The sequence below is a fragment of the Tropicimonas sp. IMCC6043 genome, from assembly GCF_004146235.1.
Classification (GTDB): Bacteria; Pseudomonadota; Alphaproteobacteria; order Rhodobacterales; family Rhodobacteraceae; genus Tropicimonas.
Window position 1 is genome coordinate 112,301 of the sequence record NZ_SELO01000001.1, and the last position, 383,053, is coordinate 495,353.

At 65.8% G+C, this 383,053-nt stretch carries 359 protein-coding genes, 1 tRNA gene and 2 pseudogenes (1 of these 362 only partly in view); 192 read left to right on the forward strand and 170 right to left on the reverse strand.

Annotation, left to right across the window (positions count from 1 at the left end):
• On the forward strand, nucleotides 1-157 hold the end of the coding sequence (locus tag EU800_RS00545) for a DUF1349 domain-containing protein (protein ID WP_129627288.1). Its footprint begins 428 nt before the window's first position; only the last 157 of its 585 coding nucleotides appear in the window; its start codon lies beyond the left edge, outside the window; its stop codon occupies nucleotides 155-157.
• A 75-nt stretch (nucleotides 158-232) separates the two neighbouring features.
• Here EU800_RS00545 and EU800_RS00550 read toward each other — a convergent pair whose 3' ends face one another.
• Nucleotides 233-1,987, reverse strand: coding sequence for an acetolactate synthase 3 large subunit (locus tag EU800_RS00550; protein WP_129627291.1), 1,755 nt, complete (start codon nucleotides 1,985-1,987; stop codon nucleotides 233-235).
• A gap of 414 nt (nucleotides 1,988-2,401) precedes the next feature.
• On the opposite strand from EU800_RS00550, the gene EU800_RS00555 reads away from it, so the two are divergent.
• The 5 genes from EU800_RS00555 (at nucleotide 2,402) to EU800_RS00575 (ending at nucleotide 5,590) form a co-directional block, all read left to right on the forward strand.
• Nucleotides 2,402-2,596 carry a pilus assembly protein gene (locus EU800_RS00555; RefSeq protein ID WP_129627294.1) on the forward strand — a complete coding sequence of 65 codons (195 nt, stop codon included), beginning with the start codon at nucleotides 2,402-2,404 and terminating at the stop codon, nucleotides 2,594-2,596.
• Nucleotides 2,597-2,744: 148 nt separating this feature from the next.
• A complete protein-coding gene (locus tag EU800_RS00560) occupies nucleotides 2,745-3,668 on the forward strand; it encodes an MBL fold metallo-hydrolase (protein ID WP_129627297.1) in 924 nt (307 codons plus the stop codon).
• Between the two features lie 14 nt (nucleotides 3,669-3,682).
• Nucleotides 3,683-4,231 carry a thioredoxin family protein gene (locus tag EU800_RS00565; RefSeq protein WP_129627300.1) on the forward strand — a complete coding sequence of 183 codons (549 nt, stop codon included), beginning with the start codon at nucleotides 3,683-3,685 and terminating at the stop codon, nucleotides 4,229-4,231.
• Nucleotides 4,232-4,235: 4 nt separating this feature from the next.
• Nucleotides 4,236-4,904, forward strand: coding sequence for an HAD-IA family hydrolase (locus EU800_RS00570; protein WP_129627302.1), 669 nt, complete (start codon nucleotides 4,236-4,238; stop codon nucleotides 4,902-4,904).
• Entirely contained in the window at nucleotides 4,901-5,590 is a 690-nt protein-coding gene (locus EU800_RS00575; RefSeq protein WP_129627305.1) for an HAD-IA family hydrolase, read from the forward strand. The genes EU800_RS00570 and EU800_RS00575 overlap by 4 nt, the downstream gene beginning before the upstream one ends.
• A 9-nt stretch (nucleotides 5,591-5,599) precedes the next feature.
• On the opposite strand, the gene EU800_RS00580 is transcribed toward EU800_RS00575, so the two are convergent.
• Complete coding sequence (locus tag EU800_RS00580) at nucleotides 5,600-6,346, reverse strand: YbaY family lipoprotein (protein ID WP_129627309.1); 747 nt, start codon at nucleotides 6,344-6,346, stop codon at nucleotides 5,600-5,602.
• 62 nt (nucleotides 6,347-6,408) lie between these two features.
• Entirely contained in the window at nucleotides 6,409-6,849 is a 441-nt protein-coding gene (locus tag EU800_RS00585; protein ID WP_129627311.1) for an Rrf2 family transcriptional regulator, read from the reverse strand.
• Between the two features lie 665 nt (nucleotides 6,850-7,514).
• On the opposite strand from EU800_RS00585, the gene EU800_RS00590 reads away from it, so the two are divergent.
• Complete coding sequence (locus EU800_RS00590) at nucleotides 7,515-8,489, forward strand: SLAC1 anion channel family protein (RefSeq protein WP_129627314.1); 975 nt, start codon at nucleotides 7,515-7,517, stop codon at nucleotides 8,487-8,489.
• 40 nt (nucleotides 8,490-8,529) lie between these two features.
• Here the strand turns inward: EU800_RS00590 and EU800_RS00595 are convergent, their stop codons facing one another.
• From EU800_RS00595 to choX, 5 genes are all read right to left on the reverse strand, one after another.
• Nucleotides 8,530-9,525: a 2-dehydropantoate 2-reductase gene (locus EU800_RS00595; RefSeq protein ID WP_129627317.1), complete on the reverse strand. Its 996-nt coding sequence runs from the start codon at nucleotides 9,523-9,525 to the stop codon at nucleotides 8,530-8,532.
• A complete protein-coding gene (locus EU800_RS00600) occupies nucleotides 9,522-11,045 on the reverse strand; it encodes an acyl--CoA ligase (protein WP_129627320.1) in 1,524 nt (507 codons plus the stop codon). The genes EU800_RS00595 and EU800_RS00600 overlap by 4 nt, the downstream gene beginning before the upstream one ends.
• Before the next feature lie 63 nt (nucleotides 11,046-11,108).
• A complete protein-coding gene (gene choV, locus EU800_RS00605) occupies nucleotides 11,109-12,140 on the reverse strand; it encodes a choline ABC transporter ATP-binding protein (protein ID WP_129627323.1) in 1,032 nt (343 codons plus the stop codon).
• Nucleotides 12,137-12,973: a choline ABC transporter permease subunit gene (gene choW, locus EU800_RS00610; protein WP_129627326.1), complete on the reverse strand. Its 837-nt coding sequence runs from the start codon at nucleotides 12,971-12,973 to the stop codon at nucleotides 12,137-12,139. The genes choV and choW overlap by 4 nt, the downstream gene beginning before the upstream one ends.
• Nucleotides 12,974-13,049: 76 nt before the next feature.
• Nucleotides 13,050-13,973: a choline ABC transporter substrate-binding protein gene (gene choX / locus EU800_RS00615; protein WP_129627329.1), complete on the reverse strand. Its 924-nt coding sequence runs from the start codon at nucleotides 13,971-13,973 to the stop codon at nucleotides 13,050-13,052.
• 115 nt (nucleotides 13,974-14,088) lie between these two features.
• On the opposite strand from choX, the gene betI reads away from it, so the two are divergent.
• From betI to EU800_RS00655, 8 genes are all read left to right on the forward strand, one after another.
• Complete coding sequence (betI, locus tag EU800_RS00620; RefSeq protein WP_129627332.1) at nucleotides 14,089-14,670, forward strand: transcriptional regulator BetI; 582 nt, start codon at nucleotides 14,089-14,091, stop codon at nucleotides 14,668-14,670.
• Nucleotides 14,667-16,175 (forward strand): choline-sulfatase, encoded by a 1,509-nt coding sequence (gene betC, locus EU800_RS00625; protein ID WP_129627334.1) that lies wholly within the window; start codon nucleotides 14,667-14,669, stop codon nucleotides 16,173-16,175. Before betI ends, betC begins: the two co-directional genes overlap by 4 nt.
• Nucleotides 16,172-16,816, forward strand: a complete 645-nt coding sequence (locus EU800_RS00630; RefSeq protein ID WP_242500337.1) for a glutathione S-transferase family protein — start codon at nucleotides 16,172-16,174, stop codon at nucleotides 16,814-16,816. The genes betC and EU800_RS00630 overlap by 4 nt, the downstream gene beginning before the upstream one ends.
• Entirely contained in the window at nucleotides 16,813-18,273 is a 1,461-nt protein-coding gene (betB, locus tag EU800_RS00635) for a betaine-aldehyde dehydrogenase (protein WP_129627337.1), read from the forward strand. The genes EU800_RS00630 and betB overlap by 4 nt, the downstream gene beginning before the upstream one ends.
• Nucleotides 18,273-19,931: a choline dehydrogenase gene (gene betA, locus EU800_RS00640; protein WP_129627340.1), complete on the forward strand. Its 1,659-nt coding sequence runs from the start codon at nucleotides 18,273-18,275 to the stop codon at nucleotides 19,929-19,931. The genes betB and betA overlap by 1 nt, the downstream gene beginning before the upstream one ends.
• Before the next feature lie 506 nt (nucleotides 19,932-20,437).
• Nucleotides 20,438-24,127: a vitamin B12-dependent ribonucleotide reductase gene (locus EU800_RS00645; RefSeq protein WP_129627343.1), complete on the forward strand. Its 3,690-nt coding sequence runs from the start codon at nucleotides 20,438-20,440 to the stop codon at nucleotides 24,125-24,127.
• Nucleotides 24,128-24,780: 653 nt separating this feature from the next.
• A complete protein-coding gene (locus tag EU800_RS00650; RefSeq protein WP_129627346.1) occupies nucleotides 24,781-25,401 on the forward strand; it encodes a DnaJ domain-containing protein in 621 nt (206 codons plus the stop codon).
• A gap of 134 nt (nucleotides 25,402-25,535) precedes the next feature.
• On the forward strand, nucleotides 25,536-26,027 hold the full coding sequence (locus EU800_RS00655) for a hypothetical protein (RefSeq protein ID WP_129627349.1): 492 nt from the start codon (nucleotides 25,536-25,538) through the stop codon (nucleotides 26,025-26,027).
• 24 nt (nucleotides 26,028-26,051) lie between these two features.
• Here the strand turns inward: EU800_RS00655 and xth are convergent, their stop codons facing one another.
• The 4 genes from xth to EU800_RS00675 form a co-directional block, all read right to left on the reverse strand.
• Nucleotides 26,052-26,834 carry an exodeoxyribonuclease III gene (xth, locus tag EU800_RS00660; RefSeq protein WP_129627352.1) on the reverse strand — a complete coding sequence of 261 codons (783 nt, stop codon included), beginning with the start codon at nucleotides 26,832-26,834 and terminating at the stop codon, nucleotides 26,052-26,054.
• A 70-nt stretch (nucleotides 26,835-26,904) separates the two neighbouring features.
• Nucleotides 26,905-27,342: a peptidylprolyl isomerase gene (locus EU800_RS00665; protein ID WP_129627355.1), complete on the reverse strand. Its 438-nt coding sequence runs from the start codon at nucleotides 27,340-27,342 to the stop codon at nucleotides 26,905-26,907.
• Nucleotides 27,343-27,452: 110 nt separating this feature from the next.
• Complete coding sequence (locus EU800_RS00670) at nucleotides 27,453-28,100, reverse strand: potassium channel family protein (RefSeq protein WP_129627358.1); 648 nt, start codon at nucleotides 28,098-28,100, stop codon at nucleotides 27,453-27,455.
• Between the two features lie 70 nt (nucleotides 28,101-28,170).
• Entirely contained in the window at nucleotides 28,171-28,488 is a 318-nt protein-coding gene (locus tag EU800_RS00675) for an iron-sulfur cluster assembly accessory protein (RefSeq protein ID WP_129628127.1), read from the reverse strand.
• Nucleotides 28,489-28,572: 84 nt separating this feature from the next.
• Between EU800_RS00675 and EU800_RS00680 the strand changes: the two genes are divergently transcribed.
• The 8 genes from EU800_RS00680 (at nucleotide 28,573) to EU800_RS00715 (ending at nucleotide 35,981) form a co-directional block, all read left to right on the forward strand.
• Nucleotides 28,573-29,712 carry a deoxyguanosinetriphosphate triphosphohydrolase gene (locus EU800_RS00680; RefSeq protein WP_129627361.1) on the forward strand — a complete coding sequence of 380 codons (1,140 nt, stop codon included), beginning with the start codon at nucleotides 28,573-28,575 and terminating at the stop codon, nucleotides 29,710-29,712.
• 87 nt (nucleotides 29,713-29,799) lie between these two features.
• Nucleotides 29,800-31,545, forward strand: coding sequence for an arginine--tRNA ligase (argS, locus tag EU800_RS00685; protein ID WP_129627364.1), 1,746 nt, complete (start codon nucleotides 29,800-29,802; stop codon nucleotides 31,543-31,545).
• 84 nt (nucleotides 31,546-31,629) lie between these two features.
• Nucleotides 31,630-32,706 (forward strand): SPOR domain-containing protein, encoded by a 1,077-nt coding sequence (locus EU800_RS00690; protein ID WP_242500338.1) that lies wholly within the window; start codon nucleotides 31,630-31,632, stop codon nucleotides 32,704-32,706.
• Complete coding sequence (nagZ, locus tag EU800_RS00695; protein ID WP_165354521.1) at nucleotides 32,703-33,719, forward strand: beta-N-acetylhexosaminidase; 1,017 nt, start codon at nucleotides 32,703-32,705, stop codon at nucleotides 33,717-33,719. Before EU800_RS00690 ends, nagZ begins: the two co-directional genes overlap by 4 nt.
• Nucleotides 33,712-34,509, forward strand: a complete 798-nt coding sequence (locus EU800_RS00700; protein WP_129627367.1) for a ScpA family protein — start codon at nucleotides 33,712-33,714, stop codon at nucleotides 34,507-34,509. The genes nagZ and EU800_RS00700 overlap by 8 nt, the downstream gene beginning before the upstream one ends.
• A complete protein-coding gene (scpB, locus tag EU800_RS00705) occupies nucleotides 34,502-35,170 on the forward strand; it encodes an SMC-Scp complex subunit ScpB (RefSeq protein ID WP_129627371.1) in 669 nt (222 codons plus the stop codon). The genes EU800_RS00700 and scpB overlap by 8 nt, the downstream gene beginning before the upstream one ends.
• 71 nt (nucleotides 35,171-35,241) lie before the next feature.
• Nucleotides 35,242-35,637: a VOC family protein gene (locus EU800_RS00710; RefSeq protein ID WP_129627374.1), complete on the forward strand. Its 396-nt coding sequence runs from the start codon at nucleotides 35,242-35,244 to the stop codon at nucleotides 35,635-35,637.
• Between the two features lie 29 nt (nucleotides 35,638-35,666).
• Nucleotides 35,667-35,981, forward strand: coding sequence for a muconolactone Delta-isomerase (locus tag EU800_RS00715; protein WP_129627377.1), 315 nt, complete (start codon nucleotides 35,667-35,669; stop codon nucleotides 35,979-35,981).
• Nucleotides 35,982-36,069: 88 nt separating this feature from the next.
• Here the strand turns inward: EU800_RS00715 and EU800_RS00720 are convergent, their stop codons facing one another.
• The 8 genes from EU800_RS00720 to EU800_RS00755 form a co-directional block, all read right to left on the reverse strand.
• Nucleotides 36,070-37,146: a 2'-deoxycytidine 5'-triphosphate deaminase gene (locus tag EU800_RS00720; protein ID WP_129627380.1), complete on the reverse strand. Its 1,077-nt coding sequence runs from the start codon at nucleotides 37,144-37,146 to the stop codon at nucleotides 36,070-36,072.
• An 81-nt stretch (nucleotides 37,147-37,227) separates the two neighbouring features.
• A tRNA-Pro gene (locus EU800_RS00725) sits at nucleotides 37,228-37,304 on the reverse strand.
• Between the two features lie 64 nt (nucleotides 37,305-37,368).
• Nucleotides 37,369-38,055 carry a MerR family transcriptional regulator gene (locus EU800_RS00730; protein WP_129627383.1) on the reverse strand — a complete coding sequence of 229 codons (687 nt, stop codon included), beginning with the start codon at nucleotides 38,053-38,055 and terminating at the stop codon, nucleotides 37,369-37,371.
• A gap of 11 nt (nucleotides 38,056-38,066) precedes the next feature.
• The gene (ihfA, locus tag EU800_RS00735; RefSeq protein ID WP_129627387.1) at nucleotides 38,067-38,369 is read right to left on the reverse strand and encodes an integration host factor subunit alpha; all 303 of its coding nucleotides are present in this window, start codon (nucleotides 38,367-38,369) and stop codon (nucleotides 38,067-38,069) included.
• A gap of 127 nt (nucleotides 38,370-38,496) precedes the next feature.
• Complete coding sequence (locus tag EU800_RS00740) at nucleotides 38,497-39,468, reverse strand: beta-ketoacyl-ACP synthase III (RefSeq protein ID WP_129627389.1); 972 nt, start codon at nucleotides 39,466-39,468, stop codon at nucleotides 38,497-38,499.
• Nucleotides 39,469-39,521: 53 nt separating this feature from the next.
• The gene (plsX, locus tag EU800_RS00745) at nucleotides 39,522-40,613 is read right to left on the reverse strand and encodes a phosphate acyltransferase PlsX (protein ID WP_129627390.1); all 1,092 of its coding nucleotides are present in this window, start codon (nucleotides 40,611-40,613) and stop codon (nucleotides 39,522-39,524) included.
• Between the two features lie 35 nt (nucleotides 40,614-40,648).
• Nucleotides 40,649-40,855 carry a 50S ribosomal protein L32 gene (gene rpmF, locus EU800_RS00750; protein WP_129627392.1) on the reverse strand — a complete coding sequence of 69 codons (207 nt, stop codon included), beginning with the start codon at nucleotides 40,853-40,855 and terminating at the stop codon, nucleotides 40,649-40,651.
• A gap of 179 nt (nucleotides 40,856-41,034) precedes the next feature.
• Nucleotides 41,035-41,574, reverse strand: coding sequence for a DUF177 domain-containing protein (locus EU800_RS00755; protein WP_207209820.1), 540 nt, complete (start codon nucleotides 41,572-41,574; stop codon nucleotides 41,035-41,037).
• A gap of 83 nt (nucleotides 41,575-41,657) precedes the next feature.
• On the opposite strand from EU800_RS00755, the gene EU800_RS00760 reads away from it, so the two are divergent.
• Nucleotides 41,658-42,125, forward strand: coding sequence for an outer membrane protein assembly factor BamE (locus EU800_RS00760; protein ID WP_129627394.1), 468 nt, complete (start codon nucleotides 41,658-41,660; stop codon nucleotides 42,123-42,125).
• Between the two features lie 28 nt (nucleotides 42,126-42,153).
• On the opposite strand, the gene msrB is transcribed toward EU800_RS00760, so the two are convergent.
• Nucleotides 42,154-42,552 carry a peptide-methionine (R)-S-oxide reductase MsrB gene (msrB, locus tag EU800_RS00765; protein WP_129627396.1) on the reverse strand — a complete coding sequence of 133 codons (399 nt, stop codon included), beginning with the start codon at nucleotides 42,550-42,552 and terminating at the stop codon, nucleotides 42,154-42,156.
• A 178-nt stretch (nucleotides 42,553-42,730) separates the two neighbouring features.
• Here msrB and EU800_RS00770 point away from each other — a divergent pair, with 178 nt between their 5' ends.
• The 4 genes from EU800_RS00770 (at nucleotide 42,731) to selD (ending at nucleotide 47,617) form a co-directional block, all read left to right on the forward strand.
• Entirely contained in the window at nucleotides 42,731-43,462 is a 732-nt protein-coding gene (locus tag EU800_RS00770) for a GNAT family N-acetyltransferase (protein ID WP_129627398.1), read from the forward strand.
• 46 nt (nucleotides 43,463-43,508) lie between these two features.
• Nucleotides 43,509-45,329: an ABC-F family ATP-binding cassette domain-containing protein gene (locus tag EU800_RS00775; protein WP_129627400.1), complete on the forward strand. Its 1,821-nt coding sequence runs from the start codon at nucleotides 43,509-43,511 to the stop codon at nucleotides 45,327-45,329.
• Between the two features lie 140 nt (nucleotides 45,330-45,469).
• Complete coding sequence (locus tag EU800_RS00780; protein WP_129627403.1) at nucleotides 45,470-46,444, forward strand: threonine dehydratase; 975 nt, start codon at nucleotides 45,470-45,472, stop codon at nucleotides 46,442-46,444.
• A 108-nt stretch (nucleotides 46,445-46,552) separates the two neighbouring features.
• Nucleotides 46,553-47,617, forward strand: coding sequence for a selenide, water dikinase SelD (gene selD, locus EU800_RS00785; RefSeq protein WP_129627406.1), 1,065 nt, complete (start codon nucleotides 46,553-46,555; stop codon nucleotides 47,615-47,617).
• Between the two features lie 14 nt (nucleotides 47,618-47,631).
• Here selD and EU800_RS00790 read toward each other — a convergent pair whose 3' ends face one another.
• Nucleotides 47,632-47,985 carry an MmcQ/YjbR family DNA-binding protein gene (locus EU800_RS00790; protein ID WP_129627410.1) on the reverse strand — a complete coding sequence of 118 codons (354 nt, stop codon included), beginning with the start codon at nucleotides 47,983-47,985 and terminating at the stop codon, nucleotides 47,632-47,634.
• Nucleotides 47,986-48,034: 49 nt separating this feature from the next.
• Nucleotides 48,035-48,739: a B12-binding domain-containing protein gene (locus EU800_RS00795; RefSeq protein ID WP_129627413.1), complete on the reverse strand. Its 705-nt coding sequence runs from the start codon at nucleotides 48,737-48,739 to the stop codon at nucleotides 48,035-48,037.
• Between the two features lie 174 nt (nucleotides 48,740-48,913).
• On the opposite strand from EU800_RS00795, the gene EU800_RS00800 reads away from it, so the two are divergent.
• Nucleotides 48,914-50,002: a PA0069 family radical SAM protein gene (locus tag EU800_RS00800; protein WP_129628135.1), complete on the forward strand. Its 1,089-nt coding sequence runs from the start codon at nucleotides 48,914-48,916 to the stop codon at nucleotides 50,000-50,002.
• Between the two features lie 26 nt (nucleotides 50,003-50,028).
• On the opposite strand, the gene bmt is transcribed toward EU800_RS00800, so the two are convergent.
• The 3 genes from bmt to EU800_RS00815 form a co-directional block, all read right to left on the reverse strand.
• Nucleotides 50,029-51,039, reverse strand: coding sequence for a betaine--homocysteine S-methyltransferase (bmt, locus tag EU800_RS00805; RefSeq protein ID WP_129627416.1), 1,011 nt, complete (start codon nucleotides 51,037-51,039; stop codon nucleotides 50,029-50,031).
• Nucleotides 51,040-51,210: 171 nt separating this feature from the next.
• The gene (locus EU800_RS00810) at nucleotides 51,211-51,540 is read right to left on the reverse strand and encodes a DUF1476 domain-containing protein (RefSeq protein WP_129627419.1); all 330 of its coding nucleotides are present in this window, start codon (nucleotides 51,538-51,540) and stop codon (nucleotides 51,211-51,213) included.
• Nucleotides 51,541-51,647: 107 nt separating this feature from the next.
• A complete protein-coding gene (locus EU800_RS00815) occupies nucleotides 51,648-52,754 on the reverse strand; it encodes a hypothetical protein (RefSeq protein WP_129627422.1) in 1,107 nt (368 codons plus the stop codon).
• 193 nt (nucleotides 52,755-52,947) lie between these two features.
• Here EU800_RS00815 and purC point away from each other — a divergent pair, with 193 nt between their 5' ends.
• From purC to EU800_RS00845, 6 genes are all read left to right on the forward strand, one after another.
• Nucleotides 52,948-53,709, forward strand: a complete 762-nt coding sequence (purC, locus tag EU800_RS00820) for a phosphoribosylaminoimidazolesuccinocarboxamide synthase (protein WP_129628137.1) — start codon at nucleotides 52,948-52,950, stop codon at nucleotides 53,707-53,709.
• 62 nt (nucleotides 53,710-53,771) lie between these two features.
• Nucleotides 53,772-54,011, forward strand: a complete 240-nt coding sequence (gene purS, locus EU800_RS00825; RefSeq protein ID WP_129627425.1) for a phosphoribosylformylglycinamidine synthase subunit PurS — start codon at nucleotides 53,772-53,774, stop codon at nucleotides 54,009-54,011.
• Entirely contained in the window at nucleotides 54,011-55,051 is a 1,041-nt protein-coding gene (locus EU800_RS00830; protein WP_129627428.1) for an alcohol dehydrogenase catalytic domain-containing protein, read from the forward strand. The genes purS and EU800_RS00830 overlap by 1 nt, the downstream gene beginning before the upstream one ends.
• 11 nt (nucleotides 55,052-55,062) lie before the next feature.
• Nucleotides 55,063-55,731 (forward strand): phosphoribosylformylglycinamidine synthase subunit PurQ, encoded by a 669-nt coding sequence (gene purQ / locus EU800_RS00835; protein WP_129627431.1) that lies wholly within the window; start codon nucleotides 55,063-55,065, stop codon nucleotides 55,729-55,731.
• 52 nt (nucleotides 55,732-55,783) lie between these two features.
• Complete coding sequence (locus EU800_RS00840; RefSeq protein ID WP_129627434.1) at nucleotides 55,784-57,541, forward strand: ATP-binding protein; 1,758 nt, start codon at nucleotides 55,784-55,786, stop codon at nucleotides 57,539-57,541.
• A 31-nt stretch (nucleotides 57,542-57,572) separates the two neighbouring features.
• Nucleotides 57,573-58,904, forward strand: coding sequence for a sigma-54 dependent transcriptional regulator (locus tag EU800_RS00845; protein ID WP_129627437.1), 1,332 nt, complete (start codon nucleotides 57,573-57,575; stop codon nucleotides 58,902-58,904).
• A gap of 118 nt (nucleotides 58,905-59,022) precedes the next feature.
• Here the strand turns inward: EU800_RS00845 and EU800_RS00850 are convergent, their stop codons facing one another.
• On the reverse strand, nucleotides 59,023-59,691 hold the full coding sequence (locus tag EU800_RS00850; RefSeq protein WP_129627440.1) for a hemolysin III family protein: 669 nt from the start codon (nucleotides 59,689-59,691) through the stop codon (nucleotides 59,023-59,025).
• 507 nt (nucleotides 59,692-60,198) lie between these two features.
• On the opposite strand from EU800_RS00850, the gene EU800_RS00855 reads away from it, so the two are divergent.
• From EU800_RS00855 to EU800_RS00880, 6 genes are all read left to right on the forward strand, one after another.
• Nucleotides 60,199-63,252 (forward strand): Rne/Rng family ribonuclease, encoded by a 3,054-nt coding sequence (locus EU800_RS00855; protein WP_129627442.1) that lies wholly within the window; start codon nucleotides 60,199-60,201, stop codon nucleotides 63,250-63,252.
• A gap of 233 nt (nucleotides 63,253-63,485) precedes the next feature.
• Nucleotides 63,486-63,944, forward strand: a complete 459-nt coding sequence (gene rplM, locus EU800_RS00860; RefSeq protein ID WP_129627445.1) for a 50S ribosomal protein L13 — start codon at nucleotides 63,486-63,488, stop codon at nucleotides 63,942-63,944.
• Between the two features lie 5 nt (nucleotides 63,945-63,949).
• Nucleotides 63,950-64,438: a 30S ribosomal protein S9 gene (rpsI, locus tag EU800_RS00865; RefSeq protein ID WP_129627448.1), complete on the forward strand. Its 489-nt coding sequence runs from the start codon at nucleotides 63,950-63,952 to the stop codon at nucleotides 64,436-64,438.
• A 150-nt stretch (nucleotides 64,439-64,588) separates the two neighbouring features.
• Entirely contained in the window at nucleotides 64,589-64,996 is a 408-nt protein-coding gene (locus EU800_RS00870) for a rhodanese-like domain-containing protein (protein ID WP_129627451.1), read from the forward strand.
• Between the two features lie 357 nt (nucleotides 64,997-65,353).
• On the forward strand, nucleotides 65,354-65,980 hold the full coding sequence (locus tag EU800_RS00875; protein WP_129627454.1) for a VPLPA-CTERM sorting domain-containing protein: 627 nt from the start codon (nucleotides 65,354-65,356) through the stop codon (nucleotides 65,978-65,980).
• Between the two features lie 335 nt (nucleotides 65,981-66,315).
• Complete coding sequence (locus tag EU800_RS00880) at nucleotides 66,316-67,473, forward strand: hypothetical protein (protein WP_129627457.1); 1,158 nt, start codon at nucleotides 66,316-66,318, stop codon at nucleotides 67,471-67,473.
• 111 nt (nucleotides 67,474-67,584) lie between these two features.
• Here EU800_RS00880 and EU800_RS00885 read toward each other — a convergent pair whose 3' ends face one another.
• The gene (locus EU800_RS00885) at nucleotides 67,585-69,399 is read right to left on the reverse strand and encodes an extracellular solute-binding protein (protein ID WP_129627460.1); all 1,815 of its coding nucleotides are present in this window, start codon (nucleotides 69,397-69,399) and stop codon (nucleotides 67,585-67,587) included.
• 378 nt (nucleotides 69,400-69,777) lie between these two features.
• Here EU800_RS00885 and EU800_RS00890 point away from each other — a divergent pair, with 378 nt between their 5' ends.
• Both EU800_RS00890 and EU800_RS00895 read left to right on the forward strand, forming a co-directional pair.
• Nucleotides 69,778-70,551: a 3-hydroxybutyrate dehydrogenase gene (locus tag EU800_RS00890; protein WP_129627462.1), complete on the forward strand. Its 774-nt coding sequence runs from the start codon at nucleotides 69,778-69,780 to the stop codon at nucleotides 70,549-70,551.
• A gap of 87 nt (nucleotides 70,552-70,638) precedes the next feature.
• Entirely contained in the window at nucleotides 70,639-71,682 is a 1,044-nt protein-coding gene (locus EU800_RS00895; RefSeq protein ID WP_129627465.1) for a patatin-like phospholipase family protein, read from the forward strand.
• 19 nt (nucleotides 71,683-71,701) lie between these two features.
• On the opposite strand, the gene EU800_RS00900 is transcribed toward EU800_RS00895, so the two are convergent.
• From EU800_RS00900 to EU800_RS00915, 4 genes are all read right to left on the reverse strand, one after another.
• Entirely contained in the window at nucleotides 71,702-72,496 is a 795-nt protein-coding gene (locus EU800_RS00900) for a DUF502 domain-containing protein (protein WP_129627468.1), read from the reverse strand.
• 81 nt (nucleotides 72,497-72,577) lie between these two features.
• The gene (locus EU800_RS00905) at nucleotides 72,578-73,492 is read right to left on the reverse strand and encodes a pseudouridine-5'-phosphate glycosidase (RefSeq protein WP_129627471.1); all 915 of its coding nucleotides are present in this window, start codon (nucleotides 73,490-73,492) and stop codon (nucleotides 72,578-72,580) included.
• Entirely contained in the window at nucleotides 73,489-74,421 is a 933-nt protein-coding gene (locus EU800_RS00910; protein WP_242500340.1) for a PfkB family carbohydrate kinase, read from the reverse strand. The genes EU800_RS00905 and EU800_RS00910 overlap by 4 nt, the downstream gene beginning before the upstream one ends.
• 52 nt (nucleotides 74,422-74,473) lie before the next feature.
• On the reverse strand, nucleotides 74,474-74,809 hold the full coding sequence (locus EU800_RS00915) for a cupin domain-containing protein (RefSeq protein ID WP_129627473.1): 336 nt from the start codon (nucleotides 74,807-74,809) through the stop codon (nucleotides 74,474-74,476).
• A gap of 220 nt (nucleotides 74,810-75,029) precedes the next feature.
• On the opposite strand from EU800_RS00915, the gene rpsB reads away from it, so the two are divergent.
• Complete coding sequence (gene rpsB, locus EU800_RS00920; RefSeq protein ID WP_165354522.1) at nucleotides 75,030-75,848, forward strand: 30S ribosomal protein S2; 819 nt, start codon at nucleotides 75,030-75,032, stop codon at nucleotides 75,846-75,848.
• Nucleotides 75,849-75,941: 93 nt separating this feature from the next.
• Nucleotides 75,942-76,814 (forward strand): translation elongation factor Ts, encoded by an 873-nt coding sequence (gene tsf, locus EU800_RS00925; protein ID WP_129627476.1) that lies wholly within the window; start codon nucleotides 75,942-75,944, stop codon nucleotides 76,812-76,814.
• Between the two features lie 497 nt (nucleotides 76,815-77,311).
• On the opposite strand, the gene EU800_RS00930 is transcribed toward tsf, so the two are convergent.
• Nucleotides 77,312-78,064 (reverse strand): LuxR family transcriptional regulator, encoded by a 753-nt coding sequence (locus EU800_RS00930; RefSeq protein ID WP_129627479.1) that lies wholly within the window; start codon nucleotides 78,062-78,064, stop codon nucleotides 77,312-77,314.
• Nucleotides 78,065-78,536: 472 nt separating this feature from the next.
• On the opposite strand from EU800_RS00930, the gene rquA reads away from it, so the two are divergent.
• On the forward strand, nucleotides 78,537-79,283 hold the full coding sequence (rquA, locus tag EU800_RS00935) for a rhodoquinone biosynthesis methyltransferase RquA (protein ID WP_129627482.1): 747 nt from the start codon (nucleotides 78,537-78,539) through the stop codon (nucleotides 79,281-79,283).
• Between the two features lie 268 nt (nucleotides 79,284-79,551).
• Entirely contained in the window at nucleotides 79,552-79,821 is a 270-nt protein-coding gene (locus EU800_RS00940; protein ID WP_129627485.1) for a DksA/TraR family C4-type zinc finger protein, read from the forward strand.
• Between the two features lie 13 nt (nucleotides 79,822-79,834).
• Here EU800_RS00940 and phoB read toward each other — a convergent pair whose 3' ends face one another.
• The 6 genes from phoB to EU800_RS00970 all read right to left on the reverse strand — a co-directional run bounded on the left by phoB (nucleotide 79,835) and on the right by EU800_RS00970 (nucleotide 86,024).
• Nucleotides 79,835-80,527: a phosphate regulon transcriptional regulator PhoB gene (gene phoB / locus EU800_RS00945; RefSeq protein ID WP_129627487.1), complete on the reverse strand. Its 693-nt coding sequence runs from the start codon at nucleotides 80,525-80,527 to the stop codon at nucleotides 79,835-79,837.
• A complete protein-coding gene (gene phoU / locus EU800_RS00950) occupies nucleotides 80,528-81,253 on the reverse strand; it encodes a phosphate signaling complex protein PhoU (protein WP_129627490.1) in 726 nt (241 codons plus the stop codon).
• Between the two features lie 15 nt (nucleotides 81,254-81,268).
• Entirely contained in the window at nucleotides 81,269-82,066 is a 798-nt protein-coding gene (gene pstB / locus EU800_RS00955; protein ID WP_129627493.1) for a phosphate ABC transporter ATP-binding protein PstB, read from the reverse strand.
• Between the two features lie 17 nt (nucleotides 82,067-82,083).
• Nucleotides 82,084-83,412 carry a phosphate ABC transporter permease PstA gene (gene pstA, locus EU800_RS00960; RefSeq protein ID WP_129627496.1) on the reverse strand — a complete coding sequence of 443 codons (1,329 nt, stop codon included), beginning with the start codon at nucleotides 83,410-83,412 and terminating at the stop codon, nucleotides 82,084-82,086.
• A complete protein-coding gene (gene pstC, locus EU800_RS00965; protein ID WP_129627499.1) occupies nucleotides 83,409-84,881 on the reverse strand; it encodes a phosphate ABC transporter permease subunit PstC in 1,473 nt (490 codons plus the stop codon). Before pstC ends, pstA begins: the two co-directional genes overlap by 4 nt.
• Before the next feature lie 102 nt (nucleotides 84,882-84,983).
• Nucleotides 84,984-86,024 (reverse strand): substrate-binding domain-containing protein, encoded by a 1,041-nt coding sequence (locus tag EU800_RS00970; protein ID WP_129627501.1) that lies wholly within the window; start codon nucleotides 86,022-86,024, stop codon nucleotides 84,984-84,986.
• Nucleotides 86,025-86,327: 303 nt separating this feature from the next.
• Here EU800_RS00970 and EU800_RS00975 point away from each other — a divergent pair, with 303 nt between their 5' ends.
• The gene (locus tag EU800_RS00975) at nucleotides 86,328-86,726 is read left to right on the forward strand and encodes a hypothetical protein (protein ID WP_129627504.1); all 399 of its coding nucleotides are present in this window, start codon (nucleotides 86,328-86,330) and stop codon (nucleotides 86,724-86,726) included.
• Nucleotides 86,727-87,091: 365 nt separating this feature from the next.
• Nucleotides 87,092-88,000 (forward strand): ankyrin repeat domain-containing protein, encoded by a 909-nt coding sequence (locus EU800_RS00980; protein ID WP_129627507.1) that lies wholly within the window; start codon nucleotides 87,092-87,094, stop codon nucleotides 87,998-88,000.
• Nucleotides 88,001-88,090: 90 nt separating this feature from the next.
• On the opposite strand, the gene EU800_RS00985 is transcribed toward EU800_RS00980, so the two are convergent.
• Nucleotides 88,091-88,564 (reverse strand): Lrp/AsnC family transcriptional regulator, encoded by a 474-nt coding sequence (locus EU800_RS00985; RefSeq protein ID WP_129627510.1) that lies wholly within the window; start codon nucleotides 88,562-88,564, stop codon nucleotides 88,091-88,093.
• A 117-nt stretch (nucleotides 88,565-88,681) separates the two neighbouring features.
• Here EU800_RS00985 and putA point away from each other — a divergent pair, with 117 nt between their 5' ends.
• The 10 genes from putA to EU800_RS01030 all read left to right on the forward strand — a co-directional run bounded on the left by putA (nucleotide 88,682) and on the right by EU800_RS01030 (nucleotide 101,509).
• Nucleotides 88,682-92,137, forward strand: a complete 3,456-nt coding sequence (gene putA / locus EU800_RS00990) for a bifunctional proline dehydrogenase/L-glutamate gamma-semialdehyde dehydrogenase PutA (RefSeq protein ID WP_129627512.1) — start codon at nucleotides 88,682-88,684, stop codon at nucleotides 92,135-92,137.
• A 61-nt stretch (nucleotides 92,138-92,198) separates the two neighbouring features.
• A complete protein-coding gene (locus EU800_RS00995) occupies nucleotides 92,199-93,290 on the forward strand; it encodes an AbrB family transcriptional regulator (RefSeq protein WP_129627515.1) in 1,092 nt (363 codons plus the stop codon).
• Nucleotides 93,291-93,436: 146 nt separating this feature from the next.
• Nucleotides 93,437-93,571 (forward strand): hypothetical protein, encoded by a 135-nt coding sequence (locus EU800_RS27880; protein WP_256369747.1) that lies wholly within the window; start codon nucleotides 93,437-93,439, stop codon nucleotides 93,569-93,571.
• A 39-nt stretch (nucleotides 93,572-93,610) separates the two neighbouring features.
• On the forward strand, nucleotides 93,611-93,943 hold the full coding sequence (locus EU800_RS01000) for a TfoX/Sxy family protein (RefSeq protein WP_129627518.1): 333 nt from the start codon (nucleotides 93,611-93,613) through the stop codon (nucleotides 93,941-93,943).
• A 207-nt stretch (nucleotides 93,944-94,150) separates the two neighbouring features.
• Nucleotides 94,151-97,093, forward strand: a complete 2,943-nt coding sequence (gene ileS, locus EU800_RS01005; protein WP_129627521.1) for an isoleucine--tRNA ligase — start codon at nucleotides 94,151-94,153, stop codon at nucleotides 97,091-97,093.
• Between the two features lie 102 nt (nucleotides 97,094-97,195).
• On the forward strand, nucleotides 97,196-98,071 hold the full coding sequence (locus tag EU800_RS01010) for an ATPase (RefSeq protein ID WP_129627524.1): 876 nt from the start codon (nucleotides 97,196-97,198) through the stop codon (nucleotides 98,069-98,071).
• Between the two features lie 95 nt (nucleotides 98,072-98,166).
• Nucleotides 98,167-99,093, forward strand: a complete 927-nt coding sequence (gene metA, locus EU800_RS01015; RefSeq protein WP_129627528.1) for a homoserine O-succinyltransferase — start codon at nucleotides 98,167-98,169, stop codon at nucleotides 99,091-99,093.
• A 16-nt stretch (nucleotides 99,094-99,109) separates the two neighbouring features.
• A complete protein-coding gene (locus tag EU800_RS01020; protein ID WP_165354523.1) occupies nucleotides 99,110-99,982 on the forward strand; it encodes an alpha/beta fold hydrolase in 873 nt (290 codons plus the stop codon).
• A 44-nt stretch (nucleotides 99,983-100,026) separates the two neighbouring features.
• Nucleotides 100,027-100,899 (forward strand): polyphosphate kinase 2, encoded by an 873-nt coding sequence (gene ppk2, locus EU800_RS01025; RefSeq protein WP_129627534.1) that lies wholly within the window; start codon nucleotides 100,027-100,029, stop codon nucleotides 100,897-100,899.
• Nucleotides 100,892-101,509, forward strand: a complete 618-nt coding sequence (locus EU800_RS01030; RefSeq protein ID WP_129627537.1) for a TetR/AcrR family transcriptional regulator — start codon at nucleotides 100,892-100,894, stop codon at nucleotides 101,507-101,509. Before ppk2 ends, EU800_RS01030 begins: the two co-directional genes overlap by 8 nt.
• A gap of 20 nt (nucleotides 101,510-101,529) precedes the next feature.
• Here EU800_RS01030 and EU800_RS01035 read toward each other — a convergent pair whose 3' ends face one another.
• Nucleotides 101,530-102,168 carry a helix-turn-helix domain-containing protein gene (locus EU800_RS01035; protein ID WP_129627540.1) on the reverse strand — a complete coding sequence of 213 codons (639 nt, stop codon included), beginning with the start codon at nucleotides 102,166-102,168 and terminating at the stop codon, nucleotides 101,530-101,532.
• Between the two features lie 83 nt (nucleotides 102,169-102,251).
• On the opposite strand from EU800_RS01035, the gene EU800_RS01040 reads away from it, so the two are divergent.
• From EU800_RS01040 to EU800_RS01050, 3 genes are all read left to right on the forward strand, one after another.
• Complete coding sequence (locus EU800_RS01040; protein WP_129627543.1) at nucleotides 102,252-103,763, forward strand: class I adenylate-forming enzyme family protein; 1,512 nt, start codon at nucleotides 102,252-102,254, stop codon at nucleotides 103,761-103,763.
• A gap of 126 nt (nucleotides 103,764-103,889) precedes the next feature.
• Complete coding sequence (locus EU800_RS01045; protein ID WP_129627546.1) at nucleotides 103,890-104,525, forward strand: DsbA family oxidoreductase; 636 nt, start codon at nucleotides 103,890-103,892, stop codon at nucleotides 104,523-104,525.
• 106 nt (nucleotides 104,526-104,631) lie between these two features.
• On the forward strand, nucleotides 104,632-105,855 hold the full coding sequence (locus tag EU800_RS01050) for a multidrug effflux MFS transporter (protein WP_129627549.1): 1,224 nt from the start codon (nucleotides 104,632-104,634) through the stop codon (nucleotides 105,853-105,855).
• A 30-nt stretch (nucleotides 105,856-105,885) separates the two neighbouring features.
• Here EU800_RS01050 and EU800_RS01055 read toward each other — a convergent pair whose 3' ends face one another.
• The 6 genes from EU800_RS01055 to EU800_RS01080 all read right to left on the reverse strand — a co-directional run bounded on the left by EU800_RS01055 (nucleotide 105,886) and on the right by EU800_RS01080 (nucleotide 113,791).
• Entirely contained in the window at nucleotides 105,886-106,131 is a 246-nt protein-coding gene (locus EU800_RS01055; protein WP_129627552.1) for a hypothetical protein, read from the reverse strand.
• Between the two features lie 185 nt (nucleotides 106,132-106,316).
• Complete coding sequence (mfd, locus tag EU800_RS01060; RefSeq protein WP_129627555.1) at nucleotides 106,317-109,760, reverse strand: transcription-repair coupling factor; 3,444 nt, start codon at nucleotides 109,758-109,760, stop codon at nucleotides 106,317-106,319.
• Between the two features lie 166 nt (nucleotides 109,761-109,926).
• Entirely contained in the window at nucleotides 109,927-110,262 is a 336-nt protein-coding gene (locus EU800_RS01065; RefSeq protein ID WP_129627558.1) for a hypothetical protein, read from the reverse strand.
• A gap of 255 nt (nucleotides 110,263-110,517) precedes the next feature.
• Nucleotides 110,518-111,030, reverse strand: coding sequence for a tRNA (N6-threonylcarbamoyladenosine(37)-N6)-methyltransferase TrmO (gene tsaA / locus EU800_RS01070; RefSeq protein WP_129627561.1), 513 nt, complete (start codon nucleotides 111,028-111,030; stop codon nucleotides 110,518-110,520).
• Nucleotides 111,031-111,112: 82 nt separating this feature from the next.
• A complete protein-coding gene (locus tag EU800_RS01075; RefSeq protein ID WP_129627564.1) occupies nucleotides 111,113-112,075 on the reverse strand; it encodes an HAD family phosphatase in 963 nt (320 codons plus the stop codon).
• 81 nt (nucleotides 112,076-112,156) lie between these two features.
• Nucleotides 112,157-113,791 carry an arylsulfatase gene (locus EU800_RS01080; protein ID WP_129627567.1) on the reverse strand — a complete coding sequence of 545 codons (1,635 nt, stop codon included), beginning with the start codon at nucleotides 113,789-113,791 and terminating at the stop codon, nucleotides 112,157-112,159.
• A 207-nt stretch (nucleotides 113,792-113,998) separates the two neighbouring features.
• On the opposite strand from EU800_RS01080, the gene EU800_RS01085 reads away from it, so the two are divergent.
• Nucleotides 113,999-114,679: a Crp/Fnr family transcriptional regulator gene (locus tag EU800_RS01085; protein WP_165354524.1), complete on the forward strand. Its 681-nt coding sequence runs from the start codon at nucleotides 113,999-114,001 to the stop codon at nucleotides 114,677-114,679.
• A 16-nt stretch (nucleotides 114,680-114,695) separates the two neighbouring features.
• On the opposite strand, the gene EU800_RS01090 is transcribed toward EU800_RS01085, so the two are convergent.
• The 5 genes from EU800_RS01090 to EU800_RS01110 all read right to left on the reverse strand — a co-directional run bounded on the left by EU800_RS01090 (nucleotide 114,696) and on the right by EU800_RS01110 (nucleotide 120,857).
• Nucleotides 114,696-115,280, reverse strand: a complete 585-nt coding sequence (locus tag EU800_RS01090; protein WP_129627572.1) for an HNH endonuclease — start codon at nucleotides 115,278-115,280, stop codon at nucleotides 114,696-114,698.
• Nucleotides 115,281-115,447: 167 nt separating this feature from the next.
• Nucleotides 115,448-117,025 carry an ATP-binding cassette domain-containing protein gene (locus EU800_RS01095; RefSeq protein WP_129627575.1) on the reverse strand — a complete coding sequence of 526 codons (1,578 nt, stop codon included), beginning with the start codon at nucleotides 117,023-117,025 and terminating at the stop codon, nucleotides 115,448-115,450.
• Between the two features lie 413 nt (nucleotides 117,026-117,438).
• Nucleotides 117,439-118,110 (reverse strand): alpha/beta hydrolase, encoded by a 672-nt coding sequence (locus EU800_RS01100; RefSeq protein ID WP_129627578.1) that lies wholly within the window; start codon nucleotides 118,108-118,110, stop codon nucleotides 117,439-117,441.
• A gap of 75 nt (nucleotides 118,111-118,185) precedes the next feature.
• Complete coding sequence (locus EU800_RS01105; RefSeq protein WP_129627581.1) at nucleotides 118,186-119,019, reverse strand: aldo/keto reductase; 834 nt, start codon at nucleotides 119,017-119,019, stop codon at nucleotides 118,186-118,188.
• On the reverse strand, nucleotides 119,016-120,857 hold the full coding sequence (locus tag EU800_RS01110; protein WP_129628143.1) for an ABC transporter ATP-binding protein/permease: 1,842 nt from the start codon (nucleotides 120,855-120,857) through the stop codon (nucleotides 119,016-119,018). Before EU800_RS01110 ends, EU800_RS01105 begins: the two co-directional genes overlap by 4 nt.
• A gap of 231 nt (nucleotides 120,858-121,088) precedes the next feature.
• On the opposite strand from EU800_RS01110, the gene EU800_RS01115 reads away from it, so the two are divergent.
• The 3 genes from EU800_RS01115 to EU800_RS01125 all read left to right on the forward strand — a co-directional run bounded on the left by EU800_RS01115 (nucleotide 121,089) and on the right by EU800_RS01125 (nucleotide 123,177).
• Nucleotides 121,089-121,682: a hypothetical protein gene (locus EU800_RS01115; RefSeq protein WP_129627584.1), complete on the forward strand. Its 594-nt coding sequence runs from the start codon at nucleotides 121,089-121,091 to the stop codon at nucleotides 121,680-121,682.
• Between the two features lie 83 nt (nucleotides 121,683-121,765).
• Entirely contained in the window at nucleotides 121,766-122,842 is a 1,077-nt protein-coding gene (locus tag EU800_RS01120) for an ABC transporter ATP-binding protein (protein ID WP_129627587.1), read from the forward strand.
• 92 nt (nucleotides 122,843-122,934) lie between these two features.
• Nucleotides 122,935-123,177, forward strand: coding sequence for a hypothetical protein (locus tag EU800_RS01125; RefSeq protein WP_129627590.1), 243 nt, complete (start codon nucleotides 122,935-122,937; stop codon nucleotides 123,175-123,177).
• A 7-nt stretch (nucleotides 123,178-123,184) separates the two neighbouring features.
• Here EU800_RS01125 and EU800_RS01130 read toward each other — a convergent pair whose 3' ends face one another.
• The gene (locus EU800_RS01130) at nucleotides 123,185-124,384 is read right to left on the reverse strand and encodes a DegT/DnrJ/EryC1/StrS aminotransferase family protein (RefSeq protein WP_129627593.1); all 1,200 of its coding nucleotides are present in this window, start codon (nucleotides 124,382-124,384) and stop codon (nucleotides 123,185-123,187) included.
• Between the two features lie 59 nt (nucleotides 124,385-124,443).
• Entirely contained in the window at nucleotides 124,444-125,115 is a 672-nt protein-coding gene (locus EU800_RS01135) for an HAD-IA family hydrolase (protein WP_129627596.1), read from the reverse strand.
• Nucleotides 125,116-125,244: 129 nt separating this feature from the next.
• Between EU800_RS01135 and glmU the strand changes: the two genes are divergently transcribed.
• The 11 genes from glmU (at nucleotide 125,245) to EU800_RS01190 (ending at nucleotide 138,441) form a co-directional block, all read left to right on the forward strand.
• Nucleotides 125,245-126,603 (forward strand): bifunctional UDP-N-acetylglucosamine diphosphorylase/glucosamine-1-phosphate N-acetyltransferase GlmU, encoded by a 1,359-nt coding sequence (glmU, locus tag EU800_RS01140; protein ID WP_129627598.1) that lies wholly within the window; start codon nucleotides 125,245-125,247, stop codon nucleotides 126,601-126,603.
• 4 nt (nucleotides 126,604-126,607) lie between these two features.
• Nucleotides 126,608-128,425: a glutamine--fructose-6-phosphate transaminase (isomerizing) gene (gene glmS / locus EU800_RS01145; protein ID WP_129627601.1), complete on the forward strand. Its 1,818-nt coding sequence runs from the start codon at nucleotides 126,608-126,610 to the stop codon at nucleotides 128,423-128,425.
• 309 nt (nucleotides 128,426-128,734) lie between these two features.
• Nucleotides 128,735-129,787, forward strand: a complete 1,053-nt coding sequence (locus EU800_RS01150) for a TRAP transporter substrate-binding protein (RefSeq protein WP_129627604.1) — start codon at nucleotides 128,735-128,737, stop codon at nucleotides 129,785-129,787.
• A gap of 71 nt (nucleotides 129,788-129,858) precedes the next feature.
• Entirely contained in the window at nucleotides 129,859-130,446 is a 588-nt protein-coding gene (locus EU800_RS01155) for a TRAP transporter small permease (protein ID WP_207209822.1), read from the forward strand.
• Complete coding sequence (locus tag EU800_RS01160) at nucleotides 130,443-131,759, forward strand: TRAP transporter large permease (RefSeq protein ID WP_129627607.1); 1,317 nt, start codon at nucleotides 130,443-130,445, stop codon at nucleotides 131,757-131,759. Before EU800_RS01155 ends, EU800_RS01160 begins: the two co-directional genes overlap by 4 nt.
• Nucleotides 131,760-131,905: 146 nt before the next feature.
• Nucleotides 131,906-132,670: an SDR family NAD(P)-dependent oxidoreductase gene (locus EU800_RS01165; protein ID WP_129627610.1), complete on the forward strand. Its 765-nt coding sequence runs from the start codon at nucleotides 131,906-131,908 to the stop codon at nucleotides 132,668-132,670.
• An 11-nt stretch (nucleotides 132,671-132,681) separates the two neighbouring features.
• The gene (locus tag EU800_RS01170; protein WP_129627613.1) at nucleotides 132,682-133,449 is read left to right on the forward strand and encodes a crotonase/enoyl-CoA hydratase family protein; all 768 of its coding nucleotides are present in this window, start codon (nucleotides 132,682-132,684) and stop codon (nucleotides 133,447-133,449) included.
• Between the two features lie 4 nt (nucleotides 133,450-133,453).
• Entirely contained in the window at nucleotides 133,454-133,933 is a 480-nt protein-coding gene (locus tag EU800_RS01175) for a MarR family winged helix-turn-helix transcriptional regulator (protein WP_129627616.1), read from the forward strand.
• 20 nt (nucleotides 133,934-133,953) lie between these two features.
• A complete protein-coding gene (locus tag EU800_RS01180) occupies nucleotides 133,954-135,771 on the forward strand; it encodes a feruloyl-CoA synthase (RefSeq protein WP_129627619.1) in 1,818 nt (605 codons plus the stop codon).
• A 220-nt stretch (nucleotides 135,772-135,991) separates the two neighbouring features.
• Complete coding sequence (locus tag EU800_RS01185) at nucleotides 135,992-136,867, forward strand: amidohydrolase family protein (RefSeq protein ID WP_129627622.1); 876 nt, start codon at nucleotides 135,992-135,994, stop codon at nucleotides 136,865-136,867.
• Nucleotides 136,864-138,441 carry an acyl-CoA dehydrogenase family protein gene (locus EU800_RS01190; protein ID WP_129627625.1) on the forward strand — a complete coding sequence of 526 codons (1,578 nt, stop codon included), beginning with the start codon at nucleotides 136,864-136,866 and terminating at the stop codon, nucleotides 138,439-138,441. Before EU800_RS01185 ends, EU800_RS01190 begins: the two co-directional genes overlap by 4 nt.
• Nucleotides 138,442-138,542: 101 nt before the next feature.
• On the opposite strand, the gene pcaQ is transcribed toward EU800_RS01190, so the two are convergent.
• Entirely contained in the window at nucleotides 138,543-139,466 is a 924-nt protein-coding gene (gene pcaQ / locus EU800_RS01195; protein WP_129627628.1) for a pca operon transcription factor PcaQ, read from the reverse strand.
• An 81-nt stretch (nucleotides 139,467-139,547) separates the two neighbouring features.
• Between pcaQ and pobA the strand changes: the two genes are divergently transcribed.
• From pobA to EU800_RS01225, 6 genes are all read left to right on the forward strand, one after another.
• A complete protein-coding gene (gene pobA / locus EU800_RS01200; RefSeq protein WP_129627631.1) occupies nucleotides 139,548-140,717 on the forward strand; it encodes a 4-hydroxybenzoate 3-monooxygenase in 1,170 nt (389 codons plus the stop codon).
• A complete protein-coding gene (gene pcaD / locus EU800_RS01205; RefSeq protein WP_129627634.1) occupies nucleotides 140,717-141,505 on the forward strand; it encodes a 3-oxoadipate enol-lactonase in 789 nt (262 codons plus the stop codon). The genes pobA and pcaD overlap by 1 nt, the downstream gene beginning before the upstream one ends.
• A complete protein-coding gene (gene pcaC / locus EU800_RS01210; protein WP_129627637.1) occupies nucleotides 141,498-141,875 on the forward strand; it encodes a 4-carboxymuconolactone decarboxylase in 378 nt (125 codons plus the stop codon). The genes pcaD and pcaC overlap by 8 nt, the downstream gene beginning before the upstream one ends.
• Before the next feature lie 37 nt (nucleotides 141,876-141,912).
• Nucleotides 141,913-142,632 (forward strand): protocatechuate 3,4-dioxygenase subunit beta, encoded by a 720-nt coding sequence (pcaH, locus tag EU800_RS01215; protein ID WP_129627640.1) that lies wholly within the window; start codon nucleotides 141,913-141,915, stop codon nucleotides 142,630-142,632.
• An 11-nt stretch (nucleotides 142,633-142,643) separates the two neighbouring features.
• On the forward strand, nucleotides 142,644-143,336 hold the full coding sequence (locus EU800_RS01220) for a protocatechuate 3,4-dioxygenase subunit alpha (RefSeq protein ID WP_129627642.1): 693 nt from the start codon (nucleotides 142,644-142,646) through the stop codon (nucleotides 143,334-143,336).
• Between the two features lie 221 nt (nucleotides 143,337-143,557).
• Nucleotides 143,558-144,619, forward strand: coding sequence for a 3-carboxy-cis,cis-muconate cycloisomerase (locus EU800_RS01225; RefSeq protein WP_129627645.1), 1,062 nt, complete (start codon nucleotides 143,558-143,560; stop codon nucleotides 144,617-144,619).
• A 10-nt stretch (nucleotides 144,620-144,629) separates the two neighbouring features.
• Here EU800_RS01225 and EU800_RS01230 read toward each other — a convergent pair whose 3' ends face one another.
• Entirely contained in the window at nucleotides 144,630-145,436 is an 807-nt protein-coding gene (locus tag EU800_RS01230) for a DUF1194 domain-containing protein (protein WP_129627648.1), read from the reverse strand.
• 166 nt (nucleotides 145,437-145,602) lie between these two features.
• Between EU800_RS01230 and EU800_RS01235 the strand changes: the two genes are divergently transcribed.
• Nucleotides 145,603-146,694 (forward strand): YeeE/YedE family protein, encoded by a 1,092-nt coding sequence (locus tag EU800_RS01235; protein ID WP_129627651.1) that lies wholly within the window; start codon nucleotides 145,603-145,605, stop codon nucleotides 146,692-146,694.
• A 357-nt stretch (nucleotides 146,695-147,051) separates the two neighbouring features.
• Nucleotides 147,052-149,766: a cation-transporting P-type ATPase gene (locus EU800_RS01240; RefSeq protein WP_129627654.1), complete on the forward strand. Its 2,715-nt coding sequence runs from the start codon at nucleotides 147,052-147,054 to the stop codon at nucleotides 149,764-149,766.
• A gap of 34 nt (nucleotides 149,767-149,800) precedes the next feature.
• Here EU800_RS01240 and apbC read toward each other — a convergent pair whose 3' ends face one another.
• The 8 genes from apbC to EU800_RS01280 form a co-directional block, all read right to left on the reverse strand.
• Nucleotides 149,801-150,904 (reverse strand): iron-sulfur cluster carrier protein ApbC, encoded by a 1,104-nt coding sequence (apbC, locus tag EU800_RS01245; protein WP_129627657.1) that lies wholly within the window; start codon nucleotides 150,902-150,904, stop codon nucleotides 149,801-149,803.
• Nucleotides 150,905-150,936: 32 nt separating this feature from the next.
• Entirely contained in the window at nucleotides 150,937-151,809 is an 873-nt protein-coding gene (locus tag EU800_RS01250; RefSeq protein ID WP_129627660.1) for a DmsC/YnfH family molybdoenzyme membrane anchor subunit, read from the reverse strand.
• Nucleotides 151,809-152,546, reverse strand: a complete 738-nt coding sequence (locus EU800_RS01255; RefSeq protein ID WP_129627663.1) for a 4Fe-4S dicluster domain-containing protein — start codon at nucleotides 152,544-152,546, stop codon at nucleotides 151,809-151,811. Before EU800_RS01255 ends, EU800_RS01250 begins: the two co-directional genes overlap by 1 nt.
• A complete protein-coding gene (locus EU800_RS01260) occupies nucleotides 152,543-155,350 on the reverse strand; it encodes a molybdopterin oxidoreductase family protein (protein ID WP_129627666.1) in 2,808 nt (935 codons plus the stop codon). The genes EU800_RS01255 and EU800_RS01260 overlap by 4 nt, the downstream gene beginning before the upstream one ends.
• A 62-nt stretch (nucleotides 155,351-155,412) precedes the next feature.
• On the reverse strand, nucleotides 155,413-156,855 hold the full coding sequence (gene cysG, locus EU800_RS01265; RefSeq protein WP_129627669.1) for a siroheme synthase CysG: 1,443 nt from the start codon (nucleotides 156,853-156,855) through the stop codon (nucleotides 155,413-155,415).
• 7 nt (nucleotides 156,856-156,862) lie between these two features.
• Nucleotides 156,863-157,066, reverse strand: a complete 204-nt coding sequence (locus tag EU800_RS01270) for a hypothetical protein (RefSeq protein ID WP_129627672.1) — start codon at nucleotides 157,064-157,066, stop codon at nucleotides 156,863-156,865.
• Nucleotides 157,059-157,256 carry a sulfur relay protein DsrC gene (locus EU800_RS01275; RefSeq protein WP_129627675.1) on the reverse strand — a complete coding sequence of 66 codons (198 nt, stop codon included), beginning with the start codon at nucleotides 157,254-157,256 and terminating at the stop codon, nucleotides 157,059-157,061. Before EU800_RS01275 ends, EU800_RS01270 begins: the two co-directional genes overlap by 8 nt.
• Nucleotides 157,240-158,091, reverse strand: coding sequence for a TauD/TfdA family dioxygenase (locus EU800_RS01280; RefSeq protein WP_129627678.1), 852 nt, complete (start codon nucleotides 158,089-158,091; stop codon nucleotides 157,240-157,242). Before EU800_RS01280 ends, EU800_RS01275 begins: the two co-directional genes overlap by 17 nt.
• Before the next feature lie 350 nt (nucleotides 158,092-158,441).
• Here EU800_RS01280 and dsrA point away from each other — a divergent pair, with 350 nt between their 5' ends.
• The 14 genes from dsrA (at nucleotide 158,442) to EU800_RS01350 (ending at nucleotide 171,580) form a co-directional block, all read left to right on the forward strand.
• Nucleotides 158,442-159,737 carry a dissimilatory-type sulfite reductase subunit alpha gene (gene dsrA, locus EU800_RS01285; protein ID WP_129627681.1) on the forward strand — a complete coding sequence of 432 codons (1,296 nt, stop codon included), beginning with the start codon at nucleotides 158,442-158,444 and terminating at the stop codon, nucleotides 159,735-159,737.
• Between the two features lie 62 nt (nucleotides 159,738-159,799).
• Entirely contained in the window at nucleotides 159,800-160,882 is a 1,083-nt protein-coding gene (gene dsrB / locus EU800_RS01290; RefSeq protein WP_129627686.1) for a dissimilatory-type sulfite reductase subunit beta, read from the forward strand.
• Nucleotides 160,883-160,898: 16 nt separating this feature from the next.
• Nucleotides 160,899-161,291, forward strand: coding sequence for a sulfurtransferase complex subunit TusD (gene tusD, locus EU800_RS01295; protein WP_129627689.1), 393 nt, complete (start codon nucleotides 160,899-160,901; stop codon nucleotides 161,289-161,291).
• Between the two features lie 10 nt (nucleotides 161,292-161,301).
• The gene (gene tusC / locus EU800_RS01300) at nucleotides 161,302-161,709 is read left to right on the forward strand and encodes a sulfurtransferase complex subunit TusC (RefSeq protein WP_129627693.1); all 408 of its coding nucleotides are present in this window, start codon (nucleotides 161,302-161,304) and stop codon (nucleotides 161,707-161,709) included.
• A gap of 9 nt (nucleotides 161,710-161,718) precedes the next feature.
• Nucleotides 161,719-162,027, forward strand: coding sequence for a sulfurtransferase complex subunit TusB (gene tusB / locus EU800_RS01305; protein WP_129627696.1), 309 nt, complete (start codon nucleotides 161,719-161,721; stop codon nucleotides 162,025-162,027).
• A gap of 44 nt (nucleotides 162,028-162,071) precedes the next feature.
• Complete coding sequence (locus tag EU800_RS01310; protein ID WP_129627699.1) at nucleotides 162,072-162,404, forward strand: TusE/DsrC/DsvC family sulfur relay protein; 333 nt, start codon at nucleotides 162,072-162,074, stop codon at nucleotides 162,402-162,404.
• A 69-nt stretch (nucleotides 162,405-162,473) separates the two neighbouring features.
• Entirely contained in the window at nucleotides 162,474-163,196 is a 723-nt protein-coding gene (locus EU800_RS01315) for a respiratory nitrate reductase subunit gamma (RefSeq protein WP_207209823.1), read from the forward strand.
• A gap of 9 nt (nucleotides 163,197-163,205) precedes the next feature.
• Nucleotides 163,206-164,741, forward strand: coding sequence for a sulfate reduction electron transfer complex DsrMKJOP subunit DsrK (dsrK, locus tag EU800_RS01320; RefSeq protein ID WP_207209824.1), 1,536 nt, complete (start codon nucleotides 163,206-163,208; stop codon nucleotides 164,739-164,741).
• 26 nt (nucleotides 164,742-164,767) lie between these two features.
• Nucleotides 164,768-166,717, forward strand: a complete 1,950-nt coding sequence (locus EU800_RS01325; RefSeq protein WP_129627702.1) for an NAD(P)-binding protein — start codon at nucleotides 164,768-164,770, stop codon at nucleotides 166,715-166,717.
• Nucleotides 166,718-166,719: 2 nt separating this feature from the next.
• On the forward strand, nucleotides 166,720-167,205 hold the full coding sequence (locus EU800_RS01330) for a hypothetical protein (RefSeq protein WP_129627705.1): 486 nt from the start codon (nucleotides 166,720-166,722) through the stop codon (nucleotides 167,203-167,205).
• Nucleotides 167,202-167,936 carry a sulfate reduction electron transfer complex DsrMKJOP subunit DsrO gene (gene dsrO, locus EU800_RS01335; protein ID WP_129627708.1) on the forward strand — a complete coding sequence of 245 codons (735 nt, stop codon included), beginning with the start codon at nucleotides 167,202-167,204 and terminating at the stop codon, nucleotides 167,934-167,936. Before EU800_RS01330 ends, dsrO begins: the two co-directional genes overlap by 4 nt.
• An 11-nt stretch (nucleotides 167,937-167,947) precedes the next feature.
• Entirely contained in the window at nucleotides 167,948-169,147 is a 1,200-nt protein-coding gene (gene nrfD, locus EU800_RS01340) for an NrfD/PsrC family molybdoenzyme membrane anchor subunit (protein ID WP_129627711.1), read from the forward strand.
• 10 nt (nucleotides 169,148-169,157) lie between these two features.
• The gene (locus EU800_RS01345) at nucleotides 169,158-170,174 is read left to right on the forward strand and encodes a glycosyl transferase family protein (protein WP_129627714.1); all 1,017 of its coding nucleotides are present in this window, start codon (nucleotides 169,158-169,160) and stop codon (nucleotides 170,172-170,174) included.
• Nucleotides 170,171-171,580 (forward strand): cobyrinate a,c-diamide synthase, encoded by a 1,410-nt coding sequence (locus EU800_RS01350; RefSeq protein WP_207209825.1) that lies wholly within the window; start codon nucleotides 170,171-170,173, stop codon nucleotides 171,578-171,580. Before EU800_RS01345 ends, EU800_RS01350 begins: the two co-directional genes overlap by 4 nt.
• 19 nt (nucleotides 171,581-171,599) lie before the next feature.
• Here EU800_RS01350 and EU800_RS01355 read toward each other — a convergent pair whose 3' ends face one another.
• The gene (locus EU800_RS01355; RefSeq protein ID WP_129627717.1) at nucleotides 171,600-171,824 is read right to left on the reverse strand and encodes a sulfurtransferase TusA family protein; all 225 of its coding nucleotides are present in this window, start codon (nucleotides 171,822-171,824) and stop codon (nucleotides 171,600-171,602) included.
• A gap of 28 nt (nucleotides 171,825-171,852) precedes the next feature.
• Nucleotides 171,853-172,356, reverse strand: coding sequence for a DsrE/DsrF/DrsH-like family protein (locus tag EU800_RS01360; RefSeq protein WP_129627719.1), 504 nt, complete (start codon nucleotides 172,354-172,356; stop codon nucleotides 171,853-171,855).
• 457 nt (nucleotides 172,357-172,813) lie between these two features.
• On the opposite strand from EU800_RS01360, the gene EU800_RS01365 reads away from it, so the two are divergent.
• The 5 genes from EU800_RS01365 (at nucleotide 172,814) to glpB (ending at nucleotide 179,898) form a co-directional block, all read left to right on the forward strand.
• Entirely contained in the window at nucleotides 172,814-174,100 is a 1,287-nt protein-coding gene (locus EU800_RS01365) for an OmpP1/FadL family transporter (protein ID WP_129627722.1), read from the forward strand.
• Between the two features lie 167 nt (nucleotides 174,101-174,267).
• Nucleotides 174,268-175,551: an NAD(P)/FAD-dependent oxidoreductase gene (locus EU800_RS01370; protein WP_129627725.1), complete on the forward strand. Its 1,284-nt coding sequence runs from the start codon at nucleotides 174,268-174,270 to the stop codon at nucleotides 175,549-175,551.
• Nucleotides 175,552-175,697: 146 nt separating this feature from the next.
• The gene (locus EU800_RS01375; protein WP_129627728.1) at nucleotides 175,698-176,993 is read left to right on the forward strand and encodes a (Fe-S)-binding protein; all 1,296 of its coding nucleotides are present in this window, start codon (nucleotides 175,698-175,700) and stop codon (nucleotides 176,991-176,993) included.
• The gene (glpA, locus tag EU800_RS01380; RefSeq protein ID WP_129627731.1) at nucleotides 176,990-178,585 is read left to right on the forward strand and encodes an anaerobic glycerol-3-phosphate dehydrogenase subunit A; all 1,596 of its coding nucleotides are present in this window, start codon (nucleotides 176,990-176,992) and stop codon (nucleotides 178,583-178,585) included. Before EU800_RS01375 ends, glpA begins: the two co-directional genes overlap by 4 nt.
• Nucleotides 178,582-179,898 (forward strand): glycerol-3-phosphate dehydrogenase subunit GlpB, encoded by a 1,317-nt coding sequence (gene glpB, locus EU800_RS01385; RefSeq protein ID WP_129627734.1) that lies wholly within the window; start codon nucleotides 178,582-178,584, stop codon nucleotides 179,896-179,898. Before glpA ends, glpB begins: the two co-directional genes overlap by 4 nt.
• Here glpB and EU800_RS01390 read toward each other — a convergent pair.
• From EU800_RS01390 to EU800_RS01435, 10 genes are all read right to left on the reverse strand, one after another.
• The gene (locus tag EU800_RS01390) at nucleotides 179,882-182,986 is read right to left on the reverse strand and encodes an AAA family ATPase (protein WP_129627737.1); all 3,105 of its coding nucleotides are present in this window, start codon (nucleotides 182,984-182,986) and stop codon (nucleotides 179,882-179,884) included. The two genes, glpB and EU800_RS01390, sit on opposite strands and share 17 nt — an antisense overlap.
• Nucleotides 182,983-185,961 carry an NAD(P)-binding protein gene (locus EU800_RS01395; protein ID WP_129627740.1) on the reverse strand — a complete coding sequence of 993 codons (2,979 nt, stop codon included), beginning with the start codon at nucleotides 185,959-185,961 and terminating at the stop codon, nucleotides 182,983-182,985. The genes EU800_RS01390 and EU800_RS01395 overlap by 4 nt, the downstream gene beginning before the upstream one ends.
• Nucleotides 185,962-186,211: 250 nt before the next feature.
• Nucleotides 186,212-186,406, reverse strand: coding sequence for a hypothetical protein (locus EU800_RS01400; protein ID WP_129627743.1), 195 nt, complete (start codon nucleotides 186,404-186,406; stop codon nucleotides 186,212-186,214).
• A 6-nt stretch (nucleotides 186,407-186,412) separates the two neighbouring features.
• Nucleotides 186,413-187,453: an NAD/NADP octopine/nopaline dehydrogenase family protein gene (locus tag EU800_RS01405; RefSeq protein ID WP_129627746.1), complete on the reverse strand. Its 1,041-nt coding sequence runs from the start codon at nucleotides 187,451-187,453 to the stop codon at nucleotides 186,413-186,415.
• 68 nt (nucleotides 187,454-187,521) lie between these two features.
• Nucleotides 187,522-189,045: a tripartite tricarboxylate transporter permease gene (locus EU800_RS01410; RefSeq protein ID WP_129627749.1), complete on the reverse strand. Its 1,524-nt coding sequence runs from the start codon at nucleotides 189,043-189,045 to the stop codon at nucleotides 187,522-187,524.
• Nucleotides 189,038-189,535, reverse strand: coding sequence for a tripartite tricarboxylate transporter TctB family protein (locus EU800_RS01415; protein WP_129627752.1), 498 nt, complete (start codon nucleotides 189,533-189,535; stop codon nucleotides 189,038-189,040). Before EU800_RS01415 ends, EU800_RS01410 begins: the two co-directional genes overlap by 8 nt.
• Nucleotides 189,536-189,610: 75 nt before the next feature.
• Nucleotides 189,611-190,582, reverse strand: a complete 972-nt coding sequence (locus EU800_RS01420; protein ID WP_207209826.1) for a tripartite tricarboxylate transporter substrate binding protein — start codon at nucleotides 190,580-190,582, stop codon at nucleotides 189,611-189,613.
• A 99-nt stretch (nucleotides 190,583-190,681) separates the two neighbouring features.
• Nucleotides 190,682-192,139, reverse strand: a complete 1,458-nt coding sequence (locus EU800_RS01425; protein ID WP_129627755.1) for an NAD(P)-binding domain-containing protein — start codon at nucleotides 192,137-192,139, stop codon at nucleotides 190,682-190,684.
• The gene (locus EU800_RS01430) at nucleotides 192,136-192,723 is read right to left on the reverse strand and encodes a peroxidase-related enzyme (protein ID WP_129627757.1); all 588 of its coding nucleotides are present in this window, start codon (nucleotides 192,721-192,723) and stop codon (nucleotides 192,136-192,138) included. Before EU800_RS01430 ends, EU800_RS01425 begins: the two co-directional genes overlap by 4 nt.
• Entirely contained in the window at nucleotides 192,720-193,208 is a 489-nt protein-coding gene (locus EU800_RS01435; RefSeq protein ID WP_129627760.1) for a hypothetical protein, read from the reverse strand. Before EU800_RS01435 ends, EU800_RS01430 begins: the two co-directional genes overlap by 4 nt.
• Before the next feature lie 143 nt (nucleotides 193,209-193,351).
• Between EU800_RS01435 and EU800_RS01440 the strand changes: the two genes are divergently transcribed.
• Nucleotides 193,352-194,311 carry a LysR family transcriptional regulator gene (locus tag EU800_RS01440; protein ID WP_207209827.1) on the forward strand — a complete coding sequence of 320 codons (960 nt, stop codon included), beginning with the start codon at nucleotides 193,352-193,354 and terminating at the stop codon, nucleotides 194,309-194,311.
• Nucleotides 194,312-194,340: 29 nt separating this feature from the next.
• On the opposite strand, the gene EU800_RS01445 is transcribed toward EU800_RS01440, so the two are convergent.
• Complete coding sequence (locus tag EU800_RS01445; RefSeq protein ID WP_129627763.1) at nucleotides 194,341-195,261, reverse strand: LysR family transcriptional regulator; 921 nt, start codon at nucleotides 195,259-195,261, stop codon at nucleotides 194,341-194,343.
• A 132-nt stretch (nucleotides 195,262-195,393) separates the two neighbouring features.
• Between EU800_RS01445 and EU800_RS01450 the strand changes: the two genes are divergently transcribed.
• Nucleotides 195,394-196,428, forward strand: coding sequence for a uroporphyrinogen decarboxylase family protein (locus EU800_RS01450; protein ID WP_129627766.1), 1,035 nt, complete (start codon nucleotides 195,394-195,396; stop codon nucleotides 196,426-196,428).
• Nucleotides 196,429-196,622: 194 nt separating this feature from the next.
• On the opposite strand, the gene EU800_RS01455 is transcribed toward EU800_RS01450, so the two are convergent.
• From EU800_RS01455 to hutI, 10 genes are all read right to left on the reverse strand, one after another.
• On the reverse strand, nucleotides 196,623-197,753 hold the full coding sequence (locus tag EU800_RS01455; protein ID WP_165354525.1) for a histidinol-phosphate transaminase: 1,131 nt from the start codon (nucleotides 197,751-197,753) through the stop codon (nucleotides 196,623-196,625).
• A 62-nt stretch (nucleotides 197,754-197,815) separates the two neighbouring features.
• A complete protein-coding gene (locus EU800_RS01460) occupies nucleotides 197,816-198,625 on the reverse strand; it encodes an amino acid ABC transporter ATP-binding protein (RefSeq protein WP_129627772.1) in 810 nt (269 codons plus the stop codon).
• Nucleotides 198,626-198,640: 15 nt separating this feature from the next.
• A complete protein-coding gene (locus tag EU800_RS01465) occupies nucleotides 198,641-199,312 on the reverse strand; it encodes an amino acid ABC transporter permease (protein ID WP_129627775.1) in 672 nt (223 codons plus the stop codon).
• Between the two features lie 8 nt (nucleotides 199,313-199,320).
• The gene (locus tag EU800_RS01470; RefSeq protein WP_242500344.1) at nucleotides 199,321-199,974 is read right to left on the reverse strand and encodes an amino acid ABC transporter permease; all 654 of its coding nucleotides are present in this window, start codon (nucleotides 199,972-199,974) and stop codon (nucleotides 199,321-199,323) included.
• Between the two features lie 71 nt (nucleotides 199,975-200,045).
• Nucleotides 200,046-200,528, reverse strand: a complete 483-nt coding sequence (locus EU800_RS01475) for a transporter substrate-binding domain-containing protein (protein ID WP_256369748.1) — start codon at nucleotides 200,526-200,528, stop codon at nucleotides 200,046-200,048.
• A gap of 3 nt (nucleotides 200,529-200,531) precedes the next feature.
• The gene (locus tag EU800_RS27485; protein WP_242500347.1) at nucleotides 200,532-200,705 is read right to left on the reverse strand and encodes a hypothetical protein; all 174 of its coding nucleotides are present in this window, start codon (nucleotides 200,703-200,705) and stop codon (nucleotides 200,532-200,534) included.
• Between the two features lie 52 nt (nucleotides 200,706-200,757).
• Nucleotides 200,758-202,431 carry a urocanate hydratase gene (gene hutU / locus EU800_RS01480; protein WP_129627778.1) on the reverse strand — a complete coding sequence of 558 codons (1,674 nt, stop codon included), beginning with the start codon at nucleotides 202,429-202,431 and terminating at the stop codon, nucleotides 200,758-200,760.
• Complete coding sequence (gene hutG / locus EU800_RS01485; protein WP_129627781.1) at nucleotides 202,428-203,228, reverse strand: N-formylglutamate deformylase; 801 nt, start codon at nucleotides 203,226-203,228, stop codon at nucleotides 202,428-202,430. The genes hutU and hutG overlap by 4 nt, the downstream gene beginning before the upstream one ends.
• A complete protein-coding gene (gene hutH / locus EU800_RS01490; protein WP_129627784.1) occupies nucleotides 203,225-204,763 on the reverse strand; it encodes a histidine ammonia-lyase in 1,539 nt (512 codons plus the stop codon). Before hutH ends, hutG begins: the two co-directional genes overlap by 4 nt.
• Entirely contained in the window at nucleotides 204,760-205,962 is a 1,203-nt protein-coding gene (gene hutI, locus EU800_RS01495; protein ID WP_129627787.1) for an imidazolonepropionase, read from the reverse strand. Before hutI ends, hutH begins: the two co-directional genes overlap by 4 nt.
• A gap of 85 nt (nucleotides 205,963-206,047) precedes the next feature.
• Between hutI and EU800_RS01500 the strand changes: the two genes are divergently transcribed.
• On the forward strand, nucleotides 206,048-207,409 hold the full coding sequence (locus EU800_RS01500; RefSeq protein ID WP_129627790.1) for a formimidoylglutamate deiminase: 1,362 nt from the start codon (nucleotides 206,048-206,050) through the stop codon (nucleotides 207,407-207,409).
• Nucleotides 207,410-207,428: 19 nt separating this feature from the next.
• Here the strand turns inward: EU800_RS01500 and EU800_RS01505 are convergent, their stop codons facing one another.
• On the reverse strand, nucleotides 207,429-207,983 hold the full coding sequence (locus tag EU800_RS01505; protein ID WP_129627794.1) for a HutD family protein: 555 nt from the start codon (nucleotides 207,981-207,983) through the stop codon (nucleotides 207,429-207,431).
• An 83-nt stretch (nucleotides 207,984-208,066) separates the two neighbouring features.
• On the opposite strand from EU800_RS01505, the gene EU800_RS01510 reads away from it, so the two are divergent.
• The 5 genes from EU800_RS01510 (at nucleotide 208,067) to EU800_RS01530 (ending at nucleotide 216,730) form a co-directional block, all read left to right on the forward strand.
• Nucleotides 208,067-208,762 carry a GntR family transcriptional regulator gene (locus tag EU800_RS01510; protein ID WP_242500349.1) on the forward strand — a complete coding sequence of 232 codons (696 nt, stop codon included), beginning with the start codon at nucleotides 208,067-208,069 and terminating at the stop codon, nucleotides 208,760-208,762.
• A 79-nt stretch (nucleotides 208,763-208,841) separates the two neighbouring features.
• Nucleotides 208,842-209,180, forward strand: a complete 339-nt coding sequence (locus EU800_RS01515) for a RidA family protein (protein ID WP_129627797.1) — start codon at nucleotides 208,842-208,844, stop codon at nucleotides 209,178-209,180.
• Nucleotides 209,181-209,362: 182 nt separating this feature from the next.
• Nucleotides 209,363-211,090 carry a ShlB/FhaC/HecB family hemolysin secretion/activation protein gene (locus EU800_RS01520; RefSeq protein WP_242500353.1) on the forward strand — a complete coding sequence of 576 codons (1,728 nt, stop codon included), beginning with the start codon at nucleotides 209,363-209,365 and terminating at the stop codon, nucleotides 211,088-211,090.
• A 4-nt stretch (nucleotides 211,091-211,094) separates the two neighbouring features.
• Nucleotides 211,095-214,772 (forward strand): filamentous hemagglutinin N-terminal domain-containing protein, encoded by a 3,678-nt coding sequence (locus tag EU800_RS01525; protein WP_165354526.1) that lies wholly within the window; start codon nucleotides 211,095-211,097, stop codon nucleotides 214,770-214,772.
• 23 nt (nucleotides 214,773-214,795) lie between these two features.
• Complete coding sequence (locus EU800_RS01530) at nucleotides 214,796-216,730, forward strand: caspase family protein (RefSeq protein WP_129627803.1); 1,935 nt, start codon at nucleotides 214,796-214,798, stop codon at nucleotides 216,728-216,730.
• A gap of 113 nt (nucleotides 216,731-216,843) precedes the next feature.
• Here the strand turns inward: EU800_RS01530 and EU800_RS01535 are convergent, their stop codons facing one another.
• The 6 genes from EU800_RS01535 to EU800_RS01560 all read right to left on the reverse strand — a co-directional run bounded on the left by EU800_RS01535 (nucleotide 216,844) and on the right by EU800_RS01560 (nucleotide 222,670).
• The gene (locus tag EU800_RS01535) at nucleotides 216,844-217,617 is read right to left on the reverse strand and encodes an L-iditol 2-dehydrogenase (RefSeq protein WP_129627806.1); all 774 of its coding nucleotides are present in this window, start codon (nucleotides 217,615-217,617) and stop codon (nucleotides 216,844-216,846) included.
• 79 nt (nucleotides 217,618-217,696) lie between these two features.
• Nucleotides 217,697-218,713 (reverse strand): aldose epimerase family protein, encoded by a 1,017-nt coding sequence (locus EU800_RS01540; protein ID WP_129627809.1) that lies wholly within the window; start codon nucleotides 218,711-218,713, stop codon nucleotides 217,697-217,699.
• A gap of 61 nt (nucleotides 218,714-218,774) precedes the next feature.
• Nucleotides 218,775-219,731, reverse strand: a complete 957-nt coding sequence (locus EU800_RS01545) for a sugar kinase (protein WP_129627812.1) — start codon at nucleotides 219,729-219,731, stop codon at nucleotides 218,775-218,777.
• Between the two features lie 81 nt (nucleotides 219,732-219,812).
• The gene (locus EU800_RS01550) at nucleotides 219,813-220,592 is read right to left on the reverse strand and encodes an ATP-binding cassette domain-containing protein (RefSeq protein WP_165354527.1); all 780 of its coding nucleotides are present in this window, start codon (nucleotides 220,590-220,592) and stop codon (nucleotides 219,813-219,815) included.
• Between the two features lie 64 nt (nucleotides 220,593-220,656).
• On the reverse strand, nucleotides 220,657-221,598 hold the full coding sequence (locus EU800_RS01555) for an ABC transporter substrate-binding protein (RefSeq protein ID WP_129627815.1): 942 nt from the start codon (nucleotides 221,596-221,598) through the stop codon (nucleotides 220,657-220,659).
• A gap of 52 nt (nucleotides 221,599-221,650) precedes the next feature.
• Nucleotides 221,651-222,670: an ABC transporter permease gene (locus tag EU800_RS01560; RefSeq protein ID WP_242500355.1), complete on the reverse strand. Its 1,020-nt coding sequence runs from the start codon at nucleotides 222,668-222,670 to the stop codon at nucleotides 221,651-221,653.
• A gap of 373 nt (nucleotides 222,671-223,043) precedes the next feature.
• Here EU800_RS01560 and EU800_RS01565 point away from each other — a divergent pair, with 373 nt between their 5' ends.
• The 4 genes from EU800_RS01565 (at nucleotide 223,044) to EU800_RS01580 (ending at nucleotide 227,177) form a co-directional block, all read left to right on the forward strand.
• The gene (locus EU800_RS01565) at nucleotides 223,044-224,213 is read left to right on the forward strand and encodes an iron-containing alcohol dehydrogenase (RefSeq protein WP_129627817.1); all 1,170 of its coding nucleotides are present in this window, start codon (nucleotides 223,044-223,046) and stop codon (nucleotides 224,211-224,213) included.
• A gap of 86 nt (nucleotides 224,214-224,299) precedes the next feature.
• Nucleotides 224,300-225,550: a class II D-tagatose-bisphosphate aldolase, non-catalytic subunit gene (locus EU800_RS01570; RefSeq protein ID WP_129627819.1), complete on the forward strand. Its 1,251-nt coding sequence runs from the start codon at nucleotides 224,300-224,302 to the stop codon at nucleotides 225,548-225,550.
• A 24-nt stretch (nucleotides 225,551-225,574) separates the two neighbouring features.
• Nucleotides 225,575-226,009, forward strand: a complete 435-nt coding sequence (fucU, locus tag EU800_RS01575; RefSeq protein ID WP_129627821.1) for an L-fucose mutarotase — start codon at nucleotides 225,575-225,577, stop codon at nucleotides 226,007-226,009.
• A 97-nt stretch (nucleotides 226,010-226,106) separates the two neighbouring features.
• The gene (locus tag EU800_RS01580; protein ID WP_129627823.1) at nucleotides 226,107-227,177 is read left to right on the forward strand and encodes a LacI family DNA-binding transcriptional regulator; all 1,071 of its coding nucleotides are present in this window, start codon (nucleotides 226,107-226,109) and stop codon (nucleotides 227,175-227,177) included.
• 93 nt (nucleotides 227,178-227,270) lie between these two features.
• On the opposite strand, the gene EU800_RS01585 is transcribed toward EU800_RS01580, so the two are convergent.
• On the reverse strand, nucleotides 227,271-228,368 hold the full coding sequence (locus tag EU800_RS01585; RefSeq protein WP_242500357.1) for a LacI family DNA-binding transcriptional regulator: 1,098 nt from the start codon (nucleotides 228,366-228,368) through the stop codon (nucleotides 227,271-227,273).
• Nucleotides 228,369-228,552: 184 nt separating this feature from the next.
• On the opposite strand from EU800_RS01585, the gene EU800_RS01590 reads away from it, so the two are divergent.
• The 3 genes from EU800_RS01590 to EU800_RS01600 all read left to right on the forward strand — a co-directional run bounded on the left by EU800_RS01590 (nucleotide 228,553) and on the right by EU800_RS01600 (nucleotide 231,186).
• A complete protein-coding gene (locus tag EU800_RS01590) occupies nucleotides 228,553-229,404 on the forward strand; it encodes an ABC transporter substrate-binding protein (protein ID WP_129627827.1) in 852 nt (283 codons plus the stop codon).
• A gap of 70 nt (nucleotides 229,405-229,474) precedes the next feature.
• Nucleotides 229,475-230,413, forward strand: coding sequence for an amino acid ABC transporter permease (locus EU800_RS01595; RefSeq protein ID WP_129627829.1), 939 nt, complete (start codon nucleotides 229,475-229,477; stop codon nucleotides 230,411-230,413).
• A complete protein-coding gene (locus EU800_RS01600) occupies nucleotides 230,410-231,186 on the forward strand; it encodes an amino acid ABC transporter ATP-binding protein (protein WP_129627831.1) in 777 nt (258 codons plus the stop codon). The genes EU800_RS01595 and EU800_RS01600 overlap by 4 nt, the downstream gene beginning before the upstream one ends.
• On the opposite strand, the gene EU800_RS01605 is transcribed toward EU800_RS01600, so the two are convergent.
• Genes EU800_RS01605 through EU800_RS01615 form a run of 3 tightly spaced genes read right to left on the reverse strand, consistent with a single transcriptional unit; the run spans nucleotide 231,187 to nucleotide 233,874 of the window.
• Nucleotides 231,187-232,128 carry an ornithine cyclodeaminase family protein gene (locus EU800_RS01605; protein WP_129627833.1) on the reverse strand — a complete coding sequence of 314 codons (942 nt, stop codon included), beginning with the start codon at nucleotides 232,126-232,128 and terminating at the stop codon, nucleotides 231,187-231,189.
• A 15-nt stretch (nucleotides 232,129-232,143) separates the two neighbouring features.
• Nucleotides 232,144-232,851 (reverse strand): GntR family transcriptional regulator, encoded by a 708-nt coding sequence (locus tag EU800_RS01610; RefSeq protein WP_129627835.1) that lies wholly within the window; start codon nucleotides 232,849-232,851, stop codon nucleotides 232,144-232,146.
• An 18-nt stretch (nucleotides 232,852-232,869) separates the two neighbouring features.
• Entirely contained in the window at nucleotides 232,870-233,874 is a 1,005-nt protein-coding gene (locus EU800_RS01615; protein WP_129627837.1) for an SIS domain-containing protein, read from the reverse strand.
• A gap of 141 nt (nucleotides 233,875-234,015) precedes the next feature.
• On the opposite strand from EU800_RS01615, the gene EU800_RS01620 reads away from it, so the two are divergent.
• The 7 genes from EU800_RS01620 to xsc all read left to right on the forward strand — a co-directional run bounded on the left by EU800_RS01620 (nucleotide 234,016) and on the right by xsc (nucleotide 242,686).
• Nucleotides 234,016-234,882, forward strand: coding sequence for a PfkB family carbohydrate kinase (locus tag EU800_RS01620; protein WP_129627839.1), 867 nt, complete (start codon nucleotides 234,016-234,018; stop codon nucleotides 234,880-234,882).
• 299 nt (nucleotides 234,883-235,181) lie between these two features.
• Nucleotides 235,182-236,120: an NAD(P)-dependent oxidoreductase gene (locus EU800_RS01625; RefSeq protein WP_129627841.1), complete on the forward strand. Its 939-nt coding sequence runs from the start codon at nucleotides 235,182-235,184 to the stop codon at nucleotides 236,118-236,120.
• A gap of 100 nt (nucleotides 236,121-236,220) precedes the next feature.
• On the forward strand, nucleotides 236,221-237,027 hold the full coding sequence (locus EU800_RS01630; RefSeq protein WP_129627843.1) for an IclR family transcriptional regulator: 807 nt from the start codon (nucleotides 236,221-236,223) through the stop codon (nucleotides 237,025-237,027).
• A 224-nt stretch (nucleotides 237,028-237,251) separates the two neighbouring features.
• Nucleotides 237,252-238,964 carry a thiamine pyrophosphate-binding protein gene (locus EU800_RS01635; protein ID WP_129627845.1) on the forward strand — a complete coding sequence of 571 codons (1,713 nt, stop codon included), beginning with the start codon at nucleotides 237,252-237,254 and terminating at the stop codon, nucleotides 238,962-238,964.
• 71 nt (nucleotides 238,965-239,035) lie between these two features.
• A complete protein-coding gene (locus EU800_RS01640) occupies nucleotides 239,036-239,884 on the forward strand; it encodes an IclR family transcriptional regulator (RefSeq protein WP_129627847.1) in 849 nt (282 codons plus the stop codon).
• A gap of 191 nt (nucleotides 239,885-240,075) precedes the next feature.
• Entirely contained in the window at nucleotides 240,076-240,843 is a 768-nt protein-coding gene (locus EU800_RS01645; protein WP_129627849.1) for an SDR family NAD(P)-dependent oxidoreductase, read from the forward strand.
• A 67-nt stretch (nucleotides 240,844-240,910) separates the two neighbouring features.
• On the forward strand, nucleotides 240,911-242,686 hold the full coding sequence (gene xsc / locus EU800_RS01650; RefSeq protein ID WP_129627851.1) for a sulfoacetaldehyde acetyltransferase: 1,776 nt from the start codon (nucleotides 240,911-240,913) through the stop codon (nucleotides 242,684-242,686).
• A gap of 279 nt (nucleotides 242,687-242,965) precedes the next feature.
• Here the strand turns inward: xsc and EU800_RS01655 are convergent, their stop codons facing one another.
• Nucleotides 242,966-244,657 (reverse strand): thiamine pyrophosphate-binding protein, encoded by a 1,692-nt coding sequence (locus EU800_RS01655; RefSeq protein WP_129627853.1) that lies wholly within the window; start codon nucleotides 244,655-244,657, stop codon nucleotides 242,966-242,968.
• A 197-nt stretch (nucleotides 244,658-244,854) separates the two neighbouring features.
• Here EU800_RS01655 and EU800_RS01660 point away from each other — a divergent pair, with 197 nt between their 5' ends.
• From EU800_RS01660 to EU800_RS01685, 6 genes are all read left to right on the forward strand, one after another.
• The gene (locus EU800_RS01660; protein WP_129627855.1) at nucleotides 244,855-245,871 is read left to right on the forward strand and encodes a LacI family DNA-binding transcriptional regulator; all 1,017 of its coding nucleotides are present in this window, start codon (nucleotides 244,855-244,857) and stop codon (nucleotides 245,869-245,871) included.
• 25 nt (nucleotides 245,872-245,896) lie between these two features.
• A complete protein-coding gene (locus EU800_RS01665) occupies nucleotides 245,897-246,859 on the forward strand; it encodes a 3-hydroxyacyl-CoA dehydrogenase family protein (RefSeq protein ID WP_207209828.1) in 963 nt (320 codons plus the stop codon).
• On the forward strand, nucleotides 246,846-247,607 hold the full coding sequence (locus EU800_RS01670) for an SDR family NAD(P)-dependent oxidoreductase (RefSeq protein ID WP_129627857.1): 762 nt from the start codon (nucleotides 246,846-246,848) through the stop codon (nucleotides 247,605-247,607). Before EU800_RS01665 ends, EU800_RS01670 begins: the two co-directional genes overlap by 14 nt.
• 146 nt (nucleotides 247,608-247,753) lie before the next feature.
• Nucleotides 247,754-248,794 (forward strand): TRAP transporter substrate-binding protein, encoded by a 1,041-nt coding sequence (locus tag EU800_RS01675; RefSeq protein WP_129627859.1) that lies wholly within the window; start codon nucleotides 247,754-247,756, stop codon nucleotides 248,792-248,794.
• Nucleotides 248,795-248,982: 188 nt separating this feature from the next.
• The gene (locus EU800_RS01680) at nucleotides 248,983-249,534 is read left to right on the forward strand and encodes a TRAP transporter small permease (protein WP_165354528.1); all 552 of its coding nucleotides are present in this window, start codon (nucleotides 248,983-248,985) and stop codon (nucleotides 249,532-249,534) included.
• Between the two features lie 3 nt (nucleotides 249,535-249,537).
• Nucleotides 249,538-250,824 carry a TRAP transporter large permease gene (locus EU800_RS01685; protein ID WP_129627863.1) on the forward strand — a complete coding sequence of 429 codons (1,287 nt, stop codon included), beginning with the start codon at nucleotides 249,538-249,540 and terminating at the stop codon, nucleotides 250,822-250,824.
• Nucleotides 250,825-250,937: 113 nt separating this feature from the next.
• On the opposite strand, the gene EU800_RS01690 is transcribed toward EU800_RS01685, so the two are convergent.
• Genes EU800_RS01690 through EU800_RS01700 form a run of 3 tightly spaced genes read right to left on the reverse strand, consistent with a single transcriptional unit; the run spans nucleotide 250,938 to nucleotide 254,595 of the window.
• Complete coding sequence (locus tag EU800_RS01690; protein WP_129627865.1) at nucleotides 250,938-253,019, reverse strand: 3-hydroxyacyl-CoA dehydrogenase NAD-binding domain-containing protein; 2,082 nt, start codon at nucleotides 253,017-253,019, stop codon at nucleotides 250,938-250,940.
• Between the two features lie 26 nt (nucleotides 253,020-253,045).
• Complete coding sequence (locus EU800_RS01695) at nucleotides 253,046-254,194, reverse strand: acetyl-CoA acetyltransferase (protein ID WP_129627867.1); 1,149 nt, start codon at nucleotides 254,192-254,194, stop codon at nucleotides 253,046-253,048.
• Nucleotides 254,191-254,595 (reverse strand): Zn-ribbon domain-containing OB-fold protein, encoded by a 405-nt coding sequence (locus tag EU800_RS01700; RefSeq protein WP_129627869.1) that lies wholly within the window; start codon nucleotides 254,593-254,595, stop codon nucleotides 254,191-254,193. The genes EU800_RS01695 and EU800_RS01700 overlap by 4 nt, the downstream gene beginning before the upstream one ends.
• 311 nt (nucleotides 254,596-254,906) lie before the next feature.
• On the opposite strand from EU800_RS01700, the gene EU800_RS01705 reads away from it, so the two are divergent.
• From EU800_RS01705 to EU800_RS01720, 4 genes are all read left to right on the forward strand, one after another.
• Nucleotides 254,907-255,704: an IclR family transcriptional regulator gene (locus EU800_RS01705; protein WP_165354529.1), complete on the forward strand. Its 798-nt coding sequence runs from the start codon at nucleotides 254,907-254,909 to the stop codon at nucleotides 255,702-255,704.
• A 168-nt stretch (nucleotides 255,705-255,872) separates the two neighbouring features.
• Complete coding sequence (locus EU800_RS01710) at nucleotides 255,873-258,077, forward strand: acetate--CoA ligase family protein (protein ID WP_129627873.1); 2,205 nt, start codon at nucleotides 255,873-255,875, stop codon at nucleotides 258,075-258,077.
• Entirely contained in the window at nucleotides 258,074-259,231 is a 1,158-nt protein-coding gene (locus EU800_RS01715; protein ID WP_129627875.1) for an acyl-CoA dehydrogenase family protein, read from the forward strand. Before EU800_RS01710 ends, EU800_RS01715 begins: the two co-directional genes overlap by 4 nt.
• Before the next feature lie 12 nt (nucleotides 259,232-259,243).
• On the forward strand, nucleotides 259,244-260,371 hold the full coding sequence (locus EU800_RS01720) for an acyl-CoA dehydrogenase family protein (protein WP_129627877.1): 1,128 nt from the start codon (nucleotides 259,244-259,246) through the stop codon (nucleotides 260,369-260,371).
• 37 nt (nucleotides 260,372-260,408) lie between these two features.
• Here the strand turns inward: EU800_RS01720 and EU800_RS01725 are convergent, their stop codons facing one another.
• Complete coding sequence (locus tag EU800_RS01725; RefSeq protein ID WP_165354530.1) at nucleotides 260,409-261,074, reverse strand: FadR/GntR family transcriptional regulator; 666 nt, start codon at nucleotides 261,072-261,074, stop codon at nucleotides 260,409-260,411.
• A 216-nt stretch (nucleotides 261,075-261,290) separates the two neighbouring features.
• Here EU800_RS01725 and EU800_RS01730 point away from each other — a divergent pair, with 216 nt between their 5' ends.
• The 10 genes from EU800_RS01730 to EU800_RS01775 all read left to right on the forward strand — a co-directional run bounded on the left by EU800_RS01730 (nucleotide 261,291) and on the right by EU800_RS01775 (nucleotide 272,905).
• Nucleotides 261,291-262,487: a mandelate racemase/muconate lactonizing enzyme family protein gene (locus tag EU800_RS01730; protein WP_129627881.1), complete on the forward strand. Its 1,197-nt coding sequence runs from the start codon at nucleotides 261,291-261,293 to the stop codon at nucleotides 262,485-262,487.
• Nucleotides 262,488-262,497: 10 nt separating this feature from the next.
• A complete protein-coding gene (locus EU800_RS01735; RefSeq protein ID WP_129627883.1) occupies nucleotides 262,498-263,265 on the forward strand; it encodes an SDR family oxidoreductase in 768 nt (255 codons plus the stop codon).
• Nucleotide 263,266: 1 nt separating this feature from the next.
• The gene (locus tag EU800_RS01740; protein ID WP_129627885.1) at nucleotides 263,267-264,310 is read left to right on the forward strand and encodes an L-idonate 5-dehydrogenase; all 1,044 of its coding nucleotides are present in this window, start codon (nucleotides 263,267-263,269) and stop codon (nucleotides 264,308-264,310) included.
• Between the two features lie 40 nt (nucleotides 264,311-264,350).
• Entirely contained in the window at nucleotides 264,351-265,364 is a 1,014-nt protein-coding gene (locus EU800_RS01745; RefSeq protein ID WP_129627887.1) for a TRAP transporter substrate-binding protein, read from the forward strand.
• Between the two features lie 76 nt (nucleotides 265,365-265,440).
• Nucleotides 265,441-266,034: a TRAP transporter small permease subunit gene (locus tag EU800_RS01750; RefSeq protein WP_129627889.1), complete on the forward strand. Its 594-nt coding sequence runs from the start codon at nucleotides 265,441-265,443 to the stop codon at nucleotides 266,032-266,034.
• Nucleotides 266,034-267,359, forward strand: coding sequence for a TRAP transporter large permease subunit (locus EU800_RS01755; RefSeq protein ID WP_129627891.1), 1,326 nt, complete (start codon nucleotides 266,034-266,036; stop codon nucleotides 267,357-267,359). Before EU800_RS01750 ends, EU800_RS01755 begins: the two co-directional genes overlap by 1 nt.
• A 61-nt stretch (nucleotides 267,360-267,420) precedes the next feature.
• Nucleotides 267,421-269,202, forward strand: coding sequence for an IlvD/Edd family dehydratase (locus tag EU800_RS01760; RefSeq protein ID WP_129627893.1), 1,782 nt, complete (start codon nucleotides 267,421-267,423; stop codon nucleotides 269,200-269,202).
• A gap of 319 nt (nucleotides 269,203-269,521) precedes the next feature.
• A complete protein-coding gene (locus EU800_RS01765) occupies nucleotides 269,522-270,568 on the forward strand; it encodes a TRAP transporter substrate-binding protein (RefSeq protein ID WP_129627895.1) in 1,047 nt (348 codons plus the stop codon).
• 90 nt (nucleotides 270,569-270,658) lie between these two features.
• Nucleotides 270,659-271,453: a TRAP transporter small permease subunit gene (locus tag EU800_RS01770; RefSeq protein ID WP_129627897.1), complete on the forward strand. Its 795-nt coding sequence runs from the start codon at nucleotides 270,659-270,661 to the stop codon at nucleotides 271,451-271,453.
• A gap of 3 nt (nucleotides 271,454-271,456) precedes the next feature.
• Nucleotides 271,457-272,905, forward strand: a complete 1,449-nt coding sequence (locus EU800_RS01775) for a TRAP transporter large permease subunit (RefSeq protein ID WP_129627899.1) — start codon at nucleotides 271,457-271,459, stop codon at nucleotides 272,903-272,905.
• Between the two features lie 66 nt (nucleotides 272,906-272,971).
• Here the strand turns inward: EU800_RS01775 and EU800_RS01780 are convergent, their stop codons facing one another.
• From EU800_RS01780 to EU800_RS01800, 5 genes are all read right to left on the reverse strand, one after another.
• The gene (locus EU800_RS01780) at nucleotides 272,972-273,991 is read right to left on the reverse strand and encodes an SH3 domain-containing protein (RefSeq protein ID WP_129627901.1); all 1,020 of its coding nucleotides are present in this window, start codon (nucleotides 273,989-273,991) and stop codon (nucleotides 272,972-272,974) included.
• 69 nt (nucleotides 273,992-274,060) lie between these two features.
• On the reverse strand, nucleotides 274,061-274,366 hold the full coding sequence (locus tag EU800_RS01785) for a hypothetical protein (RefSeq protein WP_129627903.1): 306 nt from the start codon (nucleotides 274,364-274,366) through the stop codon (nucleotides 274,061-274,063).
• 203 nt (nucleotides 274,367-274,569) lie between these two features.
• Nucleotides 274,570-275,247, reverse strand: a complete 678-nt coding sequence (locus tag EU800_RS01790; RefSeq protein ID WP_129627905.1) for an AroM family protein — start codon at nucleotides 275,245-275,247, stop codon at nucleotides 274,570-274,572.
• Entirely contained in the window at nucleotides 275,244-276,806 is a 1,563-nt protein-coding gene (locus tag EU800_RS01795; protein WP_129627907.1) for a hydantoinase/oxoprolinase N-terminal domain-containing protein, read from the reverse strand. Before EU800_RS01795 ends, EU800_RS01790 begins: the two co-directional genes overlap by 4 nt.
• On the reverse strand, nucleotides 276,803-277,924 hold the full coding sequence (locus EU800_RS01800) for a DUF917 domain-containing protein (protein ID WP_129627909.1): 1,122 nt from the start codon (nucleotides 277,922-277,924) through the stop codon (nucleotides 276,803-276,805). The genes EU800_RS01795 and EU800_RS01800 overlap by 4 nt, the downstream gene beginning before the upstream one ends.
• A 401-nt stretch (nucleotides 277,925-278,325) precedes the next feature.
• On the opposite strand from EU800_RS01800, the gene EU800_RS01805 reads away from it, so the two are divergent.
• From EU800_RS01805 to EU800_RS01830, 6 genes are all read left to right on the forward strand, one after another.
• Entirely contained in the window at nucleotides 278,326-279,909 is a 1,584-nt protein-coding gene (locus tag EU800_RS01805) for an ABC transporter substrate-binding protein (protein ID WP_129627911.1), read from the forward strand.
• 79 nt (nucleotides 279,910-279,988) lie between these two features.
• A complete protein-coding gene (locus EU800_RS01810; RefSeq protein WP_129627913.1) occupies nucleotides 279,989-280,999 on the forward strand; it encodes an ABC transporter permease in 1,011 nt (336 codons plus the stop codon).
• Nucleotides 281,000-281,009: 10 nt separating this feature from the next.
• The gene (locus EU800_RS01815) at nucleotides 281,010-281,918 is read left to right on the forward strand and encodes an ABC transporter permease (RefSeq protein WP_129627915.1); all 909 of its coding nucleotides are present in this window, start codon (nucleotides 281,010-281,012) and stop codon (nucleotides 281,916-281,918) included.
• A gap of 4 nt (nucleotides 281,919-281,922) precedes the next feature.
• Nucleotides 281,923-282,939 carry an ABC transporter ATP-binding protein gene (locus tag EU800_RS01820; protein WP_129627917.1) on the forward strand — a complete coding sequence of 339 codons (1,017 nt, stop codon included), beginning with the start codon at nucleotides 281,923-281,925 and terminating at the stop codon, nucleotides 282,937-282,939.
• Nucleotides 282,932-283,891: an ABC transporter ATP-binding protein gene (locus tag EU800_RS01825; protein ID WP_129627919.1), complete on the forward strand. Its 960-nt coding sequence runs from the start codon at nucleotides 282,932-282,934 to the stop codon at nucleotides 283,889-283,891. Before EU800_RS01820 ends, EU800_RS01825 begins: the two co-directional genes overlap by 8 nt.
• Nucleotides 283,888-284,841 carry a LysR family transcriptional regulator gene (locus tag EU800_RS01830; protein ID WP_129627921.1) on the forward strand — a complete coding sequence of 318 codons (954 nt, stop codon included), beginning with the start codon at nucleotides 283,888-283,890 and terminating at the stop codon, nucleotides 284,839-284,841. Before EU800_RS01825 ends, EU800_RS01830 begins: the two co-directional genes overlap by 4 nt.
• Nucleotides 284,842-284,922: 81 nt before the next feature.
• On the opposite strand, the pseudogene EU800_RS29065 reads toward EU800_RS01830, so the two are convergent.
• The 9 genes and pseudogenes from EU800_RS29065 to EU800_RS01875 all read right to left on the reverse strand — a co-directional run.
• A pseudogene (locus EU800_RS29065) lies at nucleotides 284,923-285,459 on the reverse strand (hypothetical protein); the annotation flags it as partial.
• A gap of 15 nt (nucleotides 285,460-285,474) precedes the next feature.
• On the reverse strand, nucleotides 285,475-286,875 hold the full coding sequence (locus EU800_RS29070) for a mechanosensitive ion channel domain-containing protein (protein ID WP_165354531.1): 1,401 nt from the start codon (nucleotides 286,873-286,875) through the stop codon (nucleotides 285,475-285,477).
• Nucleotides 286,876-286,940: 65 nt separating this feature from the next.
• Nucleotides 286,941-287,234, reverse strand: coding sequence for a hypothetical protein (locus tag EU800_RS01845; RefSeq protein ID WP_129627927.1), 294 nt, complete (start codon nucleotides 287,232-287,234; stop codon nucleotides 286,941-286,943).
• Nucleotides 287,235-287,399: 165 nt separating this feature from the next.
• Nucleotides 287,400-287,708 carry a hypothetical protein gene (locus tag EU800_RS01850; RefSeq protein ID WP_129627929.1) on the reverse strand — a complete coding sequence of 103 codons (309 nt, stop codon included), beginning with the start codon at nucleotides 287,706-287,708 and terminating at the stop codon, nucleotides 287,400-287,402.
• Nucleotides 287,709-287,809: 101 nt separating this feature from the next.
• Nucleotides 287,810-288,751 carry an ABC transporter substrate-binding protein gene (locus tag EU800_RS01855; protein WP_129627931.1) on the reverse strand — a complete coding sequence of 314 codons (942 nt, stop codon included), beginning with the start codon at nucleotides 288,749-288,751 and terminating at the stop codon, nucleotides 287,810-287,812.
• A gap of 54 nt (nucleotides 288,752-288,805) precedes the next feature.
• Nucleotides 288,806-289,786 (reverse strand): ribose ABC transporter permease, encoded by a 981-nt coding sequence (locus EU800_RS01860; RefSeq protein ID WP_129627933.1) that lies wholly within the window; start codon nucleotides 289,784-289,786, stop codon nucleotides 288,806-288,808.
• Entirely contained in the window at nucleotides 289,783-291,390 is a 1,608-nt protein-coding gene (locus tag EU800_RS01865; protein WP_129627935.1) for a sugar ABC transporter ATP-binding protein, read from the reverse strand. The genes EU800_RS01860 and EU800_RS01865 overlap by 4 nt, the downstream gene beginning before the upstream one ends.
• Entirely contained in the window at nucleotides 291,383-292,168 is a 786-nt protein-coding gene (locus EU800_RS01870; protein ID WP_207209829.1) for a DeoR/GlpR family DNA-binding transcription regulator, read from the reverse strand. The genes EU800_RS01865 and EU800_RS01870 overlap by 8 nt, the downstream gene beginning before the upstream one ends.
• Before the next feature lie 414 nt (nucleotides 292,169-292,582).
• A complete protein-coding gene (locus EU800_RS01875; RefSeq protein ID WP_129627939.1) occupies nucleotides 292,583-293,206 on the reverse strand; it encodes a ParA family protein in 624 nt (207 codons plus the stop codon).
• A 427-nt stretch (nucleotides 293,207-293,633) separates the two neighbouring features.
• Between EU800_RS01875 and EU800_RS01880 the strand changes: the two genes are divergently transcribed.
• The gene (locus tag EU800_RS01880) at nucleotides 293,634-294,581 is read left to right on the forward strand and encodes a hypothetical protein (RefSeq protein ID WP_129627941.1); all 948 of its coding nucleotides are present in this window, start codon (nucleotides 293,634-293,636) and stop codon (nucleotides 294,579-294,581) included.
• A gap of 33 nt (nucleotides 294,582-294,614) precedes the next feature.
• On the forward strand, nucleotides 294,615-295,223 hold the full coding sequence (locus tag EU800_RS01885; protein ID WP_129627943.1) for a hypothetical protein: 609 nt from the start codon (nucleotides 294,615-294,617) through the stop codon (nucleotides 295,221-295,223).
• Nucleotides 295,224-295,248: 25 nt separating this feature from the next.
• Here EU800_RS01885 and EU800_RS01890 read toward each other — a convergent pair whose 3' ends face one another.
• Together EU800_RS01890 and EU800_RS01895 are read right to left on the reverse strand one after the other, a co-directional pair.
• Nucleotides 295,249-296,040 carry a glycosyltransferase gene (locus EU800_RS01890; RefSeq protein WP_129627945.1) on the reverse strand — a complete coding sequence of 264 codons (792 nt, stop codon included), beginning with the start codon at nucleotides 296,038-296,040 and terminating at the stop codon, nucleotides 295,249-295,251.
• Nucleotides 296,041-296,070: 30 nt separating this feature from the next.
• On the reverse strand, nucleotides 296,071-296,340 hold the full coding sequence (locus EU800_RS01895) for a hypothetical protein (RefSeq protein ID WP_129627947.1): 270 nt from the start codon (nucleotides 296,338-296,340) through the stop codon (nucleotides 296,071-296,073).
• Nucleotides 296,341-296,541: 201 nt separating this feature from the next.
• Here EU800_RS01895 and EU800_RS01900 point away from each other — a divergent pair, with 201 nt between their 5' ends.
• From EU800_RS01900 to EU800_RS01915, 4 genes are all read left to right on the forward strand, one after another.
• Nucleotides 296,542-297,141 carry an exopolysaccharide biosynthesis protein gene (locus EU800_RS01900; RefSeq protein ID WP_129627949.1) on the forward strand — a complete coding sequence of 200 codons (600 nt, stop codon included), beginning with the start codon at nucleotides 296,542-296,544 and terminating at the stop codon, nucleotides 297,139-297,141.
• Between the two features lie 85 nt (nucleotides 297,142-297,226).
• On the forward strand, nucleotides 297,227-298,117 hold the full coding sequence (locus EU800_RS01905) for an NAD(P)-dependent oxidoreductase (protein ID WP_129627951.1): 891 nt from the start codon (nucleotides 297,227-297,229) through the stop codon (nucleotides 298,115-298,117).
• Between the two features lie 164 nt (nucleotides 298,118-298,281).
• Nucleotides 298,282-299,697 carry a DEAD/DEAH box helicase gene (locus tag EU800_RS01910; RefSeq protein ID WP_129627953.1) on the forward strand — a complete coding sequence of 472 codons (1,416 nt, stop codon included), beginning with the start codon at nucleotides 298,282-298,284 and terminating at the stop codon, nucleotides 299,695-299,697.
• 37 nt (nucleotides 299,698-299,734) lie between these two features.
• Nucleotides 299,735-300,241, forward strand: coding sequence for a BLUF domain-containing protein (locus EU800_RS01915; RefSeq protein WP_165354532.1), 507 nt, complete (start codon nucleotides 299,735-299,737; stop codon nucleotides 300,239-300,241).
• A gap of 54 nt (nucleotides 300,242-300,295) precedes the next feature.
• Here the strand turns inward: EU800_RS01915 and EU800_RS01920 are convergent, their stop codons facing one another.
• The 13 genes from EU800_RS01920 to nuoG form a co-directional block, all read right to left on the reverse strand.
• Nucleotides 300,296-301,966, reverse strand: coding sequence for a ribonuclease J (locus EU800_RS01920; RefSeq protein WP_129627957.1), 1,671 nt, complete (start codon nucleotides 301,964-301,966; stop codon nucleotides 300,296-300,298).
• Between the two features lies 1 nt (nucleotide 301,967).
• Nucleotides 301,968-302,741, reverse strand: a complete 774-nt coding sequence (locus EU800_RS01925; RefSeq protein ID WP_129627959.1) for a type III pantothenate kinase — start codon at nucleotides 302,739-302,741, stop codon at nucleotides 301,968-301,970.
• A gap of 120 nt (nucleotides 302,742-302,861) precedes the next feature.
• Nucleotides 302,862-303,614 carry a biotin--[acetyl-CoA-carboxylase] ligase gene (locus EU800_RS01930; protein ID WP_129627961.1) on the reverse strand — a complete coding sequence of 251 codons (753 nt, stop codon included), beginning with the start codon at nucleotides 303,612-303,614 and terminating at the stop codon, nucleotides 302,862-302,864.
• A 47-nt stretch (nucleotides 303,615-303,661) separates the two neighbouring features.
• A complete protein-coding gene (gene nuoN, locus EU800_RS01935; protein WP_129627963.1) occupies nucleotides 303,662-305,107 on the reverse strand; it encodes an NADH-quinone oxidoreductase subunit NuoN in 1,446 nt (481 codons plus the stop codon).
• A 2-nt stretch (nucleotides 305,108-305,109) separates the two neighbouring features.
• The gene (locus EU800_RS01940) at nucleotides 305,110-306,660 is read right to left on the reverse strand and encodes an NADH-quinone oxidoreductase subunit M (RefSeq protein ID WP_129627965.1); all 1,551 of its coding nucleotides are present in this window, start codon (nucleotides 306,658-306,660) and stop codon (nucleotides 305,110-305,112) included.
• A gap of 18 nt (nucleotides 306,661-306,678) precedes the next feature.
• The gene (nuoL, locus tag EU800_RS01945; protein WP_129627967.1) at nucleotides 306,679-308,814 is read right to left on the reverse strand and encodes an NADH-quinone oxidoreductase subunit L; all 2,136 of its coding nucleotides are present in this window, start codon (nucleotides 308,812-308,814) and stop codon (nucleotides 306,679-306,681) included.
• 5 nt (nucleotides 308,815-308,819) lie between these two features.
• Nucleotides 308,820-309,125, reverse strand: a complete 306-nt coding sequence (gene nuoK / locus EU800_RS01950; protein WP_129627969.1) for an NADH-quinone oxidoreductase subunit NuoK — start codon at nucleotides 309,123-309,125, stop codon at nucleotides 308,820-308,822.
• Nucleotides 309,126-309,210: 85 nt separating this feature from the next.
• Nucleotides 309,211-309,831, reverse strand: a complete 621-nt coding sequence (locus EU800_RS01955) for an NADH-quinone oxidoreductase subunit J (protein WP_129627970.1) — start codon at nucleotides 309,829-309,831, stop codon at nucleotides 309,211-309,213.
• 4 nt (nucleotides 309,832-309,835) lie between these two features.
• Entirely contained in the window at nucleotides 309,836-310,237 is a 402-nt protein-coding gene (locus EU800_RS01960) for a carboxymuconolactone decarboxylase family protein (protein ID WP_129627972.1), read from the reverse strand.
• Nucleotides 310,234-310,728 (reverse strand): NADH-quinone oxidoreductase subunit NuoI, encoded by a 495-nt coding sequence (gene nuoI / locus EU800_RS01965; RefSeq protein WP_129627974.1) that lies wholly within the window; start codon nucleotides 310,726-310,728, stop codon nucleotides 310,234-310,236. Before nuoI ends, EU800_RS01960 begins: the two co-directional genes overlap by 4 nt.
• Nucleotides 310,729-310,731: 3 nt before the next feature.
• Nucleotides 310,732-311,772, reverse strand: a complete 1,041-nt coding sequence (gene nuoH / locus EU800_RS01970; protein WP_129627976.1) for an NADH-quinone oxidoreductase subunit NuoH — start codon at nucleotides 311,770-311,772, stop codon at nucleotides 310,732-310,734.
• Between the two features lie 15 nt (nucleotides 311,773-311,787).
• Entirely contained in the window at nucleotides 311,788-312,174 is a 387-nt protein-coding gene (locus EU800_RS01975; RefSeq protein ID WP_129627978.1) for a hypothetical protein, read from the reverse strand.
• Between the two features lie 5 nt (nucleotides 312,175-312,179).
• Nucleotides 312,180-314,198, reverse strand: coding sequence for an NADH-quinone oxidoreductase subunit NuoG (gene nuoG / locus EU800_RS01980; RefSeq protein WP_129627980.1), 2,019 nt, complete (start codon nucleotides 314,196-314,198; stop codon nucleotides 312,180-312,182).
• A gap of 447 nt (nucleotides 314,199-314,645) precedes the next feature.
• Here nuoG and EU800_RS01985 point away from each other — a divergent pair, with 447 nt between their 5' ends.
• From EU800_RS01985 to nuoF, 9 genes are read left to right on the forward strand one after another with little or no spacing between them, the layout of a single operon-like run.
• Nucleotides 314,646-315,011, forward strand: coding sequence for an NADH-quinone oxidoreductase subunit A (locus tag EU800_RS01985; RefSeq protein WP_129627982.1), 366 nt, complete (start codon nucleotides 314,646-314,648; stop codon nucleotides 315,009-315,011).
• Complete coding sequence (locus tag EU800_RS01990; RefSeq protein ID WP_207209830.1) at nucleotides 315,002-315,535, forward strand: NADH-quinone oxidoreductase subunit B family protein; 534 nt, start codon at nucleotides 315,002-315,004, stop codon at nucleotides 315,533-315,535. The genes EU800_RS01985 and EU800_RS01990 overlap by 10 nt, the downstream gene beginning before the upstream one ends.
• A 39-nt stretch (nucleotides 315,536-315,574) precedes the next feature.
• Nucleotides 315,575-316,183 carry an NADH-quinone oxidoreductase subunit C gene (locus EU800_RS01995; RefSeq protein WP_129627984.1) on the forward strand — a complete coding sequence of 203 codons (609 nt, stop codon included), beginning with the start codon at nucleotides 315,575-315,577 and terminating at the stop codon, nucleotides 316,181-316,183.
• Nucleotides 316,180-316,620 (forward strand): thioesterase family protein, encoded by a 441-nt coding sequence (locus EU800_RS02000; RefSeq protein WP_165354533.1) that lies wholly within the window; start codon nucleotides 316,180-316,182, stop codon nucleotides 316,618-316,620. Before EU800_RS01995 ends, EU800_RS02000 begins: the two co-directional genes overlap by 4 nt.
• Complete coding sequence (locus EU800_RS02005; RefSeq protein ID WP_207209831.1) at nucleotides 316,617-317,843, forward strand: NADH-quinone oxidoreductase subunit D; 1,227 nt, start codon at nucleotides 316,617-316,619, stop codon at nucleotides 317,841-317,843. The genes EU800_RS02000 and EU800_RS02005 overlap by 4 nt, the downstream gene beginning before the upstream one ends.
• A 23-nt stretch (nucleotides 317,844-317,866) precedes the next feature.
• A complete protein-coding gene (locus EU800_RS02010) occupies nucleotides 317,867-318,430 on the forward strand; it encodes a hypothetical protein (protein ID WP_129627986.1) in 564 nt (187 codons plus the stop codon).
• Entirely contained in the window at nucleotides 318,430-319,548 is a 1,119-nt protein-coding gene (locus tag EU800_RS02015; RefSeq protein ID WP_129627988.1) for an NADH-quinone oxidoreductase subunit E, read from the forward strand. Before EU800_RS02010 ends, EU800_RS02015 begins: the two co-directional genes overlap by 1 nt.
• A 15-nt stretch (nucleotides 319,549-319,563) precedes the next feature.
• Nucleotides 319,564-319,797: a DUF5337 domain-containing protein gene (locus tag EU800_RS02020; RefSeq protein WP_129627990.1), complete on the forward strand. Its 234-nt coding sequence runs from the start codon at nucleotides 319,564-319,566 to the stop codon at nucleotides 319,795-319,797.
• Between the two features lie 11 nt (nucleotides 319,798-319,808).
• Nucleotides 319,809-321,089 (forward strand): NADH-quinone oxidoreductase subunit NuoF, encoded by a 1,281-nt coding sequence (gene nuoF / locus EU800_RS02025; RefSeq protein ID WP_129627992.1) that lies wholly within the window; start codon nucleotides 319,809-319,811, stop codon nucleotides 321,087-321,089.
• 233 nt (nucleotides 321,090-321,322) lie between these two features.
• Here the strand turns inward: nuoF and EU800_RS02030 are convergent, their stop codons facing one another.
• The 12 genes from EU800_RS02030 to EU800_RS02085 all read right to left on the reverse strand — a co-directional run bounded on the left by EU800_RS02030 (nucleotide 321,323) and on the right by EU800_RS02085 (nucleotide 335,434).
• The gene (locus EU800_RS02030; RefSeq protein ID WP_129627994.1) at nucleotides 321,323-322,117 is read right to left on the reverse strand and encodes a crotonase/enoyl-CoA hydratase family protein; all 795 of its coding nucleotides are present in this window, start codon (nucleotides 322,115-322,117) and stop codon (nucleotides 321,323-321,325) included.
• Nucleotides 322,114-322,995 (reverse strand): hydroxymethylglutaryl-CoA lyase, encoded by an 882-nt coding sequence (locus EU800_RS02035; protein ID WP_129627996.1) that lies wholly within the window; start codon nucleotides 322,993-322,995, stop codon nucleotides 322,114-322,116. Before EU800_RS02035 ends, EU800_RS02030 begins: the two co-directional genes overlap by 4 nt.
• Nucleotides 322,988-324,940: a biotin carboxylase N-terminal domain-containing protein gene (locus tag EU800_RS02040; RefSeq protein WP_129627998.1), complete on the reverse strand. Its 1,953-nt coding sequence runs from the start codon at nucleotides 324,938-324,940 to the stop codon at nucleotides 322,988-322,990. The genes EU800_RS02035 and EU800_RS02040 overlap by 8 nt, the downstream gene beginning before the upstream one ends.
• Nucleotides 324,941-325,000: 60 nt before the next feature.
• Nucleotides 325,001-325,552 (reverse strand): thermonuclease family protein, encoded by a 552-nt coding sequence (locus EU800_RS02045; protein ID WP_129628000.1) that lies wholly within the window; start codon nucleotides 325,550-325,552, stop codon nucleotides 325,001-325,003.
• An 18-nt stretch (nucleotides 325,553-325,570) separates the two neighbouring features.
• A complete protein-coding gene (locus tag EU800_RS02050) occupies nucleotides 325,571-327,175 on the reverse strand; it encodes a carboxyl transferase domain-containing protein (RefSeq protein WP_129628002.1) in 1,605 nt (534 codons plus the stop codon).
• Between the two features lie 39 nt (nucleotides 327,176-327,214).
• Complete coding sequence (locus EU800_RS02055) at nucleotides 327,215-328,039, reverse strand: EcsC family protein (RefSeq protein ID WP_129628004.1); 825 nt, start codon at nucleotides 328,037-328,039, stop codon at nucleotides 327,215-327,217.
• A complete protein-coding gene (locus EU800_RS02060) occupies nucleotides 328,036-329,547 on the reverse strand; it encodes an AMP-binding protein (RefSeq protein WP_129628173.1) in 1,512 nt (503 codons plus the stop codon). Before EU800_RS02060 ends, EU800_RS02055 begins: the two co-directional genes overlap by 4 nt.
• 117 nt (nucleotides 329,548-329,664) lie before the next feature.
• Nucleotides 329,665-330,201 carry a lysozyme inhibitor LprI family protein gene (locus tag EU800_RS02065; RefSeq protein ID WP_129628006.1) on the reverse strand — a complete coding sequence of 179 codons (537 nt, stop codon included), beginning with the start codon at nucleotides 330,199-330,201 and terminating at the stop codon, nucleotides 329,665-329,667.
• Nucleotides 330,202-330,313: 112 nt separating this feature from the next.
• Nucleotides 330,314-331,477 carry an acyl-CoA dehydrogenase family protein gene (locus EU800_RS02070; RefSeq protein WP_129628008.1) on the reverse strand — a complete coding sequence of 388 codons (1,164 nt, stop codon included), beginning with the start codon at nucleotides 331,475-331,477 and terminating at the stop codon, nucleotides 330,314-330,316.
• Between the two features lie 228 nt (nucleotides 331,478-331,705).
• Nucleotides 331,706-332,131, reverse strand: coding sequence for a GFA family protein (locus tag EU800_RS02075; protein ID WP_129628010.1), 426 nt, complete (start codon nucleotides 332,129-332,131; stop codon nucleotides 331,706-331,708).
• A 27-nt stretch (nucleotides 332,132-332,158) separates the two neighbouring features.
• Nucleotides 332,159-335,026: an excinuclease ABC subunit UvrA gene (uvrA, locus tag EU800_RS02080; protein WP_129628013.1), complete on the reverse strand. Its 2,868-nt coding sequence runs from the start codon at nucleotides 335,024-335,026 to the stop codon at nucleotides 332,159-332,161.
• Nucleotides 335,027-335,224: 198 nt separating this feature from the next.
• Nucleotides 335,225-335,434, reverse strand: a complete 210-nt coding sequence (locus EU800_RS02085) for a glycine zipper 2TM domain-containing protein (RefSeq protein ID WP_129628015.1) — start codon at nucleotides 335,432-335,434, stop codon at nucleotides 335,225-335,227.
• Nucleotides 335,435-335,653: 219 nt separating this feature from the next.
• Here EU800_RS02085 and EU800_RS02090 point away from each other — a divergent pair, with 219 nt between their 5' ends.
• On the forward strand, nucleotides 335,654-337,015 hold the full coding sequence (locus EU800_RS02090) for a hypothetical protein (RefSeq protein WP_129628017.1): 1,362 nt from the start codon (nucleotides 335,654-335,656) through the stop codon (nucleotides 337,013-337,015).
• 125 nt (nucleotides 337,016-337,140) lie between these two features.
• A complete protein-coding gene (phnD, locus tag EU800_RS02095; protein WP_129628019.1) occupies nucleotides 337,141-338,037 on the forward strand; it encodes a phosphate/phosphite/phosphonate ABC transporter substrate-binding protein in 897 nt (298 codons plus the stop codon).
• 32 nt (nucleotides 338,038-338,069) lie between these two features.
• Here phnD and EU800_RS02100 read toward each other — a convergent pair whose 3' ends face one another.
• The 4 genes from EU800_RS02100 to EU800_RS02115 form a co-directional block, all read right to left on the reverse strand.
• Nucleotides 338,070-338,462, reverse strand: a complete 393-nt coding sequence (locus tag EU800_RS02100; protein WP_129628021.1) for a hypothetical protein — start codon at nucleotides 338,460-338,462, stop codon at nucleotides 338,070-338,072.
• A 176-nt stretch (nucleotides 338,463-338,638) separates the two neighbouring features.
• Nucleotides 338,639-340,033 carry a dihydrolipoyl dehydrogenase gene (gene lpdA, locus EU800_RS02105; RefSeq protein ID WP_129628023.1) on the reverse strand — a complete coding sequence of 465 codons (1,395 nt, stop codon included), beginning with the start codon at nucleotides 340,031-340,033 and terminating at the stop codon, nucleotides 338,639-338,641.
• Between the two features lie 189 nt (nucleotides 340,034-340,222).
• The gene (locus EU800_RS02110; RefSeq protein ID WP_129628025.1) at nucleotides 340,223-340,822 is read right to left on the reverse strand and encodes a DUF924 family protein; all 600 of its coding nucleotides are present in this window, start codon (nucleotides 340,820-340,822) and stop codon (nucleotides 340,223-340,225) included.
• 26 nt (nucleotides 340,823-340,848) lie between these two features.
• Nucleotides 340,849-342,150 carry an MFS transporter gene (locus EU800_RS02115; protein ID WP_129628033.1) on the reverse strand — a complete coding sequence of 434 codons (1,302 nt, stop codon included), beginning with the start codon at nucleotides 342,148-342,150 and terminating at the stop codon, nucleotides 340,849-340,851.
• Nucleotides 342,151-342,520: 370 nt separating this feature from the next.
• Here EU800_RS02115 and EU800_RS02120 point away from each other — a divergent pair, with 370 nt between their 5' ends.
• A complete protein-coding gene (locus tag EU800_RS02120) occupies nucleotides 342,521-343,033 on the forward strand; it encodes a GNAT family N-acetyltransferase (RefSeq protein ID WP_165354534.1) in 513 nt (170 codons plus the stop codon).
• A 19-nt stretch (nucleotides 343,034-343,052) separates the two neighbouring features.
• Here the strand turns inward: EU800_RS02120 and EU800_RS02125 are convergent, their stop codons facing one another.
• Nucleotides 343,053-343,580 carry a hypothetical protein gene (locus EU800_RS02125; RefSeq protein WP_129628037.1) on the reverse strand — a complete coding sequence of 176 codons (528 nt, stop codon included), beginning with the start codon at nucleotides 343,578-343,580 and terminating at the stop codon, nucleotides 343,053-343,055.
• A gap of 272 nt (nucleotides 343,581-343,852) precedes the next feature.
• Here EU800_RS02125 and EU800_RS02130 point away from each other — a divergent pair, with 272 nt between their 5' ends.
• Nucleotides 343,853-344,653 (forward strand): c-type cytochrome, encoded by an 801-nt coding sequence (locus tag EU800_RS02130; RefSeq protein WP_129628039.1) that lies wholly within the window; start codon nucleotides 343,853-343,855, stop codon nucleotides 344,651-344,653.
• Between the two features lie 238 nt (nucleotides 344,654-344,891).
• Here the strand turns inward: EU800_RS02130 and queA are convergent, their stop codons facing one another.
• Both queA and EU800_RS02140 read right to left on the reverse strand, forming a co-directional pair.
• Nucleotides 344,892-345,947 carry a tRNA preQ1(34) S-adenosylmethionine ribosyltransferase-isomerase QueA gene (gene queA / locus EU800_RS02135; protein WP_129628041.1) on the reverse strand — a complete coding sequence of 352 codons (1,056 nt, stop codon included), beginning with the start codon at nucleotides 345,945-345,947 and terminating at the stop codon, nucleotides 344,892-344,894.
• A 1-nt stretch (nucleotide 345,948) separates the two neighbouring features.
• Complete coding sequence (locus EU800_RS02140) at nucleotides 345,949-349,248, reverse strand: AsmA-like C-terminal region-containing protein (protein WP_129628043.1); 3,300 nt, start codon at nucleotides 349,246-349,248, stop codon at nucleotides 345,949-345,951.
• A 170-nt stretch (nucleotides 349,249-349,418) separates the two neighbouring features.
• Here EU800_RS02140 and bcp point away from each other — a divergent pair, with 170 nt between their 5' ends.
• The 3 genes from bcp to EU800_RS02155 all read left to right on the forward strand — a co-directional run bounded on the left by bcp (nucleotide 349,419) and on the right by EU800_RS02155 (nucleotide 352,074).
• Complete coding sequence (gene bcp / locus EU800_RS02145; RefSeq protein ID WP_129628045.1) at nucleotides 349,419-349,907, forward strand: thioredoxin-dependent thiol peroxidase; 489 nt, start codon at nucleotides 349,419-349,421, stop codon at nucleotides 349,905-349,907.
• A 357-nt stretch (nucleotides 349,908-350,264) separates the two neighbouring features.
• Nucleotides 350,265-351,587: a M23 family metallopeptidase gene (locus EU800_RS02150; RefSeq protein WP_129628047.1), complete on the forward strand. Its 1,323-nt coding sequence runs from the start codon at nucleotides 350,265-350,267 to the stop codon at nucleotides 351,585-351,587.
• The gene (locus EU800_RS02155) at nucleotides 351,577-352,074 is read left to right on the forward strand and encodes a polymer-forming cytoskeletal protein (protein WP_129628049.1); all 498 of its coding nucleotides are present in this window, start codon (nucleotides 351,577-351,579) and stop codon (nucleotides 352,072-352,074) included. The genes EU800_RS02150 and EU800_RS02155 overlap by 11 nt, the downstream gene beginning before the upstream one ends.
• 108 nt (nucleotides 352,075-352,182) lie before the next feature.
• Here the strand turns inward: EU800_RS02155 and EU800_RS26705 are convergent, their stop codons facing one another.
• A complete protein-coding gene (locus tag EU800_RS26705) occupies nucleotides 352,183-352,407 on the reverse strand; it encodes a hypothetical protein (protein WP_165354535.1) in 225 nt (74 codons plus the stop codon).
• A gap of 96 nt (nucleotides 352,408-352,503) precedes the next feature.
• On the opposite strand from EU800_RS26705, the gene EU800_RS02160 reads away from it, so the two are divergent.
• A complete protein-coding gene (locus tag EU800_RS02160) occupies nucleotides 352,504-353,400 on the forward strand; it encodes a LysR family transcriptional regulator (RefSeq protein WP_165354536.1) in 897 nt (298 codons plus the stop codon).
• Between the two features lie 43 nt (nucleotides 353,401-353,443).
• On the opposite strand, the gene EU800_RS02165 is transcribed toward EU800_RS02160, so the two are convergent.
• On the reverse strand, nucleotides 353,444-354,223 hold the full coding sequence (locus EU800_RS02165) for a DUF2189 domain-containing protein (protein WP_129628053.1): 780 nt from the start codon (nucleotides 354,221-354,223) through the stop codon (nucleotides 353,444-353,446).
• Nucleotides 354,224-354,592: 369 nt separating this feature from the next.
• Between EU800_RS02165 and EU800_RS02170 the strand changes: the two genes are divergently transcribed.
• Nucleotides 354,593-356,632: an ASKHA domain-containing protein gene (locus EU800_RS02170; RefSeq protein WP_242500360.1), complete on the forward strand. Its 2,040-nt coding sequence runs from the start codon at nucleotides 354,593-354,595 to the stop codon at nucleotides 356,630-356,632.
• Nucleotides 356,633-356,760: 128 nt separating this feature from the next.
• Here EU800_RS02170 and EU800_RS02175 read toward each other — a convergent pair whose 3' ends face one another.
• Genes EU800_RS02175 through EU800_RS02185 form a run of 3 tightly spaced genes read right to left on the reverse strand, consistent with a single transcriptional unit; the run spans nucleotide 356,761 to nucleotide 359,164 of the window.
• Nucleotides 356,761-357,879 carry an ABC transporter permease gene (locus EU800_RS02175; protein ID WP_129628057.1) on the reverse strand — a complete coding sequence of 373 codons (1,119 nt, stop codon included), beginning with the start codon at nucleotides 357,877-357,879 and terminating at the stop codon, nucleotides 356,761-356,763.
• Entirely contained in the window at nucleotides 357,876-358,559 is a 684-nt protein-coding gene (locus EU800_RS02180; RefSeq protein WP_129628059.1) for an ABC transporter ATP-binding protein, read from the reverse strand. The genes EU800_RS02175 and EU800_RS02180 overlap by 4 nt, the downstream gene beginning before the upstream one ends.
• Nucleotides 358,556-359,164 (reverse strand): ABC transporter substrate-binding protein, encoded by a 609-nt coding sequence (locus EU800_RS02185; protein WP_129628061.1) that lies wholly within the window; start codon nucleotides 359,162-359,164, stop codon nucleotides 358,556-358,558. The genes EU800_RS02180 and EU800_RS02185 overlap by 4 nt, the downstream gene beginning before the upstream one ends.
• Nucleotides 359,165-359,487: 323 nt before the next feature.
• Here EU800_RS02185 and EU800_RS02190 point away from each other — a divergent pair, with 323 nt between their 5' ends.
• The 5 genes from EU800_RS02190 (at nucleotide 359,488) to EU800_RS02210 (ending at nucleotide 364,706) form a co-directional block, all read left to right on the forward strand.
• Nucleotides 359,488-360,018: a TRAP transporter small permease gene (locus EU800_RS02190; protein WP_129628063.1), complete on the forward strand. Its 531-nt coding sequence runs from the start codon at nucleotides 359,488-359,490 to the stop codon at nucleotides 360,016-360,018.
• Complete coding sequence (locus tag EU800_RS02195) at nucleotides 360,018-361,301, forward strand: TRAP transporter large permease (protein WP_129628065.1); 1,284 nt, start codon at nucleotides 360,018-360,020, stop codon at nucleotides 361,299-361,301. The genes EU800_RS02190 and EU800_RS02195 overlap by 1 nt, the downstream gene beginning before the upstream one ends.
• Nucleotides 361,302-361,505: 204 nt before the next feature.
• Complete coding sequence (locus EU800_RS02200; RefSeq protein WP_242500364.1) at nucleotides 361,506-362,543, forward strand: DctP family TRAP transporter solute-binding subunit; 1,038 nt, start codon at nucleotides 361,506-361,508, stop codon at nucleotides 362,541-362,543.
• A 49-nt stretch (nucleotides 362,544-362,592) separates the two neighbouring features.
• Nucleotides 362,593-363,807 (forward strand): diaminopropionate ammonia-lyase, encoded by a 1,215-nt coding sequence (locus EU800_RS02205; protein ID WP_129628067.1) that lies wholly within the window; start codon nucleotides 362,593-362,595, stop codon nucleotides 363,805-363,807.
• Nucleotides 363,804-364,706 (forward strand): N-carbamoyl-D-amino-acid hydrolase, encoded by a 903-nt coding sequence (locus EU800_RS02210; RefSeq protein WP_129628069.1) that lies wholly within the window; start codon nucleotides 363,804-363,806, stop codon nucleotides 364,704-364,706. The genes EU800_RS02205 and EU800_RS02210 overlap by 4 nt, the downstream gene beginning before the upstream one ends.
• 132 nt (nucleotides 364,707-364,838) lie before the next feature.
• On the opposite strand, the gene EU800_RS02215 is transcribed toward EU800_RS02210, so the two are convergent.
• The 7 genes from EU800_RS02215 to EU800_RS02245 all read right to left on the reverse strand — a co-directional run bounded on the left by EU800_RS02215 (nucleotide 364,839) and on the right by EU800_RS02245 (nucleotide 371,982).
• Complete coding sequence (locus EU800_RS02215) at nucleotides 364,839-365,546, reverse strand: DUF4386 domain-containing protein (protein ID WP_129628071.1); 708 nt, start codon at nucleotides 365,544-365,546, stop codon at nucleotides 364,839-364,841.
• A 35-nt stretch (nucleotides 365,547-365,581) separates the two neighbouring features.
• Entirely contained in the window at nucleotides 365,582-366,484 is a 903-nt protein-coding gene (locus EU800_RS02220; RefSeq protein ID WP_129628073.1) for an EamA family transporter, read from the reverse strand.
• 208 nt (nucleotides 366,485-366,692) lie between these two features.
• Complete coding sequence (gene wrbA / locus EU800_RS02225; RefSeq protein ID WP_129628075.1) at nucleotides 366,693-367,316, reverse strand: NAD(P)H:quinone oxidoreductase; 624 nt, start codon at nucleotides 367,314-367,316, stop codon at nucleotides 366,693-366,695.
• 190 nt (nucleotides 367,317-367,506) lie between these two features.
• The gene (locus EU800_RS02230) at nucleotides 367,507-368,526 is read right to left on the reverse strand and encodes a zinc-binding dehydrogenase (RefSeq protein WP_129628077.1); all 1,020 of its coding nucleotides are present in this window, start codon (nucleotides 368,524-368,526) and stop codon (nucleotides 367,507-367,509) included.
• Nucleotides 368,527-368,549: 23 nt separating this feature from the next.
• Entirely contained in the window at nucleotides 368,550-369,464 is a 915-nt protein-coding gene (locus tag EU800_RS02235) for a substrate-binding domain-containing protein (protein WP_129628079.1), read from the reverse strand.
• Between the two features lie 51 nt (nucleotides 369,465-369,515).
• Nucleotides 369,516-370,481: an ABC transporter permease gene (locus tag EU800_RS02240; protein ID WP_207209832.1), complete on the reverse strand. Its 966-nt coding sequence runs from the start codon at nucleotides 370,479-370,481 to the stop codon at nucleotides 369,516-369,518.
• Complete coding sequence (locus EU800_RS02245; protein ID WP_129628083.1) at nucleotides 370,471-371,982, reverse strand: sugar ABC transporter ATP-binding protein; 1,512 nt, start codon at nucleotides 371,980-371,982, stop codon at nucleotides 370,471-370,473. Before EU800_RS02245 ends, EU800_RS02240 begins: the two co-directional genes overlap by 11 nt.
• A 260-nt stretch (nucleotides 371,983-372,242) precedes the next feature.
• On the opposite strand from EU800_RS02245, the gene EU800_RS02250 reads away from it, so the two are divergent.
• From EU800_RS02250 to EU800_RS27190, 5 genes are all read left to right on the forward strand, one after another.
• Nucleotides 372,243-373,289: a LacI family DNA-binding transcriptional regulator gene (locus tag EU800_RS02250; protein ID WP_165354537.1), complete on the forward strand. Its 1,047-nt coding sequence runs from the start codon at nucleotides 372,243-372,245 to the stop codon at nucleotides 373,287-373,289.
• Between the two features lie 269 nt (nucleotides 373,290-373,558).
• Nucleotides 373,559-373,945 (forward strand): DUF302 domain-containing protein, encoded by a 387-nt coding sequence (locus EU800_RS02255; protein ID WP_129628087.1) that lies wholly within the window; start codon nucleotides 373,559-373,561, stop codon nucleotides 373,943-373,945.
• Nucleotides 373,946-374,169: 224 nt separating this feature from the next.
• Nucleotides 374,170-374,622 (forward strand): plasmid mobilization relaxosome protein MobC, encoded by a 453-nt coding sequence (gene mobC / locus EU800_RS02260; protein WP_129628089.1) that lies wholly within the window; start codon nucleotides 374,170-374,172, stop codon nucleotides 374,620-374,622.
• Complete coding sequence (locus tag EU800_RS02265) at nucleotides 374,619-375,512, forward strand: relaxase/mobilization nuclease domain-containing protein (protein WP_207209833.1); 894 nt, start codon at nucleotides 374,619-374,621, stop codon at nucleotides 375,510-375,512. The genes mobC and EU800_RS02265 overlap by 4 nt, the downstream gene beginning before the upstream one ends.
• Before the next feature lie 51 nt (nucleotides 375,513-375,563).
• Nucleotides 375,564-375,875 carry a hypothetical protein gene (locus EU800_RS27190; protein ID WP_207209834.1) on the forward strand — a complete coding sequence of 104 codons (312 nt, stop codon included), beginning with the start codon at nucleotides 375,564-375,566 and terminating at the stop codon, nucleotides 375,873-375,875.
• Here the strand turns inward: EU800_RS27190 and EU800_RS02270 are convergent, their stop codons facing one another.
• From EU800_RS02270 to EU800_RS02285, 4 genes are all read right to left on the reverse strand, one after another.
• Nucleotides 375,876-376,331, reverse strand: a complete 456-nt coding sequence (locus tag EU800_RS02270; protein ID WP_129628091.1) for a type II toxin-antitoxin system PemK/MazF family toxin — start codon at nucleotides 376,329-376,331, stop codon at nucleotides 375,876-375,878. It lies immediately after the preceding gene.
• A 3-nt stretch (nucleotides 376,332-376,334) separates the two neighbouring features.
• The gene (locus EU800_RS02275) at nucleotides 376,335-376,598 is read right to left on the reverse strand and encodes a type II toxin-antitoxin system Phd/YefM family antitoxin (protein ID WP_129628093.1); all 264 of its coding nucleotides are present in this window, start codon (nucleotides 376,596-376,598) and stop codon (nucleotides 376,335-376,337) included.
• A gap of 68 nt (nucleotides 376,599-376,666) precedes the next feature.
• Nucleotides 376,667-376,960: a hypothetical protein gene (locus EU800_RS02280; RefSeq protein WP_129628095.1), complete on the reverse strand. Its 294-nt coding sequence runs from the start codon at nucleotides 376,958-376,960 to the stop codon at nucleotides 376,667-376,669.
• 1 nt (nucleotide 376,961) lies between these two features.
• The gene (locus tag EU800_RS02285; RefSeq protein WP_129628097.1) at nucleotides 376,962-377,480 is read right to left on the reverse strand and encodes an antirestriction protein ArdA; all 519 of its coding nucleotides are present in this window, start codon (nucleotides 377,478-377,480) and stop codon (nucleotides 376,962-376,964) included.
• 524 nt (nucleotides 377,481-378,004) lie between these two features.
• Here EU800_RS02285 and EU800_RS02290 point away from each other — a divergent pair.
• Nucleotides 378,005-378,529, forward strand: a pseudogene (locus EU800_RS02290) (YitT family protein).
• Nucleotides 378,530-378,661: 132 nt separating this feature from the next.
• Nucleotides 378,662-379,378 (forward strand): hypothetical protein, encoded by a 717-nt coding sequence (locus tag EU800_RS02295; protein WP_129628099.1) that lies wholly within the window; start codon nucleotides 378,662-378,664, stop codon nucleotides 379,376-379,378.
• A 305-nt stretch (nucleotides 379,379-379,683) separates the two neighbouring features.
• Here EU800_RS02295 and EU800_RS02300 read toward each other — a convergent pair whose 3' ends face one another.
• Both EU800_RS02300 and EU800_RS02305 read right to left on the reverse strand, forming a co-directional pair.
• A complete protein-coding gene (locus EU800_RS02300; RefSeq protein WP_165354538.1) occupies nucleotides 379,684-380,229 on the reverse strand; it encodes a rhomboid family intramembrane serine protease in 546 nt (181 codons plus the stop codon).
• Nucleotides 380,230-380,288: 59 nt separating this feature from the next.
• On the reverse strand, nucleotides 380,289-380,519 hold the full coding sequence (locus tag EU800_RS02305) for a helix-turn-helix domain-containing protein (RefSeq protein ID WP_129628177.1): 231 nt from the start codon (nucleotides 380,517-380,519) through the stop codon (nucleotides 380,289-380,291).
• Between the two features lie 73 nt (nucleotides 380,520-380,592).
• Here EU800_RS02305 and EU800_RS02310 point away from each other — a divergent pair, with 73 nt between their 5' ends.
• Genes EU800_RS02310 through EU800_RS02320 form a run of 3 tightly spaced genes read left to right on the forward strand, consistent with a single transcriptional unit; the run spans nucleotide 380,593 to nucleotide 381,619 of the window.
• The gene (locus EU800_RS02310; protein ID WP_129628103.1) at nucleotides 380,593-380,841 is read left to right on the forward strand and encodes a hypothetical protein; all 249 of its coding nucleotides are present in this window, start codon (nucleotides 380,593-380,595) and stop codon (nucleotides 380,839-380,841) included.
• Entirely contained in the window at nucleotides 380,838-381,119 is a 282-nt protein-coding gene (locus tag EU800_RS02315) for a hypothetical protein (RefSeq protein ID WP_129628105.1), read from the forward strand. Before EU800_RS02310 ends, EU800_RS02315 begins: the two co-directional genes overlap by 4 nt.
• Nucleotides 381,116-381,619: a hypothetical protein gene (locus tag EU800_RS02320; protein WP_129628107.1), complete on the forward strand. Its 504-nt coding sequence runs from the start codon at nucleotides 381,116-381,118 to the stop codon at nucleotides 381,617-381,619. The genes EU800_RS02315 and EU800_RS02320 overlap by 4 nt, the downstream gene beginning before the upstream one ends.
• Nucleotides 381,620-381,736: 117 nt before the next feature.
• Here EU800_RS02320 and EU800_RS02325 read toward each other — a convergent pair whose 3' ends face one another.
• Nucleotides 381,737-382,144 (reverse strand): hypothetical protein, encoded by a 408-nt coding sequence (locus EU800_RS02325; protein ID WP_129628109.1) that lies wholly within the window; start codon nucleotides 382,142-382,144, stop codon nucleotides 381,737-381,739.
• 491 nt (nucleotides 382,145-382,635) lie between these two features.
• Between EU800_RS02325 and EU800_RS02330 the strand changes: the two genes are divergently transcribed.
• Nucleotides 382,636-382,929 carry a hypothetical protein gene (locus EU800_RS02330; RefSeq protein ID WP_129628111.1) on the forward strand — a complete coding sequence of 98 codons (294 nt, stop codon included), beginning with the start codon at nucleotides 382,636-382,638 and terminating at the stop codon, nucleotides 382,927-382,929.
• Nucleotides 382,930-383,053: the final 124 nt, after the last annotated feature.

A 383,053-nucleotide genomic window follows, 5' to 3' on the forward strand; every position in this document is an offset into this window, starting at 1 on the left:
CGGGTCCTGGCAGATCCTGCGGGTGACGGATTTTGTCGCGAAGGATGCGCGGCTCGGACCGATGGCCTGCTCGCCGCAGAGCGGGGGACTGACGGTGAGCTTCGGCCAGCTTACGGTCGGGTCGGTGCCCGATGACCCGCTCTATCTCCCGAAATAGACCGCTCGCACGCTTGGGACGTGAGAACGGCCGGCCCTGCACGGGCCGGCCGTTCGATTCCTGCGGTCTCACCGATCAGACGAGAACCGCACCCGAACTGCCGATGGCATCCTTGGTCGAGGCCTCGCCGAGCAACATCGAGTTGTGCGGCTCGCCCGACGGGATCATCGGGAAGCAGTTCTCGTGCTTCTCGACCAGGCAGTCGAGGATCACCGGTCCGTCATAGGCGATCATTTCCATGATCGCGTCGTCGAGATCCTTCGGATCGCTCACCACGAAGCCCTTGCCGCCGAACGCCTCGGCGAGCTTAACGAAATCGGGCAGCGCCTCCGACCAGCTGTGCGAGTAGCGCTCGCCATGCAGCAGTTCCTGCCACTGGCGCACCATGCCGAGACGCTCGTTGTTCAGGATGAACTGCTTGACCGGCAGGTCGTATTGCCGCGCGGTGCCCATCTCCTGGATGTTCATCAGGAAGGAGGCGTCGCCCGCGACATTGATGACGAGGCTCTCGGGATGCGCCACCTGCACGCCGATCGAGGCCGGCAGGCCGTAGCCCATGGTGCCGAGGCCTCCGCTGGTCATCCAGCGGTTCGGGTCCTCGAAGGTCAGGAACTGCGCCGCCCACATCTGGTGCTGGCCGACATCGGTGGTGATGTAGCGGTCATGCCCGCGAGTCAGCGCCTCGAGCCGCTGCAGCGCGTATTGCGGCTTGATGACCGTGTCCGAGCCCTTGTAGTCGAGGCAGCGGATGTCCTTCCACTCCTCGATCTGCGCCCACCATTTCGCCAGTGCCTCCCGGTTCACCTTGCGCCCGCGCGCCTTCCAGATGCGCAGCGCATCTTCCAGCACATGCGCCACGTCGCCGACGATCGGGAAATCGGTGCGGATCACCTTGTTGATCGAGGAGGGGTCGATGTCGATATGCGCCTTGCGCGAGCCGGGGCTAAAATCGGCGATGCGGCCGGTGATCCGGTCGTCGAACCGGGCGCCGATGTTGATCATCAGATCGCAGTCATGCATCGCCAGGTTGGCCTCGTAGAGCCCGTGCATGCCCAGCATGCCCAGCCACTTCTCGCCGGAGGCCGGGTAGGCGCCGAGCCCCATCAGCGTCGAGGTGATCGGGAAGCCCGTCGCCTCGACGAATTCGCGCAGGAGCTGGCTCGCGATCGGACCGGAATTGATCACGCCGCCGCCGGTATAGAAGATCGGCCGCTCCGCCGTCTCCATCGCCGCGACGAGTTCGGTGATCATCTCGATATCGCCCTTCACCTTGGGCCGGTAATGGCCCTGCGGCGCTTCGCGCGGGCCCAGATAGGTGCCGGTGGCGAACTGGACGTCCTTGGGGATGTCGATCAGCACCGGGCCGGGGCGGCCGGTAGTGGCGACGTGGAATGCCTCGTGGATCGTCTCCGCGAGCAGGTCAGTGTCCTTCACCAGCCAGTTATGCTTGGTGCAGGGCCGGGTGATGCCGACGGTGTCCGCCTCCTGGAAGCCGTCCGACCCGATCATGAAGGTCGGGACCTGACCCGTCAGGACGACGAGCGGGATCGAATCCATCAGCGCATCGGTGATGCCAGTGACCGCGTTCGTCGCCCCCGGACCGGAGGTCACCAGGACGACGCCGGGCTTGCCGGTCGAGCGTGCATATCCCTCGGCGGCATGGGTGGCGCCCTGTTCGTGGCGCACCAGGATATGCTTGATTCCCTGGTCGAGGAAAATCTCGTCATAGATCGGAAGCACGGCGCCGCCGGGATAGCCGAACACGACGTCCACGCCCTGATCCTTCAGGGCCTGAACCACCATTCTTGCTCCGGTCATCTGCTGCGCCATCTTGCTTCTCCATTCGCTGGCGTTCGAGACAATAAAAAACCCCCGTCACAGACGAGGGCGCATGGGGTACCGTTATGGTCTACCGTTACCGGCCCATGCGCCTTTCCCCTACGAGTACAAGAATGCTGGTCATTCTCGGAGATTCCTTAGCTTTAGTGCGCGCGACCTTAGGCGCGGCGGCGGAGGGCGTCAACGCTCTTTTCGGATAAGATGTCGCAGGGCGGCAACGGCGCGAAACATTCTTTCGCGATCCGCCATGGACCTGACGACTCCGTAGGCGGCAATCCGGCCCAGCCGGAACTTCGCCACGATTGCGTGGTTCCCATTGGTTGCGCAAACACCTGAACAGACCGATGCCCGGCGGCGTGTGGAGACAGTCGCCAAGGCGAAACATTTCGACCAGAGAGGACACCAATGAGACTTTTCAAACGGATCCCCGCTTTCGCGGCCGAGCAGGACGGTGCCGTGACCGTCGACTGGGTGGTGCTCTGTGCCGCTATCGTCGGGATTGCCCTTGCAGTCGTTTCGGTCATTACCGGTGGCGTGGAGGACCTGTCCAGCGACATTTCAAACCAACTCGCCGTCTCGCAGATCAAGACCACCTTCTAGACACCCGACCGGCCCCCTTGCCGGGGCTTCGGACCGATGCGCCCCCGGAGTTTTCACTCTTGGGGGCGATTTGCGTTGCGGGATGATTGTTATTCGTGAATTTGAATGTAAGTATGCGCGTGCGACTGGGAGATGGGGAGGACAGGCCATGAAACTGACGCGCAGAAACATGATACAGGCGACGCTGGCGGGGGTGGCCGCCGGTGGGCTGGGGCTGCGGCCGCGATGGGCACAGGCGGCGATCACGCTGGGTGACATGGAGATCCAGACGCTGAGCGACGGACACCTGACGCTGCCGGGCGATTTCATCTTCGGCCCGATGCCGCAGGACGCGCTCGCGCAGGTGCTCGCGCCCTTCGGCATGACGCCCGACCAGGCGCTGACGCCGGCCTGCAACCTGACGCTGCTCCGGAGCGGCGACAACACCGTTCTGTTCGATGCCGGCGCGGGCTCGGCCTTCCAGGACAGCGCGGGCAAGATCCTCGACGCGCTCGACGCCGCGGAGCTCGCGCCCGAGGACATCACCCATGTCGTCTTCACCCACGGCCACCCGGATCATCTCTGGGGCGTGCTCGACGACTTCGATGATCCGTTCTTCCCGGAAGCCACGCACATGATGGGAAAGGCCGAATGGGATTACTGGACCGATCCGAACACGGTCGACTCGATCGGCGCCGAGCGCGCCGCCTTCGCGGTGGGAGCGAAGCGGCGGCTGGAGCTGATGGAGGACCGGATCGACTTCTTCGGCGATGGTGAAGAAATCCTGCCCGGTGTCGCCGCGCGGATGACGCCGGGCCACACGCCGGGCCACATGTCCTTCGAGATCCGGTCGGGCAGCGAAAGCGCGATGGTGATCGGCGATGCGATCGGAAACGACCACGTCGCCTTTGCGCGCCCGGATTGGCGCTCGGGCTCGGACCAGGATTTCGACCTCGCTGCGGCGACCCGGATGAAACTGATGGATCGGCTTGCTGCGGAGCAAATGCCGCTGATCGGCTTCCATCTCGGCGGCGGCGGGATCGGACGTGCGGAAAAGACCGCGGATGGCTATATCTTCGTTCAGGACATCTGACCGAGGAGGCTTTCATGGCTGCAATCCCCCCCGTCTGCGACTTCGGCTGGAAGGCGCCGTCCTTCCGGCTCCCGGCGACGGATGGCAGGGTCTGGACCCTTGCCGACATTGCCGGGCCGAAGGGCACGCTGGTCATGTTCATCTGCAACCATTGCCCCTATGTGCTCGCCGTGATCGACCGGATCGTGCGCGACGCAAGGGACCTTCAGGCGCTTGGCATTGGCGTGGCCGCGATCTGTTCCAACGACGCGGCCACCTACCCGGACGACGGCTTTGACAACATGGTGACGAAGGCCGCCGAATGGGGGCTGCCTTTCCCCTATCTCCATGACGAGGACCAGTCGGTCGCCCGCGCCTACGATGCCGTGTGCACGCCGGACTTCTTCGGCTTCAACGCCGATCTCGCCCTGCAATACCGGGGGCGTCTTGACGCATCCCGCAAGACCGCCGGCGCCGCGGACTTGCGGCGCGAGCTCTTCGAGGCCATGAAGCAGGTGGCCGAGACCGGCCGCGGTCCCGAAGAGCAGGTCCCCTCGATGGGCTGCTCCATCAAGTGGAAATGAGCCAATGAACATCGTCTTCGACCTCGACGGCACGCTGATCGACAGCGCGTCGGACATCCAGCACGCCACGGGCATCATCCTCGGCCGGCTGGGAAAGGAGGCGTTGACGCTGGACGAGGTGCGGGAGTTTGTCGGCGAGGGTGCGCCGGTTCTGGTGAGCCGGATGATGGCGGCGCGCGGGATCGAGGAGACGCCCGAACGCCACGCGGAGATATATGCCGATCTGCTCGCCGAATACGAGGGCGCGGTGGAGCGGGCGGTATTCTACCCGGGCGTGGTCGATGCGCTGGCGCTGTTGAAGGCGTCCGGTCACCGGCTCGGCCTTTGCACCAACAAGCCGGAGGCGCCTGCCCGCGGGGTGATGGACCATATGCGGCTCTGGGACTATTTCGACGGTTTCGTCGCCGGCGGGATGGCGGAGCGGCCGAAGCCCGCTCCCGACATGCTCGATCTCTGTGTCTCGCAGATGGGCGAGGGGCCGGTGCTCTACGTGGGCGACAGCGGCACCGATGCGAAGACGGCGCAGGCTGCCGGCACACCCTTCGCGCTCTATACCGAGGGCTACCGCAAGAGCCCGGTTTCGGAGATCCCGCATGACTGGGCCTTCGACCATTTCGACCGGCTGGCGGAGATCGTCACCGAGGCGCTTGCGCGGCAGACCGCAGCGCAATGAAGGCACTGCTTTTCGACATGGACGGGACCTTGGTGGAAACCGAGGACGTGCATCGCCGCGCCTTCAACGCGGCGTTCGAGGACATGGCGCTGGACTGGCACTGGGACGCGGAGTGCTACCGCGGGCTGCTGGCGGTCTCGGGCGCGGTTGAACGGATGGGCTATTTTCAGTCCCGGTTGCCGGAGGCGGAACGTGTCCCGACCGACAGGCTGAAAGAGGTCTATCAGTCCAAGCGGCAGCATTTCTTCCGCCTGCTGGAGGCCAATCCGCTGCCTTTCCGCGCGGGCGTAACCGAGTTGTTGGACACGGCGCGGGCGCACGGCCTTTCCCGTGCCGTGGTGACCGCGGCCAGCCGGCCGAGCTTCGAGACGGTGGCGCAAAGTTGCCTGCCGGCGCCGGCGGAGGAGATCTTCGACACGGTCGTGACCGGGGACGACGTTGCCCGCAAGAAGCCCGATCCCGAATGCTACCTGCTGGCGCTGGCGCGACTTGGCTGTGCGCCCGAGGATGCGCTGGTGTTCGAGGACAGCCCGGTTGGCCATGCCGCGGCGGTGGCGGCGGGTATCCGCGTCGTCGTCACCCCTTCGCCGGACGGGCCGCAGGATGGGAATTACGGCGACTCGCTCGTGCTGCCCTCGCTGGAGCCGGAATACTGGTGTGAGTTCGGCTTCCCTCCGGCGACCTGAGCCCTCGGCTCAGAGATGGACCACGTGGAAACGGGCCAGCACCATGTCGGAGCTGTCGAGAAGCTCCAACGTCTCGCCGGTGATCCGGTAGCCGGCAGCGGCACCGAGCGCCTTGGCAAAGCTGCGCTCGATCTCGTCGAGCGGCGGCGGGCAGGCCATCATCGTCATCGCGGCCGGGCCGAAATCCACCGTTCCGTCGCCGATCTCGACGCTGCCGCGGAGCATGTTGCAACCCACTGTCGCGCTGTAGCCACCGTCGCCGAGGAACACCAGGTGCGGGTCCTGCTTGCCCTCAATGGCCGTCACCTCGGCACCTCCGAGTTCCTCGAGCTTCCAGAACGTGTCGATGAGGTCCGCATCCGGCGCCGGGGCGCCGACCAGTTTCAGCAGCAGGTCGGCACCGTCATCCGCGCCGCGGGTCAGGACCGGGTACGTCGTGTCGGTCGTCATCAGCAACCGTTCGTTCTGACGGACGCTGGCGCGCAGCGCATAGCTCCGTGACGGGTCGATCACGGCGGGATCATAGTCGATGGAAAAGCGGAAGGGCGGGGTGCCCGGATCCTCGATCCGGTGGCGCGTAAGCACGCGCGCCGGCGCATCAGCCCGCGAGACGTCCTCGAGCGTGATCTCGAGGACCGAGTTCGGCGGAAGCATCATCCGCTCCCGATAGGTAACTGTGCCGTCGAGGGTTTCGGCGTCCGACAGCGCAGGTGCCGTCAGGAAAGTCAGTGCCGCAAGCATCGCTTTTCGCATCATGTGGTCCCCTGAAATCGATCGGTCACCGGGAGCATAGCACAGCGACGGGAGGCGCGCGCGGATCAGGTGGGCTTGATCTCGAGCAGCGTGCGCAGGCCGGAATTGTCCTGGATGAGATCGGCCAGCGTGACCTTGTCGAGTGCGGCATAGAAGGCTTCGAGCGCCACCGAAAGCTGGCCGCGCAGCCGGCAGGAGGCGGTGAGCGGGCAGTGATTGTCCGAGCCGGCGAAGCATTCGGCGAAAGGCACATTGGCCTCGAAGACGCGGAAGACCTGGCCGACCGAGAGCGCCTCGGGCGCGACCTTGAGGCGGATGCCGCCATTGCGGCCGCGGGCAGTCTCGATGAACCCGGTCTGGCCGAGCATGTTGATGACGACGCCGAGATGGTTCTCCGAGGAGTTGCACGCCTCGGCGATCTCGGCCTTGCGGACGATACGGTCTGAGTTGATGGCGCAGAACATGAGTGCGCGCATGGCGAGGTTCGTGCGTACGGTCAGACGCATGTCGGCCGATCCCTTCGAGACTCCGTCCTTCCGGGCGAAAGATGCCCCGGGTAATCATGATACAGACCATATTTTGCAGTTTTGATCCAGTTTAAATGCATGAAGCATGTATCTATGCCGGTGCGCTGCGCTGGAATCGCGGCCGCAACCCTGGCGAGACATGGCGATTGTCATGATTCGGCAAGCGTTTGGTCAGGGGGAGCTTGGTAAGCGTGGCGCGGCGACGGTTGTGTGCGGGAGCGGTGGCGCAAAGGCAATCGCTGAAATGCCTTGGTATGCCCGTCTCCCACCATGCGACTCTCCCAATGCCAGCGAGGTGATGCGCGGGTCACAGCCGGGCGTGAGCGAAAAAGGCGCATGGAAAACGGCCGTGGCTTAACGTATCGTGAAAATTGAATGTTTTTGCGCGCCGGACCTTGCCGGCTGCGCCCGATAACAGATAATGAGGATGCGTCATTGTGGCGAGACAAGAGGCGCGTGGCACGGATGTATCGTGGAACGACCCTGCAGTGCTGGCCTTGGGCCGCCTCGGTTTCGGCCAACATCGCCCTGTCGCGCGCGGAGGCCACCCCCTACGGCGCAGGACATGACCGTCGCGGCGGCGGTCGGAAACGGACCTTCTATTGCTATTGGGCAAATGCCCTGATCCCTGGAGCACCCGACGCATGAGCCAAACGGAAGCAGTACTCGAGCCGCGGCTCGCACATTTCCCCGTCACCTTCTATGCCACCGTCATGGGGCTGGCGGGGCTGACGCTTGCCACCCACGTCGTCGAAACCTGGTTCGGCGTCGGGGCGCTCGCCTCGCATGTGTTCCTGGCAGCGACGGTTCTGGCTTTTGTGTCGATCTCGGTCTTCTTCGCCGTGAAATGGCGGCGGCACCGGGCGCAGTTCCGCGCCGAGTGGAACCACCCGGTCAAGAAGGCTTTCTTCCCGGCAATCTCCATTTCGCTGCTGCTCATTGCCACCGCGCTTGCTCCCTCGGTCCCGGATGTCGCGCGGGGGATCTGGCTGCTCGGTGCGGCGCTGCAAGCGGTGCTGACGCTCGCCGTCATCTCCGGCTGGATCGGCCACCGGCCGTTTCAACCGATGCACATCTCGCCGGCATGGTTTATCCCGGCGGTGGGCAATGTCGTGGCCCCGGTGGCCGGCGTCGGGCTGGGCTTCGTCGAGCTGTCCTGGCTGTTCTTTTCCGCCGGTCTCGTCTTCTGGCTGATCCTCCTGGTTCTCGTGATGAACCGGCTGATCTTCCACGACCCGCTGCCGGGCAAGCTGCTGCCGACGGTTGCCATCCTCATCGCGCCGCCGGCGGTCGGTTTTCTCGCCTGGATCAACCTCAATAGCGGGCAGCCCGATGCGCTGGCACGGATCCTGCTCAATGCGGCCTATCTGTTTGCCGCGCTCGTGGCGGTGCAGGCGCCGAAAATCCGCAAGACGCCCTTCGCGCTGTCCTGGTGGGCGCTGAGCTTCCCGATCGCGGCGCTGACCATTGCGACCTTCCGCTATGCGGCAATGACGGATTCGGGCGTGCATGGCGGGTTGGGGCTGCTGTTCTTCCTGATGCTGCTGGCGATCATGGTGTTGCTGGTGGTGCGGACGCTGAGGGCCATTGGCGCGAAGGAGATCTGCGTGCAGGAATAGCGCCGCACCGACGGGCCGGGCGGTCTGCCCGTCACCCGGTTCACATAGTACGTGGCACCGTCGGATAGAGCCCGGCCATGCGCGCCCGGAGGCGGATCAGCGCCAGAACCGCGTCGATCATCGGTGTCGCCTCTCCGACCAGCCGGCCGAGTTCCGCAACCGACCCGACCAGCGCGTCGATCTCCATCGGCCGCCCCGCCTCGAGGTCCTGCCACATCGACGTCCGGTGGGCGCCGACACCGGCGCCGCCGTCGATCCGGCGCTCCACGTCGATCGGGAATTTCACGCCGAGCCTTGTGCCGATCGTCTGCGCTTCCAGCATCATCGCGCGGGCCACATTGCGGGTGCCTGGATCCGTGCAGAGCACGTCGAGCGTCGCGTGGGTCAGCGCGGAGATCGGGTTGAAGGAAAGATTGCCCCAGAGCTTGAGCCAGATCTCGTCGCGGAGCCGCGTCCGCACCGGTGCTTTCAGCCCGGCCGCAATCAGGGCTTGCGAGAACTCCATGGCGCGGTCCGATTTCGTGCCGTCCGGCTCGCCCAGCGAAAACCGGGTGCCCTCGACATGTTTCACAACACCGGGGCGTACCACCTCGGCGGCCGGATAGACCACGCAGCCCAGCACACGCTCCGGACCGATGCCGTCCCATTGCGCGTCTCCCGGATCGACCGAGGCAAGGCGGGTGCCCTCGAACGCACCGCCGTGAGCGTGGAAATACCACCAGGGCAGGCCGTTCACGGCGCTCACCACGCAGGTCTCCGGCCCGATCAGCGGCTGCATCGCGCTGACCAACGGCGGCACCGAATGCGCCTTGAGGGTGATGACAAGATAGTCCTGCACGCCGAGCGCCGCGGGGTCGGCCTCGGCGCGGACCCGGACGCAGGTCTCGCCATCGTCCTCGAGGAGCCGCAGCCCGTCCGCCTGCATCGCGGCGAGATGCGGGCCGCGGGCGACCAGCGAGACATCCGCCCCCACCGCCGCGAGCTTCGCGCCGAGATAGCCGCCGATGGCGCCTGCGCCGAAAATGCAGATCCTCATGCCAGCCCCAGCTTCTCGGCCATGCCGATGCGCTGCATCTTGCCGGTCGCGCCCTTTGGAATCTCGCCTACGATCAGAACCTTGCGCGGCACCTTGAATGCTGCGAGCCGGGTGGCGGCAAAGTGCCGTATCTCCTCCTCGCTGGCCTGCGCGCCGTCGCGCAGCACCACCGCCGCGGCGACATCCTCGCCGAGACTGGGATGCGGCAGCGCGAAACACACGACCTGCGCCACAGCGGCGTGATCCATCAGCACCGCGTCAACCTCGAGCGGCGAGATCTTTTCGCCGCCGCGGTTGATGATCTCCTTAAGGCGACCGGTGAGGCTCAGATAGCCGTCGGCGTCGAAACCGCCCTGATCGCCGGTACGGAACCAGCGCCGGCCATCGGCCTCGAAGAAGCTCTTTGCGTTCGCCTCTGGATTCGCCTCGTAGCCGGGCGTCACGTTCGGCCCCGAGATCACTACCTCGCCGATCCCGTCGACGAGCCGGTCGTCCGCCTCGTCGGCGATCCGCACCTCGGGCCCGGCGGCGCGGCCGACCGCACCCGGCTTCTGCGCCTCCGGCGGCAGCGGGTTCGAGCACATCTGATGCGCCGCCTCGGTCATGCCATAGGCCTCGATCACGGGCGCGTCGAAACAGGCCGCCAGTTCGGCGAAGACCTGGGGCGGCAGCGAGGCGGAGGAGGAGCGCAGGAAGCGGAGTGACACCCGCTCCAGCACCGCTTCATTGCGCGGCGCGCGCGCGAGGATCGCCTGGTGCATTGTCGGAACGGCGGTGTACCAGGTGGGGCGGGCCGCGTCGAGCCAGGCGAAGAAGCGCAGCGCATCGAAGCCCGGCGTGCAGACGATCTGCGCGCCCGCTGCGACGCTTGCAAGTAGCGCCGCGATCAGCCCGTGGATATGAAAGAGCGGCATCACGTTGAGGCAGCGATCCGCGGGCGAGAGCGCCAGCGCTGCCGCCACGTTCCGCGCCGAGGCAGTCACGTTGGACTGCAGGAGCGGCACGATCTTGGGCCGCGACGTGGTGCCGGAGGTGTGCAGGATGAGCGCGGTGTCGTCAGCGCGCGGCGCGGCTGTGTCCGCCGGGGTGCCCGCAGACTCGGCCCGCAGGGTGAAACGCCCGGCCGCCGCGTCCGGGTCGGCCGTCAGCCAGAGCACCGGCAGGTCGAAACGCCGTGCGGCGGACAGGGCAGGGCCGTCTGCGCCCTCCGGGAGCACGATGGCGCGGGCCTTCAGATCCTCGAGGTAGAAGCCGAACTCCTCCTCCCGATAGGCCGGGTTGAGCGGTGCGGTCGTGGCCCATTGGGCGATGGTGAGAAAGGCCGCGGCCATCTCTGGTCCGTTCGGCAGCACGATCGCGACGCGGTCACCGCGGCCGATTCCGGCGGCGTGGAGCGTGGCCGCGACCTCGGTGCCGAGCCGCTTCAGGCCGGCATAGTCCATCCAGTCGCGCCCGGGCGCGCCGATCGCCGGAGCGTCGTCTTTCGCTGCGGCGATCATGCCGGAAATCGTCTCGGTCACTGCGGCCTCCCTGCGCTGCCGGTCGCTCCGGGTATAGCGCGCGCGCAGGCGCAGGCAAGGTGATCAGAGATCGGCGCGCGGATCGAGCAGGCGGTGCATGACGGTGGCCTTGGTGACCCGCCCGACGAGCGTGTTGCCGCGGTGGACACCCACGGCGACGCCCTCGGCAAGCAGGATGCGCATGACGTCCTCGACCGGCGTGTCGGCGCCGACGACGCGCGCGGGTGTCTCGCCATTGACCGATTCCATCACGTCGGAGGCGCGCAGCACGCCGAGCGGGTTCATGTGGGCGACGAAATCGGCGACATATTCGTTGGCCGGGTCGGAGAAGATCTCGCGCGGCGTGCCGCATTGCACGATGCGGCCCCCCTCCATGATCGCGATCCGGTTGCCGATCTTGAACGCCTCGTCGAGGTCGTGACTGACGAAGATAATCGTTCGCCGGAGCCGCGACTGCAATTCCAGCAGCTCGTCCTGGAGACGTGACCGGATCAGCGGGTCGAGCGCCGAGAAGGGCTCGTCCATGAGCAGGATCGGCGCATTGGTGGCGAAGGCCCGGGCCAGGCCGACGCGCTGCTGCATGCCGCCCGAAAGCTCGCCCACCAGCCGCTCCGACCAGTCCCCGAGCCCGACGAGGTCGAGCTGTTCGTCCACACGTCTGCGGCGCTCCGCCGCCGGCAGGCCCGCAAGCTCAAGCCCGAGGCCGACATTGGCCCGCACCGTGCGCCAGGGCAGCAGGCCGAACTGCTGGAAGACCATGGCAACGCATTCGCGACGGATTCGCCGCAGGTCGGTGTTCGAGGCGCCAACGACTTCGGCGGTCCAGTCGCCGTCGCGGATCTCGACCTGTCCCCGTACCACCGGGTTCAGCCCGTTGACCGCGCGCAGGAGCGTCGACTTGCCGGAACCGGACAGCCCCATGAGCACCAGGATCTCGCCTTCGGCCACTTCCAGAGAGCAGTCGTGGACGCCGAGGATCTGGCCGGTCTCGGCCTCGACCTCTGTGCGGCTGAGGCCGCGATCCATGGCGGGCAGGGCGGTTTCGGGCGCGTCGCCGAAGACGATGGAGACCTTGTCGAAGCGGACGGCGCTCATTTCTTCGCTCCCAGATTCAAGATCCGATCGAGCATGATCGCCAGCACGACAATGACAAAGCCCGACTCGAAGCCGAGGGCTGTATTGACTTGGTTGAGCGCCCGGACCACCGGGACACCGAGCCCGTCGGCGCCGACCAGCGCCGCAATCACCACCATCGAGAGCGAGAGCATGATGGTCTGGTTGAGCCCGGCCATGATCTGGGGAATGGCATAGGGAAGCTCTACCTTGGCCAAAACCTGAGACGGCGTGGCGCCGAAGGCACGGGCGGCTTCGAGCAACGGCTCGGGCGTTGTCGAGACGCCGAGCCAGGTGAGGCGGATCGGCGCGGGCAGGACGAAGACCACCGTGGCGATCAGCCCCGGCACCATGCCGATGCCGAAAAAGACGATGGCCGGGATGAGGTAGACGAAGGTCGGCAGGGTCTGCATCAGGTCGAGCACCGGGCGCATGGCCTGATAGAGACGCGGCCTGTGCGCCGCGGCGATGCCGATGGGCACGCCGATCGCCATGCAGACGACGCAGGCGGAGAGCACCAGCGTCAGGCTCTCGGTGGTCTCCTCCCAGTAGCCCTGGTTGATGATGAAGAGGAAGCCCAGAGCGACGAAAGCGGAGATCTTCCAATTGCGTTGCAGGAGCCAGCTCAGTGCGGCGAAGACCGCCACGACGATCAGCGGATGCGGTGTCTGGAGGATCCAGAGGATGGCGCCGATCATCGCCTCCATCGCCTCCGAGAGCCCGTCGAAGAACCAGGCGCCATGCCCCTGAAGCCAATCGAAGAGCGCCTCAGCGGCCTTTCCCACCGGGATCTTGTTGTCGGTCAGCCAGTCCATAAGATCTCCCGCGGCAGGCGCCGGACGGGCGCCTGCCTTCCTGGGTGTCGCGCCGCCCCGGAGGGGCGGGCAGGGATCAGTCCGCGAGGCCCGCCGTCACCGCGGCCACGGCATCGCCGCCATCCTTGGTGGTCACACCGTCGAGCCAGGGCTTCCAGGCGTCGGGGTTGGCCTCGAGCCAGGCCTTCGCGGCGTCTTCCGGGTCTTCGCCCGCGTCGAGGATCGCGGCCATGATCTCGTTCTCCATCGCAAGCGAGAAGACGAGGTTGCCGAGGAGCGCGCCGACATTCGGGCATTCCTCCGCGAAGCCCGCGCGGGTGTTGGTATAGACCGTCGCGCCGCCGAAATCGGGGCCGAAGAAGTCGTCGCCGCCGGTCAGGTAGCCCATGTCGAAATTGGCGTTCATCGGGTGCGGCTCCCAACCGAGGAAGATGATCGGATCCCCCTTCTTGGTGGCGCGCGCCACCTGCGCCAGCATGCCCTGTTCGGAGCTTTCCTTGACCTCGAAATCCTTCAGGCCGAAGGCGTCGCCGTCGATCATCGACTGGATCAGGCGGTTGCCGTCATTGCCGGGCTCGATGCCGTAGATCTCGCCGTCGAGTTCTTCCGCATGGGCGGCGATGTCGGCGAAATCGGAGATGCCGAGCGCCATGCCGGCATCATTGGTGGCGAGAGTGTATTTCGCCCCCGTCAGGTTCTCGCGCACGGTCACGACCGTGCCGGCCTCGCGGTAAGGCGCAATGTCGGCCTCCATCGTCGGCATCCAGTTGCCGAGAAATACGTCGATGTCGCCCTCGGCCATCGAGGTGTAGGTGACCGGCACCGAGAGCACCTTGACGTCAGTCTCGTATCCGAGCGCGTCGAGGATCGTGGTGGTCACCGCCGTCGTGGCGGTGATGTCGGTCCAGCCGACATCGGAAAAGCGAACCTCGTCGCAGGCAGCCAGCGCGGCCCCGGAGGTTGAAAGCAGAAGTGTCGTGCAGAGCGCGATACGGTTCATGAGAGGCGTTCCCTGTTCTTTCGCGGTTTTTGTTGATTGACGCATCAATTAAAAACAGCCTAGTCTCCGTTTTGCAAGCGCAGTCTAGGACGAATTTCGGACAAGGCCAGAGAAGATGCCCAAGCTCGGCATGGAACCGATCCGGCGCGCCGCGCTGGTCGAGGCGGCGATTGCCGAGATCGGGCGCGCCGGCTCGCTCGACGTGACGATGAGCCAGATCGCCCGCGAGGCCGGCGTGTCGGCCGCGCTCGCGCATCACTATTTCGGCGGCAAGGAGCAGCTTTTCCTCGCCGCGATGCGCCATATCCTATCGCTCTACGGTGCCGAGGTTCGGCGCGGGCTGGTCGGGGCGACAACCCCGCAGGCGCGGCTCGAGGCGATCGTCCATGCCAGTTTCGAGGCCGGGAACTTCCGCCCCGAGGTGATCGGGGCCTGGCTCAATTTCTATGTCCAGTCGCTGAAGTCGGAGGCGGCCGCGCGGCTCCTGCGGGTCTACCAGCACCGGCTGCGCTCCAACCTCGTTCATGCGCTGCGGCCGTTTCTCGGCACCGGCGCGGGTCCGGCCGCCGAGAGCGTCGCCGCGATGATCGACGGGCTCTACATCCGCCAGGCGCTGCGCGAAGCACCGCCCGACCCCGATGCGGCCTGCAGCCGGGTCCTCGACTATCTCGACCTGCTGATCGGAGACAAAGCGTGAGCCGTCCCAACATCCTGATCCTGATGGTCGACCAGCTCAACGGGACGCTGTTTCCCGACGGGCCTGCCGACTGGCTCCATGCGCCGAACCTCAAGCGGCTCGCGATGGGCTCGACGCGGTTCGCCACGGCCTACACTGCCTCGCCGCTCTGTGCGCCCGGCCGGGCGAGCTTCATGAGCGGGCAACTGCCCTCGCGCACTCGCGTCTACGACAATGCCGCCGAGTTCGCCTCTGACATCCCGACGTACGCACACCACCTGCGGCGCGCCGGCTACCAGACCTGCCTTTCCGGCAAGATGCATTTCGTCGGCCCGGACCAGATGCACGGGTTCGAGGAGCGGCTGACGACGGATATCTACCCCGCCGATTTCGGCTGGACGCCGGATTACCGAAAGCCGGGCGAGCGAATCGACTGGTGGTATCACAACATGGGCTCGGTGACCGGCGCGGGCGTGGCCGAGATCTCCAACCAGATGGAATATGACGACGAGGTCGCCTATCACGCCACCCGCAAGATACACGACCTCTCCCGTGGCCACGACCCTCGCCCCTGGTGTCTGACGGTCAGCTTCACCCATCCGCACGATCCTTACGTCGCGCGCCGCCGATACTGGGATCTCTACGAGGATTGCGCGCATCTTCTGCCGGAGGTCCCGGCCCTGGCCTACGAGGGCCACGACCCGCACGCGCAGCGGATCTTCGACGCCAATGACTGGCGCAGCTACGAGATCACCGAAGACCACATCCGCCGCGCCCGCCGCGCCTATTTCGCCAATATTTCCTATCTCGACGACAAGATCGGCGAGATCCTCGGCGCAATGGAGCGCACGCGGCAAGAGGCCATCGTCGTGTTCGTTTCCGATCACGGCGACATGCTCGGAGAGCGCGGACTCTGGTACAAGATGTGTTTTTATGAGGGTTCGGCACGGGTTCCGCTGATGATCGCCGCGCCGGAAATGGCGCCCGGCCGGATCGACGCGCCGGTCTCCACCATAGACCTCTGCCCGACGCTCTGCGACCTCGCTGGCGTGGCGATGGACGAGATCGCGCCCTGGACCGACGGCGAAAGCCTCGTGCCGCTGGGGCAGGGGGCGGAGCGCGAGGCGCCCGTTGCCATGGAATACGCCGCCGAAGCCTCTGAGGCGCCGCTCGTCGCGCTGCGCCGCGGGAGCCTGAAATACACCCGATGCGTGCTCGACCCTGAACAGCTTTTCGACCTCGCGGCGGACCCGCTCGAGTTGACCAACCTGGCTGCCGACCCTGCTTATGCCGCGCCGCTGGCCGCGCTCCGCGCAGAGGCCGACGCCCGATGGGACCTCGCCCGCTTCGATGCCGAGGTGCGCGAAAGCCAGGCGCGGCGCTGGATCGTCTACGAGGCGCTCCGGAATGGCGCCTATTTCCCTTGGGATTATCAGCCCCTGCAGAAGGCTTCCGAGCGCTTCATGCGCAACAACATGGACCTCAATGTCGTCGAGGAAAACGCCCGCTTTCCGAGGGGCGAATGATGATCGAACTCTGGGGCCGCGCCACGTCCTCAAATGTCCAGGCCGTTCGATGGGCGCTCCTGGAACTTGGTCTCGACCACCGACGTCACGACGTCGGCGAAGGGTTCGGAGGGCTCGACACGCCCGAATTTCTCGCGATGAACCCGGTTGGCAAGATCCCCGTGATCCGCGACGGCGCGCTGACCCTGTTCGAGAGCGCCGCGATCCTGCGCTATCTGGCGTCAAACTATGGCGATCAAGGTTTCTGGCCAGCCGGCGCGGCGGCGCGCGCTACCACCGATCAGTGGGCGGAATGGGCCAAGCAGGAGATCGCCAACCGCTTCACGGGCCCGGTCTTCTGGCGCGTCGTCCGCACGCCCGCCGCGCGCCGCGACGCTGCGGCCATTGCCGAGGCGCTCGACATTTTCGAAACCCAGCTCGCCATCGCCGAGGCCCGTCTCGCCCGCCACCCGTGGCTCGTCGGAGACCACATGACGCCCGGCGACATCCTTCTCGGCCACGTGCTCTATCGCTATTTCGACATCGACATCGCTCGCAGGCCGCTTCCGGCTCTGCGTGGCTACTATGACCGCCTGACCGCGCGCCCGGCCTATCGGGACGCGGTCATGATCTCCTATGACAGCTTGCGGGACACGAAATGACCCAGACCAGCCAACCCGTCGCCAGCCACTTCATTTCCGGCCAATACGTCGAGGACGACGCCGGTGCGCGCATCGACGTGATCTATGCCGCCACCGGGGAAAAGATTGCCCACGTTCATGCGGCGACGCCGGCCATCGTCGAGCAGGCGCTGGCCGCCGCGAAGGCCGCGCAGCCGGCCTGGGCGGCGCTGACCGGCACCGAGCGCGGCCGCATCCTGCGCCGCGCCGCCGACATCATCCGCGCCCGCAATCGCGAGCTGTCCGAGCTTGAGACGCTCGACACCGGCAAGCCGCTCCAGGAGACGCTGGTCGCGGACGCCACCTCGGGGGCCGACGCTCTCGAATATTTCGGCGGCCTCGCGGCGAGCCTCACCGGCGAGTATATCCCGCAGCCAGGCGGCGATTTCGTCTACACGATCCGCCAGGCGCTCGGGGTCTGCGTCGGCATCGGCGCCTGGAACTACCCGACCCAGATCGCCTGCTGGAAGGCCGCCCCGGCACTCGCCTGCGGCAACACGATGGTGTTCAAGCCCTCCGAAACGACGCCGCTCTGCGCCCTCCGGATCGCCGAGATCCTGACGGAGGCCGGTGCCCCGCCGGGTGTCTTCAACGTGGTGCAGGGCATGGGCGAGGTTGGCGCGGCGCTGACCACCGATCCGCGTGTCGCGAAGGTCTCGCTGACTGGATCGGTGCCAACGGGGCGCAAGGTCTATGCCGCGGTCGCCGCGGAGATGAAGCATGTCACGATGGAGCTCGGCGGCAAGTCGCCGCTGATCGTCTTCGACGATGCCGATCTCGACAACGCGGTCTCCGGCGCGATCCTCGGCAATTTCTATTCCACCGGGCAGGTCTGTTCCAACGGCACCAGGGTCTTCGTTCAGAAAGGCATCAAGGAGGCGTTCCTGGAGCGGCTGGCCGAACGGCTCGACCACGCCGTGATCGGCGATCCGCTCGACGAGGAGACGAATTTCGGCCCGATGGTCTCCGAGGCGCAACTCGCCATCGTTGAACGATATATCGCGCAGGGCATAGAGGAGGGCGCGCGGCTCGCCTATGGCGGCAAGCGGGTGATCCGGCCGGGGAACTTCATCCAGCCAACCGTCTTTGCCGACGTTACTGACGCCATGACCATCGCCCGCGAGGAGATCTTTGGTCCAGTCATGGCGGTGCTCGACTTCGAGGATGAGGAAGAGGCCGTAACCCGCGCGAATGACACGGAATTCGGCCTCGCGGGTGGGGTCTTCACGCAGGATCTCACCCGCGCCCACCGAGTCGTCGCGTCGCTTGAGGCCGGCACCTGCTACATCAACCACTACAACCTCGCCCCGGTCGAGGCGCCCTTTGGCGGGGTCAAGGCATCCGGCGTCGGACGGGAGAATTCCAAGGAAGCGATCCACCACTATTCGGAGGTCAAATCCGTCTACGTGGCGATGAATGACGTGGAGGCGCCCTTCTGATGCAGGCGGAATTCGTCATTGTCGGCGCCGGCTCGGCCGGCTGCGCCATCGCCTACAGGCTCGCGGAGGCCGGCCGCAATGTGCTGGTCATCGAGCATGGCGGGAGCGACTGGGGGCCCTTCATCCAGATGCCCGGCGCGCTCTCCTACCCGATGAACATGGGCATTTACGACTGGGGCTTTCGTACGGAACCCGAGCCCGGGCTCGGCGGGCGGCAACTCGCCTGTCCGCGCGGCAAGGTGATTGGCGGCTCGTCCTCGGTCAACGGCATGGTCTATGTCCGCGGCCATGCCTACGACTTCGACCACTGGGCCGAGGCGGGCGCGGAAGGCTGGTCCTTTGCCGACGTGCTTCCCTATTTCAAGCGCATCGAGCACTGGCACCCGAGCGGCCATGGCGGCGACCCGGTCTGGCGCGGCACGGACGGCCCGCTCCATGTCATCCGCGGCCCCCGCAATAACCCGCTCCACGGCGCCTTCGTCGATGCGGCGATGCAGGCGGGCTATCACGAGACCGCGGATTACAACGGCGCGAAGCAGGAGGGCTTCGGGCCGATGGAGCAAACTGTCTGGCGCGGCCGGCGCTGGTCTGCGGCCAACGCCTATCTCCGACCGGCCCTCAAGCGGCCGAATTGCGACCTTGTCCGCGCCCTAGCGCGGCGGGTCGTGATCGAGGAGGGGCGCGCGGTGGGCGTCGAGGTCGAGCGCGGCGGGCGGATCGAGACGATTCGCGCCGAGCGCGAAGTGATCCTCGCCGCCTCCTCGATCAACTCGCCGAAGCTCCTCATGCTCTCCGGCATCGGCCCTGGGGCGCATCTGGCCCAACAGGGCATCGAGGTGATCGCCGACCGCCCCGGCGTCGGCCAGAACCTGCAGGACCATCTGGAGGTCTATCTCCAGATGGGAGCGAGCCAGCCGATCACGCTCTACAAATACTGGAATCTCTGGGGCAAGGCGCTGGTCGGGGCGCAGTGGCTGTTCACCCGCGGCGGGCTCGGCGCCTCGAACCAGTTCGAGAGCGCAGGCTTCATCCGCTCGCGCGCCGGCGTAAGCTATCCCGACATCCAGTATCATTTCCTGCCCATCGCGGTGCGCTATGACGGCCGGGCCGCCGCCGAAGGGCATGGCTTCCAGGCACATGTCGGCCCGATGCGCTCACCCTCGCGCGGCGAGATCACGCTGCGCTCGTCCGATCCGAAGGACGATCCGCGGATCTTCTTCAACTACATGTCGACGGAGCAGGACTGGGAGGACTTCCGCGCCTGCATCCGGCTGACGCGGGAGATCTTCGCGCAGGACGCGTTCAAACCCTTCGTGAAGGGCGAAATCCAGCCCGGCGCCCACCTGCAGACCGACGGGGAGATCGACAGCTTCATCCGCGATCACGCCGAGAGCGCCTATCACCCCTGTGGCAGTTGCCGGATGGGGCAGGCCGACGACGCGCATGCCGTGGTCGACCCGGAGACACGGGTGATCGGCGTCGACGGCCTCCGTCTCGCCGACAGCTCGATCTTTCCGCGAATCACCAACGGCAATCTCAACGCCCCCACGATCCTCGTTGGCGAGAAGGCTGCCGACCATATTCTGGGCCGCGATCCGCTGCCGCCGGAGACCGTCGCGCCCTGGATCCATCCGGACTGGGAGAGGGCGCAACGCTAGGCGTCGCGCCGTCGCCACAGGATCTTGTGGCCCGTTCTGTGACATTTCGATCCGCTGCCGTTTTGGCGGTTGCCGGAGGGGAACCGGGGCCGCAACTTCAGCCTCTGGATGATATCCACAGGCTAATCCCATATTTTGTCTTTCGTTCTGCGGTGCGGCGCTAATTGTGGTGTCGATTGAGGGTCAGCCCGGTGAATCACACGGGCGTGATCCGGAAACCCAGTCAAGGCGTAAAACTTGTCCCCTCGGCAAATTTTCGCGTTGACCAATAGGTGCTCCTCACGTCAGATTGTGTGGGCGGACCGAAAAGACCACAAGATGTAGTGGCGGGGCGCACAAGGGACGGACACACCGGATATTTCAGGGGCCAGCGGCCCCCATGTCACGCCCGGCGAGGGGCGTGTGCGGTCTCTTGCGCCTGTTTGACAGCGGTCCGTGCGGCCCGGCTTCGATGGGAAGATCGGAACCGGGCGGGTAGGGCACAACGAAAAACGCATGGGGCGACAATGAAGATCGAACGCAAATTCACCTCGACCGGAGAAGATGCCTACGCCGGGCTGGCCTTCACCACCACGAAATCGGAAATCCGCAATCCGGACGGGACCGTGGTGTTCCTCCTGGACGGGATCGACGTGCCGGCCGCCTGGAGCCAGGTGGCGAGCGACGTCATCGCGCAGAAGTATTTCCGCAAGGCCGGGGTCGCGGCAAAGCTCAAGCGCGTGAAGGAGAAAGGCGTTCCGGAGTTTCTCTGGCGGTCGGTGCCTGACGAGAAAGCACTCGAAGCACTGCCCGAAGAGGAGCGTTTCGTGGGCGAGACCTCTGCGCGTCAAGTCTTCGACCGTCTCGCAGGCGCCTGGACCTACTGGGGCTGGAAGGGCGGCTACTTCACCTCGGAGGCGGATGCCCGCGCCTATTTCGACGAGATGCGCTACATGCTGGCCACCCAACGGGCCGCGCCGAACAGCCCGCAATGGTTCAACACCGGCCTGCACTGGGCCTATGGCATCGACGGTCCGGGCCAGGGTCATTTCTACGTGGACTACAAGTCCGGCAAGCTGACCAAGTCCAGTTCCGCATATGAACACCCGCAGCCCCATGCCTGCTTCATCCAGTCCGTTTCCGACGACCTGGTGAACGAGGGTGGCATCATGGACCTTTGGGTCCGCGAGGCGCGGCTCTTCAAATACGGCTCGGGCACCGGGACCAATTTCTCGTCGCTCCGCGCCGAGGGCGAGGCGCTGTCGGGCGGCGGCAAGTCGTCAGGCCTCATGGGCTTCCTGAAGATCGGCGACCGTGCTGCGGGGGCGATCAAGTCGGGCGGCACCACGCGTCGCGCGGCCAAGATGGTGATCTGCGACGCCGATCACCCGGATATCGAGGAATTCATCAACTGGAAGGTGAAGGAAGAGCAGAAGGTCGCCAGTCTCGTCGCGGGCTCGAAGATGCACGAGGCCAGACTCAACGAGATCTTCGCATCTATTGGGCAGTGGGACGGCGCGGAAGAGGATGCGTTCGACCCCAAGAAGAACAGCGCCCTCAAGGGTGCAATCAGAGCGGCCAAGAAAGTCGCCATCCCCGAGACCTATATCAACCGCGTGCTGCAATATGCGCGGCAGGGCTACGCTTCGATCGAGTTCCCGACCTACGACACCGATTGGGACTCAGAAGCCTACAGCTCGGTCTCGGGGCAGAATTCCAACAATTCCGTCCGCGTCACCGACGCGTTCCTGAAGGCGGTCGAGGCGGATGCGGATTGGGAGCTGATCCGGCGGACGGACGGCAAGGTCGCCAAGACGATCAAGGCGCGCGACCTTTGGGAGCAGATCGGGCACGCCGCCTGGGCCTGCGCCGATCCCGGCATCCAGTTCCACGACACCGTCAACGCCTGGCACACCTGCCCGGAGGATGGTGAGATCCGAGGCTCGAACCCGTGCTCGGAATACATGTTCCTCGACGACACGGCCTGCAACCTCGCCTCGATGAACCTGCTGACCTTCCTCAAGGACGGCAAGTTCCAGGCCGAGGAATACATGCACGCCACGCGGCTCTGGACGCTGACGCTGGAAATCTCGGTCACGATGGCGCAGTTCCCGTCGAAGGAAATCGCCCAGCTCAGCTATGATTTCCGCACCCTCGGGCTTGGCTACGCCAATATCGGCGGCCTGCTGATGAACATGGGGTTCAGCTATGACAGCCACGAGGGCAGGGCGCTTTGCGGCGCGCTGACCGCGATCCTCACGGGCGTCGCCTACACGACATCGGCCGAAATCGCCGGCGAGCTCGGCCCCTTCGCCGGCTACGAGCGCAACGCGGCCCACATGCTGCGCGTGATCCGCAACCACCGGACGGCCGCGCATGGGGATGCGGACGGCTACGAGTCGCTGGCAGTGAAACCGGTGCCGCTCGATCTCGGCTCGATCCCCGATCCGCTGCTCGGCGAACTGGCGCAGCAGGCCTGGGACGAGGCGCTGCGGCTCGGCGAGATCAACGGCTTTCGCAATGCGCAGGTCTCGGTCATCGCGCCGACAGGCACGATCGGACTGGTGATGGATTGCGACACCACCGGCATCGAGCCCGATTTCGCGCTGGTGAAGTTCAAGAAGCTCGCCGGGGGCGGCTATTTCAAGATCATCAACCGTTCGGTGCCCGCCGCGCTCGAAAAGCTCGGCTACGGCTCGGCGGAAATCGGCGAGATGGTCGCCTATGCGGTGGGTCATGGCACCCTCGGCAATGCACCCGGGATCAACCACACCGCGCTTCTCGGCAACGGCTTCGGCAAGGCGGAGATCGACAAGATTGAGAAGGCGCTTCCCTCGGCCTTCGACATTCGCTTCGTCTTCAACCAGTGGACGCTCGGGGCGGAGTTCTGCACCGACGTGCTCGGCATCCCTGCCGAGAAGCTCGCCGACCCGGCCTATGACATGCTGAGCGATCTCGGCTTCACCAAGGCGCAGATCGAGGCCGCGAACGACCATGTCTGCGGGACGATGACGCTGGAAGGCGCGCCGTATCTGAAGGAGGAGCATTACGCGGTCTTCGATTGCGCCAATCCCTGCGGCAAGAAAGGCAAGCGCTTCCTCTCGGTCGACAGCCACATCCGGATGATGGCGGCGGCGCAGAGCTTCATCTCGGGCGCGATCTCCAAGACGATCAACATGCCCAATGACGCCACGATCGAGGATTGCCAGAAGGCATACGAGCTGTCCTGGTCGCTCGGCACCAAGGCAAACGCGCTCTATCGCGACGGCTCCAAGCTCTCCCAGCCGCTGGCCTCCGCGCTCGTCGAGGATGACGAGGAGGCGGCCGAGCTTCTCGAGACCGGCACCCCGCAGCAGAAGGCGACGGTGTTGGCCGAGAAGATCATCGAGAAAGTGGTGGTGAAGGAGGTCGTCCGCAGCCACCGCGAGAAGATGCCCGAGCGGCGCAAGGGCTACACCCAGAAGGCCAATGTCGGCGGCCACAAGGTCTATCTCAGGACGGGCGAATACGCCGACGGCTCCCTGGGCGAGATCTTCATCGACATGCACAAGGAAGGTGCGGGCTTCCGGGCGATGATGAACAACTTCGCCATCGCGGTCTCCGTGGGCCTGCAATACGGCGTGCCGCTGGAGGAGTTCGTCGACGCCTTCACCTTCACCAAGTTCGAACCGGCGGGCATCGTTCAGGGCAACGACTCGATCAAGAACGCCACCTCGATCCTCGACTACATCTTCCGCGAACTGGCGGTCTCCTATCTCGACCGCACGGACCTCGCCCATGTGAAACCTTCCGGCCATACCTTCGACGATCTCGGCCGGGGCGAGCACAATGAGGGCGTGAACAACATCGCGGAACTCTCGGAATCTGCTGCCAGCAAGTCCCTCCAGGTGCTCAAGCAGATCTCCTCGACCGGCTACCTGCGCAAACGGCTGCCCCAAGAGCTGGTTGTGCTTCGGGGTGGGGTCGAGGGCATGGCGGGCGGCATCGCACTGGACAGTGCGGCCGACCCGCTGGCCACCTTGCACACGCTGGTTCCCGAAACCGGGGTCGGCGGCGACGTGTCGGTCGGCGCCATCACCTCGCTCGACAACCGGGCCAAGGCGCGGATGCAGGGCTACGAAGGCGAGGCTTGCGGCGAGTGCGGCAACTACACGCTGGTCCGCAACGGGACCTGCATGAAGTGCAACACCTGCGGCGGAACCAGCGGGTGTAGCTGAGGACACCTCTCCGGCCCGCTTCCCCGGGCCGGCGCGGGTTGCGGGGCGGGTGCGCCTGCCCCGAGGGCGGATCAGGCCGCAGGCAGAAAACCGGGCGGTACAAACAATCGAGCCTGATAAGCCAGACTGGGGCGCCGAGAGGCGCCCCGATTTCTTTTGGCGTCTGTGTGCTGGAAACCGACCCTGCGGGGTCATGCAGTTTTGGCACGGAGCAAAGGCCGACAGGCCGCCGTGCCATCGCCGGGCCGCCCGGACGGCCCGGCGATACGTCAAATCCGGCGCGCAGCGTCGATCTGATCCGGATACTCCACCATAAAGCGCTCCGGCCCACCGTCGGGTCGCCGCGCCGCGGCCCGGCGATGGCGCGGCTCCGCGACTGTTGGGCTATCGGTTCCTCAGACCGAAAGAATACGAATACGGTTGCGAGTTCTGCCGTCGCCACGGACAGAATCGGCGCACTGCCCGCGGGTGAAATGGGGCGAAAATGTGGCCGACGCGGCACCGGTCCGGAGAAAAGTCCGTCTGACGCCGCTCTAATGCGGGAGGCTCGTCGGCATTGTTCGTCATCGAGCGCCAATCACTTAGAAAGTTTGACGAAAATGCGTCCGAAGTGGCAGGATTGAGGCGGAAAATCGTCCCTGCCGGAGTGCCCCATGAGCCCCATCGAACGTGTGCGCGCCAAGGCCCAGGCCAGCGAGATCCTCGGCGTCGGGGTTCATGCTGGCCCGGAGGAACTGCGCGCGGCCTGGCGGCGCATGGCGCGGTCGCTCCACCCCGACCAGATGGCGGGCGACAGCCGCCGCTTCATGAATGCCCGGGCCGCTTATGACCTGTTGGCCGATATCGCCGGCCCTGCGGCGGAGGTCCCGGACGATCTGGACAGCGCGCCGGTGCGCAAAACCGCCATGCGGCGGGCGCCGATTGTCCGCCCGGCCGTGCCGACCCGGACGCTGTCGCTGGGAGACGAGGTCCGCGAGATTTGCGAGGCGCATCTGAAGACGCAGGCCGAGAGCGCCGCCGCGGACCACGTGCCGGAACAGGTCACCCGCAGCGGCCGCGCCCTGACCTTCAAGGTTTCGACGCCGCTGCGAAAGGGCGTGAACCGTGTCGCGGTCCCGACCGACCTGTTCCAGACCCGGCGGGTGTCCCGGCCGACCATCCTGAAATTCGTGGCCGCAAGCTCCGGATCGGGCGAAATCGTCGTGCCGGAGGGGATTCTGCAACAGCGCTTCCCCGGCGCCCGGCAGGTGCGGCTCCTCTTCGCCTGCCAGTGATCCGCCAAGCCGTGATGCGGGACCGGCCCTCCCTGTGCGGCAGGCGGGTTTTCGGCTGACCCCCCTTTCAGCTGCGTGTTCGATCGGTCATTGTCGGGGCCTCCGGGCAACCGACGCGACAACAGGAGATTGACATGCCCCCATCCAAGACACTCCCGGCTCTTGGCCTGGTTTTCTGCAGCACCGCGCTCATCGCGCAACCTTACACGCCCCAGGGCGAGGTCGATGGCTGGGGAATCTTCGTCAACGAGGCCAACAAGAGCTGCTTCATGGAGACCACGACCACGGGTGGCCTCATCATGCAGATGGGCACCGGCGGCGAGGTCGAGTTCGGCTTCCTCGCGCTCTACACCAAAGGCGAGACCGATATCCGGGACGGCGAGACCGGCGAGATCACCCTTCAGCTCGGCGACCAGCGCTTCTCGGCCATCGCCGAAGGCGTCGCTCGGGATGGCTATTCGGGCGGCTTCGTCATCGGCAACAACCCGCTTCTGGCCTATGACCTCGCCAAGCAGCCGGAACTGATCGTCAACCCGGACGGCGAGAACGTCTTCACGGTTGACTTGACCGGCTCGGAAGAGGCGATGCAGGCAACGCGCGTCTGCCAGTTGAAGATCGACGGCTGAACGCTGTGGCCCCGGCCGACGGGGTCAGGCGTCGAGCTCGACCCAGATCGGCACATGGTCGGAGGGTTTCGGCCGGTTGCGGATGTCCTTGTCGATCCGGCAGTCGCGGAGCAGGTCGGCGGCCTGCGGCGTCAGCAGGACATGGTCGATCCGGATGCCGTCGTTTCGGTCCCAGGCACCGCGCTGATAGTCCCAGAACGTATAATGCCCGGTGTCCTGGGTACAGGCGCGGAACGCCTCGGTGAAGCCGAGATTGACGATCTCGCGATAGGCGCGGCGGGTTTGGGGCAGGGCCAGCGCGTCCTCGCGCCACGCCTCCGGGCGGGCGGCATCCTCGTCGAGCGGGATGACGTTGTAGTCGCCCGCCATCAGCGCCGGTTCCTCCCGCGAAAGGAGGTCGCTAGCACGCGCCTTCATCCGCTCCATCCAGGCCAGCTTGTAGTCGTATTTCGGTCCCGGCGCCGGGTTGCCGTTGGGCAGGTAAAGCCCGCAGAGCCGCACCGCGGCCGTGTCGCCCACGACCGTGGCCTCGATCCAGCGCGCCTGTTCGTCCTCCGCGTCCCCGGGCAGGCCGCGGGTCACGTCCTCCAGCGGCAGTTTCGAGAGGATCGCGACCCCGTTGAAGCTCTTCTGGCCATGCGTCTCGACATTGTAGCCGCGCTCCTCGAAGAGCTCGCGCGGGAAATTCTCGTCGACCGACTTGATCTCTTGCAGGAGCACCACGTCGGGCTGCGCCTCGTCGAGCCAGTCACACAGCGCCGCATGGCGCGCCTTGATGCCGTTGATGTTGAAGGATGCGATCTTCATGGCCCGTGCCCCCGCCTCGCCGGGCTGGTCCGCGCCCGGGCTCACAGAAAGCCCGGGAACGGCGGCGGGGTCAACCGGCCTCGTCCACCGAGACCACTTCGACTTCGAAGGTCAGGTCGTGGCCGGCCAGCGGGTGGTTGGCGTCGAGCGTCACGCTCTCGTCGTCGAACTCGGTCACGACGAGTTGCATCGCCTGGCCATTCGGGGTCTGCGCCTGGAGACGCAGGCCCGTCTCGAGCGGGATATGATCCGGGATGTCGCCGCGCGGGACCTGCTGGACCTGCTCTGCGTCATGCGCGCCGTAGGCCTCGGCACAAGGCACTTCGACCGTCTTGCTCTCGCCCACTTCCATGCCGTCGATCGCCGCGTCCAGTCCGGCAATGATCTGCCCGCTGCCGACTGTAAATTCCAGCGGGTCGCGGTCGCGCGAGCTGTCGAATGTGGTCCCGTCCTTCAGGGTGCCGGTATAGTGGATACGGACGGTGTCGCCCGCCGTGACGGTGCTCATGGGAGCCTCTCAATCTGTGTGGGGGGGTGGATTTGCCGGGGCAGCCTGTCTGGCCGGTGCCCGGTCGCGCGCAGCCAGAGTAAGGCGGCGCGGCCCGTGATGCAAACCGATCAGCCGGAGCGGTGGCTCGGCAGGTCGCTGACGATCGAGCCGATCATGACGGCAATGTAGAGCACACCGACCACAGCCTCGAAACCGGCCGCGAGGCGCGCCGGCGCGGTGATCGGCAGGATATCCCCATAGCCGAGCGTGGTGAGCGTCACGAGGCTGTAATAGATCAGGGAGGACCAGGTGTCGTCATCCGCCATCCCGGCGAAGGACCCAGGATGCCAGCGCTCGATCTGGAGGTAGAGGATCGCCCAGGCCATGGCGATCAGAAGGTAGCCGAACACCGCGCCCAAAAGGGTCTCGATGTTCCCTTGGTCACGCCGAAGCAGGTTCAGGAAGGTAACGAAAAGCGCGCCGAAAACCAGCGCGAGCGTGAGCCATGTGAGCAGGATTTCGAGTTCGAACCCGAAAAAGGCGAGGAGACTGGTGACGAACCAGAGCAGGGCCAGCGCGCTGCCATAGTGATGGATCCGCCGGTTCCTCGTGCCCATGAAGATGCTGCCGATCACGGCGAGTTCGAAGAGCACCAGGCTGACAAGTTCCGATATCCGCGACGCGCCGAGAACGGGTCCTACAAGGAAAGCGGCGACCAACAGAGTCAGTAGAGCGCCCCAGCGGATGTTGTCGGTCTGATCGTCGATATCTTCCACCGGTCGCCTCTCCAGCCTTTCCGACGACCAGCCTAGCCCGAGCGGCGCCGGCGCGCGAGGCGAAAGCGTCTCAGATCGAGAAGCTGACGCCGCAGCCGCAGGACGAGGTGGCGTTGGGATTATCGACGGTGAAGCGGGCTCCGATCAGCTCGTCGGAGAAGTCGATCGTGGCATTCTCGAGGAAGGGCAGGGAGACCGGGTCAACCACGACCCTCTGGCCGTTGCCCTCGAGCACGAGGTCATCGTCCCTGGGCGCGTCGAGCGTGATCTCGTATTGGAAGCCCGAGCAGCCGCCACCCTCCACGGCCACGCGCAGCGCCTGCGGCGCGGCGTCGATCTCGGTCAGGCGCTCGAAGGCGCGGTCTGTCACTTTCGGGGGCAGGGTCAGTGCCATTAGAAGCCTCGTTTGTCCCGTCGCATTCCGGTCTTGTCCACGATATATGGGCAGCGGACGCGCTCAACAAGGATTCCCATGGCCCTCGCCCGCTACGCCTGCGACCCCGCCCAGAGCCGCGGCCGGCTGCACGATGAGGCGATGAGCACTTTTCGCTCGCCCTTTCAGCGCGACCGCGACCGGATCATACATTCCTCAGCCTTCCGGCGGCTCAAGCACAAGACCCAGGTCTTCGTCGAGCACGAGGGGGATTATTTCCGCACCCGCCTGACACATTCGATTGAGGTGGCCCAGGTGGCGCGCACCATCGCAGGAGCGCTTGGCCTCAATGAGGAACTCACCGAGGCTGTCGCGCTGGCCCACGATCTCGGCCACCCGCCTTTCGGCCATACAGGCGAGGACGCGCTGGCGGCGCTGATGGCGCCGCATGGCGGTTTCGACCACAACGCACAGGCGATCCGCATCGTGACCTCTCTAGAGCGGCACTATGCCGGGTTCGACGGGCTGAACCTGACCTGGGAGACGCTGGAAGGGATCGCCAAGCACAACGGCCCTGTCTTGCCGCCGCTGCCCTACGGACTCGCGGATTACAACAGCCGGCACGACCTCGAAATCGACAGTCATGCCGGGGCCGAGGCCCAGGTCGCCGCGCTGGCCGACGATATCGCCTACAACAACCACGACCTGATGGACGGGCTGCGCGCCGGGCTCTTCACCGATACCGAGATCGCCGGGCTTCCGATCGTCGGCCCCGCCTATGCCGAGGTCGACGCGGCCTGGCCGGGGCTGGAGGAGAAGCGACGCCGGCACGAGGCGCTCAGGCGGGTTTTCGGGACGATGGTGACGGACGTGATCGCCACGACGCAGGCGCGGATTGCCGAGACCGACCCCGACTCGCCGCAGGCGGTGCGTGATCTGGGAGCGCCGCTGGTGCGGTTCTCGGCCAAGGCCTGGGAGGAGATCGAGGCCATCCGTGCCTTCCTCTTCCGGCGGATGTATCGCGCCGAGAGCGTCATGGCGGAGCGGGCGCGGGTCACGCGGGTGGTCGAGGATCTCTTTCCGCTCTTCATGCACGACCCGGGCCTGTTGCCGGTCGCCTGGCAGGCAGACGTGGCTGAGGCCGAGGGCGCAACGGCGCTGGCCCGGATCGTCGCCGACTACGTGGCCGGGATGACCGATCGTTACGCCTTGCAGGAGCATGCGCGGCTGATCGGCTAGGCCCGGGCAGGGGGCACGGTGGCCGGGCCGGCATTGACGCGGGCGGGGGCCATGATACACCGCGCGGCAGTTCCAGAGGATCCGACGATGAACATCTATGCCGACATTCGTGGACTCGTGATCGATGCGCTCGCGGCGCTCGAAGGCGAGGGCCTGCTGCCCGCGGGGCTGGATCTTGCCAACGTGGCCGTCGAGCCGCCGCGCGATCCGCTGCATGGCGACATGGCGACCAATGCGGCCATGGTGCTGGCCAAGCCCGCGGGAATGAAACCGCGCGACATTGCGGGCGCTCTGGCCGAGAAGCTCAGGTCGGACCCGCGCATCGTCGAGGCCGATGTCGCCGGCCCCGGCTTCCTGAACCTGCGCCTTGACCCGTCTGTATGGGCCGATGTGGTCCGCGCCGTGCTCGGGCAGGGCGGCGCGTATGGACGCTCGGAGATGGGCAAGGGCCAGCGGGTCAACGTGGAATTCGTTTCGGCCAACCCGACAGGGCCGCTGCATGTGGGTCACACGCGGGGCGCGGTCTTCGGTGACGCGCTGGCCGCGCTGCTGGATTTCTCCGGTCACGACGTGACCCGCGAATATTACATCAACGATGGCGGGGCACAGGTCGACGTGCTCGCGCGGTCGGTCTATCTGCGGTATCTCGAAGCGCATGGCCGCGAAGTCGCCTTCGCCGACGGAACCTATCCGGGCGACTACCTGATCGAGGTCGGGCAGGCGCTGAAGGACAAGGTGGGCGATGCCTATGTCGATCAGCCCGAGGATGTCTGGCTGGTCGCGGTGCGCGAATTTGCGACCGACGCGATGATGGCGCTCATTCGCGAGGACCTGGCCGCGCTCGGCGTCGAGATCGATCATTATTTCTCTGAGAAGTCGCTCTATGGCACGGGCCGGATTGAGGCGGCGCTGGCCGCGCTCGACGCGAAGGGACTGATATACGAGGGCGTGCTCGAACCGCCCAAGGGCAAGCTGCCCGAGGACTGGGAGCCGCGCGAGCAGACGCTCTTCCGCTCGACGGAACATGGGGACGATGTCGACCGGCCGGTGAAGAAGTCGGACGGCGCCTGGACCTATTTCGCGCCGGACATCGCCTATCATTTCGACAAGATCGAACGCGGCTACGATGCGCTGATCGATGTCTTCGGCGCCGATCACGGCGGCTATGTCAAGCGGATGAAGGCCGCGGTCTCGGCGCTGTCGGACGGCCGCGTGCCGCTCGACATCAAGCTCACGCAGCTCGTCAAGCTCTACAAGAACGGCGAGCCCTTCAAGATGTCCAAGCGCGCCGGCACCTTCGTGACGCTGCGCGACGTGGTCGACCTGGTCGGCCCCGACGTCACCCGTTTCGTCATGCTCACCCGGAAAAACGACGCGCCGCTCGATTTCGATTTCGACAAGGTGCTGGAGCAGTCGAAGGACAACGCGGTCTTCTACGTCCAGTATGCCCATGCGCGTGTGAAATCAGTGCTGCGCAAGGCAGCCGCGGCGGGAATCGCGGTGGATGACGCAACGCTCGCCGGCGCCGACCTTTCGGCGATGACGCACGAATCCGAGATCGCTCTGGCACGAAAAGTGGCGGAATGGCCACGCCTGCTTGAGATCGCGGCGCGCACCCATGAGCCGCACAGGATTGCCTTTTATCTCTATGAGTTGGCGGGCGATCTTCATGCGCTCTGGAACCGCGGGAACGATTCTCCGGAGCTGCGATTCCTGCAGGAGGGCGATCCTGCCACGAGCCAGTCGAAAATCGCCCTCGCGCGTGCCGTCTCCGTTGTGATTTCCACGGGTCTTGGTATCCTTGGCGTGACCCCGGTGGAAGAAATGCGCTGAACCAAGGCGTTGCGGGGCATGGCAGGCAGAAACCCCGCGACGTTTCGCTAGACGGTGCCTCGCGGGCGAGAAACGAGGCGGAGCATGATGGACCGGTACGAGGCCCAGAGGTCCGGGGCCATGGCGATGGCGCGGGGCGCCAGCTACCCGACAGACTACAATTACGACGGCATCGACCCGGCCGGGGCCTATCGGGCCGCCCGGCCCGGACGAATCGGGATCGTGGCGCATGCGACGGGCGCACTCCTGTCGCTGGCCGTGATCGGCTTCGGCGGCTACTGGGGATACCAGCAGGTGATGCGCGATGTGCATGGCATTCCAGTGGTGCGCGCGCTCGACGGACCAATCCGGGTCGCACCGGACGACCCGGGCGGCATGGTGGCCGATCACGCCGGGCTTTCGGTCAACGCGGTGCAGGCGGTGGGGCTCGCCTCGGCGCCGGAGGCCGAACTGCGTCTGGCGCCGGGTCCGGTGGAACTCGCCGAGGAGGATCAGCCGGTGAGCCAGCTTCAGCCGGTGCCGGAGGAAGCCGGTGGCGTCCTGACGACACAGGCCGAGGCTGACGATGCCGACCTGTTGCCGGAGGTGACGGGCCCCGAGCCCGTCCGCCTGAGCCAGGAGACGCCCGACGACGATCCGATCGCCCGGGCGCTGGCCCTGGCGGAGTCGTCGACCGCCGGCGCACGCCCGCTGAGCGACACCGAACTGGCGGACACGCCGGAAGAGGACGTGGAGGCGGAGGAGGTGGCCGCGGAGGTGCTCGCCTCGGCCGGCGGCCCCCGCCCCGCCGCCTCACTGCGTCCCGTGCCGCGTCCGTCGCGCGCTGCCTCGGCGGTGGAACTGGCCGTCCGCGAAGCCAGCGCGACGGCCGCTCCGGCTCCGGCGGTGATGGAGGCCTCCGCCGTGCCCGCGGGCACCCGCCTGGTACAGCTCGGCGCCTTCGATTCCGCCGACGAGGCGCGTGGCGCCTGGTCACGGATCGCGAGCCGGTTCGACGGGCTGATGGAGGGCAAGACCCAGGTCATCGTCGAGGCCGAGGCCGGCGGGCGCACTTTCTGGCGCCTCCGCGCCATGGGCTTTGCCGATCTCTCCGAGGCCCGCCGTTTCTGCGCCGCGCTGGTTGCCGAGCGTGCGGACTGCATTCCGGTGATCGCCAAGTGAGTGTGCCGGCGGCCTGTATCCTCGGGTGCGCCGGCCCTGCGCTGACGCCCAGGGAGCGGCATTTCTTTGCCCGCACGCAGCCTTGGGGCTTCATCCTCTTTGCGCGCAATGTCGAGGACCCGCAGCAGCTTGCGGCGCTGACCGCCGAGATGCGGGATGCCGTGGGGCGCGATGCGCCGGTGCTGGTCGACCAGGAGGGCGGGCGCGTGCAGCGCCTCGGCCGGCCGCACTGGCGTACCTGGCGCCCGCCGCTCGATCAGATGGCGCGCGCGCGCGATCTGGAGGCCGCCGCGCGGTCAATGTTCCTGCGATACAGGCTCATCGCGCAGGAATTGCTCGCCTGCGGTATCGACACGGACTGCGCGCCGATGGCCGACATCGCCCGCCCCGAGACGCACGCCTTCCTGCGCAACCGCTGCTTCGGCGAGGATGTCGCGAGCGTCGTGACCGGCGCGCGGGCGGCGGCGGAGGGGCTGCTCGCCGGCGGGGTCCTGCCGGTTCTCAAGCACATCCCCGGCCATGGCCGCGCGAAGCTCGACAGCCACCTCGAGCTGCCGGTGGTCGAAACGCCGGTCGAGACGTTGCGCGGTGTGGATTTCGCGCCCTTCCAGGCGCTGGCAGACCTGCCGATGGCGATGACTGCGCATCTCCGATACACCCAGTTCGACCCGGTGCATCCGGCGACGCTGTCTTCCGCGCTGATCCGGCTCATCCGCGACGAGATCGGATTCGACGGGTTGCTGATGAGCGATGACATCTCGATGCAGGCGCTCGATGGCAGCGTGGCGACGCGGAGCGCGGCGGCGATGCAGGCGGGATGCGACGTCGTGCTCCACTGCAACGGCGATCTCGAGGAGATGGCGGCGGTGGTGGAGAGTGTCGGCGAACTTGGCGACGCTGCCGCGCACCGCGCCGTCTCGGCACTCGCCCGCCGCCTCGCGCCCGCGCCGATTGACATTCCCGCCATGGAAGAGGAACTTCGCGACCTTCTGGACGGGGATGTCTATGGCTGAGGATATGGTCACGGCGGCGAAGGACGAGGCGGTCGCCGAACGGCTGGCCGCGGAGGCGCTGATCGTCGATGTCGACGGCTACGAAGGTCCGCTCGACCTTCTGCTGACACTGGCGCGGACGCAGAAGGTCGACCTGCTGAAGATCTCCGTGCTGAAGCTCGCCGAGCAGTATCTCGCCTTCGTCGAACATGCCAAGACGCTCCGGATCGAACTGGCCGCCGACTATCTCGTGATGGCGGCCTGGCTCGCCTTCCTCAAGTCGCGCCTGCTGCTGCCGCCCGAGCCGGGCGATGACGGCCCTTCGGCCGACGAGCTGGCCGCGCATCTGGCCTATCAGCTCGAGCGCCTCCAGGCGATGCGCGACGCCGCGGCGAAGCTGATGGCGCGCGACCAGAGGGGCAAGGACTTCTTCGTGCGTGGCCAGATCGAGGTGGTCGAGCGCACCCGCAAGGTGACCTGGACGGCGACGCTCCTCGACCTTATGCAGGCCTATGCCCGCATCCGCACCCGGGACGACTTCCGCCCCTTCGTGATGGACCGCAAGGATGTCTTCACGATGGAGGAGGCGCTGGAGCGGCTGAAGCCGCTGGTCGGCTATGCCGGCGAATGGACGGACCTCATGTCCTACCTGCCCGAGGGATGGGAGCTCGACCCTGTGCGCCGGCGCTCGGCCACCGCGGCGACCTTCGCCGCCTCGCTGGAACTGGTCAAGGCCGGCAAGATCCGCCTGCGCCAGCCCGAGACCTTTGCGCCGATCCAGATCCGCGCGTCGGAGCCCGGCCATGGCTGAACATGACGAGGATCTGGCCCGTCCCGAGGAAAGCCTCTTCGAGGCGCCACCCGAGGGCGAGCAGGAGCGGATGGTGGAGGCGATCCTTTTCGCCGCCGCCGAGCCGGTCAGTGTCGCCGAGCTCAACGCGCGGATGCCGCACGGGGCGGATGCCGCCACCGCGCTCGAACGGCTGCGTAAGCGCTACGAGGGCAGGGGCGTCAACGTGGTCCGCATCGCCGAGGCCTGGGCGATCCGCACGGCGCCCGATCTCGGCTTCCTGATGCAGAAGGAAACGGTCGAGACGCGCAAGCTCTCGCGTGCGGCCATCGAGACGCTGGCGATCATCGCCTATCACCAACCGGTCACCCGCGCCGAGATCGAGGAGATCCGCGGCGTCTCGGTCTCCCGCGGCACGATCGACCAGTTACTCGAGATGGAGTGGATTCGCTTCGGCCGGAGGCGGATGACGCCGGGCCGCCCGGTCACCTTCATCGTCACACCCGGCTTTCTCGACCATTTCGGCCTCGAGAGCACCCGAGACCTGCCGGGCCTGCGCGACCTGCGCGCCGCTGGCCTGCTCGACAACCGTCCGCCCCCGGGATTCGGCCTCGACGAGCGCGAGGAGGACGAGGAGGAAACGCCCGACATGTTCGAGGAGAACGAGGCCGAGGACGGCTGACGCGCCGCGCTATGCAGGTCGCACGAAACCCGCTAGCCTCCCGCCAGCAGAACGGCAACCGGGAGCGATTCATGGCCAAGGCGATCCATTCGATGATCCGTGTCCTCGACGAGGCGCGCTCTGTTGATTTCTACCGCACGGCCTTCGGGCTCGAAATCTCCGGACGGTTCGAGTTCGAGAGCTTCATCCTGATCTATCTCAGCAATGCGGAGACGGATTTCGAAGTCGAGCTCACCGTCAACAAGGAGCGGACGGAGCCCTACGATCTCGGCGACGGCTACGGCCATATCGCTTTCTGCGTCGATGACGTGGAGGCCGAGCATGCCCGCCTGGAAGCAGCCGGCCTCGGCCCGCGTAAGCTCGTCAGCTTCGAACGCGACGGCGAGCTCTTCGCGCAGTTTTTCTTCATTGCCGATCCGGACGGATATCAGATCGAGGTCCTGAAGCGGCACGGACGATTCCAATAGACGATCAAAGCATACCAAGGGAGGACACCATGCTTTATCATCTTGCTTTCACGGTGGAATACGACGCGGGCATGTCCCAGCAGGACCTGTTCCGCATCTGGGCTCAGGAGGCCGAGGTGGCACTCGGTGCCAAGGCGCAGGGGGTGGTCAAGGATCTCTGGAAGGTGGTCGGCGAGCGCCGTGTCTATGCCGTGGTCGAGGTCGAGAGCCCCGACATGCTCGATCAGATTCTGTTCGACCTGCCGATCATGTCCCAGATGGGCCAGCACGTGGATGTTCAGGTGAAGTCGCTGCGCCGTTACGAGGACTTCGCTGCCGATGTGAAATCGCGGCTGAAGGAGTAGGCTGGCGCGGCTCTGCATCCGGCGTCGTAAGACATCGGTCTCGGACCAAAGATCGGTTTCTGACCGAACCGATCGGCCGGACTCCCTCTTACGGCGCCCGGAAATGCTTCGAGAGCTTCAGCCCCTGGCCCTGGTAGTTCGAGGAGATTCCGGCGCCGTAGAGCGTCTCGGGCCGTTCCTCCATGCGCTCATAGACCAGCCGGCCGACGACCTGTCCGTGCTCCAGGGCGAAGGGCGCCTCGTGGCAGCGAACCTCGAGCACGCCGCGCGCGCCGCTGCCGCCTGCGGCGGCATGGCCGAAGCCGGGATCGAAGAAACCGGCGTAGTGGACCCGAAACTCGCCCGCCATGGCGAGATAGGGCGCCATCTCGGCGGCATAGTCGGGCGGGATATGCACCGCCTCGCGGCTGACGAGGATATAGAAGGCGCCGGGGTCGAGGATAATCCGGCCCGCCTCCGTCTCGACTGGCTCCCAGAAATCGCGCGGCGCGTAGTGCCCGATCCGGTCGAGGTCGATCACACCGGCATGCGGCTTGGCGCGCCAGCCGACCAGGCGGCCGTCCTGCGGCTCGAGATCCACCGAGAAGCCGAGCCCTTCGGAAATCGTCGCGGGGCCGGAGACAAGTCCGACCTTCTCGTGCAGCGCCCGGAGCTCGGTGTCGTCAAGCGCGACCTTGCCGCGCCGGAAGCGGATCTGGTTGAGCCGCATCCCCGGCCGCACCAGCACCGAGAAACTGCGCGGGCAGATCTCGGCATAGAGCGGCCCGGAATACCCCGCGCCGACCCGGTCGAACTCCACTCCGCCATCGGTAATGAGCCGTGTCAGCAGGTCGAGCCGGCCAGTCGAGGATTTCGCATTGGCGACCGCGTTGACATCGGCCGGCAGCGCCAGTCGCTCCTGCAATGGCACAACATAGACGCAATTCTTCTCCAGCACCGCGCCATCCGAGAGATCGATCCGGTGCATCTCGAACTCGCCGAGACGGTCGCGGACCGAGCGGCCGCCGCCGGCGAGAAAGGACGCGCGCACCCGAAAGGCGTGGCGGCCGAGCCTGAGGTCGAGGCTCGCCGGCTGCACCTGTCCGGCGGCGAAGGGCTGGTCCGCGGCTATGCCGCCCGCGGCGATCATCGCGTTGATAGCCTGGCTCGCCAGCACGCCGCTCATCGGCTCCTCCCCATGCATCCGGCAGACCGGTCCCCGGACAGCAAAACGCCCGCGACCCAGAGGGGCGGGCTGTTTTGTGAATGGTCGGGCTAGCAGGACTTGAACCTGCGACCTTCCGTCCCCCAGACGGACGCGCTACCAGGCTGCGCCATAGCCCGACGTCCGGGCTTGATACCCGATTTCGCGGCGAGGACAAGGGGCAATCGTCGCCCTGTCCGGGCCTCACGCCCCTGCGCCCATCCGCTCGCGCAGGGCAAGCAGGCGGGCATGGATTGGCGCGAGGTCGGCGGCCGGGATCTGGCGCGGGCTCAGGCGCGACAGCGCCTCGGCCAGGGTCAGTTTCGGCCCGGGGAGCGGCGCGATGATCGGTCCTCCGGCAGAGGAAGGTCCGCGATGCGGCACCTCTTCGGCCGGTTCGTCCGTCGCGGGAGGCGGTGGCGCGGCGGCGCTAGAGTCCGGTGAGTCAGGTTCGTCGGCGTGACGGGCAAAGACCGGGGCCTGCGGCCTCTCGGGCGCCGGCGCAGCACTCTCAGGCGCTGGCACGGCCTCCGTGACGCTTTCTGCGGGTTCGGGGGTGAGAGCTGGCGCCGGCGCGTCGGATACCTCGGCCGGGTCGGGGCCCACGATTTCCTCCACCGGTTTCGACATCGCCGCGACTGCACGAATGCCCTGGTCGCGCAGCACTTTCTGCACGCCCTTGATGGTCATCCCGTCCTCGTGAAGCAGCTTCTGGATACCACCGAGAAGCTCCATGTCCGAGCGCCGGTAATACCGCCGCCCGCCAGCGCGCTTGATCGGCTTGACCTGCGTGAACTTGCTTTCCCAGAACCGCAACACATGCGCATTCACGCCAAGCCACTCCGCCACCTCTGAGATCGTGCGGAACGCGTCGGGGGATTTCTCGGCCATGCGTCCGGCCCTTACTTGCGGTTGCCGGCGGCGACCCGCTCCTTCATCAGGTGCGATGGCCGGAAGGTCAGCACACGGCGCGGCAGAATCGGCACTTCCTCGCCAGTTTTCGGGTTGCGGCCGACGCGGGCGGCCTTGTCGCGCACGGAGAACGTGCCGAAGGAGGAGATCTTGACCTGCTCGCCCTTCACCAGCGCATCCGAGACATGACCCAGAACGCTTTCAACAAGTTGGGCGGATTCATTACGCGACAAGCCCACTTCGCGGAACACCGCTTCGCTCAGGTCCATCCTCGTTAACGTCTTGTCGCTCATGGCAATTCCACCCCTGTTTTCAGGAGAGCGTAGGCGAGTGGGCTATTTCAGTCAATATCAATGGCTTGGCGGTGGCGGGAATCCGTCGGCAAAACCGTGTTTCGGCCGTCCTGCGAGGGCCGGATGCCTACCAGCGCAGCACCACCGCGCCCCAGGCGAGCCCGCCGCCGATCGCTTCGGTTACGACGATCTGGCCGGGAGTGATCTTGCCCGCGGCCTTTCCGACCGACAGCGCCAGCGGGATCGAGGCGGCCGAGGTGTTGCCGTGGTCCTGCACCGTCAGGATCACGCGGTCCATTGGCAGCTTCATCTTCTGCGCGGTGCCGCGGATGATCCGCAGGTTGGCCTGGTGTGGCACGATCCAGTCGACGTCCTCGGCTCCCAGCCCGACCTTCTCCAAAGCGGCGTTGGCGGTCTTCGCGAGCTTCTCCACTGCGTGCCGGAAAACTTCCTTGCCCTGCATCTTCAGAACACCTGTCGCGCCGGTCGAGGTTCCGCCATCGACATAGAGTATGTCCTTGAATCTGCCGTCGGAATTGAGATCGGTCGACAGGATGCCGCGATCATCCGTTCCGCCCGTTCCCTCCTCGGCCTCGAGAATCAGCGCGCCGGCCCCGTCGCCGAAGAGCACGCAAGTCCCCCGGTCCTGCATATCGAGGATGCGGCTGAAGGTCTCCGCGCCGACCACCAGCACGCGCCGCGCCTGGCCCGAGAGGATCATCGCGTTGGCATTGGCCAGAGCAAAGACGAAACCGGCGCAGACCGCCTGGACGTCAAAGGCGAAGCCGCGGGTCATGCCAATCTTGGCCTGAACCATCGTTGCGGCGGAAGGGAAGGTCAGGTCGGCTGTCGAGGTCGCGAGCACGATGGCGTCGATATCCTCCGCCTCCAGCCCCGCATCGGCCAGAGCGGCCATGGCGGCGGCGGCGCCGAGATCCGAGGTCGTCTGTCCCGGCGCGGCGAAATGGCGCCGCTCGATGCCGGAGCGCGAACGGATCCACTCGTCGGTCGTGTCGAGGCTCTGCTCGAACTCAGCATTCTCGACGATTCGGTCGGGAAGATAGTGGCCTGTGCCACGCACGACAGCTCTGATAACCATTCCGCCTGCCTTGTTGTTCTTGCCGCTCCGGCGTCGTCAACGGGAACGCTGGGTCACGACATATCCTGTCGCGCGACCGAGGTCGAGGCCACTCGCGCCGCTAGGCGGTCGGAAAAGCCGGCTTGCGCCAGTTGAAAGGCCAGCTTGATTGCGGCAGAGACGCCGGTCGCGTCGGCCGAGCCATGCGATTTCACGACGGTTCCGTTCAGCCCGAGGAAGACGCCGCCGTTGACGCGCCGCGGGTCGGTCCGCTTGGAGAGCCGGCGCAGCGATGTGTAGGCGAGCAAGGCCGCGACCCGGCTCAGGATCGTGTGCCGGAACGCCTGATCAAGCAGCTCGCGGATCAGCGAGGCGGTTCCCTCCGCGGTCTTCAGCGCGACATTGCCGGTGAAGCCGTCCGTAACGATCACATCGACCTCGCCCTTGGGAATGTCGCCACCCTCGACGAAGCCGATGAACTCGAAATCGGAGCTCGGTGCCGCCTCGGAGATCAGCGCATGAGCGGATTTCAGCTCCGGATGGCCCTTGTGGTCCTCGGTTCCCACGTTGAGCAGCCCGACGCGGGGGCGCGCGATGGCGAGACCGTTGCGGGCATAGGAGGCGCCCATAAGCGCGTATTGCAGCAGGTCCTCGTCATCGGCGCGGATATCGGCACCGACATCGAGCATCACCGTGTATCCGGTTGCCGAGCGCGAGGGCCAGAGGCAGGCGATGGCGGGGCGGTTCACACCTGGCAGCTTGCGGAGCCTGACCATGGAGAGCGCCATCAGAGCGCCGGTATTGCCACAGGACACCGCCACGGTCGCCTCGTGGTTGCGCACCGAATCGATGGCCGACCACATCGAGGTGTCCTTGCCGCGGCGCATCACCGCGGAAGGCTTGCTGTTCATGGTGACGATCTCGCGCGCGTCGCGGATCACGCAGGCGGTGCCGAGATGCCGCTTCTGGACGAGCGGTTCGAGAACTTCGCGCTGGCCATGCAGGATGAACCCGACATCCGGGTTCTTGCGCGCCGACATGGCACAGCCGGCAACGACGGCAGCCGGGCCGCGATCGCCTCCCATGGCGTCGACGGAAATGACGGTCCGGCCAGCCAGTTCAGAGAGGTCCGGCTGCGGCCCGTCCGGCTGCACATCCTGTTTCATGGGCGGGGCGTCAGTGCCGTTCGGCCCGCTTTGGCTCAGGCCGCGTCTTCGTCGAAATCTGCGTCCTCGACCATGGCGACAACTTCACGGTCGTCATAATGGCCGCAGGCGGCGCAGACGTGATGGGGACGCTTCAGCTCGCCGCAGTTCGGGCATTCGTTCGGGTTCGCGCCCGAGAGCGAATCGTGGGACCGGCGCTGACCGCGGCGCGAGCGGGTGATCTTGTTCTGAGGGACAGCCATGTCTCAACCTCGGTTTTCGGGCCACGAGCGCACCGCTGCGCGGAACGTGCGGCAAATGTTTCATTTGTCGGCGCCTCATACGCCGGCTTCGCATCCCGTGCAAGGGTGTGTGGGAGATGGGCGAAAATACGCGGATTCCGGCGGATTGCAAGCCCGTGCGACAGCGGGCCTGCCCGGCGCTATTTCTTCAGGCTGTCCTTCAGCGCGGCGAGGCCGGCGAATGGCTTTACCGACTCGTCGGAGAGCGGCGTGACGCCAGGCTCGGCAAAGACCGTCTCGCCGAGTTCCGCCCCCTCGGCGCGCGGAAAGTCGGGCAGCGCGAGGGCGAGGGACTCGTGGATCACCTCACCAAGATCGAGCGAAGCGGGCAGGGGCTCGGCGGTTTCGTCCTCCGGCATCTCCGCCTCCGCCTCGTCGGGCTCCACGAAATCGTCGAGATAGCGGCGCGTAACCGCGACATCGATTCGCGTCGTCACCGGCGCGAGCGTGATCGCGCAGGGCTGGACCGCCGTCGCCCCGAGCGTCGCCTCGAGCCGCCAGTCCTTCGCGCCTTCGGGAACGAGACGTCCCTCGAGTCGCAGCTTTCGCAGGTCCAGAAGCTCCAGATCGGCGCGGAGCGCGTCGCGTGCAGCGGATCCGGGCTCGATCCTTAACTCGAAGGGCGCCGCGCGGGAGAGGCGTGCAAGCACCAGCGGCGGCGGAATCTCTGTGTCGCTCATCGGATGTGTTCCTTTCTTGAAGAAAAGATTGCCATTGATATAAGCCGGAAGGCAATTCGACGGAAAAGAGCGTGAGGGCAGTGATGGGCAGGGGTACCCGAGAGAAACTGGGCCGGGTGGGTCGACGCCTCCCTGCCGTTCTGGCCCTGTTGCTTCTATCGGCCTGCACGACGCTCTACAATCACCACGGATACGTGCCGACCGACGAGTTGCTCAGCAATGTCGTCGTCGGCAAAGACACCCGCGAGACGGTGTATGACCTGATCGGCCCGCCGTCCTCGTCGGGCGTTTTGCGGGACTCCGGCTATTACTATGTCTCGCAGCGCTTCAGCACGAGCGCCTGGCGCGCGCCCGAGGAAATCGAACGCCAGGTTGTGGCGATCAGTTTCGACGAAGGCGGCGTCGTGACCAATGTCGAGCGCTTCGGCTTGCAGGACGGGAATGTCGTTGCCCTGTCGCGCCGCGTCACGGCCTCGAATATCGAGGGCCTGAACTTCCTGCAGCAGCTCTTCGGCAATATCGGCAGCCTCGATATCGGCTCGAATCTCTGAGCCGGCCCGCGCGCGGGCGGCGGGGGCCTCAGCCCTCCTCCGGCTCGAAGCGGAGTGCCACCCCGTTGATGCAGTAGCGCAGCCCGGTCGGGGCCGGCCCATCCGGGAAGACATGACCGAGATGGCCGTCACAGCGGGCGCAATGCACCTCGGTGCGCACCATGCCGTGGCGTCGGTCCTCGCTCTCACCGACGAGGCCCTCCGCCACCGGTTGGGTGAAGCTCGGCCAGCCGCAGCCGGCGTCGAACTTGTCATCCTGGGTGAAGAGCGGCGCGCCGCAACCGGCGCAGCGGAACTGCCCCGCGGCCATCGGGAAGTTATCATTGGTGAACGGGCGCTCCGTGCCGTGCCTGCGCATCACTTCGTATCCGAGATCGCCCAGCGTCTCGCGCCAGTCCCGCTCGCTCTTCGTCACCTTGTCGGTCATACCGCGCCTCCTGAAATAACTGTCTGCCATCGACACAAGGAATTACGCCTTGCCGCATCGACAAGATGCCGCGTCACGGCGCGCTGTCAAATTTGCGTCATGGCTTGCATGTATGTCAGCGCGACCAGACATAAACGGAGCGGCCCGCACCGGCCGCGGCAAGGGCGAGGAGCTCGACATGCTGACCCTGCGGCGAGGCCGCTACACGGCCCGTCTCGCGGAGACCCGCGAGGATCTCGAGGCGGCGCTGGCGCTCCGGAGCCTCTGTTTTCGCGATGGCGTGCAGCCCGACGAGGATGCCTTCGACAGCGTCTGCCGGCACATGCTGGTCGAGGAAAGCCGCGGCGGTCGCGTCCTCTGCACCTTCCGAATGCTGCCGCTCGCGGCCGGCGGAGAGATCGCCCAGTGCTACTCGGCGCAGTATTACGAACTCTCCGCGCTGTCCGGGTTCGAGGGCCGGATGGTCGAGATGGGCCGGTTCTGCATCCACCCGGACGTGCGCGACGCCGACATCCTGCGCGTCGCCTGGGGCGCGATGACCGCGCATGTCGAGTCCGAAGGGGTCGAGATGCTGTTCGGATGCTCCTCCTTCAAGGGAACCGAGGCGGCGGCCTATCGCGACGCCTTCGCGCTCCTCAAAGAGCGCCACCTCGCACCGAAGCGCTGGCTGCCGCGAGTGAAGGCCCCCAATGTCTTCCGCTTCGCGCAGAGGCTGCGCCGCAAGCCCGATCTCCGGCGGGCCATGGCTGCAATGCCGCCGCTTCTCCGGACCTACCTGCTGATGGGCGGCTGGGTTTCCGACCATGCGGTAGTGGACCGTGACCTCGGCACGCTGCATGTCTTCACCGGGCTCGAGATCAAGGCAATCCCTCCCGCCCGCAAGCGGCTCCTGCGCGCCGTGGCGGGCTGAAACCTGCCGGCTTGCAACCGGTCACGCTCTCGAATAGCTCCGCGCCATGGCACGCGCACCGCTTCTCCAGCTTTCCGACATCTCGCTCACCTTCGGTGGCAATCCCGTCTTTGCCGGTCTCGGCCTGACGATTCAGCCTGGCGACCGTATCGCCCTGGTCGGCCGCAACGGATCGGGCAAGTCGACCCTGATGAAGGTCATGGCGGGGCTCGTGGGGGCCGATACCGGCGAGCGTATCCTGTCTCCGGGGGGACATGTCGGCTACATGGAGCAGGACCCGACGATGGAGGGTCATGCCACGCTCGGCGATTTCGCCGCCAGCGGGTTGCCCACTGGCGAAGCCTACCGGGTGGAGATGGCCGGCGAGGGGCTGAAGCTCGATCTCTCGCGCGCGGTAGAGACGGCGTCGGGCGGCGAACGGCGGCGGGCGGCGCTCGCCAAGCTGCTGGCCGAGGCGCCGGAGTTGATGCTGCTCGACGAGCCGACCAACCATCTCGACATCCACGCGATTCGCTGGCTCGAGGACCAGCTCGCCGAGACCCGCGCCGCCTTCGTGCTGATTTCCCACGACCGCGCCTTTCTGAACCGCCTCACTCGCGCCACGCTCTGGCTCGACCGCGGTGAGGTGCGCCGGCAGGAGCATGGCTTCACCAGTTTCGAGGAATGGCGCGACAGGGTCTGGGCCGAGGAGGACGAGGCGCGCCACAAGCTCGACCGCAAGATCAAGGCGGAGGCACGGTGGGCTGTCGAGGGGATCTCGGCGCGGCGAACGCGCAACCAGGGACGCGTCCGCGCACTTCAAGCGCTGCGGGCCGAGCGCTCGGCACAGATCCGTCGCCAGGGAACCGCCGATCTCGCCATCGAGACCGGCAAGGCCTCGGGGAAGCTCGTGGTCGAAGCGACTGATATTTCAAAGTCCTACGATGACAAGCTCATCCTGAAACCGTTCTCGATGCGGATTCAGCGTGGCGAGCGGGTGGCCCTTGTCGGCCCGAACGGCGCCGGCAAGACCACTTTGCTGAAGATGCTCACGGGTGAGATTCCGCCCGACACGGGCACGATCCGCCTCGGCACCAGTCTCGAGCTTGCGGTGTTCGACCAGGCCCGCGCCCAGCTCGATCCGGACGCGACGCTCTGGGAGAGCCTGACCGGCGACAAGGCGTTGCGAGTGCCGGGTCGCGGCGGCGACCAGGTGATGGTGCGCGGGACGCCGAAACATGTCGTGGGCTACCTCAAGGACTTCCTGTTCTCAGAGGCGCAGGCGCGCGCGCCGGTCCGCTCGCTGTCGGGCGGCGAGAAGGCGCGACTGCTGCTGGCCCGGATCCTCGCGCAGCCGGCGAATCTGCTGGTGCTCGACGAGCCCACCAACGATCTCGACATCGAGACGCTGGACCTGCTCGAGGAACTCGTCGCCGATTACGACGGCACGGTGCTTCTGGTCAGCCACGACCGGGACTTCCTCGACCGCATCGCGACGACGACCGTCGCGATGGAGGGCGACGGCCGTGCGGTGATCTATGCGGGCGGCTGGAGCGATTATCAGGCGCAGCGCGGCGACGGCGAAACCGCGCCGAAACCCGCGAAGCCGCGGCCAGCGGCGAAGCCAACCGAACCGGAGCCCGAAGCGAAACCGGCTGTGTCCGGCCTGACCTTCACGGAGAAGCATCGGCTCGACGCCCTGCCGGCCGAGATCGAGCGGCTTGAAGCGGAGATCGCGAAGCTCGAGCAGTTCCTGTCCGATCCCGATCTCTTCACCAAGGAACCGGCGAAATTCCGGAAGGCCAGCAAGGCGCTGGTTGACCGGCAGCAGGCGCTGTCGGCCGCCGAGGAGGAATGGCTGGAGCTGGAGGAAAAGGCGGCCGGTTAGGTCTTTTCAGAGGCTTGCTGCCCGAAGCTCCGCCGAGGCGCGGGGTGTGCGCGGCAATTCGCGCCGCTCGGACACCGGTTGTCGCGCTTGCTGCCGGTCGGGGGATTTGCTCAGGTCCGGCCAGTTTCAAGGAGGCTCCGATGATCCGATTCAGTCGCGACGAGCTCGATGCCGCCGCCGCCCGCGTCCACCAGCTTGTTCCGCCGACACCGCAGCGCAACTGGCCGCTGCTGTCGCAGCGCCTCGGTGTGGAGACCTGGGTAAAGCACGAGAACCATGCGCCCACCGGCGCGTTCAAGGTGCGCGGCGGCATCACATTCGTCGACTGGCTGAAGCGCACACAACCAGAGATCCCCGGCCTCTGCACCGCGACGCGCGGCAATCACGGCCAGAGCCAGGCGATGGCCGCGACCGCCGCGGGACTCAGGGCGCTGATCTATGTCCCTGAAGGGAACTCGGTGGAGAAGAACGCCGCTATGGCGGCGTTCGGCGCGGAGCTCGTGGTCCATGGCAGCGATTTCGACACCGCGCGGGAGGAGGCGGTCCGGGTCGCAGCCGCGGAGGGGCTTGCCATCGTGCCGCCCTTCCACGCCGAACTGGTCCGCGGCGTCGCGACCTATGCCTGGGAGCTGTTCCACGCCGTCCCCGATCTCGACACGGTCTATGTCCCCATCGGCTGCGGCTCGGGCATCTGCGGCACGATCCTCGCCCGCGATGCGCTCGGACTGGCGACGAAGATCGTCGGGGTGGTGTCGAGCGAGGCGGCCTGTGCCAAGCTCTCGGTGGAGGCGGGCCGGCCGGTCGAGACCCCGTCCGCACGCACCTTCGCCGACGGCATGGCCGTTCGCGTGCCGGTCGCGGAGGCGCTGGAGATCTACCAGCAGGGCGCCGACCGGATCGTCGCGGTGAGCGATGCCGAAGTGGCCGAGGCGATGCGGCTGCTCTTCGCCTGCACCCACAATGTCGCCGAGGGCGCCGGCGCCGCCGCACTGGCCGCGCTGCGCCAGGAGGGCGCGGCAATGGCAGGCCGCAGGGTGGGCGTGATCCTGTCTGGCGGCAATGTCGACACGGAGGTCTTTCGCGAGGTCCTCTCCGATCGCGTGCCGCTGGTCTGAGACCGGCCTGCCGCCGCCAGATCGCGGCGCATTGACAGCGCGGCGATCAGGACATACCCCGCCAACCGATCCGCCGCACCCAGATGCGCCCCTCCGCCGGAGACTGACATGACCGCCGACCAGACCGCCCCCGAACCGCGCCTGACCTCGCTTTCCCATGGCGGCGGCTGCGGCTGCAAGATCGCACCGGCCGTGCTCTCGGAAATCCTGCGCGAGACGGCGCCGATGATGCTGCCCGAGGAACTGCTGGTCGGTCGCGAGAATGCCGATGACGCCGCCGTCTACCGGCTCAACGACAGCCAGGCGCTGGTGGCGACCACCGATTTCTTCATGCCGATCGTCGACGACCCCCATGATTTCGGCCGGATCGCCGCGACCAACGCGATCAGCGATATCTACGCCATGGGCGCGCGGCCGATCATGGCGCTGGCGCTCGTTGGCATGCCGGTCAACGTGCTGTCGCGCCAGACCATCGGGCGCATCCTCGACGGCGGGCAGGCGGCTGCGCAGGCGGCGGGCATTCCAGTGGTCGGTGGTCATTCGATCGACTCGGTCGAGGTGATCTACGGCCTCGTGGCGCTTGGACTGGTCCATCCCGACCTCGTGAAGAAGAACGCCTCGGCCCGACCCGGCGACCTTCTTATCCAGGGTAAGCCACTGGGCGCAGGCGTCTATTCCGCCGCGCTCAAGAAGGACGCGCTGAGCGCGGAGGGCTATGCGCGGATGATCGCATTGACGACGCAACTCAACACGCCCGGGCCGGAACTCGCCGAACTTCCCGGTGTCCACGCGTTGACCGACGTGACCGGTTTCGGCCTCGCCGGCCACCTGCTCGAGATGGTGCGCGGGTCAGGATGCTCGGCGCGGCTCGACTGGGCGCAGGTGCCGTTCCTGGCGGAGGCCCGTGCGTTGGCAGAGGCCGGGCACATCACCGGCGCTTCGGGCCGGAACTGGATGAGCTATGGATCCGAAGTGTTTCTTGCGGATGGGTTTTCGGAGGTCGATCGTGGGCTTCTCACGGACCCGCAGACGAGCGGCGGCCTGCTCGTATCCTGCGCGCCGGACGCGCGGGACGACGTCCTCGCCCTGTTCGCCGCTCACGGCTTTGCCGACGCCTGCGTCATCGGCGAGGTGCTGGAGCCGAGCGAGTCGCCGCGGGTCATCCTCGCCTGAGATCGCGGGGCCAGTCAGCCGCTCGGCCGGGCCGGCAGGGTCTCCCGCACCTTCTTCGGCAGGCTGCCACGGATCAGGTCATAGGAAATTTGGACCCGGTGCCGGACGTCTTCCTCCGACGAACCGCCGAAGGGCACCAGAACCCAGGACCGGTGGAAATAGGGTGCCTTCTCATAGAACCCGCTCTCGCGCAGCATCTCCGCAGTCTCGACATCGGCGCATTTGACGGAGACGCCGCGCCCTTCGGCGCCCAGAGCGGCAAAGATCTTGCCGCCCACCTTCCAGATATCGTGACCGGGCCCGAAGGGCTCGGAGCATTCGGCGCCGGGCAGGGTGGCGCAGAAAGCGTTGACGGTTGCACGGTCCATGCGGCGATCCTGCGGATTCGCCGCGCGTCGCGCAAGTCCCCGCCTCCGGTCAGCCCGCAGCGACCTGGTTGTGCTTGCGTGCGATGAGGTCCTTTGCCGTCTCCACCGCCACGGCGGCGTCGCGGCAATAGGCGTCCGCTCCGATCGCCTTGCCGAACTCCTCGTTGAGCGGCGCGCCGCCCACCAGCACGATGTAATCGTTGCGGATGCCCTGCGCGACCATCGTGTCGATGACGACTTTCATGTAGGGCATCGTCGTCGTCAGCAGCGCCGACATGCCGACGATGTCCGCCTCTTCCTTCTGCGCCGTCTCGATATAGGCCTCCACGGCATTGTTGATGCCGAGGTCGACGACATCGAAGCCCGCACCCTCCATCATCATGCCGACGAGGTTCTTGCCAATGTCGTGTATGTCGCCCTTGACGGTGCCGATCACCATCTTGCCCATCCGCGGCGCGCCGGTTTCCACGAGAAGCGGCTTGAGAATCGCCATCCCGCCCTTCATCGCGTTGGCCGCCAGGAGCACCTCCGGGACGAAGAGGATGCCATCGCGGAAATCGTTGCCGACGATGGTCATCCCCGCCACCAGTGCTTCGGTCAACACTTGGTAGGGTTCCCAACCGCGCTCCAGCAGGATGTTCACGCCTTCCTCGATCTCCTCCCGAAGCCCGTCATAGAGATCGTCATGCATCTGCTGCACGAGGTCCTCGGTCTCGAGTTCCGAAAGGATGATTTCGTCGTCTTCATCGGACATGTCCGGACTCCAGGCAGGTCGGCGACCGCGCGCCGAGGCTTAGGTTCACGTATCCACGCAAGGCGGTGCGGGGACGCGACGATTTGCGACATGCGCCGTGTCGCAACCGACTCGCATACCGTCGAAGCATCGGCCCGCTTGCAGGGTGTTCTCATATTGTTCTATATTCGCGGAATGCCGCAAAGTGATCCGACCCACCTTCCGCCCGCCCGCCGCCGGGGCCGCGCCGCACTCTCCAACCGGCCGGGCCGGTTCGAACCGCATCAGCGGGAGGCGGTGGACGATGGCTGGGCGGAGGAGGAGGCTCTGCCGCCGCTCCGGACAGAGGTGTCGCAGGAAGCGCCGCGCCGGATCCTGACCCGGAACAGCTCGCCGGACATCGGCTTCGACCGGTCCATCAACCCGTATCGCGGCTGTGAGCACGGCTGCATCTATTGCTTCGCGCGGCCGACCCATGCCTTTCTCGGCCTCTCGCCGGGGCTCGATTTCGAAACCAGGCTCACCTGCAAGCCAACGGCCCCGGCGCTCTTGCGCAAGGAACTCGCCAATCCGCGCTATCGGCCCCTTCCCATCGCCTTCGGCACGAATACTGATGTCTACCAGCCGATCGAGGCCGAGCACCGCATCACGCGTGGCTGTTTCGAACTTCTGAGCGAGACCCGCCACCCGCTGACGATCACCACCAAGGGAACGCTGATCGAGCGCGATACCGACCTGCTCGGCGAAATGGGGCAGGCGGGGCTTGCCCATGCCGCGGTGTCGATCACCACGCTCGATCCGGCGCTCGCCCGGTCGATGGAGCCGCGCGTGCCGGGGCCGGCGCGGCGGCTTCGTGTGATCGAGCGGCTCGCGGCTGCGGGCGTGCCGGTGGGTGTCAGCATCGCGCCGCTGATCCCAGGGCTCACCGATCACGAGATCGAGCCGATCCTGGCCGCTGCCCGAGATGCCGGCGCGCGTCATGCCTCGATGATCCTGTTGCGCCTGCCGCTCGAGGTTGCGGGGCTGTTCCGGGAATGGCTGGAGACGGCGCGCCCGGAGCGGGCTGCCCGCGTCATGGCGCGCATTCGCGAAACCCGCGGCGGAGCGGACTATGATTCCGCCTACTTCAGCCGCCAGACGGGGCAGGGGACCTATGCCGAGATGCTGCAGCAACGCTTTCGTCTCTCCGTCAAGCGTCTTCGATATAATACGAGCGCACCGACCCTGCGCACCGACCTGTTCCGCAGGCCATCTCCCGACGGGGCCCAACTCTCTCTCTTCTGACATCGCCGCGCCCCGTTTCCGGAGTCTCAGCCGCGCCGGCGGCGCCGCGGGCGTCCCTCGGGCGCATCGTCGCCCGTGCCGTCGCTGGCCGAGGAAAAGCCGCCGAGCTTCGAGACGATTTCTTCGAGCGTGGGGCGCGGTCCGGGCGCACGGGTTTCGAGCGCCTCGCGCATGGCCCTGAGATGGTCCGGCGTTGTGCCGCAGCAGCCGCCGATGATCTTTGCGCCGGCGTCGCGCGCCATCACGGCATATTCCGCCATCAGCTCCGGCGTGCCGTCGTAATGGATATGGCCGCCCTCGAATTTGGGGATGCCCGCGTTGCCCTTCGCGACGACCGGGATCTCCGGCCCCTGCGCCACGAAGCCGAGAACGGTGCGCATCAGGTCTGATGAGCCGACACCGCAATTGGCGCCGAAGGCGAGCGGCTTGTGGTCGAGCTTGTCGACCAGCCCCACCATGTCGGCCGAGGTCAGGCCCATCATCGTTCGGCCGGCGGTATCGAAGGACATCGTGCCGACCCAGGGCATGCCGGCCAGCCGCGCGGCCTCCGCGGCGGCCCTGTATTCCTCGGGCGCCGAGATCGTCTCGACCCAGAGCACGTCGGCGCCGCCCTCCTTCAGCCCGTCTGCCTGCTCGTGGAACATCTCGACGGCCAGTTCATGGGTGAGCGGTCCCATCGGCGCCATGATCTCGCCCGTGGGGCCCATCGAGCCGGCGACCACGATGGTCCGCTCCTCGCGGTCGGAGACCTCGCGGCCAAGCTCGGCGGCGATGCGGTTCAGCTCGCGCACCCGAGACTGCGCGTCATGCAGCTTGAGCCGCGCCGCGTTTCCGCCGAAGGAATTGGTGAGGAAGATGTCGCTGCCCGCCTCGACCGGCCCGCGGTAGAGCGCGAGGATCCGGTCCGGGTGATCGGCGTTCCAGAGCTCCGGGGCGTCGCCCGACTGCAACCCCATGTTGAACAGGGTCGTGCCGGTGGCACCGTCGGCCATCAGCCAGTCGGTCTGGGAAAGCAGGCGGGAAAGGGCGTCACTCATGGCTCGGGTCCGGACTTATCTCGTGCCACGCGGAACGCGCGGCCTCACGCCGGCCTCTTGTCACGATCCGGCGCGAGAGGCAAATCGAATGCCGTCATGATCTTCATGAGTCGAACGCCGCGACCCGCCCGCCGGAGCGGATCTGCCGGTCTTCGTCGAGGGACTATCGCCTTACAGCACCGAGCGCAGCTCGCCGCGTGCAGCCTTCTCGCGTGCCTCGGCCAGGAACTCGCCCATCAGCTGCCGCACCCGCGCTTCTGGGCGCAGGTCGCCCAGATCGGCGAGGAGCTTCTTGATCACCGCCGCCTCGCCGCCCGCCTCGAGGTCGATACGGATGATGTCCTTGGCATAGCGCACCGCCTCCTCGGCGGACATGCCCATGAGCGCGGCGGCCCAGAAAGCGATATGCTTGTTCCGGGAGGCCTGGGCCAGAAACTCCAGCTCCGCATCATGCACGAATTTCGCCTCGTAGGCGGCTTCGCGATCGTCAAAGGTCGTCATGGATACGGTCTCCCCTCCGCGTTTGCCGTTCGAATCTTATGTATGGGTTTGGCACGATCTTGCCTAGTGCGACCTGCGGCCCCGCTAGGTGTAGTTGCACCGGGCGGTCACCCGCCACGTCCGAAGAGCTCGGTCAGCCGCCGCACAGCCGCCCGTTTCACCGCGTCGCTGCGGTGTCCGACGTCGATGACGCGCTGCGCCTCTTCCAGCGCGCCGTCGATATCGCCGCCCAACAGTTGTTCAGTCAGTGCGTCGAGCCAGGCGACCTGTTCCTCTGGTGGCAGTGCCGCCTCCACGGCGGCGACCAGAAGGCCCGTCACCTCCTCTTCCCAGGACGGGTCGAAACCGGACGTGTCCAACTCCGGCTCGGTCTCGACCACCGCCGCGGGCGCCTCGAAGGGCTCGCCTGGCTGCGCAACCGGGCGCGGAGCGCCGGCGCGCTTCTGCTCGGCGATCACGGATCGGACCTCCGAGAGCGGTAGCCCGGCAGGGTCGTCCGAAAGCTCGAGCACCACTGCCTCGAACCCCTCGCCCTGCTCGAAGAGCATTTCCGGGTCGATGCCGAGCGCCTCGATGATGATCGCCTGGCGTACCGGCGTCATGATGTCCGATTTCGGCGTCCCCGGCGGCGACATCGCGTCGGTTTCGAGCGGATGTGTCATGCCGCTGTCGGTGGCGTGCCAGTCTGCCTCGGGAGCGGTTCCGTTCATGCTGACGGATTCGGCGCGCCGCGTGGCGCGCCCGTCCCGATACACGTGAAAGGCGAAATGTGCGCCCGGATGCAGCGAGCCGGAGTGCCGGAAATAAAAGATCTCGTCACCGCCGAGGGCTGCGCTCAACGCTTCGCAGAACCGCGAGGTTGACGCGTCCGCCTCGCGAAACTCGATCAGGGTCAGCCCGGCGACGCCGAGCGGACCGGAGAGGCGGACCGGGCTCGCGGCGCCGCAGCCGGATTGGTCGGCCAGGAGGGTGCGGGCCAGCGGCGGCTCGGGCAGGGTTCCCGCCGGTTGCAGCCGCAGCGCATTGCGGCGTGCGTCGCGCCCCCCGTCCTTGCCGCGTCCGAACAGGCGCCCGATCAGGCCGCCCCGGCGCGGAGCGTCCGGCGCGGATTCGCCCGCAGAAAGGCTTGCGCGGGATCGCCCGATCGCCTCGGCCAGATCGGCCGGCGGCCGGGCCACCAACGCGAAATCGATGAGGGCAAAATCCTCTGTCATCGCTGCTCGTCTCCCCATGGGAAGGTGCGCTGTACCGCGCCCGCGTCCCGGCCACAAGGTCCGCCACGCCGACGGGAGTGTCAACCGCGCGGGCCGCACCGGGCGGCGCGCTTGCCGACGCGTCGCCCATGGATTATAGGGCATCCAAAGCCGGCCCCGGGAGATCCCCCGAATGGGCCGCCGAAAGGATCTCATGGCACGTCGCAAGAAGATATACGAAGGCAAGGCGAAGATTCTCTACGAAGGCCCCGAGCCGGGGACGATCGTCCAGTATTTCAAGGACGACGCCACCGCGTTCAATGCCGAGAAACGGGACGTCATCGAGGGCAAGGGGGTACTCAACAACCGTTTGTCCGAGTATTTCATGTCGGGCCTGAACGATATCGGCGTTCCGACGCACTTCATCAAGCGCATCAACATGCGGGAGCAACTTGTTCGGTCTGTTGAGATAATTCCGCTTGAGGTGGTCGTCCGCAACACTGCCGCCGGCTCGATCTCGAAGCGGCTCGGCATCGCCGAGGGAACCGCTTTGCCGCGCCCGATCGTCGAGTTCTACTACAAGGACGACGCGCTCGGCGACCCGATGGTCTCGGAGGAACACATCATCGCCTTCGGCTGGGCCAGCCAGCAGGACATGGACGACATGGTGGCGCTGGCGCTTCGGGTGAACGACTTCCTGTCGGGGATTATGATGGGCGTCGGCATCAAGCTGGTGGACTTCAAGATCGAGATCGGACGAATCTGGGAGGGCGATTTCATGCGCCTCGTCGTCGCCGACGAGATCTCCCCGGATTGCTGCCGGCTCTGGGACGCGAAGACCGGCCAGAAGCTCGACAAGGACGTGTTCCGGCGCGACCTCGGCAATCTCGCGGACGCCTACACGGAGGTCGCCCGCCGACTTGGCGTGCTTCCCGAGAACAACGTTCCGCGCGGGAAGCCCACGCTGATCAATTGAAAGCGACAGCCCTTGCGCCTGATTCAGGGCGGTGTGGGCAAACGAGTGAAGGACAGTCGACGATGAAGGCCAAGGTGACGGTGATGCTGAAGCAGGGCGTGCTCGACCCGCAGGGCGAGGCCGTGAAATCCGCGCTCGGCAACCTGGGCTTCGGAGGTGTCGAGGCGGTCCGGCAGGGCAAGGTGATCGAATTGGACCTCGCCGAGACCGACGCGACCGCCGCGGAGAAGGCGGTAACCGAGATGTGCGAGAAGCTGCTCGCGAACACCGTGATCGAAAGTTACCGCGTCGAGATCGGCTGATGCGGGCGGCCACGCTTACGGGCTACCGCGTGCCGCTCGAGATCGGTGCGCGCCCGGACCCGACACGGCCCGAGGGCGGTGTCGTGCTCAAGGTCCTCGCCTGTGGCATCTGCCGGTCCGACTGGCATGTCTGGACCGGCGCGGACCCTGTGACGCTACCGCAGATCCCCGGCCACGAATATTGCGGCGAGGTGGTCGCCGTGGGGCGCGGCGTGTCGCGCTGGAAGGTGGGTGACCGGGTGATCGCGCCCTTCATCCTCGCCTGCGGCCATTGCCCGGCCTGTTCGAGCGGCCGGCAGACGATCTGCCCCGACCAGGCGCTGCCGGGCTTCACCCGGGATGGCGCCTATGCGGAACTGATCGCGGTGCCCTTTGCCGACACCAACCTCACTGCCCTGCCACCCTGGATGGAACCGGCGCTCGCCGCTGCCATGGGATGCCGTGTCACCACCGCCTGGCATGCGCTCACCGGCCGCGCCGCGCTGGCGCCCGGCGAGTGGCTGGCGGTCTTCGGCACCGGCGGGGTCGGGCTATCGGCGGCACTGCTGGGCCGCGCGCTCGGGGCACGCGTTGTGGTCGTCGACGTGGTGCAGGAAAAGCTCGATCATGCCGTGGCGCTCGGTGCCGAGGCGGGGATCAACGCCGCGACCACCGATGCCGCCGCCGCGGTGCGCGAGCTGACGGGGGGCGGCGCGGACGTGGCCATCGAGGCGCTCGGGGTTGAGGAAACAACCGTAAGCGCCATGAATTCCCTTGGGAAAATGGGTCGGATGGTGCAGGTTGGCATGCCCGCCGGCGCGCATGCGACGATGACCCTGCCGATGGCGGTTCTCTACTCGGGACAGCTCACGCTCGTCGGAACAAGGGGCATGCCGGCCTGGCGCTACCCGAGCCTTCTGAGCCTGCTCGAGGCGTCGGGGCTCGACCTCGCTCCGCTCGTGTCCCGCCGCGTCCGGCTCTCGGACGCCTCTGCCGAACTTGCCGCCTTCGACGGGCCGACCCCTCCCGGTGTCGCCGTCATCACCGATTTTGCGAACTGAGGAGCCCGCCCATGCGCGCCGCCGTCGTCACCTTCCCCGGATCCAACTGCGACCGTGACCTCGCGGTCGCCTTCGAGGCGGCCGGCTTCGAGGTGCATCGGGTCTGGCACCGCGACACCGAATTGCCGCAGGGGCTCGACGTCATCGGCCTGCCGGGCGGCTTCTCCTTCGGGGACTACCTGCGCTGCGGCGCGATCGCCGGCAATGCGCCGATCTGCCGGGAAGTTGCGGCCTTCGCCGGCCGCGGCGGCCACGTCCTGGGGATCTGCAACGGCTTCCAGGTGCTGACCGAGACCGGCCTTCTGCCGGGCGCGCTGATGCGCAACGCCAACCTGCATTTCATCTGCAAGCCCGTGCGCCTGCGGGTCGAAAGCGACGAGTCGCCCTACACAGGCGCCTATGGGAAGGGGGCCGAGATCACGATTCCGATCGCCCATCACGACGGCAATTTCCAGGCCGATGCGGAGACCCTCGCGCGTCTCGAAGGCGAGGGCCGCGTTGCCTTCCGCTATGTCGACAACCCCAATGGCTCGGCGGCGGACATTGCCGGGATCTTCTCCGAGAACCGCCGCGTGCTTGGAATGATGCCGCATCCGGAACGCGCCATCGACCCGGTGCATGGCGGCACCGACGGGTCCGCGCTCTTCCGCGGCCTTGCCGACGCGTTCGTCGCGGCCTGACCCGCTTCGCTTTCGGCTTGGGTTCCGGACGCGGCTCGCCTAGGATTTGAGCATGTCCAAGCGTGCGCGCCCGTTTGATCCGGTCGAGGAGCCGAAACCCTGGCGTCTGCGTCTCGTCGCGGCGCTGATCCTCCTTGCGGCCGGCGTCACGCTCTACGCCACCAATATCCTGCTCACCGACCGCTTCACCGAGACGACGCGCAACCGCGCCGAACTGCGGCTCGCGCTCTATTCCGGTAACGTGATCAGCGAATTGCAGCGGACCTCGGTGGTTCCGCTCCTATTGGCGCAGGACCCGGCGCTAATCGGGGCGCTGAACTCGGACGATTATACCCAGAGCTCCCAGCGTCTGATCTCGTTCAAGGACGAGATCGGCGCGGCCTCGCTGATGATGCTCGATGCCGACGGACGTGTGGTGGCCGCGACCGACCGCAGCCGGATCGGCTCGCAGCATCGCGAGGCGGCCTATTTCATCGACGCCATCCGCGCCAGTGACACGGTCTTCTCTGTGGTCGAGCTCGAAACCGGGGCCTACAATTTCACCTATTCCCGCAAGATCATGTCGGATCGCGAGACGGTCGGCGTCATCGTGGTCGAGGTCGATCTGCAGAAATTCGAGAATGCGTGGGCCGGGATCGCCGACGCCGTGCTGGTGACCGACAGCGAGGGCAAGATCGTGCTGGCGACCGAACCGCGCTGGCGCGGCCGGTCCGAGGCAGAGGCGCTGGCGGCGCAATCGGCGCCCTCCGCGATCGCGCGGGCGCTCTATGCCACGACCGACTGGACGCTGGCGATGCCCGACGCCTACATCCTCGGCGAGGCGGTGATGCGATCGGAAGCGCGGATTCCGTTCCGCGGCTGGCGGATCGTCGGCTTCACCACCTATGCCTCGGTGCGCGAGCGGGTGAACGGTGTGCTTGCACTCGAGATCATGGGATTCGCGCTGCTGCTCGCCGCGGCCTTCTATTTCATGTCGCGCAAGGCGCAGTCGCGCTCGCGGCTGTTCCAGCGGGAGAGCGCGGAGTTGCGGGCGCTGAACCTGCGGTTGCAACGCGAGATGGCCGAGCGGGAGAAGGCCGAAAAGAACCTCGAAGTGGCCGAACAGACCCTGGCGCAGAGCTCCAAGCTCGCGGCCCTGGGCGAGATGTCGGCTTCGGTCAGCCACGAGCTCAACCAGCCGCTGGCCGCGATGAAAACCTATCTCGCCGGCGCGCGCCTGTTGCTGCAGCGCAAGCGCGTGGAGGAGGCGCTCTCCTCCTTCCAGCGCATCGACGACCTGATCGGCCGGATGGGTGCGATCACCCGCCAGCTCAAGAGCTACGCCCGCAAGGGCGAGGAGGCGTTCGAGCCGCTCGACATGCGCGAGGCGGTCTCCGAGGCGCTGTCGATGATGGAGCCGCAACTCAAGAGCCGCCGGATTGCGATCACCCGGACGATGCCGGCCGAGCCGGTGACCGTCCTGGTTGACCGTCTTCGGCTCGAGCAGGTCTTTATCAATCTTTTCCGCAACGCGATCGACGCCACGCGAGAGACGCCGGAGCCGCAGATCGAACTGTTCCTGTCGGCCGGCGAGACCGCGGTTCTGAGCGTGCGCGACAACGGGCACGGCATTGCGGATCTCGACTCGCTCTTCGAGCCTTTCTACACAACCAAGCAGCCCGGCGACGGGGTGGGGCTCGGCCTCGCCATCTCCTCGGGCATCGTTGCCGATTTCGGCGGACGGCTGACCGCGCGCAATTCCACGCAGGGCGGGGCGGTCTTCGAGGTGCAGATTCCGATCCATGCGGCGCGCGCCGCCGCGGCGGAATGAGACGGGCGGAGGGCCCGAGGGAGGAGCCGGCATGGCCAAGGCAATGAAGATCGCGATCGTCGACGACGAGATGGACATGCGCCAGTCGATCAGCCAGTGGCTCGCGCTCTCCGGTTTCGATACCGAGAGCTTCGCCACCGCCGAGGAGGCGCTGAAACGGATCGGCCCCGACTACCCCGGGGTCGTGATCTCCGACGTTCGCATGCCGGGGATGGACGGCATGGCTTTCCTGAAGCGGCTGATGAGCCAGGATTCGGCAATGCCTGTCATAATCATCACCGGCCATGGCGACGTGCCGATGGCGGTCGAGGCGATGCGGATGGGGGCGTTCGACTTTCTCGAGAAGCCGTTCAACCCCGACAAGATGACCGAGCTTGCCAAGCGCGCGACGCAAAAGCGGCGGCTGGCGCTCGACGCCCGCGCGCTCCGGCGCGACCTCTCGGGCGGGGCGCAGATCATGGACAAGCTGATCGGCGCCAGCCCGGCGATGGAGCGGCTCCGCGAGGACATCCTCGATCTCGGCCAGGCAGATGGTCACGTGCTGATCGACGGCGAGACCGGGACCGGCAAGACGCTGGCGGCGCATGCGCTGCACGCGGTCGGCGCGCGGGCGTCCAAGCCCTTCGTTCTGGTGCAATGCGGCGCCTATGCCGAGGAGGAGATGGCGGCGAAGCTCTTCGAGGGGGACCCGGATGCGGGGCTGCTGCCTCTGGTCGAGCAGGCCCGCGGCGGCACGCTCTGCCTTGAGGATGTCGAGGCGCTCAGCCCCAACGTTCAGGCGCGGCTCCTGACCTTCATCAACGATCAGGGAGCGCCGGCCGAGACCCGGATCGTCGCGGTGTCGAACCTCCAAGAGCAGGGCAAGACCAGCGAGGATGCGCTCCGTCCGGACCTGTTCTACCGGCTGGCCGCCATGCGGATCACCCTGCCGCCGCTGCGCCAGCGCGGCGAGGATATCCTGCAGCTCTTCACCCGGTTCGCCGAGCAGTTCGCCGAGGAATACGGCTGCGAGTCGCCGGAAGTCGGCGCGCAGGAAGCCGCGCAGCTCCTGCAGGCACCCTGGCCGGGCAATGTGCGCCAGCTCATCAACGTGTCCGAACGCGCGGTGCTGCAGAACCGGCGCGGCTCGGGCACTATCGCCTCTCTGCTGATGGCCGAGAGCGACACGATCGAGCCGGTGATGACCACCGAGGGCAAACCGCTCAAGGAATATGTCGAAGCCTTCGAGCGGATGCTGATCGACAACACGATGCGTCGCCACAAGGGCTCGATCGTGGCGGTGATGGACGAGCTCTGCCTGCCGCGGCGAACGCTCAACGAGAAAATGGCGAAATACGGGTTGCAGCGGTCAGACTACCTCTGACAGGCGCGTCACCGCAACGGAGCGAGACGGCGTGCCCCTGTCATGCATCCCGGTGACGGCCGCGCACCTGGCGACCGATGGCTGGCACGCATGGGAGACAGTTTAGCCGTAACCCGGATCATACGGGTATCACCGGAGCGCCGGCGATATTGAGCGCGACGGCAATGAAGAATAGCACGCTGCCGGCTAGAACGAACACGTGCCAGATGGTGTTGTGGAACGGCAGGCGCTCGAGCAGGAAGAAGGCCACACCAATGGTGTAGAGCGCGCCGCCGACGATCATCAGAACCAGGATGGAGGTCGGCAGCCCCGCCAGCATCCAACCGCCGGCCCAGACCGCGGCCCAGCCCATCGCGAGGTAAAGCGTCAGGGCGAACCAGCGAAACCGGTCGGGCGCGGCGAATTTCAGCACCGAACCGATCGCCGCCGACCCCCAGAGACCGGCGAGAAACCCCGGGGCAGGGATGCCCGACAGCAGCACGAAGGGCGTATAGGTGCCGGCAATCTTGACGTAGATCCCCGAATGGTCGAGCCGCCGCAGCAGGCCGCTCCATCGCGCATTGTCCGTCATGTTGTAGAGCGCCGAAAAGGTCAGCATCAGGAGCAGAGAGGCTCCATAGACACTGGCGCCGACAATCGCCGCAGTCTCGGTCCGAAACAGGGCCGCGAGGGTTATCAGCGCCGGCACAGCCAACACGGCCGCAACGAGACCGACGACATGCACGGCGCCGTCGCTCAACCTTTCGGCCCGGCTGTAGGCCGGTCGGATTTGTGCGATGGGGAACATGTTTTTCAGTTTACGACAAAGGCGGCGATGCAGCAATGCTGATGCGGAACAGGCCGCGCGGAGCGGGGCAGGGACCCGCAATTGGCCATACCCTGTCCGAAAGGCGCAGTTTCCGATTGTGTTGTCCCCGTTCCTGCCGATATGGTCGGCGGTATCGGTCTTTCGAGCGAGGCATGGATCTCCCCGTCGGATCGCACCAAATTTCACTGGACCAATCCTGGGCAGGCCGATCGCCGCCAGGCGGGACAGCGTAACCGGTCAGGTTGGACCAAGGCCCGCGGCAAGCCCGGGCGGAAACACGCAGATTGGTGCCCCGCGCGATGCGTGGCGGCATCGGAGAAGAAGAACCGCGATGGAACGCGCGCAGGACATTGACAGGGCAGGCAGGACGCAGTCTGGCGTCGCTGTTCCCTTGGCCACGCCCGCCGTTCCCGCCTCAGCACAGAGCCCCGAACGACTGGCTGCGCCTGACCGGACGCTGGCCCCGCCGGGGTGCGAAAGACTTACATGGCAAACAAGATGCTCATCGACGCCACGCATGCGGAAGAGACCCGCGTTGTCGTGGTGGACGGTAACAAGGTTGACGAGTTCGATTTCGAGACCGTCAACAAGCGCCAACTCGCCGGCAATATCTATCTCGCAAAGGTAACGCGGGTCGAGCCGTCTCTGCAGGCGGCCTTTGTCGATTACGGCGGCAACCGGCACGGCTTCCTCGCTTTCTCGGAAATCCATCCCGACTATTACCAGATTCCGGTAGCGGACCGCGAGGCGCTGCTTGCCGAGGAGCGGGAGATGAACCGCGACGAGGAGGAGGAGGACGCCGAGGAGCCGAAGAAATCCCGCTCGCGCGGACGGCGGTCGCGGTCGCGGCAGCGTGGCCGTGAGGATGCGGCTGAGGCGGAAACGCGGAGCGGCGGGATCGAGGGCATGGATGTCGTCGATTTCGGCGAGGAGTCCGAAGCCGAAATGCTGTTGCGCCCGGTCGACGTGATCGAGGACGGAAGCGCACCGGTGACCGTGGAGGTGGCCGAAGCGCCGGTGGAGGACGCTCCGGAGACGGATGGCGGCGCCAGCGCCTTGGTCGAAGGTTCGGAAGAGTCGACGGATGGTGCGGATGCGCTGCAAGATGCTGCGCAGGAACCGGCTGCAGATGCGCCGGAAGAGCCCGCCAACGCTGAAACGCCCGACACCGAAGCGGAAAAGCCTGACACCGAAGAAGACTCCGGCAAGTGGATGGCCGCGCGTCTCGAGGATGAGGCGGCCGATATCGTGACCTCGGACGCGACTGTCGAAGAGGACGCCGAGGCGCAACCCGATGGCGAGTTTGCGGCCGATCAGCCCGCTGACGAACCGGCTGACGAACCGGAATCAGTTTCCGAGGACACGCCGGAGTTGGGGGCAGAGGCCGCACAAGCGGATCCCGAGGACAGCGCGACGGATACGGACGCGAAAGGGTCCGACGAGGCTGAGTCGGTGTCCGCCGACGAGGCGGACGAGGAAGACGAAGGCCCCGGCCAAGACATCGAGTCGGTGGCCGAGGAGGACGTCCAGGAGGAGATCCGCCGTCCGCGCAAGCCCAGGATGCGGCGCTACAAGATCCAGGAAGTGATCAAGGTCCGGCAGATCATGCTGGTGCAGGTGGTCAAGGAAGAGCGCGGCAACAAGGGCGCGGCGCTGACGACTTACCTGAGCCTTGCCGGCCGCTACTGCGTGCTCATGCCCAACACCGCGCGCGGCGGCGGCATCTCCCGCAAGATCACCAATGCCGTGGATCGCAAGAAGCTCAAGGAGATTGCGAGCGAGATCGATGTTCCGGACGGAGCCGGGCTTATCATTCGCACTGCGGGCGCCAAGCGCTCGAAGGCTGAGATCAAGCGAGACTACGAATATCTCAAGCGTCTCTGGGAGCAGATCCGCGAACTGACGCTGAAGAGCATCGCTCCGGCGCCGATCTATGAGGAAGGCAACCTCATAAAGCGGTCGATCCGCGATCTCTACAACCGCGACATCGACGAGGTCTTCGTCGAGGGCGAGGCCGGGTATCGCGTGGCCAAGGACTTCATGAAGATGATCATGCCGTCCCACGCCAAGAACGTGAAGCTCTACCAGGGACCGATGCCGCTTTTCGCGCGCTACCAGGTCGAGAGCTACCTTGCGGCGATGTTCAACCCCGTCGTGCAGCTCAAGTCGGGCGGCTATATCGTCATTGGGGTGACAGAGGCGCTGGTGGCGATCGACGTGAACTCCGGCCGGGCCACCAAGGAGGGCTCGATCGAGGAGACGGCGCTCAAGACCAATCTCGAGGCGGCCGAGGAGGTCGCCCGCCAGCTCCGGCTGCGCGACCTCGCGGGGCTCATCGTGATCGATTTCATCGACATGGAGGAGCGCAAGAACAACGCCGCCGTCGAAAAGCGATTCAAGGAAAAGCTGAAGACCGACCGCGCGCGCATCCAGGTCGGCCGGATTTCCGGCTTCGGCCTGATGGAGATGAGCCGCCAGCGGCTGCGGCCCGGCATGCTGGAGGCGACCACACAACCGTGCCCGGCCTGCCACGGCACCGGCCTCCTGCGCTCCAGTGACAGCATCGGCCTGCAGATCCTGCGCCAGCTTGAGGAAGAAGGCGGCCGGCGGCGATCGCGCGAGGTTCTGGTCAGGGCGCCGGTGGCGATCTGCAACTTCCTGATGAACCAGAAGCGCGAGCACATCGCACATATCGAGGCGCAGTATGGCATGGCCGTCCGCGTCGAGGCCGATCCCACCCTCATTCCGCCCGATTTCTCGATCGAGAAGTTCAAGACGGCGACACGCTCGGTGCCCGAACCCTCGGCGCCGGTGATCTCCGTCGATACGTCCGACATGCCCGATTTCGAAGAGGAACTGGAAGACGCCGCCGATACGCAAGTCGTTGAGGCACCGGACTCCGAAAGCACGGAGGACGACGAAGGTTCGCCGAAGAAGAAGCGTCGGCGTCGTCGGCGGCGGCGCGGCGGCAGTTCGAGCGACGAGGGACAATCCGACGAGTCGAACGGCCAGTCCTCCGAGAGCGCGGATGAGGCGCAGTCCGAAGACGCGTCCGCCGAGAGCGATGATGAGTCCGAGGACAAGAAACCGTCCCGCACGCGGCGGCGGCGGTCGCGGAGGAAGAAATCGTCCGAGAATGGCGAGGACGGTCAGGAGACCGCGCCGGAGGCTGCTGAAGACGAGACTGACGCGGCGCCCGAGCCGGACTCCGACGGGAACTCCGGGAATGACGCACCGGCCGAACTCGTCGCGGGTGCAGCCGCGCCCGAAGCCGGCGAGGCCGCTCCTGCAGTCGAGGAACCGGCAGAGGCGTCTGCCGACGATGTTTCCGAACAGGCGGTAACGGCAGAAGAGGAGTCTCCGGACGCCGTGACTGCCGCCCCGGACGAGGCCGTCGCAGCGGAGACGGCCGAGGCCGAAGAGGTGGCCGTCGCGGAGGCCGAAAGCCCGGCGCCCGAAGCGGCTCCGGATAAGACCGAGCCGGAAGCCGAAGAGTCCTCGGCGCCCAAACGGCGCGGCTGGTGGTCGGTCGGACGCTGAACCGGATCACATGGTCCTGCGGGCCGGGGTGACGGAGTCCGCCCCGGCCCGAATTCTGTCCGGCGACCGCGAAAATTGTGGGGTATCATATTACCATAATTCTAACGTGCTGAAATGCTGCAAAAATTCTGGAAAGTTCGCGCTTGACCCGCTCGATGAAATCCTTAGAACCGGCCCATCCAGAGGGTCACGGCACGCCGGCGCCCCCGATCGACCGAACAAAGAGCAAGACGATGAAAACCTACACCGCAACACCGGCGGAGATCGAAAAGAAATGGATCATCATCGACGCCGAGGGCGTCGTGCTGGGCCGTCTCGCCTCGATCGTCGCCAACCGGCTGCGTGGCAAGCACAAGCCGACCTTCACCCCGCATATGGACATGGGCGACAATGTCATCGTGATCAACGCCGAGAAGGTGCAGATCACCGGCAACAAGCGCGCCAAGCCGAACTACTGGCACACCGGCTATCCGGGTGGCATCAAGTCCCGGACGACCGGCCAGATCCTCGAGGGCAAGTATCCCGAGCGCGTGATCACCCAGGCCGTCAAGCGCATGCTGCCGGGCAATCGGCTGAGCCGCCAGCAGATGACCAATCTGCGCGTCTATGCAGGCGCGGAGCATCCGCATGAGGCCCAGCAGCCGCAGGTGCTCGACGTCAAGTCCATGAACAAGAAGAACACCCGGAGCTGAGGACCATGGTCGAAGAAATCAAATCCCTCGCCGAGCTGAACGAAGTTGCCGAAGGCACCGCTCCGGTCGTCGAAGAGCTTGTCAACCGCGAGCCCGTGCGCGACGAACTCGGCCGCTCCTATGCCACCGGCAAGCGGAAGGACGCGGTTGCCCGCGTCTGGATCAAGCCCGGTTCCGGCAAGGTGACGGTGAATGGCCGCGACATCGCAGTCTATTTCGCGCGGCCGGTGCAGCAGCTGATCCTGAACCAGCCGTTCCAGGTTGCCGGCGTCGTCGGCGAGTTCGACGTGGTCGCGACCGTCAAGGGCGGCGGCCTCTCCGGCCAGGCCGGTGCAGTCAAGCACGGCATCTCCAAGGCGTTGCAGCTCTACGATCCGGGTCTGCGCGCGTCGCTCAAGGCCGCGGGCTTCCTGACCCGCGACTCCCGCGTCGTCGAGCGCAAGAAGTTCGGCCGCCGCAAGGCCCGCCGGAGCTTCCAGTTCTCCAAGCGCTGACCAGCGCAGAAGCACTTTGTTTCAGGAAACGGGCCACCACATCGGTGGCCCGTTTTCAGTTTGTACCGGGTGCCGACAGACTACCGGGAGGGGCAAGCCTTGAGGCGCCCTGTCGAAGAGGCTAGCCCTGAGACATCGAGGGAGGGCGCGATGCCAGGTTTGAAAGTGACATCTGCGGAGATGGTTGCGCGGGCGCGGGCGCGGATTTCCGAGATCAGCGCAGGCGAGGCGACCGGGCTCGTCGGAGACCCGGAGGTGGTCTTCGTCGACCTGCGCGACCTCCGCGAGCGTCAGAGGCTGGGCTTCATCCCGGGCGCCTTCCACTGCCCGAGGGGCATGCTGGAATTCTGGGTTGATCCCGAAAGCCGCTATTTCAAGGACGTCTTCGGCCAGCAGAAGCGGTTCGTCTTCTACTGCGCCTCCGGCTGGCGGTCGGCCCTGTCGGTGGCGGTGCTCGATGACATGGGGTTCCCGGCGGAACACATCCGTGAAGGGTTCACGGGTTGGGTGGAGCAGGGCGGTCCTGTCGCCTTTCCGGAGCCGAGGGCGGCGCGGTGAGGCTTTCGTGACTTTTCATCGCTCGCGTCGGCGTTTGGCGTCGATGTGGAAACAGTTTGTTCACGCGTTTCATCAACCCAAGCGGGCATGTCGTTAACGTAGTCGAAGAGCCCTCCTGTGACCAGTTGACTGACTAATTGAAGAAAAAATGTCCTTTTGTCAGTGGATTGATGCTGATCGTGCGTCCGGCTGGGCGATTGGCCAGAAGTCCTCCAGTGCTTGGAATGCGGCAGAATCGAGGCGGTTTCGTGGAAATCTCTAGTTGAAAAAGTGTTAACGCAACGATAACATTATTCTTAGGAGGGTTGGTTTTCAGCCCTCGATTTGCATTGTGACTGTTTGTCACGAGGGGGCGAAATGATTGAAAAAGTGATGAAGACAATACTGCCCGCCGCGATCTTTGCGGTAGCAGCGATGGTTGGCGGCACAGCGAGTGCAGTTACGACTTGTCAGTTTGGTGATGAGGGAGATTTTACGGCTACAGCCGATGTTTGGACATCAATTGCCTGTGAAGGCGCCAATAGCGGAAACGACAAGCTTGACACTCCTTATGATTGGTTTGGCTTTAATCTGAGTTTGGAAGCCTCGGTCGAGGCCCCTTCTGGATCCTCAGGTATTCTTTCCCTTACCTACGACGACCCTGCCAAGACTGGCACTTGGTCGGTGGGGAGCAGCTGGGGTGCCGTCACGGCCGCCGTTCTGGCGATCAAAGGGGCAAACCAGTATGCTGTGTATCTGCTCGATCTATCTGCCGGAACGTCCGGCGGATGGTCCACGCAAGCTCTCTCGACCTCTGGTCCAGTTTCTAACCAACCGAACATCTCGCACATTTCGCTCTACACCTATGAGGGCGAGTGTGAGCCCGGCCAGATCGGATGCTTCCCGCCGGTGACAGGCGAGGTTCCGGTGCCCGCTAGCCTGCCTCTCCTTGCGTCTGGGTTTTTCGGGGCTGCTTGGTTTGCGCGCCGCCGTCGGAAGGCCTGAGTCGCAGACGATATCCTAAATCGGGGAGGGCAGGAATGCCCTCCCTATTTTTTTTGAGATATCGTCGAAGCGTATCGAGAAAGATCACGTCCGCAAATCGATCGGTAAAGGTTTTCTGTATTTCAAGCAGATTTCGTCAGGCTGGACCGATCCAAAGAGGTGTCGGCGGGACCTTGCCGAAGACATGACACATTTTGGCCGAGTGTCCTTCAGTCAAACCAACAGGCCGCTTTAACACATGTTGATTCCGGCCATCCTTCTGCCCTAGTTTCTCCTCAGTCCGGCTTTAGAACCGGCTCGAGTGCTGTTTTCACAGCTTCAGAAACGAGGTAGACATGGCAAGACCTGCTCATGAATGGGGCTGGCAATTCGCTCACATGGCGATGGCCGGCGATACGCTCGGGGAGTTCCTTTCCTCCACACCGGCGAGTGACGCGTTCAATTTCGACATTCCGCCCATCGACCTTGCTCATTCTATGGGGGTGGATCCCCTTTGGGTGACCGGGGCGGCGCATTCGGTCCCTCGAACGCTACTGGGCTACGACCGGAGCACCGACGTCGACACGCCTGACAACCAGGTCGATGAAACACCGGATACCGGTGGAATCTTTGCCGACGTCAAGCCGACAAAGGACAACCCCGGCAAGGCTGTCGGCCGTGAAAAGGTCAAGCCGACGGACGGAGACACCACGACCGACACCGGTGGCACGACGGGCGACACGACGACTGATACCGGCGGCGCCACGACCGACACCGGTGGAACAACGGGCGACACCACGACTGACACCGGAACGGTTGAAACCAACCCCGGATCGAGCGATCCGGGTTACTACGTCGCGGGCATGGATAACCCGGATGGATTCAACATCGAGCTCGATATCAGTGGCACCTGGGTGGCAGAGGCGAAAGCCACGATAATCAGCGTCGCCGAATATCTTTGCGACGTCATCACGGCCGATATCCCGAGTTTCAACGGGATCGACGATATCGTTATCCAGGTCAGCCAAGTCAACATCGACGGTTCCGGTGGTGCTCTCGCACAGGGTGGCTGGATCCAGCTTCGGACCGACGACACGAAACTTCCTGTGATGAGCGCGGTGCAGGTCGATGCAGTGGATGTCGACTACATGCTCAGCAGCGGAAAATTCGAAGATGCGATCTTCCATGAAATGCTGCATGCGCTCGGTTTCGGGACGACCTGGTACAAGACAGGATTGACTGAGACCATCGGGGGAGAACTCCGGTTCGTGGGCGACAATGCGATCGAAGCCTACAATTCAGGTGACTTCGCAGATCTCGCCCTGCTTGATGAATTCTCACTTTTGGGCGTTCCAGTGACGAGCGACGGGTTCCACTGGGATCAGGGCACTTTTGGCACAGACGTTATGTCACCGTCGCTCGGTTCCAATGAGTTCGTTTCTGACATGACGGTCGCTGCGCTGGAAGACATGGGGTATCAGACCATCTACGGCGATGCGATGGCGATCGCCTGACGCCTTGCCGGGCGGAGAGTCGTTCCATCACGGGACCTCCATTCACGAAAACATAGCGCCACGGATCGTCGGATCCGTGGCGTTTCCGATTCCGGTATTGGGGCCGCCTGTTTACTCCTCGATCCACCAGACGTCCGGCTGGAAACCGATCCAGTCGCCATACATCTGGGTCTTGCCCACGGGATAGGTCAGTTCGGCCTTGTGGGCGAGCCTGCTCACCGGCGAATACCAGATCGGGATCACATAACGTCCCGTCGTAAGAACGCGGTCCAAAGCCTTGGCAGCGGCCCGGAAATCCTCCTGCGTCTCGCCGTTCAGCAGCGCGTCGATCATCGCTTCGGCGGCAGGCGAGTTCATCCCCATCCAGTTCCGCGTGCCGGACTTGGTCACGCCCTCGCTGCCCCAGTAGAGGATCTGCTCGTTGCCGGGGCTGAGAGACATCAGCCGGATGTAATAAGCCATGTCGAAATCGTAGGCTTCGGTGCGTTCCTTGTATTGCGCCGAATCCACCGTTTCCAGATGCGCCACCACACCGATGCGCTTGAGCTGCTCGGCGTAGAGTTCCGCGATGTTCGTCTCCTGGGTCGCGCCCGAGCGCAGCAGGATGGAAAACTCCAGCGATTCACCGGCAGCGTTCTTCATCACGCCGTCCTGCACGCTCCAGCCGGCTTCCGCGAGGATCTTCAGCGCCGCGCGCGTGTTGCGGCGGTTGGCGTCGGTGCCGTCGGAGACGGGCAGGGCATAGCCCTCCAGCGCGCCGGGCAGAAGCTCGTCCGCGTACGGCTCCAGCAATTCGCGCACTTTACCCTCCGCCGGCCCGTCCGACATGGCGAGCACCGAGTTGACGAAATAGGAGGTAATGCGCGGCTCCTCGCCGCCATTGATCGCGTCGTTGATGAATTCGAAGTTGAAGGCATGAATCAGCGCGTCGCGCACCCGCCAGTCGTCGAAGGGCGCCCGACGCGTGTTCATGACAAGTCCCCGGATGCCACCGGGACGCTGGTGCGGGATCTCGGAGAGCACGATCTCGCCGGAACGAACGGCCGGGAAATCGTAGGAGGTCTTCCACTTGGCGAGGTTTCCCTCGCGGTTCGAGGAGATCTCGCCGGCGCGGAAGGCCTCGAAGGCAACATCGCCATCGCCGAACCACTCGTAGCGGATCTCGTCGATATTGTGCTGGCCCCGGTTGAAGGCCAAGTCGGCGCCCCACCAGTCGGGATCCTTCTTCAGCACGACGAAGCGCCCCGGCTCGAAATCCGCGATGACATACGGCCCCGATCCGACCGGGGGCTCGAGAGAGCTCTCGTCGAAGGGGCGGTCATCATAGGTGGACTTCTTCAGGATCGGGCGCAGGCCAAGGATGAGCGGGAGTTCATTGTCCTCGGTGTTGAAGGTGAAGCGGACGGTGCGCTCATCCACCGCCTCGGCGGTCTCCACCTTGTCCCAGGCGCCCTGGTAGCGCGGATGGCCAAGCGTTCCGAGCGTCTCGAACGACCACAGGATGTCCTCGACGGTCACCGGCGAGCCGTCCGAGAACCGGGCCTCTGGGCGCAGGGTGAACTCGACCCATTCCCGATTCGGGCCCGTTTCGATCGATTCGGCCAGCAGGCCGTAAAGCGTGAAGGGCTCGTCCCAGTTGCGGCCCATCAGGCTCTCGTAGCCGTAATTCCGCTGGCCATAGACCGAACGCCCCTTGAGAATGAAGGGGTTAAGGCTGTCGAAGCTGCCGACCTCCGAGAGCGTAATCCGCCCGCCCTTCGGCGCGTCGGGATTGACATAGGGAAGCGCGGTGAAATCCGGCGGCAGGGCCGGATCACCATACATAGCAATGCCGTGCATGGGCTCGGCGGCGGCGAATCCCTGCGTGAGTGTCAACAGCGCGCTGCAGGCTCCGACCCGAATCGCGGCGAACAAATACGGTCGCATTTCGGCAACAATCCCTCTCTGCCCTTGTATTCTTGGGGCCGAGCCTAGCCCTGCAAGCCAAGTATTTCAAACTTTTAACTTGGCGTCCGGCGTGGGATTGCGTATATTGAAATCACTGCTCGATAGGTTTCTTGCCTGTATGAAACCTGCCTCAATGACTTGACGCCCGCCTTGTGCGGGCGTTTTTTTTGAGCGTTTTCCCGGGATGCGGCGCCAGATTGGGCGGCTTGTGAATGATGCGCCGCGCTTCGCGCGCGTCGGATCTGGTTCCCGTTCGCATCTTCTGGAAGCGCGGCGAGCGTCACCCATGTCGTCGCTTCATTTTGCATTCGCAGCATATATATGGACTCTGAGTTCACACCAATCGGGGAGAAAGACATGTCGTTAGAAGGCAAGACCGCCATCATCACCGGCTCCAACTCGGGCATCGGGCTCGGCGTGGCATGGGAACTGGCGCGGGCGGGCGCGGATGTCGTGCTCAATTCGTTCACCGACACCGAGGAGGACCACGCGCTGGCCGAGAAGATCGCCAAGGAGACCGGCACCAAGGCGCGCTATATCAAGGCCGACATGTCGAAGGGCGCGGAATGCCGCGCGCTGATCGAACAGGCCGGCGCCTGCGATATTCTGGTCAACAACGCGGGCATCCAGTTCGTGGCCGGGATCGACGAGTTCCCTGTCGAAAAGTGGGACGCGATCATTGCCATCAACCTCAGCTCCGCCTTCCACACCACCGCCGCCGCGCTGCCGATGATGCGCAGGGCCGGATGGGGCAGGGTGGTCAACATCGCTTCGGCACACGGGCTGACCGCCTCGCCCTACAAGTCCGCCTATGTCTCGGCCAAGCACGGCATTGTCGGCATGACCAAGGTGGTGGCGCTGGAGACAGCTCAGGAGCCGATCACCGCCAACGCGATCTGCCCGGGCTACGTGCTGACACCGCTTGTCGAGGCGCAGATCCCCGACACGATGAAGGAATACGACATGAGCCGCGAGGACGTGATCAAGAAGGTCATGCTCGAGCGGCAGCCGTCGAAGGAATTCGCCACCGTCGAGCAGATCGGCGGCACGGTCGTCTTCCTCTGCTCACCGTCGGCCGAACAGATCACCGGCACGACGATCAGCGTCGACGGCGGCTGGACGGCGCTCTGAGCCGGGCAGGATAGGGGGGCGCTGTCCCCATCGCGGTAGAAGCCGCGACTCCCCCGGGATGTTTCCGAGCAGAAGAAGGACGTGGCGATGAAGCGGATCAACCTCGCGCTGCAGGGTGGAGGTGCGCATGGCGCCTTCACCTGGGGCGTGCTCGACCGGCTGCTGGAGGAAGAGGATGTCGAGATCGCGGGGATCTCGGGCACCTCGGCCGGCGCGCTCAACGGAGCGGCGCTGAAGGCGGGGCTCGTGGCCGACGGGTCGGGGCAGGACCGTGCTGCCGCCAAGGCCAATCTCGACTGGCTTTGGCAGCAGGTGGCCGGGGTGCAGGACCTGCGCCTCACCCATTGGTTCGCGCCTTTCGCGCCGCCGAACGAGATCTACGCGGCCGCCATCGAGGGCTCGGCGCTCTTCACGTTGTCGGACATGGCGAGCCGGGTCGTCAGCCCCTATGCCTACGGGCCCTTCTATTCGAACCCGCTGGAACGGATCGTCCGGCGTTTCTCCTTTGACCGGGTCTGCGCAGAGACCGGACCGGCCTTCTTCGTCTCGGCGACCAATGTCCACAACGGCAAGATCCGAGTCTTTTCCGGAGACGAGATCTCAACCGAGGCGATCCTGGCATCGGGCTGCCTGCCCTCGATCTTCAAGGCCGTCGAGATCGAGTCGCCGCGGACCGGTGAGGTCGAAGCCTATTGGGATGGCGGCTATACCGGGAACCCCGCGCTCTTTCCGCTGTTCCGGCGCGACCTGCCGGAGGACATCCTGATCGTCAATATCAATCCGCTCTTCCGCCCGGACGTGCCGAAGGCCGCAATTGATATTCAGAACCGGATCAACGAGATAAGCTTCAATTCTTCGCTTCTGCGTGAACTTCGCGCCATTCAGTTCGTGCAGGAACTGATCGCCGAGGGACGGGTCGGGCCGGGCCAGATGCGCAGGGTGCTCGTCCACATGGTCGCCGATGACGACTTCATGCGGGAGCTTTCGGTGGCCACCAAGATCATTCCGTCGCCGATGCTGCTGGCGCGCCTGAAGGAGGCCGGACGCGCCGCCGCGGACCGGTTTCTCGCCGCGCACAAGCAGGATCTGAATGTCCGTGGCAGCGTCGATCTCGAGGAGATGTTCGGATAGGAAGGAGGCTGGCGTCGCCTCAGGCGCCGAGCTTGTCGCGCTGGCGCTCCGCCTCGACGGCCACGGGAATGCCGTCCGGCGTCGGTGGCGGGGTGATCTCCTTGCCGTCGGCGGTTTTTCCGTTCGGGTAGACTAGGCCTGCCGAGATCACCAGTTTGGCGGCGTCCTCGACCGACATGTCGAGATAAATGATGTCACGCTCGGGAACGAAGAGCAGGAAGCCCGAGGTCGGGTTCGGGGTGGTCGGCAGGAAGACCGACAGGATGCGCTCGTCATGCGGCACCCGGCGGTCGATCTCGCCCTTGGCCGAGGTGGAAACGAAGGCGATGGCCCAGAGGCCTTCGCGCGGATACTGGATCAGGCAGGCCTTGTCGAAGTTGTTTTCCGTCTGGGCAAAGACCGTCTCGGCGATCTGCTTTGCGCCATTGTAGATCGAGCGCACGATCGGCATGCGGTCGACGAGCCCTTCGGCCCAGTCGATCAGCGAGCGTCCGATGACGCCCTTGGCGATCCAGCCGATGACGACGGTGAAGATCAGGAAGAAGACGACGCCAACGCCGCGGACATTGACCGTCGTGTCCTCGCCGAAGATCTGCTTGAAGAAGGTCTCGGGCTTGTAAGGGTCGGGAACGAAGGGCAGCACGAAGCTGTCGACCCAGCCGACCACGGTCCAGATCAGCCAGACGGTCAGCCCGACCGGCGCGATGACCACGAGGCCGGTGAGGAACGAGGCGCGAAAGGTTGCGAGCACGCCGGGCCTGCGGCGGTGCGGATGCGGATCGGGCAGGGCGGTCGGCTTGTCGTCTTTGTTCATCGGCGCACCAGGGGCTTCGTCGGGAAGCTATGAAGCCGGCGGGTCCGGTGCAAGAGCGCCGCGCGGCCGGACGCGAGAATGTCAGGCGTCAACGGTCATTTCCCGGGCGATTTCCGCGGCCAGCCGCGCATTGTTCAGCACCAGCGCGATGTTGGCCTCGAGAGACCGCCCTTCGGTCAGCTCGAAAATGCGGCCGAGCAGGAAAGGTGTGACCGCCTTGGCGGCGATGCCCTGTGCTGCGGCATCTGCCTGGGCCTGTGCGATGACCGGGGCAAGGATGTCGGCCGGGATCTCGTCGGCCACCGGGATCGGGTTGGCCACGAGCTGGCCGCCGGGAAGGCCGAGCGCGCTGCGCATTGCCTGGGCACGGGCGATCTCGGCGGCGCTGTCGAGGCGCAGCGGCGCGGGGAGGCCGGAACTGCGGGACCAGAAAGCGGGGATCTCGTCCTGTCCGTGGACGATGACGGGAACGCCGAGAGTCTCCAGGACTTCGAAAGTCTTGGGCAGGTCGAGGATCGCCTTGGCCCCGGCGCAGACCACGGTCACGGGCGTCCGCGCCAGTTCCTGAAGGTCCGCGGAGATGTCGAAACTATTCTCCGCACCGCGATGCACCCCGCCGATGCCGCCGGTCGCGAAGGTGCCGATCCCCGCGAGCCGCGCCGCGATCATCGTTGCCGCGACGGTCGTCGCGCCAGTGCCGCCGCGCGCGAGGCAGATAGCGAAGTCGGCGCGGCTGAGCTTGGCCACGTCCGTCGCGCGGGCCAGCGCCTCGAGCGCAGCCGGCTCCAGACCGACATGGAGACGCCCCGCGAGCACCGCGATGGTCGCCGGCACGGCACCCGCCGCGCGCACCTCCGCCTCGACGCGCAGCGCGGTCTCGATATTCTGCGGATGCGGCATGCCATGGGTGATGATCGTGCTCTCGAGCGCCACGAGGGGACGCCCCTCGACGCGGGCTTCTGCGACTTCTGTTGAAAATTCAATGGGAAGCGTCACGATCCTGAGTCCGATATATAGGCTGCGGTGATGCCGAGCGCGGCTTCGAGGGCGAAGATGCCGGTCTGGCCGCGGCGCTCGGCGGCGATATGCGCGGCCATGAAGGTGTCGCCAGCGCCGGTAACCCGGTTCACCGTGACCTCCGGCGGCGTGGCGGTGCGAATCCCGCCGGCACCCGCCTCCGCGACCGGCGCGGCGCCATCGGTGACCAGAACCCGTCGCGCGCCCATCTCGCACAGGCCGCGCGCCGCGCTCTCGGCGGTCGGGAATTTCTTGTCGCAGATCAACCCCGCCTCGATCCGGTTGACATAGATCGTCGCCCGCGGGTGCGACAGCAGCGGGACCAGCCGGCTCGCCTTACCGGGAGAGGCCGGGGCGATCCGGAGATCGGCGCAGGAAAACAGCAGGTTATCGGCGATTCTTGAGAGAAGGCTCTCGGTGAGATTGCCGTCGAGCGCGATCAGCCCGGAAAAGGGCGCATCGATCGAGCCGAGCCGTCCGTCAGCCAGTGGAGCGAGGATGGAATCGCCGGCGCGCTCCAGCGAATGCGCATCCGCGATCGCCGCCACCAGCCCGTTCTCCGCCTCGATGGCCATATACTGATCGGTCGGCAGTTCGGCAGACCAGGTGACATGGGCCGTCACCATGCCCATGCGTTCGGCTGCTCGCGCCAACTCGCGCCCCTCGGCATCCTCGCCGAGCACTGTCAGCAGCGCCGGCCGCAACCCCTCGCGCACCAGCGCCATTGCGATGTTCATCGCCACGCCACCGGGCAGCCGGGTGATCCGCCCCGGGACGTCATGGCCCACCGCCATAGAGCGCGGCGTGCGCCCGATCACGTCCCAGAGGACAGAGCCGATGCAAAGGATGTCGGGTGGCTGATCCATGCCTTCCAGATGACCCGGCGCCCGGACCGAGCGCAAGCCCATCCTCTTCTTCTGTCAGAAAAAATCCGCTGCGACGGAGAGCCCGTCGGCGGCCTCAGGCCTTGAGCGGGTAACGGTCGTTTTCCGCAAAGACGTCGATGACGGTGGTTCCGGCGCTGATCTTGCCGGAATGGACCACACCGGCGGGAATGTCATAGCTGTCGCCGGGCCGCACCCGGCGGACGTCGTCGCCGATCGTCAGCTCGATCTCGCCGGCAAGGACCGTGCCCCATTGCGCCCCGTGGCTGTGCGGTGGCAGCGCGAATTCCTGATGGAAGATGAAAAAGACAAGCAGCGCGTCCTCGCTCCGGATGGCGCGGCTCTCAACCACGTCGCCCGGAAAATCGATATCGAGCGATGGAAGGTTCATCAGGAAATCGGGCAGCTTCATCGGTGTCTCCCTTGATTTTTCGGCACGTTAGCATCGTTCATGCGGCGCGGGACAGGAATTCGGAGTCGCAGGGCTTGCGCGCGGGGCGTGGATGGTCTAAGCGCGGCGCACTTCACAGGCGGGGTCTGGGCCATCGGGGGAGACATCCCCGGTCGGTCCGCCGGTTGGGCGAGAGCCCTCAATGACCCCACCGAGGACGCGAAACCGGAAAGGATTGGATATGGCGCTTCCCGACTTCACCCTGCGTCAGCTCTTGGAAGCTGGCGTTCACTTCGGTCACCAGACCCAGCGGTGGAACCCCCGCATGGGCGAGTATATCTACGGCGACCGCAATGGCATTCACATTCTCGACCTGACTCAGACGCTGCCGATGCTCGAGCAGGCGCTGGCCGTGGTCCGCGATACCGTCGCCAAGGGCGGACGGATCCTCTTTGTCGGCACCAAGCGCCAGGCGCAGAAGCCGATCGCCGAGGCTGCAGAGCGCTGCGCGCAATACTACATGAACCACCGTTGGCTGGGCGGCACGCTGACTAACTGGAAGACCGTCTCGCAATCGATCAACCGCCTTCGCTCGATCGACGAGCAGATGGCATTGGGCGCCGAGGGCCTGACCAAGAAGGAACGCCTCCACATGGAGCGTGACCAGCAGAAGCTGACCGCTTCGCTCGGCGGCATCCGCGAGATGGGCGGCGTCCCAGACCTTCTTTTCGTCATCGACGTGAACAAGGAAGACCTCGCGATCCTCGAAGCCAAGAAGCTCGGCATCCCGGTCGTCGCAATCGTCGACACCAATGCTTCGCCCGATGGCGTCGATTACGTGATCCCCGGGAATGACGACGCGGCCCGCGCCATTGCGCTCTATTGCGACCTCATCTCCCGCGCCGCGCTCGACGGCATGTCGGCGCAGATGGATGCCGCCGGCATCGACGTGGGCGAGATGGAAGAGGCGCTGGTCGAGGAAGCGCTCGAGGCTTCTGCCGAAGAGGGCGAGACGGCATACGCGGCGCCCGCCGCTGAAGAGACCCCGGCCGAGAGCTGATTTCCGCGCGCGTCGCGGAACTGTCACGGAAATTATATCTGCGGCGCGTTATTGCGGGCCGCAACACGACCCCCAATCGAGGAGAGCCAAGAGATGGCGATCACCGCGAAACTGGTGAAGGAACTGCGCGACCTGACCGGCGCAGGCATGATGGACGCCAAGAAGGCGCTGACCGAAACCGACGGCGAAATGGAAGCCGCAGTTGACTGGCTGCGCACCAAGGGCCTGGCCAAGGCCGCCAAGAAATCCGGGCGGGTCGCCGCCGAGGGGCTTGTCGGGCTGAAGGTCGCAGGCGGCAAGGGCGTCGTCGTCGAGGTCAATTCCGAGACCGACTTCGTCGCCAAGAACATCGAGTTCCAGGAGATGGTCGCCGGCATCGCCGACGCCGCACTCGAGGCTGCGGATATCGAGGCGCTGAAGGCTGCCGATCTCGGTGGCAAGCCGATCTCCGAGGTCCTGACCGACAAGATCGCCACCATCGGCGAGAACATGTCTGTGCGCCGCATGGCCAGGGTCGAGGGCGAGACCGTCGCTGCCTATGTGCACAATGCCGCGGCGCCCGGCCTCGGCAAGATCGGCGTTCTGGTCGCGCTCCGTGGTGGTGACGAGGCGTTTGGCAAGCAGGTTGCGATGCATATCGCCGCCGCCAACCCCGCCTCGCTCTCGGAAGCCGATCTCGACCCGGCCGTCGTCGAGCACGAAAAGCAGGTCCAGATGGACATTGCCCGCGAGTCCGGCAAGCCGGAGCAGGTGATCGAGAAGATGATCGTCGGCCGGATGAAGAAATTCATGTCCGAGGTCACGCTGCTCGGCCAGGCGTTCGTGGTGAACCCGGACCTGACCGTCGCCGAAGCCGCCAAGGAGGCCGGCGTCGAGATCGTCGGCTTCGTGCGGATGGAAGTCGGCGAGGGCATCGAGAAGAAGCAGGAAGACTTCGCGGCCGAAGTGGCGGCGATGCAGAAGTAACCCGGTCGGCCGGCCTCAGGGCCGGCGCCGGAACGGGATTTCGGGCACCATGGATGCCCGAACCGGGAGAGACGGCCGCGAAGGGCATCTTCGCGGCCGCTTTTTTGCGCTGCGGATAAAAGAAACCTTGGGGGCGCGGGGCAGGGCTCCACACCGCTCAGCCTCTCCGAAGGAGAAACGACGCAGCACGGGCGAGCTGCGTCGTTTCAATCCACATGCCGAACCGGGCATTGGGGATGATGCCCAAGCTCGTGGATAAGCGTCGACCTGCGAGGTGGAAAATGCACCCCGCAGGCCGACATCCGGTTTCCCGGAGTGCACCGATGACCTCGAAATAGAGAGGCATCCACCGACACACAGTTCCTTGGCCAATTGCCACCACTCACGGAACACCCGCATCATGCCAGTTTACGCTTGGTTAAGGAAGTCCGGAATCCCCGACCGACCTACCTAAAAGGACAGGTTGCGCAAATTTTTTTTGGTTAACAGCGCGCGATTCAGTCTTCGAGAACGAAGATCTGGTTAAGAAATGAGGCCTTCAGAACCGCCTGGGCGGTTGTCGAAACGTCAAGCGCTTCGCGCGCGAGTCGCAGGTGCTTCTCGACGGTCGCGGCGGTCAATCCCAGGATCTCCGCGGTATCGGCCGTGGTCTTGCCGTCGCCCACCCATTCGAGCACCTCGCGCTGGCGTGGCGTCAGCGGGCGCAGGGAGTTGGGGTTGGGCATGGTGCTGAGTCGCAGGTGCAGAACGTTGCTCATGGCCTCGATCTCGCGCCCATGCCGCGCCCAGATGTCGTCCGCCGCATCAAAGCCCATGGCCGGCACCGCGGTCAGGCTGATCGCCCCCTTGGCACGGGGGGAGTTGGTCAGAAAGCTCACCGTGTAGCCTGCGCCGAGCCCGTGGACCTTGTTGAACTCCCACACCTTGCGGGCCATCTCGCCCATCCGGCCCTCGGCCGCGGCGGCCGCCGTGCCGCGCCAGTTGCTCGACCCGACATTGTTCAGCGCCCAATGCGTCATCGGCGCGCTCAGGTACAGTCCCTCGTTCAGGAATGGTTCGATGTAGTCGCGGTCATGGTTCGTGAGCACCAGCATGTCCTGCGGATCGCCAAGCGAACGCTCGGTACGGAACCGGGTGAAGCCATAGAGGACTCGGTTGAAACCGTAGGCGGCCATGACCTCTAGGTGATAGGTCCAGACGTGCTCCATTTCCGTCAGCGACGTCACCCGTTCGACGTAATCAAGGATCATGCCGGGGATCTCGCCGGGGCAGGGCACACGCAGTGCGAGAAGTGTCTCAAGGCGCCGCAGGCGATGGCCTGGCAGGGCGTGCACTGGAGGGCGTGTGTATGCATGTCGACGTCTTCGGTTCGTTCAATCAACTGATTGTAATTGCTCATGGGAAACCTGTCGAGGGTCGCGGAACGTCGCCAAGAACACCCGCGATTCCGATATCCGAACGCGAATCGTCTCCGGCCGTTCCCGAACGCCCGGACGAAAATGGCCGCGAATTCGGGCGAAATCGGCTCTTGCGAGAGCCTTGCAGTGTCGAGAAGGCAGAAATGCAGGAAAGTTACGAAAAATTCGGCTTTGCCGCATGTTGCGGCCCGAAAAACGCGGTTAGGGTCGGCCGCAACCGTGTTTCACGGTCTCCGGAGGCGCTTTGGCGGGGCGTCAAACTCTCAAGGGGGGCGAGGCTCCCGCAGATGGAAAGGGTCCAGTAATGAATGCCAGCGTCGATTTTGCGGGGAATGAGAGGGCCGAAGTTGTCCCGGCGTCGATCGCGGTCACATGCGATGGCGCACCTGCGCCAGCGCTTCCAGACTACCTCGTGGATGTCTACACCTGGGCCTATGTCGCGCCGAACATGGTGGAAATTCTCGACCGTGAACCTGTCGTCGCAGTGATCCTCTGGATGCAGCAAAACAAGCTGATGCGCGCCGCGCGCGACGAGATCGCCGTGGGAGACCGGGTGTTGCAGCCGGCGGCGGTCTATGGCCGCCTGGTCGCGGACCTGGCCGAGAAAGTCGGTCCCGAGGGCGAGTATCACGTGAGCGATATCCAGCAGGTCCAGATCGATCATGTGAACCGCAAGATTGCGCATATGCCGCAGAGCCGCACGGATATCTGCGATGCCCGCAAGACGGGCGACGGGCTCTATGACGTCGTCAACAGCTACTTCCTGATGCACGAGGTCCCGGAGGACTACAAACGTGATATCGCCAACAACCTGGCGCGCCACGTAAAGCCGGGCGGCAAGCTGATGTTCGTCGATTACCACGAACCGGTGATGTGGCATCCGATGCGACCGATCATCTGGCTTGTCTTCAAATGGCTCGAACCCTTTGCCAAGGCGCTCTGGACGAACGAGCTCTGGGAGTATGTCGACGATCGCGACGCCTTCGAATGGCACAAGGAGAAGATCTTCGGCGGGCTGTACCAGAAGGTGGTTGGCGTTAGGAAGTCCTGATCTCCAAACAATTTCAACGTCCTGAGAGACGAATCTGACATGGCGCCGCAGGATCTGAACGCGGCGCGCGTTACATCTTTTATTTACATAATACCGATTATGGGAATATCCGATGTGGCGTGGAGCGTGGTCCAGATGGCGCTGCATCAGTGGCTTTCTCGGGCCGTTCGGGATTCGCACCAGTGATATCCATGCGCGATCCGGCCCATTCGCTCGATTGAACGAAACCGGATTTGCTGTCACCCTCTCAAGTCGAAGGAGGCTCGGCATGGCTGGAGGTTGGGCGCGCGATGGCGCGGTGAGCGAACAGATCGAGGATTCAATCCAGGACGAGTTGTCCCGGATGAAGGCACGACGGCAACCGGTTGGCGAGAGCCTGACCCATTGCGCGGAATGCGAGGAGCCGATCCCGGAGGCTCGGCGGGCCGCCCTGCCCGGCGTCAAGCTCTGTATCGATTGCCAGCAGGAACGCGATTCTGCCTATACGCAGCGCGGCGGGATCAATCGCCGCGGCAGCAAGGACAGCCAGTTGAAGTAACGGAGCGTGCCAGTCAGCCGAGCGCGTAGCCGGCACCGCGCACCGTGCGCACCGGATCCTCGCCGCCATGCTGGCAGAGTGCCTTGCGAAGCCGTCCGATATGGACGTCGACCGTGCGGGTGTCGACATAGATGTCCCGGCCCCAGACCCGGTCGAGGAGCTGTTCGCGGCTCCAGACCCGACCGGGCTTTTCCATGAAGGTGCTGAGCAGCCGGAATTCGGTCGGCCCAAGTTTCAGGAGCTTCTCGTCTCGGAAAACCTTGTGGGTCTCGGCATCGAGCAGAATGTCCTCGTAGACGAGCCGCTCGCCGACGCTGGCCGGCCGGGTCCGGCGCAACTGCGCCCGGATCCGCGCCATCAGCTCGGCCACCGAATAAGGTTTCACCACGTAGTCATCGGCGCCGGTCTCGAGCCCCCGCACCCGATCCACTTCCTCGGACCGGGCGCTGAGCATGATGATCGGCACGTTGCGGGTGTCAGGACGGGTCTTCAGGCGCCGGCAGATCTCGATGCCCGAGACGTTCGGCAGCATCCAGTCGAGGACAATGACGTCGGGCGCATCCTCTTCGACGAGAAGAAGCGCCTCTTCGCCGTTCCCGGCCTTGTCGACATGGAATCCCTCGGCCTCCAGATTGTAGGCAAGGACTTCCCGCTGTGCGGGCTCGTCCTCGACCACAAGCACTCTCGGCTGGTCCGAAGGCGACATCTAGACCCCCTCGCCCGTCTCGACTGAGGTGCGGTCCGCCTTGGGCCGGTTCTCGTCCGGAACGACGCCGGTCGCGAGATAGATCACCTGCTCGGCGATCGCCGTCACGTGGTCGCCCATCCGCTCGATGTTCTTGGCGATGAAATGCAGATGCATGCAGGCAGTGATGTTGCGCGGATCTTCCATCATGTAAGTGAGGTAGTTGCGGAACAGCGAATTGTACATCTGGTCCACCTCGAGGTCGCGCTGGCGCACGTCCTCGGCCAGTTCCGGGTCACGCTGCACGAAGGCGTCGAGCGCGTCCTTCAGCATCACCTCGACCATCTTGGCCATCCGCCGCGTGGCGCTGCCTCCATCCTCTATCGGGTTCATCTGCACCAGAACGCTGGTGCGCTTGGCCATGTTCTTGGCATAGTCGCCGATCCGCTCTAGGTTGGAAGCGATCTTCATCACCGCGAGGATGGTGCGCAGGTCGAAGGCCATCGGCTGCCGCTCGGCGATGGTCAGCGCCGCCTGCGACTGGATCATCGCTTCCAGCTCGTCGACGGCGCGGTCGGAACTGCGTACCTTCTCGGCCAGTTCCTCGTCGCGGGTCGCCAGCGCATTGGCCGCATCGAGGATTGCCGCCTCGACGAGGCCGCCCATCTTCATGATATGCGCCTGGATCGCCTCGAGGTCGCGGTCGTAGGCCCGGGTGATGTGCTGCTCGGTCTTGTCCATAACCATGTGTCCGGTCTCCCCTTAGCCGATCCGGCCGGTGATGTAGCTCTCGGTGCGCGGATCCTTCGGATTGGTGAAGATCGCGCCGGTTTCGCCGAATTCCACCAGGCTGCCTAGGTGGAAGAAAGCGGTCTTCTGGCTGACGCGCGCAGCCTGCTGCATCGAGTGGGTGACGATAACCACCGAGAAATTTTCGCGCAACTCGTCGATCAGTTCCTCGACCTGCGCGGTCGCGATCGGGTCGAGCGCCGAACAGGGCTCGTCCATCAGCAGGACCTCAGGTTCGGTGGCTACGGCGCGGGCGATGCAAAGCCGTTGCTGCTGCCCGCCCGAGAGCCCCGTCCCCGGCGAGTCGAGCCGGTCCTTCACCTCGTCCCAGATCGCCCCACGCCGAAGGGATTTCTCAACGATATCATCGAGATCCGCCTTGTTCCTCGCAAGCCCGTGGATCCGGGGTCCATAGGCGATATTGTCGTAGATCGATTTCGGGAACGGGTTCGGCTTCTGGAACACCATCCCCACCTTCGCGCGGAGCTGCACCGGGTCGACGCGCCGGTCATAGATATCCTCGCCATCGAGCAGCAGGTTGCCCTCGACGCGGCAGATGTCGATCGTGTCGTTCATCCGGTTGAGACAGCGCAGGAACGTGGACTTTCCGCAACCCGATGGTCCGATGAAGGCCGTCACGGTCCGGTCCTCGAGCTTGACGTCGACGTTCTTGATCGCCTGCGTGTCGCCGTAATAGACCTGCACGTTCCGGCAGTCGAACTTGATTTCCTTGGTGTCCACTTTGCGCTCCATGGGTCGCATGTCGTTCATGGTTTCGGTCTCCCCGGTTACCAGCGACGCTCAAAGCGACGGCGGAGGATGATGGCAATGATGTTCATCGTCAGAAGGAAGATCAGCAGGATGATGATGCCGCCCCAGGCCTTGTCGTAAAAGGCCTGATCGGCGCGGGCGGCCCAGGTATAGATCTGCGCCGGCATCGCCGAGTTGGGTTCGACGAACCCGTCAAGAAAGCCGTCCGGATAGCCCCGGGCGACGAAACCCACCATGCCGATCAGCAGGAGCGGTGCGGTTTCGCCGAGCGCCTGCGCCAGGCCGATGATCGTGCCGGTCAGGATGCCGGGCATGGCCAGCGGCAGGACGTGGTGGAACACCGCCTGCATCTTGGAGGCCCCTACCCCGAGCGCCGCGTCGCGGATAGAGGGCGGCACCGATTTCAGCGAGGCGCGGGTCGAGATGATGATCGTCGGGAGGGTCATCAGCGTCAGTACCAGCCCGCCCACCAGCGGCGCCGATTGCGGAAGATGCATGAACTGGATGAAGACCGCGAGACCGAGGATGCCGAAGACAATCGACGGCACCGCGGCCAGGTTCGAGATATTCACCTCGATGAGGTCGGTGATCCAGTTCTGCGGTGCGAATTCCTCGAGATAGATGGAGGCGGCAACGCCGATCGGCAGCGAGAGGCCGAGCACCACGAGCATCATGAAGAAGGAGCCGACGACCGAGGCGCCGATCCCTGCCCCGCCCGGGTTGTCGACGCCCGAATCGGCGCCGGTGATGAAGGGCCAGTTGAACTCGGACTTGATGATGCCCGCCGCCTTCAACTGGTCGGCGAGGTCGAGATCCGTGGCCTCCAGGAAGCGGCTGTCCTGAAGGGTCTCACGCTTCACGCGGCCGTTGAAATAGCCGTCGACGCGCGAGGATGTCGGCAGGTTGAAGGTCACGGGTGCGTCGAGGTCACCCGGATGTGCGGTGTAGTGTTCCCGGATCGCGTTACCGACCTTGCCCATCAGGCGCTCGATCGAGGCCTCGTCGAACGCGACCTCGATGCCCTGCTGCGTCAATTGATCCGCAAGTGCCGAGTTGAAGAAGCCCGAGTAGGCCTTGGTCTTGAAGAGCTGGCTCTCGGCCTCGTCGAACTGCGCCTGCGTCAGGGTGAAATTCACCTCGACGACGGTGCGGGTGAAGGCGGGCGTTCCGTTCCGGATGATCGCGACGGCGAGCACGACCAGGAAAAACAGGCCGATGGCGATCGCGGCGATTCCACAGGCCTTGAACCTAGCCTCCGTTGCGTTGCGGCGCCGGGTGCGCGCGTCGATCTGATGGATCGAGCGTCCCTTGCGCGGAGCGGCCCCGTGAAGGCTGGCGTCGGTCATTCGTACTGCTCCCGGTATTTGCGCACGATGTAGAGGGCGAGGATGTTGAGCCCCAGCGTCAGGACGAAGAGCGTCATGCCGAGGGCAAAGGCGACCAGCGCCTCGGGTGAGGCGAAATCGGCGTCACCGGTAAGCTGGGAGACGATCTTGGCGGTCACCGTGGTCATCGCCTCGAACGGGTTGAGGCTGAGCCGCGCGGCCGCGCCGGCCCCCAGCACCACGATCATCGTCTCGCCGATGGCGCGCGAGGCCGCCAGCAGGATGGCGCCGACGATCCCCGGCAGCGCCGCCGGCAGGACGACCTGCCGGATCGTCTCTGACTTGGTGGCTCCAAGGCCGTAGGAACCGTCCCGCATCGATTGCGGAACCGCGTTGATGATGTCGTCGGAGAGCGAGGAGACGAAGGGGATGAGCATCACGCCCATGACGAGCCCCGCGGTCATCACCGCGGTGCCTGCCTTCATCCAGCCCAGGCCGTCCGCTCCGAAGACGGAGAGCAGCAGCGGGCCGACGGTCAGCAGCGCGAACAGACCGTAGACGATGGTCGGGATGCCGGCGAGCACCTCGAGCATCGGCTTGGCGATGGCGCGGACCCGCGGCGACGCGTATTCGGAAAGGTAGATCGCCGAAAACAGCCCGATCGGCACCGCCACCGCGAGCGCAACGACGGAGATGTAGAAAGTGCCCCAGAGCAGCGGAAGCACGCCGAGCTGGGAAGACCCGCCGCGTCCGGAGAAGCTCGGTGACCATGTCAGGCCGAAGAAGAAGTCCGACGCCGGATAGAGGCGGAAGAATTCGAGCGTGTTGAAGACCAGCGAGAGGACAATTCCGATCGTGGTCAGGATGGCGATCGAGGCGGCGGAGATCAGCAGGATCCGCACCGACGTCTCGACGATGTTGCGGGCGCGAAACTCGGCCCGGTTCTCCCGGATCGCCCAGAGCGCACCGAGCACCGCGAGCGCCAGTGCCGCGACGGTCATCATCATGTTCCCGGTCGAATGCATGATCCGGAAGTGCTGGGCGGCGCGCAGCACCGGCTGGGTGATCTGCGAAGTGACGATCTGTCCGGCATCCTTCAGGCGTTGGGTAATGTCGATGACGTCGGCCCTCGCGCTGCGGGCGGCGTCCTCCCCGATCACGCCGGCGGCCACGGCATTGTCGAGCCCCTCGGCGACCCGGCGCACCTCCGCCATGACCAGCCCGCGGGACGAGCTGTTGGGGATCGCCCCGTCGGAGAGCATGCCCGAGACGACGGAACTCACATAGATCGGCTGCACGATCAGCCAGACGATGATCAGAAGGAACGCCGGAACCATCGCCTTGATCGCCGCGTTCCATCCGTAATAGCTCGGCAGCGAGTGCAACGCGCGGATGTCGCCCCCTGCGCTTGCCAGCGCGCGCGCGCGACCGGCGACGTAGCCGATCGCCGCGATCGCGAGCACGATCAGCAGTATCCAGAATATCGGCATGGGTCCCCCGTGTTCCCGGTTTCGGTGTGGAAAAGGTCCTAAGAGAGGAAGGGGGCGGCGGAATATGCCGCCCCCCTTTTGAGAACGGGCCCGGGGCCGCGATTACATGCTGTCGCCCATGGTCTTCTCGGCCTCGACGGCGGCCTGGGTGGCGGCCAGCTCGGGGTCGGAGACGAGGCCATACTGGGCCAGCGGACCGGAGGGGCCGGCCAGTTCGTCGGAGATGAAGAACTGGGCGTATTCCTTCAGGCCGGGGATGACGCCGATATGCGCCTTCTTGATGTAGAAGAAGAGCGGACGCGACACCGGGTATTCGCCGGAGGCGATGGTCTCGGTCGAGGGCCGGACGCCGGACATGGTCGCGACCTTCAGCTTGTCGGTGTTGTTCTCGTAGAAGGCCAGGCCGAACACGCCGATGCCGTTGGTGTTGGCGTCGATCCGGGCGAGCGTCTCGGTGTAGTCGCCGTCGATATCGACCGACTTGCCGTCGGTGCGCACCGCGAGGCAGGCGTCCTCGGCGTCGTCCTCGGACATGCCGCCATCGACCATGGCCTTCATCGCGCCGGTCTCTTCACAGCCGATGAGCAGGACTTTTTCTTCGAAGACTTCGCGGGTCCCGTGCTTGGTGCCGGGGATGAACATGGCGATCTCGGCATCCGGCAGGTCGGCGTTGAAGTCCGACCAGCTGGTGTAGCTGTTGTCGACGATCGCGCCGTCCTTCAGCACCTTGGCGCCGATGGCGTTGAAGATGTCGGACGGGGTGAAGGCGGTGAAGGCCGGACCGGACTGCTGCGAGGCAAAGACGATGCCGTCATAGCCGATGCGGACCTCGATGATGTCGGTCACGCCGGCCTCGGCACAGGCCTTGATTTCCTTGTCGCGGATCTTGCGCGAAGCGTTGGCGACGTCGATGGTGTTTTCGCCCACGCCTTCGCAGAAACGCTTCAGGCCAGCGGAGGATCCACCCGACTCGACGACCGGGGTCGGGAAGTCGGTGTTTTGGCCGAAGGCCTCGGCAACGATCGACGCATAAGGCAGAACGGTAGAGGAACCGGCGACCTGAACGTTGTCACGGGCAGCGGCGGCGGTGGCCGAAACGGCCGCGATCGCCAGAGCGGAGGCGGTCAGCTTCACGAGAGACATATGTGTTCTCCAAGGCAGTGGATTTGTCTGGACCGTCGCTCCCCGACGGCCTCGCTTGGCGTGTATGCAACACACGTTGGCCTTTTGTGACAGGTTTGTAACAGTCTCATGACAGTGTGGGGTTTTCCGCTTTTGCGCGGCATTCTGACGTCACGGAAGCCTCGGTCGGCGCCCACGGCCGTCCCCACCCGACCTGCGCGCTTCCGCTCCCGAGTGGCTTAACCGGTTTCAGCGATTCCCGCAGCCGGACTGGCGCCCGCATGCTAGTCTTGCGCAGGGGGCGATCAACGCGGGAGCAGGAGGATGCGTCTTGCAATCGCGATTCTTGTGACGAGTCTGGCCGGCTGCACCCTGCCCCACAAGCCTGCGCCGCGGGTGATGGAGGTCACGCGGCGCGGACCCGGGCCGGCCTATGCCTGCCTCCTGCCCCGCCTGCCCGCCCAGGGCCTGCGCCAGCAGACCGAACAGACCGAGGATGGCTGGCGGATGCGGATCCAGATGCTCGTCAGCCCGCCGACCGGCTGGTACGACAAGGGCGAGATCGAATACACCGCCGCCGGCCTGCGCTACGTCCCCAACAGCGCCACGGACGGAATCGGCGATGCAAGGCTCGGGGCCGCGCTGGTGCCGATGCTCGAGATTTGCGGCGGCGGGGTGCTGAACCAGGACCCAGAGGCATTAACTATCACTGCCAGAACATGAGGATGGCGGCGAGTGTGATTGCCAATAGGAACACCGTGGGGCACGTGTCGCTGCGAGTCGCAACGCGCCGCCTTTCTTTCCATCGCCTCAACATTGGTCTCGACGCGACTGCGGCGCTTCTCTCAGTGCTTGTCGTAGCGGATGGCCTGTCGCAAGACTTCCCGCCCGGGATGCAAAGGCGTTTTCCTCTGTCATTCAGGGCATTCCGGCACCGGTCGGCATCCTAGACCCGACAAGCATTCATCCTAGTCGGCGGCAGGCAAACTTCTGAAAGGCGCTGTTCGCCAAAGACGTTTCTGAGTTTTCCCTTGCTGTGTTACGCTGCGTCACGTCTCTTTAAATGCGCGTCATCGCAGGAGGAGAAAATGCGAACTGTCCTTCTCACTCTCTTTTCCTTTGCTTTTCTTGCGCCAGCCAGCGCAGGACCACTAAACGATGCCGCCAAAAAGGGCGACATCGAAGAGATCAGGCGCCTCCTTGACGACGGCGCGGACGTGAACGAGGCCGACACGATGGCGTCTCCGCTGCACTACGCAGCGATGAGGGGACACGCAGAGGCGATCGGGCTCCTGGCAACGAGGGGCGCGAGCCTGGATGCACCGAGCAAGATGGGCTCCCCCCTAGTTGCAGCCGCGCAGTTCGGTCAGGTCGAGGCGACGATTGCGCTCCTTGAAGCAGGCGCAGACCCGAATGTGGGCCGTGGAGATCAGGCGACGCCTCTCATGGTCGCCGCCTTTCGAAAGCAAACCGACGTTGCCAAGGTTCTTCTTGCCGGCGGCGCCGATCCGAACGTCATCGGGATTGCGTCGTTTCGGGCTTCCATCAATGGACCCGCGACAGCTTTGCATATCTCGATCGTTCAGGGCAGTGAGGAAATAGCAGAACTCCTGAGGGAAAATGGCGCCGAACCGATGCCTCCAGAGGTTCCGTTGGACCTTGCTGAACGCGGCAACGCCGAGCGCGGCAGGATCCTAGCACAGCAGACCTGCGGAACTTGTCACACTGTTTTGCCGGAAGGTGAACCGCTCATTGGCCACGTTGATGCCGGTCCTCCGTTGATCGGCGTGATCGGGCGACCTGTGGCGGACCTTCCGGGTTTCGAGTATTCCAACGCGCTCAAGGCACACGGAGGCGTCTGGACGCCGGAGCGGATCTATGCATTTGCGTTGCGTCCGATGCTGACGGTACCTGGCACTCGCATGGACTGGGCGCCAGATCGTACACCCGGAATGATCGCTGACATTGTGGCCTATTTGGTATCCGAATACCAATAGGTCTCGGGAGCAGGACGTTTGGCGCAGCCTGAGTCTTCATTGTCCCGCCTACCAATCGTCGGTGTGGGCAACAGAGAACAAGCGTTCGGCTCAGAACCGCCCCTCCTTCACCGCCTCCATGGCGACATGGGTCGAGGTCGACGCGACATGCGGCAGTTGCGACAGCCGTTCGGCCATGACGGTCCGGTAACTCGCGATATCCGCCGTGCGGACCTTCAGAAGGTAATCGTAGCTGCCCGCAATCATGTGGCATTGCTCGACCTCGGGGATCTTCCGGACAACCCGGTTGAAGGCGGCGAGCGCGGCCTCGCTGGTTTCCGAAAGCCGAACCTCGACGAAGGCAACATGCGCCCGGCCAAGCCGGATCGGATCGAGGATCGCCTGGTAGCCGAGAATGTAGCCCGCCGCCTCCAGCCGCTTCATCCGCGCCTGGACGGGGGATTTCGAGAGACCGACGCGACGCGCGAGTTCCGTCGCCGGAAGCCGGCCATCGGCCGAGAGTGCTTCGAGGATCGCAAGGTCAAAGGAATCGAGTTCGGGTGCGGCAAGGCGTTTCTCGGCCATCTGTCCTTCCTCTGGTTGCAAAATCGGGAATATTGCCTGCACTCTTTGAAAGGAAGGGCAAACCGACCGCCTGCAAGCGGATAGATTCGAGTGGCCCCCATTTGACAGGCTGATTCCATGATCACGACGCTCGATACCGCCCGCGCGCGCCTTCACGCCCTGACTCACCCGGACGAGCCTACGCGCCTAGCCGAGTTGACCGCGCTCGCGGCGCTCTCCGACGCGGATCGTGCGGCGATCTCGGCACGCGGCGCCGCGCTCGTGGAGGCGATCCGCGGCTCGGACGATCCCGGACTGATGGAAATGTTCCTCGCGCAATATGGTCTCTCGACCGACGAGGGTATCGCGCTCATGTGCCTCGCCGAGGCGTTGCTACGGGTGCCCGACGCGGCCACGATCGACGCCCTGATCGAGGACAAGATCGCGCCGTCCGACTGGTCCGCCCACTTGCGCAAGTCGGCCTCCTATCTCGTCAACGCCTCGACCTGGGGCCTCTTGCTCACCGGCCGGGTGCTCAAGAGCGACCATCCCGGCCTCGCCGGCACACTCCGCGGCGCCGTCCGGCGGCTGGGCGAGCCGGTGATCCGCTCCGCCGTCGGCCAGGCGATGAAACAGATGGGCAACCAGTTCGTGCTCGGCGAGAGCATCGGCGCGGCGCTCAAGCGCGCGGCGAAGATGGAGGAGAAGGGCTACAGCTATTCCTACGACATGCTGGGCGAGGCGGCGCGCACCGAGGCCGACGCGCTGCGCTATCACCGCGCCTACCTGGACGCGGTCTCGGCGATCGCGCCGGCGGCGAGGCGCGGCGGCATCCGCGAGAACCCGGGCGTCTCGGTCAAGCTCTCCGCACTCCATCCGCGCTTCGAGGTAAGCCAGCGCGGCCGCGTGATGGACGAACTCGTCCCCCGCGTTCGCGACCTCGCGCTTGCCTGCAAGCATGCCGGCATGGGGCTCAACATCGACGCAGAGGAGGCCGACCGGCTGGAGATCACGCTCGACGTCTTCGAGGCCGTCGCCCGCGACAAGCGGCTGGCGGGATGGGACGGGTTCGGCACCGTGGTGCAGGCCTACGGGCCGCGTGCCGACGCCGCGCTCGACTGGATCCACGCGCTCGCCGAGACGCTCGACCGCCGCTTCACCGTGCGGCTGGTCAAGGGCGCCTATTGGGACAGCGAGATCAAGCGGGCGCAGGTGCTGGGGCTCGAGGGCTTCCCGGTCTTCACCCGCAAGCCGATCACCGATGTGAGCTATATCGCCTGCGCCCGGCGGCTCCTCGGCATGACCGACCGGATCTATCCGCAGTTCGCCACCCACAACGCCCATTCCGCCGAGGCGATCCTGCACATGGCCGAGGACCGGCAGAGCTTCGAGTTCCAGCGCCTGCATGGCATGGGCGAGCGGCTGCACCAGATCGTCAAGGACCGCGAGGGCACGCGCTGCCGGATCTACGCGCCCGTGGGCGCACATCGTGACCTGCTGGCCTACCTCGTCCGCCGGTTGCTCGAGAACGGCGCCAACTCCTCCTTCGTCAACCAGATCGTCGACGAGGCCGTGCCCGCCGCGGAGGTCGCCCGCGACCCCATCGCCGAGGCGGAAGCCGCGCTGACCCGGCCGACCCCGGTGGTCCGCCCGGCCGATCTCTTCGGCGCGGACCGCCGCAATGCGCGCGGCTGGGACCTCACCGATGCCGATGACCTGGCCGAGATCGAGGCGGCCCGCGCCCCCTTCCGCACCAAGCGTTTCAGCGAGGGTCCGATCATTGCCGGCCAGACCCATGTCGGCGACGGCAGGCCGGTCGTGAACCCCGCCGACCCCGCCGATATCGTCGGCCATGTCACCGAGGCCAGCCCGGCGCAGGTCGAGGCCGCGCTCGCGGCCGCCGATCCCTGGACGGCCGAGCCCTTCGAACGCGCCGCCACGCTGCGCCGCGCCGCGTCGCTCTACGAGGAGAATTTCGGCCTCTTCTTCGCGCTGGCCGCCCGCGAGGCCGGCAAGTCCCTGCCCGACTGCGTCGGCGAACTGCGCGAGGCGGTCGACTTCCTGCGCTACTACGCATCCCGCATCGAACATCTCGACCGGCCGGCACGCGGCACCTTCGCCTGCATCTCGCCCTGGAACTTCCCGCTGGCGATCTTCACCGGCCAGATCGCTGCGGCGCTTGCCGCCGGCAACGCGGTGTTCGCCAAGCCCGCCGAACAGACCCCGCTCATCGCCGCAGCCGCCGTGCACTTGCTGCATGAGGCCGGGGTGCCGGCGACGGCACTGCAACTCCTGCCCGGCACCGGCGAAACGGTCGGCGCGGCGCTCACCTCCGAACCGCGTGTCGACGGCGTCTGCTTCACCGGCGGCACGGATACGGCGCAAATCATCCACCGTTCCATGGCCGAGAGTCTCGCTCCGGACGCCCCGCTCATCGCCGAGACCGGCGGACTGAACGCGATGGTGGTCGATTCCACCGCGCTCCCCGAACAGGCGGTGCGCGATATCCTGGCCTCCGCCTTCCAGTCCGCGGGCCAGCGCTGCTCTGCCCTGCGCTGCCTTTACGTCCAGGAGGATATCGCGGAGGGGCTTCTGGACATGCTCAAGGGCGCGATGCAATGCCTCTCGCTCGGCATGCCCTGGGATCTCTCGACCGATGTCGGCCCGGTGATCGACGAGGACGCGCGACGCGTGATCGACGCGCATGTCGCGAAAGCCGAGGCCGAGGGCCGGCTGATCTTCCGCCTCGACGCGCCCGCGGAGGGCCTGTTCTGCGCCCCTGCCCTCATCCGCATCTCCGGCATCGCCGACCTGGAGCGCGAGGTGTTCGGTCCGGTCCTCCATGTCGCCACCTTCAAGGCCGCCGAGCTTGGCCGGGTCATCGATGCGATCAACGCGACCGGGTACGGCCTGACCTTCGGGCTGCACTCGAGGATCGACGACCGCGTGCAATCGGTGGTCGACCGCGTCGCCGCCGGCAACCTTTACGTCAACCGCAACCAGATCGGCGCCATAGTCGGCTCCCAGCCTTTTGGTGGCGAGGGGCTTTCGGGCACCGGGCCCAAGGCCGGCGGACCGGCCTACCTGCCGCATTTCACAGCGCCCGCCGGTCCGGACGCACCGGCCGAGCCTTTCGCGGAGGCGACCACGGCCGCGGCCGTGCAGTCGCAGATCGACGCGGCCAACCGCTCGGACACGCCCATCGAACAGATCGACATGCCCGGCCCCACCGGCGAACTCAACCGGCTGACCACTCTGCCCCGCGCGCCCGTCCTGTGCCTCGGCCCGGGCGCGGAATGCGCCGCGGCTCAGGCCGATCTCGTGCGCGCCGCGGGCGCCACGCCGATCCCGCTCGACGCCGACCTGCCTCCCGCGGCGCTGGACGGCCTCGAGGGGTTCGGCGCCGTTCTCTGGTGGGGCGACGCGGAAACCGCCCGCGCGCTGCGCCGCGCCCTCGCGGGCCGACCGGGGCCGATCCTGCCGCTTCTGACCGGGCTCGCGCCGGCCTCTGCCTTCCAGCTCGAACGCCACCTCTGCGTCGACACGACGGCCTCGGGCGGAAACGCGGCGCTGTTGGCAGCAGTATCGCAATAGGCTCTGCGCCGTCTTGCAAAGGGCGGCGCGCGCATGGCAATGGGCGGGAACGGACCCGCTCATGACCCTGCCCCCCTCCTCCCTCTGGCCAAAGATCGCGCTGGCCGCCGCGATCGGCATCCTCTCCGGGATCGCCGCGCGCCGCTTCGGCATGCCCCTGCCCTGGATGCTCGGGCCGATGATTGGCTGCAGCCTCGCCGCGGTCGCCGGAGCGCCGCTGCACGGCCCCGCCGGCCTGCGCCAGGTCGTCATTCCGGTTATCGGCGTGATGCTCGGCTCGGGCTTCCACCCCGGCCTCTTCGCCAATATCGGCGAATGGATCGGCACGCTCCTTCTGCTGCCTGCCTTCCTCGCCACCGCCACCGTCGCAAGTTACACCTTTTACCGCCGCGTCGGCGGCTACAGCCCGGTCAACGCCTTCTTCTGCGCCGCTCCGGGCGGGATAAACGAGATGGTCGTCCTTGGCGCCGAGGCCGGCGGCGACGAGCGGCGCATCGCCCTTGCCCACGCGCTGCGGATCTTCCTGTCGATCTCGATCATCGCCCTGGTGTTCGCGCTGCTGCTCGACATCCGCGCCGCACGCGGCCCCGGAAGCTGGGTCGGGCTCACAGACCTCAGCCTGCGCGATGCCGCCCTGCTGGTCGCCGGCGGCGTCGCCGGGCTCCTCCTGGGCCGCCGCCTCCGCTTGCCCGCACCGATGCTTTTCGGTCCGATGCTGGCCTCGGCGGCCACGCACATGACCGGGATCGTCACCGCCGCGCCGCCCTCGCTTTTCGTCGTCGCCGCCCAGATCACCATCGGCACGATCCTCGGCTGCCGCTTTGCAGGCATCTCCGTGACCGAGATGCGCCGCGACATGGCGCTTGGCTTCGGATCGGCGCTCGTCCTGCTCGCGGTCACGACCGGGTTTGCCGCCCTGCTCCTTCCGCTGACCGGCACGCCACTGGCCCAGGCCGTGCTCGCCTATTCCCCCGCGGGGCTCACCGAGATGTCGCTGCTGTCGCTCGCCATGGGGCAGGACGTCGCCTATGTCTCGACCATGCATGTTGCCCGAATTGCTATGATTCTCTTCGGAATGACCCTGGTCTTCCGCGCGATCGGAACGCGACTCATCGCCGCCTCCCGCCCGGACAGTAGCGATCCGTCCGCCTAATATTCACATTCTCGCAATATTAGCGATAACATTTGTAACAATTGCCGGCTTTCACGGCAATTTTCTTTCGGCTTTTCTCAATCCCATGCTTTCATTGCAGTATCAACGATCCGCGGCCCCGCGCCGCACCATTTGAGAGAAGTGATATGAAAGAAGAGAATTTCCGGACTCCGCCCTCCAAGGATGATGAACAGGCGCGCACGGACGATCGCCGCGATTCCGACCAGTCCCAATCCGGCGACGCCCCCAGCTACAGCTTCCGCGACTTCGCCAGCATCTGAGCCTCTTGCCGGGAATGCCGGGGCGGCTATCCTGCCGCCATGGCGTCCCCGATCTCCTCGATCCGAAATCTCGGCCCCGCAATGGAGGCTGGCTTTGCCCGTGCTGGCATCACATCCGCGGAGGAACTTCGCGCGCTCGGCGCCGACGATGCCTATCGCCGCCTGCTGGCCGCCGGTACGCGGCCGCATTTCATCGGTTATTACGTGATCGAAATGGGGCTTCAGGGCCGCCCCTGGAACGATTGCCGCGGCAAGGAGAAGGACGCGTTGCGCCGGCGATTCGACGCAATCGTCGCCGAAACCCGCCCCTCCGGAGCTCCGGCCGGCATAGAGCAGGTCCTCGACAGGATCGGCACCGGGCTGCGTCGCTAGGCACCGCGCCCGCGACGCCGCGCCACGTCACCGCTCTGGACCCCCGCGCGACCTTGCGCTAAGGCCCTGCCCAAGATGCTGACTCGTTCGATCATTCTGCGAATTACCATCCCGGCGCTCTGACAGACGAGCCGCCGGGACAAGGCGCATGGGCTCCCCGCGCCGCCGAATTCTCCGAACATCGATGACCCAGAAGGACGCCACCCCATGTGCGCCGAGACGACCGACACAGCCCGAACCGACGCCCCCGACTACAAGGACACGCTCAATCTCCCGCGCACCGAGTTTCCGATGCGCGCGGGCCTGCCGAAACGCGAGCCCGGCTGGCTCGAGCGGTGGGAGGAGATCGGCATCTATGACAAGCTGCGCGAGAAGGCCGAGGCGGAGCCGCGCCCGCCCTTCACGCTGCATGACGGCCCTCCCTATGCCAACGGGCACCTGCATATCGGCCACGCGCTCAACAAGATCCTCAAGGACATGGTGGTCCGCTCGCAGCAGATGATGGGCAACGACGCCCGCTACATCCCCGGCTGGGACTGCCACGGGTTGCCGATCGAGTGGAAGATCGAGGAGCAGTATCGCCAGAAGGGCAAGAACAAGGACGAGGTGCCGGTCGTCGAGTTGCGCCGCGAATGCCGTGCCTTTGCCGAGGAATGGGTCGGTATCCAGCGCGCCGAATTCAAGCGGCTGGGCGTCACCGGCAACTGGGACGATCCCTATCTGACGATGGACTACCATGCCGAGGCGGTCATCGCGCAGGAATTCATGAAGTTCCTGATGAATGGAACGCTCTACCAGGGTTCCAAGCCGGTGATGTGGTCGGTCGTCGAGAAGACCGCGCTGGCCGAGGCCGAGGTCGAGTATCACGAGCATCAGAGCCACACGATCTGGGTGAAGTTCCCGGTCGCCCGCGCCGTGGAACCCACCGGCGCGCGCTCGGAGTTGCGCGGCGTGAATGTCGTGATCTGGACCACCACTCCCTGGACGATCCCGCAGAACCGCGCCGTGGCCTTCAACCCCGAGCTCTCCTACGGGCTCTACGAGGTCACCGCGGCGCCGGCAGAGAACTGGGCGAAGACCGGCGAGCGATACCTGCTGGCCGACAACCTGGCCGAGGACGTGATGAAAGCCGCCCGGGTCGAGGGCTTCACCCGGCTGCGCGACGTCACCGCGGCGCAGCTCGACCTGCTGCAATGCGCCCACCCGTTCCGCGGTATCGAGGGCGGCGAAGGCGAATGGGACTATGACGTGCCTATGCTTCCGGGCGATCATGTCACCGACGAGGCCGGCACGGGCTTTGTCCACACGGCGCCCAGTCATGGTGCTGACGACTACATCCTCGGGGTGCGCCACGGGCTCAAGATGACCCATAACGTGCTTGAGGACGGCTCCTTCCGGCCGGACCTCCCGCTCTTCGGCGGTGCGGTGATCTTCGACCACAAGGGCAAGGAAAAGGACGCCAACAAGCGGGTCATCGAGGCGCTTGCAAATGCGGATGCGCTCATCGCCCGTGGCCGGCTGAAGCATTCCTACCCACATTCCTGGCGCTCGAAGGCACCGCTGATCTTCCGCAACACGCCGCAATGGTTCGTCTCGATCGACCGCAAGGTCGGCGACGACCAGGACGCGCTCGGCCAGACCATCCGTGCCCGCGCGCTGGCGGCCATCGACACGGTCACCTGGACGCCGGCATCGGGCCGCAACCGGATCCATTCGATGATGGAGAGCCGCCCCGACTGGGTGCTGTCGCGCCAGCGGGCCTGGGGCGTGCCGCTCGCCTGTTTCGTGAAGAAGGGCGCGAGGCCGGATGATTCCGACTTCCTGCTGCGCGACGCGGCCGTCAACGCCCGCATCACCGCCGCCTTCGAGGCTGAAGGCGCGGACGCCTGGTATGAAGAGGGCGCCAAGGCGCGCTTCCTCGGCAACGACCACGACCCGGACGCCTACGAACAGGTCTTCGACATCCTCGACGTCTGGTTCGATTCCGGCTCCACCCACGCCTTCGTGCTGCGCGACCGGCCGGACGGGACCGAGGACGGAATCGCCGACCTCTATCTCGAGGGCACCGACCAGCACCGCGGCTGGTTCCATTCCTCGCTCCTGCAAAGCTGCGGCACCCAGGGGCGCGCGCCCTATCGCGGCGTGCTGACCCACGGCTTCACGCTCGACGAGAAGGGCAACAAGATGTCCAAGTCGCTGGGCAACACGATCCTTCCCGAGGAGGTCGTCCGACAATATGGCGCCGACATCCTGCGGCTCTGGGTGGCGCAGTCGGATTACACCTCCGATCAGCGGATCGGCCCTGAGATCCTCAAGGGCGTCGCCGACAGCTACCGCCGCCTACGCAACACGATGCGCTTCCTGCTCGGCAGCCTCGGCGATTTCGACAGCATCGAGCCGGTGCTGCCGGTCGACATGCCGCCGCTGGAACGCTGGGTGCTCAACCGGGTCGCCGAGCTCGATTCCGAGGTGCGCGCCGGCTATGGCGCCTATGATTTCCAGGGCGTCTTCCAGAAGGTGTTCAACTTCGCGACCGTCGATCTCTCGGCCTTCTACTTCGACATCCGCAAGGACACGCTCTATTGCGACGCCGATGACAGCCGGTTCCGTCGCGCGGCGCTGACGGTGCTCGACGTCCTGTTCCACCGGCTGACCACCTGGCTCGCGCCTGTGCTGGTCTTCACCATGGAAGAGGTCTGGCTGGAGCGGTTCCCGGACGCGGCCGGCTCGGTGCACCTTCAGGACATGCCGGAGACCCCGGCGGACTGGCGAAAGCCGGAACTGGCCGACCTGGTCGACCGGGTCCGCAACGTGCGCCGGGTCGTCACCGCGGCGCTGGAAGTCCAGCGTCAGGCCAAGGTGATCGGGTCGAGCCTCGAGGCTGCGCCCGAGGTCTATGTCGAGGATGCGACGCTGGTGGCGCTGCTGCGGACGGTGAATTTCGCCGATGTCTGCATCTCCTCGCAGATCACCCTGATCGAGGACGTTGCGCCCGAGGGGGCCTTCACCCTTGATGACGTGCCGGGCGTCGGCGTGGTCTTCGCGCGTGCGACCGGCGAGAAATGCCAGCGCTGCTGGAAGATCCTGCCCGATGTCGGAACACATACGCATCCCGGCACCTGCCAGCGCTGCAACGACGCGCTCGGCTGACACGCTCGCCCGCCGCCGGTCTCCCACGGGACGGCGACGGGCGAACCGGCCGCCCATGCGAGGGGGCTTCCCTCGCTCCTGCAGCAACGGTACCAAGGCCCCATGAGCTTCGCCCCCCGCCTCTACGCCACCGCCGCCGACTGGGCCGCCGCGCCACGCAAACGCGTGCTGCTCTTCGGCATGTCGGGGCTGGGCAAAACCCATGTCTCCAACATGCTGCGCAGCTCCGGCGGCTGGTTCCACTACTCCGTCGATTACCGGATCGGAACCCGCTACATGGGCGAGCTGATCTCCGACGAGTTCAAGCGCGAAGCGATGAAGGTTCCGCATCTGCGGGCGCTGCTGATGTCGGATTCGATCTACATCGCCTCCAACATCACCTTCGACAACCTCTCCCCGCTCTCGACCTATCTCGGCAAGCCGGGCGATCCGGCCAGGGGCGGTCTTTCGATTGCCGAATACCGCAAGCGCCAGGAGCAACATCACGACGCAGAGTGCGCCGCGCTGCTTGACGCGCCGCGCTTCATCGAGCGCGCCGTGGATCTCTACGACTATCCGCATTTCGTCTGCGATTCCGGCGGCTCGATCTGCGAGGTCGTGTCCCCGGACGATCCCGGCGACGAGATCCTGCAAACGCTTGCCAGCGCGATGCTGCTGGTCTGGATCCAGGGCAACGATGCGCATCGCGACGAGCTCGTGCGCCGCTTTGACAAGGCGCCGAAGCCGATGTGCTACCGGGCCGCGTTCACCGATGCGGCCTGGGATGAATTCCTGCGTGAAAACAACGTCGACGAAGGCGATGTTGATCCGGATCTCTTCGTCCGCTTCGCCTATCGGCGGGCGATGGCGGCACGCCAGCCGGCCTATGCGGCGATGGCCCGGAACTGGGGCGTGACGGTGACCGCGGCCGAGATCTCCGAGGCCGACAGCCCGGCGAAGTTCGAGGCACTGATCGGACGGGCCATCGACAGGTGCTGACGTCGGGGCGGCGGCCGGTGCAAAGGGCCCATAGCGGCTTGTGAATTTCCGGCAATGCGCCTATCTGGAGGCTTCCCGAAACCGAGGTTCGCCTTATGCCGATCACGCTCCCCGAGACCCTGCCTGCCTTCGATATCCTGCAGACCGAGGGCGTGATGGTGATGGGCGAGAACCGCGCGGCGCGGCAGGATATCCGCCCGCTCCGGATCGGCCTGCTGAACCTGATGCCGAAGAAGATCCAGACCGAGACGCAGTTCGCGCGCCTGATCGGCGCGACTCCGCTACAGATCGACCTGCACCTGATCCGGATCTCGAACCACGAGGCCAAAAACACCGCCGCGGCGCATATGGAGGCCTTCTACCGCCCCTGGGAAGAGGAGCGGGACACGAAATTCGACGGGCTCATCATCACCGGCGCGCCGATCGAGCACCTGCCTTTCGAGGAAGTGACCTACTGGGACGAGCTCACCCGGATCTTCGACTGGACCCAGACACATGTGCATTCCACCTTCGGCGTCTGCTGGGGCGGCATGGCGATGATCAACCATTTCCACGGCGTCAAGAAACACATGCTGGAAGAAAAGGCGTTCGGTTGCTTCCGGCACCAGAATCTTGCACCCGCCTCGCCCTATCTGCGCGGGTTCTCCGATGACCTTTTGATGCCGGTCTCGCGCTGGACCGAGATGCGCCAGGACGAGATCGAGGCGGTGCCGGATCTCGTCCCGCTGATCGCCTCCGACGAGGTCGGACCGGCGCTGGTCGAGGACCCCGCCCACCGCGCGCTCTACATGTTCAACCATCTCGAATATGACAGCGGTACGCTGAAGGAGGAATATGATCGCGACGTCGCCGAAAACGCGGCGATCGAGGTTCCGGTCAACTACTTCCCCGACGACGACCCGGAGAACATGCCGACCAACCGCTGGCGGAGCCATGCCCACTTGCTCTATGGCAACTGGATCAACGAGATCTACCAGTCGACCCCCTTCGACCCCAATGCCATCGGCACCGGCCATTGGTGAACCCGGTCCGCCGGCGATGCGCCGGACGGGCCGGGCGTTCGAGTCCTGCGGGCGGGTGCTGGAGGTAGGCGGCCGAGATGTCCAGGCCTATGTCGCCGGCGACGGTCCGGACGTGATCCTGTTGCACGGCGCCGCGAGCCATTCGGCGGATTTCGATTTCGGCCTGTTTGACCGTCTTGCCGCCCGCTTCCGCGTGACTGCCTTCGACCGCCCGGGGCTCGGCCGCTCCGAGGCGCTGCATGGCCGCGGCGAGAGCTTTGGCGAACAGGCCGCCCATCTCGACGCGGCGGCGGCGGCGCTCGGCATCGCGCGGGCGGTGGTCGTCGGCCACTCCTTCGGCGGCGGCGTCGCCATGGCCTGGGCGCTCGACCGGCCGGCCCGCGTCGCCGCGGTGACGACGCTCGCCGGTGTCACCATGCCCTGGCCGGAGGACATGGACGCGTTCCGCCGCCTCGCCTCGCGCGAGCCCGATGGCGCGGCGCTGGTGCCGGTGATCTCGGTCACCTCCGAACGCGCCTTTACCCATTCGACTCTGGAGACAATCTTCGCGCCCCAGCCAGTGCCCGAGGGCTATGCCGAACGCCTCCTGCTGCCGCGCGACCTGCTCCGCCCGACCTTCCGCAGCAATGCCCGCCAGGTGGCCCGGTTGCGCGAGGAGGTCACCCGGCTCGCCAGAGGCTACGCTTCGTTGCAGCTTCCGGTCGAGGTGCTGCAAGGGAAGCATGACACGGTCGGCTCGGTGATGGTCCACGCCCGCCAGATGGCGCGCCGGCTCGGCAACGCGCGGCTGACCGAACTGCCAGGTATCGGCCACATGCCGCATCACGCGGACCCGGACGCCACGGTTGCGGCGATTATACGCGCGGTAGCACGGGCCGGATTGCGCTGACTTTCCCCCGACGACATACTGAGCCGCGGAAAAGGGGAAGAACTATGCCACATCTCCCGTTCGATGGCGCCATCAGCGAGTTTTACAAGAAGCAAACATCCAATGACGTCCAGAAAGCGATCAAGGAGGCGGAGGGAAAGCCGATCCTGAGCGCGAGCTACCCTTACAAGGACCGCATGGACAAGGACGAGTACGAGGAGACGCTGCACAAGCTGCAGATCGAACTGGTGAAGCTACAGGCCTGGGCGCAGGCCTCGGGAGAGCGGATCGCCGTCGTCTTCGAGGGCCGCGATACTGCCGGCAAGGGCGGCGCGATCAAGCGGTTCAGCGAACACATGAACCCGCGGGCGACCCGCATCGTCGCGCTCTCGGCGCCGTCGAACCGCGAGGCGCGGCAATGGTATTTCCAGCGCTATATCGAGCAGCTCCCGGTGAAGGGCGAGATCGTGCTGTTCGACCGTTCCTGGTACAACCGCGGCGTCGTCGAGAAGGTCTTCGGGTTCTGCACCGACGAGGAGCGGCAGGCCTTCTTCAAGCAGCTTCCCGATTTCGAGAAGCTGGTCACCGAGGACGGCGTGCGGCTGTTCAAGATCTGGCTCAACATTTCGCAGGCCGAGCAGCTCAACCGGATGCTCTCCCGCGAGCACGACCCGCTCAAGCAATGGAAGCTCTCCCGGATCGACGTCGAGGGTCTGCACCATTGGCAGGAATATTCCGACGCGATTTCCGAGACGCTGCACCTGACACACGAGATCTATGCGCCCTGGACGGTGATCCGCGCCGACGATAAGCGCCGGGCACGGATTGCCTGCATCCGGCTGGTGCTGAGTCAGATTGACTATGACGGCAAGAAGGACAAGATCGTGGGCGATGTCGACCCCAAGATCTGCGGGGGACCTGCCCTGATCCATGTCTAAACGTGGCTATCACCACGGAAATCTGCGGCAGGCCCTGGTCGACGCGGCGCTCGGACTGATCGAGGCCAAGGGTCCGCAGGGCTTCACCTTGTCGGAGGCGGCAAAGGCGGCCGGCGTGACGCCGGCGGCAGTCTACCGGCATTTTCAGGGCCGGGAGGACCTGCTCGAGGAGATTGCCCGGCAGGGGTTCGAGATCTTTGCCGATCTCATGCAGTACGCCTATGACAAGGACCAGAGTTCCGCCCTCGCCCGCTTCGAGGCGGTGGGCCGGGCCTATCTGGCCTTTGCACGGAAGTTCCCCGGACAGTATCAGGCGATGTTCGAGGCCGGACTCTCGCTGAATCGCCGCCCCGAGCTCGCCTCCGCCGCCGAGCGCGGCAAGGCGGTGCTGGAGCGCGCCGCCGAGGAGCTCTCGGCCCATATCCCGCCCGAAAAGCGACCGCCTGCGCAGATGGTCACGGCGCATATCTGGGCCATGTCGCATGGCGTTGTCGAGCTTTACGCTCGTGGCGCACCCGGCGCCCGTTCGCCCTTCCCACCAGAGGACCTGCTCGAGACCGGCATCGGCATCTACCTGCGCGGTCTCGGCCTGCTGCCGCCCGATTCCTGATCCGGGCTGCCGGACCGGCCTCAGCCGAGCGAGGTCACCCAGAGGATCGTCGCGTCCTCCTGGCTCACCGAGATCACGTTGTGCCCCATCGTGGCGTCGTAATAGGCGCTGTCGCCGCGGCGCATTTCGACGGGGGTATAAAACTCCGTGTAGAGCCGGATCACGCCGGTCAGAACGAGCAGGAATTCCTCGCCCTCGTGCCGCACCCAGCCATCGAATTCCTCCACGTCCCGCGCCCGCACCCGCGCGCGATAGGGCAGCATCTTCTTCGCGGTCAGCCGCTCGGCCAGCAATTCGTGTTCGTAGGTCGTCGTGGCATGGGCAGTCCCGGCGCCGGCCTCTGTCACCACCATCCGCCCGCCGGCACCGAGCTTTGCCGGCGGCGTAAAGAGCTGCGGCACCGAGATCGCCAGCCCTTCGGCAAGCTTCTTCAGCGCCTCATAGGTCGGCGACATCTGCCCGTTCTCGATCTTCGAGAGCGTCGAGCGCGCGAGGCCGGCCCGCCCGGCCGCCTGCTCCAGAGTCCAGCCCTTCGCCTTCCTGAGCTCGCGCACCCGCGCGCCGAGGTCGAGCGGCTCTCCCGACACCGTCTCGCCGCTCTCCCGCTCGATGCGGATGAGGGATTTAGGGTCGGTCCGGGGGCTGTCCTGATCGTTCATGGACAGGTTCTAGGACCGCGGTGGCGGCATGGCAATGCCGCCACCGCTTGCGGGCCGGGCCGCTCCCGGCGAAGATCGGCCCCATGCTCTCGGTCCATTACGACAGTCCGCCGCCACCGCCGCCCGCCGCCTTCAACCTCGCGGCGCATGTGCTGGGGCGCGCCGACGCACTGCCCGACAAGACCGCACTGGCGATCCTCTCGCCCACCGGCGCCGCGCGTTGGCGTTACGGCGCGCTGGCCCAGGCGGTGGCGGGCATAGGCGCGGGGTTGCTGGCGACAGGTCTCCAGCCCGGCGACCGGCTGCTGATGCGGCTCGGCAACGAGGTCGAGTTTCCGCTGGCCTTCCTTGGCGCGATCTGGGCCGGCATACTGCCGATCCCCGCCTCCGCGGCGTTGACGGTACCCGAGATCTCCCGCATCGCCCGCGAGACCAGCCCCGCCGCCATCGTCGCCGCGCCGGACATCTCGCTCCCCGATCCCTGCCCCTGCCCGGTCATTCCGGCGCTGGCGCTGCGCGAGATGGAGGCCAGTCCGCCCACGGGTCCGGCGCTCGGCGATCCCGACCGCGCGGCCTATATCGTCTATACATCCGGCAGTGCCGGCCGGCCGCGCGGCGTGATCCACGCCCACCGCGCGGTCTGGGCGCGGCAGATGATGTGGCGGGACTGGTATGACCTTCGCGAAAGCGATCGCCTGCTCCATGCCGGCAGCTTCAACTGGACCTACACGCTCGGCACCGGCCTTCTAGACCCTTGGGCGATCGGCGCCACCGCGCTGATCCCGGCTGCCGGCACCAAACCACAGCAGCTTCCCTTGCTGCTCGCTCGACACGACGCGACGCTCTTCGCCGCGGCCCCCGGCGTCTATCGCCAGATGCTGCGCGACCGCCCCGCGATGCGTCTGCCCAAGCTGCGCCACGGGCTCTCGGCCGGCGAAAAGCTGCCCGAGGCGCTTCGCGACGCCTGGCAGAGCGCGACCGGCACCGCGGTGCACGAGGCGCTCGGCATGTCCGAATGCTCGACCTATCTCTCCGGCTGCCCGGCCCGCCCCGCGCCGCCGGGCGCATCGGGGTTTCCGCAGACGGGCCGCCGCCTCGCGCTGCTCGGCCCGGACGGGGCTCCGGTCCCGCGCGGAACGCCCGGCGTTCTGGCGATCCACCGCGACGACCCGGGCCTCATGCTCGGCTACCTCGATGCGCCGGAAGAAACAAAAGCGCGGTTTTCCGGCGATTGGTTCCTGACCGGAGACATGGCCCAGATGGATGAGGCGGGCGCCGTCACCTATCTCGGCCGTGATGACGACATGATGAACGCCGGCGGCTTCCGCGTCTCGCCGCTCGAGATCGAGGCGGCGCTGGCGGGGTTTCCGGGCCTCGCCGAGATCGCCTGTGCCGAAGTCGAGGTGAAGGCCGACACGCGCGTCATCGGCGCCTTCTACAGCGCGCCCGAGCTGCTGGACGAGGCCGCGCTTGCCGCCTTTGCGGCCGAGCGGTTGGCCGCCTACAAGCGTCCGCGCCTCTACCGATGGCTCGAACGCCTTCCACGGAACAGCAACGGCAAGATCGACCGGAAGTCGCTCTCCGCCGTGTCATGACGGCACCGAAAGGCAAAGGGAAAACGCCGTTCAACCCGCCGAGTTTCCCTCTGCCGAGGTCGGCGCGATGAAGAAATAGGCGAGTTTCGCCTTGGCCCGACCGCACAGCCTGATACACGGGGGGCCATGATCAAGCTCGATATCCTTGCCGACCCGATCTGCCCCTGGTGCCATATCGGACGCACCCATCTTCTCACCGCTCTCGAGGCGCGCCCGAAACATCCCTTCGTGATCGAATGGCATCCGTTCCAGCTCAACCCGGATATGCCGCCCGAGGGCATGGACCGCCGCGCCTATCTCGAGGCGAAATTCGGCGGCAAGGAGGGTGCGGTCGCGGCCTATGCGCAAATCGCCGACGCGGCCGAGGCCGCCGGGCTCGACATCGATTTCACCGCCATCGACCGCACGCCCAACACGCTGGACGCCCACCGCCTGATCCACTGGGCGGGCCTCGAGGGCAAGCAGATGGAGGTCGTGGGCGCGCTCTGCTCGGCCTATTTCGACGAAGGCCGCGACATCGGAGACCGCGACGTCCTGGCCGACATCGCCGACGGCGCCGGAATGGACGCCGCCGCCATCCATCGCCTGCTCGAAGGCGATGCCGACAGCGAGGAGATCCGTGCCCGTGACGCCAACGCCCGCGAGCGCGGCGTCACCGGCGTGCCGACCTTCATCATCGCCAACCAGCATGTCGTTCCCGGTGCCCAGCCTCCCGACCTCTGGATCCGGCTCATCGACGAGATCAACGAGCAGATCGGCTGAGTGCGCTGTTCGCATTTGCCGAGACCACTTCCGGGTTCTGTTCAAATTTCCACAATAAACGAAACATCGGAAACATGTTAGGCGGCGGGTAACAAGGATTACCCACATGCCCAAGCGCCTTCCACAGGCGGAATTCATCGCCTTCATCGCGATGCTTTTCGCGACAATCGCCTTTTCCATCGACTCGATGCTACCGGCGCTGCCGGAGATCGCCGCCGAACTCAGCCCGGGCGCGCCGAACCGCGCCCAACTCATTCTCACCAGCTTCGTGCTCGGCATGGGGCTCGGCACCTTCGTCACCGGCCCGCTTGCGGACGCCTTCGGCCGCCGCCGAGTGATCCTCGGCGGTGCCGTGGTCTACATGATCGGCGCGACACTGGCCTGGCGCGCCGGCACGCTCGAGCTGATGCTGGCGGCGCGTTTCCTGCAGGGGCTCGGCGCCGCCGGCCCCCGCATCGCCGCCATCGCCATCGTGCGCGACCTCTATGCGGGCCGCCAAATGGCGCGCCTCATGTCCTTCGTGATGATGGTCTTCACGCTCGTGCCCGCGGTCGCCCCGACGATCGGCGCGGGCATCATCGCGATCGCCGGCTGGCGCGGCATCTTCGGCGCCTTCCTCCTTTTCTCCCTGTTCAGCGCCGGCTGGCTGGCGCTGCGCCAGGAGGAAACTCTCGCACCCGCCAATCGCCGCGCCATCCGCCCGAGGCTGCTGGCCCGCGGCGTGGTCGAAGTCTTTTCCAACCGGATGGTGATGATCGCCGTGTTGGCCCAGGGTCTGTGCTTCGGGATCCTCTTCGCCAATATCAGCTCGATTCAGCAGATCTTTGACATCACCTTCCACGAGGGCGCCCGCTTCCCGCTCTGGTTCGGCATGATCGGCCTCGTGGCGGCCGGTTCCAGCCTGCTCAACGCGGCGCTGGTCGGCCGTTACGGCATGCGCTACCTCGTCCGCATTGCGCTCACGTCGCAGCTCGCGCTGTCGGCGCTTATGACGCTTCTGTTCTGGATCGGGGCACTGCCGCCAACCGCGTCATTCGCGATCTATCTTGTCTGGACCTGCGCGGTATTCTTCCTCAACGGCTTGACGCTCGGCAATCTCAATTCCATGGCGATGGAGCCGATGGGCCATATCGCCGGCATGGCCGCCTCGGTTCTGGGGTCGGTCGGCACGGTGATTGCCGTCATAATCGCAGTGCCGGTCGGGCTCGCCTTCGACGGCACGCCGCTGCCGCTGATGCTGGCGACGATGCTGCTGGCGGCCGCGGCACTGACGCTGGTCCACTTGATCCAGCGGGTCGAGGCGCGCGACGTGGCGCCGGCGGCCGAATGACCCCGGATGACGCCCGAGCGGCGGCCGGATTCAGTGTTCCGACACTGTCGACACCAGAAGATAGACGTGGGTGAAATCCGAATGCTCGCCGTTCTTGGTCGGCTTTGAGCGAAACACCCGCCCCTCGACGCGATAGACCGTGAACGCACTCAGGCTGTGGCCGTCCTTGACCAGGTCACCGATCAGCGGGACACAGTCGCTTTGTTTTTCCGCAATCACCTCATGCGTCGCCTCGTGATAGTCAAAGGTTTCCTTGTCGACGAGCGTAAGAAGCATTGCAGTTCACCAATTGTTCGGGATTTCAGTTCCATTTACGCAACGTAACACAGGAAGCACTCAAAGGTCCCGGACTAATGTTGCCGTCGCCACGGATGACGCTATCAAAGGAATGTCGCCGCCGGCTCTTGCGGTAGGAAACGGTCGGGTTTCCAAGGTGTTGCTGGAGTTTCCGACCGTGTCGTCTAGACCTTCTGTCGCGCCTGCTCTGCAAGATCCCGAGCAATCGCGAAGGCGCCCTTGATCCGGTCAGCATTGTTCTTCCAGTCGCGCCGCACGACAATCTTGTTGTCCCTGACCTTGGCTAGCCCGTTCTGTGCCTGGACGAAGGCCACCAGCCCCGCCGGGTTGGCGAACTTGTCGTTGTGGAACTGGATCGTGGCGCCTTTCGGACCGCCGTCGAGCTTGGCGATCCCGGCTCGCTTGCACATCGCCTTGATGCGAACAATGAGCAGCAGGGTGTTGACTTCCTTCGGCAATTTCCCGAATCGGTCGATCAGTTCGGCGGCAAAGCCCTCAAGCTCGACCTTGGTGGTGAGCCCCGAGAGCCGGCGGTAGAGCCCCAGGCGTACGTCCAGATCCGGAACGTAATGTTCTGGGATCAGAACCGGCACGCCAAGGTTGATCTGCGGCGCCCATTGCCCGTCATCGTCGGTCAGCCCCTCGAAGGCGCCAGACCGGATCTTGCCGATCGCCTCCTCAAGCATAGTCTGGTAAAGCTCGTAGCCCACCTCGCGCATCTGGCCCGACTGCTCCTCGCCGATCAGGTTGCCGGCGCCGCGGATGTCGAGGTCCTGGCTCGCCAGCGTGAAGCCCGCGCCAAGGCTGTCGAGCGAGCCGAGCACCCGAAGGCGCTTCTCGGCCGTGTCGGTGAGCCTCGCCCGCGGCTTGGTGGTCAGGTAGGCATAGGCGCGGGTCTTGGCGCGACCCACCCGGCCGCGGATCTGGTAGAGCTGTGCCAGGCCGAACATGTCGGCGCGGTGCACCACCATCGTGTTGGCCGTCGGGATGTCGAGGCCGCTCTCGACGATGGTCGTGGCCAGCAGCACGTCGAACTTGCCGTCGTAGAAGGCGTTCATCCGGTCGTCGAGTTCGCCTGCCGCCATCTGGCCATGCGCCGTCACGTGCGTCACCTCGGGCACTTGGTCGCGCAGGAACGCCTCGATCTCCGGCAGGTCGGAGATCCGCGGCACGACGTAGAAGCTCTGCCCGCCGCGGTAATGCTCGCGCAGGAGCGCCTCGCGAATGGTGATCGCGTCGAACTCGCTGACATAGGTGCGGATCGCCAGCCGGTCGACCGGCGGCGTGCCGATGATCGAGAGGTCGCGCACGCCCGAGAGCGACATCTGGAGCGTCCGCGGGATCGGCGTCGCGGTCAGCGTCAGCACGTGGATGTCCGAGCGCATCTCCTTCAGCCGCTCCTTGTGGGAGACGCCGAAATGCTGCTCCTCGTCGATGATCAGAAGGCCCAGATTGTGGAACTTCACCGACTTCGCCAGCAGCGCGTGTGTGCCGATGACGATGTCCACCGAACCGTCCGCGATCCCCTTCCGGGTCTCGCTCGCTTCCTTCGTGGAGACGAAACGCGACAATTGCCGCACCTTCAGAGGGAACCCCCGGAACCGCTCCCCGAAGCTCTTCGCGTGCTGGCGCGAGAGCAGCGTCGTCGGCGCGATCACAGCGACCTGCATGCCCGACATCGCCGCCACGAAGGCCGCTCGCATCGCCACCTCGGTCTTGCCGAAGCCGACATCGCCGCAGATCAGCCGGTCCATCGGGATGCCGCGCTCCATGTCGTCGAGCACGTCCTGGATTGCCTTGAGCTGGTCCTCAGTCTCCTCGTAGGGGAAGCGCGCGGAAAACTCCTCCCAGGCATGGTGGTCGGGATGCAGCACCGGCGCCTTGCGCAACGCGCGTTCCGCGGCGATCCGCATCAGCTTGTCGGCAATCTGCCGGATGCGCTCCTTGAGCTTGGCCTTCTTGGCCTGCCAGGCGCCGCCGCCGAGCTTGTCGAGCAGCCCCTCTTCGTGACCGAAGCGGGACAGCAGCTCGATATTCTCCACCGGCAGGTAGAGCCGCGCGGCCTCGGCATATTCCAGATGGATCATCTCGTGATCGGCGCCGAGGGCGGTGACGATCTCCAGCCCCTTGTAGCGGCCGACGCCGTGATCGACATGGACCACGAGGTCCCCCGGACTGAGCGACTGCGCCTCGGTGAGGAAATTGTCCGCCCGCCGCTTCTTGCGCGGACGCCGGATCAGCCGGTCGCCGAGCACGTCCTGCTCGGAGATGACCGTCAGCCCCTTGCCCTCGAAACCGTGCTCCAGCGCCCAGACCGCGAGATAGAGCCCGCCGACTCCGTCGGGCACATCCCGGAAATCGGTGATCTCGGTCGCGCCGTGGACGCCCTCGTCTTCCATCAGGCCGGCGAGCCGCTCCCGCGCGCCCTCCGAGTAAGAGGCGACGACCACCTGCCCGACTTCACGTTTTGCCCGAAGGTGATCCGCCAGGGCACCAAAAAGACTGATATTTTCCTGCTGTCGTTCCGGGGAGAAATTACGGCCGATCCGCCCGCCCGCGTCGATCACCCCCGGCCCGGAGCCCTTGGGCAGCGCGTGAAGATGCATCACCCGGTGACCGGCCACGGCCGCGTCCCATGCCGCCTCGTCGAGATAGAGCGCGCCCGGGGGCGCTGGCTTGTAAACGGAATCGAGCCGCGCCTTCGACGTCATCGCGTCGCGCCGGTTCTCGTAGCTGTCGGCGATCCCGTCCCAACGCGCGATGCGCGCCGGGGTCAGCTGGTCGTCGAGCATCAAGGTCGCGTCGGGGAGATAGTCGAACAGCGTCTCGAGCCGCTCGTGGAAGAAGGGAAGCCAATGCTCCATTCCGGCCTGCTTGCGCCCCGCGCTCACCGCCTCATAAAGGGGGTCGTCGGTGCCCGCGGCGCCGAAGGCGATGCGATAGTTCTGCCGGAACCGGGTGATCGCCGCCTCGTCGAGGATCACCTCGGAGACCGGCGCGAGCTCGACCGTCCGCAGCGTCTCGATGGTCCGCTGGCTTGCCGGGTCGAAGCGGCGCGCGCCATCGAGCATGTCGCCGAAAAGATCGAGCCGAACCGGGCCTGCCTGCCCCGGCGGATAGATGTCGATGATGCCACCGCGAATGGCGTAGTCGCCGGGCTCCATAACCGTCGGCGCCTTCGAGAAGCCCATGCGCGTGAGGAACGCCTTCAGCGCGGTGTCATCGATCCGCGCGCCGACCCGTGCCGAAAAGGCGGCTTCGCGCAGCACGTCCCGCGCCGGCACGCGCTGTGTGGCGGCGTTGAGCGTGGTCAGCAGGACAAAGGGGCCGGGAATGCCCGTGGCCAGGGCAGCGAGCGTCGCCATCCGCGTGGCGGAGATGTCGTGGTTGGGCGAAACCCGGTCATAGGGCAGGCAATCCCAGCCGGGGAAATCGAGCACCACGGCTGTCGGCGCGAAAAAGGCGAGCGCGGCCCGCATCGCCGCCAGCCGCTTGTCATCGCGCGCGACATGGACGATGGGCGCGCCCTTGGCCAGTTCGCGCGCGAGCAGCAGGGCGTCGAACCCTTCCGGCGCACCGTCGGCCTGGATATGTGCGGGATCCTTCATGGAGGCGTTGGTTAGGCCAGTGGCGCGCGGTGTCAACACTTCCCGGGAGGCAGGGCACTGGTCACGACGCGGCGCTTCGATCCGGAGGGCACGCGGAAGTGGGTATGCAGGGAACAAAAAGAGGGGATGGGCCGCGTGACGCGCACCCATCCCCAGACTCGCGGGGTCAGTGCACCCAGGTACCTGCCCCGCGCGGCGGTGCCAAATTCATCATACGTTCGAAACGCCCGGTTTCGGGCGACACCCGGCCCATCATCGGCGCCGCGGGCGCCCTGCGCGCCGTTGCCTTGCCCAGCATGACCCGGATCATCGACCGTCCCTCGATTCCCCGGCTCATCGCGAACCAGAGGACCGCGCCGCCCTCGATCCGGTCCCCGGGCCGCAGCCGCTCCGCGGAGGTCTCGCCGGTCGTCGTCCGGACCCGGTCTCCGGGCCGATAGACGCAGAGTGCCATCGCTTCGCCGGCCGACCGCGTCGCGGTCGCCGATAGGATATCCGTCATTCCTGCCTCATCTTGCGGCTCTTTCCCGGCCGCCATTGCCGGCAGTAAACACCAGCGCGAATCACCCTGCCACGGAGAAAACGAATCGGCGTCAGGAGCGTTCGAAGGTGAGTCTTTCCGGACACCCTCGCCGGCATGCTCGCTTGAAGCATGGTCGATCAGAGTTACCGGGACGTCTCTCTGGACTTGTCAACAGAGCAGCCGGGCCGGGCTGGTCCGGCCTGAACCGTCCCCGGTCAGGGGAATGTCCCTAAATCAACGTCCGGCATCCACCTCAGGAACAAGGCCCGCGGGCATGTCGATCCCGGGCAGCCAGGGCTTGATGTCGACCACCGGCGTGCCGTCGAGACAGTCGATCGCGTCGATCTCGATGACGCCCTTCGTCACGTCGATAGAGCGGATAGTGACCGCAGAGAGCGCGATCGGGTTGGGCCGGTTGGGCGAGCGCAAAGCGAAGGTGCCGCGCGGCGCCTCGGTGTGCCGAGGGTTCTGAACGATCAGGTCGCGCCGGGCGCGGTCCATCCAGTAGAGCACCAGGAGCGCCCTGCCCGGCTCCAGCCCGGCAAGCCCGGCGCCGTAGCCCTCGGCAAGTTCGATCCGCGCGCCCTGCCCGCTCTCCCGCGCACTCGAGATGTTGCGCGGGCAGCTTTCGCGGTCCTGCCACGGGCTGCGGATGCGGCCGATGAAGGCAATGCCCGCCTCGATGCGCCCGGCCGGGTCGAAGCCCAAAAGTTCTTCGCCGTCACGGATCTCCGCTGTCTCGCTCATACCGCTTACTCCCTTGTCGCCGCGATCCTGACGGTGCCGAGTGCGGGCGGCCATGCGAAAGAGCGCCGCAGCGATGCGGGTGCTACTCGGCAGGCCAGATCACCGCCCAGTCCTTTGCCATGTCGGCGAAATACCATCCGCGCTCCGGACCGTCGTCGAGCCCGCGGTTCAGCACGCCGATATGGCCCTCGCGGTCATAGGCCCATTCCCGATCGTCGTCCGTGTGATGGACATAGAGGCCGAAGGAAGGTGCCTCGCCCGACGTCGTCCATTCCAGCATCTGGAAATCACCGTCCGAATTGCCCGCCGCAAAGATCGGGCGCTTGCCGATGTGGTGGTTGATTGCGACGGGCTTGCCCGCCTTGTCGTCGAGGAAGAAGAGATCGGGCGTCTTCATCAGCATCGGCGTGCCGTTCTCGACGACATAGTCGGAAACGAGCGAGGAGCCGACGACCTGACTCACCGGGATGTTGTAGGCCCCTCCGGAGAACACACGGATGAAATCGATGCCGCCGCCGGAAACGATATAGGTCGCGAAGCCTTCGTCGCGAAGGAAGCTCAGCAGCTCCAGCATCGGCTGGTAGACCATGGCGTCATAGCGCATGCCGGTGGTCGGGTGCACCGCCATGTCGAGCCAGGACGCGACCGAGTCCTTGAATGCCGCGACACTCATTCCGGTATGGGACGCGGCGAGGACTTCCAGCAGCCCCTGCTCCCCGGTCGCCATCAGTGCTTTCATGTCACCCGCGGCCGCGGCCTTGAGTGCGTCGGAGGTGAGTTGGGACTCGTCCATCTTCTTGACGTGGTCGATGGCGAAGAAGAGTTGGAAATAGGCCGGCTGCTCGCTCCAGAGCGTGCCGTCATTGTCGAAGACGGCGATGCGGTCGGCCGGAGTGACATATTCGTCCGAGGCCGGGTCCGTGACCGCCTCGACGAAGCCGATGATGGCGGATTTGGTCTCGCCCGCGTTCCAGGAGGGCAGCGGATCGGCGAACGCGGCGGCGGCAAGGAGCGACAGACAGGCGGCAGTGGCGAGCATGCGCATCGAGAATAACCTTTCATTAACAATTGAACCTGCCCCGCGCGGGTCGCGCAGGGCAGGCCGTTTCTTGCGTCGCGGTTGCGGTTACTGGGCACCGCCCGGCTGCGACAGCTTCTCCATCACCTTGTCGAGGCTGAAGGAGGCCGCTTCCTGCCGCGGCGGATACTCCTGGAAGGTGGCGAGGAAGTTCGCCACATAGGTCTGTGCCGGCACCAGCATGTAGGCCCGGTCGAGCATCCAGTCGTAATAGGTGTTGGACGTGCGGTAGCCGCGCTCGTAGGGATCGCGGCGGAGATTGAAGATCAGCGGCGTCCTGAGCGGTGTCAGCGGCTCGATCCAGGCGCGGAATGTGGCCCAGGCCTTCTGCTCGAGGAAGGTGATCTTCCAGTCCCGCACCCGCAACGCCGCGAGATCGCCGTCATCGGTGAAGTAGAAGATCTCGTTGCGCGGGCTCGTGTCTGTCTCGCCGGTCAGCAGCGGCAGGATGTTGTAGCCGTCGAGATGCACGCGGTAGTTGCGCCCGGCCATCGCGTCGACGGTGACGCCTTCGAGCAGGTCCTCCTTTACCGTCTCGTTGCCGGCGGCAGCGAGGAAGGTCGGCAGCCAGTCCATATGGTGGACGATCTCGTTGACCACTTCGCCCTCGGCGATATGCCCCGGCCAGCGGACCATGGCCGGCACCCGCCAGGCACCCTCCCACTGGGTGTTCTTCTCGCCCCAGAACGGCGTCATTCCGGCATCGGGCCATGTGTTCATGTGCGGGCCGTTGTCGGTCGAGTAGAAGACGATGGTATTGTCGGCGATGCCGAGCTCGTCGAGCGTGTCGAGGAATTGCCCGATATGCTGGTCGTGCTCGATCATGCCGGCGGTGTACTCGTCGACATGCTTTCCGACGATCTCGTCGGCCATCGCGCGCTTTTCTTCGCTCACATGGGTACGGAAATGCATGCGCGTTCCGCTCCACCAGACGAACCACGGGGTGCCCGCAGCGGTCTGTTCCTCGATGAAGGCGATGGCGGCGGCGCTCGTTTCGTCATCGACCACCTCCTGGCGGGCAATCGACAGGGGACCGGTGTCCTCGATTTCCTGGGTGATCTCACCCTCGCCATAGGTGGCCGAGGAGCGCAGCACGCCACGTGGGCCGAACCGCTCGAGGAAGGTCTCGCCGCTCGGGAGCACCATGTCGCGCGGGTAGTCCTCGTTCTCCGGCTCCTCCTCGGCGTTGAGGTGGTAGAGATTGCCAAAGAACACGTCGAAGCCGTGGTTGGTCGGCAGGTGCTCGTCGCGATCGCCGAGGTGGTTCTTGCCAAACTGGCCGGTGGCGTATCCTTCGGCCTTCAGGAGGCCGGCGATGGTCGGGTCCTCGATCTGCATGCCTTCCTCGGCACCGGGCAGGCCGACCTTGGAAAGGCCCGTGCGGAAGACCGACTGGCCCATGATGAAGGAGGATCGGCCGGCAGTGCAGCTCTGTTCACCGTAATAGTCGGTGAAGATCATTCCCTCTTCGGCAATCCGGTCGATATTCGGCGTCTCGTAGCCCATCAGGCCCATCGTGTAGGCCGAAATGTTGGACTGGCCGACATCGTCGCCCCAGATGACGAGGATGTTCGGCTTGTCGGCGTCCTGCGCCCAGGCCGCGCCCGTGATTGTGAGCGTGACGGTCGCGATTCCGAGGCTGCGCAACCAAGATCCCGGTGTCGGAGGTGGGTGGAAAGGCATCATTGATCTCCCTGTCGATGTACTGAATTGGATAACTGGTTCACGGCCTGTGGGCCGTGGCCCGCCTTCCGGGGCCAAATGGATCGTTTCCGCGGGACGGCGAATGTCGGCATTCACGCGGTCGTTGTCGCCCGGTGCCGGCCACTATATCTTCAGGGAAGCGTCGAAACCTGTCATTTGATGGAAATGCCGGACAAAGAACGAAAATTGCGGCTGCTGGAAGAGACCCGTGCTTTCCTGCGCGAGACCGGCTGGCTGTCGGAACGCGCGCCATACGCGCGGGAGCGAATCCTGGCGGCCACGCGGCTGGTGGAATTCGACGCGGGCGAGACGGTCTACCTGATGGGCGATCCGAGCGACGGGGTCTACGGTTTCGCCCGCGGCGGACTGCAGATCCAGCTCCCCGGCGATGACGGCCAAGTCGTCGCCATTCACCGAACCGAACCCGGATTCTGGGTCGGGGAATCGGCGCTTTTTGCGGAGGGCGAGCGGCTCATCTCGTTGATCGCGGGGCAATCGACAGTCGGATTGCACATTCCGCAGGTAATCCTCCTCGAACTCGTGGCCGCGACCCCCTCTCTTTACGGCGACTTCTTTGCCCTGTCGCATCGCAACCTCGAGACGGCATTGCGACTTCTGGGGAACATGGCAGTCGCCGGGGCGGACCGTCGCCTGGCACTGCGGCTGCTGCACTACGAGGAGATCAATGCCGCCTCGGGCGGATGGATCGCGCTGGGACAGGCAGAATTGGCAGAGCTGATCGCGGTGTCGCTTCCGACGCTGCAACGAGCGATGCGCCGCTTCGTCGCGGCCGGCGCTGTCGAACAAGGATATGGACGCGTACGCGTGCTCGACCGCCAGAGGCTGCTGGCGATTTCCGTCGACTGATGCGGGCGCGGGCCGGTCACGCCTCGAGTTCTGCGTCCCAGTAGAGGAAGTCCAGCCAGGACTTGTGCAGGTGATTGGGAGGGAATTTCCGCCCGGTGTTGCGCAGTTCCTCCGCGCCGGGGCGCCTAGGCGATTTCAGCAGGCTCATGCCGGCCTTGCGCAGCGATTTCGACCCTTTCTTCAGGTTGCAACTGGCGCAGGCCGCAACCACGTTCTCCCAGCTCGTGGTGCCGCCACGCGCGCGCGGCACGACATGGTCGAAAGTCAGGTCCCCCTTCCCGCCGCAATACTGGCAGCGGAACTCGTCCCTCAGAAAAAGATTGAAGCGCGTGAAGGCCACGCGCTTCTGGGGTCTGACGAAGTCCTTGAGCACAACCACCGACGGTATTCGGATCTCCGTCGACGGGCTGCGGACCACCTCGTCATACTCGGCCACGATGTCGACACGGTCGAGATAGGCTGCCTTCACGGCCTCCTGCCAGGGCCAGAGCGAGAGCGGGTAGTAGGAGAGCGGCCGGTAGTCGGCGTTGAGAACGAGCGCCGGGTGATGCCGGAGCGCGTTGGGCTCGCGCACGAAATGTGTCCTGAAATCTCCGTCCATCGTGAGTGACTCCGTCCTCGCCCTGACTGCTCGGTTCCTCGGCTCAGGGCGGGGACGACCCGCCCCGTTTTGATGCAACTATATGTGGCGTTTCCCGCCTGACAACCCCCGTCATGCGGTGGGCTCTGGCGATTGGCTACCGGGCAACCGTTACAGGAATGTGACGCCTAACCCGCAGGCAGAAGACAAATCCGCCGAGCAATGCCGATCTGCCGCAGGAATGCGACGTCATGGCTCACCACCAGCATCGCGCCGTCGAACGCCCGCAGCCCCTGCTCCACCGCCTCCAGCGCCGGGAGGTCGAGATGATTGGTCGGTTCGTCGAGAATGAGCAGCTCCGGAGGCTCGGGCGCAGCCAGCGCCAGCGCAAGCGCCGCCTGCACCCGCTCGCCGCCCGAGAGCCGGTCTATCTCGGCGTCGCCGGCCGCTCCCCGAAAGCCCATCCACGCCAGGGCGGCATGCGCAGCATTGCGGCCAAGCCCGGGATGAACTGCGCGGAACCGCTCCGCGAGCCGCCCGCCCTGCCCGAGGCTCGCCGCATTCTGGTCGAGAAACGCGATCCGGCGGGGCCGGGCGATGCTGCCCTCGGTCGGCTCGAGGAATCCGGCGGCGAGCCGGAGCGCGGTCGACTTGCCGCTGCCGTTCGGGCCTTCGAGGGCCACCCGCTCGCCGCGACCGATCTCGAGGTTGAGCCCCGCGATTGCGGGCTCGCCGGGCCCGTAGCGATAACCCGCATCGCGCATCGAGAGCACGACCTGCGCGCCACGGGCGGCCTGCGCCTCAACCCTGCGCGGGACTGCCTGTGTCAGCGCCGCGCGGGCGGCCTCTGCCTCCGCCCGCGCCGCCGCACGCCGCCGCTCGGCCAGGCGCGCACTGCCTGCGGCGGAATTTTCCGACCGCTCCTTTGCGGCATCCGTCAGCATCTTTGCCTGGCTGCCGCTCCGCCGCAGGGCCTTGCCGGTCCGCGCCCGCACGGCGGCGCGGGACGCCCTCTGCGCGATCTCCCGCTCGGCGGACCGCAGGTCCCGCTCCGCCCGCGCCGCGCGCCCCTCGGCCCGCGCCCGAGCCGCCTCCCGCGCCTCGGCAAAGGCGGTCCAGCCGCCCCCGAAAATCGATGCATTCCCCGCCTCGAGCGACAGGATATGGTCCATCCGGTCGAGCAGGTCCCGGTCGTGACTGGCGACCAGCGCCGTGCCGGAATGGGCAGCAAGGAGATCGGCGACGAGTTCGCGCCCGTCGCTGTCGAGATTGTTGGTGGGCTCGTCGAGCAGCACCAGTTCCGGCGCATCGAAGAAGGCCGCGGCAAGCGCCGCCCGCATCCGCTGACCGCCGCTGAGCCGGCTGACTGGAGTCAGCAGATCGACCCCGCCAAGGCCGACCCGGTCAAGCGCGGCGTCGAGCCGCGCCTCAAGCTCCCAGTCTGCCTCGGCCAGATCCTCCGGACTGGCCGCACCCGCCTCGGCGCGACGTAGCAGGTCGAGCGCCGCGGTGGCGCCGAAAAGCGCGGCGAGAGGGTCCAACGGATCAGGGCTCTGGGCCAGAAACGACAGGCGCGCCGGCGCATCGATCCGCCCGCCGGTCGGTGCGAGCCGCCCGGTGATCAGCGCAAGAAGTGTGGATTTTCCCGACCCGTTGGCGCCGACGAGCCCGGATGCGCCGGGTGGCAGGGTCAGCGTGATGCCGTCGAAGACGGGCGTGGCGTCAGGATGGGAATAGCGAAGATCGATCAGCGAGAGAGCAGGCATGGAAAGCACCGGAAAGCGGAAGGCAAAGTGTGAAGGCGTCCGTTTTCCGGCTGATCATCGGTCCTGCTCCTGGTCGGGTCGGCGATGTTGGCTACGGATCCCTCCTGCGACAGGAAGCGTTTTGTGTCAAGGTGAGGGCAATGAGCGGAAGGTCCGTGTCGAGCGGGTGGCTGACCACGCCAACATCGCCGAAGGCGCCGGGCGAGCGCCGGTCCGGGGGCTGGCGCACCGGCGTTCGAACGGCGCGGTTTATCTCAGAAAGGTCCGAAAAGGCTGGAAAGGTTGCGCGCGGGCGGCAAAGCGCCAGACCGGTGGGCCGGTCCGGCGCTCGCCCGGCGCCTTCGGCTTATTCCGGGCGGTCCAGAGCTCCGTTCCAGCAGTCGCGTCGTCCTTGAATAACCACTCCGCCCCGCTCACTCCTCCTCGATGCCGAGCTTCATCCGCAGGAACCCCACCGCCTGTCCGAGCCCGTCCGGGGCGATGCCGTGCCCGGTGCCTCGCATCGTGTAGGCATAGGTCTCGAAACCGGTCGCCGCGAGCCGGTCGGCGGCCTCCTTGAGGGAGGCATAGGGCACCATCTCGTCCTGGTCGCCATGCAGCAGCAGGACCGGCATCCGAACCTTGAGCTCCTCGGCAAGCCGTTCCGGCGCCAGCAGCCGCCCCGAGAAGCCCACGAGCGCGGCGATGGCCTTTTCCCGGCGAGGGGCGACGTGGAGCGACATCATCGTGCCCTGCGAGAATCCGAAGAGTGCGAGCCGGTCGGCCGGGAGCCCCTCCTCGGCCAGAACGCGGTCGAGAAAGGCGTCAAGACTCTCGACCGAGGCGGCCATGGATGTCTGCGCGTCTTCCTCCTTCGAGCCGTCGAGCCAGGGGATCGGGAACCATTGGTAGCCCATCGGGTTGCCGACACAGGGCTCGGGCGCGTTCGGGGCGTAGAAGGCGGTGTCCGGCAGGTGCGGGCCGAGCGGCTCGGCCAGGCCGAGCAGGTCGGCGCCATCCGCGCCGTAACCATGAACGAAGACCACGACCTGTTTCGCCGTGCCTTTCGGCGCTCCCATCCTGTCCGATTGCAGTTCCCGCGGCATGTCCCACTCCATTCCCGTGACGTTGCGCGCATGGGTGACAGGCGCGGGCGATGGGGTCCAGAGGAAATCGGGGGATCAGAGGATGGCGAGCGGGCTCGGGCCGGCGGGCGGCGGGAAGAGCGCATCGAGCCGGGCGCGGATCTCGTCGGTCAGAACGATGCCGGCGGCGGCGGCGTTCTCCTCGACATGGGTGACGCGGCCGGCCTTGGGGATGGCGATGACGCCGGGGCGGTCGAGGACCCAGGCCAGCGCAAGCTGCGCCGGCGTCGCGCCGATCTCGCGCGCGAGCCCGGCAAGCTCCGCGTCGCCCAGGAGCCGCGCCTGGTCGATCGGGGAATAGGCCATGACCGGCATCGACAGGTCGCGGGCCTCCGGCAACAGGTCCCACTCGATGCCGCGGCAGGAGAGGTTGTAGAGAAGCTGGTTGGTGGCTGCCGCCTCGCCTCCCGCCGTCCCGCGAAGCTCGGCCATGTCGGCCGCATCGAGGTTCGAGACGCCCCAGCGGCGGATCTTGCCCGCCGCAACCAGCCGTTCGAGGCCCTCTACCGTCTCGGAAAACGGCACGCTGCCGCGCCAGTGCAGAAGGTAGAGATCGAGGCAATCCGTGCCGAGACGCCGCAGCGACGCCTCGCAGGCAGCCGCGAGGCGACCGGTCGAGGCATTGTGCGGATAGACCTTGGACACCAGGAAGACCGCGTCGCGCCGCCCGGAAATCGCCTCTGCGACCAGTTCCTCGGAGGCGCCGGCGCCATACATCTCGGCCGTGTCGATCAGGGTCATCCCGAGGTCGATGCCGCGCCGGAGGGCGCCGATCTCGTCCTCGCGCCGCGCAGGGTCCTCGCCCATCATCCAGGTTCCCTGGCCCAGGGCCGGGACATCCGTGCCGTCGGCGAAGGTCACCCGCTTCATTCCCCGGCCGCCCGTATCTGCCCGCGCGGCGGCTCCGTCGGCGTGTCGTCCTCCGCCGCGCGCTGCGCCGCCCACATGTCGGCGTAGCGCCCGGGACGGGCGATCAGCTCGGCATGGCTGCCGCGTTCGACGACCCTGCCTGCCTCCAGCACGACGATCTCGTCGGCGGACATGATAGTCGAGAGCCGGTGGGCGATGGTGAGGACCGTCCGCCCCTGCCCCATCCGCGCCAGCGCGGACTGGATATCGCGCTCGGTGCGGGTGTCGAGCGCCGAGGTGGCCTCGTCGAGCAGGAGGATCGGCGGGTCCTTGAGGATGGTCCGGGCGATGCCGACACGCTGCTTTTCGCCGCCCGAGAGCTTCAGACCGCGTTCGCCGACCAGCGTGTCGTAGCCCTTCGGCAAGGCAGCCACGAAATCGTGCAGTTCGGCGGCGCGCGCGGCGGCCTCGACCTCCGCCCGGCTGGCCTCGGGGCGTCCATAGGCGATGTTGTAGAGGATGGTGTCGTTGAAAAGCACCGTGTCCTGCGGCACCACGCCGATCGCCTGCTGGAGCGAGGCGTGGGTGACGCCGCTGATGTCCTGCCCGTCGATGGTGAGCCGGCCCTGTTGCGGGTCGTAGAAGCGGAAGAGCAGCCGTCCGATGGTCGACTTGCCCGCCCCGGTCGGCCCGACGATGGCGAGGCTGCCGCCGGCCGGCACGTGGAACGAGACGCCCCGGAGGATCGGCCGTTCCGGCTCGTAGCCGAAATGCACGTTCTCGAAGGCGACCGCACCGCCCCGCACGACGAGCGGCGGCGCACCGGGCGCGTCCGTGACTTCCGGCGCCACTGCCAACAGGTCCGACAGCTCGCCCATGTCGACAAGGCTCTGGCGGATCTCACGATAGACCGTGCCGAGGAAGTTGAGCGGCATGATGATCTGCAGCATGTAGGCGTTGACCATGACGAAATCGCCGACGGTGAACTCGCCGCTGGCGACGCCGCGCGCTGCCATGGCCATGACGACGACGAGGCCGGCATTGATGACCAGCCCCTGGCCGAGATTGATCAGCGCGAGCGAATAGGCTGTCTTGAGCGCGGCGCTCTCGTAGCCCTCCATCGAGCTGTCATAGCGTTCCGCCTCGCGGGTATCGGCGGCGAAATATTTCACCGTCTCGAAGTTCAGCAGCGAATCGATGGCGCGCTGGTTGGCCTCGTTGTCCTGGGTGTTCATCTCGCGGCGGATGCGGACACGCCATTCGGTGATGGCGAAGGTGAACCAGACATAGACCGCGATGGTGACCACGAGCACCACCAGGAAGCGCCAGTCGAAGACCGCGGCGAGCACGGCGCAGACCATCACCAGCTCCAGCAGCAGCGGGCCGATGGAGAAGACGAGGAAGCGCAGTAGGAAGGCGACGCCCTTGACGCCGCGCTCCATGACCCGGTTGAGCGCGCCGGTCTTGCGGGAGAGGTGGTAGCTGAGCGAAAGCGAATGGATATGGCGAAAGGTGCGGAGCGCGAGCTGGCGCAGCGCGCCCTGGCTGACGCGGGCGAAGATCACGTCGCGGAGCTGCTGGAAAGCGACCGAGAAGAGCCGCGTGATGCCATAGGCCACGGTGAGCCCGATCGCACCGAGAGCAAACAGCGTCGCCTGCCCCGGCGCGTCGCCGGCCAGCGCATCGACGGCCTGCTTGTAGAGCAGCGGTGTGGCGACGGCGACGACCTTGGCGAGGACAAGCACCGAGAGCGCGGCGACCACGCGGATCTTCACGCCCGGGTCGTCCGCCGGCCAGAGATAGGGGAGCACGTCGCGCAGAACGCGTCGCCCGCGCCGGCGCTCTTCCTCGTCGTCCATCTGGGTCATGCCGGCTTGCCTCGAAATTCTCCCGCGACACCCTAGGGCGCGCCGGGGCCGATGGCCAGCCGGCCCGGGTGAGGTTCGACCGGGGAGAGGTTGGTGAGGCGCCTGCAATGTCGGGAACGGGCGTGTGCCGATAGCGGCGGTGCGGATTGCACCGCGTCGCGCTTCTTGGCTTTGCGGCAGTTATATGCTCGGCTGTTCCGGGACCAGACCGCGGAGCCGCCGATGACCTCCCCTCTCGACCAGCTGTCCGAACGCATCCATGAACTTCAGGCAGCGCTGGAGGCGGAGCTCGAGGAGAAGCGGAGCGTCTTCCGCTACGGTTTCGATCGGCGAAAGGTGGTGTTCGAAGAGGAGGTGCTCGCCCGGCACCGTGCCGCGCGCGAAACGCTGACGAGCTTCCTCGCCCGCACCCGGCTGCTGGTCGTTGTGACCGCGCCGCTGATCTACGTGCTGATCGTGCCGCTTGTCCTGCTCGACCTCTTCGTCTCGCTCTATCAGGCGGTCTGTTTCCCGGTATACGGCATCGCGAAGGTCCGGCGGCGCGACCATATCGTGATCGACCGCCATCACCTGGCCTATCTCAACGCGCTCCAGAAGCTGAACTGCGTCTATTGCGGCTATGCCAACGGATTGATCGGGTTTGTCCGCGAAGTGGCGGCACGCACCGAGGCGCATTGGTGCCCGATCAAGCACGCCAGTCGCACCGCCGATCCGCACTCGGCCTATGTGAGGTTTTCCGATTTCGGTGATGAGCAATCGTTCCAGAAACGGACACAGGCGCAGCGGTCCGCCGGGCCGAATGCCGCGTCTGACTGAGCCACGCCCCGCGGCGGGCCTTGCTCCGGCGTCGGACCGCTGCTAGGGCTGCCGCGGTCCGAGAGAAACGATCAGGAAAGCCTGTGCCCGAGCAACCGCGCCTCGAGATCGACGCCGTCAGCCGCCGTTTCGACGGCCGCGACGTGGTCGCCGGCGTCTCGCTCGGGGTCGCGCCGGGCCAGGTCACCTGCCTGCTCGGTCCGTCCGGCTGTGGAAAATCGACGACACTCCGGATCGTGGCGGGGGTCGACCGGCAGGATACGGGGCGGATTCTGGTCGACGGAAAGGTCGTCTCCGACGCCTCCCGCCACATCCCGCCCGAGCATCGCGGCATCGGCCTGATGTTCCAGGATTTCGCGCTCTTCCCGCATCTCAGCGTCGCAGCGAACGTTGCCTTTGGCCTCGCGGGCGGTCTCCGGGCCAACCGGTCGCGGGTCGTCGACCTGCTGGAGCGGGTCGACCTCGTCGATTTCCTCGATGCCTATCCGCACCAGCTCTCAGGCGGCGAACAGCAGCGCGTGGCGCTGGCCCGCGCGCTCGCACCAAGACCAGCCATCATGCTGATGGACGAGCCTTTCTCGGGCCTCGACAACCGGCTGCGGGACGATATCCGAGACCGCACGCTGGCGCTCCTGAAGGAGGAGCGGACGGCCGTCCTCCTGGTCACGCACGAGCCGGACGAGGCGATGCGCATGGCCGACGAGATCGCGCTGATGCGGCGGGGGCGCATCGTGCAGCGCGGTGCGCCCTATCATATCTACAACAATCCCGTGGACCGCGCCGCCGCCGGGTTCTTCTCGGATATCAACATCGTACGCGGCATTTCGCGCGGTGCGCTGACCGAGACGCCGTTCGGCCAGTTCCTCACGCCGGGCCATGCAGACGGCGCCGCGGTCGAGATCGTCATCCGTCCGCAGCATTTGCGAATCGACTTCGACCGCCAGGGCCGCGGCCCAAACCCGACGCCCTCCGAAGGGGTTGCGGCCCGCGGCATCGTGGAGCGGGCGCGGTTCATGGGCCGCGAGAGCCTCGTCGAGTTCCGCATGGAACAGGACGGCACGATGCTGAAGGCGACGGTTCCCGCCGTCTTCCTGCCGAAACCGGGCACGCCGCTCTGGTTGACGCTACGGAGAGATCGCTGTTTCGTGTTCCCGGCGTGAGGCTCCGCCTGTCCCGCGCTCTTGGCGCACCGCCGCCTCCGCCCAATATGTCTTTGGAAAGTCACCGAAGCCTCCCGGGAAAGGGAACGGAAATGAAAACTATTCCGACAATCCTCGCACTGGTCCTGTCCGTCTCAGCGGCGCATGCCATGTCGAACATGCAGAGCACGGTCATCAAAGATCTCGCAGATTCAGGCGTTCCGGAAGCGTGCCTCCAGAAGGTCACGGTCAATGACGCCACCCGGATCAACGGCTGGCACCACGACCCGAAGATGACCGCGGCCACGGCGAACCGGATGACCCGCGACTTCGTCGCCAAGATCTGCGCCCGCTGAGGCTCGGTCAGCGCGACCGGCCGGCCTCTATGCGGGTGACTTCCGCGCGGAGGATCCGGGCGATCAGCCCGCAATCCTCGAGGCTGAAGGTCAGCGGCAGGCGCATGTCGATAAGCCCGGCAAGGATCCTGTCGGTCCGCGGCAACGGGTCGCTCTCGGCATAGCGCCAGTGATCGTAGCGCGAGGTGAACGCGGCGGGCTCGGCGGCGCCGAACCATTTCAGCTCGACGCCGCGGGCGGCGCAGGCCGCGAGCAGCGCGCGGACCTCGTCCCCTGACCAGCCCGGCAAGAGGAACTGGAAGGAAGAGCCGATGCGTACCGCCTCGCTCGGCCGTTCCACGAGCCGCAGTCCCGGCGTGCCGCGGAGCCCCGCCTCGAGAGTGTCATGGCGGGCGTTCCAGGCGGCGAGTTTCTCCGGCAAACGGGCGAGTTGGGGGCGCAGGATTGCAGCGCGCAGGTTGTCCATCCGCCCCGAGACGTTGGGCACGTCGAGCTTTGCCCTCTCATATGCATCGAGTGGCGGCCCCGCGAGGTGGCGCTCGTAGAGCATGTAGCTGCCCGATCCAAGCACGGCGCGCGCAATGAGATCGGCATCGTCGCTGACGATCAGCCCGCCCTCACCGGAATTGAGATGCTTGTAGGTCTGGGTCGAATAGCAGCCCAGGGCCCCGTGTCGGCCCGACTGAACACCGCGCCAGGTCGCGCCCATCGTGTGGGCACAATCCTCCACCACGATGAGCCCGGCCGCATCGGCGATCTCCATCAGCCGGTCCATGTCGCAGACATGGCCGCGCATATGGCTGAGAAGCAGGACCCGCGCCGCACCGGCCCTGGCCGCGAGATCGTCGAGATCGATCACCAGATCCTCGGTCGTCTCGACGAAGACCGGGCGTGCCCCGAGCGCGGCAATGGCGCCGGGAACGGGCGCGAGCGTGAAGGCATTGGTGAGCACCGGATCGCCCGGCGCGACACCCACCGCGCGCAGCGCCGCGCCGAGCGCATAGCCGCCCGAGGCCACCGCGAGGCAGTAGCGCGCGCCTGTGAAGGCGGCGAATTCCTGTTCCAGAAGCGCGGTCTCCCCTGCCTCTCCGGCCGCGAGGTTGTAGCGGTGCAGCCGGCCGTGGCGCATCACCTCGGTCGCTGCCGCGATCGCCTCCTCCGGGATTGGCTCCTGCTGGGTGAAACTGCCGTCGAACTGTTCTGTCATGAGGACGGTGTGGGGTGCGTCTGCGCGGGCGTCAATCCCGGATCGCGGCGACCGGCGGGCTAGGGCAATAGCCGCGCCACGACATCCGGAAGATCCTCGAACCGATCCAGCAATGCCTCGGGCGCGAGATCGGCCACGCTGTGCCCGTCCGGCCCGAAGGTGACGAGCGCGCAGGGCATCCCCGCTGCGCGCGCCGCCTCGCGATCTGTTGTCGTGTCGCCGACAAGCAGCGCCCGGTCCGCCCGTCCGCCGAGCCGCGCCACCGCTTCCAGCAGCGGCGCCGCCTCCGGCTTGCGGACTGGCAGCGTGTCGGCACCGATCATCGAGCCGAACGCGTCGCGCACCCCGAGCTGGGTGAGCAGCAGCTCGGCCAGTCGCTCCGGCTTGTTGGTACAGATCCCGACCGCCGTGCCCTCCGCCAAAAGCCGCTCCACCGTGGTCATCGCGCCCGGATAGAGCGTGGTGTGGACGTCGATCGCGGCCTCGTAGTACTCCAACAGTGCCGGGAACTCCCAGTTCACCCGTGCCTCCAGCGCCTCACCCGTGAGCCCCAGCCGGGTAAAGCCCAGCCGAAGCATCGCCCGCCCGCCACGAAAGGCGGTGGAGGCGTCATGGGTCCGGTCGAGCACGTCGCCATGCCCGAGCGCGCGGAAACAGGCATTCGCGGCCGCGATCAGGTCGCCGCTGGTATCGGCCAGCGTGCCGTCGAGATCGAAGATCACCGTGCGCATGTCACCCCTTTCGGCGGGTGCCCGCCGAGCCATGTTTCACCCTGACACCATGTTTGAGACGGCGCCCACTTGCGACATCCCGCGCCTCGCGTATTACGGATGCGAAACGAAGAAAAGAGCAGCAGGCCCATGTCCACCTCCCCCACAGCTCTCGTCGTGCTGGCCGCCGGCCAAGGCACGCGGATGAAATCCGACCTGCCGAAAGTGCTTCACACCGTCGCCGGCGCACCGCTCCTGCACCACGCCCTGCGCTCGGCCGCGTCGCTCGAGCCGGCGCGCACCGTCATCGTCGTCGGCCCCGGCGCCGAGGGCATAGAGGCCGCCGCGCAGGAACTCGACGCGGATGCCCTGACCGTCTTCCAGGAGGAACGCCTCGGAACCGCACATGCCACCGAATTGGCTCGCCCCGCCCTGGCTGGGTTCGAAGGCAACGTGATCGTGCTCTACGGCGATACGCCTTTCATCAGGCCGGAGACCCTTGAGGCGATGATCGCCGCGCGGGCCGAGAATGACGTGGTGGTGCTGGGATTCGAGGCGGAGAATCCAGGCCGCTACGGGCGGCTCGTCATGGCCGGCGAGATGCTGGAACGGATCGTCGAGTTCAGAGACGCAACAGATGAAGAGCGCCGCATAACATTCTGTAACTCTGGCGTTATCTGCGCCGGCTCCGAATGTCTTTTCGACCTGATCGCTGACGTTGGCAAGGAAAATGCCGCCGGCGAATACTATCTCACCGATATCGTCGGGCTGGCCCGTGCCCGCGGCCTCTCGGTTACCGCCGTGCGCTGCGACGAGGCGGAAACGCTGGGGGTCAACTCGCGGGCCGACCTCGCTACGGCCGAGGCCGCCTTCCAGGCGCGCGCACGGGACGCGGCGCTTGAGGACGGTGTCACATTGCGTGCGCCAGAGACGGTTTTCTTCAGTTATGACACGGTGATAGGACGCGATGCTGAGGTAGAACCAAATGTCGTCTTCGGCCCCGGCGTCACCATCGAGACCGGCGCCCGCATCCGCGCCTTCAGCCATCTGGAGGGCTGCCACGTCTCCCGCGGCGCCATCGTCGGTCCGTTCGCCCGGCTCCGGCCGGGGGCCGAACTTTCCGAGAACGTCCATGTCGGCAATTTCGTCGAGATAAAGAATGCGCAGGTCGACGAGGGCGCCAAGATCAACCACCTGACCTATATCGGAGACGCCAGCATCGGGGCCGCGACCAATATCGGCGCGGGCACGATCACCTGCAATTACGACGGCGTCTTCAAGCATCGCACAGAGATCGGCGCGCGTGTCTTCATCGGCTCGGACACGATGCTCGTCGCTCCTGTGACGATCGGCGACGGTGCGATGACGGCGACAGGCAGCGTGGTGACCAGCGACGTTCCCGCCGGCGCGCTCGCAATCGGCCGGGCGAAACAGGCCAACAAGCCGGGCTTCGCGACGAAATTCTTCGAGCGCCTGCGCGCGCTCAAACAGTATGGATCGAAGAGGTAGCAAGATGTGCGGAATTGTCGGTGTTCTCGGAGATCACGAAGCGGCGCCCCTGTTGGTCGAGGCGCTCAAGCGGCTGGAATACCGGGGCTACGATTCGGCCGGCATCGCCACGGTGAATGACGGCCATCTCGACCGACGTCGCGCCGTCGGCAAGCTCGTCAACCTCTCCGACCTGCTGGTCCACGAGCCGCTCGCCGGACGCGCCGGCATCGGCCACACTCGCTGGGCCACGCATGGCGCGCCAAACGTGGCCAACGCCCATCCACATCGCGCCGGTCCGGTTGCAGTGGTTCATAACGGGATCATCGAGAATTTCCGCGAGTTGCGGGCCGACCTGGCCGCCGAAGGGCTGCATTTCGAGACCGAGACCGACACCGAGACCATCGCGATGCTGGTGCAGCACTATCTCGACCAGGGGCTCAGTCACCGGGAGGCCGCCGACCGTGCCATCGGCCGGCTCGAGGGTGCCTTCGCCATGGCGCTGCTGTTCGACGGGCAGGACGACCTGATGATCGTCGCCCGGCGCGGGTCGCCGCTGGCCATCGGCCACGGCGAGGGCGAGGTCTATGTGGGCTCCGACGCCATCGCACTCGCCCCGCTGACCAACCGGATCACCTATCTCGAAGAGGGTGACTGGGCGATCCTGACGCGCTCGGCCATCGAGATCCGCGATCGCGCCGGAAATCTGGTGGATCGGCCGGTGAAGACGGTCCAGATCGACCTCGCGCAGGTCGAAAAAGGCGGCCACCGGCATTTCATGGCCAAGGAGATCGCCGAGCAGCCCACGGTCGTCGGCGATGCCCTTGCCCAGTACCTGCGCGGCGCGGGAATCGCGCTGCCGGAGCCGGGGCTCGATTTTCGCAGCTTCGACCGCGTGGTGATGGTCGCCTGCGGCACCGCGCATTACGCCTGCCTGGTGGCGAAATACTGGTTCGAGCAGGTCGCCGGGATCGGGGTCGAGGTGGATATCGCCTCCGAGTTCCGCTATCGCGAGCCGCCAATCGGGCCGAGGACGCTGGCGCTCTTCGTGTCGCAATCGGGCGAAACGGCCGACACGCTGGCCGCGCTGCGCTTCTGCGAGGGAAAGGCGGCAAGGATCGCCGCGGTCGTCAACGTCACCGAGAGCTCCATCGCGCGCGAGAGCGACCTCGTTCTGCCGATCCGCGCGGGCGCAGAGATCGGCGTCGCCTCGACCAAGGCCTTCACCTGCCAGCTCACGGTGCTGTTCCTGCTGGCGCTGAAGGCGGCGGCGGATCGCGGCCACCTCGACGACGAGGAACTCGCGGCACGGCTGGCGGAATTGCGCCGGCTGCCGGGGCTGATGAATTTCGCGCTGGCGCAGTCAGGCGAGATCGCGGCCGTAGCGAGAGCCGTGGCGGAGGCGCGCGACGTGCTTTTCCTGGGCCGTGGCGCTCTCTTTCCACTCGCGCTTGAGGGCGCTTTGAAACTAAAGGAAATCAGCTATATACACGCCGAAGGCTATGCGTCGGGTGAACTCAAGCATGGCCCGATCGCGCTCGTCGACAAGACCGTCCCGGTGCTCGTCTTCGCGCCGACCGACCCGCTTTTCGACAAGACAGTGTCGAACATGCAGGAGGTCATGGCGCGCGGCGGCAAGGTGCTGCTGGTGACCGACCCGGTCGGCGCACGCATCGCCGCCGAGGGCTGCTGGAAGGTGCTGGCGATGCCGGAAGTGCCGCCGATCCTGGCGCCGATCCTCTATGCCCTGCCGGCGCAGCTTCTGGCCTATCATGCTGCCGTGGCCAAGGGTACCGATGTCGATCAACCGCGCAACCTTGCCAAATCCGTGACCGTTGAATAGCGCTGCGCTCGGCCGATCGGACCGCCGTCTGCCGACTACCGTTATTCTTTCCAATTTCGATAACGAAAGATTATTTTATCTCAGTTGACTTGCCGATTTCCGGCAATCATTTTGAGCATCAGAAGAGTGACCATTGCCAACCCGCGCGACCGACCCCGCGCGACCGACATGAAACGGCTGCGATCAGGCGCAATGGTGACATGGGAGAGATACGACAGAACCGTTATGACTCATACCCAATTCGCAGGCCCGCCATTGGCGTCCGCTGTGTCACCGGGATGGGTTGTTTGATCGAACAGGGAGGAAACCATGATCAACGGGCGCAGGACATTTCTGCATTTGATGGGGGCCACGGCCCTGACCGCGGCGAGCTTCGGGCTCACCGCCGGGGGGGCGTCGGCCGCCGAGGTCACGCTCCGGCTGGCCCATTTCCTGCCGGCGCAGGCCAGCGTGCCCAACAACGTACTCAAGCCCTGGGCGGAGAAGATCGAGGCCGAGTCCGGCGGACGGATCGAGATCCAGGAGTTCCCGGCGATGCAACTCGGCGGCAAGCCGCCCGAACTGTATGACCAGGTGGTCGATGGCGTCGCCGACATCATCTGGACCCTGCCCGGCTACACCCCCGGCCGCTTCCCGCGCACCGAGGTCTTCGAGCTTCCCTTCACGATGACCAATGCCGAGGCGACCTCGCGCGCCTTCTGGCAACTCGGCGAGGAGACGATGCTCGACGAGGATTTCAAGGACGTGAAGGTGCTGGCCCTCTGGATGCACGGGCCGGGCCTGATCCACTCCAAGGAGCCGATCCGCACGGTCGAGGACCTCAACGGCGTCAAGCTGCGCGCGCCCTCCCGGATCACCAACCAGTTGTTCGCCAATCTCGGCGCGACCCCGGTCGGCATGCCGATCCCGGCGGTGCCGGAAGCGCTCTCCAAGGGCGTGATCGATGCCACCGTGATCCCCTGGGAGGTCACAGGCCCGCTCAAGGTCAACGAACTGGTGGAGAACCACACGACCTTCGGCGACGATGCGCTCTACACCGCCACATTCGTGATCGCGATGAACAAGGATCGGTACGAGTCGCTGCCCGATGACCTGAAGGCCGTGATCGACGCCAATTCCGGCCTCGAGTTCTCCGCGATGGCCGGCAAGCTGATCCAGGAAGCCGATGCACCGCCGCGCGATGCGGCGATCGCTGCCGGTGCCAACATCATCGAGCTCAGCCCCGAGGAAGTTGCAGAGTGGAAGGCCGCCGCCGCGCCGACCACCGACGCCTGGATCGCCGAGATGGACGAGAAGGGCCTGGACGGCACCGGCCTCCACAACCGCGCGATCGAGCTGATCGAGCTCAATTCCGGTCAGTAGGCCGCAAAACGCCTGCCCGGGCGCCACAGCGTCCGGGCAGCCTTCCCACCGCAAACCACGAGTCCGACACGATGCTGCTCAAGCTCATGGAGCGCCTGGCCCGCACGATGGCGGTCCTGGGCGGTCTTGTCCTCACGTTCCTTGTCGTGCTGACCTGTCTCAGCGTGCTGGGGCGTGGGCTTAACACCCTCGGCCATTCGGCGCTGCTGACCGGGATCTCGCAATCGACCGCCGATGCGCTGCTGGCGACCGGGATCGGGCCGATCATCGGCGATTTCGAGCTGGTGGAGGCCGGCGTCGCCTTCGCGATCTTCGCCTTCCTGCCGATCGCGCAGCTGCACGGCGGCCACGCGACGGTGGACATCTTTGCCTCCACGTTCCCGCACTGGTTCAACCGGTTCCTCGTGACCTTCTGGGAGATCGTCATGAGCGCGGTGATCCTGCTCATCACGTGGCGGCTCTATGTCGGGATGGAGGGCAAGATGTCGAACGGTGAAACGACCTTCCTGCTGCAATTCCCGGTCTGGTGGGCCTATGCGGCGAGCTTTGTCGCGGCGCTGACCGCCTCCATCGTCGCAATCTACTGTGCCGTGGCGCGCATCCTCGACATCGTCACCGGCCGGAGCCACCTGCCCCATTCCGAAGGAGCGCAGCATTGAGCATGCTCGAGCTGGGATATCTGTCCTTCCCGATCCTGCTGCTGATGATCTTCCTCCGGGCCCCGATCGGGCTCGCGATGATGCTCTGCGGCATAGGCGGGCTCTATTTCGCCATGGGCGGGCCGAACATGTTCCTGGCCAAGCTCAAGACCGAGACTTATTCGACCTTTTCCAGCTATTCGCTGACCATCATCCCGATGTTCCTGCTGATGGGACAGTTCGCGACTCTCTCGGGCATGTCCACGGCGCTGTTCCAGGCTGCCGAGAGCTGGCTCGGGCATCGCAAGGGCGGCGTCGCCATGGCCGCCGTGGGCGCCTGCGCGGGGTTCGGCGCAATCTGCGGTTCCTCGCTCGCCACCGCCGCCACGATGAGCCGCGTGGCGCTGCCGGAGCTGCGCCGCTACGGCTATTCGGGCGGCTTCTCGACCGCGACGCTCGCCGCCGGCGGCACGCTCGGCATCCTGATCCCGCCCTCGGTGATCCTCGTCATCTATGCCATCCTTACCGAGCAGAACATCGCCAAGCTCTTTCTCGCTGCCTTCGTGCCCGGCCTCCTCGCCGCGCTCGGCTACATCATCACGATATCGATCTATGTCCGGCTGAACCCCAAGGCGGCAGGCACCCGCGAGGCCGTCCCCTACCCCGAGCGCATCCGCGCGCTGATCGACGTCTGGCCGGTCCTGCTGGTCTTCGGCCTCGTCGTCGGCGGCATCTATCTCGGCTGGTTCACTCCCACGGAGGGTGCGGCCGTCGGTGCTGCCGGCACCGGGGTCATCGCGCTCCTCTCCGGCAGCCTGAGCTGGAAGGTCTTCGCGGACGCGATCATCCACACCGCCCTCAGCACGGCGATGATCTTCTTCATCGTGCTCGGCGCCGGGTTCTACAACTCCTTCCTGGCGCTCTCGCAGATGCCGCAGGAGCTCTCTTCCTGGGTCGTCGGCCAGGGCTTCAGCCCGTGGACCGTGCTGACGCTGATCCTCCTCTTCTACCTTGTATTCGGCTGCCTGATGGACAGCCTGTCGATGATCCTGCTGACCATTCCGATCTTCTTCCCGGTGGTCTCCTCGCTCGATTTCGGGATGAGCCCGGAACATATGGCGATCTGGTTCGGAATCCTCGTGCTGATCGTGGTCGAGGTCGGGCTCATCACGCCGCCGGTGGGGATGAACCTCTTCATCATCAACGCAATGGACCGGCAGACGGCGATGAAGGACACCTACAAGGCGGTTCTCTGGTTCGTCGGCTCGGATATTGTCCGGGTCATCATCCTGGTCCTCTTCCCGGCCATCACGCTCTTCCTGTTGCCCAGCTGAAGTGAGCGGCATTGAGAGAAGATGTGCGAAAATAGATATGGAGCATAACGAATGAAAGACGTCGGCACGATGTGCGAAGGGCGGCTTCTGACCGCGGTCGGGGGAGAAGCCCCCGCCCGAGACGAGAGTTCTGTGGAGGCACCCAGATGCTAATTTCCGACCAGATCGCCCTCGTCTCCGGCGGCGCGAGCGGCCTCGGCGCCGCCACCGCCCGGCATTTCGCCGAGGCCGGCGCCCGCGTCGCGGTGCTCGACTACAACCGCGAGGCCGCCGAGGCCGTCGCCGCCGAAATCGGTGGTTTCGCGGTGCAGGCCGATGTCTCGGACGAAGCCGCCGTGGACGCTGCCATCGGTGCCGCCACCGCGCATTTCGGCGCTGCGCCGCGCATCGCCGTCAACTGCGCCGGCGTGGGCCACGCCGCCCGCATCGTCGGCCGCGAGGGCAAGACCTCCGCCGACGTCTTCGAGCGCACGCTCCGGGTGAACCTCTTCGGCACCTATTACGTGATGAGCCATGCCGCGAAGCGGATGATGGAGCTCGACCCACTCGACACGGGCGAGCGCGGCGTCGTCGTCAACACCGCCTCGGTCGCCTGGCAGGACGGCCAGCTCGGCCAGGCCGCCTATGCCGCCTCCAAGGGCGCCATCGCCGCGATGTGCCTGCCGGCGGCGCGCGAATTCGCCCGCGCCGGCATCCGCGTCATGGCGATCGCGCCGGGGCTCTTCCACACGCCGATGATGGAAGGGCTGCCGGAGGAGACGACGGCACAGATCACCGCCAACATCCCCTTCCCCGCCCGCCTCGGGGCGCCGCGGGAATACGCGCTGATGGCCGAGCATATCGTCACCAACCCCTATCTCAACGGGACCACCATTCGCCTGGACGGCGCGGTGCGCCTGCCGCCGCGCTGAGGAGAGAGCCCATGACCGAACCCATGCTCAAGATCGACATCGACGGCGAGATCGCCACGCTCACCATGAACCGCCCCGGCAAGCGCAATGCCATGTGCGACGAATTGCTGGAGGGTATCGACGGCTTCTTCCGGGCACCGCCCGTGGGCGTGAAAGTTGTCGTGCTGACCGGCACCGAGGGGCATTTCTGCTCCGGCCTCGACCTCTCCGAGCATGTCGCTCGCGATGCCGAGGGCACGATGCGGCATTCGCGCGGCTGGCACGCGGTGATGCAGCGGATCCAGTTCGGCGGCCTGCCGGTCGTCTCGGCGATGTTCGGCGCGGTGATCGGCGGCGGGCTGGAGCTTGCCTCGGCCACCCATGTCCGGATCGCGGAACCCTCGACGATCTTCCAGCTTCCCGAGGGCCGGCGTGGGATCTTCGTCGGCGGCGGCGCCTCGGTGGGCGTGGGCCGCATCCTCGGTGCCGACCGGATGACCGAGATGATGCTGACCGGCCGGAAATACAGTGCCGAGGAGGGTCTCGCACTCGGCCTCGCGCATTACAGCGTCGGCGCGGGCGAGGCGCTGCCGCTGGCTTACGAGCTTGCCCGCAAGATCGCCGCGAACGCGCCGCTTTCGAACTACATCATGATCCAGGCGCTGGCCCGGATCGGCGACATGCCGCGAGAGGACGGGCTCTTTACCGAGAGCCTCTGCGCCGCGATCACCCAGACAAGCCCGGACGCGCTCGAGGGCCTCGCGGCCTTCCTCGAAAAGCGGACGCCGAACTTCCGGTGACCCGATGAAGGACGCGCCACGCATATCGGGCGAAAGCCACGACGGACCGGTCAGCGATGCGACCCTGCGCGGCTTCTTCGGCTACCGGATGAAGCGCTGCTTCAATGTCATCCAGGCCGACCTCGCGCGGACCTTGCGGCCCTTCGATCTGAGGATGCTGACCTATACCGCGCTGGTGCTCGTCACCGACAATCCGGGCCTGCGCCAGGCCCAGCTCGCGGAGGCGATGGATATCGAGCGACCGAACCTCGTGGCCATCACCGAGGAACTGGCGCGCCGCGGGCTGATCCTGCGCAACCGCGTGCCGACCGACCGGCGCGCCTATGCGCTGGAGGCGACACCTGCCGGGGTCAAGCTCTGCGCCGAGGCGACAGAGGCGGTGCGGGCGCATGAGGCAGCGCTGCTCGCCGGTCTCGACGACGAGATGCGTGGCCTGACGCTCGAGGCGATGAAACGGATCGAAAGGATACGGCCGCGCGGCTGACCTGCCAGGGAGGACACCTGATGAAACACACGACACGCTTCCGGCGCCATTCGGTCACGCGCGAAGACCGGGCCGACGGCTCCATCCTGCTCAGCTCGAACTATTCGCTCGGCCGCGTCGAACAGCGCACCGGCGACTGGCTGCATCGCTGGGCCGACGAGGTGCCCGACCGCACCTTCCTCGCCGAGCGCTACGGCGCCGGGTGGCGCCGCGTGAGCTATGTCTCGGCTCTGGAACGGGTGCGGGCAATCGGCGCGTCGCTGCTGGCACGCGGCATGGGCCCGGACACGCCGATCCTGATCATGTCTGGCAATGGCGTCGACCACGGGCTGCTGTCCCTCGCCGCGCAATATGTCGGCGTGCCGACCGCGCCGGTGGCCGAGCAGTATTCGCTGATCCACGGCGCGCATGGCCGGCTCCGCGGCGCGATCGAGTTGCTGCGGCCGAAAATGGCCTATGTCGTCGATGCCGACCTCTATGCCGAGGCGCTGCTGCTCGACGGGTTTGCAGGCGTGGAGATCGTCGCGAGCCTGCCGGGGCACCGCATCGGCGTCACGCCCTTCGAGACGTTGCTCCAGGGAGACGCGAGCGTCGATGTCGATGCGGCCTTCGCGCAGGTCACCCCCGACACGGTGGGCAAGATCCTGATGACCTCCGGCTCGACCTCGAACCCCAAGGGCGTGCCGACCACGCATCGGATGATGTGCGTCAACCAGACCCAGCTTGCCGATTCCCTGCCCTTCCTGCGCGACCGCCCGCCGGCGATCGTCGACTGGCTGCCCTGGAACCACGTCTTCGGCGGCTCGCACAATTTCAACATGATGCTCGCCAATGGCGGGTCTCTCTACATCGATGACGGCAAGCCGGTGGAGGGGCTGTTCGAGCGGACGCTGGAGAACCTCTCGCTGGTGACCGGCACGCTGGCTTTCAACGTGCCGCTTGGCTTCGGCATGCTGCTTGGCGCGCTCCGGAAGGATGCCGGGCTGCGCCAGCGGTTTTTCGAGGATCTCGACCTCGTCTTCTACGCAGGGGCGTCGCTTCCGCAGGACGTCTGGACCGGCTTCGAGGAGATGGCCGAGGAGGTGAAGGGCGAGGTTCCGCTGATCACCTCCTCCTGGGGACTGACCGAGACGGCGCCGTCGACGATGATGCAGATGGAGCCGACCGATCGCTCCGGCATCGTCGGCGTGCCGGTCACAGGCGTGACGGTGAAGCTCCTGCCCGACGCCGACATGCGCTGCGAGGTGCGCGTCAAGGGGCCGAACATCATGACCGGCTATTACCGGGACCCGGACAGGACCGCCGAGGCCTTCGACGAAGAGGGCTATTTCATCACAGGCGACGCGATGGTCTTCCTCGATCCGGCGAACCCGAATGCCGGGATGCGGTTCGACGGCCGGATATCGGATGATTTCAAGCTGCTGACGGGGACCTGGGTGCGCGCGGCACAGCTTCGGCTCGACTTGCTCGCGCATCTGGCGCCGCTGGCCGCAGACCTGGTCATCACCGGCGCGGACAGGGACCAGATCGGCGTGATGGTCTTCCCCGACCGGGCGGAGCTCCAACGCGAGGGGTTCGAGCTGCACGAGGATGGCGGGGCGCTGACCTGCACGCTCCTGCAGAGCGAGCTGCACCGCCGGCTGGCGGCGCGCGCCCGCGAGATCTCGGGCAGCTCGACGCGGGTCTCGCGCGCTATCGTCCTGTCCGAACCGCCATCGATGCCCGAGGGCGAGATGACGGCAAAGGGCAACCTGAATTTCCGCAAGGTTCTGACGCGGCGGAAGGATCTGCTGGATCGGCTTTATGACGACGAAGATCCGGCGGTGGTGCTGGCATGAGCGCTCAACACTGCACCAACCGACGGCCGTGCACCGGCCTTTGGAACGGAGAGCACCCAGCCCGGAGTCAAGGCGAAGCCGCCGGGCGAGCGCCGGCCCGTTCCGGCGGGCCGGGACTCGCCCGGCTCCCGTTGCGCGCTTCTCGATTGCAACACTCGCCTCGGGCCGATCCCGCACGGCCCGACAGATTTCCCGATCATTCTCCCCTGAAGGACATCCCATGGTCGACCTGACGAAAATCCGCGCCATCGACATCCACACTCATGCAGAAGAGCCCTGCGGCTGCCATGCCGATGACGGCTATGACGAGCTTCAGGCCACCATGGCGAAGTATTTCCGCGCCCCCTGGGAGCATCCGCCGACGGTCCCTGAAACCGCCGCGCATTACCGCGCGCAGAACATCGCCGCGGTGATCTTTCCCGTCGATGCCGAGCGCGAAACCGGTTACCGGCGCTACAAGAACGAGGAAGTGGCCGAGCTGGCCGCCGAGAATGACGACGTTCTCATCCCCTTCGCCTCCATCGACCCGCACAAGGGCAAGCTGGGCGCCCGCGAGGCGCGCCGGCTGATCCGGGAGTTCGGCATCAAGGGGTTCAAGTTCCACCCCACGATGCAGGGCTTCTACCCCAACGATCGCATGGCCTACACCCTCTATGAGGCGATCGCCGAGGAGGGCGGAATCGCGCTCTTCCACACCGGCCAGACAGGCGTCGGCTCCGGCATGCGCGCGGGCAACGGGATGCGGCTCAAGTATTCCAACCCGATGTACATGGACGACGTCGCCGTCGATTTCCCGGACATGAAGATCATCCTCGCGCACCCCTCCTTCCCCTGGCAGGAGGAGGCGCTCGCCGTCGCCCAGCACAAACCGAATGTCTATATCGACCTCTCCGGCTGGTCGCCCAGGTATTTCCCCGACATCCTGGTGAAATACTGCAACTCGATCCTGCGGAAGAAAGTTCTCTTCGGCTCCGACTGGCCGATGATCACGCCCGAGCGGTGGCTGGCCGATTTCGAAGGGATCGCGATCAAGGACGAGCTCCGCCCCGACATCATCAAAGGCAATGCGGCCCGCCTGCTCGGGCTCGCGACATGAAACCCTTTGCCGCGCCGCTCGATGACATTCTCTTCATCCTCGACCACGTTGCGCGGGCGACGGACCTGCCGGGCTATGACCCGGACCTGACACGCGAGATCGCGGGCCATTTCGCGACCTATGCCGAGGAGGCCATCGCGCCGCTCGACGAACCGGGGGACCGCCAGGGCTGCCGGCTTGAAGACGGCCGCGTGCGGATGCCGGACGGCTTTCCCGAGCTCTACCGCGACTATGCCGAACAGGGCTGGCAGGGCCTGACCGTACCGGAGGAGTATGGCGGACAGGGGCTCGACGCGACGCTGCTGGCGGTGACGTCCGAGATCTTCACCGGCGCCAACCACAGCCTGCAGATGGTGACCGGCCTCGTTCCCGGCGCCGTGCGCACGCTTCTGGCCTTCGGCACCGAAGCACAGAAAGAAGCCTACGTTCCGCCGCTGGCCAGCGGCGAGGCGCTGGCGACCATGTGCCTGACCGAACCGGGCGCAGGCTCGGACCTTTCCCGCGTGCGCTGCAAGGCAGTTCAGGACGCCGAGGGCTGGCGGATCACCGGCGAGAAGATCTTCATCTCCGGCGGCGACCAGGACATGAGCGCGCGCATCCTGCATCTCGTGCTCGCACGCACTTCCGACGACGGCACCCGCGGCCTCTCGCTCTTCCTCTGCCCCTGCACGCGCGCCGACGGCAGCCGCAACGCCATTTCCGTGACCCGGATCGAAGAGAAGACCGGGCTCCACGCCTCGCCCACCTGCCAGCTCGTCTTCGACGACGCCGAGGCGGAACTCATTGGCATGGAGGGCGCGGGACTCAAGGCGATGTTCACGATGATGAACCACGCCCGCGCCGACGTGGCGCTCCAGGGCGTGGCCCACGCCGCCCGCGCCACCGACATCGCCCGCGCCTATGCCGCCGAGCGCATCCAGGGCCGCGGGCCGGACGGAGCACCGGTCACCCTCGACGCCCATGCCGACGTGGCGCGGATGCTCGACGAGGCCGACGCGCTGGCGCTCGGTGGCCGCGCCATCGCGCATCTCGCCACCGTAACCATGGAGCGCGGCGAGGATCCCGACCTCGTGGAGATCCTGACGCCGATCGCCAAGGTGTATTGCACCGAGGCCGGCATCCGCGCTGCCGATCTCGGGATCCAGGTGCTCGGCGGGTATGGCTATCTCTCCGAATACCGCGTCGAACAGACCTGGCGCGACGCCCGCATCACGGCGATCTACGAGGGCGCCAACGGCATCCATTCACGTTCGCTGGTCTCGCGCCTGTTGCCCGGCGCCCCGGGCGATGCGCTGGAGCGGTTCCTCGCTGGCGAGAACTGCGCGGAAAGCCTCGTGCTCTGGCGCACAGCGCGACAGGATCTTACGGCCCGTGAGGACCCGAGCCCGGCCGCGCATGATTTCATGGCGCTAAGCGCGGAGGTGCTGCTCGAGGCGCTCTGGAACCGTATCCTCGGTGCGGCAGACAGCCATCCGGATCCAACGCGCATCCGCCGCCTTAGCGAGAAAGCGATTAATCGCGGACGGCTGCGGGCGGTGTTCCACGCGGGAGCCATCGCACAGAGCCTGTCCTGACGTCGACTTCGGTTGAAGGCGCGGCGGCCTGCGGCCGCTGTTCCGCGCCGTGGCGCCAGACGCAAACCTCTGCTCCGGCTCCGAATCCACCGGCGCCCGCCTCACACCTCCAGCGCCGCCACCGCGTTCTTCACCGCTAGCCGGAAGACCTGTTCCACCGGCTTCGGCTGGCTGTCCGGCCGCGCCATCAGCCCGACCGGGCCTTTGGTGAGCGAGGTGTCGAACGGCAGACGCACGAGCGAGCCCTCGCTGATCTCCTTGGCCACCACCCCGGCGGAAATGATCCAGATCGCGTCGCAACTCCGGACATAGTTGCGGCCAAACGCGCCCGAGACGCTCTCGATCCGCCGCGGGATCTCGCCGACGCCATGCGCGATCATCACCCGCTCCACCAGCGGACGGATCGCCGAGGCTTCGGGCGGGTAGATCACCATCCACTCGCCGATCCGCCGCATGTCGGGATCCGCGAGCAACGGGTGGCCGGCGCGCACGACGAATTCGACATACTCGTCGTAGAGCTGCGTGAAGGGGATGCCCTTCATGGCTTCGGGCTGTCCGAGCCGGCCGATCACCAGATCGAGGCTGCCGCGGCGCAGAAGATCGAGCAGGTAACCGTGCGGTCCGTCGGTGATGCGCAGGTTCACCTCCGGCGCAAGCTCGAGAAACTCGCGCGCCACCTCGGGCATCAGCCGCGCCGCGACGCTCGGCAAGGCGCCGACCGAGAGGCTCAGCCTCTCGCCGCGCCCGACCTGCTGCACCCCGTCGATCCCCTGCTGCAGCGCCGCCACCGACATCTCGGCAAATTGCAGGAACACCTCTCCCTGCCGGGTGAGCGAGACGCCGGCGCGGTTGCGCAGGAGAAGAGAGGTGCCGAGGATCTCTTCCAGCTCCTTCAGCGTCTTGGAAATCGCCGGCTGCGTGAGAAACAGCCGCTCGGCCGCCCGCTTCATGCTCTTCTGGCGGACGATCTCCACGAAGCACTGGATATGGCGGAACTTGATGCGGCGGTCGATCACGGGTTTCATTCCAAATTCGGCAATTAAGACCCGCAATAACTCATTTTACTTTTGATCTTCAAGAAATCATTCTGGCCTCGGGAGGACATTATGCGCACACAGGTCTGTATCATCGGCGGTGGACCGTCGGGGCTCTTGCTCTCGCAACTCCTGCACCGAAAGGGGATCGACAGCATCGTTCTGGAGCGCAAGACGCGCGACTACGTGCTTGGACGGATTCGGGCGGGCATTCTCGAGACCGGCTTCGTCGAGCTGATGCGCGAGGCCGGCGTGGGTGAGCGGATGGACCGGGAATGCTTCATCCATGAGGGCACCGTCATCGCCTATGGCAACGAGGAATTCGGTATCTCCTTCCGCGAGCATTCCGGGCGGGACGTGGTCGTCTATGGCCAGACCGAGCTGACGCGCGACCTCTACGACGCGCGGGAGGCCGAGGGCGGCAAGCTCGTCTTCAATGTCGAGGATGTCGAAATTCACGATGCCGGAACGGGCTCCCCTTTCGTGACTTACCGGGTGGATGGCGCGGAGCAGCGCATCGACTGCGATTTTGTCGCCGGCTGCGACGGGTTCCACGGCGTCAGCCGGCAGACCATCCCGCTGACGGTCCGGCGCGAATACGAGAAGGTCTATCCCTTCGGCTGGCTCGGCATCCTGTCGGAAACCCCGCCGGTCCATGACGAGCTGATCTATTCCTGGTCCGAGCGGGGCTTCGCGCTTTGCTCGATGCGCAACGCCAACCTCAGCCGCTACTACATTCAATGCTCCTTGTCGGACAGCCCCGCCGACTGGTCCGACGCGGCCTTCTGGGAAGAGCTGAAGCGCCGCATCCCGGAGGCGCATGCCGACGTGCTCATCACCGGCCCGTCGATCGAAAAATCCATCGCGCCGCTCCGGAGCTTCGTCACCGAGCCGATGCGGTGGGGCCGGCTGTTCCTCTGCGGCGACGCCGCCCACATCGTTCCGCCGACCGGCGCCAAGGGACTCAACACCGCCGCCTCGGATATCCACTATCTCTACCACGGGCTGGTTCAGTTCTACGAGGAGCGCGATGCCGAGGGGCTCGACCGCTATTCGGAAAAGGCGCTGGCGCGGATCTGGAAGGCGGAGCGCTTCAGCTGGGCCACGACAAACCTGCTCCACCGCTACCCGGACCAGTCGGAATTCGACCTGAAGATGCAGCGTGCGGAGATCGAGTTCCTCCGCTCGAGCGACGCCGCGCAGACGGTCTTTGCGCAGAACTATGTCGGGCTGCCCTATTGATGCGGATGATCGAGGCGAATGGCGTCGGGCTGCATGTCCGCGACGAGGGCGACCCTGCGGGCGCGCCGCTCGTCTTCGCCAATTCGCTCGGCACGGATCTCAGGCTCTGGGACGCGATCCTGCCGCGCCTGCCGGCCGGGCTCCGCATCATCCGCCACGACACGCGCGGCCACGGGCTCTCGGACTGTCCGGAGGCGCCCTACGCAATGGACGATCTGGTGACCGATGCCGAGGCGCTGCTCGACGCGCTCGACGTGACGGGCTGCGTCTTCGTCGGCCTCTCCCTCGGCGGGATGATCGGCCAGGGGCTCGCGGCACGGCGCCCCGACCTCGTCCGCGCCCTCGTGCTCTCGAACACCGCCGCCCGGATGGGGGACCCGGCCATGTGGCACGCCCGCATCGCCAGCATCCGGGCCGGCGCGCTGGAGGCGGTGGCCGACGGTGTCCTCGACCGCTGGTTCGGCCCCGCCTTCCGCGCCCGGCCCGAGGCCGCAGCCTGGCGCAACATGATGACCCGAACCCCGCGCGAGGGCTATATCGGCTGCGCGGAGGCGATCGCCGCGGCGGACCTGAGCGAACCGAGCGCCGGTCTCTCGCTGCCTGTCCTCGGCATCGCCGGGTCGGAGGACGGCGCGAGCCCGCCGGAGCTGGTGGCCGGCACCGTCACCCGCATCCCCGGCGCGCGGCTGGAGATCATCGACCAGGCGGGGCACCTGCCCTGCGTCGAACGGCCGGAGATCTATGCCGGCCTGCTGACGGACTTCCTCGAGGAGATCAGACATGTCTGAGAAATACGAGGCCGGCATGTCCGTCCGCCGCAAGGTGCTGGGCGATGCGCATGTCGACCGTGCCGAGGCGGCAAAAACCGACTTTGACGCGCCGTTCCAGGAGCTTATCACCGAAAGCGCCTGGGGGACGGTCTGGGCTGGCGACGGCCTGAGCCTGCGCGAGCGCTCGATGCTGACTCTGGCGCTGCTGGCCGCCATGGGGAATTTCGAGGAGATCCCGATGCATATCCGCGCCACCGCGCGGACTGGCGCGAGCAAAAAGGACGTGCTGGAAGCCTTCCAGCATGTTGCGATCTATGCCGGCGTGCCGCGCGCCAACCACGCGCTGAAGCTCGCCAGGGAGACGTTCGAAGAGATGGAGAGGGAGTGAGCCGGCGCCAGCGCGCGGCCCCAGGAGGAGACAAGCGATGCCGACACCAGCGGAATTCTACCAGCGCGACCGGGACTGGCACCCGCCCGCCAATACGCCCGTCTACAAGACGAGCGTCACCCGCTCGCCGCAATATGCGCTCCTGAGCCTGCAGCAGTCGGTAAGCGAGATCACCGGCCCGACCTTTGGCCACAACGACATCGACCCGATGGACCGTGACCTCATCCACAACTACGCCAAGGATGGCAGCAGCGCGATCGGCGAGCGGATCATCCTGCACGGACGGGTGCTTGACGAGAACGCGCGGCCGATTCCGAACACGCTGGTCGAGATCTGGCAGGCCAATGCGGGCGGCCGCTACCGGCACAAGAAAGACACCTATCTCGCGCCGATCGACCCCAATTTCGGCGGCTGCGGGCGGACGCTCACCGACGAGAACGGCTACTATTTTTTCCGAACCGTGAAGCCCGGCGCCTATCCCTGGCGAAATTACGTGAACTCCTGGCGGCCGGCGCATATCCACATGTCGATCTTCGGCACCGCCTTCTGCCAGCGGCTCATCACCCAGTGCTATTTCGAGGGCGACCCGCTGATCGAGAAATGCCCGATCGTCAACACGATCCCGGGCCTGCCGGCACAGGCGCAGCTCGTCGCGGCGCTCGACATGAACGCCTCCGTGCCGCTCGATTCCATCGCCTACAAGTTCGACGTCGTCCTGCGCGGCCGCCGCGCGACGCTGTTCGAAAACCGGCTCTGAGGGAGGGGAACATGGTGCAGAAACTCGACTACCTGAAGGAGACGCCCTCCCAGACCGCGGGGCCTTACGTCCATATCGGGCTGGCGCCGGGCGCGGCCGGGTTCGACATCTACCGCCAGGAGCTCGGCTGGGACATTGCCGGGCCGAACGCGCGCGGCGAGCGCATCCGCGTCGAGGGCATCGTCATCGACGCCACCGGCTCTCCGATCAAGGACGTGATGCTCGAGGCCTGGCAGGCCAATTCCGAGGGCGTCTACGCTCATCCGGAGAGCCCTGGCGAGGTCGAGGAGGGATTCCGCGGCTGGGGCCGGGTGATCACCGATTTCGAGACCGGAGAATGGGGCTTCGACACCGTCAAGCCCGGCCCGGTTCCGGCGCGCGCGGAGATGGGCAGGTCCGTGCGGCCCGCCGCCGAGGAGGAACTGGTCGATACCTATGGCCGCGGCCATGCCGGCCTCCGGCAGATGGCACCGCATATCAATCTCTGGATCGTCGCCCGCGGCATCAATATCGGTCTCAACACCCGAATCTATTTCGACGACGAGGCGGAGGCCAACGCAAAGGACCCCGTGATCAACCTGATCGAATGGGAGCGCCGCCGCCGGACGCTGATCGCGAAGCGGACGATGCGCGACGGCATGCCGGTCTACCGTTTCGACATCAAGCTCCAGGGCGAGGACGAGACCGTCTTCTTCGACATCTGAGGGACGGCGCCCGCCGGATTGACCGGCGGTCCCGTTCGGCGTCACATGGCCCGGATATCGACGCAAGCAAGGGGTCTCGGAGAGGTGATACGGATTTTGGTTCGTCCGTTCGGCCAACGGCCGGTTTCGTGCGCGGCCCGGCGATGGCGCGGCGGCCTGCGGCCTTTACTCCGCGCCTGGACACGAACGATCAATCTGCGAAGCGATCCCGCGGAGGCTGCATGACCCCCCTCGCCTATCCCGGCCACATCTTCGCGCCGCTCTTCTCCGATCCCGAGATCGAAGCTCTCTGGTCGCGCGATCGTTTCCTTGCAGAGTTCCTGAACTTCGAAATCGCCCTCGCCGGAGCGCTGGCGGAGGCCGGCGTCGTGCCGCCCGCAACCGCCGAGACCGCTGTGGCCCGAATGGCGACCTTCGTCGCCGATCCCGAGCGGATCGCCGCGTCGGTGCCGGTCGACGGCGTGCCGGTGCCGGATTTCGTCCGCCAGCTCAAGGCGCATGTCGGCGACGAGGGCCTGCCCGCGGTGCATCGCGGCGCCACAAGCCAGGACCTCGTCGACACCGCCATTGTGCGCATCCTGCGCGATGCCAATGCCCTTCTCGATGCCCGCCTTGGCGCGCTTGACGAAGGGTTCACTTCGCTCGATGCGCGTTTCGGCGACGCGCCTATGATGGGACGGACGCGGATGCAGGCCGCTCTGCCGATCCGGGTCTCCGACCGGCTGGCCGGCTGGCGGCTGTCTCTGGCGGAAGAGCGGGCCGGGCTCGGCGCACTTCGGACCCGGATCGAGATCCTGCAGTTTGGTGGCCCGGTCGGCAACCGTGCCGCGCTGGCGCCCCATGGCGATGCGGTGGCCGACGCCCTCGCCCGGCGGCTCGACCTCGGCAATCCCCCCCGCGCCTGGCACGCGGCGCGCGGATCGCTGGCGGAATATGCTGGCTGGCTCTCCCGCGTTACCGCGACGCTCGGCAAGTTCGGGCAGGACATCGGCATGATGGCGCAACAGGGCGTGAACGAAGTGGCGATCGCCGGCGGCGGCGGCAGTTCGGCCATGCCGCACAAGCAAAACCCCGTCCGCGCCGAACTGCTCGTGACCCTCGCCCGGCACAACGCCGTGCTGCTGCCCGGCATGCATCAGGCGATGCTGCATGAACAGGAACGCTCGGGCGCCGCCTGGACGCTGGAATGGATGATCCTGCCGGCGATGGTCATGACGACTGGCCGGGCGCTCCTCACCGCCGCCGAACTTCAGGGTCAGATCACGCGGCTCGGCGCGGTCTGATACGTCCCGGTCATTGGTAGTCCCAGTACCGCCGCCGCTCCTGCCACATCTTCTCGCCGATCATGCAGTCATAGGGGTCGCGCAGCAGCATTTGCGCCGGCCGCAGCGTTTCGGCGGGCGACTGTGAAGCCATTTCGAGCACCAGCTTGCGGCGCACGGCCTCCGCGAAATCCTGCCAGTCCAGCACCGGGACCACGAAGGCGCCCGGCCCGCCGATCACGCAAGTCTCGTAATAGATGTCGAGATGCTCGAGATGCCACTGGCTGCCCATGCCCTCGCGCGTAAGCAGCGGCAGGCCGTTGATCGTGATCCCCTCGGCCAGAACACGGTCGCGGGCGAAGGTCACCGGGCGTCCGTCGTTGTTGGGGCCGTCGCCCGAAATGTCGATGACCTTGCGAAGACCGGCGTATTCGTTGTTTTCGATCATCTCGGCGCCGAAAAGCAGCGCCTCGGAGATCGAGGTGCGGCGCAGGGCCGGGTTGAAATTGGCGCTGAGCGTGTCGGCGAAGGCGGCGAGATCCTCGCGGGTCTCGAGCAGCCGCCAGTCGACGATGACCTGCTGCGTGCCAGCCCATTCGACATAGCTGAGCGCGACACGCCCGAGCATGCCGGACTGGACGGCGGCATAGACCGCGTCGGTCTGAAGCGCCGCCGCATAGCCGAGGCGCTGGATCTCCAGCTCGTTCTCGGTCATCGAGCGCGACACGTCGACCATCAGCACCAGTTCGAGATCGACCTCGATCCCGTCCGCGTCGGCGTGTGCGGCGGCTATGGCGGCAAGGCCGGCCGCGGCAGTGATCGTGGCAAGATGATTCATGAAAGGAGGATGCCCGACAGGCCACCCCGCCGTCCAATCACAACGGGTTTTGCTCACGCCGCTGCCGGCAGTAGACAGATCGGATAAACGAATACTAAGATCATTATACGTTTATGTCTCGACATGAACGCAACAAGAAACAATCGAACGACCAAAGGGGGGGACAGTGATCGAATCCTTGAAAGAGGCGGTGGTGGAGTCCGCCGCATTCTATGTCGGCTGGGGGGGCTTGCTGCTCGGCATCGTTTTCGGGTTCATCGTTTACCGGACCAATTTCTGTACGATGGGGTCGATCTCCGACATCCTGTCTTTCGGCGACCGCAATCGCTTCCGCGCCTGGCTCTTGGCCATCGCGGTGGCAATCCTTGGCGTGCTGCTGCTGGAGGGCATCGGCGTGGCCGACGTCTCGCTCTCGATGTATCAGACTCCCACTCTGGCCTGGGGCGCCAACGCAGTTGGCGGGCTCATCTTCGGCTTCGGAATGGTGTTCTCGGGCGGCTGCATCAGCCGCAACCTCGTGCGCGCCGGCGGCGGTGACCTACGCTCGATCGTGGTGCTGCTGATCACCGGCATCTTCGGCTACATGACCATCGGCGGCCTGCTCGGCCCACTGCGGGTGGCGCTCTTCACGCCACTCGAAACCGACCTCTCTGCATCCGGGATGGAGACGCAGCGGCTTGGGGAGGCGCTCGCGACCGCCTCCGGCATGTCGGCCGGGTTTGCCACGCTTCTGACCGCGCTGGTCGTCGCCGGCCTGCTGCTCGCCTATTGTTTCAAGGACCCTGCGTTCCGCGCGTCGCGCCGCAACCTGATTGCGGGCATCGGCATCGGGCTCTGCGTTGTCGTCGGCTGGGCGCTGACCGGGCTTGCCTATGACGAGTTTGCCGACAATCCGACCCTGATCTCGCTGAGCTATGTCCGGCCGGTGGGCGATTCCATCGACTACGTCATGCGCTTCACCGCGCTCGGCGCACCGGGCTTCGGCATCGTGACGGTGGCCGGGGCATTGATTGGCGGCTTCCTCGGGGCGGTGTCGATGGGGCGGCTGCACCTCACCACCTTTGCCGACCAGGCGGATTCGATCCGCAACATGTTCGGCGCGGCGCTTATGGGGATCGGCGGGGTTCTCGCGCTCGGTTGCACCGTGGGTCAGGGGCTCACGGGGATCTCGACGCTGGCCATCGGATCGGTCATCACCTTCCTCTGCATCGTCCTCGGCGGTGCAATCGGGGTGAAGACGATGGAAGCCATCGCCTGAGCGGAGGTGCACCCGCGGCACGCCCGCTGTGGGGCACCGGCGCTCCAATGAAGGGCGTGCAGTCGCGTCCTTGTCTCCGTCCAGGGGCGCCACGCCTTGTTCAGTGCCGCTGAAGCCACCCGTCATGTGCTGGCAGGGACGTCTGGAACCAAACCCGGTTCTGACAGGCGTCCAACACGGCCCGCGGGAGCCGGGACCGACGTCCCACATACGGGGCCCTGCCCCGGCTCCCTGACGATTTTTCGGCGTGCCGAGGTCCGTCCCTGAGCCGTGTCAAGGCGGAGGTCCGGCCATCAGACTACCATGGCACCCGTGTCAAATGGACCGGGGCGCCCGGTTAGCCATGTGCGAGGACCGATGCCGGACGAGGCTGTTCCCGCCTTCCACGCGAACACCGTGGGGACTGTGCTCGACACCCTTCGGACGACGGCCGACGGGCTCGACAGCGCAGAGGCTGCGCGCCGCCTCGCGGCGCACGGCCCCAACCGCCTCCCCGACCCTCCCCGGCGCCATGCCGCCTTTCGCCTGCTCGCGCAGTTGCGGAGCGTCCTGATCTATGTCCTGATCGGCGCGGCTGCGGTCACGGCGGCGCTTCAGCACTGGGTGGATACCGGAGTCATCCTAGCGGTGGTCTGGGTCAACGCGATCATCGGATTCCTTCAGGAAGGCCGGGCAGAGAACGCGATGGACGCGATCCGGGGCATGCTGGCGCTCCACTCGTCGATGCTGCGCGACGGGCGGCGGACCAGCCTCGACGCGGCGGAGCTGGTGCCGGGCGATATCGTCCTTCTCGGCCCGGGCGACCGCGTTCCGGCCGACCTGCGACTGATCGAGGCGCGCGGCCTGCGTGTAGAGGAGGCGATCCTGACCGGGGAGTCGGTTCCCGTCGACAAGGGCATCGCCCCGGTCGCGCAGGAGGCGGATCTCGGCGAACGCCGCTCGATGATGTATTCCGGCACGCTGGTCGGCGCGGGTACCGGCCGCGGCGTGGTCGTCGCGACCGGGCCGGACACCGAGATCGGCCGGATCAGCGGAATGCTGTCGGAGGTCGAGACCCTGACCACGCCGCTGGTCCGCCAGATGGATGTCTTCGCCAGGTGGCTGACCCTCTTCATCCTGCTGGTGGCCGCGACCCTGCTTGCCTACGGATATTTCGTCGGCAAGCTCGAATTTGCGGACCTGTTCATGGCCGTTGTCGGCCTCTCGGTCGCAGCGATTCCCGAGGGGCTGCCGGCCGTCCTCACGATCACGCTCGCGGTCGGCGTGCAGGCGATGGCGCGGCGCAATGCGATCGTTCGGAGGCTGCCGGCGATCGAGACGCTCGGCGCGGTGTCGGTGATCTGTTCGGACAAGACCGGCACGCTCACCCGCAACGAGATGATGGCGACCACACTGGCTGCAGCGGGGCATCTCTATTCGGTCGCCGGCCGCGGCTACGCGCCCGAGGGGGCCGTCACATGGCGCGAGGCCGACGCGCATCCGGACGAACACGCGGTGCTGACGGAGTTCGCCCGGGCCGCCGGGCTCTGCAACGACGCGACGCTGAACGGTGCGCCGGACGGCTGGCACGTCGAAGGCGACCCGATGGAGGGGGCGCTTGTCGCGCTGGCCGGCAAGATCACCCGGGAAGGCGCAGACCCGTTCCGCCAGTGGCGGCGAACCGACGCGATCGCCTTCGACTCGGCACATCGCTACATGGCGACGCTGCATCACGACCACGAGGGACACGCCCGCATTCACGCCAAGGGCGCTCCCGAGAGAATTCTGGCGATGTGCGCCGATCAGCGCGCGCCCGATGGCGGCACGGAGCCGCTGGACAGCGCGTATTGGCACGGGATGGTCGAGGACCTCGCCGCGGAGGGCCAGCGGGTCATCGCCGTGGCGGTCCGGTCCGTGCCGCCGGATCACGTCGTCCTGAACTCATCCGATCTCGACGAAACCCTCACCTTGATCGGGTTGATCGGACTGATAGACCCGCCGCGGGACGAGGCCATCGCAGCGGTGGCAGAGTGCAACGCGGCCGGCATCCGCGTGAAGATGGTCACCGGCGACCACGCCGCCACGGCGCAGGCAATCGCCGAGCGGATCGGGCTCAGAGCCACGCAACAGGTGCTGACCGGCAACGACATCGAGGCGATGGACGATGCCGCCTTCGCCGAAGCCGCGGTGACGACAGACATCTTCGCCCGCACCTCTCCGGCGCACAAACTGCGCCTGGTGATGGCGCTTCAGGCGCACGGCCTGACCGTCGCCATGACCGGCGACGGGGTCAATGACGCCCCGGCGCTGAAGCGCGCCGATGCGGGGATCGCCATGGGACAGAAGGGCAGCGAGGCCGCCAAGGACGCGGCGGAATTCGTGCTGGCGGACGACAATTTCGCTTCGATAGTCGCGGCCGTGCGCGAGGGGCGCACGGTCTACGACAACATCACCAAGGTCATCAGCTGGACACTGCCGACCAATGCCAGCGAAGGGCTCACCATCGTGCTGGCGCTCTTTGCCGGAATGGCGCTGCCGATCACCGCCGTGCAGATCCTCTGGGTGAACCTGATCACCGCCGTCACGCTCGGACTGGCGCTCGCCTTCGAACCGGCCGAGGCGGGCACGATGCGCCGTCCGCCGCGGCCACGCGATGCGCCCGTGCTGACCGGCGCGCTGGCCTGGCAGATCGTCTTCGCCTCGACGCTGTTTCTCTGCGCCGTCTTCGGGATCTTCTTCTACGCGAGCGGCGCCGGCTATTCGCTCGAGCTGGCGCGGACGATGGCGATGAACATGCTGGTGGTTCTGGAGATCGCCTATCTCTTCTACATCCGCCATCTCCACGGCACGTCAATGACCTGGAAAGCGGCCCGGGGCACGCCGGTCCTCTGGGCCTGCCTGTTGACGGTCACCGCGGCGCAATTTGCGCTGACCTACCTGCCACCGCTTCAAGCCGCCTTCGGGACGGCTGCGGTCCCTCTGTTGGACGGTCTTCTGATCGTCGGCATCGGCGCGCTGGTCCTCGCATTTCTGGAGATCGAGAAGCAGATGCGCCTCGTCCTCTCGCGCGGCAGGCAGGCCGGCGAGGCGTGAGCCGGCCACGGGGCCGGTCGCCCGTGTGCCGCGGTCAGTCCTCGTCTTCCTCGGGGAAGAGCCGCGTCGCCACCTTCAGCGCGATATCGCGATAATGCTTGGCGTGCAGGCTGTCGGGCTCGGACATCACCACCGGCGTGCCGGCATCCGAATGCTCGCGGATCGACATGTGAAGCGGGATCGCACCGAGGAAGGGCACGCCGAGTCGCTTTGCGTCTTCCTCGGCGCCGCCGCGGCCGAAAATATCCGAGGGCTTGCCGCAATGCGGGCAAATGAAAGTCGACATGTTCTCGACGATGCCGAAGATCGGCACATCGACCTTCTTGAACATCTTCAGACCCTTGCGGGCATCGATGAGGGCGAGGTCCTGCGGCGTCGAGACGATGACCGCACCCTGGAGCGGCACCTGCTGGGCCATGGTAAGCTGCGCGTCGCCGGTACCCGGCGGCATGTCGAGCACCATCACGTCAAGCTCGCCCCAGTCGACTTCGCGGGTCATCTGCATCAGCGCCGTCACCACCATCGGCCCGCGCCAGATCACCGGGTTGTCCTCCTCCATGAGGAACCCCATCGACATCACCTTCAGCCCGTATTTCTCTACCGGCCGGATGCGCTCGTCCTCGATCTCCGGGCGCTCGTGGATGTCGAGCAGCCGCGGCATCGACGGCCCGTAGATATCGGCGTCCAGAAGGCCGACCTTCAGGCCGAGCCCGCGCAACGCGAGGGCGAGGTTGACCGAGGTGGTGGACTTGCCGACACCTCCCTTGCCGGAGGCCACCGCGACAATGGTCTTCACGCCCGGAACGGCGGCGGAATGCGGACGCATGTCGCGGCCGGGCGCCTCGGTCGGGCGTTTCCGGAGCTTCGGCGGCTCGGGCGGCGGCGGCGGCGCGGCGCGCTCGGAGGTCAGAACGACGAGGAGCTTCTCGACGCCCTCGAGTCCCGACAGCCGCTCCTCGATGAGCCGCTGAGTCTCCGCGATGTCGCCGGCGAAATCCTCGGGCACGTTGACCGGCACGAGAACCTTGCCGTCCTCGGCCGAGACCTGTTCGGGACGGACCATGCCGGAGGTCAGAAGGTCCGTGCGCAGCCCGGGCGGCGTGATCAGCGACAGGCGCGCCAGGATGACTTTTTTCATGGAATTCTTTCCCTGTTGGGCCGTTTGCCGGCCTATTTTCCGTAGTAGAGCGAGACCACGTGCTGCGCCTCGGCAAAGAACAGCCAGCGCGCGGCGAAGACGCCCGTGAGATGCAGGAGCACGGCGAGGCCGATCGCGACGAGGTTATTGGGCGCCAACAGCACGATCAGCAGCGGCAGCACCACCGCCAGCACGAGGCCGACGACCCTGAGCTTGGCCGCGTGCTTGCGTCCGACGTCAAAGGCCATCTCCCTGAGCAGGTAGTTGCCGCCCGAATGCGGCGGTTCGAGCAGGCGCACCCGGCCAATGGCGCCGAGGCCGGTGGCGGTCTCAAGGGTCGCGCCGGAGGCGGCAAAGCGCCCGTCGCCGATGTGCCAGGCAGCGAGCTGGGTTCCGCCGAGCAGCACCAGCAGAACACCTGCCGCGGTGGACTGGCCGGCCAGCAGCGCCCCGCCGGCGAGCGCGTAAGCGACAAACAGCACCGGCGTGAGCGGTTGGGACCAGCGCGGGACCGTCTTGAGCTGAGTGTAGATCATCGACGTGCTGAAGACGGTGGCGAGACAGAGCACCGCGCCAAGCAGCCCGAGCCAGCCGGGCGCGCCGCCGAGGAAGATCCGACCGAAGGCGAAGGGCGCGACCGTCAGCAGCGCGGCGACCGAGATCACCGCCTCGCGGCTGAGCCAGCTCGTGCGCCACTGGCTGAAGGCGCGCGGCGCGTTCTTCGGATTGCCAAGATGGAAGGCCGACGCCAGCAGGCCGCCGACCGCGAGCGCGTAGGCCAGGAAATACATTCCGAAGGCTGCCCAGCCCAGGACATCGGGCTGTCCCAGCCCGAGCCATGTCAAAAGGCCGAAGCCGAGGCCGGAAAGCGCGGTGAACACGATAACGGAAGGAGCGGGATGCATCAGAGCGCCTCCAGAGCCGAATCGAGCCATTTCAGGAAGCCGGACGGGCCGTCTGTCCGCGACGGCAGCGGCTCGGCCTCCTGCGTCATGCGATCCTTGACGCGCGGCGGCAGATACTTGTTGACCGGCCGTGTGCCCATCTCGGGCATCAGGTCGACACCGCCACGCGCGGCGACGAGCCGCGACACGTCGCTCTCCGGGTCGCCGAGATCACCGAAATGCCGCGCGCCTGCCGGGCAGGTCCGCACGCAGGCCGGCTCGCGGTCCTCCTCCGGCAGGTTCTGGTTGTAGATCCGGTCGACGCAGAGGGTGCATTTCTTCATCACGCCGGCCAGCGCGTCGAGTTCCCGCGCGCCGTAGGGGCAGGCCCAGGCGCAGAGCCCGCAACCCATGCAGGCGCTTTCGTCGACCAGGACGATGCCGTCCTCGCCGCGTTTGTAGCTGGCGCCCGTGGGGCAGACCGTGACGCAGGGCGCGTCGTCGCAATGCAGGCAGGATTTCGGGAAATGCACCGCCTGGGCGGGGCCGGCCTCCGGAGTCACTTCGTAGGAATGAACGCGGTTCAGGAAGGTCCCCTCCGGGGCCGCGCCATAGGCGTCTGAATCCGAGAGCGGCACGCCATAATTCGAAGTGTTCCATTCCTTGCAGTTGATCACGCAGGCGTGGCAGCCGACGCAGGTGTCCAGGTCGATCACGAGGCCGAGCTTGCGATCTGTCTTGGTGGGAAGCGCGGTCATTTGAACCCCTCCCCGTAGGCGACATCCGCGGGACCGCGGCCCACCGGCGATGCCTGAGCCTCGTGCGCGGGTTCGGACGGGCCGTCCGGCGGCACGCGGCGGATCTTCACCCGGAGGTCGAACCAGGCGGCCTGGCCGGTGATCGGATCCGAATTGGCCCAGCGACGGCCATCGCCCTTCGGCGGCAGCAGCTCGTGGATCAGGTGATTTAGGAGAAACCCCTTTTCGGCTTCCGGCGCAGCCTCGTCGAGCGCCCAGGCGCCGCGCCGCTTGCCGATGGCGTTCCAGGTCCAGATCGTCTCCGCGTTGAGCGCGTCCATCCGCGCCACCGGCACCTTGATCCGGCCGTGGGGCGATGTGACTTCGGCCCAGTCGCCATCTTCGAAGCCCTCGGCCTCCCAGATCCCGCCGGGAATGTAGAGCCGGTTGACGTTCGTGATCTGCCGCAGCCAGGCATTCTGCGAGCCCCAGGAGTGATACATGTGCATCGGTCGCTGAGTCAGCGCGTGGATCGGGTATTCCGCCTTGTCGACGGCGGCCTCCTCGAAGGGTTCGTACCAGACCGGCAGCGGCGTGCAGGTCGCCTTGACCCGGTCGCGCAGATGCTCGGGCGGCTGGCAGGCGCCGTGGCCCTCGGCGGCGCGCTGGAGCTTGCGGAGAGGCTCCACGTAAAGATTAAAGACGTAGGGCAACGGCTTGTCGAACAAGCCGATTTTCACGGCCCAGTCCTGATACCCCTGGTTCCAGGGCTTGTAGAACTGCGCCTCTTCCGGGATGTGGCCGATCCAGAATCCGCCATTCTCGATATAGCGCTGGAGCTGGTTCGGGTTGGGCGCACCTCTGCCCTCGCTTTCGCCGTCCTCGCCGCGCCAGCCGGCCAAAGGGCCTATTCCGGGGCGGCGCTCGTGCCGGACCATGTAGTCCGCGTAGTCGGCATATTTCTGGCTGCCATCCTCATTGACGAACCCTGGCAGGCCGAGCCGCGCGCCGAGATCGACGAGCGCGGACTGGAAGCCCTTCACATCACGATCGGGCTCCTGAACCGGCCAGCGGATCGCGTCGGCCGCCGCCTCGGCTTCGCAGATCGGCCGGTCGAGCAGCGAGATGCAGTCGTGCCGCTCGAGATAGGTCGTGTCGGGCAGGATCAGGTCTGCGAAGGCCACCATCTCGGAGCTGTAGGCGTCCGAATAGAGGATATGGGGGATGACATACTCGCCGTTTTCGTCCCGGTCGGTCAGCATCTTCATGACCTCGGACGTGTTCATCGACGAGTTCCACGCCATGTTGGCCATGTACATGAAGAGCGTGTCGATCTTGTACGGGTCGCCGGCGTGCGCGTTGGAGATCACCATGTGCATCAGCCCGTGGACCGAGAACGGGTTCTCCCAGGTGAACGCCTTGTCGATCCGGAGCGGCAGGCCGTTCTCGCAGATTTGCAGGTCCTCCGGCCCCATCGGGAAGCCGAGATGCGGACCGGCGAGCGGCTGGCCGGGACGACCGACGGCATTGGGCTTCGGGTGCGCCTCGGGGGGCTTGGGATAGGGCGGCTTGAAGCGGAAGCCGCCGGGCACTTCGACGGACCCCAGCAAGATTTGAAGGATATGCAGCGCTCGGCAGGTCTGGAAGCCGTTGGAATGGGCCGAGATTCCGCGCATCGCGTGGAAGCTCACCGGGCGGCCAACCATGGTCTCGTGGCGCTGGCCCTTCCAGTCCGTCCAGGGCTGGTCGAGCACGATCTCCTCCTCGAAGGCGACGCGGGCAAGCTCGGCGGCGGTGGCGCGGATCCGCTCGGGCGTGATCCCGCAGCGGTCCGCGACCGCCTCGGGCGCGTATTGCGGGTCGAGAAACGCCTCGGCCATCGCCTGCATCACCGTCCGGTAGGTCTTCCCCTGCCGCTCGAGGCCGTTGGTCAGGTCGGGAAGCGCGCCAGGCGTGTCGAAGCGCACGGCGTCGCCGGTCGCCCTGTCGACCACCAGTGGAACACCCTCCTCGTTGCGCAGGAAGAGCCCGTCCTCGTCGAGCAGGAAGCCGGCATTGGTGTAGCGCGCGAGATAGCCTGCATCGACCTTGCCCGCCCGCATCAGCTCGTGGATGAGCGACAGGATGAAGAGTCCGTCCGTGCCCGGCGTGATTCCGATCCATTCGTCGGCCACGGCATTGTAGCCCGAGCGGATCGGGTTCACCCCGATCACCTTTCCGCCACGCCCCTTGAGCTTGCCGATGCCGGCCTTGATCGGGTTGGAATCATGGTCCTCGGCGACGCCAAAGATCATGATGAGCCTGGTGCGGTCCCAGTCCGGCTGGCCGAACTCCCAGAACGCCCCGCCCATCGTGTAGATGCCGGCCGCGGCCATGTTGACCGAGCAGAAGCCGCCATGCGCGGCGTAGTTCGGCGTGCCATAGGCCTGCGCCCAGAAGGACGTGAAGCTCTGGCTCTGGTCACGGCCGGTGAAGAAGGCGAGCTTCTTCGGGTCGGTCTCGCGGATCGGCTTCAGCCAGCTCACCGCGATCTCGTAGGCCTCCTCCCAGGAGATTTCCTCGAATTCGCCCGAGCCGCGCGGGCCCACTCGTTTCAGCGGCGCGCGCAGACGGGCGGGCGAGTAGTGCTGCATGATGCCCGCCGAACCCTTGGCGCACAGCACGCCCTTGTTCACCGGGTGGTCGCGATTGCCCTCGATATACTTCACCTTGCCGTCCTGCATGTGGACGTTGATCCCGCAGCGGCAGGCGCACATGTAGCAGGTGGTCTTCCGGATCTCGTCGGAGACCTTCGGAGAGGGCTGCGCCTCTATTCTACTCGTCATTTCAGTCACTTGGTGTCCTCCCGTCACACGCAACCCAAAAATCGCGCCCTATCTTTCTGATTTCATGCGTTTTCTGGAGAAAGCGACATTGCATGCGGCGCGTCCTCCCGCGCCCCTGCAGCCGGCGCCAGCAACGAACGGAGCCGGACAACGCTGCCGATGAGGATCATCGACGGGCTCCGGAACCCTTCCCGCGCGACCTTCTCCGCGATGTCGCCGAGCGTGCCGGTCAGCACGCGTTGTTCCGGGCGCGTCCCGTTCTCGATCACCGCAACGTCGGTCTCCATCGCCACGCCGTGGCGGCGAAACCCCTCGACCAGCGTGTCGAGATTGGAGAGCCCCATATAGACCGCGACCGTCTGGGCCGGGCGGACCAGCACCTCCCAGTCGAGATCGAGCACGCCATCCTTGCCGTGTGCCGTCACGAAGAGGCAGGACTGGGCGTGGTCACGATGCGTGAGCGGGATGCCGGCATAGGCGCCGCATCCGGCCGAGGCAGTGATGCCCGGCACTATCCTGACGGGGATTCCGGCCGCCACCAGCGCCTCCATCTCCTCGCCACCGCGGCCGAAGATGAAGGGATCGCCGCCCTTCAGACGCAGGACCCGGTTGCCCTCGCGCGCCAGCTTCACCATCAGCGCGGAGATGTCTCCCTGCTCCATCACGTGTTCCTTGGGGAGCTTGCCGACATAGATCCGCTCGGCATCGCGGCGCACAAGTGACAGGATCTCGTCGCCGATCAGACGGTCGTAGAGCACGACGTCGGCCCGTTGCATCAGGCGCAGCGCGCGGAAAGTCAGCAGGTCCGGGTCGCCCGGACCGGCACCGACGAGATAGACCTCGCCGGGCGGCCGCCCCCGCTGTTCGGCCACTTGTTGAAGATCGGCCTCGAACCGTTTGACTGCACCTTCGGAATCCCCCGCGAGATAGAGATCCCCAACGGGCCCATCGATCATCCGTTCCCAAAAATGTCGCCGTTCCCGGCCGCTGTCGATCACTTCGGCGATGCGGTCGCGGAAGCCGCCGACGAAGGCGGTGAGCCGGCCGTAGACCGGCGGCAGCATGGTCTCGATCCGCGCCCTGAGGGTGCGGGCGATGACGGGCGCCGCGCCGCCGGTGGAGATCGCCACCACCACCGGCGAGCGATCGACGATCGAGGGCGTGACGAAGTCGCATTTGTCGGTCACGTCGGCGATGTTGCAGAGCACCTTGTGGGTGCGGGACCATTGGTAGAGCCGTTCGTCGCGGTCCTCCTCCTCGGAGGCTCCGTAGACGACGAGGCTTTCGGCGACATCCTCCTCCCGCGGCAGCCTGCGCTCGAAGCTGAGCCCCGCGGGTGCCGCCTCGACGATGCCCATCAGGTCCTCACCCGGATCGGGATCGAGCGACAGCACATGCGCGCCGGCCGAGAGCGCCCGCTCCACGCGGCGCGCCGCCACCGAGCCACCGCCATCGACCAGAACCCGGCGACCGGCGACGGTCAGGAAGATCGGAAGGTTGTCCATGCGCCGGTCACTCCCGCGTGGCGGCGCCGATCAGCGCTTCGCCCAACATGATCGCGGTCTCCGCGTCGAGATCCACCTGGGTAATCCGGTGGCCCTCGCGGAGCACGAGGCGCGTCATGCTCATCCCGCCGTCGAACTCGACGTGTCGGAGCATCGCCTTGCGCCGGTAGGGCAGATCGAATTCCGCCAGATCGGTGATCGTCTCAGTCATAGTCCAGTCCTCGCGTGAACGCGGTTTCGAGCACCCATTGCCAGTTCCGCGGCGTGTCCCGGAAGTCGGGCTTCACGTCGAACTCGAGGAACATTTCGCCGGATTGTCCAGCGTGTTTAACCAGTTCCTCGAGTTCGGGGAAAGTGGTCACCTCCGGATGGGCGATGATCAGGTCACTCAGCTGCGCCATGGATTTCCTCCGCCACCCGGACATGAAACCGCAACCGGAGCATGACGCGCCGGTCGGTTTCCGAGGCACCGTCCTCGAACCGGGTCCTGTTGTGAAGCACGTTGTTGTTGAGAATCCCCTGCCCCCGGTCGAGCCGGATCTGGCGCATCAGCGGATCGCCCGCGGCGAGCCAGGCCCGCAGCCAGTCCGCGGCCTCGAGCGTCGCGGAGTCCTGCCGCCAGTTGATCGAACGCGTGCGGGCGGTGTAGCGCATCTGCAACCGGCCAGTGGCCGGGTCGGGATAGAAGACCGGTCCGACCGAATCAGGCCGTATCGTGCCATCGGGCTCCCGGTTCTCGGGAATCGTCATCGCCTCGGGATGCATCAGCGCGCGAACGTAGGCCGGGTCGGCCTCGCGCAGGCGCAGATAGGCCAGCTCAGGGTCCATCAGCTGATTCTCGCCGCCCGACAGCGCCTTCTGGTGGCAGTGCAGGAGGAAGCCGGCGACGCGGTTTTCGGGGGCGCTGTAATACCCATCGGTATGCCAGTTCATCGCCTTGGGAGTATAGGGAATATAGCCCTTCTTTCCCTCTTCCGAGGAGGTACGCAGCGCCACGACCCCGGCCGCGCCGGACGAGCGGTGCGCCTCCGACTCCAGCAGGCCGAAATGCTGCGCGAACCGTGCGAGCGCCGCGCTCGCGGCCGCGACATCGGTCTCGGGATGCGCAACCGAATAGACCGCGAAATTGCCGAGCGCACAGCGGGCCTCAAGCTCCCGCACCGCCTCCGGAGAGGGTGATTCCAGCGAATCCACCTCGACCGGCGGCAGCGCCTGCAGGCGTTCAGAGACCCTCAATCGGGCCGCCCGCCACGCCGTCCAGGCCGTGTTCGGCTCCAGATCCTGCCATCTGAAATTCCTGATAATTTCGCTATCCTCGACCGACCCCAAACGGTAACCCCCCGATTTTCCCACTCTATGTTATCTTCTGCGGCGCAGCATTCCTTCGCTGCGGTGCAATATTGTTGCGCGCATCAACGCAGGAGTTGCACAATCTTTTAACATTCGTAAAATAATATGTGTAGATGCTTCGTTAGGAAACGCACAGCCGAAGATCGCGCACCCATCCGCAGCCCCCGGTTTCAGAGGAGATCCGGAGGCCGCCAGATCCGCACGGATCGGGACGCGTCAGAGCCAGGGAGGACATGATGAAGGACGACCCACAGGACCGCGGCGACGAGCGGAAGATCCACCCGACACCGTTGCTGGACGAGCTCGAGGACGGCCCCTGGCCGAGCTTCGTGACCGGCCTCAAGCGGCTTCGCGACGAAGGCTCCGAAAGCAACCGCAAGATCATGAATGACCTGCTCGGTCAGCTCAACCATTCCTACGAGAACCGGATGGGCTACTGGAAGGGCGGCACGGTCTCGGTCTTCGGCTATGGCGGCGGCATCATCCCGCGCTTCTCCGAGGTCGCGGACAAGTTCCCGGAATCGAAGGAGTTCCATACGCTGCGGGTCATGCCGCCGGCGGGCTATCACTACACGACCGAAATCCTGCGCAAGATGTGCGACATCTGGGAGCGGCACGGCTCGGGCCTCATCGCCTTCCACGGCCAGTCCGGGGATATCATGTTCCAGGGCTGCACCACGGAGAACACCCAGAAGGCGTTCGACGAGCTCAACGAGATCGGCTTCGACCTCGGTGGCGCCGGACCTGCGCTGCGCACGGCGATGTCCTGTGTCGGCCATGCCCGCTGCGAGCAGTCCTGTTATGACGAGGTCCGGGCACACCGGACGATCATCAACAAGCTCCTGGACGAGATGCATCGCCCGGCCCTGCCCTACAAGTTCAAGTTCAAGTTCTCGGGCTGCGCCAACGACTGCGTGAACGCCATCCACCGCGCCGATTTCGCGGTGATCGGCACCTGGCGCGACGACATCAAGATCAACCAGGAGAAGGTCAAGGAGCACATCGCCGCCAAGGGCCGGAAATACACGATCGACACCGTCGTCTCGATGTGCCCGACCCGCGCGATCTCGCTCAACGACGACGACACGATCGAGATCGACAACAAGTCCTGCGTGCGCTGCATGCACTGCATCAACGTGATGACCAAGGCGCTCAGCCCGGGCGATGACCGGGGTGTCTCGATCATGATCGGCGGCAAGCGGGCGCTGAAGATCGGCGACCTGATGGGGATCATGGTGGTGCCCTTCATGAAGCTGGAAACCGACGAGGATTTCGAGAAGCTCGAGGATTTCGCAGAGCGCGTCGTGGAGTTCTTCGCCGACAACGCGCTGGAGCACGAACGCGTGGGCGAGACAATCGACCGGATCGGCCTGCCGGCCTTCCTCGAAGCGCTCGACATCGAGCCCGACCCGAACATGGTCAACCATCCGCGGACCTCCTGCTACGTGCGCACCGACGATTTCGACGAGGAGGCGGAGAAGTGGTTCGAGCGCAAGGCGCGCGAGGCGGGGCTTCAGATCAGCGCCGAATGACCGGCTTGGCTTGACGATACAGGACCGTCCGGGCCCGCGCGCCCGGACCGAGGGAGGACGACATGAAAGACCAGACCGACACCCCCCGTACGCCCGACGAGGTCGGCGTTCCGGACCCGTTCCAGTACATGCACCCGGTGATGAAGGCCAATTACGGCAACTGGGACTGGCATGACCGCCCGCAACACGGCGTGCTGCGCCACGTCTCCAAGTCTGGCGACGTGATCTACACGATACGCGCCGGCACGCAGCGGCAGATGGACGTTTTCACCATCCGCAAGCTCTGCGACATCGGCGACAAGTTTGCCGACGGCCATGTGCGGTTCACGACACGATCGAACATCGAGTATCTCGTGGCCGACGAGGCGAAGATCGAGCCGCTGATCGCCGCGCTGAACGAGGCCGGCTTCCCGGTCGGCGGCACCGGCGCCTCGATCTCGATGATTTCGCACACCCAGGGCTGGCTCCATTGCGACATCCCCGGCACCGACGCGTCTGGCGTGGTCAAGGGGCTGATGGACATGCTGCATGAGGAGTTCGTGCATGACCGGATGCCGAACCGGCTCCGGATCACCACGTCCTGCTGCCAGATCAACTGCGGCGGCCAGGGCGACATCGCGGTCAACGTGCAATACACCAAGCCGCCGAAGATCAACCACGACCTGGTGGCGAATGTCTGCGAGCGCCCGGCCGTCGTGGCGCGCTGCCCGGTGGCGGCGATCCGGCCGGCGATGGTCAACGGCAAGCCCTCGCTCGAGGTTGACGAGAAGAAATGCGTCTGCTGCGGCGCCTGCTACCCGCCCTGCCCGCCGATGCAGATCAACGGCGCGGATTCGACCAAGATCGCCATCTGGGTCGGCGGCAAGCATTCGAACGCCCGCTCCAAGCCCACTTTCCACAAGCTGGCGGTCGCCAACCTTCCCAACAACGCGCCGCACTGGCCGGAGGTGAAGGACGTCGTGCGGCGGATCGTCGAGGCCTACAAGGAGGACGCGAAGCACTGGGAGCGCATGGGCGAGTGGATCGACAGGATCGGCTGGAACCGGTTCTTCGAGATGACCAACCTGGCCTTCACCAAGCACCATCTCGACACATGGACCGGCGCGCGGAAGTCCATGAACATGTCGGCCCATCTGCACTTCTGACCGGAAAGGACGAACCGTGAAGCTAGGAGTCGTCGTCAGCGAGGGTCCCTATACCCATCAGGCCGCTGACACCGCGTATCATTTCGTGAAGGCAGCGCTGGACAAGGGCCACGAGGTTCCGCGCGTGTTCTTCTACCACGACGGGGTGAACGTCTCGACGCGCCTCTCGGTTCCGCCACAGGACGAGCGCCACATCCAGCAGAACTGGACGGCGCTCGCCCAGGAAAAGGGCATCGACCTAGTGGTCTGCATCGCTGCCGCACAGCGCCGCGGGCTGCTCGACGAAAACGAAGCGAAGCGCCAGGGCAAGGATTCCAACAATATCGCCGAGGGGTTCCGGATCTCCGGCCTTGGACAGTTGATCGAAATGGGCATCCAGACCGACCGTCTGGTGATGTTCGGGGATTGAGGGGAGCGAGATGTCCGAGACCAAGAAGTTCCTCTACGTGAACCGCAAGGCGCCCTACGGGACGATCTATGCGCTCGAGAGCCTCGAGGTGGTGCTGATCGGCGCGGCCTTCGAACAGGATGTCTCCATGGCGTTCCTCGACGACGGCGTGTTCCAGCTCACCAAGGGCCAGAACACCGAGGCGATTGGCGTGAAGAATTTCTCGCCGACCTTCCGGGCGCTCGGCGATTACGAGGTCACCAAGCTCTATGTCGAGATGGAATCGCTCGAGGAGCGCGGCCTCGGCCCGGACGACCTCCAGGAGATCACCTACGAGGACGAGGATGACGACTGGGAGGAGAAACCCTCGATCCGGATCGTCAGCCGCACCGAGATGGCCGACATCATGGCCGACCAGGATGTCGTGTTGAGCTTCTGAAGGGAACCCATGTCCACTTTGCACACCGTCAACAAGTCGCCCTTCGGAAACGGAGCGCTCTTGAGCTGCATCAATCACTGCAAGCCGGGAGATGCGGTATTGCTGATCGAGGATGGCGTCTACGGCGCGCTCGCGGGCTCTGTCGTCGAACACGCGGTCATAACCTGCGCGCCCTCCGTCTCGATCTACGTGCTGGAAGGCGACGCCGAGGCGCGGGGGATCGGCCCCGCGAAGCGGCTCCCGGACGTCCAGTCGGTCGGGTACGACGGCTTCGTCGATCTCGTGGCGACCCACGATCGCACCCAGGCCTGGCTCTGAAAACCCGCCCCGAAAGGGGGCGCACTGAAAGAAGGAAAGAAAGAATGTCCTATCAGGTGAACGGTCACACGATCGAGCACGACGAGGAAGGCTATATCACCACCCTCTCGGACTGGTCGAAGGAACTGGCCGACGAGATCGCCAAGGTCGAGAATATCGACATGACCGAGGAGCACTGGGCCGTCGTGAACTTCCTGCGGGATTACTACGACGAATACCAGATCGCGCCGGCCGTCCGGGTGCTGATCAAGGCGATCAAGAAGGAAATGGGCCCCGAGAAGGGCAACAACAAATACATGTATGAGTTGTTCCCCTACGGCCCGGCCAAGCAGGCGTGCAAGATCGCCGGTCTGCCGAAGCCGACCGGCTGCGTCTAAACTGCTCGTGACGACACGCCAAGCCCCTGAAAATTAACGAAACGCAGGGGCTTAACGGGAGGACTCCGCGTGCTGGGATACATCTATGCCATTCTTTTCTACGCCGCGACGGCGATCCTCGTGATCGGTCTGGCGTCGAAGATCTGGATCTATGCCCGCACGCCGGCGCCCCTGAAGATTCCCACGACGCCCGCGCCGAAGACGCGCTCGGGCGTCGTGCTCCGGATGTTCCGCGAGGTCGTGTTCTTCGAGAGCCTCTACAAGTCCAACAAGTGGATCTGGCTCTTCGGCTGGATGTTCCACATGGGGATGTGGCTGGTGCTTATCCGCCACCTGCGCTATTTCACTCAGCCGGTCTGGGGATGGGTGGAACTCGCACAGCCCTTCGGCATCTATGCCGCCTTCGCCATGCTGATCGGGCTCGGCGGGCTCTGGGCGCGGCGGGTGCTGGTCGAACGGATCAAGTATATCACCAACCCCTCCGATCACCTGATGCTGGCGCTCCTGATGGGCATCGTGCTCTCGGGCATGATGATGCGCTTCGTCACGCGCACCGACATCGTCTCGGTCAAGGTCTACATGCTCGGGCTGATGCGCTTCGACGTGGGTTACATGCCTGCCGACCCGGTGCTGATGCTGCATCTGTTCCTCGTTGCGACGCTGATGATCGTCTTCCCGGTCTCCAAGCTGCTGCATGCGCCGGGCGTGTTCTTCAGCCCGTCCCGCAACCAGGTCGACAACCCGCGCGAGAAGCGCCACATCGCCCCCTGGGCGGCCAAACTCGAGAGCTGAGGATACGTCATGGCGCCCAAGGACAGCGACGACATTCCCCGGATGCACCACCCGCTGGAGATCCCGAAGCTCAAATGCGGCGCAATGGAAGATTCGGCTCCCTACCCCGCCTCGCCCGCGCATCAGGCCAGCGTCGGCTTCCCCGAAGAGCTGCTGCCCGACTGGAAGGAGCGCGCGCTGGCCAAGATGAAGGACCTGGCGGAGAAGAACCGCGCCTTCAAGGTCTATCTCGACGCCTGCGTGAAATGCGGCGCCTGCACCGACAAGTGCCACTACTTCCTCGGCACGGGCGATCCGAAGAACATGCCGGTGGCCCGGCAGGACCTGCTGCGTTCGGTCTACCGCCGCTATTTCACCTTTGCGGGCAAGTATTTCCCGAAACTCGTGGGCGCGCGTGACCTGACCGAGGAGGTGTTGGACGAGTGGTATTCCTATTACCACCAGTGCAGCCAGTGCCGCCGCTGTTCGGTCTTCTGCCCCTACGGGATCGACACCGCCGAGATCTCGATGGCGGCGCGCGAGATCATGGACGTGGTCGGCAAGGGCCAGAAATACTGCAACGAGATCATCGGCAAGGTCCATGTCGTCGGCAACAATCTCGGGCTCCAGGAGAAGGCGCTGCGCGCCACGCTGGAGGATCTCGAGGAGGAGATCGAGGAGGATACCGGCGTCTCGGTGCGCCTGCCGCTCGACGAGAAGGGCGCCGACATCCTGCTGATCACGCCCTCGGCCGATTTCTTTGCCGAGCCGCATATCGAGGGGCTCATCGGCTATGCCAAGGTGTTCCACGAGGCGGGCGTAAGCTGGACGATCTCGTCTCACGCCTCTGAGGCCGCCAATTTCGGCCTTTTCATCGGTTCCTACGAGAACATGCGGAAGGTCAGCCTGCGCATTCGCAAGGCGGCGCAGGATCTCGGCGTCAAGCGGATCATCTTCGGCGAATGCGGCCATGCCTGGCGGGTGGCCTATTCCTTCCTCAACACGCTTGCGGGGCCCTGGGATTTCCTCGACCCGAAATACCCGGTGCCGCAGCACATCCTCGAGTTTACCTGGGACCAGATCCAGCGCGGCAATCTCAAGCTCGACAAGTCGCAGAACGACCATATCCGGCTTACCTATCACGATAGCTGCAACGTCGCCCGCGCCTCGGGGATGGGCGACCAGCCGGGCGGGCAATTCGAGATCCCGCGCAACGTGATCCGCGCGGTGTGCAACCATTTCTACGACATGGACCGCGACACGATCCGGGAATCGACCTTCTGCTGTGGCGGCGGCGGCGGGCTCCTGACCGACGAGTTGATGGACCTGCGCACCAAGGGCGCGGCGCCGCGAATGACGGCGCTCCAGCAGGTGACGGAGGAGCACGGGGTCACCCACATGGCCGCCATCTGCGCGATCTGCAAGACGCAGTTTTCGAAGGTGATGCCGAAGTTCGGCTACGACATGGAGTCGATCGTCTCGGTGCACCAGCTGGTATCGAACGCCATCGTCCTGACCGGTCAGGGCGGCGCGGAGGACGAGGACGGGGAGGAGGACGCCGCCTGAGCGCGCGTCACGAGGGAGGATACGACATGGAAGACATGGCCGAGGCGAGAAAGCCGACATTCCGGCGGTTCCACGAGGGCGAGACCGCGGAAGACTGGGACCTGGAAGAGAAGATCTTCAACGCCGACCATTCGCACAAATGCCCGACCTACGTCCACAAGACGCCGCCCTGCCAGGGCGCCTGCCCCTCCGGGCACGAGATCCGTGGCTGGCTGGCGATCGCCCGCGGCATGGACAAGCCGCCGGTCGAGGACATGACCTGGCAGGAATACGCCTTCCACCGGATGGCTGCGGCCAACCCCTTCCCGGCCACCATGGGCCGGGTTTGCCCGGCGCCCTGCGAGGCCGGCTGCAACCGCAACGAGGTGGACGATTTCGTCGGCATCAACGCGGTCGAGCAATATGTCGGCGACTGGGCGAACGAGAACAACGTCCGGCATACCCCACCCGCGGCCGAGACCGGCAAGCGCATCGCGGTGATCGGCGGCGGGCCTGCCGGGCTCTCGGCGGCCTATTTCCTCCGTCTCGACGGCCATGAAGTGACGATTTTCGAGGCGAACGAGAAGCTCGGCGGCATGATGCGCTACGGCATCCCCGGCTACCGGACCCCGCGCGACATGCTCGACAAGGAGATCGGGCGGATCATCGACCTCGGGGTCGAGGTCCACACCAATACCCGCGTCGGCAGCGACCTGTCGGTGGAATGGCTCGAGGCGGAATATGACGCGATCTTCTGGGCGCTCGGCGCGCAGACGGGGCGCCCGCTGCCGATCCCTGGCTGGGAGGACACCGAGAACTGCATCAACGGCATCGAATTTCTCGACGCCTTCAACCAGGGCTATGTGCTCGGGACCGCGAAGAAGGTTGTGGTGGTCGGCGGCGGCGACACCTCGATCGACGTCGCATCGGTCGCACGGCGCCTCGGCCACATCACCAAGGACTACCTGCCCGAGCGCAACGACGGCTCGGTGATCGACTTCACCTCGCATGACGTCGCCTCCTCGCTGACGCGGGAAGGCATGGACGCGGTGCTGACCTCGCTCTTCCCGATCGAACAGATGACGGCGGCAGAGCGCGAGCGCGAGGACGCCAAGCGCGAGGGCATCGAGATCAAGGGCGGTGTCATGCCGCTCGAGGTGCTGAAGAACGGTGATGGCCGCGCCGTGGGCCTTCGGATGTGCCAGTGCACGATGAAGGGCATGGTGCCGGAGCCGATCGAGGGCACCGAGTTCGAACTGGAGGCGGATATCATCATCGCCGCCATCGGCCAGATGGGCGATTTCCAGGGGCTGGAGGAGATGGATGGCGGCCGCGGCTTCATCGCCACCACGCCGACCTACCAGGTGAAGGGCAAGGAGAAGCATTTCGCCGGCGGCGACATCATCCGCCCGCACCTGCTGACAACCGCCATCGGCCACGGCCGGATCGCGGCGGACACGATCACCGACTTCCTCGACGACGGCGAGATCGTGAAGCGGCCGAAGGTCGACGTGCATCACTTCAACCTGCTGGCCGAGCTGCACCAGCGGCACAAGGACCCCGAGCCCTATGACCATGCGCAGACGCGCGGCACAAACGATGCCGGCTTCGCAGTGCATAATTACGAGGATCGCAGCGCGGCGCAGATCATTCCGCATGACGAGCTCTTCAAGGGCCATTTCAACTTCGTGAAGCGCGAGGAACGCGAGGAGGTCCACATCCACGCCGACCACGTTCTGGGCAATTTCGAGGAGCGCATCGTCGGGCTCAGCGAAGAGCAGGCGAAGAAGGAAGGCGAGCGCTGCATGTCCTGCGGCATGTGCTTCGAATGCGACAACTGCGTGATCTACTGCCCGCAGGACGCGGTGCACCGCGTGAAGAAGGCGGACCGCACCGTCGGCCGCTATGTCTATACCGACTACACGCGCTGCATCGGCTGCCACATCTGCGCCGATGTCTGCCCGACGGGCTATATCAAGATGGGCCTCGGGGAGTGACCATGCGACTGGCGCTCCTCTTTCTCGGCCTGGCGCTCGCGCTGGTCTCGCCTGCTTCGGCGGACGGGACCTGGGCCGGGCTTGGCCCGAGCGTGCCGAAGGCCACCGGCGAGCCGCATCCGGAGGGCAACGCCTATATGCGGCGCCATCACATGCAGCTGATGCGGCACGACCGGAACCTGACCGTGCATGACGGAGACCGCGACGTCGGTGCAAGCCTCTCGGAATGCTTCGAATGCCACGCGGTCGAGGATGGCGCGGGCGGATACGTCACCTATGAGAGCGAGCAGCATTTCTGCCGGGCCTGCCACGACTTCGCGGCGGTGAAGGTCGATTGCTTCATGTGCCACCGCTCGACGCCCGAAGGGTTCGAGGAGCCGCCGATGCATGCCTTCGACGCCACGCCGGAGCAGGACATCCAAGTGACCCGCAGCTTCCTCGACCATGCCTTCGGACCCGGCAAGAGCGACGGCGGGAGGACCGAATGAGCCAGCCACCGAAGATTTCGCGCCGCGACCTGCTGAAGAGCGGCGGCAGCGCGGTGACGCTGACCATAGCTTCCGGCGTCACGCTCATGGCCTTCGGCGGCTCCGAGGTCCAAGGCGCGGCCGACGCGGGCAAGCGGTGGGGTCTCCTGATCGACGTGAACAAATGCGCCAAGGACTGCACCGCCTGCATCACCGCCTGCCAGGACGAGAACGGCTGGAAGGGGCACGGCAACCGGGAGACCGACGCTCAGTGGATCCGCAAGGTGACGCTGAAGAACAAGGCCACCGGTCATGAGACCGCGATGCCGGTGATGTGCCAGCATTGCGAGAAGCCGCCCTGCGTCGACGTCTGCCCGACCGGCGCATCCTTCAAGCGCAAGGACGGCATCGTGCTTGTGGACAAGCATATCTGCATCGGCTGTCGCTATTGCATGATGGCCTGCCCGTTCAAGGCGCGCAGCTTCGTGCACGAGCCCACCAACAACCAGTCGGTCAACGCGCCGCGCGGCCAGGGGACAGTGGAGAGTTGCACGCTCTGCGTCCACCGCGTCGACAAGGGCCAGATCCCGGCCTGCGTCGAGGCCTGCGATGCCACCGGTAACGGCGCGATGATCTTCGGCGACCTGAAGGACCCCGAGAGCGAGATCTCGAAGCGGCTCGCCGAGTTCCCCTCGGTGGCGCTGCGCGGCGATCTCGAGTTGAACCCGGGCGTTCGCTACGCGGAACTCTGAAGGGAATGGCCATGGAACGCACGATCTATCGCGAAATCCCGGCAACCGGTGCTCTCTGGGCGGTCGCGGCACTGCTCATCGCCTTCATCGCCGGCGCGGCTGCCTCGGTCATCTATGTCGAACATCACGGCCACATCGCAACCGGCATGAACAACCAGGTGGTCTGGGGCATCCCGCATGTCTTCGCGATCTTCCTGATCGTCGCGGCCTCGGGTGCGCTCAACGGCGCCTCGATCGCCTCGGTCTTCGGACAAGCACCCTACAAACCGATCGCCCGGCTCTCGGCGGTGCTCGCAATGTCGCTGCTGATCGGCGGGCTCGCGGTGCTGGTGCTCGACCTCGGCCGGCCGGACCGGCTGCTGGTGGCGATGACCACCTACAATTTCAGCTCGATCTTCGCCTGGAACATCTACCTCTACACCGGCTTCCTCGCCGTGGTCGCGACCTATCTCGCGGTGCAGATGAGCCGGGTCGACTATGCCTATGTGCGCGGCGTCGGCACGGTGGCCTTCCTGTGGCGGCTGGCGCTGACCACCGGCACCGGCTCGATCTTCGGCTGGCTGGTGGCTAGGCCCGGCTACGACGCCGCGATCATGGCGCCGCTCTTCATCGCCATGTCCTTCTCCTTCGGCCTCGCAGTTTTCATCCTCGTGCTGGTGACGCTGTTCCGGATCTCGGGGCGCAAGGTGGGCGGCGCGCTCTGTCACCGGCTCGGCGGGCTACTCGGCATCTTTGCCGCCACTGTGCTCTATTTCACTGCCGTCCAGCACCTGACCGCGCTCTACGCCGCCAAACATGCGGGCTTCGAACGGTTCATCCTGCTGGAGGGCGGCCATTTCACCTGGATGTTCTGGCTCCTGCAGGTTGTTGTCGGCGGACTCATTCCGATCGCGCTGATCTACGTGCCGCGGATGCGCAACAACCCTGCCGAACCGATCCTCGCCTCGATACTGGTCATCATCGGCGGGCTGGCGCAGATTTATGTCATCGTCGTCGGCGGGCAGGCCTACCCGATGGACATCTTCCCGGGTTACGAGGCGTCGAGTTCCTTCTTCGACGGCGAGGTCGCACGCTACAGTCCCACCCTGCCCGAATTCGCTCTCGGGCTCGGCGGTGTGGCGCTAGCACTGCTGGCGGTCGGTCTGGCGGCCAAGATCCTTCGGATCTTGCCGACCAACCTGCTCGATGCGAACCTCCCGGCAAATGACTGAGGATCAAGACATGCCGCTGGACGCTCACACCCCCCACCCGTTCTCGCGCTTCGTGGCCATTCTCGGCCGAGGCAAGACCAAGCAGCGCCACCTCACGCTGGAAGAATCCAGCGAGGCGATGGCGATGATCCTCGCCGGCGATGTCCTGCCGGAACAGCTCGGCGCCTTCCTCATGCTGCTCAGGCTCAAGGAGGAATCGCCCGAGGAGATCGCCGGCTTCGTGCAGGCGACGCGCGCCACATTCGAACTGCCCGACGATCCGGTGGCGGTCGATATCGACTGGTCCTCCTATGCCGGCAAGCGCAGCCACCTTCCCTGGTTCCTGCTCTCGGTCGCCGTGCTGGTCGGCAGCGGCCACCGGGTGGCGATGCACGGCACCGAGGGGCACACGGCGGGGCGGGTCTATACCCGAGACCTTTTGCCGATGCTCGGGTTCCCCGTCGCCGGCTCACTCACTGAGGCCGCAGACCAGGTCGGCGAGACCGGCTTCACCTATATCCCGCTCGAAGTGTTGAGCCCGCGGCTCCGGGAACTCATCAATCTCCGTCCGATCTTCGGGTTGCGCTCGCCGGTCCACACCTTTTCGCGCATGCTCAACCCGTTCGACGCACCGGTAATGATGCAGGGCATCTTCCACCGCGGCTTCATGGACATCCATTCCGGGGCGGCGCAGATCCTCGACCAGCCCTCGATGGCGGTGTTCCGCGGCGAGGGCGGCGAGATCGAGCGGCGCCCGAACAAGCCGGTGCAGGTCTGGACCACCCATGGGCAGGCCGGGCCGCATGTCGAGACCTGGCCGGCGCTGATCGGCGACACCTACCAACCCGCCGCGGAGGATATGAGCCCGCAGAAGATGCTGGCGGTCTGGCGGGGCGATGTGGAGGACCCCTACGCGCTCGCCTCGATCACGGGCACGCTGGCGGTGGCGCTCCGGACCATGGGCCGGGCCGAGAACATCGAGACCGCCGACGCGCTTGCTGCCGAACTCTGGGAGCACCGCGACCGGCGCGCCCTGCCCGCGCCATGACCCACCTGCCCCGCTTCATGATCGCCGCCGCCCACAAATCCTCGGGCAAGACGGTGATCTCGGCGGGCGTGGCTGCGGCCATGTCCGCGCGGGGCCTCTCGGTGCAGGGTTTCAAGAAGGGGCCGGATTACATCGACCCGATGTGGCTGACCCGCGCCACCGGGCGGCCCTGCTACAATCTCGATTTCAACGCGCTAAACGATTCCGAGATCGCCACGCTCTTCGCCAGCCGCGCCCGCGGCGCCGACATCTCCCTGGTCGAGGCCAACAAGGGTCTCTTCGACGGTGTCTGTCCCGACGGCACCGATTCCAACGCAGCGCTGGCCAAGCGGCTCGGCCTGCCTGTCGTGCTGGTGGTCGACACCCGCGGCATGACCCGCGGCATCGCGCCCCTTCTGCTCGGCTACCGGGCCTTCGACCCGGAGGTCCGCATCGCCGGGGTGATCCTGAACCGGACAGGCGGGTCGCGGCACGAGGGCAAGCTCCGGCAGGCCGTCGAGACCTATACCGACCTCTCCGTCCTCGGCGCGGTCGGCGCATCGCCCTCGCTCGACATCTCGGAACGCCATCTCGGCCTCACGACGCCGTCTGAATGGTCTCAGCACAGCGTGTTCCTCGAGTCCTCCGCCCGCCGGATCGCGGCGCAAGTGGAAATCGACCGGCTGGTCGAGCTCGCCGGTACCGCGCCTGACCTGCCCGGCGCCCCGATGCCGCGCCCCGCCCCCCGGAGCGGCGCGGCGCTCCGGATCGGCATTGCGCGGGACGAGGCCTTCGCCTTCTACTATCCCGACGACCTCGAGCGGTTCGAGGCCGCCGGCGCGGAACTTGTGCCGGTCGACATGCTGCGCGACCAGGCCCTGCCCGAACTCGATGGCCTCCTCATCGGCGGCGGCTTCCCGGAGACCCAGATGGAAGCGCTTGCCGCCAATTCGGGCATGCGCGGGAGCCTCCGCGCGGCGCTCGAAGCCGGCCTGCCCTGCTATGCCGAATGCGGCGGGCTGATGTATCTCTGCCGGTCGCTGTCCTGGCATGGCGAGACCCGGCCGATGGTGGGCTTTCTCGAGGCCGACGCGGTGATGCATGCCCGTCCGCAGGGACGTGGCTATGTCCGTTTTGCCGGGACGCCGCAGGCGCTCTGGGGATCGACACCGGAAGAACGGCGCGCGCACGAGTTCCACTATGCCAGCCTCGAGAACGTCGCCGCTCCCGTCTATGCCCGCAGGATCACCCGCGGCCAGGGCATCGACGGCGCCCATGACGGGTTGGTGAAGGCCAACACCCAGGCGGGTTTCGTCCATCTGCGCGATAGTGCCGCCACGCCCTGGGTCTCGGATTTCCTTCGCTTCGTATCCGGATGCCGGGACGGCGCGGCACGAAAAAACCCCGCCCTCGAAGGGCGGGGCTGACAGTTGGTTCTTCTTCCGGTCAGTTCTTTTTGATCTCAAACTTGTAGATCTCGCCCTCGGTCGAGGAACTCAGGAGCTCGTTCCCGGTCTGGTTGCAGAAAGCCGCAAAATCGGCGACCGATCCCGGGTCCGTCGCGCGGATTTCCAGCACCTGGCCGGCAGTCATTCCCTTGAGCGCTTTCTTGGCCCGCAGAATCGGCAGAGGGCAGTTGAGCCCTTCCGCATTGAGTAGTTGATCAGCCACCTATGTCCTCCCTGGTTGCGGCAGATGTTCAGATGAACAGGTTGATGTCGGATTTCAGTGCGGTCTCCATATAGGTCGCCGCGCCGCCGAGCTCGATGCCGTCGATCATGTCGTCCTTCGAGTATTCGAACAGGTCGAGCGTCATCTGGCAGGCGATCATGCGCACGTCGGACTCGATGGCCGCCTCGCGCAACTCCTCGATCGAGGCCACGCCCTTCTTCTTGATCAGGTTCTTCATCATCGTGCCGGCAAGCCCGCCGGCGCCCGGCAGCATGCCCACCAGGTTCGGCATCTTCATGTGCCCGCCCATCATCGGCATTTCCATCGCCGCGTTGCCGAGCGTCGTAAAGCCGAGGTTGAGATCCTTCTTCAGCAGGACCAGCCCGTAGAAGGTGAAGAACATGGTCACTTCCACATCCATCGCCGCGGCCGTCGTGCCGAGGATGAAGGGCGGATAGGCCCAGTCGAGCGTGCCCTTGGTCACGATGATCGACATGCTCTTGGCGTTGTCGATTTGGCTGGTGTCCAGCATGTGCGTCCTCCCGTCGCTTGGTTGACACATCTTAGCATTCATAATTTCGAATGAATACTGAAGCTTCTGCCGCACCGCGGCATCGCCGCTCGCGCAACTCGTTGTAATACATACATCGTGCCGGGACCGCGTTGTGCCGCAAGGCAGAAAATTGCTTTCGAACGTCATGTCCGGTCGCGTCGACAGGCATTAGCGCCGCGTGCCCCACCCGTTCGAGAGTTCAGACAGTGCGCGCGTATCAGGGCAAATTCCCGTCCCTCGATCGCCACATACCGAATCGAGTGACGCAGGATGGACCCAGAAAGCAACAAAATTCACCCCGCGTCACAATATCATCACGCTTGGATCAAGACATGCTGATATTCGAATTATCGGATTCGGCGGAGACGAATGCGGCCGCGAGTCGGCAGGAACGCAAGCGCGCGCCATCACGTCGCGGATCGGGAGGAGACGCATCATGACACTCAACAACCATCACCGTGCGATCGCCGGAGCGGCGACGCTCGCCCTGCTCGGGGCGGCGGCAGGCCCTGCGCTGGCAACAAATGGCTACTTCGCCAATGGCTACGGCGCCGGCTCCAAGGGCATGGCGGGCGCCGGCGTCGCGGTGCCGACAGGCGTGCTCAGCCTGGCGCAGAACCCTGCCCTCGGCAACAAGGTGGGCAATTCCGCCGGTATCTGCCTGACATTCTTTTCCCCGGATCGCGGCTTCGACATCGATGAGGGCGGCCCGCTCGTCCCCGGCAGCGAGACCAGCAAGAACGACATCTTCTACATTCCCTGCGGCGGCGCCAACTGGAAGCTGAACGACCAGAGCTCGCTCGGCTTCGTGCTCTATGGCAACGGCGGCATGAACACCGAATACGACAGCAACATCTTCTCGAATTTCGCACCTCCGGGTGTCGCGACGACGCCGCTCGGCGTGAACCTCGAGCAGCTCTTCATCAGCCTGAACTACAGCTACCAGATCAACGAGCTGTTCACGGTCGGCTTCGCGCCGATCTACGCCGTCCAGCGCTTCTCGGCCACCGGCCTCGAGCCCTTCGACAACCCGTTCTTCTCCACCGATCCTGGCCATGTCACCAATAACGGTGATTCCTGGTCGCGCGGCTGGGGCTTCAATGTCGGCCTGCTCTACGAGCCGAACGAGCAATGGGATATCGGCATTTCCTACCGGTCCCGTATCTGGATGAGCGAGTTCGACAAATATTCCGGCCTGTTCGCGCAGGGCGGCGATTTCGACATCCCGGCGACGCTGCTGATCGGCGCGGCCTACACTCCGGCGGCGGATCCGCGCTTTACCTTCACAGCGGAATACCAGCGGATCTACTACAGCCAGATCGACGCGATCGCCAACGAGAGCGCCGTGATCGACACCCAGTTCGGCGCGGATGACGGCCCGGGCTTCGGCTGGCTCGACATGAACATCTTCCGCGTCGGCGGCATCTATCGCCACAACGATCAGTGGACCTTCCGCGGCGGCGTCTCCTATGCCAGCCAGTTCATTGACGACAACGAGGTGCTGCTCAACACGCTCGCACCGGCGACGATCCAGTGGCACGCCTCGCTCGGCGCCACCTACACGGTCAACGAGAACTGGAAACTGCACGGCGCCTACACGCACGCCTTCAACAGCGAAGTGTCGGGCCGGAACGAAACCAGTGCCTTCGGTCTCGACATGCAGGATATCGATCTGCGGATGTCGCAGAACGAATTCATCCTCGGCGCCAGCTACAGCTGGTGACCTGCGAGGGCCGCGCCGCGATAGGCGGCGCGGTTCCGTTCACCGGCCCGGACCGGTCAAGCACTTGATCTTCGTCAATCCGCCGGGAGGCCGGTTGTGGCAGGCTTTGCCGCACGGATTGCGGCGAGGCCGCTGCAATCCGCTTGTTAGTTAGGGAGGGGAATGCGATGGCACATGTCGTCGTGCTGGGCGCCGGGCTCGGCGGAATTATCATGGCGTACGAGGTGCAGGATCATCTCGGCCCGGATCATCAGGTTACAGCGATCAACAAGGGCACGACCTACGGTTTCGTGCCATCGAACCCCTGGCTCGCCGTCGGGTGGCGCGAGAGGAAGGAGGTCGAGGTCGACCTTGTCACCATTCTGGAGCGTCGCAACATCCGGTTCCGTCCGGAAGGCGCGGCCCGCGTGCACCCGGACGAGAACCGGGTAGAACTGACCGGCGGCGACAGCGTCCCCTATGACTACCTGATCATCGCGACCGGGCCGGAACTGGCCTTCGACGAGATCGAGGGGCTTGGCCCGGAGGGCCACACCCAGTCGGTCTGCATGGTCGATCACGCGGTTCAGGCCAGGACCGCCTTCGACAAGCTCGTCGCCAATCCCGGCCCGGTGATCATCGGGGCGGTCCAGGGCGCGAGTTGCTTCGGCCCGGCCTACGAGTTCAACTTCATCGTCGACACCGCGCTGCGCCGGGCCAAGGTGCGCGATAAGGTGCCGATGACCTTCGTGACCTCGGAACCCTATATCGGCCATCTCGGGCTCGACGGCGTGGGCGACACCAAGGGCCTGCTCGAGAGCGAGATGCGCGAGCACCACATCAAGTGGATCACCAATGCCCGGGTGAAGTCCGTCGAGGAAGGCATGATGCATGTCGAGGAGGTCGCCGAGGACGGCTCGGTCAAGGCCTCCCACGACCTGCCATTTGCTTTCTCGATGATGCTCCCGGCCTTCCGGGGGGTCGAGGCGGTTCGCGACATCGAGGGGCTGACCAATCCGCGCGGCTTCGTCATCGTCGACAAGCATCAGCGGAACCCGACCTATCCGAACATATTCGGGATCGGCGTCGGGGTGGCAATTCCGCCGATCGGACCAACCCCGGTTCCGGTCGGGGTACCCAAGACCGGCTTCATGATCGAGAGCATGGTGACCGCGACGGCGATGAACATCGCCTCCCTCGTGGCCGGCAAGGAGCCGCACCAGGTCGCCACCTGGAACGCGGTCTGCCTCGCGGATTTCGGCGATTCCGGCGTGGCCTTCGTCGCTCAGCCGCAGATCCCGCCGCGGAACCTCAACTGGTCGTCCTCCGGCAAATGGGTCCATTATGCCAAGATCGGCTACGAGAAATACTTCCTGCGGAAGATCCGGATCGGCAAGTCGGAACCCTATTACGAGCGCTTCGCTCTGAAGGCGCTCGGTCTCGACAAGCTGAAGGTCACACACCACGACTGACGTTCCGGCCTGCGGCGCCGTAGCGCCGCGGGCCCCCTCACCTGTCCAAGCAGCAGCGCATCCGCGATGCGCTCTGGGACGCATGTCGTCTCCGGGCGGGATCGGCTATCCTTGCCAGCGGCAGATCTGAAGGCGGAGACACAGACATGGGGGCGCATTCCCGGGACAGAACCGTCGATTTCCTTGCCGTCGCGCGGGAGATCCTGCCGCCGGGCGCGAATTACGATTCCTGCGTCGGCTGTGGAATCTGCGCCTCGGGCTGCCCGGCGTCCGGCCTTTTCGGCATGGATCCGCGGCGCTTCATCAACATGGCCACGCTCGGGATGAACGAGGAGCTTGCAACCACGCCCTGGGTCTGGGCCTGCACCCAGTGCAAACGCTGCGCCTATCTCTGCCCGATGGGGATCGACGTGTCGCAACTCGTCGGCGTCGCCCGCGGGCTTTGGCCGGAAGAGGAGAAGCCCAAGGGCATCGTGCGCTCCTGCGCCGCGCAACGGATGGACGAGAGCACCAGTGCCATGGGCGTGCGCTCCAAGGATTTCGTCGAGATCGTCGAGGAGACCGCTGAGGAGTTGCGCGAGGCCGACCCGCGTTTCGCCGATCTCAAGGTGCCCATCGACAAGAAGGGCGCGAAATTCGTCCTTAACCAGAACTCGCGCGAGCCGGCCGTCGAGCCGGAGGAGATGGGTCCGCTCTGGAAGATCCTCGACTATGTCGGCGCCGACTGGACCTATGCGTCCAAGGGCTGGGCGGCGGAAAATTTCTGCATGTTCACCGGCGATACCGAGGCCTGGCGGGAGATGGTGGAGACCCGCGTGTCGGCAATAAACGATCTCGACTGCGAGGTCTGGATCAACACCGAGTGCGGCCATTCCTTCTACACGCTCTGGCAGGGGATCGAGAGGTTCGGGCTCGAGGCGAATTTCGAGGCCGACACGCTCGTGACCTATTACGCCCAGTGGATCCGCGAGGGAAAGCTTCCGGTCAACTCGGACTGGAACGTCAACAATATCAAGTTCACGGTGCAGGACCCCTGTCAGATGGTGCGCAAGTCGCTCGGCGACCAGGCCGCCGACGACCTGCGCTTCGTCGTGAAGACGCTGGTGGGCGAGGAAAACTTCATCGACATGCAGCCTTGCCGCAGCGCCAACTATTGTTGCGGCGGCGGCGGCGGTTTCCTTCAGGCCGGGATGAATGACGCCCGCCGCGCCTATGGCAAGCGCAAGTTCGACCAGATCGCAGCGACCGAGGCGACATACGTGCTCACCCCTTGCCACAACTGCCACTCGCAGATCGAGGATATCGGCGAACATTATCAGGGCGGCTATCACGTGACCCATCTCTGGACGCTCATCTGCCTCTCGCTCGGCATTCTCGGGCCGGATGAGCGCAAGTATCTCGGCCCCGAATTGGCCGACCTCAACCTGCCGGACGAGGCATGAACGTGCGGGTTCACGAGACCGAAGTCCTGATCATCGGCGCCGGCGCGACCGGCTCGGGCATCATGCGCGACCTCGCGTTGCGCGGCATCCACTGCCTGCTGATCGACCGGCGGGACCTCAACGCCGGCGCCTCGGGCGGCAATCACGGGCTCCTGCACAGCGGCGGACGCTATGCAACGGCCGATGCCGAGACCGCCGCGGAATGCCGCCGCGAAGGTGAGATCCTGAAGCGATTGGCGCCGGAATGCATTGACGATTGCGGCGGGCTCTTCGTCGCCGTCGAGGGGGATGACCCGGATTTCGCCGCCCGCTTCCCGGAGCATTGCCGGGTCGCGGGCATTCCCTGCGAGGCGCTCACGCCCGCCGAGGCGCGGGAGCGGGAGCCGGCGCTGCCGGAGACGGTCTTCGCCGCTTATACGGTGCCCGACGCCACCATCGACCCGTTCCGCATCGTGCTCGAAAATGTCGGTCAGGCACAGCAGGCGAATGGCAGCCGCTACCTGCCGCATACCGGCGTCGAGGGCTTCGACATCGAGGATGGCGAGATCGTCCGCACCCGCTGTCGCGACCACCGCTGCGGCGACCCGGTCGAGATCCGTGCCCGGCAGGTCGTCAACGCCAGCGGCGCCTGGGCGGAGAAGGTCGCCCGGCTCGCGGGCTGCACCGATGTCACCCTGCTCTGCTCCAAGGGCACGCTTCTCATCAGTAACGCCCGCGTCACCAACGGCGTCGTCAACCGGCTCCGCCCGCCCGATGATGGCGACATCCTTGTGCCCGGCGGCACCGTCTCGCTGCTCGGCACCTCCTCGGTCACGGTCGAGGACCCCGACGATATCCGCCCGACGATCGCGGAGGTCGACCGAATCCTCGCGGAGGGAGCGGCGATGCTTCCGATTTTGAACGAAACCCGCTTCGTCCGCGCCTTCAGCGGCGTGCGTCCGCTCCTCAGGGCGCCGGGTTCGGAGAGTGACGGCCGCAAGGCGAACCGCGGATTCGCGCTTTTCGACCACGAGGACCAGGGGTTGACGAATTTCGTCACTGTTGCGGGCGGCAAGTTCACCACATTCCGGCTGATGGCGGAGAAGGCCGGCGATCTCGTCGCGCGCCGCCTCGGCAACAGCGAGCCCTGCAAGACGGCGCTGGTCCCCCTGCCCTCCGGCGATGCGCTGCGCTGGACCGATCCGGGTGCTGCGGCGCGCGACTGGTATCGCCGCGCCGACCCGACCGACATGATCCTCTGCGAGTGCGAGATGGTCGCCCGCTCCGCAGTCGACACGATCCTCGCCGAGGCGCCCGGCGCCGAGGACCACATGAGCCTGCGCGCCATTGCACTCCGCAGCCGCATCGGCAAAGGCGCCTGCCAGGGCGCCTTTTGTGCGCTCCGGGTCATGGCGCATCTCTACGACCGCGGCGTCTATGACGGGCCGGACGGGCTCAGGCAGGCGCGGGACTTTGTCGAGGGCCGCTTCCGTGGCGTCCGGCCGGTGCTCTGGGGCGCACAGATGCCACAGGCCGAACTGGCCGAGATCCTGCATTGCGGCCTCGCCGGCATGGACCTTGCCGCGGCCGAAGACGAAGGGCGGACAGGATGAAACGCAGGTCCCGCCGCATTGACACCGATCTCGCGGTGATCGGCACCGGAATCGCCGGATTCGCCGCGAGCCTCTTCGCCTGCCGCCGCGGCCTCGAGGTGGCCCAGTTCGGCCATAGCGGCGCGATGGCCTATACCACCGGCTATCTCGACCTGCTCGGCGTTCAGGACGGCCGGGTGCTCGACGATCCCTGGGACGGGCTCGGCGCACTGCGCCGCGAGACGCCGGAGCACCCGTTGGCGCGGCTGCCGGACGAGACCATCCGCACGGCCTTTGGCCTCTTCACCGAGGCGCTCACCGAGATGGGCCTTGGCTACACCGCGCCCGGCGAACGCAACCTGCGCGCCTTGCTGCCGAACGGGCTCGTCAAGTCGACGCTGTCGGTGCCGCAAACGATGCTGCCGGGATGCGAGGCCCTTGCGCAGCGCGCACGCACGCTGGTGCTCGATTTCGACGGGCTTCAGGGCTTCAGCGCCCGCGCCTTCGAAGCCAACCTCGCGGAGCGCTGGCCGGGTCTCAGTTCGGCGCGGCTTACCTTCCCGGGGATGGAGGACCGGCAGGTCTTTCCCGAGGTCATGGCCCGGGCGCTGGAGACCCGCCAGACGCGGGAGGCACTGGTCGATCTCATCCGGCCGCAGCTCGATGGTGCGGAGTATGTCGGCCTGCCGGCGATCCTCGGGATGCAGGCGCCTGACCGCATTCGCACAGAGATGGAAGCCGCGCTCGGCGCGACGCTCTTCGAGATCCCGACCATCCCGCCCGCGGTCCCCGGCATTCGCCTGCGCGAAGGTTTCGAACGCACGATGCCCGAGCGCGGCGTGACGCTCGACCCGGTGCTCAAGGTGTCCAGGGTCCGTTTCGGTGCGGCGGGCGCGACGCTCACCCTGCACGGCGCGATGGAAGATATCGAGGTCGAGGCCCGCGCCGTGCTGCTGGCCACCGGCCGATTCCTGTCCGGTGGCCTGCGCGCTGATCGAACGCAGGTCAGCGAGACGCTTCTGGGCCTACCGATCCGCCAGACGGAAAGCCGCAACGACTGGTATCGTAAGGATTATTTCGATCCGGCCGGACACCCGGTGAATCGGCTCGGGATCGAGGTCGACGCCTCGTTCCGCCCGGTCGATGCCGCGGGCGATCCGGTGCAGGACACCCTTTTTTCCGCTGGTGCTATCCTAGCGCACCAGGACTGGGTCCGGCAGCGCTGCGGCGCCGGGCTGGCGATCGCCTCGGCCTATGCCGCCGTCGACTCCGCCGCCGCCCATCTCACGCCCGAGGGCCAGCCCCCGGACCGGTCGGTCAGATCGGATCGGTGAAGGCGCGGGCTGCCGTGACGAAGGCCGGGTGCGCCTCTGCGCCCTCCGGCGTCAGCCGCGCGAGTTCCGCCGCAAGCCAGGCTTCCGCCTCGACCTGACCGGCGCGCCCCGCCATCAGGCGCGCGCGCGACGCGGCGATCAGCGCCGACCAGGCCCGCGTTCCAGCCTCGACCGCCAGTGTGTCCGCCTGTGCTAGGTCGGCCTCTGCGAGCGCGGTGGCTGCGGGATCCTGCAACAGCGCGATCTCCGCCCGCAGGCGATGGACCTCGGGCGCATAGAGCAGGTCCCCCCCCTGCTCCAGCGCCTGCATCGCCCGCCCCATCGCCTGTTGCGCAGAACCGAAATCGCCGGCATCGGCGCGGCACCGGGCGAGGCAGGCACGGTGATAGGCTCCACCGAGACGCAGGCCGATTGCATCCATCTGTGCGATCGCCGCCTCGAAATCGGCCAGCGCCGCGGTCGGGCTCTCGTTGCGCATGCGCTCATGGGCGAGCCAGACCGCACCCGCCGCGATCCAGAACGGCTGGCCGAGCTCCACCGCACGGGCAACGGCGCCTTCGAGAACCGGGCGATAGTCAAAATCGGTCAGCGCATAGCTGTAGGGCGCGTGGCTGTAGATGCGGATATAAGGTTCCAGGAAGGGCAGTTCGAGGAAGGCCTCGTGATCCAACGCCTCGCGCAGCGTCGCCTGCCAGCCAGCGAGATCGCCGGCGAGGTAGCGGCCGTGGATCTGGAAGAGCAGCGCGATCTCGAGACTGTCCTGCGAATAGTGAACCGCCTGATGGCGATGCAGATGCGGCTGGTAGAGCCGGCGGACACGATGCGTCGTCGCCTCCTGCTCGGCCAGCCGTCCCTGGTTGCAGAGCATCGGCGCCGCCGCGCAGGCCGCCAGCACCTCGAGTTCCGGCAGCTCGGCGGCGATCTCGTCCATCCGGCGGTTCATCTCCGTTCCACGCGGCACATCGCCCCGAACGAGGTAATGCGCCCAGATCCCCCAGGCGATCTGGAATTCGCTCTCTCCGCTGCGTCCTCGGGCGAGGCAAAGCTCCATCGCGCGCCTGTAGGCTTCGGCCACGCTGGCATCGGAGAAGCCCCGCTGCTGAACCAGCGCGAGGCCGCGCGAGAACTTCACCGCCATCTCCAGCTCGTCGCGCACCGGTCCCTCGGTGATCCCGAGCAAGCCCTCTTCCGCCCAGTCCATCAGTCGGATCGCCTCGGCGACCTCGCCCTGCGTGACCGCGAGCTGGGCGGCGCGGACGAGGAAGGGGATCGCCTCCGCGGGGCGTCCGGCGCCCATCAGGTGGGTCGCCGCGGTCACCGGCTGCGCCTCGAGCCTGCCTGGCGCGACGGCGCGATAGGCGGCGAGCGCCGTGTCGTGCAGTTGCAGCTTGCGGGCGCGCAGCAGGGTCTGCATCACCGCGTCGCGGATCAGCGCGTGGTCGAACGACACCGTGCCCCCGCCGCCGGGCACGAAGAGGCCGCGGCGGATCAGGTCGGCGAGTTGGCCGGAGATCTCGGCTTCGTCACGCCCGACCATGGCCGCCAGCACGTCGATGCGCACCTCCGCCCCGAGCACCGCGGCGGCATCGACGAGGTCGCGCAGATCGCCGACATGGTCGAACCGTTCCAGCAACGCCTCGATCATCGTCGGCGGGATGGTCTGGGTCGCGTCGCGGTCCGGCCGTTCCAGCACCGCCTTTGTAATATGCTCGAGATAGAGCGGTACGCCGCCGGCAAGCTCGACGATACGGCGGCGCGTCTCGGGCGGGATGACGCCGTTGGCGTCCAGGTCGGCAACCAGCGAGGCAGCGCTTTCCGTCTCGATCCGGTCGAGACGGATCGGAACCACCCCCTCGGCTACGGTCTCGGGACCTTCGGGGCGGCGGGTGACCAGGATGAAGAGCGGCCGTCCGGCGAGACGCTCCGGCAGCCCGGAGAGCAGCGCGGCGCTTTCGGTATCGATCCAGTGCGCGTCCTCGACGAAGAGAACGACCGGAGCCTCCGAGATCGTTGTCTCCAGAAGCGCCAGAAGCGCCTGCGAAACGAGTTCGTTGCGGACGATGGGCGCCGGCTGGGCAGCGTCCAGGCCGTAGAGCAGCGCCAAACCCTGCACCGCACCTTCCGGCGCCCATTGGGCGAGCAGCGCACGCCGCTCGTCCGGGGTCTCGACAGAGCCGAGCCCCGCCAGCGCATCGACGAAGGCACGGAAACAGGCGAAGCTGCGGTCCCGCAGATGCGGTTCGCAGGCGATCCTCAGGATGTCGTTCTCATCGACGCTCTCGCGAAGGAAAGCCTCCACCAGAGCGGTCTTTCCATATCCGCCGGGCGCGGTCACCTCGACCACCGCCACGCGCCCGTCGGTGACCGATCGCCAGAGTTCGCGAAGCTGTTCCCGACTGCGGGCACGCCCTACAAAGCGGGCGACGGGCGCGGTTGCCGCATCGGGCGTGGCCATCCAGATCTCGACCGGTTCGGCGAAGCCGCGCAACTTGCGCGCGCCACGCGGTGTGAGCGCGACACCGGTCCCTTCCAGCCGCTGACCAGTCTCGGCCGAGACCGCGACCTCGCCGTCACCGGCCTCGGCCTGAAGCCGCGCGGCGAGATTGACCGTGCCGCCGATGGCCAGCGCCTCACCCGCCGGTGCGCCGGGGTCGGATTCGGCCACGACCATCCAACCCGTCGCCACCCCGGCGCTGGCCGAAAGCACGCCGGCGCCCGGAAGCGGGATCGCTCCGGCGCGCCGGACGATTTCGAGCGCGGCGTGGACCGCCGGCACTGCCGAGTTCTTGAGCGTGCTGGGATAGCCGAAATAGGCCAGCATGCCGTCGCCCATATACTTGGCGACGAACCCACCGTGCTCGATGACCGCCGCGTTGCAGATCTCCCGGAAACGGTTGACCACGTCGAACATCGCCTCGTCGCCGATCGTGCCGGTAAGCGAGGTCGACTCTGCGAGGTCGCAGAAGAGCACCGTCATGAAACGGGCCCGCGCGGCGCTGCGCTCGGTCACCCGCGCGCCGCAGGAAGAGCAGAAGCGCGCGCCGTGCTGCAAGGCAGCGCTGCAGGAGGGGCAGACGGCGGCGTTCATCGCGCGGGGGACTCTTTCAGCAGGCGGCGCAGGTCGGCCGACTGCAGCGGGTTGTTGATTGTCGCGTCGCAGGTCAGGAAGACGCCGCCGAAGGGAGATGTCGCGATGTCGGCAGGCGTGATGTCCCCCAAGGGCAGACCGAGGGCCGGCGAGGAAATCCGGATCGTCATTTCGAGCGGTTGCAGCCGCGCCTGCCCGAGCGAGAAGTCATAGACCGAGTATTGCCACTGGCCGAGCTTGTTGCGGGTGACCATGGCCATCTCGAAGCCCGGCCGAACCCGCTCGAAGTTCGCCAGCTCGCGGGCTGGAACCTCGGCGCCAGCCATCCGGTAGCTGCAGGAAATGATCTCCGCATCCGTGACGGGGTCGCGCACGACGTAGCTGCCGTCCACGTCATCCACTGCCGCCTTTTGCTTGGGAAAGCCGTAGCCGTAGACCCCGAGCAGGACCGGCAGGGAGGCGTCGAGATAGAGCCGAGTCGGCGTCAGCAACGGCGGCAGGTCCTGCAATTCGGGATCGCTGTGGCGGACCCAGGGGACGGCGCAGATGAACTCCGAATAATTCATGCCGAACGGCATGAGATTGGGCCGGACATTGCGCTGGCGACCGAAGAGCAGCGTCACCGGATGCGTGCCCGGCGGCGTCAGAGACTGTTCTGCCGGCTCCAGCCCTGCGGGCAGCATCGCCGCGACCGCAGCGCGCGGGAATGGCAGCGTGACCGTCGGCCCGGTCGTCTCGGCCATGCCGAAGGCGGCGCTCCAGGGCCAGCCGGAGTTCTGCGGCCGGTAGGAGGTCAAAACCGGCGCGCGGGGCTTCGGCGCGTTCGATGGCTCGCGCGGGATCGGGTCGGCAAGCTCGCCGATGATCCTCACAGGCTTGCCCGCAAGCCCCGCCGCCGCCCGGAGCCCCGACATTGCCGCCGCCTCGACGCAGCCGGCATTGATGCCGGTATAGGTCCAGTCGCCGGCCAGCCAGAGGTTACGGAAGCCGGACCGGTCCGAGCGCAACCGCGCCGCGGTCGAGCCCGGCACCGAAAGGACGTAGCGCTCGGTCGGCTCGTAATTGGCCCTGAAATACTGCGTCTGCCACATCCCGCCCGCGCCCGGCGATTGCGTGCTGATCAGCGCGCTCTCGTCGAACTGGCCCGCAGCATCGAAGGCGCCCGGCCAGATCCTGGGGCCGTGATCGTGCATCCAGCGCCGCGACGACTCCATCACCGCGGCATGTGCCCGCGCCGGGAAGCCGGTGTCGGTATAGGGCGGAATGACCTCAGGGTCCGCTAGCGGGCCACAGAAATAGGCAATGGACCCTGGCTCAAGTGCCGTCGGCCAATCCTCGGTGGCCGTGAGATGGGTCATGTCCGCCCAGGTGTTCATGTCGTCGGCATAGGCGGTCAGGATTGAATCGCCATCGGGCCATTCCAGCGCGTCGACGGTCGGTTTCAACCAGAGTTGCATCGCCTGGGTCGCGGTGGTCTCGACGCGGTCGATCATCCGCCGCCAGGCGGGATCGGCCGCGATCAGTTCGCCCGCGATCTCTGGCAGCGCGCCGAGGGAGATGCCAAGGATGACCTCGTCGAAATCCTTGCCGAGTTCGAGGGTTCGGGTGCCGACCGGCGCCCAGTCGGTCCAGGAGCTTTCGAGGTTGATCTTGCGGTCCCTCAGCGCCGCGCCCTCTTCGAGCTGGTCGTAGAACGGTTCGGACGGCCAGCAGTCGAGCCCATCGACCCGCACGAAGGGCGCGTATTCGCCCGCGGTGACGGTGGCCTGGCGGTCGATGACGATCCGCTCGACCGCCAGTTTCGCGGCATCGAGCTCCAGCGTCCGCACCTTGTGGAAGAACTCGAACTTCACGCCGCGCGCCTTCAGCGCCTTGTAGTAGGGCGTGAAGATCGTGTCGCCCATGCCGGCGCGCATCTTGAAGAAAATGGCCTTCTTGTAGGTGAAGAAGAGCCGCATCGACCCGTGCAGGAAAGTGCCGGCGGCGATCGCCCGGTGCGACGGGTCGGTCCTGCCATGGCGGAAGCCAAAGGCGTAATCATAGACGGCCCGCACCAACGGGCTGTCGATCGTCTCGGGTTGCGCGCCGTGCCGGGCCAGCCATTGCGAGATCTCCTCGCCGTCGATCGACTCGAACCCTTCGAGGAGCACGTCGTCTGCGATCATGCCGCGGAGCGCCGCACCGCCGAGATCCAGGATCAGGTAGGCCTTGCGCATGTCTGCGGACATCTCCGCGGTGGACATCGTCCCGGCGAAGCTCGCCCGTGCCGTCCGGATATCGCGCTGAACCTGATGCGCGAGCGCCTGGAGCGCCTCGACATCCTCCGAGGCGACCGCACCCAGATCCCCGGGCAGCGCCCGGGCGAGGCCGTGCAGCCAGTGCAGCGCGGTGGCGCCGAGACTGTCGAGCGTGTCGTCGATACGCGCACCGATATGCGCGATCACCCGGTCGGGAAGAGCATCGGCCGGATGCTCCGGCTGGTGCGCCGCGAGGGTTTCGGAGTCCAGCAATTCGCGGAGATAAGCGGCCAGTTCCTGAAGGTAATAGACCGGGCTCAGATAGACATCGTCGGAGCCGGGCACCGCGCTGTTGCCGGCAACCTGCATCGGCCAGAAACGCCAGCCGCCGGGCGCCGCGTCGCCAAGGGCGATGTTGCCATGCGGAATGAAGGCGTCTTCAAAGGAGAGGAACGTGCCGTCGGCGCCCGCATCCTTGAGCTCCTTCAGACAGGCCTTCATCTGGGCAATCGCGTTGTCGTAGAAGCCCGACCAGACATGCAGCCCGTGTTCCTCGATCCGCTGGCCCTCGCCGGCGCGCCGCCCGCTGGCCCCTTTGCCGCCCAGACGCCAGCCGAGCTGATAGACTGTGACCTCGTAGCGCGCCCGCGCCTCCGCGGTTTCGGTGAGCGCGAAGGCCGCCGTCATGGCACCGACACCGCCGCCGAGAACCGCGACTTTGATCTTCTTCTCTGTCATCCGGCCGCTCCCCGGAAGATCCTTTTGACGTCCACGAAAATGATATCCCTGTTCGGCCAACCGACCGCCGTCGGTCGTTCTGCGCCCCGGCCCACGGCATCAGCCTACGCCGGTTTCCCGAGGCCGCACAACCTTGTTTCCCATACGGCAATTGTGGAAAGCGCGCGCTGGTCCGTCATTCCATCTGGCACCATCATTGCACACAGTATCGGTGTCGGCCGACCTTGGACCGGAGTTCCCGAACCCTTTGTCAGGGCTCGGCGATGATCCCGCCATCCACCGCGAACACATGGACACGCAGGCGGGCAACGCGGTGCCCGTTGCCGTGATCGTCAAGCTTGGGACAATTCCGGTAGCGCCGGAGATTGGCAGGCGCATTTGCGTCGGAAAGGTCGACCGTCACGAAGTGCGGCGAGATTGACCCGCGCGAAGGCTCGGACCGCATCCTGCGTCAGTGCGGCCCTGCCCCTTCGGCCATGGCTTCGATTTCATCCAGGGCGGCCGGCAGCAGATCGTTCCGCGCCCTGAAATCGGTGCCGAGGCTGACGGAGATCAGGTCGATGCCCGCCTCGTGCAGGACCATCGGAACGTTCCGCCGCCGCCCCAGGTCGCACAGGGGCACCAGCCCGAAGGGCACGTCCTCGACGACATAACGCGTCGCGAGCGTCGTCGGCCCAAGCGACCCACGGCCGAGGGCCACGACCTGTCGGGCCAGATCGTGCATGCTTTCACCCGTGATTTCCGGGAAAGTCAGCCGGAAATGGTCCTGCACGCTGCGCACCTCGAAGCCGAGATCCCGGGCGAGCGCGAGCCGCTCGAGGTCGAGCCGTTCGATCAGCCGGCCCACGGCCGGGGTGATGCCGCGGTAATTTTCCCACGCCTCTCCCGTCTCGATCCGCGTCAGGTTGCCGAGCGTGTTGGCGAGGTGAACTTCCGGATTGAGATTGCTCAGGCCGATGGCGAGCGGGCTGGGGATCGGCCGGAACACGTCGCCGAAGAGCGACTGACACAGCGCGACCGCTTCGGCAGGGTCATCGAACCCGGCCGAGGCCATGTCGATCGTGCCCCGCAAGGTCCCGACGCGGATGCCCTCCGGCGTCCGGTGCGCGGTCGCGACCGTCGTCGACCAGGAAACGCACCGCGCCTCCCTGCCCTCCATGCGGAGACGGCGCGCGAGATAGAAGGAGGCGAAGGAGAGTTCCGCGCTGAAGATGACGGTCTGAGAGGGTTCCAGAGCTGTCGCGATGGCGTCGAGAACGGCGCGGGTTCCGGTCGCCTGTCGGGCGAGGATCATCGCCTCTGCGTGCTCCACGGCCTCCGCCAGCGTCGCGGCCTGCGGGACCGTCGCGCGGGTCTCGATCGCCCCGTAAAACCGGGTGTCGGGCGAGGGCCTGTGAGCCTCAGAGAACAGTCGCACATCGTGCCCGGCCTGCATCAGGAGCACCGCGTAGGTCAGCCCGACCGGCCCCCCGCCAATCACCGAAACCTTCATGATGTATCCCCCGAAAGCCTGCGCAAATCGGCCGCCCCGGATGCCGGGGCGGCCGCCTTCTCACCCGGTCAATGCGCCGCCGGGGTTTCCGCAGTGCCGGCCAGTTTCCGGCGCAGCATGCCGATCAGCGGCAGCGACATGATCAGCAGGCTGAGGCCGGCAAGCAGCATCGAGAGCGGGTTGTGCAAGAGCGACCACCAGTCACCCTGGTTGATCAGCAGCGTCAGCCGCAGATTGTGCTCGGCCATGTCACCCAGGATCAGACCCAGGACGATGGGTGCCAGCGGGAAATGCAGGCGGTTGAGCAGGTATCCGAAGATCCCGAGGCCGAACATCAGCCACACGTTGAACATGCTGCTGCTGAGCGCGTAGATCCCCACGAAAGTCAGGCAGAGGATCATCGGAGCCAGCACCGGCTGCGGCAGGCGCATCACCTGGGCAAAGACCCGCGTGGCGACATTGCCGCCAAGGGTGAAGAGCAGCAGCGAGGTCAGCAGCATCTGCCACATGAAGCCAAAGACGATGTCCGGCGTATCGCGAAAGAGCTGCGGACCGGGCTGCAGGCCATGCACCAGGAGACCGGCGAGGATCACCGCGGAGACACCACTGCCCGGCACGCCGAGCACCAGCGCAGGGATCATCGCGGCGGCGTTGTCGGCGTTGTTTCCGCACTCGGCGGCGGCGATCCCGAGGGGGTTCCCCTTGCCGAAACTCTCCGGCTCCTTCGATACCCGCTTGGTCTCGTTATAGGCGATGAAGGCCGCCATGGAGCCGCCGGTGGCGGGCAGGATGCCGACCCAGATGCCGATCGCGCTGCTGCGCAGCCAGGTCGGCACGAAGGACCAGAAGTTCCGGCTGAGGCTGTCCTCGGGGCGCGACTTGAAATCCGAAAGCTGATAGCCGCGCACGACACCCTTCTCGATCATCCGGATCGCCGGCGGGATGGCGTAGAGTCCGGTGAGGATGATGAGGAGGTTGATCCCGTCGATCAGGTATTTCTGATCCCAGGTCAGCCGCTGGTGTCCCGTCATCACGTCCGAGCCCACGGAACCCAGGATGAGGCCGATACAGCCGGCAATGATGCCCTTGACCGGATCCTTGCCGAGGAGGATGGCGATCGTCGACATGCCGAAGATGGCGACCCAGAAATACTCGGCCGGACCGAAGAGCAGCGTCACCTTGACCAGCGGCGGCGCAAAGAGCATCAGCGACACGGCAGAGAACGCGCCGCCGATCGCGGACGACCAGCAGGCGATCTTGAGCGCATAGCCGGCGCGCCCCTCCTGGGCCATCGGGTAGCCGTCGAAGGTGGTCACGATCGACGGCGGCGTACCGGGGATGTTCAGCAGGATCGCGGGAATCGCGCCGCCATACATGGCGCCATTGTAGATCCCCGCCATCAGGCCGAGCGCCACGAGCGGTTGCAGCGAGAATGTCAGCGGGATGAGCACGGCGATGGCAAGCGTCGCCGTCAGGCCCGGCAGCGAGCCCACGATCATGCCGGTCAGGACACCGACGACCATACCGAGGATGTTCGGCCATTCCAGCACGACAGGCAGCGCGTGAAGGATGGGCAGAAAGAGGTCAAGCATGGATGACGTCTCCCGCGGGGACCGACATGACTGTGGCGCTCTGGAAGAACTCCTCGGGAAGCGGTCGGTTGAACAGAAGGCCGAAGACGGCATAGACGAAGATGCAGAAGGCGAGCGTCGCAGCGAGGAGCGCGCGCCAGGAGCGGTATTCCGCGAATGCCGCCGCGACGATGATGAACAACGCGCTGGCCGTGTAGTATCCGAGTGTCTCCACGATCAGGAGATACCCCGCGAAGAGAGCCAGTCCGCCGACCATCCGCTTGGGGTTGATCGAGAAATGCCAGGTCTCGATCTCTGCGCCCTGAGCGCGCTGAGATGCCCCCGTCAACGACCGGATCATCATGATGACTGTCGCCACGGCCATGACCGTCAGGACCATTTCCGGGAACAGCTTGGCGTCTTCCGGAAGGCCGCTGAGATTCTGCCAGGCAAACAGGGTGGCGAGCAGAAGGAGGGTTCCGACTACCAGTTCCGTGATTTTATAGCGCATCACTCATTTCACCTTGTGAGGTCAGCGGCCGGCGCAAGCGGGCACCGGCCGCAGCGTGCATGTCGAGAGCGAGGCTTATTTGACCCAGGGGTCGATTTCCCACGCCTTGTCGAGCGCCGTGCTGGTGTTGGTGAGGAACTCGCCATAGGCCGCCGGATCGAGATAGGCCAGCGGCGCGCCGGCGGATTCCGCCTTGGCGATATACTCGGGATCTTCCATCGCCTTGGCGACAGCACCGGCGATAACGGCGACGATCTCGTCGGGGGTGCCGGCCGGGAAGGCGAGACCGCGAGACGAGCCGGAAATGACCTCCACGCCCTGCTCCCGGAAGGTCGGCACATCCGGCGCGGACGCGGCGCGTTCCGCGGACATCACGCCGAGGATCCGGATATCGCCTTCATCCGCATAGTCGGTCGCCTCGGAAAGGTTGAAGGCGGCGACCGGGATATGTCCGCCGAGCAGCGCCGTGCGCAGCGGTGCCGTCGCGCCGAAGGGCACGTGGTTGAACTTGGACTCGGTCTCGGCCTGAACCTGCTGGATCGCGAGATGTTCGCTGGATCCGACAGACCCGCTGGTGCCGATCGGGAGCGCGCCCGGATTGGCCTTACCGAACTCGATGAGATCGCCGAGGGTCTCGAACTGGCTGTCGCTGCGGACCGCGAAGATGCCGGGATCATAGACGAGGTTGGCCACCGGGGCGAAGCTCTCCGGGCTGTATGCGGTCTCGCGCGTGTAGGAATAGGCGAACATCGCGGGCAGGTTTATGAAGCCGAGCGTGTAGCCATCCGGCTCGGACGCTGCCAGCAGGGAGAACCCGACCTCGCCGCCGGCGCCGGGCTTGTTGAGGATCACCAGATCGGCCCCGAGATACTTCTCGATGAACGGCTCGATGGTGCGCGCAGCCACATCGGTGCCGCCGCCGGGATTGAAGGCAACGATCACGTCAATGGGCTGTTCCGGGTATTCGGCCAGCGCCGGGGCTGCCAGCATTCCGGCGGCCATCAGACCGGCGACGAGGCTGCGGCCAAGTGCATACGGGGTCTTCATGTGGGTCTCCTTTGAGTTGGATCAGTGGATGTCGTCACGGGGCGGTTTGGTCCGCCCGCTATTGTTTTGGGCTGTTCGGTTATCGTTCAGGCAGTTGTCTCATTCCGCCGCCTCCGTCAGGGACGGCGTGGAGTCGGTCCATTCGTCGCCTTCCAGTTCGGGAATGTCATAGGCTTCCAGCGCCTCGAAATGGCGCTTCCGGTCGGCCACGAAAAGCTCGGACACGATCCCGCGCATCAGGCGGTCCGCGCCGGCCGAGATCGCCGGAATGTCCCCCGACAGCTTGCCGTGGCTGAGCATGGCAGCGTCGTTGAAACAATGGATGCGCGCCAGCATGGGACAGTCGCCCGCGCTCTTCTCGAGAAACTCGAAACTCTCGCCGAGATAGGGCGCGTCGACCATGAAGGGCGTGGTCGGCCCCATCTCCGGCCGATACGGGCCGTCTCCCCAGGTCTTGATATGGGGCGCGATGGCGGCCAGCTCGGCGCGACCGTCGAAATCGTTGCGGAAGCCCGTGGCCGCGATGATGAAGTCGGCCGGGAAATCCGCAAATGGCGTTTTGGCGACGACGTGATCGCCCGTCTCGGTCACGGTCTCGACAGGGCAGCCGAGGAACAGCCGCGCGTTTTCGTGCCGGGTCACCCGGAGGGTGGAACTGCGCGGCGGCGGTACCTGCTGATCGTTCACATAGGCGACGAACCGGTATTTCCAGGCATCCGGCAGGACGCGCATCCCGTGCACGACGCCCTGGCTGCCGATGCCGGTCATCTTGTTGACGCGCGGCATCTCCTTGCGGCGGATCAGCATGTCGACCTGCGCCGCGCCCGATTCCAAGGCGGTCGCCGCGTTGTCCATGGCCGAGGCGCCGGCCCCGATGACGATCACCCGCTTTCCGGCGAGCGCGGCGAAGTCGACCGGATCGGCGCTGTGCGCCCAGAACCTTTTGTCGATGCCGTCGAGAAAGCCCGGCACGACCCCGCCGCCGAGGCCGGAGCGACCGGTCGCCAGCACGAGGTGACGGCAGTATTCCACCCGTTCCCCCGTGCCGTCGTAGAGCGAAACGGCAACCAACCCGTCTCCGGCATCCGCAAGCCCGGTCATCCGGGTCTCGTTCACCACCGGCAGGCCCAGGACCCTGCGATACCACCGCAGGTAGTCCATCCATTGGCCTTTCGGGATCTTGTCGAGCGCCTCCCAGCCGTCGACTCCATACTGCGCCGTATACCAGGCACGGAAGGTCAGAGACGGCAGGCCGAGCGCGGGACCGCTGAGCGACTTGGGCGAGCGCAACGTTTGCATCCGCGCGAAGGTTTCCCACGGGCCCTCGAGCCCGGCCGGCGCCGCATCGTAAAGCACCACGTTGTCGACGCCCGCGAGCTTCAGCCGTGCGGCACCGGCCAGCCCGCACATACCGGCGCCGATAAAGAGCACATCCCAGACGCGCTGCCCCTCCCGGTGGCGCGGCGGGACCCAACTCTTGGAGGGCAGTTCGAGATAGTCGAGATCCGTCGCAAGACGCGCCTCAAGCTGTCGCAATCCGTCCGTTGCAGAACTCATGCCGCCTCTCCCCTGGCCGTGCTGTGCGAATGGCCGAGCGGGTGCATCAGCCGGTTGGCCCAGCCGAAGATCGCGACCGCGTGCACCAGATCGACGAGTTCCGCATCTCCGAGCCCGGCCTCCCGCAACGCGCGGACGCGCTTTGGCGTGACACGCGCGGGCATGGCGGCAAGCGCTTCGGCAAAGTCGACGATGGCACGCTCCCGGTCCGTCAGCGCGTCGCGGCGTCCCGCCCAGAGCGCCGACACCACCCTGCCCGACCCGCTCAGCCGGACGTGCTTACGGGCATGGACATTGGCACAGTATTGGCATCCGTTCGCGAGCGACGCCGCAAGTGCGGCCAGTTCCCGGTCCGCGCGCGGCAGCCCGCCTTCCGCATAGAGGATGGCGTTGAAAAGCTGCGTCCGCGCGACATAGCTCTCCGGATCATGGGCCAGCGTGCGCACATAGGGCGACACCCCCGTGGATGACGGCGTGACCTTCATCGCCTCGAGCTGCGTGCGCGACGCCTCGGCGATCTCGACCGGAGGCAGATATGGCGCCCAGGTCAGCGGCTTGATCCTGATGACGGGAAGCGCGCTCATCTTGCACCGTTCACGGCGGCCAGTCCCTCGACGACCTGCACCTGGAAACAGACGAAGGCGACGAGTTCCGATAGCGCGACGATCTGCGCCGGGCTCATCCCCACGTCCAGAAGCGCCTGGAGCGCGGCGCGCGAGGCGCGGGCGGGCTCCCGCGATATCATGTCGACATGGGCCGCGACGGCCGCGAGCCGTGGATCGTCGGGCATGCCGCCATGCGAAACCTCGCGGAGCCCGGGCTCTTCGCTCGCCGGGTATTCCGAGATCAGCGTGGCATGCTCCGAGTGCAGAGCCACCCGTCGCGCGACCGCCGCACGAAACCCGCGGCTCAGCCCGAGATCGTCCTCCGGCGCCAGCACCGAAAGGCGACAGGCTTCCACCCCGGAGACGATCTCCGGCCGGTGGGTCCGCAGGCCGAGGCCGGTGCCGCCGTCGGTCAGGCCGGCAGCGCGGTCCACGATGTCCGGGCGGGAGGGTCGCAGTAACATGGTCCGGTTTCCATTCTCGCTGCGTCGTGCGATCTTTGGCTGCCGCGCCGCCGGAAACCGAAGACCGGTTGCGCGATCACACCGTTGCAATTATCTCGATACGGAATATTACATTGTCCATGATGTCAATCAGGAATGATAAAATGATCGACGTGCGCGCGATGGAAGTCTTCGAGGCAGCCATGGCCTGCGGGTCGATGACCGCTGCGGCCCGCCAGATCGGCATCGGGCAGCCCGCCGTGACGCGCCTTGTCAAGGACCTGGAGGCGGAGGTCGGCTTTCAGCTCTTCCAGCGCAACGGGCCGCGGATCTCTCCCACCGACCAGGGGTTGCGGTTTTACGAGGAGGTTCAGCGCGTTCTGTCGAACATGCGGCAGATCCGGGAGCGCGCGACCGCGATCCGTGAGGACTGCGAGCCGTCGATCGACATCGCCGCGACGCCCACCATGTCCGGCGGGCTCTTGAGCCCGGCGCTGGCCCGAATGCCGGTTCGACTGCCGCATTTCGTCAATGCCCAGACGATGGACGCCGAACATGTCGTGCGTGCGCTGCGCAACCGCACGGCGGATTTCGGGATGTCGGCCTTTCCCCTCGAGCACGCGGGACTGAAGGCTCATGTGATCTGCGAGGCGCGGGTCGTCGCGGTGCTTCCCGCGGACCATCCGCTGGCCGCCCGCGACGTCTACAGCCTGTCGGAAATGTCCGGCCAGCGCCTCGTCACCGTCGGCAACGCGTTCCGGCTCCGGCGCAGCATTTCAGCCGCGCTGCGGGCGGAGGGCGTCGAGGTGACATCCGAGTTTTCCACGAACTCCTCGCTCAATGCCGTCATGGCGGCACGCTCCGGGCTTGGCGTCGCCCTGGTCGACCCCGTGACAGCCTTCGGCATTCCGGTCGAGGGCGTGGCGGTCCTGCCCATCGACCACCCGATTCCCTTCGCCTGGGGATTGCTCAGCCCGTCTGACCGGGTCCTGAACAAGACGCTCTCCAGCTTTGTCGAGAGTTTCCGCGACGCCTCGGCGGCGGTTGTCCCCGGATGCACGTTCCACGATGCGGCGGACGATGTGGCGCTCAGACATGTCAATTCGCTCGCTGAAGAGATCTAGCGCGGACCGACCTGCTCCAGCCGGCCCCGCTAAAGCAGCCGTCCGCGGAAAGTGCCCTCCTCGACCATGTCGCGGATACAGCGATGCAGCAGGTCCTTCACTGCCAGCGCCGAGGAAGAAAGCCCGGTATCGGCATGCCAGGCGAAGGACAGGACCCGTTCGATGAAGGGCGACTCGATCCGCGCGGCAGACAGCCAGCCGGCCTCGATCTCGGCAGAGAAGGCGGAATAGGGCACGATCGTGCAGGCCGGTCCCGACTGGATGATGCTCCGATAGACCGAGATCGAATCCTGCTCGTAGGCGATGTTGAGCGACAACCCTTCGCGCAGGGCGATGTTCTCCATCTCGATCCTGAGCTGGTGCGTCTTGTGCCCCATAACCAGCGGGAAGTGCCGCAGTTCCGCAAACTCGATGGTCTCGCCCAGGCTTGCGGGCAGCTCCGATCCGACGAGATAGAGCTTCTGCGCGATGACCGGCTCGCTGGTGATCCCCGACATCGCCGTCACGTTCGGACGCAGCGCGAAATCGACATAGCGCGGCGCCATCTGGTCATCCATCTCGCCGCGATAAAGATCGAGGATGTGCAGGTTCACCTTCGGAAAGGCGCGCCGGGTCTCCCAGAAGATCCTTCCGGCCAGCCGGGGCGCCAGCGATGCGGCGAGGACGATGCGCACCTCGCCTACCGGCTCGTCCGTGGCGTTGACGACCTCCTCGCGGACCTGATCGACATGGCGCAAGAGTGCCGTCGCGCGGTCGAACAGGCGTTCCCCGGCGGGTGTCAGGCGCACGCCGCGGGCCCCGCGCTCAAACACCGGCACTCCAAGATCCTCCTCCAATACCTTGATCTGAAGGGAGAATGCCGGCTGGGCCATGTTCGCCATGCGGGCCCCGGCAGAGATGCTGCCGGCACGGGCGGCAAGCAGGAAATACCTCAACTGGGCGAGTTTCATCGGACGCTTCCTTCCCCATACAAATTCACGATATCAACCATACAAAACTACTATTTTTTGTATAGCCCTTCGGGGCGTAATCTTCCTCCACGGCCACGCGCCGGACCGCGGGACAGAGAACGAGGAAACGTGATGGAATACAGCGAAACGGTGCGCAGCGTCTTCGGGGCACGGGCGGACAACGGACCGCTCTTTTCCGTCTGGACCCATTTTCCGCAATTCGACCGTGACCCCGCCGCTCTCGCGACCGCGACCGTAGATTTCCAGAAGACTTTCGGCCTGGATTTCATCAAGACCTCCCCGAACGGGATGTACACGATCGAGGATTGCGGCGTGGAGCTGGATTTCTCCGAAGTGCATCGCGGCGGCGTGGCACATGTCACGACGAGCCCGTTCCAGGGGCCGGAGGACTGGTGCCGGCTGCGCCCGCCCTCGCCCGAAACCGGGGCCTTCGCGCGCGAGTTGACGTCGCTCCGGATGATTCGCGAGCAGGCCCCCAACGTGCCGGTCTTCTTCACGGTGTTCAGTCCGCTGACCATCGCCAGCAAGCTGAGCCAGGGCCGGATCCGAGAGCAGATCTCCAGCGACCGCTACGCAAGGGAGATCCACGCCGCGCTTGCATCCATCGCCGACGCCGTCGCCGCGCTTTCGGAGGCGGCGGTCGAAGCCGGGGCCGACGGGGTCTTCTATGCGCATCAGGATACCGGGCGGCACCTGCTGGACTATGACCACTTCGACGAGTTCGGCATCACCTACGATCTGGAGGCGCTGGAAGGCGCCCGCAACGCCCGGTTCAACATCCTGCACCTGCACGGCGATTCCATCCGGTTTCACGACCTGATCACCTATCCGGTGGATGCGCTGAACTGGCACCACTGGGAAACCAAGCCGACCGCCGCTGCCGGGCTCGTCGCCTCGGGGAAATGCCTCTTCGGCGGCATCGACCGCCGCTCGCTCACCCGGAACGACGTCGCCGCCGTCGGCCGGCAAGTCTCCCAGACTCTGGCCGCCACGCGAAATCTGGGGGACGTGATCGTCACGCCAAGCTGCACAATTCGCGCCGGGTTCCGCGAGAGCACGCTGCACCAGGTGCGCGCACTGGTCAAAGGCGAGGCCGTGCCGCCACCACTGCACCGGGCTTTCGTAGCTCGGGAATTGCCAGCATGAGGCTGCCGGAGTTGTTTCGGGCGAGCCTTCAGGGCACCGATGCCGTCCAGCGCTTGCGCGAAGCGGTCGAATGGCCTTCCGCCGGCGGCTCAACCTCTCGGGCACAAGTCATTTGATCTTCAGCGGCACGGGCGCGCTGTCAGGGCGCAACCGGATTGTGTATTTGCTCGTTCGATGCTCACGGCCACGGCCGGTTACACCGCGCCTCCGCCGGACGCCTCCAGGATCGATGCCATCGCCTCAAGAAGGCGCCGCCCCTCGGCTTCGCCGCCCACGGTTATGCGCAGCGATCCGTCCGGGACGGGCCATGGCAGGAACTGGACCGCGATCCCTTCCCGGCCAAGCGCGTCGGCCAGCGGCGCGGCCGGGCCGGCGCGCCGCACCGTCAGGAAGTTGGCGAAGCTGGGCGCTGCGGTAAATCCGAGTGCTTCGAGCCCACGACGCAGGTTTTCGCGCGCTGCCACCGTCTGCGCAACCGCCTGCCGCAGATGCGCGGTGTCGAGGAAGGCCGCGCGCGCTGCGGCAAGCGAGGGGCGCGAAACGTTGAAATTGTGCCGGATACGGGTGAATCCGAGCGCTACATCGGCGCTGCTGCAGAGCGCATAGCCGATCCGCAGCCCGGCAAGGCAATAAGCCTTGGAAAAGGTCCGGGTGACCACCCATGGCCCGGAACGCGCCCGCAGCAGCGCAAGGACATCGCTCTGCGCCTCGAGCGCGGTGAACCCGAAATAGGCCTCGTCGACCACCAGCAGGCAGGTCTTGGGCACCTCGGCAATGGCGCGGCGAAGCTCCTCCGCGCTGAGGACGTTGCCGGTCGGGTTGTTCGGCGTGCAGAGATAGAAAAGCCGCGTGCGACCGGTCATCGCCGCCAGCATCGCCGGCACGTCGTTGGCGCCGTCCGCGCGGAGCGGAACGTCGATGATCCGGGCGCCCACCATCTGCACGCCCTTGCCGCAGGTCGGAAAGGTCGGGCTCGGCATGACCGCATCGTCGCCGGCCTCGAGCGCAATCTGCGCCGATTGCACCAGCAACTCACCCGATCCGTTGCCGAGGACGATCCTGTCCCGCGCCACGCCGGTCTCCGCGGCAATCGCCGCAACGAGCGCGGTTGCGTGATGGTCGGGGTAGCGATGGCTCGCCTCCAACGCATCGCGGGCTGCGGCGAGCGCCTTCGGGGAGGGCTGCATCGGCGCCTCGTTGAGGTTCATCCGGACCAGTCGGGGATCCGGCAGATCCCCCTCTTCCGGCATCTGCGGCAGGGCCGGAAACCGGATATCCATGATCCGCGGAACGGGGATCGGGTGAAGCTCGAGCAGGTCGGACATGGGTATCTTCCGGAAAGGAATATCGGCACGCCTTGACCGGGCGCGGCCGGGGATCATTGGGCTCAGACCACGTTGCGCTCGCGGTAGGTCTGGAGGAAACTCCGCAGGCGCGGGTCGGACGGCTCGGAGCCGAAGATGTCCGCCGGCGGGCGGCAGGTCACCAGTCGGCCGCTTTCGAGGAAGCCGACCCGGTCGGCGACATGGGCGGCGAAACCCATTTCATGGGTCACCACCACCATCGTCATGCCTTCGGCGGCCATCTGCTTCATGACTGCCAGCACCTCGCCGACCAGCTCGGGATCGAGCGCCGAGGTCGGCTCATCGAAGAGCATGATGTCCGGCTCCATGGCGATCGCCCGGGCGATCGCGACGCGCTGCTGCTGACCGCCGGACAAGCCGGAGGGATAATTGTTCGCCTTGTCGCCGAGATTGACCTTGTCGAGCGCGGCCTCGGCGCGGGAATAGGCCTCGTCCCGGCCCAGACGCTGCACCTGTATCAGCGCCTCGGCGACGTTCTGCCGGGCCGTGAAATGCGGCCAGAGGTTGAATTGCTGGAAGACCATGCCGATATGCCGGCGCTGCTCGCGGAGCGCGGCGGGCCGAAGCGGCTTGCGCGGGGACGCGCTACCCTCCTGCCAGCCGATGAGGCGCCCCTCCTTGCGCACCTCGCCCGCCTGGTAGCGTTCGAGGAAGTTGAGGCAGCGCAGAAGCGTGCTCTTGCCCGAGCCGGACGGGCCGATGAGGCAGAGGACCTCGGAGCGGTTCACGTCGAGACTGATATCGTCGAGCGCCTGAAAGTCGTCGAACCACTTGGACAGTCCGCGCACGGTCATGATCGGTTCGACGGCGGATTGCGACGGGTCTGCGGTCATGCTGGAAGTCTCCTTTCAGGTCGCGGAGGCGCTGCGCCGGAGGTGGCGCATCGCGTAGGTCTCGACGCGCCGGCCAAGCTCGGCCGTCACCACGACCAGGAGCCAGTAGAACAACGAGAGCGCCAGGAACGGCTCGACAAAGGTGAAGGTCTCTGCGGCCATCGTCTGGGTCTCGTAGAGCAGTTCGGGCACCGTCACCACCGACAGGATGGCGGTCTCCTTGCTGAGGATGATGACGAAATTCGTCAGCGGCGCCGTGATCAGCACCATCATCTGGGGCAGCATGATCCGGCGCAGAATGGCAAATTCGCCGATGCCTATGGCGCGGGCCGCTTCAAGCTGGCCCTTCGGGATGGCCTCGAAGCCCGAGCGGAAGATCTCTGCGAAATAGGGGCTGCCATAGACCACGAAGCTCACGATCCCGGACTGGATCGGCGACAGGACGAGCCCGGCATAGGGCCCGCCGTAATAGAGCACGAAGAGCTGGATCATGAAGGGCGTGCCGCGGATCACCTCGATATAGGCTTGGAGGATCCAGCGCACGGGCCAGGCCGACCAGCGATAGAGGCAGGCAATGACGAAGCCGAGGAGCGCGCCGCCGAGGGACCCAACGATCCAGCACAGGAGCGAGACGCCGAATCCGCGCAGCAATGCCGGCCCGTAGCGCAGGAAGAGATCGTATTTCATGGCTCCCCCTAGTCCAGACGCAGGCGCCGCTCGGCCATGCGGCCCAGCTGCGACAAGGTGAAATTGATGACGAAGTAGACCGCGGCAGCGGCGAGATAGATCTCCAGCGGCCGATAGGTCTGGCCGGTGATGTTCTGGGCCACGCGCGTCAGCTCGCCTATGCCGACGACCGACGCAAGCGAGGAAACCTTGACCAGCAGGATGAGCTCGTTGACCAGCGACGGCAGGCCGAGGCGCAGCGCCTGCGGCACCAGAATGCGCCGCCAAAGCGCGACCGGCGGGATGCCGAGGGCTTCGGCGGCCTCGGTCTGACCGGCCGGAATGGACTGCAACGCGCCGCGCAGGATCTCGGCCACATAGGCCGCGGAACACATCCCGATCGCCAGGATCGCCGCGGCCAGCGCTGGAAGATCGAGGCCGATTTCGGGAAGCAGGTAGTAGAACAACAGGAGCTGCACCAGGAGCGGGATGCCGCGGAAGGCGCTGATATAGACAGCGGCCGCGCGACGCAGGAGCCCCTTGGCGGAAATGCGGGCCGCGCAGATGAACACGCCAAGCACGACGCTGAGCGATATCCCTGTCAGCGAGAGAACAAGCGTCCACCGCGCGCCGGCCAGAAGATACGGCATGTTGCGGAGAATGACATCAAAGGAAAAGTCCACGACAGCGGCCCTCGTCTTGGTCGTCGGTCACGCCCCCGGCACCGGAACCGGGCCGGAGGCGCGGGAGAGGGTCATTCGACGGCGGGCATCTCCGTCGGCAGCTCGGGGGCGCTTCCGAGCCACTTCTCGTTGATCGCTGCGAGGCGGCCGTCTTCGTGCATCTTGAGCAGCGTGGCGTTGACCGCTTCGATCAGGCTGGCGCTGTCTTCACCGGGCCGCGCGACCCAAGCGAAGTATTTCGGTTCGCCGAAGGGCGGCATCACCAGCGCGAAACTCTCGGGGCGTTGCACCGCCGCATAGCCCATCAGCGGCATGGAGTTTGCCACGGCCTGGATGCGACCGGCGGCCAGATCGGCCAGCGCCACGGTGGCGTTGCCCATCGGCAGGGTGAAGCTGTAGCGCTGCATCCGCTCGGCGGTGATCGTCACCGGGGCGTTGACGATGTCGAACTTCTCTGCCTCGAGCCCGGGCAGGACCGACGACCACGGCAGGTCGAGATACTCGACCTCGACCCCGAGTTCCTTGGCCACCTCGTCGAAGAGATCGCGGCAGATGCCCTAATACTGGCCGTCGACCAGCATGTCGAAGGGCGCGAAATGCATCTCGGTCGCGGCAACGATCTTGCCCTTTTCCTTGATGTCGGACAGCAGGTCGGCCGCCGCCGGGCCGCTGAACGCGACGGCGGCAAGGGCGGCGAGGCCGGCCGTGGTCGCGAGAATGGTCTTCTTCATGGTCGTTCTCCTTGTTGATGAGCCGTCTTTTGAAGTCTTCCGGTCGTGCGCCTCAGTTTCCCAGAATCGCGGGCAGCCGCAGCCCCTGTTCGCGCGCGCAGTCGAGCGCGATCTCGTAGCCCGCATCGACATGGCGCCAGACGCCGGAGGCGGGATCGTTCCACAGCACGCGCTCCAGCCGTCTCGCGGCCTCGCGCGTGCCGTCGGCGCAGATCACCACGCCGGCATGCTGGCTGAACCCCATGCCGACGCCCCCTCCATGGTGCAAGCTGACCCAGGTGGCCCCGGAGGCGGTGTTGACCAGCGCGTTGAGCAACGGCCAGTCGCTGACCGCGTCCGAGCCATCCTTCATCGCCTCGGTTTCCCGGTTGGGCGACGCGACGGAACCGCTGTCGAGGTGATCTCGACCGATCACGATCGGCGCCTTGAGCTCGCCGCTGGCCACCATCTCGTTGAAGGCCAGCCCGGCGCGGTGTCGATCGCCCAGTCCGATCCAGCAGATCCGGGCCGGCAGGCCCTGAAAGGTGATCCGCTCCCGCGCCATGTCGAGCCAGGTGTGCAGATGGGCGTTGTCGGGAAAGAGTTCCTTCATCTTCTGGTCGGTCTTGTAGATATCCTCGGGATCGCCCGAGAGCGCGACCCATCGGAACGGCCCGACCCCGCGGCAGAACAGCGGGCGGATATAGGCCGGCACGAATCCCGGAAAGGAGAACGCGGTCTCCAGCCCCTCCTCCAGCGCCATCTGGCGGATGTTGTTGCCGTAATCCAGCGTCGGCACGCCGGCATTCCAGAAATCGACCATCGCGGCGACATGGACCTTCATGCTGGCCCGCGCGGCCTTCTCAACGGATTTGGGATCGCTTTCGCGCCGGGCGCGCCACTGCGCCATCGTCCAGCCCTGCGGCAGGTAGCCGTTGATCGGGTCATGCGCCGAAGTCTGGTCGGTCACGATATCGGGACGCACGCCGCGCCGGACCAGTTCGGGAAAGACATCCGCCGCATTTCCCAGCAAGGCCACCGACCTGACCTCGCCCGCCGCGGTCCAGCGCTCGATCATCGCCAGCGCCTCGTCAAGACTGTCGGTCTCTTCGTCCACGTAGCGGGTGCGCATGCGGAACTCGATGCTGTCGGGATTGCACTCGACCGCGAGGCAGCAGGCGCCGGCCATCACAGCCGCCAGCGGCTGCGCGCCGCCCATTCCGCCAAGCCCGGCGGTGAGGATCCACTTGCCGCCGAGATCGCCGGCATAGTGCTGGCGCCCGGCCTCGGCGAATGTCTCGTAGGTGCCCTGCACGATGCCCTGGCTGCCGATATAGATCCACGAGCCTGCGGTCATCTGGCCATACATCATCAGCCCCTTGCGGTCCAACTCGTTGAAATGGTCCCAGGTCGCCCAGTGCGGCACGAGGTTGGAGTTGGCGATCAGCACGCGCGGTGCATCGGCATGGGTCCGCACCACCGCGACCGGCCGGCCGGACTGCACGACGAGCGTTTCGTCCTCCTCCAGAGTCTTCAGCGTCGCAACCATCACGTCGAAATCCCGCCAGGTCCGGGCAGCACGCCCGATCCCGCCATACACCACGAGTTCATGCGGGTTCTCGGCGACATCTGGATGCAGGTTGTTCATCAGCATGCGCAGCGGCGCTTCTGTCACCCAGCTCTTGGCGTTCAGGTCGGGCCCGGTGGGCGGAAAGATGTCGCGGGTGTTCTTGCGCGGATCGCTCATGATGTGCCTCGCAATTTTGGGGCCAGGTCGGCCAGCCGGTCCAGTATCTCGGAAAGATGCGGTCGCAGCGCAGCTGCGCGGACCGGATCGTACTCGAAGGGCGGTGCTTCTGATGCCAGATGCGTCGCCTGGGCAAGCTCCATCTGGATGGCGTGCAGACCCTCGGAAGGGCGGCCATAGTGACGCGTGGTCCAACCGCCCTTGAAACGGCCGTTCAGAACGCTGCTGTAGCCCTCCGCGGCGCTACAGACCGCCACGGCCGCCGCCTCGATCTCGCGGGCGCAGGACATGCCATTGTTGGTGCCGATGTTGAAGTCCGGCAGCCGGCCGTCGAAGAGAAAGGGGATATGGCTGCGGATCGAGTGGCAATCATAGAGGATGGCCACCCCGTGGCGTGCGCGCACCCGGTCGATCTGCGCGCTCAGCGCGGCGTGGTAGGGCCGGTGATAGGCGTCTCGGCGGCGGGCGATCTCCGCGGCATCGGGCGCGCGCTCCCAGATCGGCAGGCCGTCGAAATTCGTCGTCGGAACGAGGCCGGTTGTGTTCTGACCGGGATAGAGGCTTGCGCCGTCGGGATCTCGGTTGGCGTCGATGACATAGCGATGGAAGGTGGCGCGCACCGTCGTGGCCCCGGCCAGCAGCCCGTCATAGAGCCTGTGGATGTGCCAGTCGGTGTCTTCGAGCATAAGGCCACGGGGGTTCAGGTCGGCCGCGATCTCCGGCGGAACCTCGGTGCCGGTATGCGGCAGGCCAAGGACAACGGGGCTGTCGCCTTCGTGCACGAGAACCGGGGTCATGCGGCGAGCTCCGGCAGATCGAACCCGACCGCCGCGGCAAAGGTTCCGTCCCGGACGAACCCCGCCGCGCGTTCGAGATCGGGGGCGAGGAAACGGTCCTCGGCCAGCGTCGCCACCTCGTCGCGCAGCCGGGCCAGGACGGCGGCGAGCGGCGCGCTCGTCGTCAGCGGCGCGCGGAACTCCACGCCCTGCGCCGCGCAGAGCAGCTCGACCCCGAGGATTCGGTCGAGATTTTCGACCATCCGCATCAGCCGGCGCGCGCCATGCGCGGCCATGCTGACGTGATCCTCCTGGTTGGCGCTGGTGGGCGTGCTGTCGGTGACACAGGGATTGGCGAGATGCTTGTTCTCGCTCATCAGCGCCGCGGTGGTGACTTCGGCGATCATGAAACCGGAGCTGAGGCCGGGATTTGGTGTCAGGAAGGGCGGCAGGTTGAAGCTCAGGGCCGGATCGACCAGAAGCGCGATGCGCCGCTGCGCGATGGCGCCGATCTCGGCGATCGCCAGCGCGATCATGTCGGTGGCGAAGCCCACGGGCTCGGCATGGAAGTTCCCGCCCGAGACGATCATGTCGGCCTCGACCAGGACCAGTGGATTGTCCGTCGCCGCGTTGGCCTCGGTCTCCAGGGTTCCGGCGGCCATCCGCAAGATGTCCATCGCCGCGCCGGTCACCTGCGGCTGACAGCGGATGCAATAGGGGTCCTGCACCCGCAGATCGCCGTCGCGGTGGCTGTCGCGGATGGCGGAGCCGTCGAGCAGGGCGCGCAGGGCGTGGGCCGCGTCGATCTGGCCGCGATGGCCCCGCAGGCTGTGGATCTCGGGCTGGAACGGTGCGGTGGAGCCCATCGCAGCGTCGGTCGACAGCGCCGCCGTCACCAGCGACGCCTGCGCCGCGCGCCAGGCGCCGAAGAGCCCCGCCAGCGCGAAGGCCGTCGAGAACTGCGTGCCATTGATCAGGGCCAGCCCCTCTTTCGCGCCAAGAGCGATGGGCGCCAACCCGGCGGCCTCGAGCGCGCGTGCGCCCTGCATCACCGTGCCTCCGAACTCCGCCCGCCCCTCGCCCATCATCACCGCGGCCATATGCGCCAGCGGCGCCAGGTCGCCCGACGCGCCGACCGAGCCCTGTTCGGGGATGAGCGGCGTCACCCCGCGTGCCAGCATCTCTTCGAGGAGCGTAACGAGCTCGGGGCGCACCCCCGAGGCGCCGCGCCCGAGGCTCAGCAGCTTCAGCGCCATCACGAGCCGCGCGACGCGGCGCGGGATCGGATCGCCGACGCCGCAGCAATGGCTGAGGATCAGGTTGCGCTGAAGCGTTTCGGTATCCTTCGGCTCGATCTTGACCGAGGCGAGCTTGCCGAAGCCCGTGTTGACGCCGTAAACCGCAGCATTGCCAGCGGCGGCGGCGGCGATCCGGCGCGCCGCCTCGGCCAGTGCCCCGCGGCATTCGGGATCAAGCCGTACGGCCGCCTCCTCCCAGTAGACCACCGCAAGATCCGCAAGCCGGGTCTTGCCCGGGACAAGCGTCAACTCCCTCATAGGACACCTCCGAAAACACGCCGGTGAAGGGCATTGAACCCGATGCGATAGGCAAGCTCGGCCGGATGGGAGACGGACCAGACGGCGAGGTCCGCCCGCTGCCCCGGCGCGATCGTGCCGCGATCCCCGAGGCCGAGGGCGCGGGCGGCATGAGCGGTCACGCCGCGGAGCGCCTCTTCCGGCGTCAGGCGGAACAGCGTGCAGCCCATGTTGAGCGCCAGCAGGAGCGACGCAAGCGGCGAGGAGCCAGGGTTGCAGTCGGTGGCCAGCGCCAAAGGCACGCGATGTTGTCGGAAGAGATCGACCGGCGGGACCTGCGTCTCGCGCAGCGTGTAGAAGGCGCCGGGCAGCAGGACGGCGACAGTGCCGGCCGCTGCCATGGCGGCAACGCCGGCTTCGTCAAGATACTCAACGTGATCGGCCGAAAGCGCCTTGTAGGAAGCCGCCAAAGCCGCCCCGCCCAGATTGGAGAGCTGTTCGGCATGCAGCTTCACCGGCAGGTTCAGCGCCCGCGCGGCCTCGAAGACGCGCGCGATCTGCGCGGGCGAGAAGGCGATCCCCTCGCAGAACCCGTCGACCGCATCGACAAGCCCCGCCGCCGAAGCCGCTTCGAGCGTCGGCAGGCAGACCTCGTCCAGATAGGTGTCGGCGCGCCCGGAATAGTCCGCGGGCACGGCATGCGCGCCCAGGAAACTTGTGCGCACCGTGACCGGGCGCTCCTGCGCAATCCGGCGCGCCACGCGCAGCATGGTGAGTTCGGTGTCACGGTCGAGGCCATAGCCGGACTTGACCTCGAGCGTCGTGACGCCTTCGGCGATCAGCGCATCCGCGCGCGTCAGTGCATCCTTCAGCAGCTCTGCCTCGGCGGCGGCGCGCGTGGCCGTCACGGTGGACATGATGCCACCACCCGCCCGCGCAATCTCTTCGTAGCTGGCGCCTTCGAGCCGCAACTCGAATTCGCGGGCACGGTCGCCGCCGAACACGAGATGGGTGTGGCAGTCGATCAGCCCAGGCGTCACAAGCCGTCCGCCGAATCCGGTTTCACTGGCGTCGTCATGAGCTGCGGGAAGGTCGGCCCGCCGTCCGACCCAGGCAATCCTGTCGCCCTCGATCGCGACCGCCGCATCCTCGATCAGCCCATAGGGAGAGGGGCCGTCGCAGGTCGCTACAGCGACATCGACAATGAGCGATTTGGACATGCGCGCGCCCCCCGGCGAATTTCCCTGTCTATTTGTATGTAAGTTAATTATTATGTCTAGTGTTAATACGGGAGGCCGGACCGGAATGGCGATATTTGCGAAAACTGCCCTACTCCCGGAGGGTTGGGCACAAGACGTGCGGATCGAAATCGCTGACGGACGGATCGGCACGCTGCGAATCGACACGCAACCGGCGCCCGACGACGCCCGTGTCGACAGGCTCCTGCCGGCGCTCTCCAACCTGCACAGCCACACGTTCCAGCGCGCCATGGCCGGGATGACGGAGTATCGCGCGCATTCCCGCGACAGCTTCTGGAGCTGGCGCGAGCTGATGTATCGCTTCGTCGACCGCCTGACGCCGGACCAGGTCGAGGCCATCGCCGCGCAGGCCTTCGTCGAGATGCAGGAGGCGGGCTTTGCCGCGGTGGGCGAGTTCCACTATGTCCACCATCAGCCGCACGGAACGCCCTATGACGACATGGCGGAGCTTTCGCTGCGGATCTTTTCCGCGGCGGCAGAAACCGGGATCGGGCTGACGCATCTCCCCGTGCTCTACTCCTATGGCGGGGTGAGCAAGGCGGCGCTGTCCGGTGGCCAGCTCCGCTTCGGCACCACTCCCGAGCATTACCTGCGGTTGGTCGAGAAAGCGCGGCCGGGCCTGACCGCCCTGCCCGAGGATGCGCGTCTCGGGATCGCGCCACACTCGCTCCGCGCCACCTGCCCCGAAGACCTGGCGCGTGTCCTGCAGGCGCATGGCGGCGGACCGGTCCACATCCATGTTGCCGAACAGCTCAGGGAAGTGACGGAGGTCGAGGGCTGGCTCGGTGCGCGCCCCGTGGAATGGCTGCTGGATCATGCCGATGTCGGGCCGGACTGGTGCCTGGTCCATGCCACCCACATGACCGACCGGGAAACCCGCGCGGTGGCCGAAAGCGGCGCGGTGGCGGGGCTCTGCCCGATCACCGAGGCCAATCTCGGCGATGGTCCCTTCAACGGGCCGGCATATCTCGAAGCGGGCGGCGTCTTCGGCGTCGGATCGGATTCGAACGTGCAGATCTCGCTGACCGGGGAACTGCGAATGCTGGAATACTCGCAACGCCTGCGCGACATGGCGCGCAATGTGCTGGTCCGGGACGGGAAATCGGTCGGGGAAACGCTCTATACCGGCGCGGCCCGCGGCGGGGCGCAGGCGCTCGGACGTGACGCTGGAGAGATTCGCGTGGGCGCTCTGGCCGACCTCGTGGCGATAGATGGCACCGCGGCGACACTCTGTGGTTTGACGGACCGGTCCCTGATCGACGGGTTTGTCTTTGCCGCTTCTGATACCGTGGTCACCGATCTCTGGAGCGCGGGACGGCACCGGGTGCGCGGCGGTCGCCACGTGGCGCGCGAAGCGATCGAGGCGCGGTTCCGGCATGCCATGACAAAGCTTACGGCCGACCTGTGATGCCGTGCCATTTGACAGGTCAGGACGAGACGGAGGCCAACGCGATGCGCAGGACCGAACCGCCAGCGCCGAGGGACATATCGACCGGCTCCGCGTCGACCAGCGCCGTGTCTCCCTTCAAAAGAGCCGCCTGCCCGACCGCCACCGTCCCGGTCAGACAGATCACAGCAAGCCTCGTACCATCGCGCGGCGCGAGCCGGACGGTCTGCGGGCCGCGAAGCGGTGTCACCTCTTCGGAGACGCGGTGCGGATCGGAGATCAGGTTGATGACGCTCGCCGGTCCGGCTGGCAACACGGATCGCACGGTCAAGCCGCCGTCGAATCTGACCGGCACCCCGCGCGCCGCGATCAACCTGCGATCGGGCGCCTCGAGCCAGATCGGCCCGCCCTCGATCACGGTGAGCACCCGTGCGAAGCCCGAGAAATCCGAGAACGGCCCCTCTGCGACCAGATCGGCCATGCTGAGCCGCCAGAGAAGCGCGTCGCCCTCCTGCGCAACCATGATCTCGCGGGTCACGCCGCCGCCATTGCGCCACGCTGCCTCCGTGAGACCCGCCCGTCTGATAATGCGCATGGGGTCCGGTTTTGCCCTGGCAGAGTTTCCGCGCTACATCACGTCGAAAGCGCGCACATAAAAACAATATGAGCGGATAAAACGTGCACCTCAAGAAGACCTACCGCGATGTGAAGGAGGAGATCCTGCGGCGCATCCGCGACGACATCTGGCCGCCGGGTATGCTGCTGCCCGGCGAGATCGAGATCGCCGCCGAAATGGGCTGCGCCCGGGCCACCGTCAACCGGGCCATGCGCGAGCTCGCCGAGGAGGGCGTGATCGACCGGCGCCGCAAGGCGGGCACGCGGGTCAACATCGCGCCGAAAAGGCAGGTCAAGTTCCAGATCCCGATCGTCCGCGTCGACATCGAGGCCACCGGCGCCGAATACCGCTACGCGCTCGCCTCGCGGGAGAGGGTGGACGCCCCCGACTGGCTGCGCGCGCGCCTCGCCCTCGCGCCCGGCACGCGGATGCTCCATCTCGAATGCATGCACTATGCCGACGGCCAGCCTTACCAGTTCGAGGACCGCTGGATCAGCCTCGCCACCGTTCCGTCTGCGGCCGATGTGGACTGGTCGGTCGAGAATCCCAACGAATGGCTGTTGAAGACATTGCCCTTCACCGATGCGGAGATCCGGTTCTCAGCCACGGCGGCCGACGAGAAACTCGGGCGGTTCCTCCTTGTCAGCGCCGGGGCGCCGGTGTTTACCGCAGAACGCACCACCTGGCTTGCAGAAAAGCCGGTGACACTGGCGCGGCTGTTCTTCGGCGCGGGCTATCAGATGGTTGCCCGTTACTGAGCCGATCCGCGCAACTGTCCGGCCGTCTGTCGGGCAGGAACCACATCGAACGAAAACCCTTCACGAAGGAAGACACAGGATGATCGAACGTATCGAACCCGGCAAGCGGATGAGCAAGGTCGTCAAGCACAATGGCGTGGCCTATCTCTGTGGCCAGGTCGGCGCCGGCGAGACCGTCGCTGAACAAACCCGCGATTGCCTGGCGCGCGTCGACGCGCTTCTCGCCGAAGCAGGTTCGTCCCGGGAGCAGATCCTCCAGGCGATCATCTGGCTTGCGGACATGGACGACTTCGCCGAGATGAACAGCGTCTGGGACGCCTGGACGCCCGAAGGCCATGCGCCGGCGCGGGCTTGCGGTGAGGCCCGGCTTGCTGGACCCGAATACCGGGTCGAGGTCATCATTACCGCGGCCTGCTGAGCGCGGATCGGGTAAGGGTCTGCCCGGACGTTTGTGCGAAAAGCATCGGGAATGCCCCTTCAGGGGCGGCAGCCTGTGAGAAATTTCCAACATCTGCCGCTTCCCGTTGTACAATCCGGTGCGTCGCCCTAACCAGCACGCTCCGGATTGTGGCAAACTCGAGAGAGTAGCGACACGCATAGATGGAATCGACACGTCCGATGCACAACCTTCGAGCCCTCTCTCCGATCGTCGCCCTCGTTCTTCTGGAAGGCCTGCGGACCGCCCCTGCCCTGGCTCAGAGCGCGGCAAATCTCGTTCCCTCCACCTTTGAGCCGCAGACCCAACGCTCTGTTGGGACCGTCCGGGTCGCGCGCGATCCGGGCGCACCGGTCCCGGCGGGCGCCGAGCGGTTGCAGGTCACTGTCGGCGATGTCCGGATCGAAGGCGGTCTGCCGCAGATGGCCGCCGCGAATGCGGCCTTTGAACAAAGCCTGTCCGGCAAGCGCGTGAAGGTCTCCGACATCTTCCAGGCGACCAGCGCGCTCGAAACCGAGTATACGAGCGCCGGCTATGTTCTCAGCCGGGTAGTCCTGCCGCAGCAGACCCTGCGTGACGGCGGCACCCTGCGCATCGTGATCATCGACGGCTTTGTCGAGAGCATCGATTCCAAACTCGTCCCCGAACAGGCGCGCGACCGCGTGGTTGCCATCACGCGCCCGCTCATCGGCCAGCGCAGCGTTCGCCTCCATGAGATCGAGCGTTCCCTGCTTCTGGCCGGCGATACGTTCGGGCTGCGGCTGGCGTCGACGCTGTCACCCGGACAAGGCACCGGCGGTACGGTGCTGACGCTGGACGGCGAGTTTCGGGAAGTCACCGGGTTCTACGGCTTCGACAACACGCTGTCGGACGAACTCGGCCCGCTCAACCTGAGTTTCGGAGCCGAGATCAACGGCGCGCTCAAGATGGGAGAAACCTTCTACTTCCGCGCGGGCGGATCTCCGGTGGACTATTTTGCGGAGGACGCGCGATACCGGTATCTTGCGGCCGGCGCCGTCTTCCCGGTCGGCACCAGCGGGCTGACCTTCAACGTCGAAGGCACCTGGAGCAACTCGACGCCGGACGTGGAGGTCTTCCCCAACCAGAGCAGTTTCGAGCGCCTGTCCTTCCGGCTCTACTACCCGTGGGTGCGGTCGCGTCAGTTCAACCTGTCGTCACAGCTCATCCTGGACCGGGTCAACGATTCGCAGGATCTGACCGGCCCGGTGGAGTTTCCGATCTACGAAGACGATCTCAGCGTCCTGCGTGCAACCCTGATCGGGAGCTGGAACTTCGAGGACGGGTCCTACCTGCAGACGAGCGCGATCCTGTCGCAAGGGCTCGACGCGTTCGGAGCGAGCGCGGATATCGGTTTCGGCGACACGCCGCTGTCGCGGGACGGCGCGAGCGCAGTCTTCACCAAGCTCGTGCTCGGAGCCCAGTACGAGCGTCCCTTTGCGGACAACTGGCTGTTTGCGGTCAATGGCCGGATCCAGGACAGCTTTGGCGAACCGCTGGTGACCTCGGAACAGATGACCATCGCCAATGTCAACGAATTGTCGACCTTCGACGCGGGAGATATCCGCGGCGACGATGGCTGGGTCGTGCGGTCCGAGATCGGCCGGACCCAGGATGTCAATCTTTTCGGAGTCCCGCTGCTGAGCAATCTCTATGCATTCGGTGCATATGGAGAGGTGGGCATCGTGAAGCCGACCGCGGTCGAGCAAGACGTCGTAAAGGCTTATTCCTACGGGATCGGCGCCGACCTGCTGACAATCGAGGACTCGCCCTACAGGTCAGGGTCCCTGCGGGTGGAATACGGGAGAGGGGAACGCGATGATCTCCAACCGGACGGAAATCGTTTCACAATCGTCGCCAATCGCAGGTTCTAGGCGGATGACCCGACCTCTTTCAATCTTCGGATCCCTGACCGCCCTGCTCTGGGCAACCACGGCGCTGGCCCAGTCCCTGCCGACCGGCGGCACGGTGGCTGCCGGCAGCGCGACGATCTCCCAGCCAAGCGCCACGCAGATGGCGGTCAACCAGGCGTCCGACAAGGCGATCGTCAACTGGGACGGCTTCTCGGTCGGAGCGGACGCGCGCCTTGACTTCAATCAGCCGTCGTCAGGCAGCGTGATCCTGAACCGCGTGACCGGGTCGACGACCAGCGAAATCCACGGGCAACTGAACGCCAACGGGCAGGTTCACCTCGTCAACCCCAACGGCATCTATATCGGTCCGACCGGCCATGTCAGCGCCGCGGGATTTGTCGCCTCGACTCTCGCCATCTCCAACGAGGATTTCCTGAACGGCGCGCTGCGCTATGGCGGAAGCGGCAACTCCGGCGCGGTCGAGAATGCCGGCACGATCTCCATCGTCCCCGGCGGATATGCAGCGTTGATCGGCGGCCGCGTGAGCAATTCGGGCGTGATCCGGGTGCCGCTCGGCAAGGTCGGGCTCGGCGCCGGCGAACAGGTGACGCTCGACGTCTCCGGTGACGGCTTCCTGCAGGTTGCGGTTCCCTCTGACGGCGACAACGCCGCGATGGACGCCCTGGTCTCCAATTCCGGTCGCATCGAGGCCGATGGCGGGATCGTGCATCTGAAAGCGGCCAGCGCCCGCGACGCTGCCCGCCGCGTGGTCAACATGTCCGGTGTCATCGAGGCGCGGTCCGTCGGCGGCGTCTCCGGTGCGGTCGTTCTCGGCGGCAGCGGTGGCGCGGTGCGGGTGTCCGGAAAGATCGACACATCGGCACAGGTCACGCTTGTCGAAAGCTCGCCCCGTCCGGCTGCACGGCCCGAGACCGGCGGTTCGATCACCATCACCGGCGAGGCCATCCAGCTTGCCGGCGCTACGCTCGACGCCAGCGGCGCCGGTGCCGGCAGCGGCGGCTCCATCCGGGTCGGCGGCGATTATCAAGGCAGCGGCGACCTTCAGCGCGCCTCGATCACAAGTGTGGATGCAGACACCCGGATCGTCTCCGATGGCGGTGTCGAGGGCGACGGCGGCACGGTCATCGTCTGGTCCGACGATTACACCCAGTTCGCGGGAGGTATTTCGGCGCGAGGGGGAGACGTGGCTGGTAACGGCGGCCTCGTGGAAGTGTCCGGCAAGGCGCTGCTTTCCTTCACCGGGCTGGTGGATACTCTTGCGCCACAAGGCGAGACGGGCACGTTGCTGCTCGATCCGTTCGACATAACGATCGTCGACTCCGGTGCAGAATCCGACTTCTGGGTCGACGAGTTCCCCGCGGGCTTCGAGACGTGGTTCATGCAGACGGAAGGCTCTGTCCTTCTTGCGTCGACAATCGAGACCGCGCTCGCGACGACCAACGTGGAAATCACCACGGAAGACAACGAGTTCACCGGCGACGACGTGGGCAATATCGTCCTGAACGCAGCGCTGGACTGGATGTCCGGCAACACGCTGGCGCTGCGCGCCGACAACAACATCACCCTCAACCGGGCGATCAACGCGCCCAATGGCGGGCTGATCCTGACGGCGTTGGGCGGCGTCGGAACAATCGCCGCGAACGCGGCCGTCAACGTCGCGGACTTCTATATCACTGACGGGTTCTGGCAGCAGGTCTCGGCCACCCTGCCCGGCTTCTCCGCGACGGATTTCGCCATCGATTTCGACGCCGACTTTCTCCGCGCCCTGGGCGGCGACGGATCGGCCGGCAGCCCCTATCGCCTCACCGACATCTACGGCGTGCAGGGCATGGGCGGGCCGAACCTATTCGACCAGAATTTCACGCTTGCCAACGACATCAACGCCTCCGGGACCACGGGATGGAACGGCGGCGCGGGCTTCGTTCCGGTCGGTTTCGACGGCACGCTGAACGGAAACCGCCACGCGATCGACGGGCTGTTCATCGATGGGAGTTTGGTCGATGGATTCGTCTTCGGCGGCTTGTTCAGCTTGATCTACGGAACGGTCCAGGACCTGTCGATCACCAATGCCAACGTGTCGACCGATTTCGGCGGGATCCTCGCCGGCGACAACTCCGGGGAGGTGAGCGGTGTCATGACCTCCGGCTCCTATCTTGCCTACGAAGGCACCGGGGGCGGGCTTGTCGGCTACAACTATGGTGACATCTACCAGAGCTACTCGACCGCCGACGTTTCTGTAAGGGTGACCGAGGGGAGCTTTGTCGAAGCCGGCGGCCTTGTCGCCGTCAACTACGGGTTGATCGAGCAGTCGAACAGCAGCGGTTCGGTCGACGCCATCGTCAACGGAACTGTCTATGCAGGCGGATTGGTCGGCCGGAACTTCGGCGATATCGAGGACGCCTATTCATTGTCGAATGTTTCGGCAACGAACTTCGCAACGAGTGACCTGACGGTCCTGGGCGGACTCGTGGGCTCGAACGACAATGACTTTGAAGGAGGCGTCGGGTTCATCGCGAGAACCTTCTCCACCGGAACGCTCACCACGTCCGGAGGCGCCCCGGAGTCCGTGGGCGGGCTGATTGGCGAGAATGACGGGTTCGTGGAAGATTCCTTCTGGGATTTCCAAAGCTCGGGCCGGAGCACAAGCGCAGGCCCGGAGGAGCCGCTGTCCACGAACCAGCTTCAGGACACGCAGTTCATGTATGACCTCGCCATCGAGCGGGGCTGGATTTCCGAAGCCGACACCGACATCTGGGCCCCCGGAGGCGGCGGTTTCTACCCGGCGCTCATGGCGACCTCGCCGGTGGTCTTCGCGATTCCGAACAACATCACCGTGCAGCAAAGCGACGTGCCGACGGCCTCGACCACCGGCGTCGTCTATGGCGGCCCGTCGGTCTATCGGTTCTATCCTGCCCCCGACAGCCTCAACACCTCGCCGATCTTCGCCAGCCTCAGCTTCGCCAGCGACGCGGTCGGAACGACACCTTTCTCGGTTGACACGAGCGGCCTTACGAGCGCCAACGGGCGGCCCTACCGGGTGGTGGCGCTCGAGGGAACGGCAACAATCACGCCAGATCCGGTCGTGCCGCCTGTCGTGCCGCCCGTCGACGAGCCAATCATCGAGGTGCCGCCGCTGCCGAATATCGAGATCACCCCGACGATCGACACCACGATCAGCGGCGGCGGGACGGTCGTCACCGACGTGGCGCGGGCCCGCGCCGCCCTGCTGTCGCTGGAGGACGCCGGCACGAGCTACGAGGAACGCTTCACGGACTGCGCCTCCCAGGGTGAGGATGTCAGCCAGTATCTTTCCTGCCTGGCGGATGCCACGGAAGATTACGCCGACGACCTCGAGACCCTCGCGGAGACCTTGCCGCCCGGACTGGACAGGATTTCCGACATCGTGCGCGATGCGAGCGCCGGCATCCGCGAGGTCGGTGCGAATGCGGAGCGCCGCCTCTCGCTCGCGACGACCGTCGAGGAGCGCGCCGCGATTCGGCGTGAGGCCGGCCTCCAGGCCCGGAATGTCCTTCGCCAGGCTCAGCAGGAGATCCGCAAGGAAATTGCCCTGATCCGCGCAACGGACCCCGAACTTGCCAGCGTGCAGCGTCAGCAGATAGAAACGGTCATGGCGACCGTGGAGAAGGCAGAGATCAGCCTGTCCCGCGCCATCGGTCTTTGATCGTCTGCAGGGGAGACCCGCCCGTGTTCGTGTTGCGCCTTCTCGCGCCTCTGGTCGCCTTGACCCTGGCCGCCTCAATGGCGCTGGCCGAGACGCGCACCGCGCTCGTCATCGGCAATTCCGACTACGAGGCCGTGAGCCCGCTCGACAACCCGGTCAACGACGCCTCGGACCTCGCGATCGCCCTTGAGGGCCTCGGCTTCAACGTGTTCCTCGGCCTCGACCTGACGCGGGACAGGATGCGTGAGATGGCCCGCGATTTCGGTGACGCGGCCGAGGAGGCCGACGTCGCCCTGCTGTTCTATGCCGGGCACGGATTTCAGGTCAGCGGGCGGAACTACCTCGTGCCGGTGGATGCCAGCATCCAGTCTTCCACGGATGTCTCGGAGCAGACGGTGGCGATGGACGAGATCGTCGGCGAGATGGAGCGCTCGGACGGTATCCGTCTGGTGATCCTCGACGCCTGCCGGGACAACCCGTTCGAAGCGACCGGCATCGATGTCGGCGGCGAGGGGCTGGCACGGGTCGGGAGCGATGCCAATTTCCTCTTCGCCTATGCGACCCAGCCCGACAATGTCGCCTATGACGGATCGGGGCGGAACAGCTTCTTCACCGAGGCGCTGCTCAGCCACATCTACACGCCCGGACAGGACATCTCGGATCTGATGATCTCCGTCCGGAAGGATGTTTTGGCGGCAACCGGCGGGCGCCAGGTTCCCTGGGACAATTCCTCGCTCACGCGGCAGTTCCGCTTCGACAACAGCCCGATGACCGCGTCCGAGGACACGCTTCTGTGGCAGGTCGCGGCCAAGGCGCAGGAGCCCGCGCTGATGAACCTCTACCTCGACCGCTACCCCGAAGGCGCCCATGCGGCCGAAGTCCTTGCCTTTCTCGACAGCACCGGGGGTGCGACGACGGCGACGCGCTCGCTCTCCGAAGAGGAGAGCGACGCGGAAGCGGCGCGGATCTGGGCGCTGGCGCAGCGCAGCCGCCTCCGCCCATTGCTCGAGTATTACCTCGAGAACTTCCCCGACGGCGCCAATGTCGATCAGGCCAGACGGCTGATCCAGTCGATCCCGGACCCCGAGAGCAGCACGCCCGCCGGCATCTGCAAGCGGCTGACGACGCATCCGCGCGACGAGACCGCCAGCCTCCCCGGTGTTCCGTTCAAACGCCTGCAGGAAAACGCGGTGACCGCTATCCAGGCGTGCAGCGCCGCGGTGGCGCAGTCGCCGGACGTGACGCATTACAAGGCACTGCTTGCCCGCGCGACGATCGCCGCGGGGGATATCGACCGTGCTGTGACGCTCTACCGCCAGGCCGCCGACGGTGGCGATCTGCGCGCACTGGTCTCGCTGGCGCAGCTCTACGAAAGCGGCACCGGGGTGCCGCAGGACCCGGAAAAGGCGCTGGAACTTTACGAACGCGCGGCCGAGGGCGGAAGCTTCGACGCGATGATCAACCTGGCCGTCACCCTGTTCCAGGCCCGCGGGGACGCCCGCGACAAGGACCGGGCGATCGCGCTCCTGCAGAAAGCGGCCGCCGGCGGGTCAGCCAAGGCGACATACAATCTCGGCGTTCTGGCGCAGGATGGCGTTGTCGGGGATCCGTCTGAGGCGCTTGGGTATTTCGAGAAGGCCGCGCGGGGCGGCGAACACCAGGGATACCTCGCAGCGGCAATCCTGCTGGACGAAGGACGCGGCACCGAACGCAACCCCGCACAGGCGGCCAGAATGCTCCTTCTTGGCGCCGCGGAGGATGACGGGAGCGTTATCGACCAGTTGACGGCGAATGCGGGCCAGTGGTCCACGGCCACGATGAAGGAGGTCCAGACCCTGCTTCAGAAGGTCGACTACTATACCGGGAAGATCGATGGCGTGCCGGGCCCGAACTTCAGCTTCGCGCTACATCAGTGGCGCAGGGGCGGCTTCGATCCCGAGGTCCTCTCCGTGAACTGAATCTCGTTGCAAAAGAGCGTGACCCATAAGGGCTTGCTGAACTGAAAGTGATCTGCCGGCATGGGCGCCTGCGATTTCGGCGCCCATGCTCGTGCCGCTGAATCAGAGCGGCCTCAGCTCATCCACTGGCCGCCATCGACGTTGTAGGTCTGCGAGACGATGTAGTCGGCCTCTTCGGTCGCGAGGAAGATCGCCATGCCGCACAGATCCTGCGCTGTGCCCATGCGGCCAAAGGGAACGCCCAAGCCGACTTCCTTCTTCTTCTGGCCCGGCGCCTTGTTCTCGTATTTCGCAAAGAAGGCGTCCACACCGTCCCAGTGCTCGCCATCGACGACGCCAGGCGAGATCGCGTTGACGTTGATGCCGTGCTTGATCAGGTCGAGTCCGGCGGATTGCGTCAGGCTGATCATCGCCGCCTTCGAGGCACAATAGACGGCGACCAGGGCTTCGCCGCGGCGGCCGGCCTGGCTGGCCATGTTGATGATCTTGCCGCCCTTGCCACGGGCGATCATCTTTTTCGCCACCGCTTGCAGGGTGAAGAGCGCGCCGGTGAAATTGACCGCCCAAACCCGTTCGTAGTCGGCGCGATCGATCTCGACGATCGGCCCGGCAACGAAGAGCGCGGCGTTGTTGATCAGGATGTCGATGCCGCCGAGCGCCTCTTCTGCGGCGTCCACCGCGGCGTCAATGCTGTCCTGCTTCGTGACATCCATCTCGATGGCAACGCAGGCCTCGCCAAGTTCGGCCGCGGTCTCGCGGGCGCGGTCGATATTGATGTCGCCGATGGCGACCCGCGCGCCCTCGCGGATATAGGCCTCGGCAAAAGCCCGGCCGATGCCGCGGGCCGCGCCAGTGATGAGGGCTGTCTTGCCTTCCAAACGTTTCATTCGAACGAACCTCCTGATTGGCCTTCCGGCCAGGGCTTGCATGCGCGGGCGGCCAGTCCGCCCGCTGTTTCACCAGGCGTCAGAGCGCCTGAAACCGGTATTCGCAGGTGTTGCGATAGATCTCGCCGGGGCGCAGCACCGGCGAAGGGAAATGGCGGTTGTTGACGGCATCGCAGAAGCCGGCGGCCTCCAGGCAAAGCGCCCTGCCCGGACCATGGGTCTGACCGTCGGGGCCGGCGCCCTCCGGCAGCCCGGCGCCGGTATAGAACAGCAATCCCGGCTGGTCCGTCGCCACAACCATCTCCATGTCGCGCTGCGGCGAGCAGAGGCGCGCGACCGGCTCAACGACGCCGCGTGCCCCGCGCAGGGCGAAGTTGATCTCGTAATCGGCACCGATCGGGCGCAGGGTGCGGAAATCGTATCGCGTGCCGTCGACCCGGAGGGTCTCGCCGGTCGGGATCTGATTGGATTCGGCGGGGGTGTAGAAGTCGGCCGCCACTTCCAGCAGGTGGTCCGCCGCAGTCGCCCCGCTGTCCAGCGCGAAATAGCTGTGATTGGTCATGTTCAGAAGCGTCGGCGCGTCGGTCTTCCCTTCGATCTCCATCCTCAGGGTGCCAGCTTCGGTCAGGCTGTAGCGGCACGTCACTGTAACTTCACCGGGATAGCCTTCATCGCCGTCCGGAGACACGATCCGCAGCAGAACGGAGCTGTCGTCGGCCTCCAGCACGTCCCAGTTGCGGCGGGTGAACCCTCGCACGCCACCATGCAGATGCACGTCGCCCGGCCCGTTCACGGGAAGCTCGTACTCCTTGCCGTCAAGCGAGAACCGACCATGCGCAATACGGTTGCAGCACCGCCCGACAACCGTTCCCAGATAGGGCGCGTTTTCCGCGTAGTCCGCGACGTCGGCATAGCCGAGCACAACCTGGCGCGCGTCGCCGGCGCCTGTCGGGATCCGCAGGTCCCGCAGGACGGCGCCCCAGGAGAGAATAGAGGCGCGGGCGCCGCTGGCCGTGGTCAGGATGATCTCCTGAACGTCTTCATTTCCCAGCCGGTGCGTGCGGCGGGACAGGAGGGACTTCGAGTCGTGTGTCATCTGGGATCTTCCGTTCGGGTTTCGCTGAGGCGGCCATTGCGCCGCCCGGACCGGCACGCGGTCAGATTGGAGCGCCCGCCTCTGTCAGCCGGTCGAGGAAGGCGTCGATCTCGGCACGGGTCGACGTGCCTTCCATGGGTCCCTTCCGCGTGACCGCAAGCGCGCCCGCGGCCGCGGCCAGGCGTAGCGCTGCTTCGGGTGGCTCGCCCCGCAGCCACGCGGTGACGAAAGCGCCGCCGAAACTGTCTCCCGCCCCGGTCGGGTCAACTTCCTCGACGGGAAAGGCCGCCTGGTCGAAACGGCGGTCGGCATCGACATAGCTTGCGCCCCGGGCGCCGCGCTTCAGGACCACCGCCCGGACACCCCGCTCGAGCAGTTCGGCCAGCGCCGCCTCCTCGCCATCGGCAGTCGTCAACAGGCTGACTTCGTCGCCGCTCGGCAGGAACAGGTCCGTTTTCTCGAGGATCGCTCGCATCGCCTCCCGCATGCCAGGCAGATCGAGCATTTCCTTGCGCAGGTTCGGATCGAAACTCACGGTTCCACCCTTTGCCTTGATCCGGTCGACCGCATCGAGCGTGAGCGAGATCGTGGCCTCGCAGAACAGAGCCGAGCCCATCACATGCAGGCAATCAGCGCTCTCCAGCAGAGCATTGACGTCCGGGGACGGACCGACCCGGCCGTTCGCGCTATGCTTGATGTTGAATACGAAATCCCGGTTGCCGTCTTCGCGATAGCGGACGAAGGCACTGCCCGTGGCAGCCTCCGGGTCGATGCGGATGGCCGAAACGTCGACGCCATCCGCGGCGAGCCTCTCGATGTTGAGCCGGCCGAAATCGTCGTTGCCGACGCAGCTGATGATGCCGCAGGGATGGCCGAGCCGGGCCACCTGGTCGACGAAAATCGCCGGCGCACCGGACGGAAAGGGCCCCCGCAGCGTCAGCGGTTCGCGAAACCCGATCCCGCGCTCCATGGCCATGATCTCGACCACGATTTCGCCTATGGTGACGACTTTCTTCATTCCGGAGGCCCTCCTTGCGAACCTCGTTTCTTATGCCGGTCCGACCGCCCTGCCCGGGCGACCATCGGTGCGCGGGCCGGTCTAGCGCTGTCGCGGCTCCCAGTCATCCGGCAGCGCGCCCTTGATGATGAGGCTCAGGACATCGTCCTTGGTGACATCCCGGATCGGATGCATGCCGACATTCACCCCGCGGCTCATGACCATGATCCGGTCGCAGAGATCAAAAACGTCGTTCATGTCATGGCTGACAAGGAAGATGCCGATGCCCTCGTCGCGCAGCTTGAGCGTCAGGTCGGCGACCATGGCCGTCTCGGACGGACCGAGCGCGGCCGTCGGCTCGTCCATGATCAGGACGCGCGCATCGAAATAGAGCGCGCGGGCTATCGCGATTGCCTGTCGCTGCCCCCCCGAGAGGCTCGAGACCGGGTCGCCGAGATTCTTGAAGTTCGGATTGAGCCGTGCGAGCACCTCCTGCGCCTCGCTCAGCATCTTCTTGTCGTCGAGATTGCCGAAGGCGGTCTTCAACTCCCGGCCCAGGAACAGGTTGGCCGGCGCATCGAGATGGTCGGCCAGAGCCAGGGTCTGATAGATCGTCTCGATGCCGTAGTCGCGCGCGTCGGACGGGCTGTGGATATCGGCCTCCTGCCCCCGCACCCGGATCTTGCCCGCGTTCGGCATCATCGCGCCCGACAGGATGCGCATCAGGCAGGATTTCCCGGCGCCGTTATGCCCGAGCACGCCGACGACCTCGCCGGGGTAGAGATCGACCGAAACGTCGTCCACGGCACATACGCCGCCGAAATGCTTCTCGATGTTGATCATCTCGACGAGTGGGCCGTCACTCAGGGTCTGATCGAGCATCCGCTGGCTCCTGCGATCGATAGGGGGTGAGGCGGCAGGGGATCCCGCCGCCTCGCGCCACGTGTCAGTAAAGGACGTTCATGACCTCTTCGGAGTCGATGTTGTCCTTTGTCGCAAGGACCACACCGGTGTCGATAAACTCGTCTACCTTCTTGCCTGCGAGAAGGTCCATCACCGCCTGGACGCCCATCTCGCCCATCTGGAAGGACCCCTGAACCGCGGTTGCCGCGAGGGTGCCGTCCTTGACGAAGTCCTGAAGGTCGGCATTGCCGTCAAAGCCGATCGCCACGATCTGCCCGGCCTTGCCGGCTTGGACGATGGCGCGCGCCATGCCAACCGCGGTCGGTTCGTTGGCGCCGTAGATGCCCACGAGGTCCGGGTTTGCGGCCAGGACGTCCGTGGTCTGGTTCAGCGCCGTCGCCATCTGGGCCTGGCTGTAGAGCGGATCGAGCAGCTCGATATCCGAGTTCGCCTCGATATATTCCTGGAAGCAGCCCACACGGCCGATCTCAGATCCGACGCCGGGGACATAGGACATGATGGCAACCTTGCCCTTGCCACCGGTCTCTTCGATCATCTTCTGCGCGACGAGCTTGCCGGCGGCGCAGTTGTCGGTCGACAGGAAGGACTGGAACGTCCCCGCGGCCGCTTCGCTGATGCCCGAGTCGATCAGAACGACGGGAATCCCGGACTCGTAGGCGCGCTTGACGGCGGGCACGAGGGCTTCCGGATCCGACGGGGCCAGAACGATACCGGCGACGCCGCGGTTCACCGCATTGTCGACCATGTTCACCTGCTCGGCGATCTGGGTTTCGGCGGCCGGACCGTTGAAGGTCATCTCGTGTTCGCTGACACCTTCCATGGCGGCCGATGCGCCCTTGTTCACGTTCTGCCAGAAGTTGGAGTTGGTGGTCTTGACGATCACCGCGATCTCGCCGGCCGACGCCGCGAACGGTGCCAGCGCCAGGATGCCGGCGGTCAGCGCGGTGCTGAGAAACTTGGTCATGATGGTCTCCTCCTTGTTCATGATCCCAGTCGTTCGTTTTCCTGTCCGGCGCTCAGCGCCGGTTTCGCATCTGATCGACATAGACCGCCAGGATGACGACGAAGCCGATCACGATCTGCTGGATGAAGGCCGAGACGCCGGCCATGTTGAGCCCGTTGCGGAGCACGCCGATGATGAAGGCGCCGATCATGGTGCCGCTGATCGTGCCCACCCCGCCCATCAGGGAGGCGCCGCCGATGACCGCCGACGCGATCGCGTCGAGCTCGTACATCACGCCTTCGTTCGGCTGCGCGGTGACCAGGCGCGACATCAGGACGTTGCCGCCGAGCCCGGCAAGGGCACCCGACATGGTGTAGGCCACCATCTTGGTCCGGTCGACATTCACCCCGGCGAGGTGCGCCGCCTCCTCGTTCGATCCGACGGCATAGATGTGGCGGCCGATGGCGCGGCGACGCAGCAGATAGGCCGCCGCGACGGCCACGATGGCAAGCAGTACCACGGGATAGGGAATGCCCGGGAACACCACCTTCGGGAACCCGTTGGCCTGCATTTCTACTACGCGGAAGAACGAGCCGTTGCCAAGGATGCCGAAGGCCTCGCCGAGCCGCGAGATCGGCGCCGCCCCGGTGAGTTGAAGTGCCGTTCCGCGCGCGATCAGCATCATGCCGAGCGTGGCGACGAAAGGCGTGATGCGCATCTTGGTGATGACGAACCCGTTGAACAGGCCGCACGCCGCCCCTACCAGCACGCCGCAGAGCATCGCCGGCACGACCGGGACCCCTGCCTTGACCAGGAGGCCGGTCGTCGTGCCGGACAGAGCAAGGACGGACCCCACCGACAGGTCAATGCCGCCAGTGATGATGACCAGGGTCATCCCGATTCCCATCAGGCCGATCACCGAGGTCTGAAGCAGCACGGTCAGGCCGTTGTTGACTGACAGGAACGCCTTGTTCCCGAAAGAGAAGATGAGGATCAGGATGAGCAGCGTCAGGAGGGCCGACATCTTGTGGATCGTGCCGGCAGAAATCTGCAGACGCGGCTTTCCGCTGGTGCCCTTCCCTGTCGCGATCACGTGATTCCTCCCTCGCCGGATCGTCGGACTTTGCAGAGGATCAAAAGCCCGACAGCGGATCAGAGTCAAGCTAAAACGTATCAGTGAAACGTTTTAGCTTGACCGATTTCCGGCCTTCATGATACGCCCCAGATTGGTTCAAGGGCTTTGAAACGCCCGAACATGCCGATGAGGCGACAAAAATGCAGCCCAATTGCACGTGTCTGCAGATGACCACCAAACGCGCCGTTCCCGGCACCACCCCAGCGGCGAATGCGCCCTGTCCGGCGCAAGTCCGCCCACGAACCGGGCCTGCATTCGGGCCTCAGCACCAAACCCCTCTCCCGCCACCGGGCCGCCCCGACGACGGACATCCGAAGCACGAGGATTGCCAATGAAAAGCTTCAACTACTATCAGCCGACGCGACTTGTCTTCGGCTCGGGCCGCCGCGTCGAGGCCGGCAGCCACGCAAGGGACATGGCCGACAGCACGCTCTTCGTCGTTGATCCCGTCCTGCTGGAGGTCTGCCCGGACAAGGTTGACGACGTTCGCACGTCACTCGCCGAGGCCGGCATCCGCGTGGTGGAGTTCACAAACGTCATTCCGAACCCGACGCTCGACGCCATCCAGCGCGGCGCCGACGTGGCGCGGGCCGAAGGCGTCCAATCGGTTCTCGGGATGGGCGGCGGCAGTGCCATCGATACTGCCAAGGCGATCGCCGTTGCCGCGACGCATCCCGGAACGGCCTGGGACTACCTTTATTTCAAGACGCCACCGACCTCGGCCACGCTGCCGATCATGGCGATTTCCACGACCTCCGGCACCGGCACGCAGACCTCCAAGGTTTCCGTCTTCACCAACACGGAAGAGAACTGCAAATCGGCGATGTGGAACGACAACCTGCTGTGCCGCGTGGCGATCATCGACCCGGAGCTGATGCTGAGCCTGCCCGCTCACGTGACGGCCGCCACCGGGTTCGACATCTTCACCCACACGTTCGAAAGCTACATCAACCGAAACGCGTCCGAGGCCGTCGACTCGATCGCGCTCGATTCTATCACGCGCGTTCTGCGCTCGCTGCCGGTGGCGGTGACCAACGGATCGAACCTCGCCGCGCGCGAGGACCTCGCCTGGGCCGACACCCTCGCCGGCCAGTGCCTCGCCAATGTCGGCACCACCCTGCCCCACGCGGCCGGCCAGCCGATCAGCGGACATTTCCACCATGTCAGCCATGGCCAGTCCCTTGCCGTGATCTACCCGGCATTCGCCGAGTTCACCTGGCGCGGCAACGTGCCGAAATTCGCCCGCGTCGCGCGGATGTTCAATCCCGCCCTGTCCTCGGCCACCGACGTAGTCGCGGCGGCCTCCTTCCAGGGCGAGGTCGAACGCTTCCTGAAGCAGATCGGCCTTTTCTGTCATCTGGACGATTTCGGCATCGCGCCGGACGACATCCCGTCGATCCTGAAACATGCGATGGAGTTCCCGGACAGCCAGGGCAATCCTGTCGTGCCGACCGAAGAGGACATGCGCCAGATCTACATGAAGAGCTTCCGCGCGGCCTGAACAGCCGGCGGGAACACCGGGCAGGACCGACTGTCGGCGCCCCGCCGGATCGATCCGACCGCATGGGAGACAAGAACGGAGATGACATGACATCCCTCGCGCTCTTTCGCGACATCCTGCAACGCAACCGCGCCGGCAAGGGCGGCGGCGTGACATCGGTCTGTTCGGCGCACCCGTTGGTGCTGCGGGCGTTGTTTCGCTCCGCCCGGGCGCGCGACACGGTCGCCCTGGTGGAATCGACCTCCAATCAGGTCGACCAGTTCGGCGGCTATACCGGCATGCGACCCGTGGATTTCGTGAAGCTCGTCCACGAGATGGCCGACGCCGAGGGGTTCCCGCGCGAGCGCATCCTGCTTGGGGGCGATCATCTCGGCCCGAACACATGGCGCGGCGAAGGCGCCGAGGCCGCCATGGAGAAGACGCGCGACCTTGTCCGGGCCTACGTGACGGCCGGCTACCGCAAGATCCATCTCGACGCGTCTTTCGTCTGCTCCGGCGACCCGACGCCATTGACCAACGAGATCGTCGCCGAACGCGCGGCCGAGATGGCGAAGGTTGCGGAAAGCTGTTGGGACGACACCCCTCCCCTCTACGTCATCGGCACCGAGGTGCCGACGCCGGGCGGCGCGCTCGACGCCGAAGAGATGCATGTCACCCGTCCGGCGGACGTCCAAAAGACGCTGGCCGCCTTCCGTGACGCGTTTTCCCGCCATGGCCTCGACGCCGCGTGGGAGCGGGTCGTGGGCCTTGTCGTCCAGCCCGGGGTGGAATTCGGCGATGCCATGGTCGAGGACTATGCCGGCGCGCCGGAGCTTTCAGGCGCCATTCTGGACTATCCGGGCATGGTTTATGAGGCGCATTCGACGGATTACCAGTCGCCCGAGAACCTGAGCCGTCTGGTCGAGGATCACTTCTGCATCCTCAAGGTCGGACCCTGGCTGACCTGGGCGCTGCGCGAAGGTTTGATAGCGCTCGAACTGATCGAGACGGAGCTTTCTCCCGACGAGCCGTCCAGGTTCCGCGAGGTGCTGACGACCGCCATGAAGGACGGTCCGCGATACTGGGCGCAGTATTACACCGGCGAGCAATCCCAGATCGATTTCAAGTTGATCTACAGCTATTCGGACAGGGCACGATACTACCTACCGCGCCCGGATGTCACGGCGGCCATCGATCGGCTGATGCGGAACCTGTCCGCAGGCATCCCGGAGGGTCTGGTCAGCCAGCACCTGCCCATGCAGTATCGCGCCCTTCGCTCCGGGAAACTGGATCCCACCCCGGTCAACCTGTTGATTTCACGCGTCTGCGACGTGGTGGATGTCTATCTCGACGCCTGAGCCATACCGGAAAGGAAACCGAAAATGCTTCGTGGAATTTCTCCCCTCCTGTCACCGGACCTGCTGGCCGGGCTGTGCCGGATGGGACATGGCGACGAAATCGTGCTCGCAGACGCCCATTTCCCGGCCGAGACCGTCAACCGCCGCGTGATCCGGGCGGACGGGCTGGGCGTTGCCGACCTGATCGGGGCAATCCTGCCGCTCTTCGTGCTGGACAGCTACGTTCCCGATCCGATCGTGATGATGGCCGCGGCCGAGGGCGATACGCTGGACCCCGCCGTTCTGAACCGCTTCCGGAGGGCGATCGAGGCGCATGCCCCCGACGCGCCGGAGACGTCTTTCATCGACCGTTTCGCGTTCTATGATCGCGCACGATCCGCCTGGGCCGTCGTTCAGACCGGAGAAACAGCGAAATACGGGAACATCATCCTGAAAAAGGGCGTCACGCCGGCGGAGTGATGCGGAATGGCCCGCCTTCCGCGCCGGAGCCTGCGCGACCGCAACCCGAAAACCGAATGGAGAGTCCGACAAAGTGGTGAAGCCAAAGGACGAACAGATGCCGAAACGAAAGGCCAAGAGACCCGGCCCCAAACCGGCGTCGATCCGGGGGATTGCCCAGCTCACCGGATTTTCCAACACGACGGTCAGCCTCGTCCTGAACGGTCGCTCCAGCGACTTCAACATCACGAAAGAGACCCGAGACCTGATCCTGGCCAAGGCCAAGGAGCTCAACTACCAGCCGAACATTCATGCGCGCAACCTGCGCAGCGGGCACAGCAACATTCTCGGCCTGATGGTTCCGACCCTCCACAACCGGTTTTTCGGGGAGCTTGCGGAGACCTTCGAGGCGTTGGCGCGCGCCTCCGGCAAGCTCGCGCTCATCCATGTCACGCGCTACGATCCGGCCGAGGAAGCCGCCGCGATCCGGTTCTTCCTCTCCCAGAACGCCGAATGCGTCTTCGTGGCCAACCCCATGGCAGCGGACGAGATCGCGACCCTGTTCGAGGGCAGCCACACCCGGCAGGTCTATATCGACGCCACTGTCGAGGGCCAGACGACGGTGAGCACCGACAACTTCGCGGCCGCGCGGGAACTGACCCGGGCGATCATCGAATCGATGGCGATGGACGGACGCTCCGGCGAGATTTGCTTCTTCGGTGGAATGCCGGATCACCAGGTGACAGGGCAACGGATCCGCGGGTTTCGGGCGGCGCTGGAGGAGGCCGGGCTCGCCTTTTCCGAGGAGCAGGTGATCTGGTCTCACTTCAGCATCGAGGCGTGCTACGAGTCCGTCAGAACCTACCTGCAGGCCCATCCGGCGCCGGGCGGGATGTTCGTCAATTCGATCATCGCCATGGAAGGCATCACGCGATACCTGCTGGAAGACTATGAGACATGTCATTCCATGCATTACGGCGTGTTCGACATCCTGCCCTATCTGAGCTTGCTCACCGATCTGAAGATCTTCGGCGTCGACCAGGATTCCCAGAAAATCATGGAGACGGCGTTCGATCTTTACAGCACCGGCGAGCCGCCCGAAGGCGGAATCTCCGTCCACGTTCCGCACAGAATGGTTCTGGCCAAGAAAACCGCCGCCCGCCCGGTGGATGGCAAGGCGGCTTCGTGATCGGGACGTCGCGCTCGCGTGACGGGCGCTCCCCCTGGCAACAGGCAAAACCCGATACCGCCAAGGATCGTCCGTAACAAGTCCGGCGCAGGGCTAATCCCTTCCAGTGGCAAGGACACACACCGATCCGCGCCTGTTGTCCCGCACCGGCAGCTTTTCGCGCCGTGGCGGCCCGTCGAATCCGCCGATCCGCTCGATCAGCATCCGCGCGGCCGCCTCGCCCATCTTGCGGCGCGGCTGACCGATGGAATCGATTCCCGGCCCGATGAAGCTCATCCAGTCCAGGTCGTCGAACGCGACCAGCGAGATATCGTCGGGAATCCGCAACCCGCGCTCGAAGATCGCCATCATCGTCCCTTCCGTCATCAGGCCGTCGGCCGTGAAGAGAACAGACGGGCCGTCAGGATGCCCGAGCAGGCGCAGCACCGTCGCCTTGGTGTCCTCGGTCGAGTAGCTGTTGACCCGCGCGATCAGCGACAGGTCCAGCGGCAGGTCGCAGGCGTCATGCGCGCGCACATAGCCCATGAAGCGCTGCCAACTGGGATAGATCGCACCAATCCCGTCCGGGTTGGTGCGGACCATTCTCACGAAGCTCTCGATGTCCGTCCAGGGACCGAACTGAAGCTCGGCAACCATGCCGATACGCCGGTGCCCTTCCGCGATGAGGCGGCGCACGCAGGCTTCCGCCGCCGCCACGCTGTCGACGCCGACGCTGTCGACGTCGAGATCCGCAACCTGCCGGTCAATCAGAACCATCGGCGTCGTCTGCACAAGCTTGCGCAGATGAGCGGCCTCCTCGACATCGCAGGGCGACAGGATCACCCCGTCGACCTGCTTTTCCGAGAGCAGCCGGATCGACTCCATCTCGCCCTCGACAGTCTCGTCGCTGTTGGTGATCAGCAGGCCGAACCCCTTTGGCTCGAGAACGTCGGAAACGCCCCGAAGAATCTTCGCAAAAAACGGGCTCTGAATGTCACCGGCGACGAAGCCGATCGTGCGGGTGCGCCCGGTGATGAGGCTGCGCGCGAGCTGGTTCGGGCGGTATCCGAGATCCTCGGCCGCCTTCAGGACGAGATCCCGCTTTTCCCCGCTGCTGTAGCCGTATCCGCCAAGCACGCGCCCGGCAGTGGCGGTGCTGACCCCTGCCCGCCGCGCGACGTCGGCGATTGTCGCCTGTCGTTTCGTGACCACGATGCCGCCCTCCGACGTCTCCTGATTCCGGTCGTCTCGTCCGCCAGTCGACCCCGAAACATCCGCGTGTTCCAGCGGTATCTCACACGGAGTTCTTGACGGATACAATTGCGATGTGAGAACGTTACCACATGTTCTCTGAAGCAACGAAACCAAACCTGCCGACAAACCAAGGAGACCAGGGATGATGAAGACGACACGCGTGGCCGCAATCACCGCGATCATGGCCGTTTCCGCGCTGCCGGGCCGGGCGGAAATGATCGAGGCGCTGAACGCGGCGCTTCCGGACGATTACAAGGACGGTATCAACGTGGCCGTCTTCAACGACTGGCCCCCCGACGAATTCATCAAGGACGGCGAGCTTGTCGGCTGGAGCGTCGATATCGCGAAGGAGATGGAGGAACGTCTCGGCGTACCCTTCACCTATGTCGGCACCAGCTTTGACGCGATCATCCCCGGCCTGATCGGCAAGCGCTTCGATGCGGGTTTCTCGTCTTTCGGCAGCACGCCCGAGCGGCTGACCCAGCTCGATTTCGTGGCGCAGCGCAAGATCGGCACCGCCTTCGGTCTGCCGGTGACGACCGATTACGACGTCACCACCGAAACCGATGCCTGCGGCCGCACGGTGGCTGTGATTTCCGGGTCCTGGGACAACCAGCTTCTGGACAAGCTGAGCCAGGAGAAATGCGTCGATGCCGGCCTGCCCGCAGTCGACATCCAGCAGCACCAGAACCAGAACGCCGCCGAGCTCGCCGTTCGTTCGGGGCGTGCCGACGCCACGCTCGCAAGCTCTGCGAAGATGGCCTACATGGCGCAGCAGACCGGCGATTTCCGGGTCTCGTCGCTGGTCCTCGATCCCGTCTACAGCAATATCGGGATCCGCAAGGGCGACCCGCTCGGACCGGTGATGACCGATGCGATCCAGAGCATGATCGATGACGGCACATACAAGGCGATCATGGAGAAGTGGAACCTTGCCGATAGCGGAATGCTGGACCACGCTGTCCTGATCACGGAAGAGAACCCTCAGGAGTAGACAGGCAGTCGCTCTGATCTCAAGGCGCCGGCGCGACAGCCGGCGCCGATTACGAACGCTGGAACGACCAATGAGCAAGACATCGGAGCGGGTGGTTTCAGGCCGACCGGATATCCACGTGGTCAAACCGATCCCCGTGCGGAGCTACGGCCAGTGGGCCGGAGCGGCAGTTCTTCTGGTCTTCGCGGCGCTCTTCCTGAAGAACCTCACCACCAACCAGAACATGCAGTGGCCGGTCGTCAGGCAGTACCTGTTCCACCCCGACATCCTGTCGGGCCTCGGCATGACGATCCTGCTCACGCTCCTGGCGATGGTGATTGGGCTGAGCATCGGCATCGTCCTCGCCATCATGCGGCTTTCGTCGAGCCCTGTGTTCCAAGGCGCGAGTTGGGTCTGGATCTGGTTCTTCCGGGGGGTTCCGCCGCTCGTACAGCTCATCCTCTGGTACAACCTCGCGCTGCTGATCCCTGAAATATCGATCGGAATTCCCTTCGGACCGAAGTTCGCCACCTGGGACACCAACGACCTGATCACTCCTTTCAGCGCCGCGATCCTTGGCCTCGCCTTCACGGAGAGCGCCTATGCCGCCGAGATGCTGCGCGCCGGGATCCAGGCGGTGAGCAGCGGCCAGGTCGAGGCCTGTGCCTCGCTCGGCATGACCCGCAGCCAGACCCTTCGCCGCGTCATCCTGCCGCAGGCCCTGCGCATCGTCATTCCGCCGATCGGCAACGACACGATCTCGATGCTGAAATTCACCTCGCTGGTCAGCGTCCTCGCGCTGCCAGACGTGCTCTATTCGGCGCAGATGGTCTATGCCCGGACCCATCAGACCATCCCGCTGCTCGTCGTCGCCACGATCTGGTATCTGGTGCTGACGACCGTGCTGACCTTCGGCGAGCATTTCGTCGAGCACCGTCTCCATTCCGGCACCCCCCTGTCGCTGCGGGAGATGTTGCGCCGGCTGGTCGTGACCGTTCCCTTCCGGCGCCAGAAGGAGATCGCATCATGACCGAACCGCTGCTGAAGGTCGAACGCCTCCGCAAGAGTTTCGGGTCGAACGAGGTCCTGGCCGGCATCGATCTCGAGGTGCACGAGCGCGATGTGATGTGCATCGTCGGACCCTCTGGGTCCGGCAAATCCACCTTGCTCCGCTGTCTGAACCACCTCGAGAAGCCGACCAGCGGGATCATCTTTCTTCGCGGCGAGCCGATCGGGCTCCGCTGGAAGGGAAACCGGCTCCACGAGATGACATTCGACGAGCTCTCTCGCCAGCGCAGGCGCATGGGCATGGTCTTTCAGGGGTTCCACCTCTTCCCGCACAAGACCGCGCTGGAAAACGTGACCGAGGCGCCAATCATCGTCAAAGGGCTCCGGCCCGATGTCGCCCGGGCCGAGGCAATGGAGATGCTGGAGAAGGTCGGGCTGGCCGACCGCGCCGACTATTTCCCGCGCCAGCTCTCCGGCGGACAGCAGCAAAGGGTCGCCATCGCCCGCTCGCTTGCGATGAAGCCGGAGCTGATGCTGTTCGACGAGCCGACCAGCTCGCTCGACCCGGAACTGGTCGGCGAGGTCCTGGCGACCATGCGCCAGCTCGCCGACGAGGGCATGACCATGGTCGTGGTGACCCACGAGATGCTGTTCGCCCGCGATGTGGCAGACCACCTCATCTTCATGGACGGCGGCGTGATCGTCGAGCAGGGCGACCCGAAACAGGTCCTGACCCGGCCACGGCACGAGCGGACCCAGTCCTTCCTGGCGCGGGTTCTTCCCGAGGCGGTTTGATCAGTCGGACAGACGCGCACGCAGCGCCTCGGCCGTGAAGAGGTCGAGATGCGCGCCCCCGACATTCTTGCAGATCGTGATCTCGTCGGGAGTGCGGCGGCCGGGATGACGGCCCTGAACGAGGTCATAATAGTCGGCCAGGACGGCGTCCCAGCCGATCACCCCCGCCGCCACCGGCTGGGCAAGGTCCCCTGCCCCCTCCATGCCGCTTCGGGTGTCGACGAAGAGGCTGCTGCGCCTCATCGCGTCGTCGTCGGTCTCCCGCATGTCCGGGAGATATGCGCCGACCAGGTCGAGATGGGCGCCGGGTTTCAGGAGCGCTCCCTTCACGAGTGGCGCGCGGGACATGGTCACGCAGGAGACGATGTCCGCCTCCGCCACCGCCTCGTCAAGCGCGCGCACCGCCGAGATCTCCACGCCGGGGAGCGCGACGCGCCGGACCAACGCCTCCGCCCTGGCCGCCGTCCTGTTCCAGATCAGGATCCGGCGAATCGAAGGGCGCGCCGCACAATGGGCGGCCATCACATGCGGTGCGAGCCCGCCTGCGCCGACGACCAGCAGCGTCTTGGCATCCTCGCGTGCAAGCAACCGGGCCCCCAGACCGGAATCGGCCGCCGTCTTGCGCAGCGTCATCGCCTCGCCATCCGCAACAAGGCGCGGCCCGCCGGTCGCGGCGTCGAAGACGGCGACGAGGCCCTGGACACTCGCCTGCGGCGGATCGAGGGAGAGGTTTCCCGGAAACACCCCGACAAGCTTTGCCGCAATGGTGCCCCCGGGCTTCCAGCCGAGCAGGCTCACGAACTGGTTTCCCGAGCCGTCTGGCGACTCCATCACGAGAGGGGCGCTTGCGGGTTGACTGCCGGCATGGGACCGGCGCAGCGCCTCGATCAGATACGGGTAGTCCAGCAGGTCATGGATCTCTTCGGCCGTGACAAGGCGCATACCGGTCCCCTGTTCCTAGCAGCTGAGCGAGTAAGTGATGAGATGCGCTGGCGTCACCAGCCGCGAGAACGAAATCACGGCGCCCTTGGCGTCGCGCACGGTCTTGTCGATGCGAAAGACCGGCTGAGTCGGCCCGATCCCGAGAAGGCGCCGCTCGGCCGGTGTCGCAAAGGAGACGTTGAGGATCCGGTCGGCCGCCGAGGGCTCCGGACCGCCACTGTCGCGGAGAGCCTGAAAGAACGAGCCACCTGCGCGGATGGGGCCAATGACGCCCGCCATTGCCGCCGAATCGAGATAGAGCGTCTCCAGCGTGAATTTCCGTCCATCGACCGAAATCAGTCGGTCGACCCGCGCCAACGGCCCGGCCTCGAGGAGGGCCTCCGCGGTGTCGTCGCGGGCCCGTTCGTCGAAACCGATGATCTCGTGCCGGACATCGCCCTCGGCCTGAAAGGCATCCGAAAAGCCAGAGAACGAGACCAGCGTCTGCCGGACTTTCCGACGCGCCACGACCGTGCCGCGGCCTTGTTGGCGGATCAGCAGTCCCTCGTCGCAGAGCTCTCCGACGGCACGCCGCAGGGTGATCCGGCTCACGCCCAGCTCCGCGCAGAGGTCCGGCTCGGGCGGGAGGAAATCACCCTCGCCGAATTCCCCGTCGGCGATCCGTTCCGCGAGGCTCTGCTTCACCTGGGCATAGAGCGGAGCGATGTTGTCATTGGTCGCCAAGGTCGCGCGCGTCTCCGGTCAGTAGTCGTGCAGCTTCTTCATGTATCGCCGCGCTTCCAGCATCTCGTGGTCCCGCAGGTCCGCGATCTTATAGGCGAAACGCCAGAGCGTGTCGAAAAAGATCAGCGGCGCGAAATTGCCGTGAAACGCAGGGTCGATCCCGCTGAGGTCGAGTGTCGCAGCATCGAGCACGAGCACGTTTTCCTGCGCTCCGAAACGGTTCAGGAAGGTCTCTGCGCGCTCGGTCAGCGGGCGCGTGCTGTCGAGCCCCATGAAGAGGATGAACGCGGCCTCCCGGTCGAGGATCTCGAAGGGCCCGTGGAAGAACTCGTTGGCATGGATCGCTTGCGAATTGATCCATTGCATCTCCATCAGCACGCAGATCGAAAAGGAATAGGCCGCACCGTAGTCCGCGCCGCTGGCCATGGTGTAGACCACATCCTTTTTCGCCAGACGCGGTGCATAGGCGTCGAAATGCGGCGCGAAGCATTCGTGCGCGCGGTCGATGGCGTCCTGGAAACCGCCGAGCGATGCGAGCAGCGTATCGAGCTTGTCGACACCATCGAAGATCTTCACCAGGCCGAGAACGATCTGGTAGATCCGCGCGTAGTTGCTGTCCTTTGCGTCGATCGGAACACCGGTCGTATAGGGCGCCTCGAAACCGACGACGCAGTCACCCGCCTTGCCAAGCGGAGAGTCCGGTTCCGTGGTCAGCACAACGGTATACGCCCCCGCCGCCCGGGCAAATTCGGTGGCCGCGACCGTTTCCCGCGTCGTGCCGGTCATCGAGCAGAGTATCACCAGCGCGTTCGGCGTCAGCCGCCGCGGGGCGCGCGCGGTGAATTCCGCGGCGTTGTAGACATCCGACGCAAGCACGGAAGAATACTGATCGAGCATGAACTTCGCGGGATACATGATCGAAAGCGATCCGCCGCAGGCGACGAAGAACACGTGATCGATCTTGCGGTCTTCAATTCGTCCGAGCGCCTGCGCGACAATGGAATCGAGAGCGACGGTAGACATCAGGGGCCCCTCAATCGTTATATGACGTATTAATACGTATTGCTCTATTCTTGCGAGGCGTCAACCTATCCCGAAGCCGACTTGACAGATTCAAACGACGTATGAGAAGGTTCTCACATCTGGCTGAGATACGGAAGTGGCATGCTGAAGGTCGTCGCATTCGGGGACAATGTTGTGGACTGCTACGCAGATCGCTCAGTGATGTATCCCGGTGGAAACGCACTGAATTTCTCGGTTTTCATCCGCCGTTTCGGCGGTGAGGCGGCCTATGTCGGCGCGGTCGGCACGGACGACGCCGGTCGGCACATACGCGACAGCCTGGTCCTCGAAGGCGTCGACGTCTCGCGGCTGCGGGAATGCGACGGAAACTCCGCCTTCTGCCTGATCGGCAGCCACGACGGCGAGCGCGAATTCATCGGTGCGGATCTGGGCGTCTCGATCATCGCGCCGGATGCGGGCGACCTCGCACTCATCGGCACGGCCGACGCCGTTCATACCGGACGATCGAGCCATGTCGAAACGCATCTTGCCGATTTCGCCGCCCGGACACGTCTTTCCTTCGACTTTGCCGTGGTCCGCGATCCCGAGCGCATTGCCCGACTGGCCCCCCTGTGCTTTCTGGCCAGCTTCTCCGGAGGCGACATGTCGCAGGATGATGCCGAAGGGTTTCTGGAACGGACACGCGCGGCAGGCGCCACCTGGGTTCTCGTGACGCGCGGTGAGGCAGGCGCATTGCTTGCAGGCCCTTCCGGGCATTTCGCGACGCCGGCCGTGCCGACAACTCTTGTCGACACGCTCGGAGCCGGAGACACCTTCATCGCGCGCACGCTCTATGGCCTGCTTCGCGGCGAGGCGCCGGAGCAGACGCTGCTGACCGCTGCGCACGAGGCCGCCAAGACTTGCGGCCATCTGTGTGCATTCGGACACCCCGCCCCCATGGCGGTGGATCGCTCTCGCGCGAGATCGCTGTCGGAGATCTACGGCGCCGAGAACGATATCCGCGCCTGAGCAAGCCGAGCCTGCAGGTTCGGAGGGATCGGTCGAGCCGATCTTGCGGTCTTTGCCGGTCTCACGAATTCGCTCCCCTGCCCCCGCTCTCGTGGCCGCGCCGACAAGCCGGGAGATCCATCCGCGTGACCGGAAACCGGACCCTGTCCGCCTCGCGAACGGAGTAACGACCATCTCCGCTTGCAAACAATTTTGAAACTGTGTTTTAAATATTGAGAAGGCAGTGGCACTGGCGTTGCGCGCCTGCCGTGCCCCCTAGTGCCGGGCTTCCAGCCACCGGATCGCCAAAGAGGTAATCGATGACACCAGCGTCGGAAAAGATTCTCATCACGGGTGCGACCGGCTTTCTGGGGTCATGGAGCATTGCCGGCCTCGTCGATCGCGGGATTCAAGTGGTGGCAAGCGATATCAGCACAGACTACCGGCGTCTCGCGCTGCTGAAACCGGACTTGCCGCCGGACCTGGTCACGTTCCGCACCTGTGACGTGACCGATGCCGATGGGCTCGCGGCGCTGGTCGCCGAGACCCAACCGACCGGAATCATTCACCTCGCGGCGCTCCAGATCCCGCAATGCCGCAAGACGCCGGCGCTTGGAGCCGCGATCAACATTGGCGGACATATCAACGTCTTCGAGGCGGCGCGCGCACAGGGAATCGACAGGATCGTCTACACGAGTTCGATCGCAGCGAAGCCGCGCGGGCCGGCCAATGCGCCCTCGAATCTCTACGGCGTGTTCAAGAAGACGGATGAAGAGATCTCGCGCCTCTACTGGGAAGACTACCGGGTGCCGAGCCTTGGACTTCGGCCCTATGTCGTCTACGGGGTCGGGCGAGACGACGGCGAGACCTCGGCGATCACCCGCGCCATCGAGGCGGCGGCGCTTGGCCGGAGCTACGAAATTCCTTTCTCCTCCCGAAGCTGCTTCCAGTTCGCCGCCGACGTGGCGGATGTCTTCTGCCGCGCCGTCCTGTCCGACTGGGACGGAGCGCTGATCTCCGACGTGACGGACACCGTCCATGGAACCGAGGATGTCGTCGCCGCGATCCGGGAAGTCGTCCCGGGCGCGGAAGTGACCTGTGCCGAGACGGTGCGCATCTCGCCGGCGGACGGGTTCGACACAGCGCCGCTGCGGGCTGTGATCGGCGATGTCCCGGAGACGCCGCTCAGGGAAGGGATCCGCAGCACTGTGGCGCTCTATCGGCAGATCGCGGCGAGCCAGAGTGCCGCTGCCCCGTGATGTCGCGGTGCCAGCGCTCCACCAGAATGCAATTGTACCCTTCCGAAGGCCGGCAGTTCGTGTGAACGTGGCTTTCACGGCATTGTGACGGGGAACCGGATTGATCAAACGCAAGGAAGCGCCGTCGGCGGAAAGCGGCGAGAAGGACTATCGGATCAACTCCGGTCTGGCGCGCGGGCTGTCGGTTCTCAAGGCGTTCGGGCCGGACAACCGCCCGATCGGCAACGCGGAGATTGCGACGCGGGTGAAACTGCCCAAGGCAACGGTGTCGCGGCTGACCTTCACGCTCACTGAACTCGGCTATCTCCAGCACGACGAGGAGACCGGCCGCTATTCGCTCGGCCCCGCCGTCCTCACCCTGGGCTATGACGTGATGGCGCAAATGGAAATCCGCGACATCGCTCGGCCCTACATGCAGGAACTCGCGGAATACGCGGATGCCAGTGTCTATCTCGGTATCCCGAGCGGCACGGAGATCATCTATGTCGAGGCCTGCCGGACGCCGGCTTCCATGGCGATCCGGCTCGGCGTCGGCTCGCGCATCCCCATGATCAGCACGGGAATGGGGCGCGCCTACCTGGCTGCGCTGCCGGAAGCGGAACGCGAGGCGCTTCTGTCCGAGATCGCGCCCAAACATGGCGACGACTGGCCGCGGGTCGAGGCGTCGGCGCGGAAGGCGCTCGCTTTCGCGCTGGAATCGGGTTTCGCGCTCAGCGACGGCGACTGGATCGCCGAGGCGAACTCCGCCGGAGCGGCGATCCGGAGGGCCGACGGCTACCCGGTCTATGCGCTGAATGTCGGCGGGCTGCGATCCATCGTGACAAGCGAACGGCTCAAGGCCGATCTCGGGCCACGACTGCTCGAGATCGCGGGAAAGATCGAAATCGTCGCGCGCGGCATGCTCTAGCCATTCCACATCCTCTATGACCGGCGGCCAAGGCCGCTTGCTTGAAGAACAGGTCCGGCCTTTCGGACCTGCGGCGGCCGATTTGTGGCGCCTGTCAGTGTCACCGCGTTCCACGACGACACAAAAGTGCTTATTGCAAAACGTAATTGCGTATATCAGAATTATTAGAACAAAGAATCAGCGTCGCGGTGCGGCGCCGGCAAGCGCTTGAGGAGGAACGCGGCGTGAGAACCAATGAAGGTGTGATTTCGACATTCATCGAGGCGGGCATCACGCGTGGCTTCACCCTGCCGGGGCTCGGGATCACCTGGTCGCTCCCCGCGTTCCACGATCGGAAATCGGAGTTCGACCTTGTCCTCGCGCGAACCGAACAATCTGCCTCCGTCATGGCGCAGGTGGCCGGCAAGCTGACCGGCAGGCCGGGCCTGCTCATGGCGCAGGGGCCTTTCTCGACCACCACCGGCGCCTTCGGCATCCTCGAGGCCTATTTCTCCTCGTCGCCCATGGTGATCATGACCGACACGTCCTGCTATGACGGTTTCGCACAGATGGGCGTCTACCAGACGATGACGGGCGATTACGGGGCCGGAGATGCCTTTGCCGTGCTCAAGACCATGACCAAGTTCGCCACTTATGCCACCACCCCGGCCGAGGCGATCTATGGCACGCAGCTTGCCATCAAGCACGCCATCACCCCGCGCCAGGGACCGGCAGCGATGGTGATGCGGACGAATATCATCAAGCAGGAGGTGCCCGACGATCTGCGGGCGACGCTCTATCCGACCGAAGGTTACCTGCGCCACACGCCGATGGTGCCCGACGCAGAGGCGCTCGCCGGTATCGCCACGGCGCTGAAACGTGCGAAAACGCCGGTCATCATTGCCGGCAACGGCATCTACATGAGCCGGTCGGGCCACAAGCTCCAGGAATTCGCAAGCCGGGACGGCATCGGCGTGGCGACCAGCTATCACGGCAAGGGCACGATCGACGAGACCACCGACATCGCGGTCGGGATGATGGGCACCTGGGCCTCTGCCGCCGCCAACCGGATGGTCCAGGCCGCCGACGTGATCCTTGTTCTGGGGTGCAGCCTCGGGCCGGAATACACCCGCTTCCGGGACGCCAGGATGATGCGGCCGGGAGAGCAGACCATCCTCCAGGTGGATATCGACCCGTTGCAGGCCGGCTGGGTCCTTCCGGTCGATCAGGCGGTCACGGCGGACGTGTCCGACGTACTAGACTACCTGCTGGGAACCACAGCGCAGGACGACGCGACCGTCGACGCCCGCAAGGCCCGGATTGCCGCAATCAAGTCCGAAAACGACTATGGCGTGCTGCCGCACTATGCGACCCGCCCCGGCACCGTCCACTATGCGGACATCATGCGGTCGCTCGGTGACTTCCTCGGGCCGGAGGATCTCCTGACCCTCGACGCCGGCACCAACCGGATCTGGGCAACCTCGCGCCTGCCGCTCCGCCACCCCCACCAGCTGGTCGCACCCGGCGGCATCGGCGGGATGGGGTGGAGCACACCGGCTGCGACCGGCGCCAAGCTGACCTGTCCGGACAAGCGCGTGACTGGGGTCATCGGCGACGGCGGCTTCGTCATGACGATGGATGCCATCGCGACCGCCAGCGAACACGGGCTCGACGTCGTCTATGTCGTCGCCAATAACGCCGGTCTCGGCATGGTCCGGGACAATCTCGGCAACCAGGCTATTGGCGTCGACTTCGCGGACCACGACTTCACAAAGGTGGCCGAAGGGCTCGGCGGCTCCGGCCTGACCGTGACCGAGGCTGATCAGATCGGCGACGCCCTGCGCGAGGCCCATTCCCGCGGTGGCCCGGTGGTTGTCGACATCAAGGTCGACCCGGCTGCAAGCCATAGGGATTGCTCGGATTACGCGGAGCTTCCGGAACTCGCTCCCGCAACCTGAGCAAAGTCGCAGCCATTCCGGACCGTCCGATATCCGGTGACTCGGCGGTCCGGCCGCGATAGAGGTCGAGCATGAACGACGATCCCCAGAATGACCCGCCAAAGCGACGCAGGGGCCGGCCGCGCCAGGACATCGGCGCGGCTGCCTTGAACGACGACCGGCCCTTTGTCAGTTCGCTCGCACGCGGCATGTCGATCCTCCGGGCATTCCGTGCCGAGGACAGGGTGCTGGGAACCCAGGCGATCGCCGAGCGCACCGGCCTTCACAAGACGACTGTCTCGCGGCTCCTGGGCACGCTCACCAAGTTGGGATACCTGCGCTACATGCCGGAATACGGCAAATACGCGGTCTCGAACCAGGTCCTGACGCTCGGTTACGCGGTAATGGGACGCTTCGGCTTCGGCGAACTGGTCCGCAGCCGGATGGAGGACATTGCCGCTCAGGGCGATTGTGTCGTCGCCCTGAGCGTGCGCGACAGGCTGGATATGATGTTCGTCGAACTGATCCGGCAGCCTGCCGCCATATCCTTGTCGCTGAATGTCGGTTCGAGGATCCCGATGGCTGAATCGGCGCCGGGCCGGGCCTATCTGTTCGCGGCCGACGACGCGCTTCGCGATGAGGTGTTGAAAGATCTTGCAGCCTTCCATGGCGACGCGTGGAAGGCCGGCAAGGAAGCCGCGCTCATGGCCGCGCTCGCGCGCATCCGGGAGACCGGGCACTCGGACTCCTTCGGGGACTGGAAGCCTGAGCACAATGCGATCGGCATTCCCCTGCACGATCCGTTGACCGGCGACATCTACACGCTCAGCGTCGGTGGAAACGCGGCACGACTCTCCCCGGAAAGGCTCCGTCGCGAGCATCTTCCCAAACTTCTCGCCGCCGCGCAGGACATTGCGGCGCTCGGCGGCGGCGCCTTCTGAGCCGGCCTTGACGCGCTTGCCCCGGTGCCCCGGACGCGCAGCCTTCGGTCAGGTTTACCGGTATCTGTCGCAGCGCGCTCAAGATTTCGGCGGCTCATCCATAATTTTGCATTGTGGAATTTAATTCCGATATATACAACTTTCGCCAAGAGGACAGACATGCTGCGGCAGCCGTGGGAGGACAACGCGACATGAGCCAACTTGAGGGAAAAACGGCGCTTGTCTCGGGCGCGGCGGACGGTCTTGGCGAGGCAATTGCCGCCCGGCTTGCCGCCGAGGGTGCCCGCGTCGCGGTGCTCGACCGGAGCGCCGAGGCGATCGAGCGTTCGGCGGCCCGCCCCGAGATGGCGGGGGTGCATTTCGAGCAGGTGGACCTCTGTGATGCCACCGACATCGCGGCGGCGCTGGACCGGCTCGATGCCGCTGGATTTGCCTTCGACATCCTGGTCAACAATGCCGGCGGATCGCTGCACACCCCGCGCGCCTTCGTCGAGGAAACCGACGACGACTGGGAGCGCGTGATGACCCTCAACGTGACCGCGGCGGTGCGCCTGACCCGGGCGGTCGTGCCGGGAATGGTCGACCGCCGCTACGGAAGGATCATCAACCTCGGGTCCAAGGCCGGGCGTTATGGCAGCCTCTTCACCGGCGCGAACTACGTCGCGGCCAAGGGCGCGATCCAGTCGATGACCCTGCAACTTGCGCAGGAATTCGGACCCTACGGGATTACCTGCAACGCGGTGTGTCCGGGCGCGACGCTGACGCCGCGGGTCGAGCGCCTGCTCAGCGAGCGGCAGACGCCCGAGGAGCGGGCCAGGGTTCTCGAATCGATCCCCGTGCGCCGCCACGGCACGGTCGGGGACGTGGCCCACGCCGTCTCGTTCTTCGCGTCCGGAGAGTCCGGTTTCATCACCGGGCAACTGCTTGACGTGAATGGCGGCCAGGGAATGTGCTCGTGACCGGACTGGTCCGGAAATTTCGCCTTCTGCCGCCGCGGCGGCGCAATGACATGACAGGAGCTTTCCAATGAAGATGACGACGGAAGAAGCCTTTGTGAAGGTGCTGCAACGCAATGGGATCGAGCATGCCTTCGGCATCATCGGGTCGGCCTTCATGCCGATTTCCGACCTTTTCCCCAAGGCGGGCATCACCTTCTGGGACTGCGCCCACGAAGGGTCCGGCGGCATGATGGCCGACGGCTACACGCGCGCCTCCGGAAAGATGTCGATGATGATCGCCCAGAACGGCCCCGGCATCACCAATTTCGTGACCGCGGTGAAGACCGCCTACTGGAACCACACTCCGCTGCTTCTCGTTACCCCGCAGGCCGCCAACAAGACCCTGGGCCAGGGCGGCTTTCAGGAAGTGGAGCAGATGGCGCTCTTCAAGGACATGGTGGCCTATCAGGAAGAGGTCCGCGACCCTTCCCGCATGGCCGAAGTGCTTAATCGCGTGATCCAGAATTCGCGCCGCGCCTCGGCGCCGGCGCAGATCAACGTGCCGCGGGACTTCTTCACCCAGGTCGTCGATATCGAGCTCCCGCCGATCATCGATTTCGAACGCCCTGGCGGCGGCGACGCGGCAATCCGCGCCGCGATCGAGCTGCTCGACACCGCGAAGTTCCCGGTGCTCCTGAACGGCGCCGGCGTTGTGCTGGGCGATGCCATTCCCGCCGCCATGGCGCTGGCCGAACGGCTCACGGCGCCGGTCTGCTGCGGCTACCAGCACAATGACGCCTTCCCGGGCGCGCACCCGCTCTTCGCCGGGCCGCTCGGCTATAACGGCTCCCGGGCGGCGATGGAACTGATCGCGCAGGCCGACGTCGTGCTCGCCCTCGGCACGCGGCTGAACCCGTTCTCCACCCTGCCCGGCTATGGCATCGAATACTGGCCGACGAATGCAAAGCTCATCCAGGTGGACATCAACCCGGCCCGCATCGGCCTGACCAAGCCGATCTCGGTGGGGATTGTCGGCGATGCGAAGAAGGTCGCCCACGCGATCCTTGCCGGCCTGTCGGACACCGCCGGGGACGCCGGGCGCGAGGAACGCAAGGCCACCATTGCGCAGACCAAATCCGCATGGGCGCAGCAGCTCTCCTCGATGGACCACGAAGAGGACGATCCGGGCACGACCTGGAACGAGCGCGCGCGCGCCGCAAGGCCCGAATGGATGAGCCCCCGCATGGCATGGCGCGCGATCTCTGCGGCCTTGCCGCAGGACGCGATCATCTCCTCCGACATTGGCAACAACTGTGCCATCGGCAATGCCTATCCGACCTTCGAACAGGGGCGGAAATACCTCGCCCCCGGCCTCTTTGGGCCTTGTGGCTACGGCCTGCCCTCCATCGTCGGCGCCAAGATCGCCTGCCCCGAGACACCGGTCGTGGGCTTCTCGGGCGACGGGGCGTTCGGCATCGCGGTGACCGAGCTCACCGCCATTGGCCGGTCGGAATGGCCGCCGATCACCATGGTGGTGTTCCGGAACTACCAGTGGGGCGCCGAGAAGCGGAATTCCACGCTCTGGTACGACGACAATTTCGTCGGCACCGAGCTCGACGAAGGGGTCTCCTATGCCGGGATCGCCCGTGCCTGCGGGCTACAGGGCGTTCAGGCGCGCACGATGGACGAACTGACCATGGCGCTGACGCAGGCGCTCGAGGATCAGGCGGCGGGCAAGACCACGCTGATCGAGGCACTGATCAATCAGGAACTCGGCGAGCCCTTCCGTCGCGACGCAATGAAGAAGCCTGTCGCTGTCGCCGGCATCGACCCGGCCGACATGCGGCCGCAAGAGCGCGCCTGACACTTCGCCGCGCCCGGCTCTGAAGGCCGGGCGCGTGCAGGAGAGCGCAGCGTCTGCGACCCTCGTAGCGCCTGGTCAGGTCAATCAGAGAGACCTGCCCCGAAGCGCACCAAAAGATTATTTATATAAATTAGATTACTGCGCCGCATTTCTCATCTTCCGAATGAAGAATCGGCAGCCGTGCCGGAGTCAAGCCCTGGAGATCCGCAAAGTGGTCTCTGGAAATTGGCTCGGGCCGTTCGCGTCGGAGCGCGGCCCGGGTTGGGCCGCGCCGCAGGGTCAGGCGGCCGGGTTCCAGGGCTCCGGCGCGCGGGGATCAATGTCGGTCACCACGTCGATCAGCGCGGGCTTGCGTGCTGCAATCGCGCGTTCAAGGGTCGGTGCGAGGTCGGCCGGGTCCTCGATGCGGATCCCATCGACGCCGAAATCGCGGGCGATCGCCGCGAAATCGGTCGGCCCGAAACGATTGATCTCCTCCGGCGAGCCGCTGCGGCCTTCGTAGAAGGATTTCACCTTGTAGACCCCCTGCCCGAAACCGGAATTGTTGTTGACCACCGTCACCAGCGGGATCTGCCACCGGCGTTGGGTCTCGAGTTCCGGCAGGTGGTAGTAGAACGCACCGTCGCCGGTAAAACAGACTGTTGGACGGTCCGGAGCACCAAGCTGCGCGCCGAGGGCGGCCGGGAAGGACCACCCGAGCGACCCCGCCGCGCGCAGGTAGGATTGGTCGGGGCTTGGAAGGTCGAGCACCGTCGCGGTCCAGATGCCGGAATACCCGGTATCCGCAACCAGCACGCCGTTGGCGGGCAGTGCCTCGGAGATCTCGCGGCAGAGCCGTTCGACGCGGATCGGCCGGGCGTCGGACCGGCGGAAGGGCTCGATCTCGTCGCGCCACGTCGCGAAGACCGACGCGGCATGCTCTGCCCAGCCGGCCCAGTCCGGGTCCGCCGTCACCCTCGCCGCCAGATCGGTCACGGCCTGTCGGGGGCACCCCTGAACGCCGGTCACCCCGGGATAGTTGCGGCCGATCTCCGAACCGTCGAGATCGATCTGGATGATCGCCGTGCCCTGCGCGGGAACGGTGTAGGCATTTGTCGGCTGGTCGCCGGCATGGCAGCCGATGAAGATCACCAGATCCGCCTCGCTGACCAGCCGGTTGCCCGGTGGCGCGGAATAGGTTCCAACGGTACCGATATGCAGCGGATGCGTGGTGGGCACGATGCCGCGCCCGCCAAGCGACGTCGCAACCGGAATACGGCAGGATTCGGCGAACCTGCGCACGGCCTCCTCTGCCCCAGCCTGAATCGCGCCCGCCCCCACGACCATGACCGGCCGCTTCGACGCCGCAAGCCGGGCGGCGGCGGCGTCGATCATTGCCGGCGGCGCCAGCGGCCGGTGCACCGGCAACGCGCCGAGCGCGACTTCCGGCAGAGGCGGCGCGGTGAGCATCCCCCGCTCGATGACTTCACCGCCGAGCCCGTTGAGATCGAGATGCACCGGCCGCGGCGAGCCGTCAGCCGCCATGCGGAATGCCTGAGCCAGCATGCCCGGCAGCTCTCCGACCTCGGACACGTCCATGCTGGCCTTGGTCACCGACGCGAAGAGCGGCGTATGCGGCACTTCCTGATAGGCGTTGCGATAGCGCAGACCGGCTTCCTTGCGGCCGGTAATGGCGACGACCGGCGCGCGGTGCAGATAGGCATCCTGAAGGCCCGCGGCGAGGTTGGCCGCCCCGACCGACTGCGCCATGCAGACTCCGACCTTGCCGCTGACGCGCGCATAGCCATCGGCCATGTAGGCAGCGGCCTTCTCCGAATGCGCAAGGATTCGGGCGATGCCGAGCTCTTCCATTTCGACAAGGGTCGGCCGCAGGATCGCGTCCATGAAAAATACGTGGCTGACGCCGAGGGCGTCGAAGCTCTCGGCGATGTAGCGGGCCCCGGTCGTGACCTGTGGCTCTTCGAACGGCATGCGATCCTGTCCTCCCAAATTGACGCAGCGTCGGCACTAATGAAAGCGCTTACATGCATCCATAGACAGCAAATACATCAACAGGCAATACGTTTTTATTACTTTTGGAATTGCATATCAATTTTTCTGAAAACGCTTTCAAAGTTGGAAAGTCGGCGCTATCCTCCTTTGAAACACGCAGAGGAGATCGGGAGGCAATGGCAGCAGGAACCAAGCGACGGGTGCGGATGAGCGATGTCGCACAGGTTGCCGGCGTGTCGCTCGCCACGGTGTCCCGCGCCCTGCGTTTTCCCGAGTCCGTGTCGCAGGAACTGCGCGGCCGGATCGAAACCGCAGCACAGAGGCTCGGCTATGCGCCCAACCGCATCGCCGGCAGCCTGGCCGGGGCGCACTCGCCGCTGATCGGCGTGATCGTCCCGAGCCTGACCAACGCCTTCTTCGCGACCACGCTGGAGCGGATGACGGTGACACTGGAAGCGGAGGGCTTCCAGCTGCTGATCGGCCATCACGGCTATGACCTCGCGCGCGAGGCGCGGATCGTCTCGGCCTTTGCCGGCTGGAATCCAGCCGCCATCGTTGTGACGGGGCTCGACCACAGCCGCGAGACCGTTGCCGCCCTGTCGGCGGCAGACTGCCCCGTGGTCGAGATGTGGGACCTCGACGGGCATCCGCTCGATGCGCTTGTGGGGTTCAGCAATACCGAAGCCGGCCGGTTCGCCGGGCGCCACATGGCGCGGGCCGGCTATGACCGGATCGCCGTCGTCTGCTCGACCCCCGACAAGGATCCGCGCGCCGCCGCCCGCGCCAGGGGCGTTCTGGAGGCGCATGCCGAGGCGACCGGTGGCCGGGGCAAGGCGGCGTTGATTTCTGTCGACGGGCGAGAGCTCGGCTGTGGCGCGCTCGGACTGGACAAGGCATTGACCGAGGTTCCGGACCTGCGCGCCATCGCCTTCTCGGGCGACATGCTGGCCGTCGGCGCGCTCTTCGAGGCCGACCGGCGCGGCATCCGGGTGCCGGAGGACCTGGCGCTCGTCGGCTATGGCGATCTCGACATCGCGAGCAACACCAACCCGCCGCTGACCACGGTCCGTCCGCCGCGCGGCGAGATCGGCACGGCCGTAGCGGAACACATTCTCAAGCGCCTGAAGGACCCCGACAGGAGCGGCGAGATCGTGACCCTGAACGTCGAGATGGTGGTGCGGGACAGTGGGTGAACAGGACCGGGAGAGGACAATCGGCATGACGATCGGGACTGTGGCGGTCATCGGCGCCGGAACGATGGGCCATGCCTTGGCGCTCGTGCACGCGCTCGGCGGATGCCGTGTGGCCCTGCATGATCGCGATCTCCCGACATTGCAGCGCGCGACGGAGTTGATCGCCGGCGCTTGCGCCACGCTCTGCGCGGCGGATGTCCTCGACGAAGGCGACGTCGCCGCGGTGCTGGCCCGCATCGAAACCATGCCCGTTCTGGCCGACGCTGTGTCCGGTGCCGACCTGGTGGTCGAGGCAGTTGTGGAGAAGGCCGAGATCAAACGCGCGGTCTTCGCCGACATCGATGCCCACGCGCCGGCCGACGCGATCATCGCCTCGAACACCTCCTATCTCGATATCTTTCCGCTGCTCCCCGAAGCGCGCCAGCCGCGCGCCGCCGTAGCCCATTGGTACACCCCGCCTTACGTGGTCGACCTTGTCGATATCGCGCCCGGGCCGTCCACAACGCCGGAGGCGCTCGAATCCCTGCGTCGGCTCTATGCCGGCATGGGAAAGGTGCCGCTGGTCTTCGACAGGCTGGTGCCGGGATATATCGCCAACCGACTGCAGGCCGCGCTCAATCTCGAATGCCTGAGGATCATCGAGGAGGGATGGGCCGATGCCGCGGCGATCGACCTTTCGGTGCGCCATGGCCTTGCCCACCGGCTGGCGGTGCAGGGCCATATGCGCAAGCTCGATTACACCGGGCTCGAAATGGTGCGCAACGGCATCGCGAGCCGCATGTATCAGCCCTCCGCCAATACCGGCGATAGCCCGGTGCTTGACCGGCTGATCGGGGAAGGACGATGCGGAATCCGAACCGGTGCCGGGTTCTTCGACTACCACGGCCAGAGCACCGAAGCCCTCTGCCGGGAGCGCGACCTACAGCTGCTGCGGCTGAAATCTGAACTTGCAAAGATAACGGAAGGAGAGCCGCGTGATCACGGCTGATCTGAAAGGCCGCCGGGCGCTCGTGACGGGAGGCGCCTCGGGCATCGGCCTTGCCACGGTGACGATGCTGGCGGAGATGGGCGCGACCGTCGCGCTGAACCATCTCGAGGACGATCCGGCCGGGCCGGACCGCGTGGCGGAGCTTCGCGGCCGCGGCCTCGACGTGACCGAAGCGCCGGGCAATGTCGCGATCCCCGGCAATGCCGAGGAGATGGTGGAGACCGCGATCGCGTCCATGGGCGGGCTGGATTACCTGGTCAACAATGCCGGGGTCTCGGGCACGCGGGACAAGATCCCGCCGAGCGAACTGGACCGGATGACCGAGGAGTTCTGGCAACTTCTGCTCAACACCAACCTGATCGGCGCATTTCGCTGCGCGCATGCCGCTTCGGACGCCCTCAAGGCAGCGCGCGGCGCCGTGGTGAACATGACGTCGATCGCCGGAATCGGGCAGCAGGGCAGTTCGATCGCCTATGCCGCCAGCAAATCCGCGCTGGTCAGCCTGACCCGGAGCCTCGCCCGCGGCCTCGCGCCGGAGGTCCGCGTCAATGCCGTGGCGCCGGGCCAGACCAAGACGCCGTGGACCGAGAACTGGCCCGAGGAGCGCAAGCAATGGGCACGCGATCTCGCGGTTCTGAAGCGTCGCTCCGATCCCGAAGACATCGCCGAAGCGGTTCTATTCCTCTGTGCCGGCGCCAGCATGGTGACCGGGCATGTGCTCGTCGTCGACGGCGGCATGACACTCTAGCGGAGGCGCAGGAAGGCAGAAACATCTCGACACTTCATCATTTTTGAAATAGCGTTTCATAAATGGGAGGCGCGCCCCCGCCGAGAGGGGTAGACAGGCACAAGGTGCCAGGAATCTGAGACAAGAGGACCCAAAGGGAGGACATCATGAACAAGCTCGCAACCACCATGGCCGGAGTCGGCCTGGCGATCACCGCGACGGTCGGCGCGGCCTTCGCCGAGCCGATCGTCATCAAGGTCGGATACAGTTCCGAGGGGGAAATCCGTCTCCCCGGCGCCAGCCGTTCCGCCGGCATGGCGGCCTTCAAGGATCATGTGGAGAACGGCTCGGACGGCGCGATCCAGGTCGAACTGCATCCCGACGGCGCCCTCGGCAATGCCCGGACGATGATCGAGTCCGCCCAGACCGGCGCGATCCAGATGGTCGGCGGCTACACGTCGATCATGGTGCCCTTCATGCCCGAAATCGCGATCACCCAGATCCCCTATGTCTTTCCGAATGACCTGACGGCGTGGAAAGTCATGGAAGGTCCTGTCGGCGACGATCTGGCGGACCTCTTCCTCGAACGCACGGGCCTTCGGGTTCTGGGCTGGGGCGACGGCGCCGGCTTCCGCCAGATCTACAGCGAGACACCGATCAAGAGCGTTGCCGACCTCAAGGGCATGAAGATGCGGGTACCCGAGAACCCGGGCCTGCTCGCGATGTTCCGGGCCTGGGGTGCAAACACGGTCACGATCACCTGGGCCGAACTCTACACCTCGCTGCAGACCGGCATGGCCGAAGGGCACGATACCGAACTCTACTCGATGTATTCGAAGAAGCTCTACGAGGTGAACCCCTACGTCACCATGACCCGGCACAGCTACAACATGCATCCGATCATGATCAACGAGGAGTTCTTCCAGTCGCTCTCGCCGGAACACCAGATGCTTGTGTTGCAGGCCGGGGATCTCTACGAGCGGGTCGCGAACGCACATTCGCTGGTCAGCTCGCTCGTCGTCGAAGCGGCGATGGAGGCCGAAGGTGCGGTCTTCTACTACCCGACCGCAGCCGAGATCGCCGAATTCAAGGAGCTCGGGCAGCCGGCCTATATCGACATCATCGAGAAGAAGATTCCGGACGGAAAAGGCCAGGAATGGGTCGACCGGATCATGGCCGCAACCGCCGAGGTCGAAGAGCAGTCCTGAACCGGCCGCTTGCGCGGTACGTCCGGCCGTGACGGCTTGACGGAACGTGCCGCTGCCTCGAACATCTGTGTAACGGGACCGGGCGCCGACACGGCTCGCGGTCCCGAACGGGGCGAGGCCACACCGGCCTTCGCTCCGTTCCCTTCCCGATGGCAGCCGGACAGGCTCCGAGAACGAGAAGCGCACGCATGAAATCGGTCACCATAGTCTACCAGTCCCTTCTGGATTGGCTCGAGAAGGGCGGCTTCCTTGTCGCGATGATCCTGACCGGGCTGCTGTTTCTGAACACCGCCAACGGCATCATCGTCGAGCAGGTCACAGGCAGTTCCCTCGTCTGGGTGGAGGAGATCAACAACCTCCTGTTCGCCTGGTCGATCTTCGTCGGCGCCGGAGTCATTTCCCGGCGCGGCGGGCATATCGGCGTCGACATCCTGTATCTCGGCCTCCGCCCCAAATACCGGTCGGTTCTGCACGTCGTCTACGCCGCCCTGGCCCTGGTCGTCGCCGCGGTGATGGTGATCTACGGCTACCAGCTGGCGAAATTCGTCGGCCGGTCGCAGACGTCGCTTTACCTGAGCATCAATCTCTTCTGGTATTACCTCTCCGTTCCCGTCGGCGGCCTTCTTCTGGGCCTTTTCAGCCTCGGCGCGGCCCTGCCCGACCCGCGCAAGGAGGCGCCGCGCACCGGCGCTGATCGATCCGCCTCCGAACCACCCCAAACTCATACATCGGGAGACTGACGCATGGTCGGGATCATTTTCGGCAGCTTCGTTCCTCTGCTCGTCCTCGGCGTGCCAATCGCCTTCTGCCTCGTACTGACGACGATCTTCGTCTACATGCAGATCGGCGACCCCCGGCTCTTCATGCAGATCCCGCAGCGGATGTTCTCGAGTTCGGAGAACCTGCTGATGCTCGCCGTGCCGTTCTTCATCATGACCGGCGAGATCATGAACCGCGCCCGGATCACCGACAAGCTGATGGAGTTGTCATCCGCTCTGGTGGGCTGGATCCGCGGCGGGCTCGCCCATACCAACATCGTCGCAAGCATGTTCTTCGCCGGCATCACCGGCTCGGCCGTCTCGGACACGGTCGCGGTCGGCGGGATCATGATCCCCGCGATGAAGAAGAACGGCTATTCGGAGGAATACAGCGCCGCCGTTACGGCCTCGAGCTCGGTGATCGGCCCGATCATCCCGCCGAGCATCCCGATGCTGATCTACGCCTCGGTGATGAACGTCTCCATCGCCGGCCTGTTCCTCGCCGGGATGCTTCCGGGTCTCCTGATTGCGATTTCCCTGATGGTGACGGCCTATATCGTCGCGGTCCGGAAGGGGTTCGGGGAAAGATCGCCCTTCGTCGGCTTCGCCGCCCTCGCCCTGGCGATCATCCGTGGCATTCCCGCGCTGCTCCTGCCGGTGATCATCATGGGCGGCATCCTGGGCGGTTTCTTCAGCCCGACCCAGGCCTCGGCCGTGGCCGTCATGTACGGCCTCTTCGTCGGCTTCATTTTCTACCGCACGCTGAAGCTCTCGGATATCGGACCGATCCTGAAGCACACCGTTCAATCGACGGCGATGATCCTCTTCCTGCTGGCCTGTGCCAAGTCCTTCAGCTGGCTCGTGAGCTACTACAATCTCGTCGACCATATCACGCTGGTCTTCGTGACGCTGACCGAGAACAAGTATCTGTTCCTGCTGCTCGTGAACATCCTGTTCCTGATCATCGGGATGTTCCTCGACATGGGCTTCGCGATCATCGTCCTTGGCCCGCTGATTGCGCCGATCGCCTATCAATACGGCGTCGACCCGATCCATTTCGGCCTGATCACCTGCACCAACCTGACGATCGGGTTGGCCACCCCACCCTTTGGCCTGGTGCTCTTCGCCGCATGCGGGATATCGAGCGTGCCACTCTCGTCTCTGAGCCGGGCGATCCTGCCCTTCATCCTTGCGGAGATCGTGGTTCTGATGCTGGTGACCTATGTGCCCTTCTTCACCATGTATTTCCCGAGACTCTTCGGCTTCGCCTGACGGGTCCCGGCGTCCCGGAGCCGGGTCCGGGCCTACGTTCTAACGCGTCGCACAATGCACGAAAAAAGGCCGCCAGTCTTGGCGGCCTTTCTGCATGATCCGAAGGGTGCGGGTCAGGCGGTCGCGTCGAGCCCCCTGCCCTTGCCTGCCGCCCCGAGCAACAGATCGGAAGGGCGCCAGTGATCGCCGATCTCGGCATGGTATCGCGCGACATCCGCGGCGACCTTCGCGAGCCCGGTCTGCTCGGCAAAGAACATCGGCCCGCCCCGGGTTCGCGGGAAGCCGTAGCCGTTGACAAAGATCACATCGAGATCGCTCGCGCGCTGCGCAATCCCCTCTTCCAGGATCTGGCAGCCGGTGTTGACCAGTTGCCAGAGGCAACGGTGCAGGATCTCCTCGTCGGATACCGGGCGCCGGACAATCCCCTTCTCTTCGGACACCTGCTCGATCAGCGCCTCCACCTCCGGGTCCGGCACACCGCGCCGTGCACCATCGGGATAGAGATACCAGCCGCGCCCGGTCTTCTGACCGAGACGTCCGGCCTCGGCGAGCCGGTCGGCGGCGGTGAAGGGATAGGGGTCGGTTGGTTTCCGGGTGGCCGCCCGCTCCTTGCGGATCGCGTAGCCGATGTCGAGCCCCGCCAGGTCCATCACCGCGAGTGGCCCCATGGCCAGGCCCCAATCCGTCAGGACCCGGTCGACCTGCCAGGGCAGCGCGCCGGTTTCGATCAGGAGCTGGGCCTCGCGGTTGAAATTGATGAACATCCGGTTTCCGGCGAACCCGTCACAGACACCGACCAGCACCGGAACCTTTCCGAGCTTTTGTCCGAGATCCATCCCGGTGGCGATGACCTCCGGCGCGGTCCGGTCGGCACGCACCACCTCCAGAAGTTTCATGACATGCGCGGGGCTGAAGAAATGCAGTCCGATCACGTCCTCCGGCCGCGATGTCGCCTCGGCGATCCTGTTCACGTCGAGCGTCGAAGTGTTCGTCGCCAGAATAGCCCCCGGCTTGCACACCCCGTCCAGCGCTGCAAAGACCTGTCGCTTGACATCCATCGCCTCGAAGACCGCTTCGACCACGATATCGGCATCCGACAGCGAAGCGAGATCGACCGCCCCGGTCAGCCGCGCCAGTCGCGCCGCGGCCTCTTCGGCCGATATCCGCCCCCTTTCGACAGCGGACTCCCAAGTGCGGCGCATTCCGGCAAGCCCCTTGTCGAGCCGCTCCCGGTTTTGCTCGACGATCGTGACCGGAATACCGGCATTGGCGAAGCACATCGCGATGCCGGCCCCCATCGTTCCGGCGCCGACGACGCCGGCCTTGGCGATCGGCCGTTTTGGCGTGTCCGCCGGCAGGCCGCGCACCTTTCGCGCCTCGCGTTCGGCGAAAAAGACATGGCGCTGCGCTTTGGATTCGGGCGAGGCATTGAGCGCGGCAAAAGTTTCCTGTTCCCAGGCCAGCCCCTCGTCAATCGGCGTCGAATAGGCCATGCGCACGCCCTCGACGCCCTTTGCCGTTGCCAGCGCGCCGCGGGACTTGCGCAGATAGGGCTCGGCCGCCTGCTCCAGCTCGGCCACCTCCCCCGGGACGGACAGGTCGCGTACACGCCGACGCGGCAGACCGGCGGCGACTTTCCCGGCAATATGCGCAATCGCCGCTTCGAAATCGGGGGCAAGATGCGTCGCGATCCCCAGCTCCAGCGCCTCTTCGGCCGTGATCGGCCTGCCGGTCAGGATCAGGTCCAGCGCCCGCGGCCCGCCGATCAGGCGCGGCAGCTTCTGGGTGCCGCCGGCGCCGGGAATGTTGCCAAGCTTGATCTCCGGAAAGGCCAGCCTGGCCTGCGGCAGCACATAGAGATAGTCGCAGCCCAGGATCAGTTCGAACCCACCGCCATAGGCGATGCCGTTGGCGATCACGGCGACCGGCTTCGTGCCCGCCTCGAGCCCGGCGATCAGCTCGGTGAGATAGGGGTGACGCCGTCCGCCCTCGAACTCGGTAATGTCCGCGCCCGCGGAAAAGAACCGCCCGGACCCGGTCAGGACGATGGCCCGGATCGCCGGATCTCCCTCGAACGCGTGATATGCCCCGAGCACCGCCTCGCGCAGCGCCTGCCCGAGAGCGTTCACCGGGGGGCGGTTGAGCCGGATCAGCCCGAGGCTGCCGCGTGTTTCGGTTTCAACCAGATCGGTCATGTCGTCTTCCTTCGGAAATGGTGGGATTAGAGCGCGTCGGCCGTGCCGAAGAGAGCGGTCGCCTGATGAGACAGGGTAATCCCGTTGCCGTGGCAAAGCGCCGTTGTCGCACCCGGAACCTGCCGCGCGCCGGCCGTTCCCCGCAATTGCCGTGCGGCCTCGATCAGCGTGAAGACCCCGTACATGCCGGGATGGGTGAAGGACAGGCCGCCGCCATTGGTGTTGACCGGCAATCCGCCGCCAGGCGCGATATGGCCATTCTCGACGAAACGACCGCCCTCGCCCTTCGGACAGAAGCCAATATCCTCCAGGAACAGGATCACGTTGATCGTGAACGCGTCGTAGAGCTGCAGCACATCCACATCGCTTGGTGCCATCCCGGCCATGGCAAAGGCGCGGGCGCCGGAGTCCCGCGCCGCCGTCGTGGTGAGGTCGGGCATCTCCGACACCGCGCGGTTGTAGGAAGCCACACCGCCACCGAGAAAATAGACCGGTGTCTGGGCCAGGTCCTTTGCCCGGTCCGGGCGTGTCATCACCACGGCGCCGGCGCCATCGGTCAAAAGGCAGCAATCGCGGAGGGTCAGGGGCTCCATGACCATTCGCGAGGCCAGGACGTCCTCAATGGTGAGCGGTCCGCGCTCGAAGGCATCCGGGTTGGACTGCGCCCATCGGCGTGCCGCCACGGCCACTTCGGCCAGTTGCTCGCGCGTGGTGCCGAACTCCGCCATGTGGCGGGCGGCCGCCATGGCATAGGCAGTCATCGGGTAGCGCGGCTGATGCGGGATCTCGTAGGTCGGCTGCTCGGCCGCGGGCACCATGCGCCCGGCGCCGGACCGCTGCGTCGCACCGTAACAGATCAGCGCCACGTCGCAGAGCCCGGCCTGCAACGCCATGGTCGCGGAAAGCGCATGGGCCACGAAGCTCGACCCTCCGGTATTGGTGCCGTCGATCCAACGCGGTTTCAGGCCCAGATATTCCAGCGTCGTGATCGCCGGGAAGGTGTGGCTCATGTTGGCGCAGAACAGACCGTCCACATCGGACAGGGACAGCCCGGCCTCGTCCAGCGACGCGCGCACGGCGAGCGCCTGAATATCCATCGCGGTGAAGCCGGGGGCCTCGCCGAGCCCCGCCGTGCCGACACCGACGATCGCGGCCCCGCCTCTCAATCCGGTCATTCTCCTGCCTCCCCCGGCTCGAATACGACAAACCGGGCGCCTGGCGCCCAGTCAATCCGCGCCCGGACCGCCATACCGATCTCGATATCTTCCGCCGCAAGCTCGGGCAGACGGCTCATCATGCGCGGACCTTCCTCGAGATCGACCAGCACCAACGCGTGTCTCACCGGCTCGGTCGCGCCATCCTTCGGCTTTTTGTGCAGCACCGCCCGCGAATAGATCCGGCCGCGCCCGGAGGCCGGGCGCCAGACGAGATCGGGCGCGCCACAACTCGGGCACAGGATGCGCGGATGAAAGATCGCCGCGTCGCATTCGAGGCAGTGCTGAAGCCAGAGCCGCCCGTCGGCGACCAGTTCCTGGAACCGGGCGTCGGGCCCGATTTCGCCGATGTCCCCGGCCATCAGCGTGCCCCCTGCCGGTCCGTGCGGCGGCGGCCGGCAATGCCGTCAACGCCCTCCGTCATCGTGATATGCATCTCTCCTCCATTCTCCCACGGGACACTGCGTCGAGATTCGATTGAATTTTGTATTGCGAAATGCTATTCCAAATAAATCTATCGATGCAATCGCCGCGCGGCAACAGGATTGTGCCCGACCATCGAGGCTCTGGCCGGCCGGAACGACGAAGGGCAGTTGCAATGCACCCTTCGGCTTTCTATGGGAGCCCATTCGGCCCTGCGCGACACGGAAGGGCCAGGACAAGGGGACGCGACGTGAACGATGACGCAGCGGACGGATCGGGAGACCGCCAGTTTGTGACGGCTTTGGCGCGGGGCTTGAGCATTCTCGCCGCGTTCCGTCCCGAAGACCGCACGCTGAGCAACCAGGAGATCGCCGAGCGCACCTGCCTTCCTCGCCCGACCGTCTCGCGCCTGACCTACACGCTGCGGAAATTGAATTACCTCGCCTATCACGAGCGGCTGGCACGCTACAGCCTCGCGCCCCGCGTCCTCGAACTCAGCCAGTCCGCCTTTGCCGCCACCGGGATACGCGACATCGCCCGCCCCGGCATGGTGGCCCTCTCGGAGCTGGCGGACGTCTCGGTATCGCTCGGAATCCCCAGCAACGATCACGTCCGCTATGTCGAAATGGCACGCCGGCCGGAGGCCATCGTGCTCAACCTGGATGTTGGCGCCCTGCTTCCGATCGCACCGACGGCGATCGGCCGCGCCTATCTTGCGAGCCTTCCGGAGCGTCGGCGCGACACGGTGATCGCCCGCCTGAAGGCTTCCGACCCGACCCTTTGGGACGCTCAAGGGGATCATGTCGCGCGTGCCATCGCCGATTTTGCCGCGCGCGGCTACACGTCATCCTTCGGCAACTGGCGACCGGAACTCAACGCCATCGCCACGGCGATCCGGCTTTCCGGTGACGGCGACCCGTTGCTGCTCTCGGTCTCGGGACTGTCTTCCGTTCTGACCGTCGATCGGGCGGAGAGTGAATTCGCCCCGGCACTCCTGAGCACCGCCCGGTCGATCGAGACCCAGATGCGGCGCCTCTACCTCGGCTGATCCGCCTCCACCCCAACGCCCTCCTCGCGCCCGAAGTTTCAGAATCTTCCGGCTCCGGCCGGCCCTTAGTCTTTTTGGACATTTCGCATTGCGAAATTTCAGTTTGCATTATTGACGACGCGGCCGCTTTCCCGGATAGTCCCCGAAACGCGTCTGGGGAGGACAACCATGACCGCCGAAACGGCCATCAAACCGGCAGGGACGCCGGCCGAAAGCGAAGATCCGTCGCAATTTGCACTGGCGGACCGTCTTGCCGGGCTGATGAACCCGCAGAGCGTCGCCATCGTCGGGGCCAGCGCGCGAAGCGACGGCTGGAGCGGCATGGCCATGCCCGTGCTCCGGCGGCTTGGGTTCAAAGGCAAGATCTACCCGGTGAACCCGAAATACGACCGGTTGAACGACCTGCCCTGCTACCCGTCGATCTCGGCCATCCCCGGTGAGGTCGATGCGGCGCTGATGTTCGTGCCACGCGGCGCCCTGCCCGGCATCCTCGACGAATGCGGCCAGAAGGGCGTGCGCGGCGCCGTCATCCTCGCCGCGGGCTTTTCCGAGACCGGCGAAGACGGGCGCGATGCCGAGGCCGAACTACGCGAGGTGGCAAATCGCAATGGCATAGCCGTCTGCGGCCCCAACTGCCTCGGTCTGGCGAATCTCGCGAGCGGCTTCATGGGGCTGACGGCGGCGACCTTCCCGGACGATCTCTCGCCCGGCCGCACCGCGCTCGTCTCTCAGAGCGGGCAGTTGATGATGGTGCTGCTGGCGCGCGCCCATGACCAGGGCGTGCATCTGCGCTACCTCGTCTCCGCCGGAAACGAACTCAACGTGGAGGCCGCCGATTACGCCGGGTATGCGCTGCAGGATCCCGAAATCGCCTCGGTTGCCATTGCACTTGAGGGCCTGCGCACACCGTTGCGGTTCCTCGCCGTGGCGGAACGGGCGCAACAGCTCGGCAAGCCGCTGATCGTGCTCAAGCTCGGGCGGAGTGCCAAGGCGGCCGCGACCGCCCTGGCGCATACCGGCAAGATGGCAGGCGCCTTCCGGACCTATGATGCCGTCTTCCGCCAGCACAATATCGTCTCGGTGAACGACCCGCTGGAGCTGGCCGATGTCGCCGCCCTGTTCGAGAAATGCCCCGCGCCACGCGGCAACCGGTTGTCGGTGGTCACGTTCTCGGGGGGATGGAGCGGCGTCGTCGCCGATCAGGCCGAGGTGCTGGGAATACCGATTGCCGATTTCACCGAGGAGACCGTCGCGGCGCTGAAGCCGCTCCTGGACTTCACCCCGCCGCACAACCCGCTCGACCTTTCGGGCAACGTGATGAACCACCCCGAGCGCTGGCCCGCGGCCCTGCGGATCGTGCTGGAGGACGCGAATACAGATGTGCTCATGGTCTTCATCCACCAGGTGCGCGAGGCTTGGCGAGATCGCCTGATCCAGCCGCTGCTCGAATTGTCCCGCACGGCGACGAAGCCGATCGTCGTAATCTATGACGGTGGCAAGGTCGTGGAGCCGGGATACGAAGACCTGATCCGCGACCGGACCCTGCCGGTCTATCGCGGACCGCAACCGGCGCTTCAGGCCCTGAAACGGTTCCTCGACTACCATGCCCGCCGCAGGTCGGCGCCGAGCGCGCCGGCCGCGCATGAGCCCGCCGCATCCCCGGAGGCGCGATCCGCCGTGGCGGCCATGCTGGCGCAGGGCGGTCGCAGCCTCGCAGAGCATCGCGCCAAGGCGGCGCTTGCAGCCTACGGGCTTCCGATGGTCGAGGACCAGATCGTGCATAGCCCGGACGAGGCTCTGTCGGCAGCAGACCGGATCGGCTACCCGGTCGTGCTCAAGGGGCTGGCCGACGGGCTGGAGCACAAGAGCGATGCCGGGCTGGTGCGTCTGGGCCTCTCGACCACCGCCGAGATCGAAGCCGCCTTCGCCGATCTCGCGTCACGGCTGAAGGGCCACACGCTCGACGGCGCGCCCGCGCCCTGCCTAGTCCAGCAGATGGTGCGTGGCGGAGTCGAAGCGATCCTGGGCATGCAGAACGACCCGGATTTCGGCCCGATGATCCTTGTGGGTGTCGGCGGTGTGATGACCGAACTGCTCGAAGACGTCGCCCTGCGCCGGGCGCCGCTCACCACCGAGGACGCACGGCAGATGATCGACGAGACCCGGCTCGGCCGGCTTCTCGACGGCTTCCGCGGCGCCCCGCGCGCCGACCGCGCGGCGCTCGAAACCGCGATCCTGCGCCTCTCGGATTTCGCTCTCGACCACGCGGATGCCGTGCAGAGCATCGACATCAACCCGGTGATCGTGCTGCCCGAGGGCTCGGGCTGTGTCGCCGTCGACGGCTTGATCGTCACCACAGAGGCAGACAGATGACCGACCTGCTCGTCGCCCCCGAAGACATGGCCTTCCGCGAGGAAATCCGGGATTTCGTCGCGACCCATCTCGAACCGGAGACTCGCCGCAAGGTGTCCCTCGGAATGCCGCTCCAGCGCGAGGATTTCCTGACCTGGCAGCGCAGCCTGCACGCGAAGGGCTGGGTCGCACCCGCCTGGCCCGCAGAGCATGGCGGTCCCGGTTGGACCGCCCGGCAACGGCTGATCGCGGACGAGGAGTTCTTCCGCCTGCACACGCCGCCCCTGCCCGGCTTCGGGTTCAAGATGATCGGGCCGATCCTGATGCGCTTCGGAACGCCAGCGCAACAGGCCCGGTTCCTGCCTCGGATCCTCTCGGGCGAGGACTGGTGGTGTCAGGGGTTCTCCGAGCCGGGCGCCGGATCGGATCTCGCCTCGCTGCGCACCCGTGCGGTGCGCGTCGACGGCGGATGGAAGGTGAACGGCACCAAGACCTGGACCACCTATGCGCAATACGCCAACTGGATCTTCTGCCTCGTGCGCACCGACCCCGAGGTAAAGAAGCAGCGTGGCATCTCGATGATGCTGATCGACATGGCGTCACCGGGGCTGACGCGCCGTCCGATCCGGTTGATGGACGGCACGGAGGAGGTCAACGAGATCTTTCTCGAGGATGTCTTCGTTCCAGACGATCTGGTCGTCGGAGAGGTCAACCAAGGCTGGACCTATGCCAAGGCGCTGCTGGAACATGAACGGCTCGGCATTGGCGGGATCGGGCGGTCGAAGCACCTCCTCGGCCGTCTCGAGGAGATGGCCACCGCGTCCGGCCGCGGCGATGACCCGACGATCCGCAAACGCCTGACCGAGATTGGCATCGACATCATGGCGGTGGAATCCACAACCATGCGCCTGCTCGCGGCCTCCGAGCGCGGAACGCAACTTGGCGCAGAGACCTCGCTTCTGAAGATCCGCGGCACGGAGATCCAGCAGGCACTGACCGAGCTGGCGCTGGAGATCGCCGGCGCCGACGCGCTGCCCGACCGCGAAAGCGGACAGGGCCAGGCGCCGTTCGAGGCGGTGGTCTTCCAGTTCCTGAACTGGCGAAAGCTCTCGATCTATGGCGGCAGCAACGAGATCCAGCGCAGCATCCTGGCCAGACAGGTTCTGGGACTCTAGGGGAGACATGGCATGATCCGATTTGACGCCCCGAGCGAAGAAGCGTTGCTGCTGAAAGACACGGCCATGCGCTTCATCGCCGACAATTACGGTCTGGAGAAACGCGCCGCGATGCTCGCGAAACCCGCCGATGCGGTCCCGGCGCACTGGACGGAGATGGCGGAACTCGGCTGGCTCGCCGCTCCGCTGCCCGAGGCCTGTGGCGGCCTCGGCCTGTCACCGACGGATGTGCTGCCGCTGCTGGAAGTGCTGGGCGCCGGTCTGATCCTAGAGCCGGTGTCGCCCGCGATCTTGGGCTGTGCCGCGACCATCGCCGCCGCGCTGCCCGCCGAGACCGCCGCAGACCTGTTGGAGGCGATGCTCGCGGGCGAACGGATCGAGGTTCTCGCCACGGGAGGCGCGAGCGCAACCGCGCCGGCCGTCACCGCCACCTGGACATCCGGCAGTTGGACCCTGTCCGGCAAGGCGCCGATGGTTGTTGGCGGCGCGGCAGCCGACATCGTCTGGGCCGTGGCACGGGTCGACGACGCGCTCGGGCTGTTCCGTGTGCCGGCGGATGCGGTCGCCCTGACGGGCTTCCGGCTGTTCGACGGACAGACCGCCGCGACGGTCGATTTCGACGGTGTCTCCTGCACGGAGGATCAACTCTTCCCGATGGACGACACAGCACTCGTCCGGGGCACCGAGATGGCGCTTCTGGCGCGGCTCGCGGAAGCGCTTGGCCTGATCGAAGCACTTTATCGGACGACGTTGGACTATGTGAAGCTCCGGGAACAGTTCGGCCGGCCGATCGGCGCGTTTCAATCCGTGCAGCACCGCATGGCCGACATGTTCATCCACTGCGAGGAAGTCCGCTCGATGGTCCAGCTCGCCGCCGAAGCGATGGACGGCGCGCCCGCCGACCTGCGCCGCCAAGTGCACGCGGCGACCTGGGTCAAGCTCGTCGACAATGGCCGCGCCGTGTTGCGCGACGCGGTGCAGCTGCATGGCGGCATGGGGATGACGGACGAGCTCATTGTCGGGCACATGGTCAAGCGCCTGCTGATGCTGATCCAGTCGGGCGGCTCCCGGGAGGACTGGCTGTCCGCGGCGGCGCCGTCCCTGCACAATTCCCGCGAGGCCGAAGCACTCCACGCTTAGTTCGGGCAGAGCGGCAGGCGCAACGGCCCGCCGCGGCCTAGTTCACCCCTGCCTTCAGCAGCACCATGAACGAGCTGTCGAAATGCTCCGACATGGCGGACTCCGCGCGCACCGCCTCGCGGGACGCGATCGCGCGGGCGATCCGTTCGTGGCACTTGATGTTTTCCAGCCGGTTCTCCGGCGTCGCACGGGCCTGCCAGCCGATGTCCCAGGTCTGCCGGGTGATGATCCGGAAGGAATTGATGAGCACCGAGTAGATCGGATTTCCCGACGCCTGGGCGATCAGTTCGTGAAACCGGATGTCGAGGTCCCGGACGCGGTGCGAATCCCGCTCTACCGCTTCCTCCATCCCGGCGACCACGTCCAACATCTCCATCGCCTGCCGGTCGCTCCGGTGCAGCGCGGCGAGCGAGACGGTGCGCATCTCGAGCGTGCGGCGCACGTCCTGGATCTGCGCCACAGACAGCTGCCGGGTGTAGACCGTATGCTCGATAATGACACTCAACGCCTCGGCGGTGGGACCGGCAACACGGGCCCGCCGACCATTCCCGACCTCGATGATCCGCAGTGCGGCGAGTCCGCGCAGCGCCTCGCGGGCCACGGTGCGCGAAACCCCTAACTGGGTGGCGAAGGCGGTCTCGGTGGGAAGCACGTCTCCGGTCATCAACTCCCTGTCATGGATGAATTTCCGGATGTCGGACATCGTGCGCTCGACCAGGCTTGCCGATTTCTGCTCATCAAGCGTCTCTTTTTGTATTATAGCTTTTCCCATTCGATAGTATTCATCCACTCGTTCCTTCTTTCTTTTTGTATCATGCTGTCGTATCAGGCCGCAAGGAATGATCGAATCGCGTCGGCGAACAGCGACGCGCCGAAGAGCGAAAGCCGGGCGCGCCGCCGACGAAATGGAGGGCCAGCCATGAAGATCACCGCCATCCGGACCTATCGGGTAGAGGCGCACCAGAACGTCCTCTGGGTGCATGTCGAGACCGACGCGGGGATCACCGGGCTCGGCGAGACCTTCTACGGCGCCGCTTCGGTCGAGGCGCATATCCACGACACGCTCGCGAGCCGCCTGCTCGGCCAGAACCCGCTCCACATCGAGGCGCTGCACCGGGAGATGCTGAACCTTCCGAACGCGCAGAGCTCGACCGGCGTCGAATACCGCGCCTGCTCGGCCATCGACATCGCGCTCTGGGATCTCTTCGGAAAGGTCTGCGGACAGCCGGTCCACCAGATGCTCGGCGGGCTCTGCTTCGACAAGATGCGCGTCTACAACACCTGCGCCGGCACGAAGTATGTCTCGACCAAGAAGATCAAGCCTGTCGACACCTGGAATTTCGGCGAGGGTGGCAAATACGAGGACTTGCAGGCCTTCATGACCGATGCCGGGGCGCTGGCAGAGGACCTGCTCGAGAACGGCATCACGGCGATGAAGATCTGGCCCTTCGATCCCGCCGCGATGGAGAACAAGGGGCTCTGGATCTCGGCCGAACAGATGAAGGCGGCGATCCGGCCGTTCGAACAGATTCGCAAGGCGGTCGGCGACCGGATGGAGATCATGGTGGAGTTCCATTCGCTGTGGAACCTGCCGACCGCCAAGAAGATCGCCAAGGCGCTCGAGCCCTTCGCACCCACTTGGTACGAAGACTCGATCCGCATGAACTCGCCGCAGGCGCTTGCCGAATATGCCCGTTCGACGGATGTCTGGACCTGTGCCTCAGAGACGCTCGGCTCGCGCTATGCCTACAAGGAATTCCTCGACCGCGACGCCTGTCATGTCGTGATGGCCGATCTCTGCTGGACCGGCGGCCTGACCGAAGGCCGCAAGATCGCCGCCATGGCCGAGACCTATCACCGACCCTTCGCGCCGCATGATTGCATCGGCCCGGTGGGCTTTGCGGCGGCGATCCACATGAGCTTCAGCCAGCCGAACACCCTGATCCAGGAATCCGTGCGCGCCTTCTACAAAGGCTGGTATCGTGACCTTGTGACCGAAGTGCCCAGGATCGAGGATGGCTACGTCTACCCGATGGAAGGCCCCGGCCTCGGCACCGAGCTTCAGCCCGGCTTCTTCGAACGCTCCGACCTGAGCATGCGCGCATCCGAACTCTGAGGAAAAGAATATGAGCACGAAACTCTTCGATCTCAGCGGCAAGACCGCCCTCGTCACAGGTTCCTCCCGTGGCCTCGGCCGCGCCATGGCCGAGGGCATGGCCGCCGCCGGTGCCCGCGTCATTCTCAACGGCGTGAACGAGGAGCGGCTTCAGGAAGCCGTCGAGGAGATGAAGGCCGAAGGCCACGACGTCATCGGCGCGGCCTTCGACGTGGCCGACGAGGCGGCCATCGTCGCAGCTTTCGAGAAGCTCGACGCCGAGGGTATCGCGGTCGACATCCTGATCAACAATGCCGGCATCCAGTTCCGCAAGCCCATAGTCGAGCTCGAGACGAAGGACTGGCAGAAGGTGATCGACGTCAACCTGACCGCGGTCTTCATCTGTGGGCGCGAGGCGGCAAAACGGATGATCCCGCGCGGCCGCGGCAAGATCATCAATATCGGTTCGCTGCTCTCCGACGCGGCGCGGGCGACCGTCAGCCCCTATGGCGCGGCCAAAGGCGGCGTGAAAATGCTGACCAAGATCATGACCGCGGAATGGGCGGACAAGGGGATCCAGATCAACGCGATCGGCCCGGGCTACATGGCGACCGAGATGAACACGGCGCTGATCGAGAACGAGGCGTTCAACGACTGGGTCTGCAAACGCACGCCCTCGGGTCGCTGGGGCCTGCCCGAAGAGATGGCCGGCACGGCGATCTACCTCGCCTCGGACGCCTCCAACTACGTCAACGGCCAGCTCATCTATGTCGATGGCGGCATGATCTCGGTGCTCTGACATGAAAGCTGTCGTCATTCACGCCCCGCACGATCTTCGCATCGAGGAAATCGACGCCGCCCCCGCGGCAGGCGCAGGCGAGGTCAAGGTTGCCATCGCCCGCGGCGGCATCTGCGGCTCGGACCTGCACTATTACCACGACGGCGGCTTCGGCACTGTCCGCATCAAACAGCCGATGGCGCTCGGCCACGAGGTCTCTGGCGTCGTGACAGAGCTGGGTGCGGGCGTCACCGGGCTCGCCGTGGGCGACAAGGTCGCGGTGAACCCCTCGCGCCCCTGTGGCGAATGCGAGTTCTGCAAGAAGGACATGCGGCACGAATGCCTCGACATGCGCTTCAACGGATCGGCCATGCGCATGCCGCATGAGCAGGGCCTGTTCCGCGCCGAGGTCACCGTGCCGGCCGAGCTTGCGGTGCGCGTTTCGCCGGAAACGGACCTCGGCCTCGCGGCGCTCAGCGAACCCTTCTCGGTCTGCCTTCACGCCGTGAACCAGGCCGGCGCGCTTCTCGGCAGGCGGGTGCTGATCTCGGGCTCTGGACCGATCGGCTGCCTCTGCGTCGCCGCCGCAAAGCTCGCCGGTGCAGCCGAGATCATCGTTACCGACATCACGCCCGCGCCGCTGAAGATCGCGGCCGCAATGGGCGCTGACCGCTGCATCGACCTTTCCGCCGAACCCGAGGCGCTCGACGCGCTGCGGCAGAACAAGGGCCGGATCGACTGCGTTTTCGAATGCTCTGGCGCAGCGCCGGCGCTGAAGACCGCCTGCGAGGTGGTCCGGCCCGGCGGACAGATCGTCACCGTGGGGCTCGGCAGCGAGCCGGTGCTGCCGCTCAGCCTCGTGGTGACCAAGGAGATCAGGCTCGCGGGCTCCTTCCGCTTCGACCACGAGTTCGCCGTCGCGGCGGACCTGATCGACCGCGGCCGGGTCGATCTCGCCCCGGTCCTGACCGGCGATTTCCCGATGGAAGACGCCGTCGCCGCCTTCGACTTCGCCTCCGACAAGGCGAAGGCCATGAAGGTGCAACTTCGCTTCGAGCAGGGGTAAGCAGCCCCTGAAACTGTCAACGTGCAAGGGAGGAACCCTAATGAAAAGCACACGCACATTCACCACAGCCATCGCGCTCGCCCTCATGGCATTCGGCGCATCGGCCCAGGAATACACTTTCCGCTTCCAGTCGTCGGACCCGGCGGGCAACCCGAACTTCGAGTATCAGGTCGGCTGGACAGAGGTCCTCAAGGAGATGACCGACGGCAATGTCGTCGTCGAGATGCTGCCCGTCGGCACCATCGTCGACTACAAGGAAACGCTGGAAGCCGTCGGCGCCGGCATCCTTGACGGTCATATCTGCGACACCTCCTACTGGGCGGGCAAGGACCCGGCCTTCGGCCTCATCGCCAACCCGGTCGGCGCCTGGTCGGATCCCGCCCAGATGATCGACTTCGTCGAGAACGGCGGCGGCGCCGAACTGATGCGCGAACTCGAAGACCCCTATGGCGTCCACTTCATCGGCGTCTCGACCCCCGGCCTCGAAGCCTTCGTGTCCAAGGTGCCGCTTGACGGCGTCGACGATCTCAACGGCTTGAAAATGCGCAGCCCCGAAGGCCCGATCGCCAACGTATTCCGCGCCGCCGGTGCAGCGCCGGTGAACCTTCCGGCCTCCGAGGTCTATACATCGCTCGACAAGGGCGTGATCGACGCGGCGGACTACTCGGTCTTCTCGGTGAACCAGGAAATCGGCCTGAACGAGATCGCGCCGCATCCGGTCTACCCGGGCTTCCACTCGCTGCCGCTCGTCGAGGTCTCGATGAACAAGGCGAAGTGGGACGCGCTGCCCGACGATGTGAAGACGGCCTTCGAGGAATCCGTGAAGGTCTTCCAGGCGACCCAGATCAACGGCCTGAAAGAGCGCGACCTCGTCGCGGTCGAGAACGCCAAGTCCCAAGGCATCACCGTGCATGACTGGTCGGCCGAAGAACGCGCCAAGTTCCGCGGCATCGCCAAGCAGGAATGGGAATCGCTCGCCAGCCAGTCGGAGATGGCCCAGAAGGTCTATGACACACTGACCGCCTATCTCACCGAGAACGGACTGCTGAACTGAGCCGACTGCACGTTTTTGGGCGGGCCGAAGCAACGGCCCGCCCGTCCCTTTCCCTCCCGGACGGGCATTTCCTGCAATGACAGAAACCAACGACATCGATCCCGGCCCCCTCACTCCGGACGGAACGCCCGTCCGCAAGGTGGATCGCGGCGCCGTCTCCGAGGCCGGCCTCTTCGGCAAGGTCGTCAATGCCGGCGGCTTCGCCTTCGCCATGGCGATCTGTGTCGCCGCCGGCATCCTGCTGCTCGAGGTCTTCCTGCGCTACGTGCTCAACAGCCCGACCATCTGGGCGCACGAGACGACGACCTTTCTCTGCGGCATTTCCTTTCTCTATGGCGGGCTCTACTGCGCCTCCCGCAACACCCATATCCGGGTCGTGCTGATCTATGACATGCTGCCGCGCAAGGCGAGGCGGCTGGTGAACATCTTCATCTCCTTCGCCTCTTTCATCGCCGCCGGCTTCTTCACTTATGCCGCCTGGATCATGTCCGAAAAGGCGTTCTTCACCCCGGTCGGAGACTTCCGGATGGAGCGGTCCGGCTCCGCCTGGAACCCGCCCACCCCTGCCCTGGTCAAGGGCTTCCTGCTGGTCGTCATGATCCTGATGACGGTCCAGTTCCTGATCCTGACCTGGAACTACATCCGGCGCGCGGCCGAGGAGACAAACTGATGCAAGCACTTGTCGACTTCGCCGCCATCGGCATCGGCAATTCGACGCTGATGATGTTCGGCCTGATGGTCGTGCTGCTGCTGACCGGCATGCCGCTCGCCTTCGTCACGCTGCTGGTCGCGCTGACCTTTGCCCTGCTCGGCTTCGGCCCGATGGCAGTATCGGTCATCTCCTCGCGCATCTACACATTCGTCGAGAACTTCGTCTTCGTCTCGGTACCGATGTTCGTGCTGATGGCGGCCATCCTGGACAGGTCGGGCATCGCCCGGGACCTCTTCGACGCGATGAAGCTCATCGGCGGGCGGATCAAGGGCGGCGTCGCGGTCCAGACGATCTTCGTCTCGATCATCCTCGCGGCCATGTCGGGCATCATTGGCGGGGAAGTGGTCCTTCTCGGCCTGCTGGCGCTGCCGCAGATGCTCCGCCAGGGCTATGACCGGAACCTCTCGATCGGTGTGGTCTGCGCCGGCGGCTCGCTCGGCACCATGGTGCCGCCCTCGATCGTGCTCATCATCTATGGCCTGACCGCGAACGTCTCCATCGGCGACCTGTTCACGGCGGCCTTCATCCCGGGCTTCATGCTCGCCTCCTTCTATGTGCTCTACGTGCTCTTTCGCGCCTATTTCACTCCCGGCGCAGTGCCTCCGCCTGAGGTCGAACACATCCCGACGGGCGAGAAGATCCGGCTGGCCAAGGGCCTGTTCCTGCCGATCCTGGTGGTCATCGCCGTTCTCGGCTCGATCTATGGTGGCATCGCCTCGGTGACGGAAGCCTCGGCGGTCGGCGTCGGCGGCGTGCTGCTCTCGACCGTGATCCGCGGCGAATTCACCTGGGGCCTGCTCAGGAGCGCCGCGATGCAGACCCTGGCAACCGTCGGTATGATCGTCTGGATCGGGATTGGTGCCACGGCGCTGGTCGGCGTCTACAACCTGATGGGCGGGATCAAGTTCATCTCGGACTTGATGTACGGCATTTCCGACAACCCGACGGTGATCGTGCTCTTCATGATGGCGATCCTCTTCGTGCTCGGCGCCTTCCTCGACTGGGTCGGCGTGGCGCTGCTGACGATGCCGATCTTCGTGCCAATCATCCGCAACCTCGGGCTCGACCCGATCTGGTTCGGCGTCGTGTTCTGCATGAACATGCAGGTGAGCTTCCTGTCGCCGCCCTTCGGCCCGGCCGCCTTCTACCTGAAATCGGTTGTGCCGGACGACATCACGCTGGGGATCATCTTCCGCTCGCTCCTGCCCTTCATCTGCCTGCAGGTGCTGGCCGTGGGGCTGCTTGTCGCTTTCCCGCAGATCGCCCTGTTCTGGTTCAATTGACCTCGTTAGTCCCCGCCCCATGCCATTTCCGGCGTGGGGCATCTGATCAAGGATCCTGCTGATGACGCTCCGTTCGCAAGCCTGGTTCGACAACGCCGATGCGCCCGGCATGTCGGCGCTCTATCTGGAGCGCTACCTGAATTACGGGATCACCCGCGCGGAGCTTCAGTCGGGCAAGCCGATCATCGGCATTGCCCAGACCGGCAGCGACCTCTCGCCCTGTAACCGCCACCATATCGAGCTCGCCAAGCGGGTGCGCGAGGGCATCGTCTCTGCCGGCGGGATCTGTTTCGAGTTCCCGGTCCATCCGATCCAGGAGACCGGCAAGCGGCCGACCGCCTCGCTCGACCGCAACCTCGCCTATCTCGGCCTCGTCGAGACGCTCTACGGCTACCCGATCGACGGCGTCGTGCTCACCATCGGCTGCGACAAGACCACGCCGGCGCTGCTGATGGCGGCGGCGACGGTGAACATCCCGGCGATCGCGCTGTCGGTCGGCCCGATGCTGAACGGCTGGTACAAGGGCGCGCGCGCCGGCTCCGGCACCGTCATCTGGCAGGCCCGGCAGAAGCTCGCCACCGGCGAGATGGACTATGACGAGTTCATGGACGTCGCCGCCTCCTCGGCGCCCTCGGTGGGGTTCTGCAACACGATGGGCACGGCGACGACGATGAACAGCCTCGCCGAGGCGCTCGGCATGCAGCTTCCAGGGGCCGCCGCCATCCCCGCGCCCTATCGCGAGCGCGGCCAGATCTCCTACGAGACCGGCCGGCGCATCGTCGACATGGTCCGCGAGGATCTCAAGCCCTCCGACATCATGACGCGGGCGGCCTTCGAGAACGCCATCGTGGTCAACTCGGCCATCGGCGGCTCGACCAACGCGCCGATCCACCTCACGGCGATCGCCCGCCATCTCGACGTGCCGCTCGACAATGACGACTGGCAGGCGCTCGGCCACCAGATCCCGCTGCTGGTCGACTGCCAGCCCGCCGGCCGCTTCCTCGGCGAGGATTTCCACCGCGCAGGCGGGGTTCCGGGCGTCTTCGCCGAGCTCATCGGCGCCGGCGCGCTGCCCCACCCGGAGGCGATCACGGTGACCGGCCGGCCGGTGGCGGAGGTCTATGCCGGGGCGCGGGTCGAGAACCCGGAGGTGATCCGGCCCTTCGGCACGCCGCTGAAACCGGCCGCGGGCTTCATCAACCTCAGGGGCAACCTCTTCGACAGCGCGATCATGAAGACCTCGGTGATCTCGGAGGATTTCCGCGCCCGCTACCTCTCGGACCCCGACGACCCGGACGCGTTCGAGGGCCGCGCCATCGTCTTCGAGGGGCCGGAGGACTACCACCACCGGATCGACGACCCGGCGCTCGCGATCGACGCAAGCTGCATCCTGGTGATCCGCGGCGCGGGCCCGATCGGCTATCCCGGCGGCGCCGAGGTGGTGAACATGCAGCCGCCGGCGGCGCTGCTGAAACAGGGCATCGAGGCGCTGCCCTGCATCGGCGACGGCCGCCAGTCGGGCACCTCGGGCAGCCCCTCGATCCTCAACGCCGCGCCGGAGGCGGCGGCGATGGGCGGGCTGGCGCTGGTGCAGACCGGCGACCGGCTGCGCATCGACCTCAGGAAAGGAACGGCCAACATCCTCGTCCCCGACGCGGAGCTGGCCGCCCGCCGCGCCGCGCTCGAAGCCAAAGGCGGCTTCCCCTACCCGGACCACCAGACACCCTGGCAGGAAATCCAGCGCGGTATCGTCGACCAGTTCGACGAGGGCATGGTCCTGAAACCGGCCGTCAAATACCAGCGCATCGCCCAGACCAAGGGACTGCCCCGCGACAGCCACTAAGAACACCGGCCCCCCGACCCCCGGGGGGGGGGGCGCGAGACAGCGGCAAATGCCGTTACGGAAACGTGCACCCGCTCCGCCGGGTCCCTTGCCGGTTTGCGCTGGTCTGCCCCCCATGATTCACCGCCGCCGCCGGCAAAACGCGGCGTCGTTCCTGTCCGTGAGCCGGAAAAATGGCTTGCGTCATTGCGGGAGATGGGGACACTCCTGCTTGTTCGTCGCCCGAACGCCGGTCGTCTCCACTCGGATCGACTGGAAATATCGGGTATCAGGAACCAAGCAATGCCTCGCGCAAACGCGAGGACGGGAGGACAAACTCATGAAAACGACCACGATTGCCGTGGCCGGTGCACTGACTGCATTTGCGTCGGCGGGCACGGCCCAGGAAACCTTCGAAATGACCTCGGCCTTCGGAAAGAACCTGCCGATCCTCGGCACGGCCGGCGTGGCCTTCGTCGACAAGATCAACGCGATCTCGGAATCCGTCGAGTTCGAGCATTTCGATCCCGGTGAGCTCGTGCCGACGCTGGAAGCGCTCGACGCCGTGTCGAACGGCTCCGTCGATGCAGCCTACACGACCTCCGGATACTGGCAGGGCAAGATGGCGGCGGCCGGTCTCTTCGCCGCGGTGCCGTTCGGACCGGAGCCCGGCGAGATGCTGGCCTGGATGCTCTATGACGACGGCCTGACGCTCATGCAGAAGATGTATGACACCAACGGCTACAATGTTCACGTCACGCTCTGCGGCACCTACGCCCCCGAAACTTCGGGCTGGTTCAAGAAGGAAATCAACTCACCCGAAGACCTTCAGGGCCTCAACATGCGCTTCTTCGGACTCGGCGCGGAGGTGATGCAGAAGCTGGGCGTCTCGACCTCCCTGCTCGCCGGCGGCGACATCTTCCCGGCGCTCGAGCGCGGCGCCATCGACGCCACCGAGTTCTCGATGCCGATCGTCGATGCGAATCTCGGATTCTACAATGTGGCGAAATTCAACTATTTCCCCGGCTGGCACCAACCGGCGACGATGTTCGAGCTGCTGATCAACAAGGATCGCTGGGACGAACTCGACGACACGAGCAAGAAACAAATCGAGATCGCCTGCATGGCGAACATCACCGACAACTTCGCAGAAGGCGAGGCGAAGAACTTCCCGGCGATGATCGAGAACGTCAACGAACATGGCGTGGAAATCAAGAACTGGACGCCGGAACAGCTCAAGGCCTTCGAGGCCGCCTGGCTTGAAGTCGTCGAGGAACTCCAGGCGGAAGACGAACTCTTCGCCGAAGCCTGGGCCGACCTCAGTGAGTTCCGCGAAGGCTACAAGACCTGGTTCAACAACATCTACCTGCCGCGTCCCTGGAACTGATCAGAGGCGTTCGGAAAGCGGCCGAGACGATCCGTCGATCGTCCCGGCCGCGATCATTCCGACCTGACAGAAGAAAAAAGCAAGGCTCCCATGCAGACAACAGACTCCGTCGTCCAGATCGCCGACCCCGGCGAGCGCGGGAAAGAAGAGCACAATCGGGGCGATCGCTTCGTTGTGAATGTCGGGAACCTCTTCGCCTGGATCTTTCCGATCCTGATGATCGCCATTGTCGCGCAGGTTTTCCTGCGCTCTTCCGGCATGAACCAGGCCTGGCTCGACGATCTGCAATGGTGGCTCTACGGCGCTTCCTCGCTGATTGCGATCGCCTATGCCGTGACCACGGACAGCCATGTCCGCGTCGACATCTTTCATGAAAACTTCAGCGCCAGAGGCAAGAACATCGTCGAGATCTTCGCTCTGGTCTGGCTGTTCCTGCCGTTCATTCTCCTCGCTTGGGATCAAACGTTGCACTACGCGATCTCCTCGGTTCAGATCGGTGAAGGGTCCGACAGCCCGAACGGGCTTCACAGGTTGTGGATTCTCAAGGTTTTCATGAACCTGACCTTCGTCGTCATCGGCATTGCCATATGGTCGGCCTATGTCCGCAACCTTGCCCGGATGACCCGGCCCGTTCTCTGGAAACAGCTGCTCTACGCCTTTCCGTCCACGATGTACATCGTCGATCTGGTCCTCTACTACGCGATCTGGTGGGGCGTCCGCCTGACCACACCTGCCGAGATTTCCGACCGCGACATCGCCAAGTCACCGATCCTCGGGGCCTTCGAATTCGGCGAGCAGGAAATGGCGCACACGGTGGCGCTGGCATTCGTCGTCACACTGGGCCTGATCGTGATCGCCCGGCTCTTCGATCGTGGAGAAGACTGAGACATGGCGCTCCTCGAATTCATCGGCCAGGCGCTGACGCTCAACGAACTGGCGGTCATCGCCATGTTCCTCACTTTCATCTTCCTGCTGTTCCAGGGGGTGCCGGTTGCCTATTCGCTGGTCGGCGTGACGCTGATCTTCGCCCTGATCGCGGAGATCTTCCTCGATCCCTATCGCGGCGCCTTCCGGGACGTGATCGACTTCGACAGGACCGGTATCGACTACCAGCGCCTGGCAGTGCTCTCGGGGCGCCTCTTCGGCAACATCGTCAAGAACCCAGTGCTCGTCGCCCTACCGATGTTCATCTTCATGGGGCTCATGCTCGACCAGTCCGGTGTGGCGCAGCGCATGATGCTGTCGATGCAGCGCCTGTTCGGCGGATTGCGCGGCGGCCTGTCTCTGACGGTGCTGCTGATCGGCATCATCCTCGCCGCCTCAACCGGAGTCATTGGCGCCTCGGTCACGCTGCTGGGTGTGATGGCTCTGCCGGCAATGATCGCGCAGAACTACAACAAGCCTATTGCGACCGGCACGATCGCTTCGGCGGGAACGCTGGGGATCCTGATTCCGCCATCGATCATGCTGGTGATCATGTCGGACCAGCTGGCCATCTCGCTCGGCGACCTCTTCATGGGGGCGCTGTTCCCGGGGCTGATCCTCGGCGGGCTCTACATCGTCTTCATCATCATCTACGGGCTTCTCCAGCCCGATGCGATGCCGGCGCCGGAGAAATCGGAACATGTGGGCTGGGATGCGATCCGGGAAGTGCTGCTCGCGGTGGTGCCGCCGATGTTCCTGATCCTGCTCGTCCTCGGCTCGATCTTTGCCGGCTTTGCCACGCCGACCGAAGCCTCCGGGCTCGGCGCGTTCGGGGCGACGCTGCTGGCCCTGTTCAACCGCAGGCTCGACCTCACGGTGCTGAAGGAGGTCAGCCGCTCGACCTTGAACACGACGGGTTACATCGTCGGGATCTTCCTCGCCGCCAACTTCTTTTCGCTCGTCCTGCGTCGCTATGGCGGCGACGAGATCGTCGAGAACCTGGTCCTTTCGGCGTTCGACGGTCCCTACCTCACGGTGCTCTTCATTCTTTTCATCGTGTTCCTGCTCGGCTTCCTGCTGGACTGGATCGAGATCACCATCATCATCATGCCGTTGATGCTTCCGATCATTCACGGTCTCGACCTCGCCATTCCGGGGTTCGACCAGGTGCGCGACCCGTCGGTCGTGTGGTTCGCGATTCTGGTGGCGGTTACCCTCCAGACGAGCTTCCTCACGCCACCCGTGGGATTTGCGCTCTTCTACCTCAAGGGCGTCTGCCCACCCGGTGTCACACTCGGCCACATCTACAAGGGGATCGTGCCTTTCGTGCTGTTGCAGTTGCTCGGCTTGTTCATCGTCTTCGAGTTCCCGGCGCTGACCACCTGGCTGCCATCCGTGGCCTATGGTGACTAGGTAGATCCTGCTGGCGCGAGACGGAGCTGCGGAGGGAAGACGATCGCCCCTCGCAGCGCCTACGGGTCAGCCGCCGAAGCGGACTGCGTCCGGGATCTCGTAGCGTTCCTGGTCGCCGACCTGGATCATGTTGAGATCGCCGCGACGCTCCCAGACCGTGTGGCCACCATCCGAGGACGACTGATCGCCATCGAAGTAGAGGTAGCGCTGCCCGCCGCCCGGCAGCGTTACAACCACGGTCGCGTCGCCCCCGCCACGCCGGATCACGCCGAAGGCGCACTGGCCCATCGGCGCCGACAGGGACGTCGCGCAGGGAACCTCCCCGGTGGCGTTGTAACCTTCGGAGTTGGTCGCGTCGCCCTCACCATAGGCGACGTCTCCCGCGGGCGCGGCCGATTCCACGAGATAGTCGCCGGCCACCCAGCCTGTCGCGTCGCCGTCGGCGATCTGGCACCATCTGCGCCCCTCCGCCATGCGGCAGCCGCGGTTTTCGACGATCCTGCCCTTCGGCAGGCGCGCGATAGTAGTGGCCGAGGCGGAGGGCGCGGAGCGGACGTTGAGCGTGTTCTCGACCTGCACCGCCCACCAGTCCGGACCACCCGAGAGCCCATCGGCATAATCGCCCGAAGGCGCTGCCGTGTCGCCGCCACCGGCTGCAATCGAGACCTCGAGTGTGAAATCGGCCACCTCGCCACGGCGGGCGGCGGCGCGGTACATCCAGACCTCGATCGCAAAATCGCCGCTTTCGGGGAGGATTCCGTCGAACCGGTTGATCTCCGGAACCATCGGATTGCTTCCCGCCATCTCGCTGCTGGCCAGCGCCGGGCCCTGCGGCTGGCTCGGCTGAACGACGTTGAAATAGGTGGAGGTGTTGGAGGTGTCGAGCGACACGGTCATGCGTTGTCCGGCCTGGGCGCCCAGCATGTAGCGTACGACTTCGTAGCCGGTGATCCGGTCGCGGATTGTGGTGCCGGACGTGCCGGGGGCGAATTGCACGCGCTCGACCCGCTGGTCGGTCTGGGCCATCGCCGTCGGAACGAGGGGTGCCGCGACGAGCGCGGCGACAAGTGCGATCCTGCGAAACATGTCGGTCTCCGTTTGTCCTGCGTCGTGGCGTCCCGCTCCCCGAATGCGAGGCGCGGGACGGCCGGAACGTCAGAGAGCGCCCTCGCCGCCCCCGACATACTCGATGCCGGCGGTCGTGCCGTCGCTATATGCGATGCAGCGCCACGGCGCGGGCGGGTACACCCCGCCATCCTCGCCGACGAGGACGATCACCTCGGTCCCGGCTTCGGAGAAGCTCGAACTCTGCACGCGGACCGCCGGGTTGCTGCTGTCGCGGGCGACATCCCGCAGGCAGGCCTGTTCGGCTGGTGACGGAACGCCCATCGTGGCGGATTCCTCGACACAGCCGGCGACGAGCGGAATGGCGAGAAGGGGAAGAAAGAGTGTGGCGCGCATGGGTGTCCTCCATTTGGCATTGTTCGCAAGCACAGGCTACCATCTTTCGAATAGTAGCGCAGCGATGCCAATTGGAAACTTTCCGGCCCAGAGACGGGCGGCCGTCCCCGCTTCGCGCCTGACATATCTCGGTAAATCGTGGTTCAGGCAATGTAGGGTCCTGCCGGCTCGGCGGCGCGGCTTCGGCCAACTATGATGGAGCGTCAGACGCCTACCAGTTCCGCAGCGAAGCGTGCCGTGACGGAGACGGCCAGCAAGGCAGGGGTCGGCAGGATCTCGGACGTGATCTGCCGGAAGCGGCTCGTGTAGCTGATGCAATCGAAGACGGCGAGATCGGCTTCCACCTCGGCCATCTGTCGTGCTGCGTCCCGGATCTCTTCTTCACCGGCATCCGGCTGAACCGCGATGACCGAAACGTCATAGCCCTTGGCGCCCCATCGCGTTCTGGCATTCTCCGCTTGCGCCGGCGTCGGGATGAAGATGCCGAGGCGTCCGCCCTGAAGGCAGCCGGTCACGGCGCCCGCAAGCAGGTCGGAGGCGAAATGGACACCGGGTGCCGCGAGAGATGGAAACCTTCCCGTGCAGCAGACGAATGTCGCCCGCGCCCCGAGATCGTCCAGTTCCGCAAGCCGCGCAGCCATGCCCTCGGTCACCACCTTCTTGTCAACGAGGATCGACCGTCCGCTCGGCAGGGTCGTGTAGAGCGTGGTGGCGGCCGAGGATGGCGCAGCCTGCGCCAGACCGGCCTCGTCGAGATGATCGAGCGCACCACGCATCTTCAGCTCGGCGGCATCGCCGAAGTCCCGCTCGAACTCGGCCAGCAATGCCGGGCGCGGCGCCTGGCCGATGACCAGAAGCCCGATGACCGGACGCGCGCTCATGCGACCGCCGCCGCGTCGCGGCGCATCGCGCGGGCCTCGCCGACCACGCGCACGCGGGTCCGGATCGCCCGGCCCGGCAGATAGCTGAGCGGAAGATCCTCGACATCGATGACCTTGATCGTCGCGGCGTCCGCACCGGCCTCGACCGCCGCGGCGATGGCAGCCTCGCGCGCCGCCGCGATGGCGTCCTCGCGGTCCATGTCGCGATAGATCCTGTCGGTCTCGCCGCTGATCTGCGCCATGGCGGCGCCGACCGCATTGGCGACTTCGTGATAGGGGACATGCACCACCTCGGAAATCCCCGGAACCGCCTCGGGGATCAGCATCGCGCCCCCGCCGACTGCGAGCAGCGGCACCTCGGTGGCATCGGTCTTCATCCGGTCAACGTTCTCGGCGACGGAGGCATGGATCTTGGCGAGCGCGGATTTGACGAACTCCGCGGAGAGGCCTGCGACCCGGGACGCATCCCCGAGATCGAGCAGGCCGCTGGCCACAGCGATATCCGTCGCCGTCACCGTGTCGCCGCCGAAGACCAGCGCCTCCTGCCCGAGCCGGTAGCCGACAGATTGCGGCCCGACCGTCAGAGGATCGCGCCCGATGACCGTTCCGCCGCCGATGGCGATCGACAGCAGGTCGGGCATCCGGAACAGCGTGCGCACGCCGCCGACCTCGACGACATTGTTGGCCTCGCGCGGGAACCCTTTGACGAGACAGCCGATATCGGCCGTCGTTCCGCCCACGTCGCAGACCATCGCGTCCTCGATCCCGGCCAGCAGCGCCGCGCCGCGCATCGAGTTGGTCGGGCCGGAGGCGAAGGAGAAGACCGGGAATTCCCGCGCCGCCTCGGCAAGAACGACGGTGCCATCGTTCTGGGTGATGAAGAGTTGCGCCTTCAACCCCGAGGACGCGACGGCGTCTACGAAAGCTTGCGTGGTCTCGCGCGCCAGCCCGATCAGCGAGGCATTCATCAGTGCCACGTTCTCACGTTCCAGGAGGCCGATCCGGCCGAGCGTCGAGGAAAGCGTGAGATGGACGTCCGGGGCCTCGTTGCGAACGATCTCGGCCGCGCGCTCCTCGCATTCGGCGGTGAGCGGCGAAAAGGTGGCGCTGATCGCAACCGCTTTCACGCCATCCGCCCGAATCTGGCGTGCGGCCCTTGCCACGGCAGCCTCGTCCATCGGCACGAGGGGGCGACCGTCATATTCGTGCCCGCCCTCAACGAGGTAGACGCCGCCATTGACCTTCGCGGCGAGATCCTTCGGCCAGTCGCAGAAGGGCACGAGGCTGGCAGAGGCCGGGAGCGACACGCGGATCGCCGCCGCGCGCCCGAGGTTGCGCCGCTCGACCACCGCGTTGGTGAAATGGGTCGTGCCGATCATAACCGCCATGACATCGTCGGCCGCGTCTCCGGCCTTTGCCAGCAGATCCCGGAGCGCCGTTCGGACGCCGGAGGTGATGTCGGAGGTGGTGAAGGTCTTGACCGCGGCGATCACCTGGTTGCCGTCGAGCAGGGCCGCGTCCGTGTTGGTGCCGCCAACGTCGATGCCGATGCGCTTCATGCCTGCTCTCCCTTGAAGACGGAGGTGAAATCGAGGTCGAACCCGAAGGCCCGTGGGCCGACCGCCGAGAGGCCGGCCTCGGTCAGGAACACTTCCGGCGCGGGCAGCGCGAGCACGCTCACCCTCTGACCAAACCGCAGAACATCCGTGCCGATCCCCTCGCCCGAAACCGTATCGAGCAGGCAGATCAGGTCCGGTGTCATCACAACCGGTTCGGCGTCGAGGAACGCCACCGAATACTCGTTCTGGAAATGCACCACCAGGGTCTGGCCGGCATTCTCGTTCAGCCCCTCGATGCGGGCCTGACCGCGCAGGAAGCCTTCGGTGGCACGGCGTTCGACATCGACGACCTTGCCGGTGAAGAGCAGTTTTCCCTGCGCCGCGCCGAGCACGGCCTCGATCGGGTCGGCATGGGCGGCGCGGGCGGCGCGGACCTGCTGGCCGAGGTCGATCGCCTTGGACACCGAATAGAGAATGCCGTGCTGCTTGACCTCGGCGCCGCTGCGCGGTGCCTTGCAGGTCGCCGCGACCGAGCCGATCTCGGTGCAGGCCTTGCGGCTGATCCGCTCCATCCAGCGCCAGGAGGCGGCGCGCGGAAAGATGATCTCGTTGTCGCGGATATCCGCCATCGTCAGCGGGTAACAGCGCAGGCCGGCCACGGCGACCGAAGTCATCTGCGCCTCCGGATAGGCACGCCCCATCGTGTCCGCATCGACCACCGGATAGCCGCCGATGGCCGCGACCTGCATCGGGTGCATGCCGTTGCCGCCACCGATCTCAAGCGCCATGACCGCGTCGAACTTGCGGCCGAGGTGTTCCTCCATCATGCGCAGCGGCTTGATCGCGAAGTCCGGATCGGCAAGGCGCTCCTGCCCGACGAGCGGCGCGCCCATGTTCGACAGCACGGCGACCAGCGCGTCGTCGGTCAGCGACATCGGGTCGATCAGCGTCACCTGATGCCCCTTCTCGTAGAGCAGGCGCATGTTGAGAAGCTTGTGATACGGGTCTCCCCCGCCGCCCGTTCCCAGGATCCACGCGCCGACGGCAAGGGCCTCGATGTCGTCGGCCGTCAGGACGCGGTGGGTCTGGCTGGGGTGCCTCTTGGCAAGGGTGTTCATCGCGCAATGATCCTTTGTGCCATCCGCCCGGGCGCACATGCTGTGCAAGGTCCGTGTTCGACCGGAGCTTGGTTGCTATCTGCCCCGAAATTCACCACGCACCGGCCGCATCGCAAATAATAAACCCCTATGGCACCGATCACCGGCGGCTATGCAGGGACCGCTCCAACCACGCATATCGGTCTGTTTGCACATGCATTAGGCAGAGTTTAGCCAATCTTGATTAATTTGCGCGCATTCTTCCGGCATGTCATAAATCTCCTGCATGGTAGCCATCAACAGTCGTTTGTTTTCCTCCCGCCCCGCTTCTGCCTTCAATGGGAGCGTGCAGAGGCCCGGTCGCCCGGGTTCCCCCCGATCCTTCCGGCCCGTCCCAAGGGCCGCCAACATGGAGCCGAACCATGACACTCAGAAGATTATCCTCAGCGCTGACGGCCGCCGCAGTCGCGCTTTCTCTGGCGATGCCGGCACAGGCCGTCGAAAAGAAGGACAACCAGTTCTGGATGGTGATCGGTGGGCGGCAGCCGGTGTCGCACATCGACCCGGGCCAGTCCTACGACTACGCGATCCGGATGATGACGCAGGCGCTCTATGACGGCCTGGTCAAATACACCGGCAATCCGCCGACCGTCGAGCCCTGGCTCGCCACGAACTGGGAGACCTCGGACGACGGGCTGACCTGGACCTTCCACCTGGCCGAGAATGCAACCTTCCACAACGGCGACCCGGTGACCGCGGAGGCCGTGGTCTATTCCTACCGCCGCACGCTGGAGATGAACGAGGGCGTGGCCTGGATGCTCTCCGACGTGGTCCAGCCCGACAACATCACTGCCCTGGACGAGCACACCGTGCAATTCGTGCTCGACCGTCCCTATGCGCCGTTCCTGAGCTTCCTGCCCTGGTGGTTCGTGGTGAACCCCGCGCAGGTCGAGGCCAACGTGGTCGACGGCGACTTCGGCAAGGCATGGCTGGCCGAGAATGACGCCGGCTCCGGCCCCTACATGCTCGAGCGCTTCGATCAGGGAACGGCCTACTGGCTCAAGCGGAATGCCGACTACTGGAAGGGCTTCCCCTACGAGAACGAGGACATGGGCGGGATCATCTACCGGCTGATCCGCGAATCCGCCTCGCAGCGGGCGGCGCTGATCTCCGGCGAGGCGGACCTCGTGACGGATCTGACCCCGGAAGAGATCGAAACCGTGGGCGCCCGCCCGGATGTCGAAACAACCTCCACCCCGGCGCTGACCTCCTTCGGCCTGAAGATGAACACACAGGGCGAGCACATGTCGGACATCAACCTGCGCAAGGCGGTGGCTTACGCCTTCGACTACGACACCTTCGTGCAGGTCTATAACGGCAACGCGAAGCTCCAGACCTCGGCCTTCACCGATGCCGTGCAGGGCAAAGTCGATGTCGAGATGCCGCGGCAGGATCTCGAGAAGGCGAAGGAATATCTCGCCAAGTCGAAATACCCCGAGGGCGGCATCACGCTCGAATATGTCTATGTCCAGGGGCTGGAACAGCAGCGCCAGATGGGTCTTTCGCTGCTCAACAGCCTTCGTGATCTGAACATCGAGCTGGAAATGGTGCCGCTGACCTGGCCGAACATGGTTGCGCGCGCCGCCGACGTGGAACAGAGCCCCGACCTGATGGCGATCTTCGCCACGCCGGTCTCCACCGACCCCGACGCGGTGGCGATCCAGTATCATCCGAGCAGCCACGGCAAATACTACGGCTCGCACTACCTGGATGACGCCGAACTCAACGCGATGATCGAGGAAGCCCGCAGCCTGTCGGACTGGGAAGAGCGCGCGCCGATCTATGCTGGGATCCAGCAGAAGATCGTCGATCTGCAGCCCGAGATTTTCGGCATGATGCGCCAGCGCATGTTCGCCTACCGCGACTATGTGAACGGCTACTCCGACAGCCCGATCCGGATGACCAGCGAGGTGGATCTCTACCCGCTCTACATCCAGCCGAAGTAATCGGCCCCGACAGCGAAGGACCGCGGCCTCCGGGCCGCGGTCAACGGCCCATCCGGGCCTACACGAGGATCACGTCCCGATGCTGAAACTGATCGCCAAACGCATGGGCCTGATGGTGGTGATGCTGCTCGGCCTTGCCGTCATCACCTTCACCATCGCCAACGTCGCCCCGGGCGATCCCGCGCGGCTGGCCGCCGGTCCAGACGCCAACCAGGCAATGGTCGAGCAGATCCGCGTCGAGCGCGGCTTCGACCGCCCCCTGCCGGTGCGCTTCGTGCTTTATGTCGATCAATTGCTGCATGGCGATTTCGGCTCATCGGTCTATACCGGCCGGCCGGTGGCCCGCGACATCGCGCAGTTCCTTCCCGCGACAGTCGAACTCGTCCTGTTCTCCATATCCATCGCGATCGTTCTCGGCGTCCCGCTCGGTGTCATCGCGGCGGTCCGACAGAACAAGCCAATCGACCACGCGATCCGCCTGCTCTCCGTCTCCGGTGTCGCGCTGCCGATGTTCTGGCTCGGCCTCATGCTGCAATGGTATCTGGCGCTCGATCTCGGCCTCTTCCCGCTCGGTGGCCGGCTCGGAATCTTCACCGATGTGCCGGAGCCGATCACCGGGATGATCAGCATCGATGCACTCCTGCGCGGCCAGTTCGCGGTGGCCGGCGAGGCGCTCTGGCACATGGTGCTTCCGGCAACCGCCTTGAGCTTCCCGGCGCTCGCGGCAATCATCCGCGTCAACCGCGCCGAGATGCTGGAAGTGCTCGGCCGCGACTATGTCACCAACGCCCGCGCCCAGGGTATCGGCCCCTGGCGCATCATCGCGGTCTATTCGCTCAAGAACGCGATCCTACCGACTCTGGCCATGATCGGCCTGCGCTTTGGCTGGATGCTCGGCGGCACCGTTCTGGTCGAAGGCGTGTTCGATTTCCCCGGCCTCGGGCTCTACGCCGCCAAGGCGGCGGTCTCGTCGGATTTCGAGCCGATCATGGCGGTCACCCTGACCCTCGGCGCCGCCTTCATGCTCATCAACCTCGTGATCGACCTGCTCTACGCGGTGCTCGATCCCCGCGTTCGCAACCAGATCTGAGGCGGCCGAGATGACAGACAGCAACATCACCGCCACCGACCTCCGCACCGCCGGCAAGCCCGCGCCCAAGAGCTTCCGCGAGACCCGGCGGATGATCCGGACCTATTCGCGCTCCTTCTCCTCGATGCTCGGCCTCGCGCTGGTCGCCTTGTTCCTGTTCGTGGCGCTCTTCGGCCCGTGGCTTGCGCCCTACCCCGAAGACGCCTATGGCGCGGTGAATTTCGACATCAAGCTCCTGCCACCCTCGCCCGACCACTGGTTCGGAACGGACCAGGTCGGATCCGACATCCTCTCGCGCGTGCTGATCGGCGCGCGGACCACGCTCCAGATCGGCCTTACCGTGACCGGCATCGCCGTGCTGATCGGCGTGCCGCTCGGCCTGATGGCCGGGATGGTCGGCGGATGGCTGGCCGAAACGATCATGCGGGTCACTGACATCTTTCTCTCGATTCCCGGTCTGATCCTCGCCATCGCCATCGTCGGTGCGCTCGGGCCGGGCATCCTCAACGCAATGCTGGCCCTCTCGCTCGTCTGGTGGCCGGGCTATGTCCGCCTCGTGCAGGCCAAGACGCTCAGCCTGCGCAACGAGACCTATGTGGACGCCGCCCGCGCGCTCGGCGCCGGGCCGTTCCGGATCCTCTTCGTCCACGTCCTGCCGAACTGCCTCTCCCCGATCGTCGTCAAGGCGTCGATGGACATGGGCATGGCGATCCTCGGCGCGGCGTCTCTGGGGTTTCTCGGCCTCGGCGCCCAGCCGCCTTATCCCGAATGGGGAGCCATGATCTCCACCGGGCGGGCCTATCTGCCCGACTGGTGGTGGTGTTCCTTCTTCCCCGGCATGGCCATCTACCTGACGGTGCTCGGCTTCAACCTGCTCGGGGACGGTCTTCGCGACGTGCTCGACCCGCACCAGAGGTGACGACATGGACTCGCTGCTCGACATCCGGAACCTCTCGCTGGTGTTCGACACGTTCGACGGCACCTATCACGCCATCGACGACGTGAGCCTCAGCCTCAAGCCCGGCGAGGCGCTCGGGCTCGTGGGCGAGACGGGATGCGGCAAGTCCGTGCTCACCCGCGCCGCCTTCGGCCTCGTGCCGAGCCCGCCGGCGCGGATCACCCAAGGCTCGGTGAAGCTCGACGGAATGGAGCTTCTCGGCCTTACCGACCGCGCCCTGCGCCAGGTGCGCGGGCGCCAGGTGGCAATGATCTTCCAGGACCCGATGACCTACCTGAACCCGGTCTTCAAGGTCGGCACCCAACTCGTGGACGCGATCCGCGCCCAGCATGGTGGCGCCATCGACCGCAAGGCGGCCCGGGAGATCGCGCTCGACATGCTGGAGAAGGTGCACCTGCCGAACCCGCTGCGGCAGTTCAATTCCTACCCGCACGAGCTTTCCGGCGGCATGCGCCAGCGGATCCTGATCGCCATGGCGCTGGCAGCGCGGCCGAAGCTCCTCATCGCCGACGAGCCGACCACGGCGCTCGACGTCACGATCCAGGCGCAGATCCTCGACCTGATGGCGGAACTCGTCGACGACATGAATCTGTCAATGATCATGATCTCCCACGATCTCGGCGTGGTCGCGCAGGTATGTTCGCGCGTGGCGGTGATGTATGCCGGAAAGATCGTCGAGGACGCCCCGATCCGCGAGATCTTCGAGACCCCCGTGCATCCCTACACCAAGGGCCTTCTGGGCGCCCTGCCCCACCCCTTCCGGCCGGCCGATGACCTCGAGAGTATCCCCGGCAACCTGCCCGACCTGCTCGACCCGCCACCGGGCTGCCGGTTTGCCGGCCGCTGCACCTTCCGCCGCCCCGAATGCGACGCGCCGATCCCGCTGGCGGAGATCGCGCCGCGCCATTCGGTCGCCTGCGTCCTGCGCCCGGGCGCAGTCACGCCGGCCGTCGCCGCGACGAAGGATCTGAACCATGCTTGAGATCGACAACCTGAAGGTGCATTTCCCGGTCGCGTCCGGACAGACCGTCCGCGCGGTGGACGGGGTCACCCTGACGCTCTCGGCTGGCGAGACGATGGGACTGGTCGGCGAGAGCGGGTCGGGAAAATCCACGGTGGGCAAGGCGGCGCTTCGCCTCGTGCCGTCGACATCGGGCGCGATCCGGATCGGCGATCTCGACGTCACAAAGGCTCGCGGCCCCCAGATGCGCAAGCTGCGCTCGCGGGCCCAGATGGTGTTTCAGGACCCGCATTCCTCCCTCAATCCGCGCATGACCATTCGGCGCGCCGTCGCCGAGGGGCTGATCCTCAACACTTCCCTCCGCGGCCGGGCGCTCAACGAAAAGGTGGCCGGGATGCTGGAGTCGATGGGCCTGCCGGCGCAGTTTCACGACCGCTTCCCGCACGAGCTGTCCGGCGGCCAGAAACAGCGGGTCTGCATCGCCCGCGCTTTGGCGCTCGACCCCGACCTGCTGGTCCTCGACGAACCCACCTCGGCGCTCGATGTCTCGGTTCAGGCACAGATCCTCCGCGTCCTGCGCCGCCTGCACGAGGCCCGGCCGGAGATGACGCAGCTCTTCATCTCGCACAACCTCGCGGTGGTCCGTTTCCTGTGCCAGACCGTCGCCGTGATGTATCTGGGGCGTATCGTCGAAATGGGGTCGGTGAGCCGCGTGTTCGATGCGCCGGCCCATCCATACACCAGGGCGCTGCTTTCCGCCGTGCCAGTCCCGGAAGCAAAGCGACGTCCCGACCGGATCCGCCTGCAGGGAGACATTCCCAGCCCGACCGCGCTTCCGAAGGGCTGTGCCTTTCACACCAGGTGTCCGATCGCGAAAAAGGGCGTATGCAATGTCGAGGAACCGCCGGAGATCGGACTGGAGGACGGTCGGGTGGTAAGATGTCACTTCGCCTTGGGACCCGCGCCTGAATGAGCTTTCGCCTTGACCGCCTGGCGGTGCAACTCGACTGGAACCTTCTTCGTACCTTCATGGTGATCGTGCAGGAGCGCTCGATCACCGGCGCGGCGGCACGGCTCAACGTCACGCAGCCATCGGTCTCCGCCGCGCTCCGGCGTCTCGAGGAACGGCTCGAGCTCAGGCTGGTCGAACGCGGCTCGGGGCAGACCTTCGTGGTGACCCGCGCAGGCGAGGCGGTCTATCGCGAGGCGCTGGAGATCTATGGCGGCGTCGTCCGGCTCAACAATATCGACGCGAGCGACGGCCTCCAGCTCTCCGGCAATGTCGTGATCCACCGCTCCAGCCATCTCGAAATGGACCGGATCATGACCGTGCTGGCCGAGTTCCGCAATCAGCACCCGGGCGTCACGTTCTCCCTCCGATCGGTCCCCTGCGCGGAGGTGACCCAGGCGCTCCTGCACCGGGTTTCGTCGCTGGGGCTCTGCACCCGCATCGACCCGACGATCCAGCGTCTGAAGGCCCTCCCGCTCACGCCACAGGAGTTCGGCGTCTTCTGCGGCCCCGAACATCCGCTCTATCGCCAGCAGGTGGCAGACCCCGCCCTCCTCGCGGACTCCGACGTCGTCGGCTTCGAGGAAGACCAGATGGCCGGAGCCTTGTCCGCCGTGGCACGGTTCCGGATGCAGAACGGGATCGGGGCGCGCTTCATCGCCGCGGCGACCGGGATCGTGGATCTCGTGGAACTCATCGAGAGCGGCACGGCCATCGGCTGCATGTCGCGCGGCCACGCGGCGCGCTACGGCTACCGTCTCTGGCAGATCCCGCTCGATGTCCCGCCGCCCGTGGTCGAGGTGTATTCGCTTGTAGACGGCGAACGCCTGATGACGCCGCTCGAGGTCGCCCTGCTGGAGACCCTTGAGGCGGAAGGGCTCGCGCAAATGCCCCGCCCCAGATCCGACGTCTGACATCAAGTTGAAGCTGAGGGGAAATCGCGGCGCGGCGATCAGCGGCCACTCGAACTCGCCGGATGCATCCCGGCCGGGCCGCTATTTCTTGTCGGTCTCTCCGGATGTGTCCGTGCCCTTGGACAGCGGTTCGCTTTCCTCCAGCGGCGGCGCCGCCGCCGAGAGCGGCTCGCCTCCGGCGTCCTCGAGTTCCTCCGCCGTCACGTTGAAATCCGGAGAGCCGGGCGGCGGGTAGCTCAGTTTCCCGTCCAGCTGACGCTGACGGTCTCCCGGGAGATTCGGAAACGGCAATTCCTGTTTCCGCCGCCAGGCCGAAACCTCCCGCTTGACGTCGCGAGACCGGTCGGCGTCGAGCCCATCGTCCCTGCCCAGATAGAGAGTATGCGACGGGAAGGCGAACCCCGTGCCGGACAGCTCGACGATCGACATGATCCTGAACTGGACATCCTCCTTAATCGCAAAGAAGTCGTTCCATTCGCGGGTCACGGCATAGACCCGGATATCGATATCGAGCGAGGACGCGCCGAAATTCGAAAACCTGACGCGCACTGTGTCGCTGTCGATCCGCGGATGACCGATGAGCATCTCGCGCAGCTTCGCCACCACGTATCGCAGCTGATCTTCGTCGGTCTCTTAGCGCAGCCCGATCGTCTGGCTGATCAGCATGCGGTCGCATTGCGCCCAGTTGACGATCTGCATGTCTGCGAACTGGGCGTTGGGCACCGTGATCATCGTCCGGTCCTTGGCCCGGACCTGGGTAGATCGGATGCCGATGCTCTCGACCGTCCCGCTCCGGTCGCCAAAGGTGCAGAAATCTCCGACGCGGATCGGCCGGTCGAGGTAGAGAATGAACCCGCCGATCAGATTCTCCAGGGTCGGCCGGATCGCGAGGGCGATGGCAAGCCCGCCGATTCCGAGGCCGGCCAGCAGGCTGAACACCGGCAGGCCGATATCTTGCGCGCCATAGGCAACGATCACGATGCCGCCCACTATGCCGATGATCCGGGCGATCAGCCTCAGCATGTGGGCGTCGAAATTTTGCTCGGGCAGTGCGCTTCTGGAAATTGCCGTCTCGAAGATAGCCAGCAACAGGACCCAGAAGGTCCAGGCGAGTGCCAGATAGATCACCGCGGTCAGGCCGGCATACGTAACCGCCGCGAACGTTCCGGCGACGATGATCTGGCCGGAGAGGAAATAGCGCAGGCCGAGGCCGGCGAGGAGCACGGCCAGCGGGCTCAGCAGAAGGCGCCAGCGCTCGCCGACCCGACCGCCCCAGTCGGGATGCGTTGTCGCGCGGTTCCAGGCAAGAAGGATGAGCACCGATATCGCCGTCAGGAGGACAGACGCGACGATCTTCCAGATCGGTGTGCCGAGGACCGGGCGCTTGAGCTTTTCCGGCACCGCATCGGCCAGTGCGACCGGAACCATCGGCCCGGTGAACTGGCGGATCTCCGACCCCCACGAGCGAACTGGTCCGGGGGTATGAAGCGGAAGGTTTTCGACCGTCCTGTAGAATTGCGGGGCCGAATTCACCGTGTGTTGGCTGAACAGGAACTCGCCCTGCCGGGGCCCGTCCGCGATCCGGACGATGCGGAAGGGCGTGTCCGGCACGGCATAGGCGGCGGGGCTTCCGGGTTTGAAGGCCGTGGCATCCGGCACCGTGTCGAGCGCCGGCAGCGGGACACGGTTGAAGATGTCGAGAAGATAGGTCGCGGTCTCCGCCCCGACCTCGCGGCGCGTCGCCTCGGGAACCTGGGACAGGTCGATCAGCGAGAGCCACTGGTCCAGAACCAGCGCGATCCGGTCCGCGCTCTGGCGGTCATGCGCCGTCTTGTAGGCGGTCATCGCAGCTTCGAACTCGGCGCTCAGCCGCTGGAAGCTTGCGATCACGCCCCTAGGACTGCTCGTCTCCAAACCATATTGCGGGCCAACCACCGCGCCGGCCGACGCCTGTCCCGGATCGGCGCCAGCCTCCGAAGGCGCCTCCTGAGCCACGGCGATTGCCGACATGAGCAACAGGGCCGCGAGTCTCATCGTCGCGGCCGAGGCGGCGCTGAGCAGGCACCTTGTCCATCCGAAATGTGAAGAAGCGCGCATTTTCAATATCCGTTCGGATCGACAGTTTCGAAGGAAAGGGTGCGCCGCAAGCTGAAATTGCCGCGGCTGCGGCTCCCGACCGCCAATGAGCGGAAGGTTCGCTGACCGCTCGCGCCGGGTTCGAACCGCGCGAAGCGCGTTGCGAAGAGCTTCGAGAGTCCGGCCATGTACCAGCCGTGCACCGTGATCAGAAGCACCAGAACAAGCAGGCCGAAATCTTCCAGGCCCGACACCACGGTCGTTCCAACCGCGGTCAGGACGGGATCGACCGTGTCTTTCACAACGCTTTCATCCATTGCGGAAATCCCTTTCCCAGAGGGAAAGCTGAACTGACCAGCGAGCGGATCGGGCGGTCTCCCGCCTCAGTCGGCACCGTTCGATTTCCCCGGTCCGGAATGACGTCAGGAGACGATGCGCCGGAAGACGGCAGGCCGCCGGGTCGGCGGGAGAGTCGGACACCACTATGGCCGGCGCCGCGCACTTGCCATCAGAGAACGGCGCGCCGGAACTCCGGCGACGGACAGTGGCGTCAGGGGCATGCCGATGATGTCGATGAAGACCGGCACGCTTTCCACCAGCACCGGCATTTCGCCGTCGATGATCGTTACGGTGTTGTGCAGACCGCCGCTCTCGAGGGCCGAATTCTGCGGCACGACGACCGTCTGGCGCAGAGTACCCGTATCGAGAACCGAGATGTCAGCGTTGGGCGGATCGGTGAGGAAGCTATCCTCGCATTCGCTCCAGAATGGCGCGAAAGAATCCCTGGTCATGTTGCCGTGGATCCGCTCCAGCCGATCGGAGAGGAACAGCGTGGTCAGGCTGACGTCATGCAGGGTTCGGACGGCCGCGCTTGCGGCCGCCCGACGCCGGATCAGCGGGCCGCTGTCCAGCCGTTATAGGTGTCCAGATTCTCGGCCGTGATCAGCTCCGGATCGAGAAGAACCGTGCTCGGATCGGGCGTTTCGCCATTGAGAACCTGGTTGGCCATATCAAGCGCCATCCCGGCCATGACATACGGGTCCTGGCTGGCCGACGCCTTGATCAGCGAGCCGTCGGTGGCGAGCGCAACCTCGATATCGGGGGCACCGTCAACCGCGGTGATGATGAAGCCGTCCCGTTTCAGTTGCTTGGCGGCCAGCTCGGCGCCGATGCCCGTCGGATCGTTGATCGCAAACACGGCGTCGATATCGTCGAAGCGGGTCAGCAGACCCTGCATCACGTCCAGACCGCCATCGCGCGAGCCCTGACCGTTCTGGTCGTCGGAGAGGATGGTGATGCCAGGATTCGCCGAGAAGACTTCCTTGCAGCCTTCGACGCGGTCGATGATCGAGGACGAGGCCGGGCCGTTGATGATGATGACGTTGCCTTCGCCGCCGATGTTGTCGACGATGTACTGGCAGGCCTTGCGACCGGCCGCGACGTTGTCGGTCATCACCGTGACGTCGGCGCCGGGGGCGGACACGTCGAAGGCGGAGACGACGATGCCGGCATTCTTGGCGCGCATCACGGCCGGCGCGATGGCCTTGGCGTCCACGGCGTTCAGCATGATGACATCGACGCCGGCGGCGATGAAGTTGTCAATCTGGTTGACCTGCTTGTTCAGGTCATAGTCGGCAGAGACCGAGATCACTTCCACGTCCGGATTGATCTTCCGGGCCGCGTCCTCGATGCCGTTGATCGTGGCGACGAAGAACGGGTTGCCGAGCAGGCCGACCGAAATGCCGATGCTGTTGAGCTTCTCCTCGGCCTGGGCACTGGACGTGATCGCCAGTGCCGCAACCGAGCCAAGAAGGAGTTTACTGATTGTACGCATGGTTACCTCCCTTATGCGATTTATGGGGTCGTTCCGTGTCGGGGCGGGATCGGTTCAGGTGTTGGACGTTCCCTTGAGCCGGTAGCGGTCGAGCGTGACCGCGATGATGATCACCAGCCCCTTGATGATGAATTGCCAGATGTCGGACACGCCGGTCAGGATCAGTCCGTTCGACAGCACCGCGATGATCAGCGCACCGATCAAGGTGCCCCAGATCGAGCCGACGCCGCCGACAAAGCTGGTGCCGCCGAGGATGACCGCCGCGATGGCATCGAGCTCGTAGGCCTGTCCGAGCTGCAACCCGTTGGCCGCATAGAGCCGCGCTGCCGACATCACCCCGCCGAGCCCGGCGCAGAGGCCGGAGAAGGCGTAGACGAAGAGCAGCACCACCCAGACCTTGATGCCGGCGAGCCGGGCAGCCTCGACATTGCCGCCGACCGCGTAAATCCAGGTCCCGAGGATCGTCCGCTTGAGGATGAACCAGGACAGCAGAACGATGGTGAGCGCGATGATGGCCAGCCATGGCACACCGAACAGCCCGCCATTGCCGATCGCCTCGAACGGAAGTTCGGGGTTGAAGACGGTGGTGTCGTCCCCCATCAGCCGTGCCACGCCGCGCACCGCCGTCAGGGATCCGAGCGTCACGATGAAGGGTGGAAGCCCCAACGTCGCGATCAGCCCGCCATTGGCCAGCCCGAAGATCAGCCCCACCAAAAGGCCGATCGTGACGCCCAGAACGCCGCCAAGCGTATAGGTCGAGAAGATCACCGCAGCCATCGCCGAGGCGGCCAGGATCGAGCCGACCGACAGGTCGATGCCGCCGGTCAGGATCACGAAGGTCATGCCGGCGGCAAGGACGATATTGATCGAGGCCTGCTGCAGAACGATGGAAAAGTTCACGGTCGACATGAACTTGCCGGTGAGCAGCTCGAAGGCGACCGCCAGGAGGATCAGCACCGGCAGCATGCCGAGCGCAAAGAAGCGCGCCCTCAGCCGGTCGCGTCTGGTTGCTGCTGCCGCGGTTGCGTCGCTCATGCTGACGGTCCTTCGATTGTCGGTTGAATGTTGGAATCGCCCTGCGGGTCGGTCGCCTGCCCCGCGACACTCTTGGAATGGGTGGCGAAGGCCATGATGGCCTCCTGCGTGATCGGTCGGTCCCGGGTGCGGGCGATCGTGCCGACGATCTGCCCGTCGCGCATGACCAGCACGCGGTCCGCCATGCCGACGATCTCGGGCAGCTCGCTCGAAATCATCACGACCGCCAGGCCCTGCCGGGCCAGGCCGTCGATCAGACGGTAGATCTCCGACTTCGCCCCGACATCGACGCCGCGGGTCGGTTCATCGAGCAGAAGCACCCGTGGCTTCAGTTCCAGCAGGCGTCCCAGCAGAACCTTCTGCTGGTTCCCGCCGGACAAGGCGCCGACCTTTAGCGTGGCAGAGGGCGTGCGGATGTCGAGCGCCTTCACCGCAGCCTTTGCCCGGTTCAACGTCGCGCCGAGATCCCGGACGCCGCCTCGGCCGGCATCCTGGTCCAGCACGCAGATGCCGATATTGTCCGCGATGGACATCTCAAGGAACAGTCCGAGGATCTTTCGGTCCTCGGTGAGATAGACAATCCCGTTCTCGAGACCCTCGCGCGGGGATTTCGGCGTGACCTCCGTGTCGCCGATGAAGACCTTGCCCGTTTGTGACGGGTCGGCGCCGTAGATCAGGCGGGCAAGCTCGGTCCGCCCGGATCCGACGAGCCCGGCAATTCCCAGAACCTCGCCTTCATGCACCTCGAAACTGCAGCCGTGGACATGTTTGCGATCGGCCATGTTCTCGACCCGCAGCACCACCTTCCGGTTCGGGTCCGGCTCCGAGTGATCCTTCGCGTAGAAGCTCGAGATGTCCCGCCCGACCATCATCTTCAGCAGCCGCGCCTCGTCGATCTCGTCATGCTCGAGCGTCCCGATATAGGTTCCGTCCCGCAGCACGGAGCAGCGGTCCGCCAGGGCGTAGACCTCGTTCATGCGGTGCGAGATGTAGAGGATGGCGATGCCGTCGGCCTTCAGCCCGGCGATCACGTCGAAGAGCTTGCTCACCTCGTGGTTCGACAGCGAGGTCGTCGGCTCGTCCATCACGATGATCCGCGAGTCGCCCGCCATCGCGCGGGCGATCTCGACAAGCTGGCGCTCACCCAGCGACAGGCGCGACACGATGGTGTCGGGGGCGAAATCCACGCCCAGCCGGTCTAGGACGACCTTTGTCCGGCGCAGGGTCTCCTGCCGGTCGACCCGCCAGCCGCGGGAGATCTCTTCGCCCAGGAACAGGTTTTCTGCGACGGTCAGGTTGGGCGCCAGCGACAGTTCCTGATAGATCACCGCGACCCCGCGCGCCCGCGCCTCCTTGGGGTTTCCCGGCGGCAGCGGGGTGCCCTCGACCAGCACATGCCCGCCATGGTCCGGAGAATAGGCGCCCGAGAGGATCTTCATCAGCGTCGACTTGCCGGCGCCGTTCTCGCCCATCAGGGCGTGCACCTCGCCGGCATAGGCAACCATCGAAACGTCCCGCAGGGCGCGGACGGACCCGAAAGTCTTGCTGATGTCGCGCATTTCCAGTGCGGGGGCGGTGTTTGCAGGAGACGCTCCGTCAGCCATGCGCATCCCTCCCCGTTTCGGCAACGATGACATCCACGCCCGCATCCTCCAGCATTTTTGCGTCCCGGTCCGCCAGCCCGTCGTCAGTGATCAGGCGATCGACCTTGTCGAAGGTCAGCGCGACCTTCGGATGCAGATCCTCGAACTTGTGACTGTCGACCAGAACGATCACTTCGGTCGCGACGGCCGCCATCTCGCGCGTGTGCTGCACCAGAAGCGGGTTGGCCTCCAGCAATCCCCGTTCGCTGACCCGAAGGGCCCCGACAAAGAACTGCGATGCGAAGAGGTTGCGCTGCCGAACCTGCGGATCGAACAGGATCCCGGGTTCACGATGCAGGTCTCCGCCTCCCACCGTGAGCTGGCAGGTCCCGTTTTCCGACAGATAGGCCGCCAGCGGCATCGAGTTGGTCAGGATCCGGATGTTGCGCCTGGCGACATGCCGGCCGAAGTGGAAACAGGTCGAGCCGCCATGCACGAGGATGATGCTTCCATCCCGGACCAGCTTGCCCGCTTCCCTGGAAATGGCAGTCTTTTCCGCAACATGGAGGTCGAGATTCTCGACGAAGGGCCGCGCGACGGCGCGTTGATACATCCCGGAATTCCCGAGGCGTGCGATGCCGCCATGGACCTTCTTGATCGATCCCTTCGCGTGGAGCTTGTCGATCTCCCGCCGGATGGTGGCAGCCGAAACCCCCATCTCCGCCTGCAGCTCGCGAACCGTCAGAAAGGGCCGCTGCGCCAGCAAGTTCAGAATGCCTTCTTGTCGATGCAGATCCATCACGACTCGGCCTCTCTCTCGTGCCGGAGGATGATGATATTTACTCGGAATGCAATAAAATTCCTCTAATAGTGATAATTCTTGCAAATCCTCGAGAGCAAATCCGAGGATTTAAGAAAATTTCATCACCGGTAAGCGAAATCTCTCAGATGGGCAACGTGCGAACGCTGTCCGAAAGTCCGCCTCCACGGCCAAGCCGCGACACCGGCAAAAAGAAGCCTGCACGCCGATTTCCCGGACGAGGGACAGCTTAGTGGCGGTCGGAACGGGACGGCGCTGTGCGGTCCTTGCAAAGCTCGCCCGGCGGGAATTTGGCTCCCCAGGACCTCAACGGAAAAACCGGACGCTTTTTGTCATTCGCGACAGGCAGAAATTGGCCCACTCCAGCATCCTTGGCGCGAGCGCCCGCGCCGGTCAGACCAATGCCCGGATCAGCGGCGTCCACTGTTCCCGCATCGGCCGGTAGGCTGCCTGACCCTTGTCGAAGATCGACAGCCCCTCTTCGGCCAGGTCGCCATAGGCCACGCGCTCGGTGATCCGTGCCACCGGCGCCTGACCGACCTTTTCAAAAAAGGCATCGAGCCGCGCATTGGCCCGTCCGCGCGCCTTCACCCGGTTGGCCAGAAGCTCGATTCCCACCTTGCCCTTGCGGATCCGCTTGATGTCGTGGAGATCCTTGAGGAACCGCTTCGTGCTGTCGGCATCGAAAAAGGACGGCATCACCGGGCAGATCACCGCCTTGGCCTCGGCCACGAGCATTTGCGAGTCGTCGTCGTAGAGCGCACCGGGCGCGTCGATCACGACCCAGTCGACGCCCTTGGGCACGTCACCCAGCGAGCGGTGCGACGACCAGTCGAGATGCAGGATCCGCGTCGCCTGTCGCGGTCGACGCTTTAGCCAGCGGGTGGTCGACTTCTGAAGGTCCGCATCCGCCAACGCCACTTTCCAACCGCCCTCGGCCAGCGCCGCCGCCAGCGTGATCGCGGTGGTGGTCTTGCCGCAACCGCCCTTCCGGTTGGCGATCAATACTGTCTTCATCTGCCCGTCACCTCTTCGATCCTGTCCCTTCGCCGCGGAAACCTGCGGGGAGTCCCGCGCCGCGCGCGTCTCGGGCACCTCGCCGGGCGACCCGGAAAACGCCCGCGCCTCCACCGCGATCCGGACGGTCACTTGCCTGACCCTGCACTTCGTCCTGATCCCATGCGGGAGCGGCTTCAACCCGTGGAATTTCCAGACGCATCCAGTATGCAACCTCTTATGGTTGTCGCAACCGTCGCGACCGTTCTCCTTCCCCGGCGGTAACTGTCGCGATACGCGAACGCGCCACGGCATGACCGCGCAGTTGTCGGGACTGCGCCCGCACGCCGCCACGTTTCTGCCGCGCAGGATGGCTACGCCTGCAACCTGAATCAAGGCGCCGAGTCCGTCCGGACGGTCTGTGGCCTGCGCAAATCCGAGTGTCCCGATGTTGTCTATACGCCTGTTCTCCGCCCTGCCCGCCCTCCTCCTGCTGTCGCAAGCCGCCCTCGCGGTGCCGCTGCATTTCGACGACCCGCTCACCCGGCTCGACGGCAGCTCGACACTCGGCGCGGTTGCCCGGTCCCGGACGATCGAATTCACCAATGTCGCGACGGAGAGCGGCAAGACGGTCGATCTCCGGATCACCGCGCAGTTGAAGAAACAGACCATTTTCGGGCGGCGCGCGCCGCATGGAAGCGACGCGGGAGACCCGGGCTACATCCCGAATTACGGAGCCACCGCTGCCGCGCCGGACGACGATCTCGGCCTGCTCTATTACGGGCGACACACCAACGACATGGAGAACGGACTGCGTCTCACCTTCGATTTCTTCGACGGCACCGGCGCGCGGTCGGGCAGTTTCGCCGAGAGTCTGAGCCTCGCCGAACTCGACCTCGTCCTTTACGACATCGACGGCGAGACCACATCCGGCGCCGACCCGACCAGCCAGAGCGAATACCTGACCGCCTACCTCGCCGACGGACTGACCGCCTATGCTCTCGGACGCTCCGCCACCCCGCTCGCGGCCAGCCTCGGCGCGGACAGCCTCCAACTCTCCGGTCATCGCTCCGATCTCCGCGAGGACGATGTCTCCGGCGCCGTCCGGCTGATCTTCCACGACACCTCCTCGTTCACCCTCGATCTCGGCTCGGAGATGCTTTCCGGCGCGGATATCAACCCCGTCTTCACCGGCCTCGACGGTGACATGAGCCTCTTCCCGGAGGCCGATTTCAGCCCGCTGGTTTCGCTCCTCCCGGAGCAATCCGTCGCCTTTGCCGTACCGCTTCCGTCCGGCCTGCTGCTGATGATGAGCGGCGGCGGCGTGCTGCTCCTGTCCCGTCGACGCATCAGCAGGCGGAAAACGGACCGTGACCTGCGCGCACCGGCCGCGTAGGAACAAGGGAGAGCCGTCTTACCGGAGGATCGGATGCGCCCTCTCCAGAACCGTGTCCTGCCGACCGGTGAGATCGTGTCCCTGCCGGCGCGTGGGCGCTTCATGGGCAATCGTGGCTGCCTGCACGACGCGTCGCAGCGTCTCGGCGTCGCCCGCTGGCGCCATCCACACTGGATTTGCTGCGCGATCGCCTTTCGTGGCCGGCAGCAGACGATCATGGCCCCGAACCGCTACACGCAGCTCTTCTTCCTCGACGAGGCCGTAGCGCTGGCCGCCGGGCACCGCCCCTGCGCCGAATGCCGCCGCGACGCGTATGCGGCCTTCCGCGACGCTTGGGAGGCCGCCTACGGATCCCGCCCGAAGGCTGAGGGGATCGACCGTGTCTTGCACGCTGCTCGGGTGCGGCGCGATCGCAGCCAAATCCGCATTGAGGCGGATCTCGCCACCCTTCCCGACGGCGCCTTCGTGCTGCTCGAGGCCGGCGCGGCGCTGCTCTGGGACGGAGCGCTCCTTCGGTTCGCGCCGGAGGGCTATGGCGCGCGCCGGCCGCGCGGCCCAGACCGCCGGGTCACCGTGCTCACGCCGCGCCCGACGCTCGCCGTGCTCACGGCGGGGTACCGCCCGGAAGTCGCTCTCGCGTGAACCGCCCGGTGGCGGTGCGCGGCGATTATCCGGACGGCGATTCCCGGTCCAGGCAGTCCAGCAGGAACGCCTCGACGAGATCGACGGCAACATCGACCGACAGGCGCTGGCGATAGATCCTGTCCGCTTTCCGGGACATCTCGTTTCGGATCTCGGGTGCGTCGAGCAACCGGTCGATCTCCGCCACCCAGACTTCGGGATCGTTGCTGACAACGCCTGAGCCCGATTCGAAGAGCAACGCGTTGTCGACCTCGTCGGACGCAATCACCGGCACCCCGGCATCGAGATAGGCGAGGATCTTTCCGAAGGATTTTCCGCGCGAGAAGGCGGCCTGCGGCCGCAGCGGTGCAAGCCCCACCGACATGTCGCAAAGCGAGCGGACGAAAGCGCCATACTCCATGAAGGGCATCCATTCGACCGTCACGCCGGCCGCCTCGAGCCGCGCGACATGGTCGCTCTCGCCCGGGGCCCCGTCGCCGTAAAGGCGCAGACGAACGCCCTTCCGCCGGCGCGCCAGCGCCTCCATGACCCCGGTCACGAATTCGAACTCCGCCGGATACCCCTCGGGTTGCGACTGCGCCCAGACGATGGTCGGGGCGCGGTCGCGATGGTCCGGGCGCGCCACTTCGATGGGGCGCGCGCAGGTCCAGACGATCCGCGTGTTCGGCTGGAACTGCCGGCACCAGCGCGCGATATATCGGCTCCCGGCGATCACCCCGACGAACTCGGCGACATCGCGCTCCATCCGCACGGTCAATTTCGGATCGTGAAAATCTGCATCGTCGAGGTCATAGACATAGCGATGCCCGCGCAGCAACTCGTGCGAATTCAGCGCGTGGCGGGACTTCTACAACAGGCAGATATCAGGTCGGAACAACCGCAGCAGACGCTGTCGCTGAGCCATGTCGAGCTGTTTCGGCACCACAACAGCGGTCCAGCCTCGCGCCGCCAACCCATCGGCGATCTCATAGACCCGCAGCAAGCTCGACATCTCGCGGCCCATGCACGGAAACAGCAGCAGCGTGCGCCCGGATCTGCGGCGCAGGAGCTGCGGGTAGAGCGCGGCCTCCCTGGCCCGGTGCGCCAGGAACCGCGCCGCGTTCCGAATTGCTTCCATACTATGACCTCTGCCTTGAAACCGGGCTGTCCGGAGCGGACCTTATGGATCTCTTTTCCAAAGCATGGCAGCATCTTCCCGTCCAGCCCCGACCCCTGTCGAAGGAAACGCCTCCAAAGCCGCCGCTGCGTCGGTCTGACCCTCCCCCTGTGCCTGTCGGCGCGCTAGCGTTTCCGAGAGACATCCGCGCATCAAAGACTCATGCCCACCTCCCAAGACGACCCGCCGCTGACCGAGATGCTCCGCGCGCTGACCGAGACAATCGGCACGCGCGAACGGGTCTTTCTCGGCGAGCTGATCGACGCGCTCGGGGCACGCGGCTACGGGCCGGTGATCCTGCTGGCCGCGGCGATGACCCTGCTGCCAACGGGCATGATCCCCGGCGTGCCGGCCTTCATGGGGGTGATCCTTATGCTCACCGGCGTGGAGATGCTGCGCGGCCGGCGCGGGCTCTGGCTGCCGCCGAGACTCTACGGCATCACCCTGCCCGGCCCTGCGCTCCTCCGCGGCATCCACCGCGCCGAGCCCACTGTGCGCCGGCTCGAGCGGCATATCCGCGCCCGGCTGCAATTCCTGATCACCTGGCGGATCTCGCTCTGGAGCATCGCCGCAATCCTGATCGTCACCTCCGGCGTGATGATCGTCATCGGCGCCATCCCCGGTTTGCCATTCGTGCTCGCGCTCCACCTGCTTGCCTTCGGCCTCGGCCTGACCGCCGGCGACGGCCTCTTCGTGGTCGCCGGCTACGCGATTTTCGTGCCCGCCGCCGCGCTGGCCGCGTATCTCGCCGGTATTCTCTGAGCCTTTCGGGCCGCTTTCACTGGAAGATCCCGCCAAACTGGCATAGCAGTTGCAAGGTATACCAGTTGTCATCAGGGGGAAGAAAATGAGCAAACCCACCATCGGATTCATCGGGCTCGGCCTCATGGGGTCGGCGATGGTCGAGTGCCTTCAGGCAAACGGCTACCCGCTCGTGGTCATCGCCAACCGCTCGCGCACGGCAATCGACGCCGCAATTGCCCGGGGCGCCACCGAGGCCAAGACCGCCGCCGAACTCGCCCAGGCGAGCGATATCGTCATGCTCTGCATGGACACCTCGGCCAGCGTTGAATCGCGCATCTACGGCGATCAGGGCGTGCTCGCGGGCGTCCGCCCCGGCACTGTCGTGATCGACTTCGGCACCTCCGTGCCAGACTCGACCCGCAAGATCGGCGCCGACCTCGCCGAGAAGGGGGTCGCATATCTCGACGCGCCACTCGGCCGCACGCCGGCCCATGCCAAGGACGGGCTGCTCAACATCATGTGCGCCGGCGACAAGGCCGCCTTCGAGAAGGTCAAGCCGGAGCTCGACGTGCTTGGCGAGAATGTCTTCCATCTCGGAGACCTCGGCGCCGGCCACACGGTCAAGCTGATCAACAACTTCTTCGCCATGACCACGGCCTGTGCGATGTCGGAGGCGTTCGTCATGGCCGATCGCGCCGGGATCGACCGCGAGACGCTTTATGGCGTGATGTCGGCCGGCCCGCTGCATTCCGGCATGATGGATTTCGTCCGATCCTTTGCGGTCGACGGTGAGATCGCGCTGGCCTTCTCGATGGACAATGCCGCCAAGGATGTCGGCTACTACAGCCGGATGGCCGAGGATCTCGGCGCGCCCTCCCGAATGGCAGGCTGCGCCGCGGCGGCGCTCAAGGCCGCCCAGGACGCCGGATGTGGTGGCCGCATGGTGCCAGAGATGGTCGACTTCATGGCTGATTCCTACCAAAAGGCCGACTGAAACGGCCTTCGGAGCGCGTTCATGGGGCGGGCCGCGTTGACCCGCGCCCGCCCTTGGGGTAAACGGCCCCTGCCCGCGATGCGCGCGCGGCGACACGCCGGGGCGTCTGAGTGTTACGTCCCACCCCACAAGCGGCCCGTAGAGGCCGCAAAAGATGGACGTATATGACCAAGTTCTCTGAACTCAGCCTGGACCCAAAGGTCCTCAAAGCAATCGAAGACACCGGCTACGAGACGCCGACGCCGATTCAGGCGGATGCGATCCCGCCAGCCCTCGAGGGCAAGGATGTCCTCGGCATCGCCCAGACCGGCACCGGCAAGACGGCCTCCTTCGTGCTGCCGATGATCACAATGCTCGGCCGCGGCCGGGCGCGGGCACGGATGCCGCGCAGCCTCGTGCTGGCGCCGACCCGCGAACTCGCCGCGCAGGTGGCCGAGAATTTCGAGGCCTATGCGAAATACACCAAGCTCACCAAAGCGCTGCTGATCGGCGGCGTCTCCTTCGGTGAGCAGGACAAGCTTATCGACAAGGGCGTCGACGTGCTGATCGCCACGCCCGGCCGCCTGCTCGACCATTTCGAACGCGGCAAGCTTCTGCTGACCGGCGTGCAGATCATGGTGGTCGACGAGGCCGACCGGATGCTCGACATGGGCTTCATCCCCGATATCGAACGCATCTTCCAGCTCACGCCCTTCACCCGCCAGACGCTGTTCTTCTCGGCCACGATGCCGCCGGAGATCGAGCGGATCACCAACACCTTCCTGCATGCGCCGGTCAAGATCGAGGTTGCCCGCCAGTCGACGGCCTCGGAGACGATCAACCAGGGGCTGGTGCAGTTTCGCCCCTCCCGCCGCGATCGCGCCGCCAGCGAAAAGCGCGCGCTGCTGCGCACGCTGATCGAGCGCGAGGGCGAGGCGTTCCGCAACGCGATCATCTTCTGCAACCGCAAGGTCGATGTCGATATCGTCGCAAAGTCGCTCAAGAAATACGGGCTCAACGCCGAACCGATCCATGGCGACCTCGACCAGGCGCACCGGACGCGCACGCTCGACGGTTTCCGGGACGGCTCGATCACGTTGCTCGTGGCCTCCGACGTCGCCGCGCGCGGGCTCGACATCCCTAATGTCTCGCATGTCTTCAACTTCGACGTACCGAACCATTCGGAGGACTATATCCACCGCATCGGCCGCACCGGCCGGGCCGGACGCATGGGCACGGCGATCACCATCGCCGCCACGCCGACGGACGACAAGCTGCTCGCCGCGGTTGAAAACCTCGTGAAAAAGGAAATCCCGCGGCTCGAAGTGCCGGAGATCGCTACGCGTGAGCGCCGGCCGCGGCGCGCCGAGGGCGACAGCGGCGAAGAGCGTCTTGCGGCCGAGGCATCGCCGGCGCAGGAGCCGGAGCGGACGTCGAAGGACGAGCCCCGGGACGAGCCGCAGGAGGACAGCGGTCGCACACGCCGCGGCCGCGGCCGTCGTGGCGACCGGAATGACCGGAGCGAGCGGAGCAACAACGGCAAGGACGTGGTCGGCATGGGCGATCACGTGCCGGATTTCATCCTCCGCTCCTTCTCCTGAGGTCTCCGTCAGAAGGCGCCGGCGGTATCCCGCCGCCTTGACCGACCCACGGCAGAAGAACTGGAATCCGGTCCGGTTTCACAGCATCCTTCCGGCCGATGCCGAACGGGTCCTGCGCATGGGAAGTCTCATCTTTATCAGCGAGGCGTTGGTACCGACGTCCTCGGTGGAGATGGCCCGCATCTATCTCGCCTCGCGCCGCCGGAATCGTCGCCTCGGCGTGACCAGCCACCTGCACCACGAGGACGGGATCTTCCTGCACTATTTCGAGGGGCCGCCGGGCGCAATCGAGACCCTGCTGCTCAGCATAAGGTGCGACTGGCGCCACCGGAACATGCGCGTCCTTCATCGCGGACCGCCGAAGGAACGCCTGCTGACGGAGTGGATGGGCTTTTCCGAGGCGCCCGAGGCGAGTTTCCTGCGCTGGATGGGCGGCGCGCCTGACGGGATCACGCCCGAGCAGATGCTGGAACGTGCCGAGATCGCCGATATCGTCGAGTTCATCGGCACCCTGCAACCGAACCGGTCGGTGAGCGCCGTCTGACCCGGCGACACTGGAACGCGTCTCGCGTCGCCCCTCCGGTCGCGGCCGACGCCGTCAGCCGAGCCGGGAGATCACAACGGTCACTTCCGGCTTCTTGCCGATTTCCTCCACCGCCACCTGCCGGACAGCGCGGCGCAGCGCCGCGTCGAGCTTGTCGTCATCGACCAGCAGCTTGTCGTCGGCGCGGGCAAGGAACTGCCCGGTCTCCGATTCGATCAGGTCGACCAACGGCGCGCCGGAGCGGCCAGTCTCCGCGAGCCCCATCACCTCGGCCCAAGGGTCGCCGAGAAGCTCGTCATCCTCGTCGAAGATGATGTTGAGCATGACATGGCCGTTTAGCGCCATGCGGATACGGTTGCGCACCACCCCGTCGAGCGCTCCGATTATCCGCGTGCCGTCGAGATACACCCGGCCGGTCTCGACATGCTCGCAGACCACCGGGGCGTCGCCCGTCAGGTCGAGCATGGTGCCGTTGGTGGCAACGATCGTGGCAATCCCCTTGCTTGCCGCGAGCTCGGCATGGCGGCGCAGCATCCGGTGTTCGCCATGCATCGGCACCACCATCTGCGGCCGCATCAGCTCGTGCATCGCCTCCAGGTCGGGGCGGTTGGCATGGCCCGAAACATGGTAGAGCGTGGAACTGTCATCGACCACGTTGACCCCCATCTCCGAAAAGGCGTTGACGTTTCGGAGCACGCCGCGCTCGTTGCCGGGGATGGTCTTGGAAGAGAACAGGAAGGTATCGCTCTCGGCGAGCGAGAGCCCGAGATACTTCCCGCGCGAGAGCTGCGCGGTGGCCGCCCGCCGCTCGCCCTGCGAGCCGGTGACGATCAGCATCAGGTTCTCCCGCGGAACGTCCTCGGCTTCCTCGTGGCCGATCACCGGCGGGAAATCGGTGAGCACGCCGGTCTCGACCGCCGCCTGCACCATGCGCAGCATCGCCCGTCCCATCAGGCAGACCGAGCGCCCCGCCTCGCGCCCCGCCTCCGCCAGCGTCTTCACGCGCGCGACGTTGGACGCAAAGGTGGTGGCGACGAACATGCCGGAACTCTGCAACACGAGATCGCGGATGTTGTTGACCAGCGTGGATTCGGACCGGCCGGGCGTCGCGACATGGACATTGGTCGAGTCGCAGACGAGCGCCTTGATGCCGCCCGCGGCGATGTCGTGCCAAAGCTCCGCATCGAAGGGCTCGCCGACCACCGGCGCGCCGTCGAGCTTGAAATCGCCCGTATGGACGACGCGGCCGGCGGGCGTGTCGATCACCAGCGCGGAGCTCTCCGGGATCGAGTGCGAGACCGGCAGGAAGGAGAGCTGGAACGGGCCGGTCTCGAGTGTCTCGGGATAGGGCTCCACAACATGGATCTGCTCGGCATCGGCGCCGCGCTCCTCCATCTTGCGTTGCGCCAGATGGGCGGTGAAGCGGCGGCAATAGACCGGCACGCGCAGCTCGGGCCAGAAATGCGCGACGCCGCCGATATGGTCTTCGTGGCCATGAGTGATGACGATCGCCTCGAGCCGCTCGGCCCGCTCGATCAGCCAGGACATGTCGGGAAAGATCAGGTCGATCCCCGGCGTGGTGTCCATGTCGGGGAAGGTCACGCCGCAATCGACGAGGATCAGCCGCTCCTTCCCGGGCGCGCCCCAGCCATAGACATAGGCATTCATCCCCACTTCGCCGGCCCCGCCAAGGGGGAGATAGATCAGCCGTTCGGCACCGCTCATGTCACTGGTTTTCCTTGTTATAGCGATGGATGACCGTGAGGCCGTGCATCGTCAGGTCGTCTTCGATGATGTCGAACAGGACATCGCCCTGGCTGAAGAGCGGCGCAAGACCGCCCGTGCCGATGATCGTCATGTCGCGTTCACGTTCCGCGAGGATCCGGTCGCATATCCCGCGCACGAGCCCGACATAGCCCCAGAACACGCCCGACTGCATGCAGGCCACGGTGTTGGTCCCGATCACCTGTTGCGGCTTGGTGATGTCGACATGGGGCAGCGCCGCGGCGGCGAGGTGCAGCGCCTCGAGGCTGAGATTGACCCCCGGCGCGATGACGCCGCCGATATAGGCACCGTCCTTGGAGACCACGTCGAACGTCGTGGCGGTGCCGAAATCGACGACGATGAGGTCGCCGCCGTGGCGGTCGAAGGCGCCGGCGGTGTTGACCAGCCGGTCCGGGCCGACCTGCGCGGAGCGGTCGACGCGGGGCGGGTTCGGCAGCAGGCAGTCCGGCTTGCCGACGACGAGCGGGCGGCAGTTGAAATAGCGGTCGGCGAAGACGCGGAGGTTGAAGACCACGCGCGGCACGGTGGAGGAGATGATGACCTCGTCGATATCCACCGGAAGGCCGAAATGCTTCATGAGGGTCGAGAACCAGACGAAATACTGATCGGCCGTGCGCTGATGCTCCGTGGCGGTCCTGAGGGTGGTGAGGAACTTCGTGCCGTCCCAGACGGAAAAGACCGTGTTGGTGTTTCCGGTGTCGATGCAGAGGAGCATGAGCGGGCTGCCTTCGTCTTGGGTCTGGGCCGATGGTGATGCCTTCCGGCTTCAATGCCCTCGGCGGGAAAATTTGTCGACAGAAGAAGTTGGAAAGATGGCATTCCGTCCCGGCTGAGGTCAGAAAAAGATGTCGGCGGCGGGAAGGACGCGCCGGCCGCCCGGCGTGCCGAGGACGATGTTGCCGGTGGCGTCGATGGTCTCAAAGCGGCCGGCGATGGACTCGGTCGCGGTGCGCGCGGTGACGGTCTCTCCGAGGCGGGCGGCACGGGCGAGCCATGCGTCGCGGATCGGGCCGAAACCCTCTTCGGAAAGCCGACGTTCGTGATCGGCATAGGCCGAGGCGAGCACGTCAAGGAACGTCTCCGGATCGACCGACGCACCTGTCTCGGAGAGGAGCGAAACCGGGCGGACCGCGCCGAGTTCGACTTCGGCCGCAGGCGGCGCGGCGGCAAGGTTCACGCCAATGCCGACGGAGAGATAGGAGAGGTCTCCGCCCTGCCCGGCCGATTCCAGCAGGATGCCCGCCACTTTGCCGCCGTTCAGCAAGACGTCATTGGGCCATTTTAGCGCAAAGGGCTCCGGCCGGCCGGTCACCGCGACGAAGGCGTCGAAGAGCGCCAGCGCGGCTGTGAAGCTGCGCAGCGCGGCGAGATTGGCCCCCAGGGCGGGACGCAGCACGAGCGTGGCAGCGAAATTGCCCTTCGGGTTGCGCCAGGCGCGGCCGCGGCGGCCGCGCGCCGCGCTCTGGTCGAGGGCGAGGATCCAGGTCGGCCCTGCGAGCGTCGGAACGCGGCGCTGCGCCTCCAGCATCGTACTGTCGGTCTCGTCGAGGACGACGCGGGCGTAGCCCTGCGGCCAGTCAGAGGGCATGGCGGCACTCTCCGCGCGTCAAGGGTCGATATGCCGGCGAGCGGTGCTCAGTTGACAACGAGCGAAGCGGCGGCGTTGGCGGCGAGGCTGTCGACGCCGAAGAGGTTGACCACGCCGAACACCATCGCCGCGGCGCAGACCATGAGCACGCCCCACTGGATCGGCGACATCGTGCCGTCGATCCGCTCCACCTCCTCCGAGCCGAAATACATGTAGTAGACGATCCGGAGATAGTAGAAGGCGGAGATCACCGAGGCGATGGCGCCGGCCACGGCAAGCCAGACGAGGCCCGCATCGAGCGCGGCCATCAGCACCGCGAACTTGCCGAAGAAACCGACAAGCGGCGGCACGCCGGCGAGCGAGAACAGCAGCACCAGCATGGCAAGCGCCTTCATCGGCTCGGTCTTCGAAAGCATCGAGAGGCTGTCGATCCGGGTGATATGCTGGCCGTCGCGCTCCATCGAGAGAATGAAGGCGAAGGTGCCGATATTCATGGTGACGTAGATCGCCATGTAGATAAGCATCGCCTGGACGCCCTGTTCGGTCCCCGATGCCAGCCCGATCAGCGCGAACCCCATGTGAGAAATCGAGGAATAGGCCATCAGCCGCTTGATGTCGCGTTGGCCGATCCCGGCGATGGCGCCGAGGAAGACCGAGAGCACCGCCATCAGCGCCACGATCTGCTGCCAGTCGGCCACGGCCTCGCCGAAGGCGTCATGCATGGCGCGGGCGAACATCGCCATCGCGGCCATCTTGGGCGCGGAGGCGAAGAAGGCGGTGACCGGCGTGGGCGAGCCTTCGTAGACATCGGGCGTCCACATGTGGAAGGGCACGGCGGAGACCTTGAAGGCGAGGCCCGAGATGATGAAGGTCAGGCCGAGCAGCAGGCCGAAGCCGACATGTCCGTCGGTGGCGGAGGCGAAGATGTCCTTGAAGACGGTGGAGCCGGCATAGCCATAGGCCAGCGAGGAGCCGTAGAGCAGCAGGCCAGAGGAGAGCGCGCCGAGCACGAAGTATTTCAAGCCGGCTTCAGTGGAGCGCAGGCTGTCGCGGCGGATCGAGGCGATGACATAGAGCGAGAGCGACTGCAGCTCGAGCCCCATGTAGAGCGCGATCAGGTCGCCGGCCGAGAGCATCACCATCATGCCGACTGTCGAAAGGACGATCAGGATCGGGTATTCGAAAACCAGCGCGTTGCGGCGCGAGAAGAACCCTTCGGAGAGGATCAGCACGAGGCCGGCCGCGAGAAGCAGCGTCACCTTGGCAAATCGGCCGAAGGCATCGTCGATGAACATGCCCCCGAAAGCGACCCGCGTCGTCCCGCCAGAAAGCATGATCCAGATCGCCGTGGCGATCAGAACGGCCGCCGATATCCAGCACAGCAGCGCCGCGACCTTGTCCTTGCCGGTCCAGGTCGCGACCAGCAGCGCCACCATGGCGTAGAGCGCGAGGAAGATCTCGGGCAGGATGATTGCGAGGTCTTGGGAACTCATCGTCAGTTATCTCCGGCCGAGGCCAGCTCGATCGCCGGCACGTAGTCGTTCAGGGCAACCTCGTATTGCCCGATGAGGGCCTCGACGGAGGGCCCAATGATGTCGGTGACGAGCGCCGGGTAGACCCCGAGCAGCAGCGTCATCGCCACCAGCGGCGCGAAGATCGCCTTCTCGCGCCCGTCCATGTCCTTGATCGTCTTCAGGCTCTCCTTGATGAGTTGGCCTAGCATGACCCGGCGGTAGAGCCAGAGCCCGTAGCAGGCCGAGAAGATCACGCCCGAGGTCGCCACCACCGCCACCCAGGTGTTGACCTGGAAGATCGCCATCAGGGTCAGGAACTCGCCGATGAACCCGCTGGTGCCGGGCAGGCCGACATTGGCCATGGTGAAGAGCATGAAGATCAGCGCGTAGACCGGCATCCGGACCATCAGCCCGCCATAGGCCGCGATCTCGCGCGTGTGCATCCGGTCATAGACCACGCCGACGACAAGGAAGAGGGCCGCGGAGACGAAGCCGTGGCTCAGCATCTGGAAGATGGCGCCGTCAAGCCCCTGCTGGTTTACCGTGAAGATGCCCATCGTCACGTAGCCCATATGGGCGACCGAGGAATAGGCGATCAGCTTCTTCATGTCGTCCTGCGCCATGGCGACCAGCGAGGCATAGACGATGGCGATGGCCGAGAGCCAGAAGACGAAAGTCGACATCACCTCCGAGCCGACCGGGAACATCGGCAGGGAGAAGCGCAGGAAACCGTAGCCGCCCATTTTCAGCAGCACCGCGGCCAGGATCACGGAACCGGCGGTCGGCGCCTGGACGTGGGCGTCCGGCAACCAGGTGTGAACCGGCCACATCGGCATCTTCACCGCGAAACTGGCGAAGAAGGCGAGGAACAGGAGCGTCTGCATGCCGCCAATGACCTGGATGCCGAGAACCGGGAAGGTCTCGGAGGCGAAGCTGTGGGTCATCAGCGTGGGAATGTCGGTGGTGCCGGCATCGACATACATTGCGATCATCGCCACCAGCATCAGCAGAGAGCCAAGGAAGGTGTAGAGGAAGAACTTGAACGCCGCGTAGATCCGGTCCTTGCCACCCCAGATGCCGATTATCAGGAACATCGGGATCAGTCCGGCCTCGAAGAAGAGGTAGAACAGCACGAGGTCGAGCGCGGTGAAGACGCCGAGCATCAGCGTCTCGAGCACCAGGAAGGCGATCATGTATTCCTTCACCCGGGTCGTGACGTTCCAGCAGGCGGCAATGGTCAGCGGCATCAGGAAGGTCGTGAGCATCACGAAGAGGATCGAGATGCCGTCCACGCCCATCTTGTATTTCAGCCCCATCAGCCAGTCGCGGTCCTCGACGAACTGGAAGCCGGTATCGTCGGGATCGAACCCCGCGAGCAGGAAGAGCGAGATGAAGAGCGTCGCCAGTGTGGCGATCAGGGCGAGCCACTTGGCGTTGCGCTGCGCGGCCGCGTCCTCGCCGCGCAGGAAGAGCGCCAGGATCAGCGCTGCGATCAGCGGCAGGAAGATGATGATGGAGATCAGGTTCTGCATTGTCTCGGTTCCCCGCGCCTAGTTTCCTGCAATGGTCATCCAGGAGACCAGGATCACGATGCCTATCACCATGGCGAAGGCGTAGTGGAAGATGTAACCGCTCTGGGCGCGGCCCGCGAGGCGGGTGAACCAGGGGATGATCCCCATCGCCAACCCGTTGATGCCGCCATCGATCACCGTCCCGTCGCCGCGCTTCCACAGGACGCGCGCGAAAGCGCGGAGCGGCTTGACGAAGATCGCGTCGTAGATCTCGTCGAAATACCACTTGTTGAGCAGGAACGTGTAGAGCGGCCGCTGGTTCTCGGCCAGTTTCGCCGGCCAGTCGGGACGGCGGATATACATCTGATAGGCGAGGCCAAGCCCGAGCAGCATGGCGATGAAGGGTGAGACCTTGACCCAGACCGGCGCGGCGTGCGCGTTGTCGAGGATGTGGTTCTCGGGGCCGAAATAGATCGCCCCCTCGCCCGGAGCGCCGCCAAAGGCGGCGCGGTGCTCGCCGGCCGTCTCGGGGTCTGTGGCCGCCTCCGCCTCGGTCGCGTGGGCGTCGGTCGCTTCGGTTGCATGCTCGCCTTCGGCCGCCGCGCCCTCCGCGGACGCTTCCGCGTGGACCTCGCCGGCGAGCGGAATGCCGTAGAACTTCGCAACCTTGTCGGCATGGCCGAAGAAGGAGCCGTAGAAGACCATGCCGGAGAGGATCGCACCGGCGGCCAGCGCATAGAGCGGGACGAGCATGGTCATCGGGCTCTCATGCGCATGCTCATGGGTATGCTTGTCGCCCCGCGCCTCGCCATGGAAGGTCAGGAACATGAGCCGCCAGGAGTAGAAGGAGGTCATCAGCGCCGCGATGACCAGCGACCAGAAGGCGAAGCCTGCCGCGGTGGTGCCACCGGCCCAGGCGCTCTCGATGATCGCGTCCTTGCTGAGGAAGCCGGCGAAGCCAATACCGGTGAGCGGGATGCCGACGCCAGTGATCGCCAGCGTGCCGACCATCATGATCCAGTAGGTGACCGGGAACTTGTCCTTGAGCGCGCCGTAATTCCGCATGTCCTGCTCATGGTGCATCCCGTGGATGACCGAGCCCGCGCCGAGGAACAGCATGGCCTTGAAGAAGGCGTGGGTCAGCAGGTGGAACATGGCGGCCGAATACATGCCGACGCCGGCGGCGACGAACATGTAGCCGAGTTGCGAACAGGTCGAATAGGCGATGACGCGCTTGATGTCGTTCTGAACCAGGCCCACCGTCGCCGCGAAGAAGGCGGTGATGGCGCCGATATAGACCACGAAGGTCGCGGCACCCGGCGCATATTCGAAGAGCGGCGACATCCGGCAGACGAGGAACACGCCCGCGGTCACCATGGTGGCGGCGTGGATCAGCGCGGAGACCGGTGTCGGGCCCTCCATCGCGTCCGGAAGCCAGGTGTGGAGCAGGAACTGCGCCGATTTGCCCATGGCGCCGACGAAGAGCAGGAAGGCCAGCAGGTTGGCGGCGTTCCAGTCGGTCCAGAGGAAGCTGATCGTGCTCTCGGCGAGCGTCGGCGCCGCGGCAAAGACATCGTCGAGCGCGACCGAGTCGACCATGAAGAAGAGGCCCGCGATGCCGAGGGCGAAACCGAAATCGCCGACCCGGTTGACGATGAAGGCCTTCATCGCCGCCTCGCCCGCGCTCTCCTTCTTATAGTAGAAGCCGATGAGCAGGTAGGACGCGAGGCCGACGCCCTCCCAGCCGAAGAACATCTGCACGAGGTTGTCCGCGGTCACCAGCATCAGCATGGCGAAGGTGAAGAGCGACAGCTCGGCGAAGAACCGGGCGCGGTAGGGCTCGTCCTCGGGGAAGGCGTGGTCGTGCGCCATGTAGCCGAAGCTGTAGAGATGCACGAAGGCCGAGACGGTGGTGACCACGATCAGCATGATCGCGGTCAGCCGGTCGAGCCGGATCGCCCAGTCCGCGACGAGGCTGCCGGAATCGATCCAGCGCAGGATGTGGATCGGCTCGTCGGAGAAACTGCCGGTGAGGAAGATGATCCAGGAGAAGAAGAAGGCGAGGAAGAGCAGCGCCGTGGCCGTGATCTGCGCCGCCTTCTCGCCGATCACCCGCCAGAACAGGCCGCAGATGATGGCGCCAAGGAGCGGAGCGAAGAGGATGATGCTTGCCATGTGCCTCAGCCCTTCATGTTGGAGACGTCTTCGACCCGGATCGTCCCGCGGTTGCGGAAGAAGCAGACCAGGATCGCGAGGCCGATGGCGGCCTCGGCGGCGGCGACAGTCAGGATGAACAGGGTAAAGACCTGCCCGGTGAGATCGCCGAGATAGGCGGAGAAGGCGACGAGGTTGATATTGACCGCGAGCAGGACGAGTTCGATCGACATCAGGATGACGATGACGTTCTTCCGGTTCAGGAAGATGCCGAAGATGCCGATAACGAACAGCGTCGCGGCAACGGCCAGGTAATGTTCCAGTTGAACCATGCGCGGTCCCTCGATCTTGTCTGCGCCCTCGCGGGCGGTGCGTTCCGGTCTCGCGGCCCGGGTATCCGGACCGTCGGCGGGCGGGTTACTTCAGCCCCTGCCCCGGCTCGATATCCACGAGCTCCATCGTCTTCTTCGGGTCGCGATACATCTGCTGCAGGATGTCCTGGCGCTTGATGTCGCGGCGGTGGCGCATCGTCAGCACAATGGCGCCGATCATCGCCACCAGCAGGATGAGCCCGGCGAGTTGGAACAGCAGGAAATACCTGTCGTAGATCAGCATGCCGAGCGCGGCGGTGTTGTGCGCCCCGGTGCCCGCGGGCGTGGCCACCGGCGCGTCGAGGATCGCGACGCCGCCGCCCAGTTCCCAGGAGCCGAAGGCCATGGCGAGCTGCATGATCAGCACCAGCCCGATCACCAGCGCCAGTGGCAGCTGCTTGGCCATCTCCGCGCGCAGCTCGGCAAAGTCCACGTCGAGCATCATGACGACGAAGAGGAAGAGCACCATGACCGCGCCGACATAGACGATGATGAGCAGCATGGCGACGAACTCGGCGCCGAGCAGCACCATGAGGCCGGCGCCGGAGAGGAAGGCGAGGATCAGCCACAGCACCGAATGCACCGGGCTGCGGGAGACCACCGTGAAAATGCCACCCACCAGCAGGCAGAGGGCAAAGAGGAAAAAGACGAAATCGACGACTGTCACGTGGCTATCCTTCCTCCGTCTCGGCGATGACGGCCTGCGCCAGTTCCATCGCCTTCGTCATCGCCGGAACCCCGCCGAAGACCGACATCTGGCCGATCACCTCGGCGATTTCTTGCGCCGTCGCGCCGGCTTCGAGCGCGTGGCGGACGGTGAGCTTGATCTGCGGTTCGAGCTGGCTTCCCTGCGCGACCAGCGCGGCCAGCGTCACGAAGAGCCGCGTCTTGGCATCCAGCCCGCCGGGGTTGAACGTGTTGCCGAAGGCCATCTCCATGGCGTTCTTCGGCATGGTCGGGAAGACCGAGGTGAAATCCGGGAACTGAAACTTCTCCAGCGCCGGATTCATGGCTTTCGCCATCTCCTGGCTCTGTTGGATCATTCCCTGGAAGAGCTTGGCGAAATCACTCATCTGTAGGGCGCGTCCAACTCGATGTTGCGGGCAATCTCGGCCTCCCAGCGGTCGCCGTTCTCGAGGAGCTTCTCCTTGTTGTAGTAGAGCTCCTCGCGGGTCTCGGTGGTAAACTCGAAGTTCGGGCCCTCGACGATCGCGTCCACCGGGCAGGCTTCCTGGCACAAGCCGCAATAGATGCATTTCGTCATGTCGATGTCGTAGCGCGTCGTGCGGCGCGAGCCGTCGGCGCGCGGCTCGGCGTCGATCACGATGGCCTGCGCCGGGCAGATCGCCTCGCAGAGCTTGCAGGCGATGCAGCGCTCCTCGCCATTGGGATAGCGGCGCAAAGCATGCTCGCCGCGGAAGCGGGGCGAGAGCGGCCCCTTCTCATGCGGGTAGTTCACCGTCGCCTTGGGCGAGAAGATGTATTTGAACCCGAGCTGGAAGCCTTTGAGCATGTCCAGCAGCAGGAAATACTTGGTCGCGCGGGTCCAGTCGATGGCACTCATGGATCAGCCTCCCAGCAGGGCCCAGCGGGCCCAGAAGCCGCCGAGGATCTCGAATTTGGCCATGAAGGCGATGAAGACGACCCAGCCCAGCGAGAACGGCAGGAACACTTTCCAGCCAATGCGCATCAGCTGGTCGTAGCGGTAGCGCGGCACGATCGCCTTCACCATGGCGAAGATAAAGAAGAAGACGCTCATCTTGGCGACCATCCAGAGCACGCCGTCCGGCAGGCCCGGGATCGGCGACAGCCAGCCGCCGAAGAACAGCAGCGTGACTAGCGCGCACATCAGCACGATCGCGATAAGCTCGCCCATCATGTAGAGCAGGAAGGGCGTCGAGGAGTATTCCACCTGGTAGCCGGCGACGAGTTCCGATTCCGCTTCCGGCAGATCGAAGGGCGGCCGGTTGGTCTCGGCCAGCGCGGAGATGAAGAACAGGAACACCATCGGCAGGTGCGGCAGCCAGTACCAGCCGAAGAAGCCGAAATTGCTGTCCTGCGCGCGGACGATGTCGGTGAAGTTCATCGAGCCGGTGGAGATGATGACGCCGATGATGATGAGGCCGATGGAAACCTCGTAGGAGATCATCTGCGCGGCGGAGCGGAGCGAGCCGAGAAAGGGATATTTCGAGTTCGAGGCCCAGCCCCCCATGATCACGCCGTAGACCTCGAGCGAGGACATCGCGAAGACATAGAGGATGGCGACGTTGAGCGAGGCGATCTCCCAGCCATCCGCGAAGGGAATGACGACCCAGGCGATCAGCGCCAGGATGAAGGAGAGCATCGGCGCCATGAAATAGACAAAGCGGTCGGCCCCCGCCGGGACGATGATTTCCTTGGCGATGTATTTGATGAAATCCGCGAAGGACTGGAGCAGGCCGAAGGCACCGACGACGTTCGGCCCCTTGCGCTGCTGAACCGCGGCCCAGACCTTTCGGTCGGCATACATCAGGAAGGCCAGCGAGACGAAAAGGATGATCGTGAAGAGCAGGCATTGCGCCGCGACCAGCAGGACGATCCCAAGGTTCGTTTGCAGAAATTCAGCCATCTTGCCTCATCTTCCTCAGACAGTCGGTATGCCCCGGGCCGCGCAATCTTCCACCGTTACCTCGGCGTCGATCGTCTGCGATCCCTCCGGGAGCGCTGGCGAGACCGTGTAAACCGCATCCGCGCGCCAAACGCCAGCCTCTTGTGCCGCTCTTGTGCGGACATGTCGCGCGAAGCCGCAACCGCGGATCGGCGTGTATTGCGCCGCGGCGCAGCGGGCGTAATCCTCGACGTCGCCGATGCCGCGCGCGCCCTCCATCTCGACCACGAATCCAACCAGATCGTCCTCGAGAAGGCGCGTGTCGATGTCCCGATAGACCACGGCGAGCGCGGCCACCTGAGACCCCGCGCCGCAGACTGCCAGGGCCGCGAGCAATGCCGCCGTCCCTGCACGCGCGCCCACGCATCCTACTCCGCGGCCAGCGGCGCCGCGGCGCGCGCCTTAGCCCCGGCCGAGAGCTCCGCCATGAGCTGCGAGGCGCGGGCGATCGGGTTGGTCAGATAGTGGTCGCCGAGCGCGAGGCGGAAATCGGCGTCGCCGAGCGGCCCCGGTTCCGGCACCGTGCCCGAGGGTTCGGGCCGCGCGTCGAGCTTGCCCAGATGCGGGTGCGCCGAAATCAGCGCGCGGCGCAGCTCGCCGAGGCTGTTCCACGGCTGGACCGCGTCCATCTCGGCCGAAAGCGCGCGCAGGATTGCCCAGTTTTCCTTGGCCTCGCCCGGCGGGAAGCCCGCCCGCATCGCCATCTGCACGCGCCCCTCGGTATTGACGAAGAGCCCGCTTTCCTCGACCCAGGCCGCCGCGGGCAGAATCACGTCGGCGCGATGCGCGCCGCGGTCGCCGTGGCTGCCCTGGTAGATGACGAAGGGTCCCTCGGCGATATCGACCTCGTCGGCGCCGAGGCTGTAGATCACCTCCGCCCCGTCGATCGCCCCCGCGAGCCCGCCCTCGGTGACCGCACCCACGTCCATCGCGCCGACGCGCGCGGCGGCGGTGTGCAGAATCATCAGCTTGGAGCCGGCCGCCTCGGCAATCTTCAGCGCGGTGGCCAGCACCGCGTCACCATCGGCCTCGGTCAGCGCGCCCTGCCCGACGATCATCACGCCCGGCACGCCTTGCTTGTCCGAGTGATCCATCCCGGCGAGCTTCTCGAGCGCCGCGCGATCGGTGCCGATATGGCTATATTCATATGTCAGGTCGACCGGCTGGCCGATCAGCGCAACCTTGGCGCCGGCAAGCCAGGCCTTGCGGATGCGCGCGTTGAGCACCGGCGCCTCGTTCCGCGGGTCCGTGCCGATCAGAAGAATCATCTCGGCCGTGTCGATATCCTCGATCGCCGCGTTGCCGACATAGCCGAGCCGGTTGCCCGCCGGCAGCTTCGCCCCGTCGGTGCGGCATTCGACCGAACCGCCCTGCCCCTCGACAAGCTGCTTGAGCGCGAAGGTCGCCTCGACCGGGGCGAGATCGCCCACAAGGCCGGCGATCTTGCGGCCCTTCATCGCAGCGGCCGCCGCGGAGAGCGCCTCGGGCCATGTCGCCGGCCGGAGCTTGCCCTCCTCGCGGATATAGGGCCGGTCCAGCCGCTGCCGGCGCAGCCCGTCCCAGACGAAGCGCGACTTGTCGCTGAGCCATTCCTCGTTCACCGCGTCATTGTTACGCGGCAGGATCCGCATTACCTCGCGGCCCTTGGTGTCGACCCGGATATTCGAGCCGAGCGCGTCCATCACGTCGATCGTCTCGGTCTTGGTCAGCTCCCACGGGCGGGCGGTAAAGGCATAGGGCTTGGAGACCAGCGCACCGACCGGGCAAAGGTCGATGATATTGCCCTGCATGTTCGAATCGAGCGTCTGGCCCAGATAGGACGTGATCTCCGCATCCTCGCCGCGCCCGGTCTGACCCATCTGGGTGATTCCGGCCACTTCGGTGGTGAAGCGCACGCAACGGGTGCAGGAAATGCAGCGGGTCATGTGGGTTTCGACCAGCGGGCCGAGATCCAGATCCTCCGCCGCGCGCTTGGGCTCGCGGTAGCGCGAGAAATCGACGCCATAGGCCATCGCCTGGTCCTGAAGGTCGCACTCGCCGCCCTGGTCGCAGATTGGGCAGTCGAGCGGGTGGTTGATGAGCAGGAACTCCATCACCCCCTCGCGCGCCTTCTTGACCATCGGCGAGTTGGTCTTGACCTCGGGCGGTTCGCCGTTGCGGCCGGGGCGCAGGTCCTTCACCTGCATGGCGCAGGAGGCGGCGGGCTTGGGCGGGCCGCCGACGATCTCGACCAGGCACATCCGGCAATTGCCGGCGATCGACAGACGTTCGTGGTAACAGAAGCGCGGAACCTCGATTCCGGCCTGCTCGCAGGCCTGGATCAGGGTCATCGCGGGGTCGCACGCGACCTCCTGTCCGTCGATGATGATCGTGCGTAGGTCACTCATGCGCTGCCTCCGGCTTCTTTCGCGGGATATCGCCCCTGACGGGCCACGCCGTCGCGCTCCGCGCCCTGTCACGCCCTTCTCTAGCGGGAACTGCGGCGAAGTCCAATCGAGGATTTCGCCGCGTTTTGGCGCAGGCGGACGCGCGGGACCCGCCGCGCCGGGCGCGCATACGGACCCGATTGACGAGCGATTCGGCCCCGCATTCCAGGCCCCCGGTGGCATGTCGGCACGCCCCCAAGCGCTTTCGGACATGGCCAGCGCGCCGCATCGTGACTGGACCTGCGCCGCGGCTCCGCTATCCTCCGAAGCCGGCGGGAAAGCGCGGCGCATCGCCGCCTCGCCGCGGCAAGCCGCCGGTTGACCCCACCCGAGCCCGCGCGTAAACCGCGACGTAGCCCGGGACCCCCTTCGCGCATCGCTTGCGCGAGGGCAGACAAGGAGCCAGACGTGGACGGACTTCTCAGGGAATACCTTCCCATTCTGATCTTCCTCGCAATTGCCATCGTGATGGGCCTCGGCATGGTCGTGGCGGCCTGGGTCGTCGCTCCGAGCGACCCCTATGCCGAAAAGAACAGCGCCTATGAGTGCGGCTTCAACGCGATGGACGACGCGCGGATGAAATTCGATATCCGCTTCTACCTCGTCTCCATCCTCTTCATCATCTTCGACCTCGAAGTGGCCTTCCTCTTCCCCTGGGCGGTGGTCTTCGGGGAGATGTCGATGGCCGCCTTCTGGTCGATGATGGTCTTTCTCGCCGTGCTGACGGTCGGCTTCGCCTATGAATGGAAGAAGGGAGCGCTCGAATGGGAGTGATGACCGGGCCCAACACCGCGGGAGCCGACAAGGACGCCACGGTCGCAGCTATGAACAAGGACCTCTCGGACAAGGGGTTCCTCGTCACCTCCACCGCGGACATCATCAACTGGGGCCGCACCGGCAGCCTGCACTGGATGACCTTCGGGCTGGCCTGCTGCGCCATCGAGATGATCCACGTCTCGATGCCGCGCTACGACCTCGAGCGATTCGGCACCGCGCCGCGCGCCTCGCCGCGCCAGTCGGACCTGATGATCGTCGCCGGCACGCTGACCAACAAGATGGCTCCCGCGCTCCGCAAGGTCTATGACCAGATGCCCGAGCCCCGCTGGGTGATTTCGATGGGCTCCTGCGCCAATGGCGGCGGATATTATCACTACAGCTACTCGGTGGTGCGCGGCGTCGACCGTATCGTCCCCGTGGACGTGTATATCCCCGGCTGCCCGCCGACCGCCGAAGCGCTGCTCTATGGCACGCTGCAGCTACAACGCAAGATCCGGCGGGTCGGCACGATCACCCGCTGATCATGTGCCCCGGCCGCCGCAAGGAAGGATGACACCGCGATGAGCGATGCGCTTCAGACCCTTGGCGAGTATATCGCCGACCGACGCCCGGATTGCGTGAGCACGTGGTGGATCGGCAATGGCGACCTGACAGTCGAGGTGGCGCCGGCCTCGCTCGTCGATTTCGTCGAGTTTCTGCGCGCCGACCCGAGCTGCCAGTTCACTCAGCTCATGGACGTGACCGCCATCGACTATCCCGAGCGCGAGCGCCGCTTCACGGTGGTCTACCACTTCCTGTCGATGAAGCAGAACCAGCGTATCTGCCTGCATGCGGGCGTGCGCGAGGACGAGGCCATCGCCTCGCTCACAAGCATGTTCCCCTCGGCCGACTGGTACGAGCGGGAAGTGTTCGACATGTTCGGCGTGGTCTTCTCCGGCCACCCGGACCTGCGCCGCATCCTCACCGATTACGGCTTCCGCGGCCACCCGCTGCGCAAGGACTTCCCGACCAGCGGCTATATCGAGCTGCGCTACGACGACGTGCAGAAGCGCGTCGTCTACGAGCCGGTGAAGCTGGTCCACGAATACCGGCAATACGACTATCTCTCGCCCTGGGAGGGCGCGAAATACATCCTGCCGGGCGACGAGAAGGCCGGGGAGGCCAAGTGACGCCGGGGCTTTCCATAGGCGACCGGGCGGAGTTCTCCCGGGTCGTGCGGCTCGAGGAGGTCGTCTGCCGGCTTTTCCCGGATGCGCGGATCATGGAGGACATGCCGGAGGTTCTCGCCTCGGCCTACATGATCGGGCTCTTCGAATGGGCATGCGTGGAGCAGATCGCGCCCTATTACGAGAAGGGCGAAGGCTCGCTCGGAATCGGCTTCGAGATGACTCATGTCGCGCCGACGCCGCCGGGCCTCACGGTCACCGTGGAGACGGAGATCGTCGACATCGATGGCCGCTTCATCACCTTCGAGGTCCACGGCCATGACGGGCAGGACATGATCGGCGAGGGGCGCCACAAGCGCGCCGTCACCCGCTGGGAGAAATTCAACGCCAAGGTGGCCGCCAAGGCCGCCACGGCCGTTCAGGAGAGGGCCGAGACATGATGGACGGGTCCAAGGGCTTCGACGACGCCAAGACCGGCGAACAGAAAATCCGCAACTTCAACATGAACATGGGGCCGCAACACCCTGCGACTCATGGTGTTTTGCGCCTCGTCGTCGAGCTCGACGGGGAGATCGTCGAGCGCGCGGACCCACATATCGGCCTGCTGCACCGTGGCACCGAGAAGCTGATGGAGACACGGACTTATCTCCAGAACGCACCATATCTCGACCGGCTCGACTATTCCTCGCCGATGAACCAGGAGCATTCCTACTGCCTGGCGATCGAGAAGATGACCGGTGTGGAGGCGCCGCGGCGGGCCAAGCTCCTCAGGGTGCTGATGGCCGAGCTTTCCCGTATCGGCAACCACGTGATGAACGTGACCACCGCGGCGATGGACGTGGGCGCGCTGACCCCGCCGCTCTGGGGCTTCGAGATCGGCCGCGAGGAGGTCTTCACCTTCTTTGAACGCGCCTCGGGCGCGCGGATGCACTGCAACTACTTCCGCCCCGGCGGCGTCCACCAGGACGTCACGCCCGACCTGCTGGACGATATCGAGGCCTGGGTGCCGCGCTTCCTCAAGACGCTCGACGATCTCGACGGGCTCCTGACCGAGAACCGGATCTTCAAGCAACGGACAGTCGATATCGCGATCGTCACCGAGCAGGATGTCTACGACTGGGCGCTGACCGGCCCGATGGCGCGCTCGATCGGCTTCGCCTGGGACCTGCGCCGCACCCAGCCCTATGATCTCTACGACGAATTCGAGTTCAAGATACCGCTCGGCAAGAATGGCGACTGCTACGACCGCTATCTCATGCGGATGGAGGAGATGCGCCAGTCCGCCTCGATCGTGCAGCAGGCGATCGCCAAGCTGCGCGCGCCGGACGGCCAGGGCGACATCCTCGCCCGCGGCAAGCTCACCCCGCCACCGCGCGCCGACATGAAGAGCTCGATGGAAGCGCTGATCCACCATTTCAAGCTCTATTCCGAGGGCTTCAAGGTGCCCAAGGGCGAGATCTACTGCGCCACCGAGGCGCCCAAGGGCGAATTCGGGGTGTACATCGTCTCTGACGGAACCAACAAACCCTACCGCGTCAAGCTGCGCGCGCCGGGCTTCGCCCATCTCCAGGCGACCAACCATCTCGGCAAGGGCCACCAGCTCGCCGATCTGCCGGCTCTGATCGGCACGCTCGACATCGTCTTCGGCGAAGTCGACCGCTAGGGAAGGTGCGGGGCAAGAGGCGCATGTTCGGCGAAACGGAAATCGGCCTGAAATGGTTCGGATCGGCGACCTTCTGGATCGCCGTCTCGACCGTGGCCGCCGCGATCTTCGTCGCAATCCAGGCCTGGTATGCGCGCGTTCAGGTGGTCGAGGCCGCGAACACGCGGCTGCTGGAGCGGGAGCTCGATTTCTGCCTCGAAACGTTCGACGAGGCCGAGGCGCTCGACGCCGAACTCAAGTCTCTGGCACGCGAGGGCATGCATCCCGAGATATGGCCGCCGAAGGCGATGGCGTCCAGCGCAGCCGAGCTTCTGGAATACCAGCGCCGCGTGCCCCCGTTGCTCGGGGCGCTGGAGAATGGGCTGATGAAGGGCGCGATCCTGCGCCCGCTCGACGATCACCGCGCTTACCTGGCGCAGCAGATCGAGGGGCTGGGCGAGGCGCTTGCGAGCCTGAACCCCGTCCTGGCCGATAAGGCCGAACCCAATGCGCAGGTGACGAACGTCTTTACCGCGCTCAGTGAATTCATCGGCGCGCAGTATCTCGTCTTCGAGGGCTGCAAGACCGTCGCACAGAGGACAAGCTGATGCTCCGCCGTCTCCATCCCGACCAGCCCGACAGCTTCGCCTTCACGCCAGCCAATCTCGACTGGGCCCAGGCGCAGATCACGAAATATCCAGCAGGCCGGCAGGCCTCGGCGATCATCCCGCTGCTCTGGCGGGCCCAGGAGCAGGAGGGATGGCTCTCGCGGCCAGCGATAGAATATGTCGCCGACATGCTCGGCATGGCGCATATCCGGGCACTGGAAGTCGCCACGTTCTACTTCATGTTCCAGCTGCAACCCGTTGGATCCGTTGCCCATGTTCAGGTCTGCGGCACGACGTCCTGCATGATCTGCGGCGCCGGCGAGCTGATCGCGGTCTGCAAGGAGAAGATCGCCGAGAAGCCGCACCAGCTCTCCGCCGACGGCAAGTTCTCCTGGGAGGAGGTCGAGTGCCTCGGCGCCTGCACCAACGCGCCGATGATCCAGATCGGCAAGGATTTCTACGAGGACCTGACCGGCGACCGCCTCGCCGAGATCCTCGACGCGCTTGCCGCGGGCGACCTGCCGGTGCCGGGGCCGCAGAACGGCCGCTACGGCGCCGAACCGCTGGGCGGGCCGACGGTGCTCAAGGACGGCAACGAGAACGCGCCCGAGCACAACGCCTCGGTGGAACTGGCGCAGCGCCTGGGCGATGGAATCAAGCGGATCGACGGCAGCGAAGTGCCGCTCCTCGCGCCCTGGACGGATCAGGGCGCCCGCGCGATCGACCAGTCCGCCGCCGCGCCCGAGCCACGCCCGGCCGAAGGAAAGCCGGTCGACCACACTGGTGTCACGGAGCAGGAAGCCCGCGCAAAGACCAAGGCAAAACCCGAACAGGCACCGGCCGCCGAACCGGTCAACCCGGGCACCCGCCCGCAATGGCTCGACGGCCCGCGCGACGGCACGCCCGACGATCTCAAGAAGATCAAGGGGATCGGGCCGAAGCTCGAGGAGGTCTGCCATTACCTCGGCTTCTACCATTTCGACCAGATCGCGGCCTGGACCGAGGACGAGATCGCCTGGGTTGACCAGAATCTGGAAGGCTTCAAGGGGCGCGTCACTCGCGACGACTGGGTCGGACAGGCCCGGGCGCTCGCTGCCGGCGACGCGACCGACGGCTGACGGATGGCACGCGCGATGACCGGCCCCTCCCGCGATCCCGACGCCGCCTTTGCCCGGCAAGGCCGGTTGGTGGCCGTGGTGATCGCGCTTGCCGGGCTTCTGGCCATCTTCGCGCCGGCGCTCGTGAATTTCACGGGGCTTCCGGCACGCTACGAGATATTGTTCTATATCGCCGCGCTGGCCGCATTCGTCTGGGCCTTCGTGGTGGCGGTCGGGATGTGGCGCAGCCGCTCCGACGACCAGAGATGAGAGGATAAGAGATGCTGCAGGACAAGGACAGGATCTTCACCAACATCTACGGTCTGAAGGACCGCAGTCTCGCCGGCGCCCGCGCGCGCGGCCACTGGGATGGCACGGCCGACATCATCAAGAAGGGCCGCGACTGGATCGTCGACGAGATGAAGGGCTCCGGCCTGCGCGGCCGGGGCGGCGCCGGCTTCCCGACCGGGCTCAAATGGTCCTTCATGCCCAAGGAGAGCGACGGTCGCCCGGCCTATCTCGTCGTCAATGCCGACGAATCGGAGCCCGGCACCTGCAAGGACCGCGAGATCCTGCGACATGACCCGCACACGCTGATCGAGGGCTGCCTGCTGGCCTCTTTCGCGATGGGCGCGCATGAGAGCTACATCTACATCCGCGGCGAGTTCATCCGCGAGCGCGAGGCTCTGCAGGCAGCGATCGACGAATGCTACGACGCGGGCCTGCTGGGCAAGAACGCTGCCGGATCGGGCTGGGATTTCGACCTCTTCGTCCATCACGGCGCGGGCGCCTATATCTGTGGCGAGGAAACGGCGCTTCTGGAGAGCCTCGAAGGCAAGAAGGGCATGCCGCGGATGAAGCCGCCCTTCCCCGCCGGCGCCGGCCTCTATGGCTGTCCGACCACGGTCAACAATGTCGAATCCATCGCCGTGGTGCCGACCGTGCTGCGCCGTGGCGGCGCCTGGTTCGCCTCCTTCGGGCGGCCGAACAACACCGGCACGAAGCTGTTTGCCGTCTCGGGCCATGTCAACAAGCCCTGCGTGGTGGAAGAATCCATGTCGATCCCGTTCAAGGAGCTGATCGACCGGCATTGCGGCGGCATCCGCGGCGGCTGGGACAACCTCAAGGCGGTGATCCCGGGCGGCTCCTCGGTGCCGCTTCTGCCGGCGGACATCGCCAAGGACGCGATCATGGATTTCGACTGGCTGAAGGAGCAGCGCTCCGGCCTCGGCACCGCGGCGGTGATCGTGATGGACCAGTCGACCGACGTGGTGAAGGCGATCTGGCGGCTGGCGAAATTCTACAAGCACGAGAGCTGCGGGCAGTGCACGCCCTGCCGCGAAGGCACCGGCTGGATGATGCGGGTGATGGAGCGGCTGGTACGCGGAGAGGCCGAGATCGAGGAGATCGACATGCTCTTCGACGTGACCAAGCAGGTCGAAGGCCACACGATCTGCGCCCTCGGCGACGCGGCCGCCTGGCCGATCCAGGGCCTGATCCGGCATTTCCGCGACGAGATCGAATACCGGATCCGCAAGGAGCCGGGGATCGCAGCGGAATAGACCCGAGCCGCCTCGGGGCTGCTGCGCGGAGCTTCCGGTGACAGCAACCGGCGACGCGCCGACAGAACGCTCACGTTTCCGGATGCGCCCCGCGCCTCGTTTTCGGGAGCGAGGCGGGACCAGATGTTCGGGATTTGCGGGCAGCGGGCGCCCCACGACGCCGATGCCAGGCTCACCGAACCAGGTGCCCGTCTCCCGAGTGGCAACACCCGGCTCGGAATAGCGCCACGACGCTAATCGGCCTCCCGGCTCCAGCGCGCCGGCCGCTTTTCCAGAAAGGCGGCAATGCCCTCCGCGGCCTCCTCGCTTTCCCAGCGGCGCACCAGTGCCTCGATGCTCCCGGCGATCGTGCCGGCGTCGATGGCGGGACCGAGCCGCCGCAGCAGCGCCTTGGCCTCGCCGACGGCGCCCGGAGCGACAGACAGATAGGGTGCCACCTCCGCCTCGACCGCCGCATCCAAGGCCTCGACCGGCACCGCTCGGGCGAGAAGCCCCAGCTCGACCGCCTCTGCAGCGCCGAAGAGCCGCGCCGACATGAAGACCCGCCGCGCCATCGCCTCGCCCATCCGCGCGACGACATAGGGCCCGATCGTGGCCGGGATCAGGCCGAGGCGGGTTTCGGTGAAGCCAAACCGCGCGCTTTCGGCGCCGATCGCCACGTCGCAGACCGAGAGCAGGCCGAGCGCCCCGCCGAAAGCGTCGCCGTGCACCCTCCCGATAAGCGGTTTCGGACAGGTGTTGAGCGCCTCGAGCATCCCGGCGAGGCGAGTCGCCTCGCGGGTGCGGGTGGCGGCGTCGGCCTGCATCTGGGTCCGCATCCAGCCGAGATCGCCGCCAGCCGAAAAGCTCCTCCCCTCGCCCGCCAGAACAATGACCCGCACGGCGGGATCTGTGCCGAGCCGCGTGGCGGTCGCCGCCAAAGCATCCAGCATCTCCGCCGACATCGCGTTGTGCTTTGCCGGCCGCGCCAGGGTGAGACGCGCGACGCCGCGTCGGTCGCATGCGATCCGGATGGTCTCTTCGCTCATTCGCCCCTCCCGTTCCCGCGGGGGTCCCGCCCCCGCATCGCCCGCGCCATTCCGGCCGCAACCGCCACGACCCCGGCATTGAGCCCGGTTTCCATCCCCAGCTCCGCCATCCGCGCCAGCACAGACTCGCTCGCGACATTCCCCGCCGCACCAGGCGCATAGGGACAGCCGCCGAGGCCACCGACCGCCGCGTCGAACACGCGCACGCCCCGCTCCAGCGCCACGGCGATATTGTCCAGCGCCCGGCCGCCGGTATCGTGGAAATGCCCGGCCAGCCGCGCGGCCGGCAGCTCCGCCAGGACCGCGTCGAGCATCGCGGCGACACGGTCCGGCGTGGCCCGCCCGAGCGTGTCGCCGAGAGAGACCTCACTAACACCGAGCGCCATCAGCCGCGCCGCCGTCCGCGCCACCTGCGCCGGCGCCACCGCTCCGTCGAAGGGGCAATCGGTCACGCAGGAGACATAGCCGCGTAGCGGCAGAGCGACCTCCCGTGCCGCCTCGGCCACCGGGGCAAGGCGCGCGAAGCTCTCGTCGACCGAACAGTTGAGATTGGCGTGGCTGAAGCCTTCGGAGGCGCTGACGAAGATCGCCACAGCATCGGCCCGCGCCGCCTGCGCGTTGGCGAGCCCTGTCAGGTTGGGCACCAGCGCGGAATAGCACACGCCCTCTGCGCGGGTGATCCCGGCAAGGACCTCGGCGGAGTCCGCCATCTGCGGCACCCATTTCGGGCTGACAAAGCTCGCAACCTCGATGCGGCGGAAACCGGCCGTGCTCAGGCAGTCGATCAGCGCGATCTTCTCGGCCAGCGGGATGGCGCGCGTTTCGTTCTGCAACCCGTCGCGCGGGCCGACCTCGAAGATCTCGACCCGGTCAGGCATGATCGGTCTCCGCGGCCAGGCGGATCAGCGGGTCATGCGCCGCAACCTGCGCGCCGGCGGCGACGAGGACCGCCTCGATCACGCCCGCGCGGGTCGCCACCAGCGCATGCTCCATCTTCATCGCCTCGAGGATCGCAAGCCTCTCCCCCTTCGCCACCGTATCGCCCGGCTCGACCAGCACGTCGCGCAGCAAGCCGGGCATCGGCGCATCGACGATATTGCCCGACGTTCCCGAGCTGCCCGCGCGCGCCAGAGGATCCGGCAGGTCGAACGCCCAGGGCTGGCCGGCAAAGACCACGACCGACCCGTCGAGCCGCCGGGCGGGGCCCGGGGCGCGCGCCTCGCCGATCAGCCAGCCGTCCTTGCGGCGGCGGCAAAGCGCCTCCGCGCCGTCCAGCTCGGCCCGTACCCGGTCGGGGCCGAGACTGGCCAGCCGCACGTCCCAGCTTTTGTCGCCACGTTCGAGCCGGACCACACGTTCGAGCGGCGCCCAGAGCGTGAAGCCTGCGAAGGCGCCGGGCGGCGCGTCGGGCCCAGCGGCGGCGAGCGCGGCGCGCAGGATAACGGCCAACGGCGGCGATGCTTCGGCCGTCAGGGTAGCAAGATCGCGGGCGATCAGGCCGGTATCCACCGCGCCCGCGGCAAATCCCGGGTGCCGCGAGAGCGCCTCAAGGAAGCCGATATTGGTCACCGTGCCGGCGATCTCGGTCTCCGCCAGCGCCCGGCTGAGCCGTGCCAGCGCCACCGGACGGCTCGGACCGTGGGTGATCACCTTGGCAATCATCGGGTCATACCACGGGCTGATCTCGTCGCCCTCGCGCACGCCGCTGTCGCTGCGTGCCATGTTGCTGAACCGCAGATGGGCGAGCCGGCCGGTCGCGGGGAGGAAGCCCGCGGCCACGTCCTCGGCATAGAGCCGCGCCTCGAATGCGTGGCCAAGCAGAGGGATCTCGTCCTGCGCGAGCGGCAGAGGTTCGCCCGAGGCGATGCGGAGCTGCCATTCGACGAGGTCGAGCCCGGTCACCGCCTCGGTCACCGGGTGCTCGACCTGGAGCCGCGTGTTCATCTCCATGAACCAAAAGCCATCCGGCCGCAGTCCATCGCTGCCATCGACGATGAATTCCACCGTGCCGGCACCGACATAGCCGATGGCCTGCGCTGCCCGCACCGCCGCGGCGCCCATCGCCTGCCGGATCTCCTCGGTCATGCCCGGCGCCGGGGCTTCCTCGATCACCTTCTGGTGGCGCCGCTGGAGCGAACATTCGCGCTCGTGAAGATGGACCACGTTGCCATGGCCATCGCCGAAGACCTGGATCTCGATATGCCGCGGGTGTTCGATGTATTTCTCGATGAGCACATCCGGGTTGCCGAAGGCTCCTTGCGCCTCCGCCCGCGCCGAAGCCAGCGCGTCCGTGAACTCCGCCGCGGTCTCGACCCTCCGCATCCCCTTGCCGCCGCCGCCTGCCACGGCCTTGACGAGCACTGGATAGCCGATCCGCGCCGCCGCCTCCGCGAGCGTCGCCTCCGACTGGTCTGTCCCGTGGTATCCCGGCACCACCGGCACGCCCGCCTCCGCCATCCGCCGCTTTGCGGCATCCTTGAGGCCCATGGCGCGGATCGCCGCCGCGGGCGGGCCAACGAAGGTGAGACCCGCGGCCGCCACCGCCTCGACGAAATCAGGGTTCTCCGAGAGGAACCCGTAGCCCGGATGGATCGCCTCGGCGCCCGTCGCCCGCGCCGCCGCGATCATCCTGTCGCCCAAGAGGTAGCTCTCCGACGGCGCGGGCGGACCGACATGCACCGCCTCGTCGGCCATCTCGACATGCAGCGCACCGGCATCGGCATCCGAATAGACGGCGACGGTCCCGATCCCCATCGCCCGCGCGGTGCGGATGACGCGGCAGGCGATCTCGCCCCGGTTGGCGATCAGCAGCTTGCGGATCATGGATCGTTTTCTCCCTCTCCCGGATTGCGAGTGGTCAACAAGCACGCTGAGCTGGCCCGTTCAGTCCGTCCCGCACCATCCCCTGCGCGGCCCGCCGTCATATTCGCGCGCCAGACCGGTTGCGATCATCCTGTCCGCCAGCAGCGCGTCTCCAACAAAGAGCGCCGAAAGCCGGCGTCCGTAGCGATCTCGTCCGAGATGACGAGAATCGAGCCCGCGCGCGGTCCAGATCTGCCAATGGAGGACGTAGGTCGCCGCCATCGCCTTGAGACGCTCCGAGCCACACTGACCACGAAACTCCGGCGTATCGAAGCCGGTGAGCCGCGTCGACATCACGCCGTCCTTCGGGCAATACATCCGCACGGTGTCGCCATCGACGACCGACAGCACGCGACAGCCTTCGCTGGTCGGCTTCAAGGCCCCCGCGACAAGCGTGATCAGATGCGGAAGAAACACGACTGCCACGATCGCGGCGATGACCCATTGGCCACGCGACAGTCCGCCAATCCACGCGAGATTTCCCCGCAAGGTGCGCCGCAGAGAGGGGGACCGCTGTCTGCGCGGCGGGGGCTTGCCGATCAGCCGCTCGAACTCGCTTCTCTTCCTTCGCATAGGACGCTCGCATCCCTCTCACATCCGGAACACGCCGAAGCGTGTCTCCCCGACCGGTGCGTTGAGCGCCGCCCTGAGGCTCAACCCCAGAACGTCGCGGCTTTTCCTCGGGTCGATCACCCCGTCGTCCCAGAGCCGTGCGGCGGCATAGAGCGGATGCGCCTGGGCAGCGAACATCTCCTCAGTGGGCCTTCGGAATGCCGCCTCCTCCTCGGCCGACCATTCTCCTCCCGCCTTCTCGATCGCCGCGCGTTTTACCTGAGCCAGCACGCCCGCCGCCTGCGCCCCGCCCATCACCGAGATGCGGCTGTTGGGCCAGGTCCAGAGGAAGCGCGGCTGGTAGGCGCGGCCGGCCATGCCGTAATTGCCCGCGCCAAAGGAGCCGCCGACCAGCATGGTGATCTTCGGAACCGCGGTGGTGGCCACGGCCGTGACCATCTTCGCCCCGTGGCGGGCGATGCCCTCGTTCTCGTATTTGCGGCCGACCATGAAGCCGGTGATGTTCTGGAGGAAGACGAGCGGGATCCTGCGCTGCGAGCAGAGCTCGATGAAATGCGCTCCCTTCTGCGCGGCCTCCGAAAACAACACGCCGTTGTTGGCCACGATCCCGACCGGGCAGCCATGGACATGGGCGAAGCCGGTGACCAGTGTCTCGCCGAACCGTGCCTTGAACTCGTCGAGCCGAGAGCCGTCGACGATCCGGGCGATCACCTCGCGGATGTCGTAGGGCACAGAAAGCGAGGCCGGCACGAGGCCGAGAATCTCCTCCGGATCATAGGCGGGCTCCTCCGGGCTAGCCCAGCCCGAGGAGACATCCGGCGCCGGCCCCAGCGAGGCCACGGCGCGGCGCGCGAGCGCCAGCGCATGGGCATCGTCCTCGGCCAGGTAGTCGGCAACGCCTGACAGGCGCGTGTGGACGTCACCACCGCCCAGATCCTCCGCCGTCACCTCCTCGCCCGTCGCGGCCCGGACCAGCGGTGGTCCGGCGAGGAAGATCGTACCCTGCTCCCGCACGATGATCGTGACATCCGACATCGCGGGCACATAGGCCCCGCCCGCGGTGCAGGAGCCCATGACGACGGCGATCTGGCCGATCCCCTTGGCGCTCATCCGCGCCTGGTTGTAGAAGATCCGCCCGAAATGGTCCCGGTCGGGAAAGACCTCGTCCTGCTGCGGCAGGTTCGCGCCGCCCGAGTCGACGAGATAGACGCATGGCAGGTGGCACTCCTCGGCGATCTCCTGGGCGCGGAGATGCTTCTTCACCGTCATCGGGTAATAGGTGCCGCCCTTCACCGTAGCGTCGTTGCAGAGCACCATGACATCGCGCCCCATGACGCGCCCGATGCCGGCCACGATGCCGGCGCAGGGCGCCGCGCCGTCGTAGAGCCCGTGCGCCGCCGTGGCGCCGATTTCGAGAAAGGGGGAGGCGGGATCGAGCAGCCCCGCCACGCGGTCGCGCGGCAGCATCTTGCCGCGCTCCAGGTGCCGCGCCCGCGCCCGCGCGCCGCCTCCCGCCGCCGCCAGCGCCGCCGCCTCCTCGACCTCCGCAAGCGCCGCCAGATGCGCCGCGCGATTGGCGCGGAACTCCTCGGACACTGCGACGACCTCGCTCGTGAGCTTCATGCCTCTTCCTCTTTCCGCTGCGCGTCACGCTCCACGGTGTCAGTCGTCGGCCGTGTCGCCCGGCTCCACCGCCGGGCCTTCCAGCATCCGCCGGTGCATCAGCCAGCGCATCCGGTAGCCATAGCGCGCCGCCCGGCTGACATCGGTCTGGAAGCTGGCATTGACCGTCGCCGCCACCACGCCGCCGACGATCGGCACCACGCGCGCTCCCCCCCTGCCGACAAGGCTGAAGCCCAGCTGGCGCGCGATCCGTTCGACCACGGCGTCGGTGACCCATTGACCGCCCTTCTCGAGCACCAGCCGCCCCTCGGGGCTGGCCAGCCAAGCGGCCATGTCGGTCAGCGAGGAGATCGTATCGTCGCGCCCGCGCTCGGCCGAGGCGGTGGCGACCTGAAGAACGAGAAGCCGGTAGGTCCGCTCCTCATCGCTGTCATCGCCAAAGCCGAAGGCCGCGCCCGTCGCCCGCACGTTGCGCGCCGCCAGCGCAATGGTCGCCGGGATGTCGGCCACCATGCCCGGCGCGCCGAAGATGCCCGCCGCGCCGCCCGTCGCGGCATTGCTGCCTGCGGCCCAGCCCTGCACGCGTCGCGCCGCTTGCTCGCAGGCTTCCAGATCCTCCACGGAATGGCTGGTGATCTCCCGCGGCAGGGTCAGCCCGGCCGCCCGGTCCGCCATCACCAGCCCTCTCCGGACCAGCCCAGGCGGCACGATGCGCGAGACCACCCCACCGATCGGCGAAGTCAGTCGTTCGGCGCCCCGGCCCATCCGGGTCGGCCGGCGCTCCTCGAAGGCGCGCTGGCGCTGCAGCGCCTCGCGCAGGACATCGGCCGCCAGATGCGGGCGGCGGTCGGGGACAGGGCTCATTCGGGGCCTCCTTCCGCGGCGATCCGCCGGAGCTCCCGGCGGATGATCTTGCCGCTGATCGTCATCGGCAAAGCGTCGACGAAATACAGGATACGCGGATATTCATGCGCCGCCAGCCGCTGTTTCACATGAGCCTTCAGTGCCGCGCGAGTCTCGTCGGATGCCTCCCATCCCGGTTGCAGCAGGACGAAGGCGGTCACTGCCTCGGTGCGGTCCGGGTCGGGCGTGCCGACGACGCCGACACTTGCAACCGCAGGGTGAGTCAGCAGGCAATCCTCCACCTCGCCCGGCCCGATCCGGTAGCCCGAGCAGGTGATGACATCGTCGTCCCGCCCCTTGAAGCGCAGGAAGTCACCCTCGCGCATCCCGCGGTCGCCGGTCAGCATCCAGTCGCCGCGGAACTTCGCCGCCGTCGCGTCGGCATCGTTCCAGTAGCCCAGCATCATCGAGGCAGAGCCGCGGCGCACGGCGATCTCGCCCTCGCCCGCCGCCGGCTGCCCGTCCGGACCGATCACTTCGACCACGTGGCCCGGCACCGGCTTGCCCATGCAGCCCGGGCGCGGTTCGAAGCGCGCGCCGCAGGCGCTGACGATCATGTTGCATTCGGTCTGGCCGTAGAACTCGTTGATCGTCAGGCCGAAGGCGCGCCGCCCCCAGTCGAGCATCTCGGCGCCAAGCGGCTCGCCGCCCGAGGCCACCGAGCGCAGACCGGGGATCTCCGCCTCCGCCGCCTTGAGCGCGCGGAGCGCGGTCGGTGGGAAAAACACGTTGCGCACCCCGGCCTGTGCGATGATCCGCTGGCACTCGGCGACCGAAAACTTTGCCATCCGCGCCGCGACCACGGGCACCCCGTGCCAAAGCCCCGGCATCAGAACGTCAAAGAGCCCGCCGATCCAGGCCCAGTCCGCCGGCGTCCAGAGCAGGTCGCCCGGTTGCGGCAGGAGATCGTGCGAGATCTCGACGCCCGGCAGATGCCCGCGCAGGACCCGGTGCGCGTGCAGCGCCCCCTTGGGCCCGCCGGTGGTGCCGGAGGTGTAAATCAGCACTGCCGGGTCGTCCGCCGCCGTGTCGGTTGTCTCGAAGGCCGGCCCGCCGGGAGCGACCTCTTCCGCCACGAGGATGCGGGCGTCCTCAGGCACCGCCTCCACACAATCACCGCCAGTGAGCCGCGCCGCGCCCTCAGGGTCGGTCACGATCGCCCGTACGCCGGCGCTCTTCATCCGCACCGACAGCGCCTCCGGACCGAAAAGCGTGAAGAGCGGCAGCGAGATCGCCCCGAGCTTCCAGATCGCCACATGCGCCGCCGCGGTCCAGGGCGCCTGGCTGCGGAAGACCGCGACCCTGTCGCCGCGCCCAACCCCGACGGCCGCCAGCCGATGCGCCAGCGCATCGGCCATGGCGCGCAGCGCACCATAGGTCGTCACCCGGTTGCCATCGGCCAGCGGCTCTATCAGCGCCACCCGCTCCGGCGCCGCTTCCGCCCAACGGTCGCAGACCTCCGCCGCCATGTTGAGCCGCGCCGGGATCTGCCATCCCGCGCCGCTCTCCAGCGCCGCATATGTCGGTTCGGAGATCACACCGTCATCCCCTCGGCAGGCCGGGTTGGCGGCATCGTGCGAAGAAATTCATGGGGAGCCATCGTTCAACCGTTGCTCCAGGAACAACGCCTGCCGGGCGGTGATGTCCATCAGGCAGCCCAGGGTCGCCGGCCCCCCGCCGGTTCCGCCGCCCCATTGCGCGCCCTCGTAGTCGCAGCGCGCGTCCCGGAAGGTGATCCAGGCGCGCTGCATCGCCCGGAGCGCCGGGGCCAGCGGCGGCGCCGCAGAGCCAAGCTTGGCAAGTTCTGCATCCACCGCCTCGTCCTTCGCCATCACTGCGCCATAGGCGGCGTTGAGCCGCGCGTCCCAGAAGACCAGTTCCGCATCGAGGCAGGTATTCATTCCCACCGTCGTGTTACCCATCTTGGTCGACTCCATGCAGGCTTGCGACGCCGCGCCGATACAGGTCTCCATCGCCGGCAGGTCGTCTGCACCGGCAAGACAGGTCTCTGCCGGCACGGCGGAGAAAACCGGCATCTCCTGTGCAGCCGCTGGACCTGACAGCACCGCGGCGACGCACAGCGTCAAAACTTTGCAACAAAGGGCACTTGGCAGTTTCGTCATACCTGGCTCCTTTTCGAGGCGCAGATCGCACGCACTCCTGCGTTACAGGCGATGGCCACGAGCTTGTCCGCATCTGGGCGCACCAACCCGCGAACGTCCTTCGCGCCAATGCCTACCCCATGGTCTTCATCATCTCCCGACCGATGAGCATGCGACGAATCTCCGACGTGCCGGCACCGATCTCCATGAGTTTGGCATCCCGGAACAGGCGACTGACGGGGGAGTCGGCGAGGAACCCCGCCCCACCCATCGCCTGAACCGCCTGGTGCGCCTGCACCATCGCCGCTTCGGAGGCATAGAGCACGCAGGCAGCGGCGTCCTGACGGGTGATCTCGCCCCGGTCGCAGGCCTTGGCCGCTTCGTAGACATAGGCCCGCGCCGAGTTCATCGCCGTATACATGTCTGCGATCTTGGCCTGCATGAGCTGGAAATTCCCGATCTTCTCGCCGAACTGCTCGCGCTCGGCGAGATAGGGCATGATCTCGTCGAGGCAGGCCGCGATGATACCGGTGCCGATGCCGGCAAGCACCACGCGCTCGTAGTCGAGACCCGACATCAGCACCCGAACGCCGCGCCCCTCCTCGCCCAGCACGTTCTCGAAGGGCACTTCCACATTCTCGAAGACGAGTTCGCCGGTGTTCGACCCGCGCATGCCGAGCTTGTCGAAATGTTTCGAAGTCGAGAAACCGGCCATCGTCCGCTCGACCATGAAGGCGGTAATCCCCCTCGCGCCGGCCTCCGGGTCCGTCTTGGCATAGACAACGAGCGTATCGGCATCCGGCCCGTTGGTGATCCAGAACTTGGTTCCGTTGAGGAGATAATGCCCGTTGCGCTTCTCCGCCCGGAGCTTCATCGAGACCACGTCCGAGCCGGACCCCGCTTCCGACATCGCCAGCGCGCCGACGGATTCGCCGGAAATCAGGCCGGGCAGGTATTTGCGCTTCTGCGCCTCGCTGCCGTTGAGCTTGATCTGGTTCACGCAGAGATTGGAATGCGCGCCATAGGAGAGCGAGACCGAGGCCGAGGCCCGCGCGATCTCCTCCACTGCGATGGTGTGCGCGAGATAGGACATCCCCGCCCCGCCATATTCCTCGGGCACTGTGATGCCCAGCAGGCCGAGATCTCCCATCTCCCGCCAGAGTTCCGCCGGGAAGACGTTGCCGGCGTCGATCTCGGCGGCCATCGGCTTCACCCGCTCCTGGGCCCAGCGATGGACCATGTCGCGCAGCGCCGCCGCGTCCTCGCCGATGTCGAAACTCATCACCGCGGTGAACATGCCAACAGGGCCTCCCCTCCCCGTTATTGAACGTCCGTTCAAATACTAGGCATGGATTGGAGCGCTGGTCAATCGGGGATCGCTGCCGCCAGAGTGCGCGCCCGATACACGCACTCTGCCCCGACCTCCCGAGACGGCGGGGCACGAACCCCACGCGCTCGCGCCGAGCGCTCCCTTCGAAATACTTCAAATCAGAAGAAGCGGGGATGGCACGCGCGCCGCCGCAGGTCAGTCCCGGATGAACCGCAGAACCCCGGACACACCTTGTGCCTTGCCCTCTCTTGCGTCGGACGGGTGATTTACCCCGTCATTGACGATCACTTCCTCGAAATCGAACGGGCTCACGCCGTCGAGACAGGCCGCGTTGATTCCGAACTCGTTCGGGTTGGAGCGGCGCTGGTGATGGGTGTAAATGCCGCAGACCGAGCAGAAATAGTGCTTCGCGGTGCGGGTGTTGAACTGATACAGGGTCAGCTTCTCCGCGCCCTCGAGGATCTCGAGCCCGTCGAGGGGCGCCGAGAGCGCCACCGCGCCGCGCATCCGGCAGAGCGAACAGGAGCAGCGCCGCGCCGTTGCCAACCCGCCATCGCTCAGCCGCACGCGAAAGCGCACCGCGCCGCAATGGCAGGCGCCGTCCCAAGTCTTCTGATCCATGCAATTCTCCTGTCCCGGCCGTTGCGCCTATTCCGCCGCCACGCGGCGCGCTGCCGCGAGGATCGGCTTGAGATACCGGCCGGTATGGCTCCCTGCAACCTCGGCAATCTCTTCCGGGGTGCCCGTCGCCACAACCGTGCCGCCGCCGTCACCGCCCTCCGGGCCGATATCGATAATCCAGTCGGCGGTCTTGATCACGTCGAGATTGTGCTCGATCACCACCACCGTGTTGCCCTGCTCCACAAGTTCATGCAGCACTTCAAGAAGCTTGCGTACATCCTCAAAATGCAAGCCGGTTGTCGGCTCGTCGAGAATGTAGAGCGTCCGCCCGGTCGAGCGCTTGGCGAGTTCCTTGGAGAGCTTCACCCGTTGCGCCTCGCCGCCCGAGAGAGTCGTCGCCTGCTGGCCAACCTTGACATATCCGAGGCCCACGCGAACCAGCGCATCCATCTTCTCGCGGATCGAGGGAACCGCCTTGAAGAAGCCCTGCGCATCCTCAACCGTCATGTCAAGAACGTCCGCTATACTCTTGCCCTTGAACTTTATTTCCAGAGTCTCGCGATTGTATCGCGCACCGTGGCAGGTCTCGCACGTGACATAGACATCCGGCAGGAAATGCATCTCGATCTTGATGACGCCATCGCCCTGGCAAGCCTCGCAACGCCCGCCCTTGACGTTAAAGGAGAAGCGCCCCGGCTTGTAGCCGCGCGCTTTGGCCTCTGGCAGGCCCGCAAACCAGTCCCGGATTGGAGTGAAGGCCCCGGTGTAAGTGGCTGGATTCGAACGAGGAGTCCGCCCGATGGGGCGCTGGTCGATATCGATCACCTTGTCGAGATGCTCCAGCCCCCGGATCGTCTCGCAGGGCGCCGGGGTCTGCCGGGCGCCGTTGAGCCGCATCGAGGCAGTCTTGAACAAAGTCTCGATGGTCAGCGTCGACTTGCCGCCGCCGGAGACGCCGGTCACGCAGATGAACTTGCCGAGCGGAAACTCCGCCGTCACCTCGCGCAGGTTGTTGCCGGTGGCCTTGACAACTGTCACCGCCTTGCCGTTGCCGGCCCGGCGAACCTGTCCCACCGGGATTTCCCGCTTGCCGCTGAGATAGGCGCCGGTGATCGAGCCCTCATGCGCAGCGATCTCCGCCGGCGTGCCCTTTGCCACGACCTCGCCGCCATGCACGCCCGCACCGGGGCCGATGTCGAAGACATAGTCGGCCTCGCGGATCGCCTCCTCGTCATGCTCGACCACGATCACCGTGTTGCCCTGGTCGCGCAGGTTCTTCAGCGTGCCCAGGAGCCGGTCGTTGTCGCGCTGGTGCAGCCCGATGGAGGGCTCGTCGAGCACATAGAGCACGCCGGTCAGCCCCGAGCCGATCTGGCTCGCCAGCCGGATCCGCTGGCTCTCGCCGCCCGACAACGTGCCGGCATTGCGCGACAGCGTCAGGTATTCCAGCCCAACATTGTTGAGGAAACCGAGCCGCTCGCGGATCTCCTTGAGGATCGCGCGAGCGATCTCGTTCTTCTGCCGGGTGAGCGCCGCGGGCACGGACTCGCACCAGGCATAGGCCTCGCGGATCGACATCTGCACGACCTCGCCCACATGCAACCCGGCGATCTTCACCGCCAGCGCCTCGGGCCGCAGCCGGAAGCCGCCGCAGGTGCCGCAGGGGCGGTTGTTCTGGTACCGCTCGAATTCCTCGCGGATCCACGCCGAATCGGTCTCCCGGTAGCGCCGCTCCATGTTCGGGATCACGCCCTCGAAGCTGCGCGTCACCTGGTAGACCCGGCCGCCCTCGTCATAGCGGAACGGGATCTCCTCCTCGCCGGAGCCGTAGAGGAACACCTTCTGCACCGCCTCCGGCACATCCTTCCAGCGGGCGTTCTTGTCGAACTGGTAATGCTTCGCGATGGCCTCGATCGTCTGAAGGAAATAGGGCGACTTGCCCTTGCGCCATGGGGCCAGCGCCCCATCGGCGATCTTCAGCGTCGCATCCGGTACCACCAGTTTCTCGTCGAAGAACAACTCCACCCCGAGCCCGTCGCAATCCGGGCAGGCACCGACCGGCGCGTTGAAGGAGAAGAGACGCGGTTCGATCTCGGGGATGGTGAAGCCGGAAACCGGACAGGCGAAATTCTCGGAAAAGGTGATGCGTTCGGGCTCGCCTTCCTCTTCCTTCGGCGCCGTCTCGAAGATCGCAATGCCGGAGGCCAGGTCGAGCGCGGTGCGGAAGCTGTCAGCGAGCCGTGTCTCCATCCCCTCACGCACCACCACCCGGTCGACCACGACGTCGATATCGTGGCGGAACTTCTTGTCGAGCTTCGGCGGCGCATCGAGTTCGAAGAAGGCGCCGTCGACCTTCACCCGCTGGAAACCCTGTTTCCTGAGTTCGAGAAACTCCTTGCGATATTCGCCCTTGCGGTCGCGCACGATGGGCGCGAGCAGGTAGGCGCGCGTCCCCTCCTCCATCGCCATCACCCGGTCGACCATGTCCTGCACCTGCTGCGCCTCGATCGGCAGGCCGGTGGCCGGCGAATAGGGCGTTCCGACCCGGGCGAAGAGCAGGCGGAGATAGTCGTAGATCTCGGTCACCGTGCCGACGGTGGAGCGCGGGTTCTTCGAGGTGGTCTTCTGTTCGATGGAGATCGCCGGCGACAGGCCGGTGATGTGGTCGACATCCGGCTTTTCCATCATGTCTAGGAACTGCCTGGCATAGGCCGAAAGCGACTCGACATAGCGCCGCTGGCCCTCGGCATAGATCGTGTCGAAGGCGAGGCTGGACTTGCCCGAGCCGGAAAGCCCCGTGATGACAACGAGCTCGTCGCGCGGAATATCGACGTCGATCGATTTCAGGTTGTGTTCGCGCGCGCCGCGAACCTCGATGAACTTCTGTTCTGCCATGTCTGACCCCGCACCGGATGCGACATGAGATAAGCGATGGCGGCAGATTCTCCAACGAGAAAATCAGAACATTACGTGAACTTCCTGCCGCGGTCGGCCAATGGCCGCTGCCACGCCTCGCCCGGACCGACTCGGCATCGATCCGGTGGATCGGGGATCACGCAAGCGGCGCAGCCCTGCCGCGCCGCGATCCGGGGCCTAGTTGGTCGCGTTCGCGCCAATTACCGCGCCGGTCGCCGCTCCGGCAACGGTCATTGCCGTCTTGCCCTTTCCGGCACCGAACTGGTTGCCGATCACACCACCGACGGCAGCGCCGGTCGCGGTGTTGACGGCCTGGTTGTCGGTGCAGGCGGACGTAACAAGAACAACGAACCCGACGAGGAACAGCGGGATCAGGCGGATACCCATTTTCACACTCCTTCGCGATATGCCTTGCAATCATAGACCCTTACGTCATTGACGCAAGGCTTTGCGGACAAGCTGTCCCTCTGGCGGTCGCTGCGGGGACGAGCCAGTACCGGCCACATCCGGCGGCCCCTGTCCCGGCCTCCGCTCTCCGCTTTCCGGTTGATTTCCCCCATGTCCCGCGCCTCAATAAGTCCGCCGTGCCCGCGGAGGATGACGCCCATGAGAATTCTACCGCTGATTGCCTGCCTGCTGACGGTCCTTGGCCTCGCAGTGCCTGCACGGGCGCAGGAGGCGACGCTCGCGGCGCCCGACAGCGCCGTTGCCGGCAGCACGATCCCCGTGCAGTGGACCGGTCCGGGCAAGGACAGCGACTATATCTCGGTCGGGCGACCGGGCGAGCCCTATCTCACCTATGCCTATCTCGTCACCGGCGGTGACAGCGTGGACCTTCCGCTGCCGCCCGAGCCGGGCCTTTACGAGATCCGCTATGTCTCCCAGGAGGAACAGAGGATCCTTGCCACGCGACTCGTCGACGTCACTGCCACCATTGCCGACATCACCCCGCCCGCGACCGCCCGGGCGGGAGATACCGCGGCCTTCCTCTGGTCCGGGCCGGATTACCCGGACGACTACATCGCCATCGCGGTGCCGGGCGCTCCTGATCCCCTTGCCATCGCCCGGACCGACAGCGGCAACCCAGTCTTCCTCCCCCTGCCCGGCGAGCCCGGTTTCTACGAGGCGCGCTATGTGATTGCCAATGGTGCGACGGTCCTGGCCTCGGCACTTTTCGAGGTGACCGGCGGCGGCGTGCGGCTCGTCCCGCCACCGGGCCTGGAAGCGGGCGCGGAGCTCTCGCTGGATTGGACCGGACCGGATGGCCCCGGCGACCGCGTGGCGCTCACCGCCCGCGGCGGCACCGACCCGATCGCCGCCGCGCCAACCAGCGACGGCTCGCCCGCGCGCCTGGACCTGCCCGACAGCCCCGGCGCCTATGACCTCGTTTACCTGCGCGGCAGCGACGGCGCCGCGCTTGCCCGCCTGCCCATCACCCTGTCCGGCAGCGCAGCGACGCTGGAGCCGCCACGCGCGCTGCCGGCCGGCGCGACCGTGGAGATCGGGTGGACGGGCCCCGCACGGTCGACCGATTTCATCGCCATCCGCATCCCCGGCGATGCCGGCGGTTACCTCACCTATGCCTATACCTCGCAGGGCAACCCTGCGACGCTCCAGCTTCCCGCCCGCGCCGGCAACTATGAGCTGGTCTACTACACGGGCGACACGCGGGAGGCGCTTGCCACGATTGCTGTCACGCTCACGCCGGTGGCGGCTAGCCTCGACGTGCCGCGTGAGGTCGGCGCAGGGGAGCGGATCTTCATCGACTGGACCGGACCGAATTACGAGCAGGACTACATCGCGGTGGTCGAGCGCGGCGAGACAGCGGGCTACATCACCTATGCCTACACGGCGCATGGCAGCCCGGTCCTGTTGCAGATCCCCGATGCGCCGGGAGAGTATGACGTGGTCTATGTCACTGCCGGCTCGGGCGAGGTGATCGCGCGGGCGCCGATCTCGGCGCGGTGACTGCGACCGTCGGGGCTCCGGGGAGTCACCCTCGTGCCACGGGCGGATTCCGGCAGGTCCCTTGACACCTTGCTCTGCGCGTTGCCGGGTGTCCTTGACGGGCCGATGCAAGGGGAGACATGACGATGAAGACACTGCTTGCCGCTCTCGTGGCCACGACCGCCCTTGCCGTCCCGGCGCGCGCCCAGGATGAAATCAAGGGATTCGGCATCGCCATTCTAGGCGGCGAGAACGCCCAGGAGCGGGTTGCCGACAGCACCTGCCTGGCCCAACGCATCGAGGACGCGCTCGGCGTGCCGACCGCCCTCTTCACCCCGGCCGATTATGACGGCGCCATAGAGGGACTGCTCGAGGGCAGCATAGACGCGGCCTGGCTCGGAGCCTCGAGCTATGCCCGGACCTACCTGAGCAATCCCGACGCCGTCGAGCCGGTGCTGGTCGGGACCGGGCCCGACGGCGCCGTCTCCCACGCTGCCATCGCATATGCCCGAAGGGACAGCGGCATCGCCTCGCTCGACGACATGAGGGGCAAGGTCATCGGCTTCGCGGACCCGAATGCCCTCACGGGATACCTGATCCCCTCCGTCGAGATCGCCGCGCTGACCGGCGCCCCGGTGGGCTCGGGCGCCTATTTCGGCGCGGTCAGGTTCACCGGCAGCTACGAGCAGACCCTCCTTGCCGTCGCGTCTGGCGAGATCGACGCGGGCGTGGCCTGGATCGGGGGCGGCTCAGACGGCGTCCCCACCGGCCCACTCCGCACGGCCGCCGACGCGGGCCTCGTCGACGGGAACGTCCTGGTCGAGATCTGGCGCTCACGGCCGATCCCGGGAGGGCCCATCGTGCTGCGCAAGTCCTTGCCGGCCGAGGTGAAGGAAAAGGTCACGGCGGTCTATGCCGGCCTGCACGAGAGGGACCCGGACTGCGCCGACCGTGTGGCCAATGGCCCGACCGCTGGCTTCACGCCAATCGGCCATGACGCCTATGTCTCGGTCATCGCCGCCCGAAGGGCGGTGTCCGACTGAGCCTTCGACCGGCAAGGGTGCTCGCTGCCGCTTCAGCCGGCGCCTTCGTGGACCACGACGAATTCCGGCACCCCGCCCCAACCATAGACCTGCACGCGCACATATCGCTCCTCGCCGCGTAGAACCGCGTTGCGGATGTATTCCGAGCCCGCGCCGATGCGGCAGTCGGCGGCGATCTTCTGCCGCGCGGCCAGCGTGGTGAACCACGGATCGCCCTCGTCATATTCCTGTCGGATGCGGAATTTGTGCACATTCGCCCGGTCCTGCTGGAGGATGCCGCAGAAATTCGTCAGGCGTACCCCCTTGGAATTATGCATGTCCGCCGTGCCGATGAAGGCGAAATAGCCGCCGAGCAGGTCCTGCGCGGCGGCGGGAACGGCGGTGGTGGCGAGGCTGAGCGCGAGCGTGGCAACGATTCTGATCATGAACTACCCTCCGGATGAACCGGGCGGAGAGTTGCAGGATGCGGGCGAACACCCAATGCCGCAAAATGCCCCGCATGAAAGGCCGAGGGGCGCGGCGGATCTCCGGTCTTGGCAAATCCGCCGCGCCTGCCTGTTGAGATTCAACTCTTCAGCATCGGCCCTGTCGCGGACCCGCCTCAGATGTGGATCGCCCGCCCGTAGGCTTCGAGCACGCTCTCATGCATCATTTCGCTGAGCGTCGGATGCGGGAAGACCGTTTCCATCAGCTCCGCCTCGGTGGTCTCGAGCTGGCGGCCGACGACATAGCCCTGGATCAGTTCGGTTACCTCGGCACCAACCATGTGGGCGCCGAGAAGCTCGCCGGTCTTGGCGTCGAACACCGTCTTGATCAGGCCCTGCGCCTCGCCGAGCGCGATCGCCTTGCCATTGCCGATGAACGGGAAGCGGCCGACCTTGACCTCGTATCCCGCCTCCTTGGCCTTCGCCTCGGTCATTCCCACGCTGGCCACCTGCGGCTGGCAATAGGTGCATCCGGCGATCGAGCCCGGCTTGATCGGATGGGCCTTCTGCCCCGCGATCAGTTCGGCCACCATCACGCCCTCGTGGCTCGCCTTGTGCGCCAGCCAGGGCGCGCCGGCGAGATCGCCAATGGCATAGAGCCCCTCGACGCCGGTGCGGCAATACTCGTCGGTCACGACATGGGTGCGGTCGACCTTCACCCCGGCCTCCTCGAGCCCCAGCCCCTCGACATTGCCGACGATGCCGACGGCCGAGATCACCGTGTCGAACTCCATCTTCTCGACCTTGCCGCCGGTCTCGATATGGGCGGTCACCTTGTCCTTGCCGCGGTCGAGCTGCTTGACCATGGATTTCTCCATGATCTTCATGCCCTGTTTCTCGAACTGCTTCTTGGCGAAGGCCGAGATCTCGGCATCCTCGACGGGCAGCACCCGGTCGAGCACCTCGACCACCGTCGTCTCCGCGCCGAGCGTGTTGTAGAAGCTGGCAAATTCGATGCCGATGGCGCCGGAGCCGATCACAAGGAGCTTCTTGGGCTCATGCGGCGGCTGCAACGCGTGCTTGTAGGTCCAGACCCGCTTGCCGTCGGCTTCAAGCCCCGGCAACTCCCGCGCCCGCGCGCCGGTGGCGAGTACGATGTTCTTGGCGGTCAGTTCCTCGGTGCCCTTCTCGGTCTTCACCGTGACCTTGCCCTTCCCGGCAAGCGTCGCCTCGCCAATGATCGAGGTCACCTTGTTCTTCTTGAACAGATGCCCGATGCCGCCGGAAAGCTGCGCGGCGACGCCGCGCGAGCGCTTCACCACCGCCCCGAGATCGTAGCCGATCTTTTCCGCCGAGAGCCCGAACTCCTTGGCCCGCTCCATGAGATGAAAGACCTCGGCCGAGCGCAGCAGCGCCTTGGTCGGAATGCAGCCCCAGTTGAGGCAGATGCCGCCGAGGTGCTCGCGCTCCACGCAGACCACCTTGAGCCCAAGCTGGGCCGCCCGAATGGCGGCCACATAGCCGCCCGGGCCGGCGCCGATCACGATCACGTCAAAGCTCTGTGCAGCCATCTCCGGCCTCCCGCCGATCTAGTTTCCGAAAACTGGTTTAGCATTAAACTATTTTCCGCCGGTCGCGAACCCCCGGCGGCAGCGTTTTCCGGCCGGGCGTCCGAAAAACCGTCATGAGCCGAGCGCATGGCTCGCGGCGCAATTCGCATGGCAAGTGACTGCCCGGCACCCCGATCCACATGCGGCGTGTCAGTCGTCGACCGTCTCGTCCGCCGCCTGCAACTCGCGCATGATGCCGCCATAGCCCTCTCCCTCCAGAAACGCCTGCTCGCTCGGGAGCGTCATGCGCCGGTGAAGCGCGTTGCGATAGGGAAAGCGGCCGAAGCGGCGGATGATCTCGCGATGCACGCGCGCGTGGATCAGGTTCTCGCCGCCGGTCTCGGGCATCCGCCCTACCATAAGCTGGATGCAGGCGTCCTGGTCGCCCAGGCTCTCGGAATGCATCAGCGGCAGGTAGAAGAACTGCCGCTGCGGCTCGGGAACGGTCATGTCCCAGCGGCGGTAGATCGCCATCCGCGCCGCGTCGCGCGCCAGCCGGTCGGTGGCATAGGCGCGCTCGTCCTCGCGGAACATGTTGCGCGGGAACTGATCGGTCAAGATCAGGTAGGAGAGCGTCGTGTCGGGGGCGTCCTGCCAATCCTCCAGCCCGCCGGCGCGGGCGCTCTCCCAGCACGGCAGATAGCGCTCGCGGATCCGCGTATCGATCTCGTCGGACCGCTTGTACCAGCCCCCGGGACCAACATCCTCGATCCAGAACCGCGCGATCTCCTCCGCTGTCACCCCTGTCATGGCGCTCCCCCCTTTTCCGGTGCGGCTCAGGCGTTTCCGCCCACACCGTCTTGCTTCGCTTCCGCATCCGCCTCGGCCTCGGCCTCCGCTTCCTGCGCAGCTTCCATGAATACCTCCTGTGCCACCCCGACCGCAACCGGCGAAACGGTCGGCACAACCGGCGCATAGGAGATGGTCTCGTCGACAGGGACCGCCCGGGTCTGGGTCATCCGCCAGCCGGCATAGGTGGCGAGTGCGGTGCTGAGCATCGTGAGGTAGAGAAAAAAGCCCTCCGGCCCCATGGCGGACATGATCCAGCCGGTGATCAGCGGGCCGGCGATCGCGCCGACACCGTTGAGGAAGATCAGCCCGCCGGAGGCGGCGGCCATGTCCTCGTAGTCGAGATGGTCATTCACATAGGCCAGCAGCAGCGCGTAGAGCGGGTTCGACGTCCCGCCGATAACAAAGGCGGCGACCAGCAACGCGGCGAAATCATGCGCCGTGACCATCGCCATGGCCGAGGTGACCGCGCCGACCGCGGCGGCCGCAAGGATCAGCAAACGGCGGTCCATCCGGTCGGAGAGCCATCCGATCGGATATTGCATGAACAGACCGCCGATATAGATCGTTGCGATGAAGCCGGAAATCTGCGGCACGCTCAGGCCGGCCTGCGAACCGTAGACCGAGGCCATGCCGAAGAGCGCCGAGAAGACCCCGCCCATCAGGAAGGTCCCGACACAGCCGAGTTGCGAGGCGTCCCAGAGCTTGCGCATGCTCATCGGCTTGGTGGTCTCGAAGGCCGGTGTCGGCTGGACGGCGAGCAGGATCGGCGCGAAGGACACCGAGACCAGCACCGACGGGATGACGAAGAGCACGAAGCCCGACGGGTCGCCCACCAGCAACAGCCCCTGCGCCGCCACAATGCCGGCCATCTGCACGATAACGTAGATCGAGAGCGCCTGGCCGCGGCGCTCGTTGGTCACCGAATTGTTGAGCCAGCTCTCGGCAGTGACGTAGACGCCGGAGAGGCAAAACCCCATGAGAACACGCCCCACGGCCCAGGCGACCGGGTGGGCGAAGGTCGGGTAAAGAATGAGGATCGCCGAAACCAGCGAGCCGAGCGCGGCGAAGACGCGGATATGTCCCACGCGGCGGATCAGGTCCGGCGCCAGCCGCGAGCCACCGAGAAAACCCAGGAAATAGGCCGACATGACAATGGACATCTCGAAGGTCGAGAATCCCTCCAGCGAGCCGCGGATGCCCAGCAGCGTTCCCTGCACGCCGTTCCCGACCATCAGGAGCAGGATCCCGATCAGCAGGGCCCAGGTGGCCGAAATCACTTGCAACATCGTGGCACTCCTCCTGCGCGGGCCGGCATCGAGGGGTCCGCTCTAGGCGAGTCGCCCCGCCATCCAACCGTCTCGATACGACCATCCGATGTCGCTGCCGAGCCATTTCTTCACATGGCACGCCGGTGCGGCGCGTGCCCCCGGAGATACCGGAGCGGCAGTGCCGCCTCCGGCACGGTTTGCCCATTGACCGGGCGCGGGAAATCGCGCATCGATACGGCCATGACCCGTCCTGCCGCCTCCCGATTTTATTGGCCGCGTTCCATATAGGAGCGGCCGGACGGATATACGTGACATCCAAGGGCCGCCGCGGGCGGCTTTTTTTATGGATGTCGGGCTCCCGTGGCGGCGGAGACAAGGAGCCAAGATGATGCAAGTTCAGGAAATTTCCGCCGGAGCACCAGTGACCCGGATCCGGCGGGCCCGCAGCGGCGACGCGCCGCGGCTGATGGAGATGATCGCCGCGCTGGCCGCCCACCACGGCGACGCCGGAACGCCATCGCTCCGGGCGATCGAGCGCGACCTGCTCGGCAGGACCGCTTGTGGGTTGGCCCTGGTGGCCGAGCACGGGCCGGAACTGGCCGGATACGCGGTTCTGACCGCCATGGCGGAGCCGCAATGGGGCCGGCGGCGCATGGAGCTCACCCATCTCTTCGTTGCGCCGGAGGCGCGTGGCGCGGGGATAGGTCGCCAACTTGTCGCCGCCGCGGTGGCCGAGGCGCGGTCGCAGGATTGCGGCCGCATGACGGTTGGCACCCATCCCGACAACCGCAAGGCACAGGCGCTCTACACCTCGCTCGGCTTCACCCCGCAGGCGTCGGCCGGAAAGCGGTTCCAGCTTGAGCTGCCGGCGGGCGGCGCGCTGCCGGCGGGCTGGGTCTGAGCGGTGCCCCGGACGCGCCTCAGCCGACATCTTCGGGAATGAAGTCCTCGTCGAGTTCGAGCGCGAGGTCGGCCTCCCAGTCGGCGGTGTTGTAGAGCGGGCGATAATAGTCGATCAGCGCCCGCTCCAGCATGAAGGCATATTCCCGCGAGTCCGCCGCCGCCGCGCCCTTGAATTCCAGCGGCACCAGCGCCCAGCTCACATGGATGAACTTGTCGTTCGCCATGGTGTTGGAGGTGGCGCTGCCGGTGCCCTGAAGCCCCTTGATCCGGGCAAAGGACAGGAGCCGCTTGCCGCGATGCTTCATCGCAGCGGCCTTCTTCTCCGTGACGGAGGTGCGCAGGTAGGAGCCGAGCCGCCCGTGGAGTCCGCGCTTGCCCACCGCGATGCCGACATAGAGGCAGCGGTTCGGCGAGGGTTTGCCGGCGCCGCTGCAGAAGGCGTAGAAGCCGCGCTCCTGGGGGATCACGCCGCGCGCCCCGCGCTCGGCCGTCAGTTCGTAAATCGTGTGCGCCCTGCTCCAGGTGATCGCCTGCAACCAGTTCATGAAAGCTCTCCGAAATCCGCCCTGTTCCAATGACGACGAGTCTAGACCAGCCGTCCGCGTGCAAGAAATGAAAATCCCCATCTGAGATCATTTCTGCCGACGCCCGGACGATGGGCCGTCCCGCAGGACGACCGAGACCGACCATGGATGCTGAAGGTAACGATCAGCCCAGGATCTTCGGATTTCGGGAAATTAACCAACTGTGATAAACTGAAAATGAAGCGCGCGATAATCGAAAGCCCGGACAGCTTTCGCCCACAGGGAGGGGACTAATGAAGCGCGCCTTTCAATCAGTGAAATACTTGTGCCTCGCCGGTATCGCCGCCGGTCTGGCGGGCCAGGCGAATGCGGAACATGGTGATCTTCACGACTACGCGCATTCGGAGGAAGCTCAGGAATACATCCACGGAGACCCTGAACAACCCACGGACACCTGGACACTTTCGGCTGGTGGCCGGATCTACGACAACTGGTGGAATGCCCTGGATCGGGAGCCTCCCGAGACGACGCATCCATCCTATCCGGCCGCCGGTGCGCAATCCGGGTCAACGACGTGGCGCTGCAAGGAGTGCCACGGATGGGATTACCGTGGCGCCGAGGGAATCTACTCCTCTGGCAGCCACTATACCGGGATAAAAGGTATTTACGGCGCAATCGGCGCAAACGAGTCCGCCATTGCAGAGCTGCTTCGCGGTCCGGACCATGCCTATACCGAGGACATGATCGATGACGAGGAAATGGCGCGGCTTGCGGCCTTCGTTTCACGAGGGCAGATTGACATGTCGCGCTACGTGAATCTGGAGACCCGTGAAATCCGCTGGGGCGACCTGAACAGAGGACGCGCAATCTTCCAGAGCGTTTGCGCAGCGTGCCATGGTTTCGACGGCCGTGCCTATGACTGGGGAGACGACGGCGAACACGCCTATGTCGGCACGGAGGCCGCCGCAGCACCTGACGAGGTGATGGGGAAGATCATGAACGGCCATCCTGGCGTTGCCATGATCAACCTTCGTGCTTTCGGGCCCGAGGCCGCGCACGACGCCCTCAGTTACTCGGCGACTCTGCCTCAATAGGTCCGCGGGGCGGGCGCGCCTCGGGCTGCGTCCACCCGAGGCAGTTGAAAAGGAAAGACGAGAGTTGCAGCAATGCCTGGCCGGACTCTGACCGAGGCCCTGCTCCGGCGAGCCACAGCCAGAGCCAGGTCGTTTCGTCGGCCAGCCTGCGCGCCAACCGTCTGCCATCTGGCGCCCGCCGTGCGGGCCCAGCGGCCGCCGTTTGCGGTGTGCTCTCCGCAGGCGACTCCTCTTTCGTTCACTCCCCCGGCAACAGCAGCGACGCATCGCCATAGCTGAAGAACCGGTAGCGCCCGGCGATGGCGTGGGCATAGATCCCCATCATCCGCTCGCGCCCCATCAGCGCCGAGACCAGCATCATCAGCGTCGATTTCGGCAGGTGGAAATTGGTCATCAGCCCGTCGGTGATGCGGAAGTCGAAGCCGGGGCGGATGAAGATGTCCGTCTCCCCGCGCCAGGGCTCAACTCCGCTCGCTCCGGCCGCAGATTCGATCAGCCGGCATGCGGTGGTGCCGACCGGGATGATCCGCCCGCCGGCGGCGCGCGTGGCGTTGATCTCGGCAGCGGCGGCCTCCGTCACCTCTCCCCATTCGGCGTGCATCCGGTGGTGGCGCACGTCGTCGACCTTCACCGGCAGGAAGGTCCCTGCGCCCACATGCAGCGTGACCTCGGTGAACGCGACGCCCATCGCGGCGATCTCCTCCAGCAGAGCCTGGTCGAAATGCAGCGAGGCGGTGGGCGCGGCGACGGCTCCCGAATGACGGGCAAAGATCGTCTGGTAATCCACCCGGTCGCGGGCATCCGCGGCGCGGCGGGCGGCGATATAGGGCGGCAGCGGCATCGCGCCTGCGGCGTCGAGCGCGGCGTCGAACTCCGTGCCCGCGAGCGAGAAGGCGAGCGTGAGCTGGCCCTCCGCCCGCGCGAGAACGCGGGCCGAGAAGCCCGGCGCGAAATGGATCTCCTCGCCGTCGCGCAGCTTTTTCGCAGGCTTGGCCAGCACCTGCCAGCTTCCGTCGCCGCGCGGCTCCAATAGCGTCACCTCGATCCTGGCCTCGGTCGCCCCCTGCGCGCTCACGCGCCGGCGAACCCCGGAGAGCCGCGCGGGAATCACCTTTGTATTGTTCAGGATCAGCCGGTCGCCCGGACGCAGGAACCGCGGCAGATCGAAGACATGCGCGTCCTCGATCGCCACCGGTCCCGGTGCCACCAGAAGCCGCGCAGACGGGCGCGGGCTGGCCGGACGGGTCGCGATCAGCTCTTCGGGCAGGTCGAAATCGAAATCCGACAGGCGCATCTCAGCCACCCGACCGCGGCTTGGGGGGCGGCGCGCGAAAGATCTCCCGGAACATGCCCGGCGTAAGCGCCGAGAGCGGATTCACGTCGACCCGCGGGTCGGCCGAGGGTCCGCTCATCCGGTAAGTGAAACCGAACAACCCCTCGCCCTTGCGGGTGAAGATCTGGCCGATGCTGTTGACCATGTAGACCGGCGAGAACACGCCCTGCATGTCGAGCCTGTCGCTCACCATGTCATAGACCCCTTCCATCGTGATGCCGAGCGAGGGCCCGACGCCGGAGGCGCGTGTGACCTGCACGAAGCTGGGCGTCAAGCGGAAGACGGCCTCGACATCGGAGAACAGGATGCCGGCGCCGCCCAGCTCGTCGATCAGGCCGACGACGGAGATCGCGTTGGCCAGCGCGGTGAGGCCCGAGGAGGACCGCACGCGCAGTTCCTCGACCTTCAGTTCGCCGTCATATTCGCCGCCCGAGCCGCGCGGCTGCAGCATGAGGTCCATCGACCCGCCGCTGGCCTGCTGGAAGAGGCCCGCCGCCTTGAACACGGCACCGGCATCGCCGGACCGGATCCGCACGGAGGTTCCGCCAGAGCGCCCCGGCTGCAATGTGCCGCGCACCGGCGCGCGGCCGTTGACCGATCCCGCGAAATCGCCGGAATAGCCGCCCCGCCGTGTCAGCGCGCCGCGGAACCCGTGCAGCGCGATCCCGTCGGAAATGACCAGCCGGTCGAGCGAAAGCAACAAGGGCGGACCAGAGGTCGCGCCGCCGCCACCGCTGCCGCCGCCGCTGCCCATCGAGGTCTTGCGGATGTCGATCCACCCGCCATCGACCTCGATCCCGGGGTCGAGGCCCGGCCCACGCCCGCGAAGGGTCACCGGCGCATCGAGCCAATCGCCGACCGAGACACGGGAGAATTGCGCGACGTCCAGCCCGCCCTGCTCGGTCGTGGTGATGCTGCCCTCTGCCGTTAGGCCGGCCGCCTCGAGTTCCAGCGCGTCGACGCCGGGCCGCGCGCCCAGCCGGCCGGAGAGCGAGAGGCGCCCGGTCGTCTCGCGCGGCTTGCTCCATCCAAGGTCCGGCAACGCCAGGCCGACACCGTCGAGCTCCGAGTCGAGGCTGTAGCGGATCGGAGCCCCGCGCGGCAGCGACAGCGTGAAGCGGCCGCTTCCGGCGCCGGTGACAGATCCGTCCGGCAGGCCGATCCCGAAGGTCTCGACGAAGCGCGCACCGATCTCGACATCCCCGGTCACGCTCGCCGGCTCGGCCTCCGAACCGAAAGGCAGCTCGAACTGCGCCGTCGCCGGCACGCCGTCGAGCGTCCCCTCTCCGGTGAGGTTGAGCCCGGCCGGCGAGGCCGAAAGCCTCACCTGCCGCGCCTCGAGCACCCGGTCGGGCACGATCACGTCGGACTGCAACGCTGGCGAGCGCGCCGCGATGCGATAGCGGACATCGTCGCCGACGAGCCCGTCCTTGATCGGAAAAGCTATGCGGCCTTCGACCTGCGCACGCCCCTCCGCAAGACGTACCGGCAGGTCGGCCTGGCTCAGAAAGCGAAACGGATCCTCGTCGAGCAGTGACAGCGCCGCAGTGACCGGCGCTCTAGCCTCGAGCAGCAGTTCTCCGGTCGCGGGTGTCTGCGACATGTCGGCGACGCGGAAAGTCGAGCCGGCGAGGTCGATCGTCCCGCCCTCGGGCGGCGTGAGCTGCCCCGTCTCCAGGGTCGCGGCAAATCTCTGTCGGCCTGTCGTGGCATAGCCGGAGGCGCCGGTGATGGGCGGCAGTTGCTGCATCGGACGGATGTCGGCGTCACGGAACTGGAAGGTCATCGCCAGGTCCGGCCGTGCGCCTTGATCGAACCGTAGCCCCGCATGCATGTCGAACAGTTCGCCCGCAAGCAGGTTGCGCGCGATCCACGCCCGCGTCCCCGGCACCAACTGTTCGGGCCAGAGCGCCAGCATCGGCTCGGTCCGAACCCGGTCGGCGGCCATGTCGAGCGCAACGTGCCAGCCCTCGGCATCGGCCGTGATGCTGCCTTCGGCGCTCAGTTCCGTGGTTCCATTTCCGTCTTCGGCATCCGCGGTCGAGAGCACGAGCTGGCCAATCTTCGCTTCGAAGGGATCGAGCGAAACCTTGGCGTCGAGCGCGCCACCTCCGAACACCGCCGGCTGCGGCAACAGTCCCGGCGGATCGAGCCGAAGCGCGGAGAACCGGAACTGGCCGAGCAACGCGGTCGGCCAGCCGCTCTCGATGCCTTCGAGATAGGCATGCCCGGTGGCCGAGAGCGTGCCCTCGGGGGCACGGATATCGATCGCCTCGAAGCTGATCCGGGCGAGTTCCGGGCGGTAGCTGAAATAGGTCCGCGCGCCATCGAAGGGGATCGGCCGCGCACCGGTTTCGGGCTGGAACTGGCCGGCGCCGATCTCAAGCGTGCCGTTGAGCGGGCCCATGCCGCCCTCGGCCGTGCGCCCGACGATCACCGCGCCCGAAACCCGCGCGCGGATCGGTTCGAGCCAGCTCAGCGCAGGGCTGTGGGCCGAGATGTCGGCGGCGGCCACGTCCTCGACCAGAGCCGAGGCCTCCGCCGCACCGCTCGCCATGTCGAGGCTCAGCCGGAGCGCTACGCTCGCGGGATCGTCCGCCACACCCGGCACCTCAGATTGGGCCCCGCCCTCCGGAAGCTGCAACGCGATCGCCAGCGACAGGGACTCGGGCGTGTGGGTGAGCAGCAGGCTGCCGCCGGACACCTGCCAGGCTCGACGGGCACGCGCGTCCTCGTAGAACACCTCGAGCGCACGAACCTCCACCCGCTCGACCGGCGCCAGGGCCGGCAGATCGAAGGCACGCCGCACGGCCGCGATCGCCTCGTCGAGCGATGCGAAGGCCGCCGGCGCGGCACCCTCGCCGAAGCCGAAATCGAAACTGCCGTCGCGCCGGCGGTGCAGGGCGACATCGGCCCCGTCGATCATCAGCGCCCGCGGTTGCAGCCGTCCTTGCCAGAGCGCGCTCTTGTCGATGACGACCTGAAGCGCAGGCACCGTGACGAGAGACAGCCCGTCCGCCGCCCGCACCCGGACGTCGCGAAAGATCAGTTCCGGAAGCTCGTTGCGCGGCGCCCGGAGGATCACCGCGCCGACATCGGCCCGACCTCCCCCGAGCCCGCGCGACAGCAACGCGCCGGCCTTCTCGGCGGCCCAGGCGGGCGCCGGCAGATCGCGGTCGGGCAGTGTGAGATAGGCCAGGTACAGCGCCAGCCCGACCAGCACGACGATATCGAAAAGAATGAACAGGCTCCAGGACAGCAACCGCCATCGTCGGCGCCGCGGCCCTCGCCGGCGCGGAGCACCGGCTTCTTTCTGTTCGCTTTCACTCACCTGCGCGCCGCTCTTGTTGCCGGATCCGCTCCGGTCCCTTTATCTTCCCGCCCGGCATATTAGATGTGGGCAAGGACATCTGCTCGAAGGATTATTCTACCATGACCGATACCCAGACCGAAACCGCCCTCGCCGAAGGCGACATCGCACCCGATTTCACCCTGCCCCAGGACAAGGGCGACCCCGTCACCCTCTCGGCGCTGCGCCCGAAGCCGGTCGTGCTCTATTTTTACCCCAAGGACGACACGCCGGGCTGCACCAAGCAGGCCGTGGGCTTCACCACCCTGAAAAAGGAATTCGAAGAGGCCGGCGGCACGATCCTCGGCGTTTCCAAGGACAGCGTCGCCAAACATGAGAAGTTCCGTGCCAAGCACGATCTCGGCGTGGCGCTGCTGTCCGACGCGGAGGGCGATGTCTGCGAACGCTACGGCGTCTGGAAGGAAAAGAACATGTACGGCAAGGTCTACATGGGGATCGAACGGACCACTTTCCTGATCGACGGCTCTGGAAAGATCGCCCGGATCTGGCCCAAGGTGAAGGTCGACGGGCACATGGAAGACGTGCTCGAGGCGCTGAAGGCACTCGGCTGATACGGCGCGCGGCGGCGGCGCAATAGCGAGTTTCCGCGCCGACCGCCCGCTTTCTTCTGCTCCCCAATATCCCCGCCGGAGGCGCGCTCCAACGGAGCGTCCCACCTGGAATCGCGCCATCTGCCCGGCGCAATCCGGCTCTCCGAAAGGTTCCCCGAACAGTCTGAAATCGCGCGAAAACCGGCGGTTTTCCGCCGATTGGCCGGGCATACGCGGCTGCGACAGGGTGCGCCCTGCACAAGCCGCCCAAAATTCTTGCACGTTTTCCGGGCGGGCCGTAAGGGCCTCTTGGGACCTTCCGATGGGGATTGGCGAAGGTCCGACCAGGTGGGACAGATCCAGGGGACGGGACGGGCCTTGCAGACGCGACTTAATAACCGCATTCACACTTTCTTCGAGCGATGGTTTCCCGAGCAGCGGCTGTTCCTGCGTTCGGACAGCGAGCAGACCCGGTTCATCCGGCTGCGCCCCGGCACTCAGGCGCTGATCGTCTTCGGCTCATCGGCGCTTGTCGCCTGGGCTATTCTCGCCTCCTCGATCCTGCTGATGGAAAGCATCGGCGCCGGCAATATCCGCGAACAGGCCCGCCGCGACCAGGCGCTCTACGAGGATCGTCTGAACGCGCTCTCGATGGCCCGCGACGCGGCCGAATCCGAGGCTCTGGCAGCACATGAACGGTTCAACGCGGCGCTGACTCAGATCTCCGCGATGCAGTCGCAGCTTCTGGAATCGGAAGATCGCCGCCGCGAGCTCGAGACCGGAATCGGCGTCATCCAGGCCACCCTGCGCAAAACCATGAACGAGCGCGACGCCGCGCGCGCCGAGACCGAGGAGGTCGTGGCGGTGCTCGAAGGCCGTGCGGCGGCCGAGGCCGAGCGCACATCCGTGGCCGAAGTCGACGCGACGCTGGCCTTCCTCAACGATGCGCTCCAGCGCACCGCCGTCGAGCGCGACGACAAGGAGGCAGAAGCCGCGCTTGCCCTCGAAGAGGCCGATGCGGCGAAATACGAACGTGACCTGATCCTCGACCGCAACGACCAGATCTTCACCCAACTCGAGGAGGCGCTGACGGTCTCGGTCGAACCGCTGGAGAAGATGTTCACCAAGGCCGGCCTGCCGCCCGAGCGCCTGCTCGACGCGGTCAAGCGCGGCTATTCCGGCACCGGTGGCCCGCTCACTCCGATATCGTTTTCGACCAAGGGCACCGAGCCGTCGCCCGACGAAACCCGCGCCAATGCGCTGCTGAGGGGGCTCGACCAGATGAACCTCTACCGGATCGCCGCCGAGAAGGCGCCCTTCGGCATGCCGCTGCGCGACAGTTTCCGCTTCACCTCGCCTTTCGGACCCCGCTGGGGCCGGATGCATGAAGGCACCGATTTCGCCGCCGCCCACGGCACGCCGATCTACGCCACCGCCGACGGGGTGGTGACCAAGGCCGGCTGGATGTCCGGATACGGCCGGATGGTGAAGATCCGGCACGATTTCGGGGTCGAGACCTGGTATGGCCACATGTCGCGCTTGCGCGTCGAGGAAGGCCAAAGGGTCTCGAAAGGCCAGAGGATCGGTGATATGGGAAACACCGGACGGTCGACCGGCACGCACCTGCACTATGAGGTTCGCGTAAACGGAAGCGCCGTGAATCCGATGAACTTTATCAAGGCAGCCAGAGATGTTTTCTAAGAGCCGAATCAACGAGCCCGGACCGGCAAAGGACCCCGAAACCTCCAAGGCGCCGGAGCCGGCCAAGAAGCCCGCCGTGCCGGGCATGGAGTCCAAGCCGGCGCCCAAGGCGAAGCCGCCCGCATCGGTGCTGTCCTCGGACCTGACGATCACGGGCAATCTCAAGACCTCCGGCGACATCCAGGTCGAGGGCACGGTCGAGGGCGACATCCGCGCCCACCTGCTGACGATCGGCGAGAATGCAACGATCCGCGGTGAGTGCATCGCCGACGACGTGGTGATCAACGGCCATATCGCCGGCCGGGTGCGCGGGCTGAAGGTCCGCCTGACCTCGACCGCGAAGGTCGAGGGCGACATCATTCACAAGACCATCGCGATCGAGAGCGGCGCCCATTTCGAGGGCTCGGTGCAGCGCCAGGACGACCCGCTGAGCGCAGCGCCGAAGCAGCTTGCCAAGCCGGTCTCCTCGTCGAGTTCCGACGCCTAATCAAAGACCTGTCCGATGCGGACGTGACGGAGCGGCGCTGCGGCGCCGCTCGTTCTTTTTGGGCCTGACGCTACGAAAACGCCCCGGATGCTCCGGGCCGCCCCGGGTTCAGATCCGTTCCGGGAAGAATTGCATCGCGGTCTCAACATCCAGGTGGCTGGAGAAGAATTCGGGACGGTTCTCCAACATGTCCTGAACCACCTCCCGCCGCTGCCGTTCCTCCTCCTGCGGGGTCGCCAGAGCCGGCTTGTGTCGCGGCATCACGCCAGGGCGCCGGCGGAGCAGCAGGAAACGGCTGAACATGCCGGCCGGGGAGAGGGAAAGCGATGTCATGTCTCGGGTCCTTTCAACGCCGTTCGGATCATTTGTCATGCTACCGGGGGCCACGAGGCGCTGGTATCGGGCGCAACGTTGTGGTGTTCTACAGAAATGAAGAGCCGGTTCCGCAACTGGTCGGACGTAAGGATCTTCCTGGCGGTGATCCGGGAAGGCTCGACCCTTGCCGCGTCGCGCAAGCTGGCGATTGCGCAGCCGACCGTCGCCCGGCGCATCGAGGCCCTGGAGCACGAGACCGGCCTCGTGCTGTTCGAACGTGACAGTCGCGGCTTCCACCCCACCACGGCGGCCACCGCGCTCCTGCCGCTCGCCGAAGCGCTCGAGACGGCGGCCGACGCCTTTGCCAACCGGGCAACTGACCTGACCCGGCCCCGGCCGATCCGCATTACCGCCTTCTCGGCCAATTTCTCGCCCCGCGTGGCCAAGGTCTTCAGCGATTTTTTCGCCCTGCATCCCGACATCCGTTTCGAGTTCCTGCCTGGCGTGAAGCCGCTGGACCTCATGGCCGGCGAGGCCGATATCGCCTTGCGCATCAGCAGGAAAGCGCCGGACCCGTCGCTGATCTGCCGCAAGATCAGCGTTGCGCAGTTCACCCTTTTCGGGGCGCCGAGCTATGCCGAACGACGGGGGCTTCCCGCCTCGCCCGACGATCTGGACGGGCATGTCTTCGTCACTTACGAGCCGAAAGGTGCCCCGGCCGTATATCACGACTGGCTCACACAGCATGTGAAACCGGACCAGATCGTGATGTCCTTCGGCGAGATCGAATTGCTGGAAGCCGCGATCCTTGCGGGACACGGCTTGGGAGTCCAGAATCTGAGGCTTGCGGAGCCGCACGAGGCCGCCGGGCGGCTCATCCGCTGTTTCCCGCCGCCGAACGAGATGTCCGCTCAACACCTGATGCTGGTGTCCCCGGACGCCTATCGCCGCCCCGAGGTGAAGGCGTTCACGAAGTTCTTCGCGCCACGCTACGCCGCCATCTTCAAATAGGGATCCCCCCAGGAGTACGGACCCGGCAGACAGGGCGGCGGCATCATTCGGGGTGGATGAAGGCCCGGCGGTAGAGGTGCCAGGTCGCGTGCCCCAACACGGGCAGCGCGATGAAGAGCCCGAGGAAGGCCGGGATCATGGCCAGGAGCACGATCGTCGCGATGATGAATGCCCAAGGCAGCGTCACGGCGATGTTCAGCCGCACCGCCTCGAAGCTGAGCAACATCGCGGTCATGAAATCGATCTCCTTGTCGACCAGCAGCGGCAACGAGAAGGCCGTCAGGCCGAAAAGGATGAAGGCCAGCACGCCGCCGACGCCGAGCTCGACCGCGATCATCGTCAACCCGTTGGGCGTCAGGAAGACATCAAGCGAGGACGAGACGTTGGTCATCACCGAGAGCCCCATGAAGAGGGCGAAGATCATGTGGGCGAGGAAGGAATAGAACAGGAAGTAGAACACGATGATCGCCCCGACCCAGGGGATCTGCCGGTCCTTCTCCTTCCAGATCACGCCGAAGATCTGGTAGAGATCGAGCGGCCTGTTCTGTTCGATCCGCCGGCTCGTCTCGTAGAGCCCGACCGCCGCGAAGGGCGCGAGGATCGGGAAGCCGAGCGCAAGGATCAGCGTCTGGGTGGCGAAGCCGCCCGAGACGAAGAGCAGGAAAAGCCCGCCGAGGACATAGACCCCGCTGAAGACCAGCCCGAATTCGGGCGCAATACGGAAATCCTTCCAGCCCATCGCGAGCGCGTAGCCGATATCGCTGCGGTCGAGCCTGGCGATTTCCGGGCGCGGCGACGCCTGGATCTCGGTCGTGTCTGTCATGTCGGGCCTCCCCTCCCGGCTGATGGCAAACAGGTCCGGACAGAATGGCGCAGTCTGAGGAGGATGCACGCCTTTTTTTTGCCGGTGCACGGATTTCCATCCGCCCCGGCAGAAAGCGATGTCCGGATCGAACGCCCCGTCGCATCGCCCTCCATCCTTCCCGGCCGTCGTGGCCGAGGAAACACAAGGACAAGGCTGCCGCTGCGCCGTTACCCGTTCTCCCGGCGTGGCGGCGGCGGCGTTGATATCCGCGGCGACTTGGCCGATAAGCCCGGAAATCGCCGGAACGGCGCAAGGGGGCGACGCCCCCGAAATGTTCAGGACGCCGCGACCGGTAGACAGGCCGGCCGAGCAAGACAGGATCCGCCCGTGACCGAAAAAGACCCGCTCGTCATCTTCACCCCCTCGGGCCGGCGCGGGCGCGTGCCGCGGGGCACGCCCGTGCTGACCGCGGCGCGGCAGCTCGGCGTCGATCTCGACTCCGTCTGCGGCGGCCGAGGCATCTGTTCGAAATGCCAGGTGACCCCCGGTGTCGGAGAATTTCCAAAGCACGGCGTGACCGTGTCGGAGGGTGCACTTTCGCCGTGGAACGCGGTCGAGGCCCGTTATGACGAGAAGCGCGGGCTCGCGTCCGGTCGCCGGCTCGGCTGCCAGGCGCAGATTCTCTCGGACGTGGTGATCGACGTGCCGCCCGAGAGCCAGGTCCACCGCCAGGTCGTCCGCAAGGCCGCTGCCGAACGCGTGATCGAGATGGACCCCGCGACGCGGCTGCTGCTCATCGAGGTGGCCGAGCCCGACATGCACGAGCCCTCGGGCGATCTCCAGCGCCTCGCCAAGGCGCTCGCCGAGAGCTGGCAGGTCACGCTCGGCGAAGTGCCGCTGCCGGTCCTGGCAAAACTCCAGACGGTGCTGCGCGCGGGCAACTGGCAGGTGACCTGTGCCCTGCACCAGCCGGATGACGGCCCGGCGCGGCTTCTCGACCTCTGGCCGGGCTACGAGGAGGGTCCGCTCTATGGTCTGGCGATCGACCTCGGCTCGACCACCATGGCGGCGCATCTGTGCGATCTCGCAAGCGGCGCCGTCATCGCCTCCGCGGGCCTGATGAACCCGCAGATCCGGTTCGGCGAGGACCTGATGAGCCGGGTCTCCTACGCGATGATGAACCCCGGCGGCGCGGCCGAGATGACGGCGGCGGTGCGCGCGGCGCTCGACCGGCTGGCGCTGGAAACCGCCGGGGAGGCAAAAATCGATGCGGGCCGCATTGTCGAGACGGTGTTCGTCTGCAACCCGGTCATGCACCACCTGTTGCTCGGCATCGACCCGATGGAGCTTGGCCAGGCGCCCTTCGCGCTCGCGACCTCCGATGCGCTGTCGCTGGCGGCGCGCGAACTCGGGCTCACGGAGATCCACCCGGAGGCGCGGGCCTATGTCCTGCCCTGCATCGCGGGCCATGTCGGCGCCGATGCCGCGGCCGTGGCGCTCGCCGAGGCGCCGGGCAAGCGCGACGACCTCACGCTGGTGATCGATGTCGGCACCAATGCCGAGATCCTGCTCGGCAACCGCAACCGCGTGCTCGCCTGCTCCTCGCCCACCGGTCCGGCCTTCGAAGGCGCGCAGATCAGTTCCGGCCAGCGCGCCGCGCCCGGCGCCATCGAGCGCATCGAAATCGACCCCGAGAGCAAGGAGCCGCGGTTTCGCGTCATCGGCTGCGATCTCTGGTCGGACGATCCCGGCTTTTCCGCCGCCACCGCGGTGACCGGCATCACCGGCATCTGCGGCTCCGGCATCATCGAGGCGGTCGCGGAGATGCGCATGGCGGGGCTGCTCGACGCATCGGGGCTCATCGGCTCCGCGGAGCAGACCGGCACGCCGCGCGCCGAGCCCGATGGCCGCACGCATGCCTATCTGGTCCATGACGGCACGCCGGATGGCGGGCCGCGGATCACCGTCACGCAGGGCGACATCCGTGCCATCCAGCTCGCGAAATCGGCGCTCTATGCCGGCGCGCGGCTGCTGATGGACGAGATGGGGGTCGACCAGGTGGACCGCGTCGTGCTCGCCGGTGCCTTCGGCGCCCATATCAGCCCGAAACACGCAATGGTGCTGGGGATGATCCCGGACGTGCCGCTGGAGGCTGTCACTTCTGCCGGCAATGCCGCGGGCACCGGCGCGCGGATCGCGCTGCTGAACCGCGCGGCGCGGCGCGAGATCGAGACGGAGGTGCGCAAGATAACCAAGGTCGAGACCGCCATCGAACCGCGCTTCCAGGAGCATTTCGTCGCCGCGAACGCCCTGCCCCATGCGACCGATCCTTTCCCGAACCTCGCGAAGATCGCCCCGCTGCCACAGGTGAGCTTCAACAGCGGCGGTGGAGACGGCGGCGGGCGGAGACGTCGGCGTCGCGTCTGAGATGCGGCGTCCCGACGACCGGCCGGTTTCGTCCAACAACGTCACCCCGCTCCCGGTGGGTGAGCCCCTGCCGCGGCCACTCCGACGGCTGCCGACCAGCCTTCGCGCGCTCCTTTCCGTGGTCCTGATCACTTGCCGCGCAGAACCGCTGCCGGCGGCCGCGCGGTTTCACCAAGCGCGGGGATCAGCGCGCCGAGGGCTCCGGTCGCCGCCGCCAGTGCCAGCGCCTGAAGAAGAAGACCGGCGCTGATCTCGGGATAGAGCAGCCCGGCCGCGGCCGGAATCCGCGCGAGCACTCCGGCCGCCACCAGCCCGAGCCCGCACCCGAGCGCGCCGGCGATGAGCGCCAACGCCAGCCCCTCGCCGACGATCAGCGTGACGATCCGCCAGCGCGCCAGACCGATCGCCGACATGATCGCGATCTCGTCGCGCCGCTCGGTCACGGCCATCGACATCGTGTTGAAGGTGACGAGGAAGGCGCTCAGCAGGGCGATCACCGAAATCGCCATCGACAGCACGCGCGCCACCCGGGCGACGCTGTACTGCCGGGCGAGAATCTCCGAAGGTTCGACCGCGAAGCCGGTATAGTCCGCGCGCAGCCGTCGCAGCGTGGTATCGCGCTCGGCCTCGCTGCCGGGGGCGAGTTGGACAAGGACAGAGGTGGCCAGTCCCTCGCGGAAGGTCAGCGCCTGCAGCGTTCCGAGCGGCAGGTAGACGAGGTTCCGGGCCAGCATCGAGTTGGCCGAGACGACCGCCGCAATGGTGAATTCGGTCTGAAAAAGCGTGATCCGGTCGCCCGGCGCCAGCCCGCCGCGCTCGGCGAGCCCTTGGCCGAGGACGGCCACCGCCTCTGTCCCGGCCCGCGGTAGGTGCCCGGCGATCGTCTCAAGGCCATCCCAGGCAAAGCTCTCCGGTGCCCAGCCGACCACGGCCACGCCGCTGCCGTCTTCCAGCGAGGTGATGCGGGCGATCTCGGAAGCAGCCGCGGCTATGCCGGGCCGGGCGGCGATCTCGGCGGCGAGGCTGTCGGGCAGGATCGACGACATGAGGTCGAGCGCGCCGGCTTCGGTGATGATGACGTCGGTGCCGCGCGCGTCGAGCGAGTCGCCGAGCGAGCCCTCCACGCCGCGCGCGATCCCGACCAGCGCCACCAGCGAAGCGATCGAGACCATGATCCCGGCAATGGTGGCGATGACGCGCGGCTTGATCCCGGCAAGGTTGCGCAGGGCGAGGCTCCAGAGCGTCATGACCTCCCCTTCCCTTCGAAAGCGCCGCTTCCGTCCCGCATCACGAAGCGGCGCGGACAGGCGGCGGCGATGCTCTCGTCATGGGTGACCAGCAACACCGTCAGGTGCTCGCTGCGGTGGAGCTCCGTGATCAGGTCGATCACGGCGCGGCTGTTGGCGCTGTCGAGTTCTCCGGTCGGCTCGTCGGCGAGCAGGATTCGCGGCCGGTTCGCCAGGCCACGCGCCACCGCGACCCGCTGCCGTTCACCGCCCGAGAGCTCCCCCGGCATCCGGTCACCGAAGCCGCCGGCATTGACTCGCTCGAGCAGGTCCTCGGCGCGCCGGCGGCGATCCTTCGCCGGGAGGCTGGTGCCAAGCAGCGGCAGCTCCACGTTCTCGAGCGCGGAAAGCCCCGGGATCAGCCAGTCCTCCTGAAAGATCATCCCGATCGCATCGCGCCGCAGCCGCGTCCAGTCGGCGCGGCGCCGCGGCCGCTGGCCGAGAACCTCGACGCTGCCGCCATCGAGCGCGATGAGCCCGGCCAGGGCGTGCAGAAGCGTCGATTTCCCGCTGCCGCTGGCACCGGTTATGGCAATGAGCGCGCCCTCAGGCGCGGCGAGATCGACCCGGTCGAGCCCCACCACGCGGCCGCCTCGAAAGGATTTGCGCAGCCCATCGGCGGTGAGGGCGACCCCGCTCATCGAAGTTCGACCAGATCGCCGCGCCGAAGGCTCTCAAGGAAACCCCGCCAGCCCAGGCGCGCCAGAGCCGGTGCGAAACTGTCGCGCGACCACACGGAGAGCCGCATGCCGTCGACCTCGACATCGCAGATGCGGAAGCCCGGCTCCGGGCAGGTCAGCCAGACCACCTGGGATACCCGCGAACCGGCCCGGACGCTGAGCCCGATCACCTCGCCCCCGCCCGCGGCGGGCCGATGGCCGAGGACCTCCGAGCGGCTCGGCCCGAGCTCAAGCGATTTCAGGTGACCGTGAAAGAGATGCGCGCGATAGGCGCGGCGATAGTCCTGCCACTGATCCGGATCCGGTTCGGCATCCGGTCCGAGCGCCTGCCGCGCCATGTGGTCGAGGTCGAAGCCCCGCTCCATGATGCCGAGAAATTCGCGCGCACGCTCCGTTGTGTCGAGGTCGCTGCGCCGCGAGAGCGCGTCGAACTGGCCCGCCAGCGCAGCCGCCTGCGCGTCGATGGACTGTGCCGCCGTGACGGTGGCGAGACACGCCAGAAGACCGGCCAGACACACGCCGCGCAGCAGGCCCAGAGGTCGAAATGGCTTGATGGCGGTCTTCACGCGTGGGTCCCGGTGCCGAGTGCAACCCAGAGCTAGCCGCAGATCGGTTCTCCGTGAAGGGCGCCCGACGCCGCAGATCCCGCCGACGTTTGGATGGGCGCGTACCGGGAAATTACGGCCATTGCCTCGGCCACCGAGCCCGCCTGCGAACCGGCTGTCTGGTGGGCATCCTTCGCTACATGCGGAATTTCCGCACAGCAAGCGGAGTTGCTGCCATAATCATGGGCAGAATCGTGTCCGGATGCCACTTTTGCGGGAGATTGCATTGCGATTGCCCGTTCCGGCGTCAGGCTCGCCTCCTGAAACGCGACCCAGGGATCGGAATGGCAGATATTGCAGCGACAGCGCGCACCTGGAGCCGACGCCTCAACAAGGTGGTGGAGATTACATGTGTCGTGCTGCTGGTAGTGCTGGTGCTTGACGTCTGGCTCGGCGTGCTCGTCCGCTACGTGATTCCGCTGCCGCTGACGTTTACCGAGGAACTGGCGCGCTACCTGATGATCTGGATGGCGCTTCTGGCGGTCTCCTCCGGGATCGCCTATCGCGAGCATATCGGCGTCGAGTTCGTCTTCTCGCGCCTGCCCGCGCCCACCCGCCGCGCCCTTGCCGTGGCCTTCGACGTCATCGCCTTCACCTTCTTCTTCCTGCTCTTCTGGCACGGGCTGGCGTTTGCCGGGAAGGGCTTCTCGCGGCTGACGATGATCTATTCCATCCCCAAGGGCTATCCCTTCATGGGCGTGCCGCTCGCCGCCGGGCTTGCCTGTATCCAGCTTGCCCTGGTCGCGATCCACGACGCCTTTACCGACCGCGCGCCCGTGACCACCGGCGAGACCCTGGCAGGAGGCTCCGAGTAATGGGCGTGTATCTGGTTCCCATCGCCTTTTTCGGCCTGCTCACCTTCGGCATGCCGGTCGGTTTCGCGATCGGCGTCGCCGGCATGGTCGGCATTTTCGACATGGGGCCGAAATTCATGACGATGGCGCCCGACCGCGTCTTCGCCGGGCTCGACCTCTTTCCTTTCCTCGCGATGCCATTCTTCATCCTCGCCGGCGAGATCATGAACCGCTCCGGCATCACACAGGGCCTCGTCCGGCTTGCCGACGCGCTGGTCGGCTGGATGCGCGGCGGCATGGCGCATTCCAACATGGTCGCCTCGGTGATGTTCGCCGGGCTGACCGGCTCGGCCACTGCCGACAGCGCGGCCTTCGGCAACACCCTCGTACCGGCGATGCAGAAGGGCGGCTACTCGCGGCCCTATGCCTGCGCGGTGACGGCGGCGGGCTCGATCATCGGCCCGACCATCCCGCCCTCGACGCTGGCGATCATCTACGGCTCGATCATGGGCGTCTCCATCGCCGGGCTCTTCGCCGCCGGCATCCTGCCGGGCCTGCTGATCTGCGTGATCTGCATGGCGGTCATCGCGCTCACCGCGCGAGCCAAGGGCCTGCCCGAGGGCCATGGCCGGTTCCACCTCTGCAACGTGGCACGCGCTCTGCGCGAGGGGTTCCTCGCGGCGCTGCTGCCAGTTTTCATCCTCGGCTCGATTCTCGGCGGCTTCGCCACGCCGACCGAGGCCGCGGCAATCGCGGTCGCCTACGCACTCTTCGTCGGCGGCGTGATCTACCGCGCGCTCACATGGCGCGACCTCTACGAGATCGCCGTGCGCACCACGCGGATCACCGGCGTGATCTTCCTTATCATCGCCTCGGCCTCGATCCTCGGCTGGTGGATGACCTTCAATCGGGTCCCGCAGGCGATCGCCGGCGGCATGCTCTCGCTGTCTGACAACAAATGGGTCATCATCGGGCTTATCCTGATCCTGCTGCTGCTGATCGGCCTGGTGATGGACATCAACGCCACGCTGATCATCCTCGCCCCGGTGCTGGCACCGCTGACGCTCCAGATCGGCATGGACCCGGTGCATGCCGGCATCATGATCATCCTCGCGCTCAACATCTCGCTGATGACTCCACCGGTCGGCGCCTGCCTCTTCGTGCTGGCCTCGGTCACCGGCGAGAAGGTCGAGGCGATCACCAAGGAGCTCTGGCCCTTCATCCTCGCCGAGGTCTCGATCCTGATGATCGTGGCGTTCTGGTCGGACCTGACGCTGTTCGTGCCGCGCCTGCTGGGCCTGTGAGCGGTCGGGCCGTGGCAGGGCCGGTGTGCGCGTCCGCCATGAGGCAGGACGGCGCTCCGGCACAGTCAATGTCTTATAGAGTGTCGTTTTTCTTCGTTGACCCTTCGGCTGCCGCGCATGCCGGCCGGCCGATCGGTTTCCGCCCCGGAGGGACCGTCCCTCCACCCTGAACCAAGCAAGACCAACCAACAGGAGACCCACATCATGACCCTCATGAGATCCGCCGCAATGGGCCTGGCCGCCGCCTGCCTTGCCACCACGGCCCTTGCCGCCGACGTGACGATCCGGCTGGCGCACCTGAACCCCGAGGATCCGTTCCAGAGCCATTCCGGCACCATGGCAGCCGTGTTCAAGTCGCTCGTCGAGAGCAATTCCAACGGCGCCATCGAGGTGCAGCTCTTCCCGAACGGCCAGCTCGGCAAGGACAACGAGGTGATCGAGCAGGTCCGCGGCGGCCTCGTCGAGAGCACCATCTCCTCCGCTGGCGGCATTGCCCAGCACTACCCGCTGGTCGGTGTCTTCGACATCCCCTTCGCCTTCCCGAATATCGGTGTCGCTTCCAAGGTGATCACCACCGACAGCGCCTTCGGCGAGAAATTCGTCGGAGATCTCGAGGCGAAGACCGGCCTCAAGGTTCTGGGCCTGATCGACTCGGGCGGTTTCTTCGCGTTCACCAACTCCAAGAAGCCGATCACCTCGGTGGCCGACATGGACGGCCTGCGCATCCGCACCATGACGCTGCCGACCCACGAGGCGATCATCTCCTCGCTCGGCGGTCAGCCGACGCCGCTGCCCTGGGCCGAGGTCTATACCGCGCTCCAGACCGGCGTCGCCGACGGCCAGATGAACCCGGTGCCGATCATCGCCTTCGCCAAGTTCGACGAGGTGCAGAAATACCTCTCGATCACCAACCATGTCATCACGCCCTATATCTGGACGATGAACCAGGAGTTCTTTGACGGCCTGACGCCCGAGCAGCAGAACCTCGTCAACTGGGCCTCGTATGTCGCCACCGAGGCCGGACGCGGCATGAGCCGGACGATCGAGGCCTCGCAGAACGGCCTGCCCAAGCTCGCCGAGAAGATGGAAGTCAACGTCGTGCCGCCCGAGGAGCAGGCCAAGTTCGCCGAGGCTGCACAGCCGGCGGTGCGGGCCCTGATCGAAGAGCAATACGGCGCCGAGGGCATCGAGATGCTTGACGCCCTGCTCGGCTCGATCGAGGAAGAGAAAGCCGCGTTCTGAGCGGTTCCGTCCGGGCGGCCCGGCCGCCCGGACAATTCGAGGGGCAAAGATGACAGACGAGATTGCGCGGAACGCGGGAACGGCAACGGATTTCACGCTGCGGCTCAACCGGAGCGCCAGCCGGACGGCGCCCTGGACCGCGCGCCAGAACGAGATCCTGAGCGACGCCGCCTTCGAGACCGCCCGGGCGACGATCGCGAGCTGGCCCGGCTATGCCGTCACGCCGCTGCACGCCCTGCCCGGCCGCGCCGCAGAGCTCGGAATTGCGTCCCTCGCCTACAAGGACGAGGCTGGCCGCTTCGGCCTCGGCTCCTTCAAGGCGCTCGGCGGGGCCTATGCGGTGGCCCGGCTGCTGCAGCGCGAGGTCGAGACCGCCCTCGGCAACCCTGTTCCGATGTCCGAGATCGTCAGCGGCGCGCGTGATGTCTCGCGCATCACCGTCTGCTGCGCCACCGACGGCAACCACGGCCGGTCCGTCGCCTGGGGCGCGCAGGCATTCGGCGCGAGATGCGTGATCTTCATCCATGCCACCGTCTCTGAGGCTCGCAAGGCGGCTATCGAGGCCTATGGCGCGGAGGTTCGCCGCACCGCGGGAAATTACGACGACAGTGTCCGCGAAGCCCAGGAAACCGCCATGAAGGAAGAATGGTTCGTGGTCTCCGACACGTCCTATCCCGGCTATATGGAGATCCCGAAGGACGTCATGCAGGGCTACGAGCTGATGGCCGCCGAGGCCTTCGATCAGCTCGGGACGCCCCCTACCCACGTCTTCCTGCAAACCGGTGTCGGCGGCATGGCCGCGGCGGTCGCGGCCCAGGCAAAGCGCCGCTGGGGCGATGCGCGCCCGACGATCGTGCTTTGCGACCCCGACCAGTCGGCCTGCTGGCTCGAGAGCATCCGTGCCGGAGTGCCCACCGCCGTGGAAGGCGATCTCGACACCATGATGGCCGGGCTCGCCTGCGGCGAGGTCTCGGCGCTCGCCTGGGAGGTGCTTGAGACCCATGCCGATGCGGTCATGGCGCTGCCCGATGCCGCCGCCTTCCGGGAAATGCGCGCACTGGCCGACCCGCTGCCCGGGGACCCGGCGATCATCGCCGGCGAGAGCGCCGTGGCCGGGCTCGCCGGGCTCGCCGCGGCGATAAAACATCCGGAGGCGCGGGCCGCGCTCGGCCTCGGCCCCGACAGCCGCGCCTTGGTCTTCGGCACCGAGGGCAACACCGATCCCGAACTTTACGAACGGATCATCGCCGGAGAGCTGACATGAGCCGATCCTTCATTGCCGCGAGCGCCCAGCTCGGCCCGATCGCCCGTGACGAGCCGAGGAGCTCCGCCGTCGATCGCATGATGACGCTCATGCGCGAGGCCCATGCGCGCGGCGCCAGCCTGGTCGTCTTTCCCGAGCTTGCGCTAACCACCTTCTTTCCGCGCTGGTTCCTCGAACCGGGGCCCGATCTCGACCGCTGGTTCGAGACCGAGATGCCGTCGCCCGAGACCCGCCCGCTCTTCGATCTGGCCGCCGAGCTCGGCATCGCCTTTCATCTCGGCTATGCCGAGCTGACGCCGGAGGGGCGCTATTTCAACACCGCGATCCTCGTCGACGCGACGGGCAAGGTCGCCGGAAAATACCGCAAGATCCACCTTCCGGGCCACGACGAACACGAGCCCTGGCGGCCCTTCCAGCATCTGGAAAAGCGGTATTTCGAGAAGGGCGACCTCGGGTTTCCGACCTTCGAGGCAATGGGCGGCACGCTCGGGATGTGCATCTGCAACGATCGCCGCTGGCCGGAGACCTGGCGCATGCTGGGCCTCGGCGGCGCGGAACTTGTGGCGCTCGGCTATAACACGCCGCTGCACTACCCGCCCGCGCCCGAGCACGACCATTTGCAGTATTTCCACAACGAGCTGTCGATCCAGGCCGGATGCTACCAGAACGGTCTCTGGGCGGTCGCGAGCGCCAAGGCGGGGCGCGAGGAGGGCTGCGACCTGATCGGCGGCAGCGTCATCGTCGCGCCGACCGGCGAGGTTCTGGCACGCGCCTCCGGCGTCGGCGACGAGGTGATCACCGCCCGGGTCGATCTCGACCGCTGCGCCGAGATCCGCAAGAACGTGTTCAATTTCGCGCGCCATCGTCAGCCGGAGGAATACGGGCTGCTGACGTCATAAGCGGTCGGCCATTCATGAACTCCTGTTCATTGTGGCCTTTTCCACGCCTTTTCCAGCGCCGTAACGTTCGTGCCGAAGGGTCTCCCCTCCCGCTGTTCTCCCTTCGGGGGCGGTCCCTCAATGCCCTCGGCATTACGCTCGGGTGTCTTCGGGTAGCACGCCGCGCGCCCTCTGGAAGAGCAACCGGAGACAGAACGCCGTCTCGGCGAGGATCGTGATGCCGTAGGCGGGAGAGAAAGCGGTCGAGAGGTTCGGCGCAAAGAACCGCAGGCCGCTGCCGATCAGGTAGACGACGCCCGCCGCCCCGATGCCAAGCCCGAAGGCTCGCGCGAAGAGGCCCGACCGCCAGATCAGCACGCCCGTCATGAGGCTGTTCACCCCGAAGAACACCAGCCCGAGGTCGTAGCCGTGCCCATGCAGGTCCAGAAAGACGAGCGCCAGGCCCTGAGTCTCCGCGGCGGGGAGCGTCGCGTCGCCCGACAGCAGCAACCAGGCGGTCTGCATGGCCATCAGGTTGGCCGCGATCAGTACAGTCTGGATCAGGCGGAAAATCATCGCCGCGAGGGCCAATGCCGGCGCGACGGGGCGAAACAGAAGGTAGAGCAGGATCGCAAGGCCCGCATCGCAGAGCGCCATCAGCAGGTCGGCGGCGATGGAGAGGCGAAAGAGACCCGGCGCGGCGAGGATCGCGGCGGACGTGGCGTCGGCATCGCTGAGATCGATGAGCCGGGCCCGAATGCCAAGTTCGGCGCCGAGCCCGGCAAGGATGATGACGAGATAGAGCAGACCGGCCAGACGGGCCCTCGCCGCAAGCTCGGGGGTGGGAACGAGAGGTGTCAAGCGGTCGATCTCCTCAATCCGGGGCGGCGCGTGGGTCAGGCCGAGAGCACGCGCCGGGCGCCTCTCGACATCGGCTTGAGCCTAACGGCGTGGCCGCGACTGGCAAGCTGTCCGACCCAGACCGCGCCGAGGACGATGCAAGCGCCCGCGATCTGCGTCGGGCTCAACGCTTGCCCGAGCCAGAGCCAGCCGAGGGCGACGGCCGTCACCGGGCTCATCATGCCGAGCATGGAAACCGCGCCTGGCTCGATCCGGGCGATGCCCCGGAACCAGAGCCAGTAGGTCAGCGCCGCCCCGACGAGCCCGAGCCAGGCGAGGCCGGCAAGGTTGGTGACGGTGAGCGAAGGCAGTGGCGGTTCCGCGACGAGTGCGACCGGCAAAAGCAGAAGCCCGCCGGCGGTCAGTTGCCAGGCGGTGAAGCTCAGCGCCGGCACCGGGGGCTGCCACTTGCGACTGAGCACGGTCCCGGCGGCCATCGACACCGCCCCGCCGATCCCTGCGGCGACACCGACGGGGTCGAGCGCAGCCTCCGGACCGAGCAGAAGTAGCGCAACGCCTCCGATCCCCGCCAGTGCCGACAGCAATGCCAGCGCGCGGATCGGCGTCCCCAGGATACCGCGCGCCAGGACGATGACGATCAGCGCCTGAAACGAACCGAGCGTTGCCGCGACGCCGCCGGGGAGCCGGTAGGCCGCCACGAAGAGCAGGCTCCAGAACAGGGCGAAGTTCAGCGCGCCGAGCACGACGACGCGTCCCAGCCACGCCCGCGGCGGCAGGCAACGAGTGGCAGCGAGCAGCAGGAGCCCCGCCGGCAATGCGCGCAACACCGCGAGGCTGACGGGGTAGCCCGCCGGCAGAGCTTCGGTGGTGACGAGATAGGTGCTGCCCCAGATCGCAGGGGCAAGTGCTGTCAGGAGGATGTCGGTCGGGCGGGTCATGGATGCGTGTCCTGTTCGATCGGATTCGGGGGATCACCAGAGGTGTCGAGGGGAAAGCGGCGGGTGCTCGGGCCAGGGGGCGAGGCCGATATCGCGCATCATGTGCGGCGAGAGATACCGCGGCACGTTTTGCGGAGGGCGACGATGGCGTGTCTCGGTCGGACGGCTGGATCGGAAGAACATTCGGTTTCCTTTCAGGTCCGGCGCATCAGGCAGCGTCGCGCACTGGCACGTCCGTCGCCAGGCGTGCGGCGATCCGCGCCACATGGGCGCCCTGGAAGCGCGCGCCGGCGAGATCGGTCTCGGTGGGGCGGAGTGCGCCGTCGGCACCGGCAATGGTTCCCGCGCCATAGGGCGCGCCGCCGATGATGCCGTCGCGCGTGGTCTGGCCGGCGAAGCTGTAGGGCAGACCGGCGATCAGCATGCCGAAATGCTGAAGCGGGATCTGGGTCGAAAGCAGCGTGGCTTCGTGGCCGCCATGCTGCGACCCGGTCGAGGCGAAGACCGCCGCGACCTTGCCGACCAGTGCGTTCTGCGCCCAGAGCCCGCCGGCCTGGTCGAGGAACTGCTTCATCTGTCCGGCCATCATGCCGAAACGCGTCGGCGTGCCGAAGATGATCGCGTCATAGTCGGCAAGATCGCCGGGCGCGGCTTCGGGCGTCGAGTCTTCGACATAGCCGGCGCTCCGGCGTACCGGTTCGGGCACGGTTTCGGGAACCCGGCGGATGTCGACGGTCGCGCCGGGAACGCTGCGCGCGCCCTCGGCTTCGGCCTGCGCCAGGTCGCGGACATGGCCATAGCTGGAATAGTAGAGAACGAGAATGCGGGGCATGGGATCTCTCCGGTTCGGGTTGCGATGCCGGGAAGATCGGTAAAAGCGCCGCCCGGAATAACCGGACGGCGCGCAAATCATTCTTTACGCCTTGTTACGAATGCGCGGACCGGCGGTCCGGGCGATGCCGCAGGGCGGCGGAGGATGGGGAGAAGACACCCTCCGGGGCGGCGCCCTGCGTGCCGCCGCGTCAGGCCGCCCAGTCCTGCCCGTTGGGATAGAGGAACGCCTTGCAGTCGGTGCGCTGGCGGATGCTCTCGAACGCTGTGTCCCACTCCTCCAACGCATAGCGCCCCGTCAGTAGCGTATCGAGGTCGAACTTGCCGCTCTGGATCAGGTCGATCGCCCTGTGCCACGTCTCCCGGCCGTTCCAGCTCCAGGCGCCCCGGATGTCGAGCTGGAAGAGCGACATCGAATCCGGCTGGATGGTGATCGGCTCGCCCCAGAGCGAGATGACCGATATCTTGCCATTGCCGCCCGGCCCTTCCGGCGAGCGCCGCACGCAGTCGATGCCGTGCTGAAAACCCGTGGCCGAGGCCGAGGCTTCCAGAACGAAATCCGCCCCGCGCCCGCCCGTGAGATCAAAGATCGCTTCGGTCGGGTTTTCTTCCGAATAGAGGATGTGGTCGGCGCCGACCTTCTTCGCGAGGTCGAGGCGCATGTCGTCGATGCCCCTGAGCCCGATGACCGCGACCTCGGAGGCGCCGCTCAGCTTGGCGAACTGCACCCCCATCAGTCCCATCGGCCCCGGCCCCACGACGACGACGAAATCGCCGAGATTGACCGTGTTCCGCTCGATCATCGAATGGACGGTCGCCACCATGGGCTCGGTGAAACAGATGTGGTCGAGCGGTATGCTTGGCGGATAGACGAAGACCTGCGCCTCCGGCACCGACATGTGCGATGCGAAGGCGCCGTCGCGCGTGACGCCGAGCCAGCCGGTGCGGGTCTCGATGTCGGCAGCGATGTGATCGCCGACCTTCACCTCCCGCACCTTCGGCCCCACCGCCTCGACCACCCCGGAGAATTCGTGACCGAGCGTCACGGGCGCCTCGTAAAAGTGCCGGTCCTTCTCGATCAGGATATCGCTTCCGCAAATCCCGGCCGACCAGACCTTCATCAGAACTTCGTCTTCTTCCAGAACCGGTGTCTCACGTTCTTCGAGCGCGAGATTGCCGGGTCCGGCGGCGGTTTTCCGCAACGCAAGCATACCGCTCACCTCCAGGTTCAGGGCTACAGGTCTTCCTTGGTGATCAGGATCGTCTCGACCTTGATGTCGTCCGCGACCTCCTTGCCGTTGATCAGGTCAAGCGCCACCTCGACGGCCTTCGCGGCCTGGGCGTCCTGGTTCTGGTAAACCGTCGCCAAGGCCTTGCCCTCCTTGATGTTGGCCTTGGCCTGGTCCTCGGCATCGATGCTGGCGATCACGACCTTGCCGTCCTTGCCGGCTGCCGAGATCGCCTGGATCACGCCGAAGGACATCATGTCGTTGGCGGCAAAGACGCCCGCCAGATCGGGATTGGCTTGGATGATGTTCGTCATCACGTTGAGCGCTTCCTCGGCCTGCCAGTTCGCGGTCTGGCTGGCGACGATCTCGATGCCCGGCGCTTCGGCAAAGGCCTTCTCGGCGCCGCGCTTGCGGGCCTGCGCGTTGTCGGCGCCGCGGATACCTTCGAGGATGGCGACCTTTCCGGTGCCGCCGAGCGCGTCGACGACAGCCTTGGCGGCATTGTAGGCGCTGTCTTCGTCATTGACCCCGACATAGGGAATGAAGACGCCCATGGCCGCCATGGTCTCTTTGTCGAGCCGGTTGTCGACATTCACGACCTTGATGCCGGCCTTCGTGGCGCGTTCCAGCACCGGCACAAGCGCCTTGGAGTCGATCGGCGCGATGACGATCGCATCGACTTTCTGCGAGATGAAGTCCTCGACGATCGACATCTGCTGCTCGACGGCCGTCTGGTTGGCGGCGGCCGAGGTCAGAAGCGTTACGCCCAGCTCGTCGGCCGCGGCCTGCGCGCCGTCCAGCATGACGTTGAAATAGGGGTTAATCTCCTTGACGACATATGCGACCGTCGGCTTGTCCTGGGCCATGCCCGTGGTCGCTGCCATGGCCAGGACGGCCGCGGAAACCAGTGTCTTCAGCATCGTCTTCCTCCTCTGTTGGCGCGCCACTCCTCCGGCGCGGGACCTGACCGGCTACGCGCCGGCCCGATTTCTGAGCTTGTCGTAGAACACCGCGAGCACGATGATCGACCCGATCACCACGAGCTGCACATTCGGGCTGACATTCAGCAGGTTGAGACCATTGCGGATGATCCCCACCAGCAACGCACCGAGCAGCGTGTTGAAGACCCTGCCCTCGCCGCCGAAGATGCTGGTACCGCCGATGATGACCGCCGCGATCGCGTCGAGCTCGTAGCCGAGCCCGGCGACCGGCTGGGCGACGTTGAGCCGCCCCAGCAGCGCGATCGCCGCGATGCCGCAGGACAGGCCCGAGATGACATAGACCGAGATCTCGATGGCAGTCGCGTTGATCCCCGAGAGCCTGAGCGCCACGCGGTTGCCGCCAAGCGCGTAGACATAGCGGCCATACATCGTCTGTCCGAGGACGATCGAGGCAAGCAGCACGATCAGGAGCGACGCCAACACGAGCACGGGAAAGCCGAAGACCCTGCCGTCTCCGAGATACTTGAGCCCTTCCGGAAAGACCGAGATCGTCTGGTTATCGGAGATGATGTAGGCCAGACCGCGCGCGATGCTCATCATCCCGAGTGTCATGATGAAGGCCGGCACCCGCGCGACGGCGACCATGGTTCCGTTCACGAGCCCCGCCGTCATCCCCGCAAGCAACGACAAGGCCATCGGAAAGGCGATCACGACAAGGCCCTGGGCCGCGCCATAGTCGCCAGGCGCCAGCGCCTTGTGGGTCACCGCCATCACGACCACGCAGAGCGCGACGATCGAGCCCACCGAAAGGTCGATCCCGCCGGTCAGGATGACGAAGGTCATGCCGACGCCGATGATGGTCGTGATCGCGACCTGGAGCATGATGTTGGTCAGGTTCGAGACGGTCAGGAAATGCGGCGACAGGAACGACAGCACGACGAAGGCGACGATCAGGACGCTGACGATTCCCAGCCTGTTGACGACATTACCCAGCACGTTCACCTCCCAACATCAGCGCCATGACATCCGTCTGGCGAGCCGTCCGGGCCGTTTCGATCTCGCCGGTGACGCGCCCCTCGGACATCACCACGATCCGGTCACTGACCTGAATGAGTTCGGGCAGGTCGGACGAGACGACGATGATGGACTTGCCCGCGTCCGCCAGCGCCCGGATCAGGACGTGGATTTCCCTGCGCGCGTTGACGTCGATGCCGCGCGACGGCTCGTCGAAGATCAGGACGGAGCACTCGGTCTGCAGCCACTTGGCGATCACCACCTTCTGCTGGTTCCCGCCGCTGAGCTGTCCGGCCTTCTTCTCGATATCCGGCGTGGCGATGCGGAGCTTCTTTACGAAGTCCCGGCTGACGCGCGCGGCCCTGCCCCGGCTGACGAAGATACCGCGCGAAACCGAGCGAAGGTTTGCGAGGAGGATGTTCGAGGCGATCGACTGGCCGAGGACCAACCCCTCCAGCTTCCGGTCCTCGCTCAGATAGCCGATCCCGGAGCGGACCGCGTCCTGCGGCGACCTGAGCCGCACGGGGCGACCGTTCAGAAGGATGTCGCCGCTCTCCGGCCGGTCCGCGGCGAAGAGCAGGCGCATTGTCTCGGTGCGGCCGGCGCCGACCAGCCCGGCAAACCCCAAGATCTCGCCGCGCCGGAGGTCAAAGGAGACATCCTTGACCTTGCGGCCCCGGCTGAGGTTCCTGGCCGACAGGACCACGTCCTCGCGGTCCGCCGACCGGGTCGCCGCCATCTCAGAGGTGTCGAGCGACCGGCCGACCATCGCCTCGATGATCCGCTCGCTGCTCGCATCCGATGCCGCCATCGTGGTGATGTGGCGCCCGTCGCGCATCACAGTCACCCGGTCGGCGATCTCGGCGATCTCCTGAAGCCGGTGCGAAATGTAGATGAGCCCGGTGCCGCGCCGTTTCAGCTCGGCGATGATGCGGAACAGCTCGTCGACCTCGCGCTTGGAGATCGAGGCCGTCGGTTCGTCGAGAATCAGCACGTCGCACTCCACCGACAGAGCCTTGGCGATCTCGACCATCTGGCGCTGCGCGGCGGTCAGGTTACGGATCTGCTCGCCGGGACCGATGTCCACCCCGAGCGCGTTCAGGAGCGCGGCGGCCTTGCGGCGCGCTGCCGAGTGATCGACGAAGGCGCCGAGACGCCGGGGTTCCGCGCCGAGCAGGATATTCTCCTCGACCGTCATCGCCGGAACCAAATTGAACTCTTGGTGAATGGTCGCGATCCGCTGCCGTTTTGCCTCGGCGGGGCTGGTGATGCGAACGACCCGCCCGCCGACCCGGATTTCCCCGTCATATTCGCCGAACGTGCCACTGAGGATCTTGATGAAGGTGGATTTTCCGGCCCCGTTCTCGCCCAGCAGGCAATGCACCTCGCCGCGGCGCAGATCGAAGGTGAAGTCGTCGAGCGCCCGCACGCCGGGAAAGCTCTTCCCGAGTCCTGCGGTGGCCAACACCGGAGACACCTCCACGGATTCTCCTCCCGATCCAAACTCCCATCCCGCTGATAAATTATTTTAGTTCATGCAGTCAAGATTTTTGTGAAACAACATCCTCTACCCTTGGGATCAAATAGAGCGATTGACACGGATCATTCTCCTGAACCAGCGCTTTCAGCCACTTATATTATTATTTAACAAATGTTTACTTCCAGATGCGCGACACTCCGCACAAGAGGATTGCTCCGCTGACAAAGCTGAAATATACTAAAACGGAAGCTGGAAATTTTATCGTGACCAAAGAGAAACCCAAGATCAACATCACGACGATTGCCCGGGCCGCCGGCGTCTCGACGTCATCGGTCTCGCTCGCTCTCAACGGAAAGCCCGGTGTCAGCGAGGAGACGCGGCAGAACATTCTGCGGATCGCCCGGGAATCCGGCTACCGGCACCATGCGACGAGCGACACGTCCGGGATGCGGGTTCTTCAGATACTTGCCTGTGCCGAAGGCGAGATCGTCGGCGAGGACATGTCGCGCAGCCCGTTCTTCATGGATCTGGTGCGGAGCATCGAACGAGAGGCCCGCACACACGGATATTCCTGCATCGTCTCGACCGTGTCCCTGAGCGAGGTGGAGCGGGAGGTGCACCGGATCCTCGCCCCGTTTGCCAATTCGGGTCTGGTCCTTCTGGGGACGAACCTGGACGACTCGCAGCTGGAATCGCTCGCGCGGCTGGCAGAGCACACGGTGGTGATCGACACGCTCGCGGCGCGGACCCCTCTCAACACCGTGGTCATGAACAACCGGCAGGGTGCGATTCTGGCGACCCGCCACCTGCTGGAGCTGGGCCACCGGTCCTTCGGATATTGCCATGGCACCCGGCGGATCTCGAACTTCCGCGAGCGCGAACGGGGCTTTCTGGAGACCTTGGGCGAGGCCGGCCTGTCCGTGCCCGCGACCAGTCGATTCGCGCTGACCTCCGACATCCAGGTCGCGACGGCAGAGATGTCCCGCATGTTGTCGGACCGCGAAACGCCGATGCCGACGGCCCTCGTCTGCGAGAACGACTACCTGGCGATCGGCGCCATCAGGGCGTTGACCGCGGCGGACTATCGAGTCCCCGATGACATCTCGGTCGTCGGCTTCGACGACATCGCCGAAAGCCGTGTCACCAGCCCGGAACTGACCACGGTGCACGTCTCGACCGACGTGATCGCCCGGAACGCCGTCTCGCGCCTTGTCGAGTTGCAGAAGGATCCGCTCTCGCTCCCGGTCAAGCAGATCGTCGACACGCATCTGGTCATCCGCCAGTCCACGGCCGCCGCGCCGTCCTCGTAGAACGCGTGGGCGGGCCGCGGGGGCATCTCTCCGAGTCCGACGCCGGAACGCGGTCGGCCGCCCGTCCTGCCCTGCCCCTACGGAACCAACCAGTCAGCGGACCTTGGGCCGCTCCCAGGTGTTGGAAACGGCAATGGGAATAACCATGTCCGGTTTGTATCGACGGGTCTGGGAGCCTCCGCGATCAGGATGACGCGCATCGTGAACCGGACGCCGGCACAATTGGTCATGGCACAGGGCTCGACCCGACAAAGAAAGGAAGCATGGATATGGCATATACTCTGGACCGGGTTTTTCCGGACGCCGATTTCGACGAGATCGAGGCGCGTGTTCGCGCCGCCCTCGGCGACAAGGGTTTCGGCGTTCTCACCGAGATCGACGTGAAGGCGACGATGAAGAAGAAGATCGACGCCGACATTGCGCCCTACACGATCCTTGGCGCCTGCAATCCCAACATGGCCTACAAGGCCATCGGGATCGAACCGCGCGTGGGCGCGATGCTGCCCTGCAACGTCATCCTCCGCTCTGTCGACGGCGGCGTCGAGGTCAGCGCGATCGACCCCGTCGCCTCGATGCAGGCGATCGAGAACGACCAGCTCATATCCGTTGCCGGCGAGGTGCGCGCTCTGCTCGAAGAGGCCGTGGCCTCGATCTGACGCGAGACCAGGGGTCCGGTCGGCGACGATGCGGCTCAGGAGAATGGGAATCGGGTGCCATGGCGCGGCAGGATCTGGTGCAGCTGAGAGGAACAAACTAGAACCGTTATCTGTGGCTGAACTACTGGAAGAACTGGAATCCTGGTCACAGATTCTCGCGTCAGAACTGGAAATTCAGAAGGCGCTGGATGCTTACATGAAGCCCTGCTGCCGGAGTTGGAGCCATGACCCAGCTCCAGAGAACATTCACTGAAACCACACCAGTCACCTCCAGCAAATCTTCGTCTGGAACGCCTGCGCGCAAACGTCCCAAAACTCCGCCGCCGTTCTCCCTGCGACTGAGCAAGGAAGAACGTGCCAAGCTGGAAAATGCTGCGGCGGGTATGCCGCTCGGTCCCTTTATCAAGGCCAAGTTGTTCGACGGCGATCTGACACCACGGCGTACACGCGGTCAGGCTCCGGTCAAAGATCATGCTGCGTTGGCGCGGGCGCTCTGTCTGCTCGGCAATCTGCGTCTGGCGAACAACCTTAACCAGCTTGCCAAAGCCGTGAACATGGGGACGTTGCCGCTTTCGCCGGAAGTTGAAGAAGAACTCATGGCCACCTGTGCCGCTGTGCTGGCGATCAGAATGGAGCTGATGAAGGCGCTAGGGGACGAGGCGGACGATAAGGCATGATCCTCAACGGCTCACAGCGCGGCGGGGCATTGAAGCTGGCCGCTCACCTTCTGAACTTGGTTGAGAACGATCATGTTAAGGTGCATGAGGTCAGCGGCTTCAGCACCGAAGACCTGACGGGTGCCTTCCAGGAAACGGACGCCATCGCCAAAGGTACGCGCTGCCAGCAGTTCCTGTTTTCTCTCAGCCTTAGCCCGCCTGAGACGGAACGCGTCAGTATCGAACAATTCGAGGCCGCGATTGAAAAGGCGGAAGCCCGGCTCGGTCTGAGCGGTCAGGCCCGCATGATCGTCTTTCATGAGAAGAAAGGCAGACGCCATGCCCATGTTGTGTGGTCGCGGATCGACGTGGACAAGATGACAGCCATCAACCTGCCCTTCTACAAAACACGGTTGAAGGAAGTCTCCAAAGACCTGTTTCTGGAACATGGCTGGCGGCTGCCGGACGGCCTGCGTGACCGTGAGAACCGCGATCCACGCAACTTCACGCTCGATGAATGGCAACAGGCCAAACGCCTGGGAAAGGACGCGCGGGATATCAAGCGCACCTTTCAGGAGGCGTGGGCTGTCTCTGATACCGGGGATGCCTTCGCCCATGCCCTCGAAGAAAAGGGATATGTTCTCGCGCGCGGGGATCGAGGGCGGTTTGTTGCGGTTGACGTTCACGGCGAAGTTTATGCTGTCCCGAAATTCACGGGACTGAGGGCAAAGCAGGTCCGGGAGAAACTAGGTGATGCAAAAGACCTGCGCTCAGTCGATGTGGCCAAGGCGTATATTGCTGAGACGATGCAGCCCACCCTGTCGCGCTGGCAGGAAGAACTGGACACACGAAACCGGAAACTGAAAGACCGTCAGGAACGTGACCGCCGGAAGATGGTCGAACGGCAATGAGCTGAACGTCAGCGCCTGAAAACCAAACTTGAAGAGCGCCGCATCCGCGAAGTGCAGCAAAGACAGGCAAGTTTCCGCAAAGGTCTACAGGGCCTGTGGGACCGGGTGCGCGGTGAACACCGCAAAATCCGGGAACAGAACGAACTGGAAGCTTGGCAGGCTCTCCAGCGGGACCGAACGCAAACGGACGGGATGATCTTCCAGCACCTCGACCAGCGCCGGACGCTCCGGCATCAGCAGACCGCCGAACGGCGCATCAATGATGAACGCGGGAAAGAACTGGCACAGGATCGCGACCGTTTCGGTGCATTGCGCACTGTACGAGATGGAACAACACGCGACGGGCCGTCTTTCGAGCGGTGATCAGCGCCCCCGCTCGTCCTTGTCCCGATTGACGTTTCTGAGAACACGCCGCTGCGCATAGAAGCGCACCTGGTCGAAGGCGCGCTTGGTGAGTTGCTGCGGCAGCATACCGAACGACCAATCCCCTTTACGTGCCTCGGATATGCCGAAGGGAATGCGGCCACGCTCCCAGATAAGCGTATTGACCTGGTGCGTTTTGATCCAGCACGGCTCCCCGTCAAATCCGAGATGTGCCGCAACCTTTGGCGGCACTTCCACGGCAGGCTGATCTTTGGACGGCGGCGTGTGAGTGATCGGGCAGAGAATGACCTCGCGGGAACCGTCCTTGTTCTCGGACGTGGCCAGGATGATCGCACAGGGTCGATCCTTGCGCCCGTGTTCCTGTCCGCTAAGTGCTTCGTCTTTCCAGAGAAAATCGTATCTGACGACCAACCCTACCTTTGGAGTGAGGGTCAAACCTTACTCCATCAGGTGGTCGAGTTCGGGGGTTGCTTCGCCCTGAAACCCTTTTTCCAGCTCCGCCCGCAGGTGGGCGGGAAGCTCTTCGGGATAGTAAGCGCGGCGGGTATCGAGAGATTTAAGCCGCTCATATTCCTCAACATCTACCAGAACGCGAAGCGGGCGATTATGTTTGGTGATGAAGACAGGGGCTTTCCCAGCTTCGTCGATGTACTGCCCTGCGCGAGTCTGAAACTCGGTCGAGCTGACGATGGTGTCGGACATGGCGTATCTCCTTTCTCACTATAATAGCTAAAACAGCCGAAATAGTCAAGATTGATGCACTCCCTACCTCAGAAGAGGCAAAGCTGACGGCTCTCGACAAGATAAGCCTGCCACCTCAAAGACTTGGCTGCCTCGTCCAGCCATGCCGTGACCTGTTCGACCAGCGCGCCCTCGCTTGCTTCTACCGTCCCCACAGCGTGAAAATGGGAACGGTAGCCTGTCTCGGTGATGGGGAGCGGTGCGCGCTCTGGGTTGACGCTGCGCACCTCCAGATGGGCGATAGTGCCGCCGTGCGCCCTTGGCAAATAGGTCAACTCGATCTCGATGCCTTCCCATGTGAATCTGTGTGTCTCGGCCTTCATCTCAGTGGCTCCAGAACACATGGACTTGTTCAAAGCCCGTCTGAAGGGTGAACACGTCACAGATTTCCATGTCCCGCGCCATGCGCTCATAGTCGATGTATAAGCGCAGACGATCAGGTACATCCCCGATTTCCTGGGTCAGTTCCTCGGCGAAGTCGGCTAGAGAACGGTACTCACCTGAATAGGCGTCTTCTATGGCCTTCCGAGCTTCGTCCAGATCGCCGAAATGCCCGACCAGCTTGCCGCCGATCTCGCCATGTTCCCCAATGAACGCCGCCAGTTCCGCCACCTCATCAATCCCAATGTACTCGGACACCTCCGCGCCCTCGAAACCTTCATGATCATGGATTGCCCATTCTTCCGCGTCTTCGATGGGTGAGGCTGCCAGCATCGCGCGAATGTCCGCATAGATGTCGGAAGCGTCCTGCTCGGCATTGATCCAGCACCCGTGCAGAATGCCATTATTGTACGCTGCCAGACAGGCAACATAGATTTGAATATCTCCTTGTAGTTGTTTCATTTTCTCTTTCCTCCGTAAGGTATGGGGTTGCTCCTGCAACCCTTGCCTCGTGGCGAACAGTGGGTGTGCAAGCGGAAGGGGAAATCGGCGAAAGATTATGTCGTTGTTGGGGGAAACCTTCAGGGGGAACCGACAACGACGGAATCTCTTCGATCCGTTTTGCCTGAAGTGCGCCGAGGGCGAAGCCCTAAGCCTTCTTCGCGCAAGGGATGGAAGCCGCATGGCCGGGACAGCTTCGTCTAGCCCGGTTCACGACAGCCCGGCCCCTACGGGGTGCACCGGACGACCACTAAATGTTGACTGACCAGAGACGTTTTACGCAATATAGACATTCATTAAACCTTGAGCAGATCGGGCTTCAGGCAGAGACTACGGACTTACTATGAGCAAGAAGGATATCAGAAGAGACAATCACTATGTGCCGATCTGGCACCAAAAGGGCTTCATTCCGAACGGAAGAACAAAACTTCACTATTTGAACATGGCGCCCGATAAAATTCGGAGTCTTCTTCTGCGCGCTGGGTTTGCAGTTCCTGACCCACCTCGGCTTTCTCACAGGGCAGACGGCAGGGCTGGCGCTGATTGTCTCCTATCTCACCGAATGGCCCTTCGGGCTCGTGTTCTTCATCGTGAACTTGCCGTTCTATTGGCTCGCCTAGCCCCGCATGGGGGCCAATTTCACCTTGCGCTCATTGGCGTGCGTCACGGCTCTTTCGGTGCTCTCGGAATGGCTGCCCAGTCATCTTGCGATAGAACTCGTGACCCCGGCCGTCGGCATGGTGATCTTCGGAACTCTCGTCGGCGCAGGATTGCTGATGTTGTTTCGCCACAAGGGAAGTCTTGGCGGGCTCGGCGTGACGGCATTGCTGATTCAGGATCACTTCGGGTTCCGCGCTGGCTACGTCCAGTTGCTCTTCGACGCAGCGCTCTTTGCCGTCGCGGCCTTCATCTTCCCACCTTCGGTAGTGCTCTATTCTCTGCTTGGCGCTTTCGTGCTCAATGTCGTCATCGCCTTCAATCACCGGCGTGACCGATACATTGCCACCTGAAGGGTCCGGCCGCGCCTTGTCGCTCTCTACCGTCAAGGTGCGCTACACTGTATCCTGGCGCAATGTGTGGCCGTGGCTATCCACACGCTTGCCTCTTTGGCAGCCCCCGGCCCTCGCAGAGACGAGATCCGCGTGTCCCTCAAGATCAGGGCGGGTGAGCACGTCTTGGCGAAAGAGGGGCCATGCGGCGGAGCGCCGACGATTTTGACTCACAACCCTGGCCGCGGTATTTTCGAACAAATGGGTTCGGGGAGGGAACTCATGAATACCCGTCGCGACGCTTGGCCGTATAAGTCCGATTGGGAGTCATTGTCGCCTCTGCGTCAGTGGCTAATCGAACAGCTCGGGACGGACTTCCCGGAAAGCCGGAAATACTACGACCACGAGCGGGTCTTCTTCAAATGGACCAAGATGAACCATGCGAGCTGTGTCTCGCTATTCAACCGCAGTCCGCCGGGAACGACCTGCACGTCTTTCCTGACATGGGTCCATAAGAACATCCTGTCGGCCGGCACCTTGTCCGGACCGCCGTTCAGTTTCAATTCCTTTGCGCTGAACGTCTGTGGCGCCAATAATCGCGGTTGGCATACCTTGGCTGAAGGCCAGAAACCGCAGAGCGGTGATTTTTACCAACAGTCGAACCCGACGAAAGGCGGCCGGACGCAGCATGTGGGGGTTCTGCTCTATTCTTTCGGGCCGGTCTGCACCGTCGTGGGCGGCGGGGCTGATCAGGGCGGCTATGGCGCCATTCTCCGCAAGGACGGACCGTTTCCGCCGCAGGACGCGACGCACCAGTTCACGGGGTGGCTGAATATCGATGAGTTTTACCCCGGATGGACACCGAATTGACTATCATCCCCGTTTCGGCAGGTCGGATGGCTCGGGCGAAGCAGGCCCACGACACCGTCATTTGAGCTGTCTACCGCGCGCAGGCCGACGCGCTGCTGATCGAAGCTCGCGCGAAGCCAGACTGGCGGATGAATACGACGCCGCGCAGGAGCGGGGGGAGGTAGCGACGGTCGGGCGAAACGTTGGGAACCACAACGTTTCCGCAACTGCCGCCGACCTTGGCCTTCGCCGCGACGAGATCCACGGGGCCGTTGCGTGTCAGTCCTGACCCGCTGCGTCGTCCTCGGACGCCTCGATGACCATCTTTAACCTGCTTGATCTTCTGCGCGCAGCCAAAAGGCGGCAAGGATGCCGGCAAAGGCGCCGAAGAGATGGGATTCCCAGCTTACTCCGGGCTGGCCTGGCAGAATTCCCCAAATCATCGCCCCATATACCAGGGCAACCGCAACAGTGATCATGAGCGGGATGGGACGCTTTTCCACCAAGCCGCGCGCCAGCAGTAAACCGAACCAACCAAAGATCAGGCCCGACGCGCCCACATGGATCGCCGCATTGCCGAACAGCCACACGCCGAGCCCCCCGAGCCCGACAATCACGATTGAAGCCGTCAGCACCACCTTTGGGGCCGATACCGCGAGAAGGCCGCCAAGAATTGCCAGGGGCACCGTGTTTGCGGCGGCGTGACCAAGGGAACCATGGAGTATCGGCATGAACAGGATACCGTCCAGTCCGCCGATGGAACGAGGCCGCAATCCGAGAATCCCGTTGAGCGCGTAGCTCGTGATCAGGTTCACCACTTCTACGATCCAGATCACACCCAACAGGACCGCAAGCCACCGAAACCGTTCCATGACCAACACTCCTCCCACTTCCAGTTCCTTGCTCGCGAGCCTACAACCTGGTCAGCCCCCTACTTCTTCAACCTCACGCCCGGCCCACCACCGTTCTCCGGGATGAACTCCACCCCGGTCGCTTCGAGCGCGGCGCGGATGGCGGCGACGGAGTCGGCAGAAGCCGGCGGATGGATCGTGCCCTCGGCTCGCTTCAGCGTAGAAACTGACACGCCTGCGGCCTGCGCGATTTCGGTTTGTGACATTCCGATCAATGATCGTGCAGCGCGGATCTGAGCTGGGTTAGCCATCTTCCCTATTGAACTATTTAGACCAGTGCGTATATGGTCTAAATAGTTCATACCACATCAGAGGACTATGACAATGCCAGAACAACGCGCGAGCGCGAACGATACCGGCATGACCGCCGAACAGATAATGTCGGACGCACAGACCGACGTCTTCTATCTGCACGGGCTCCTGCTGGGCGTAGACTTGATCCGGTGCGGCACGAACGGCACTCCGGGGGAAGAGCAGAGCGCCATCGACTCCTTGATTAACGCCGCGGTGAAGCTGTCCGAGAAGCTTGGCCGTGACCTCGACAGCATCAACATCGGGAAGGCCGCGTCATGAACGACACCAGAACCGCCGCGACCGACTTCGCCGCCGAATACCGGGCTCGGCACACCGTCAGTCCGACGGCCTACACTCTCTGCGACCTGATCCACGTCGCCATGCTGGCCTTCGAAAACGAGAGCACCACCATCCCCATGCGCAATCGGGGCATCGACGGCACGCTCCAGATGGCAGCGAAGACGTCGGAGAAGCTCATCGACCTGATCGAGAAGCTGGAACGGAAGCTGCCGGACGACGTCGTGCGCGAGATACTGGAGGAAGCTGACGCAGCATGAACTGCTACCCCTCCAACCGCGCGTGGTCCGACCGGTTCCTGCCCGAGATCAAGCGCACCATCGGCGCCCACTTGCTGGAGAGGGCGCCGGACCCCGAGGACTGGCACAACGCCACCGACCTCATGATGCTGGACGCCAAGGACCTGCACATTGCCGCGCGGGTCCGCCGTCCCGGCTATGCCAACCGCTTTCCCTACGACTTCACGATCCGCTCTCGCATCCCTTCCGGCGCCGAAACCGAGCTGTCCAAGATAGTGAACGGCAAGGGCGACTGGCTGTTCTACGGCCACTCCAACGAGACGCAGACCGGGCTTTTCTCATGGTGGCTGCTGGATCTCCGCGCCTTCCGGGCCGGCCTGATCCGACAGGTTCAGAACGGTTTCCCGATCCGCTCCAGTGACCGCGCCAACCCGGACGGCACGTGGTTCAAGTGGTTCGATATCCGGTCGTTCCCGAAGCATCCGCCGCTTGTGGTGGCGGGGTCGCCATTGGCGCATTGATGCAGGCGAAATCGCCATCTGGGTCGCTATCCCGGTAGGTCCGGTTGACTATGCCAGACCCATAAGTGTCGCAATTGCCCCTCAACGGGGGGGCAAGGCAGAGGATCGTCGCTGCCCTCAGCCAAAATCGACGGTGAAGTTGAAGTGCGAGTAGGGATCATCGGTCACTTCAATCTCGCCATCTGCGGTGTCCCTGAAATTGCCGGCGATGTCGGTCTCCGTTTCGACGGTCACGCGACGCACCGGGACGTAGCGCCACTCGGAGTCACCGGTGGTCTCGGCAATTCGCAGCACGTCATCGGCATTCAATAAATCATTGCCGAAACCGCCGTAGGCGGCGTCAACGTCGCTCTCGGAAAAGACGAATACGTCGGCATCTGCAAACGTTGCTTTGCTTGGAACGAACCCACCGATGTCGCGCCGACCCTGCTGCGGGCTGTCGTCGGTATCGGCCGCCGAAGTACTGGTTGGGACAAAACCACCAATGTCGCGCCGACCCTGGCTCGGGCTGCTGGTATCAGTCATCTGTCTGTCCTCCTGGAATGCCTCCGGCATGTTGCCGGCCAAGTCAGCGTCGCAAGTTGATGTTTCTCAATAGTGTCAAGTGGCGTTTCAATTGCTTCTGGGATGTTTCGGAGCCGATTCATCACTCAAGCGGAGACCCGCGCCTTGGCGACAATGGTCCCCAAACTGTGCTATATTCATTCTGGGCGCCGTGCGTGGTTGCATCTGCTTTTCGCCGCTGTTGTCGCCCGGCCGATATGCGGTGAGATCCATCTCCCTCCCTGTGGTTCTCCGCGTCAGCCGCCTGAACTGACCTAGATGGTAACCGACAAGCTAGTCGGGGCGTTTTCGCGACGGTCGCCGCTCCACTTATCGAAGCCAGCACAAAGCACGCATAGCGAGTCCAAAAGGGAGCTGACGTCTCTAACGTCCCGCCGGTAGCTCACCTCGTGCGTAGCATGGGCAGGTCAGAGGAGAAGGACCCATGCACCGCCGGAGAAAGGATTGGAAGAATGATGACCATCGACTTCGAACTTCGCAGCCTCGATATCACGGAGATTGACCCGGTGCTTTTTGCTGACCTTGGAACTCCAGAAAGGGAATGGACGGCTTGGGAGCATGTCTGTTCAACTGAGAATGGGAGAGCAGAAGTACTCAGCAAACTGCACATCTGTCACCATGCGTCTGCCAGACGCGGCGGTGTAATTGCCGTGGCCTCGGGGCCGTTCAGAACTGTGGCTTGGACGTATGCAGAGACACCAGAAGAAGCCCTGCGCCGGTATCTCACCGACGAAATCATCGACTAGAGCGTTCCCAAGCTGATCGGATTCAGGATTCCCAAGATGTGGCGCCCATGGTTCTCTGTTTGTGAGGCAGATATAGGGGGTAGGAATGGGCAAGCCACATCCTATGGAATTGCGGGAGCGCGTT

Coding starts and splice junctions, on each gene's coding strand:
- EU800_RS01755 (WP_129627891.1), top strand. CDS start 266,034: ATGCAAGCACTTGTCGACTTCGCCGCCATCGGCATCGGCAATTCGACG.
- EU800_RS01180 (WP_129627619.1), top strand. CDS start 133,954: ATGAAACACACGACACGCTTCCGGCGCCATTCGGTCACGCGCGAAGAC.
- EU800_RS01685 (WP_129627863.1), top strand. CDS start 249,538: ATGGTCGGGATCATTTTCGGCAGCTTCGTTCCTCTGCTCGTCCTCGGC.
- EU800_RS01760 (WP_129627893.1), top strand. CDS start 267,421: ATGACGCTCCGTTCGCAAGCCTGGTTCGACAACGCCGATGCGCCCGGC.
- EU800_RS00845 (WP_129627437.1), top strand. CDS start 57,573: ATGGCCAAGGCAATGAAGATCGCGATCGTCGACGACGAGATGGACATG.
- EU800_RS01095 (WP_129627575.1), bottom strand. CDS start 117,025: ATGCCTGCTCTCTCGCTGATCGATCTTCGCTATTCCCATCCTGACGCC.
- EU800_RS02155 (WP_129628049.1), top strand. CDS start 351,577: ATGTTTTCTAAGAGCCGAATCAACGAGCCCGGACCGGCAAAGGACCCC.
- pcaH (WP_129627640.1), top strand. CDS start 141,913: ATGCCGACACCAGCGGAATTCTACCAGCGCGACCGGGACTGGCACCCG.
- metA (WP_129627528.1), top strand. CDS start 98,167: ATGCCGATCACGCTCCCCGAGACCCTGCCTGCCTTCGATATCCTGCAG.
- EU800_RS01110 (WP_129628143.1), bottom strand. CDS start 120,857: ATGGACGACGAGGAAGAGCGCCGGCGCGGGCGACGCGTTCTGCGCGAC.
- EU800_RS01100 (WP_129627578.1), bottom strand. CDS start 118,110: ATGCCGCGGGAACTGCAATCGGACAGGATGGGAGCGCCGAAAGGCACG.
- pstC (WP_129627499.1), bottom strand. CDS start 84,881: ATGCCGATATTCTGGATACTGCTGATCGTGCTCGCGATCGCGGCGATC.
- EU800_RS02050 (WP_129628002.1), bottom strand. CDS start 327,175: ATGAAGCTCACGAGCGAGGTCGTCGCAGTGTCCGAGGAGTTCCGCGCC.
- rplM (WP_129627445.1), top strand. CDS start 63,486: ATGAAAACCTACACCGCAACACCGGCGGAGATCGAAAAGAAATGGATC.
- EU800_RS00900 (WP_129627468.1), bottom strand. CDS start 72,496: ATGAACAAAGACGACAAGCCGACCGCCCTGCCCGATCCGCATCCGCAC.
- EU800_RS01715 (WP_129627875.1), top strand. CDS start 258,074: ATGACCGACCTGCTCGTCGCCCCCGAAGACATGGCCTTCCGCGAGGAA.
- EU800_RS01240 (WP_129627654.1), top strand. CDS start 147,052: ATGCCGGACGAGGCTGTTCCCGCCTTCCACGCGAACACCGTGGGGACT.
- EU800_RS01880 (WP_129627941.1), top strand. CDS start 293,634: ATGTTGTCTATACGCCTGTTCTCCGCCCTGCCCGCCCTCCTCCTGCTG.
- EU800_RS01570 (WP_129627819.1), top strand. CDS start 224,300: ATGACATCCCTCGCGCTCTTTCGCGACATCCTGCAACGCAACCGCGCC.
- EU800_RS01420 (WP_207209826.1), bottom strand. CDS start 190,582: ATGAAGACCCCGTATGCACTTGGCCGCAGCCTCGTCGCCGGTCTGATG.
- EU800_RS02030 (WP_129627994.1), bottom strand. CDS start 322,117: ATGAGCGAAGAGACCATCCGGATCGCATGCGACCGACGCGGCGTCGCG.
- EU800_RS02275 (WP_129628093.1), bottom strand. CDS start 376,598: ATGTCCGACACCATCGTCAGCTCGACCGAGTTTCAGACTCGCGCAGGG.
- EU800_RS01875 (WP_129627939.1), bottom strand. CDS start 293,206: ATGAAGACAGTATTGATCGCCAACCGGAAGGGCGGTTGCGGCAAGACC.
- EU800_RS01825 (WP_129627919.1), top strand. CDS start 282,932: ATGCTTGAGATCGACAACCTGAAGGTGCATTTCCCGGTCGCGTCCGGA.
- EU800_RS01465 (WP_129627775.1), bottom strand. CDS start 199,312: ATGAAATACGATCTCTTCCTGCGCTACGGGCCGGCATTGCTGCGCGGA.
- choV (WP_129627323.1), bottom strand. CDS start 12,140: ATGAGCGCCGTCCGCTTCGACAAGGTCTCCATCGTCTTCGGCGACGCG.
- EU800_RS02305 (WP_129628177.1), bottom strand. CDS start 380,519: ATGGCTAACCCAGCTCAGATCCGCGCTGCACGATCATTGATCGGAATG.
- EU800_RS00715 (WP_129627377.1), top strand. CDS start 35,667: ATGCTTTATCATCTTGCTTTCACGGTGGAATACGACGCGGGCATGTCC.
- EU800_RS01460 (WP_129627772.1), bottom strand. CDS start 198,625: ATGACCGCAGACCCGTCGCAATCCGCCGTCGAACCGATCATGACCGTG.
- EU800_RS01360 (WP_129627719.1), bottom strand. CDS start 172,356: ATGCTGGACACCAGCCAAATCGACAACGCCAAGAGCATGTCGATCATC.
- EU800_RS01740 (WP_129627885.1), top strand. CDS start 263,267: ATGAAAGCTGTCGTCATTCACGCCCCGCACGATCTTCGCATCGAGGAA.
- EU800_RS01550 (WP_165354527.1), bottom strand. CDS start 220,592: ATGCTCGATCAGACCCTGAGTGACGGCCCACTCGTCGAGATGATCAAC.
- EU800_RS00690 (WP_242500338.1), top strand. CDS start 31,630: ATGATGGACCGGTACGAGGCCCAGAGGTCCGGGGCCATGGCGATGGCG.
- EU800_RS02280 (WP_129628095.1), bottom strand. CDS start 376,960: ATGAAGGCCGAGACACACAGATTCACATGGGAAGGCATCGAGATCGAG.
- EU800_RS00830 (WP_129627428.1), top strand. CDS start 54,011: ATGCGGGCGGCCACGCTTACGGGCTACCGCGTGCCGCTCGAGATCGGT.
- nuoN (WP_129627963.1), bottom strand. CDS start 305,107: ATGAGTTCCCAAGACCTCGCAATCATCCTGCCCGAGATCTTCCTCGCG.
- pstB (WP_129627493.1), bottom strand. CDS start 82,066: ATGAACGACATGCGACCCATGGAGCGCAAAGTGGACACCAAGGAAATC.
- EU800_RS01035 (WP_129627540.1), bottom strand. CDS start 102,168: ATGAACGATCAGGACAGCCCCCGGACCGACCCTAAATCCCTCATCCGC.
- ppk2 (WP_129627534.1), top strand. CDS start 100,027: ATGCCACATCTCCCGTTCGATGGCGCCATCAGCGAGTTTTACAAGAAG.
- EU800_RS00795 (WP_129627413.1), bottom strand. CDS start 48,739: ATGTCCGATGAAGACGACGAAATCATCCTTTCGGAACTCGAGACCGAG.
- EU800_RS01555 (WP_129627815.1), bottom strand. CDS start 221,598: ATGACCAAGTTTCTCAGCACCGCGCTGACCGCCGGCATCCTGGCGCTG.
- EU800_RS27880 (WP_256369747.1), top strand. CDS start 93,437: ATGAAAGAAGAGAATTTCCGGACTCCGCCCTCCAAGGATGATGAACAG.
- EU800_RS01455 (WP_165354525.1), bottom strand. CDS start 197,753: ATGTCCGACCTGCTCGAGCTTCACCCGATCCCCGTTCCGCGGATCATG.
- EU800_RS02055 (WP_129628004.1), bottom strand. CDS start 328,039: ATGAGCCCTGTCCCCGACCGCCGCCCGCATCTGGCGGCCGATGTCCTG.
- EU800_RS01795 (WP_129627907.1), bottom strand. CDS start 276,806: ATGAAGCGCATCGGCATCGACGTTGGCGGCACCAACACGGACGCGGCC.
- EU800_RS01535 (WP_129627806.1), bottom strand. CDS start 217,617: ATGAAACGTTTGGAAGGCAAGACAGCCCTCATCACTGGCGCGGCCCGC.
- EU800_RS01540 (WP_129627809.1), bottom strand. CDS start 218,713: ATGACACACGACTCGAAGTCCCTCCTGTCCCGCCGCACGCACCGGCTG.
- EU800_RS01870 (WP_207209829.1), bottom strand. CDS start 292,168: ATGGATCTGCATCGACAAGAAGGCATTCTGAACTTGCTGGCGCAGCGG.
- EU800_RS00585 (WP_129627311.1), bottom strand. CDS start 6,849: ATGCGTCTGACCGTACGCACGAACCTCGCCATGCGCGCACTCATGTTC.
- tsf (WP_129627476.1), top strand. CDS start 75,942: ATGGCGATCACCGCGAAACTGGTGAAGGAACTGCGCGACCTGACCGGC.
- EU800_RS01800 (WP_129627909.1), bottom strand. CDS start 277,924: ATGAACACCCTTGCCAAGAGGCACCCCAGCCAGACCCACCGCGTCCTG.
- EU800_RS01270 (WP_129627672.1), bottom strand. CDS start 157,066: ATGACTGAGACGATCACCGATCTGGCGGAATTCGATCTGCCCTACCGG.
- EU800_RS02230 (WP_129628077.1), bottom strand. CDS start 368,526: ATGCTTGCGTTGCGGAAAACCGCCGCCGGACCCGGCAATCTCGCGCTC.
- EU800_RS00910 (WP_242500340.1), bottom strand. CDS start 74,421: ATGGGCTTGCGCTCGGTCCGGGCGCCGGGTCATCTGGAAGGCATGGAT.
- EU800_RS02035 (WP_129627996.1), bottom strand. CDS start 322,995: ATGCCTGACCGGGTCGAGATCTTCGAGGTCGGCCCGCGCGACGGGTTG.
- EU800_RS01190 (WP_129627625.1), top strand. CDS start 136,864: ATGAAACCCTTTGCCGCGCCGCTCGATGACATTCTCTTCATCCTCGAC.
- EU800_RS02060 (WP_129628173.1), bottom strand. CDS start 329,547: ATGGCGGCGGAGGTCTGCGACCGTTGGGCGGAAGCGGCGCCGGAGCGG.
- EU800_RS01185 (WP_129627622.1), top strand. CDS start 135,992: ATGGTCGACCTGACGAAAATCCGCGCCATCGACATCCACACTCATGCA.
- EU800_RS00790 (WP_129627410.1), bottom strand. CDS start 47,985: ATGGACCGTGCAACCGTCAACGCTTTCTGCGCCACCCTGCCCGGCGCC.
- EU800_RS00550 (WP_129627291.1), bottom strand. CDS start 1,987: ATGGCGCAGCAGATGACCGGAGCAAGAATGGTGGTTCAGGCCCTGAAG.
- EU800_RS01255 (WP_129627663.1), bottom strand. CDS start 152,546: ATGACCGCGCTTCCCACCAAGACAGATCGCAAGCTCGGCCTCGTGATC.
- EU800_RS00985 (WP_129627510.1), bottom strand. CDS start 88,564: ATGGCCGAGAAACGCCTTGCCGCACCCGAACTCGATTCCTTTGACCTT.
- phoU (WP_129627490.1), bottom strand. CDS start 81,253: ATGGTTATGGACAAGACCGAGCAGCACATCACCCGGGCCTACGACCGC.
- EU800_RS00645 (WP_129627343.1), top strand. CDS start 20,438: ATGAAGATCGAACGCAAATTCACCTCGACCGGAGAAGATGCCTACGCC.
- EU800_RS01080 (WP_129627567.1), bottom strand. CDS start 113,791: ATGCCTTTCCACCCACCTCCGACACCGGGATCTTGGTTGCGCAGCCTC.
- EU800_RS01150 (WP_129627604.1), top strand. CDS start 128,735: ATGATCAACGGGCGCAGGACATTTCTGCATTTGATGGGGGCCACGGCC.
- choX (WP_129627329.1), bottom strand. CDS start 13,973: ATGAACCGTATCGCGCTCTGCACGACACTTCTGCTTTCAACCTCCGGG.
- EU800_RS02320 (WP_129628107.1), top strand. CDS start 381,116: ATGAACTGCTACCCCTCCAACCGCGCGTGGTCCGACCGGTTCCTGCCC.
- EU800_RS00590 (WP_129627314.1), top strand. CDS start 7,515: ATGAGCCAAACGGAAGCAGTACTCGAGCCGCGGCTCGCACATTTCCCC.
- EU800_RS02310 (WP_129628103.1), top strand. CDS start 380,593: ATGCCAGAACAACGCGCGAGCGCGAACGATACCGGCATGACCGCCGAA.
- EU800_RS01695 (WP_129627867.1), bottom strand. CDS start 254,194: ATGACCGGATTGAGAGGCGGGGCCGCGATCGTCGGTGTCGGCACGGCG.
- pobA (WP_129627631.1), top strand. CDS start 139,548: ATGCGCACACAGGTCTGTATCATCGGCGGTGGACCGTCGGGGCTCTTG.
- EU800_RS00570 (WP_129627302.1), top strand. CDS start 4,236: ATGAACATCGTCTTCGACCTCGACGGCACGCTGATCGACAGCGCGTCG.
- dsrA (WP_129627681.1), top strand. CDS start 158,442: ATGAAGGACGACCCACAGGACCGCGGCGACGAGCGGAAGATCCACCCG.
- mfd (WP_129627555.1), bottom strand. CDS start 109,760: ATGAAGGATCCCGCACATATCCAGGCCGACGGTGCGCCGGAAGGGTTC.
- EU800_RS01055 (WP_129627552.1), bottom strand. CDS start 106,131: ATGCTTCTTACGCTCGTCGACAAGGAAACCTTTGACTATCACGAGGCG.
- EU800_RS01960 (WP_129627972.1), bottom strand. CDS start 310,237: ATGAGTGATTTCGCCAAGCTCTTCCAGGGAATGATCCAACAGAGCCAG.
- EU800_RS01515 (WP_129627797.1), top strand. CDS start 208,842: ATGATCGAACGTATCGAACCCGGCAAGCGGATGAGCAAGGTCGTCAAG.
- EU800_RS01850 (WP_129627929.1), bottom strand. CDS start 287,708: ATGACCAGGGATTCTTTCGCGCCATTCTGGAGCGAATGCGAGGATAGC.
- EU800_RS02200 (WP_242500364.1), top strand. CDS start 361,506: ATGACCCTCATGAGATCCGCCGCAATGGGCCTGGCCGCCGCCTGCCTT.
- EU800_RS02100 (WP_129628021.1), bottom strand. CDS start 338,462: ATGATCAGAATCGTTGCCACGCTCGCGCTCAGCCTCGCCACCACCGCC.
- EU800_RS01930 (WP_129627961.1), bottom strand. CDS start 303,614: ATGCCCTCTGACTGGCCGCAGGGCTACGCCCGCGTCGTCCTCGACGAG.
- glmU (WP_129627598.1), top strand. CDS start 125,245: ATGTCCACCTCCCCCACAGCTCTCGTCGTGCTGGCCGCCGGCCAAGGC.
- nuoI (WP_129627974.1), bottom strand. CDS start 310,728: ATGAGTGCCATCGACTGGACCCGCGCGACCAAGTATTTCCTGCTGCTG.
- EU800_RS01430 (WP_129627757.1), bottom strand. CDS start 192,723: ATGAGCGCGCTTCCCGTCATCAGGATCAAGCCGCTGACCTGGGCGCCA.
- EU800_RS01810 (WP_129627913.1), top strand. CDS start 279,989: ATGCTGAAACTGATCGCCAAACGCATGGGCCTGATGGTGGTGATGCTG.
- fucU (WP_129627821.1), top strand. CDS start 225,575: ATGCTTCGTGGAATTTCTCCCCTCCTGTCACCGGACCTGCTGGCCGGG.
- EU800_RS02005 (WP_207209831.1), top strand. CDS start 316,617: ATGATGGACGGGTCCAAGGGCTTCGACGACGCCAAGACCGGCGAACAG.
- EU800_RS01855 (WP_129627931.1), bottom strand. CDS start 288,751: ATGCGTACAATCAGTAAACTCCTTCTTGGCTCGGTTGCGGCACTGGCG.
- EU800_RS29070 (WP_165354531.1), bottom strand. CDS start 286,875: ATGAGACTCGCGGCCCTGTTGCTCATGTCGGCAATCGCCGTGGCTCAG.
- EU800_RS00720 (WP_129627380.1), bottom strand. CDS start 37,146: ATGAGCGGCGTGCTGGCGAGCCAGGCTATCAACGCGATGATCGCCGCG.
- argS (WP_129627364.1), top strand. CDS start 29,800: ATGAACATCTATGCCGACATTCGTGGACTCGTGATCGATGCGCTCGCG.
- EU800_RS00760 (WP_129627394.1), top strand. CDS start 41,658: ATGGGCAGGGGTACCCGAGAGAAACTGGGCCGGGTGGGTCGACGCCTC.
- hutH (WP_129627784.1), bottom strand. CDS start 204,763: ATGAGGGAGTTGACGCTTGTCCCGGGCAAGACCCGGCTTGCGGATCTT.
- EU800_RS02130 (WP_129628039.1), top strand. CDS start 343,853: ATGAAGCGCGCCTTTCAATCAGTGAAATACTTGTGCCTCGCCGGTATC.
- EU800_RS01725 (WP_165354530.1), bottom strand. CDS start 261,074: ATGTCCGACATCCGGAAATTCATCCATGACAGGGAGTTGATGACCGGA.
- EU800_RS02075 (WP_129628010.1), bottom strand. CDS start 332,131: ATGGATCAGAAGACTTGGGACGGCGCCTGCCATTGCGGCGCGGTGCGC.
- EU800_RS00880 (WP_129627457.1), top strand. CDS start 66,316: ATGGCAAGACCTGCTCATGAATGGGGCTGGCAATTCGCTCACATGGCG.
- EU800_RS01330 (WP_129627705.1), top strand. CDS start 166,720: ATGCGACTGGCGCTCCTCTTTCTCGGCCTGGCGCTCGCGCTGGTCTCG.
- EU800_RS02120 (WP_165354534.1), top strand. CDS start 342,521: ATGCAAGTTCAGGAAATTTCCGCCGGAGCACCAGTGACCCGGATCCGG.
- EU800_RS00700 (WP_129627367.1), top strand. CDS start 33,712: ATGGCTGAGGATATGGTCACGGCGGCGAAGGACGAGGCGGTCGCCGAA.
- purQ (WP_129627431.1), top strand. CDS start 55,063: ATGCGCGCCGCCGTCGTCACCTTCCCCGGATCCAACTGCGACCGTGAC.
- EU800_RS01590 (WP_129627827.1), top strand. CDS start 228,553: ATGATGAAGACGACACGCGTGGCCGCAATCACCGCGATCATGGCCGTT.
- EU800_RS26705 (WP_165354535.1), bottom strand. CDS start 352,407: ATGACATCGCTTTCCCTCTCCCCGGCCGGCATGTTCAGCCGTTTCCTG.
- phnD (WP_129628019.1), top strand. CDS start 337,141: ATGAAGACACTGCTTGCCGCTCTCGTGGCCACGACCGCCCTTGCCGTC.
- EU800_RS01505 (WP_129627794.1), bottom strand. CDS start 207,983: ATGCGCATTATCAGACGGGCGGGTCTCACGGAGGCAGCGTGGCGCAAT.
- EU800_RS01920 (WP_129627957.1), bottom strand. CDS start 301,966: ATGAGCGGTGCCGAACGGCTGATCTATCTCCCCCTTGGCGGGGCCGGC.
- EU800_RS00775 (WP_129627400.1), top strand. CDS start 43,509: ATGGCACGCGCACCGCTTCTCCAGCTTTCCGACATCTCGCTCACCTTC.
- phoB (WP_129627487.1), bottom strand. CDS start 80,527: ATGTCGCCTTCGGACCAGCCGAGAGTGCTTGTGGTCGAGGACGAGCCC.
- EU800_RS01655 (WP_129627853.1), bottom strand. CDS start 244,657: ATGCCGTTCGAAGAGCCACAGGTCACGACCGGGGCCCGCTACATCGCC.
- EU800_RS00580 (WP_129627309.1), bottom strand. CDS start 6,346: ATGATGCGAAAAGCGATGCTTGCGGCACTGACTTTCCTGACGGCACCT.
- EU800_RS01395 (WP_129627740.1), bottom strand. CDS start 185,961: ATGACAGAGAAGAAGATCAAAGTCGCGGTTCTCGGCGGCGGTGTCGGT.
- EU800_RS00740 (WP_129627389.1), bottom strand. CDS start 39,468: ATGGTTATCAGAGCTGTCGTGCGTGGCACAGGCCACTATCTTCCCGAC.
- EU800_RS02195 (WP_129628065.1), top strand. CDS start 360,018: ATGGGCGTGTATCTGGTTCCCATCGCCTTTTTCGGCCTGCTCACCTTC.
- EU800_RS01135 (WP_129627596.1), bottom strand. CDS start 125,115: ATGCGCACGGTGATCTTCGATCTCGACGGCACGCTGGCCGATACCAGC.
- EU800_RS02210 (WP_129628069.1), top strand. CDS start 363,804: ATGAGCCGATCCTTCATTGCCGCGAGCGCCCAGCTCGGCCCGATCGCC.
- betB (WP_129627337.1), top strand. CDS start 16,813: ATGACCCAGACCAGCCAACCCGTCGCCAGCCACTTCATTTCCGGCCAA.
- tsaA (WP_129627561.1), bottom strand. CDS start 111,030: ATGAGCGAGACAGCGGAGATCCGTGACGGCGAAGAACTTTTGGGCTTC.
- EU800_RS00650 (WP_129627346.1), top strand. CDS start 24,781: ATGAGCCCCATCGAACGTGTGCGCGCCAAGGCCCAGGCCAGCGAGATC.
- EU800_RS00815 (WP_129627422.1), bottom strand. CDS start 52,754: ATGACAGAGGATTTTGCCCTCATCGATTTCGCGTTGGTGGCCCGGCCG.
- EU800_RS01775 (WP_129627899.1), top strand. CDS start 271,457: ATGGCGCTCCTCGAATTCATCGGCCAGGCGCTGACGCTCAACGAACTG.
- EU800_RS02040 (WP_129627998.1), bottom strand. CDS start 324,940: ATGATCCGCAAGCTGCTGATCGCCAACCGGGGCGAGATCGCCTGCCGC.
- EU800_RS01580 (WP_129627823.1), top strand. CDS start 226,107: ATGCCGAAACGAAAGGCCAAGAGACCCGGCCCCAAACCGGCGTCGATC.
- xsc (WP_129627851.1), top strand. CDS start 240,911: ATGAAGATGACGACGGAAGAAGCCTTTGTGAAGGTGCTGCAACGCAAT.
- EU800_RS01905 (WP_129627951.1), top strand. CDS start 297,227: ATGAGCAAACCCACCATCGGATTCATCGGGCTCGGCCTCATGGGGTCG.
- hutI (WP_129627787.1), bottom strand. CDS start 205,962: ATGTCCAAATCGCTCATTGTCGATGTCGCTGTAGCGACCTGCGACGGC.
- EU800_RS01050 (WP_129627549.1), top strand. CDS start 104,632: ATGCCCAAGCGCCTTCCACAGGCGGAATTCATCGCCTTCATCGCGATG.
- dsrK (WP_207209824.1), top strand. CDS start 163,206: ATGGCGCCCAAGGACAGCGACGACATTCCCCGGATGCACCACCCGCTG.
- EU800_RS00970 (WP_129627501.1), bottom strand. CDS start 86,024: ATGTCTCTCGTGAAGCTGACCGCCTCCGCTCTGGCGATCGCGGCCGTT.
- EU800_RS01010 (WP_129627524.1), top strand. CDS start 97,196: ATGAGCTTCGCCCCCCGCCTCTACGCCACCGCCGCCGACTGGGCCGCC.
- EU800_RS01130 (WP_129627593.1), bottom strand. CDS start 124,384: ATGACAGAACAGTTCGACGGCAGTTTCACCCAGCAGGAGCCAATCCCG.
- EU800_RS00940 (WP_129627485.1), top strand. CDS start 79,552: ATGGCTGGAGGTTGGGCGCGCGATGGCGCGGTGAGCGAACAGATCGAG.
- EU800_RS00855 (WP_129627442.1), top strand. CDS start 60,199: ATGGCAAACAAGATGCTCATCGACGCCACGCATGCGGAAGAGACCCGC.
- mobC (WP_129628089.1), top strand. CDS start 374,170: ATGACCCAGCTCCAGAGAACATTCACTGAAACCACACCAGTCACCTCC.
- EU800_RS01735 (WP_129627883.1), top strand. CDS start 262,498: ATGAGCACGAAACTCTTCGATCTCAGCGGCAAGACCGCCCTCGTCACA.
- EU800_RS01155 (WP_207209822.1), top strand. CDS start 129,859: ATGCTGCTCAAGCTCATGGAGCGCCTGGCCCGCACGATGGCGGTCCTG.
- EU800_RS01865 (WP_129627935.1), bottom strand. CDS start 291,390: ATGGCTGACGGAGCGTCTCCTGCAAACACCGCCCCCGCACTGGAAATG.
- EU800_RS01230 (WP_129627648.1), bottom strand. CDS start 145,436: ATGAATCATCTTGCCACGATCACTGCCGCGGCCGGCCTTGCCGCCATA.
- EU800_RS01620 (WP_129627839.1), top strand. CDS start 234,016: ATGCTGAAGGTCGTCGCATTCGGGGACAATGTTGTGGACTGCTACGCA.
- pstA (WP_129627496.1), bottom strand. CDS start 83,412: ATGACCGACGCCAGCCTTCACGGGGCCGCTCCGCGCAAGGGACGCTCG.
- EU800_RS01895 (WP_129627947.1), bottom strand. CDS start 296,340: ATGGAAGCAATTCGGAACGCGGCGCGGTTCCTGGCGCACCGGGCCAGG.
- EU800_RS01830 (WP_129627921.1), top strand. CDS start 283,888: ATGAGCTTTCGCCTTGACCGCCTGGCGGTGCAACTCGACTGGAACCTT.
- EU800_RS02160 (WP_165354536.1), top strand. CDS start 352,504: ATGAAGAGCCGGTTCCGCAACTGGTCGGACGTAAGGATCTTCCTGGCG.
- EU800_RS01065 (WP_129627558.1), bottom strand. CDS start 110,262: ATGACGGATATCCTATCGGCGACCGCGACGCGGTCGGCCGGCGAAGCG.
- EU800_RS01990 (WP_207209830.1), top strand. CDS start 315,002: ATGGGAGTGATGACCGGGCCCAACACCGCGGGAGCCGACAAGGACGCC.
- wrbA (WP_129628075.1), bottom strand. CDS start 367,316: ATGCCCCGCATTCTCGTTCTCTACTATTCCAGCTATGGCCATGTCCGC.
- EU800_RS00875 (WP_129627454.1), top strand. CDS start 65,354: ATGATTGAAAAAGTGATGAAGACAATACTGCCCGCCGCGATCTTTGCG.
- EU800_RS00555 (WP_129627294.1), top strand. CDS start 2,402: ATGAGACTTTTCAAACGGATCCCCGCTTTCGCGGCCGAGCAGGACGGT.
- EU800_RS01545 (WP_129627812.1), bottom strand. CDS start 219,731: ATGAAGAAAGTCGTCACCATAGGCGAAATCGTGGTCGAGATCATGGCC.
- rquA (WP_129627482.1), top strand. CDS start 78,537: ATGAATGCCAGCGTCGATTTTGCGGGGAATGAGAGGGCCGAAGTTGTC.
- EU800_RS01000 (WP_129627518.1), top strand. CDS start 93,611: ATGGCGTCCCCGATCTCCTCGATCCGAAATCTCGGCCCCGCAATGGAG.
- EU800_RS00895 (WP_129627465.1), top strand. CDS start 70,639: ATGAAGCGGATCAACCTCGCGCTGCAGGGTGGAGGTGCGCATGGCGCC.
- EU800_RS02315 (WP_129628105.1), top strand. CDS start 380,838: ATGAACGACACCAGAACCGCCGCGACCGACTTCGCCGCCGAATACCGG.
- EU800_RS01115 (WP_129627584.1), top strand. CDS start 121,089: ATGACCTCCCCTCTCGACCAGCTGTCCGAACGCATCCATGAACTTCAG.
- EU800_RS01040 (WP_129627543.1), top strand. CDS start 102,252: ATGCTCTCGGTCCATTACGACAGTCCGCCGCCACCGCCGCCCGCCGCC.
- putA (WP_129627512.1), top strand. CDS start 88,682: ATGATCACGACGCTCGATACCGCCCGCGCGCGCCTTCACGCCCTGACT.
- EU800_RS02085 (WP_129628015.1), bottom strand. CDS start 335,434: ATGGGTATCCGCCTGATCCCGCTGTTCCTCGTCGGGTTCGTTGTTCTT.
- EU800_RS00915 (WP_129627473.1), bottom strand. CDS start 74,809: ATGAAGCTGCCCGATTTCCTGATGAACCTTCCATCGCTCGATATCGAT.
- pcaD (WP_129627634.1), top strand. CDS start 140,717: ATGCGGATGATCGAGGCGAATGGCGTCGGGCTGCATGTCCGCGACGAG.
- EU800_RS01605 (WP_129627833.1), bottom strand. CDS start 232,128: ATGCGCCTTGTCACGGCCGAAGAGATCCATGACCTGCTGGACTACCCG.
- EU800_RS02125 (WP_129628037.1), bottom strand. CDS start 343,580: ATGAACTGGTTGCAGGCGATCACCTGGAGCAGGGCGCACACGATTTAC.
- EU800_RS01220 (WP_129627642.1), top strand. CDS start 142,644: ATGGTGCAGAAACTCGACTACCTGAAGGAGACGCCCTCCCAGACCGCG.
- EU800_RS00655 (WP_129627349.1), top strand. CDS start 25,536: ATGCCCCCATCCAAGACACTCCCGGCTCTTGGCCTGGTTTTCTGCAGC.
- EU800_RS00630 (WP_242500337.1), top strand. CDS start 16,172: ATGATGATCGAACTCTGGGGCCGCGCCACGTCCTCAAATGTCCAGGCC.
- EU800_RS01770 (WP_129627897.1), top strand. CDS start 270,659: ATGCAGACAACAGACTCCGTCGTCCAGATCGCCGACCCCGGCGAGCGC.
- EU800_RS02325 (WP_129628109.1), bottom strand. CDS start 382,144: ATGACTGATACCAGCAGCCCGAGCCAGGGTCGGCGCGACATTGGTGGT.
- EU800_RS01910 (WP_129627953.1), top strand. CDS start 298,282: ATGACCAAGTTCTCTGAACTCAGCCTGGACCCAAAGGTCCTCAAAGCA.
- EU800_RS01640 (WP_129627847.1), top strand. CDS start 239,036: ATGAACGACGATCCCCAGAATGACCCGCCAAAGCGACGCAGGGGCCGG.
- EU800_RS00595 (WP_129627317.1), bottom strand. CDS start 9,525: ATGAGGATCTGCATTTTCGGCGCAGGCGCCATCGGCGGCTATCTCGGC.
- EU800_RS01660 (WP_129627855.1), top strand. CDS start 244,855: ATGGCAGCAGGAACCAAGCGACGGGTGCGGATGAGCGATGTCGCACAG.
- EU800_RS01700 (WP_129627869.1), bottom strand. CDS start 254,595: ATGGCCGGGGACATCGGCGAAATCGGGCCCGACGCCCGGTTCCAGGAA.
- selD (WP_129627406.1), top strand. CDS start 46,553: ATGACCGCCGACCAGACCGCCCCCGAACCGCGCCTGACCTCGCTTTCC.
- EU800_RS01860 (WP_129627933.1), bottom strand. CDS start 289,786: ATGAGCGACGCAACCGCGGCAGCAGCAACCAGACGCGACCGGCTGAGG.
- EU800_RS02255 (WP_129628087.1), top strand. CDS start 373,559: ATGGCATATACTCTGGACCGGGTTTTTCCGGACGCCGATTTCGACGAG.
- uvrA (WP_129628013.1), bottom strand. CDS start 335,026: ATGGCAGAACAGAAGTTCATCGAGGTTCGCGGCGCGCGCGAACACAAC.
- EU800_RS01445 (WP_129627763.1), bottom strand. CDS start 195,261: ATGAAACTCGCCCAGTTGAGGTATTTCCTGCTTGCCGCCCGTGCCGGC.
- EU800_RS02235 (WP_129628079.1), bottom strand. CDS start 369,464: ATGCTGAAGACACTGGTTTCCGCGGCCGTCCTGGCCATGGCAGCGACC.
- EU800_RS01900 (WP_129627949.1), top strand. CDS start 296,542: ATGCCCACCTCCCAAGACGACCCGCCGCTGACCGAGATGCTCCGCGCG.
- EU800_RS01075 (WP_129627564.1), bottom strand. CDS start 112,075: ATGCGCATGCTCGCCACTGCCGCCTGTCTGTCGCTCCTTGCCGCCGCC.
- EU800_RS02115 (WP_129628033.1), bottom strand. CDS start 342,150: ATGTTGCAAGTGATTTCGGCCACCTGGGCCCTGCTGATCGGGATCCTG.
- EU800_RS00840 (WP_129627434.1), top strand. CDS start 55,784: ATGTCCAAGCGTGCGCGCCCGTTTGATCCGGTCGAGGAGCCGAAACCC.
- EU800_RS00770 (WP_129627398.1), top strand. CDS start 42,731: ATGCTGACCCTGCGGCGAGGCCGCTACACGGCCCGTCTCGCGGAGACC.
- hutU (WP_129627778.1), bottom strand. CDS start 202,431: ATGAGCGATCCGCGCAAGAACACCCGCGACATCTTTCCGCCCACCGGG.
- EU800_RS01500 (WP_129627790.1), top strand. CDS start 206,048: ATGGCGATATTTGCGAAAACTGCCCTACTCCCGGAGGGTTGGGCACAA.
- rpsI (WP_129627448.1), top strand. CDS start 63,950: ATGGTCGAAGAAATCAAATCCCTCGCCGAGCTGAACGAAGTTGCCGAA.
- EU800_RS01370 (WP_129627725.1), top strand. CDS start 174,268: ATGGCACATGTCGTCGTGCTGGGCGCCGGGCTCGGCGGAATTATCATG.
- EU800_RS01745 (WP_129627887.1), top strand. CDS start 264,351: ATGAAAAGCACACGCACATTCACCACAGCCATCGCGCTCGCCCTCATG.
- tusC (WP_129627693.1), top strand. CDS start 161,302: ATGTCCGAGACCAAGAAGTTCCTCTACGTGAACCGCAAGGCGCCCTAC.
- EU800_RS00680 (WP_129627361.1), top strand. CDS start 28,573: ATGGCCCTCGCCCGCTACGCCTGCGACCCCGCCCAGAGCCGCGGCCGG.
- EU800_RS02205 (WP_129628067.1), top strand. CDS start 362,593: ATGACAGACGAGATTGCGCGGAACGCGGGAACGGCAACGGATTTCACG.
- EU800_RS00565 (WP_129627300.1), top strand. CDS start 3,683: ATGGCTGCAATCCCCCCCGTCTGCGACTTCGGCTGGAAGGCGCCGTCC.
- EU800_RS01275 (WP_129627675.1), bottom strand. CDS start 157,256: ATGGCGCAGCTGAGTGACCTGATCATCGCCCATCCGGAGGTGACCACT.
- hutG (WP_129627781.1), bottom strand. CDS start 203,228: ATGACCCCGGTTCTCGTGCACGAAGGCGACAGCCCCGTTGTCCTTGGC.
- EU800_RS02330 (WP_129628111.1), top strand. CDS start 382,636: ATGATGACCATCGACTTCGAACTTCGCAGCCTCGATATCACGGAGATT.
- EU800_RS01720 (WP_129627877.1), top strand. CDS start 259,244: ATGATCCGATTTGACGCCCCGAGCGAAGAAGCGTTGCTGCTGAAAGAC.
- EU800_RS01045 (WP_129627546.1), top strand. CDS start 103,890: ATGATCAAGCTCGATATCCTTGCCGACCCGATCTGCCCCTGGTGCCAT.
- EU800_RS01645 (WP_129627849.1), top strand. CDS start 240,076: ATGAGCCAACTTGAGGGAAAAACGGCGCTTGTCTCGGGCGCGGCGGAC.
- EU800_RS01995 (WP_129627984.1), top strand. CDS start 315,575: ATGAGCGATGCGCTTCAGACCCTTGGCGAGTATATCGCCGACCGACGC.
- EU800_RS01105 (WP_129627581.1), bottom strand. CDS start 119,019: ATGAAGCGGGTGACCTTCGCCGACGGCACGGATGTCCCGGCCCTGGGC.
- EU800_RS01675 (WP_129627859.1), top strand. CDS start 247,754: ATGAACAAGCTCGCAACCACCATGGCCGGAGTCGGCCTGGCGATCACC.
- EU800_RS02045 (WP_129628000.1), bottom strand. CDS start 325,552: ATGCGAAGGAAGAGAAGCGAGTTCGAGCGGCTGATCGGCAAGCCCCCG.
- nuoH (WP_129627976.1), bottom strand. CDS start 311,772: ATGGCTGAATTTCTGCAAACGAACCTTGGGATCGTCCTGCTGGTCGCG.
- nuoG (WP_129627980.1), bottom strand. CDS start 314,198: ATGAGTGACCTACGCACGATCATCATCGACGGACAGGAGGTCGCGTGC.
- glpB (WP_129627734.1), top strand. CDS start 178,582: ATGAAACGCAGGTCCCGCCGCATTGACACCGATCTCGCGGTGATCGGC.
- EU800_RS01525 (WP_165354526.1), top strand. CDS start 211,095: ATGACCCGACCTCTTTCAATCTTCGGATCCCTGACCGCCCTGCTCTGG.
- lpdA (WP_129628023.1), bottom strand. CDS start 340,033: ATGGCTGCACAGAGCTTTGACGTGATCGTGATCGGCGCCGGCCCGGGC.
- EU800_RS01170 (WP_129627613.1), top strand. CDS start 132,682: ATGACCGAACCCATGCTCAAGATCGACATCGACGGCGAGATCGCCACG.
- EU800_RS01805 (WP_129627911.1), top strand. CDS start 278,326: ATGACACTCAGAAGATTATCCTCAGCGCTGACGGCCGCCGCAGTCGCG.
- EU800_RS01435 (WP_129627760.1), bottom strand. CDS start 193,208: ATGTTACTGCGACCCTCCCGCCCGGACATCGTGGACCGCGCTGCCGGC.
- EU800_RS00560 (WP_129627297.1), top strand. CDS start 2,745: ATGAAACTGACGCGCAGAAACATGATACAGGCGACGCTGGCGGGGGTG.
- EU800_RS01925 (WP_129627959.1), bottom strand. CDS start 302,741: ATGCTCCTCTGCATCGACACCGGAAACACCAACACGGTCTTTTCCGTC.
- EU800_RS01325 (WP_129627702.1), top strand. CDS start 164,768: ATGGAAGACATGGCCGAGGCGAGAAAGCCGACATTCCGGCGGTTCCAC.
- EU800_RS01680 (WP_165354528.1), top strand. CDS start 248,983: ATGAAATCGGTCACCATAGTCTACCAGTCCCTTCTGGATTGGCTCGAG.
- scpB (WP_129627371.1), top strand. CDS start 34,502: ATGGCTGAACATGACGAGGATCTGGCCCGTCCCGAGGAAAGCCTCTTC.
- EU800_RS01780 (WP_129627901.1), bottom strand. CDS start 273,991: ATGTTTCGCAGGATCGCACTTGTCGCCGCGCTCGTCGCGGCACCCCTC.
- EU800_RS01425 (WP_129627755.1), bottom strand. CDS start 192,139: ATGAGTTCTGCAACGGACGGATTGCGACAGCTTGAGGCGCGTCTTGCG.
- EU800_RS01785 (WP_129627903.1), bottom strand. CDS start 274,366: ATGCGCGCCACACTCTTTCTTCCCCTTCTCGCCATTCCGCTCGTCGCC.
- choW (WP_129627326.1), bottom strand. CDS start 12,973: ATGGACTGGCTGACCGACAACAAGATCCCGGTGGGAAAGGCCGCTGAG.
- plsX (WP_129627390.1), bottom strand. CDS start 40,613: ATGAAACAGGATGTGCAGCCGGACGGGCCGCAGCCGGACCTCTCTGAA.
- xth (WP_129627352.1), bottom strand. CDS start 26,834: ATGAAGATCGCATCCTTCAACATCAACGGCATCAAGGCGCGCCATGCG.
- EU800_RS01090 (WP_129627572.1), bottom strand. CDS start 115,280: ATGGACGGAGATTTCAGGACACATTTCGTGCGCGAGCCCAACGCGCTC.
- msrB (WP_129627396.1), bottom strand. CDS start 42,552: ATGACCGACAAGGTGACGAAGAGCGAGCGGGACTGGCGCGAGACGCTG.
- EU800_RS00800 (WP_129628135.1), top strand. CDS start 48,914: ATGCCGCAAAGTGATCCGACCCACCTTCCGCCCGCCCGCCGCCGGGGC.
- EU800_RS02175 (WP_129628057.1), bottom strand. CDS start 357,879: ATGACGCTCTGGAGCCTCGCCCTGCGCAACCTTGCCGGGATCAAGCCG.
- EU800_RS02265 (WP_207209833.1), top strand. CDS start 374,619: ATGATCCTCAACGGCTCACAGCGCGGCGGGGCATTGAAGCTGGCCGCT.
- EU800_RS01405 (WP_129627746.1), bottom strand. CDS start 187,453: ATGAAGGTTTCGGTGATTGGCGGGGGGCCGGTCGGGCTGACCTACGCG.
- EU800_RS01790 (WP_129627905.1), bottom strand. CDS start 275,247: ATGAGCGCGCGTCCGGTCATCGGGCTTCTGGTCATCGGCCAGGCGCCG.
- EU800_RS02065 (WP_129628006.1), bottom strand. CDS start 330,201: ATGACGAAACTGCCAAGTGCCCTTTGTTGCAAAGTTTTGACGCTGTGC.
- EU800_RS01690 (WP_129627865.1), bottom strand. CDS start 253,019: ATGACCGATCTGGTTGAAACCGAAACACGCGGCAGCCTCGGGCTGATC.
- EU800_RS02220 (WP_129628073.1), bottom strand. CDS start 366,484: ATGACCCGCCCGACCGACATCCTCCTGACAGCACTTGCCCCTGCGATC.
- EU800_RS00890 (WP_129627462.1), top strand. CDS start 69,778: ATGTCGTTAGAAGGCAAGACCGCCATCATCACCGGCTCCAACTCGGGC.
- EU800_RS00995 (WP_129627515.1), top strand. CDS start 92,199: ATGACCCTGCCCCCCTCCTCCCTCTGGCCAAAGATCGCGCTGGCCGCC.
- EU800_RS02190 (WP_129628063.1), top strand. CDS start 359,488: ATGGCAGATATTGCAGCGACAGCGCGCACCTGGAGCCGACGCCTCAAC.
- EU800_RS01020 (WP_165354523.1), top strand. CDS start 99,110: ATGCGCCGGACGGGCCGGGCGTTCGAGTCCTGCGGGCGGGTGCTGGAG.
- purC (WP_129628137.1), top strand. CDS start 52,948: ATGGCACGTCGCAAGAAGATATACGAAGGCAAGGCGAAGATTCTCTAC.
- EU800_RS00975 (WP_129627504.1), top strand. CDS start 86,328: ATGCGTCTTGCAATCGCGATTCTTGTGACGAGTCTGGCCGGCTGCACC.
- EU800_RS02300 (WP_165354538.1), bottom strand. CDS start 380,229: ATGGAACGGTTTCGGTGGCTTGCGGTCCTGTTGGGTGTGATCTGGATC.
- EU800_RS02070 (WP_129628008.1), bottom strand. CDS start 331,477: ATGTTCACCGCGGTGATGAGTTTCGACATCGGCGAGGACGCGGCGGCG.
- EU800_RS00810 (WP_129627419.1), bottom strand. CDS start 51,540: ATGACGACCTTTGACGATCGCGAAGCCGCCTACGAGGCGAAATTCGTG.
- nrfD (WP_129627711.1), top strand. CDS start 167,948: ATGGAACGCACGATCTATCGCGAAATCCCGGCAACCGGTGCTCTCTGG.
- EU800_RS00665 (WP_129627355.1), bottom strand. CDS start 27,342: ATGAGCACCGTCACGGCGGGCGACACCGTCCGTATCCACTATACCGGC.
- EU800_RS02180 (WP_129628059.1), bottom strand. CDS start 358,559: ATGAGCGGGGTCGCCCTCACCGCCGATGGGCTGCGCAAATCCTTTCGA.
- EU800_RS01390 (WP_129627737.1), bottom strand. CDS start 182,986: ATGAACGCCGCCGTCTGCCCCTCCTGCAGCGCTGCCTTGCAGCACGGC.
- EU800_RS01310 (WP_129627699.1), top strand. CDS start 162,072: ATGTCCTATCAGGTGAACGGTCACACGATCGAGCACGACGAGGAAGGC.
- EU800_RS00885 (WP_129627460.1), bottom strand. CDS start 69,399: ATGCGACCGTATTTGTTCGCCGCGATTCGGGTCGGAGCCTGCAGCGCG.
- bmt (WP_129627416.1), bottom strand. CDS start 51,039: ATGAGTGACGCCCTTTCCCGCCTGCTTTCCCAGACCGACTGGCTGATG.
- glpA (WP_129627731.1), top strand. CDS start 176,990: ATGAACGTGCGGGTTCACGAGACCGAAGTCCTGATCATCGGCGCCGGC.
- bcp (WP_129628045.1), top strand. CDS start 349,419: ATGACCGATACCCAGACCGAAACCGCCCTCGCCGAAGGCGACATCGCA.
- EU800_RS01440 (WP_207209827.1), top strand. CDS start 193,352: ATGATCGACGTGCGCGCGATGGAAGTCTTCGAGGCAGCCATGGCCTGC.
- glmS (WP_129627601.1), top strand. CDS start 126,608: ATGTGCGGAATTGTCGGTGTTCTCGGAGATCACGAAGCGGCGCCCCTG.
- nuoK (WP_129627969.1), bottom strand. CDS start 309,125: ATGGTTCAACTGGAACATTACCTGGCCGTTGCCGCGACGCTGTTCGTT.
- apbC (WP_129627657.1), bottom strand. CDS start 150,904: ATGAAAAAAGTCATCCTGGCGCGCCTGTCGCTGATCACGCCGCCCGGG.
- EU800_RS00710 (WP_129627374.1), top strand. CDS start 35,242: ATGGCCAAGGCGATCCATTCGATGATCCGTGTCCTCGACGAGGCGCGC.
- EU800_RS00730 (WP_129627383.1), bottom strand. CDS start 38,055: ATGGCCGAGAAATCCCCCGACGCGTTCCGCACGATCTCAGAGGTGGCG.
- EU800_RS01365 (WP_129627722.1), top strand. CDS start 172,814: ATGACACTCAACAACCATCACCGTGCGATCGCCGGAGCGGCGACGCTC.
- EU800_RS01375 (WP_129627728.1), top strand. CDS start 175,698: ATGGGGGCGCATTCCCGGGACAGAACCGTCGATTTCCTTGCCGTCGCG.
- EU800_RS01815 (WP_129627915.1), top strand. CDS start 281,010: ATGACAGACAGCAACATCACCGCCACCGACCTCCGCACCGCCGGCAAG.
- EU800_RS01750 (WP_129627889.1), top strand. CDS start 265,441: ATGACAGAAACCAACGACATCGATCCCGGCCCCCTCACTCCGGACGGA.
- pcaQ (WP_129627628.1), bottom strand. CDS start 139,466: ATGAAACCCGTGATCGACCGCCGCATCAAGTTCCGCCATATCCAGTGC.
- EU800_RS01225 (WP_129627645.1), top strand. CDS start 143,558: ATGACCCCCCTCGCCTATCCCGGCCACATCTTCGCGCCGCTCTTCTCC.
- EU800_RS02090 (WP_129628017.1), top strand. CDS start 335,654: ATGAGAATTCTACCGCTGATTGCCTGCCTGCTGACGGTCCTTGGCCTC.
- EU800_RS01250 (WP_129627660.1), bottom strand. CDS start 151,809: ATGCATCCCGCTCCTTCCGTTATCGTGTTCACCGCGCTTTCCGGCCTC.
- EU800_RS01125 (WP_129627590.1), top strand. CDS start 122,935: ATGAAAACTATTCCGACAATCCTCGCACTGGTCCTGTCCGTCTCAGCG.
- EU800_RS01410 (WP_129627749.1), bottom strand. CDS start 189,045: ATGCTTGACCTCTTTCTGCCCATCCTTCACGCGCTGCCTGTCGTGCTG.
- rpsB (WP_165354522.1), top strand. CDS start 75,030: ATGGCGCTTCCCGACTTCACCCTGCGTCAGCTCTTGGAAGCTGGCGTT.
- EU800_RS00870 (WP_129627451.1), top strand. CDS start 64,589: ATGCCAGGTTTGAAAGTGACATCTGCGGAGATGGTTGCGCGGGCGCGG.
- EU800_RS01345 (WP_129627714.1), top strand. CDS start 169,158: ATGCCGCTGGACGCTCACACCCCCCACCCGTTCTCGCGCTTCGTGGCC.
- EU800_RS00850 (WP_129627440.1), bottom strand. CDS start 59,691: ATGTTCCCCATCGCACAAATCCGACCGGCCTACAGCCGGGCCGAAAGG.
- EU800_RS27485 (WP_242500347.1), bottom strand. CDS start 200,705: ATGAAGAAGACCATTCTCGCGACCACGGCCGGCCTCGCCGCCCTTGCC.
- EU800_RS01400 (WP_129627743.1), bottom strand. CDS start 186,406: ATGCGGTCCGAGCCTTCGCGCGGGTCAATCTCGCCGCACTTCGTGACG.
- rpmF (WP_129627392.1), bottom strand. CDS start 40,855: ATGGCTGTCCCTCAGAACAAGATCACCCGCTCGCGCCGCGGTCAGCGC.
- pcaC (WP_129627637.1), top strand. CDS start 141,498: ATGTCTGAGAAATACGAGGCCGGCATGTCCGTCCGCCGCAAGGTGCTG.
- EU800_RS01415 (WP_129627752.1), bottom strand. CDS start 189,535: ATGCGCTATAAAATCACGGAACTGGTAGTCGGAACCCTCCTTCTGCTC.
- EU800_RS01820 (WP_129627917.1), top strand. CDS start 281,923: ATGGACTCGCTGCTCGACATCCGGAACCTCTCGCTGGTGTTCGACACG.
- EU800_RS01520 (WP_242500353.1), top strand. CDS start 209,363: ATGGAATCGACACGTCCGATGCACAACCTTCGAGCCCTCTCTCCGATC.
- EU800_RS02110 (WP_129628025.1), bottom strand. CDS start 340,822: ATGACAGGGGTGACAGCGGAGGAGATCGCGCGGTTCTGGATCGAGGAT.
- EU800_RS01730 (WP_129627881.1), top strand. CDS start 261,291: ATGAAGATCACCGCCATCCGGACCTATCGGGTAGAGGCGCACCAGAAC.
- EU800_RS01600 (WP_129627831.1), top strand. CDS start 230,410: ATGACCGAACCGCTGCTGAAGGTCGAACGCCTCCGCAAGAGTTTCGGG.
- EU800_RS01615 (WP_129627837.1), bottom strand. CDS start 233,874: ATGTCTACCGTCGCTCTCGATTCCATTGTCGCGCAGGCGCTCGGACGA.
- EU800_RS01710 (WP_129627873.1), top strand. CDS start 255,873: ATGACCGCCGAAACGGCCATCAAACCGGCAGGGACGCCGGCCGAAAGC.
- EU800_RS02010 (WP_129627986.1), top strand. CDS start 317,867: ATGTTCGGCGAAACGGAAATCGGCCTGAAATGGTTCGGATCGGCGACC.
- EU800_RS02285 (WP_129628097.1), bottom strand. CDS start 377,480: ATGAAACAACTACAAGGAGATATTCAAATCTATGTTGCCTGTCTGGCA.
- EU800_RS01175 (WP_129627616.1), top strand. CDS start 133,454: ATGAAGGACGCGCCACGCATATCGGGCGAAAGCCACGACGGACCGGTC.
- EU800_RS01030 (WP_129627537.1), top strand. CDS start 100,892: ATGTCTAAACGTGGCTATCACCACGGAAATCTGCGGCAGGCCCTGGTC.
- EU800_RS02015 (WP_129627988.1), top strand. CDS start 318,430: ATGCTCCGCCGTCTCCATCCCGACCAGCCCGACAGCTTCGCCTTCACG.
- betA (WP_129627340.1), top strand. CDS start 18,273: ATGCAGGCGGAATTCGTCATTGTCGGCGCCGGCTCGGCCGGCTGCGCC.
- nuoL (WP_129627967.1), bottom strand. CDS start 308,814: ATGGCAAGCATCATCCTCTTCGCTCCGCTCCTTGGCGCCATCATCTGC.
- EU800_RS02020 (WP_129627990.1), top strand. CDS start 319,564: ATGACCGGCCCCTCCCGCGATCCCGACGCCGCCTTTGCCCGGCAAGGC.
- EU800_RS01625 (WP_129627841.1), top strand. CDS start 235,182: ATGACACCAGCGTCGGAAAAGATTCTCATCACGGGTGCGACCGGCTTT.
- betI (WP_129627332.1), top strand. CDS start 14,089: ATGCCCAAGCTCGGCATGGAACCGATCCGGCGCGCCGCGCTGGTCGAG.
- EU800_RS01845 (WP_129627927.1), bottom strand. CDS start 287,234: ATGGATGAAAGCGTTGTGAAAGACACGGTCGATCCCGTCCTGACCGCG.
- EU800_RS01665 (WP_207209828.1), top strand. CDS start 245,897: ATGACGATCGGGACTGTGGCGGTCATCGGCGCCGGAACGATGGGCCAT.
- EU800_RS00755 (WP_207209820.1), bottom strand. CDS start 41,574: ATGAGCGACACAGAGATTCCGCCGCCGCTGGTGCTTGCACGCCTCTCC.
- EU800_RS00930 (WP_129627479.1), bottom strand. CDS start 78,064: ATGATCCTTGATTACGTCGAACGGGTGACGTCGCTGACGGAAATGGAG.
- queA (WP_129628041.1), bottom strand. CDS start 345,947: ATGCGCCTGTCGGATTTCGATTTCGACCTGCCCGAAGAGCTGATCGCG.
- EU800_RS01595 (WP_129627829.1), top strand. CDS start 229,475: ATGAGCAAGACATCGGAGCGGGTGGTTTCAGGCCGACCGGATATCCAC.
- EU800_RS01565 (WP_129627817.1), top strand. CDS start 223,044: ATGAAAAGCTTCAACTACTATCAGCCGACGCGACTTGTCTTCGGCTCG.
- ileS (WP_129627521.1), top strand. CDS start 94,151: ATGTGCGCCGAGACGACCGACACAGCCCGAACCGACGCCCCCGACTAC.
- cysG (WP_129627669.1), bottom strand. CDS start 156,855: ATGGACAACCTTCCGATCTTCCTGACCGTCGCCGGTCGCCGGGTTCTG.
- EU800_RS01450 (WP_129627766.1), top strand. CDS start 195,394: ATGGAATACAGCGAAACGGTGCGCAGCGTCTTCGGGGCACGGGCGGAC.
- EU800_RS01165 (WP_129627610.1), top strand. CDS start 131,906: ATGCTAATTTCCGACCAGATCGCCCTCGTCTCCGGCGGCGCGAGCGGC.
- EU800_RS01885 (WP_129627943.1), top strand. CDS start 294,615: ATGCGCCCTCTCCAGAACCGTGTCCTGCCGACCGGTGAGATCGTGTCC.
- EU800_RS02165 (WP_129628053.1), bottom strand. CDS start 354,223: ATGACAGACACGACCGAGATCCAGGCGTCGCCGCGCCCGGAAATCGCC.
- EU800_RS01765 (WP_129627895.1), top strand. CDS start 269,522: ATGAAAACGACCACGATTGCCGTGGCCGGTGCACTGACTGCATTTGCG.
- tusB (WP_129627696.1), top strand. CDS start 161,719: ATGTCCACTTTGCACACCGTCAACAAGTCGCCCTTCGGAAACGGAGCG.
- EU800_RS00575 (WP_129627305.1), top strand. CDS start 4,901: ATGAAGGCACTGCTTTTCGACATGGACGGGACCTTGGTGGAAACCGAG.
- ihfA (WP_129627387.1), bottom strand. CDS start 38,369: ATGAGCGACAAGACGTTAACGAGGATGGACCTGAGCGAAGCGGTGTTC.
- EU800_RS01350 (WP_207209825.1), top strand. CDS start 170,171: ATGACCCACCTGCCCCGCTTCATGATCGCCGCCGCCCACAAATCCTCG.
- EU800_RS00780 (WP_129627403.1), top strand. CDS start 45,470: ATGATCCGATTCAGTCGCGACGAGCTCGATGCCGCCGCCGCCCGCGTC.
- nuoF (WP_129627992.1), top strand. CDS start 319,809: ATGCTGCAGGACAAGGACAGGATCTTCACCAACATCTACGGTCTGAAG.
- EU800_RS01260 (WP_129627666.1), bottom strand. CDS start 155,350: ATGACGAGTAGAATAGAGGCGCAGCCCTCTCCGAAGGTCTCCGACGAG.
- EU800_RS00980 (WP_129627507.1), top strand. CDS start 87,092: ATGCGAACTGTCCTTCTCACTCTCTTTTCCTTTGCTTTTCTTGCGCCA.
- dsrO (WP_129627708.1), top strand. CDS start 167,202: ATGAGCCAGCCACCGAAGATTTCGCGCCGCGACCTGCTGAAGAGCGGC.
- dsrB (WP_129627686.1), top strand. CDS start 159,800: ATGAAAGACCAGACCGACACCCCCCGTACGCCCGACGAGGTCGGCGTT.
- EU800_RS01940 (WP_129627965.1), bottom strand. CDS start 306,660: ATGCAGAACCTGATCTCCATCATCATCTTCCTGCCGCTGATCGCAGCG.
- purS (WP_129627425.1), top strand. CDS start 53,772: ATGAAGGCCAAGGTGACGGTGATGCTGAAGCAGGGCGTGCTCGACCCG.